Below are 416911 nucleotides of genomic sequence, written 5' to 3'. Positions count from 1 at the left end.
TGAATTTCTACAACACTCGCCGTAGGCACTCAACGATCGGGATGCTCAGCCCTCACAGTTACGAACAGTCACTTATCGCGCCCATCATGGCCGCGTGACCACTGTCCACTTTTCGGGGGGAACCTCACAGGTCTGTTGTTACCGATCTTGAGACCTAACGACTTACTATCCACTCCCTTGGCAGAGAATGAGAAGCCGTTGGACTGTTGAATCATGGTGTTGGATTGAGCTATGTACCTCTTGACTCCCCCGCCCATCTTCGGAGTGCATAATTCTGGATAGTCTTTCTTCAGTAGCTCGTTCGTATCCAGCTCGTTCTTAAACGACTGTAGGTGTCGGCTGGCCTGGTCCTCGGAGTCACTGAATGCTGCTATGAACTTCTTATGTCCGTGAGCTGCTGCCCATAATGGCAACAGGGTAAATAGCCATGTTGATTTACCGCTCGATCTAGGTGCTATCCAACAGTCTCGTCTGCCCTCGTTGGTGGTCCAGCTCTTCGCATAGTCGGTTATATCGATATGGAACTGAGCTAGTGATGCCTCGGTGTCACCCTGTCTAATCAGATGATGAAGTTCATATACGATTGCAAACATCATTGGATCGTTACGAGTCAGTACCTTACGACCGGCAGTAGATGTGAGTAGATCCCTCGGTACATCTTGTATGTAGTCGTATGGTGTCACGAAGCACCATTGGTTGAATCGTCAACCTTAGTCTTCTGGTATTTATCGAACATCTTTAGAGCGTCCGACTCTAGGCTGTCTTCCTTGGCAGTAAACGATGTGGCCTTACCGCGTAGTGCCTGGATCGAGTCGGTAGCTTTCTTCATGGCTGAAGCGACCTTGTCCAGCTCTACCGGTGTCAGGCCCCTGTTCTCCAGTAGCTCCAGGGATCGAGACAGTAGATCCTGTTGAGCTATCCGTAGCTCCGTCTCTTCGTAGAAGCTGTTGTACTGAGCTGCCTTGGACTTCAGCGCATCTAGTTCTATGACTACCCCGAACTCTTCGCACCACTTCTTCCCGGTAGCCCATGACTCTGGGTAACCGAGTTCCCTCTTCGCCTTGGCTAGTCCTGTGTCTCCGGCTAGCTCGGCAAATGTCCTACGTTCCTCTTCTGTGTACTTAGCGATGGTAAACATTCCTTTCTTGAATATGAATATCGTTGTCGAATCGAGGCCGGCGAGAAGCCAAGCTAACGACCCGCTAAACCTTGCTTCGCTTCGGTTTAGCATTGCAATCGAATGTGCCTTTAAGTTTAGGCGCTCGTTTGCTATATATACATTCAGTTATACATTTAGTTTTTTTGCATAGTAACTTTGTTCTTTTGTATATCGATCTAGCTCTATTGCGTACTTACATTCTAGCTGCTATCTGTGCTTTGCATATCTTGCAGATGATTCTGTTGTTGTATCTATAGTTGTTAGAGCTATTCAGCTCATGCCCGCCCCGGCAAAATTGCTTCTTACGACCTTCCCGGTCCTGTATGTTCTGCTGGTGTGTTCCTAGTAGTAGGTGATCTATGTTGATACAGCTAGGGTTATGGCATGTATGTCTTACCTCCAGTCCCCAGCCGATTTTACCTTTGTTCTGCATATAGCTGAATCGATGGGCTAGGTAGTTCTTACCCTGGTACTTGAGTATGCCGTAGCCGTCTGGGTTCTTTGCTCCAGACCATATCCAGCAATCGTGCGTATCTATCTCATATCTGAGTTCTTTGTCGTATTTCATATAGGTTCATCTACTAGTCACTACGTCAATGCAATGTAGTGACTCAATTGATTATACCTAAATCTGTACATTCTCGTGTACAGGAACTACAACAACGGCGAAGTCCTCGACGGGAGAACCGTCCGGTATGGTTCTCCCATGTTGACAGCGATCCTGCCTGGTCTACGCGACCTACGGACACCACTAGCTACTGGCTATTTATGGTTGGTAGCAATGTTCCTTGCTTTTGCGGATATCCTGCCCACCGCAGAATCAGAAAATGCTATGATCGCTCAGGTTTTTGATATCGCTAGCGGACTCGGTACAACGGCTATACTCGCCGTTCTGTCCTTTGTGGCGTATCTCATTGGATCGGCGCTTAGCTTGGAGGACCTCAATCTGGACTCAATGACAGCGGCCTTACGCCGCTATCCAGTGAAATTCATTAGAGAGAAGCACGTAAGAAAACAACCTCGTCCTACCATAGACGTCCCGTATAGCGAACATCTACTAAGTCATTTTGAAAAGTTTGCAAACGACACAGTGACTAACTACGAGACTGCTTTGAACGCTTACGAGATAGATACTAACGGTCACGACTATGAACTTGCACCGTTCAGAGGCTTCTTCCACGGCAAAGGATCATTAGGCAATGTCGATATGATGCACCGCGAAAAACTAATCCAGTTCCAGTCTGCCATCGACGACGAAAGCGCGATCATCGCGAATAAGCTACATAGCGACGAGTCACCGCTTTGGAATGACTACGATCGCGAATTGGCCGAGGGTAACTTTCGTGTCAGCGTCACGCCTCCACTATTTGTAATCGCAATCTTCTTGTTCATTAGATACTGCTTCGAAGCTGGGATTTCTTGGCAGTTACTGTTAGGGTTTATCGCAGTCGTTATCTCGCTAACACTTGTCTACACAGTATTTGTACGCGGAATCAAACGGCTGACAGCAGCATCCGACATCATTCAGTTGGCCGTTGTAATCGACCCCTCACGATCGCCCTTTTGGGTCAGCGTGACCCAGTACGCTGATGATATGAGAAAGATTTCCAAATCCCGTCGATAAGTAGATATGTATTCAGAATCCAACTAAGCTCCTGCGTATTTTCCCGACCAGTACCGCATAGCCATCTTTATCCTTAGCGGGTCTACATCTCTAGTTCGGTAGCTACTTGTAGCAATTGCTCGATGCTCTCGAAGACGCTGTCTAGCTGTCGCTGATTGGGATTGGGAACTGCTATGACGTTAATCTTAGGCAACTTCTTTATCCTCCTGCCCCGACATATCGGCGGTACTGTCTTCGTTCGGTGTAGTGGCTATATGGCTATCAGAATCGATAGGTCTAGGTACTACTGCTCTGTACTCTTCAAGACTGGCAGAGTTGGATACTGTCAGTTCGTCTACTTCTCCCGCGCTGCTATCAACTGCTCTGTTGTACGAGTGCGTACGGGTGTTGGTTCTTTTTCACCACTTTAATCCTTTCGTTTGGTTTATGCTTTGTGTATTGCTATATATTTGTCCTTCGGACGGTATTGCTTGCAGGGTTCATAACTAACTCTTAGTGTTCCGACTCGTTCCTCGTCGGTAGACCTTGTTTACAGAAGGACAACAACTTGTAAATATCTCAGTGTTTTGTATTGCAGAGAAAGATTCCAAGGTACAGCCCCGGCTTGCCGGGGAGTGTTAGAGACAACATCCTTAATGCCAACAACTCAATAACTTTAGCTATGTTCTCTGCAATTGAAGAAGTACCTACGGGGCGAAGCCCCGCACCTTCATTTCAACAATTATCGTTCTTTGCTAGAGTTATCTAGTTGTTGTGTATTAGGAATGATCTACGAGGCTATGTCTCGCTCGTACTTTTCAAATTGACTTGTCTTTGTTAAGTTTTCGTACTTATTTCTGCTATTCAATTTTTGTGTATTATTTCTTTATATTCCCGATCCCCTTAAGGGCACATCTATGGGTAGAGAGAACATAGTTTGCCTATGTCGCCTCTGGTTAACTTCCCTTAGATTGTTTGTATCCTTCTCAGTGCAAAGGAACCTATTACCCGTTAGCCTCTTCTCACAGCACCACCGGCGATTCCACTACCAAACTAAGTTCTCAGGGCTGACTTAAACCCTCTCGATCGAACAATCCTGATACACATGCTCGTCATGCGTACTGATAAATACAGGCTCACCCGGTGCCCCCTGGAGCATCGAGACCATCTGACTAGTCCATACAAAGAAAGACACTTACTAGTAGCCTGGAAGTCCCTAGTAAGTGTCTTTACGATAATGTACAAGATTAGGTAGATTTCCAGGCTACTAAGCTCTTTTTCGTACCTTAGTAGTATACCATTTTACGGACATTCTTCGCTTTGACGAAAGTGCATCTATCTGGTTTTGCTTGTTTATCCAGAGGCCCTTTATTGCTTCCCTAGAAGTATGACAGATAGGGCGCAATGAATGCTACTGCCTACGAGCTGGTGGATATTATATGGATTGCAGACTACGGTTATCTACTAGTGCATGTAACGCTTCATCGAGCCAAACCGACTACGCAGTATGAACAAACTGAGAGTTGCCGCAGTCGCCCTGTCCGTCCCGCTGATCCTGTTTGTAGCCTTGGGAGTCGCCAATGCCTCCCCCCCTAGTCCCTACCCGTATCCGTGGGCACCTGAGTGGGCTAGGCCGGGAGTCGAGGCAGTCGGGTTCGTGATCTCAGACTTCCTGGTCAATGTCCTGCAACCAATCCTGAATAGCATCGGTATCTACTACTGATAGAACAGTGCCCCAGGATCTCCCCTAGGGCACTGTCAGCCTATATTGCCGGGTAGGACTACGGCTTAATGTGGCAGAATGATTGGTCGTAACCTATTTCATTCTGACATTCAATATTATACTCCGACTTCATGACTTTTTCACGAAATAATATTCGATTGCCACTGGAACCGGGTCGCTACTGATTTTCTTCCGCTCCTCAACTGTTGCTTCGTAGACGTTTTTCTTGTCCACGATGTAGCCCTTCATCTCAATCTCGTGGACTAGACTAAGTGCTTCATCGTTTTGCGTGTCGTAGTCGAATGTCTGAGTATCGCCATCCGGTACGTAGACTCTGACCTCGTGTTCATACATTCAATCTTCCCTTCGACTGAGTAATGGTGTCATCTGCATTATATCGCCTCGACACGGCAGTACCCGACAGGCTCGGGTAGTTCGAGCTGCTTTATATTGAACTTCACTCCTCTACCGGCAGGCTTGATACCTATCGCCGGAAAGAATCTGCGGATTGTCTCGCGCTTCTCGTCCATCGGTGACCGTTGGAACTGTCCTGCCCTTCCGGACAAGGTAGAGAGCATTACGTCGTTAGCGAGTACTACTGCCAGCTTAGATCGTTGCTTCTGTAGTGCCTCGTTCTGATCCAAGAAAGTGACCATATCAATTCTATTTGCTTTTCGAGCCTCTGACAGTAGTTCAATGTCAGATTCGATTTTGTCCAGCTCGGTTCGATCTGCTGCCTTCGGCATAATCGGCAATCTACGAATTTGAAGCATAGTCAACATTTCGATTGTGTCATTGATCGGCTTACGGCTACGACTGACCTTGCCACAACCTTTAGGTGTCGGACAGATATAGCTTTCGTATTTACCGTTCTTCCCTGCCGCTAGCTTCGTATGACAGTTGGCGCAGTAGAGTAGACCCGATAGCAGATGTGAGGCTTTGGTGATCCTCTGACGACCCTTACGGCGCTTCAATTCGAGCTGTAGTCGGTCCCATAGATCCCGTTCGATAATCTTCGGCCATTTACCCTCGGCCACTATTTCACCCTGAAAAGAACGCAGTCCGGTGTAGGCAGGATTGAGAAGTAGACGACGAATATCCTTAGGTTCCCATGTAGCACCGGATCGTTTGGGTATGCCTCGACTATTCAGATCCACGGCTAGGGCATACAGCGGCAGACCTCTTAGGAAGTCATGGGCTAGCTGAACTACGACTTTGGCCTCGGCAGGGTCGATCTCTTCCCGCTTCTTGTCGGCATACCCGTACAGACGGTATCGGCCTGGTGCAACCATCCCCTGTTGGGCTTGGTATCGCTGCTTGGCTACAACCCGCTCGGCTGTCTGCTCACGCTCGTATGCACCGAATATCCCGCGTATACCTGCCTGCATACGACCCGCTGCCGTATCCAGATCGATCCTGCCACCCTCGGACACTGAGTGACTGGATACGCCGTGTTGGGTTATCAGTCGGTTGAATACCAACATATCTAGCGTGTCTCGGCTGAGTCGGTCGCTCCGATAGCAGACAACAGACTTGACGATTCCTCGGCCTATATCGGCCTTCAGTCGCTCGAACTCAGGACGATGTACACCAGACTTCCCTGATAGGGCATCGTCGGTGTAGTCGGCTACAGGGCCTAGGTTCTGATCTAGTGCGTACCTACGGCAGGCATCGGCCTGGACCATGACAGACGGTGCCTGGTCCTCGGTGTCCGTTTTGGTGGACTTACGGCAGTAGATAGCAGTTGACACGGTATTCCTTCCCTCGGCTCGGAGGTATCCCTCAAGATACCTTTAGAGTCGAGGAACGGATACGGATACCAGTCGACGATGGGGCCGCGGATCAGAGTGTAGATCCCGTAGGCGAAGGGAAAGGCAAGCCAGATCAGCGACTGCGCCTCGGAAATTTTCCGACGCGACGGCACCACGATCCAGTCGATCAGAATCACCACCGGCATGATTCGATGAACCACGTTGTTGGTCCACGGATCCGCGACGCCGACGTCGATCCCGGCGAGAAGAACGGCGTAGATGATCCCGGTGATCACCATGTACAACGTCACACCCCCGCGGAACAACTGCCAGCGCTCCCCCTGCGGGTCTGCCACCCCGCCCACGGTAAGCACTAGGACAGTCAGAACATTGCTGAGCACGGTGAAGTAGCTGAAGTAGTTGGAGAGCGAGAACGAGCTACTGTCCAGGCCCTGTGCGACGATCCACGAGAGCGCGGCGAACGTGAGCGCAGCAAACAGAAGTCGCAAAGCCCTCACGGGCACGGGTGTACCGAGTACAGCGGGGGCTTGCCGCGAGGTCGTCATAGTCGATCTTGGCACGGCCAGGAAGTGATTTCCCCACGTTTGCGTCGGGCAGTCCTGCTCTCGCGCCACCGGGCAGATACCCTGGTGGGCAGCATGTCCACATCAACATCCCCGTCTTCGAGTCTCAGACGCACCCTGACCACCCGACTTTCGTCGGTCTCCGTGCGCGACGCCCACCGCCTCCGCCGCAAGCTCGAACGTGCCCGCACCGACGATGCCCTGGCAGCGATCGAACCCGAGATCACTCGCGCCGAGACTCTGACCGCCAACCGGCGGGCCGCGCTCCCGACGATCGAGTACCCCGAGGCGCTTCCGGTCAGCCGTCGCAAGGACGACATCGCCGCCGCCATCGAGCAACATCAGATCGTGATCGTCGCCGGCGAAACCGGATCGGGCAAAACGACACAGATTCCCAAGATCTGTCTCGAACTGGGCCGTGGGATTCGAGGATCCATCGGACACACCCAACCCCGTCGACTCGCTGCCAGAACAGTTGCCGAGCGCATCGCCGAGGAGGTGGGCGAGACTATCGGACAATCAATCGGTTACAAGGTCAGATTCACCGACCAATCCTCGGACTCGACACTGGTCAAGCTGATGACCGATGGAATTCTCTTGGCCGAGATTCAACGGGACCGGATGCTTCGGCAGTACGACACACTCATCATCGACGAGGCTCACGAACGAAGCCTGAACATCGACTTCATCCTCGGCTACCTGGCTCAGCTACTCCCCCGCCGGCCCGATTTGAAGGTGATCATCACCTCCGCAACGATCGATCCGGAACGATTCGCCCAGCACTTCGCCCGGGACGGTGTACCGGCCCCAATCATCGAAGTGTCCGGCCGCACGTTCCCCGTGGAGATGCGCTATCGGCCCCTGACGGTCGACGCAGGCGAGACCACAGTCGACCGAGATCCCGTCGACGCGGCATGCGATGCCGTAGACGAACTCATGGCCGAAGGTGAAGGCGACATTCTCGTCTTCCTCTCCGGGGAACGCGAAATCCGCGATACGGCCGATGCGTTGCGCGATAGGCAACTACGCAACACCGAGGTCGTACCCCTTTACGCTCGCTTGTCCGCCGATGAACAGCACCGAGTATTCTCCTCGCACACCGGCCGCCGCGTCGTTCTCTCGACCAACGTCGCCGAGACGTCACTGACGGTTCCCGGGATCAGATACGTCGTCGACCCCGGTACCGCGCGAATCTCGCGCTACTCGTTGCGCACCAAGGTCCAGCGACTCCCTATCGAGCCGATTTCGCAGGCATCGGCCCGTCAGCGGGCAGGTAGGTGTGGCCGTGTGGCCGACGGAATCTGCATCCGTCTGTACTCCGAAGACGACTTCGATGCACGGCCACCGTTCACCGAACCGGAGATCCTCCGCACCAACCTCGCTTCGGTAATCCTGCAAATGACCTCCCTTGGCCTGGGCAAGATCGATGCATTCCCCTTTGTCGAGCCGCCCGATCCGCGTAGCATTCGCGACGGAATCGGTTTGCTCGAAGAGTTGGGGGCGTTGAAGCCGTCCTCGAACACCGGCGAGTCCGAGCTCACACCGATAGGGCGCGAGCTGGCTCAGCTTCCAGTCGATCCGCGCATGGCCCGCATGCTCGTGGAAGCGAACAAGACGGGCGCGCTCGCCGACGCTCTCGTCGTTGTTTCTGCGATGTCCATCCAGGACGTTCGCGAACGTCCAGCCGAACACCAGCAAGCAGCCGATGAGCAGCACGCAAGATTCACGGCTCCGAACTCGGACTTCCTGTCGTACACAGCACTATGGGAATACCTTCGCGACCAACGAAACGACCTGTCCTCGAATCAGTTTCGAAGAATGTGTCGAAACGAATTCCTGCACTATCTCCGTGTGCGCGAATGGCAGGATCTGCACGGTCAACTACGTCAGATCACCAGAGGTCTCGGCTGGACTGTGCCCGACGCGCCGAGCTCGCACGATTCGTTGCATCAGGCGCTCCTGGCCGGCCTCCTTTCGCACATCGGAGTCAAAGAAGGTGACAAACGCGAATTCCTTGGTGCCCGCGGAACCCACTTTGCGATATTCCCCGGGTCCGGGCTGTTCAAAAAGCCTCCACGCTGGGTGATGGCGGCGGAACTGGTCGAGACCGGACGTCTGTGGGGCCGGATGGCGGCCCGAATCGAACCCGAATGGGCCGAACGACTCGCCCCACATCTGGTGAAACGAACGTACTCAGAGCCACATTGGTCCACGAAACGCCAATCTGCCATGGCGTACGAGCGCGTTACCCTGTACGGACTTCCCCTCGTGACCGGCCGACCGGTCGGGTACCACAGCATCGATGCAGAAGCGTCACGCGAGCTGTTCATCAGACATGCACTGGTACAAGGTGAATGGACGACGCAGCATCCGTTCTTTCACAAGAACCGCGCACTGCTCGACGACGTCGGCGAACTCGAGAATCGGGCCCGCCGTCGCGACATCGTTGTCGACGACGATGCACTCTTCGAGTTCTACGACGCCAGAATCGGGGCGGAAGCCGTTTCCGCTCGCCACTTCGACACGTGGTGGAAGAAGACGCGACGCACGACGCCGGATCTACTCGACTTCACGGCATCGACCGTCGTCAATCCGGATGCTGCATCCGTACTCGGTGGGGAGTATCCCGATGCGTGGCGCCAGGGCGAGGTCCAGTTTCCGCTGACTTATCAGTTCGAGCCCGGTTCTGCCGCCGACGGAGTCAGCGCCCGCATCCCGATCGCCCTGCTCGCGCAGGTTCAACCGGTCGGATTCGACTGGCTGGTCCCGGGCATGCGAGCAGAACTTGTCAGCACACTGATCAAACTGCTGCCCAAGACTTTACGACGCAACGTGGTGCCCGCTCCCGACTTTGCCGTCGCCGCACTGAGGGCGATGAAGCCGAGATCGGAACCCGTTCTCACCGCGCTGGCTCGTGAACTCTCACGGTTGGGTTCATGCCGGATCGATCCGGCAGACTTTCAGGTTTCAGAGCTCCCCGACCATCTCCGGATGACGTTCGTCACAGTAGATACCAACGGAGAGGTACTCGGATCGAACAAGGACCTGACCGCCCTCCGACAGACCCTGTCTCCGCGAGTGAACCGCGAAGTCGCCAGTGCGGTCGGCCAAGCCGAGCGGGCGGCAACACTGGCGTGGACGTCGTCGACTCTGGGGACTCTCGAGCAGACAGTCTCACGTTCCGTCGGCGGCCAACGAGTCACCGGATATCCCGCACTCGTACCGGAAAACGGCGGCGTCGCAGTCCGCGTACTGAGCACGCCGGCCCAGCAACGTGCCGCAATGCGCAACGGCACCCGGGCTCTGTTGAGCGAGCGTGCACCGCGCGGCACCAAGGCCCTGATCGCTGGAATTCCGACCAAAGAAAGAATCGCACTCGGACAGAATCCGTACGGCAGCATCGAAGCACTGCTCGAGGACTGCCGCACGACAGCAATCGACGAGTCGATGAGTACTCACGGCGGTCCCGTACGCTCGCCGGAAGATTTCGAAGCACTGGTCAAGTCGGTGAATGCCGAGGTAACCGAACGCACGTCTCGGGTACTCGCACTGATTCGACCGATTCTGACTGCAGCTATGGAGCTTCGAGCTGCACTCGAGCGAGCCAACGGCGACGCCGCCGATGACGTCCGCGAACAACTAGCCGGTCTGGTGTTCGATGGCTTCGTATTCGAATTCGGCTCTGCCAGGCTCACTGAAATCCCCCGGTACCTCACCGCCGCCACTCGGCGACTCGGCTCACTACCCAGCAGCGCGAACCGGGACGAAACCGGTCTGAACGTACTCGATCGAGTCTACGAGGCATACGACCGACTGCTGAAGTCGCTTCCGGAAGCCAGACAGCAGAGCAAACCAGTGCAGGAGATCTTCTGGATGATCGAGGAGTTGCGAATCCAACTTTTCGCACAAGGAATTCGTACGGCGTACCCGATATCGGAAAAAAGGATCACAAAAGCAATCCAGGCCATCAGCCAACAGTGACGGCCTCGCGTCGACCACATTCACGCCCGTCCAACGCACGCGGTCGTCAGTCGACAGTGGCAGCTGACTGTCGTTGCTCGCGAAGATCCTGAATTTCTTTCTCGAAGTCCTCGGCCGAGCTGAAAGACTTGTATACCGACGCGAACCGAAGGTACGCAACCTCGTCGAGATCGCGAAGCGGACCGAGAATGGCCAGTCCGACCTCGTTGCTCGGGATCTCGGCCGATCCGGATGCCCGAACTGCATCCTCGACCTGCTGAGCCAACAGATTCAGGGCGTCGTTGTCGACATCTCGGCCCTGGCAGGCGCGACGGACACCTCGCACCACTTTCTCGCGACTGAAGGGCTCGGTCACTCCGCTGCGCTTCACTACAGCCAGGACAGCGGTTTCCACTGTGGTGAAGCGGCGTCCGCACTCCGGACATGAGCGACGACGACGGATCGCCTGACCTTCGTCGGCCTCGCGAGAGTCCACCACGCGGGAGTCAGGGTGCTTGCAGAACGGGCAATGCATGTAAGAGCCTCCGTCGTAGCCGTCACACCATCTCGTAGGTAGCGCAAGAGGTGCAGGAACCGAGGATACTCGGACTGCTACCGGACCCAGTGCCGCGTACCTGGCTAGATCCCCGAGGAGTGCTTCGGGCACCGACCTTCGAGGTGGCAGGTCTGCGGAAGGAGGCACTGCTGCATCACTGGCCTGAGTCGGTGGCCGTGGCGAGGTCCTGCACGGTAGTACCGAAGAAACCACCGTGCTCCACGACCGCAACATCCCCCGCTGCGCCGCTGTCGAGATGTCCGGCGCGTAGATTGGCCAGCCCAACCAAGCCCAGAAGAACTATGACCGTGAGCAGCACTCCCGCGATCGTCGCGGTCCATGAAATCGTCTGACCTGACGTCTCGTCGTCGAAGCGTCGATCGGCGGAGCTCTGATCGACGAACCGGTTCCCGCCACTCTGTGGCGCGGCGGTGTGAAGATAGTGCCGACGCTCGAGTGACGCGCATGACGTGCGCGGCCGAGAAGTACGGACAGACGACGCCGAGCGTGCTGTGCGATCGAGGGTGTCGCGATCGAGGGTGTCGCGACCGCCTGCACTGCGACCGCCTGCACTGCGACCGTCTGCACTGCGACCGTCTGCACTACGACCTGCTGCTGCGAGACTGGTGAGAGCTCTTGGGCGCTCTGTCGTGATGCTCATCGGAACCTCCACTGCGGTGTACAGATCGACCGTGACGATGCCCGCGGGTGCCGCGATATTCACCTTTGTTCGATCAGGCGTTCGATGAACGCTTGTTCGAAGTTCTATCACGCGACTCGGACAATGTCAGCAGAAGTTACGACACGGATCGAACAGATGTTTGATCGAACAGGGATTTCGGGCTAGATTCGTGTCAGAAACCACACGTCACATCCACACCACGCGTTCGGGCCACTCGAGCACTCGAGAAGTCCCGGCAGGGGAAGGCGATGCAGGAGGATGAACGAATGAAAGAAGAGACCTCGTCAGGGTCACCGAAGTCCACAGGCAAAGCAGTCGGGAAGGCACCCGGGAAGACGAAGGCTACGGCACCGAGCGCGAAATCACGCGGAAGTGCCACCGGCGGAAAGACCGACGCGCCGGTCGCCAAGATTGCCGGAACTGCCAAGGCAACCGCAACCGCCAAGGCGACCTCGGTGCCGACGGCGAAGGCGTTCGAAGGTGAGGGCACCGACATCAATGCGGGTCTGACCGAACGTCAGCGCAAGGTTCTCGAGGTCATCAGAGCATCGGTGACCGAGCGTGGCTACCCGCCGAGTATCCGGGAGATCGGGGATGCGGTCGGGTTGACCTCTACGTCGTCGGTCGCTCATCAACTTCGAACGCTGGAGCGCAAAGGCTTCCTCCGACGTGATCCAAACCGCCCACGCGCAGTCGATGTACGCGGCCTCGACGAGGTACAGGCAGACCACGCTGCAGCCGTAGCCGACGGGTCGGCGCCTGCGGAAGATCAGCTGCCGACCCCGACGTTCGTTCCGGTATTGGGACGAATCGCTGCCGGCGGTCCGATTCTTGCCGAGCAGGCAGTCGAAGACGTTTTCCCACTCCCCCGCGAACTGGTCGGCCAGGGTTCCCTGTTCCTGCTGAGAGTAGTCGGCGAGTCCATGATCGAAGCAGCAATCTGCGATGGCGACTGGGTGGTGGTTCGACAGCAGAGCGTCGCCGACAACGGCGACATCGTTGCGGCCATGATCGATGGCGAAGCCACGGTGAAGACGTTCAAGCGCACCAAGGGTGAGGTATGGCTGTTGCCGCACAACCCTTTGTTCGAGCCGATCCCGGGCAATGACGCAGCCATCCTCGGCAAGGTCGTCACGGTCATGCGCAAGCTCTGATCAGCGAGTTCGTACAGATTAAGGGCCGCAACCTCTCGTTTCGAGGTTGCGGCCCTTGATCTGTATCGGTTGGAAGGTGAGTGTTAGAGATTCAGTCCTCGCCCGATGATTTCCTTCATGATCTCGGTCGTTCCGCCGTAGATCGTCTGCACCCGAGAGTCCATGTACGCCTTGGCGATCGGGTATTCCTTCATGTATCCGTATCCGCCGTGCAGTTGCAGGCAACGGTCGATGAGACGCACCTGATTCTCCGTGGTCCACCACTTGGCCATAGCGGCTTCCTGGACCGTCAGCTTGCCGTCGTTGAGCAGTTCGATGAATTTGTCGACCATGATCCGTGAGGCCGTCGTCTCGGTTGCCAACTCCGCCAGCACGAATCGTGTGTTCTGGAATTTGCCGATGGACTTACCGAAGGCCTTGCGATCACGGCAGTACTGAATTGTCATGTCGAGCGCCGACTCCATAGCGGCTGCTGCGACGACCGCAATGGACAGTCGTTCCTGAGGCAGGTTCTGCATCAGGTAGATGAAGCCCATCCCCTCCTCACCGAGTAGGTTCGCGGCCGGCACGCGAACGTCGGTGAAGCTGAGCTCAGCCGTGTCCTGCGCCTTCATCCCGATCTTGTCGAGATTGCGTCCACGTTCGAAACCAGGCATGTCGCGCTCGACAACGAGCAAGCTGAATCCCTGCGCACCCTTGTCGGGGTCGGTGCAGGCTACGACGATGACGAGGTCGGCATTGATTCCGTTGGTGATGAACGTCTTCGACCCGTTGAGGACCCATTCGTCACCATCACGAACGGCCTTGGTCTTGATTCCCTGCAGGTCGCTACCGGTACCGGGCTCGGTCATCGCGATCGCGGTGATCAACTCACCGGAACTGAATCCGGGTAGCCAACGCTGCTTCTGTTCTTCGTTCGTCAGATTGATGAGGTATGGCGCCACGACGTCGTTGTGCAGCGTGAATCCGATTCCGCTGTAGCCGCCGCGGGTCGTTTCCTCGGTGACGATGGCGTTGTAGCGGAAGTCCTTGACACCGCCACCGCCGTACTCCTCCGGCACGTCGGTGCCGAGGAATCCCTGCTTTCCAGCTTCTACCCACACCCAACGATCGACGAGATTCTGCTCTTCCCACTTGGCGTGGTTCGGCGCAACGTGTTGGTCGAGGAACTTGCGGTACGACTCGCGAAACATGTCGTGCTCGGAATCGAATATCGTGCGTTCCACTTCGGTCTCCTTCGAATTGCCAACCGGCGACACAATTTTTCACCGCCGGTGAACTGACGTCATTCGAGCCTACGGCCGAATTGGTAACACGGTCGATGACCGAGCCGCGCGGAATCGGTGACCGAAGACAGTGCTGCTATCGGCGCTGTGTGCGAGAAAGGGCGCGCAGCACGGGATAGCCGACCAAGATTCCGACCGATCCCCAGGCGATACCGCCGAGCTCCACCGACCCGACCGTCAGCGTCAGATCGCCGATACCGGCAACGATGGCCGCAGCAACGACAACGAGGTTGACAGGATCGGTGAAATCGACCTTGCTATCTGACCAGATCCGCACACCCAGCAGGCCGATCAGTCCGTACAGAACCAGTGTCGCGCCACCGATGACTCCGTCCGGGACCGTGAACACCAACGCGCCGAACTTCGGCGAGAACGCGAGCACGACGGCCGTCACCGCGGCCACCCAGTAGGCCGCGGTCGAATACACGCGGGTCGCCGCCATCACGCCGATGTTCTCGGCGTAGGTCGTCGTGCCCGAGCCACCCGCAGCACCTGCCAGCGTCGTCGCCAATCCATCTGCGATGAGTGCGTCTCCGGCGAGGTCGTCGAGTTTCTTACCCGTCATTGCCGACACTGCTTTGACGTGGCCGACGTTCTCGGCCACGAGAACGATGACAACGGGTAGTGCGATGAGGACGACGGACAATTCGAACGTCGGTCCGCGGAATTCGGGAATACCGATCCATTCTGCAGCCCTCATCGCGTCGAGTTTGACGTCGGAGATCTGCCCGGACAGTGCAGCGAAAACCCATCCGACGATGACACCGACGAGGATTCCGAGGCGGCCGAGCAGTCCCGGGCCGGCGACGGTCACCAGCAGAATCGCCGCGAGAGTCACGGCGGCCACGAGCGGCTGCGCCTCGAACGACGACGTCGCTGCGGGAGCGAGGTTGAGTCCGATGAGAACCACAACTGCACCTGTGACGACCGGAGGCATCACCGCTTCGATGAGTCGTCCGCCCGCGAACTTGACGATGACGCCGACGAGGGTCAGCACGACGCCCACGGACATGACGGCGCCGAGCTGCGCGGCAGGGCCGCTGGCCTGTGCCGCGCTGAGCGGTGCGATGAAGGCGAACGAGGACCCGAGATAACTGGGAATCCGCCCCCGCGTGATCACGAGGAAAAGGGCGGTACCGATGCCCGAGAACAACAGTGTCGTGGTGACGGGAAATCCGGTCACTGTGGGGACGAGCAACGTGGCGCCGAACATGGCGATGACGTGCTGCATACCGATACCCACGGTTCGCGGCCAGGACAAACGCTGGTCCGGTGCTACTACCGCCCCTGGCTCGACGTTCTTGCCGTTGCCGTGCAGGGTCCATCCGAATTGTAGTCTCACGGCTTCGAATCCTAGAGCCCGTCGCTTAGTCACTCGTTCAGGATCGACGCTGCCGCCTCACGTGCCGCGGTGGCACTGTCGGTCTTCGACGCGGCCGCGGCCGCGCGCCGGCATTGCTCGAGCGTGACCGTGGACAGTTTCGCCCCTACGTGTGCAACTGCAGCCGACGCAGCGGACAGAGACGTGACACCCAGGCCGACCAGTACACACGCCAACAGAGGGTCGGCGGCGGCCTCTCCACACACTCCAACCGGCTTGCCCACTGCCATACCGGCCTTCGCGGTGTGGGCGACCAACGCGATGACCGCTGGCTGCCACGGATCGGTGAGCGATGCGAGTTGGGAGGACATCCGATCGGCAGCCATGGTGTATTGCGCCAGATCATTCGTTCCGATCGACAGAAACTCCACATGCTCGAGAATGTGCTCGGCGAGCAGCGCCGCGGCCGGAACCTCGATCATGACACCCGGAGTCAAACCCCTCTCGCGGACGTCGGCGGCGAACGCGGCGGCTTCGGCCGCGGTGGCAATCATCGGTGCCATCACCCAAGGCTTCGAATTGGTTGCTGCAGCAGCCGCGGCGATCCCGTCGAGCTGACGATAAAGAATTCCTCTGTCCTGCTCGGCGATTCGGATGCCTCGAATACCCAGTGCGGGGTTTGCCTCGTCCGGATGATTGGCGAAACGTAGGGGCTTGTCCGATCCGGCGTCGAGGGTACGAACGACAACCTTGTGCCCGGCGAACGCATCGAGAACTTGACCATAGATTTCGGCCTGCTCATCGACGGTCGGTTCCGAGTCGCGGTCCAGGAAGCACAGTTCGGTGCGAAAGAGTCCGATCCCGTCGGCGGCAGTCTTCCGCGCTGCGCGAGCTCCCGCGCCGTCCTGAACGTTGGCAAGGATGTCGACTCGGTGACCGTCTGCTGTAACTCCGGGCCCTGCCCAGTGGGACACCCGATCCAATTCGGCTCGAGCCGAGTCCACCGAGGCTTTCGCGAGGGCAGCATCGGGCTCGAGCACGATATCGCCGGTGATTCCGTTCACCAGAGCGGGAGCACCTTCGGCTACGTCGTCGAGCCCCGTGACGGCCACGACGCACGGGATGCCGAGCTGACGCGCAATGATTGCGGTGTGGCTTGTCGGTCCACCGAGTGATGTTGCCAGTGCGAGAACCAGACTCGAGTCGAGTCCAGCCGTGTCAGCAGGCGCCAAATCGTCGGCGAAGAGTACCGAGGGTGTCTCGGGAGTCGGAACCCCCGGCTCGGGGATCCCCAGTATTTCGGCGATGACACGGTCGCGGATATCACGGAGATCGGTCACGCGCTCGGCCATCAGACCGCCGAGCTTGGTGAACATTGCGATGAACTGCTCGGTTGCGGCGACGGTTGCCGAGGTGGCAAGAGCACCCTTCCCGATAAGTTTCTCGGCGGCGCCGATCCAGCCTCGATCCTGGGCCATCGCCGCATTTGCCGAGAGCACTTCCGACGCTGCTCCGGTGGCCAGTTCCGCACGTGCGCGCAGTCTCACCGAAACATTCGCCGCGCTCGAACGGAATCGTTCGAGTTCGGTTCCTCGTTCCGCCTCGTCGACGACAGTCGTGTCGACCGGGACGTCCGGACGCTTGCCCGGGCGGATGACCGGGCCGTACCCGACACCCGGGACTACCGGCGTTCCATGCAGAACCGACGAGCCCGACAACGTCAGGGCTTCTCCTGCAGCCGTGGCACCTTCTCGTGTATCGGCTCGAAGCGATCCCGCCATGCGTCCTCCTCGGTTTCTGGAACAAGTGTGGTGTGACTCGTAGAACTACCTCTGATGTGACTGAGATTACTCTTTGCTCTTGACATGTCAACACATACGGGCGTAAAACAACATAAACCAACAATAGTTCGGAGGGAGGCGCAGGTGTACGCAGAAGAGCGCCAGCAAGCAATCGCCGAGGTAATCAGCAACCGCGGTCGAGTCTCCGTTGCAGATCTGTCGACCACATACGGCGTGACGACCGAGACCGTTCGACGCGACCTTGCCGTCCTCGACCGCCTCGGGGTTGTCCGAAGGGTCCACGGTGGAGCAGTTCCAGCGTCGGCCTTGACCGCCGCCGAACCGGGCGTCGGCGAGCGCGAGTACACGCGGGCCGAGCAGAAGGACGCAATAGCGGCCGCAGCTCTCGCCTACCTCCCGCTCAACGGTGGTAGCGCCGTGTTCGATGCCGGAACCACCACCGGTCGACTCGCCGCCCTTCTCGGCAACGAACGCGAGCTGACACTCATCACCAATTCGATTCCCATCGCTGCTCGTGTCGCACCACTGACGGGGGTGAGTCTTCGTGTTCTCGGCGGTCGAGTCCGTGGTACGACACAGGCTGCCGTGGGCGAGGAAGCGTTGTCGGCGTTGGAATGGCTGCGCGTCGATGTGGCATTCATCGGGACCAACGCACTCAGTGTGGGGCACGGGTTGTCCACGCCCGACAGTGACGAGGCCGCCGTGAAACGAGCGATGGTGCGCACCGCAAACCATGTCGTCGTGCTGTCGGATTCATCCAAAATCGGCCGCGAGCACCTCGTCAGCTTCGGTCGCCTGGACAACATCGACGTTCTGATAACCGACGACGAGATCGACGAGATCGATCGTAAGAGTTTGACCGACAACGGAATCGAGGTCGTGATCGCATGATCCTCACACTGACAGCCAATCCGAGCATCGACCGGACAGTCGTGCTCGACTCCGAACTCGTCCGCGGCGGGGTGTATCGAGCGCGGGCATCGGTCAGCGATCCAGGAGGAAAGGGCGTCAACGTGGCCCGGGTCCTGACCTCGTCCGGAGTGCAGGCGATGGCCGTCCTACCTGCAGCGCCGACGGATCCGCTCCTCTCCGCGTTAACCACGAAAGGCGTCCGTTACTGCGCTGTACCGACGAGCGGACAGGCTCGAACCAACATCACCATCAGCGAACCAGGTGGAACTACGACCAAGATCAACGAACCGGGAGCAAGCCTGACCGTAGCCACTCGGGAGGAATTGTTCGACGCTGTTCTCGATCTGGGCCGGGACGCCGCATGGGTCGTACTGTCCGGATCGCTTCCGCCTGGCATCCCCACCGACTGGTACGCAAGCATCGTGCAGGCGCTACGCGATACACCGTCGAAGGTTGCCGTCGATACTTCCGACGCGCCGCTCCTTGCGCTCGCTGCCTCGTTCCCCGAATCTGCTCCCGACTTGGTGAAGCCGAACTCCGAAGAACTCGCTCAACTCACCGGAGCGAATGCCGAAGAATTGGAACGCGCTGCTGCGGCGGGCGATCCGACGGCTACGGTCACCGCCTGCCGGATACTCCTCGATCGGGGAGTCGGCGCAGTACTCGCGACGCTCGGCAGCGCGGGAGCGGTACTCGTCTCCAACGAGGGCGCATGGTTCGCGACCCCACCTCGGATCCAGGCCCTCAGCACCGTGGGGGCGGGCGATTCCTCGCTTGCCGGCTACATCCTCGCCGATATCGAACGATGCTCGGGTGCGGACAAGCTCCGCCGAGCCGTTGCCTACGGCACAGCGGCTACCGCTCTGCCCGGCACAACGTTGCCGACGCCCGAGCAAGCGCACCCTGAATCGGTGACGGTACGGGCGCTCGATTCACCGCATACCAGCTCGCCTATCCCCCCGACCTCATCCCCCACCCGTTCGTCGACACACTCCTAGGAGCGAAGTCATGTCCACACCAACCAGCGATCCCGCGATCATCGCGGAGGAGCTCATCCTCCTCGATGCCGATCTCGGTGCCTCCAAAGATGCTGTCATCGAACGACTCTCGGAGCTACTCGCCTCAGCCGGTCGTGCCACCGATGCGGCCCCGCTCCGCGAAGCAGCCCTGGCTCGCGAGGCTCAGTCTGCTACCGGCCTACCAGGCGGGATCGCCATCCCGCACTGCCGTGCAGAGGCAGTCACCTCGGCATCCCTCGGTTTCGCACGGCTCGATCCCAAGGTCGACTTCGGAGCACCCGACGGTCCGGCCGACCTGGTGTTCCTGATCGCCGCCCCCGCGGGTGCCGGCTCAGCCCATATGAAGCTGCTCTCCAGTCTGGCTCGCGCCCTGGTCAAGCCAGAGTTCGTCACCGCGCTTCGAGATGCCCCTTCGGGGGCCGACATCGTCGCGCTGGTAGAGGGTGTCATCAACCCGGCGGCGAAGGCCCCTGCAAAGACTCCCGCGAAGGCTGCGGCGACTTCCGTTCCAGAAGCCTCGGCCCCGGCGGCCACTCCTACTGCCAAGCACATCGTGGCGGTGACGGCATGTCCCACCGGAATTGCCCACACCTACATGGCTGCTGACTCTCTCGTCGCCGCCGGTGAGCGCGCTGGGGTCACCGTGCATGTGGAGACGCAGGGATCGAGCGGTAGCACTCCCCTCGATCCGGCTCTGATCGAGGGCGCCGAGGCCGTCATCTTCGCCACCGATGTCGGCGTCAAGGGCAAAGAGCGATTCGCGGGCAAGCCCGTCGTGTCCTCGGGTGTCAAGCGCGCGATCAACGAACCCGACGTCATGGTGACCGAGGCATTGCGCGCCGCCGAAAATCCCGATGCCGCACGTGTTTCCGGAACCGCGGCAGCAGCAGGATCGGCCAGCACCGGCGCAGGAGAACTGGGCTGGGGCACACGCATCCGACAGATCCTGTTGACCGGCGTCAGTTACATGATTCCGTTCGTCGCGGCGGGTGGTCTGCTGATCGCTCTCGGCTTCCTGCTGGGTGGATACGAGATCAAGGATGTCGCCGAGGACATCGTCGTCAACAACTCCCTAACCTCGCTTCCCACCGGCGGGCTGACCGCCTATCTCGGCGCAGTGCTGTTCCAGATCGGCGCCCTGTCGTTCAGCTTCCTGGTGCCTGCACTCGCCGGCTACATCTCGTATGCCATCGCCGACAGACCCGGCCTGGCGCCTGGCTTCACGGCAGGCGCTGTGGCCGTGCTGGTCGGTGCAGGCTTCATCGGTGGTCTCGTCGGCGGTTTGATCGCGGGCTTCGTCGCACTGTGGATCAGCAGGTGGAAGATCCCGACGGTTCTCCGCGGTCTCATGCCCGTCGTCATCATTCCGTTGTTCGCCACGTTGATCGTCGGCGCCATCATGTTCCTCGTGCTCGGCAAGCCGCTTGCCGCCATCACCAGCGGACTGACCAACTGGCTCAACGGTCTGACCGGCAGCTCGATCATCATCCTCGGCATCATCCTCGGACTCATGATGTGCTTCGACCTGGGCGGACCGGTCAACAAAGCTGCTTACGCGTTCGCCACCGCAGGTCTGTCCGTCACCGACACCGCGTCGCTTCGAATCATGGCCGCAGTGATGGCGGCAGGAATGGTCCCACCTCTTGCTCTTGCCCTGGCGTCGGCTGTCCGCCCCAAGATCTTCACCGAGGCGGAACGCGAAAACGGTAAGGCTGCGTGGTTCCTCGGTGCTGCATTCATCTCCGAGGGCGCCATTCCGTTCGCCGCAGCAGACCCGCTGCGCGTCATCCCGTCGATGATGGCAGGTGGAGCGGTCACCGGCGCACTGGTCATGGCAATGGACGTGACGCTCAGTGCGCCACACGGTGGAATCTTCGTATTCTTCGCCGTCGGCGGAATCCTGTGGTTTTTGGTCGCCCTCGCGGCAGGCACGATCGTCTCGGCAGTGCTGGTCATCGCAGCGAAGCAGTTCGTCAAGGGCAAGAACTCGCCCACCGAGGCAGAGCTCGACCCCGATCTCGTCACAGCCTGATCGACAACCCTCGCTACACACAACCAAGGAGCACTTCATGCCCAGCACCACAGTCACCGTCGGATCGTCCATCGGCCTGCACGCTCGACCCGCAGCTCTCATCGCCGACGCCGTTGCCGAAGCAGGCGTCGACGTCACCCTGGCGGTCGAAGACCAGGAGCCGGTCGACGCCGGATCCGCGCTGATGATCATGACCCTCGGCGCCACCAAAGGGACCGAGGTCGTCGTCGAGAGCGAGGATCAAGCAACACTCGACAAGATCGTGGCGCTGGTCGCCGCAGATCTGGACGCCTGACGTCCTGTCGCGTCACCTGCGGCGTGCAGTCCTGACGCCGTAGGCGACCGACAACAGAACGAGAACACCCGCGACGGCCATCGCACCGAGTACCCATCGGCTCTTCGATTCGGACTCGGCGCCGGCCGTCGCGAGTTGTGTATCGGTACGTTCGGCGACCACCAGATCGGTTGCACCACGAAGCATCTGGATAGGGGGTAGCGGAACAGCCGCTGCCCCCGACGCGACTGCCCCTGACACGACTGCCTCCGACACGACTGCCTCCGACGCGACGAGAAGGTTTCCATCCAAATCGAAGGCAAGCGCCTCACCCTGGGGTTGCTGGGGTGCCGCGACAACGACAGGATCGCTGCCGAGGGCCTCCACGATATCGCCGTCGTGGACACCGAACAGGTAGACATCGTTGTACGTTCGGACCGCGACGACGGTGCCGTCAGCACTGATCGCCCCTCCGGTGGCCAAAATCGAACCAGCGACGAAGGGCGGACCACCGGGAGTTGCGGTGCGATGGAAGGTCAACTCGCCGACCTTCTGCAGTGGCGTCGGACCGGGTGAAGGCAACCGATCGACGGTGGCGTCGCCGACAGGGATGTAGATCCCGCTGACTCCGGAAAGCTCCTTGGTCACCACGATCGGCCGTCCTGACGGCTCGATCAGCAGAGTCTCCGCGTCGTGTGGTCCGTCCGGATACGTCAGACGATGCAGTTCACCCGCACCGGTCGAGGGGTCCATGCCGGTGATCGCGACGGTGTCGCGGCGCGCACGGTTGTCCCCGGTGTCAGACAGCCATAGGCGTCCAGCGTGCGAGGCAAGATCTTCGACATCGTAGGGATCGACAGGAAGGTCGAGCCAACGGGCGACTGCACATTGCTCGTCGAGCACAGCCAACCGATGATCGGTACCGCTGTCGCCGATCGCATAGAGCACACCGTCGATCGAGGTCAGACCGGAAAGCTCTTCGAGACCCGGATCCACGGGGCTGCAATATGTTTCGAACTGCACGCTGCGAACCTCGGGTGCCGCACTCGCCGGTGCGGCCCCGAGAAGTACACACGTGAGCGCCCCTGCAACCACAATCGATCGCATCGACTCAGGCAGGTGCTACTGCAGCGCCGACGGCGAACTCGGCGAGCACCGAGGCAAGCGCCGTAGGCACCCGAGCCTCGACGCGTGTGCCCTCGGCCTCGTGCGAAGAGTGTGTGATCCGGCCTTCGGTGTGGATCCGAGCGACGAGATCGCCACGCGTATACGGCACCATTACGTCGACCTGGGCTTCCGGCCAGGCAAGGACGTCTCCGAGATGATCACGCAGTTCTCCGATTCCCTCGCCCGTCCGTGCAGATACGAAGCGCGCTCCCGGGAACAACCCACGAAGCTGGGTCAACTGCACCGGATCTGCGGCATCGATCTTGTTGACCACGATCAGTTCCGGCGGCATCTTGGACTCGCGTTCCTTGACGACGTCCATGATCACTTCGCGAACTGCGGTGATCTGGTCCACGGGAAGCGGATCGGAACCGTCGACCACGTGCAGCAACAGATCGGCGTCCGTCACTTCCTCCAAAGTCGAACGGAAGGCTTCCACCAGTTGGGTCGGCAGATGTCGCACGAATCCGACCGTGTCGGTGAGCACGATCGCGCGGCCGTCTTCGAGCGTCGACCTGCGAGAGGTCGGGTCGAGGGTGGCGAACAGTGCGTTCTGTACGAGCACACCCGAACCGGTAAGTGCATTGAGAACACTCGACTTGCCTGCGTTCGTGTACCCGACGATCGCGATGGACGGCACAGTGCTCTCGAGGCGACGCTCACGCTTGGTGTCGCGAGCCTGCTTCATGCCTTTGATCTCCCGCCGAAGCTTGGCCATACGCTCACGAATGCGTCGCCTGTCGGTTTCGATCTTCGTCTCACCGGGACCACGAAGCCCTACCCCGCCATTGCTTCCCGCCCGACCACCAGCCTGCCGGGACATGGACTCGCCCCAGCCGCGAAGCCGAGGAAGCATGTACTCCATCTGTGCGAAGGCCACCTGCGCCTTGCCCTCGCGGGAGGTTGCGTGTTGAGCGAAGATGTCGAGGATCAACGCCGTCCGGTCGATGACCTTGACCTTGACGACCTTCTCCAGTGCATTGAGCTGAGCCGGGGTCAATTCACCGTCACAGACCACGGTGTCGGCGCCTGTCGCCACGACGACATCGCGGACCTCTTTGGCCTTACCGGAACCGATGTAGGTCGCCGCATCGGGCTTGTCGCGTCGCTGCACGAGCGCTTCCAGTACCTCTGATCCTGCAGTTTCGGCCAACGCAGCCAGCTCGGCCATACTGGATTCCGCTTGTGCTGCGGTGCCGCTGGTCCACACGCCGACCAAGACGACTCGTTCGAGCCGCAACTGCCGGTACTCGACCTCGGTGACGTCCTCGAGCTCGGTAGACAAACCTGCCACACGACGCAATGCAGTGCGTTCTTCGAGCTGCATGTCTCCAGCGGACGGAGAAGACTCGTCAGCGGGGAGCGGTGATCGGGCGAGTCGACGCGACCAGGCATCGGACTCCTGCCGAGTCCACGACGAGCTTTGCTCTGCTCCACTGTCCTGCGGGGCGGCAGACTCAGTCGTGTCGCGCTCAGCCGTGTCCGGCCCTGAGGAGAGCTGCCCAGTGAGGTTCTGCTCAGTGAGGTTCTGCTTCACTGAATCCTGCTGTTCTGAATCCGTTATATCGTCATTCCTCGAGTCGGAATCGCTATCGATTCGATGTGTGTTGGTCATGCACCGTCAATGATCCACTAAATCACCAGCGCATGCACATGAGATTCACGCACGCTCGCGCCACCACTGGTCATCGATGGTGCCGTTCGCCAACAGCACAGACGGCCCGCGCAGCGATGCTCCCTCGTCATCGATCGACACCGTCACTTCGCCTCCTGGCACGCCTACCACCACTCGACCGGAGTCGAGACCCTCGTACGACAACGCTGCCGCTGCTGCTGCCACCGTGCCGGTCCCGCACGAACGCGTCTCCCCTACCCCGCGTTCGAAAACTCGCATGTCGACGCGACCGGATTGCAGTCGGGTGAGGATTTCGACGTTTGCCCCCGCGGTGAAGAAACCGCCGTCCAGTTCCGGCGGTGTCGACAGATCGAGCGCACGTAGTGAAGCGATGTCGGCGACCGGGTCAACGCACGCCAGGTGGGGATTTCCGACGTCGATTCCGATGCCGTCGTACTGATGACCGCCGAGGGTCGTACTGCTGGCACCCATCAAGCGGACTTCGCCCATGCCGACGGTGACGTCTGCGCTGGTGTCATCGAAAGCGTGCACCGTGACCGGTCGCGCGCCGGCCCTGGAACCGACCACGAAAGAATCGCTCGATTCGAGGCCGTTCGCACGCAGGTAGTGCGCAAATACCCGAACGCCGTTGCCGCACATCTCGGCGATACTGCCGTCAGCGTTTCGGTAGTCCATGAACCAGTCCGTGGGCCCGACGCCCGAGGGCAGGCGGTCGAGGACGCCTGCCTCGCGAAGACGCCCTGCGCGTGAGACCCGCAGCACTCCGTCTGCTCCAAGGCCCTGTCTACGATCGCACAGGGCCGTCACGCGGACACGAAGTAGCTCGATCTCGACATCAGGATCGAGCAGCACGAGAAAGTCGTTCTGCGTTCCGTGGCCTTTGGCGAAATGCATAGCGCGAAGTCTACGGGTGCGCTGATTCTAACCTCCGACGATGGCCAGCGCCGAGTCGCGCAGAGCAGGATCGGCGCCATCGAGCCAGTCGACGCGCGGATCCCGACGGAACCACGATCGCTGACGACGGACATAGCGGCGAGTTCCGATGAAAGTCCGTTCGCGCGCGAAATCCAGATCGCACTCCCCCGCAAGGTAGTCGAGTACCTGGGCGTACCCGATCGCGCGCGGAGCAGTGACCCCCTCACGCAAGCCGATGTCGACGAGGTGTTCGACCTCACCGACCAGGCCGCCAGAAAACATCAGGTCCGTCCTGCGCGCGATGCGCTCGTCCAATTCGGTCGCGTCGCGGTCGACACCGAGAAGTTTCGTCCCCCAGCGCGGTTTTCCGATCTTCGGCGCGGACGCGGCGAAAGGCTTACCGGTGATCTCGACTACCTCCAAAGCACGGACGAGCCGACGGCCGTCGGTGGCCAGGATCGATGCGGCGGCTTCGGGGTCTCGTTCTACGAGCGCTCGATACACTGCATCGGTTCCGCCGTCCGCCAGGATCTGCTCCCATTTCGCCCGGACCTGCGGATCGGTGGCCGGGAACGCCCACTCGTCCAGCAAGGATTGGACATACATCATCGAACCTCCGACGATGATGGGAACGCGGTCGCGCGCCAAGATGGCGTCCACCTCCAAGGCTGCGGCATCCTGATATCTCGCGACTGTGGCTGTCTCGGTCACATCGAGGACATCGAGCAGATGGTGTGCGATGCCGCGCCGCTCGCCCACCGGCAGTTTTGCAGTGCCGATGTCCATTCCGCGGTACTGCTGCATGGCGTCGATGTTGACGATCTCACCGTCCAATCTCTCGGCCAGATCGAGGCCCAGATCGGACTTCCCCGTCGCGGTTGGGCCGATCACGGCGATCGGAATCCTCACAAGGACTCCCAAGTACCGACGAAATAGCCGACGCCGAAAGGAGCGCCTCGGTACAGCGTCTTCGGCCGCAGCTCGCCCCCGCAATCGCCCACGATCCCTGCCAGGGTCTGCCACGCAGCAACGCCTTCCACGCCGACGCCGGCACACAACTGTCGATCGAGTCCGGCGAGCGCATCTACATCGGCGTTTGCCAGCGCATCATCGATCTGGGTCTGTATCTCTTCCGCGCGTGGGTCGAAGGATCCGGGGGCTTTCGCCGTCAGCATCGTCGACCCGTCGGCCACCACCAGCAATCCCCACGGCTCTGCGCTGTCATCCATCGACTTCCGAAGTTCGCGGCCGATGCTCACACAACTCTCACTCGATGCGTCGCGCCCCACCAGGTGCACATCGACTACCGCGCCCGGGGCACTGTGGTCCCGAATCCATCCCGCTACCAGCGCGGCCAAGGGAATGGTCGAATCGATCTCCGTCGTGACGTCAGCGGGTGAGAACGCGACTTTCACATCGACGCCGTAAGCGGCAAAGCTTCCACGTGAGCCCGAAGGAACGGTACGGGCTTTCTCGTGCACACCCAGCGCAATCCATCGGTCCGCGAGCGCACCCAGAATGCCACCGGCTTCGAGGGTCGCGGCTCGAACCGCGAGCGCTTCCGTGACCGAGCGTCCGGTCAGTTCGGGAACCAGAATCGGGGGCGACGGCACGATGGCTACTGCAGACAACACGGCGCCAACGCTAGTCGCTCGTATCCAAGCACCGCCGACACGGCAGCGAAATGACGGACGGCGACGCGTAGAAGCGTCTGACCTGTTTGAATGGTGAGCACGGTAGGCATCGAGTGTCCATGATGTCCACTGCGTCGACGGTGGCACCGGATAGTCGGAGTGGTCCACCGTGACTTTCAGCGCGATAGAGGCAGCCGTGACGCGCGGCAGAGATGAGGAACAATGTCCGATCTTGGCGACACCACCAGCGGATCCACCGAGCAGCCCGCCCAGACACCTGGAGCGATGGCCCCAATGGCCCCAACACCGGCCGCCCCAACACCGAGTGTCCCCAAACCCGGGGCACCCAAGCCTGGCGGTCCGAAACCGGGAGCACCCAAACCAAGGCTCGACGGCGGGGTTGCCAAACCTCATCCGGTGTCGTCCCACGTCCCGTCTGTCGTTCCGACGATCGCGCCGCCGAGCGATCCCAACAAGTTCGGCCGAGTGGACGACGACGGTACGGCCTGGGTGAAGACCGCGGACGGCGAAAGACAGATCGGATCGTGGCAGGCCGGAGACGCTGCCGAAGGTCTCGCACACTTCGGACGGCGCTACGACGATCTTTCCACCGAGGTGGCTTTGCTCGAAGCCAGGCTCACTGCGGGTTCCGGAGATGCGAAGAAGACGAAGGCAGCGGCCTTGGCCTTGCTCGAAACGCTTCCGACAGCCGCAGTGATCGGAGACATCGCTGGCTTGCACGACCGCCTGGAGATCGTCGTCGAGCACTCTGAGGCCGCTGCAGCCGTCGCGAAGCACGAGAAGGAGATCGAGCGCGCCGCACACACCTCCCGCAAGGAGGAGTTGGCAACCGAGGCCGAGCAGATCGGTAGCGAATCCACGCAATGGAAAAACGCCGGCGACCGTCTGCGAGAAATTCTCGACGAGTGGAAAACGATCCGCGGAGTAGATCGCAAGGTCGACGATGCTCTGTGGAAGCGCTACTCGAAAGCCCGCGAGAATTTCAATCGACGTAGAGGTGCTCACTTCGCCGATCTCGATCGCGAGCGAGGTGCCGCGAAAACTCGCAAGGAAGAACTGGTCGAGCAGGCTCAGGCCCTCTCGTCGTCGACCGATTGGGGTCCCACAGCCGCCGCATTCCGCGATCTGCTCGTCGACTGGAAAGCTGCCGGCCGCGCGCCTCGCGATGCCGACGATGCGCTGTGGAAGGACTTCAAAGCTGCCCAGGATGTGTTCTTCGCTGCACGCAATTCTGCGGCGTCCGAGCGTGACGCGGAATTCGAATCGAATGCAACCGCGAAAGAAGAATTGCTTGCAAAATACGGCAACATAAATCCGAGTAGCGACCTCGATGGGGCGCGTGCGGCTCTGCGTGACCTTCAAGAGAAGTGGGACGCACTGGGCAAGGTTCCGCGAGAGAAGATGCAGGAACTCGAAGGTCGCTTACGCGCCCTGGAAAAGTCGGTACGGGACGCGGTGGACTCACAGTGGCGACGCACCGATCCGGAGGCGTTGGCCCGTGCTGCTCAGTTCCGCGAGCGCGTCGCTCAGTTCGAAGAGCAGGCCGCCAAAGCTCGAGCGGCAGGCAAGGACAAGGACGCCAAGCGTGCGCTCGAGCAAGCGCAGCAATGGCGCGAGTGGGCCGAAGCGGCAGAGGGCGCCGTCGGCGAGATGTAAGTCGAAGTCAGAGCTTACGGTCGGTCGGACGCCCGAGAATGGGTCCGCCCCACCGTGAGTTCTGCTCGTTCTCGGCCGCGGCGACGCGGCGACGTTCTTGTGCGGCCAATTGCGCGTTGGTTTTGTTCCACACGGCCTTCAGCCACTGGAACGTCAGGACGACCACCGCGATCCACGCGATGATGAGACCGATTCCGGGTCCACCGCCCGTAGAGTCCGTCGGCAGTGTCTGTCTCGACCAGATCGACAGCATTCCGAATACCGACGCCACGGCGCAGCCGCTGAGCGCTATCCACGCGAGTGCCCACACCCTGGTCACGAGGGCGAGGACCGAGAAGACCACGCCGAACACTGCGACGAACCCGACGAAGATCCGGGACGGCAACGCAATGGATTCGCCGAGCCCTTTGTCACTGCCGGACAGGACGTCGAGTCCGGTAGCAGATCCGGCATGTGGCAACACGAAAGTGACCAGCAGCACGAGAACCAGTACGGCGACCACCACCGCCCGCGCTCCTGGGTCGATCTCCGAATCGATCTTCCGCTCCGCGGTGTCGTAATCGGGTGCGCTGCCGTCTTCGCTGCTGGGCCTCGACTTGGTCATGCGCTGCATCCTGTCACTACGGGCGCTGGAGCCGGGACGCCGACAGCCGGCAGGCCCAACCCGACGCCGATGGGGGCCGTCTTCGGGAGTATTCCGCGTTCGTACGCATCACCGGCAGCGGTGCGACGGTGCGAGACAACGCCGGTGTCGGCGATGAGATGGTAAGGAGCGGCCGCGGTGATCGTCGTGGTGACGACGTCACCGGGTCTGATGGCCGCAATCTGGTGGTCCTCGGCTCGGAAGTGAACGAGTCGCCCGTCCCGGGCACGACCACTTTTGCGATGCGTGGCGGCATTCTTGCGACCCTCGCCGGTCGCAACCAACAGTTCTACTTCGGTCCCGATGAGTTCGCGGTTGGATTCGAGGACGATCTCCTCCTGCAGGGCGATGAGCCGTAGGTAGCGCTCCTGAACAATCGCCTTGGGTATCTGGTCCCCCATGTCAGCAGCCGGTGTACCGGGGCGCTTGGAGTACTGAAAGGTGTACGCGTTCGCGAACTTCGCGCGGCGCATGACCTCCAGAGTCTGCTCGAAGTCCTCCTCCGTCTCACCGGGGAATCCGACGATGATGTCGGTTGTGATCGCCGCGTGGGGCATCACTTCACGTACCTTGTCGATGATCCCAAGAAACTTGCTCTGCCGATACGACCGCCGCATCGCTTTGAGAACTCGGTCCGAACCCGACTGCAACGGCATGTGCAACGTCGGGCAGACGTTCGGTGTGGTAGCCATCGCATCGATCACGTCGCCGGTGAACTCGGCCGGATGCGGCGATGTGAAGCGCACCCGCTCGAGGCCTTCGATCTCGCCGCAGGCCTTCAACAGTGCGGCGAACGCGCCGCGGTCACGTGGGAGTGCCGGGTCCGCGAACGAAGCCCCATAGGCATTGACATTTTGACCGAGCAGAGTCACTTCGAGAACGCCTTGGTCGACGAGTGCCTGCACCTCCGCAAGAATGTCCCCGGGTGAGCGGTCGATCTCCTTGCCGCGCAGCGCGGGGACGATGCAGAACGTGCAGGTGTTGTTACAGCCCACCGAAATCGATACCCATCCCGCGTACGGGGACTCACGCTTCGCCGGCAGAGTCGACGGAAATGCCTCCAGAGATTCGAGAATCTCGACCTGAGCTTCGTTGTTGTGTCGGGCGCGCTCGAGCAGGACCGGAAGCGAGCCGATGTTGTGGGTTCCAAAAACCACGTCCACCCACGGGGCCTTCTTGACGACCGTGTCGCGGTCCTTTTGTGCCAAGCAGCCACCGACCGCAATCTGCATACGAGGATTGCGCGTCTTGGCGGGCCGAAGCATGCCCAGATTTCCGTAAAGCTTGTTGTCCGCGTTCTCTCGAACAGCGCAGGTGTTGAAGACCACGAGATCGGCATCGGAACCTACATCGGCCGGCACATAGCCAGCCTCTTCGAGCAGACCTGCCAGTCTCTCCGAGTCGTGCACGTTCATCTGGCACCCGTGCGTGCGGACCTCGTAGCTCCTCTGGGTCATCTGGTCACTCGTTTCCACACTGCCAGGGTACGGCCCGGCGCGACCGTCCGTCGCCGGGGATACGCCACTTTCTCGATCCGTCTCCTCGGCCTGAGTGCACCGACAGTAAAGTTTCCATTACATAATCGAAGAATGTTGCGTTAACGGCGTTGTCGACGACCAAACTACGAATAAGGTTCTGCCCTATGACGCATGCCACCGACGCGCCGGCTTCCGGAGCAGTTGCCGACCGACCCTCCATGATCTCCCTGAAATCGGTAGACAAGCATTTCGGTGATCTGCACGTCCTCAGGGACATCAACCTCGAGGTCCCTACCGGTCAGGTCGTCATTGTCGTTGGACCGTCCGGGTCCGGGAAATCGACGTTGTGCCGAACGATCAACCGACTCGAACCCATCGACTCCGGTTCCATCGAGGTCGACGGCTCGATCCTTCCTGCCGAAGGCAAAGCGCTCGCCGCGCTTCGCGCCGACGTCGGGATGGTCTTCCAGTCGTTCAACCTTTTCGCCCACAAGACCATCCTCGAGAACGTCATGCTTGCGCCTCTCAAAGTGCGCAAGCTCAAGAAGGACGAGGCACGTAAGTCGGCCCAGGCGCTGCTCGAACGTGTCGGTATTGCAAATCAGGCCGACAAGTATCCGGCTCAGCTTTCCGGCGGACAGCAGCAACGGGTGGCGATTGCTCGCTCACTCGCCATGAACCCCAAAGTGATGTTGTTCGACGAGCCGACGTCCGCTCTCGATCCCGAAATGGTCAACGAAGTTCTCGACGTGATGACATCTTTGGCCAAGGAGGGAATGACGATGCTCGTCGTCACCCACGAGATGGGATTCGCGCGCAAAGCCGGTGACCGTGTCATCTTCATGGCCGATGGCGCAGTCGTCGAGGACACCGACCCCGACAGCTTCTTCACCGCACCGAAATCCGAACGTGCCAAGGACTTCTTGGGCAAGATTCTCGGTCACTGACCGAAAATTGTTCTTTCTCGCCACGCTCTCGTCGCACGTGACAACACGTGAAATCAACATGGAGGATTAACCAGTGAGAATCACTCGCTCGATCCGTCTAGGGGTCGGCATCGCCGCACTCGCCGTCGTCGCTACCGCCTGTGGCGGGGGCGAAGAAGCCCGCAACGTCAGCAGTAGTGCTGAGAACGGCAACCTGATCGTCGGCATCAAATTCGATCAACCCGGTCTGGGCCTCCGCAACCCGGATGGTTCCTTCAGCGGCTTCGACGTGGAGGTGGCCAAGTACGTTGCGGGCCAGCTCGGAGTGTCGGAAGAGAACATCGAGTTCAAAGAATCCCCGTCGGCTCAGCGAGAGACGTTGATCCAGAACGGTGAGGTCGACTACATCGTCGCTACCTACTCGATCACCGATACGCGCAAGGAGAAGGTCGGCTTCGCCGGACCGTACTTCGTCGCCGGCCAGTCTCTGCTGGTTGCCGACGGCAATACCGACATCACCGGGCCCGATTCACTCAGCGGCGGTAAGAAGCTGTGCTCGGTCACGGGGTCGACGCCTGCACAGAACATCGCCGACGAGTACCCCGGCGTTCAGCTACAGCCGTTCGACACATACTCGGCGTGTGTGGAAGCACTGCGTAACGGTGCCGTCGACGCAGTGACGACCGACGACATCATCCTCGCCGGTTACGCCGCCCAGTACCCGGGCGAATTGAAGGTTGTCGGTGAGCCTTTCACCACCGAGAACTACGGAATCGGCTTGTCCAAGGACGACACCGAAGGACGTAACAAGATCAACGACGCCATCGAGGAGATGGTGTCCAGCGGGGCATGGAAGACTGCGTTCGAGGAGACCGTAGGACCTTCCGGTTACCCGCTTCCGGCACCGCCGACCGTCGACCGCTACTGACGCTCGCCGACGTCGGGGCCCGGGCAACTGCAGTTCGAATAGCTCGCCGCCCCGACGCCGGTCGAACCGCCCACGCCGATAGGACATTCCTCCATTGAACTTATTGAGCAAGTACGGCGATCAACTCGTCGACGCGTTCATCATGACGATCAAGCTGACGGTTCTGTCCGCCGTGGGTGCATTGATCCTCGGCACGATCATCGCGGCGATGCGCGTTTCGCCTATCCCTGTAGCACGCGGCATCGCGGTCGCTTACGTCACGATCTTTCGTAACACTCCATTGACGCTGATCATCCTGTTCACCTCGTTCGGCTTGTATCAGACGATGGGTGTCAATCTTGCTCCGGAGAATTCGCCGACATTTTTGGTGGACAACAACATCAGGCTCGCGGTTCTCGGCCTGAGCGTCTACACCGCGTCGTTCGTCGCAGAGTCGTTGAGGTCCGGCATCAACACCGTGCCCGTCGGCCAGGCGGAAGCTGGCCGTTCTCTGGGCATGACGTTCACGCAGAACATCACGATCGTCGTTCTCCCCCAGGCATTCCGCGCCGTCATCGCACCGCTGGGCAGTGTGTTGATCGCGTTGACCAAGAACACGACCATCGCCTCCGTGATCGGTGTCGCGGAAGCATCTCTGCTGATGAAGACGATGATCGAGAACGAAGCTGCGATCTTCGTCGTCGGTGGAATCTTTGCGCTCGGCTTCGTCGTCCTGACGCTTCCGACCGGACTCCTGTTCGGGTACCTCAGCAAGCGATTGGCGGTGAAGTGATGAGTGATGCTGTAGCTGTTCTCTACGACGTCCCGGGGCCGAAGGCGAAACTGAGGTACCGGATCCTCTCCGGTGCCGTTCTGCTCGTCTCTCTGGGCATCGCGTATCTCATCTACTTGGCACTCGACTCCAAAGGCCAGCTGACAGCTGACAAATGGGATCCGTTCGTCACTGCCAGCACGTGGACTACGTATCTGCTTCCCGGCGTCAAGGGAACTCTGATCGCGGCGGCGATCTCGATCGTCTTCGCGTTGGTCCTCGGCGCTGTTCTCGGTATCGGAAGACTGTCCGACCATCGCGCCATCCGCATCGTCAGCGGTGTGCTCGTCGAACTTTTCCGCGCAGTTCCGGTGCTGATTCTGATGATCTTCTTGTACGCGGTCTATGCCGAGTACCAAGTTTTCAAAGTCAGTTACCTCGCTCTGGCTGCAGTGGTGACCGGTCTTACGCTCTACAACGGCTCCGTCATCGCCGAAATCGTTCGTGCCGGTGTCAATTCGCTCCCGAAGGGGCAAACCGAAGCGGCCGATGCTTTGGGCATGCGCAAGAACCAAGTCATGCGGATCATCTTGCTACCTCAGGCGATCACAGCGATGCTGCCGGCGATTATCTCGCAGATGGTGGTTGCACTGAAGGATTCGGCGTTGGGCTACATCATCGGCTACGTCGAAGTGGTGCGAGCCGGTCAGCAGGTCGGTGCGTTCTATGGCAATTACCTTCCCTCGCTCGTCCTCGTTGCGGTCATCATGATCGCTATCAACTCGCTGCTCACCAAGCTGGCAACGGTTGTCGAGCGTCGATTGCGTCAGAAGAAGCGGAAGACAGGTGGGACTGTCCTCGCAGCGTCGGACTTCGGCGGGGGTCCCGCAGGCGCAGCCTGAATTGTTGGACCGCGCTGGCCACTGGACCGGCCGGTCTCGGACCGAGAGAAGAAGCCCGCAACACGTTTCGGTGTTGCGGGCTTCTTCTGTATCGACGGTGACGAGTTCGGGTGGACGATCACCCGAACTCGTCACCGTCGAAGTCTTGGGTATCGAAATGATCAGCGTTCGAGTCCTCGGTCCCAATCCGCGCAAGCTCGGCTTTCACGATTGCGTACGCCATTCCTGCCGAGTAGCCACGCCGAGCGAGCATTCCGACTAGTTTTCGTGCAATCTTGTCTCGTTCGGCACGGGCCTCAGCACCGGATCCATCAGGCACTGTCAGATTGCGGCAACGCTTGTGAACAAGTTCGGTTGCCCGGACACGCTCGTCCTCGGTGTCTATTTGATCGAGCGCGATGAGAGCATCCTCATTGCTGACACCTTTGGCACGCAGCTCGACGCTCAGGGCCCGCTTGCCTTTGCCCGAGTAGGTATGGCGTGAATGCACCCACTGCTCTGCAAAGGCCTGATCGTCTACAAGGTTCGCGGCTTCCAGCCTCTTCAGGACTGCATCCGCGACTTTCGGACTGAACCCCTTCTTGCTCAGGCGAGTCTCGAGTTCGTGTCGGCTTCGCGCACGATCGGTAAGGAGCCGAAGGCAGACATCTTTCGCCTGCGCTTCGGTGCCCCCACCGTCGTTTTCCTGTTCTTGTTCGGATCGCTGTTTCACAGCGGGTCACCCGTGTCAGAACTCGACCGGAGCAGCCTTATCGTCATCGACTGCTGTGACGTCGGCACCGATCTGCAGCTTCTCCATGATCTTCTTCTCGATCTCGTCACGGATATCGGGATTCTCGAGCATGAACTTGCGGGCGTTCTCCTTGCCCTGCCCCAGCTGATCCCCGTCGTAGGTGAACCAAGATCCCGACTTGCGGATGAATCCGTGCTCGACACCCATGTCGATGAGCGAACCTTCGCGGCTGATGCCCTTGCCATAGATGATGTCGAATTCCGCTTGCTTGAACGGGGGCGCAACCTTGTTCTTGACGACCTTGACGCGGGTGCGGTTACCGATTGCCTCGGTGCCATCCTTGAGCGTCTCGATACGCCGGATATCGAGGCGGATAGAGGCGTAGAACTTGAGAGCCTTACCACCCGTCGTAGTTTCGGGTGAGCCGAACATGACGCCGATCTTTTCGCGCAGCTGGTTGATGAAGATGACCGTGGTGCCGGAGTTGCTCATGGCACCGGTCATCTTGCGTAGCGCTTGGCTCATCAGTCGGGCCTGAAGACCGACGTGGCTGTCACCCATTTCGCCTTCGATCTCGGCTCGGGGGACAAGAGCCGCCACCGAGTCGATGACCACGATGTCGAGAGCGCCCGAACGAACCAGCATGTCCGCAATTTCGAGCGCTTGCTCACCGGTATCCGGCTGCGAGACGAGCAATGCGTCGGTATCGACACCGAGCTTCTGCGCATAATCGGGATCGAGAGCATGCTCGGCGTCGATGAAGGCAGCGATTCCACCGGCACGCTGAGCACTGGCTACTGCATGCAGCGCGACAGTCGTCTTACCTGAGGACTCCGGACCGTAGACCTCGACGACACGGCCACGCGGCAACCCACCGATACCGAGCGCGACGTCCAGGGCAATAGAACCGGTGGGGATGACAGCAATAGGTTGGCGGACCTCGTCGCCGAGGCGCATCACCGATCCCTTACCGAAATTCTTGTCGATCTGCGCAAGTGCGAGATCGAGTGCTTTGTCGCGATCGTATGCAGCCATCGTGATCTCCTCAGTGTGGTCTGTGACAGCGTGGTCTCGTTGAGAGTGTTGTCGGTAACGGTAGAGCTGGGTACCGACAAGAACTGCCCGAGACCGCTGTGTAACCGAATGACATCAGCATAGGGGAACACCTGTTCGATTGCATCAGGCGGCTCCCGGACACGCCGGGGAGAATCACCACCGGGATTTGGGCACGTCGAATTCACTACACAGTGCACGCCATACATCGCGGGGATCGACACCTGCTTCGATCGCTTCCGCTCCCGTCATACCGTTAAGGCCAGTGATGACGTGATCGACCAGCATCGAGTCACCACGCATCCGGCCGAACTCCTCGACTAGCAATTCCTGGAACTCGGTCAATCGCACCGGACAACCGTAACCGAGGACGCGTCACCGCAGAACGTCGCGGCACACCTCTACGGGATCTTCCACGTCGGCGGCACTCGCCGAAGCCGAGCGTGCAGCGTCGGTGAAACTCTCGCCCCCGAGCACACGGAGGACGGCGTCCGCGATTGCTCCAGGGGTCGGCGGGCGAACAATGACCGCGCTTCCCTGCCGTGCCGCGCGATTGGCCAGTTCCCATTGGTCTCCGCCACCGGGGATCGCGACGACGGGGACTCCGTGGATCAGTGCCTTCGCCAACAACCCGTGCCCGGACCCACATACGACGACGTCTGCGTGGTCAAGGAGATGGTCCTGCCGGCCGAGCCCCGCTGTAGCCCAGTTCGGTAGTTCGGCCGGGGGCTCGTCGAGCATCGAGGCGACCAACCGCACCCCGCTCCCCGCAAGGCCTTCCACGGTCGCCTCGAGCATTCCCTGGGCGCCGGTGAACGCAGTCGAAGGAGCCACCATGACCACAGGACCGTCGCCAGACGGAATCGGCAGAGCTTGTGTTGTCGGCTCCCACAGCAGGGGTCCGACGACGTGTGCCTCGATCGGCCAGTCCGGCCTCGGAACCTCCAGGGCGGGAATGGTGGCGATCAGACGTGCAGCGGGCCCCGGATCTTCGACAGGCAAGCCGACCCCGACACGTGCGGCTCCGCGTTGGGACTTTCCCTGGGCTATGGATCTGCCGGTCGCAGCTCGCATCAACGTGTCACGTAAACGACCCCGAACACCTGTCCCCGGGGCAAGGCCGCTCCCGATCGGAGGCAATCCCTTCGACGGTGCGTACAACGGATGCGGTGACAATTCGACCCACGGGATGCCGAGCCGTTCGGCGGCCAACCCGCCTCCGGCGGTAAGGATGTCGGATACAACCAGATCGACGTCGGCATTCTGCAGATCCGGCAATAGTTCGGTGGAGATGAAGGCTGCCCGCGAATGAATCCGCTGGCCCGCATCCATATCGTCGTCCTCGGGCCGCGGTGTCAGGCCTTTGAGCAACCGGGTGTCGATACCCACGGCGGTGGCCGCGTCGATCCACCTCGAACCGGTGAACAATATCGGCACATCACCTGCGGAGGCGAACAAGTGGCACAGCGCAATAGCGGGAAAGGCATGCCCTGGGTCGGGGCCGGCTACCACAGCTACTCGCACGCCGCTCAGAGTGCCATACCCACGTGATCGACGAGTACCTGCCTGCTCGAAGCCGAGTCGACGTCGGGCATCACCGATCGAGCGGACGCAGGTACGAGTCGACGGCGTAGGCGAACTCGGCGACCAGATCGTCACCCGGGATCCGACCCGACACCATCTCTGCCGACTGCACGGCGGACTGGACCATCAATAGCAACACGGTCGCCATATGGCTCGGCAGGCCATCGCGAATAGACGAGTCCCGTTGTCCACCTTCGATGATGGGCACCAAACCGTCGATGATCAGCGATTGGCTCTTGCCGAGGCGATGCAGGATGTAGGTCGCGAGGATCTCGGGATCGGAACGAAGAATTTTTACGAATAGTGGATGGATACGTATGCCGTCGGCCACCGCCGAGACAGAGGACGTGATCTGCCTCCGGGCAGAGGCAGCGGGATCGAACCTTGGCATCACGGCACCGATCTCGCGGGTCAGCAGGCTGGAGACGACCGCTCGGGTGTCGGACCAACGCCGGTAGACGGTCGGCCTGCTGACTTTTGCCCGACGGGCGATTTCGGCGAGAGTAGTTCGGCGGACCCCGTATTCGAGAATGCACGATCGAGCAGCGTCGAGCACCTGATCTTCGACCGAGGAAATGGCGATGTCATCGGCGGAGATCTCGCCCAGTTCGGTCTGCTGGCTCACTCCTGCACCCCGTTCATGTCCGCGATTCGTAGGCCGATCCAACGCATTCACCGAACAGTGCACCGCTCCCGGGTTGCACACGTCATCGATCTGCAAAATTGTAGTTCATGGCCGGCGGCCGGACCGTCGAGCTACCCAGCTCGTCGCCGCCGATCTAGAGTTTGGTCAAGTCTCGATTTTCCTTGCCGGTCACTGCCTTGAACAACCAGTACAACCCGAAGACGATGGCGCCCGCGACGGCTATCGCGAACAGACCTTTGATCACTGCTCCGAAAACTGCGAATGCAAGCCACACCAGAACGATGATGCCGAGGATTTTCCAGAACATTTCTTTCATCTCCCTTTCACTTGTGTCGATACCGATCCTGACATGCCGGATAGACGAAATCACCGGGTCGGCAACGAGATCAGGGAAAGATGGGTGATGACCCCGACACGGTCCTGTTCAGGAGTGACGGCGCCGGATCTCGGCTAGTTCCTCCAGCGCGAAGGCCCAGCCCTGGAGTTTGTCCGTAGCGGAGGAAAGCTCTGCGCGCCGGGTAGAGACCGCACTCGACGGCATTCCCGTCGGAGAGGTCAGCCGCGCGGCCGCTTCTACGAGTTCCTCGTATTGGTTCACACCGGCTTCGAGTTCCGCGGCAGCCCCGCTGATCGAGCTGGTCAGATGGATGCCGGCTCGTGTGTTGGACTCCGCTGCACGCTCCATCGCGACTATGTCGGTTGCCATGTCCGTCAACGCAGCGGCCGCAGCGTAGGCGACCTCGGTGGTGTCCAGAATGTCCTCGGAGGCGATCGAATCGGACCTCTGCAGAACTCCGATCAACTCGTACAGGCTCCGTTGTGCACCTGCAAGGCGGTTCATCGCCGTGTAGGCCGACGAGTGCCGCGAGGGAAGCATATTCTTCCCCGGCTTGCGGGCCGGAAGTGGCTCAGCCTTCAAATGCTTGTATCGGGTGATGGCAAAAACGGTGGGTACGGCGAGAAGGGCGGCTCCGCCGCCGGCCGCGATCATGGTCCATTCCGGCGCAGACGCCACGGCAAGCCCGGCTGTCGACAGCGCGGAAGCGCCGGTGGCTCCGCCGAACCACGATCCACGACGGCGCGCTCGACGAACTCGCCGAATTTGCTTCTGACGAGGATCGTTCCATTTACTTGCAGCCTCGACGACGGACTCACCGATGCGGCGTGCCGAGTCCGCAGCATCCTTGGCGGCCGAGATCGTGCTGGAAACAGACATGGCCGACCACGTAGGTGGTCGGCCATGGTGTTGTTTCGTCATACTTGCAGATCCAAGTCCTCTACGCGTCAGTGCTGCGCAGGTGGTTCCGGGGTTGCATTCGGTGACTTGGCGATCGACGGCTTGGATGTTCCCGTCGCGTTGCCGGACGGGAGCGCGTCACCTGCCATCGAAGCACGGATCTGCTCCAGACGGCTGTGCCCGGCCATCTGAACCGACGCCTGCTGCACCTCCATCATCCGACCCGACACAGTGTTCTGCGCCAGTTCGGCCGAGCCGAGGGCATCTGCGTAGCGACGTTCGATCTTGTCGCGAACTGCATCGAGGCTCGGGGTATTACCGGGCGCGGACAGCGTGCTGTCCATCGATCGGAGTGACTCGCTGACCTTCTCCTGCATCTTCGCCTGCTCGAGCTGGCTGAGCAATTTTGTACGTTCGGCCACCTTGGCCTGCAGAGCCATCGCATTTTGCTCCACGGCCTTCTTCGCCTGCGATGCGGCCTGCAAAGACTGGTCGTGTAGGACCTTGAGGTCCTCGACACCCTGCTCGGCAGTGACGAGCTGAGCTGCGAATGCCTCGGCAGCATTGGTGTACTGCGTCGCTTTGTCGATGTCGCCTGCAGAGGACGCCTGGTCGGCAAGCGTGACTGCCTGGCGAGCGTTCGCATTCAGCTTCTCGACCTCGTCGAGCTGACGGCTCAGCTTCATCTCCAGCTGACGCTGGTTGCCGATAACCGAGGCCGCCTGCTGGGACAGCGCCTGGTGCTGCCGCTGCGCATCCTCGATTGCCTGCTGAATCTGAACCTTGGGGTCGGCCTTCTCGTCGATCTTGGAATTGAAGAGCGCCATCATGTACTTCCAGGCTTTGACGAAAGGATTAGCCATGGGTTGATCCTGCCTCCATCTTTGGCGCCGCGTTACACGCGTAGTGGGTGAACATGCACGTGTCGAAAAGGATACTGGTTGCGGCTATCCTGCGTCAGGCTGCTGCGAGTGCACGTGCGGGCGCTGGGATGACGACGCGAGTCTCACCCGCAATACGTGGCGACCCGCTACCGCTCTTCTTCGGCCCGTTGTCGGCGGTTGGAAGCCCGGTGCCGTCGGCCGTCGAGGCGGGGCCGGTGGACACGAGCAGCGAGTCACTGACGTCGCTCATCACGTCGGACAACGGAACCGCCAACGCGGTGCAGATGGCGGCCAGCAGTTCGCTCGATGCCTCTTTCCTGCCCCGTTCGACTTCCGACAGATATCCGAGGCTCACGCGCGCGGTGTTCGAGACCTCGCGCAGTGTGCGACTCTGTGCAACGCGAGTGCGCCGCAGACTGTCGCCGAGTGCTTCACGCAATAGCAGCGCCATCTCGCTCCTCCTCGTTCGAATCAATGTCGTTCGAATCAATGTCTCGTTCGTTTTCAGCTACATCGACCATCTTCAGCTACAACGCTGGGTGGGGCCCGATTGGTTCCCGACCCTATACGTCGCCGCGCAGGCTCACCCGTCGAAACAGCTCCGAGATCGCACTACGGACTGTATCGCGTCGGATCGTCCAACGTTCGCCCGACAGTCGGAGTTTCTGCACCTGAGTCCCCTCGGGACCCACGACTGCGACGAAGTCCGTCCCCACCTCGTGTCCGTCCCGACCCGTCGACGCACGGATCGGTCACGACTTCACCCGCCGGCGCAGGCGAATGGCCTGGACCACGTAGTCGAGTCCGGTGTAGACAGTCAAGAACACCGCCAGGCCCATCAGCGCGACGGATACCCCTCGCATCTCGTCGGGCAAGGGCAGGAGATACATTCCGATCGCAAAACTCTGCACCAAAGTCTTGACCTTGCCACCGCGTCCTGCCGGGATCACGCCATGCCGGATCACCGCGAATCTGACTAGTGTGATGCCCACTTCGCGTGCCGCGATCACCACGGTCACCCACCAGGGCAGGTCTCCCAGGATCGACAGTCCGACGAGTGCTGCACCGATCAACGCCTTGTCTGCGATCGGATCCGCAATCTTTCCGAAATCGGTGACCAACCCGTATTTGCGGGCGAGCTGCCCGTCGATCCGGTCGGTGATCGCCGCGACCGCAAATACCACCGTCGCGGCCATTCGCCATCCGCTGTCGTGACCGTCTCCGACGAAGAGCACGGCGAGAAACACCGGAACGAGAGCAATTCGAAGCATCGTCAAAATGTTGGCGATATTGACGATGGGAGCAGGTTCGACGTTCCCGGTGCTCGAGTTGCTGTGTGGCAGATTCGGGCCGGGAGCCAGGGGTTCGCTCATACCGCCGAGTCCCTGATGCCGATACGCCGACAAAGGTGTCCAGATTCATTTCGGACCAGTTCGGTTACGGACACACGAAAAGAATATCCGTTGCAACGTTGACTACTGTTCACCACATGACTTCTGGGCCGAACCGGGCGAGTCGACACCACGTCGACGAAGCAACCGACAACGCACTCCACACGACTTTCGATCGCCGCGAGACCTCCCGTTCCAGCGACGACGTGGTCGTCCGCCGTGCTCGAACGTCCGACATCCCGGAGATCAAGCGACTGATCGACATCTACGCCGGGAAGATCCTGCTCGAAAAAAACCTGGTCACGCTGTACGAAGCGGTTCAGGAGTTCTGGGTCGCCGAGCAAGGTGACAGCGTCATCGGTTGTGGTGCGCTCCACGTCTTGTGGGCAGACCTCGGCGAGGTACGTACGGTCGCGGTGGACCCGGCTGCCAAGGGCCTCGGTGCCGGCCGTCTCATCGTCGACACTTTGATCCGAGTGGCTCGTGACCTGGCACTCCAGAAGCTCTTCGTACTCACCTTCGAGGTGGACTTCTTCACGCGGCACGGATTTCTCGAGATCGAGGGAACACCCGTCACTGCCGAAGTCTACGCCGAAATGTGCAGGTCGTACGACACCGGTGTCGCGGAATTCCTCGACCTGAGTTACGTGAAGCCGAACACCCTCGGCAACACGCGAATGCTGCTCCCCCTCTGAAACAATCCCCTCTGAAACAATCCAGGCTGAAACAAACCAGGGCGAACTCGATTCGCATACTCCGAAAGATGAAACTTCATGGCACTGTTCGCCGTTGTCTACTCCTACTCCCCCAGTACGGCTGCCGGGCGAGACACTCATCGCGCCAACCATCGTGCCTGGCTCGCCGACCTGCTGGAGAAGAAGACCCTCGTCTCCAGCGGCCCTTACACCGATGGCAGCGGCGCTTTGATCATCGTCGACGGAACCGACGTCGACTCGGTGAAGAACTTGTTCGCGCAAGACCCGTTCGCCACCGAAAACTTGATCGAGACGTCTGACGTCACCGAATGGAAACCTGTCATGGGTGCGTTTGCCTAGTCATCGTCGGCAGGCGTCTCGTCCGGGTCGCCACCTCGAATAGACCACAGCAACCCGTCTAGCTCGTCTGGCTTGATCAGAACCTCGCGAGCCTTCGAGCCCTCACTGGGCCCGACGACTCCTCGGTTCTCCATCAGGTCGATCAATCGCCCGGCTTTGGCGAACCCGACGCGCAACTTTCGCTGCAACATCGACGTCGAACCGAACTGGCTGGTCACCACCAGTTCGACGGCCTGGAGCAGGACATCGAGATCATCGCCGATGTCGGGATCGACGTCCTTCTTCTCCGACGCCTTTGCCGCGGTGACTGTCTCGTTGTACTCCGGCTCTGCCTGGTTCTTGGCGAAGTCGACTACTGCCGAGATCTCTTCGTCGGTGATGAAGGCGCCCTGTAGACGAGTCGGTTTACCTGCACCCATCGGCAGGAAGAGTGCATCGCCCATACCGATCAGCTTCTCGGCGCCGGGCTGGTCGAGGATGACTCGGGAGTCGGTGAGCGAGGACGTCGCGAACGCGAGACGTGAGGGCACATTGGTCTTGATCAGACCGGTTACGACGTCGACAGAAGGTCTCTGCGTGGCAAGGACGAGGTGGATTCCTGCCGCGCGGGCCTTCTGGGTGATGCGAACGATGGCATCTTCGACGTCGCGCGGTGCGGTCATCATCAGGTCCGCGAGCTCGTCGACGATCGCGAGAATATATGGATACGGCCGGTAGACACGTTCGCTTCCGAGCGGCGCGGTGATCTCACCGGATCGCACCTTCTTGTTGAAATCGTCGATGTGCCGGACTTTGTTGATCTGCATGTCCTGGTACCGCTGTTCCATCTCCTCGACCAGCCATGCCAATGCAGCCGCCGCTTTCTTCGGCTGCGTGATGATGGGGGTGATCAGGTGCGGAATACCTTCGTACGGTGTCAGCTCGACCATTTTCGGGTCGATCAGGATCATGCGAACCTCGTCCGGCGTCGCGCGTGCGAGTAGTGAGACGAGCATCGAGTTCACGAAGCTGGACTTACCGGATCCGGTGGAACCGGCAACGAGAAGGTGCGGCATCTTGGCCAGGTTGGCGCTTTGGAAGTTTCCTTCGATGTCCTTACCGAGTCCGATCACCAGCGGATGATGATCCTTACGGGTCGATGTCGCGGTGAGCACATCGGCGAGTCGGACCATCTCGCGGTCCGAGTTCGGCACCTCGATGCCGACTGCAGATTTTCCTGGGATCGGCGCAAGTAGGCGCACGTTGTCGGTTGCAACCGCGTACGCGATATTGCGCGCGAGCGCGGTGATCTTCTCGACCTTGACACCGGGTCCGAGTTCGACCTCGTACCGGGTGACGGTGGGTCCACGGGTGAAGCCCGTTACTGCCGCATCGATCTTGAATTGGTCGAGAACCTCGGAGATAGCCTCGATCATCGTGTCGTTGGCCTGGCTACGAGTCTTGGGTGGATCGCCGTCGATCAACAGTGACAGCGGCGGCAGAGTGTAGTCCCCGTCGACGACGCGGTCGACGACGATCTTGTCTTCCTCGGCTTCGGGCTTGGGCTCCGCAGCCTTGACGATCGGCTTGGGCTTGGGGCGAGCAGGAGGTGCGGTAGGCGCCTGTGTTGCAGGCTCCATGACCTCGGTGGGCTCTTCGACCAGGGGCGCTGCTTTTCGTGTACGAGTCTTCTTGACCGGCACATATTCTTCGGTCGGGTAGTTACCGTACGGATCGGCGTTCGGTCCGTCGACGGGGTATCCGTCGGCGTCGAATCCGGAGCTCTCGTGGTCGCCGTAGTCGTCGCTGAAGTCGGCCCCGAAATCTGCTGGGTCGTAGTCTCCGTATTCATCGCCTCGACTGTCCGTGCCGAACAACGATCGAAGACGATCCGGGATGTCGCGCACCGTGGTTCCGGTCAGCAGAAGCACACCGAACAAACCTGCCAGCAGGAGGAGCGGTACAGCGAGCCAGACGGTCAGACCGTCGGCGATCGGGCCTCCCGCGACGTACCCGACGAAACCGCCGCCCTCGGAGCGGCCGGTCGAGTCGGACGGTGAACCTGCAGCCAGATGCCACAGACCCAGAATGGGAAGCGCGAGCAGGATCGACCCGAGAACCAGTCGCGGGCGGATGTCCGGATTCGGTTCCGAGCGCATCAGGATGACCGCGATCGCGACACCGAGTGCCGGCACGATGTATCCGGCTCCACCGATGACGGCGCGGACCGCGATCTCGATTCCGTCCCCTACGGGCCCACCAGCGCTGAACCACACGGCTGCGGCGACGACGACGCACAGAGCGATCAGACCCAGTGCGATCCCGTCGCGTCGGTGGCCGTGGTCGATGTCCTTGGCCTTGCTGACGGTTCGAGTCGTCGCGCCGACGCCTTTGGCCGCCATCGACCACGTCGAGGAAATTCCGCGTCCGACGGCAGAAACCACACCACCGGTGTTCTTCTTGGCCGGTCGACGAGCACCCCCACGAGAACCAGTACCTCCACGCGCCGGTGGCGACTTGCGTGCCGTAGGTGCCGTGCGGGCCGATGGTGCCGTGCGTGGGGCTGTGGGTTTACGTGGTGTGCTCACCGTGCGCCCCCCGGAAGACTTGCGTGATCCCCCCGAAGCCCGCGACGTCGACGAGGTACCGGAGCCGCCGGTACCCGAACTTCGAGTGCTGGTCTTTCCTGCCATACCCCTAGGTTAGTCGCAAGGGCACCTTCGAAACCATCCGCAACACGAGCAACAGGGCTCAAAGGCTCCGATCGAGCGCGTCGAGCGCCTCGACATCGCGAGGATCTCCTTCCTTCTCGAGACGGACAGCGCTCCGACCGAACGCATGCAGCAACAGTTCCGAAGGTGGTCCAATCAGGGTGACCTGACCTCGTGAGCTCTTCTTGACGGTCACGGACCGTCCATCGGTGGTACGCAATTCCACCCCGACCGGAGCTCGGCGATAGGACTTACGCCCGATCAACCCCACGGTCGAGAACAATTTGTCTTCCATCGCTCGCGGCAACGTTCGCGGTGACCACTCGGGCTGCGCGCGACGCAGGTCTTCGTGATGAACGAACATTTCGCCGACGTTGATCAACGGATCGAGGATCTTGAACGGTGACCAGATGGGCGGTCCCGTCCGAATATCCTCGACCAGCTCGCCGAAAGGCTTGGCAGCCACCTGGCTCTGGACCTTCTCGGTGTACCCGGCGAGGAACGGAATCAGAATCCCAGGTGCAGCATCCAACCGACGCTCCCGAACGACGAGGTGCGCGGCCAGATCACGGCCCGTCCACCCACCGCACAATGTCGGTGTGTCCTCCCCCAACTCTTCCAATGTACGTACTAGGGCTGCGCGTTCATCCTGTGCAAGGCTCACATCGAACCACCGTACGTGCGTACGTGCCCCGTGCACAGTCTTCGGCGCGGCGTCCGTAACCTCGGTTCGGTGCCTGTATCGGAAATTCTCGTCATTCTCGTAGCGGGCTTCGGTGCTGGAGCCATCAATGCCGTGGTCGGTTCCGGAACTCTGATCACCTTTCCGACTCTCGTCGCCTTCGGATATCCCCCGCAGATCGCGACGATGTCCAATGCGATCGGCTTGGTCGCGGGTAGCGCCTCCGGCACGTGGGGATATCGACGAGAACTCGCCGGGCAGTGGCACCGGTTGCGTTGGCAGATACCCGCATCGTTCTTCGGTGCGCTGCTCGGCGCGTGGCTGCTGTTACACCTGCCGCCGTCCGTCTTCATTACGGTGGTTCCAGTACTTCTCATCGCCGCCTTGGTTCTCGTAGTTCTCCAGCCCCGCATCCAGGCGTGGGCCAGACGCCGTTCGGAGGCGGCCGGTGAAGCCGCTGACCACGTCAGCCGGGCGAAGCTCATCCTGCTGACCGTCGGGACATTCGTGGTCGGAATCTACGGCGGCTATTTCACTGCAGCGCAGGGGATTCTGTTGATCGGCGTCATGGGGGTACTGCTACCCGAGTCGATACAGCGAATGAACGCGGCCAAGAACTTGCTCTCGCTCATCGTCAACGTCGTCGCGGCGCTCGCTTACACGATCTTCGCGTTCAACGAGATCAGCTGGACTGCAGCAGGTTTGATAGCCGTCGGATCGGTCCTGGGCGGGTCGGTGGGTGCGCGATACGGACGACGTCTCTCACCATGGGCACTGCGGAGCGCAATCGTCGTCCTGGGCCTCATCGGACTGTGGCGGCTGGTCTTGGCCTAGTCTCTTCGCCTATTCCTGGGCCTTTACTCGGAAGTGAAAGCAGACGACTCCGCCCCGCAGCGCTCGTGCTTCTGCGGGGCGGAGTCGGTCCAAGACGAAGAAACTGTCAGTTCACTGCCATGACTGTCGGAACGATCATCGGCTTACGGCGGTACTTGTCTGCAACCCACCGGCCGACTACGCGTCGCACGGCCTGCGCAATGCGATGGGTGTCGGTGACACCGTCGGTCGCAAGGCGCTGCAGTTCGGCCTCCACGAGTTGAACGGTGGCTTTGAGAGCAGTCGGATCGTCGGAGAATCCGCGACCGGACACTTCGGGGGTCGTGACCGCCCGCCCTGTTGTCGAATCGATGGCGACGGTGATGGCGATGAAGCCGCCTTCGCCGAGAACGAGCCGGTCCGACAGTGTGGAATCGCCAACGTCACCCACGGACAAGCCGTCGACGTACACGTGTCCGACCGGGACCTGACCGACGATACGAGCCAAACCATCGACCATGTCGACGACGACGCCGTCTTCGGCGATCACGACACGGTCCTCGGCAACACCGGTGGCCTTCGCGAGTGCTGCGTTCGCACGGAGGTGACGCCACTCGCCGTGCACAGGCATGACGTTCGTGGGACGGACCGCGTTGTACAGGTAGAGCAGTTCACCCGCAGACGCGTGGCCGGACACATGGACCTTCGCGTTCTGCTGGGTCACGACAGTCGCTCCACGCTTGGCCAGACCGTTGACGACAGCGAAGACGGAGTTCTCGTTGCCGGGGATCAACGACGATGCCAGCACGACGAGGTCGTTGGCCTTGACGTTGATCTGCCGGTGTTCGCCGCGAGCCATCCGTGACAATGCCGAGAGCGGCTCACCCTGAGAGCCCGTGGAAATCAACACGAGTCGGTCGTCAGGAAGCGTCGCGGCAGTGTCGACGTTGACCTCCAGGCCTTCGGGCACACGGAGGTAACCCAGATCCTGAGCGATCTGCATATTGCGGACCATCGAACGGCCGACGAAGGCGATTCGACGGTTGTACCGCTCTGCGACATCGATGACCTGCTGGATTCGATGCACGTGACTTGCGAAAGATGCCACGATGACACGCTGCTTGGCCTTGCCGATGACGGTGTCGAGCACACCACCGATCTCGCGCTCGGGTGTGACGAATCCGGGAACCTCAGCGTTGGTGGAGTCCACCAGGAAGAGATCTACACCCTCGTCACCGAGACGTGAGAAGCCTGCGAGGTCGGTCAACCGGCCATCGAGCGGCAACTGGTCGAGCTTGATGTCGCCAGTGTGCAGAACGACGCCGGCATCGGTACGTATCGCGATGGCCAACGCGTCGGGAATCGAGTGGTTGACGGCGAAGTACTCGCACTCGAACGGTCCGTGGCTCGTCTTCTGGCCTTCGACGACCTCGACGAGGTTCGGGCGCAGACGATGCTCACGGCACTTTGCTGCGACGAGAGCAAGCGTGAACTTCGAACCGATGACAGGAACGTCCGGCCGCAGCCGCAGCAGGAAAGGAACGGCACCGATATGGTCCTCGTGGCCGTGGGTGAGAACTACGGCCTCGACGTCGGCCATTCGGTTCTCGATGTGCCGGAAGTCGGGAAGGATCAGGTCGACGCCAGGCTGCTGATCTTCGGGGAAGAGCACGCCGCAGTCGACGATCAGGAGCTTGCCCTGATGCTCGAAGACGGTCATGTTCCGGCCGATTTCACCGATGCCCCCCAGGGCAACGATGCGTAGCCCCTTGGACGGCGCCTTCGGAGGCAATCCGAGGCGTGCTGTCGGGTCGATCGCTTTACGGGTATCGGGGCGTTGGGTCTTCGCCGAGTTCTGCGCCACGGGACGTGACGACTGAGCGGGTCGTTCTGCCGGAGGTCCGGCATTTCGGGTTGCGCGGCCGCGTGATCTGGGTGGTCTACTCATACAAGCACTCCTGCTGCTCGCAGGTCAGCTGCGAGCAATTCGATTTGGTCGATGCTCGGTGGCACCTGGGGAAGTCTGGGTTCGCCGACATCGATTCCGATGAGGCGTAGACCCGCCTTCGCTGCACTGACCCCGCCGAGGCGGGAGACCGAGCGAATGACGGGGATGAGGCTGGCATTGATGGCCTGCGCGCGCGCAATGTCACCAACCATGAATGCGGTGTGCAGTTCGCGGACGCGAGCCGGGACAAGATGGCTGATGACGCTGACGAAACCGGTAGCTCCGACGGACAGCCACGGGAGATTGAGTGGATCGTCTCCCGAAAAGAACTGCAGACCAGTGGACGCTATCAGTTCGGCGCCGGCATTGAGATCGCCCTTCGCATCCTTGACGGCAAGAATTCTGGGATGCTCCGCCAACCGGCGTAGTGTTTCGGTCTCGATCGGGACGACCGAGCGCGGCGGAATGTCATACAACATGACCGGCAGATCGGTTGCGTCGGCAACAGCGGTGAAATGCGCATACAGACCGACCTGCGGTGGACGGGAATAGTACGGCGTCACGACGAGAAGGCCGTGTGCGCCTGCCCGCGCGGCATCACGAGCGAGTTCGACGCTGTGTGCTGTGTCGTTGCTGCCCGCACCGGCAATGATCCGGGCGCGGTGTCCGACAGCTGCGATGACCGCCCGCATCAATTCGAGCTTCTCGTTCTCGGTGGTGGTCGGTGACTCTCCGGTTGTTCCAGCCAGAACCAGGCCGTCGTTTCCCTGTTCCACCAGGTGATGAGCGAGACGCACTCCCGAATCTATGTCCAACTTTCCGTCGGCAGTGAATGGCGTCACCATAGCGGTGAGCACCGTGCCGAACGGTGGCTGGATGGGAGGAGCGGCGTCACCGTATGTCATGGTCAGCAAGGTTACCCGGTGCTACCGGCGGTCCTCACAACTCGGTCACGAATGGGCTGTGCGCCACCTCTGAACCATCGGCCAATGTCGATATCTCGAAATCACCGAATACATCCGGTGCCACTTCCGCCAACTGGCGCAGACATTCCACGGCAAGTCGCCGGATTTCGATGTCGGCATGTTCGGAGGCTCGCATCGAGACGAAGTGACGCCACGCCCGGTAGTTGCCGGTGACAAGCAGGCGTGTCTCGGTCGCGTTCGGCAACACCGACCGGGCGGCCTGACGAGCCTGCTTACCGCGCAACGCCGAGTTGGTGACGCCTTCGAGCTTGTGATCGAGAGCATCCAGAAGTTCGACGTATGCGGCCCGACTGGCGTCGGTAGCTCGTTCGAAGAGCGCCTCCAGATGCGGGTCACCCTCGATCGCGGGGGGAACGATGACTTTGGCGTCGTTCTCGGGGACGAATCGCTGCGACAGCTGCGAGTACGAGAAATGCCGGTGTCGGATCAGCTCGTGGGTGCACGACCGAGAGATGCCGGTGATGTAGAAGCTGACGCTCGCGTGTTCGAGAACCGACAGGTGCCCGACATCGAGAAGGTGCCGCAGATACGACGCATTGGTGGCGGTGCGCGGATTGGGCTTGGACCAACTCTGATAGCAGGCACGACCTGCGAACTCGACAAGGGCCTGCCCGCCATCGGCATCGGTCTCCCACGGGATGTCGGGCGGCCCCGAGAATTCGGTCTTGGCAACCAATTGCACGTTCAGTGACACCGTATTCGGCACCGCAATTCCTCCACTCGAGCTGGCCCGTCCGTCGGTGCAGCCTATCCATGAACACCGTGACACCTTGCATGACGTCAAACATGGCGTCACACTGACGTCATGGAACTGAACAAGCACACCGCCTCGCTGCGCGCCGATCTGCTCGCGGCCGCCGCACTGGGTGACGAACACACGAGACAGACCGCGGAGGCACTCGGCGCAGCTGCCGAAGCGTCGGCCAAACTCATGCTGATGGGCGCGCTGTCGGATTTCGTCGGCGAACTGAACGAGCAACTCGGCGACCGTTCGGTCCACGTCCGCCTGGACGGTGCCGATGTCTTCGGAGAAGTCCGAATGTCCCCCACAGCCGCAGATTCGGCAGCCTCGGAGAAGGACAGCCCTTCCGAGGACTATCCGACCATGGACGAGGTCACCGGCGAAATGCGCCGGGTGACCCTTCGCATGGTCGAACACATGAAGGATCGCGCCGAGGAAGCAGCCTCCACCAATGGGGTGTCGCTCAATTCATGGCTCTCACAAGCAGTCCAAGGCGCATTACGCGATCAAATACGGAAGGATCGCAGCGGCTTCTGACGTCACTTCTTCTCGCGCCACGCACGTTCGAACGGCAACCGCCACGCGTGCGGGGCGACGAGTTGATGAATGGCATTGGGTCCCCACGAGCCAGGTGAATACAGTCGCACCGGCGGCGGATCGGCAAGGAGAGGCGCAGATACCTCCCACAGTCGCTCGATGCCCTCTGCCGTCGTGAACAAGGTGTGGTCTCCATGCATGGCGTCGAGAATCAAGCGCTCGTACGCTTCGAGAACGTCGCCGACCCGTTCGGTGTCCTGAATGGAAAACTGCATGGACAATTTGTCGAGCCGCATCCCTGGGCCCGGCCGTTTGCCGTAGAACGACAGCGACACCTTCGACGCGTCTGCTAGGTCGAACGTCAGGTGGTCCGGCCCCTGCGCGCCGACGCCCGATCCTGCCGGGAACATCGATTTGGGTGGCTCACGGAAAGCTATCGAGATGATCCGTTGTCCTTCGGCCAACCGTTTACCGGTCCGTAGGTAGAACGGAACGCCCGCCCACCGCCAGTTGTCGATTTCGCATTGGAGTGCGACGAAGGTGTCGGTGTCGGAATCGTCAGCCACCCCGGACTCCGACCGATAGCCGGAATATTGTCCGCGCACAACCTTTTTCGGGTCCAAAGGGATCATCGAGCGGAAGACCTTGTTCTTCTCCTCGCCGATCGCTCCGGGTTCGAGGGCGGTCGGTGGCTCCATTGCCATGAACGCGAGAACTTGAAACAGGTGGGTGACCACCATGTCTTTGAAAGCGCCGGTGGATTCGTAGAAGTTCGCGCGACCGTCCAGTCCCAACTTCTCCGGAATATCGATCTGGATGTGGTCGATGAAGTTTCGGTTCCAGATCGGCTCGAACAGGCCGTTGGCGAATCGGAAAGCCAGGATGTTCTGTGCGGGCTCTTTTCCGAGGAAGTGATCTATCCGGAAGATCTGATCTTCCTCGAACGTCTCGTGCAATGTGGCGTTGAGGGCTATCGCACTGTCGAGATCGGTACCGAACGGCTTCTCCATGATGATGCGCGATCGTTCGACCAGATCGGCGGCACCGAGCATTTCAACCACGGCAAGAGCAGCTTTCGGCGGAACACTGAGGTAGTGCAGGCGTCTGGTTCCCGGACCCAACTCCATCTCGGCGTGCGCAACAGCGTCGGCGAGCGCCGCAGGCCCGGCTTTCTGCGATACATAGGTCAGCTTGCGTGCGAACTCGCTCCAATGCTCGTCGGAGACCGTGCGGGTGGAGAATTCGACGACCGATTCCAGGGCCATCTGGCGAAACTCGTCACTTGTCATCTCATCCAACGAAGTTCCGACGACACGTATACGTGGAGCGAGGTCGGACAATGCCAGGTGCATCATCCCAGAAAGAAGTTTGCGGCGAGCCAGGTCGCCTGTTGCTCCGAAGAGCACCACGACCTGTGGGGGCAGTTCACTGTCGGATACGGACACTCGTGAAGTCACACTTGCGATGTTCGCACCATCGAGTACATCCCGCTGCCCGAACAGACGATTGATTACACAGCGCTTGCGAGGGCGGGCGCGAGGTCGCCGCGTTCACCGATCACGATGGCGTCGAGCCCCAGCCAGTCCGCCATTTCACGCAGGGCCTGCGCCAGCGCAACGGCGATGGGACCGGCGGCGCGTTCACCTTCGACGAACGCGCCGAGCACCTGCAGTTCCGAGCGCGCCCGATCACCCTTGAGATCGAGCCGCGCGACCAACTCGTCCCCCATCAGAAACGGGAAGACGTAATAGCCGTGTACCCGCTTGTGTTGTGGGGTGTAGATCTCGATGCGATAGCGAAAATCGAAGATGCGCTCGACGCGCGGACGATAGAAGATCATCGGGTCGAACGGACACAGCAGCGCACTCCCCCGGACGGACCGGGGAATGCGAGCGTCGACATGCAGGTACGCGGGCACGTCCCAACCGCGTACTTCGACGGGTTCGAGGACACCGTCCTCCACCAGTTCGGCGACAGCGGCTTTCGATTGCTTCTGCGAAAGTCTGTAGTAGTCACGAAGATCGGGTTCGCTTGCGATACCGAGCGCCACCGCCGACTTCCTGATCAATTCCCGCACTGCATCGGCCTCGTTCACCGTGCGAGAAAGGATATCGGGCGGGATCACCCGCTCCGTCAGGTCGTAGTGCCGAACGAAACCGGAGCGAGTGGCAACCGAAACAATGCCGGCCGCGAACAATTGCTCGCACACGACCTTGACGTCACTGCGGTCCCACCACGGCCCCTTGCGTCCAGGACGTTCGACCTCGAGCGCACGCTCGATGTCACCGGCACTCGACGGCCCGAGATCTCCGATGACAGCAAGAACATCATCGGCCAGCACCGGGTTCCGTTCCAGAACTTTCGCAGCTCCTCCCCAACGACCATGCTCGTACAACCTTGTGCGCCAACCCATCAGCGGCCAATCCTCGACCGGTATCAGCGCGGCTTCATGACCCCAATACTCGACGAGCTTGCGAGGGCGTCGAACAGTATCGGTCCACGCAGCCCGATCGATCACCGTTCGGTCGTATTTGCCGATTCGACTGAACACCGGCGCGTAGTGGGCGCGCACGAGAACCGACACCGAGTCGATCTGGAGCAACTGCGTCTGTGCAATCGCCTTGTGCACCGCGCGTGCGGACGCCAGCCCCTCTGTCACGGAACGCGCAAACGCCAACCCCTGCGCAGCCAGGGCGGTGCGGCGTGCCATCGATGCACTCATCTCACGCATGACGTCACTGTGCCACGAGGGTCCGACGACTCCTCGCTACGGAGTCCACCCATGGGAGCTGGCGATCTCCTCCATCGTGGACGCCAGCTGAGACAATCCAGGTTCCTCGATCGGAAAGTGACCGCACCCGTCGAGCATTACCAGCGATGTCGGCGCGGCGATCCTGTCAAGAAATCGAATGCTCAATTCCGCCGGGGTCCACGTGTCTTCTGCAGGATGTGTCAATGTCACTTTCGGGCCTTGATACTTCTCGGGGGCCACGTGTTCGAATGACATGAAACTGCTGAGAAATCCGAGCGGTAAGGACACTCCACCGCCGAGTGGATCCGTCGCGCATGCTTGCGACAGCTCTCGATTCGCACTCATGTTGTCGATATCCATCAACCACCGCACGGGCACACGGACGCTGCCGAGCACCGCCGAACCTGCCTTCAGCAATCGGGGGGATATTGGGCCGAGAACACCGAAACGCGCAGCGGCAGATCGAGCATCGGGATCCGATGGATCCAGAAGACAAGTAGCAATGACGTCGGCAACCTGACCGGTTCGAGCAGCAACTTCATACGCCAACATTCCGCCCATGCTTGCGCCGAACAGAACTAGGGGACGCGGATCGCCACGCCGCTCCGCTACTACAAGATCGCACAGCATCTCGACCCAGTCTTCGTATCTCACCGCCCCTCCGTTCGCCACAACTGTCCTGCCGTACAGCGGCATATCAGGAAACAACACATCGGCTCCACGCTTCGCAGCGACTGCCGCGAACGGCCACAGTGCGCCTGAATGCCCACCCGCACCATGAATCGCCAGAACTTTGACAGCCGCTTCACTGCTGCGCGCTCGAGCAATGTGAATTGAGTTGTCACGCCACTGCCAGGTTGTCGAAACCGGTTGGAGGAAATTCCGGTACCCGGCAGGAAGGAACTGTGCATACGCATCTGACGTCATGGGAGCGAGACTAGACGGGCATCACCATCGCTGCCGGAGCCAAGAGGTGAAGAAGATCCCGACTTGGCAAGTGGGCGTGTGACTGTGGACCTTCAAAACATGTCGGTGCGTAGGAATACACTCGCAAGTATGTTCGAATCAGGGGGTTTCGGAGCCGGCACCATCGACGGCAACAGCTGTGTGGCAGGACTGCTCGCAGTTGCCGGCCGAGATCGATATCAAGAGAATGTGTGCCGAGTACGTGTGGTGGAATCGGTCTGCAACGTCGTAGAGATCCGCCTCGCCGATGCCGATGACCGCGGCGGCGATCCCTCCGACGCGTTGCGTGATGCGGTGTGCGAGGCAGCAGGAGCACTACGCATGTCGTGGCGTCAGATCCGTTCGTTCACCGACACCGGCTTCGCATTGGACCGATTGCCTTTGACCGCCATTCGATTCAGTTGCGGAATGCTCGACTGGTCTCACGTCACGGTGATGACCTCGGTTCTCGGTTATGCCAGTGATGAGACGATCAAGGCCATCGAATTCGACGCAGTTGCTGCAGCCGCACGCTTCAACGCACCGTCACTCCGCAAAAAACTGTGGCGGCTGTGGATGACGTACAACCCCGACGAGGCCGCGGTAGCTCGGGCAATGTCCGCTCGCACCGGCAGAGAGGTGTCGGTCCGGCAGGAAGGAGACGGAACAGCGATCTTGCGCGCGCAGTTGACCGACCTCGAAGGTGCCGAAGCCGATGCGCTGATCGAGGAGATCGCCGGGACCGTGTGCAAGTCCGATCCGAGGTCGCTACGGCAACTGCGTGTCGACGGACTGTTGGCCCTCCTACACAGCGAAGAAGTTCTCGAATGCCACTGTCACCGCGGTGAACAGTGCCCGGTATTCGGCAACACCGATGCACCGCCTCCGCGACGTGGTCATCTCGTTCAGATCCTTGTCGATGTGCAAACCGTGTTGGGTCTGACCTCGAGCCCGGCTGTCCTGGCGGATGGGACACCCCTCGACGCCGACCTGGCTCGGCTGGTGGCCAAGGATGCTCAGTGGCAAGCGCTACTGACCGAACTCGTGACCGCCATGACCTCCTCGGGTGTGACTGTTCCACCCAGCGTCACAGCACCACCCAGCGTCACAGCACCATCCAGCGTCACTCCCCCAGATGGTGGGGGTATTCGACTCCCTGATGCTGTGTTGTCGAATTCGCCTGTCGATCAACCCCTCTCGGAGCGCCTGATCGGACGCGGTCGGGTGCGCCGAGGTGGCATTGTCCCCCGCGCCTTTACCCGAACATTAGGCCCTGAACGACCGGAAATCAGCGAATCGGTCCGAGCAAAGTTCTCCGCCGAGCTACTCGCCACCATCGAGAACGACCCAGCACTGGCCGCGGGAATGTTTCCCGATGGACACGGTGGTCTTACTGCCCACCGCCAGGCGCGCTGACGTACAAACCCTCGACCGAGACCGCAGCACGTGTACGGATGAGGCACCGGACATGCACCTTCGAACACTGCGATGTCCCCTCCACGAAGTGCGAACTCGACCACATCGTCCCGTTCGACCACAACAACCCCGAGCGCGGCGGGTGGACTATCGAGACGAACCTGCACCCGGTCTGCACCTGCCACCACCAGGCCAAGACATCGCGTAGCTGGACCGTCGCCCTCCTGCAGGGCTGCGCGATCCTGTGGACGAGCCGCTCCGGACACCGCCGGATCTCCCTCCCGGATCCGGGGGTGCTGGGCTTACCCCGAACCCGCCGACGCGGAAAACGGGGTTCGGAACCCGAGCCCGATCCGGTCACCGTGACCTGGTGGGAAAAGAACCAATCGCCCGGCACGCAACCACCTACGACCAAGGACCTCCGAGACGCCGCGACCGATGTCGCGCGGGCGCGAATCCGAAATCTGCGATGCCGCTTCCGCGAACACAGCGCGGTCGTTCGACTACGCGAACGCGCCGAACCCCCACCGTTCTGAAGACACAGCGGTTCAGCTCATGAGAGTTGCTGCCAGCGTGCCGCCGAGTTCGTAGCATGAATCCTTGGCGTTCTTGTCCGCTGTGGTCAGTTCCAGTGCCGCGGACACATTTTCCAGCGCCCATCCGGTGGCGATCTTCGTTATCGCCGACACTGCGCCGACGGTGTCGTTGTTGCCGTGAACCCACATGCCGTACGGGCGGGAGGCGACTGCGTCGAGACACGGATAGTAGGTGGTGTCGAAAAAATGCTTGAGAGCACCACTCATGTAACCGAAATTGGCCGGTGTTCCGAACAGATAACCGTCGGCGCCCAGGACATCGGAGATGGTCGCGCCCAGCGCGGGAACGCTCCGAACGGTCACACCCTCGATGTCGGGATCCCTAGCACCCGCCAGGACCGCTTCGAGAAGCTCACGCGTCACCGGCGACGGCGTGTGGTGAACGACGAGGAGAGTGGCGGTCATCGGTCGGCGGATTCCTGCCGTTCGAGTTCTACTGCCCGCTTCATCGTCTCGCGGGCTCTGCCTCGGTCGCCTGCGTAGTCGTAGGCTCGCGCCAATCGGTAGGAGTTGCGCCAGTTGTCCGGATCTTTCTCCCACTCACCTTTGATCTGTTGGAAGAGTTCGTCGGCAGCGTCGCGGGCAATCCGACCCGACGGCATAGTCGGCAGATCGGAGACGTCCAGTTCGAGGTTTTCCTCCCGCATCCGGCTGGCCAGATGCTGATGATCGAACCCTGCCTTGAGGGTGGCGCCGACAATCCATACCCCGAGGATGGGCAACAGAATGACGCCTATTCCGAGACCGATGTTGACCGGGCCGCCGGTCTGAATCAGCGACAGTCCGCGACTTCCGAGAAGGTAGAAATAGAAACCCAGAACCAGCACCATGACGCCGATGATGAGCACAACTTTGGTGGCCTTGTTCATCGCAACCTCGCTACAGATCCAAGAAGGGGTCGAGTCCGACCGTCAACCCGGGTCGTCCGGAAATTTCACGCACACCGAGTAGGACCCCCGGAGCGAAGGACGAGCGGTCCATCGAGTCGTGCCGGATGGTGAGCGTCTCCCCCTGCGTTCCCAGCAGAACTTCCTGATGGGCAATCAGTCCAGCGAGCCGAATGGAGTGGACCCGAACGCCGTCTACTTCAGCGCCTCGGGCACCGTCCAACTCCGTGGTCGTGGCATCCGGACTCGGGCCTACGCCGGCCTTCTTCCTCGCATCGGCGATGACCTGGGCCGTGCGGTATGCAGTTCCGGACGGCGCATCGGCTTTGTTCGGGTGATGTAGTTCGATCACCTCGACCGAATCGAAGAATCGTGCGGCCTGCTCGGCGAAGCGCATCGTCAATACGGCACCGATGGCGAAGTTCGGCGCTATCAGGACACCGGTCCGGGGCGAACCCGCCAGCCATGACCGGACGGTGTCGAGGCGTCCCTCGTCGAAGCCGGTAGTTCCGACAACGGCATGAATACCGTTCTCCACGAGGAACTTCAGGTTGTCCATCACCACGTCCGGATGCGTGAAGTCGACGACGACCTCGGTGACTGCGTCGACAAAGTTCGAAATCGGGTCGCCCTGATCGACCGTGGCAACCAATTCGAGCCCGTCTGCTGCCGTGACGGCGTCACAGATGGCTTGCCCCACCTTGCCGCGGGCCCCGAGGACGCCGACTCGAATAGGCGCTTGTGCACTCACGACTGTTTCCACTCTCTTTCGCTGACACTGCTTTCGCTGACACTGCTTTCGCTGACACTGCTTTCGCTGACACTGCTTTCGCTGACACTGACGGCTTCGGCAAGCCTACTGACTTGCGAGGTACCCGTACTACGCCGGTTGGAAATCGGTATCAGCCGGGCAGGCCGCAAATCGGACTCGGTGTCAAGATACTGTCGACCGGTGATTACGGAAAGTGTCGTGCGCGCCCACAACGTCGACCTGGTCAGAGGCGGACGACATCTGCTGCGCGGCGCATCGGTGCAGGTCGAGCAGGGGCAGCACTGGGTGCTGCTAGGTGCCAACGGAGCAGGTAAGAGCACGTTGCTGAGCCTGCTCGGCGCGTTCGTGCACCCAACCAATGGCACCGTGCATGTCCTCGGTCACCAACTGGGCCGTGTCGACATGCGCGAGCTGCGCACCCACATCGGTCATGTCGATCCTCGACTGCGTATCGAAGCTCCTTTGACGCTGTTCGAGACCGTGCTCACCGGGCTCACCAACACCCCCGATCTGATCCCGCGATGGTCGGCCACTTCCGAGCAGAAAGACCGGGCCCGATCGCTCATCGCCTCCCTCGGTATCGAGGATCGCAGCGACTCACCTTGGCGCACACTTTCGCAGGGTGAACGTGGCCGCGCGCTGATCGCGCGGGCACTCCTGTCCAACCCTGCGCTTCTGCTTCTGGACGAACCTGCCACCGGACTCGACCTCGCTGCTCGCGAGCAACTTCTCTCCGCACTCGACAATCTCCGCGCAGAGCACGAATCATTGTCGAGCATCCTCGTGACGCATCATCTGGAGGAGATTCCAAAGTCCACGACGCATGCCGTGCTCATCCGCGACGGCCACATCATGGTCGACGGCCTCGTCGAAGACGTACTCACGACCGAGAACATCAGCGCATGCTTCGACCATCCCATCGAAATCGGACGCAGCAACGGCCGCTGGGTTGCTACTGCTCGTCGAACGTGATGACCTGACGGATGGCTCTGCCGTCGGCGAGTTCGTCCATGCCGTAATTGATGTCCTCGAGCCGGATTCGCGAGGAGATCAGCTTCTCGACCGGTAGCCTGCCCTCGCGGTAGAGCTGCGCATACTTCGGAATGTCACGCTCGGGCACTGCAGAACCGAGATAGCTGCCGATGATCGTGCGCGCTTCGGCGACGAGTCCGAGAGGCGATATCGAGGACCTGGCGTCGGGAGCGGGAAGGCCGACGGTGACGGTCCTACCGCCTGGTGCCGTCGCTGCGACGGCCGCTTCGAAGGCGCGCGCGTTTCCTGCAGCCTCGATCACGATGTCTGCTTTGATACCCAGCTCATGAAGCTCGGCAGGCGAATACGTCCGATTCGCACCGAGTTCGCGAGCGGTTGCCAGCTTCTCAGCCACTGCATCGACGCCGATGACCTCACCGGCGCCCACCGATACAGCCGTCAGTACAGCGGCCATTCCGACGCCACCGAGACCGACCACCATGATGGACTGGCCGGGCCTGGGCGCACCGGCGTTGAGAACTGCGCCACCACCGGTCAATACTGCACAACCGAGCACCGCCGCGACGTCGGCCGGAATATCGTCGTCGACGGCTACGACCGATTTGCGGCTCACTACCGCGTGTGTCGCAAATCCGGAGACCCCGAGGTGATGTTTGACTTCCTGGCCCGCGCGCGCCAATTTTCCACCGCCACCGAGTAACTTACCAGCGTTGTTCGCCGCGCTGCCTGGCACACACGGCATCTGCCCGTCGGTCCGGCAACCGGCGCATTCTCCGCATCGAGGTAAGAAGGTCATCACCACGCGGGTGCCTGGTGCGATGTCCTCGACCCCGGACCCGAGCGCCTCGACGCGACCGGCCGCCTCGTGCCCGAGCAACATCGGAACCGGACGTACGCGATTGCCGTCGACCACGGACAGATCGGAATGACACAGGCCGGCCGCCTCGATGCGGACAAGCAATTCGCCCTCGCCGGGCGGGTCGAGATCGAGTTCCGAAATCGTGATCGGCCGAGATTGGGTAAACGGCCGAGACCGTCCGATTTCCTCCAGCACTGCGCCGCGAATCTTCATTTCTCCACTCTAGGACGCTCCGCGACTACAACGGCAGACGCGGCCTCAGCAGATGCGCCACCAGACCCGTCCATCCGGTTTGGTGGGATGCTCCCAGTCCTTCCCCGGTGTCACCGTCGAAATACTCGTTGAAAGTGGGGTGCACGCTCCACAACGGGTCATCGCTCGCCTCGATTCGCGCTCCGTCCGCCGGACGCTTACCGTTCACCGGCCGAAACAGCGACGCCAACCCGCTGTCGATCAAATCTGCTGCCTGCGTCAATGTGCGGTGATTGCCGGAACCGGTGGGAATCTCGATGGTGAAGGATCCGCCGTAGTGACGCCCGTATGCGCGCAACTTGTCGGCCAACAACACGTTGACCGGGAACCAAATCGGGCCACGCCAGTTGGAGTTGCCGCCGAACATGCCGGTGCGTGATTCGCCTGGTTCGTACTCGATGGACAGACTGCGACCGTCGACATCGAACGTGACGCCGTCCCGGTACGACGCCGACAACGATCTGATTCCGTACTGCGACAGGAACTCTTCCGAATCGAACATCCTGGCAAGCACACGCTTGAGTCGTTCCGGTTCGACGAGGGTCAGCAACACTCGAATTTCGTCACCGTCCTTCCGAGCGAGCAACGGACTGACCATGTCAGGTCGACGATGCTGCACCCACCGCAACCGCGCGGTCAGATCAGGGCATTCCTCCTCGACCCATGACGGAATCTCGGTCGCCCCGAGAATCGGGAGCAGACCGACCATGGAACGTACCCGCATCGGTACCGCGTCGCCCTCTGGAGGCACGAGGACGTCGTAGAAGAACCCATCCTCTTCGTGCCATAGTGAAATATGTTGCGAACCAAATGATTTGACAGCTTTCGCGATCGACAGAAAGTGCGAGAAGAACTTCGTCGCGACGTCGTCCCAGGCATTGTCGTGACGCGCGAGCTCGAGCGAAATCTTGAACATCTGTTGGCAGTAGAACGCCATCCAACTCGTGGCGTCGGATTGTTCGAGCCGAAATCCTGGCGGCAAGGGCGCAGAGCGGTTGAACAAGCCGATATTGTCCATTCCGAGGAAGCCACCCTCGAAGATATTCGAGCCCGCAGAGTCCTTTCGATTCACCCACCACGAGAAATTCAACAGCAGCTTGGTGAATACACGCACCAGGAATTCTCGGTCGCGGTATCCGTCGATTCGGTAGACGTGCCACGCCGCCCACGCATGGACAGGTGGATTGACGTCACCGAACTCCCACTCGTAAGCGGGGAGCTGACCGTTGGGATGCATCGCCCACTCCCGGCACATCAACACCAGCTGCTCCTTCGCGAAATCCGGATCGACATGTGCGAGCGGAATGGTATGAAATGCCAAGTCCCACGCGGCAAACCACGGATACTCCCATTCATCGGGCATCGAGATCACGTCCGCGAGAGCAAGATGACGCCAGTGGGTGTTTCGCGCCTTGGCATCGAGCCGTGACGGCGGTGCGGGCTCCCCAACCGGGTCGCCTTCGAGCCATTGCTCGACGTCGTAACGGTAGAGCTGCTTCGTCCACAACAGCCCCGCGTACGCACGCCGAGCAATATGGCGATCATTCTCGTCCAGATCGGATCCGATCACGACGCCGTAGAAGTCGTCGGCTTCCGAACGTCGGTCGGCAACAATGGCGTCGAACCCACGTCCGAAGGTCTGCGCGTCCGGCTCGTTGTGAGACAGACGGAGCTTGACCTCGACGGTAGCGCCGGGTGCGATGTCGTCGAACCGAAACCAGAACGCCGACTTCGTGCCCGTCTGTTCAGGGTTCACCGCGCCGGTGTCCCCCTCGACGACGCGGCGGCCGATTCCGTCCTTGCAATATGCGCTGACATTCTCCTGACCCCAGAGCTGCGCCGAGTTCGTTTCGTTGTCGCAGAAGAGGACCTCTGGTTCTCCTTCGGCGCTCAGGTAGTACTTTCCGAGAAAGCCATGTTCGGCCGCGATTGCGCGCACCCGGCCGGACTGCAATTCGGGAGCAGTCATCTGCGAAAGGGAGCCGCCACGGTCGTCGCGACCCCACGCCCAGGTGTTGCGGAACCAGAGATGCGGCAGCAGATCCACCGAAGCGGCCTCTGGGCCATGATTGGTGATCGAGATGACGATGGCGATGTCGTCCGGGGCGGCCTTGGCGTAGGTGACCTGCACGTCGAAGAATCGGTTCTCGTCGAGAATTCCGGTATCGGAGAGTTCGTACTCCCGCTCGTCTCGTCCTCGTTGCGCGTTCTCCTCACGAAGCTTCCGGTACGGGTACTCGGCGTGGGGATAGCGATAGAGCCATTGCATCCAGCTGTGGCTGGGTGTGCCGTCGACGACCCACCAGTATTCCTTGACGTCCTCGCCGTGGTTGCCTTCACCGTTGGTAAGACCGAAGAGTCGTTCCTTGAGGACGGGGTCCTTGCGGTTCCACAGCGCGAAAGCGAAGTTGAGAAATCCGAAACGATCGCAGATCCCGCCCAATCCGTCTTCTCCCCACCGGTAGGCCCGTGCATGCGCCTGATCGAAGGGAAAGGACTGCCAGGCGTCCCCATCGGTCGAGTAGTCCTCACGGACCGTGCCCCACTGACGGCCGGCAAGATAGGGACCCCACTGACGCCATGGTCCGGACACACCGGGCGACTCGGCGAGCCGCGAATGCTCTGCGGTCCTCGGCTTGGGCAGTGGTTCGGTGGCATCGGTCACGGCACCAGTCTGCTACCTCGATGGCACGCTCGCGTACCGATGAGTTTCACCGGGCCCACAGGTCGAACGAGAAAAGCCCTGACAACCACGAAAAGAGAAGATCGATGCGCACACTGACAGCAGGTCTGTTTCACTCCGTCGACGGCGTGGTCGAGTCCCCCGATCAATGGCAGTTCGATAGTTTCGACGAAGAAATGGGGGGTCTGCTGGGGGCGATGATCGAGCGAGTGGACACGGTGATTCTCGGACGAGTCGGATACGAGCAGTGGTCGAACTATTGGCCGACCGCAGGGGACGAGGACGGCTTCGGGGGCTTCATCAATTCGGTTCCCAAGCACGTCGCTTCCAGGACGCTTGCCGGTCCACTTGCCTGGGCGAATGCCTCACTCATCGACGGGGATCTCGATGACTTCGTTCACGATCTGAAGGCATCGGAAGGAGGAGAGATCGCCGTGGTCGGCGGCATTTCCATCGTTCGCCACCTGTTCTTCGCCGGACTCCTCGACTCACTGACGCTGATGACGCACCCCGTGATTGCAGGTTCGGGTCGAAGGATGTTCGAACCCGGTGACCCGCTCACCAAGCTCGAGTTGCGCAGTTTGCGCAGGACGTCCAAGGGCAACGCAATTCTCGAGTACGCGAGAACCTGATCAGGCGCGACAGACTCGCAGCAGTGCAGCGACATCCGTGCCGTCGAGGCCTTTGGGGGGTGGATCCTGCAGGAGAATCTCGCGCAATCGGGCCATGAAACTCTGCCGACTCACACCGAACTCGGTCAGCACGTCCTCTGCCGGACCGAAGACGTGCGGAAATTGCGGGGCGTGCTGATCCTGCATCGAAAGTTCCTTTCGGCCGCCTGCCGCTCGGTGGCGACTCTGTTCGACGATCTATCCCCGACAAGCGAGGAACGTTACACTTTCACCCCAAGTGGAACGTTCTTGGAAACATGAATCGCCCACTTCTCCCACGTCCCCGGTCGTAGCATCAGATCTCGTGACCCCTGCTCTCCGCATCCTCGTGTACAGCAGCAACTCCGACACGCGCGCATATGTGACGACGGCTATCGGCACACGCCCGAAAGCGACACTCGGCGCGTTCGACTATCTCGAAGTCGCATCGGCCCCGATGGTGATTCACCATCTGGACGCCGGGGGCATCGACCTCGCCATACTCGACGGGGAGTCGGCGCCGGCCGGGGGAATGGGCGTAGCGAAGCAACTACGGGACGAGCTCGCACACTGTCCACCATTGGTGGTTCTGACCGGGCGACCGGACGACAGATGGTTGGCGGATTGGTCCGGCGCAGACGCCGCAGTGTCACATCCACTGGACCCGTTCGTGTTGACGGAAACGGTCGTGAAACTACTCGAAAACCTACCGAAAGTGCCACCGTCCCAAACTTTTCCCGAGTAACGGACCCGACACTCTCTCCGCACAGTCCGAAACCGAGACACGTCGGGGCATCGCACCGGTAGGCTGTGTTTCAGCTCACATTCCTACAGGCTGTCCACAGGGCATGCACGGAGGCGCGAACAGCATGAACGAGTACATTCCCATTCTCGTCCTCGGTGCTGTCGCCGTCGCCTTCGCTCTCGTCTCCGTCGTCATCGCCTCGGTAGTCGGACCGAAGCGGTACAACAGGGCAAAGATGGATGCTTACGAATGCGGTATCGAGCCGACAGCTCAACCGATGGGTGCAGGTCGCTACCCCGTGAAGTTCTATCTGACGGCGATGCTGTTCATCATTTTCGACATCGAAATCGTTTTTCTTTATCCCTGGGCCGTGCATTTCGACGCACTCGGCGTATTCGGGCTTCTCGCAATGGGACTGTTCGTCGTCAGCGCTGCAGTCGCCTACGCCTACGAATGGCGTCGCGGCGGGCTCAGCTGGGATTAGGTTCGCGACTTTCAGATACGTTTCGCCACTTTCAGAAACTTTGGATCGGAAGGGTCAGATATGGGTCTCGAAGAGAAGCTACCGAGTGGCTTCCTGCTGAGTACGGTCGAAGGCCTCGCCGGATACGTCAGGAAAGGCTCACTCTGGCCCGCCACATTCGGTCTCGCCTGCTGCGCAATCGAAATGATGGCCACCAGTTCCGGCCGATTCGATATCGCCCGATTCGGTATGGAGGCCTTTCGCGCCTCCCCGCGGCAGGCGGATCTGATGATCGTCGCCGGCCGCGTCAGTCAGAAGATGGCGCCCGTGTTGCGTCAGATCTACGATCAGATGGCTGAGCCGAAATGGGTTCTGGCCATGGGGGTATGCGCCTCCTCGGGCGGCATGTTCAACAACTACGCGATCGTCCAAGGCGTCGACCATGTGGTTCCGGTGGACATCTATCTGCCCGGGTGCCCGCCCAGACCGGAGATGCTGCTCGATGCAATCCTCGAACTGCACAAAAAAATACAAGAGATGCCGCTCGGCGTGAACCGCGAAACGGTCGCCCGCGCAGCGGAAGCCGCCGCATTGGCGTCGACACCCACTTTCGAACTCAAGGGGTTGCTGCGGTGACGTCCGATCGACGTGGAATGTTCGGGGTGAAAGGTACCGGTGACACATCCGGATATGGGAGGTTGGTACCACCTGCGCTGCTGCGGGAGAGTGCATCCCGTCCCTACGGCGGGTACTTCGATGCCATCGCCGATGAATTGGAGCGCACGCTTCCCCTGCTCGACACGACGTTCGACGAAGCAGTGGAGGCGGTCGTGGTCTTCCGCGGCCAGCTCACCCTGCATGTTCGACGCGAACACCTTCTCGCGGTAGCGACGACCCTCCGCAACGAACCGGAACTTCGATTCGAACTGTGCCTGGGCGTCAGTGGCGTCCACTATCCCCAGCAGGTCGACCGAGAACTACACGCGGTGTTTCCCTTGATGTCGATAACCCACAATCGTCGAATTCGTCTCGAAGTATCGGTCTCGGATGCCGATCCGCATCTGCCGTCGCTGGTAGAGGTCTATCCGACCGACGACTGGCACGAACGTGAAACATACGACTTCTTCGGAATCCAGTTCGACGGTCATCCTTCGTTGACTCGAATTCAGATGCCCGACGATTGGGAAGGCCATCCACAACGCAAGGACTATCCACTCGGAGGAATCCCGGTCGAGTACAAGGGTGCGAGCATTCCTCCGCCGGACCAACGACGGGGATACAAGTGACGAGCGAACGATCGTTGACCGTCTCTGGGCAGGACTGGGACGACATAGTTGCTGCTGCAGCAGAATCGGCCGCTGGCTCCTCCGAGGAGCGCATCGTCGTCAACATGGGGCCGCAACACCCGTCGACGCACGGGGTGCTTCGACTGATTCTCGAGATCGAGGCCGAAACCGTGACAGAAGCTCGATGCGGAATCGGCTACCTGCACACTGGAATCGAAAAGAATCTCGAGTTTCGAAATTGGACGCAGGGTGTCACCTTCGTGACCAGGATGGATTATTTGTCCCCCTTCTTCAACGAAACTGCGTATTGTCTCGGTGTCGAAAAGCTGCTCGATATCACCGAAGAAATACCCGAACGTGCGACCGTCGTCAGGGTTCTGTTGATGGAACTCAATCGCATTTCTTCGCACCTTGTCGCTCTGGCTACCGGCGGAATGGAATTGGGTGCAGTTACGGCGATGCTGTTCGGGTTTCGTGAGCGCGAGTTGATTCTCGACGTATTCGAGATGATCACCGGATTGCGGATGAACCACGCGTTCATTCGACCCGGCGGACTCGCCCAAGATCTACCCGAAGACGCCGTGGCAAAAGTACGAGAGTTGCTGAAAACTCTGCCTGTTCGTCTCCGCGATATGTCGAATTTGCTGAACGAGAATTCGATCTGGAAGGCCAGGACCAAAGGGATCGGTTATCTCGACCTGACGGGCTGTATGGCTCTGGGAATCACCGGTCCGATGCTTCGATCCACCGGTCTCCCTCATGACCTCCGCGTCTCCGAACCCTATTGCGGATACGAAAACTACGAATTCGAGGTATGCACGGACACCGGTTGCGACGCCTACGGTCGATACCTCGTGCGGATCGACGAGATGAAGGAATCGCTCAAGATTGCCGAACAGTGCCTCGACCGGCTTCGACCAGGACCGATCATGGTGGACGACAAGAAAATAGCGTGGCCTGCCGACCTTTCCGTCGGACCGGACGGTATGGGTAATTCTGCCGAACACGTCCGCGAGATCATGGACACCTCGATGGAATCGTTGATCCACCATTTCAAGCTCGTCACCGAGGGCTTTCGGGTCCCACCGGGTCAGGTGTATGTCGCGGTCGAATCGCCGCGCGGTGAACTCGGCGTCCACATGGTCAGCGACGGCGGTACGAGACCGTTTCGGGTGCACTACCGAGATCCATCTTTCACCAACCTGCAAGCGGTTGCAGCCACCTGTGAGGGCGGCATGGTCGCTGACGTCATCGCCGCTGTGGCCAGTATCGATCCGGTGATGGGAGGTGTGGACAGATGAGCGAACCCGTGTTCGTGCAACTGACCACCCGGGCGGCCCCGTACCCACCGGACACCGAAACTCGGTTGTCTCTGGACGCCGACAGGATCGTCGCCAGGTACACCTCGCCCGGGGATGTCGATCAGGAGATGGCGCGGTCGGCACTACTGCCGCTGCTGCATCTGGTCCAGGCCGAGGACGGGTACATCACTGCGACAGGTATCGAGTTCTGCGCACATCGGCTTGGACTGACCGGCGCCGAGGTCACCGCGGTAGCAACTTTCTACTCGATGTATCGGCGCGAACCAACCGGCGACTATCTGGTGGGAGTGTGCACCAACACGTTGTGCGCGGTGATGGGCGGCGATGCCATCCTCGAAGCTCTCGAGGACCACCCCGGAGGCGTCGACGACCCCATCACGTTGACTCACATCGAATGCAACGCTGCCTGCGATTACGCACCGGTGGTGATGGTCAACTGGGAGTTCTTCGACAATCAGACTCCCGAGTCTGCGCGCACCCTGCTAGACGACTTGCGTTCGGGACGCGAGGTCGTTCCGAGCAGAGGTGCGTCGCTCTGCACGTTCCGGGAGACCGAGCGAATACTTGCGGGTTTCCCCGACGAACGCCCCGGCGCGGTAGAGACCGGTGGTACTGCGGGCGGCCCGACCCTCGCCGGCCTGCGAGTCGCACGCGCACTGTCGATGACTGCCCCGACGGTGCACGAACCCTCCGACGAGGGTCCCGCACCCCTCGGGTCGGCGGATTCCGCCGCAGAGGAAACGACCAAGGACAAGCCCGCGCCTGCACCTGGCGAATCGGTACCTCCCGAGAAGGGAAATTGACGTGCCCCTGACTCCAGTTCTGAGCGACTACTGGGACGACCCGCAATCGTGGACCCTGGAAACCTATCTGCGCCATGGCGGCTACGAGGGCCTGCGTCGAGCGCTGTCGATGCCCGAGGACGACGTCATCGCGACAGTCAAGGATTCGGGTCTACGAGGTCGCGGCGGTGCAGGCTTCCCGACTGGAATGAAGTGGAGTTTCATTCCGCAGGAGGACGGTCAGGCGCACTACCTGGTGGTCAATGCCGACGAGTCGGAGCCCGGAACCTGTAAGGACATGCCACTGCTCCTGGCGACCCCGCAGGTACTGCTCGAGGGAATCGTCATCGCTTCCTATGCAATTCGAGCGCATCGTGCATACATCTACCTTCGAGGCGAGGTGGTACCGGTACTGCGGAGACTTCATGCCGCGGTTGCCGAGGCCTACGCGTCGGGATATCTGGGACGCGACATCCTGGGCAGCGGTTTCGATCTCGAGGTGATCGTGCACGCCGGCGCCGGCGCCTATATCTGCGGCGAGGAGACTGCTCAATTGGATTCGCTCGAAGGCAAACGCGGGCAGCCGCGCCTCCGACCACCGTTTCCTGCCGTCGCCGGTCTCTACGCGCGTCCGACTGTGGTGAACAACGTCGAGTCGATCGCGAGTGTCCCTGCGGTACTCCGCAATGGCGTCGACTGGTTTCGTTCGATGGGGACCGAAAAGTCGCCGGGCTTCACCCTGTACTCGTTGTCGGGCCACGTCACCCAACCCGGTCAGTACGAGGCTCCGCTCGGAATTACGTTGCGCGAGTTGCTCGATTACGCAGGCGGAGTTCGCGCGGGTCACACCCTGAAGTTCTGGACACCGGGCGGGTCCTCGACGCCGATATTCACCGACGAACACCTCGACGTCGCCTTGGACTACGAAGGTGTCGCCGCCGCCGGTTCGATGCTAGGAACCAAAGCTCTGCAGATCTTCGACGAAACCACCTGTGTGGTCCGCGCGGTGAGACGGTGGACCGAGTTCTATGCGCACGAGTCCTGCGGCAAGTGCACGCCATGCCGGGAGGGCACCTACTGGCTGGTCGGGATCTACGCGCGGCTCGAGACCGGACAGGGCACACTCGCCGACCTCGATACCCTGCTCGACGTCTCCGACAGCATCCTCGGCAAAGCATTCTGCGCGCTCGGCGACGGCGCTGTCAGTCCGATCACGTCCTCGCTGAAGTACTTTCGCGAGGAATACCTCGAACACCTGGGTAAGCCGTGCCCGTTCGACCCACATCGTTCGACCCTGATGGCGGGAGCACTCACCTCATGACCACCGCAACGGAGACTGTGACGGTCAGCATCGACGGCATCGAGGTCCGTGTGCCTGTCGGCACGTTGGTCATTCGAGCGGCCGAACTGAACGGAATCCAGATCCCTAGATTCTGCGATCACCCGCTGCTCGAACCTGTTGGCGCGTGCCGTCAGTGTCTCGTCGAGGTGGAAGGTCAACGTAAGTTGCTCGCCTCGTGCACCACTACGGTGACCGAGGGCATGGTGATCCATACCCAGCAGAGCTCGCCCGTCGCTGCCAAGGCACAGCGAGGTGTCATGGAGCTACTGCTCATCAATCATCCGCTCGATTGCCCGGTCTGTGACAAGGGTGGTGAGTGTCCGTTACAGAACCAGGCGATGTCCGCCGGTCGTTCCGAATCCCGATTCATCGAGGTAAAACGTACTTTCCGGAAGCCGATTCCGCTGTCCTCGCAAGTGCTGCTCGATCGTGAACGATGTGTCCTGTGCGCACGGTGTACTCGTTTCTCTCAGCAGATAGCTGGGGACCCGTTCATCGAGTTACTCGAGCGCGGCGCGCTGGAGCAGGTCGGAATCTACGAGAACGAGCCGTTCGAATCCTATTTCTCGGGAAACACCGTTCAGGTGTGTCCCGTCGGGGCGCTCACCGGCGCTGCATACCGATTCCGAGCACGTCCCTACGACCTGGTCTCCACGCCCAGCACCTGCGAGCATTGCGCGAGCGGGTGCGCCCAGCGCACCGACCACCGTCGCGGAAAAGTGCTGCGCCGCTTGGCCGGTGACGATCCTGCAGTCAACGAGGAATGGAACTGTGACAAAGGCCGCTGGGCATTCGCGTACGCAACCGAACGCGACCGAATCACCACTCCCCTGGTTCGAAATGACGACGGCGTGTTGGAACCGGCGTCGTGGTCCGAAGCATTGGCAGTGGCCGCTCGTGGGCTGGCAGTTGCAGGCCGGGACGTAGGAGTTCTAGTCGGTGGGCGGGTAACCCACGAAGACGCGTACGCGTACTCGAAGTTCACTCGAATAGTGCTTGGGAACAACCACATCGACTTCCGAGCGAGGACTCATTCGGTGGAAGAAAGCGAATTCCTTGCTGCATGCGTCGCCGGGCGGTCGTTGTCGGTGACATACGAGCATCTCGAGCATGCGCCTGCAGTTCTCCTGCTCGCCTTCGAGCCGGAAGAGGAATCGCCGATCGTTTTCCTACGTTTGCGCAAGGCCGTACGAACCCGCGGCCAACGAGTGGTCTCGATCGCCCCGTATGCGTCCGCAGGCGTGAAAAAGCTTGGTGGCCAGCTGTTACAGTGCGTTCCTGCCGACGAGGTCGGAGCGTTGGCGGCACTGTCGAACCGCGAAGAGATCGACCTCTTCCGGCAGGCCGGCGCAGTCGTGATCGTCGGCGAACGACTCGCGAGTACACCCGGCGGACTGTCTGCAGCTCTCCGTTTCGCGGAGTCGACAGGCGCGAAACTTGCCTGGATTCCCCGTCGGGCCGGCGATCGCGGCGCTGTCGAGGCCGGCGCGCTGCCGAATATGCTGCCGGGCGGGCGTCCGGTGATCGATGAGGCAGCTCGGGCAGAGATGGCCGCCAAGTGGGGCGTGAGCGGGCTACCCGATGCCGTCGGACTCGGCTCGAGCGAGATACTCGACGCGGTATCCACTCGGCCCCTTCGTGCGCTCGTGATCGGCGGCGTCCAACTGGCCGACCTTCCCGACCCGGCCGCAGCTACCGCGGCCGTCGACGAGGCCTCGTTCGTCGTCAGTCTCGAAATTCGAGCCAGCGACGTCACCGAGCGTGCAGACGTCGTGTTTCCCGTTGCGTCAGTGGCCGAGAAGGCCGGATCCTTCCTCGATTGGGAAGGACGGGCGCGGCCGTTCGAGGCGGCACTGACCGACGTCAGGGCTCTGCCAGACAGTCGGGTTCTGCATGCTCTGGCCGCCGAAATGGGTGTCGACCTCGGCGCCCCCGATGTCGCGACCATCAGAGCCGAGATTGCGGCATTGTCGACGTGGAAGGGTGAGCCGGCCTCCCCGCCGGACCATCGTGCCGCTCTCGATGCGCCCCTTACTGCTGGCATCGGCGAAGCGGTCCTCGCGACCTGGCGGATGCTCCTCGATTCAGGACGAATGCAGGACGGGGAGCCGCATCTCGCCGGTACCGCACGTCGACCCGTCGTGCGGCTCTCGGTCGGGACTGCGCGAGAGATTTCAGTCGGCGACGGCGATCTCGTCACTGTCCGATCCGAGAGGGGCACGGTGACACTTCCTTTGACGATCACCGATATGCCCGATCGGGTGGTGTGGGTCCCGATGCGTTCTACCGGATCCCACGTGCACACCCAGTTGGGATCCGGCATCGGAACCGTCGTGCATATCGAAGCAGCGAACGAGGTGATGTAGGTGATTCCCGGAATCGGGCTCGACCCCTGGTGGCTGGTCATCGCCAAAGCGCTGGCCATCTTCGTCTTCCTCATCCTGACACCGTTGATGGCAATTCTCATCGAGCGGAAGGTGATGGCGCGCATGCAGATGCGCGTCGGACCGAACCGTGTCGGACCAGGCGGCATACTGCAAAGCTTGGCCGACGGGGTGAAGTTGGCCCTCAAGGAAGGGATCGTCCCCAAGGGCGTCGACAAACCGATCTACCTGCTGGCACCGGTCATTGCCGCCGTCCCGGCATTCATGGCTTTCGCGGTCATTCCGTTCGGCCCCGAAGTCTCGATATTCGGCCGACTGACACCGCTACAGCTCACCGACCTACCCGTCGGCGTGCTGTACATCCTGGCCGTCACATCGGTGGGCGTGTACGGAATCGTGCTGGCCGGATGGTCGTCCGGCTCCACGTACCCCCTCCTCGGCGGACTTCGGTCCACCGCTCAGGTCATTTCGTACGAGATTGCGATGGGGTTGTCTTTCACCGCCGTGTTCCTCCATGCGGGCACCATGTCGACGTCGGGAATCGTGGCAGCACAATCGAACACCTGGTACATCTTCCTGCTGTTCCCATCGTTTCTCATCTATCTGACCTCGATGGTCGGCGAAACCAACCGCGCCCCTTTCGATCTTCCGGAAGCCGAAGGTGAGCTGGTGGGCGGCTTCCACACCGAATACTCCTCGCTCAACTTCGCGATGTTCATGCTCGCCGAATACGTCAACATGGTCACTGTGTCGGCTCTAGCGACGACCCTGTTCCTCGGCGGTTGGCATGCGCCCTTCCCGCTGAACCTGTGGGACGGCGCGAATTCCGGTTGGTGGCCCGTGCTGTGGTTCACCCTCAAGGTGTGGGGATTCCTGTTCCTCTTCATCTGGCTCCGCGCGACACTTCCGCGACTTCGATACGACCAATTCATGAATCTCGGCTGGAAGGTCCTGATTCCGGTGTCCCTGGTATGGATCATGCTCGTCGCGACCGTCCGAGCTTTGCGGATCGAAGGCTACGGATCGTGGACGGTTGCATTGTTCGTCGCAGGCGCAGTAGTTGCCGCCCTCGCCGTCGTCTCTCTTGTGCGCCGACGGCGACGCAAGCCGCCACCGCCGACCGAGGCCGCTGGTACCTCACCGTTCGATCCGATGGCCGGCGGCTTCCCGGTACCACCGATGCCCGGACAGCATCTTCCGACCGATGACAAGGAGCGAAGCGATGCCTGAATTTCTAGGCCCCGTAGCCGGATTCGGCGTGACGTTTGCGACGATGTTCAAAAAACCGGTCACCGAGTTCTACCCGGAGGAGAAAGTTCCGACCGCGCGCCGCTACCACGGTCGGCATCAACTCAATCGGTACGCCGACGGTCTCGAGAAGTGCATCGGTTGTGAACTGTGTGCCTGGGCGTGCCCGGCCGATGCGATATATGTCGAAGGCGCCGACAACACCGAGGAGGAGCGATTCTCTCCTGGTGAGCGGTACGGCCAGGTGTATCAAATCAACTATTTGCGCTGCATCGGATGCGGGTTGTGCATCGAAGCGTGTCCGACGAGGGCATTGACGATGACCAACGAATACGAACTCGCGGACGACAACAGAGCGGATCTGATCTACGAGAAGGATCGCCTGTTGGCACCGTTGGAGCCTGGAATGGAGCCGGCCCCTCACCCCATGGCCGACAATGCAACGGCCGCGGACTACTACCGCGGCACGATCCAGTGACCACATCGACCGCCGAGGCCGTCCAATTCTGGCTGCTCGGTGGGTTGGCCGTCCTCGGGGCACTCGCGATGGTGTGCGCCTCCAAAGCGGTGTACTCGGCTCTTTTTCTGGCCGTGACGATGATCATCCTTGCCGTCTTCTATATCGCTCAGGGCGCGATCTTTCTCGGTGTCGTCCAAATAGTCGTCTACACCGGCGCCGTCATGATGCTGTTTCTGTTCGTACTGATGCTCGTCGGTGTCGATTCCGCAGACTCGTTGGTCGAGACACTGACAGGGCAGCGCCCTGCCGCCATCGCTGCAGGAGTCGGGTTCGGTCTCGTACTGATCGGCGCTATCGGCAACGCATCGGTTGAGTCGGGCAGACCCGATTTTCTCGGACTCGACGCAGCCAATTCGGGTGGCAATGTCGAGGGCCTGGCCGAGCTCATCTTCATCCGTTACCTCTGGGCTTTCGAATTGACGGGCGCACTACTGATCATCGCGACGGTCGGGGCGATGGTGCTGGCCCATCGAGAGCACTTTCACCCTCGTAAGGGCCAACGGGCGTTGTCCGAGCAGCGATTCCGCGACGGCACACATGTGACCCCCATGCCCAGCCCCGGTGTGTATGCCAGGCACAATGCCGTCGATTGGCCGGCTCGATTGCCGGACGGATCGCCTTCGGAGCTCTCGATCAACCCGATGCACCGTGGACACCGAGGTGAGGCGCCATGAATCCGGAGAACTACCTGTACCTCGCCGTGTTGCTCTTCACGATCGGCGCTGCGGGAGTACTGCTTCGACGCAACGCAATCGTGGTCTTCATGTGTGTCGAGTTGATGCTCAACGCTGCCAATCTCGCGTTCGTGACCTTCGCTCGCATGCACGGCAATCTCGACGGCCAGGTCTTCGCGTTCTTCACCATGGTTGTTGCAGCTGCTGAAGTCGTCGTGGGGCTCGCAATCATCATGACGATTTTTCGTACTCGCCGATCTGCCTCTGTCGACGACGCGAATCTGCTGAAGTACTGATATGTGGCTACTACCGACCCTCCCGTTGCTGGGCGCGGCCATCCTGCTGCTGTGCGGGCGCCGCGGTGACCGATGGGGACATATCTTCGGCACCGCCGTGGCCTCGGCGTCGTTCGTCGTCGGGGTCATCCTCTTCGTGGAGATGCTCGGCCGAAGGGCCGAGGACCGCGCCGTGAGCCAAACTCTGTTCAGGTGGATTCCCGTTGCCGACCTCCAGGTCGATTTCGGTCTGCAACTCGATCAGTTGTCGATGTGTTTCGTATTGCTCATCACGGGAGTGGGTTCGCTCATCCACATCTACGCGATCGGTTACATGCGCTACGACCCCGATCGTCGACGATTTTTCGCATACCTCAATCTATTCTTGGCCGCGATGCTCTTGCTGGTCATGGCCGACAACTTCCTCGGCTTGTACCTCGGGTGGGAGGGCGTGGGCCTCGCGTCGTATCTGCTCATCGGATTCTGGCAGTACAAGCCCTCCGCGGCAGCAGCAGCGAAAAAGGCGTTCATCGTCAATCGCGTCGGTGACATCGGATTGATGATCGCGTTGATGATCATGTTTTCAACGTTCGGTGGCGTGTCCTTTTCCGAGGTCCTGACGGGGACAGATACGGCAAGTGAGTCGGTGCTGACCGCACTCGGTTTGGTGCTGCTTCTTGCGGCGTGCGGAAAGTCGGCCCAGGTGCCGCTTCAATCCTGGCTCGGCGACGCCATGGAAGGGCCGACGCCGGTGTCGGCACTCATCCACGCAGCGACGATGGTGACAGCAGGCGTGTACCTGATCATTCGGTCGGGGCCGATCTTCACCGCGGCCCCGACGGCTCAGACCGCGGTCGTCATCGTGGGCGCCGTGACGCTTGTGTTCGGTGCGATCATCGGGTGCGCCAAGGACGACATCAAGAAGGCATTGGCCGCGTCGACGATGAGTCAGATCGGATACATGGTGCTCGCTGCCGGACTGGGTCCGGCCGGATACACCTTCGCGATCATGCTCCTACTCGCACACGGCTTCTTCAAGGCCGGTCTCTTCCTCGGTGCCGGGTCCGTCATGCACGGTATGAACGACGAGGTCGACATGCGCCGGTACGGGGCGCTGCGGAAGTCGATGCCGATCACCTTCGTGACGTTCGGCCTCGGCTACCTCGCCATCATCGGTGTTCCACCTTTCTCCGGCTTCTTCGCCAAGGACAAGATCATCGAGGTCGCCTTCGGTGCAGGTGGCGTGGCCGGCGTCGTGCTCGGCGTCGTCACCCTGTTCGGGGCCGGTCTGACGGCGTTCTACATGACGCGAGTGATGCTGATGACCTTCTTCGGCACTGCGCGGTGGGCCCCCGATGCACACCCCCACGAGTCGCCCTCGGTGATGACCGTTCCGATGGTCGTACTCGCGATCGGGTCGGTCGGCGCGGGGGCACTGTTGACCGTTGGAGGTTCGTTGGCGTCATGGTTGGAGCCGGTATTCGGCGAGGTCGAAGAGTCACACACACTTCCGGCCTGGCTGGTGACGTCCATGGCGCTTGCTGTCGTCGCGGTCGGAGTACTCGTGGCGTACCTCCGCTATGCACGATCGCCGATACCGGCCACAGCGCCTGAACCGGTCTCCGTGGTGACGACTGCAGCACGACGGGATCTGTACGGCGACGCCTTCAACGAGGCCACTCTGATGCGTCCCGGCCAGAAGATCACCCAGGCCGCGAAGGTATTCGACGACACCGCAATCGACGGCGCCACCGTCGCCCTCGGGTCGATCATCGCAGCGGTATCAACCCGAATCCGCCGCGTGCAAACCGGTTTCGTACGTACCTACGCGCTCACGATGTTGCTCGGCACGGCTGTGTTTCTCGCGATGATGGTGGCGGTGATGGTGTGGTGAGTTCCTTTCCCTGGTTGACGACATTGTGGGTGTTGCCGATCATCGGTGCGGCAGCTGCGCTTGCCATGCCGAAAGCACGGCCAGGGTGGGCCAAAGTGGTCGCGCTCGTGGCGTCGCTGCTCACACTCGTCGTGGCCGTAGTCGTGGCGGTTAGGTTCGAGCCTGGAGGTGAGCGGTACCAATTCGTCGAATCCCATTCGTGGATCGAGGCATTCGGTGCCCGCTACGAGCTGGGTGTCGATGGCATTTCGGTGGTGTTGATCCTCCTGACCGCGGTTCTGCTGCCACTGCTTCTGGTTGCAGGGTGGAACGACCCACGGATCGGACGATCGGCACACCTTTACGTTGCGCTGATTCTCGCTGTCGAATCGATGGTGTTGATGTCGTTCAGTGCCCTCGACATTTTGCTGTTCTACGTCTTCTTCGAGGCGATGCTCATTCCGATGTACTTCCTCATCGGTGGTTTCGGCGGAAAGCACCGCGCATCCGCAGCAGTGAAATTCCTGTTGTACAACCTCCTGGGTGGACTCGTCATGCTCGCGGCCGTCGTCGGGTTGTATGTCGGTACAGGCACATTCGGCTTTGAAGAGATAGCTGCTTCCGCGGCAGCCGGCGATCTCGGAATGTCACCTGGACTGCTCAATGCACTGTTCCTCGGCTTCATGTTCGCCTTCGCTGTGAAAGCCCCACTGTGGCCGTTCCATTCGTGGCTGCCGGGAGCCGCAGTCGAATCGACACCTGCAACGGCGGTGTTGATGATGGCCGTCGTGGACAAAGTCGGAACATTCGGCATGCTCCGATACTGTCTACAGCTCTTTCCCGATGCGTCGAAGTATTTCGCACCGTTCGTCGTGACGCTGGCAGTGATCGGAATCGTCTACGGCGCAATCCTTGCCATCGCTTCGACGGATGTCATGCGGTTGATCGCCTACACGTCGATCTCTCACTTCGGCTTCATCATCCTCGGGATCTTCGCTATGACCAGTCAGGGCCAGACCGGTTCGACGCTCTACATGGTCAATCACGGAATCTCCACGGCCGCATTGTTCCTCGTCGCCGGGTTTCTGGTGTCGCGCCGCGGCACTCGCGCGATCGACAGCTACGGCGGAATCCAGAAGGTCGCACCCGTCCTCGCCGGCACCTTCCTCGTTGCCGGTCTGGCTACTCTCTCGCTCCCCGGGTTGGCGCCCTTCGTCAGTGAATTCCTCGTGCTGATCGGAACGTTCACCCGCTACCAGGTTGCCGCAGTCGTCGCGACATCAGCGCTCGTTCTGTCGGCCGTCTACATCCTGTGGCTCTATCAACGGATCATGACCGGTCCACTCGAAAAAAAGAACGCCGCTGTGCACGACCTCGTTCCACGCGAGCTGGCCGTGATGGTGCCCTTGATAACGCTTCTGATCGTGTTGGGGCTGTACCCGAAACCGATCCTCGACATAATCTCGCCCGCGGTAGCGACGACGGTGACCTCGGTCGAGTCCGATGATCTCACCGCTGACGGACAGGCAGGAATCAGATGACCGGCGACGCAGTTGTGGTGGCTCCGAGTATCGAATACAGCCAGCTGGCGCCGATGCTCATCATCTTCGGTATCGCGGTTCTCGGAGTTCTCGTGGAAGCATTTCTTCCCAGGTCCGCCAGATATCCGGCACATGTCGCGCTCGCGATCAGTGGTATCGGCGCAGCTCTGGCAGCGGTTGTCTTGCTTGCGTTGTCCCTGGACGGAAGCGATTCCGCCGGCAGCCTCGCCATGATGGGTTCGGTTGTCATCGACCGCCCGGCATTGTTCTTGCAGGGAACCCTGCTGTTGATCGCGATCCCTTCGGTATTACTGATCGCCGAGCGAAGGGTCGAACCGAGCCTGGGCACCGCGCCAAAAAATGCGCCACCTCGTGCGGATTCGTTTGCGCCACAGGCCTCGATTGTTCCAGGATCCCTTGCCGAGCGGCAAGCAACGCACGCCGGCGTCGCCCAGACCGAAGTGTTCCCGCTGACGATGTTCGCGTTGGGGGGCATGCTGCTGTTCCCAGCTTCGAACGACCTGTTGACCATGTTCGTTGCTCTCGAGGTCTTGTCGCTTCCGCTCTATCTTCTCTGCGGCCTCGCCCGGCGAAGGCGGTTATTGTCGCAGGAAGCGGCAATGAAGTATTTTCTTCTCGGCGCATTCTCTTCGGCCTTCTTCCTGTTCGGATCGGCGTTGCTGTACGGGTACGCCGGCTCCGTCACGCTGGGTGATATCGGTGATGCTGTGTCCTTGGGCACCGGGAACGACGCCCTGGCGGTACTCGGTACCGCACTGGTGGGAGTCGGTCTCCTGTTCAAGATCGGTGCTATTCCTTTTCATTCGTGGATCCCCGACGTCTATCAGGGCGCCCCGACGCCGATCACGGCTTTCATGGCGGCAGCAACGAAGGTCGCCGCGTTCGGCGCTATGACGAGGGTCTTCTACGTAGCGCTACCGGATCTCCGTTCCGAATGGCGACCAGCGCTGTGGGCTGTGGCAATCGCAACGATGCTGATCGGCGCCATCCTGGCCGTGACACAGACCGACATCAAACGCATGCTCGCGTATTCGTCGATTACGCACGCCGGCTTCATTCTGACCGGATTCATCGCCGTCGACGCTGCCGGACTGTCCTCGACGCTGTTCTATCTGTTCGTCTACGGATTCAGCACTGTCGCGGCATTTGCAGTGGTTACAGTTGTCCGGGACGAGTTCGGTGAGGTCGGCGACATCTCACGCTGGGCGGGCTTGGGCAAACAGTCACCGTTGCTCGCTGGAGTCTTCGCACTGTTGTTACTTGCGTTCGCCGGAATTCCGCTGACAAGTGGATTCTTCGGAAAGTTCGCCGTCTTTCAGGCAGCTGCGCAAGGTGGTGCAGCGCCACTCGTCGTGGTCGGTGTCGTGAGCAGCGCCATTGCTGCTGTGTTCTATATCCGGGTGATCGTGCTGATGTTCTTCTCCGAACCGGATTCCACCGATAGCAGCCGAGCGACTGTAGTGACTCCGAGTGTTGCTACAACCTTGACGATCGGAATCGGTGTGGGCGCCACCGTCGCCTTCGGAATTCTTCCCGGCCCCCTACTCGACCTTGCAGACCGAGCAGCGGTCTTCCTGAGCTAGGGCGGTGTGCCTGCGCACGGTGCGGTTAAGATCCGCACAATGTGGACAACAGTTACAAGATTGGTGGCAGGGCTCTGCCTGTCGATCTCGGTGTTGGGGTTGCTTGCCTACTTTTCACGGGTCGACAACCGGTATGTCGTGGCCCTCGCATCGTTCACACCATTCCTTGTCTCTGTGTCGGTGATCGGCGCTGTTGTAGCCGCATTCGGACGAAGATGGATCCTCTTCGCAGCGTCGGCGGCTGCTCTCGCGACGGGGGTCGGGCTTTTCGCTCCCTTGTACGTCCCCGGCTCGACCGCCGCAGCATCGGAGGATTCCACTGGCCCGACTCTGCGAATCATGCAGTCGAACCTCATGCTCGGGCTGGCCGATCCCGATCAGATCGTCCGCGAGGTCATCGATCGTGACATCGACATCCTTACCGTCCAAGAACTCACGAGCAGCGCCCTGAGTGGCCTGGACGCCGCGGGCCTGGAAGATCTGCTGCCCTACAAGTTCACCCGTCCCACCGCCGAAGGCGGAGGCGGCGCCGGCATCTACAGCCGCTTCCCGCTTGCGAACGAACGAGAGCTACCTACTTTTCTGCTGTGGAATCTGTCCACCGATATCGACGTCGGCACAGGCCCGCCCATCCGGGTGTACTCGGTGCACCCCGTACCGCCCTACCCGTCCCCCACGCCGATATGGGCCTCGGAAATGGAACTGCTGAAGCAAGAGGTGACGGCATCCGCGGATCTACCGCGAGTGATAGTGAGCGGCGATTTCAACTCGACCTGGTCGCACAGCAGGTTTCGAGACATCGTGGATGTGGGTTACACCGACGCGGCAGAGAGCACGGGCGGCGGTGTTGTCCCTACGTATCCAACAGACAAGGCCTACCCTGCACTCGTCGGGATCGATCACATCCTCAGCCGCGGAATGCAGGCGACATCACTCGAACGGATCACCGTCGACGGCACAGACCATCACGGAGTCGTCGCCGAACTGAAAACGATCGGTTAGCCCTGATGGTCGCGATTGTTGTCGACGGCACCGTTGAGTGCATGATGAACCCATGAGTTCGAACGATCTCTTCGGAGGACCCAAGCGGCTGCTGATCGTCGTCGCCGTGGTTGTCGTGGTGACAGTTCTCGCTGCACTCGTCACCTTGATCGTGCGGCAGATACTCGGTCCACCCGAAGGGCCTTCCCCGTACGACACCCCCGAATCCATGTCGTATGTACTGCAGATCACCTCACCTCCCCCGCTGTGACCTGAGCTGGTGAATACCGCGCGCTATCAAATTTCGTACGACGTCCGATTCGACCGGCTAGTACGAGGCAGCGACGCGATAGCTAGCGGATGGCCAGTCCGCGAGGGTGAAAGAGGTAGACACCGGCTACGCCGCTCCGGCTCTCCGATCCGGCGTTTTCATCGACGTCGGACGACTGTGATTTGGTTCTTGCTACCCCGATCACGGATCATACGAGCGTGACTTATCCAAGCGTCGCCCAGAAGACAACCGTTGTCGTACCCACGTACAACGAGCGCGAGAACCTTCCCAAGCTGGTAGGGCTGCTCGCGGATCTGGGCATGGAGAATCTGCACGTTCTCGTCGTGGACGACAACTCACCGGATGGGACCGGCAAGGTTGCCGACGAACTCGCCGAGAACGGCCTGCTCCCCCTTACCGTTCTTCATCGCACCGAGAAGAACGGACTCGGTCGCGCCTATGTGGCAGGTATGTCCAAGGCATTGGACGACGGTGCGGACATCGTCATACAGATGGATGCCGATCTGTCCCATCCGACCGAAGTGATACCGGCAATGATCGAGACACTGACCACCACGGACGCTGCGGTCGTGCTCGGGTCGCGATATGTGCCGGGCGGTGAAGTGGCGAGCGACTGGCCCTGGCACCGGAAGGCTCTCTCGGCCTGGGCAAACTTCTACGTCAACACAATTCTGCGCTTGAAGGTCAAGGACGCGACGGCTGGCTTCAAAGCTTGGCATGCGAAGACTCTCCGGGCAATCGACGTCTCGTCGGTCGAGAGCAACGGTTATGCCTTCCAGGTGGAGATGAACTATCGCACCGTCCGACGCGGACTGAAGATCGCCGAGGTGCCGATCAAATTCGAGGAGCGCAGCGACGGCGAATCGAAGATGAGCCTGGCGGTACAACTCGAATCGGCACTCGTGCCGTGGAAGCTACTCGCCGGCCGGGCACGCCGCTGACGTGAGCCCGGCAAGTCCGACTAGTGCGCAGGCATTGTCGCGGCTGAGCTTCCACACGCCGTTCTCGGCCACGAAAATCATCGTCGTCGGATTCGGCTGACCACCGATCGTCAATGTGGCCCCGGCGCTCAGTGTTCCATCGCCTAGATCATCGACGCCGGTAATCTCTACGATCGCGTCGTTCGTAACGGCTGCAGTGACGACTTGTTCGATCAATGCGGGGTCTTCTTCTGCACCCTGAACGAATACAGCCTTCTCTGCCGATGGAACCGCTGGATCGAAGCCCCGCTTCAGTTCCTCGTTCAGATCTGCGGCGGACGGTACCGGCGGATACGCGGAAGCTGTGGGGATGGCGGTGGAGGGAGCCGAAGGGCTCTCGCCGTCACCGCCATCACTGCATCCGGAGACGAGAGCGGTTACTGCCGCGGCAAGAAAGAAAGGCCCAATGGTGAGTTTCATTCACCGAAACTAACGCAGGAGCGGTCGAATGAACTGATAGACAGCATGATTCACAGAGCTGTCACCGAGGATTCTCACCAGCGTCTTACATATTGCTCGATCAGGTCGCCTTCGCGGCGGCAGCGTAGATATCGACACACCCCTGGCCAGGGGAATCGACACCTTCACGCTTCAGCGTACGAGCGACTTGACCGAGGCCGGTAGTTGGCGCACGCTCTTGTACGGTCCGACGACGGCTGCCCCGAACGGCCTGGACAGCAGCACCCGAGCAACCTCGCGTACCTCGTCGTTGGTGACCTGATCGATCCGTGCGAGTGTGTCGGTGATGTCGTGATGGTTGCCGTAGTTGAGTTCACTTCGCCCGATACGGTTCATTCGCGATCCGGAATCTTCCAGTCCGAGAACCAATCCGCCACGCAGAGAGCCTTTCGCCCTGGCGCACTCGTCGTCACTGATTCCGTCGGAGGCAACGCTTGCGAGCACCTCCCGCACAACCGTCGTCACTTCCGCAAGATTCTCCGGTTGGCATCCCGCGTATACCGAGAACGCGCCCGAGTCCGCGAAGGTATCGACCGAGGAGTACACCGAATACGCCAACCCTCGTTCCTCACGAATCTCCTGAAACAATCGCGAGGACAAACCGCCGCCCACAGCGGTGTTCAGGACCGACAGTGCCCACCGATGACCCTCGTGTCGACCGAACGCCCGAACCCCGAGGGACAAGTGCGCTTGCTCACTGTCCCGAGCGATGAATCTCAACTCGGGCCGAGTACGCAGCCGCATTCCCCCTTCACGCCGGGGCACCGAGGTGACTCCCGACTCGAGGTGACCGGCGAATGCCCGCTTGGCCATAGCCACGGTCCGACGATGATCGACATTTCCCGCTACTGCGACGACCATGCGCTCGGGTGTGTAACGACGCGTGTGGAACGAGCGCAGCTGAGATCGAGTCATCGCCTCGATCGACTCCACGGTTCCGATCACCGGTCGCCCGACGGGATGATCGCCGAACATTGCTTCGAGGAACAGATCCCCCAGTAGGTCTTCGGGATCGTCGTCGCGCATCGATATCTCCTCGAGCACCACTTGACGCTCGACATCGACATCGGCTGTGCGACAACGCCCCCGCAGGACCACGTCGCTGACCAAGTCGATGGCCATACCGAGGTCCTCGTCGAGCACGTGCGCATAGAAGCACGTACTTTCCTTCGAGGTGAACGCGTTGAGTTCGCCGCCCACGCCATCCATCACTTGAGCGATTTCGAGTGCTGATCGTGTGGGCGTCGACTTGAACAACAGGTGCTCGAGAAAGTGCGCTGCACCGGCAACGCTGGGCTGTTCGTCGCGCGAACCGACACCGACCCAGACACCGACGGACGCCGAACGTACGCCGGGAACGAATTCGGTGACTACGCGAAGACCACCGGGCAGCGTTGTTCGCCGAACGCCCTGCGACTGCTCGGTGTGATCCGAAACGGCCGAACGGTACGTCCCGAGGGGACGTACCGTTCGGTCCTGAGTCTTCTTACTCAGCGGGTGACTCCGTCGGGACGTCCACTGCCACAGCGGCGTTGTCGTCCTCGACCGGTACGAGGCTGATCTTGCCGCGGTTGTCGATGTCGGCGATCTCGACGCGAAGCTTCGAGCCGACGCTGACGACATCTTCGACCTTGTTGATCCGCTTGCCACTACCCAGCTTGGAGATGTGAACAAGGCCGTCGCGACCCGGAAGCAACGAGACGAATGCACCGAAAGCTGTTGTCTTGACAACAGTTCCGAGGAAACGCTCGCCGACCTTCGGCAGCTGCGGATTGGCGATGGCGTTGATCATATCGATCGCAGCCTGCGCGGACGGGCCGTCCGCTGCACCGACGTAGACAGTGCCGTCATCTTCGATGGAGATGTTGGCACCGGTCTGCTCGGTGATCGAGTTGATCATCTTGCCCTTGGGTCCGATGACCTCGCCGATCTTGTCGACGGGGACCTTGATCGCCGTGACACGAGGCGCGTAGGGGCTCATCTCGTCAGGGGTGTCGATGGCTTCCGCCATGACCTCGAGGATCGTCGTACGAGCATCCTTGGCCTGCGACAGTGCGCCGGCGAGGACCTTAGACGGGATTCCGTCGAGCTTCGTGTCGAGCTGAAGCGCCGTGACGAAGTCCTTGGTTCCGGCGACCTTGAAGTCCATGTCGCCGAAGGCATCTTCGGCACCGAGGATGTCGGTGAGCGCAACGTAGCGAGTCTCGCCGTCGACCTCGTCGGAGACGAGACCCATGGCGATACCGGCAACCGGCGCACGCAACGGCACACCGGCGTTGAGCAGCGACAGAGTCGCGGCACATACCGAGCCCATCGACGTGGAGCCGTTCGAGCTCAGCGCCTCGGATACCTGGCGGATTGCGTACGGGAACTCCGCCTGGCTCGGGAGCACCGGCAACAGTGCACGCTCGGCGAGCGCTCCGTGTCCGATCTCGCGACGCTTCGGCGAACCGACGCGTCCCGTTTCACCGGTCGAGTACGGCGGGAAATTGTAATGATGCATGTAACGCTTGCTGGTCTCGGGCCCGAGGGAGTCGACCTGCTGCGCCATCTTGACCATGTCCAGCGTCGTGATGCCCAGGATCTGGGTCTCGCCACGCTCGAACAGGGCACTGCCGTGTGTGCGCGGAACGATCGCGACCTCTGCCGACAACGAACGGATGTCGGTGACACCGCGGCCGTCGATACGGAAGTGATCGGTCAGGATCCGCTGGCGGACAGACTTCTTGGTGAGGGCGCGGAACGCGGCGCCGATCTCCTTCTCGCGGCCTTCGAACTTGTCGGAAACCTGCGCGAGGATCTGAGCCTTGACTTCGTCGAGCTTGGCCTCACGCTCGGCCTTGCCTGCGATGGTCAATGCTTCGTTCAGGGGGATCTTCGCAGCGGACTCGACGGCCTCGAAGACGTCAGACTGGTACGCCGGGAACACCGGGTAGTCGCCGGTCGGCTTGGAAGCATTGGCTGCCAGCTCCTGCTGCGCGGTGCACAGAGCAGCGATGAACGGCTTGGATGCTTCGATGCCCTCGGCAACGACTGCCTCGTTGGGGGCGGTGGCGCCACCTTCGATGAGTTCGATGACGTTTTCGGTTGCTTCTGCCTCGACCATCATGATCGCAACATCGGCGTCAGCACCCGAGCCCGAGACGATGCGGCCGGCGACGACCATGTTGAACACGGCCTTCTCGAGCTGCTCGTTGGTGGGGAATGCAACCCACTGCTTACCGATCAACGCGACGCGGACGCCACCGATCGGGCCGGAGAACGGCAGGCCGGCGATCTGCGTGGACGCAGACGCAGCGTTGATCGCGACGACATCGTAGAGATCCGCCGGATTGAGGCTCAGGACGGTGATGACGACCTGGATCTCGTTGCGGAGTCCGTCGACGAACGTCGGACGCAGCGGGCGGTCGATGAGGCGGCAGGTCAGGATCGCGTCCGTCGACGGGCGACCTTCGCGTCGGAAGAACGATCCGGGGATGCGTCCTGCTGCGTACATGCGCTCTTCGACATCCACCGTCAGTGGGAAGAAGTCGAATCCTTCGCGGGGGTGCTTGCCTGCCGTGGTGGCCGACAGCAACATCGTGTCTTCGTCGAGGTACGCCGCGACAGCGCCTGCTGCTTGCTGCGCGAGCCGACCGGTCTCGAATCGGATCGTTCGCTTGCCGAACGTGCCGTTGTCGATGATGGCGGTAGCTTCGAAGATGCCCTCTTCGGCATCCAACGTTGTGGTTTCGGTCATTCTTTTCTTCTCGTCCTCTCGTCTTTGCCGTGCCTACTGAACCTTCTGTCGATTTCTCGGGAACCTCGTGTTCCTTCGAACTCCGACAGCGGTGCGAGCGGAGGCGGCCATCGATCGAAGCCGGCCGGACACTTGCCCGACAGGCCACTACCGAAGACCGACGCCACGTCGCCTCAGGCGCACACGGCGATATGCGAATGCCCATGCACTCGCAGTGTTGCTGGTCTATCTGTACTTCGGGTCATACAACTTCGGGTCATACACAGATAGCCAACGAGGACAGTCTAAGCACTGCCTCGTTGGCTTCTGCACTATTGCGGCGACCGCGCACTAGAGCGGGCACGTCGACGTCGAATTAGCGACGCAGACCCAAACGCTCGATCAGCGAGCGGTAGCGGGTGACGTCCACCTTGGCGATGTACTTGAGCAGGCGACGACGACGTCCGACCAGCAGCAACAGGCCGCGGCGGGAGTGGTGGTCATGCTTGTGCATCTTCAGGTGCTCGGTGAGATCGACGATGCGCTTGGTGAGCATCGCGACCTGAGCCTCGGGTGAACCCGTATCGGTCGGGTGCAAGCCGTACTCGCCGAGAACGGTCTTCTTCTGTTCGGTGGTCAATGCCACTGGTACTACTCCTGATCACTGACGTCCGCGTGAAAGGGAATTCGAGTGCTCTCGCATGCGAGATACCGAATCGGGTGCAGCCACCACGGACCGCAGCATGCACCAACGTAGGAGACTACCAGGGCTCGAGTTGCGACAGAATCGAGCGGGCTCTATCGGAGTCTCGTCCCATTTCCGCGATCAAGTCCTCGACCGAATCGAACTTCTCCATACCTCGGAGTCGTTCGACGAAATCCACTGCCACATGCTGGCCGTACAGGTCCGCGTTGCTGTCGAGAACGAATGCTTCCACGGTGCGCGTTCTCCCCGAGAACGTGGGGTTGGTCCCGACGGACACCGCGGCCGGTTGCCGTTTGCCCGGCGTCACGGTACCGATCATCGCGCCAGGACCGAGGACGGTGAACCAGGCTGCGTACACACCGTCGGCGGGAATCGCCGAATGCATGGGGGGTGCCACGTTCGCGGTCGGGTAGCCCAGCTGGCGACCTCTGCCGTCGCCGTGCACGACGACACCTTCCACCCGATGCGCACGACCGAGGGCCAGCGAAGCCGCAGCGACATCGCCGGCATCGACGCACGAGCGGATGTAAGTGGACGAGAACGTGACCGCGTGTTCCGCCAGAAGGCTCACGCCGTCGACCGCGAATCCAAATCTCTCGCCGACCGCACGAAGCAGATCCACATTGCCCAACGCCTTCTTGCCGAACGTGAAGTTGTCCCCCACGACCACCTCGGCGACGTGAAGGCGCTCGACCAGAATTTCGTGGACGTAGCGCTCCGGGGTGAGCTTCATCAGTTCGGGCGTGAACGGCATGACGAAAAACACGTCTACACCGAGCTCCTCGGCAAGCTCGGCCCGTCTGGTCAGCGTCGTCAGTTGCGCGGGATGCGTCCCAGGCCGGACCACTTCCATCGGATGTGGATCGAATGTCATGAGCACACTGGGAATTCCGCGTTCCCGCGCAGACTTCACCGCGCGGCTGATCAGTTGCGCGTGCCCCCTGTGCACGCCATCGAAAACACCGATCGTGAGAACACAACGGCCCCAGTCGGCAGGTACATCGTCGAGACCTCGCCATCTCTGCACGAGGGGAAGCCTACGGGCCCCCGAGTTCGGGGTCACTTTCGGATCGGTGTGTCGCTCGACTCAGGTATGGACAAACATATCCGCGTTCTGTCAATATTTCGGTGTGCCAAACTTATTTCTTCGCCAGGGGAGATTTTCGATGATGCCCACGTTGAGCCTTGTCACAGCCGTGGTCATGTCGGTCGGCGCGCTCGCGGGATGCGCTAGAAGTGTCGGTGACGAGAACACTGCCATCACCGAGGACTCCCGCCCGTTGGTCCTCACGACATTCACTGTTCTCGCCGACATGGCTCGCAACGTGGCAGGCGATCATCTCCTCGTCGAGTCGATCACCAAGGTGGGCGCAGAAATTCACGGCTACGAACCGACCCCCGGCGATCTCCGTACCGCCGAACAAGCCGAACTGATCCTCGACAACGGTCTGGGATTGGAATCGTGGTTCGAGAAGTTCGTCGAACGCGTCCCCGCCCCACATGCAGTGGTGAGTGACGGCGTGGAACCTGTCTACATCCGTGCCGACGCATATGCGGGGAAATCCAATCCACACGCGTGGATGTCACCGAAGGTCGCGGAGGTCTACGTCGACAACATCGCATCCGCATTCGTCGATCTCGACCCACTGCACGCCGAGGACTATCGCGCCAACGCCGAGTCCTACAAAGCTCAGCTTCGAGAGGTCGGCAACCGACTCCGCGCCGACCTCGACACACTGCCGCCCAACGAACGCGCAGTGGTCTCGTGTGAGGGCGCATTCAGCTACCTCGCACGCGACTTCGACCTTCAAGAGGCATATCTATGGCCGGTGAACGCCGAACAGGAGGGCACCCCCAAACAGGTCGTCGCAACCATCGACTTCGTTCGAGACAACGACGTACCGGCGGTGTTCTGCGAGTCGACGGTGTCCGACAAAGCGCAGCGACAGGTCGCCGAGGACACTGGTGCGCGATTCGGCGGCACCCTCTTCGTCGATTCGCTGAGCGAGGAGGGTGGACCCGTTCCCACCTACCTGGACCTACTGACCTACGACGCCCGCACCATCACCGATGCGTTACTGGGGACACGACGATGAACACGAAGCCCGCTGCACTGACAGTCACCGGCGTCGGCGTTCGGTATCGAGACATCACCGCACTAGTCGACGCGTCGCTGACGCTCGAGGCCGGTCGCGTCTGCGGCCTCGTGGGAATGAACGGGTCCGGGAAGTCGACACTGTTCAAAGCCGTCATGGGTGTAGTGCGACCGGACACCGGCACCATCTCCATCTTCGGCGGAGCCCCTGCCGATGCACGCAAGGCCGGCACGGTCAGCTACGTGCCGCAGAGCGAGACAGTGGACTGGTCATTCCCGATCAGCGTCCGCGACGTCGTCATGATGGGCCGCTACGGGAAACAGAACTGGATGCGAAGTCCGCGCAGCCGCGATCGCTCGGCGGTGGAGAACGCGATCGATCGAGTCGACCTGACCGAACTGGCCGACCGCCAGATCGGTCAACTGTCGGGTGGCCAGCGCAAGCGGGCGTTCGTTGCCAGAGCCATCGCCCAGGAAGCCTCGCTACTGCTCCTCGACGAGCCTTTCGCCGGGGTCGACAAGCGAACCGAAGCCACGATCACCAGATTGCTGCGTGAGCTCACCGCGGCAGGCGCTTCGGTACTCGTGTCCACGCACGATCTCCACGCGCTGCCGGACCTCTGCGACGAGGCGGTCCTGCTGCAGCAACGAGTGTTGATGCACGGAAGACCTGAGGAGGTGCTGAAACCGGAGAACCTTGCATTGGCCTTCGGCATCGATCCACTTTCACGCACTACTTCCCGCACGTCGGAAGCGAGCTGATCATGGACTTCGTCGACTTCTTCGTCGAACCATTGCAGTACACATTCATGCAACGGGCCATGCTCGTGACGGTCACCGCGTCCATCGTCTGTGCCGTACTCAGTTGCTGGTTGGTGCTCATCGGCTGGTCGTTGATGGGCGACGCGGTCTCGCACGCGGTTCTGCCTGGCGTCGCACTCTCATATCTGCTCGGCGCCCCCTTCGCAATCGGGGCACTGTTGTTCGCGCTCGTCGCCGTCGGCGCTATCGGTCTCGTCCGCAACACCACTCTGGTCAAGGAGGACGCGGCCATCGGCGTCGTCTTCACGACATTGTTCGCACTCGGAGTCGTGCTGATCTCGAAGTTCCCGAGCCAGATCGACCTGAACCACATCCTCTTCGGCAATCTCCTCGGGGTATCGCAATCGGACATGCTGCAAGTGTTCATCCTCGGCGGTCTCGCGCTGCTGGTGATGGTCCTCAAGCGTCGCGACTTCACGCTGTTCGCCTTCGATCGGACGCAAGCGCGTGCGGTGGGTATCTCGCCCACAGTCATCTCGGCGACGATGCTGACTTTGCTCGCGTTGACGACGGTCGTCGCACTCCAAGCAGTCGGCGTCATTCTCGTCGTCGCGATGCTGATCACACCGGGAGCGACGGCATATCTGTTGACCAATCGTTTCCGTCGGATGCTCGTTGTCGCACCGAGCATCGCCGTCGGCTGCGCGATAGTCGGCATCTATGTGAGCTTCTATCTCGACGTGTCCTCGGGCGGCACCGTCGTGTTGTCGCAGGGCTTCGTGTTCATCCTCGCCTATCTCTTCAGCCCGTCGCAGGGGTTGATCACCCGCTATTTCCGACGCTCCGACGACGTGGCGGCGAGCCAACCGGCGGGAAGCTAAGCTCATCGCGTGGTGGAGCGAATGGTCAGCCCGAACACCGGCGGCAAAAACACTGCGGGTAACAAGAGCACTGCGGGTAACAAGAGCACTGCAGGTAACAAGGCTGCAGCAGACAACCTCGCGGAAGAACTGCAGCTGTCGGCTGTCGCGCAGGACTATCTCAAAGTGATCTGGACTGCCGGCGAGTGGACCGAGGACGCCGTCAGTACCAAGATGCTGTCCGAACGCATCGGCGTCTCCGCCTCGACAGTGTCCGAGGCGATCCGCAAGCTGGCCGATCAAGGCATGGTCGACCACGCTCGTTACGGGGCTATCTCTCTCACCCCTAGGGGACGCACCGCGGCCATTGCGATGGTTCGACGTCACCGACTGATCGAGACCTATCTCGTGCAAGAACTCGGCTACGGCTGGGACGAAGTGCACGACGAGGCAGAAATACTCGAACATGCGGTCTCGGACCTGATGATGTCGCGGATAGACGCGAAACTGGGCTTCCCTGAACGTGATCCACACGGTGACCCGATTCCGTCGGTGGACGGCGACATAGCGTCACCCGAGGCCACACGCCTGAGCGACTACGCAGACGGCCAACGCGGGCTGGTCGCCCGGATTTCCGATTCCGATCCGGCGATGCTGCGCTACTTCGACTCGGTGGGCATCACGCTCGATCTGCCGATCGCCGTCCTCGAGCGACGCGACTACGCAGGAACGGTGGAGATCGAATTGGACCATCACGGTGCCGACAAGGGTGTCATCGATCTCGGTCAACGTGCAGCCGAAGCGATCTGGATGATCCCGACCCGCTAGTGACCGCGCAAGGTTGCCGGGCGAACGACCAGCACCGAGCTTGCGCGCTTACCTTTTTCCTGCAGCAGAGCGATCGTGTGCCCCGATGGGTCGATTGCTGCATACACGCCATCGATCCCCACGGGATCCAACCATCTCCCCTGGCTGACCGATTCCGCTTCTTCGGCGTCGAGCTGCCGGTGCGGAAAAGCAGTGCGCGCAGCCTCGTCGATGTCCAGGCTGACCCCAGGGTTCTCCGCGAGCTGGTCGAGGGTACGAGCATGCTCCAAAGTGAACGGGCCCACTCGCGTGCGCCGCAGCACGGTCAGGTGGCCGCCGACACCGAGAGCGGCACCGAGGTCGCGCGCGAGCGCTCGAATGTAGGTTCCAGAAGAGCATTCGACGTCGACATCGAGATCTACGAAACCGGTATCGGGCACGTCTCGCCGGGCAAGTAGGTCGAACCTCGTCACGCTGACCTTTCGAGCAGGCAAGGTGAACTCTTCACCTGCACGTATCAGCTTGTGGGCACGTTGCCCATCCACCTTGATCGCGCTCACACTCGCCGGAATCTGCTCGATGTCACCGGACAGTAGCGCGATCTGCTCTCGAAGCGCCGAATCGCTCACCTCGTGCGCCGACGCATCCGCGATGGTCTCACCCTCGGCATCGTCGGTGGTGGTACTACGCCCGAGTCGGATCGTTGCCGTGTATTCCTTGGTGGTCAACGCGAGAAGCCCCAGCATCTTCGTGGCGCGTTCGATCCCGAGGACGAGCACACCGGTGGCCATCGGGTCGAGCGTGCCCGCATGCCCCACCTTCCGAGTGTGCAGAAGTTTGCGACAGGAGGCGACGACGTCATGGCTGGTGACCCCTGGTCCCTTGTCCACGATCAACAACCCGGCACCGACGAGGCCGGAGGACAGCTTTCCGCGTGAAGACACGAGAGTTCATTGTGCCAGGCGGCTTCTGCGCCGCGTGGATCGCTAGGTCACTGCGATGGCGGTGACGATCAGACCGTCGGAGACGAGCCATCGGCCATCGAACGAAGTCAGTGGCGGACCGTCGATGGTTTCACCGGACACGAGGAGTCGAGAATGGAAGGTTCCGGAGACGTCGCCCCCGGAACCGGTGCGATCGAACGTGATGTGCGCATCCTCGAAACCCAACCATCGACCGGTCAATGGTTCCCACGCCTTGTACGTCGCTTCCTTGGCGCAGAACAGCAAACGATCCCAGTGCACGTCCGTATCGGCGGACGCGGTGCGTAGCCATATTCGTTCGGCCTCGAGACTGACGGCATCGAGAACCCCGTCGGGTAGTGCATCGTGTGGTTCGGCATCGATTCCGACGGAACGAACCTGCATCGAATACGCCACGACTGCACCACGGTATCCGTCGCAATGCGTCAGGCTCCCGACCACTCCCCTCGGCCATTGCGGGGCGCCCGAACTCCCTCGCATGATCGGCGCTGGATCCACACCCAGCTTGCCCATCGCCAGGCGGGCGCAGTGGCGCGCAGAGCTGAACTCACGTTTGCGCTTGTCCACGGCCTTGGCGACCAGATGAGCTTCGAGCGGATGCGGTTCCAACCCCGGCGGGTCGGCGAACAATTCGGCGGCGACGACGCCATTGGGAAGAATCGACTCGATCACTGCTCAGACCTCATCTTCTCGACTTCGGCTTCCATCTCGGGTGTCACCGTGAAGTGTCCGCCCCACTTGTTCAAGGTGCCCTCGGGATACTCCGGCACGGGGAGTATCTGTCTGAGCACGTTGTCGGGCAACCCCCGCCGCTGCCATTCGCGTGGATATCCGACCGAGACTTCCTCGAAGCGCACCCCGTCGTAGTACGTCGTACGAGGGATATGAAGGTGCCCGTACACCGCGCACAGGGCGTTGTAGCGCGTATGCCAGTCGGCGGTCAGAGTGGAACCGCACCACAACGCGAACTCCGGATAGAAGAGCACCTCGGTGGGCTGTCGCACCAGCGGAAAATGGTTGATCAACACCGTAGGGATCGACGGATCGAGGGCGTCGAGTCTGGTCCTGGTGCTTTCGATGCGAGCTCGACACCATGCGTCTCGGCTGGCGTACGGCTCACACGAGAGCAAGAACTCGTCGGTGGCGACGACATTCTTCTCTCGCGCGATCGCAAGCCCGTGTTCCTTGTCCACGGCCCCACGAGGGAGAAACGAGTAGTCGTACAGCAAGAACATCGGCACCAGCGTCGCCGGTCCGCCTTCGCCCTCCCACAGCAGATAGGGGTCCTCGGGCGTGACGACGTCGATCTCACGGCACAGATTGACCAGGTACTCATAGCGCGCAGCACCGTGAATTTGCACTGGATCTTTGACCGTCGTCCACAGTTCGTGGTTGCCGGGTACCCAGATGACCTTGGCGAATCGACTTCGGAGCAACTCGAGTGCCCACTTGATGTCGTCGGTTTTCTCCGAAACGTCTCCCGCGACGATCAACCAATCTTCTGGTGACTCGGGATGAATATCCTCGGTGACCGGACGATTTCCTCGGTGACCGATGTGGATGTCACTCACTGCCCAGAGCTTTGCTGTCACAGGCCGTGTTCCTTCCCGATGAAATGATCTTCTGATCTGGTTGTCGATTCGGTCGACAACCAACACCTCATCTTCCCTTCGGATTCCCGAGCGGTATCGGACAGGGTGCCGGATGAGACACTGTCGACCTATGAACAACTTTTCCGCATCCGAGAAATCCGGCCTCACAGCAGGGCTGGTCCTCACTGTTATGGCCTCCGTTCTAGCGGGGATCGCCTCGGACAACTTCGTCTCTGGTTTTGTGATCACCGCAATCGTGTGTGCGATCGCATTACTTGCGGCAACGCTCCTCGCTCGTTTCGTCAATACCCGTCGACGTCGATAACTCGCGTCGATCCCTTACGCGCCTGCTGCTCTAGAGTTCTGTTCATGCCGCATTCACGGATTCGAATCAAAGACGCGGCCGCGCTCCTCGGCGTCAGTGACGACACCGTGCGTAGATGGATCGACAACGGAACACTCGTCGCGTACAAGGACAACTCCGGTCGAAAAGTAGTCGACGGTGCCGCCTTGGCTGCATTCGCCCGCGAGCAGGCAACTCCTCCCCCGGATCCGACGGGCTCGGGAAGTTCGGCCCGCAATCGATTGGTCGGGCTGGTGACTGCAGTGACGTCCGACACCGTGATGAGCGAGGTCGAGATGCAGTGCGGACCGTTCACCGTCGTCTCGCTCATGAGCACCGAATCGGTGCGCACCCTGGGTCTCGAGCCGGGCAGAGTTGCGGTGGCCGTGGTCAAGGCGACAACGGTCATCGTCGAAGCAGGACTCGAAGAACAATGAGCGCGACTGTCGAGGTGAAACCGACGCGCTCCGGAAGGGGAATACGCGGCGGCAACGAGGTCCGAGTCGGTCTACCCAGGTGGATCTTCGTCCCCGCAGCGTTGGGTGCGTTGTTCGTCGTCACCCCGTTGCTGGCCATTCTGTTGAAGATCGATTGGCCGAACTTCATCGCCCTCATCTCCTCGGAGTCATCACGAACGGCATTACTCCTCAGCCTCCGGACGGCAGCTACGAGCACCGTCGTGTGCATTGTCATCGGTATACCGATGGCACTGGTGTTGGCCCGATCGGAGTTTCCTGGTCAGTCCATCCTCCGAGCGTTGGTGCTGCTTCCCCTCGTCCTTCCACCGGTCGTCGGCGGCATTGCCTTGCTTTACACCTTCGGTCGACTCGGCCTCCTCGGCGAGCAACTGGAGGCGTGGGGCATCGGCATCGCATTCTCCACGACGGCAGTGGTGCTGGCCCAGACCTTCGTCTCGCTTCCCTTCCTGGTCGTCAGCCTCGAAGGAGCATTGCGCAGCACGGGACGCGGATACGAGACCGTCGCCGCCACCTTGGGTGCGCGTCCGACGACAGTGTTGCGCCGGGTGACGCTCCCGCTCGTTCTGCCTGGACTGGTGTCGGGGGCCGTTCTTGCATTCGCGCGCGCCCTCGGCGAATTCGGTGCGACGTTGACCTTCGCTGGATCACTCGAGGGAGTCACGCGAACCCTGCCATTGGAGATCTATCTGCAGCGTGAAACCGATCCCGACGCCGCAGTGGCGCTCTCGCTCCTGTTAATCGTGGTGGCGACAGTAATCGTCGTTGCCGCCCGTGGGCGCCGGTTGGCCGGGGCGCTGTGAGCTCCATCCGCCTCATCGCCGAAGTCGCCGAACGTAACCTCGACTTCACCCTCGATGTCGACGACGGCGAGGTCATCGCGATTCTCGGACCGAACGGGGCCGGCAAGACTTCGTTGCTTTCGCTCGTGGCAGGTCTGCTCCGGCCCGACTCCGGACGAATCACCATCGGTGACGACGTAGTCACCGACACCGCCGGACGCACGTTCGTTCCAGCGCATGCCCGTGGCGTGGCCACGCTGTCACAGAACGCCCTTCTGTTTCCTCATCTCGACGCCGAAGCCAACGTCGCGTTCGCGCCCCGCAGTCGGGGGGTCGGTCGTCGCGAAGGAAGGGAGATTGCACGAACCTGGCTTGACGCAGTCGATGCACTCGACCTTGCGGATCGACGGCCTTCGCAGCTCTCGGGTGGGCAAGCACAACGCATAGCTCTCGCTCGCGCGCTCGCAGCGCAGCCTCGAGTACTACTCCTCGACGAGCCGATGGCCGCATTGGACGTAGCTACCGCACCCGTTCTGCGCCGATTGCTTCGAACCGTCCTGCGTGAGCAACGACGCACCGCACTCATCGTCACTCACGACCTCCTCGATGCGCTCGCCTTGGCCGACACGATTGTGGTCGTGCAGGCCGGCCGAATCGTCGAGCGCGGACCGACCACAGACATTCTCACCTCACCACGCAGTGAATTCGCCGCTCGGATCGCCGGAGTGAACTTGGTTCTCGGCGCTGCAGATTCTTCAGGTTCGTTGAGTACCGCGCAGGGCCTGACGATTCACGGACACAGTACGACGCCATCGGGTGCCGACGCAGTAGCTGTCTTCAGCCCGTCCGCGGTAGCAGTGCATCTCACCGAACCGCATGCCAGTCCGCGCAACGTACTACCCGTCACGATCGCCGCGATGGACGTGTACGGCGCAACGGTTCGTGTTCGGGGTACCCACGGCGGCCAGAGTCTCGTGGCGGACGTGACGGCAGCAGCGGTCTCGGAATTGGACCTGTCGCCTGGCATGGAGGTCTACTTCGTCGTCAAGAGCCAGGAAGTTGCTATTCATCCGGCCTCGCGTTGAATGTCGGCGCCCCCCAGCGCCCACCGACCCGAGAGCGTCCGTAGCACCACCGCGATCGCCCGCAGCGACACGAAAACTCCGAGACCGACCCAGATTCCGGTCAATCCCCAGTCCAGCACCAGCGACAACCAGATGAAGGGTAGAAAACCCAGCAGGGCACATGCCAGTGTGGCGGTCCGGAGGAAGGCTGCGTCGCCGCTACCCAACAGAACTCCGTCGAGGGCGAAGACGATTCCGGCAATCGGAATGATGGCGACGAATATCCACCAGATCGCGTGCATCTGACCCACCACGGCTGGGTCTGCGGTGAACAGCTCGGGGATCACCGGCATACCGGCCGCGAACATCGATGCCAGGACGATCGCGAACATGGTGGACCACGCGGTCAATCGCCAACCCAGCTTGGTGGCGCCACGGACGTCGCCTTTGCCCAGAGCAGCACCGACCAGTGTTTGAGCCGCAATGGCCAAAGAATCAAGAGTCAACGACACGAGATTCCACAGCAGCAGGACAACCTGATTGGCAGCGACAGCGGCCGCTCCGAACCGGGATGCCACTGCTGCAGCAGACAAGAAGCACGCTTGAAACGCCAAGCTACGCAGGACGAGATCGCGACCGAGAATCAACTGCACTCGCATCACCGACCACCTGGGCCGAAGCGGAACCCCCGCACGCGAAATCGCGGCGATGAACAGACACCCAGCGATCGACTGCCCCACCAGATTCGCCACCGCAGACCCGAGAAGTTCCATCCGCGGAAACCCGAGCAGACCGTGTACCAACATCGGGCACAGCACGCCCGAGACCAACAGCCCGAAAACTACGAAACGGAGCGGCCTCCTGGTGTTCTGGACACCCCTCATCCACCCGTTGCCCGCCATCGAAATCAGGATGAAAGGAACACCGAAGACAGCGACCCTGAACCACGCGGTAGCTTCATCGGCAATCTCGCCGCCGCCACCGATGACAGAGAGAATCGGAGCCGCCAGAATCTGCATCACGGCAACGATCGCCACACCCAGCGCAACGGCGAGCCACGTCGCTTGGACGCCCTCACCGACCGCGTCCTCCTCGCGTCCTGCACCGTGCATTCGAGCGGCACGCGCAGTTGTGCCGTACGAGAGAAACGTCAATTGCGTGCTGACCTGAGTCAGAACCAGACCGCCGACGGCCAGTCCAGCGAGCGGAAGCGCACCCAGCCTGCCCACCACTGCCGCGTCGAAAAGCAAGTACAGCGGCTCAGCCGCAAGGACACCGAGCGCCGGGAGGGCCAAACCGAGAATTCTGCGCGGAGACGCCTCCGCCGAAGCAGTGGATTCGACCAAGATCGATCAACCGAGTGCGGCGATGAGGGACGCGACGACGTCGGACTTGGAACCAGTAGCTGTGTAGCCCGAAGCTTTACGATGGCCGCCCCCACCGAGAGACGTCGCCACAAGGGAAACGTCGACCTGCGTCTTCGCGCGCAACGACACCGTCCAGTCGTCACCACTCTGCTGTTTGAGTACCGCCGCCACCTCGGCTTCGGTCGCAGTGCGGACGATGTCGATGACGCTCTCGATCTCTTCCGAGCGGAGGCCGGCGGAATCTTCGCGCAGGATCGCGGTATAGACGAGCCCGCGTCCGCCCGCCGCGTCCGGAACCAGCTCTGCCGCTCCGAGAACCGATCCCAACATCGGCAACCACGCGAACGGATGCGTATCGAGCAACTTCCTCGTCAGCGCAGCCCCGTCGATACCGGTCGCAAGAAGACGTTCGGCAAGAGTATGGGAGCCGGGCTGAACCCAACGAAACGATCCGGTATCGGTGACAAGACCGGCAAACAGACATTCGGCCAGATCTCGATCGATGTCGACATTCCATGCGTCGAACAGCCGAGCGATCACCGCGGTGGTCGACACCGCGTTCTCGTCGACCACGTTCCAGGTGCCGAACCGAGTATTGGACCGATGATGATCGATAACGAGAGTTGCGTGTGCAGCATCGATGCGGTCGGACAGCGCCCCGAGTCGCCCCTTGCTCCCGGCATCGACCGTGACCACGAGATCGACGTCGACTCGGACGTCGCCGGCCGGTACCAAAAGCTCGCGGCCCGGTAGCGCGTCCATCGACCCCGGCAGCTCGGCAGGTGTCGCAAACGACACCTGCACGTCCACTCCACGACGCGAAAGAACCAACCCCAGTGCGAGACCGCTACCGATGGTGTCGGCATCCGGCTGGATGTGACACAGCACGGTGACGGATCGAGCAGCCTCCAACAGTTCTATCGCATGAGCGAATTCGTCCTGCGTCTCTGCCACAGGCCGGGCCCCCGGAGTCGTCGTCACCTCTATCAGTCCACGTCGGTCGACTCGGAACCGTCGACCGTCTCCCGCGGCGCCTTGTACGGATCGGCCTCACCCGCAGGCTTGGCCGAGGCTGCCGCCCTGGCGACTTCGCTGTCGGCGAGGCGTGCACGCTCGAGGAGGTTTTCCATATGACGCGCAGTGTCCGGAACAGTATCGGTCACGAACGTCAACGACGGTGTGAAGCGAACACCGGTCCCTGCACCGACTTTCGACCGAAGTACACCTTTGGCCTTCTCCAACCCCGCAGATGCAGCCTGAAGATCCGGGGCGGTATCCAAGTCTTCGCCCATCACCGTGTAATACACGGTTGCGTCGTGCAGATCCGCTGTCACCTTGCAATCGGTGACGGTCACGAACGCCAGACGGGGATCTTTGATCTCATGATCGATCGCCGTGGCGACGATGGCGGCAATTCGCTTGGCGAGCTTGCGAGCTCTCGCTGGATCCACCATGTCAATCACGCTCCTCATAGGGTCCGAGTCAGTCCTCGGGACCGAAAATTCTTCTTCTGACCGCCAACAATTCCAGATCTTGTCGCTCCGCGATATGCCGTTCGCATTCGTCGAGCTTGTCGTGCAACCCGTCGATATCCGACCCGGCAGCCGCAATTCCGAACAACGACCGCCGAAAACGCCCGAGCTCACCCGTCTCCGCGGCCGAAACCCCGAAGCGGTGTAACTCCGTGAGAACAGGATCGACCTTCGAACGCTTCTCAACGAGCGAACGAACGTCGCCCAACAACACGTCCAACTCGAGCGCCCCCAGATACACGCGGCCATCCTTACTCAGGTTCGAACGAAGAGCCGGCGGCGGTACTGACATACCGCCGCCGGCTCCTCGATCTAGTGCAGTGTTACTCCCCAATGCTCCACTACGGCACTACTGCTGCGAATCGACTAGTCGCGAGCCTTTTCACGGAGCTCGTACGCCTCGACGACATCGCCAACCTTGATGTCCGAGTACGTCACCGTGAGACCGCATTCGTAGCCCTCACGCACCTCGACCACGTCCTCCTTTTCCCGCCGAAGCGAGGAAATGGTGACGGTCTCGGCAACCACCTTGTTGTCACGCAGCAGTCGTGCTTTCGCATTGCGACGGATGGTACCCGAGGTGACGAGACAACCAGCAATACTTCCGACCTTCGAAGAACGGAACATTGCACGAATCTCGGCCTGGCCGAGCGCAACCTCTTCGTAGACGGGCTTGAGCATGCCCTTGAGCGCGCTTTCGATCTCGTCGATGGCCTGGTAGATCACCGAGTAGTACCGGATGTCGACGCCTTCACGGTTGGCCAGCTCGGTGGCCTTGCCCTCCGCTCGAACGTTGAATCCGATGATGATCGCGTTCGATGCCGACGCCAGGTTGACGTTTGTCTCCGTGACGCCGCCGACACCGCGGTCGATGACGCGCAGTTCGACCTCGTCGTCGATCTGGATACCGACCAGTGCCTCTTCGAGAGCCTCCACGGTTCCCGAGTTGTCACCCTTGAGGATCAAGTTCAGCTGTGAGGTCTCCCTCAACGCTGCATCGAGATCGTCCAGGCTGATGCGCTTACGAGACTTCGCGGCAAGCGCATTGCGCTTGCGAGCGTTGCGTCGATCGGCGATCTGACGGGCAATGCGATCCTCGTCGACGACCAACAGGTTGTCGCCTGCACCGGGCACCGACGTGAAGCCGATGACCTGCACCGGACGGGACGGCAATGCCTCGATGACATCTTCGCCGTGCTCGTCGACCATTCGACGGACGCGACCATAGGCATCACCGGCGACGATCGAGTCACCGACACGCAACGTTCCACGAGCGATGAGCACGGTCGCAACCGGTCCACGACCACGGTCGAGGTGCGCCTCGATGGCGACACCCTGAGCGTCCATGTCCGGGTTGGCACGCAGATCCAGTGAGGCATCTGCTGTGAGCAACACAGCTTCGAGAAGTGCGTCGATGTTGGTGCCCTGCTTCGCCGAGATCTCGACGAACATGGTGTCGCCGCCGTATTCCTCGGCCACAAGTCCGTACTCGGTCAGCTGCTGCCGGATCTTGTCCGGGTTTGCGCCTTCCTTGTCGATCTTGTTGATCGCCACCACGATCGGGACATCTGCAGCTTGCGCATGGTTGATCGCTTCGACCGTCTGCGGCATGACACCGTCGTCGGCTGCAACAACCAGGATCGCGAGGTCGGTTGCCTTGGCACCTCGAGCACGCATGGCCGTGAAGGCCTCGTGACCAGGCGTATCGATGAAGGTAACCAAACGCTCGTTGCCTTCGAGTTCGGTAAGCACCTGGTAAGCACCGATGTGCTGGGTGATGCCACCGGACTCGCCTTCGCGGACCGTGGTGTTTCGGATCGAGTCCAGCAGTCGCGTCTTGCCATGGTCGACGTGACCCATGACCGTGACGACGGGAGGCCGCTGCTCCAAGTCCTCTTCACCGCCGGCGTCCTCGCCGTAGGTGAGGTCGAATGCGTTGAGCAGTTCGCGATCTTCGTCCTCTGGGCTGACGACCTGAACGACGTAGTTCATTTCGCCGCCGAGCAGTTCGAGGGTCTCGTCGTTCACGGACTGAGTGGCAGTGACCATCTCGCCGAGGTTGAACAAGGCTTGTACGAGTGCTGCTGGGTTCGCATCGATCTTGTCCGCGAAATCCGACAGCGACGCGCCGCGGGCGAGACGGATGGTCTCACCGTTGCCGCGTGGCAACCTGACGCCGCCGACAGCGGGTGCCTGCATGCTCTCGTACTCGGCGCGTTTTGCCCGCTTCGACTTGCGACCGCGGCGAACTGCTCCGCCGGGACGACCGAAAGCACCTGCAGCTGCACCACGCTGACCTGGACGGCCACCGCCGCCGGGACGACCGCGGAAGCCACCTGCGGGAGCTCCACCTGCGGGAGCTCCACCTGGAGCACCCGGTGCGCCGCCACCGCGGTAACCGCCGGCGCCTGCTCCACCTGGACGACCACCTGGAGCACCGCCGGGACGGCCGCCGGGGCGGCCTGCCGCTGGGCTCGGACGTGCCGAACGGGTCGGCATCGCGCCGGGGTTGGGACGAGGAGGCATGGAACCCGGGCTCGGACGAGGTCCGCCCGGGCCCGCTGGGCGAGGGGCGCCCTGACCAGCCGCGGCCGGACGTGCACCGCCCGGTGCTGCCGGACGAGGTCCACCCTGACCCGGAGCAGGTCGACTGCTACCGCCCGGGCGTGGTGCGCCCGATGCGGGACGCGGGGCAGGACGCTCGGCGGGAGCGGACGAATACGGGTTGTTACCGACACGCGGAGCCTTGGGGCCCGGCTTGGGGCCGGGTGCGCCAGGCTTGGGACCTGCCGGGGCAGGCGCTGCTGTGGCCTCTGTAGTGGCGGCGGCCGGTGCTGCAGGAGCTTGTTCTGCCGGAGCAGCTGGAGCCGGGACGGATGGTGCCGGAGCGGCCGGTGCGGGCGCCGGGGTCGATACTGGCGCTACGGGAGCCTCGGCTGCGACTGGTTCCTGCGCCACGGGAGCAGCAGGAGTCGGGCGCGGGGTCGGCTTGGGTCCGGGGCGAGGTCCGCCGGGCTTGGCAGCCGAAGCAGGCTTCGGCGCGCTGCCACTGGCCTGTTCGCCGCCGCCACTGGCCTGTGCGCCGTTGGGAGCACCGGTGTCCGGCTTTCCGGCCGGGAAGGATTCACGGACGCGACGCGCTACTGGCGCCTCTACCGTGGACGATGCGGATTTGACGAACTCGCCTTGCTCTTTGAGCCGTGCGAGTAGTTCTTTACTGGTGACACCGAGTTCTTTAGCCAACTCGTGTACGCGGGCCTTACCTGGCACTGCTCTCCTCACTGAGAGGCCGAGCGAGGAATGGTGCCCGCACGACCTCGGGTTAACTCCGATGGACGTTCATCGTTGGTGCTTCACGGTGTGCTCATCAGTGCTGTTGCCTGTTCTTCTCGAGGGGTGAATCTCTGTCGTCGTCTCCTTCGAGAAAGGAGACGACCGCTGACGAGTCGGTAGATCCCGACACGCGTAGCGCTCTACCGAATGCACGGCGCCGTTCTGCATTCTCCAGACATCTCGGGTCGAGATGCAACCATGCACCTCTACCGGGAAGCCTGTGGTCGACATCTGGCACGATCACCGATTCCGTGGAATCTCGATCACGAACCACAACTCTCAGCAGACCGGCGGCCGGAGCTCGCTCCTTGCACCCGACACATGTTCTCACCGGCTGACGGACTGCCGCCGAACCGATGCTCTCATGACTCAGGGCAGAGAGTTCATTCCGAACCATCGACCACTCTACCGCTGTATTGCCTCGAACTCCGCATTCCACCCTTACGCGCTGGTGGACTCGGGTGCCGTGGCCGCGTCGCTGCGGATATCGATGCGCCAGCCGGTCAGCCTCGCTGCCAGCCGGGCGTTCTGTCCTTCTTTACCGATCGCGAGCGACAGTTGATATTCCGGGACGACCACACGCGCGGCACGAGCCTCGGCATCCACGACCGTGACCGACACAACCTTCGACGGAGACAGCGCATTCCCGACGAAGGTCGCGGGATCATCGTCGAAGTCGATGATGTCGATCTTCTCACCGGCCAGTTCGCTCATCACGTTGCGCACTCGCTGACCTATCGGCCCGATGCACGCACCCTTGGCGTTGAGACCCGACACCGTGGATTTGACTGCGATCTTCGATCGGTGACCGGACTCGCGCGCAACAGCGACGATCTCGACCGACCCGTCGGCGATTTCTGGAACCTCGAGTGCAAACAGCTTGCGCACGAGGTTGGGGTGGGTACGCGAGAGGGTGATCTGCGGTCCGCGCTGCCCCCGGGCGACTCCGACCACGTAGCACTTGATTCGTTCGCCGTGCTCGTAACTCTCACCTGGCACCTGCTCTGCAGGCGGCAGCACGCCGTCTGCGCCGTTCGCATCGCTGCCGATCCGCACGATGATCGTACCCTTGGCATTTGCTCTGGTGTCCCGCTGAATGACCCCGCCCACGATCTCACCCTCGTGCGTCGCATACTCGCCGAACGAGCGCTCGTGCTCGGCGTCACGCAGACGCTGCAGGATTACCTGCCGGGCCGTCGTCGCAGCGATACGGCCGAACCCCTGAGGGGTGTCGTCCCACTCCGAGATGGTGTTGCCGTCACCGTCGATCTCTTTCGCCATCACTCGCACCGAACCTGTCTTGCGATTGACGTCGATCCACGCATGGGGCTGATGGCCCTCGGTGTGCCGGTAAGCGGTCAACAGGGCGGACTGAATCGTCGAGATGACGGTTTCGATCGACACCCCCTTGTCCGCTTCGATGGCGCGTAACGCCGCGATGTCGATATTCACTTGTCGGACCCTTCTTCCGGTGTTTCCACGTTCACTATCTCGTCGTTGTCAGCAGGAGCAGGCCTGCCGTCGACAACGCCGCCCGCCAGCTCCATCTCGTCTGCCTTCGGCTTCGAGAATTCTACTTGCACAACAGCCTTCACAACATCATCGAGCTCCACGACTCGGGTCGCGAGAACACCCTTGTCACGAGTGACCACAGTGAGCGATCGGCCTTCGAGGTGACCGACACGTGCGTCGAACTTTTCGTTCTCCAACTTGAATCGGACCACCCGTCCGCGTGCGCGCCGCCAATGGCGATCCTCGGTGAGCGGACGATCGACTCCAGGAGTGGTTACCTCGAGGGTGTAAGGAGCATCACCGAAATCCGACACCGCGTCGAATATGTCGGAGATCTCACGGCTGAGCGACGGCAACGTGTCGAGGTCGATCCCCTCTTCGCGATCGACCATGATGCGTACGGCACTGTGCTTACCTGCCGAGACCACGTTGACATCTTCCAAATCGAACCCACGGCTGGTCACCAGGTCGGACAGGAGTGCGATGACCCTCTCCTTGGACGGAACAGGCATCGTTGCGAAAACTCCTCGTTCAGTTGTGGTCGGACCCCACCAGCAGTGTGATCGAATCCGTAAGTGGCGAACGCACAGCCTAACGCCAACGGGAAGCGTTCGTGACCAGCCTGGGTGCACGAGATGCAGAATGCACCTGGCACGATGTTCCCGTGTCGACGTTCGCTCTCCCCCGCACCCTCAGCCGCCGTGGCGCACTGCGCTTGACCGGTGGCGCCGCTCTCACCGCAGTCGGGCTCGCCACGACTGCCGGATGTTCCTCCGACACCGACCCCGGCCCGCAACTCGACACTCTCACCAGCCACCTCCGACTTGCGCGTCGCGACGCAGCCGCCGCAGGCGCCCTGATCGCGCTGAGCCCCACCCTGGCCGGGCCCTTGAGCGTCGTCCAGACGGAACGAACGGCACACGCCGACGCCCTGTCCGCTGAAATCGATCGCGTGGCGGGTCACACCGCGGAAGAGAGCGCAACCACGTCGACCACATCGACGCAGGTTGCAGTGCCGCCACCGACCTTGGAGGAACTCGAGGCCGATCTCAATGAATCTCAACGGGGCGCAGCGGACTCGGCGAAAAGCGAATCCGGTTATCGCGCAGGCCTGCTGGGGTCGATCAGCGCAGCCTGCGCCGTCGAACTGGCGGTGGTGTTGCCATGAGCGATCTCGGCATCGAACAGCAAGCACTCGTCGACGCGTTGAACGCCGAATACGCCGCGATCTTTGCGTACGGCGTCGTCGGCGCATTCTCGAATCCGGCCCGTGGGGGCCTCATCGCGGCGGACGCTGCAGCGCACCGCGCACGTCGAGACGCAACCCTCGATGCGTTGCGCGCCGCGAGCGTCACCCCACCGCTTGCCAGCCCGGCATATTCCATCCCGTTTCCGGTCAACGATCCCGTCACGTCGGCGCAGCTTGCCGCCCAGGCCGAGATCGACACTTCGATCGCGTGGAGGTCGGTCATCGAGCGCAGCGAGTCCGGCCCCACGCGGGAGACCGGAGTCACTGCGCTCACAGAAGCCGCGTTACGACTGGCGAACTGGCGTGAAATCCTGGGTGTAGCTCCGCCGACCGTCCCGTTCCCCGGGCAACCGTGAACCGCTGCCGACTCGGCTGAGTCAGCCCCTCATTTCGTACGCGCCGTCGTAGGACACTACTTCGGACCACACTGCGTCGAAGCGAGCGAGATCGACCACCGGCTTGCGGATCGCGGCAAGCGCCCACGCCTGCTGCGCCTCGGTAGAGGACGGCTTACCGTGCAGAGCAACTGCGTAACCGGAGAAGTCACGAATTTGAAAGTCGAAGATCTGATCGAGCAACTCGGTGGAGACCTTCTCGGCCGATTCCAGAATCAGGTGGCCGTAGACGATCAACGAGAACAGGTGCCCCACATTGAGTAGGAAGTCCAGATCCTTCTGCTGGGCTTCATCCGGTGCGGTGTCGGTCAGGAACGTCTTGAAGGCCGAAGCCTGCTCGTAGAACCGTGCCACGTTGGGAACATGTGAAAATTTTTCGTACGTCGACTCCCAGTCGTGGAATCGCACTTTCCCCGCTCCGCGGGCGGGACCCTGAGCGAAGAAGAACGCGTCGTCGGAAGCGTCGTCACGTGTGTCGACGTCGGGGTAGACCAACGGGGCGAACATGTATGCCGGCATGAACTTGAGCATGAGCGCGACGTTGACGTGCACCGTGCCCTCGAGCTTGGGAAGGGTTCCGATCATCTGTGCGGCCTCACGAAAGTACGTGTTCTTCTCGTATCCCTTCGCTGCGATCACATCGTGCAGCAACCTGACCACGGTCTCGCCTTCGGAGGTCACCTTGGCCTTGGTCATCGGGTTGAACAGCAGGTATCGCCGATCCTCGAGGCTTGCGGACCTGAAGTAGTCGACTGCCCGCCCACTGAAGAGCTTCATCGCGATCAGTCGCGAGTAGGCGTCGACGAAACTTGCACGCACATGCGGAAATTCGGTAACCCGGTTGCCGTAGAGAACCCTGTTGTGCGCGTGCGTGATCGATTCGTAGAACGCGTGCTCGGTGATGCCGATCGAACCCGTGCAGAGGTTGAACTTACCGACGTTGACGGTATTGAGAGCGGCGGAAAACGCGTCTGCACCAATGTGCAAAATGTCCTCGGCTCGGACCGGGTAGTCCTCGAGGGTGAACGTGCTGACGAACATTTGGCCGTGAATCACGTTGTCACGTAGAACATATTCGGGATGACTACTGTCCGCGACGAAGAACACGTAGGCATCCGCCCCATCCAGGTCGGTGCGGCGACCGAACACCGAGACCATGCCTGCGACGTTGCCGTTGCCGATGTAGTACTTCTCCCCCGACGCCCGAAACGTGACGCCCTCTTCGTCCGAGGGCCGCAGCAACATATCCGTCGAGTAGACGTCGGCACCATGGGCGCGCTCGGACAGCCCGAACGCCATCACGGACCCGCCGTCCAGCGCTCGCGCTGCACGGCGCTTGGCCTCCTCGTTCTCGCTCATCCAGATCGGTCCGAGTCCGAGTACGGTGACCTGCCAGGCATACCAGTAGGACAGTCCGTAGAAGCCGAGGATTTCACTCAGGGCAGCATTACGAGAGGCATCCCATCGCTTGTCGGAGTCGCCCGCGGCATATGCCGCCGGCGTCGAAAACGTCGCGAACAACTTCTCCTTGGCAACGAAGTCGAGGAAGTCGCTGGTCCAGACGGCTTCGAGGTCGTCGGCGAGCAATCTGGCCTTACCTCGATCCTCGAACCAGTCGATCAGCGATCGCAACTGGCGCCGCGTTTCGTCGTCGAACTGGGTCGGATCGTACGTCGCGGGATCGAACAACGTGAGGTGGGCCATGTGGTCACCTTTCCTAGTCGGCTGCCCCGAAGCTACCAGTCAGTAACAGACCCGAACCGCCGAACCACACGATCACAATTTTCCACGTACCGTTTCGACGATGTCGGCGACAGCGGTCTCGGTATCGAGGTCACGGCTCTCACCGGTGAAGCGGTCACGGAGTTCGACCTTGCCCTCGGCCCATCCCCTACCGACGACGACTACGACCGGCACTCCGATAAGTTCGGAGTCCTTGAACTTGACACCCGGCGATGCCTTCCGATCGTCGAAAAGCACGTCGAGGCCCTGCGCGTCGAGTGCCGCCGCAATGGACTCGGCACCGGCACGTGCCGCTTCGTCCTTGTTGGCGATGACCAAGTGCACGTCTGCCGGAGACACTTCTGCCGGCCAACGCAGCCCCTTGTCGTCGTGCATCTGCTCGGCGACGACGGCGACCAGACGCGAAACGCCGACGCCATAGGAACCCTGGACGAGGCGAACGGGCTTGCCACTCTCGCCGAGTACATCGACCTTGAAAGCGTCGGTGTACTTGTAGCCGAGTTGGAAGATATGGCCGATTTCGATTCCGCGCGCACTGACCAACGGGCCGCGGCCGTCCGGCGACAGGTCACCGTTGCGTACCTCGGCGGCTTCGATGGTGCCGTCCGGGGTGAAGTCTCTTCCGGCCACCAGGCCCACTACATGCTTGCCCTTGATATCAGCACCGGTGATCCACGACGTACCGTCGACTACACGGGGGTCGACGAGGTAGCGAACGCCGTTGGCCTGCAGCGCACGTGGTCCGATGTAGCCCTTCACCAGGAACGGATTGGCCTCGAAGTCCGCGTCGGTGAGCAGCGCGAATTCGGCAGGCTCAAGGGACGCTTCGAGGCGCTTCTCGTCGACCTCACGGTCGCCGGGCAGGCCGACCGCGAGCAACTCCCACTCCCCTTCTGCGTTGCGCACCTTGAGCAGAACGTTCTTCAACATGTCCGCGGCGGTGACTGTGCGGCCGAGATCGACCGAATTGGCCCACTCGACCAACGTGGCAATGGTGGGTGTGTCACCCGTCTCGTGATCGACGGCGGCAGGCTGCCCCTCGATCGGCAACGATGGCGGCGCGGGAGTCGTGACGGCTTCGACATTCGCCGCGTAGCCAGATTCGATGCACCGCACGTATGTGTCTTCACCGATGTCGCTCTCGGCGAGGAATTCCTCGGATGCACTTCCGCCCATCGCGCCGGATGTCGCCGCCACGATGACGTACTTGACCCCGAGCCGAGCAAAGATCTTCTGGTAGGCCTCGCGGTGTGCCGCATAGGACCGCTTCAGCCCGTCCTCGTCCATGTCGAACGAGTAGGAGTCCTTCATGACGAACTCGCGTCCGCGCAGAATGCCCGCGCGCGGGCGTTCCTCGTCGCGATACTTGGTCTGGATCTGATAAAGCGTGACCGGCAGGTCCTTGTACGAGTTGTATTCACCCTTCACCATCAAGGCGAAGAGTTCCTCGTGGGTGGGACCGAGCAACATGTCGTTGCCCTTACGGTCCTTCAGCTTGAACAGTGCGTCGCCGTAATCGGTCCATCGATTGGTGGTCTCGTACGGCTCGCGCGGCAGCAACGCCGGTAGCGAGATCTCCTGCGCACCGATCGCGTTCATCTCTTCACGAACGACTCGTTCGATCTGGCGCAGCACTCTCAGGCCGAGCGGCAGCCAGGAATACACACCCGGCGCGATACGACGAACGTAACCTGCACGAACCAACAGCTTGTGGCTGTCGACTTCGGCGTCGGCGGGGTCGTCACGAAGAGTGCGGAGGAAGAGCTGCGAAAGACGGGTGATCACGGGGTACGAGCGTAGTCGGTGCTCCGCGGGTGGGTAACGTTGCTCCCCGTGCTGATTCTGCTGCCCCCATCCGAGACCAAATCGGACGGCGGCGACGGCTTGCCCCTGGATCTGGAAGTTCTCTCGCTACCCGAGCTCGATCCGCTCCGACAGAAGTTGGCGGACGCGCTCGTGGAGCTGGCCGCCGATCCCGAGGCATCGGCGGCCGCGCTGGGTCTGGGACCGACCCAAACCGGAGAAAGCGAACGTAACGCCGCCCTGTGGCGTTCCCCCACGACACCCGCGCTGAGCCGCTATACCGGCGTCCTCTACGACGCTCTCGACGCGCGTTCGTTCACGAAAGCCGGTCGTGCTCGGGCGGCGGCAAGGTTGTGGATCGGATCTGCATTGTTCGGGGCCATACGTGCATACGATCCGATTCCGTACTACCGACTGTCCGGTGGATCGACGATCCCTGGCTTCGGCACCCTTCGGTCGTATTGGAAGCCCGAGTTGGCGGACGCGGTGGCTTCGCAATCCGATGGACTGGTCGTCGACCTTCGTTCGGGTACGTACCAGCAACTCGGCCCGGTGCCGGGGGCCATCACGGCAACGGTGCTGACCGAGAAACCCGATGGCAGCAGATCTGTGGTGAGCCACTTCAACAAGCATCACAAGGGCGTGCTGGCGCGTGCGCTGACACTGACCACTGCTGAGCCGAAGAACGTGCGTGCGGTGGCCCGAGTCGCATCGCGGGCCGGCTTGAGCGTGGAAGTCGCCTCGGCGACCGAACTGATCGTCCTCACCCGATGAACCCGGTCCCGGATTTACTTCGGCAAGGCGCCGACGTGTCCTATGGCAAGAGTCGGGATCTGCGGCGCGTGGACGAAGTCGTCGATCGTCTGATCGCGTTGGAGGACCACGACGCCTCGGCACTGGCTTCGTTGGCGCTGACGAACATGATCGAGACGATGTACGAGGCGGGCTGGCAACCGTTCGACCTTCTGCATATCGTCAAGCGTCAGCAAACGCTCCCGGTGTCCTCGCTCGCCGCTAGTGTCCTCCTTCACCAATCGGATCTGACGAACGCGCACGAACGGGCGCCCGAGAACTGGGTCGACCAGCTCTCCGACATCTGCGCGGCCTATCCGAAAGCTGCAGGGCCACTGACAGCCTCACCGAGTTTTCTTGCTGCACTGCTGAAGTCGAGTGGCAAAACGGATTACATTGCTGCCAACGATCAGTGGATTGCGGTACTTACGCTGCTGGGCCAATGGCAGACGCTCCCGCGATGGCCCCGAATCGGACCCTTTCCGTCGCAGTGGCCGGTTCGGCGGGCCGGCCGAACCGCGAAGTCCGGGCCGGCGAGCGGATCTCCCAACACCAAGATGCTTGGCAAGATCCGCGGCCTGCTCGCCAAGGCCGACGCCACCGATTTCGAGGAAGAGGCAGAGACACTCACCGCCAAGGCGCAGGAGTTGATGACCAGATATTCCATCGATTCGCTGTTGCTGACCGAAGGAAATGTCGATGTGATCAGCAGACGTCTGCATGTCGACAACCCCCATGCACCGCCCAAAGCCCAACTGCTGCATGCGGTGAGCACGGTCAACCGAGTCAAGAGCATCTGGGATCCGGAGTACGCGATTGCAACTCTGGTCGGTTCACCCCTCGACATCGAGCAGACGGAGATCATGTTCACTTCGTTGCTGGTTCAGGCGACGCGCTCACTGTCGCACTCCCCTATAGCCAAACGACGTAAAGGTTCTGCCTCGGCAGCATTCGGCAAGGCCTTTCTCTATGCATACGGGGTCAGGATCGGCGAACGACTCGGTGAGGCCGATGCGCACGCGGTGGAGGAAGCGTCGGAACAATCCGGCAACCTACTACCGATACTGGCGGCTCAGACGGTCGCTGTGGAGCAAGAATTCGACCGACTTTTCCCACGGGTGCGGACCATGCGCGGTCCGAGGTTGGATGCCGAAGGATGGGAGTCGGGGCACGCGGCAGCGGACGACGCGGATTTGGTGTAGCAAGACGACATTCGTTTCACGAGTACCGCGTACAGCAGGCCGTCCGAGCACCGGGTATAGCCTCGGTTCGGTAGGCAGGTACCGGCAGGCAGAATGGCCTGGTGTCCTCGAACTTCGACCATACGATCAACCGCGCATCCGACCTGCTTCGGCCGCGAGGGAACCAGACTTGACCGCGCCAGGAGTCCTCGGCATCTAGCCGCGGACTGCGCATCGACGGCTACGTCGACAGCACATCTTCCTGCGCAGCCTGGGCTTGAGCAACCTGCTGCGGGGTGAACTTGATGAAGAACGCGGCGAGTCCCGCGACGACCGCAGCCACTGCACAGCAGAACAGGGCGAACATGTAACCGGAGCTCAGTGCATCGAGTTGGGTTTCGTTCATCAGGGTGGCCGGGCCGGTGGTTCCGCCGAGGGAGATTGTTCGCGAGGTGACCAATGCACCCACCACGGCCAGTGCAACGGGACCACCCAAGGTCTGAGCCACCAGAGCGATTGCTGTCAGTGGGCCGATCTCGGTCGCTCGGACCCCGGCGATGGCACACAGCGGTAGCGGTATCGACGCCATCCCGACGCCGAAGCCGATCCCGATGACCGGGAAGAAGATGCCGGGGAAGTACGACGAGTCCGCGTTCATCGTCGCGACCGAGAACAGCAACCAACCCACCATGATGGCGCTGCCCGACATGACCAACCATCGCGGCTGTATTCGAACTACGAGCTTCGAAGTGATGAACGCTGCAGCGCCCAAGCCGAATGCGAACGGAACGAACGCCAGACCCGCATTGAGTGGGCTGTAACCGAGGATGTCCTGGACGAACAGCGCGACGAACGCGGCGAGGCAGAACATCACTCCGCCTGCGAAGAAGATCGCGACAAAGGTGGCCACGCGGTTCTTGTTCGCGAACAGGGAGAACGGCAACAGCGGGTTATCGGCCCTCCGCTCGACGACCAGGAACAGTCCGAGCAGTATCAGTCCGCCGAGCAGTGAGCCGACGACGAGCGGGCTCGACCATCCCAGTTCGGTTCCCTCACTCAAGGCAAGCACGACACCCGTGCAGCCGAGCGTGCCGAGGATCGCCCCGGGGAAATCGAGGGCAAGCCGAACGCCCGCAGTTTCCTTCAGCGACACCATGGCCAGAATGGCGATTGCAATGCCGATGGGCACGTTGATGAGGAAGATCCAGCGCCACGAAACCTGGGTCAAGGCGCCGCCGATGATGAGGCCTGCGATGGATCCGACGCCGGTCATCGCCGCATAAATCGCAATTGCCTGATTCCGAACCGGTCCTGGCGCAAAGGTCGTCGCGACCAAGGCGAACGCCGTCGGCGACGCTACTGCCGCTCCAACCCCCTGCAGGGCACGCGCAGCCACCAACGTTGCCTCGTTGATGGCCAACCCACAAAGAAGAGATGCCACGGTGAACAGGACGACGCCACCGAGGAACATTTTCTTTCGACCGAACGCATCACCGAGTCTTCCACCGAGAAGCATCAGTCCGCCGAAGGCCAATGCGTACGAGGTGAGAACCCAGTTGCGGCCGGCATCGCTCAAGCCCAGATCCGCCTGAAGTGGCGCCAATGCCAGGTTTGCCACCGTCCCGTCGAGAACCACCATCAGCTGAAGGCCGCTGAGCACGATGATCGCCAGGCCGAAAGCCCTGGTCGTCACCGGGTACACGATGTCCGTCGTGGGCGCTGCGGGCTGCGATTGGTCAGGCACGGGAGTTCACGTTACCGAGGGTCTACGGAGAAACCCGCAACGGTTCCAATTACGACAATTGCCGGTGGGCGAATTCCCTCTTCTTTCACGCGTCGGCCCACCGTCGCGAGATCGGCTCTGACCTCACGCTGAGTGCGCATCGTCCCCTCCTGCACTACCAGCACCGGCGTCGAGGCAGGTCGTCCACCTTCGATGAGCACCGCAGCGAATTTGTCGATGCGTTCGACCGCCATCAGGAGCACGATCGTGCCCTTCAATCGTGCGAGCGCTCCCCAATCGACCAGTGAGTCGGGGTGTTCAGGGGCGAGGTGGCCGCTCACGACCACGAACTCGTGGGTGACGCCGCGGTGCGTTACCGGAACGCCTGCCGCCGACGGCACCGAAATCGCGCTCGTAATTCCGGGGACCACCGTCACCGGTATCCCGGCCTCGGCGAGAGCCTCCAATTCTTCGTATCCGCGACCGAACACGTACGGGTCGCCGCCCTTGAGGCGGACAACGAACTTGCCGGCCTTGGCTCCATCGATCAATGCTTGATTGATCGCCTCCTGTGCCATTGCGCGGCCATACGGAATCTTCGATGCATCGATGACCTCGACGTGTGGGCCCAATTCGGCAAGTAGCTCCGGTGGCGCCAGACGGTCGGCTACCACGATGTCGGCATACGCCAGCAGTCGGCGGCCGCGGACGGTGATCAGATCGGGATCTCCCGGACCTCCGCCGACGAGGGCCACGCCGGTCAGTGGAACGTGCGCCGAATCGGTGATCAGCCCCGACTGGAGAGCTTCGAGAACTGCGTTGCGCACCGATGCCGAGCGCCGGTGCTCACCGCCGGCCAAGACGCCGAGAGTGAGTCCGTCGTAATCCGCAGATGCCGGGGTGACGGCGGTTCCGTCTCGAGCGATGTCGGCGCGAACGCAGAAGATCCTCGACTTCTCGGCTTCGGCCACGATCGCTGCATTCGTCTCGGCCTCGTCGGTGCAGGCGATGGCGTACCAGGCTCCATCGATGTCGCCAGGGGCGAAGTCACGCAGTTCCATCGTCACCTGACCAGCGGTTGCCATCGCTTCGACGGCCGGAGTCGCAACCCGGGTGATGACGTGCACTTCGGCGCCGGAAGAGATCAACAGGGGCAGTCGCCGCTGCGCGACGGTCCCGCCGCCGACCACAACGACGCGTTTGCCTGACAGATTCAGGCCGACGAGGTAGGGAGAATCAGTCGCATCCACGAGAGCAAACGCTACCGCGCCCGCGCGACTCGGGTTTCGTCCCATACTGGCTCGTCGGATTCGTAGACGTGACCGTCGGATCCGAAGACCAAGAACCGCTCGAAGCTGCGGGCGAACCAACGGTCATGGGTGACCGCGATGACGGTCCCCTCGAATGCCGCGATGGCGTCTTGGAGGGCGTCCGCCGACATCAGATCGAGGTTGTCGGTGGGCTCGTCGAGAAGCAAGAGCGTCGCACCGGACAGCTCGAGCAACAGGATCTGAACGCGCGCTTGTTGGCCACCGGACAAGTTGTCGTAGAGCTGTTCGGCAGCACGGGCGAGTCCGTAGCGATCGAGTGCCCGACTCGCCGCCTCGCGACCCATGCCGTCACGATGCTCGTTGCCCAGGTGCAAAATGTCGAGCAAGGTGTTGCCGTTCAAGTCGGGGCGGGTGTGGGTCTGAGCAAACAACCCGGGGCGCACGCGAGCGCCCAGAACTGCCGTGCCCGTGTGAGGGACCGGATCGAGGACGAGTTCGGTGACCGGTTCGTGCTCCCGTTCGGGATCGGTGCCTCCTGCGGCCAGCAACCGCAGAAAGTGCGACTTACCCGAACCGTTGGACCCGAGAACCGCGACTCGGTCACCGAACCAGACTTCGGCGTCGAACGGTTTCATGAGCGACGTCAGCTCCAGAGCGGTGCATACCAGCGCGCGTTTCGCGGTGCGACCGCCGTGCAGTCGTACCGTGACCTTCTGCTTGACCGGCACTGCTTCCGGTGGGCCGACGTCTTCGAACCGCGCAAGCCGCGTCTGGGCCGCGTGATAGCGGGCGGCGATACCGTCGTTGAACTTCGCTTTCTCCCGAAGGCGCAGGACGAGCGCACGGAGTTTGATGCGCTCTTCGTCCCACCGACGACGAAGCTCGTCGAGTCGGGCATTTCGATCCTCGCGAGCGTCGTAGTAAGTCTCGAACCCGGCACCGTGCACCCATGAGGTCGCGCCGTTGACTCCCGGCTCGAGCGTGATGATCCGGGTAGCGGCGTTGGCGATGAGTTCACGATCGTGGCTGATGAAGAGGACCGACTTGTCGGACTCGCGAATGGTCTTCTCCAACCACCGTTTGCCCGGTACGTCCAGATAGTTGTCCGGCTCGTCGAGCAGTAGCAACTGATCCGGTCCTCCGAACAGGGCTTCGAGAACGAGACGCTTCTGTTCGCCGCCACTGAGAGTCGAAGCGGCACGCCACTTCGCCCGGTCGAACGACATCCCGAGCGCGGCCATCGTCGCCTTGTCCCAGAACGGCTCCAGGTCGTACCCGCCGACGTCGCCCCAATCCGACAGCGCGCCGGCGTATTTCAGTTGAGTCTTCTCGTTGTCGACGTCGATCATCGCGTTCTCGGCATCGTCGAGTGCTTTCGCTGCGGCACGGACCCCCGGCTGCGAAACGGACAACAGCAGATCCTGCACCGTCGAGTCGTCGCGCAATTGACCGACGAACTGGCGCATCACTCCGAGCGAACCCGAGCTGGCAACGTTTCCGTCGTCGGGTGCGAGATCTCCGGCCACGATCCGTGTCAGCGTGGTTTTTCCAGTGCCGTTCGGACCGATGAGAGCGGCCTTCGCGCCGTCTCCGACTCGAAAACCGACCCCGCTGAGCAATTGTCTGCCGTCGGGAAGAAAGTAGTCGATGTCGGTGAGTTCGAGGTGAGCCACGGGGACAAATCCTATGTCACGGCGCCAATACGATCTTTGCCGTTGTCGTCAGGATTTGCTTTCGGGCCGAATCGAGATGCGCATGCTCGACGCGGAGCCGCGCTGAATCTCCTTCCGTGGTGAGCAACATGACTCCGTTGTCGAACCATGGACCGGCCTCGGCTTCCCAGTGGACATCGTCCGGCCCCACGTGGGCAGCGCGGGCGAGCTTCTCCATCAGGATTGCAACGGGCCGTTTGATGGCCAACCGGTTGACCGCCCGAATCGGCAAATTCAATGGGTTACGGAACGGCGACATCGTGAGTTGGTAAGTGGCCGGGACCTTCTTCCCCCCGACACCGAAGTCTGCACACGCTACATAGGAACAGTGCACGTCACCCGACAACCATAGGATGCTGGCCGGTGGATTCGTCGACCTGGACAGCTCGCGCGTCAAAGTTGCCATGTCCGAGAAAGAATTACCGAACGCTGCCCAGTGCTCGAGATCGAGCGCGATCCGCAGCTTCTCTGCTACCCGCGCCGCCCTCTTGCCCCAACTCCCCTGCGCTACAGCCTCGTTCCACTGTTCCAGGTGATGCAACGCGGGCAACATCAAGAACGGCAGGGAAGATCCGAACAGAAGATGTTTGGGCGAGCCTTCCAGCGCGCGCTCTCGGACCCAGGTCCATTCGGCTTCGTCCACCATCGCCCGGTCGTTCGGGTCGAGATTGCGCGAGCAGCGAGAATCGATCATGAGCAGTCGGGTGTCGCCGAAGTCGCGGTAGAAGCTCCACCGTCCAGCCGCCGGGTCCCGATCGACCAGCAATGAGAAGTCCGCAAGTAGGCGTTCACGCGTGGCGTCGTCGGCGGCCGTTCGTACGGCCTCGTACAACTCGTCGCGCGCGAGTTCTTCGGGTGAGAGATTGCCCAGATGCTGATAGACCCAGTACGAGGAGAATGCACCGACCACGCGATCGTTCCACCACGGCCGGGTTTCTATGTCCTTTCGCCAGGACGCAGACGAGTTCCAGTCGTCACGCAGATCATGGTCGTCGAGAATCATGCACGACGGGACGCTGGCCAACAGCGTGCGCACCGGCTCGGCACCCCACGATTCGTGGTAGAGCCAGGAGTATTCCTCGAAATCGCAGATCTCGTTCTCGGCATCGGTACCCCGTGCGCTGTCGGGCCCTTGGCCGCCTTGCCGCCGCGCGTGGAGTCTTTCCAAGATTTCGGGTGACGGATCGTCTGCGTACACCTGGTCACCGAGTAACAGCAGGGCTTGCGGCCATTCCGAGGGATCTTGGGTGGACATTCGATTACCCAGACCGGCAAGCGCGTCGGCACCGATTCGACGGAGCGAGTCGTCACCGTAATTGTCACCCCGTCGACATGATCCGAATGCGAAGGTCACTGGGCCGACTGGATCTCCGGTGTGAACAGCCGAGGTCGCGCCCGATTCGGGCCAGATCCTCATGTCGTCGAACGTCACGTCGTACGTGATCGCGGTGCTCGCCGGCAGACCTGTCAGTGCGACCAATGCGTAGTGGTGGCCGTACACGCCCCAGGTGCGCGCTTCCCCCACCACTCCGACGGCGGTACGCACAGCTACTGTCCCGGGCACATCGAATTCGAACCAGAACGTCGCCGAGTCGACACCGACATAACGGACGAGTGGGCCGAGTACGAGCGAAGAAGACTTCATAGTGCCTACAGTGCCTGTACTCGGACGCTCACGCCACCGCTTACGGTCGCTACGGGCATCTCAACTGTCCGCCGGGCATCTCAACTGTCCGCGATGGCCAATCGATCGGTCAACTTCACAGCGAGACGCTCGAGATATGCGAGGACCTCGGGCTCGGATCTGTCGGGCATTCCGTAGACCACTTCACTCACGCCCATTTCTTCCCATCTCGCCAGCTTCTCTGCGTCGGGCTTGAAGTCGAGCACGACTATGTATGGCGAACCGTCCCTACCGCCGTCGCGCCACAGCTGCTGGAGCCGAACGACCCTCGACTCGATATCCTGCTCACCGGGTGTGGTGATCCAACCGTCGGCCGACCGAACGATCCACGCAAAGTTCTTGTCGGTACCGGCAGCACCGACGAGCGTCGGGATATGGCGTCCTCCAGCGGGTTTCGGCCATGCCCAGCTCGGACCGAACTCGACGAACTCACCCGAGAACTCCGCCTGCTCCTGTGACCACAGTGCACGCATCGCGTCGAGATATTCACGGAGCATGGTCCGTCTCCTGGCAGGGGGCACTCCGTGATCTACCAATTCGTCGACGTTCCAACCGAACCCGACTCCCAAAACCACACGGCCACCACTGAGATGGTCGAGCGAGGCAATGGTTTTGGCAAGCGTAATCGGGTCGTGCTCCACCGGTATTGCGACAGCGGTGCCCAATGCGATTCGGTTCGTCACCGCAGACGCTGCGGCCAGCGCCACCCACGGATCGAGAGTTCGGGAGTATCGATCATCCGGTAACGAAGAATCACCCGTCTGCGGATGCGCCGCTTCACGCTTGACGGGAATGTGTGTGTGCTCCGGTACGTAGAACGAGTCGAATCCCAATCGCTCGCCCGCCGCGGCCGCGGCCGCAGGCGTTATTCCACGATCGGAGGTGAACAGAACGAGACCGAAGCGCATGCAACATTAGAACGTGTTGCAGTCGGCCGCGCAAGGCTTCTATTCCTCGGGCACCGGTGCTAGCGCCACCGCAATGGTCACCGAACCCACCTTCGTCTTGCCCAGAATCAACGGACCTCCGCCGCTTCCCAATAGTGCTGCGGCCTCTGCCACGCTCGGGGTCCCGACGGCGTCGTCGACCAGTAAGGACGGAGCCGGCACGACAACGGAAGCCAATTGGGCGGCCGTCCACACACTTAGCGGCACTGAAAGCGAACGAGCAAAAGACTCCACTACAGAATGCTTTCGATCCAGGGTCGCCACCGCGACCACGGTCCAGTGCGGCCTGGCGACCGAAGCGAACCCGACCGCGATATCGGAGCCCGTCGCAGCCGCCGTCGTGCCGACTCCGACGACGATCGATTCGGCGCGGCCCGATTCAGACATCGACAGGCACGAACCGGTCACACGCCTCGACGAATCTCCGAACCGATCGAGGACTCCCCGCAGCGTGTGTATGCAAGTACGATGCATGAACACGGCCGTGGACGAACCCCTCTCGAACGATGCGTTTGCCGGCAGCTGTGCTCGGGTTCTGCCAACCCCACGCCGGTGTGAGTTCGGCCGCGAAGTCGACGAGCGCAGTCCGATGAAACTCGTGACCCGTCACCCGAGTCCCCGCCTCGAACAACACCGAATCACCCAAGGCGACCGCATCGCGGTAGCCGAGTGTGAGCTGCGATCCGAACCGCGCTTCCGCATCGATGACTCCGGCCATCGCGTGGCCGTCGAGGGATCTCGCCAGGTACAGCAAACCTGCGCATTCAGCATGGATCGGCAATCCGGCAGCCGATGCCCTGCGGATATCCGCCAGCAGAGACTCGTTCGACGCCAACTGCTCGGCATGTTCCTCCGGAAACCCGCCCGGTAGCACGACACCCGCCGTACGCTCCGGCAATCCGTCGGTGAGGGGATCGAACACCACCACCTCCGAACCCGCAGCACGCAGCAGTTCCACATGCTCGGCGTAACCGAATGTGAAGGCGGGCCCCCCGGCCACGGCGACGACGGCTCCCGACCCGCTCGGCTCACCCACTTCGTCGATCGGGTTCCAGGCGGTATCGGTGACCGACGATCTTGCCAACGACCGGACGGCAGCCAGGTCGACATGGCGTGTTACCAGTTCTGCCATTGCGTCCACTGCTGCGCCGGCTCGGCTCCCGTGTTCGAGCGCCGTGATCAGTCCCAGGTGCCGTGACGGGACCGCCAGTTCCGACATCCGCGGTAGTGACCCGAGAACGGGAACACCGACACGCTCACACGCCTGACGCAGAACTTCTTCGTGCCTCGGGCTGCCGACACGATTCAAGATCACTCCACCGATCCGCACCGACGGGTCGAACGTCGAGAAACCGTGCAGCACAGCGGCAAGACTTTGACTGTGGCCGCGTGCATCGACGACGAGGACGACCGGTGCGCCGAGCATCGCGGCCACCGCTGCGGTCGACCCCTCCGCGGAAGCCTGTCCGGCACCCGTCATGTCGATCTTGCCGTCGAAGAGACCCATGACTCCCTCGACGATCGCGATGTCGCATCCGGCACTCCCATGGAGGAAGAGTGGACCTATGCGCTCTCGCCCCACCATCACTGCATCGAGATTGCGACCCGGCAAACCCGTTGCGAGAGAGTGGTATCCAGGATCGATATAGTCCGGACCCACCTTGAACGGCGCTACCCGGTCCCCCATGGCACGAAGAGCAGCCATCATCCCGGTGGCAACCGTCGTTTTTCCGCTACCCGATGCGGGCGCAGCGATCACGACGGCGGGAGCGGGACGGCTCACCATTCGATACCGCGCTGACCTTTTCGGCCTGCATCCATCGGATGCTTGACCTTGGTCATTTCGGTGACGAGATCGGCGGCGTCGATCAGCGCCTGCGGTGCATCACGTCCGGTGACGACGACGTGTTGGTTACCCGGTCGGTTCACGAGCACCTCGACGACCTCGTCGATGTCGACCCACCCCCACTTGAGTGGGTAGGTGAATTCGTCCAACACGTAGAAGCGGTGTGTCTCCTCGCTCAATCTCCGAGAGATTTCGGCCCAGCCTTCAGCAGCTGCGGCGGCGTGGTCGACGTCGGAACCCTTCTTACGCGTCCAGGACCACCCCTCGCCCATCTTGTGCCACTCGACGGCCCCGCCAGTGCCCTGCGTCTCATGCAATTCGCCGAGCAGTTTGAACGTCGATTCCTCGCCGACCTTCCATTTCGCACTCTTCACGAACTGGAACACTCCGACGTCGAATCCTTGATTCCACGCGCGAAGTGCCATTCCGAAGGCCGCCGTCGACTTGCCCTTGCCCGGACCGGTGTGCACTGCGAGAAGTGCTTGATTACGGCGCTGACGCGTCGTCAGGCCGTCGTCGGGAACTGTTCCCGCAAGTGGTACTCCCTGTGGCATTACTCGTCCTCTCAGGCCGCTGCGCGGACGACGGCAGCAACGTGCTCTGCAGAAAGGTCGGCGAGCCGCACGTAGCCACCCTGTAAATGCCCGGCGAAATCGGCTGCCAGTCCGAGGCGAACCATGCCCGATTCGCAATCCACGACGACCGAAGCAGTGCCATCGGCGGCCAGACGCGACGCAGCGATACGTGCGCGCCCGACCGGATCGATACCGCCCGTCGCTCGCCCGTCCGTCATCGCGACGACGAGCGCACGGCGCAACGGATCTCTGACCTTCTCTCGAAGGACGACCTCGCGGGCCCGCAGAAAGCCTTGCGCCAGCGGAGACTTGCCACCGGTCTTCATTCTGCGCAAGCGTGTGACTGCGACGTCGACGCTCGACGTCGGCGGAAGAACCAACTCGGCTTCGCGCCCTCGAACGGTGATCACCGCAACCTTGTCGCGCCGCTGGTATGCATCGCGCAGTAGCGACAGCACTGCTCCAGTCACGGCGGACAACCGATCGCGGGCGGCCATCGATCCAGATGCGTCGACAACGAACACGATGAGGTTGCCTTCTCGACCTTCACGAATCGCCCCGCGTAGGTCCGCAGGCTCGAGTCGGAACTTTCCGGATGTTCGTCCGCGCGCGACTTGATCCTCGGCTGCCGCGAACAATGTCCCGATGAGGTGAAGTCCCCTTCCACGCTCGGTGGTCGGGCGCACGACCCGCCCCTGCGCAGCTCGCGACCGGGAGCGACGCCCGGGTGCTCCCTCGCCGACGCCGGGAACTTCCATCAACCGCGCGCGGAACTGCGATCCGGGCGTTGCGGCATCTCGGTCACGAGATCCGTTGCCGGACGGTGGATCCGCCTGGTCCGGTGTCGGTGCACCGCCGCCGTCGTCATCCGGGTCCGGTCCTGAATCGGTTGGTTCGGGATCGGTTGGTTCGGGATCGGTTGGATCGTCGGACTCCTGGCCGGAATCCGCTTTCGGGGAGTCTGCCTGCGCGGAGTCTGCCTGTTCTGCAGCGTCGCGCATGGCATCGTCGAGTGCACTCTCGTCGATACCCGGCTCGTCGAACGGGTCACGCCTGCGCCGATGGGGCAATGCCAATTCCGCAGCGACCCGCACGTCCGACTCCTCGACCTTCGGGGAACCTCTCCATGCCGCGTGTGCCGAGGCGGTCCTTGCGACTACGAGATCCGCTCGCATGCCGTCGACGTCGAACGACGCACACAATGCCGCAATCCGACGAAGTTCGGTGTCGTCGAGTTCCACCTGATCGAGTACGAGTCGAGCCGCCACGATGTGTGCGGCGATGTCCGCGTCCTCGTCGGCGTAGTGCGCAGCAAACGCACGGGGGTCGCGCTCGTAGTTCAGACGCCGCCGCACGACGTCCATTCGGATGTCCACGTCACGAGAGGCAGTGACCTCTACGGCGAGCCCGAAACGATCCAACAACTGTGGTCGAAGTTCGCCCTCTTCAGGATTCATGGTTCCCACTAGGACGAATTGCGCGGGATGTGAATGTGAAACCCCATCGCGTTCGATATGGACGCGCCCCATCGCAGCGGCGTCGAGCAGAACGTCGACCAGGTGATCGTGCAGAAGATTCACCTCGTCCACGTACAGCACACCCCGATGAGCGGCGGCCAACAGTCCTGGCTGGAACGCACGTTCTCCGTCTCGCAGCACCTTTTCCAGATCGAGCGATCCGACCACGCGGTCCTCGGTCGCGCCGACCGGAAGTTCTACCAGTCGGGCCGGCCGTGTAACGCCATCGTCCTCGATGTCCGGAAGCAGCGTCGCGAGTGCACGTACGACAGTGGACTTCGCCGTCCCCTTTTCACCGCGGACGAGAACACCGCCGATTCCCGGGTGCACCGCACACAGGATCAACGACAATCGAAGCTGGTCTTGGCCGACTATCGCGCTGAACGGATAACCGGGTTCTGAAGATCCAACGGCCTGCTGCACTTTCGATCCCCTTCATTCCTCGGTTTCCGCGCCGAGGACTTTCGATGCCCACCGAAGAAGTGGACAAAGTAGTTTCGATGCTGTGCGGTGATCTGGCTCACGAGGCTGCCGACAATCGGCCTACTCGTACACAGTGGCGGGACCGCGCCTGAATCACACAGGACTTCCCCGCATCAGCTCCGTTGGTCGAACCCTACCGTCGTTCGACGTTACTGCCGCCCGACGCCTCGCCCCAGGGGGTTCCGCCGCCACGACGCATGGGCGTATGCGGAATTCCGTCTTCGAGAACTTCCTCACCGTCGGGCAGGAAGCCGTGTTTCGCGTACATGTCCACCAGGTAGCTCTGTGCATTGATACGACACGGAGAGGAGCCGACCTCGGCAAGTGCAGCGCGCAGGATGCGCGTGGTGTGCCCCTGCCCCCGCGCCGACCGCTGCGTGCACAGCCGCCCGATGCGGAAGGCCTTCTCGCCGTCGTCGTGCTCCTCGAGCAGACGCAGTGTGCACACCACTTCGCCGTCACGTTCGAGCCAGAAATGCCTCGTCTCGGTGAGCAGGTCTCGACCGTCGAGTTCGGGGTAGGCGCACGCCTGCTCGACGACGAAAACCTCGACACGCAGCTTCAACAGGTCGTACAGGGTCTTGTTGGACAGGTCCAAAGCCCAGGAGCGCTTGAGGGCAGCAGCTTGCGTAGTCATAGGCCTGTTGCTATCACACGCCGGTGCGCTGTGCGAGTTGGGAGGACTCGTCCAGCTCGAGCGCACGCGAGGTCCAGTCGAAAATCTCGCGGAACAGTGAACGATCCTCGGCCAACTTGACTCCGAGTGAAGGCACTATCTCCTTGAGCTTGGGCTGCCATGCCTCGTAGCGGTCTCCGAAGCATCGCTGCAACACATCGAGCATCGCCGGTACCGCAGTGGAAGCACCAGGCGATGCACCGAGCAGTCCCGCGATCGTCCCGTCTGCAGCGTTGATCACCGCGGTGCCGAACTCGAGAACTCCGCCGCGGCCCTTCTTTCGAATCACCTGGACTCGCTGCCCGGCGGTGACGATCTCCCAGTCCTTGTCGAGAACCTTGGGTGCGAACTCGCGAAGCGTTTCCACGCGATCGGCCTGCGACTGCGACAGTTCGCTCAGTAGGTACTTCACGAGTCCGAGCTCGGTGACGCCCACGCCGAGCATCGACATCAAGTTCCCCGGCTTGACCGACGAAGGTAGATCGGTCAGCTTTCCTTCCTTGAGGAACTTCGGCGACCATCCTGCGTACGGACCGAAGAGCAAACCGGGCTTGCCCCCGATGACACGTGTGTCGAGGTGTGGCACCGACATCGGGGGCGCACCGACCGAGGCCTTGCCGTACACCTTGGCCGAGTGCCGCTCGATGAGCTCGGGGTTGGTGCAGCGCAGCCACTCACCGCTGACCGGGAACCCTCCGAAGCCCTTGATCTCGCTGATGCCCGACTTCTGGAGCAGATGCAAAGCACCGCCACCCGCGCCGACGAACACGAACTTGGCGTTGACCGTCTTCTTGGAACCGGTGCGAAGGTTTGCCACCTTGACGTCCCACGTCCCGTCCGACTGCTTAGAGATGTTCCGCACGTCGTTTCCGAAGTGCACGGTGGCACCGGCCCCGGAGAGGTAGTTCAGAAGTTGGCGTGTGAGTGCACCGAAGTCGACGTCGGTTCCGTTGTCGCTCCAGTTGAGCGCGACGGGATCGGAGAAGTCGCGACCCGCACCCATGAGCGGAAGTCGACGCGTGAACTCGTCCGGACTGTCGATGTACTCCATACCTTCGAACAGTGGATTCGAAGCCAGGGCGTCGTATCGAGCCTTCAAGTACTTGGTGTTGTCCTCACCATGAACGAAGCTCACGTGCGGGATCGGATTGATGAAGTTCTTCGCGTCGCTCAGTATGCCCGTTTCCAGGCTGTGCGCCCAGAACTGACGGGAGACCTGGAACTGCTCGTTGACGTTGAGCGCCTTGGCGATGTCGACGGAACCGTCTTTGTTCTGCGGCGTGTAGTTGAGCTCACACAGCGCGGAATGGCCGGTGCCGGCGTTGTTCCATGCGTCACTGCTTTCGGCGGCAGCGGCGTCGAGTCGCTCGTACACATCGATCGACCAATCGGGTTCCAACTGTCGAAGCAGTGCCCCGAGAGTTGCGCTCATGATTCCGGCGCCAACGAGCACCACATCGGTTTTCACTCGCTTGACCTGCTCTTGATTCGAGCGCTGTTCATTTGACACTGGAGATCGACTTCCTTGTTCGTGAGTACTCGCGTGAGGAAACTCTGCTCAGGTGACGGCTACATTACCCGGCCGTAGATACCCGACTCGAAGCGCTTTCAAGCCCTTCTTCGATTGTGCTCTCGAAGTGCGCTTTGCACCTGCTACTACAGTTGTGATCTGTGACTACCTGGGTACCCGATGTCCTCGGCGACGGCTACGAGCAGACCACCATCCGCCTCGGTGAAGATCCGGACGGTGAAGGGCAGGTCGAGGCGACTCTCGTTCGATACCAACCCGCAGATGCTCCGTCCTTCGATCGAGCGGTGATCTACGTCCATGGCTTCACCGACTATTTCTTCCAACAGCACCTGGCCGAACATTTCGCAGCCAAAGGTTATGCGTTCTACGCGCTGGACCTGCGTAAGTGCGGAAGGTCTCTGCGTGAAGGCCAAACACCGCACTTCGTGACGGATCTGGCGTTCTACGACGACGAGTTGAACGAAGCGCTCTCGCTGGTTCGCAGGGAGCCGAGCGGCAAGTCGGTGTTGCTCCTCGCTCATTCCACGGGCGGGCTGATTCTTCCTTTGTGGCTCGATCGCTTGAACCGTCAGGACGGCGGCACCACCGGCCTCGGTATCGACGGTGTCATCCTGAACAGCCCTTGGTTCGACCTTCAGGGCCCCGCGGCGGTTCGTAGCGTCGGCACAACCGCGATCGGCGTCATCGGCAAGGTCAAGGCCAAGACTGCGTTGCCCGGTATGGGTCTGGACACCTATGGCCTCTCGCTTGCTGCCTCCGAGCACGGTGAGTGGGACTACAACCTCGACTGGAAGCCGCTGTCCGGCTTCCCCATCACGTTCGGCTGGATCCGCGCGATCCGTCACGGGCATGCAAAGCTGCATCGAGGTCTCGACATCGGCATTCCTTCGCTGATTCTGCGATCGAAAGTGACGCACTTCTCCCGCAAGTACAGTTCCGAGATCGACGCTGCCGATGCGGTGCTCGATGTTCGTCAAATCGCGCGCTGGGCAGGCTGCCTGGGCGATCGTACGACGATCGTCCCCATCGAGGGCGCCCGCCACGACGTCTTTCTTTCACAGGACGTACCGCGGGCCCGGGCACTCGACGAGGTCGACGAGTGGCTCGAGTGGTTGCATCGAAGTGAGCACATCGAACGAGATTCCGGACGAAACCACAACGAGCTAGGGACAATTTCGTGAGCAGTCAGGCAACCGGTCGTCATTTCGACATCGCGATCATCGGATCAGGTTCGGGCAACTCCATCGCCGACGAGCAGTTCTCGGACAAGACGGTGGCAATTTTCGAAGAGCATTCACCGTTCGGAGGCACCTGCCTCAACGTCGGTTGCATCCCGACGAAGATGTTCGTCTACGCGGCCGAGGTCGCGCAGACGATCCGAGATTCGGCACGCTACGGAATCGACTCCTCGATCGATCGCGTCCGCTGGTCCGACATAGTCGGCCGGGTGTTCGGTCGTATCGACCCCATGTCCGAGGGCGGCAAGAACTACCGCGAGAGCGGTAGCCGGAACGTCACCCTGTTCTCCAGCCACGCGTCGTTCGTCGGGCCCCGCACGATCGACACCGGCGCCGGCGAAGTGATCACCGCCGACCAGGTCGTCATCGCCGCTGGATCCAGGCCGGTTGTGCCTCAGCAGATACTCGACAGCGGCGTGCCGTTTCATACCAACGACGACGTCATGCGACTGCCCGAGTTACCGGAGCATCTCGTCATCCTCGGATCAGGCTATATAGCAGCAGAATTCGCGCATGTGTTCGGCGCGCTCGGATCCACAGTGTCGATCGTCGCCCGCAAGGGCGCACTGCTGCGCGGTCTCGACACAGACATATCGGATCGATTCACCGAACACGCCCAGAAGAACTGGGACGTCCATCTCGATTCCGGCGAGGCAAAAGCGATCTCCGAGGGCGACAACGTCGGTCTCGAACTCTCCGACGGCACCCGAATCCTCGGCGACGCTCTACTCGTCGCCGTCGGACGCGTGCCCAACGGAGATCGCCTCGACGTGGAAAAGGCCGGTGTCGAACTCGAAGAGGACGGTCGAGTTCGAGTCGACGAATACGGTCGCACGAGTGCCGAGGGCGTCTTCGCACTCGGTGACGTCTCGTCCGCTTTTCAACTCAAACACGTTGCAAACCACGAAGCGCGCGTAGTGCAACACAACCTGCTGCACAATGCCTGGCAGGACACGACGAACCTGTGGAAGCACGACCACCGGTTCGTGCCCGCGGCCGTATTCACGCATCCTCAGATCGCCGAGGTCGGCCTGACCGAGGATCAAGCTCGTAGTGCAGGGCTGGACATCACCGTCAAGATCCAAAACTACGGTGACGTCGCGTATGGCTGGGCAATGGAGGACCAAGAAGGCTTCTGCAAGATCATTGCGGAAAAGAAGACCGGCCGCATACTGGGCGCTCATGTCCTCGGCGCTCAGGCACCGACGGTCATTCAGCCGCTCATCCAAGCCATGAGTTTCGGAACGTCCGCCCTCGATATGGCTCGCGGGCAGTACTGGATTCACCCCGGACTGCCCGAAGTGGTCGAGAACGCACTGCTCGGCCTCGACGTGTGAGAGTGCTCCCCATCACCAAGGGTTGGTGCGGAGCGCGATTTCGGTAGCAAGTTCGGCTGTTGCATCGCTCGGGATGTTGCCCACACCGTCCAGCTGGACGACCCTGAAGTCCGAATAGACCAACCTCCCGCTGCCGTCCGCACTCGCTCGTTTCAGCGAACTGCCGATCACGATCGTGGTCGGCAGTTCGACGGGCGAGCAGTCCGAAGCGCGAACGACCCCATCCTGATCTGCGACGGCCGGGTGCCCGCGGTCGCATGCGACAAGGCTCGCGAATCGGCCGAATGTTCGGGCCGCCAGCGTCCACGCCAGTTCAGCGCCCTCTCGATTGCCGACGAGGTGCACCCAGGGCAACGACAGTTCGTCGAGTATTGCCACCATGGCATCGCCGTCGAGTCCTCGCACATCCTCCACTGCAACGGTTTTCAGGTCGGAATTGTGCAGACGCTCGGATACTCCGTCGAATACGTCGGGGCGATCATCCAGACCCGGAAGCAACAGCACGACATGCCTGGATTCCGGTCCGGCGATACGCACCGTGCGAGTCCCGCCGGCCGTCGATACCTGCTTGTACTCCATGAGATAGGACGCTACTGCACGTCCGATCGGAGACATTCGCAACCGCCGAGGCATTGCGCTCGCATTGCCGAATCTCTATGGTTAGTTACATGAGTAATGAACCACAGAAGCAACGAAGCTCGTGGAGACACCATTGATGGACGAGGGCCGACCTCTCTTCATCCAGATTGCCGAGATGGTCGAGAACTCGATCATCGACGGGACCCTCGTCGAAGAAACCCAGGTGCCCTCGACGAACGAGTTGGCGGCATTCCATCGCATCAATCCAGCGACAGCGGGCAAAGGCCTGGCAAAACTCGTCGCCGACGGCATCCTCTACAAGAAGAGAGGCATCGGCATGTTCGTCACGAACGGCGCACGGGATGCGCTTCGATTTCGACGACGAGACGACTTCGCACGACAGTTCGTCGAACCGCTCATCACCGAAGCGAACAAGCTCGGCATAGACCTCGACGAGTTGAAAATCATGCTCGACAAATGGGAGGAAGCAACATGATGGACCGTCATGATCTCAGCGTGGTCGACGACACCCCCGTCATCGCCTCGGCCCGAAATCTGACGAAACGATTCGGCGACTTCACCGCGGTCGACGGCGTCAGCTTCGACATCCGAGAAAACAAGATCTACGGACTTCTCGGACGAAACGGGGCAGGCAAGACGACCGTGATGCAGATGCTCACAGCGCAAAGCCGCCAATCATCTGGCGACATCGAAATATTCGGCAGTCGCCCGTACGAGAATGCATCCGCACTTGCGAAAGTCTGCTTCGTCAAAGAAAGCCAGAAGTACCCGGAGGACTTCAAGGTTCGTCATGTTATCGACTGTGCGGCAAGGCTTCTCCCACATTGGGATCGACAGTTCGCAAAGGAGTTGATGAACGACTTCGATCTACCTGCCGGCCGTAAGGTCAAGAAGCTCTCACGCGGCATGCTTTCCACGCTCGGGGTCGTAATCGGATTGGCGTCGCGAGCACCGCTTACCTTTTTCGACGAACCGTATCTCGGACTCGATGCCGTTGCCCGCCACATGTTCTACGACCGACTTCTCGCCGACTACTCGCAGAACCCTAGAACGGTCATCCTGTCCACACACCTTATCGACGAGGTCAGCGATCTTCTCGAACACGTGCTCTTGATCGACAAGGGCACAATCGTGATCGACGCTGACGCGGAGGACCTACGCCAGAGCGCGTTCGCTCTCTCCGGAGCCGCCGATGCAGTGGACCGATTTCTGGGCGACCGCCGTGTATTGCATCGAGAATCGTTCGGGACCTTCGCACGAGTGAGCATCGAGCGTCAACTGTCCTTCGAGGATCGCTCACGAGCAACATCACTCGGGATCGAGATCGAGCCGTTGTCTTTGCAGCAGTTGATCATCCGCAACACCACCGCACCCGGCAGCGATTCGATGAAGGCATCGGATCCGACCGACAAGGAGTCGGCATTGTGAAACGAACTCTGAACGTCGCTCGAATGCACGCCATCGCATGGCCTTTGATCATCGGCTGGCCACTGGTAGTGCTCGCCATTTCGTTCGTCATCAGCTACACCATCTTCGCCCTCGTGCCCACGACAGACAACGAATACAACTTCACCGGATCCGTCTTCTCGATGTACGGGTTCGCCATCGGGTTCTACATCCAGGCCGTTACCCAGACGTTTCCTTTTGCGCTCGGAATAAGTGTCACTCGTCGAGAATTCTTCGATGCCAGCGCACTGGTAGCCCTCGTCCAATCAGCAGTTCTGGCAACGCTGGTGTACGTTCTCTCGATCATAGAAGCGGCGACAGGAGGCTTCGGGGTCAAACTCCGAATGTTCGGAATCTTCCGCTATGCGACGGACGATCCGGCTCTGCAATGGCTCGGCATCTTCACCACTGTCTTGCTCGTCGCTGCGATCGGGCTTGTGGTCGGTGCCGTCTACCAGCGATATCGTGTCACCGGGATCTTCGGGCTCGGCCTGGCCTCGATCGTTCTCCTCGGAGGAGGCGCAATTGTGGTCACCTGGCAGCGGTGGTGGCCCGAGGTCGGCGACTTCTTCGTCGACACGCCCCGAATTCTGCTCCTGGTCGTCATTCCACTGGTGCTGACCGCAATCTTCGGGCTTGCAGGGTGGGCCGGACTCCGGCGAGCGACCGCATAGATCTCGCGCTGCTAGTTCGCGTCGACGCCGCGTTCGATCACGGTCATCACGGCGTCGACGTCGACGTTGTTCTCGACCAGATCCGCCAACAGGTCGAGTTGCTCCTCACGCAACCCAGCCACCGAAGTGTCCGCTGCTACGACAAAATCATTGCGTCCAGCACGAGCGGCCGCCCATCGGAGGAATTCTCTACGGAAACAATCGGATTCGAGCACACCGTGCCAATGCGTACCCATGACAGCCTCCCGCACACTCCCCTCCGGTCGGCCGTCACGATACCGAAACAGTGGCGTGTCGCCACTGTGCGCGACGCGTCCGTGATGAATCTCGTAACCCGTGACATCACGGACGCCGAAAAACGGTGATTCCCCGTCCACGCCCGCAAGAACCTTGTCGCTCTCGAACTCGATATCGAGATCGAGTAATCCAAGTCCCGAAGCCCGAACATCCGCGGATTCGATTCCATCCGTAATCGTTCGACCGAGCATCTGATACCCGCCACAAATTCCGAGAACCGGGCGTCCAGCCTCCACCCGGTCGCTGATGGCCTCGGCCAGGCCAGTTTTCCGCAACCACTGCAAATCCGACAGTGTCGCTTTGCTGCCGGGAACGATGACCAGATCGGCGTCGGTCAATCGCGACGGCTCGGTCACCCAGTTGACCGAAACCCCAGGCTCGCACGCGAGTGCCTCGACATCAGTCGTGTTGGAAATCCGAGGTAGCCGCACGGCAGCGACACGCAACCACTGCGACCCCACCGGCGGACGTGGCCTACCCACCGGGGCGTCCGCGACGACACCGAGCGAGTCCTCGGCATCCATCCATAGACCGTCGGCGTAGGGAACCACCCCATAAGTGGGCCTACCCGTCAAAGTTTCGAGCTGGACGAGTCCAGGAGCCAGCAACGACGGATCGCCGCGAAACTTGTTGATCACGAAGCCTGCGATCAACGCCTGATCAGCCTCGTCGAGTATCGCCACCGTGCCGTAGAGGTGGGCCAACACTCCCCCACGATCGATATCCCCCACCACTATGACCGGAAGCCGTGCAGCCGTCGCCAACCCCATGTTCGCGAGATCCGTCTCGCGCAGATTGATTTCCGCCGGAGATCCAGCCCCCTCACAGATCACGAAATCGAAATCCCTGCGAAGCGACTCCAACTCGGCAGCGACCACAGCACGAAGCGACTGACGATGCTCGACGTAACTCGACGCCGATACATTCGCGACAGCGCGACCCCGAACCACCAATTGCGACGTCCGATCGCTGCCCGGCTTCAACAACACCGGATTGAAACGAACACTAGGTTCCAGACCACAGGCACTCGCCTGAAACGCCTGCGCCCGCCCGATCTCTCCACCGTCCAGCGTCACCACCGAGTTGTTCGACATGTTCTGTGCCTTGAACGGTGCAACCGACATACCTCTGCGTGCCAACAACCGGCACAAACCGGCGACGAGAACACTCTTACCCGCATCCGACGTCGTCCCAGCCACCAACAACGCGCCGCCGCGCCCCGCTCCACTCACAGCAGTCGGCTCATTCCGCAAGCTCCACTCACAGCAGTCGGCTCATTCCGCAAGCTCCACTCACAGCAATCGGTTCATTCCGCAAGCTCCACTCACGGCAGCGTGAGGATCTCACTACCGGTCTCGGTGACCACCAAGGTGTGCTCGAACTGCGCAGTCCACTTCCGGTCGTGGGTGACCACCGTCCAGCCGTCGTCCCACATTTCGGCGTTGATCCCGCCGAGATTGATCATCGGCTCGATGGTGAAGGTCATGCCGGGCTCGATGATCGTCTCGACCGACGGCTGGTCGTAGTGCAGAACGACGAGACCGCTGTGGAACGTGGTACCGATGCCGTGGCCGGTGAAGTCCTCCACGACGCCATATCCGAAACGGTGCGCGTACGACTCGATGACTCGGCCGATCACATTGAGCGCCCGACCCGGCTTGACTGCCTTGATGGCCCGCATCGTCGCCTCATGAGTCCGCTCCACCAGCAGGCGTGCCTCCTCCGACACATTGCCGGCGAGGAAGGTCGCATTGGTATCGCCGTGCACTCCGTCGATGTATGCCGTGACATCGATATTCACGATGTCACCGTCCTGAATTACCGTCGAGTCGGGGATACCGTGACAGATGACCTCGTTGAGAGAGGTGCAGCACGACTTGGGAAAACCCTTGTAACCCAACGTCGACGGGTAGGCACCGTGGTCGATCATGTACTCGTGGGCGATCCGGTCGAGTTCGTCGGTCGTGACCCCGGGCGCTACCGCCTTGCCCGCCTCCTGCAGTGCCCGCGCAGCGATCTTGCTGGCAACACGCATCTTTTCGATGACCTCGGGTGTCTGAACCCAAGGTTCGTTTCCCTCGTTCGCCGTCGGCTTCCAGGCGTACTCGGGGCGTTCGATCGAATTCGGCACGGGCAGTGTGGGCGACACGACGCCTGGCACGAGTGGCTTACGGGGCTTGCTCTCGGCTGTCACAGACATGGCTTCAGCGTATGCGCTGTACATCGGTGTATGCGTAGTCGGTCCCCGGACCGACCGCGCATGTACCGACCTCGATGCGCCATCTATGATTCAGATCACTGACGTTCGGAAAAGGAACTGATGTTTTGCGAAAGAGGTGATTATGCCGACCACCGACGTGCTGCGCCCGCGAGACGGTGACGCGCTTCGCGCAGAACTGCGGCAGATCGTGGCATCGTCCGGAGTGCCGGTGGTATTCGGCGGTGAAGTGTCCGCCGGCAACACCTTGTATCTGAGCGAATTCCACGGCACCCGAACCAAGGGACTGGATGGACTGTTGATCCCGAGTAGATCCGGCCTCGGCGGTCGCGTCCTCGACCAGCAACAACCTGCGGCTGTCAGTGACTACGGAAGCTCGCAGTACATCACGCACGACTACGACCGACCCGTTCTCGGCGAGGGCTTGCGCTCGATCCTCGCTGTTCCGGTCGTCGTCGCAGGCGCCTCACGCGCAGTCATGTACGCAGCTGTCCGCGAACGCGGCCCCATTGGCGACCGAATTGCCGAGATGATGGTGAAGGCATCTCGACGGCTGAGTCACGAGATCGCTATCCGAGACGAGGTGGACATTCGCCTCAGATTGCTCGATTCCAGTGCCGGCGCGCAAGCCGGCTTCACCGGGCACTCGGCGGCCACCGCGGAATTGCGCGACATCTACGCGGAACTGAGGACGCTCGCGAGTACGACGTCCGATGCGTCTACTCGGGCCGAGCTGAGAATGCTGTCGGACCGAATGTCGGAGTCGCTTCGATCGACGGACCAGCAGCACGACACCGAGGTCCGACTCTCGGTTCGCGAGATCGACGTCCTGGCCCAGATCGCCCTCGGATGCACCAATGCCGAGACAGCGCAGCGGTTGTCACTCGGTCCGGAGACAGTCAAGTCGTACCTTCGCACCGCCATGAACAAGACGGGCGCCAGGACCAGACATGAAGCAGTGGTCACCGCGCGGCGCCGCGGGCTACTGCCCTAATAGTCCCCCCTAATAGTCCATGGGCAACTGCTCGAACATTTCCCTGGTGACCGCCACCGCGTTGTCGGAGCTTCCGCCGCGAACGACGAGGGTAGCGAATGCCAGGTCACCGCGGTAACCGACGAACCACGCGTGCGAACCGCCCTCGACCTCGGCCTCCCCCGTCTTGCCGTACACCTCGCCTTGATCGGCGATCCGCTCGGCGGTACCACTGGTGACGACCGAGCGCATCATCCCTCGAAGCCCGTCGACCATCAGCGGCGAAATCGGTGGATGGTCGCCCTCGATCCGGGTTTCCCGGCCCACGATCAGATTCGGTTCCGGCGTCGACCCGCGCGCTACGGTGGCAGCTGCAAGCGCCATTCCGAACGTCGAGACCACGACCTTGCCTTGACCGAATCCGTCCTCGGTGCGCTGGACCAATTCTTCGGCCGGTGGCACCGACCCGGAATCGGTGGGCAAACCCACGACGTCGTAGTCCGGACCGACCCCGAACTGTGACGCTGCCACGGTGAGCGCGTCAGGTTCCATTTCGCTGGCGAGCTTGGCGAAGGACGTATTGCAGGAGCGAGTGAATGCGGTTCCCATCGATACGTTCCCGAGTGAGAATTCGTTGTAGTTCGGGATGCTGCGTTCGCCGATCTCGATGCGCCCTGGGCACGGCACCGTCGTGTCCGGCGTCGCGAGTCCCGACGATATGGCTGCGCCGGCTGTGATGATCTTGAAGGTCGACCCGGGCGGGTACAGCCCGGCGGACGCAACAGGACCGTCACGATCGGCTTCCTTGTTCTGGGCAACTGCGAGAATCGCCCCCGTGGACGGCTGAATTACCACCATCATGGCTTGTTCGATCCGCGCGTTCACCGCATTCTGTGCTGCCACCTGAATGTTGCGATCGAGGCTGATGGACACCGAGGGCGCGGGTTGCGAAGGAGTGTCGGTCAGTACGTCGACGTCGACCCCGTTCCGGTTCACCGTGACCACGCTCCACCCGGCTTTACCGTCGACCTCGTCGATGACGGTTTTCTTCACCTGAGAGATCAAATCGGGGGCGAACGTCGGATCGGTAGTGAGCAGATCGGACTCGCCGGAGACGGTCACTCCCGGAAGTGCTGCCAGCGACGCCGAGACGGTCTCGTAGTCCTCGGCGCGGAGCAGCGCAACTGGATAGTCACCCTTGGTCGATGTCGCCGACTCTACGATGCTTTGCGCCGAAATACTCGAATCGAACGGCGCGAGAATGGATGCCAGCCCGGTCGCGGACGACACGATGTTTTCGGATTCTTCAGCGTTCACCTTGACGCGGTGCACCACACCGGGCACCAGGACGTCCGACCCCGACCGCTCGTTGACGCGTGCCCGCGGTGGCGACGTCGAGCGCAATTCCATGGTCTGAGTGTCACCGAGCCCCGGGTGAATATCGGTCGACGTCCACCGCACTCCCCAATTGCCATCGGCACGGCCCATTTGCAGTTCTCCGTCGTAGGACCAGACTCGGTCCTTGGGAAGGTGCCATTGGTAGGTGTAGCCGACCAGCGCTGTGTCACCGTCGACGCGCACCGAAGTCGTGCGGGCATCCATGGATTCGGCTTGCAGGTTCTGCCAGGTATCGGCCAACGCTTCTGCCGCCGATTCGGGAAGATCGGTCTTCGCCGAGGCCGCTTCGATGTCGTTCGAAGCGAAGGCCGCCAGAAATTCCTGAGCTGCAGGTTCGGGACCATCCGGTGCGGGGGTACACCCAACTGCAGTTCCGACGACGAAGACACACACCAGTGCTGCCACCGCGGGTCGTCGAACGCGCCGCATATCCGAGAACCTCATCGCGCTCATCGTAGTTCGGCGAGAGCGCGCGCGAGCGTAGCGAATCGCGCTCTAGTCCAGAAGGACTGTGGTGAACGTGGCGACCTGCTCGAGACCGATACGGCTGTACGCGCGGCGCGCGGGCCAATTGAAGCTGTTGACGTACAGGCTGGCGATACGACCGCTGCGCACCACGGAGTCGACGACGGTGGCCGTACCCGCCGATCCGAGGCCCTGCCCACGGTAGAGCGGGTGCACCCACACACCTTGAATCTGACCGACCGATGCGGACTGCGATCCGACTTCGGCCTTGTAGATGACTTGTCCGTCCTCGAATCGCGCCCAGGCTCGGCCAGCGGCGATGAGACTGGCGATCCGACGGCGATAACCCCTACCACCGTCGTTTGCCTGTGGATCGACACCGACTTCCTCGATGAACATAGCGACGGCCGCACTTAGGTAAACGTCGAGTTCGTCGGCGTGCACAAGTCTGACCAGTGGATCGGGCGGAAATACGGAATACGTCGATGTCGCCAGCAATGGTTGCTCGCTGCGCAACTCGCGCGGGGCACCCCAGTCGGGTTCGAGCATCTCCCATAGCGGCAACGTCAGTTCAGCGCGGCCGACAAGCGAAGAGCACATTCGCGGACCACGACAGGCGCGGTCGGCGAACGATCGCAGATCATCGACCGAACCCAGAAGTGGAACGAGATTGGCACCGTAGAAACACAACGACTCGTCCGGGCCACCTCGACTCCACATCTCGCCGTGGAACGATCGCGGGTCGAGCCCCGAATCCTGCACTCGCGCGGCGATCATGCACGAGGCAACCGGGTCGGCGTCGAGGACACGGAGAACTTGCGCCGTGTCCTTCCCACTCAGCGGCTTCGCGCCCAGGAGTTTGAGCACTTACGCCACCTCCTCGACCAACGCATCCACTGACATAGAAGACCAGATTGCCAGACTTACGTGCAGAAGTGTGACAATCAGCTGACCGTCACGACAGGGGTGCCTGCATCCGCACTCTCATCATCTTCGAATTCTTCGGCGATGCGCATTGCTTCCTCGATCAAGGTCTCGACGATCTGAGCTTCGGGAACCGTTTTGATGACCTTGCCCTTGACGAAGATCTGCCCTTTGCCGTTGCCGGACGCCACGCCGATATCTGCATCCCGAGCTTCACCGGGTCCGTTCACCACGCACCCCATGACCGCAACCCGAAGTGGGATCTCCATGCCATCGAGCCCGGCGGTGACCTCGTCGGCGAGCTTGTATACGTCTACCTGAGCGCGGCCGCACGACGGGCAGGAGACAATCTCCAGCTTGCGTGGGCGGAGGTTGAGCGACTGAAGAATCTTGTTTCCGACCTTGATTTCCTCGGCCGGTGGCGCGGAGAGCGACACTCGAATCGTGTCGCCGATCCCACGAGAGAGCAACGCCCCGAACGCCACCGCAGATTTGATGGTGCCCTGGAATGCGGGCCCGGCTTCTGTCACTCCGAGGTGCAGAGGATAGTCGCACTGCGCAGCAAGTTGTTCGTAGGCAGCGACCATCACGACGGGATCGTTGTGCTTGACCGAGATCTTGATGTCTCCGAAGCCGTGCTCCTCGAACAATCCCGCTTCCCACAACGCCGATTCGACGAGCGCCTCGGGTGTGGCCTTGCCGTACTTGTCCATCATCCGTTTGTCGAGCGATCCAGCATTGACGCCGATTCGGATGGGAATGTTGGCCTCGCGGGCTGCCTTCGCGACCTCTTTGACACGCCCGTCGAACTCCTTGATGTTGCCGGGGTTCACACGAACGGCCGCGCAACCGGCATCGATCGCCGCAAAGATGTACTTGGGTTGGAAGTGGATATCGGCAATGACCGGTATCTGGCTCTTCCGGGCAATGATGGACAGCGCGTCGGCATCCTCTTGTGTGGGGCATGCCACGCGAACGATGTCACACCCCGACGCCGTCAACTCTGCGATCTGTTGCAGTGTGGCGTTGATGTCGTGGGTCTTGGTTGTGGTCATCGACTGCACCGAGATCGGGTGGTCACTGCCGACACCGACGGTGCCGACCTGCAGTTGACGAGTCTTACGTCGAGGAGCGAGTACGGGAACCGGCGGCGCCGGCATTCCCAATCCGACTGACACAGTCACTTCGTTGCCTTCTTCCCTAGCTATGAGCACGAGTGTATCTAGAACAATCGGATCGGGTTCACGATGTCCGCCGTGAGAGTGAGCAACATGTACGCGCCACCGATCACGATCACCACATACGTGACGGGCATCAACTTCATGTAGTCGACAGGTCCACCATTCGGCAGACCACGACGCCTGCGGAAGAAATTGCGAATCCGCTCGTAGATGGTGACGGCCATGTGTCCACCGTCGAGAGGGAGCAGCGGCAGCAGGTTGAAAATGCCGAGGAAGAAGTTCAGGCTCGCGAGCAGCAGTACGAATACCGGCCACAACGACCTCTCCACCAGTTGCCCACCGATCACGCTGGCCCCGACCACACTGATCGGTGTTTCCGGGTCTCTGACCCCTCCGGTGACCGAGGTCCACAGGTCCGCGACCTTGCTCGGCATCTGCACCAGCCGGTGTGCAGTCTCGACGAACATGTCGCCGGTGAACGCGAACGAAGCAGGTATCGCCGCGAGCGGGTTGTACTGGGTCGGATAGAAGTATGCGAGTTGAAGGCCCACCGCGCCCACGGTTGTCGACTTACGCCCGGTCTCGGTGCCGTCGCGTACCCAACGCTGGACTTGCTGGATCTGTACCGGGAACGTCAGCTCACGCCCATCACGTTCCACGACGAAGTCTGCGGTTCCGGATAGAGGCTGCGTGGCTGCGACGACATCGGAGAAGTCTGCAGTCGGAGTGCCGTTCACCGAAACGATGACGTCACCTTCACGAATACCCGCGGAATAGGCCGGACTGGGTCCACTGCACTCCGGGTAAGTGAGATCTTCGTTCTGGGTCGCTGTCACACAGGGCATCTCGCCCACCATCGCGTCGCTCGGCTGATTGAGATTCGGCAGTCCCCAGCCCACAGCGAGCGTGAAGATGAGCAGGAAACCGAGAACGAAGTTCATCGCTATTCCGCCGAGCATGACGACGAGACGCTTCCACGTCTTCTGCCGATACATCGCACGCTCGACCTCGTCCGGCGCGAGCTCGTCGATCGCGGTCATCCCGGCGATGTCACAGAAACCGCCTGCCGGTATCGCTTTGAGTCCGTACTCCGTCTCACCCCGCCGAAAAGAGAATACCTTCGGACCGAAGCCGATGAAGAAGCGTCGAACCTTCATGCCCGTAGCGCGGGCGGTCAACATGTGGCCGGCCTCGTGCAGGGCGATGGACACCGTGATTCCCAGGGCGAACAGAATGACGCCGAATGCGAACACCATCTACGTTTATTCCTTCTGATTCAAGAGTGTGCGGGCCTGAAGACGAGCCCAGGAATCGGCTTCGAGTACCTCGTCCACGGTAGTGGGAGTGGCAGTCCACTCGCTTCTGCCTGCCCCGAGGACCTCCTTGACGGTGTCGACGATCCGTGGGAATTCGATACGGCCGGCGAGGAACGCCTCAGCGGCGACCTCGTTCGCGGCGTTGTAGACCGCCGTCATGCAGCCCCCGAGAATCCCCGCCTCACGCGCCAGTTGGACAGCCGGAAACACTCGATCGTCGAGCGGTTCGAAATCCCAGGAAAACGCGGTTGTGAAATCGAGCGGGCGGGCAGCATTCGCCACCCGGTTCGGCCATCCCAATGCGAGCGCGATCGGCAGACGCATGTCGGGCGGGCTCGCCTGCGCGATCGTCGATCCATCGAAGAAGGTGACCATCGAATGCACGATCGACTGCCGATGAACCGTGACGTCGATCCGCTCGTATGGGATGCCGAACAGCAGATGGGTCTCGATCAGTTCGAGCCCCTTGTTCACCATCGTCGCGGAGTTCAGCGTATTCATCTGCCCCATCGACCAGGTCGGATGCGCCGCTGCCTGCTCGGGAGTGACGGATTTCAACTCCGCCTCCGACCAACCGCGGAACGGGCCGCCCGACGCAGTCAACACCAGGCGCTCCACCTCCTCGGCTCGGCCACTTCTAAGGCACTGCGCAAGAGCAGAATGTTCGGAGTCCACTGGGACTATCTGCCCGGGAGCCGCAGCCCTGAGGACGAGCTCCCCGCCCGCGACCAACGATTCCTTGTTCGCCAGGGCCAGCGTCGCTCCGGATTTCAACGCCGCGAGTGTCGGCTCCAGCCCTCGCGAGCCCACCAAAGCGTTCAACACGACGTCCGCCTCGACCGACTCCACGAGTTCGGTGACGGCCCGATCGCCGGTAAGGACGTTCGCCAGTTCCAATTCGGCACCCGCATTCGGGTCTGCGACCGCGACGAAAGAGACACCGGTATCGCGGATCTGACGTCCGAGCAGGTCTATATTGCGACCGCCGGCAGCGAGCCCGACCACCTCGAACAATTCGGGATTGGCAGCGATCACCTCGAGGGCTTGGGTTCCGATGGAACCGGTGCTGCCCAGGAGCAACACCCGGACAGGACGCGAGACTGGAGGTGTTCGATGCTCGGGCACTCGTTCATTGTTCCTGATCGACTCTGAGAGTCACCTGTGCGGCCGCCATCCGTGGCACGCTGGGCTCTCATGGAGCTCACCTATCCCGAGATCGGCGGCACCAAGGGCCAGATGCCCGCCGGCTACCACCATCTCGATCGTCGAGTACACATCGGCACCGGACGCGACGCATTCGAAGCAGCAGCCGACGCCCTGTCGGGGTGGCAGATGCATCGAAAGTCGGGACTCGGGGTCGACGCGTCGACCCCGACAGCTGAGGCGGACACCGTCGTCGTGCTGACGCTGGGTCGGATTCGGATTCCCTGCCGCGTCGTTTACCTGATCGACTCTCCCGATCGACGGGGTTTCGCATACGGCACCCTGCCTGGGCACCCGGAGCAGGGCGAGGAGTGCTTCGCCGTCGAATTCGATCCCACGAACGACGCCGTCTTCGCGCACATCCGCGCGTTCTCACGACCCGGTCGCTGGTTCACTGCACTCGGTGGACCTGTCGGAAGATGGGTCCAGAAACTCTTCACCGACAGGTACCTGGCCGCGTTGCGCACGTACGCAGCATGACTTCTTGACCGCGTCAGCTACTCGCGCCCCTACTCGCTACTACTGCCGGTCGTATGCCAAACTAGGTGCGCACACGCATGCCGGACTTTCGGCTGCACCCTGACCCGAGAGGATCGACCGGTGGCACAAACCGAACTGGACCCCGCTTCGTACGACCCGGTCGAGTACACCCATGAGGACATAGCCGAGGTGCCCTCGGCCAATTGGGGCTGGAGCGGCGAGTCGAACAAGGCGATGCGGATCGCCGCGATCGGCGTCGCGGTCTTCCTGCTGCTCATGATCCACGGAAACCACACAGGCGAGATCGAAGACCTGTACCTCATCGGCTTTGCCATTGCGCTCGTCGGCATCGTGGTTCGCGACATCATCGTTCGCCGGAAGCCGCGATAGCACGCAAAACCAAAAGAACCCGATAGCTGCGCCGAGCAGCTATCGGGTTCTTTTTTGCGCCACTCGTCAGTTCTCAGCGGCGAGCTGACCGCAAGCGGCAGCGATCTCCTGACCGCGAGTATCACGGACGGTGCACGAAACACCCTGCGCAATAACTCTTCTCACGAATTCACGTTCGACGGGCTTCGGGCTGGCATCCCACTCGCTGCCCGGGGTCGGGTTGAGCGGTATGAGATTGACATGCACTCTCGATCCGAGAGCCTTGTGTAGCTTCTTGCCCAGCAGGTCCGCGCGCCACGGCTGATCGTTCACATCTCTGATCATCGCGTACTCGATCGACACTCGACGACCGGTCTGATCCGCGTAGTATCTCGCCGCCGACAGCACTTCGGCCACCGACCAACGGTTGTTCACCGGTACGAGGGTGTCCCGCAACTCGTCGTCCGGAGTATGCAGCGACACTGCAAGCGTGACGGACAAGCCCTCGTCGGCGAGTTTGCGAATAGCAGGTGCAAGACCAACGGTCGATACAGTCACCGACCGCTGCGACAGGCCGAGCCCATCGGGCGCAGGCGAGACGATCTTGCGCACAGCGGAGACGACGCGCTTGTAGTTGGCCAAAGGCTCACCCATCCCCATGAACACAACGTTCGACAGGCGGCCTTCGCCTCCGGGCACGGCGCCGTCACGTATATCTGCCGCTGCCGATCGAACCTGGTCGACGATCTCGGCAGTGGAGAGGTTGCGATCGAGTCCAGCCTGCCCGGTTGCGCAAAACGGGCAGGCCATCCCGCAACCGGCCTGACTGGAGATGCATAGCGTCGCCCGATCCGGGTACCGCATCAAGACGCTCTCGAGCAGCGTGCCGTCATTGGCCTTCCACAGCGTCTTGCGGGTGTCGCCGTCGTCACACGACAAGTGCTTGATTGCCGTCAGCAGTGGCGGAAACAGGTCTGCTCCGACCTTTTCCCGGATCGCTGCAGGAAGGTCCGTCATTTTGGTCGTATCCGCTTCGAGCCTGCCGTAGTAGTGGCGTGCAAGTTGGTCGGCACGAAAGGCAGGCAGCCCGAGATCCTTGACTGCCGATTTCAATCCTTCGCGATCCAGGTCAGCGAGGTGTCGTGACGGCATGCCGCGACGGCGATCCGCGAACACCAACGGCAGTGTCGGCCTCGTCCGCGGGCGGGCGCTCTCGGCTGTGGATTCGTCGGCGGTCATAGCAGAATCACTCATAATAAATCCAGTGTCCCACTACTGGGCACTTCTCTCCTATTCAGCGCGCAGTTTCCAGCCCCACAGCGAGGGGTAAGCAAACGGCAGCAGGTGGACGCATTCGACAACCCGTGGGCAAACGAATCTCACAAAGTCCACACCCAGAGGCGACGGCACCGACGGAACGTTCGCAGACAAGTTCGCAGACAAGTTCACAGACAAGGAAGCCGTCCCCACGACTCTCGGCGAGACCTCTCCCACAGCGCACCCGACCCAGAAGCGGGGTTCGCGACACCTGCCCGCCGGCGGGGACCTCACCGGACGCTGTTTCGCATACGAAAGCGGGCGTCGGCCTGCTCCTATCCGCCCTCGCCGTGGGCCTTGGTCATGGCTCTCGTGGGATGGGTTCGCATCCTCGAGGTCAGGCGTACAGCGAAACGCAAGTAAAGTAACCCGCGGTGAACAGAATGCACAGAACATGGCAACGCCGTACTGAATCGATAATGTCGGTCGTGCCCGATCTCACCGCAAGGAGCCCGACGTGACCACTTTCATGGAGACCCCAGTGACATTTGGCGTAGCACCGGAACGAGCACGCTCGTGGTTGCTGGTACCCGCTACCCAGCCCGAGGCATTCGCGACCGCAGCCGCATCGGAGGTGGACGCGGTGATTCTCGACATCGAGGACGCTGTGGCACCGCATGCAAAGCCTGCGGCACGCGACGCCGTCGTCGCGTGGCTCGAAGCGGGCAATTCGGCTTGGGTACGCATAAACGACGCGACCACGCCGTTCTGGGCAGACGACCTCGAAGCACTCTCCGGCTTTCGCGGCTTGGCAGGCATCATGCTCGCGAAGACCGAGAGCGGCGGCCAGGTCGATGCCACGGCCGCACGAGTAACAGCTGGGACACGCATACTTGCTCTGGTGGAATCTGCAGTCGGCCTCGAGGCGACGCCCGAGATCGCTCGCGCGGAGTCCACTTTCCGACTGGCCTTCGGCAGCGGCGACTTCCGTCGCGACACCGGGATGAGCGACGAACCGCTCGCCATGGCGTACCCACGCTCACGGCTGGTGGTGTCGAGTCGCGCTGCACGCCTTCCCGGACCCATCGACGGCCCGACGTTGACCGCCAACGACAGTATCCTGGCTCGCGATTCGGCCCTGACCATCTCGATGGGCATGACCGGAAAGCTGTGCATGCACGCGGAGCAGGCCCCCGTCGTGAACCGCGTGCTCGCTCCAGCCCCAGGAGATGTCACCTGGGCCGACGAGGTCATCGACATGCTGGGCATCGATGGCGTGCATGTGAAGGACGGCAGCGACCTGCCGCGCCTTGCCAAGGCACTCAAAATTCGCGAAGCAGCAGGAATCTTCGGCATCACGGCCGAGAACAACCCCGCTTAAATCAGCTCGAGTCCAACAGGCTTGGGTCGGGAGTGAACTCGATATCGCACATCGATACTCAGGCCGGGGATGCTCCGAGCAGCCCTGGCCGCTGTGCGCGCCGTGAATTCGATACCCAGTACCGCATCCAGTGTCGCCCGATCAGCGAACTCCCAGCGAGTATCTACCCGGCTCAGATCGAAACCCTGGGCTGCGAAGAACGATTCGACGGCCGCACAGTCGTAATTCGGTAGGTCCGCCCGCATCCAGTCACCGTAGGGCGATGCCCCGACGTCGAGGTCCACCACGACGAGCGTTCCGCCAGGCCGGAGCACACGCATCGCTTCCGACACACCGCGGCCGCATCCGGGCCCGAAGAAATAAGCTGTACGCGCGTGCACGATATCCGCCGACGCGTCAGCGAGCGGCAACGCCTCGGCACTGCCCGACACGACCTCGACGTTATCCAGCCCGAGAACTCGGGTCCGCGCCGCATCCACTAGAGGGCCATGCGGCTCGACACCGACGACTCGGTGAGCACGCGAGGCGAACAGCGGCAGATGGAAGCCGGTGCCACATCCCACATCGACGATGGTCCGGCCGTCCCAGGGCGCGATCCTCTGCAGTTCCGCAGCTATACGCCCGTCGACATCCTGAGCACGATTCTCCGACTCGTAGACCTCGGGCCAATGCCAGATGTTGGGGCTCGGAATCGAGCGAAACTTCGGAGGCATCATCGGTATGTCAGAGAAAGGTCGGTATGTCAGAGAAGGACTGTGAAGATCAACCACGCGACGAACGCCGACGGCAGAAGCGAGTCGAGGCGATCCATGATGCCGCCGTGGCCCGGCAGCAAAGTCCCCATGTCCTTGATCCGAAGATCTCGCTTGACCTGAGATTCGATGAGATCGCCCAGCGTTCCGGTCACCACGAGGACCACGCCGAGCAGAACACCGATCATCGAGTTCGCATCGAGAATGAGTGTGACAGTGAGCAAGCTGCCGATGACACAGAAAAGAAGTGACCCAGCAAGTCCTTCCCACGACTTCTTGGGACTGATCGCGGGCGCCATAGGATGCTTACCGAACAGCACTCCCGCGACGTAACCGCCGACATCCGAGCACACGACGGCAATGAGAAACACCAGAACGCGGCCTGCGCCGTCATCCTGCAGAACCATCAGTACCGCGAAGGATGCCAGCAGGGGCAGCCAACACGCCACCAGGATGGTGACCGCAAGTTCGCGAAGATAGTTTTTCGGTGCCGAACCGAGGCCCTGCTGCAGCAGCAGCCAGACCATGCACACCAGAACAGTGCCTGCGGTAGCGCTCAGCACGCCGGTGGTTCCCCAGGGCCAGCCGAGCCAAATTATCGCTTGACCACCCACGATCAACGGAATCCGCGGGACGAGCACTCCGGCTTCACGAAGACGCCTCGCCACCTCATACGTTGCGATAGCGAGCGCGACTGCAACAACGCCGATCCAAACCAACGGCGCGAACACCATGATCAAAATCAGCGAGATACCCAAGCCACCGCCCACCGCAATCGCGGCCGGCAGATTGCGACCCGCTTTGCCCGTTGCCTTCGGCACCGACTCCCCTATCGCCTTCGGTGCCGACTCCCCTGGCGTCGAGGGGTCGGGTACGGCAGAGCCCAGTGGCCGTTCCGATCCCATCACGACGCCATCTCCTTGCTTCATCATTTATTGTCCGACTCTTCCGGGGGAATCAGACCTCCATCAAGTCCGCTTCTTTACGCTTGACCAATTCGTCGATCGACACCGTGTACTTCGAGGTGGTCTTGTCGAGCTCGTTCTCGGCCCGTAGGACCTCGTCTTCGCCCGCCTCTCCATCTTTCTGAATACGCTTGAGCTCTTCCATCGTTTTTCGACGCACATTGCGGATCGACACCTTGGCGTCTTCACCCTTGCCCTTGGCCTGCTTGACGAACTCGCGGCGCCGCTCCTCGGTCAGCTGCGGAATGCTGATACGAATGAGGTTGCCGTCGTTCGTCGGGTTCACACCGAGATCGGAGTTGCGTATCGCAGTCTCGATCGGCCCGAGCTGTGCAGGCTCGTACGGCTTGATCACTACCATCCGGGCCTCGGGGACACTGACACTTGCCAGCTGGGTGATTGGCGTCGGAGAACCGTAGTACTCGATCACAATGCGGTTGAACATGCCCGGATTCGCCCTGCCGGTTCGGATGGAAGACAGATCGTCGCGGGCAACGGTGACCGCCTTCTCCATCTTTTCCTCGGCGTCGAAAAGCGCTTCATCTATCACGGCTTGACCTCCATCGTCTTTGCTGATGATCCAGCATGTTCGAGTACGTGATCGGAAACGATCACGATGTGACCAGTGTTCCGATCTTCTCACCAGCGACAGCGCGGGCGATATTCCCTTGGATGAGCAGGTTGAACACCATGATCGGCATCTGATTGTCCATGCAGAGACTGAAGGCGGTGGCGTCGGCGACCTGTAAGCCTTTTTCGATGACCTCACGATGGGTGATCGATTCGAACATCGTTGCGTCCGGGTCGAGCCGCGGGTCGGCAGAATAGACGCCGTCGACGGCCTTCGCCATCAGCAGCACCTCGGCCCCGATCTCGAGTGCACGTTGCGCCGCCGTCGTGTCGGTCGAAAAATACGGCATACCCATGCCCGCGCCGAAGATGACTACTCGGCCCTTCTCCAGATGGCGACGCGCACGCAGCGGCAGATAAGGCTCGGCGACTTGTCCCATCGTTATCGCGGTCTGTACACGGGTGGCCACACCCTGCTTTTCCAGAAAATCCTGCAAAGCAAGACAGTTCATCACAGTTCCGAGCATGCCCATGTAGTCGGAGCGGGAACGGTCCATTCCCCGCTGCTGCAGTTCGGCACCCCGAAAAAAGTTGCCGCCGCCGATGACGACAGCAACCTGAACTCCGGTGGCTACGACCTCGGCAATCTGCTCGGCAACGTTGGTGACGACGTCAGGGTCGAGACCTACTTGGCCTCCTCCGAACATCTCTCCACCCAGTTTGAGCATCACTCGCTTGAATCCGGGCCTGTCGGTGGCGGGATCGGTCATAACTCTCCTCGGTTCTCGCCGGTCGATTGCGCACGGTGAATCAAGGGCCCCCAAAGGCACCCAATACCCATATCCTGCCTTATCGAGGCCGCCACGGACTAAACACCCGGCTCACGCGACTCATCGTGGCGTGGGGTGGGGTGCCGCGGCAGCAAAATGAAAGAAGCCGTCCGCTCGACCGAAGTCGAACGAACGGCAACCTCAAAAAATCTGCTCGGTATCCGCGATCAGCTTGCGCCGACCTCGAACCGAACGAAGCGCGTGATCTTGACGCCGGCCTCGTCGAGGATCGCCTTCACGGACTTCTTGGAATCCTGAACCGACGACTGCTCGGTGAGCACGACATCCTTGAAGAATCCGTTGACACGGCCTTCGATGATCTTGGGGAGTGCCTGCTCTGGCTTGCCCTCTTCGCGAGCGGTTTCCTCGGCGATACGACGCTCGGAGGCGAGGATGTCCTCAGGAACCTCGTCACGCGTGACGTACTTGGCCTTGAGCGCGGCAACCTGCATCGCAGCACCGCGAGCAGCCTCAGCAGCGGCCTCGCCCTCACCCGTGTATTCGACGAGAACGCCGACAGCCGGCGGCAGATCCGCGCTGCGCTTGTGCAGGTAGATCGCAACCGGGCCGTCGAACGAGGCAACTCGTCGTAGTTCGAGCTTCTCGCCGATCTTGGCCGACAGCTCGCCCATCGCCGCGTCGACGGTCTTGCCGTCGAGCGTCAGTGCCTTCAATGCCTCGACGTCTGCAGGCTTGCCTTCAGCGGCAACAGCAGCAACCGAGTTCGCGAATGTCTGAAACTCTTCGTTCTTGGCCACGAAGTCGGTCTCGGAGTTGATCTCGAGTAGCACGCCGCCCTTGGCAACGACGAGACCTTCGGCGGTGGACCGCTCGGCACGCTTGCCGACGTCCTTGGCGCCCTTGATGCGTAGTTGCTCGACGGCCTTGTCGAAGTCTCCCTCGGCCTCGGCTAGAGCGTTCTTGCAGTCCATCATTCCGGAGCCGGTGAGCTCACGGAGCCGCTTGACGTCAGCGGCGGTGTAGTTCGCCATGTTGAGCGAGCCTCCTCGAATGCTGTGGGTGGGCAGAGCGTAAAAGTTCTCGGATACCGAAGAAAAGGTCCCGACAGGCGTGGGTCACGCCTATCGGGACCCCTCGATCAAGCCTGTGTTGCTGGTGCTTCTGCGGCCGGTGTTTCTGCTGCAGGTGCTTCAGCGGCAGGCGCGTCAGCAGCGGGTGCCTCTGCTGCAGCTTCCTGCGTCTCAGCCGCTGCGGGCGAAGCCTGTGCAAGCTGCTCGAGCTCCCACTCTGCGAGTGGCTCGCCTGCGCCGACCTCGGGCTTCGCGTCGGTAGCGGTGTTGAGACCCGCCCGAGCCTGTACGCCCTCGGCCACTGCAGATGCAACGACCTTGGTCAGCAGTGCTGCAGAGCGGATTGCATCGTCGTTGCCCGGGATCGGGTAGTCGACGACGTCAGGGTCGCAGTTGGTGTCCAGGATCGCGATGACCGGGATCTTCAGCTTGCGAGCCTCGCCGACAGCGATGTGCTCTTTGTTGGTGTCGACGATCCAGATGGCCGAAGGAACCTTGGCCATGTCACGGATTCCGCCGAGAGTGCGGTCCAGCTTGGTCATCTCACGCGTCAGCATGAGGATTTCCTTCTTGGTACGTCCCTCGAAGCCACCGGTCTGCTCCATTGCCTCGAGCTCCTTGAGGCGGATGAGACGCTTGTGGACCGTCTGGAAGTTGGTGAGCATGCCACCGAGCCAGCGCTGGTTCACGTAGGGCATACCCACGCGAGTTGCTTCAGCGGCGATGGACTCCTGAGCCTGCTTCTTAGTGCCGACGAACAGAACCGTGCCACCGTGGGCGACGGTCTCTTTGACGAACTCGTAGGCCTGATCGATGAAGGTCAGAGTCTGCTGCAAGTCAATGATGTAAATGCCGTTGCGGTCGGTGAAGATGAAACGCTTCATCTTCGGGTTCCAACGACGGGTCTGATGTCCGAAGTGTGTGCCGCTGTCGAGCAGCTGCCTCATAGTTACTACAGCCATGGCTGAATAACTCGCTTTCGTTTGCCGGTTGACGCAGAGTGTCGTTCGACCCCTGCCCTGGCGACCGCTGGTTGCCGAACCCACTCGAAAAAAAGTGGGACCGTCGACAACCGGGTATGTGGCTTCCATTGTCGAAATGGCTGCCGCAAGACGCGGACGCGCGAAGTCGACCCGTGCGGACACAGGTCGCTCCGACAGTGTACGGCCTGAAAGCCGCAGCTCATAACCAGGGCGGAGGTCAAGGGACGACGAGATATGTGGACAAAACTTCCATCCGTCCACAGGCCGGACAAACGGCACTCTGGACAATTGCTCGAACCGACATCCTGAACACCATGAAAGTCCTGGCAGCAGCCCTCGTGATCACGCTCATCTCGGCCGCCGTCGGCCTGGCCGACGCCTCCCCGGCCGGGGCCTCCCCTCCGACCCCTTCGCAAGCATTTCGCTGGCCGTTGTCGCCGCGACCGGCAGTGGTCACCGCTTTCGACCCTCCCGAGCATGACTGGCTCCCGGGCCATCGCGGCGTCGACCTGGCAGGGAGCTCCAACCAAGCAGTGCACGCAGCAGGGCCTGGCACAGTCGTATTCGCGGGCCGAATAGCAGGAAAACCTGTGGTTTCGATCGACCACCCAGGTGGACTTCGTACCACCTACGAACCGGTGACCTCGTCGGTCCACGCCGGAATGCGGGTCAGAGCCTCAGAAGTTGTCGGCACGCTCGAACCAGGCCATCCCAGCTGCAGGGAAGTGTGTCTGCACTGGGGTGTGCGACGAGGCCGGGAGTACCTCGACCCGTTGGCGCTGGTCCACTTCACACCGATTCGACTCAAGCCTCTTCACGCGAATTAGCTCGAACGAGGTTCGACCACAACCGAATTCGAATGGTCCCACGATGCGAGAGGCAAACCCGCGTGAGCAGGCCGCACCCGGATCAGCGCCAACTCGGACCCGAATGCCGTCCGGATACTGCTGGGAAGTCATCAGCCACCATCGCCGCAAGCTCGACGAATGCGGAGCGTGTCTGCGGACGAAGAAGGTCCAGATCGACCACGGCCCCCTCTGCCAAATGCTCGTCGAACGGTACGACGAGCACTGCGCGGCACCGTTCCAAGAAATGCTGAGTCAGCAAGTTCATATCGACTGCGGAAGAACCAGGCCGAACCGAACTGATCACGACCACTGTGCGCTCGACCAGGTGCCCATAACCGTGCAACTGAAGCCAATCGAGCGTGGCCGCTGCGCTACGCGCGCCATCGACAGCGGGTGAGGAGACGAGCACGAGTGCGTTTGCCAGTTGCAGCACGCCGTTCATCGCCGAGTGCATGATGCCCGTGCCGCAGTCGGTCAAGATCAAGTTGTAGTAGACCTGGAGCATATCGATGACGGAACGGTAGTCCTCTTCGCCGAACATCTCCGATGCTGCAGGATCACGTTCTCCGGCAAGAACTTCCAATCGACTCGGCGCCTGAGAGGTATGCGCACGAATGTCGGAATAGCGTCGAATGTTGGGAGCATCCGCCAGCAGATCGCGCACTGTCGACGAGGTCTGACGCGGAACCCGTTCACCCAGAGTTCCGAAATCGGGGTTCGCATCGACTGCGATCACGCAATCACCACGCAGCGACGCGAAAGTAGACCCGAGGCCCAGGGTCGTCGTCGTCTTGCCGACACCCCCTTTGAGCGAAAGAAACGCGATGCGATAGTCACCCAGGACCGGCTGCCTTATGCGGTCCACTTGGTTGCGGTAGCGCTCCTCCGCGGTCGATTCACCTGGATTGATCACCCCACCGGTAAGTCGATGTACACCCTTGCGCCAGCCCGACGACGAAGTGCGCCGCGGACGCTTGAGAAGCGTGTCGGGAGCAAGATCCTGACTGGTCGGCTGGTACTGCGCTCCGAAAGGCTGATTCGGCCCCGGTGTTGCACCGAAGGCCGGCTCACCAGGTGGATAACCACTGGGGTTCCGAACCTGCTGAGAACGGGCGGCAGAAGGACCCGACCACGGTGGGGTCCAGTCATCGGCGCGGCCGTTGCGAACAGGCTCGGGAATTACTCGAGGGGGTGGGGTGTAGCGCGGTGGCGACTGGCGATCGGCCGACCGACCAGATTGCCACGGAGGTATCTGCCGGTCGTCGGCCGCGGGTTCGCCGCTGCTCGAACCCGGGTCAGCGGACGATGCCGGTGTCCACACCGGCTCGATCGGTGAGGAGTTCGATCGAAAAGGATGACCAGAATTCGACTGGGCACGGATCGACCACGCGGCGCTGGCGCCTTGGGGTTGTTCGCGGTCCACGGTCCCCCCGTATCCGGATTTCGACTTCAGCTTTGGACTCCACAGCAGTTTTCGAACTGAGCTGCAGTTACGCAACACAATACTTTGCGTGCGGTTTGTTTCGCCACGACGCTACCAAACTCGCCAGTAACTGGCGTTGCTCACGCTCGCGGATGCGCTTGGTCGTGTACCGCCCGCAATCGCTCCACCGACACGTGAGTGTAGATCTGGGTGGTTGCAAGGGATGCATGCCCGAGCAATTCCTGCACCACCCGAAGGTCGGCACCGCCCTCGAGAAGGTGGGTGGCCGCGGAGTGGCGCAACCCATGCGGCCCGATATCGGGCGCACCAGGTACCGCCGACACGACCTCGTGCACAGCGGTCCGGGCCTGGCGGGGATCTATACGTGCGCCTCTGCGACCCAGCAGCAGCGCACGCCCCGAACGATCGTTCAACAGCGCCGGACGCCCGTGCAACGACCAAGCCTCGAGGGCATGCGCCGCCGGAACTCCGTATGGAGCCGAACGCTCTTTGTCACCCTTTCCGATCACTCGGACCACTCGTCGACCGGTATCGATATCGTCCAGATCGAGTCCGCACAGCTCACCGACTCGGATTCCGGTGGCGTACAACATTTCCACTATCAGGCGATCTCGCAGTGCAAGTGGATCCAGCTCTGCCGCTCCGGTTTGGGCCTGGGTCAGCGCCTCGGAGGCTTGACTCTGCTTGAGAACCGAGGGCAGTGAGCGCCGGACCGCCGGTGTTGCCAAACGCAGCGCTGGATCGGAGGTCATGCGGGCACTACGAGTGAGCCATGCGGTGAAAGCGCGAGCCGAAGACGTTCGTCTGGCCATCGACGTTCTAGCGGATCCGTGCCGAGCCTGATCCGCCAGCCAGGACCGGAGTACCCGCAGATCGAGGTCGGCCAGCGTTGCCGACTCGTCACGTCGGATGAGATGGCAGAGCAACGACTCTGCATCGGCCACGTATGCGCGCACGGTGTTGACCGATCGATTGCGTCCGATTTCGAGATGCTCGGCATACTCCTCGAGGTGTACGCGCAGCGTCGGTGGGAGCTCGTCGTCGGCCATTCACACAGCCTTACCGCTGCACTGAAGGGGAGCAACCAGCCGCGCCGGACATCCCACCTTGTTTATCCGCCGAGACGCGACGTCCGTCGCTCGCGGTCACGCTTCGGCCTCGGCCAACTCACGCTTCCACACGCGGAAGGTCTCCTCGGTGCGCCCCCGTCTCCAATAGCCGGAGATCGAGGCCCACTCGGCAGGAACACCTCGGTCCTTACGCACGTAGCCACGCAGATTGTGCATCACAGCCTGCGCTTCGCCGTGAATGAACACCTGAGCCTGGCCCGGTAGCCATTCGGTGTTTCGAACGGCCTCGATCAGCGGTGAGTTGTCCCCGGCCTTGTCGTCACCGACTTCGCCGGAACCGGCCCCGCGGTGAATCCACGTGACGTCCACGAGCGCGAGCGTCTCCATGTAGATTTCGTCCTTGCGGTCCGACACCTCGACGAACACCTTCGCAATCGCATCTTCCGGCAGTGCCTCGACCGCAGCGGAGATGGCGGGGATAGCAGATTCGTCGCCGGCAAAGAGATGCCAATCCGCCTCTGGACGCGGCTTGTAAGCGCCGTTGGGTCCATACAGGCCGATGCGGTCGCCTGCCTTCGCGTTGGCCGCCCAAGGTCCGGCAATGCCCTCGTCACCGTGGACGACGAAATCGATCGCAATCTCGCGAGCATCGACATCGACGGAGCGGACCGTGTAAGTGCGCTTTACTTCCTCGTCCTCCGAGCCGAAGGCGAGCTTCACGTAGGAGTCGGTGAAGTCGACCGGTTGGAAGTCGTCGAATCCTGGGTCGCCGAGGTACACCCGTTGCATGTGAGGAGTCAGTGATTCCGTACGGAGGACAGTCAGGACGGTTTTGCGTCGTGCCACTTTCGAGCCTTTCCGAGCTGTTGACATAGTTTTACTGCCTAGAAGAGTAAGTGTTACCTAACACCCTACCGTTTCCGGCGGTTCCTCGGATTGTTCACGTGCGTGCCACCCGGGACCACCCGGTCTCGTCACTGGCCACGAACCCGTCCAATTCCAACAGAGGCAATACCGATCGAACAGTAGCCAGAGGCAACGAGGACACATCGGAAAGTTCACGCGGCGATAGAGTTCCGGACGCAGGTAGCGCCTCGTACACCAACAGCGCCGACTCGGACAGTGCATCGATTTCGCGAAACATCGAGGGTCTACCCTCGTCGGTCTCCCCCGCCATTCCTGCTTCGGCGACCACATCGTGGGCATCGGCAACCAAACACGCTTCGCCTTCACGAATCATTCGGTGGCACCCCTTCGATGCCGCCGACGTCACCGGACCCGGAACCGCAAGAACCGGCCGTCCGAGTTTGCGAGCCCACCCTGCTGTGTTGCGTGCACCGCTGCGCCAACCGGCCTCCACGATGACCACAGCCGAGCCGAGGCCTGCAACCAAACGATTGCGAGCGAGAAAGCGATGTTTGGCCGGCGTCGTGCCGGGGGCGTACTCACTGATGACGGCCCCCGTCTTGGCGATTCGGTGAAGCAAGCGAGAATGTCCCGAGGGATATGCTCGATCGACTCCGCACGCGAGTACGGCCACCGTCGAACCACCCACGCCCAATGCTGCTCGGTGAGCGGCCGCATCGATCCCGAATGCCGCCCCCGATAGAATCGTCCACCCGTCGACTGCCAGATCTCCGGCAATCTCGGCAGTCACATGCTCGCCGTACGACGTGGCGGCACGCGTACCGACGATCGATACGGCTCGTTCCGTCAACTCCGCAACCGAAACTGCACCGAGAACCCACAAGGCCAAAGGTGCACATTGATCGTTTCCTACTGGCATCCCAGCGCCGTCGAACGCGAGAAGTCGCCACATCGGCCACTCGTCGTCATCGGGGGTGATGAGCCGACCGCCCTGGGATGCAACAAGATCGAGATCCGCTTGTGCAGTGTCGATATGCGAGCGAACCTGTAGTCGCTCACCAAGGGCCCCACGAGAGACGGCATCGGCGGCGCCCTCGGGACCTGCCTCGGCTGCGAAGTCGCGAAGTACTCGATGCGGCCCCTGAGCTACGCGCGAGAGGTACGCCCAGGCCAGGCGACGTGGATCGTGCGTGGTCACCTCGTCCCCCTGTCTCGAAAGTCCAAAGCGGCTCCCACCTCTCCGATGCCTGGCATGTCTCCCCCAGCCAGATCGTTCAAAGTCCAGGACACACGAAGTGCACGATCCGCACCTCGAGCGGTCAGCGAACCATTACGAAGCGCTCTCTCGACCGGCACCAAGGCTTCACGCGAGAGCGTGAACTTCTGCCGCAGCGCCGGCCCAGGAACCTCGGCGTTCGTCCGCCACCCGTATTCGCGCCAACGTTCGGCGGCCTGCTCGCGTGCAGCGATGACGCGGGCGCGCACGTGCTCGGTGGTCTCTCCGAGCTCGTCCGTCAAAGCACCGGTCGCAACCCCCATCATGGCGATGCGCAGATCGACGCGGTCGAGAAGCGGACCGGACAGCTTGCCGAGGTACTTTCGCCGAACCATCGGCGCACAAACACAATCGGCATTTCTGGCCGGTGCACATGGGCAAGGATTCGCAGCCAACACCAATTGAAAACGTGCCGGATACCGAGCCACGCCATCGCGTCGCGCAATCCTGATCTCACCGTCCTCCAATGGAGTTCTCAACGCCTCCAACACTTTCAGGCCCATCTCGGCACATTCATCGAGAAATAGGACTCCCCGATGCGCTCGGCTGACTGCACCTGGCTTCGCCATTCCGGTTCCTCCGCCGACGAGCGCACTCACCGACGTCGAATGGTGCGGCGCGATGAAAGGAGGCGAAGAAATCAACGGCCGCTCTGTCGTCAACAACCCGGCAACCGAATGAATTGCGGTCACCTCCAATGCCTCCGACTCGGTCAGTGGTGGGAGAATTCCTGGAAGTCGTTGTGCCAACATCGTCTTGCCGATTCCCGGAGGTCCGGTCAGCATGACGTGATGCGCACCGGCCGCAGCGACTTCCAATGCCCACCTCGCCTCGGACTGTCCCACTACCTCGCTCATATCCGGATACGCCACCTCTTCTCGGAATTGCCCGGGAATCGGTCGACTCAGTTCGACTTCCCCCCGCAGCCATTCGACGACTTCCTTCAACGAACCTGCTCCGAGCACTTCGATACCGTCGACAAGACCTGCTTCTGCCAGTGCCGTCGTCGGCACCACCACTCGTGGCCACCTCGCACGTTTGACAGCCAACACGCCCGGCAGAACGCCGCGCACCGGACGAAGTCTGCCGTCCAATGCCAATTCGCCCAGGAACACGGTCCTTTCGAGCGATTGCCGCGGGATCTGTCTGGCTGCATCCAGAACCGCCAACGCAAGACCGAGGTCGTAGACGGAGCCGACTTTCGGCAAGGTAGCCGGGGACAATGCCAGAATTACCCGAGAATCCGGCCAACTATTGCCAGAATTCGTTACGGCCGCTTTTACTCGATCTCGTGACTCGTTCAACGCTGTGTCCGGGAGTCCTACCAAATGAACACCCGGCAATCCGCGACCGATATCTGCTTCGATCTCCACTACTTGGCCATCCACACCGGACACGGCCACCGAGAAAGCGCGACCCAGTGCCATCAGAACACCCCACGCAAATGTGTCACGACCGGATCGGCACCTCGGGCCATCATGATGGCGACCACGTCGAAACGCATTCTCACCCAGGGGCTGTCACGGTCCTCCAGCCAGGCCAGCGCGAGCTTACGTATTCGCTGTTGTTTCGCGTACGTCACCGACTCTGCCGGTGTTCCGTAGCCGGTCCCCGAACGAGTTTTCACCTCGACGAAGACGAGAACCTCGCCCTCACGAGCAACTATGTCGAGTTCCCCGTACCGGCAACGCCAATTTCTCTCGACTATTTCCATTCCGCTATCGACCAGGCGCAGAGCGGCCAAAGCCTCCCCGCGCGCCCCCAAGTCCGAACTGGACATCGCACTCCCCCACGGTCGTCGGTTCGCCGATCTGCCGAACCCGCAACCGACGATGCGCCAACGATGGACCCACAATTCGCATCCCCGCAGCTCGAGAATCACCCTGTGTACAAGCGAATCACCTGTGGACTACCACTCGAATTGAACTCGCCGGGCGGCCCACGCGTCGTACCCGTGTGCATGGGCACTACATGGCACCGCACCACTGGAGGCACCGAGAAACAAAGTAATGCCCCGACCTTGCCGGTCGGGGCATTGCTCTAAGTCCAGCTACGTGGATGAAAATCTCTACGGGGATGAACTCAGTGCGCTGCTTCGTACGCTGCCTGCACGTCCTGACTGATTCGACCGCGTGCGCTCACGTCATAACCATTTTCCCGAGCCCATGCGCGAATGTCCTGCAGATCGACCTTGCCACGAGCGGAAGCCGATGAAGTCTTACGTGCCCGACGACCCGATACTTTCTCTGAATGCTCGATCCAGAATGCCAACTGCTCGTGCAGTTCGTTTGCATGCTTCAGGTTCAGGTCGATGCTGTACTGGTTGCCACCGATACTGAATTCGATGGTCTCACCCTGTCCGTCCTTGATGACCGAACCGTCGACATCATCGATCATTTGGACGAGTGTCTTGCGTGCCATGTCCGAACCTCTAACAGTCGGGGGAAGTGCTTATAGAGCCGTTTCTACCACCAATTGGCTCATTCTCCCAACATTGGACACAAATCCACAGCAACGTTTCAGCTTCCATATCGAGCAAATTCAGCCGATTTCGAGACATCCACTAAAGAACTGAGCAACCATTTCCGTTGTCCTGCAATCGATGTAGAATTGACGCTCATACTATTCGACGACCGATTGCGTGCGATTCACTGTACCGAAAAGCTACTGCTGCACAATCGACCACAAAACCTGACCGAGTACGAAGCACAGCGCGGCTGCGCCGATCAATTGCGCACACATGACAAGTGTCTTACGTGAGCGTCGCCGGCCGAGGAGATACGTACCCGCCGCAATCAACAGCAGCCACAGGGTTACCGACACGGAAAATGGCCTACTCGGGCAAACGCAGGTCGGTCTTCTCGAGTTCCTCGATGTTGACGTCCTTGAACGTGATCACCCGAACATGCTTGACAAAACGTGCCGGTCGGTACATATCCCAAACCCAGGAATCGGACATACGCAGTTCGAAATAGATCTCGCCGTCCGCGTTATGCGGAATGAGCTCGACAGAGTTGGCGAGATAGAACCGGCGCTCCGTCTCGACCACATAGTTGAATTGCCCGACGATGTCCCGATACTCCCGATACAACGAGAGCTCCATCTCGGTTTCGTACTTTTCGAGATCCTCGGCACTCATCGGTTTCTTCTCATCCTCCGTCGGCTGGCATGAAGTTCAATCATCGCGCATTGCGTTCATCGCAGTCCATTCGGCCCAGTACCGACGCTACTTCGTCGGTCCTGGCTGCCGCGGCGGCCATGACGTTCGCGTAGGACATTCGGTGTTGGGAGCACGGTCCGAGTTCCGACATTGCTACCGCATGAGCTCTGGTGCTGTAACCCTTGTGTACAGCGAAGCCGTAACCAGGGATTTCTGCGTCCATCTCGACCATCACTCGGTCTCGCGATACCTTGGCGAGAACACTGGCCGCCGCGATACATGCAGCAGTCGCGTCGCCGCCGATCACCGGGAGCGACGGAACCGGCAGTCCAGGAACCCGGAATCCGTCGGTCAGAACATATCCGGGCATCATCGCAAGCCCTGCCACAGCTCGTCGCATTCCCTCGATGTTGGCGACATGGACACCGATTCGATCGATCTCATCGGCGTTGATGAACACCACGCTCCACGCGAGCGCCAACCGTTGGATCTTCGGAAACAGCTCTTCACGACGCTTCTCGGTCAGCTTCTTCGAATCATTCAGATCGGCCAGTGCCGGGTGCGCTTTCCCCCCGAGCACACAGGCGGCAACAGTCAGCGGACCGGCACACGCACCCCGCCCCGCCTCGTCGACACCTGCCACCGGCCCCAGTCCATTGCGGTCGAGTGCAGACTCCATCGTTCGCAGCCCCGAGGAACGACGAATAACAGGACGCGGCGGCCACGGCGGACGACCTCGTGATCGACTCGTACTACTCATTGCCCGAGTTCAGCTCATTGTCCCTGGATGTCGGGCGAGTCGAGGGTGCCGAACCGCGATGGCGGCAGTGCGATGAGGAACGCCTTGCCGATCACATTGTCGACCGGCACGGTCCCCATCAGCTCGTCCGAGACATGGAACCGTGAATCGGCCGAATTGCTCCGGTTGTCACCCATGACCCAGACGTTGCCCTCGGGCACGGTTACAGGCGCAAAGCAGCGACCGGACTTCAGCTCGGTATCGCAGGTCATGACGTCAGGGGTGAACGGGAAGTCCATCTGAACATAGGGTTCGTCGAGCGGCTTACCGTCCACCAGCACACGCCCCTGAGCGTCACAGCACTCTACGGTCTGTCCCCCAGTGGCGATCACTCGTTTGACGAGATCGTTTTCGTCCGGTGCGACGACACCGATCAGCGAGCCGACTTCCTGGGCGCCACGGATTATCGCGTTCGACGACCGAGTGGAGGTGAATTCGCTGTTCCACGAATCAGGACCGCGGAAAACGATGACGTCGCCCGGCTTGGGGTCTCCAAAGCGATAACCGATCTTCTCCACGACGATACGGTCCCCGGTGCAACCAGCGCAGCCATGCAGTGTCGGTTCCATCGACTCGGAGGGAATCAGATACACGCGTGCAACGAACGTCTGGAGCAGGAAGCTCAGAACCAACGCGACGAGTATGAGTATCGGCAGTTCACGCCAGAAGGATCGAGGCTTTTTCTCGCGACGCGTCTCTTCCGACTTCTCACTGTGCGAGTCGGACGGCCGGTTCGGATCCTGCTGGGAATCTGCCACGGCACTAGATTAGCCGCAGTCTCTGTGTGGTTCGAACAGTGCACCGACGCGTGCCGACCAAACGAGCGACGGTGATGAGGACAAGAAGGCGCCGCACCGCCCCGAAGGACGATGCGGCGCTTTTCGAAGCTGGGCGGAAGTGACCGCAATCAGCGCTTTTCCTTGATCTTGGCAGCCTTGCCACGAAGGTCACGGAGGTAGTAGAGCTTCGCGCGACGAACATCGCCACGAGTCAGAACCTCGAACTCGGCGATGTTCGGGCTGTGAACCGGGAAGGTGCGCTCGACACCGACACCGAAGGAAACCTTACGGACGGTGAACGTCTCACGAACGCCACCACCCTGGCGACGAATCACGACGCCCTTGAAGATCTGAATGCGCTCTTTCGAGCCTTCGATAACCTTGACGTGCACGTTCAACGTGTCGCCTGGGCGGAAGTCAGGAATGTCACTGCGAAGCGACTTGTTGTCCAAAAAGTCCAGAGTGTTCATCGGTAGGTCCATCCTTGCGTTCTTCGCACGAGCAGAGGAACCGAGCGGTCCCGCGAACGGAACTCGGCTGGTTCGTACTCCGATTAGGGTTGTGCCTTGCACAGGCAACTCGCCTATTGTGCCAGAGATAGACCCCGGTTGCGAAATCGTGTCACTCTGCAGAGGCCATCGGCACCGACGGTGACGCCGCCGGAAGAACCGTCCTGTCCAGTTCGGATTCCGTCGCGTCGACGGCGTGGCCGATACTCGGTTTTCCCGCAATGAGGTCTTGAAGGTAGACCTTCGCCCTGATGGTCGGACGTCTGATGGTGCGCTCGCGCCGAAGTGCTCGCTCCATTCGCTTGGGCCTGCTCGTGTAGTACCAGCGTGCCCAGGGCGCTCCGGGCCTGCTCAGCCGGATCGCACCGACGTAGAGAATCGGCGCTACGAACAACCCGATCAATCCCGTCCATATCTTCCCTTTGAGCACGACGACTGCGCATACAGCGAGGTGGAATAAGGCCAAAGCTGTGTACCCGGCCCTCACCCAGGGGTTGGGGTCGCGGCGAATGTCGGTGACGTTCAACAGTTCGAGTGGGTGAAATCCGAGCAGAAGCAACCCTGTTGCCGCCGTCGCGACGAACACCGCATCGATCGACGTTCGGCCTTGTTCGGACCAGTAGACATCCTCGAGATAGAAGATCAGCGCGAACTCGTCGAGCACGAGCGCCGCGCCGACCCCGAACAACGACGCAAGTGCGGCGCCCGTCTCGGTCGTTCCGTCCTCGTACACCGTGATGAGAGCAACGCCGGCGACGAGCATCAGCACGATCCCGAACACGACGTGATGGATGTGCCGACCACCGGGAGTGATGTTTCCCGGCCACCACTTCACCTGCGCGCGGATCAATCGAACGCTGAGCCGAATGACAGCGAACCCGACCAAGAAACCGACTAGGAAGCACAGGAGCGGGAGGCGTCCGTGCTCGATGATCTCTCGATCCAGCCATTCACTCACCGTGGCCCACCCTTCTTACAACCCGTTCGACATCTGTCGAACACGAACGATCCTGAACTGGTTTCACTGCGCCGAACTCTATTTGCCGAATCCTGCGTTCCGTAGCGCGTCTGCCATGGAGCCGGCCGCGGGAGTACTGGTTTGGCGCCCAGCCCCTCCACGATTGTCGTTGCCTCGGCCTTCCTTGCGTGGCGTTTGGCGCCGATCCGGCCGACCGCCACGAGGCTTGTCCTTCGATCCGGCACCGGGCTCGTCGTCGAGACGCAAGCTCAGGCCGATGCGCTGACGGGCGATGTCGACCTCCATGACCTTGACCTTGACCACCTGTCCCGACTTGACAACCTCACGGGGATCCTTGACAAAGTTGTGCGACAACGCCGAAACGTGCACCAATCCGTCTTGATGGACGCCGACATCGACGAAGGCGCCGAATGCCGCAACGTTCGTCACGACGCCTTCGAGCGTCATCCCCGGCTTCAGATCTGCGATCTTCTCGATACCTGCCGCGAAGGTAGCGGTCTTGAACTCCGGACGCGGGTCCCTACCCGGTTTTTCGAGTTCGGCGATGATGTCCGTGACGGTGGGGAGGCCGAATCGATCGTCGGCGAACTTTCGCGGATCGAGCGTGCGCAGCAATGTGCTGTTGCCGATCACCTCGCGTACCCCCACACCGGCCGTGTCGACGATGCGCCGAACTACCGGGTATGCCTCAGGGTGGACGCTCGATCGATCGAGCGGATCATCCCCGTCGACTATGCGCAGGAATCCAGCACACTGCTCGAAAGCCTTCGGACCGAGCCGTGCGACATCTTTGAGCTTGGAGCGACTGGCGAAAGGACCGTGTTGATCACGATGCGCAACAATGCTTTCGGCGAGCGAGCCAGCAATTCCCGACACTCTGGACAACAGCGGAACGGAGGCTGTATTGACGTCGACCCCGACGGCGTTCACGGCATCCTCCACGACGGCACCGAGGGACCTGGCCAACAACGCCTCGGAAATGTCGTGCTGGTACTGGCCGACCCCGATTGATTTCGGATCGATCTTCACCAGCTCCGCCAACGGATCTTGGAGCCGTCGTGCAATGGAGACCGCGCCGCGAATCGTCACGTCCAGCTCGGGCAACTCGCTCGAGGCGTACGCCGATGCGGAGTACACCGACGCGCCCGCTTCGGAAACAACGATCTTGGTCAACCCCGCCGCGGGGTATTTGGCGATGAGCTCCGCCGCGAGCGCGTCGGTTTCGCGTGAGGCCGTGCCATTTCCGATTGCGATCAATTGAACCGAGTGCTTCGAGGCCAATGCCGCCAGTGTCGCGAGCGCCTGGTCCCATTTTCCTTGCGGCTTGTGCGGATAGATCGTGTCGTAGTCGACGACCTTGCCCGTCGAATCCACCACTGCAACTTTGGTGCCTGTCCGGAATCCCGGATCGAGACCCATCGTCGAACGGTTGCCTGCAGGAGCTGCAAGCAACAAGTCCTTCAGGTTGGACGCGAACACATCCACTGCGTCCTTTTCGGCGGACTGTCGAAGGCGCATCCGAACGTCGATTGCCATGGTTACCAGAAGCTTGGTCCGCCATGCCCAACGCACGGTGTCGAGGAGCCAGCGGTCACCGGCGCGGCCACGATCGGCGATGTCGAACTTCTTCGCGATGCGTCCTTCGAAGACCGTGGGAACTCCAGGCTGCGCTTCCTCCTGCTCCGGCTCGAGACCCAGGGAGAGAATCTCCTCTTTCTCTCCGCGCAGTGCCGCGAGAATCCGGTGCGAAGGCAAACTGGTGAAGGGTTCGGAGAATTCGAAGTAGTCCGCGAATTTAGAGCCCTCTTCCTCCTTGCCCTTACGGACGGACGCCGTCAACTTGCCGCGGGTCCACATGAGCTCACGAAGTTCGCCCACCAGGTCCGGATCCTCCGCGAAACGTTCGACGAGGATTGCGCGTGCACCGTCGAGTTGTTCGGTGTCGTACTGCGCCGGGTCGGTATTCGGATCGGAGATGAGTGCGTCGGCGACAGGCTCGTGCCCGGCCTCCCGCGCGATCTGAGCCTTCGTTCTGCGCTTCGGCTTGAACGGCAGGTAGATGTCCTCGACTCTGGCTTTCGTCTCGGCCGACATCAGGGACTGCTCTAGTGCCTCATCGAGCTTGCCTTGGGATCGAATCGATTCGATGACCGCATCACGTCGCTCGTCGAGTTCGCGAAGGTACCGCAGCCGCTCGTCCAGCTGGCGGAGCTGGGTGTCGTCGAGGCTGCCGGTGACCTCCTTCCGATACCGAGCGATGAACGGAACGGTCGAACCGCTGTCCAATAGATCCACGGCCGCGCGGACCTGCTCCTCGCGGACGTCGAGTTCTTCGGCTATACGCTTGTTCACAGATTTCAGAGCTGTCGTCACGGCGTTGGACCCTACCGCTACTCTAAGATGAGAACATCAGTGACCATCGTGGGAGATTGCAGACATGTCCAGGCCGATGCAAGTCCTGGCGGTATCGTTCACTGCCCTCATCACCGCGGTATCGATTCTTTCCACTGGGTGCAGTGCCCCCGACGACACCCCGGCCGCGCTCGCGATCGATGCTTCCGAATCACCTTTTCCCGACACGGCCACCGTCGAAGACATGTCTGTCGAGTCGCGCATACCCGAAGCCGTGGCGTCGGCCATCGGGCGTGGCGCGGAGGTCGATTTCGCTTTCCTCGATCGCGAGACCGGTGCGTACTTTGCCAGCGGAGATGCCGAATCGATCGAAACGGCGTCGGTATCCAAGCTGTTCATCGCCGACGACGTACTGCATGGGGCGGATGTGAGCCAGGTCCCGGTTGCCGAAGAAGACATGGAGTCGTTGACGACGATGCTGGAATCTTCGGACGACTTTGCCGCAAATTACTTGTGGGACAAGTATGGCGGGTCCGAGATCATCACGCGGGTGACCGAGCGCTACGGATTGACGGCGACCACACCGCCATGGGATGACCTGTGGTGGAACACCATGTCGACCGCTGCCGACCTCGTCGCCTACTACACACGACTGCTCGACGGCGTCGGCGGACTCTCACCCGCGTCGACAGCAACGATGATCGGGTTTCTTCGACAATCGGCTCCGGTGGCCACCGATGGGTATCGCCAGCATTTCGGCATCGTCGACGGCCTACCGGCCGAGCCGGTCTTCGCGGTCAAACAGGGGTGGATGTGCTGCATCGCGGACCGATGGATTCATCTGTCGACGGGCACAGTAGGCATCGACAATCGCTTCGTGTTGGCATTCGTTTCTCGCGAGGAGATTCATTACGAGGACGATATGGAGCACTATCCGGATACCGCGGTTGTCGACGTCACCGACGACAGTAGCGCTCAGCACGCTCGCGACACGCTCACCGGCGTCGTGACGATGCTGTTTCCGGACGGCACGATCGGCAGCTAGCCTCTCCCTTCGCTCGAACCGTTCAGTCCGACAGGAGATCCGGTCGACGCTCGGTAGTACGCCGGAGGGACTGTTCCGCGCGCCACGCGGCGACCCGCGAATGGTCGCCGGAGAGGAGTACGTCGGGAACCTCGAGTCCACGCCAACTCACCGGCCTGGTGTAGCTGGGACCCTCGAGCAACCCATCGGAGAACGAATCTTGTTGGTGCGATTGCTGATTGCCGAGCACACCCGGCAGGAGCCGTACAACGGCCTCGCTCATCACCAAGACTGCAGCCTCGCCGCCGATGAGGACGTAATCACCGATACTCACTTCTTCGACGCGAACTCTTCGAGCTGCGTCGTCGAAGACTCGCTGATCGATGCCTTCGTACCGGCCACACGCGAACACCAGATGACGTTCGTCCGCCCACCGCTCGGCGGTTCGCTGTGTGAAGGGCACACCAGCAGGCGTCGGAACTACCAATAGTGAATCTTCTGCAAGCACGTCATCGAGTGCATCACCCCAGACAGTGGGTTTCATGACCATTCCTGGTCCACCACCGTAGGGCGAATCGTCGACGGCTTTGTGCACGTCGTGGGTCCACGACCTCAGATCGTGAACCTCCACCGAGACAAGTCCCTTGTCGATTGCCTTGCCCAGCAAGGCAGTTCGAAGGGGCGTCAGGTACTCGGGAAATATCGTGACGATATCGAGTTGCACCGCGCTACTCCGGGTCCAGTAGACCCTCGGGCGGATCGATCACGACGACGCCGTCGGCAAGCGACACCGACGTCACGATCGCGGCAACGAACGGCACGAGTAACTCTGCGCGGCTGCCGTCGGCGGGGCGGATGGACAACAACTCCCCCGCCGCCGAATGCAGTACCTCTCGGATCGAACCGATGACAGTTCCGTCGGACAGACGGACCGACAGGCCCTCGAGCTCATGGTCGTAAAATTCGTCGTCATCGTCCGACGAAGCCGGCAGATCTTTGGAATCGATCACGAACAGTGTGCCGCGAAGGGCGTCGGACACGCTGCGGTCGTCGACGCCTTTCAAGCGCAGCAAAAGCCGCCCGGAGTGGTCCCGGGCGGCTTCCACCGTGTATTCGGTTGTATCGGTCGATACTCGCGGCTTGCGCCCGTGCAGCACAGTTCCTACAGCGAAGCGTTCGTCCGGTTCGTCGGTGCGAACATCGACTACCACTTCACCTTTGACGCCGTGCGACTTGGCGACACGACCGATTACGAGCTCCATTGCGAGATTACCTACTGATCGGTATCGACGACGTCGACGCGAATGCCGCGACCGCCGATTCCGGAGACCAAGGTACGCAACGCAGTTGCCGTCCGACCGCCGCGTCCGATGACCTTACCCAGATCATCTGGATGCACGTGAACCTCCACGGTGCGCCCACGACGTCCGGTGATCAGTTCGACGCGTACGTCGTCAGGATTGGCGACGATGCCACGAACAAGATGTTCGACGGCGTCGGCGACAACGGCACTCACTTCTCAGCAGCCTCGGCGGCCGGAGCTTCTGCGGTCTCGGCTGCAGCCGAATCGTCGGCCTTGGCCGTCTCATCGGCCTTTGTAGCCTCGTCGGCCTTCGGAGCCTTTTTCTTCTTGGCAGTCGTAGCGTCACCGAGCGGCTCGGCGTCGGCCTGAGCCAGTGCAGCGTTGAAGAGGTCCAGCTTGGAGGGCTTTGCCTCAGCGAAGCGGAGCGTGCCTTCGGTGCCTGGAAGGCCCTTGAACTTCTGCCAATCACCGGTGATCTTCAGCAGGGCTTCGACGGGCTCGGTGGGGATAGCGCCGACGCCGAGCCAGTACTGCGCGCGCTCGGAATCGATGTCGATGATGCTGGGGTCCTGCTTGGGCTCGTACTTGCCGATGGTCTCGACAGCACGGCCGTTGCGGCGCGTGCGAGAGTCAGCGATGACGACGCGGTAGTGCGGGGTGCGGATCTTGCCGATACGCATGAGCTTGATCTTGACAGCCATGAAAAATAGAGCCTTTCGAGTTGGTCACGCCGCAATTCTGCGGTGCGTATGGGATGCGCACCCGGTTTTGCGATGGAGGTGTTGTGACCGCCGTGCGGTACGTAACCGGTGGACGGGCGAACAGCTGCCTATTCTGCCAGAGAGAGAATCGCCAGCGCCGGCAGGGTGTTGTTCACCGAGTGAGCGGTAGTGGATGCCACTACCGACCCGGTTCGCATCCGGGCGATGCCGATAGCGAATCCGCCCCACACCAACACTAGAAAACGCCATCCTTCGCGATGCCACAGCGCGAACACGACTGCCGTGACCACCAGAACGACCCATCTGTTTCCCAACCAGGACATCCTCATCGGCGCTGTACGCCGTTCGAGCGCACCCCACAGCATCCCCCGGAACATCACTTCCTCGCAGAACGGGGCGCCGATCCAGATCCACCCCACCAACGCGACTTTCCAGGGCAACGGTATGCCGATCAGGTTGCCGAGCGGTGATCGATCCTCGAGGTCGGTACGAGCTAGGACAAGCACCGCGATTAACAGGCCGCCTGCCAAGGCAGCGGCACCCCAGGCAATTCCGGATCGAAGCTGAGCTCCCCATTCGGAAAGCGTGGCCGGCAGACCGAAGTCGACGGCGGGGCCGTTCCCTCGGCGCGCAGTGATCACGAATGCAAGGCTCGCAGCCAGGACACTGGGAATCATGATCGCCAGAACGTAGGCGGGAGAGGAGTCGGTGTCGATCATCCATGGCAACGCCAGGAAGCCTGCAAGGTTGAGGGCGAGCACGGCGGCCGCTGATGGAATTCCCCATCTCTGACCGCCTCGCCGTTTCGCAGCCAGCGACTCGGCCCGCCAGTAGCGATCCGAGTACCCGGTGCTTCGATGATGAACAGCGTTCATCGGGGCCATGCCGGCCCAACTCGGCGGAAGGTCCTCGGGGTCACTCGGACCCGGCCGGGTCATCTTCGTTCGATCGGCACACCACGCAGCACTACGACGTCGGGCGCCGACAGCACCTCCGGCCCCCTGCGTGGATCCGTCGTGTAGATCAGCAGGTCGGCGGGCGCTCCGTGCTCGAGTCCGGGATGCCCGAGCCAGGATCTGGCGTCCCAGCACGCAGCTCCCAGGGCTTCGGTAGCGGTCATTCCCACGCGTTCGAGTGCCTGCACCTCGTCGGCAATCCGTCCATGCCGAATGGATCCGCCTGCATCGGTCCCCGCAAAGATCGGTATACCGGCATCGTGTGCTCGTCCGATGGTCGACGCCACTCGACCGTGAAGTTCCCGCATGTGTCGCGCGTAGACCGGATACTTGCCGGCCGAAGCCGCTATATCGGGAAACGTCTCGATGTTGATCAGCGTCGGAACAAGGGCAGTTCCGTGCTCGACCATTTGCTCGATCGTCGCGTCCGTCAGACCGGTGCCGTGCTCGATGCAGTCGATCCCGGCCCCGATCAAACCCGGCAACGCGTCCTCACCGAACACGTGCGCGGTGACTCGCGCACCTTCGGCGTGCGCTGCATCGATTGCCTTCTCAAGGATCGCCTCGTCCCACAGCGGGCTGAGGTCGCCGACGCTTCTGTCGATCCAGTCACCGACCAGCTTGACCCAACCGTCACCCGATCGCGCCTGCTGCGCAACAGCTTCCGGCAGTTGTGATTCGTCCTCGATATCGACGGCCAAACCCGGGATGTACCGCTTGGGCATGGCGATGTGCCGTCCAGCGCGAATTATCCGCGGCAGATCTTCGTACTCGTCGAGTTCCCTGGTGTCGATGGGCGATCCAGCATCACGCAGCAACAATGCACCGACATCACGCTCGGTCTTCGCCTGCTCGACTGCGCCGGGAAGGTCCTCGTGTCCGCCGCCGTACTTGATACCGACGTGACAGTGCGCGTCGACGAGTCCGGGGAGAATCCAGCCGTCCTCGCACAGTGTCTGCGCACCCACTACCGGTTCGACCGAGACGAGACCATCCACGATCCACAATTCGACGAGTTCCTCGGACGGCAGCACCCGACCACGAACTCTGAATCCGACCATGTCGGCCTACTTCTTGGGCAGCTTGAGCTGGGACAGGTCGATGCCTTCGAGACCCGGCGGAATCTGATCGAGGCCCTGCGGCATTCCGGACAGATCGGGCATGCCACCCGGCATACCCGGGAAGCCGCCCCGGATCTTCGGCTGGGTTGGGCCACGAGCACCCTTCTTGCCTTTTTTACCCTTCTTACTGCGGACCTGCTTGCGTGCGCCCGGCATCCCCATGCGACCTGCCATGGCCGACATCATCTTCCGCGCTTCGAAGAAGCGATCGACGAGTTGGTTGACGTCGGAAACCTTGACTCCGGATCCGTTGGCGATACGCAGTCTGCGGGAGGCATTGATGATCTTGGGATCGGTGCGCTCGAGTGGCGTCATGCCGCGAATGATGGCCTGCACGCGGTCGAGTTGCTTCTCGTCCACATTGGCCAGTTCCTTCATCTGGCCGGCGCCGGGAAGCATGCCGAGCAAATTGCCGATCGGGCCCATTTTGCGAACGGCCATCATCTGCTCGAGGAAGTCGTCCAGCGTCAGCTGACCCGACCCGATCTTGTTCGCGGTCGCTTCGGCCTGTTCCGCGTCGAAATGCTGCTCCGCCTGCTCGATGAGGCTGAGGACGTCACCCATTCCGAGAATCCGACTGGCCATCCGGTCGGGGTGGAACACGTCGAAGTCTTCGAGCTTCTCACCCGTGGATGCGAACATGATCGGGGCACCGGTTACCTCGCGCACACTCAGTGCAGCGCCGCCACGCGCATCTCCGTCGAGCTTGGTCAGGACGACACCGGTGAAACCGACACCGTCGCGGAATGCTTGCGCCGTGCTCACGGCATCCTGGCCGACCATCGCATCGAGAACGAACAGGGTTTCGTCCGGTTGGACCGCATCTCGGATACCCGCGGCCTGATTCATCAGTTCGGTATCGATGCCGAGCCGGCCGGCCGTATCGACGATGACGATGTCGTACTGCTTGTTCCGGGCCTCGGCAACACCTGCACGAGCAACCTCGACAGGATCGGCGGCAGAGACTCCCAGCGCGTTCTCCCCGCCTCCGATGGACGTGCCCGGGTGCGGGGCGAATACAGTCGCGCCCGCGCGTTCTCCGACGATCTGAAGCTGACTGACCGCGCCCGGCCGCTGCAGATCGCAGGCGACCAGAAGAGGCGTGTGCCCCTGATCCTTCAACCACTTGGCGAGCTTGCCGGCAAGCGTGGTCTTACCGGAGCCCTGCAGGCCTGCCAGCATGACGACGGTCGGAGGTGTCTTCGCGAAGGTCAGTCGACGGGTCTCACCGCCGAGAATTCCGACAAGTTCTTCGTTGACGATCTTGACGACCTGCTGGGCAGGATTGAGCGCACCCGAAACCTCCGCACCCTTGGCTCGCGTCTTGATTCGCGTGATGAACTCGCGCACCACAGGAAGCGCCACGTCGGCTTCGAGCAGCGCAAGTCGAATTTCGCGGGCGGTGGCATCGATATCGGCAGGCGACAGACGCCCCTTGCCACGGAGGTCTTTGAGCGTCCCGGTCAACCTGTCGGAAAGGGATTCGAACACCGATTGCACTCCTGAGCCGATTGCGAATGGGGCGTGAACGTCGTGTAGAGCAGGCTCCACACTAACGCCCGGTACTACTCCAGGTCGTCGGCGAGGGTTCTACAGCGCTGTGCACGCCGGAAAACGACCTTCGAGTTCAGGCGTTGAGTGCCGGGTCGGTCCATGTGACCGCGACTCCACGCATGGAGAGCCACTCGGCGGGATCGACCTTCAAACCACTCGGATCGTGGACCTCGAAATGCAGGTGCGGGCCGCTGGATTCGCCGCGGTTACCTACCGTGGCGATCTGCTGACCTGCCGTCACATGCTGTCCGGGGGTCACCGAATAATCGTTGATGTGCCCGTAGACGGTCTCGGTGCCGTCCTCGTGCAGCACCTTTACCCATAGACCGAATCCGGAGGCCGGTCCCGCAGCTGTCACCTGGCCGTCGGTCGCGGCCAAAATCGGTGTTCCGATTGGAGCAGCGATGTCGAGGCCACCGTGGTGCGCACCCCAACGGGACCCGAATTTCGATGTGAGAACCCCGGATACAGGCTGGACAGCCCGCTCTTTGATGGGCTGGAGGCCCCTGATCAAATCTTGGGCTGCGGCTCCGACGTCAGGAATTCCGAAGCCCTGCAGGTTCGACGTGTCCGGAAGCTGAAGTCCTTGCGGGAGCGCGATGTTCTCCGGGATCTCGATACCCGGCGGCAACTCGAAGCCTCCAGGGAGGAGGTTCTGCGGAATTTCGAACGGCATTCCCGCCGTCGGAGCTTCCGGCGCAGGGGCGGCGGCGGCGGTACCCGCCCCCAACTGTGCAGCTCCCGCCACGATCGCGCCGGTAGCCAGAACGATCGTCGCGGCACGCAGTCCGGCTTCGTTCTTCTCTACGTGTGCCCTGTGACGCCCGCGCGGTGCATCGATATCCATCTCGATCGGAACGTATATGTTCGACCGCCGGTGGGATCCCACAGTTAATACCTCATCAGTCGTCGGCGTGCATGAATCTCGAGCGTCGTGAAACGACCGGAAGTCGTACTTTCATTCGATAGCGTGAAACATAACAAATTGATCTCGCCCGCACAGACCGTAACCCAATCTTTATGAAATATCACCACTCTCTGAAGAGTTCGTCTTTGACCACCCGAACCAGCATTCAGGTCCCCTCCGATTTCACCGTCGGTTTCGGTGGTTCGGGGGCCGGAACTACCGCGAGCACGGCACGCTCGATCTCTTCCCGAGTATCACGGCTGTCCGATCCGGCCAGATCGATGCAGAACGCATCGATGACCGACGTGCCCAATGTCGTCACTCTCGCCCACCGGACGTGTGCACCGCAGCGTTCGAGCGCACTGGCCAAGCGACAAAGCAAGCCCAGTCGATCCTCGGCTCGCAATTCGAGCACTACCTGGCCAGGCTCGGTCCCGTCGAACCACAGGACTCTCGGGGGTGCCTGCGCATACAGAACTGGTACCGCCGCATCGACTTCGCCGTCCAGGTTCACTGGCCGCGCATCACGTTCCTTCGCGTCGAGCATGCCGAGTAAGTCGAGTTCCCCGGACTGCGCACGAATGATTTCTTGACGCAACAGACCGGCCTGAGGCGGCGAGCCGAACAGCGGTGCGACCGCAAAAGAATTCACCGCGGTCCCCTCATGACTCCCGAGTGACGCCGACAGCACTCGCAGCGATTGCAGTGCCAAGACGCCGGCTGCGTCGGACAGCAAGCCAGGATGGTCCGGAGCGATCACGGTTACCACGAACGTGTGCGAGCCCTCGGTCGGCTGCAGATCGACGTGAACTCCGCCCTTCTCCGCCAGAGCGATGTGGGCGGGATCGAGCGGGTCAGCGGTCGGCAAGCTCTCCCCCGCCATGACCAAGCGACATCGTCGAACCAGTTCGCGGATGAGCGAGGCCTTCCAATCACCCCACACGCCAGGTCCGGTCGCCAACGAGTCGGCTTCGGCGAGAGAGTGCAGCAGCTCCAGAAGGACAGTGTCCGATCCAAGCGTCTGCACGACCTTCTCCACAGTGGCCGGGTCGTCGAGGTCGCGTCGAGTCGCGGTGTCCGGAAGCAGCAGGTGATGAAGCACCATTTTTCTCAGCAGCGTGACGTCGGAAGGCCACAGCCCCAACCGGTTCCCGATCTGAGCCGCGAGCTCAGCGCCGACCACGCTGTGGTCTCCGCCCCTGCCCTTCCCGATGTCGTGGATCAAAGCTCCGAGGACGAGCAGGTCCGGTCGGGCCACACGTGTCGTCAAAGCACTTGCGTACGCAGCGGTTTCCACAAGATGTCGGTCGACCGTCCACGTGTGCACCGCATCGCGCGGCGGCAGATCACGAACGGCTCCCCATTCCGGAATCAACCGACCCCACAGGCCGGTCCGGTCGAGCGCCTCGATCGCGGCGATCGATCGGCGACCTGACCCGAGCAGCACCAACAGGTCGTTGAGCGCTTCCTTCGGCCACGGTTCGCGTAGCTCGGGTGCGCTTTCGGACAAGCGATTCAACGTCGAGGCCGACATCGGCATAGCCGTCTGCGCGGAGGCAGCGGCCACCCGCATTATCAGCCCGGGATCCTTGTTCGGACGAGCGTCACGCGCGAGTACTACTTCACCGGCATGTTCGACGACACCCTCGTCGAGCGGGCGCCGAACCGGAACACGCCGGAGGCGGGACAACCCGCGACGAGGAAGGGAATTGCCGGCGGTACGGAGGCCGACATCCACCGAATAGCTGATGGTGCGAGCCGAATCGCTAAGTACCCTAGCGAGATCGAATCTGTCGCCGATGCGCAATGCCGCACCGATCTCGTCGGCGTCCTGCGCCCGAAGCTGATCGCGTGCTCGGCCTGCAACTCGGTGCAATTCGGTCCGGACATCGAGCAAACGGCCATGCGCGAAGGCAAGTCCGCCACCCGGTGACTCCGGCCCGAGCCCCGGCATACCGTCGGTGAGTTGTGCAATGGACAGCGCATCGAGTAGTTGAACGTCGCGCAATCCTCCGCGGCCACTCTTGAGTTCGGGCTCGGCACGATGGGCGATCTCTCCACTGCGGGCCCAACGAGACCGGGTTTGAGTGATCAGCTCTTCGAAGCGAGAACGGATATTCGTCCGCCACTCTCGCCGAACACCACCGATCAGCAAATTGCTCAATTCGACATCGCCTGCGATGTGCCGCGCTTCGAGCATTCCGAGAGCAGCAGTCAGATCCGACGCTGCAACCTGCAGAGCCTGCGGAACGGTACGGACACTGTGATCGAGCTTGATGTGGGCGTCCCACAACGGATACCAGAGCTTGTCCGCCACATCGGCGACGAGCTCGGCCGGCATGTCGTCATGAAGAAGAATCAAATCGAGGTCGGAATAGGGCAACATTTCGCGACGCGCCAATCCGCCCACCGCAACGATTGCGAATCCGGAATCCGGTTTGATACCGAGCTCGGCGCCCTTGGTGGTCAGCCAGAACTCGTGCAGATCGACCAAAGCCTGTCGAAGCGAGGGCGCGTCGAGACGACGGTTCCGGCTTCCGTCGTCGAGCAGCTGTTTTCTGGCTCGCACCAGATCTGCGGCTGCGTCGCTGGTGCTCGTCGACACGTTGCTCTTCGAGACCATGCCCTTCGAGACGGTCGGGGCCTTCGAGACCGAAGGCCCCGACCCTGTCGCTTTCGCTCCAGAATCGGGGCCCCCTGCCCGCGACCCGTTGGGGTCAGAGCGCATCGGCGCCACGTTCACCGGTACGTACTCGGATGACCGAGTCGACCGGCGAAACCCATACTTTGCCATCACCGATCTTGCCGGTACGAGCAGCTTCGACGATTACTTCCACGACCTTCTCCACTGCGGCGTCGTCGACGACGACCTCCACGCGCACCTTCGGAACGAAGTCGACGGAATATTCGGCACCACGGTAGACCTCGGTGTGGCCCTTCTGACGTCCATAGCCCTGCACTTCACTGACCGTCATGCCTAGCACGCCGGCTTGTTCGAGGCCTGTCTTGACGTCCTCCAAGGTGAACGGTTTGACGATTGCCGTGATCAGCTTCATTTGTGCTTCCCTTCACAAGCTCACGAATGCTCGGTTGTATTCGGAGCGACTTCTCGCCCCCTATCTTTACCCTGTCAAGCGAAGTCGTACGCAGTCTCAGCGTGCTCAGCTTCGTCGATGCCCTTGGCTTCGCCTTCATCCGACACACGCCAGCCGAGTGGCTTGAGCGCAAACGCGATGATCGCGGTGACGACACCGGTGAAGATCACAGCAGACAGAGCGATGACCGTCTGGACGACCAACTGCTTGTAGTCGCCACCGTAGAACAGCCCGGTTTCGGACGCGAAGAAACCGATTCCGATGGTGCCCCACAGACCCGACACGAGGTGGACACCGACGACGTCCAGCGAGTCGTCGTAGCCGAACTTGAATTTGAGGCCGACGGCCAGAGCGGAGAGCGCTCCGGCGACGACGCCGAGGAAGATCGATCCGATCGGGGTCAGGGCGCCTGCAGCGGGTGTGATGGCGACCAAACCTGCGACGATGCCCGAAGCAGCACCGAGGCTGGTGGCATGGCCGTCGCGGATACGTTCCACGACGAGCCAGCCTGCGATCGCAGCTGCCGCAGCAGTAGTCGTGTTGACCCAGGCCAGACCCGCGAACCCGTCAGCAGCGAAGGCGGAGCCTGCATTGAAACCGAACCAACCGAACCACAGCAGAGCCGCACCGAGCATGACGAACGGGAGGTTGTGCGGTCGGAACGCAACTCGACCGAATCCTGCGCGCTTGCCGATGATGAGCGCCAGAATCAGACCGGCAATTCCTGCGTTGATGTGGACCACGGTGCCACCAGCGAAGTCGATCGGCGGGACAGCCGCAACGAGCCCACCGTCGCCGTCGTCGGTCGTACCGAAGATCTTCGCTGCGAAGCCGTCCTCCGAACCGGAGAGCAATCCGCCGCCCCACACCATGTGTGCGAGGGGGAAGTAAGCCAGGGTGACCCAGACGCCGGCGAACACCAGCCAGGTGCCGTACTTGACGCGTCCAGCGAGCGAGCCGCTGATGAGTGCGACCGTGATGATCGCGAATGTCACCTGGAAGGCAATGTCGACGACGTTCGGGTAGCCCCAGGCGCCGGCAAGGAAGTTTCCGTCCGCATCTGTGATCGAATCCTTCAAACCGAAGAACTCGAAGGGGTTCGCGAACACCCCGCCGATGTTCTCGGTTCCATACGACATCGACCATCCCCACAGGACGTAGACGAGCGCGACGACGAACATTGCCCCGAACGACATCATCATCATGTTGAGTACGGATTTCTGCTGCGACATACCACCATAGAAAAACGCCAAACCTGGCGTCATCAGCAGCACCAACGATGCTGCTGTCAGCATCCAGGCAGCATTGCCGGAGTTGGCCAACAATTCCTCGGGACTCACGTACACCCTCCTTCTCGTGCGCACCGGATGATGCGCCGTCTGAGAGAAAGAGTGGTTTCACGAAGTTTCATCCATGACACTCTGGTGTTTCGCTCGTGTGAACGGATGGACCAAAACTGTTGCAATAACATTTCGTGCAGGCGTTTGTGGTTTTGATCGAATTCCGAAGAACCACTGAATTTTCAGAAAACCACTGATTTCGGCCGACTACTTACCGCCCGACGTACTCCGGGCAGACATCGACCGAGCCGATCCGGTCAGCCGAGCAACGCATCGACGAAGGCCTCGGGCTCGAAAGGAGCCAAATCGTCGGCGCCTTCCCCGAGTCCGACGAGCTTGACCGGCACTCCGAGTTCACGCTGCACCTGGAAGACGATGCCCCCCTTGGCAGTGCCGTCGAGCTTGGTCAAGACCACCCCGGTGATGTTCACTACCTCGGCGAATACGCGTGCCTGCATCAGACCGTTCTGCCCCACGGTCGCATCCAGGACAAGCAACACGTCGTCGACGTGCGCTCGCTTCTCGATTACCCGCTTGACCTTGCCGAGTTCGTCCATCAATCCGGACTTCGTATGGAGACGTCCGGCGGTGTCGACAAGAACAACATCTACTCCCAGCTCGATACCTCGCGTCACTGCGTCGAAGGCAACGGCAGCCGGATCGGCGCCGTCCTTGCCGCGAACGACGTCGGCACCCACACGCTCGGCCCACGTCTGCAATTGATCCGCCGCAGCGGCACGGAACGTATCCGCGGCACCCAACAGAACACGACGCCCGTCCGCAACGAGCACGCGCGCCAACTTCCCGGTCGTGGTCGTCTTGCCCGTCCCGTTCACACCGACGACAAGTAGCACAGCAGGTGTGCCCTCATGCGGCAGCGCTCTGATCGACCGATCGAACTCCGGATGCAACTGTTTGACGAGAATCTCTCGCAGCAACGCTCGGGCGTCGGCCTCTGTGCGGATGCTCCGCGACGCCATCTGCTCGCGCAGCGAGGTCATGATCTCGTTGGTCGTCGACGAACCGAGGTCTGCGATCAGCAGTGTGTCCTCGACTTCTTCCCACGAATCCTCATCGAGGTCGCCGCCGCCGAGGATTCCCAACAAGCTCTTACCGATTGCGGACTGCGAGCGAGAGAGTCGACCGCGTAGGCGATCCAACCGCCCATCGGTAGGAGCAATCTCGTCGAGAACCTGCGCGGCGGATACCTGATCGGAATCGAGGGCAGGCGCCGGCTTGGGTTCCGGGGATGGCTCAGGCTCCAGAGAAGGCTCAGGTTCCAGAGACGGCTGAGGCTCCAGAGACGGCTCGGGCTCTGCCGACGGCGCAGGTTCCAGAGAAGGCTCTGGCTCCAGAGAAGGCTCAGGTTCCAGAGAAGGCTGGGGCTCCAGTGAAGGCTGGGGCTCCGGGGCGGCCACAGGCTCGGGTAGCGGCTCGGGCTGTGGTTTCGGCGCGAGATCTGGCTCGGCAACCGAGCTTCCCTGGCTGAACGAGAATCCCCCACCGGCCTTGTATCCGCCCGACTTGTCTTTCTCGCCCTCCTCGATCTTCGGCGTCTCCGGAGAGGTGAGCGATATTCGCCGACGACGCGACACCACGAGTCCGACTACGAGCCCCACGGCCAGGATGGCCAGAACGGCCGCGACGATGATCCATGCTTCGCTACTCACGCGTCCATCCTGTCAGGAACGTCTTCGCCACCCAACCGGCACCCTGGCGGGCAAGTGCACAGCGCATCACGCGAACTCAGTTCGGTGACGCAGAGCCTTCCGGCACAGAAACTTCGTCTGCCGGCACGGAATCGTCACGGACACTGTCATGAGAGACCGGTGCTTCCGGGAGATCTGACTCGCTGACATCGGGGGCCGTTACGCTGCCGATCGTCTCTACGCGGTTGCGGTTGAGGCGTTGCGAAATCACCGTCGTGATGCCGTCGCCGCGCATCGATACTCCGTACAGTGCGTCGGCAACCTCCATTGTCGGCTTCTGGTGGGTGATGACGATCAGCTGCGACTTCTCGCGAAGTTGCTCGAACAACCCGATCAGACGTCGGAGGTTCGTATCGTCCAGTGCCGCTTCGACCTCGTCCATCACGTAGAACGGAGACGGTCGCGCTCGGAAAATAGCGACAAGCATCGCTACGGCCGTCAAGGACTTCTCGCCACCGGACAGCAGGGACAGTCGCTTGACCTTCTTTCCCGGTGGGCGTGCTTCGACCTCGATACCTGTGGTGAGCATGTTCCCAGGTTCGGTGAGGATCAGTCTCCCCTCTCCACCTGGGAACAACTTGGCGAACACCTGGGTGAACTCGCGTTCGACGTCGAACCACGCTTCGGTGAAGACCTGCAGGATTCTCTCGTCGACATCGGCGACCACTTCGAGCAGATCCTTGCGGGCGGATTTGACGTCCTCCAGTTGCGTGGAGAGAAAGTTGTAACGCTCTTCGAGCGCAGCAAATTCTTCGAGCGCGAGGGGGTTCACCTTTCCAAGCGTCGCCAAATCCCGTTCGGCACGTTTCGCCCGCTTTTCCTGAGCCAACCGGTCGAACGGCATCGGGGCGGGTGCCACCACCTGTTCCCCAAGTTCCTTGGCGGCCTCGTACTCACTCATCTCGAGTTCCGTCGGTGGCAGGCTCACGTCCGGCCCGTATTCGGCGATCAGGTCGTCGAGCCCGATACCGTGCTGTTCGAGGATCGTCGCCTCGAGCTGCTCGATTCTGAGCGCAGCCTGCGCGCGAGCAATTTCATCGCGGTGAACCGCGTCGGTGATAGACACGAGCTGGGCCTGAAGAGCTCGAACCTGTTCTTTGACCCGTTCCAATTCGGCTGTAGCAGTGGCACGCTGGGCAGCAAGCTCGTCGCGACGAGCGGAAGCGGCAGCGACGACGCCGGCGAGCCGTTCGGCTACGCGATCGCCGGCGGACGCGACCGCCTGCGCTACTGCTGCAGCGTGCCGACGCCCGATCAACTCCCGTTCGGCCCGCGCCCGAGCCTCACGTTCCACGCGCGCAGCTCGACGCATCGAGTCCGCGCGACCTCGAACGGACTGCGCCCGCTCCTCGGCTGTGCGGACATTCAGACGTGCGTCGACCTCGACAGATCGAACCTCGGACAATGCTGCGGCAGCCATCTCACGCGCCATGATCGATTCACCCGAATCGGATCCACTGTCGGTCCCGGCCTGCTCGTCCTCGGCCAGCCTTAGTCGCTCCTCGAGCTCAGCCAACGCAGTCAGAGCCTCCTCACGACCGGTTTCGGCTCGATTTCGTTGCTCGGTCAAGCGCGAGGATTCTGTGTGTGCCGATCGCGCCAGCTGCCCGAGGCGACCGAGCTGCTCGTACACCGCTGCCATCGCGGCGTCGGACTCGTTGAGCGCCGCCAGCGCTTGCTCGGCGGATTCACGGCGATCGGATTGCTCTGCGAGCGCTCCGGACAATGCGGCCTCGAGTTCGGACGAATATCGTTCTGCGGCAGCAAGTTCGACTGTCGAAATATCGATCGCCGACTGTACCTCGATGGTGCTCGGCCGCCTGTCCGAGCCACCCGTCACCCATCCTGTATCGACGAGATCCCCGGCCTTCGTCACTGCCCTGACTCCAGGTGACGACTGCACCAATGACGCGGCGTCGTCGAGAGATTCGACGACTACGATGCCGCTGAGCAACGCAGTCATCGAACCGGAAAGCGCATCGGGGAACTGGATCACATCGAGCGCCCACCTGGCGCCATGTGGCAACTGGACGGTGCGCCGATTCACGAAAGGCGTGACATCGCCGAAGACGACGGCGGCACGCCCACCGTCCGCATCACGCAGTGCCAGAACGGCATCGAGTGCACTCCTGAACGATTCGGCGTGAGCGGCGTCGGCTACGGGGCCCAATGCCACCGCCACCGCCACCTCGAAGCCCGATTCCACGCTGATGCGGTCCGCAAGTACACCGGACAGGCCAGGCTGAGAGTTCTCGATGAGCCAACCGGCTCCGTCCTTGCGTTCGAGTCCCATCTTCAGGGCTTCGATTCGAGCCTGATACGAGGCGACCTTCTTCCCTGCAACACGGTCCTCGTTCTGCAATTCGGTCACGCGCGCGTCCGCGCTTCGGAGCGCCATCACGGCTCGCTCGTATTGCGTGTCGAGACTCAATTCACTGGCATCGAGCCCGCTTATCTGGTCCTGAACGCTCTCGAATTCCATTTGCGCGATGTCTCCGCGCTCACGAGCCTCGTCGATAGCCACCGACAGCCGAGCAACCTCCGCATCGGTGGAATCAGCCTTGGTTCGGTAGGTGTCGACCTGTCCGGAAAGCCGGGCGAATCCTTCTCGGCGATCGGCGACCGCACGCACCGCAGCCATATGAGCGCGTTCCGCCTCGAAAGCCGCAGCCTCACGTTCGGCCAACTGTTCTCGCGCAGCCTCGAGAGACTCGCGTGCGATCTCGACGGCCTCGACGAGTTCCAATTCCTCTTCGGCGACACGATCGGCCTGAGCTTCCAGTTCGTCCGGGTCTTGACCACGCCCCGTCGACGACGCCGAATCGAGATGACGTGCACGCTCTTTCGCGATTCTGATGGTGGCGTTGACTCGTTCGGCGAGTGCGGACAACTGAAACCAGGTTTGCCCGGCGGCCTCCGCGCTCGGAGTCAATCGTGCAACCGACTGTTCGAGCTCTCCGAGTGCGACATTGCCTGCCTCGAGCGTGTCCTGGACAGTCGCGTACTGCTCGCGGGCCGCAGCTTCGTCTTGAGTCTGGTTGGCAAACTCTGCGCGTCGACCGACCAAGTCGTCGGCCGCGATACGCAGCCGGGCGTCGCGCAGATCCGCTTGGACCGTCTGCGCGCGACGAGCGACCTCGGCTTGACGACCGAGTGGCTTGAGTTGACGTCGGAGCTCGGTGGTCAGGTCGGTCAATCGGGCCAGGTTCGCCTGCATGGCGTCGAGCTTGCGGACAGCCTTCTCTCGGCGCTTACGGTGTTTGAGAACGCCAGCAGCCTCTTCGATGAAGGCTCGTCGATCTTCCGGTCTGGACTCGAGGATCGCAGCGAGCCGCCCCTGCCCGACGATGACGTGCATTTCGCGGCCGATACCGGAGTCACTCAGCAATTCCTGGACGTCCATCAACCGACACGAGGCTCCGTTGATCTCGTATTCGCCTGCGCCATCACGAAACATTCGCCTCGTGATCGACACCTCGGAGTAGTCGATAGGCAACGCACCGTCCGAGTTGTCGATCGTGAGCGTCACTTCCGCACGCCCGAGCGGAGCACGTCCCGAGGTGCCCGCAAAAATGACATCTTCCATCTTGCCGCCACGTAGAGCCTTCGCTCCCTGCTCCCCCATGACCCAGGTGAGCGCATCCACGACGTTGGACTTCCCCGACCCGTTGGGCCCGACGACGCAGGTAATACCTGGCTCGAAACGAAGAGTCGTCGACGAAGCAAAGGACTTGAAGCCCTTGAGCGTCAGACTCTTGAGATGCATGGCGTTTCAGAGTACCGGGTGTACCTCACCTGCGCGTACGCGATCTGGAGCGCCACGGTCCGATGACGTCTCTTCATCACCGCTCGACGAAACCGCTGAGCCCACCACGCGGCCTGTCCCAGCTCTCCACGACGAGGGTTACCACGCCCGGTGTATCTCCCCCGCGAAGCAGTTCGAGGAGGCGCCCGGCGCTTTCTCGTGCGCCCTCGGCGATGACGAGCACTCGACCGTCCGCGCTATTCGTCGCGTGGCCGACCAGGCCGAGTTCGAGGGCGCGCGAACGGGTCCACCACCGGAACCCGACGCCTTGCACCGAACCGTGCACCCAGGCGGTCAACCGGATCTCGCTCACGAGGAGGTCAACTTCCGGACCGTTCTGTAGAGCGAGTCGATCGCCATCGACGTCGGAATCCCCATCGTCAGCCGTCCACGTCTATTTCGAGAGATACTTCAGCGCCTGCTTTCAAAGTGCGCCCGACGGTGCACACCTTGTCGATGGCGCGCTCGACGACGGTCAGCAACCGCTGCTGCGCATCGGGGTCGAGCTCGCTGAGATCGACCGCGAGTACCTCACGCAACTCCGGGTAGCGTTCGTTCTCGCGATCGGCAGAACCGGACACCGTCACCTTCGAGTCGAAATTGTCACCGAGGCGGCGTGACAATGGGAGATCCGAACTCATCCCGGTGCATGCCGCGAGCGCGATCTTGAGCAACTCGCCAGGGGTGAAGACCCCGTCGACCGATTCCGAACCGATCAACACCTCGGCTCCTCGCGAGCTCATTCCGGTGTACCGACGCGTCCCCGTCCGTTCGACCCACAGTGCCGTCGGTGTGCTCTCATCAGCCATGAGGATCGATTCTAGGGTGACCAGCAGTCAGGGCTGCGTCAGGTCCGGGTGTTCCGAGGTCGCGGCTGGCAGGTGGGACAGCTGTACGACGATCTGTTCATGAACTTCTCACGCCGGATCGGGGTTCCACAACGTGAACATGGCAGCCCCTCTTGACCGTACGCATCCAACGACCGATCGAAGTATCCCGACTCGCCGTTGACATTGACATACAGCGCGTCGAAGGATGTGCCGCCTTGCGCGAGAGCCTCACCCATCACTGCGTGAACCGAGGTCAACAGTCTGCGTAGAACTGGCCTGGACAAGGTCTCTGCAATTCGGTTGCCGTGAATCTTGGCACGCCACAGTGCCTCGTCGGCGTAGATGTTGCCCACGCCCGACAGCACCGTTTGGTCCAGTATGGCGCGCTTGATCTCGGTGTGCTTGCCCCGCAACACGTTCACGACGGATTCCGCATCGAATAATGGATCCACCGGGTCTCGTGCGATGTGCGCCACGGACTCTGGAACAACAGACCCGTCGACAGATTCGAGGTGCGCGATAGCCCAACCACCGAAAGTTCGTTGATCGACGAATCGAAGTTCGGCTCCGTTGTCGAGCCCTACACGTATGCGGAGGTGCTTCTCTGCAGGCACCGACGGTGGCTGCACGAGCATTTGGCCGCTCATTCCCAAGTGCACGACGATCGCGTCGTCCTGCGCATCGAGCGGCAACCACAAATACTTGCCGCGACGTTCCGCCGACACGATACGGCGGCCGCGTAGCTGAGCTTCCAGGTCCCGCGCACCAGCAAAGTGACGCCGGACCGCGCGAGGGTGAAATACCTCCACCGATTCGATGGTTGTGCTGACTACGTGCGATTCGAGGCCGAGGCGCACTACTTCGACCTCGGGTAGCTCCGGCATCGAGTATCCGCTACTCCGCGTGCGGAGCGGTCGCGACGTCAGTGGCGGGCGAGTCGAGTGCGCCGGCGGGGGACTCGACGGCGGGGGGCTCGATAGCGTCCGAGCTCTCGTTTCCGGCGGAGATGTCGTTCCAGGCGGTACTCGCAGCCTTCTGCTCGGCTTCTTTCTTGGATCGGCCGACCCCTACGCCGAGTGGCCTTCCGCCGATGACGACGGTGGCGGTGAACTCTTTGTCATGGTCTGGTCCGGTGGAGGAGATTTCGTACACGGGCACGCCGAGCGATTTCACAGCCGTCAGCTCTTGAAGACTGGTCTTCCAGTCCAGGCCGGCGCCCAAGCGCGGCGCTCGGTCGAGTAGGCGTGCGAACAGAGTCAGGACGACACGACGTGCGACCTCTATCCCATGCTGGAGGTGAATCGCGCCCAAGAGGGACTCCATGCCATCGGCCAGAATGCTGGGCTTGTCACGACCACCGGTCTGTTCTTCACCCTTGCCGAGCAACAGATGACGGCCGAGACCGCCTTCGCCGAGTTCGCGTGCCACCTCGGCCAAAGCATGCATGTTCACGACGCTGGCACGAATCTTTGCCAGCTCGCCTTCGGATTTCTCCGGATGTGCGGTGTAGAGCTCTTCGGTCACGGTCAAACCGAGAACCGAATCACCCAGGAATTCCAAACGCTCGTTGGTCGGCAGACCACCACGCTCGTACGCGTACGACCGGTGGGTCAATGCCAGAGTCAACAGCGGTTCAGCAAGTACGACGCCAAGAGCGGCGAGGAGCGACTCTCGGTCGTCCCCGCCGCTGTCGGCTGTCGAGCGGTTCAGGTGAGTAGAACTGCTCTTCGGTGTCATGTGCTGAAGATCAGACAGCTGCTGCTACCTGTCGGCCCTTGTAGGTGCCACACGAGGGGCACGCAATGTGGGGCAGAGTCTTCTCGCCGCATCCACGGTTGGGGCACGTGACAAGCGTAGGCACTGTGGCCTTCCACTGTGCACGACGCGACCTCGTGTTGGAACGCGACATTTTACGCTTCGGGACAGCCACTTCTACTTCTCCTCGGCTTCGTTGTTCACAAGTTCGGTGCTTGAAACTGGATCCACGCCAAATTTGGCTGCAAGTCCAGCCCAGCGAGGATCAACTATCTCATGATTATGTCCAGATTCCGCAATCGCCAGGTTGATGCCACATTCCGAGCACAATCCCGGACAGTTTTCACGGCAGAGTGGATGCAATGGAAGCTCCAATCCGACCGCATCCACGACGACTGGCTGTAGGTCTATCTGATCGTCGACAACGCGATGAATCTCTTCCTCGTCCGTCGTGTCCTCAGTGACGCTGGACGGGTACGCGAACAGATCGGTGAGGTAGACATCCACAGCACCGGAAACGGGCTCCAGGCACCGCGAGCACTCACCTGCAGTGTCTGCCCGGACAGTGCCGGTGACAAGGACACCTTCCGATACTGCTTCGAGGCGAAGATCGAGATCGACCGAAGACCCTTTTTCGATGGCGATCGCATCGAGACCGATTCGCGTAGGCGCGACAATCGTCCGCTGGATCTCCGTCATGGACCCGGGCCGACGGCTCAGGTTGTCGATATCCAGCACGAATCCCGTGCCCGCTTCGGCACGAGGGGTATTACGACGGGTAGACACAGTAATCTTCCTGCTCAGACGATTGATTCGATCACCTTGGAGCTGTTCGACCAACGGCACCGAGATGGTGCGCCGGACGAGAACAACCTTTGGGCAACCACACAACGGTACGCACAGACTCGGATATGAGCAAATCTGACGATTTACCTGCGCGAACGACGCCCATCTCCGGACGGATCCGGGCCGTAGTCCGGGACACCCGATCCAGTCCGCAACTGCTGGCGACCTCGCCCCACAGAGCGGATAGTGCCACTGAGGAACTCCTCGAACTCCGCCAGCTTGGTATCGACATAGACGTCGCATTCACTGCGCATTCGGTCTGATTCGGCATGCGAAGCGTCGATGACTCGCGCCGATTCTGTGCGTGCGGCCTGCACGACCTCGGTTTGATCGACCAACCGCGCCTGCTCCTCGGCTCCGTCTGCGACCGAACGATCGTACGAGGCCTGACCCGACTCGATGAGACGCTCCGACTCCGACCGCGCCCGCGTCGTCAGCGTCTCGTACTCACGCCTTCCTGCTTCGACCGAACGCTCCGCGGTGTCGTTCGCATCGTCGACGAGTTGCTCGGAGTGAGCCTTCGCCTCGGCAACCATGCGATCGGCCTGCGATTTCGCATCGGCCAAGATTCGGTCTGCGGAATCGCGCGCATTCTCGACGGTGTCCTGGGCTTCGTCGTTGGCCGAGGTGACAGTTTTCTCTGCCGTCGCCCGAGCGTCCGTGACCAGTTTGTCCTTGTGATCGAGGACGTCCTGCGCGTCGTCGAGTTCACCAGGAATCGAGTCGCGCACATCGTCGAGAAGTTCAAGGACATCGCCGCGAGGAACAACGCAGCCGGCCGTCATAGGGACACCGCGCGCCTCCTCGACAATGGCGACGAGTTCGTCGAGTGCCTCGAATACGCGGTACACCGGTAACCCCAATCGATAGAAACTACGAAGAAACGTGCGGAAAGTGCACTTCCAGTTTGCCTGGTGATTGCTGCCTGCGCGTCGCACTCGCCTCGGTGTGTCGCCCGATCTATTCGGCGGCGCGCTCGGCGATGCGGCTCAGAAGCCTGGAGTGAACATTCTCGGGAACCATGCCTGCGACATCTCCACCGAACGTAGCAACCTCTTTGACCAGCGAACTGGACAGGAAGCTGAACGACGGATTCGCGGGGATGAAAAGGGTGTCCACACCTGTCAACCGCTGGTTCATCTGGGCCATCTGAAGTTCGTAGTCGAAATCGTTTGCCCCACGCAGACCCTTCACAATCGCAGTGAAGCCCTCTTGCTTTGCATAGTCGACGAGCAGGCCGTGCCACGAGGAGATCCGGACGTTCTTCAGATGAGCCGTAGCTTCGCCGAGAAGCTCGATGCGCTCGTCGACAGAGAACAGGCCACGCTTGCTCTTGTTGATCATGACGGTGACGATGATCTCGTCGAACTGCGCCGCAGCCCTGGTGATCACATCGATATGGCCATTGGTCACCGGGTCGAAGGATCCAGGACACACTGCTCCAGTCATGGAGCTCACGCTATCACCGTGCCAGTACGGCGATTTCGATTCGCGTCTCGCCGTACTTCTTGACCTTCTCCGCCACCAGGCCTTCCGGCCAGGTGGTCACTGCCGATCGGGACGAGCGTTCCAACACCACAAGACTTTGCGGTGCCAACCAACCGTTCGTCAGAAGTTCGACGAGCATCTGCGCCACCGCGGAATCGGCGACGGCATAGGGAGGGTCGGCCAACACGAGGTCGTAAGGGCGGTCGGGCTGGCTCGCCAACACCGCGGAGACCGGCGCACATCGAACGGACGCACCGGGCAGACCGATGCCGGCGGCGTTACCCCGAATCACCTCTGCCGCTCGCGGATCGGACTCCACCATCACGACAGTCGACGCACCGCGTGAAAGTGCTTCCAATCCCAGGGCGCCCGACCCTGCATACAGATCGAGTACGTTGGCGCCGTCGAGATCCAGACGCGAGTCCAACGAGCTGAACAACGCCTCGCGGACACGGTCCGATGTCGGGCGCGTGCCGCGAGGCGGGACTTTCAGGGTTCGGCCTCCTGCGATGCCTGCCACGATCCGGGTCATCTACAGGAGGTTACTCAGTTACAGAAGGTCACTCAGTGTCGAGTTCCCCTTTGCCGCCGTGTTCACACCCCGTCAGTCGTTCACCGAAGCTCCCTCCCCGCTGCCTATCACGACGAGCAGATCCCCTCCCTCGACTTGCTGGACACCGCCGATGGCCAGGCGGCTGACCTTTCCGCCCTTCGGTGCCGTGATCGCGGCCTCCATCTTCATCGCTTCGATTGTGGCAACCGTCTCTCCCACCGAGATCTCGTCTCCCACGGCCACTGCCAACGTCACCACACCCGCAAACGGTGCCGGAACGTGCCCGGAATTGGACCGATCTGCTTTCTCGATCGTCGGTGCCTCACTGGAAATCGAACGATCCCGCACCGACACCGGGCGCAACTGACCGTTCAGGATGCACATCACCGTGCGCATCCCCCGCTCATCAGCATCGGAAATAGCCTCCAACCCGATCAGCAACTCCACGCCCTTCTCGAGCTGAACACGATGCTCGTCTCCCTGACGCAGACCGTAGAAGAACTGATTCGCCGACAACCGCGACGTGTCGCCGAATTTTTCCCGATGTTCCGCCAACTCTGCGCTGGGGCCAGGAAAGAGCAACCGATTCAACATCTCCCGACGTGTTGCCGAAGTTCCATCGAGACTCCGTTCCTCCTCGACCGTCAGCTCGGTCTCGGGTTTGGCCTCACTTCGACCCTCCAACGCCCTGGTACGCAAAGGTTCCGGCCATCCGCCCGCAGGAGTTCCGAGATCGCCACGCAGAAAACCGATCACCGAATCGGGGATGTCGAACTTTCCGGGGTTCTCCGCGAACTCCTCTGCCGACGCTTCGGCGCCGACCAAGGCGAGCGCAAGATCGCCGACCACCTTCGAACTCGGCGTCACCTTGACCAGACGCCCCAACATCCGGTCTGCGGCAGCGTAATTCGCTTCCACGGTTTCGAACTTGTCGCCCAGACCCAGCGCGATCGCCTGCTGACGGAGATTCGAGAGCTGCCCACCCGGAATCTCGTGGGTGTACACGCGTCCGGTCGGAGCCATCAGACCCGATTCGAAGGGCGCATACACCTTCCGTAACGCCTCCCAGTACGGCTCCAAATCACATACTGCGGCCAGATCCAGGCCCGTATCTCGCTCGGTGTGCGCAGCAGCAGCCACGATCGCTGACAACGCAGGCTGCGAAGTTGCACCTGCCATCGATGCACTCGCTCCGTCGACTGCATCAGCGCCTGCTTCCCAGGCCGCCAGGTACGTCGCCAACTGACCACCGGGAGTGTCGTGGGTGTGCACATGCACCGGCAGATCGAAATTGCTCCGCAACGCCGTTACCAACGTCCGTGCGGCGGGCGCACGTAACAGCCCGGCCATGTCCTTGATCGCCAGCACATGGGCACCCGCATCGACTATCTGCTCCGCCAGCTTCAGGTAATAGTCCAGCGTGTACAGCGTCTCGTTCGGATTCGACAAGTCACCGGTGTAGCTCAAGGCAACCTCGGCCAACGCGGTGCCCGTCTCACGAACCGCATCGATCGCCGGACGCATCTGATCGACGTTGTTGAGCGCATCGAAGATGCGGAAGATGTCGATACCCGTGTCGGTCGCCTCCGCTACGAAGCTGCGCGTCACTTTCTCCGGATACGGGGTGTAGCCCACCGTATTACGACCACGTAGCAACATCTGCAAGGCAACGTTGGGCACCGCCTCACGCAACGCGGCCAGACGCTCCCACGGATCCTCGTGCAGGAAACGCAGTGCCACATCGTATGTCGCGCCACCCCAACATTCGATCGAGAGCAACTCCGGCGTCGTGCGTGCCACGTAGGGTGCGACCATCAACAACCCGGACGTGCGAACCCGGGTTGCGAGCAACGACTGATGTGCATCCCGAAATGTCGTGTCGGTGACTGCGAGGGCTTTCTGATTACGAAGATCCCGAGCGAAACCCTCCGGGCCCAACGCCAACAAGCGCTGCCTACTGCCGTCGGGAATCGGCGCCGAGAAATCGATGTGGGGAAGTTTGTCGTGCGGGTACACCGGCGACGGCCGCTCCCCGTGCGGCTTGTTGACCGTCACATCCGCCAGGTACGTCAGAATCTTCGTACCGCGGTCACCGGAGGTACGCGAGGTCAGCAACTGCGGACGCTCCTCGATGAACGACGTCGTCACCCTCCCCGCAGTGAAGTCCGGATCGACCAGAACTGCCTGCAGAAACGGGATGTTGGTTGCTACGCCACGAATACGGAACTCCGCCACCGCGCGACGCGCACGCGCAATCGCGGTATCGAAATCTCTGCCTCTACACGTCAACTTCACGAGCATGGAATCGAAGTAGGCGCCCACTTCGGCGCCGAGTGTCGTGCCACCATCCAATCGCACACCGGCACCACCAGGGGTGCGGTACGCGGTGATCCGCCCGGTATCGGGACGAAAACCATTCGACGGATCCTCGGTGGTGATTCGGCATTGCAATGCCGCCCCACGCAACACGATGTTCTCCTGAGCCAACCCCAGATCGGCGAGGGACTCCCCCGAGGCAATACGCAACTGTGCCTGCACCAAATCGACATCGGTGACCTCTTCGGTCACCGTATGCTCCACCTGGATGCGCGGGTTCATCTCGATGAACACATGGTTGCCACGAGTGTCGAGAAGGAACTCCACCGTGCCCGCGCACGAGTAACCGATTTCCTTCGCAAAAGCGACCGCGTCGGCGCACATCCGATCACGGAGCTCCCCAGGGAGATTCGGCGCAGGGGCCATCTCGATGACCTTCTGATGACGCCGCTGCAGAGAGCAATCCCGCTCGAACAGGTGCACCACGTTGCCCTGCCCATCCGCCAGGATCTGCACCTCGATGTGCCGTGGATCGATGACCGCCTGCTCCAGAAACACAGTCGCGTCACCGAACGCCGACTCCGCCTCACGCGCTGCCGCTTCGATCGATTCGCGCAACTGCGCCGGCTCGGCCACCCGGCGCATGCCCCTGCCGCCGCCGCCGGCCACTGCCTTCACGAACAAGGGGAAGGTCATCGTTTCCGAAGCTGCGACCAATTCCTCGACGTCCGCAGACGGCTCGGAGGAGGCTAGAACCGGCAGACCGGCACGCTTGGCCGCGGCAATTGCGCGGGCCTTGTTGCCCGTCAATTCGAGCACCTCGGCCGAAGGCCCGACAAACGTGATGCCCGCCTCCGCGCACGCAGCAGCGAGATCCGGATTCTCCGACAGGAATCCGTAGCCCGGGTAGACCGCGTCGGCACCGCTCCGCTGTGCTGCAGCGACGATTTCCTTCACCGACAGATAGGCGCGGACGGGATGGCCCTTCTCCCCGATCTCGTAGGCCTCGTCCGCCTTGGTTCGGTGAAGCGAATTGCGGTCCTCGAACGGGAAGACAGCCACGGTAGCGGCACCCAACTCGTACGACGCGCGAAATGCACGGATGGCAATTTCGCCACGATTGGCAACCAACACTTTGGAGAACATGCGCTAAACCTACCGCCGACAAGTCCACGAATTGTGTCCGCCATCTCGAGATATGAGATGGTTCGGGGTCTTTAACGGTGCAGAGACCCGTCAGGACTTCTCCAGATAGTCGATCCGGTCCGATCGCCATGCGGATTTCATCATCGACGCGACGCCAGGATGATCGGCCATCGTCGGATCCGACTCGAACAGCGACCTTGCGCACGCATGGGCGTCGGCGATCACGTCTTCGTCGTCGATGAGCGAGAGCAGGCGAAGGCTGGTCACGGTCCCCGATTGTGCTGCGCCGAGCACATCGCCCTCGCGACGCGTAGTCAGATCGAGTTTGGCCAACTCGAATCCATCATTGGTCGCGGCCACTGCCGTCAATCGCGAGAACGAAGCACCCATCGGACTGAGTTGGCTGATCATGATGCACAGACCCTGGTGACCGCCACGGCCGATGCGACCCCGTAGCTGATGTAACTGGCTGATTCCGAATCGATCGGCGTCGACGATCACCATGACCGTGGCATTCGGTACGTCGACGCCGACCTCGACCACGGTCGTGCACACCAGCACATCGATCTCGCCTGCAGTGAAGTCCTGCATCGAGGCGTCCTTCTCCTCCGCGGGCATCCGGCCGTGCAGCATCCCGACACGGAGATCGGCGAACGGGCCACCGGTGAGCAAGTCGTACATCTCGAGTGCAGATTTGGTCTCCGGCAGTGCGCGATCGTCTTCGTGTCCGGCTGCACGTGTTCGTGGCCGCTTCCCAGTACCCTCCGCATCGTCGTCTCCGATCCGAGAACAGACGACGTACGCCTGTCGGCCCGCGCGGACCTCCTCACGAATGCGTTCCCACGCACGATCGACCCAACTCGGCTTCTGGGATGCTGGAACCACACTGGTCTTGATTGGTGCGCGACCGCGCGGGAGCTCGGCGAGAATGGACGTCTCGAGATCACCCAGTGAGGCCATGGCAATGGTCCGCGGAATAGGTGTTGCCGTCATCACGAGCAGGTGTGGGCTTGTGTTGTTGCGCGCCTTGGATCTGAGCGCGTCCCGTTGTTCGACACCGAACCGGTGCTGTTCGTCGATGACGACCATGCCTAGGTCCATGAACTCGACCCGATCCTGGATGAGCGCGTGCGTCCCGATCACGATTCCGGCGTCTCCGGTAATTGCATCCAGCAGCGCTGTCCGCTTGGCCGCCGTCGACATGGAACCGGTCAGCAGGGCGACCTTGATGGCGAGCTCGTGGGATCCGAGTTCGCCGGCGGCCGCCAACGAGCCCAGCATCGCCGAGATCGATCGCGCGTGCTGCGACGCAAGGACCTCCGTAGGGGCCAACAAAGCACATTGATGTCCCGAATCGATCACCTGCAGCATCGCCCGTAGGGCAACCACTGTCTTACCCGATCCCACTTCACCCTGTAGCAATCGCGACATCGGATGTCCTCGCGACAAGTCCGCCGAGATTTCCGCCGCCACCGTCAACTGCCCTGCTGTCAGTGTGAACGGAAGTCGACGCTCGAACTCCGCCGCAATCCCGTCCACACGCGGCGAACATTCAGGCGCCACCCTGCTCGACGCATCCTGTCTGCGCGCTGCCAGGACGAGTTGCACTGCAAGCGCTTCATCGAATTTCAGACGCGCTCTGGCCTGGTCCTTTTCCTCCGCAGAGTCCGGAAAATGTATCCAACGCAGCGCGGTGTCGAGGTCCACCAATCTTCGCTCCGAACGCACCTCCGGCGGAAGCGGGTCCTCGACGGTGTCAAGTTGGTCGAGAACCTGACGGACGCAGCGCATGAACGTCCAACTCTCCACGTCCTTCGCCGCGGGATAGATCGGAACGAATGCGCGCTCGAACACCGACATGTCGACACTGCCTGACGAATCGAGCGAGCCACGCGCCAAACCGGCCAACGATCCGCCACCTACGACCCGACCCTTGGTGAGTACCGCCCCGTCATCATCGTCCCCACCGAGCATCACGTAACTCGGGTGCGTCAAATTCCATCGTCGGCCGAAATACTTGACCTTGCCCGAGAACATTCCACGCTTACCAGGGGTGAGGACATGCTTGAGCTTGTGGGGGCTGAAGAACGTCGCATCGATCTGCTGATCTTCCGCCGCAAGAGACACTGCAAGAAACTGCCCTTTGCGCGCCTTCATCGTTCGCAACGTTGCCGACGCGATCGTCGCGACGATGGTGATGTGCTCGCCTTCGGGGGGTTCCTTCTCGCTCAGTTCGGCGCCCTGCGTCATGTAGCGGTGTGGGTAGTACCGCAACAGATCCTCGACGGTCTCGAGCGCGAACAATTCGGCCAAGGGCCCGGCAACCTTGTCGCCGAGGACCGCGTCGAGCCGATCCGACAGTGCCACCATCTTCCCTTGTCGTCCTTACCTTCTCGATCCGGTTCTCGTGCGCAGTTTCATTCCACGCCGAGTTGAGCCATGTCTCCTGGCTGCCCTCCGCGATAGGTGACGAACTCCACAACGGGATGGTGCTCGGCGACGTACTCGGCCAACCGCTGACCGAATTCGGCGTCTGCGGGCTCCCCCAGCAGCATGGTCACCATCTCACCACCCGCCGACAACAATTGATCGAGCAGGTTGCATCCGGCCGTGATCGCGTCGGACCCGATCACCACCACTTCCCGCCCGACAAGTCCGAGGCCGTCACCGGGTTCACACGTCCCCACCCACGTCAGGGCACGCCCCTCGGCCATTCGGACCGAAGCCCACCGGGTTCCCGCTGCCGCTTCGGACATCGTGAATGCGTCGTCCACTCCTTCTTTGGTCGGGTCGTGGACTGCAAGTGCCGCCAGGCCTTGAACCATCGACGACGACGGAAGCATCAAAACGTCCTTGCCTGCGTTGCGTGAAGCGACGCTGACGGCCACCAACTCCTGGGCGGACAATGCCCCGTTCGGCAGGACGAGGACCTCCGTGTGTCGAGATCCGACGATCGCCGCGCACAACTGTGTGGTCCCTATCTCTGTTGTGTCGCAACGAAGTACGTGTGCACCCTCGGCGAGGTACAGCTGCTCGGCGCCGTCGCCTGCCACCACCGCCAATATCTCTCGACCGAAAACTTCTCCGCTGTCGCCAGGAGTCGACGGCGCCGTGTCACAGTTCTCCCCCGCGCCGAAGGCCGCGATGCGCACACCATGTATCCGCCCGGCGCATATACCTATATCGACGGCCGAACCAGCATTGGCCGTGTGAACATGAGCGGACCACGAACCGTTGCCGTCGCCGGCGACGACCACCGAATCACCGATCTCTGTCAGCGCTCGCCGCAACTCGATCGCAGCGGCCTCATCGATGTCGGAGAGCTGGTAGAGAACCTCGTATCCGATGATTGCCTCTCCTACCTGCACCGACTCGAGCCGATTTTTCGATCTCGGCGTCACGGCGCGACTGGCTTCGGTCGTCACTTGTCGGTGGTAGCGCTGTCTCGGCGGCAGCTCGGTTCCGGTCACGACACCACAGAGCGCGTCGAGCATCACGAGAAGACCGAGCGCGCCTGCATCGACCACTCCTGCTGCTCGAAGAGCCGGCAGCTGGTGACGTGTGCGGTCGAGTGCCACGGCTGCCGACTCGGCTGCGCAACGCGCCACCGCTGCGATATCGCACGGCTGACCGAGGTTCACGACCGCACGTGCCGAACTGCCCAGCACGCTGACAATCGTCCCGTCCACCGGAACGCTCACGACGTCGACGACGAGATCGGCCGCCCGAACCAGTGCACGGGTGAGCGCGGCTCCATCTAACTCACCGTCGGTCGCAACCTCTGCGACGGCGCGCATCAATTGCGACACGATCACCCCGGAATTGCCCCGCGCACCAGCTATGGCGCCTTGTGCCAGCGCAGCGGCAACGGCAGCGATATCGGAATCCGCGCCTGCAGTGCGCATCGACTCCACCGCCGCACGAATGGTGAACACGAGATTCGTACCGGTATCGGAATCCGCGATAGGGAAGACGTTCAGTTCGTTGATCTCGTCGCATCGCGCAGTGAGGCCGTCGACACATCTATAGGCCCACAGTCGAATCTGCTCGACTCCTATCAAGGACTCAGGCGAGGACTCGGGCGAGGACTCAGGCGAGGACATGGGCCTGCCGACGGCCATCGACTTCTCGCCGTGCTCGACCACGTCCACCACCTGTTCGCCCCCAGTTCTCGCTGAAAGAACCGACATTCTTTTGCTGCGCCAGTGACGTTCCATGACCCAGCTTCTTTCGGAGAGTCAGCCTAGACTCGTGCTCCTGCAGGCACAGGTCGGCACTCTGCCGAGCGTCTCTCACGACGTGGAGTCCGGACGCGGTTTGGTTAATTCCCGCTACGCCCGCTATTCTTGCAGGGTTGCCCGGTGTGGTTCGGCGTACTGTCTGCTGAAGTTATTCGGAGCAACCGCCCGCACGTTAATGATCAATCATCTATCAAGGAGTTCGCGACTATGGCTGCCGTCTGCGACGTATGCGCCAAAGGGCCCGGCTTCGGTAAGTCGGTCTCGCACTCGCACCGACGGACCAACCGTCGTTGGAACCCGAACATCCAGACTGTTCATGCACAGGTTGCCCCCGGCAACAACAAGCGCATGAACGTCTGCACGTCCTGCCTCAAGGCAGGCAAGGTGGTTCGGGGCTGACTTTCGCCCACGAGACTCGACTATGGCCTCACTGCTCTCGGAGCAGTGAGGCCATAGTTGTCTTGTCGGCCATAGCAGTTCGGCAGGGATGTACTCGCGATCGCTTCTCGTCGTCAGGGCACCGTCGATGCCGACCGATGCGGCCGGATACAGTGCGATTGTGACGAACTTCGAAAGCACGAATCATGTAGAACTGGTTGACGGGGTCCTGAAGATCATCGTGTCGACCGATTCCGCGGGCACCTCACTCAGTGGCGATGCCGTGACCGAAGGGGCTGCGGCACTTCGGTCGGTGAACGCAGGTGATCTCCGCGTCGGATGCGTTCTTCTCGTCGGTACCGGTGCCAATTTCTGCGCGGGCGGCAACGTGCGAGCCTTCGCTTCAGCGGACGATCGCGGAAGCTACGTCCGCGCCGTGGCCGACGGCTTCCATGCCTTCGTCCTGGAACTGGCGGCCACGACCGTTCCCGTCGTCGCCGGTGTGCATGGATGGGCAGCAGGTGCCGGGATGAGCTTGGTATGTCACGCCGATGTCGCCATCGGCGGGCGGGCAACCAAGATGCGTCCGGCTTACCCAGGAATCGGCTTCACCCCGGATGGCGGGATGACCTGGACTTTGCCGCGCATCGTGGGCTCGGTCAGAGCGCGTGACATCCTCCTGAACGACTCGATCCTCAACGGCGAAGAAGCCGTGCGACTCGGATTACTGAGCCGGCTAGTCGGCGACGACATCATCGTGAGCGAGGCCGAGCGGTTGGCTCGAGCGTTCGCCGCAGGGCCGACGTCGGCTTACCGCGGTGCGAAAGAGTTGCTGGCGCACTCGGAGCACCGGACTCTGGCCGAGCAATTGGAGGCAGAGGCCGTGTCGATCTCCGCGGCGGCGGTAGGACCCACAGGCCGCGAGGGTGTCGATGCTTTCGTCGAGAAACGTCGACCCGATTTTTCCTGACCAGCGCACCGTCAGGGAAGCCGCCAGTCGATAGGCTCGTATCCGTCGGCGATCAGTAGCTCGTTGGTGCGACTGAAGGGCTTGGTTCCGAAGAACCCGCGCGATGCCGACAACGGTGACGGATGCACGGACTCGATGGTGGGAGTCCGTCCCAGCATGGGTTTCAGCGTTGCCGCGTCGCGACCCCACAAGATGGCGACGAGTCCCGACGGCTTCTCTGCTTCCTCGCGCGCTACCAGCGCTCGAATCGCTTGTTCGGTCACCGCTTCCCACCCTTTCTTGCGGTGCGATGCGGCGACCCCTGGTTCGACGGTGAGGACTCTGTTGAGGAGGAGAACCCCCTGGTCCGCCCATGGGGTCAGGTCTCCGCTCGATGGCGTCTGGAATCCGAGATCGTTCGAATACTCCTTGAAGATGTTGGTCAGGCTCCGCGGGACCGGGCGAACGTCGGGAGCAACCGAAAAGCTCAGCCCGACAGCGTGTCCGGGGGTCGGGTATGGATCCTGGCCGACGACGAGAACCCGAACATGCGCGAAAGGCCGTGAGAAAGCGCGTAACACGTTCTCACCGGATGGCAAATAGGTGCGGCCCTGGGCGATTTCGTCTCGAAGGAAGTCCCCCATTGCCGCGATCCGGTCCGCCACCGGTGCAAGTGCTGTGGCCCAACCGCTTTCGACGATATCGGCGAGTGGCCTACCGTTCATACGTCCAACCGCCGAAGCGAGTCACGGTAGTAGGCGGCATTCGCCGCATACATTTTCACGTTGATGTCGAGGTGACCGAGCGGAACCTCATATCCCGCGCGGACTTTCGCGGGTACCCCCAGAGCCATACGTCGCTCTGGAACTGCGAATCCGAACGGAACCACTGCTCCGGCGCCGACGATCGAACCGGCACCGATCGTCGAACCGTTGAGGACCACCGAACCGGAAGCGATCAGGCAATCGTCACCGATGATTGCGCCCTCCACGTGAGCGTTGTGGCCGAGGACGCAGTTCGCTCCGATGACAGTCGGGTGGATCGGCGTGCAGTGCACGACCGTTCCATCCTGCACATTGGTATATGCGCCGACCGAAATCGTTCCGTAGTCGCCGCGAAGTACGGCTCCGGGCCAGAGAGACGAGCCTGCGGCCAAGGTCACAGCTCCGATGACCACGGCGTCGGGATGCACGTAAGCGTCGGGGTGTATCTGCGGTTCACGGTCGCCGAGCGCGTAGATTGCCATGTCCTGCAACTTACATGTCCAACATCTTGGCCGACCTGGGTGAAGCCGCCGACGATGCCGGAGACGTCCTCGACTGTCAGGTCGAAAAACTCGACCACCCGTTCTCACCCGAGAACTTCCGACCGTCGACGGTGACCCCGGCACCCTCGCGGACCCGGCCGATCCGAATCCACCCGGCAGGGAGCGAGGCATCCATCGGGAAGGTGCCTACGAACGAGTGATCCTCTCCTCCGGTGAGTGCCCAGTCGAGCGCAGACGAACCGAGATCGTGTGCGGCGTCGACAATCTCTTCGTCCAGTGTGATCGATTCGGTGTTGAGATCGATGGCGACCGAGGATGCCTGGGCGATATGGCCGAGATCGGCGATCAACCCGTCGGACACATCCGTCAAAGATGTCGCACCATTGACCGCGGCGGAGATCCCTTGAAGGTAGTCGGGTTGCGGAGCGCGGTGGAATTCCACGAGGCTGCGATGATGTACCGATCCCGCGAGGAGCACAGCGAGACCGCCTGCCGACCACCCCAACCGTCCAGCAACGGCAACGTCGTCGCCCGGTTCCGCCCCAGACCGCAGGATCGGAGATCTCCCACCGAGGTCACCGAGCGCCGTGATCGAAATCACCAAGCTGTCGCTCTGCACGAGGTCGCCACCAACGATTCCGGCGCCTGCCCGGCTCGCCTCCCGCCACAGCCCTTCGGTCACGCCATCCGTGACCAAAAGGGGCGTGTCGGCCGGACACCCCAGAGCAACGAGAAATCCGGTGCACCGCGCTCCCATTGCAGCGATGTCCGCACCGTTCTGCGCGATCGCCTTCCGGCCGATATCGACCGGGCTGGACCAGTCCAGACGAAAGTGCCTGCCCTGCACCAACATGTCCGTGGTCACGACGACCCTGCCGTCCGGTGCGGCGACGACGGCAGCGTCGTCACCCGGACCCAGGATCGAGTCAACGGTCTGCACGCGCCCACGAGTGGCGCGGTCGATAACCGCGAATTCGCCGATCTCCGCAACGGTTCGCTGCCGGACTTCGCCACGATCTTCGTCGTCGATGATCTTCCTCCTACGAATCTGGTGCGGCGGGCTTGCCACCGACCTCTGTGGTGCCTTTCAGCTGCGGCCGAGCAGAGGCCTGATAACTTTCGACGCGCACGAGAAACCACCGCGACACTACCTCGGTGTCACGGTCGAGGATTTCGGAAGGGGCCGGTCATGGTGCAAGCATTCGTATCGGTACAGACCGAAGTCGGACGAAACTCGGCGACATCGTCGGCCGCGTTCAGAAGGTCGATGCGATCACCCGTACGCTGACCTGTCGAATGTACGACAACGACTCCTGATGACACCGAGGACGATGAATACCGACGATCGCGCGCCCGAACCCAACCCCGAGCCCGAGCCCAACAAGCGCCATCCCGCCGTGATCGCGACCGCGATCGCACTTCCCGTTGCCCTAATGGTCGGGTTCATCGTGGCTGCCGTATCGATATCCGGAACCTCGACGCGGGCACCCGAGGCTCTTGGTCCGGTCGACGCTCCTGCTGCAGACAGTGCCGACTGCAGCGCACTCGTCGATGCCTTACCAATATCACTCGGCGACTACGCGAGCGTCGATCTCGCCGATCCGGCACCGCTCGCAACCCGAGCGTGGGCGCTCGACGACGACACATCCGAGCCCGTGGTCTTGCGGTGCGGCCTGAGCCGTCCCGACGGATTCGATGTCGCAGCCCCTTTGCAGGTGATCAACGGTGTTCAGTGGTTCGAAGTCTCCGGCGCCGACTCGGGCATCGAGGCGAGCACGTGGTTCGCCGTAGATCGCCCGGTGTACGTGGCGCTGACCGTACCGAACGGGTCCGGACCCACGCCGCTGCAAGATGCCTCGACTGCTATTTCGGACTCACTCGCGCAGTCGCCTCTCGATCCGGCCCCACTTCGGTAGGTAATCGACTTATCTCAACCCGGTACCGCGCGCGAGTGCGGTCTGGATGAGGGTGTCGATCAGCGTCCCATAGTCGACGCCGGTCGCATTCCACATCTTCGGGAACATCGAAATCGAGGTGAATCCCGGCATCGTGTTGATCTCGTTGATCACCGCTCCTTCGTCTGTGACGAAGAAGTCGACGCGGGCCAGGCCTTGGCAGTCCAAGGCACGGAATGCGCCGACTGCTGCAGAGCGGATGGATTCGCTGATGTCCTCGGTCAGAAGTGCCGGAACGTCGAATTCACACACGTTGTCGAGGTACTTGCTGTCGAAGTCGTAGAACGTGTGATCGTCGGCTGCCGCGTCGGGCATTCTGATCTCGGCCACGACGCTCGCTCGGATGGATCCATCCGGAAACTCGAGGACTCCGCACTCGACTTCACGTCCGTGAATTGCGGCCTCCACGATCACCTTCGGATCATGTCGGCGAGCCTCTGCCACCGCAGCCGGAAGCTGGTCCCATCCGACGATTCTCGTGATACCGATCGACGATCCGCCACGCGCCGGCTTGACGAACGCAGGCAGGCCCAACGATTCCTGTTGGTCGGTCGTCAGTGCGTCGGTGCCTCGCCTGAGCACGATCTGCTTGCCGACCGGCAGCCCCTCCGATGCCAGTAGCTTCTTGGTGAACTCTTTGTCCATGCCGGCGGCACTGGCGAACACTCCAGGCCCGACGTAGGGAATGGTGGCGAGCTCGAGGAGTCCCTGTAGCGTGCCGTCCTCGCCGTACGGGCCGTGCAGAATGGGAAACACGACATCCACCGACGCCAAAATCTTTCCCGCGTCCTCCTCACCGAGACCGATGATGGCACCGCGCCGGGTGGGGTCTGCTGTCAACGCCAGAGCCGTACCGTTCTTGTCCACCGACGGCAGGGACCGTCCGCGAATGGCAAGTTCGTCGACGTCGGTGGCACCGAGAACCCATGCACCATCGGTGGTGATACCGATGGGAATCACGTCGTATCGTTCACGGTCGATGTTGTCGAGCACACTACCTGCGGATACGCAGGAAACGGCGTGCTCGTTGCTCCGACCACCGAAGATCAGGGCGACTCTGGTACGAGGATTGCTCACGGCGAAACCGTACCGTCACCCCGAAGAGGGGCCTCGACGTGGCCCGCCGACGCTACTCGGGCTTGATCCGACGGCCGAGCAGATGATCCACTGCATCAGGGACCGACAGTCCGCTGTGGCACACGCGGTGCACCGCGTCGGTCAACGGCATCTCGACGTCGTAACTCTCCGCCAGAGCCCGCACCGAAGTGCAGGACTTGACGCCTTCGGCGACCTGACCGTGCGCTGCCGCCTGGGCACTCTCCATCGACCCACCGACGCCCAACCGTTCTCCAAAGGATCGATTTCGTGACAGCGACGACGAACAGGTCGCCACCAGATCACCGACGCCTGCCAAGCCTGCAAGGGTTGCAGGTTTCGCCCCGAGCGCCGAGCCGAGCCTGATGATCTCGGCGAGACCGCGAGTCATGATCGAGGCGAGCGTGTTTTCGCCGTACCCGACTCCGCTGGCCATGCCGCACGCCAACGCGATCACATTTTTGCACGCTCCACCAATTTCGACCCCGATGACGTCCGAATTCGTGTACGGCCTGAAATACCCAGTTGCACAGGACTTTTGAACCTCCAGAGCACGCCTGGAGTCCGAGCATGCAATAACGGTGGCAGCCGGTTGCCCCTCGGCGATCGGTCGAGCGAGATTCGGGCCGGACAACGCTGCGATTCGACTCGGATCGGCTCCGGTCACCTGGCTGATGACCTGACTCATACGTAGCAGTGTCCCGGTCTCGATCCCCTTGGCGAGGCTGAGCAAAGTTGCGTCGGCCGGAATCGAGTCGGCCCACACGGCGAGGTTGTCCCGAAGCGACTGTGACGGTACGGCGAGAACGACGATGTCCGCACCGTCCAGTGCTCGGCCTGGATCACTCGTGGCCGAGATCGAGGATGGCAGTGTGATTCCCGCCAGATAGTCCGTGTTCTCGTGACTATCGTTGATCGACTCGGCCAATTCCGGACGCCTGGCCCACATCGTGACGTCGGTGCCTGCGTCCGCGAGCACCTTCGCGAATGCGGTTCCCCACGATCCAGAACCGAGTACCGCTGCTTTGGTCATCGAACGCCACCTTCTTTGATCGCCAAGAAATCATGTGGACCACGCCGGACCACAGTATCTGTCCGAGGCGTTGCCGAGGCCGAACTCCACTGATACTCGAGTCGCTGACAGAATGGACCGTCATGGGAAGAGCGCACGTGGTGATTGCCGTCAGGGACCTGGTTACCGCCAAGTCTCGGTTGGCCGACTCGTTCACCGCTGCCGATCGTGCACGGCTCGTCGTGGCGATGCTTCGCGATACGGTCGAGGCCGCTCGGGCCGTCGAGTCGGTCGTCGGGATCACGGTGGTGACTCCCGATCCTGCGGTCGCAGAGATTGCCGAAAGCATGCTTGCGCGCGTTGCGCGGGAGCCGTCGAGCATTCCGTTCGAGGACTCCTCGACACGGCTCAACTCTGCGTTCTCCACTACTGCGTCGGCAATCCGAGCGCAGGATGGACTCGACATCGTCGCACTCCAAGCCGATCTACCCGCCCTGCGCAGCGAGGAATTGGCGCAGGCGTATGCACGTGCTCGACCCGATGGCCGCTCCATAGTCAGCGACCATCATGGGACCGGTACAGCGGCGTTGATCCTGAAGGGCACTACGGGTCGTTTCGACCCACTGTTCGGCCCGGCATCGGCACAACGTCATCAAGATTCCGGCGCACTCGACCTCGACGGCCACTGGCCAGGACTGCGTCTGGACGTCGATACGATCACCGACGTTCGGCTCGCTTTCGAACTCGGTGTGGGTCGCGCAACGACGGAAGTGTTGCACTCGCTCGGCTGGTGACCTATCGCCGACGAAGTAGACCCGGACAATTCACCGATCCGAGTTTCACAGTCCACCCGAATGGGGGATGATCGGACGGTGAGCAACAGTGAAGGACCAGCCGCCTCCGCCGGATCGTCAGAGTCCGACGGCAGCACCGACACAGTGCAGTCGAGTGCACCGCCTACGAACCCGAAGCCAGGAAATCCCACATCGCTTCCCGCGACTACTGCGCTCGATTCTCTGGACGCCGCGGATGCACTGCCCGAGAACCGGTACCTGAACCGGGAATTGAGCTGGCTCGACTTCAACTCTCGAGTTCTGGCGCTCGCGGAGGATTCATCGCTCCCACTTCTGGAGCGGGCGAAGTTCCTCGCCATCTTCGCGTCCAATTTGGACGAGTTCTACATGGTGCGTGTGGCAGGCCTGAAGCGGCGCGACGAGACAGGGTTGTCGGTTCGCTCTGCGGACGGTCTCACACCGCGTGAGCAGTTGGCTCTGATCGGTGAGCGCACTCAACAACTCGCACACCGCCATGCTCGCGTCCTCCTCGACGCCATCCTCCCGGAACTGACTTCCGAGGGCATTGCGATCATCCGCTGGTCGGATCTCGATGCGGACGAGAGGCAGCGACTGTCCGGATATTTCCACGAACAAGTGTTTCCGGTCCTCACACCGCTCGCGGTCGACCCGGCCCACCCGTTCCCCTACATCAGCGGATTGAGCCTCAATCTTGCTGTAACAGTGAAGGATTACGCCACCGCGGGTGAGCACTTCGCACGCGTCAAGGTTCCGGACAATGTCGATCGTTTCGTCCGAGTCCGACGCGGCGACGGCAGCCATCGCATCGATGCGTTTCTGTCGATGGAGGAAGTAATCTCCGCACATCTCGATGTGCTGTTCCCTGGCATGGACGTGGTGGAAAGCCACGCCTTCCGCATCACTCGCAACGCCGACTTCGAGGTAGAGGAAGATCGCGACGAGGATCTCCTCCAAGCACTGGAGCGCGAACTCGCGCGTCGCAGATTCGGCTCTCCGGTTCGACTCGAGATCGCAGACGACATGACCGAGCACATGCTCGAATTGCTGCTGCGCGAGTTGGACGTCGACCCTGGTGACGTGATCCAGGTTCCAGGCTTGCTGGACCTCTCGTGCCTGTGGCAGGTGTACGGCGTGGACCGGCCGAACCTCAAGGACGCGCCGTTCGTCCCTGCAACGCATCCGGCGTTCGGGGAACGTGAAACACCCAAGAGCGTCTTCTCCACCCTTCGCGACGGGGATGTACTGGTACATCACCCATACGATTCTTTCTCCACCAGCGTCCAGCGCTTCATCGAGCAAGCTGCGGCCGACCCTCAGGTTCTCGCCATCAAGCAAACTTTGTATCGAACATCCGGTGACTCCCCCATCGTCAACGCTCTCGTCGATGCCGCAGGTGCGGGCAAGCAGGTGGTGGCACTCGTGGAGATCAAGGCGCGATTCGACGAGCAAGCCAACATCGAATGGGCGCGCAAGCTCGAAAAGGCAGGGGTCCATGTCGTATACGGACTCGTAGGACTGAAAACGCACTGCAAGACGTGCTTGGTGGTTCGCCGCGAAGGCTCTGTGATCCGACGGTACTGCCACATCGGAACCGGCAATTACAACCCGAAGACCGCTCGAATCTACGAGGACGTGGGCTTGCTGACCTCCTCGCCGGAGATCGGCGCCGATCTCACGGATCTGTTCAACTCTTTGACCGGGTACTCGCGAAAGACCAGTTATCGCAACCTCCTCGTAGCTCCATACGGAGTGCGCAGGGGCATCGTGGAACGTATCGAAGGCGAGATCGAACGCAAGCTGGCAGGCGGTGAGGCCGGAATTCGGCTCAAGGCCAACGCCCTCGTCGACGAGCAAGTCATCGATGCCCTCTACCGCGCATCAGCGGCGGGTGTCTCGGTTCAGGTCGTCGTACGCGGAATCTGCGCACTGAAGCCGGGCGTACCCGGTCTGAGTGAGAACATCGAAGTACGTTCCATTCTCGGTCGATTCCTCGAGCATTCTCGCGTACTCAATTTTCGGGGTGCCGATGAGTTCTGGATTGGAAGTGCAGACATGATGCACCGAAATCTCGACCGTCGCGTCGAAGTCATGGCGCAGGTGAAGGATCCACGTCTCACTCATCAGCTGGACGAAATTTTCGAGTCTGCCCTCGATCCGACGACTCGTTGCTGGGAACTGCGCGCGGACGGTGGCTGGGCTGCGTCCCCCGCCCATGGCGAGAAGGTCCGCGAACACCAACAGGAATTGATGCGTAGTCGTCGAAGCCAGGCTTCGTAATGGCAAGCCGCAGCACGCCACTGCCTGCCAACATTTTTGCCGCCGGCGCGGTTCTGTGGCAGAAACCTCAGGGCGTGAACGGGGAGATCAGCATCGCACTGGTTCACCGGCCGAAGTATGACGACTGGTCTTTTCCGAAAGGAAAGATCGATCCTGGAGAGACTGCGGTAGTGGCGGCCGTCCGAGAAGTCGAGGAGGAGACCGGGTTCGCCGCACGCTTCGGTCGATACCTGTCCAAGGTCACGTATCCCGTTCCCGGGCATAGACGGATAAAGAAGGTCGACTACTGGACGGCAGAAGCGTACGACGGCAAGTTCGAACCGAACGACGAAGTCGATGAGCTCCGCTGGGTCTCACCGATCGAGGCATCGGAGGAGTTGTCGTACCCGATGGATCGGAAGATTCTCCGTAGATTTCTCGAGAAGCCGCCCGATACCGACACCGTCCTTCTCGTCAGACATGGGCGTGCCGGGCGACGTTCGCGATACAAGGGCGACGACACGTTGCGGCCGCTGGACAAGGTCGGACAATCGCAGGCCGACGCGCTGGTGGCTCAGCTACTGGCATTCGGAGCTGATGGCGTCCACTCCGCCGACAGGCGCCGTTGTGTTCAAACAGTGCAACCTTTGGCCGATCGGCTCGGTGAAGAGATCATGTTGGAGCCGCTGCTATCCGAGGAGGGCTATTGGGCGAATCCCGCTGGTGCGCGCGCCCGTGCACGGGCGATCGCCTCGGCGGGTGGTGTCCGAGCGGTGTGCAGCCAGGGGAAAGTCATCCCGGATCTGTTGCAGTCGTGGGCCGATGAGGACGGCGTGAAACTCCCGCCGAACCGGAATCGCAAGGGCAGCGTCTGGGTACTCTCACTCCACGATGGTCGGTTGATTGCCGCAGACCACCTTGCCAGCCCATTGCCGGTGATTCCGGCCGAGGACTGAACCTGTCGATCTTCACACACGAAAACAGGGCCCCGGCAGACGCTGCCTGGGGCCCTGTTTTCTGTCCGTTCGTCGACTACTGAATCGAGAACTACTTACGAGCTGCGCGCTTTGCCGGGGCCTTCTTTGCCGCCGTCTTCTTCGCTGCAGCCTTGGCCGGAGCCTTCTTCGCAGCAGTGGGCGTAGCCTTCTTCGCTGCAGTCTTGGCCGGAGCCTTCTTCGCAGCAGCAGTGGTCGTGGCCTTCTTGGCCGGCGCCTTTGCAGGAGCCTTCTTTGCCACTGTCTTACGTGCCGCCGTCTTGGCGGGAGCTGCCTTCTTCGCGACGGTCTTGGCGGGAGCTGCCTTCTTTGCGACGGTCTTGACCGGTGCAGCCTTCTTGGCCGCGGCTGTGGTCTTGCGTGCTGTGGTCTTGACTGCGGCCTTCTTGGCGGCCGTCTTCTTCGCTGCAGCAGTCTTCTTCGCTGGCGACGAAGCGGATCCACGCTTTACTGCGGGTCCGGTTGCGGGAAGCTTCTGTCCGCCGGCGATCACTGCTTTGAACTGAGCACCCGGACGGAATGCGGGGACGTTGGTCGGCTTGACGCGAACCGTCTCGCCGGTGCGCGGGTTGCGGGCGACACGCGCCGCACGACGACGCTGCTCGAAGACGCCGAAACCAGTGATGGTTACGCTCTCGCCGCGATGGACCGCACGCACAATGGTGTCGACGATGTTCTCGACAGCCTCTGTGGCGCTCCGCCTATCCGACCCCAACTTCTCGGTCAGGGCGTCAATCAGCTCTGCCTTGTTCATGGAATTCCTCCGCAATATTGTGGTCCATCGTCGGACCGACTACTACAACGGTAAACCCCAAGTCGTCAAGAGTCTATGCGCCACGCCATTTCTCATCAGGTTTCGCGGAATGTGACAGGGCCGCAAAGCGTGTCGGAGCCCTCCCGCGTCACCCTTCGAGAGGTTCCTCGATACGTGCCGGAAGTGTCGCAGGTTTCCATGAAGGCCTTGACTTTTCGTACTCGGAGATGGCCTCTACCTGGCGTAATGTCAGTCCGATGTCGTCCAGACCTTCCAGTAGGCGCCATCTCGTGTAGTCGTCAATGGCAAAGCGCACCACCAGTGTTCCGGCCGTTATGATCTTCGATTCGAGATCGACAAGAATTTCCAGACCGGGCTGTTCCTCGAGAGCTTTCCAGATCAATTCGACGTCGCTCTGCTCGACTTCCGCCGCGAGAAGCCCCGCCTTTCCGGAGTTCCCACGAAAGATGTCGGCGAAACGAGATGCGATCACGACCCGAAATCCGAAGTCCGATAGCGCCCACACTGCATGCTCGCGGGAAGATCCGGTCCCGAAGTCGGGGCCGGCAACCAGGACCGAGCCTCGGTCGTAGGGACTCACATTGAGAATGAAATCCGGGTCGTTACGCCATGCTGCGAAGAGTCCGTCTTCGAAACCGGTGCGCGTCACCCGCTTCAGGTACTCCGCAGGAATGATTTGGTCGGTGTCGACATTCGAACGGCGCAGAGGCACGCCGATTCCTTGGTGGCGGATAAAGGCTTCCATCGAAAAATCTCCTACGTTTGACGAACGATCAGGCGGCTTGGGTAAACGAACTAATCAAGATCGGCCGGGGACGACAGCGTCCCCCTGACCGCGGTGGCAGCCGCGACCAATGGCGAGACAAGGTGCGTACGGCTGCCTTTGCCTTGCCGACCCTCGAAATTTCGATTGGACGTCGACGCCGATCGCTCCCCTACGGCCAATTGATCGGGGTTCATGCCCAGGCACATCGAGCATCCGGCTTGGCGCCACTCGGCTCCTGCGGCAGTGAAGATATCGCCGAGACCTTCTTTTTCGGCCTGGGCGCGAACTCGCATCGATCCGGGCACCACGAGCATGCGCACCCCCTTCGCCACCGTCCGTCCTTCCAGGACTCCCGCGACGGCACGCAGATCTTCGATGCGTCCGTTCGTGCACGAACCGACGAACACTGTGTCGATCGACACCTCTCGAAGTGGCGTCCCCGCTTCGAGACCCATATACGCCAATGCCTTCTCGGCCGAGAGCTTTTCTCCCTCGTCGGTCATGTCGGCCGGGTTCGGCACCCGATCCGCCAGTGGCGCACCCTGACCGGGGTTCGTGCCCCACGTGACGAACGGAGTGAGACTGGAAGCATCGATGTGGACTTCATTGTCGAAGACTGCGTCTGCGTCCGTTGCGAGTTCCTCCCACGCCGAAACAGCGGCGTCCCAGTCGCTTCCCTGTGGGGCATGCGGCCGGCCCTTGATGTACTCGTACGTGATCTCGTCGGGCGCGATCATGCCGGCACGCGCACCTGCCTCGATCGACATGTTGCAGATGGTCATTCGAGCTTCCATCGAAAGCTTGCGAATGGCTTCGCCACGGTATTCGAGTATGTATCCCTGCCCGCCACCCGTTCCGATCTTGGCGATGACGGCCAGAATCAAATCCTTGCTCGTCACCCCGGGCGCCAATTCTCCGTCCACGGTTATGGCCATAGTCTTGAACGGCCGCAGCGACAGAGTCTGCGTGGCCATCACATGTTCGACCTCGCTGGTGCCGATTCCCATCGCGATCGCCCCGAATGCACCGTGGGTAGAGGTATGACTGTCTCCGCAGACAACTGTCATACCCGGCTGCGTCAGACCGAGTTGAGGTCCGATGATGTGCACGATTCCTTGATCGAGATCGCCCATGGGGTACAGGCGAACTCCGAATTCTTCGCAGTTCCTCCGAAGAGTGTCGACCTGGGTACGCGAGACGAGATCCGCGATCGGCGCAAAGATATCGGCCGTCGGGACGTTGTGGTCCTCGGTTGCGATGGTGAGATCCGGCCGACGCAGCGGGCGGTCGGCCAGGCGGAGACCGTCGAACGCTTGCGGACTCGTCACCTCGTGAACGAGGTGGAGATCGATGAAGATGAGATCGGGTTCCCGGGAGCCCCCTTCACCGCCGCCTCGAACGACGACGTGCTGATCCCATACCTTCTCTGCCAGAGTGCGTGCTGTGCCGGCCATCAATGCCACCAACCTTTTTCTGATGTGTGTCGCGCCGGTGGACTACGGGCTGGCCCACGTCGCGCTATCGCACCGACATTACGTATCTCCCGCCGTGGGCGAGCACATTCCCAAATGTGCATTCCCACGATGCGAGACGCTAGTATCGGTCTATGAGACAGCATAGCGGCATCGGTGTTCTGGACAAAGCGATGGGGGTTCTCCATGCGGTTGCCGCGGAACCGTGCACGCTGAGTGATCTCTGCATAAGAACCGGGCTCCCCCGCGCCACCGCACATCGCCTGGCCGTCGGCCTCGAAGTCCACAGACTCGTTGCACGTGACGCGCACGGGTTCTTCCGACCCGGGCCGGGCCTGGCCGAACTCGCGGCCAGTGCCACCGACACCTTGCTCGACGCAGCAGCATCCGTCCTGCCGCGCCTGCGCGAAATCACCGGCGAAAGCGTGCAAATCTACCGGCGTGACGGCACCGTACGGGTCTGCGTCGCCTCGATGGAACCGCCGACGGGTCTGCGCGACACTGTTCTCGTCGGCGCCCGCCTTCCCATGTCAGCAGGCTCGGGGGCCAAAGTTCTACTCGCTTGGGCCGATCCGCAGACACAGCGCACCGTTCTGCCGGATGCAGAATTCGGGGAGCGTGTGCTGATCGAAGTCCGCAGGCGGGGTTGGGCTCAGAGCGCCGGGGAACGGGAGCCAGGGGTCGCCAGCGTCGCAGCCCCGGTTCGGGATTCGGCAGGAAATGTCATCGCCGCTGTATCGGTTTCAGGACCCATCGACCGAATCGGCCGGAGACCCGGTGCGCGTTGGGCCGCAGATCTCCTCGCTGCCGCCGAGGCGATACACAAACGACTCTGACACGAACAGATCCAGCATCGGTGACCGATCCACGGTCCTTTGCGGCCCATTCTCTGATATGCAATGAACGTGGGAACTAATCAGCGCGCGCAGATAACAATGACCGAAGTCGAAATCTCGACGTTCATCGAGAGAAGCCGGGTTGCGACTCTCGCAACCATCGGAGCCGATGGACAACCTCACCTCGTAGCGATGTGGTACGGCGTCATCGACGGCGAGGTGTGGTTCGAGACGAAGGCGAAGTCTCAGAAGGCCGTCAACATTCGTCGTGACTCACGGATCACGGTGCTCGTCGAGGACGGCAACACCTATGACACTCTCCGCGGCATCTCCATCGAAGGGAGAGCGGAGATACTCGACGACCCCGAGTCGATCTCTGCAGTGGGCATAAGCGTGTGGGAACGGTACACCGGGCCGTATTCGGAACAAGTGCGTCCGATGGTGGAGCAGATGATGAAGAAGCGGATTGCAGTCAGGGTCGTCGTCGACCGCACACGTTCGTGGGATCACCGCAAGCTCGGCCTGCCCGCCATTCCACTGGGCGGATCCACAGCCGAATACTTGTAGCGGGTGAGAGCGGGGACAGAGGGGTCGATCTCCGCTCTCATTCTGCGGTACCTTTTTCTCGTCACCGACGTGCGAGGAGCGATCATGACAGAACCCAGCAAAGAAGATACGAAGAAGAAGTTTCGCGAGGCCCTGGAGAAGAAGAACCACAAGTCGGCTACCACGGTCGAGCACAAAGATGGCGGACCGAAGGTGAACAACGCCCACGGCCCGTCGGATCATCAGCGGATGTTCCGACGCAAGAGCATCTAGCTTCTTAGACGCGGACCCGCTTGCACAGAACGAAAACACCCCCTCACCGAACGGTGAGAGGGTGTTTTCTTCGTTGTAGCCCCGACGGGATTCGAACCCGCGCTACCGCCTTGAGAGGGCGGCGTCCTAGGCCGCTAGACGACGGGGCCAGGAACTTCTTCGAACGCAACCATACTTCGGTTGCAATCACATCCAACTGTGTCCAACCAGATGAAAGCTTAGCCAGCTTAACCGGCTGACGTTCGGCAACAAAATCACTACCGAACGTTTGCTGGGGTACCAGGACTCGAACCTAGAATGGCGGTACCAGAAACCGCTGTGTTGCCAATTACACCATACCCCAATGACCTTCGACGACATCCACACAACCAACATGCGCACTGCGTTCTGGGCCGGGATAGAGACTATCAAAGGACACCCGGGTTTCTCCAAATCGGCTGGTCAGAGTCCCCAACTACGCGCTTTCGCGACCTCCGGACCCGCGGGAACGACCTCGAAGGCCCTAGCGGACACTCGATCTTGTGATCAGCGATGGTGAATGCGAGTGAAAGTTGTCGTAGTGCCGACCGGCACCGTTCATCACCTCTTCCCCACCGACGACGACGGCCGCCCGTCCGGGCAGCGAGAAGAATGCTCCGATCTTCCTGCGGCTGTGTACCGAATCGAGTCCGCTGATCGTCCCAGGTGGATTTGGGAGTCCACTGCGCGTACTTACAGACCGCTGCTGGAAGCAGGGGTACGTGTCGACCGCTGTCACGATCTTTCCCTCGTCGAAGGGATCCTCGCCGTCCGCCGCGGCGAGATCGCACCTCTCATGACCGCGCTCACAGACGACAGACCGGGGTTGTTCGACGCACACGCTCATCCGAGCTACGAATCGATCCTCGAGCTGCATCGTCGACACGTAGCCGAAAGCGCGGCATCGACCGGCCTCCGCCTTCTGTTCGCTGCAGAATCTGCCGGGGCACTCGCCGCTGCGGAGATGAGCCACGTCGGTTTGCCATTCTCCGCCGACGCACACGACCGATATCTCGAATCGATGCTCGGTCGCCGCCCCCGCGAAGGAGACTTGCCGCCGTCGATCACCGAACTCGAATCCGAGATCAGCGCGGTGTTCGGTCGCAGGGTCAATCCGAGTTCACACCTGGAAGTCATCGCCGCTTTTGCTCGGGACGACATCGAATTGACCTCGACGCGTGCGCACCTGCTCAGCGCCGTCGACCACCCAGCAGTTCCGCTGTTGCTTCGTCACCGGGATCTGTCGAAGTTGTTCAGTACCAACGGATGGGCATGGTCGCAGGCATGGGTTCGGCAGGACCGATTTCGCCCCGTCTATGTGCCGGGTGCGGTGGTGTCCGGCCGCTGGGCCAGCCGCGGCGGTGGCGGACTTCAAATTCCGAAAGCACTGCGTAACAGCGTAATAGCGGAGCCCGGTTATGATTTCGTCATCGCTGACGCCGGGCAGCTCGAGCCACGGATCTTGGCTGCGATGTCGGCCGACCCCGCAATGACCGAGGCGGCCGGTACCGAAGATCTGTACGCCCCCGTCGCACAGGCAGCCTTCGGCGGCGACCGAAACAAAGCGAAAGTCGCCATCCTTGGGGTCTTGTACGGCGCCACCTCCGGTGAGTCTCGGTCACTTCTGACCTTGCTACGCCGTAGGTTCCCCCAAGCCGTCGAGTACGTCGAGCGGGCAGCTCGGAGCGGTGAACGCGGGGAGGTCGTCCATTCCTGGCTCGGGCGCGCGTGTCCGCAGCCGTCAGCCGAGTGGTGGGTGCACGGTGACGCACGTGCGCGCGGAAGATTCACCCGAAACTTTCTCGTGCAGGCAACCGCATCGGAATGGGCAGTGTGCCTGTTGGCCGAGTTGCGAAAGAGGTTGGCGGCCGAACCAGGGTCCGGCGAACTTGTCTTCTTTCAACACGACGAGGTAGTCGTGCACAGTAGCGATAGCGTGACAGCTCGCCGACACATCGAGGATGCAGCGCTCAGCGCCACACGGCTTCTCTTCGGCGACACCGCAGTTCGATTTCCGATGGATGTCGCGGTCAGATCTTGCTACGCCGATCCGGAGGATTGAGATTCTTCCTCGGATCCATGACCGTCGAAGGTCACCTCGATCTCCTCGAACCCCTTGCTGCGTTGTGCTTCCGCTTGCCCGGTATAGGTGAGACGGTCGCCCTCGGTAAGGATCACATCGTCGGTGAACGGCGTCAGAAGTGAACGGGGGTAGAGCTTTTCCACCCGAACCACATCGATCTCGACGGCGAAGACGATGAGGACCGAAGCGATGTACATGAACGCCAGAAGTCCGAGCACTACCGCGAATACCCCGTTGGTGATCGACGCTCGGCCAACGACATATTTGATGTACACACCGCCGAACGTCTGCAGAATCTGCCAGAGAACCCCAGCAACGATCGCCCCCGGAAGTACGTTCGAGATCGACAAGTCGCGGGCCGTCGCCAGCCGGAAAGCGACGGTGAAGACGATGATGTTGAGAAGAATGGACGCAATCAGCACCACACTGCCGTTGATGCTGCCGAAGACACCCGCAGAACTGGCAACGTTGACGGCAGTGATAGCCAAGACGGCGACCCCAACCGTGCTGAGTAGCGCAAGCCCGCGTACTCGTGAACGAATCGGGTTCGGGCGAAGGTTCTTCGGTACTGCCCACGCAACATTCATCGCATTCTGAACGGCTACGGCGACCCCGAGCCCGCCGTAGAGCGAACCCAGGACACCGATGATCAGACCGAGGTTTCCGCCGCCGATCTTGTCCGGTTCACCGACCTCGTCACCGATGATCGGAATCTGGCTGAGTGCCGAATCCAGTATCTGTTGCTGTAGCCGCGGATCACCGGCCAACACGATTCCCAGGATCGTCGATCCGAGCAACAGCAACGGAAAGAGCGAGAGAAACGCGTAGTAGGCGATCAGAGCAGCAAGATAGCCGCCCTGATCGTCCACGAACTTGTAGATCACCGCCAGCGGAAAGCCGAGGACCGGGTGGCGACGCTGGACTCGGTCCACCCGTGCGGCGATAGACACCCGGTTACCGCGCCGATCAGCCGATGGAGGCGCGGGCAGCGCCGAGTCGCGCGAGCGTCTTCTCGCGCCCGAGGAGTTCCATCGACTCGTACAGTGGTGGAGAGATGTGTGATCCGGTCACCGCGACGCGGACCGGTGCAAAGGCCTTGCGCGGCTTGAGTTCCAAGCCGTCGATCAGTGCCGCCTTGAGCGTCTCTTCCAGATCTGCTGTGCGCCAGGAAGACAACTCGGTCAATGCCGTGATGGTCGCGTCGAGAACGGGCCCGGCATCGGACGTCAGGTTCTTCGCCGCCGCCGCTGGGTCTATGCCGAAGTCGCTGTCGGCGACGTACAGGAACTTCAGTAGTCCCCAGGCGTCCGACAACACCACGATGCGTGTCTGCACGAGATCGGCGGCCACGGCAAACTGCTCCTCGTCGACCTGCTCGGGCAAATGCCCCTGCTCAGTCAGGAACGTGCGCAGGCGCGACGCGAAATCCGCGGGCTCGAGCAGCCGAATGTGCTCGGCGTTGATGGCATCGGCCTTCTTCTGGTCGAATCGAGCCGGGTTCGAGTTCACCGTGGAGATGTCGAACGCCGCTACCATCTCGTCGAGCGAAAAGACGTCATGGTCGTCGGAAATGCCCCAACCGAGAAGCGCCAGATAGTTCAGCAGCCCCTCGGGCACGAATCCGCGATCTCGGTGGATGAAGAGATTCGATTCGGGATCGCGCTTGGACAGCTTCTTGTTTCCCGCGCCCATCACGAACGGCAGGTGGCCGAATTCTGGTGTGCTGTCCGCGACGCCGATCCGGATGAGCGCCTCGTACAACGCCAACTGTCGCGGGGTCGAGGACAGCAGGTCCTCTCCGCGAAGCACGTGCGTGATCTTCATCAACGCGTCATCCACTGGATTCACCAACGTGTACAACGGAATCCCGTTACCTCTGGTGAGTGCGAAGTCCGGCACCGTGCCGGCTTTGAACGTCGTCTCCCCACGAACGAGGTCCGTCCACGACAGATCGTGATCGGGCATACGCAACCGAACGACGGGGCTGCGGCCCTCGTCGAGGAATTTCTGACGCTGCTCGTCGGTCAGATCCCGATCGAAGTTGTCGTAACCCAACTTGGGGTCCCGCCCGGCCGCCTTGTGTCGGGTCTCGACCTCCTCAGGGGTCGAGAAAGAGTGGTACGCCTCCCCCGCCTCGAGCAGCTGTCGAACTACGTCGAGATGCTGATCACGCCGGAGCGACTGTCGATACGGTTCGTACGGCCCACCGACCTCCGGGCCCTCGTCCCAGGTGAGCCCGAGCCATCGCAGTGCGTCGAGGATCGCCGCATACGAGTCTTCGGAATCACGCGCTGCATCGGTGTCCTCGATGCGGAAGACGAAAGCACCACCGTGATGGCGCGCGAACGCCCAGTTGAACAGCGCCGTGCGGATCAAGCCCACGTGCGGGGTTCCGGTCGGTGACGGACAGAATCGGACTCGTACTTCGTTGGATTTCATAGCTCGCTCGCGTTCGAGGGGAAGGTGAAAGGTACGTCAGTTCTTGGCGGCGACGGGGTTGGTCAGCGTGCCGATGCCCTCGACCGTGACCGACACGGACTGTCCTGCCGTGATCGGACCGACGCCCTCGGGGGTACCGGTGAGAATAACGTCACCGGGCAGCAGGGTCATGACGGCCGAGACCCACTCGATGATCTCAGGGATGTCGTGCAGCAGCAACGACGTCCTACTGCGTTGTTTCACCTCGCCGTCGACCTCGGTCGTGATTTCGAGGTCGGAGGCGTCGAGCGAGGTCTCGATCCAAGGCCCGAGCGGGCAGAACGTGTCGTGCCCCTTGGCCCTGGTCCATTGACCGTCGTGCCGTTGATGGTCGCGAGCAGATACGTCGTTCGCGACGGTATAACCCAGGACCACATCGAGAGCTTTGGCTGCAGGCACGTCCTTGCACGGACGCCCGATCACGATGGCCAGTTCGCCTTCGTAGTGAACCTCGTTCGAGGTCGCCGGCAACATGATGGGCGCTCCCGGACCGACGATCGAGGTGTTCGGCTTGATGAAGATAACGGGATCCTTGGGAGCATCCCCGCCCATCTCGGCTACATGTGCAGCGTAGTTCTTTCCGATCGCTATGACTTTGCTGGCGAGGATCGGCGCGAGCAGGCGAACGTCGGCCAATGGCCACGACCTACCCGTGAAAGTCGGCGTGCCGAAGGGATGTTCGGCAATCTCCTTGGCGGTGCGTTCATCACCCTCTCCCTCGATACTCACGAATGCCACACCATCAGGACTTGCAATTCGACCCAGACGCATGTCGAAAGTCTATCGACCTTCCATTTCGCGGCGTCCATGCCGTCCGATACAGCCTGCGCTACGGGTGTAACGTCGCTTCTGAATTTCAGATGCCAAGATCTGAAGCTCATATAGTGGGAATCAGGAATGAGGCCATGACTGCAACAGACCGCGCGCTCGACGCCGACAGCGCCCGAAAGTGGTTCATGCTCGCGCTCGGAATGCTCGCGCAGACTTCAGGCGCGGTGTTCATCAACGGAGCTGCGTTTCTCATTCCGGCTCTGCACGAGGACCGCGGGTTGAGTCTGCCCAGTGCTGGACTGCTCGTCGCGATGCCGACGGTGGGGATCATGCTCACGCTGATCGCGTGGGGCATGCTCGTCGACCGCATCGGTGAACGCCTCGTACTCGCTCTCGGGCTAGGCCTCACCGCGGCTGCCAGCTTCGCAGCGTTTTTCACCACCTCGTTCGCCATGCTCGGCTTGTGCCTGCTGATCGGCGGAATGGCGGCAGCCAGCGCAAACAGCGCGTCGGGACGCGTCGTCGTGGGATGGTTCCCGCCCCAGAGACGCGGCCTCGCCATGGGAATCCGACAGATGTCGGTACCACTGGGCGTCGCCATCGCTGCGCTGTCGATACCACCTATCGCGCGAGACCACGGGGTCTCGGCTGCCCTGTTGGTCCCCGCAGTCATCTGCACACTGGGAGCTGTGCTGTGCCTGGCCGTCGTCGATCCCCCACGCCCGACGCGAGCCGATGCCGCCGAACAGGGACTACTTGCCAACCCGTACAGGGCCAGTTCTCAACTCTGGCGGATTCATTCGACCTCGATCCTGCTCGTGGTGCCTCAGTACGTCGTGTGGACCTATGCGCTCGTCTGGCTCATGACCGATCGCGAATGGTCGGCAGCCTCGGCAGGCATCTTGGTGACCGTTACCCAAATCCTCGGGGCGTTCGGTCGAATGGGAGTCGGCGCACTATCAGACCGTGTCGGAAGCAGAATGCGTCCGCTGCGATGGGTCGCACTCTCGACGACCGTGAGCATGTTCGCGCTCGCGGTCACCGACTGGCTGGACTCCCCGATCTCCATCGCACTGTTGGTCGTGGCCTCGATCGTCACCGTTGCACCCAACGGGTTGGCATTCACTGCCGTTGCCGAGTTCTCGGGATCCTACTGGAGCGGGCGTGCCCTCGGCGTCCAGAACACCGGGCAGTACATCGCGGCTTCGCTCGTACCGCCGGCCTTCGGCGCCCTCGCCGCAGTGAGCTTTCCGCTGGCATTCCTGGTGTCGGCCGTCTTCCCTGCCCTGTCCGTCTCCGTAATCCCCGAAGATCACGAGAGCAACGAGTAGAGACCGAAAACGAACGAATGCCTCTCACCGCACTCAGAAGGTGCACGTGAGAGGCATTCGATGCACTCAGTGAGAGATTTACAGCTTGGCAGCGATCCGGTCGCCGATTTCTGCGGTGGTCGCAGTCGAGGATCCCCGGGAAGCGAGGTCCGCAGCAACTGCAGCTTCGACTCGTGCTGCGTTGGCAGAGTCGCCAAGATGCGCCAAAAGTAGCGACACCGACAGAATTGCTGCCGTCGGATCCGCTTTGCCTTGCCCTGCGATATCCGGGGCACTGCCGTGGACCGGTTCGAACATCGACGGGTTGGTCCCCGTCGCATCGATGTTTCCGCTGGCTGCGAGGCCGATACCGCCGCTGACGGCAGCGGAGAGGTCTGTGACGATGTCACCGAAAAGATTGTCGGTGACGATGACGTCGAACCGGCCCGGGTCGGTGACGAGGTGAATCATCGCGGCATCGATGTGTTGGTATGCGACCTCGACGTCAGCGAATTCCTTCGAGACTTCTTCCACCGTTCGCGCCCAGAGACTGCCGGCGAACGCGAGCACGTTGGTCTTGTGCAGCAGCGTGAGGTGCTTGCGCCGTCCGAGCGCGCGAGCGAACGCATCGCGAACGACACGCTCGACCCCGAAGCGAGTATTGACGCTGACCTCGGTCGCAACCTCGTGCGGGGTGTTCACCCGCAGTGCTCCACCGTTGCCGGTGTACGGCCCTTCGGTTCCCTCACGTACGACGAGCACGTCGATTTCCTTGTTACCTGCGAGCGGACCGGTCACCCCGGGGTACAACTTCGCCGGACGAATATTTACGTGATGATCGAGCGCGAAGCGTGCATTGAGCAACAGGCCGCGTTCGAGAATGCCGCTGGGTACCGATGGGTCGCCGATTGCACCCAAGAGAATTGCGTCGTGTCCGCGAATCTCTTCGAGGACCGAACCGGGAAGAAGCTCACCGGTCGCGTTGTAGCGGCGGGCACCGAGATCGTATTCGGTCTTCTCGACACCGGGCACGACGATGTCCAGCACCTTCAATGCCTGTTCGACGACCTCAGGGCCGATTCCATCTCCAGCGATGACGGCGAGCTTCATTGAACTCCTCGTTCTGTGTAATACGTTCGGGATGAGACGGTGCTCAGGACAGGTCGACGAGTTCGATCGTCGATGCGCCGACCGCGGCGGCGATGCTTGCACTCAGCTCCGACGGCACGTCCTTGTCGACGCGAAGCAGGATCGTGGCGCCTTCACCCTCGGTGTCCTGGCTGAGAGCTGCTGCCTGGATGTCGATTCCGGCGTCGCCGAGCAGTGTGCCGATGCGGCCGAGGCTGCCGGGCTGATCTGCGTAGTTGACGATCAGGTTCTTGCCCTCGGCCCGAAGGTCGAAGTTGCGGCCGTTGATATTGACGATCTTCTCGACCTGCTTGGTGCCGGTGAGTGTGCCTGCGACGTTGAGGACGGTTCCATCGCCGTATACGGCGCGAATGTCGACGACGCTGCGATGGTTCTCACTCTCGGGTGCCTTGGTGACCTCGGCGGTGACCCCGCGCTCCTCGGCGAGTGACGGAGCGTTGACGAAGGTGACCGAGTCCTCGATGACAGCGGAGAACAGGCCGCGCAGTGCCGACAATTTGAGGATCTCGACATCTTCGGCAGCGAGCTCGCCGCGTACATCCACCGACAACGAGGAGGGAAGTTCTTCGGAGAGTGCGCCGAGAAGCACGCCCTGCTTGCGGACGATCTCGAGCCATGGCGATACCTCTTCGCCGACTGCGCCACCCTTGACGTTGACTGCGTCCGGAACGAATTCGCCTGCGAGAGCAAGCAATACAGACTTCGCGACGTCGGTGCCCGCACGGTCCTGAGCTTCGGTCGTCGACGCACCGAGGTGGGGGGTGACGACGGCCTGCGGCAGCTCGAACAGCGGGCTGTCGGTGCACGGCTCGGAGGCATAGACGTCGATTCCGGCAGCGAACACATGGCCGCTGGTAATGGCGTCGGCGAGCGCCTGCTCGTCGACGAGACCGCCGCGGGCGGCGTTGACGACGATGACACCCGGCTTGGTCTTCGCGAGGGCTTCCTTGCCGATGATCCCCTTGGTCTCGGGTGTCTTCGGAAGGTGTACGGAGAACATGTCGGCGCGTGTCAGCAATTCGTCGAGGCTGACGAGTTCGATTCCGAGCTGGGCAGCGCGAGCAGCGGAGACGTAGGGGTCGTACGCGATGACATGTGTCTCGAAGGCAGCCATACGCTGAGCGAACAGCTGGCCGATACGGCCGAGTCCGACGACTCCGACTGTCTTGCCGAAGATTTCGACACCATTGAACTTGCTGCGCTTCCACTCGTGCTGACGCAGAGTGGCGTCGGCAGCGGGGATCTGGCGAGCAGCGGACAGCAACAGCGTCACAGCGTGCTCGGCAGCAGTATGGATGTTCGATGTCGGGGCATTGACCACGAGGACGCCACGCTCGGTGGCGGCAGGCACATCGACGTTGTCGAGGCCGACACCCGCGCGAGCGACGATCTTGAGTTTCGTGCCGGCGGCGAGAACCTCGGCATCGACCGTGGTGGCCGACCGGACGAGGATGGCGTCGGCTTCGGGGACTGCCGCGAGAAGTGCGGGGCGATCCGGGCCGTCGACCCAACGGACCTCTACGCCGTCGCCGAGTGCCTCGACTGTGGACTGCGCAAGTTTATCGGCGATCAGAACGACAGGACGGCCTGGCTGACTCACGTGAAGAACTCCCTATGTCATCGGAAATGATGCTGTCGATCGGAATGAAGAATGGCGTGGTGCGGCACAAGTTTAGATGCCGAGGTGGGGCGCATCGGTGTCGCCCTCGCGACCCGGGCAGAAGGGCGCCCTCACGCACTGGTCAGTGCGTGGGGCGCCCCTCTCGTCAAGCAGGTACTACCGAACGAATTCGGCTGCGATCAGGCTGTTTCCGTGATCGGACGATCGACCCAGCTCATCAGACCGCGCAGCTTCTTGCCGGTGACCTCGATGGGGTGCTCGGCGTTTGCCTTACGCAGGCCTTCGAGCTCGGTGTTGCCGTTCTCGACGTTGGCGACGAGACGACGGGTGAACTCACCGGACTGGATGTCGGCCAAGATTGCCTTCATGCGCTCCTTGGTGCCGGCGTCGATGACGCGCGGTCCGGACAGGTAGCCACCGAACTCAGCGGTGTCGGACACCGAGTAGTTCATCCGCGCAATGCCGCCTTCGTACATGAGGTCGACGATGAGCTTGAGCTCGTGCAGCACCTCGAAGTACGCCATCTCCGGCGCGTAACCGGCTTCGACCATGACCTCGAAACCGATCTTGACCAGTTCCTCGGTGCCACCGCACAGTACGGCCTGCTCGCCGAAGAGGTCCGTCTCGGTCTCTTCTTTGAACGTGGTCTTGATGACTCCGGCGCGCGTGCCGCCGATTCCCTTGGCCCAGGACAGTGCGAGCGCCTGTCCCTCACCCTTGGGATCCTGATCGATGGCGATGAGCGCCGGGACACCCTTGCCATCGACGAACTGACGGCGCACGAGGTGGCCAGGGCCCTTCGGGGCGACCATGCCGACGGTGACAAAGTCGGGAGCTTCGATCAGATCGAAGTGGATGTTGAGTCCGTGTCCGAAGAACAGCGCGTCGCCGTCCTTCAGGTTCGGCTCGATCTCTTCCTTGTAGATCGACGCCTGAGCCGTGTCCGGTGCGAGCACCATGATCACATCGGCCCATGCGGAGACCTCGGCGGGAGTACCGACCTTCAGGCCCTGCTCCTCAGCCTTGGCGCGAGACTTCGAGCCTTCCTTGAGGCCGATGCGCACATCGACTCCGGAATCGCGCAGGCTCAGCGAGTGCGCATGGCCCTGGCTTCCGTAGCCGATAACAGCGACCTTGCGGCCCTGAATGATCGACAGGTCAGCATCGTCGTCGTAGAACATCTCGACTGCCACTGGTTACTACCTTTCCTCTTGGGTTTTACGCTTGTTCGTCACTGCGGTCGCTAGCGCGACGCGGTGATCGATTTCGGTCCACGTCCGACGGCAACGACTCCCGACTGGACTATTTCTCGAATTCCATAGGGGTCCAACATCTTGAGCAACGCATCGAGTTTCGACCTCGTCCCCGTTGCTTCGACCGTGACCGCCTCGGGCGACACGTCGATAACCTTGGCGCGGAACAGGTTCACGGTCTCGATCACTTCGCTACGTACGCTCGAATCGGCTCGCACCTTGATCAGGACCAGTTCGCGGGCCACTGAAGAATCGTCGTCCTGCTCGACGATCTTGATGACGTTGATGAGCTTGTTCAGCTGCTTGGTCACCTGTTCGAGCGGGAACTCGTCGACAGTGACCACGATCGTCATCCGCGAGATCTCGGGGATCTCCGTCCCACCCACGGCGAGCGAGGAGATGTTGAACCCGCGTCGCGAGAACAATGCCGCAACTCGGGCGAGGACGCCTGGCTTGTCCTCGACGAGAACGCTGAGGGTATGGCTCGTGCTCACTTGTCGGTGCCTTTCGCTTCGCCGTGCGCCTGTTCGCGTGCCATAGCTTCTTCGATCACGGCAGGCTCGGCGCCCGCAGCCTCGTCGTCGTCGAACAGTGGACGGATGCCGCGGGCAGCCATGATCTCGTCGTTTCCGGTGCCTGCTGCGACCATCGGCCACACCTGAGCGTCGGCACCGACGATGAAGTCGATGACCACCGGGCGGTCGTTGATCGCACGGGCCTGTGCGATCACGTCCTCGACATCCTCTTCCCGCTCGCAACGCAATCCGACACACCCGAGCGCTTCGGCGAGCATGACGAAGTCCGGAATGCGCTTGGCGCCGTGCGTACCCAGATTAGTGTTGGAGTAACGCTCTTCGTAAAAGAGGGTCTGCCACTGGCGCACCATGCCCAGGTTGCCGTTGTTGATCACAGCGACCTTGATGGGGATGCCTTCGACTGCGCAGGTGGCAAGCTCCTGATTGGTCATCTGGAAGCAGCCGTCGCCGTCGATCGCCCACACCTCGGCGTCGGGCAATCCCATCTTTGCGCCCATCGCTGCGGGCACCGCGTAACCCATGGTTCCGAGTCCACCCGAGTTAAGCCACGTGCGCGGCTTCTCGTACTTGATGAACTGGGCGGCCCACATCTGATGCTGGCCCACTCCTGCGCAGTAGATCGCATCCGGTCCGGCGATTTTACCGACCGAGGAGATGACGAACTCCGGCGACATCGCGCCGTCGCTCGGACGGTCGTAGCTCAACGGGTACGTCTTGCGGATGTCGTCGAGATAGACCCACCAGTCGGCGAGATCGAGTGTCGTTCCGGTCGCCCGGTCCGCGCGGATGGCCTCGATGAGTTCAGTGATGACCTCTTTGCAGTCGCCCACGATCGGGACGTCCGCGTAGCGGTTCTTACCGATCTCGGCCGGATCGATGTCGGCGTGGATGACCTTGGCATTGGTGGCGAACGTGGACAACTGCCCGGTGACGCGGTCGTCGAAGCGCGCACCGAGTGTGATGAGCAGATCACTGCGCTGCAGCGCAGCCACGGCAGCAACTGTCCCGTGCATTCCGGGCATGCCGAGATTGAGCTGATGACTGTCCGGGAACGCTCCCCTGGCCATGAGCGTCGTGACGACGGGGATCCCGGTCAGCTCGGCGAGTTCGAGCAGTTCGGCGGAGCTGTTGGACTTGATGACGCCGCCGCCGACGTAGAGGACCGGCTGCTTGGCATCGGCGATGAAGCGTGCCGCCTCGCGAACCTGCTTCCCGTGCGGCTTGGTGACCGGCCGGTAGCCGGGCAGACGCATCTCCGGCGGCCACGAGAAAGTGGTCGGCGCCTGGAGCACGTCTTTCGGGATATCGACGAGTACAGCACCGGGTCGCCCCGAGGCAGCGAGGTAGAACGCCTCGGCCATGATGCGCGGGATGTCGGCTCCGTCGGTGATCAGGAAGTTGTGCTTGGTCACCGGCATCGTGATGCCCGAGATGTCGGCTTCCTGGAATCCATCGGTACCGATGAGACTTCGGGCGACCTGACCGGTGATTGCGACGATCGGAACCGAGTCCATCTGGGCATCGGCGAGCGGAGTGACAAGGTTGGTCGCTCCGGGACCGGACGTCGCCATGCATACGCCGACACGGCCGGTGGCTTGCGCGTATCCGGTCGCGGCATGTCCGGCGCCTTGCTCATGGCGAACCAGGACGTGTCGAACCTTCTTCGAATCGAAGAGTGGGTCGTAGACCGGAAGTACTGCCCCTCCCGGAATGCCGAACACGGTGTCGACATCGAGTTCTTCGAGCGCTCGGACGACGGACTGTGCGCCGCTCACTTTCTCGGGCGCTACATGACGACGTGAACCCTCGTTGGAACCGGCCGGCGGCATTTCGGACGTCGACGAGCTGTTGACTGTGCCCGACTTACGAGTCGTGGGCCCTGGGCGTGCGGTTGGTGCGCTCACTGCTGCTTCCTCAGGATTTTCGAGTTCTGGGCGATCTCTGGGCAAGAAAAAACCCCCGTCAGCAGTAGCTGTACGAGGGTGGCGCGTCGATGCGAGTTTGAACAACCGGCTCAGGCGTTGACGCGCCGGCCGATTACGAGTATCCAATTCCGCTTCACGTGCTCGACGGTAGGCGCGCGCATAGGGAAGAGTCAAACTCGTCACGACGCAATCCCATTATGTGAGATCGCGCAGTTGCAATGCGAAGATGAAGGGGTGTCATCCTCGCAGCAGTCCGAACCACCGGACTCATCATCCCACACCCCTGATCCGTCTCCGCAGGTCATCCGACTCCCCAAGCTTGCATTGGTGGGCGTTGTCCTCCTTCTGTTCGGCGTGTCGTTTCCGGCCGCGAGTTGGCCTGCCGCGTTCGGCTGGCTGTTCCTCGTTCCCGTGGCGGTCGCCATCTGGGTCCTCCGAGTCCGCACGACCGTCAGTGAGCAGGGCCTCGCGGTGCGTCGAATCGTGGGATCGGAGTTCATCGAATGGGACCGAGTTCGAGGAATTCACTTCCCCGACCGTCGCTGGGCTCGCGTGGTCCTGACCGACAAGACCGAGAAGTCGCTACCGCTCGTCCGGTTCGATCGACTGCCCCAGTTGGCGGCAGCGAGCGGTGGTCGAATCACCGACCCCTATGCCTCGGCCCGAGCCGAAGCCGCGAGGGATGCCGAGGATCCCGACCAATCCCCGGACATCGCTCCAGAGACGGATCCTTCCTAGCGCGGGAGTAACTCGACGGCGCGATAATCCGCTCCGAGATCGAGGAATCGAAGACATGCCCCACTTCCGCAGACAGGGGAGCTGTTCAATGCGTCCCGTGAGCGCTGAAAAACAGTGAAGGGCCCGGTTGCGCATAGAGCGCACCCGGGCCCTTCACTGTTGGAAAATCTACTGGACGAGAGGGTTGGCACCGTTCAGGAAAATCCACAAGCACACGCCGCCTGCGATGCCGAGTACGAGCGCGATGAACGAGCCGAAGCGCGGACGCGTTGCCCAGCCTCGACGACCGTCGAAGGCGATTTTGCCCGGGCCGGTCAAAATGATCGCCGCCGCTGCAACACCGAGCAAGGTTTCGTATTCCACGCCGTCCGGCGCGAAGAATGCGAGGCCAGGCTCTGCTGCCTGCTTGAAGCACCACGCGTTGATGGCGACAGCGAGTACCGCGGCCCCGGCGAACGGCGTGGCCAAGCCGAGGATCAGTAGCGCACCACCCGCCGTCTCACCGACTGCGCCGGCAATGGCCAACAGATTGGCCTGCTCGTAGCCGGAGTCCTCGAGAAGAGTGCGGAATCCGTCGAGACCCGGACCGTTCCACAGGCCGATGAGCTTCTGCAGCCCGTGGACCAGAAAAATTCCGCCCACAGCCAGTCTGAGTAGGAGTAAACCGAGATCCGTCGTACCTCTGCGCGCAGGGATCTCGACGGTTTCGGTCCGGGTGATCGGCTCGGGAACGGGCGCGGCCACCTCGGCGGCTCCACTCCCACGAGTGTTGGCCGCTGGTGTTTCGATGAACTCTGTCGGCTGCTCCGAGTAGGCACCGGCGCCGTACCGTGAATCCGGGGCGATCGGTTCGTCGTACTTGGACGGCCGAAACGACGGTATCTGCTCGGTCGGATACGACCCGGAGCTGCGCTCGCCGAAGTCCAGTTCGTCATCGGTACGCGGCATCCGATCCGATCCACTGCTAGCTGGGCCAGTGGATGTCGCAGGCGGGGTCGGAGTCGACCGAGTCGTCGGCGTCAGCTGTTCGGTCGGTTGGTCGTACGGGCTCGACGCCGGTTCGTAGCCGGTGTCGGATGCGTCGGAGTCACGAGGCTTGTCGGTCACGCACTCAACACTAGATCGCTGCGTGACCGATCCAGGCTCATTCGACTCCGCGCGGCGGCACAAAATGCGGCCGCCTCACGATGGCCCCCTCTCTTTTGAGTACCCTTCAGATGATGAAGCCGACCCGAACTGCAGCAGCCATCCTCGCGGTGACGGCAGTGATCGCGACCGGATGCGCGCGTTTCGACGAGTCGGCGTCGACACCCTTCAGCCCGGAACCGTCGTTCGGTGCAGCGGAGATAAATCCGGTGGATCCCGATGCACCCCCGACGTCGACGCAACCCGGCGGGCAGGTGCCGCCTGCGGGGCCCTGCGTGGACCCAGACCCCAACGTCATCGCCACCTGCTTGGACTCGACGGGGGGTCTCGTGGTGTTGCCGGGTGGGATGTCCGCCTTGGTGGCCGAGCGTCGCACAGGACGAATCATGCAGGTGACCGCGGGGCAGTCTCCGATCCAGATCGCACAGATCGACGTCGACGCGCAAGGCGACGGAGGACTTCTAGATCTCGCACTGTCCCCCACCTATGCCGAGGACGGGCTGATCTACGCCTACATCACTACCGGTTCGGACAACCGCGTCGTACGGATCGCAGTCGGCGACACCCCCAAGGCTGTGCTCACCGGCATTCCCAAGGGGAGCCAAGGCAATCGCGGCGCACTCGACTTCTACAGCCCGAACCAACTGCTCGTTCTGACTGGAGATGCGGGAAATACTTCTGCGGCAACGAATCCCGCGTCGTTGGCCGGGAAGCTTCTACGTGTCGAGTCCCTCACACCGTCGGCGACGCAGCCCCCGCCTCAGGTCGCGCTCAGCGGCATCGGAACAGCAGGCGATGTGTGCCTGGATCCGACGGGCAGCATCTGGGTCACCGATCGCACAGCAGTCGAGGATCGACTGCAGCGCATCGATCCCCTCGGTTCGGTGATCTCGCCGGTCTGGACGTGGCCCGACCGCCCTGGCGTCGCGGGATGCGCGGCCGGACCCGGAACCGTAGCGGTGTCACTGACCACCGCCCGCGCGATGGCAGTACTCGCCACCGATCAGGACACCGGCTCGGTCACCGCGGCTCCGACACTGCTCGTTCAGGATCGATACGGCCAACTCAACGGCGCGGCACTGGCTCCGGACGGTCAGGTCTGGGCCGGCACCGTCAACAAGAACAGCGACGCCCCCGGCCCCAACGACGATCGAGTAGTCAAGATTCCCATTCCGGCAGGCGGCGGCGGGTTCGACTAGCCCTCTCCTGTGCGCGCTGTTCAATGCGGCAGTCCGCATCGACCTACTCGTTGGAAGGAGTACGTCAGCGATGAATGACCACATCAATCCCACATTGCCGCTGGCGTTCGATGTGGCCTGGACTGCAACGGTATTGGTTTGGTTTCTGCTTGCAGGAGTTGCGTGCGTATCGATACTTCGCACCGAGCATCCGCGCCCTGGCGGCAAGGTGTGGTGGTGCATTTTCGTACTCGCACTTCCCTTGTTCGGTGCGCTCCTATGGTTCTGGGCCCGACCTCGGCATGACGGTAGAGACCCGCTCAGCGACAACGGAAACTGAAGGCCGCTGCGGATCTCGCCGACGCAGCTCTCGATGAACGAAGCGAATGAACAGAGCAGTACTCGGTCGCTGCCCGAAAAGCGGATCCGTCCCAGATTCGTCCGGTTCTGCGGCAGCGTTTCGGTGAGACACCGAAAAAAAGATCCCTTGCCGGACGGTGTCGACCACGACCGGGTAATCTCGAGGGCAGGGTAATCCCGTGCCCGACGGCTTCGTCCGTCGGCTCCTCCAATTGCACGGGACACAATCGATGCATCGCTTCACCGACCCAACACCGGTCGAATCAATGGTCGATGTCTTGATCGTCGACATCGACAACCTGGACATCGAAGACGGAGCAGCCCCACCGCCAGTTGTCGGCCTCAAAGCCGCTTGGAAGTTAAGCTTTCGCAGCGCAGACGAGCCCTACGCTCGGCCTTCCCTCGAAATCCGACTTGGGCACCCGAACGCCGGACTCTCAAATCCGGAGGGACTGTCGCGTACTGGATAAACGCCCCACAGGATCCTGAAGGACTTCTGACCGGTGACATACGCGGTGTGCTGTCAGGAACACTGCTCGCGGGCTCAACTCCGAACGGAATTCCGTTGACCATCGGTCTCGTGGTCGGAATCAAGATCCGATCACAGACATACCAGGAAGTCGAAGGCCAAGGCTGGGAGCCAATCGAGGGTTCGGACATTCTGCGGACCGTGGCGCGAAGTCCGAGGTGGTTCTACCGCGGCGAAATGCGCAGTGGGTACACCCATCGGATGGATGTCGGACTGGTATTGGATATCGCAGTCGACCGTCAATGAATAGAGGCCTCGGTAGACATTCTGTCGGGCGATCTGTGGCCAGTTGCATGTCGCGACATGTGCTTGGGAGTTTCCGTTCGGCGATTCCGGATTGGGGTGAAACTGCCACTGGTTTGCGTGCGTCGTCCCGAATATCTTCCTTTGAATAGTTATGCACCAATTCAGGTGTTTCGCCATCGTGCGTTGCCGAGAAAGTGTCAGTAGAGACATGTCGCAGGGTTAAGGGAATTCCCAGTGCAGCCAGCCCTCGTCGATACCTGGAACCCAACCACGACAGAGGATTCCATACTCGATCGAAGCCGGAGAATTGGCACTGAGAATGGCGGACACGCAGTATTCGAAATGTGCACCACCCCCCGGCTAGGATTTCGTTCATGAACCAACTCGCGGACCAGCGGACGCGACGGAATTCGTTGTGCAAGAACCGCGCGCATGTATCGATTGCTGCGGCCGTTGCCGCTGCCATCGCGATGCTCACCGGATGCACAGCCGTGGACGGTTCGAACGGGACGGGAACGTCGGCATCGACACCCGCACTGACGGTTACGACGGATCCTGAGCCCGTCGAGTCGACGGACACCAACGTTGCTGACCCCAGTAACGATGTGCGCGCGGTCGACCCGTCCTCGCTGTCCGCTGACGGATACGGAATAGCGTGGGTATCTCCGTCGGGCAACATCTGGTGCCGCATCTCCGAAGGAACCTACGGTTCCGGATGCCAAGCCCGCGATGCACCTGTTCCGGACGGCGCGAACTGCGTCAATCCCACCTTCACCGTCGAACAGTTGAGCAAGGGCTTCTACCTGCATCCGGATAGCGTGGAGCCATCGTGCTTCAACCAGGGTGTATTCACTACCGAACACCCGACAGTCTTGGAGTACGGCCAGTCCGTCACTACCGGTGGATACACCTGCGTGTCCCGCCGGAGCGGCATGGCATGCGCCACCGACAACGGTCACGGCTTCGAACTGTCCGCCGAATCAGCACCCTGGTTCTGACCGGCGGCAATCAGTGTCTACCAGCTCGGTAACAACGGCACGGCTGCCAAGCACCTCAAAACCTGGACCTCATGATCGTCGACGCCCGGCCGAGGACGCCGTCGAGCCTGGCTTCAGGAGGGTTCTCGAGGGTGTACCTCATGGGGTGACTCTTCGAGCTTCGGAGGATCCGAGGCAAGGAGGGTCGCGATCAGCGGGAGTACCAACACTGTAATCGCGCCTGCAGCAACGAGTATCGAGGCACTGGCCGTGGACATCTCCCCCGCGTCGACAGCTACACCGGTGACCGCGACGATGAGTGGCAGGCCGGTCGTCGCGTAGAGCGCAACGCGGAACTGCTCACGGGTGGTGAAATTCTCCTGTCGATCCAACCTGGTTGCGATGAAAACCGGAACACCCCGAATCAGGACGAGAAGAGCCAGAAACGCAAGGAGAATGCCAGGTTCCGCGATCACCGCACCAATGTCGATCGACATTCCTGAGGTCACGAAAAAGACCGGGATCAGGAACCCGAATGCCAAGCCCTCGAGTTTGGTTTCGAGCTGCTCGTCGCCGCTCGGTACGACCCGGCGCAGAATGAACCCGGCGGCGAATGCACCGAGGATGATGTCGAGCCCGAAGATCGTCGCGATGGCGGTCAACGTGATGAGCAGCAGCATCGTAAGGCGGACCGTCGTCTGTGCGGTGGTGCCGGCGCCTCGACGAATCACCGCCAGTAGATCGGAACCTTCACGGAGCAATCGCGCAGGAATGAAGCCGACAGCAACGGCCGCAGCGACGAACAGCGCGAGAATCAGGATCGACTTCAGGTCACCGCGTGAACCGAGCAGAACGGCCATCGCGATCACCGGACCGAGCTCGCCGATCGCTCCGTGATTGATCACGGTGCGTCCAAGCGGTGTGTTCTGTAGACCACCGTCCTTGAGGATCGGCAGTAATGTCCCGAGAGCCGTCGATGTCAAGGCGATGGCCACCGCTATTTCCGCGGTGGCCATACCCGTTTGTCCAAGCAGAAATACCGCCCCGAAAGCTGCGGCGAGGCTCACCAGCCACGTAGTCAGCGCCCGACGGCCCCCTCGCCCGGTAATTTCCGAGACATCTATCTCGAAACCTGCGAGAAGAAACAACATGCCGAGGCCGAGCTCGCGAAGCAAGTCCACTTCGGCGCCATCGACGGCGAGGCCGAGAACGTTCGGACCCACCAGCATTCCGAACACCAACAGAAGAACGACTTCCGGCAGTAATCGCCGCGGCACGAACCCTGCGGCGAGCGGCGCGAGCACCGCAATCAGTGAGATCCAGAAGAGCGATGCACCCGCCGACGGCATGGGCCGACTCTAACTCAGCTGCAGGCTTGAAGTACCAGTTCCTTCACCCGAGCCGCATCGGCCTGGCCCCGAGTCGCTTTCATGACAGCGCCCACAATCGCACCCGCAGCCTGCACCTTGCCGCTGCGAATTTTCTCCGCGACACCGGGATTCGCTGCCAAAGCTTCGTCCACCGCTGCCTGAAGCTTCCCCTCGTCCTTCTCCATGACGAGGCCGCGGGCAGCCATGACTGCCGCAGGCTCACCTTCACCGGCCAGAACACCGTCGACGATCTGACGAGCACCGTTGTTGTTGACCTTGCCGTCTTCGACCAGCGCGGCAACCTCGGCGACCTGAACGGGTGTGATCGCGAGTGCGCCCAATTCGATGCCAGCGATGTTGGCCTGCTGACTCAGGTAAGAGACCCACCACGAACGCGCGGCCTGCGGCGGTGCACCGGCGTCGACGGTCGCAGCCACGAGTTCGAGTGCGTCGGAATTGACGAGGTCCCGCATCTCTTCGTCGGAGACACCCCAGTCGGCCTGGATCCTCGCACGGCGCAACCACGGCAACTCCGGAAGCGTGCCGCGCAGTTCCTCGACCCACGCAGCGTCCGGCGCGACGGGCGCCAAGTCCGGCTCGGGGAAGTACCGGTAGTCCTCGGCGGTCTCCTTCTTGCGCCCCTTGGTCGTTGTTCCGTCCACTTCCTGGAAGTGGCGTGTTTCCTGGGTGATCTCGCCACCAGCTACCAGCACGGCGGCCTGACGACGCATCTCGTAGCGGACGGCGACCTCGACGCTCTTGAGGGAGTTGACGTTCTTGGTCTCGGTGCGGGTGCCGAACTCGGTTGCCGTCTTCTCCATGAGCGATACGTTTGCGTCGCACCGGAGCGAGCCCTGATCCATCCGGACGTCGGACACCTCGAGCGACTTCAGCAGATCGCGCAGCGCGGTCACGTACGCGCGAGCGACCTCTGGTGCACGGGCGCCGGTGCCGGTGATGGTCTTGGTGACGATTTCGACCAGCGGAACTCCGGCGCGGTTGTAGTCGAGCAGCGAGTGACTCGCCCCTTCGATCCGGCCGGTGGCGCCGCCGACGTGAGTGGACTTTCCGGTGTCCTCTTCCATATGGGCACGCTCGATCTCGACGCGGAAGGTACTGCCGTCGTCGAGCAACACGTCGAGATAGCCCTCGGTCGCGATCGGCTCGTCGTACTGGGAGATCTGGTAGTTCTTGGGCTGATCCGGGTAGAAGTAGTTCTTACGCGCGAATCTTCCCCACGGCGTGATCGAGCAGTTCAGGGCCAGGCCGATACGGATTGCTGATTCCACGGCCGCCTCGTTCACGACGGGCAACGCCCCCGGAAGACTCAGGCACACAGGGCACACCTGAGTGTTCGGCTCGGCGCCGAACGCCGTCGGGCATCCGCAGAACATCTTGGTGGCTGTGCCCAACTCGACGTGGACCTCCATACCCAGTACGGGGTCGAAACGGGTCAGCACGTCGTCGTAATCGATCAGATCGACCATGGCAGCAGTCATGGACAGGAGTTTATGCGCTCGGAACATCGCGCGAGCAACCACGGGTGCCCGTCGCGCTTGGAAGGTGCGGTATGAACACGAACAGACGGTGCTCTATCCGAAGAACGCCGCTGCATCGAGGTACCGACTCTCGGGCACTCGTTTGAGTTGCTTGACCGCCTCGGCAAGCGATACGAGACCGATTTCGGTGCCGCGCGCCGACACCATCTGGCCGAAATCGCCAGCATGAGCAGCATCGACTGCATTGACTCCGAACCTTGTCGCCAGCACCCGGTCGTACGGAGTGGGTGTGCCACCGCGCTGCACGTGACCCAGGACCGTGGTGCGCACTTCCTTGTTGATCCGGCGCTCGATCTCCTGGCCCAGTTGGTGGGCAACTCCGGTGAACTTGACATGTCCGAACTCGTCGATGCCGCCGTCGAGCAACGACATCGATCCTTCCTTCGGCTTGGCACCCTCGGCGACGACGCAGATGAAATGCGAATCGCCGCGCTGAAAGCGCTTCCGAACCAAATCGCAGACCTCATCGACATCGAAAGGATGCTCCGGGATCAGCGTCATGTGCGATCCCGACGCGAGACCTGCATGCAGCGCGATCCAGCCGGCGTGACGGCCCATTACTTCCACGAGCATGACCCGCTGATGCGACTCCGCGGTGCTGTGCAAACGGTCGATGGCGTCGGTGGCGATCGTCAGAGCAGTGTCGAACCCGAATGTGACATCTGTGCAGTCGATGTCGTTGTCGATGGTCTTCGGCACCCCGACGACGGGTACGCCTTCCTCCGACAACCAGTGCGCGGCGGTCAAAGTGCCCTCCCCGCCGATCGGGATGAGGACATCGATTCCGTTGTCCTCGAGCGTTTCCTTGATTCTGTCGAGCCCGGCCCGAAGCACGTCGGGATTGGTTCGCGCCGTTCCGAGCATCGTGCCGCCCTTGGTCAGCAGCCGATCGTTTCGGTCGTCGTTGCGGAGTTGGACGCGCCGATTCTCGAGCAGGCCACGCCATCCGTCCTGGAATCCCACGACGGTCGACCCGTATCGCGCATCTGCAGTGCGCACCACTGCTCTGATCACCGCATTGAGACCTGGGCAATCACCACCCCCGGTCAGTACTCCGATGCGCATAGCATTCTCGCCTCTCCTCGAATCCATACTGTCCACCGTAATCTTGCCGGTTCGTCTCCGCTTCGGCAGCACGATGGGCAACATCAGCCGGGTGTGACGACTCCAGTTTCGTAGGCGAGCACGACTGCTTGGGCTCGATCGCGCAAGTGAAGTTTGCCGAGAACTTTGCCGACGTGCGTCTTGACTGTCTGTTCCGCAACGAAGAGGGCTTCGGCGATTTCGACGTTCGACAGGCCCTGTGCAATCAGTTCGAGGACCTCGCGTTCGCGGGGTGTGAGGACGGCCAACTTCGCCGGCTCCGACCGCAGCGAACCACGTCTCTTGGTCACGTCTGCGATGAGCCGCCTCGTCACCGACGGCGCCAACAGAGCCTGACCGGCCGCGACGACGCGAACGCCGCGAATCAATTCCTCGGCAGGCGCATCCTTGAGCATGAATCCGCTCGCACCGATAGCCAGTGCCTCGTACACGTAATCGTCGATATCGAACGTCGTCAACATCAGGACACGCACCGGTGGGTCGTGCGAGCCGCGCAGGATCGCCCGGGCGGCCTCCAGTCCGTTCATCTGCGGCATCCGCACATCCATCAATACGACGTCGGGTCTCAGACGTTCGACTTCGGTCACCGCGGTAGCGCCGTTGTCTGCGTCGCCAACGACGCTGATGTCGGACTGCGCGGCTAGAAGTGCGCCGAATCCTTGCCTAACCATGGTCTGATCGTCGGCGATGAAAACGGTGATGACCACAGGCGACACCCTATGCCGACCTGTCTGACGCTGGGGCGGTGACGCGTGGCGGCAACCGCGCGACTACCTCGAATCCGCCGTCGGGGAGAATCCTTGCATCCAACCACCCCGATGCGGCCATCGCGCGATCGCGCATACCGCGCACACCATGTCCGCCGGTGCCCGATTCGATCACCGCAGGTCTTATGCCAGGTGCAGGTCCGTTGACGACCTCCATCGATACCAGGTCCTGGTCGTAGGCAAGCCGCACTCGAACTTCCGCCCCAGGGGCATGCCTGGCCACATTGGCCAGCGATTCCTGCACGATGCGGTACAGCGCAAGACCTGCTGCATCCGACATGACCGCCGGGTCTCCGGTCGATGTCCAGCTCAATCGGACCCCTGCGCGGAGGCTGCCTTCCAGCAGTGATTCGACGTCGGCTGCCCCGGGTTGCGGCGCATCCGCCGCTTGTTCTCCATCGCTTCGAAGTACCCCGAGCATTCCGCGTATTTCGTTGAGCGCCTCGCGTGCGGTGGCGCCGATCGCATCGAATTCCGCTGCGGCCGAGGGTGATACATCGTCGAGACGAAAGGGTGCGGTCTGGGCTTGAACAACGACCAGTGACATGTGGTGGGCAACCACGTCGTGTAGGTCGCGTGCAATCTTGGCTTTCTCTTCCAGCACTGTCCGCCGCGTCCGCTCGAGATCATTTACTTCCTCTTGCTTCGCCAGTTGTCGACGCGAGAGGATCAGCCAGCGGATCAGCAGGCCGAAGATGGTGATCGCCGTCAGGCCCACCGCCCAGCCGATCCCGTCGGATCCGGGCATGTCGGCAACGAACAGCAATACGGTCGACACCCAGGCGACCGCCACGATCGGCACTGCACATCGCAAGCTCACCGCGAACAGAAGAGTCAGCAAAACGATGATGTGCACGACCTGCCAGGGATAGTCCCATCCTGGCTGCAGCGAAAACGCAACCGGGATGATCAATCCGGAGCCTGCCGAAACAGCCCATCCCAGTGCTGGATTCGTGCGGACCGCGACAAACGGAAACGCAGCGAGCGCCGCGACAATCGGCATGATCGGGGCCGGAACCAGATGGGTGAGAGCGAGCGTCGGCCACGCCACCGCATAGAGAACGACAGTGATCACCACGATCGCGATGTCCACCAGCCGAATCGGACCGACATAGGAAACGACGCGCGCAACGGCGCCCGTCCGTGCGCCGTTCGTCCGGCGCGTTCTGGAGAGTATTTTTCTGCCCACAGGTGTGAACACTAGGAACCCTGACCCGAAAAGTCATCGTACTGAGGAGTGAGAAAGCACCAACCCCTAGGTATCAGCGCAACGTCGACGTTCAGGTGTCGGTATCGGGCAGAACCAGCACCGGAGGGCGACGACGCCTGGCACGACCCGTTCATAGCGTCCTCACCATGAAGCAGACGGCCGAGACGCCCAGCGAAACAAGAAGAGCGAACCACCTGGTGACGGTGGCGGCGGTGTGCGCAGCACTGGCTGCGAGTGTGGCGTTCTCGGTCCCGACGGCGAGTGCCGACGCTCCATCCGGATCGACGATTGGCACCGAAACCACGATTGCCATCGAGGCACTGACCATGCACGACGCAGCCGACGCGGCATCGAAAGTGCCGCCCGACTTCGGTTACTCCCCGACCATCGAACATGACTTGCTGGTGAATCCCGCGGGTAGTTGCTCGTCGCCGGTACCGCTGCCCGATGAGTTCGAATCTGCCTGTGCAGCGCATGATCTCGGATACGATCTGCTACGCCACGGCGCGATTCACGGTAACAAACTTCCCGCCTCTGCCCGACGAAGCCTCGATTCGATGCTCGCAGCAGATATGCACGCCGCGTGTGCGCAGCGGACCGAAGTTCTTTCTCGTGCAGTGTGCGACGGCATGGCCGAGGTTGCCGCATCCTCGGTTCGTTTGAACTCATGGCGTCAGCACGACGGGACACCCATTCCGGAACCTGCACTACCGTTCCTGCTTGCCGGCGCTGTCGGTACCTCACTGTCGGCCGCAGCGCTGGGTGCCTTGTCGCTCTATTCTTCTCGTCGCGCCCGCCAGGCAGTGTCATCATGACCACGTCCGTCCGCCTGCGCCCCACTGCTGCACTTCGGACTGCTCCCGAGCCCCGACTCGCTGTTCCTCGCGTCGCGACGTCGCTGATCGTCGGAGTCATGGTTACTGCATCGCTTGCCCCGGGACTTCTGCCCAGGTCATCGCTGACACAAGCACTGGTCACTGGAGTCCTGGCGGCCCTCGGCCTCGGACTGTCGGCTGGACTCCACCGATTTCTCCGCCGACTCGTGCCGATCGCCCCGCAGCGCGGAGCCCGACGTGTGTCGGCTGCGGCAAGTGTTGTCTCGGTAGCTGTCGCAGGAGCTGCCGACGCGAGGTGGCAGAGCTCGCTGCGCTCGTCCATGGGCATGCCTGCAGCAAGCCGGTTGCATTGGATCGAAGTACTGTGCGGTTCGGTCTCCGTCTCGGCGATTCTGATCGTGCTCTTTCTCGCGACCACTCGCGGATACCTACGCCTGGGAAGAGTGAAAGCGATTGTGGTGCTGACAGTCCTCCTGCTCTGCTCCTACTTCATCACGGTACCGATGGCCTTCTCCAGCCTTGCCGAACGGTCCGCTGTAGCGAATTCGCTCGTCGACCCTTCCCTGCCGATTCCGCAGTCGCCTACTCGGTCCGGCAGTGCCGCATCGCTGATCACCTGGAACGATCTAGGCCGTGAAGGCCGCATTTTCGCCGCGGGCGGTACCGATCTTTCGACCGTACGCGCCTACATCGGAGTCCAAGCGTCGACCGACGTCGAAGCACGCGCCGAGTTGGCAGTACGCGAACTCGACCGCGCAGGTGGATTCGACCGCTCGCACATCGTCGTCGCTGTACCGACCGGTTCCGGGTGGATCGACGAGAATGCCGTCACCGGACTAGAAACACGGTTCGACGGTGATGTCGCCACAGTCGTGGCTCAGTATTCACATGAACCCAGTTGGGCCACTTTCCTTTTCGCACAACCTCTGGCCAAGGAGTCAGCGACGGCATTGCTCGAGGCGATATCGCGCCGCGTAAGCGAGGTACCGCTCGAGTCGCGGCCGAAACTCTATCTCTACGGCCAAAGCCTCGGGGCCATCGGAGGCAGTTCGGCCGCAGCCGTACTCCGGGAAACTACTGTGCCGACGAGACTGTGTGGAGCGCTCTGGGCGGGCCCACCTGCGCACGAGGTTGCCCCCGGAAACGCGGTGATGATGGCGAACGCATCGGACCCGGTCGTCTGGTGGTCCACCGAACTCGTCGGATCGAAACCAGATCTGAGCTTCGCCCGTCGCGACGCACCGATACCGCAATGGATACCGGGCGTCAGCTTCGTCCAGACGACAGTGGACCTGTTCTCCGCACTCGGCTTCCCTGCTGGACACGGCCACCGATACGGTACCGACCAAGGAACCTCGATGCCCGCATGCTGACCGATCGGTCTCGACTGATCAGGAAGCGAACCGCGACACCGAGGATCCCCGTGCGCTACTTCAGCGGGCCGCGAGCAACCTCGTATGCCGCACCGATCCGGTAGAGGCGATCGTCGGCGAACGCCGGTGCCATGATCTGCAAGCCGACAGGCAGCCCGTCCTCGGCCGCCAAACCCGAAGGCACGGACATTGCACAGTGGCCGGCAAGGTTGGTCGGCAACGTGCACAGGTCGTTGAGGTACATCGCGATCGGATCGTTCACCTTGTCCCCCAACGGGAACGCTGTCGTCGGCGTCGTCGGCGACAGCAGGACGTCCACCTTCTCGTAGGCGGCGTCGAAGTCGCGGGCAATGAGCGTGCGGACCTTGAGTGCCTGACCGTAGTACTCGTCGTAGTAGCCGGCGGACAACGCGTAGGTACCGATCATGATGCGGCGCTTGACTTCTGCGCCGAATCCTTCGGCGCGCGTGATGGCCATGACCTGATCGGCACTGTTACTTCCGTCGTCACCGGCGCGGGCGCCGTAACGCATACCGTCGAAACGGGCAAGGTTCGAGGACACCTCGGAAGGCAGAATCAGGTAGTACGCGGCGAGGGCATGCACGAAATTGGGGCACGACACCTCGACCACCTCGGCACCGAGACCGGTCAACGTCGCCACGGCGGCATCGAACGAGGAGATGACACCGGATTGATAACTGTCGGAGTGCAATTCCTTCACGACGCCGACGCGAACACCGGAAAGATCCCCTCGGGCACCTTCGCGTGCTGCCGCTACGACCGAAGGCACAACGGTGTCGACCGAGGTGGAATCGCGTGGATCGTGCCCGGCGATGACCTCGTGCAGCAATGCGGTGTCCAGAACTGTGCGCCCGCAGGGGCCGCCCTGATCGAGCGAGGACGCGCAGGCGATGAGCCCGTAGCGAGACACCGTGCCGTACGTCGGCTTGGTGCCGACGGTGCCGGTGAGCGCAGCGGGCTGACGAATCGAACCGCCGGTGTCCGTGCCGATGGCGAGCGGGGCTTGGTACGAGGCCAGGGCCGCCGCACTTCCGCCTCCGGAGCCACCTGGGATGCGTGTTGTGTCCCACGGGTTCTTGGTGGGTCCGTAGGCCGAGTTCTCAGTGGACGAGCCCATCGCGAATTCGTCCATGTTGGTCTTGCCCAACAATGGAATACCCGCGGCCCGAAGCTTGGAGGTGACCGTCGAATCGTAGGGAGAGATCCATCCCTCGAGGATTTTCGACGCAGCCGTCGTCGGCATGTCCGTCGTGGTGAATACGTCCTTGAGTGCAAGAGGCACCCCGGCGAGCGCGGATGCGGGTGCATCCCCGGCCGCGAGCGAGGCATCGACCTCTTTGGCGGACACCAAGGCACCGGCTCCGGCGACATGGAGGAATGCGTGGAACTCACCGTCGACCTTGTCGATGCGGTCCAGGTGAGCTTGTGTCACCTCCACTGCCGAGACGTCACGGGAGTGAATACGCGACGCCAGTTCGGAGGCGTCGAGAGCCGTCAGATCGGTCATTCGTTCTCTCCCAGAATCTGCGGGACGGCGAACCGATTCCCCTCTGCGTTGGGCGCACTCGACAAGGCTTGCTCGGGGGTAAGGCCCGGCACGATCACGTCCGGTCGCTTCACGTTGGTGATAGCACTGGGATTGGCCGTCGGTGGGACGTCGTCCGCTGCAACCTCCGCGACCGTCTTCACGTAGTGAAGAATCGAATCCAGCTGGCCGGCGAACTCGTCCAGTTCGGCTTCGCTGAGAGCCAGCCGGGACAGCCGGGCGAGGTGAGCCACCTCGTCGCGGGAGATATCAGGCACCGCGTAGACCCCTTTCACACATGTCGAGAGCAAGCCGCACAGGTACGCGACCGTGTGCAAGCGTAGTAGCTGACCATCCAGTCGCCGCATCCAGCGTTCACTCTCCCCGGTCGACACCGCGGTATATGTCGCTCCGGTTACGCGCGGGGCTGCAGTTCGACCTCATATCCGCGACAATGCAAGGATTGCGCGGCGCTGTGCAGATGCGGCGCATCGGGATCATGAGGGCTCCGAACTCTTCCCGCCACACGCCACCGAAAGGCTGCGACATGTCATACCTGCTCCGAGTTCAACTGCCCGATCGACCAGGCAGTCTCGGTGCACTCGCAGTCGCGTTGGGTTCCGTGGGCGCGGACATCCTCTCCCTCGACGTGATCGAACGGGGGGAAGGCTACGCGGTGGACGATCTCGTAGTGGACGTCGCGCCCGGTTCCCTGCCGGACACGTTGATCACTGCCTCGGAGAATGTGACCGATGTCCGAGTCGACTCCATCAGGCCGTACACCGGAGTGCTGGACACCCACCGCGAATTGGAACTCATCGACCGCGTCGCAGCAGCGTCCGACGATCGACTTCAGGTACTGGTCGACGGCGCACCACGGGTACTACGCGTCGGGTGGAGCGTCGTGGTAGCCACGAACAAGCACGGATCGTTTCGAGTCGTCGGCAGTTCGGGCGCACCCGAAACCCACGCCACCGAGATGCCCTGGATGCCGCTCACGCGTCCGGCAAGCCTCGACGGCGATGCCGATTGGGTCCCGAAGGTATGGCGAGATATGGACACGACACTTGCTGCTGCGCCGCTGGGCACGACCGGAACAGTATTGATGCTGGGACGCCCCGGCGGACCCGAGTTCAGGCCGTCGGAAGTAGCCCGCCTCGGATACCTGGCCGGAATCGTCGCCACGGTTCTGAACTAGATCGGTCCGTCTTACTCCGGTTCGGCCGGCCGGACAGCGCCGGGCCCCTCGGTGAGCAGCGTCGTGAACCCCGCTTCGTCCAACACAGGCACTCCCAATTCGACTGCTTTGTCGTGCTTGGTTCCCGGCGACTCTCCGACGACGACGAATGCCGTCTTCTTCGACACCGAGCCGGCTGCCTTGCCACCGCGAACGAGGATCGCTTCCTTTGCCTCGTCGCGCGAGTACTTCTCGAGCGATCCGGTCACGACGATCGAGAGTCCCTCGAGGTTGCGCACTATCGAGGAATCTCGTTCGTCTTCCATCCGCACACCTGCCGCACGCCATTTGTCGACGATCTCGCGATGCCAGGGCACCGAGAACCACTCCGACACCGCCGTGGCGATCGTGTTGCCGACGCCGTCGACAGCGGCCAATTCTTCTTGGGAGGCGGCCTCGATTCGGTCGAGGCTGCCGAACTCACCTGCGAGCGCTCGAGCGGCCGACGGGCCTACGTGTCGGATCGACAGGCTGACCAGTACCCGCCACAGCGGACGATCCTTCGCGGAGTCGAGATTGTCCAACAGCCTGCGCCCGTTGGCGGACAACAGGCCCGCCTTGGTTCGGAAGATCGAGGTCTTCAGCAGGTCCTCTTCCGTCAACGAGAAGATGTCTCCCTCGTCGAGAACCACCTCCGCCGCGAGCAAATCTGTCGCGGCCTCGTATCCCAGACCTTCGATGTCGAAACGGCCACGCTCGGCGACGAAAAACAACCGTTCGCGTCGTTGGCCGGGGCAGAACTGCGAGTTGGGACACCGAAGATCGGCATCACCCTCCTTGGCGGGTGCCAGAAGCGTGCCGCACTCGGGGCAGTGCGTCGGCATGACGAACTCGGTTTCGTCACCGGTGCGGGCATCCACCACAGGGCCGAGAACCTCGGGAATGACCTCGCCCGCCTTACGGATCACGACGGTATCCCCGATCAGAATGCCTTTGCGCTTGACCTCGGAACCGTTGTGCAAGGTCGCCAACGACACGGTCGATCCGGCGACCAGCACCGGTTTCATGTAGGCGAACGGAGTGACCCGGCCGGTTCGACCGACGCTCACCCTGATGTCGAGGAGCGTCGTGGTGACCTCCTCGGGCGGATACTTGAACGCAATCGCCCACCTCGGCGCACGTGACGTAGTACCGAGTCGGCGGTGCAGACCCATATCGTCGATCTTGACGACGAGCCCGTCGACCTCATGTTCGACGTCGTGCCGGTGCTCGTCCCAGTAGGCCACTCTCTCCACGACAGCTTCGATTCCCTGAACGCGTGTCGTATGAACGGAGACGGGCAAACCCCAGGCTTTCAAAGCCTCGTACGCGTGCAATTGCGAATCGGGTGAGAAGCCCTCCATTCGTCCGAGGCCGTGGCAGATCATCCCCAGCCGACGTTTGGAAGTGATAGCCGGATTCTTCTGCCGCAATGAGCCGGCAGCGGAATTCCGAGGATTGGCGAAGGGCGGCTTACCTTCTTCGACCAGTGATGCGTTGAGCGCCCGGAAATCCTCGAGACGAAAAAAGACTTCGCCACGGACCTCGAGGAACGTCGGGACCGGGTGGTCCGCACTTGCCGTGAGGGTCTCGGGTATGTCCTCGATCGTTCGAGCATTGAGGGTGACGTCCTCACCGGTACGACCATCACCTCGAGTAGCGCCGCGAACCAATTTTCCGTTTTCGTAGACCAGATCGAGTGCAACACCGTCGATCTTCACCTCGGTCAGGTAGTGCAGATCGACGCCGGCCTCGGCCTCGACTCGTTTTGCCCAGGTACGAAGCTCGTCGTAATCGAATACGTTGTCCAGACTCAACATTCGCTCGGGATGATCGACTGCCGTGAAGTCGGTGGCGAATCCTCCGCCGACCAGTTGCGTCGGCGAATCGGGGGTCCGAAGATCTGGATGCGCTTGTTCGAGTTCGGTCAGTTCTCGCAGCAGAACATCGAACTCACCGTCGGAGATGATCGGTGAATCGCGGACGTAGTACCGAAACTGGTGGCCGCGAACTTCCTCGGCCAGGCTCTGCCACCGTTCACGATCGGCGCCCGAGGCAGGCGTACCCGCCGACTCCCCTGATGGATTGTCGATCGAACGCTCGGCAGCAGAACGCGGTACAGCAGTCGTTTCGTCCACCCTGGAAGATTAACGGAACCAACCGACACCGTTGACGAGGTTGGCGCACCGAAAGCGCTACAGGGAGTCGGGCGCATCCTGAAAGGCGTCTGCGACGTCCTTCGCCAGAGCCAGTGCCGTGCGAGCCCAGTCGGGCGTCGCCTCCGCCAGACCGCACGCAGGCACCACGGACACCTGCGTCGCGAGCACGGACCGCGGAAAACCGAGCCGGTCGACGAGCGTCACCGCAGGTGTCGCCACCTCACGCCACTTCGGTGTCCGATCCGGGGCGATACTGGGTACCAATCCCAGCATCAGCGTCTTGCCCGCCTGCAAAAACTCACCCACAGAATCGAGATCACGTGATCGCAGCATGGAGACGTCGATTGCCGCAGCCTGCGCAGCACTGCGACGAATCAACTCGAGCGGAACGGCAGGGGCGCAACAGTGGACGGCAACCGGGAGGCCGATACCCGCGATGACGGTGTCGAGCAGATCCAGCGCGTCGGGCTCCGGCATGGCGCGCACAGAATCCAGCATCGTCACCCCGCTCAGTGAACCTTCCAGCACCGCAGGCAGACTCGGTTCATCGAGCTGGACGACTACCTCGACGCCGAGGCGCGAGGATATCTCCGCACAGTGTTGCCGGACGCCCTCCGCCAGCGATCCGGCGAAGTCGCGCACCGCGCCACGGTCGGTCAGCACGCGGTGGGCCGACCGAAGCTCTACCTGCGCTGCCATGGTGAACGGTCCGGCGACCTGAATTTTCAACCGGCGGCCCGAGGATGCGAACCCACCCGTCTCCCACAGCTCTTCGAGAACATCGAGATCCTCGCGGAGTAGATCCGCAGCACGCCGTCCGGTGAGCGACTTACGCTGAGCCACACGATAACCCGAAGTTCGAACATCTAATTCGACATCCGCCATGATGGCACCCGTACGACCGATCATGTCGGCCCCGATACCGCGGGCGGGAAGTTCTACGAGATGAGGCAGAACCGGCAGCTCCCCGAGGACGATGGCGCAGGCCTCACGAACGTCGACGCCCGGCCACGATCCGATACCGGTCGAGAGGGAGCTGAAAACGCCCGCGGTCACACGTTCTCGGAACGAGTACCGGAGATCGTGGAGCTCCCGATCACGATGTCTCCCTCCACATCCCGGCGATATAGAACGGCAGCCTGTCCCCGGGCAACACCAGTGAGCGGTGCGCGAAGTGTGATGTCCATGCCTCCGTCGGCGTTGGCCTCGGCTACGGCGTCGGTCAGCCCGCCGTGCGCACGAACCTGCACGACGCACTCGATCGGCCCGATCGGCGCGGTCCCCTGCGTCCACACTGCGCGCTCACCGGTAATAGCCCACACATCCAGACGCGTTGCCGAGCCTACGATCACGTTGCCACTCTCGGCTTCGATCGCCGTCACGTAGCGCGGCTTCCCGTCCGCTGCAGGCCCCTCGACACCCAGGCCTTTGCGCTGCCCGATGGTGAATCCATGTATGCCGTCGTGGTCGGCCAGCTCGGCGCCGGTGTCGGCGTCGACGACCTTGCCCGGCCGGATTCCGATCGTGGCACCGAGGAATGCTCGTGTGTCACCCGACGGAATGAAGCAGATGTCGTGGCTGTCCGGCTTGTCGGCGACAGCGAGTCCCCGCTCGGATGCCTCGGCGCGGATCTCCGATTTCGGTGTGTCGCCGATCGGGAACATCGCGCGAGATAGCTGGCTCTCGGTGAGAACGGCAAGTACGTACGACTGATCCTTGTCGGCATCGACCGCTCGACGCAGGACACCATCGTGCAATTGCGCATAGTGACCCGTTGCGACGGCGTCGAAGCCGAGTGCCAGTGCACGGTCGGCCAGCGCGGAGAACTTGATCTTCTCGTTGCAGCGCAAGCAAGGATTGGGAGTCTCGCCTGCAGCATAGGATTCGATGAAATCGTCGATGACGTCTTCTTTGAATCGGTCGGCGAAGTCCCAGACGTAGAACGGAATACCGAGGACGTCTGCAGCGCGGCGTGCGTCACCGGCGTCCTCCTTCGAGCAGCACCCACGTGAGCCGGTGCGAAGCGTCCCGGGCTCGCTGGACAACGCCAGATGTACACCGACGACATCGTGTCCGTCGTCGACGGCCCGTGCCGCCGCCACCGCCGAGTCGACTCCGCCACTCATTGCTGCCAAAACACGCATCAGCGATGTCCTCCCCGAGCTCCTACGCTCGCAAGTCCCGCAGCGCGGGCACGTTCGATTACTTGAGGCAGCGCCGCCAGGAGGGCGTCGATGTCACTGTCGGAAGAACCGGCTCCCAACGAGAACCGCAACGACCCCCGCGCAGTCGACGGGTCCGCTCCCATCGCTGTCAACACATGACTGGCGCTTGCAACGCCTGCCGTGCACGCAGATCCCGTCGAGCATTCGATCCCGGCGGCATCGAGCAACATCAACAGCGAATCGCCCTCGCAACCGGGGAAAGTGAAATGTGCAATGCCTGCCAGGCCACCTTCGCCTGCGGCGCCGTTGACGATCACATCGGGATCGATCGCACGGACCCCGGCGATCATGCGATCGCGCAGCCGGGACAGTTCCCCGTGCCGCTGCTCACGATTGTCGACGGCATCCCTCAGCGCTGCAGCCATGGCAACGATAGAGGCTGTGTCGTGGGTGCCCGATCGAACGTCACGTTCGTGGCCGCCACCGTGCAGCAGCGGAACGCAAGGAACGGTCCGGCCTAGAAGCAAAGCTCCGGCGCCCTGCGGGCCACCGAATTTGTGAGCCGCGATACTCAGCGCGGCCAGCCCGCTGGCAGCGAAATCGACCTGCAGATGTGGAACTGCCTGAATGGCGTCACTGTGCATCGGCACATCGAATTCGCGAGCAATACTCGCAAGAGCTCGGATCGGCATGATGGTGCCGACTTCGTTGTTCGCCCACATGACGGTTACCAGCGCAGTCTCGCTCGCGGTTACGTCGAGTTCGGCGCGTAATACGTCGGGATGCACGCATCCGGACGCGTCGACCGGCAGCCACGTAACCTGGGCACCCTCGTGCGCGACGAGCCATTCCACCGCATCGAGCACGGCGTGGTGCTCCACGGATGCGGCAATGATCCTGGTCCGACGGGAGTCTTCGTCACGTCGGGCGGTGAAGATTCCCTTCACCGCGAGGTTGTCACTTTCGGTGCCACCTGAGGTGAAGATCACTTCCGAAGGCCGCGCACCGAGGTCTACCGCGATCGATTCGCGTGACTCTTCGACACGGCGTCTGGCCGCACGGCCCGAACCGTGCAAGGACGACGCGTTGCCGACGGTCGAGAACGCAGCAGTCATCGCCTCGATCGCGGCGGCGGACATCGGTGTCGTCGCTGCGTGATCGAGGTAGACGGGGGAACTCGTCGAGTTGATAGCAGCCGAACTGCGGGCAGATGGCATAACGATTACCAGGATAGCGGGTCGTCGCGGTTGCCCTTCGCACGCGATACCGGGAGCGGAGTGCATCAACTGTGCACGGGCGTGGCCTTCGGATCGATGCCCGCGCGCTCGATTATCGGATGCAAATGCCGGTCGTGCACGTCATCGGCCCTGACCGAGACCTCACATCGACGCGCGAGATCGCGTCGATCGTGTCCTGGGGCTTGTGGGGCTACCAATGCGACCTCCGCAACTATGCCCTTCAACCGAAAAATACGCCCGATCGATTTACCGATGGTCTCGTCCCCGACGAAGCACGTCGATGTCGTCGTCCGGTCACTAGTCGTCGTCCGGTCACCAACAGTGTCGACATATCGCAGACGAACTGGCTGCACCCAGGTCTCGGTATCGATCGCGGCCTGGAACATGGCGGGTCGGAACGATCCGTAGGCAAGTCCACACCAGGTAGTTCCCTCGGGAAACACGATGACCGTGCCACCTTCGCGCAGTGTGGCCGATACCTGATCGACCGTCCCGGGAAGTGCGCGAAGTTTGCCTCGATCAATGGGAATCACCTTCATCGACCGCGCTAGGAGTCCGAGGACGGGCCAGTCGACCAGATCTGCCCGAGCGACGAATCTGGCGGGGCGAATCGGGGTCAACACCAAAATGTCGGTCCAGGAGATGTGGCCGGCGACCACCAGCGAACCGTTCCGAGTGCGCGAGACTTCACGGTCGGATCGAAGATCTTCCACCCGGAGACCGATGCCGACCGCCGCCAACAACAACCTGGCGCCGATTGTCGCCGCGCCTCTTCGGACACGCGGCCAGAACAATCCGATCAGGATCAGCAGCGGCAGCAGTCCGATAGCGAACAACGCCGATGCGGCGCGCACCACCACTACGAACCGCCGGATGGACTCCGGGCTGCGCGGAATGCATCGGCCTCCGCACGGACTCGACGGCATCCAAGAGTGATCGCTCACGCGCTCGACTTCCTCTCGAACGTTTCCGCAGCGCTACGAAGCCGGTCGAGGTAGCGCGTATTCGCCTGCTGCAGACCGAGGAGCGCAACGAAATCGGCAACTGCGAACGCCGGATCATGAGCAGGTTCCCCGCATACCGTGGCACCGAGCCTCAGGTAGCCCTTCAGCAGCGGCGGAATCGCGATCCGGGCAGGGCTGGCTATGTCGTCGAGCGATCTTCCGTCGACGACCACGGGGTTGTATGGCACAGCCCGCTGATCGAGGGGGGATCCATGCCGATCGAGGAGGACATCACGCACCCCCCGAACGTTGGCACCGGGCAGTTCCGCAGGCCCGCACTGCATGGGTACCGACACACAACCCATCACCGACGCCAGCCCGGTGACCTCGAGATAGTGCAAAATTCCGGCCCACATCAAACCCAGAACGGAACCCGATCGGTGACCGGGATGGACGACGGCCCTGCCCATTTCGACGACCCTGGCGCCGATCGGATCGAGCGCGGTGATGTCGAACTCGGTCTCGGTGTAGTAGCCACCGGCCCGGATTGCGGCGTCGGGAGGGAGCATTCGGTAACACCCGACGAAGGAGTCGCTCAGATTGTCGCGAACAAGTAGGTGGTCGCAGTATTCATCGAATCGATCGACATCGCGTCCATCGGAATCACTCGGCATTCGAAAGCCCGGTTCGGCCGCGAACACGTCATAGCGAAGGCGCTGTGCGGCTTCGCGGTGGTCTTTGTCGGTTTCCATCACCACCGTGTATCGGTCGGTGACGGGAGCGGTCGAGATGTGCGAAGTCATGACTGAGGTGGCCATGATGCTGTGTCTAACGACTCGGTGCGGCGTCAGCGCATCCAGCGGGTAACGCGTCCGAAGCCGTCGTGTGAACTGCTTCCGCTGTGAACTGGTGGTCACAGAAGAATGTCCCCGCTGTCGCAAGGACGGCGGGGACATTCTTCGATGGTTACAGAGCCTGTCAGCCCTTGTGCTTCTTCACTGCATCCTTGAGCTGCGGTGCAACGTTGAAGAGGTCGCCCACGATGCCGTAGTCGGCAATCTCGAAGATCGGTGCCTCTTCGTCCTTGTTGATCGCGACGATCGTCTTCGAAGTCTGCATGCCCGCGCGGTGCTGGATGGCACCGGAAATTCCGAGAGCGATGTAGAGCTGCGGTGAGACGGTCTTACCCGTCTGGCCGACCTGAAACTGGCCCGGGTAGTAGCCGGAGTCGACCGCTGCGCGCGATGCGCCTACGGCCGCACCGAGCGAATCGGCCAACTCTTCGATGACGCTGAACTTGTCTGCGCTACCGACGCCACGACCACCGGAGACGACAACCTTCGCCTCGGTCAGTTCCGGACGGTCGCCGCCGACGATCGGGTCACGCGAGGTGACCTTGGTCACGCCCTCTTCCTGAGCTGGTACCTCGACGGCCTCGCGGGTGCCGGCGCCGGCCTTCGGCTCGGCTTCGATTGCACCCGGGCGAACCGAGATGACGGGAACGTCGCCGTTGGCCTTGGCCTCGACGGTGAACGCGCCACCGAAGATGGAGTACACGGCGCTACCGTCACCGTTCACGGCGACGACGTCGGAATGCAGCCCGGATCCGAGACGCGCAGCCAGACGGCCGGCAACCTCTTTGCCCTCGGCGCTTGCCGCGGTGATGATCGCTGCCGGGCTCACGGACTCCGCAAGGCTCGACAGGACATCGATCTTCGGGGTGAGAAGGAAGCCGTCGATGTCATCGGACTCGGCCGCGTAGATCTTCTCGGCACCGGCCTCTGCCAACGCGTCGGCCAGCTTGTCGGTAGTGCCGGCCGGACCGGTCACGACTGCCGACGGCTCACCCAGTGCGCGTGCCGCGGTGATGAGCTCGAGACTGACCTTCTTGAGCGTTCCCTCTGCGTGCTCGACGAGCACAAGTACTTCTGCCATTTCTTGCTCTCCTCTTGTGGTCTGCGTTGCTTCGGGTGTGTGCTCAGATAATTTTCTGGCCCACGAGGTACGCCGCGATCTTGTCGCCACCGTCGCCCTCGTCGGTGACCCGCTCGCCCGCAGTCTTGGGAGGCTTCGGAGTGGACGAAGTCACAGTAGTACCAGCGTTCTCGACGCCGACAGTCTCGGGATCGACACCGATCTCGGCCAGCGTGAGCGTCTGCACAGTCTTCTTCTTCGCTGCCATGATTCCCTTGAAGGACGGGAATCGCGGCTCGTTGATCTTCTCGGTGACGCTGACGATCGCAGGCAAGGTGGCTTCGAGGCCGAAGATGCCCTCGTCGGTCTCGCGCTCACCGGAGACGGTGTCACCGTCGATCGTCAACTTGCGGAGCTGAGTCAGCTGGGGAATACCGAGGTATTCGGCGATGATCGCCGGTACTGCACCGGTACGACCATCGGTGGCCTCGTTGCCCGCGATGATGAGCTCTGTCGGCTCGCCGTTTTCGAACTCGATCTGACCGAGCGCAGCCGCGAGGGCCCAGCCCGTCTGGATCGCGTCCGAGCCGTGAAGGGCCGGGTCGTTGAGGTGGACAGCGCTATCGACACCCATGGAGAGTGCTTTGCGAATTGCGTCGGTCGCGCGGTCGGGGCCTGCGGACAGGACCTTCACCTCGCCACCCTTGGACTCCTTGATGAGCAAAGCTTCCTCGACTGCGCGCTCGTTGATCTCGTCGAGCACTGCGTCGGCTGCTTCACGATCCAGAGTGAAGTCGCCGTCCGTCAGCTTGCGCTCGGACCACGTGTCGGGAACCTGCTTGATCAAAACAACGATGTTCGTCATGGCTCTGCGTCGACCTCCTGGTCATGTTCCGCTGTATCGAATGTTCGTTCGGTGTTAATGCAATGCCGCTTCGGTGCAGCACCGCAGTGCAGTTCTTACGACTCTGCCGAAGATTACCCCATACAAAGTTACTGGCGGGTAACTTACGACGTTTCCCGATTGACCATACATCCGACCGCACCGAACCAAGTGACCACTCTCCGCCGAACCGATCCCGTAGGCACTAACCTCTCGTCGGTGAGCGATTCTTCGAACGCAGCCTCGGCAGCGACACCCACGGTGATGAACCCTGTCCCAGATGCGGCTCGGCCGCTGCCAACAGATGCGGCTCAGCCGCTGCCTCTCACCGGGGAACGGACGGTCCCCGGCATAGCAGAGGAGAACTACTGGTTCCGTAGACACGAAATCGTGTACGAGCGCCTGGCGAGCCACTGCGCCGACCGCACGGTCCTGGAAGCTGGATCAGGAGAAGGCTACGGCGCCAACATGATTGCCGCGCTCGCGAAGACCGTCATCGGGCTCGACTACGACGCGTCCGCTGCAGCGCACGTGGCTGCTCGATATCCCCGAATCGCGATGCTGCGCGGCAACCTCGCACAGTTGCCCATCGAGGATTCCTCCGTCGATGTCGTCGTCAACTTTCAGGTCATCGAACATCTTTGGGACCAAGCGCAGTTTCTCGACGAGTGCTTTCGCGTGCTGACTCCCGGCGGTCTGCTGCTGATCTCCACGCCCAACCGCATCACGTTCTCCCCCGGCCGCGACACCCCACTCAATCCGTTTCATACCCGCGAACTGAACGCGACCGAACTCACCGAACTCCTCGAAGATGCTCGTTTCAGCGTCGAGGTGATGACCGGGGTCCACCATGGCGGCGCCCTGCGCGCGCTGGACGCAAAACACGGCGGTTCGTTCATCGATGCGCAGATCGAACGCGCTCTAGCAGGCCAGCCTTGGCCTGCGGAACTGACTGCGGACGTCGCTGCCGTGACGACCGCTGATTTCGATCTCACTCCGGAAAACATCGACGCCAGCCTCGACCTCGTTGCGATTGCGGTGAAACCCGACTCGACACACGTGAGTTCGGTAAGCGGGTGAAAGAACCCGGGATGTTCTCTCTGGTACTCCATTCCCATCTCCCTTGGCTCGCCAACCACGGCCGGTGGCCCGTCGGCGAGGAATGGCTGTATCAATCATGGGCTGCGTCGTATCTACCGTTGACCGAGATGCTGACGCGACTGGCAAGTGAGGGACGTCACAACCTGTTGTCACTGGGCATCACACCGGTGCTCGGAGCGCAACTCGACGACCCGCACAGCCTCGCCGGCATGCACCACTGGCTCGGCAATTGGCAACTGCGCGCCCACGAGTCGACAGATCGGGCGCTTGCAATCCGCGTGCATCGAGCTGCCGCGTCGGCGTTGGACACTTTCGAGACACAGTGGCGTCACGGCGGTTCCGCAGTCGTTCGTCGACTTGTCGATGCGGGCACCATCGAACTTCTCGGTGGCCCACTCGCCCATCCCTTCACTCCGCTGCTGGATCCACGACTGCGCCAGTTCTCACTGGCGGAGGGGCTCTCGGATGCGCAGACACGCTGGGGCACGAGGCCGAACGGCCTCTGGGCACCGGAGTGCGCATACACACCGGGCATGGAGGTCGAATACGACGCTGCAGGGGTCACCCACTTCATGGTCGACGGGCCGGCGTTGCGCGGCGACACGACCGTGGGCCGGCCCGTCCGAGACTCCGATGTCGTCGCGTTCGGGCGGGATCTTCAGGTGAGCTATCGGGTGTGGTCGCCCAAATCCGGATACCCGGGGCACAGCGCATACCGCGATTTCCATACCTACGACCACGCGACCGGACTCAAATCTTCACGGGTGACGGGTCGAAACGTGGACTCGGCGGACAAGGCGCCGTACGACCCGGAGCTCGCATCTGCGGCCATCGATCGCCACGTGGTGGATTTCGTCGACGCGATACGAAAGCGCCTACGCGCCGAATCCGCCCGTGCCGGAAGACCGGCCCTCGTGGTGGCCGCGTTCGACACCGAACTGTTCGGCCATTGGTGGTTCGAGGGCCCGGTCTGGCTCGAACGGGTCCTGCGAGCACTACCCGAAGCCGGAATCGACGTCGGCACCCTCGACGATGCGCGATCGAGGGGTTACGTCGGGTCCCCGGTCGAACTGGAGGACTCGTCGTGGGGCTCGGGCAAGGACTGGCGGGTCTGGGCGGGAGATGCCGTCGAAGACTTGGTTGCACTCAACGCCGAGGTCGTGGCGGCCGCGCTCGATACCGTCGACAAGTCTCGCGACAACGCGTCGATTCCAGGACAGCCCGAATTGCGTAACCGGATCAACGACCAGATGCTGCGTGAGACACTCATGGCGGTAGCCAGCGACTGGGCCTTCATGGTCAGCAAGGACACTGCCGCCGGCTATGCCCGCGAACGAGCGCACGTCCACGCGCACGCTCTCCGGGAGATCGCCGACGCAGTGAACCAGGGGCACGACGCGGCAGCGACGCGGCTGGCGGCGCAGTGGAATCGAGCAGACGGACTGTTTCCTGCGCTCGATGCCCGGCGCCTACCGAGTGGTCGTCGGTAGGCCACATACACACTGGACACGGGGCTGTACGGAGGGGAACGTCGAAGTGAAGATATTGATGGTGTCGTGGGAGTACCCACCGGTCGTCGTCGGCGGGCTCGGTCGACATGTCCACCATCTCGCGACCGAACTCGTACGCGCCGGTCACGAGGTCGTCGTTCTCTCACGCCGTCCCACCGGTACCGATGCATCCACACATCCGACCTCGCACCACATCGAGGACGGTGTTCTCGTGGTCGCGGTGGCCGAGGATCCTGCCCACTTCGTCTTCGGTGAAGACATGCTGGCATGGACGCTGGCGATGGGTCACGCCATGGTTCGGGCAGGAATCGCGTTGGGTAAACCAGGGCTCGGTGAAGGCTGGCAACCCGACGTCGTCCACGCACACGACTGGCTCGTCGCTCACCCCTCCATCACCCTCGCCGAGCACTACGACGTCCCGCTGGTGTCCACCATCCACGCCACCGAGGCGGGACGGCACAGCGGTTGGATCTCGGGTCAGGTCAATCGGCAGGTGCACTCGATCGAATGGTGGCTCGCCAACGACTCCGACGCCGTCATCGCGTGCTCTGCGTCCATGAAGGACGAGGTGACCCGACTTTTCGACATTCCAGACGCCGCGGTCACCGTCATCAGGAATGGGATCGACATTCGTGCGTGGAACTTTCGGCTACGGGAGCCGCGGTCGACGCCTGCGACGTTGCTCTACGTCGGGCGACTCGAGTACGAGAAGGGCATTCAGGATGCCATCGCCGCACTCCCCCGCATCCGACGCTCTCACCCTGGTACCACGTTGCACATTGCCGGGGAGGGAACACAATTCACTTGGCTCGCGCAGCTGGCAAGGACCCACCGCGTCGCCCGTGCGGTCTCTTTCCTCGGCACCCTCGGTCACGCAGATCTACTCGGCGCCCTCCACAGTGCCGACGCCATCGTGCTCCCGAGCCGATACGAACCTTTCGGGATAATCGCGCTAGAGGCTGCGGCAGCAGGCACGCCGCTGGTTGCATCGACCGCGGGTGGGCTGGGCGAGGCGATCGTGGACGGGCAGACCGGGTTGTCGTTCGAACCGGCCGACGTCGCCGGGCTCACGGCCGCCGTCCGGAACGTGCTCGACAACGTCGATGCGGCCCAGGCGCGTGCTTCGGCGGCGCGAGAACGCCTCACCGTCGATTTCGACTGGAAACATGTAGCCGAATCGACAGCGCAGGTCTATCTCTCGGCAAAGCGCAAGGTTCGGTTCCCGCTTGCGCGGCCGAACATCGTCGAGCGTGCGCTACCCGAACGTGGTTGAGTCGTCCCGAGCCGCCTCGGCCGCAGTGAGAGCCTTCTTGCGGGCGATGTCCTCGAGAGCGGCGATGTACTCGGCGCGCTTGGACGCGCCCGCTTCCCAGTCCACTTTCCGATTGCGCACGACCTTGACGGGCGCACCCACAGCAATGCTGTAGTCGGGAATATCGCCCTTGACGACGGCGTGTGCACCGAGGACGCACCCTCGACCGACGCGCGTCTCCCGCAGCACTGTCACCTTGGCCGCGATCCAGGTGTCCGGTCCGATCCGCACCGGCCCCTTGACGATTCCCTGATCCTTGATGGGCATCGTGACGTCGTCCATCCGATGGTCGAAGTCGCAGATGTAGCACCAGTCCGCGACCAGTGTCGACGCACCGATCTCGATGTCGAGATAGGCGTTGACGACGTTGTCCTTGCCGAAGACGACTTTGTCACCGATCCGCAGCGATCCCTCGTGGCTCCTAATGGCGTTGCCGTCGCCGATGTGAACCCAGCGACCGATCTCGAGCCGCGACAACTCTGGAGTCGAGTGGATTTCCACGTTCTTGCCGAGGAAAACCATGCCGCGCAGGATCACGTGCGGGTTCGCCATCTTGAACCGGGCCAGACGGTAATACCGGACGAGGTACCACGGCGTGTACGCCTTGTTTCGGCGTATCCATCGCAGTGAGTCGAGCGTGAGGAACTGTGCCTGGTCGGGGTCGCGTCGTCTCGAACCACGCCACCGCGTACGCAGCGGCGCGTTCCACATGCTCGTCATAACGCCTCACCCTAGTTTCGGTGCTCTCGCAATCCAACTTGGCCGCCCGAGCCTTCCGACGGCCGTTGATACGTGGCACACCACGGGATCGCCAGAGAGGCCGCGACGCGAGATCGACACCTCGGCCGCGATAGTCTCTGTCCCGACGAGTGCGGCGCCTCCCCGGCCCCTCCCGCGAAGATCATGAGCAGAGACCGGACACGAAGGAGATCACAAGGTGCTTGGCGGCAGAGCGGACCGCGTGTCGATTGCGACCCTTGCGATTGTCGGCATCTTGACCGTCGGTGCTTGCTCGAGCGGTGCCGGGACCATCGACGCGTTCGCGCCAGGGGGTTGGCCCGTCGCACACGGCGACGCACGAAACAGCAACACCACCGACCACACCGACTTGTCCGCGGTCTCGTTCGCGTGGTCGCGTCCGCTCGGTGGCGCCGTGGTGTCGCCGGTATCCATTGCCGCGAGCGGACAGATGTTCGTCTCGACCTACACCGACGCCGGGTGCAACCTCTTCTCGTTCGATATCGATTCCGGTCGCAAACGCTGGTGCAACCGACTCGCGCCATCCGTCGCCGTGTCCACCCCGCTCGTGGACTCGGTAGCGAACGTGTACGTCGGCGAGGACGGTGCGTTTTCCTCCTTCAACGATCACGGTCAGTTGCGCTGGCGCACACCGGTCTACGGCGTGCCGCGCACCGCCCAATTCCTCGGTGACGGAAGCGTGCTCGCGGTGACGCAACTGGGTCAGGTCAACGTTCTGAACACGCAGACGGGACAGTTGACCGTCCCTATCCACGACTTGATCGATACCCCCGACTTCCTCGCATCCCCCGACACGAACTTCCTCGCACCCGACTCCGGACTTGCCGACTGCGCAACCGGATCGGCGTCATGTCCCGTCGGTGCCGCCCCTGCGGTAGACCTCGAATCGTCCTCGATCTATCTCGTCCTGTGGCGGCCCGGTGCGATTGCGCCACAGCTGGTCTCACTCCATTACGACGCCGGTGCCACCCCGGCTCTGACCGAGCGGTGGTCTTCGGAGTTACTCCCGGCAGGGGTGACCTCGAGCCCGGTCCTGTCACAGGACGGCTCTACCGTGTACATCGCCGACGTCGACGGCCGAGTCGGCGCCTACAACGCCTCGGACGGCACCGTGAAGTGGACGCAGGGCGCAGCCTTCGGTGCTTCGGGATCGCCGTCGGTCTCCTCCACCGGCTTGATTGTTCCGACGGGCGGAGACCGCGGCATGCAAGCCTTACAGGACGAAGGAGATCACGCCACGCTCGTGTGGTCGCGAAATGATCTGCAGCAAGCCGGGGTTCCAGTTCAGAGCGCGGACGGTACCGTGCAGACGGTGGTCCGCCGCGGTGAAGAATTGGCACTCACCAGCATCGATGCCCAATCCGGGACTACCAATTCCGAGCAGATAATCCCGGACGCAACGGGTTTCACCGTAGGCACCTCCATCGGACCGGACGGTCAGGTCGTCACCTCGACCTACCTAGGCGAAATTTTCACCTACGCGTCCTGACCGTCGCGCCCGGTCTGCGTGCCTCGCAGATGAACGCGACCCCCGCACGCTCGACTCGGGTGATGATCACCGACAAGGCGGTCTCCCCTCGCAGCTTGAGTTTGGGTCGCAATAGGGCCGGGTCGACGTCCACGCCGCGCACGAGAATCTCGACAGCTCCACAATCGTGAGCAGTCAGAGCTTGGCGCAACGTCTTCTCCGAGTACTTGATTCGCTCGAGAATTCGAAATCCGTTGACACCGTCCGGCACCGAATCTCCGGTGAGGTACGCAATTCGGGGATCGAGTTGCCACAGTCCGTGTCTGGCCGCGTAATTCCGAACCAAACCGGCGCGGACGACCGCGCCGTCGGGGTCGACGATCCACGCCCCAGGAGCTTTGACCTCGATGTCATCGGGCTCTGCGTCGGTGATCTCGTAAGACGATCCAGTCGAGGAGAGAACCGACGCGCGTCTACGTACGTCGGGCCGCGTGAGACCGGGCGACCACAGACATGCCTCTCGGACCCCGGAATCCAGTGATGTCACCTCGATCTCGCCGGCGAAGTCCAGTCGGTCGAAATCCAAACCGGGTGCACATTTGACGACCAGATCGCGCCCGGCATACGCGTCGAGAAGCGCCGGGAGCGGAGGTTCGAGTGCCGCGGGATCGAGTGTTCGTCTCCCACCGCTGCGGCGTCCTGGATCGGCAAGGATCACCGTCCCCCTCGTGGTCGGGGTCAAGGCGTTCGCGCGCAGCAGAGCCGCGCCAGGCACGTTGTGCGCGGCCATCCGCAGCCGCGTCGGATCCAGATCGCTGCCGATCACCGTGTCGTTGCCGGCACCGGTCAAGGAGGCCAATTCGGTGCCGATGGAACACGTCACATCGTGCACTGCTCGACCTGCCAACCGGCCGGCCCTACGATCGGCGACAAGTGACGGTGTCGCCTGTTGAACGGCATCGTCGGTCAACAACCACCGGTCGGCATCGGTCAACTTCACGCGAGCACGACGACGAAGCGTGACCGTTTCCACGAGAGCTGCGACATGATCGGCGTGCGCCGACCTGATCGCCCCGATGTCGGCCAACATCGACGCGGATGTCAACGCATAACGGTCGACATCCGCCAGCGCAGCGACGCCGACATCGCTGAGGAGATAGTCGATGTCGGCGTTGCCGAAAAGATAAGCCATGTGCAGTACCGGGGTGAACGCTGGATCAGTCCGACTTCACTCCGGTAATCATCACGTTGTAGAAGTATCCACGCGGGACGACGTGCGTGAGAACCTTCTCATCGAGCCAGCTCAGTGTCTTCCAGCTACCGAACGCGAACTTGGCCCAATTCCAGCCGAGCTTGTCTGCAGGCACGGCGGCCTCGAAAGTGCGGACCGGCCAGCCGAGCAGAGCAGCTGCAAATTCTTCGGTCCGAGCCTGGACCTCGACGGCGCCTGCCGACACCGCAACGTTCTCGAGATCCGTGGGATCGAATGTATGCAGATCGACAATTGCCTCGAGCGCCGCCGCGCGGGACGACTCGTCGAGCTCCTCCTGCGGCTTGCGCCAACTGCTCAGGAACGGCAGCTTGGTTGTGCGAGTGGTCGCCTCCCACGTCAGCCGGCCGAGCCAGCGGGCGTAGAAGTTGCCGACGGTTGTGGGTTCACCGGCGAACACGAAACGTCCACCCGGCTTGAGCACTCGCAATACCTCACGAAGCGACTGTTCGACGTCGGGGATGTGGTGCAGAACTGCGTGGCCGACGACCAGATCGAACGTGTTGTCTTCGTACGGAATCGTCTCGGCATCGGCGACCCGACCATCGACGTCTAGATTCAGATGGCCTGCGTTGCGCAACGCAACCTTGACCATCCCGGGAGACAGGTCCGTCACCGAGCCCTTCTCGGCAACACCGGCCTGCATCAGGTTGAGCAGGAAGAAGCCGGTGCCACAGCCGAGTTCGAGTGCTCGTCCGTACGGCAGTGCCTCCTGCGCGCCGGCTTGCCCACTGACAGCCTGATCGAATCGGCCGCGCGCGTAGTCGATGCAACGCTCGTCGTACGAGATCGACCATTTGTCGTCGTACGTTTCGGCTTCCCAGTCGTGGTAGAGCACCTGGGCGAGCTTGGTATCGGACCGTGCCGCCTCCACCTGCTCGGCGGTGGCATGTGGGTTGGGCGTCGGGTCGCTCGAAGCGTCGGGGACGGCTCGCAGGCTGGTGTCAGCGCTGCCGGTCGACGAATCTTTGCCGTCGTGGGGGCTTGCAGTCATGAGGGCAGCCTACTATCCGGTAGGAAATGAACAAGTTCTAGTTTCTTGTATCTTTTCACTCGCCGGTGAACTCGGCTTTGCCAGGTCCGTTCGCGATGAAAGATTCCATCCCGATCGTGCGATCGGCCGTGGCGAAGAGGGATGCGAACTGGCCGGCCTCGATCTTCAAGCCAGTGTTCAAGTCCGCGTCGAGCCCCTGGTCGATCGACGCTTTGGCAGCTGCCAACGCCCTGGACGCGCCTCCGACGAATTGGGAAGCCCACTTTCGCGCCGCGTTGTACACCTCGTCCGGGGCCACGACCTCGTCGACGAGACCGATCCGCAGCGCTTCCTCCGCACCGACGAAACGGCCCGTGAACACGAGGTCCTTGGCCTTGCTCGGCCCGATCAGGCGGGCGAGACGCTGTGTGCCACCGCCGCCGGGGATGACGCCGAGAAGCACTTCCGGCACACCCAGTTTGACGTTGTCTCCGATTACTCGGCGGTCCGCGCTCAGCGCTACCTCGAGTCCCCCACCGAGTGCGTATCCGGTGACCGCGGCGACGACCGGTTTGGGAATGTCGGCCAAGGACCCGATTGCCGACTGCAGATCACCGGCGATGTCGCTCATCTGACCGAAGGTGAGCGTTGCCATCTCTTTGATGTCCGCACCGGCCGCGAAGACCTTCTCGCCGCCGTACACAATTACCGCCTTGACCGAAGAATCGACGGTCGCCGCACGGGCCGCTGCCCGCAGTTCCTCCTGGACCTGCCGATTCAACGCATTCATGGGTGGACGAGCCAACCGAATGGTTCCGATACCGTCTTCGACCTCTAAAGTTACGAACTCAGCCATGGGAACACACGCTACCTGTGCGATCGGTCTGCGAACTCAGGGGTAGGCGACGCGACCGACCTAGGGTTTTCTACCCGACCATGGATGCGCGCTGTCCGCGTAGTACCCGTCCTGGCCTGGGAAATCCACCCGAATCTTTCCGTCGACACGATGCAAATCGGGTTGGATCGGCGCAATATCGGGCGACGCGTCGAGAATATCGGCGATCGAATCGAAGCCTTCGAGTCCTGACAGCTGGCTCCACGTCGGGGGCAACAAGATCGTCTCTCCGCGACGCCAGTCCGCCAACGCCGCCGTCGACGAACGCCATCCAACCGATGCCGCTTCACTGGTCGCTCCGTCTGCCTCCTGGCCATCCGGAAGCACTGCCACGAAGAATCTCGTGTCGTAGCGACGCTTCTCTCCGATCGGAGTGATCCAATTCGACCACGGCCGCAGCAGATCGGCTCGCAGAACGAGCCCGTTGCGTGTGAGAAACTGGCCGAACGTCTGCTCCCGCCGCTCCAACTTGCCACGATCTTCTGCGAAACAACTGGTATCGGCAACGGTCGAGTCCGGCGTAGGGCCTGCGAGAAGAACTCCGCATTCCTCGAAAGTTTCGCGCGCTGCAGCGCACACGAGCGCTGTCGCTTTGCGCTCGTCGACACCGAACTTTTCCCCCCACCATGCCGGCCCGGGGCCGGACCACGCCACGTCGGCGTCCGCGTCGGACAAGTCGACGCCACCACCCGGAAAGACGGTCATGCCGCCGGCGAAGGCCATTCCACCGACGCGTTCGAGCAGAAACACCTCGATACCGAGGGCACCATCTCGAACCAAGATGACGGTCGACGCGTCGCGGACGGGGACTTGCTCGGGCACCGACACACCAGTTGATGTCATGTTCGAGAACCTACCCGGCACCGAACCTGCCGCCTTCAGCGGCGATGCTGGCCGGGCGTGCGGGCTCGACGGGCGAAGAATCGACCGTCGACTCGATCGAGCGCAATCGACTGGCTGAACGCCTCGGTCAGATTCTCCGCGGTGATGACGTCCTCGAGAAGCCCCTGAGCAACGACTCCACCTTCTTTGAGCAGCAGTGCGTGACTGAAGCCAGGTGGTATTTCCTCGACGTGGTGGGTGATGAGGACGGTTGCCGGCGCGTCCGGATCTGCCGCCAGGTCCGCCAACCGTGCGACGAGTTCCTCGCGGCCGCCCAGATCGAGCCCTGCCGCCGGCTCGTCGAGTAGCAGCAGCTCCGGATCGGTCATCAGTGCTCGTGCGATGAGCACCCGCTTGCGTTCGCCCTCGGACAGCGTGCCGTAGGTGCGATCAGCCAGATGCTCGGCGCCGAGGCTTTCCAACATTTCCACTGCCCGCTCGGTATCCATCTCGTCGTATCGCTCACGCCAGCGGCCGAGCACGCTGTACCCGGCCGAGACCACGAGGTCGATCACCGTTTCGTCTGCCGGAATCCGGTGTGCCAACGCGGACGACGAAAGGCCGATTCGAGTTTTCAGTTCGGCGACATCGACCTTCCCCATCACTTCACCGAGAACGTGAGCCGATCCCGAGGTCGGGTGCACCTCAGCGGCCGCAATGCGCAGGAGCGAGGTCTTGCCGGCCCCGTTGGGCCCGAGTACGACCCATCGTTCGTCGAGTTCTACCTGCCAGGTGACGGGACCGACGAGCGTTACCCCGCCCCGCTTGATGAGAACGTTGTTGAAATCGATGAGCAAATCGGGATCCGGTTCAGACACGTGTCTATCTTGTCCCACATTCGTCGGGCTTTCACGGCAGGATCTGCAGGCGTGTCGTCCAACCTTCATCTCGCCTGGCGCGAAGAGACCCCGCCGCCAGGATCGCCGCTACCCCTCGGGGCAACTGCCTACGCGGGTGGTACGCAATTTGCAGTCCACTCCCCCGACTCGGACGGCATCGAGGTATGTCTGATCGATCCGGATGGAGCCGAGCGAAGGGTCGAACTACGCAGCCGCACCTTCGGGATCTGGCATGGCATCGTTCCGGACGTCGGACCGGGACAAAGGTATGGGTACCGGGTACACGGACGCTGGGATCCCGCCACCGGACGCCGCTTCAATGCGCACAAGATTCTGATCGATCCCGCCGCCCGTCGGATCACCGGAAGCCTTGGATCGGCTCAGGCCCTACTGCCTTACGACGAGGATCCGTTCGGACACCCCAGCACCATCGATTCACTGGGGTCGATCCCACTTTCCGTCATCACCGGGCGATCCGCTGTCGACACAGGTTCTGCTCCGGCCGTCCCCTGGGATCGCACCGTGATCTACGAGATGCACGTCGGTTCCTACACAGCAAGAAACCCGGCCGTTCCCGCGGCACACCGTGGGACGTATCTCGGACTCACCGCACCCGCAGTGCTCGAACATCTGACCCGCCTCGGTGTGACCACCATCGAATTGCTCCCGGTCCAGGCGATGCTCACCGAACCAGGTGTGCGCGCCCGCGGCAAGCGCAATCATTGGGGCTACTCGACCGGCGCCTACTTCGCACCCGACCCCCGTTTCGCAGCGGTACCGGGAGCCGAGATCGACGAGTTCAGGGCAATGGTGCGAGCACTTCATTCTGTCGGAATCGAGGTCGTCCTCGACGTCGTCTACAACCACACCTGCGAATCCGGGGTCGACGGCCCCTCGATCAGCTGGCGTGGGCTCGATGCCCCCGGCTACTACTTGTTGGACGGCCGTGGCTACGACGTCGACCTCACCGGGTGCGGCAACACGCTCGACGCGGCGTCACCTGCCGTGGTTCGGATGGTGTGCGACAGCCTTCGATATTGGGTCACCGAGATGGGTGTCGACGGATTCAGGTTCGACCTCGCCAGCACCCTCGGCCGGCCAGGAGGCTGGCGATTCGATCCACGTGCTCCGCTGCTGACTGCGATCACGACCGATCCGGTTCTGTCGCGGACGAAGCTGATCGCCGAGCCATGGGACGCGACCGGCGCGGGGTACCAAGTCGGCAGTTTCGAAAGTCTGTGGTCAGAATGGAACGATCGATACCGCGACACCGTGCGCCGATTCTGGGCTGGACACACTGGTGTTCGCGAACTCGCCTCCCGCATGGCAGGTTCGGAAGACATTTACGGCGGGGGTTCACGCAAGCCTTGGGCATCGATCAACTTCGTGACGGCACACGACGGCTTCACCATCGCCGATCTCGTCTCTTACGCAACCAAACACAACGAGGCGAACGGTGAAGACAATCGCGACGGGACCGACAACAACTACTCCGTCGATCACGGAACGGAGGGTCCAACCGACGACCCCGCCATCCTGGCCGAACGCGGCCGTCATGTCCGCGCACTCCTTGCCACGCTGACGCTCTCGACCGGCACTCCGATGCTCCTCGCAGGTGACGAGCTCGGCCACACCCAGTTCGGCAACAACAATGCCTACTGCGTTCCCACCGATGCACCCGCTGCCCAATCGTGGGCGCTCGACTGGTCCCACGTCGACGACGACCTGATCGCCTTCGTCGCCAGACTCCTCCGAATCCGTCGCAGCGCTCCATCACTGCGTCAACAGGAATTCTTCACAGGCCGTGACACTCCGTCGGGCCGGCCGGATCTGGTCTGGTTCGGTGCTGATGGCGCCGAGCTGACCTCACACTCGTGGAACGACGACTCGGTGCGCACGTTGCAAGCGTGGGTAGACGGCGCAGACGTTCGGTCCTACGATCCCGACGGGCAGCCCGTCCGTGATGCAAGTTCGCTGTTGATCGTGCATTCGGGTGGACCGACCGACATCGAACTGGCCTGTCCTTCCTGGGCCGCAAGCAGATTCGTTCCCGTGTTCGACTCGTCCACCGCCACCGGGGTTCCCGCCGATACGACGTCGTTGCCCGCCGGATCGGCCATCTCCCTTACCGGTTCGACAGTCCTTGTATTGCGTAGCGACGGCAGGTAGTGCATGAACAGTTGAACGAGTGGCCCGATCCCCAAGGCGTACAGCACGGTTCCGATACCTACGGTTCCTCCGAGCATCCAGCCGGTTGCGACGACGGTCAGCTCGATACACGTCCGGACGAGGCGAACCGAGAGCCCCGTTCGTGCGACCAATCCGGTCATCAGGCCGTCCCGTGGACCGGGTCCCATTCCCGCGCCGATGTACAGGGCCGTCGCGAACGCATTGACAACGATGCCGGTCGCCATCATGGCCGCTCGCACGGCGATCGCGTCGAAAGTCGGGAGCCATCGAATCGACAGGTCGACTGCCACCGCGATCACCACCACATTGCTGATGGTTCCCAGTCCTGGCTTCTGTCGCAACGGAATCCAGGCGAGCAACACAGCAATTCCGGTCGCTGCGGTGATCGCTCCGAAACTCAGTGGCACGTGCAGGCTCAGGCCTTGATGCAGTACATCCCACGGATCGAGTCCGAGACCCGCAGTGATCATCAGCGCCATCGAGAATCCGTACAGACACAAACCCACGTAGAGCGCTACGAGTCTTCGCCCGAGGTGGATCAGGCGAGCACGGGCGATCACAGAGACGATCCAGGACATCCATCGAGTGTCCGCCAGACTGGTAACGGCACAAACGTCCAGTCGTGAGCCAGTGGACCCTCTACCGATGTCAGGGTGATGCGAGTGCGATGACGGTCATCGACCCGGGTGCCACTTCGGTGAAGCCGGCATCGCGCACAGCGACCGCGCCTGCGCCATCTTCATCGACGAGCGCGCGAGCCTTCGCCCACTGCGCTGGATCGGCGTCGCGGACCGAACATTCGAAACCCTGCCGTGCCCACGCCTGGGCTTGCTCGACGCTCATCGCTGCCGCCAACAGCATCGACGCATGCGCTACCTGTGCAGCAGCCTTGCCCACCGTCATGTCCAACGACCGGTCGATCCACAACACCGGCACGGCGGCCCGAGGTGGCCCAGGATCATCGTGCTCGAGATCGGTCCCGCCGATCTGCAACTTCGTGATTCGGGAGTCGAGATCGCCGACGCGTCCGGGGACCAACGCGCGGGCCTGGGCTGACCCGACTTCGGCGGTGACACCGTCCACGGCAAGTGCCGCTTCCCAGTGGGCGCCGCGGGCTCGGCGAGCCACCTTTCGGATGCGTGCCGAAGTCCACGCCCGAAACTGCTCGTCCCACTCGCCGCCGGGGCCTGCGCGTTCATCGAGGCAGATCCGCACCGTTGCGATCGCCGCCGCCGCCAACAGATCGCTGCGCATCGGCGGATCCGCTTTGGAGATATGAAGCACGATCGGCATCGCGAGAACATCCGCCGGGTCCGGTGGGTCTTCCCTGCCCCCGTATCCGAGGGCCAGCACAGCGTGACGCTCGGCGAAGGTACTCCGCGGTGGGACTGTCTCGTCCGCCGGTTCGGTCATGGGATCGGGACGCGTCGGACGCCACCGTCGATGGCGTCCGCAGCCTCGATTTCTCCACGCGTCACACCGAGCATGAAGAGCACCGCATCGAGGTACGGATGCGAAATCGCGGTGTCGGCAATCTCGCGCAGCGCAGGCTTGGCATTGAACGCCACACCCAACCCAGCTGCTGTGAGCATGTCGATGTCGTTCGCACCGTCACCGACAGCAACCGTTTGCTCCATCGGAACCCCGCACTGCGCTGCAAAATCGCGCAACGCTGTCGCCTTGGCTGCCCGGTCGATGACCTCGCCGACCACCCGACCGGTCAACTTGCCGTCGATAATCTCGAGTGTGTTGGCTTTGACGAAATCGAGCTCGAGTTCATGTGCGAGACCGTCGATGACCTGACGGAATCCGCCGGAGACGACGCCACAGTGATATCCGAGTCGGCGCAGGGTGCGGATGGTGGTACGAGCACCCGGCGTCAACTCGAGCGCGTCACCTACCTCCTCGATAACCGACGCATCCAGGCCTGCCAAGGCCTCCACCCGCTGGGTGAGGGACTCCGCGAAGTCGATCTCACCACGCATCGCTGCCTCGGTGACGGCGCGGACCTCGTCTTCACGGCCGGCCTTCGCCGCCAGCATTTCGATGACCTCACCCTGCACGAGGGTGGAATCGACGTCGAACACGATGAGACGTTTGGACCGCCGAGAAATCCCGCTGCGCTCCACCGCGACGTCGCATCCGACTCCGGCAGCGATCTCGGACAGACCGGTCCGAAGTCGGCGGTCTGCGTCGGGAGTCGTGTCGGTCGCCGTCACCTGAAGTTCCAGTCCCGTGACCGGGTAGTCGGCGATGCCACGGATCGAGTCGATGTTGGCGCCCTGGCGTGCCAGTTCGCGCGAGATGGTGCTGAATGCGCGTGCTGTGACAGGGCGGCCCAGAACGACCACCACGTGGGTAGCCAATGAGCGCTTGCCGACAGGGTCCGCATCGATCTCGACGTCGACGTGCACACCCACCGTCGACATGGCTTCTTCGAGTTCTTCCTGCAGGTCCTCGGGATCGTTCGGGCAGGTCAGCAACACGCCCAACGTGAGCCGTCCACGGATGACTACCTGCTCGACGTCGAGCAGGCTGACCTCGTGCCGTGAGAGTGCAGCGAACAGAACCGAGGTGACACCCGGCTTGTCCGGACCCGTCACCGTCACGAGTACAGCGGTGTCCGATGACGCCACCGATTCTCCCTTCACACGACCCGCTCTGTAGAGGAGTCGAAAGTTGATTGGCCTGCCAGATGATTGTTGCAAGCGAAGAGCCCCACCCGGATACCGGGAGGGGCTCTTCAGGTCGATCGGGTACTTACTTGGGATCCGTATCGCCCGAGTGCTCGTGATCGCTGGTAGCGAGAGGAGCTCGACGCGCCTGCTCGAGAACCTCGGTGGTATGCCCACCGTGACTGCCCGGGCCTACATGAGCCTCGGCACGCAAACGGTCCACCATGTGCGGGTAGTGGAGTTCGAACGCCGGACGCTCGGAACGGATTCGCGGCAGTTCCGTGAAGTTGTGCCGCGGCGGTGGGCATGATGTGGCCCACTCGAGCGAGTTGCCGTAGCCCCACGGGTCGTCCACGGTGACCACCTCGCCGTAGCGATAGGACTTGAAGACGTTCCACACGAACGGCAGTGTCGAGGCTCCGAGAACGAACGCACCGATGGTCGAGATGATGTTGAGCGTGGTGAACCCATCGGAGGCCAGGTAGTCGGCGTAGCGACGCGGCATGCCCTCGTTACCGAGCCAGTGCTGGACCAGGAAGGTGCCGTGGAATCCGAGGAACGTCAGCCAGAAGTGCCACTTGCCCAGCGTCTCGTCCATCATTCGGCCGGTCATCTTCGGGAACCAGAAGTAGATGCCCGAGAACGTTGCGAACACCACCGTGCCGAAGACCACGTAGTGGAAGTGCGCCACTACGAAGTAGGTGTCGGTGACGTGGAAGTCGATCGGCGGGCTGGCGAGCAGCACTCCGGAGAGGCCGCCGAAGAGAAAGGTGATCAAGAAGCCGATAGCGAAGAGCATCGGAGTCTCCAACGTCACTTGACCTCGCCACATCGTGCCGACCCAGTTGAAGATCTTCACACCGGTAGGCACTGCGATCAAGAACGTCATGAACGAGAAGAACGGCAACAGCACCGCACCCGTGGCGTACATGTGGTGAGCCCACACCGCGATCGAGAGAGCAGCGATGGCAATCGTTGCGTAGATCAAGGTGGTGTATCCGAACATCGGCTTACGCGAGAAGACCGGGAACACCTCTGACACGATCCCGAAGAACGGCAACGCGATGATGTACACCTCGGGGTGGCCGAAGAACCAGAACAAGTGCTGCCACAACAACACTCCACCGGTCGCCGGGTCGAACAGATGCGCACCGAGATGTCGATCGGCTGCCAATCCCAACAGTGCCGCCGTCAACAACGGGAAAGCAAGAAGAATGAGAATGCTGGTGACCAGGATGTTCCACGTGAAAATGGGCATCCGGAACATCGTCATACCCGGCGCTCGCAAGCAGATGACCGTCGTGATCATGTTCACCGCACCGAGAATGGTGCCGAGACCGGCGATCGCGAGTCCCATGATCCACAGATCTGCACCGACACCCGGTGAATGCAATGCACTCGAGAGCGGGGTGTACGCGGTCCAACCGAAGTCAGCAGCACCACCAGGGGTGATGAATCCTGCCGAGGCGACCAACGCACCGAACAGGTAGAGCCAATACGAGAAAGCGTTCAACCGCGGGAACGCCACGTCCGGCGCACCGATCTGCAGCGGCAGGATGTAGTTGGCGAAGCCGAACACGATCGGCGTCGCATACAGCAGCAGCATGATCGTGCCGTGCATGGTGAACAGCTGGTTGTACTGCTCATTCGACAGGAACTGCATCCCCGGTACCGCCAGCTCGGCGCGCATGAGCAACGCCATCAAGCCACCGACAAGGAAAAACGCAATCGATGTCACGATGTACATGATCCCCAACACCTTGGGATCTGTCGTCGTCACCGCCTTGTGAACGAATGAACCCTTGGGTCCCATCCGCGGCGGAAAAGGCCTCACCGCTTCCACAGCGGGAGTGGGCCTAGGCGCTAGGGCAGTCACTGATCCTCCTGAATGCGCGTCGTACCTCGAACCACGAGGCGACGTCCTGGTGTCTTGCGCTCCACGAATCGTAGACCGTCCCACAGCGCAGCGCCGAACCGGTCCTACCGTGTGTCGTATTCGATTGTACGAGCCCTCCGGACAACGAAACCAATTCTCGCTCACACCACCATGTGAAGTGGCCGACGGCTGCGGACCGATATGGTGTGAGCGCATCCCACTCCCGTTAGGAACGCACGAGTTGTCCACTACCTCAGGCCTGTCGACCGTGACCTCGACTTCGCGCGCCGGGCTGATTCTGGCCATCGGCGTCGCCCTGTCCACAGCCGGGTGCTCCACTCCCCCCTCGTCCTCGGACGACGCGTCGACCATCGTCCGGAGCACGACCAACATTGCCGGCGCGGGTGTCGTCGGCAACGACCGCAAGACTGCCGGCCTGTGCCCCAAGCCTGCTCCGCTCGATCCGACCGGCATAGAAGGGTCGGTACGACCGGTCGGTCACAGCGAAGGAATAAGCGACGTTCCGTCCGATCCCATGCGCATCGTGGTGCTCGATGCAGCTTCGCTCGATGCCAGCTGTGCGGTGGGCGTCTGGGAACGAGTCGTCGGCGCGTCGTCGCTCGACCCCTATTTCCGTGGGGACGGCGACCAAGAACTGTATCTGGGACCGGGCATAGCGAGAGTTCCGAGCGTCGGACCTGTCGGCGCCCCGGATATCGACGCGGTCGCCGCTCTCGCCCCCGACCTCATCATCGGGTCCGATTCACTGGGCCGGGATAATTACGCGGCCCTCAGCGATATCGCACCCACCGTCTTCACGAGCTCCGATGGTGGTTGGAAGGGGACGTTCCTGCAATCGGCTGCCGCCCTCGGACGTGGTGGGACCGGATTCGACGAACTCGCCCGATTCAGTGCCGACGCGCAGCAGGCCGGCCGCGACATCGATGCCGCCCAGACCCAAGCATCTGTAGTGCGCTTCCTTCCCGATTCAATCGTCACCGATTCCACGACGTCGTTCGCCGGGCAGGTACTCGCCGAGATCGGCGTTCAGCGCCCACCTGCGCAACGTGATGGTGAAGTCGACGTCGCCCCCGACGATCTGCTCGCGGCCGAAGGCGACATCGTCTACGTGCGCTTCGACGGTGACGAGGGCGAATCGTTCGGAACCGAGGTCCTGCGCAGTGATCCGTGGCTCGAGCTCGGATCGGTGAAGGACGGCCGAGTGTTCGCCGTAGACGACACTGTGTGGTCCGGGAGCGGTATCGTCGCCGCGCGGGCGATTCTTTCGGACGTGAAGAACTCCCTCAACGCATACGCTTCTTGAGGTGCCGGTACCCGAGTTCGTCCTCTCGCTCCGACGACGAGTGGGTACAGCACCACTCTGGCTCTCCGGTGTCAGCGCAGTTGTCCTGGACGAAAACGACCGGATACTCCTCACGAGGCGACGCGACAACGGTCTCTGGGCAGTGGTGTCGGGCATTCTCGAACCCGGCGAGGAACCCGGACCCGCGGCGCTACGTGAGATCAGTGAGGAGACCGGGATAGATGCGGAACTGATTCGGTTGACGAGCGTCGACGTCACCGGACCGATCACCTATCCGAACGGCGACCAAGCGCAGTACCTCGACCTCACGTTCCTGGCCCGGCGCACTGGAGGCGAAGCGCACGTCGCCGACGACGAAAACTTGGCAGTGGAATGGTTCGAGTCCGACGCGCTACCGGAAACCCTCTCGGAGACTTCACGTTTGCGGATCGACAAAGCACTCGACGACTCGGTCGAGGCCTGGTTTCGTACTTGACCCACCCAGCGTCGGTGTGTTCGGCTACCACCCGATGGCCGAACACACCCCGCTGTCCCTACGGTCAGAAATCCCAGTCGTCGTCTTCGGTGTTGACTGCCTTACCGATGACATACGACGAGCCCGAGCCCGAGAAGAAGTCGTGATTCTCATCGGCGTTGGGTGACAGCGCCGACAAGATGGCTGGGTTCACGTCGGTTTCGTCCTTCGGGAACAGCCCCTCGTATCCCAGGTTGTTCAGTGCCTTGTTCGCGTTGTATCGCAGGAACTTCTTGACGTCCTCGGTGAGCCCGATCTCGTCGTAGAGATCCTGGGTGTACTCGACCTCGTTGTCGTACAGTTCGAACAGCAACTCGAACGTGTAGTTCTTGAGTTCTTCGCGCTCGGCTTCGGTGACCTTCTCCAGACCCCGCTGATACTTGTATCCGATGTAGTAGCCGTGCACAGCTTCGTCACGGATGATCAACCGGATCAGGTCGGCGGTGTTGGTGAGCTTGGCTCGCGAAGACCAGTACATCGGCAGGTAGAAGCCCGAGTAGAACAGGAAAGACTCGAGCAGGGTCGACGCGACCTTCCGCTTGAGTGGATCGTCGCCGTGATAGAACTTCAGGACGATCTCGGCTTTACGCTGCAGGTTGACGTTCTCCTCGGACCACCGGAACGCGTCGTCGATATCGCGCGTGGAACTCAGTGTGGAGAAGATGGAGCTGTAGCTCTTCGCATGCACCGACTCCATGAACGCGATGTTGGTGTAGACGGCCTCTTCGTGCGGGGTGATCGCGTCGGGAATGAGGCTGACTGCTCCTACTGTTCCCTGGATCGTGTCCAGCAAAGTGAGCCCGGTGAACACCCGCATCGTCAACTGCTTCTCGACTGCATTCAGCGTCGCCCACGACGGAATGTCGTTCGAGACCGGCACCTTCTCTGGCAGCCAGAAATTACTGGTCAGGCGCTCCCACACCTCCGAGTCCTTGTCATCCTGGACGCGATTCCAGTTGATGGCCGAGACACGATCGATGAGTTTCGGCCGCACCGTCGCCGCCGGTGTCTGCGGGCTGTTGTTCGTGACTGTCATTTCTATCCCCATTTGAGTTTCAGTGCGCGGGTTCTCACCAGTCGATCACAAATGTGTCGAGCGAGTTGCAGCGACGCCCTCGATTTCAGAAAACCAATGGAACGCCGGTGTTGCACAAGGTCTAAGTTACACGACTGTAATTCCCGCCGGCAGAAGACTCGCCTATTGTGCCATCCAAAACCCTTGTCGCACAAAAAAAGTGGCGGTGGACAAGTCCACCGCCACTTTCAGGCAGCCCTCACCTGATGACTCAACGAGCCACTGGATTTAGGTGCGCGATTCTTCGTACGTGTGCGCGCATGAGCTACCCTTACTTCGCGCGACGAATCGTCTCAGTCTGCGTGGTCCGCGGCGACTTCTTAGCTGCCGACGGCGGCAGAAACCGACCGGTTACCGAGCTTCGAACAACTTTTTGAGTCTTCCTTGTCATGACATCACCTCCTTCGGGTTCTCGGACCCCGCGGAGCCTCGCGCACCTCGCAAGGAACACTCATATAAGCTCGATCTCCCGACATCAATTGGGACCTCGCTTTGCGGGGTAAGAAGAGCCGGTCCGTTGCCGCGGGCCGGCTCTTTGCTTCCCAAACGATTGTTCGTAAGGGAAATCTTTTTTACAGCATGCAGGACACGCAACCATCCACTTCGGTGCCTTCCAACGCCAACTGACGTAGGCGGATGTAGTACAGCGTCTTGATCCCCTTACGCCATGCGTAGATCTGTGCCTTGTTGATGTCGCGGGTCGAGGCGGTGTCCTTGAAGAACAGCGTCAAGGACAACCCCTGATCGACGTGTTGCGTTGCCACAGCGTAGGTGTCGATGATCTTCTCGTACCCGATCTCGTACGCGTCCTGGTAGAACTCCAGGTTGTCGTTGTTCAGGTACGGCGCCGGGTAGTAGACCCGCCCGATCTTGCCTTCCTTGCGGATCTCGATCTTCGCCGCAACCGGGTGGATCGAGGAGGTCGAGTTGTTGATGTAGGAAATCGACCCCGTCGGCGGCACTGCTTGCAGGTTCTGGTTGTAGATGCCGTGTTCTTGCACCGATGTCTTCAGTGCCGACCAGTCGGCCTGCGTCGGAATGTGCACACCGGCGTCGGCGAACAGCGCCGCGACGCGGGACGTGGCAGGCTCCCAGACCTCGTCGGTGTACTTGTCGAAGAATTCACCCGATGCGTATTTGGAGTCCGGGAAACCCTTGAAGTATTCACCGCGCGCGATCGAGAGTTGGTTAGACGCCTGGATGGCATGAAATACCACGGTGTAGAAGTAGATGTTCGTGAAGTCGATGCCCTCGGTGGATCCGTAGTGAATCCGCTCGCGCGCCAAATATCCATGCAGGTTCATCTGGCCGAGGCCGATTGCGTGAGAGTCGTTGTTCCCCTGCTCGATCGACGGAACCGAGAAGATGTGAGTCTGATCGGACACGGCCGTGAGCCCGCGGATTGCCACTGCGATGGTTTTGCCGAAATCTGGCGAATCCATTGTCTTGGCGATGTTCAGCGAGCCGAGGTTGCAGGAAATATCTTTGCCGACGTGGCTGTACGACAGATCGTCGTTGAATGTCGACGGGGTCGAGACCTGCAGGATTTCCGAGCACAGGTTCGAGTGAGTGATCTTGCCCTTCACCGGGTTGGCCCGATTCACGGTGTCCTCGAACATGATGTACGGGTATCCGGATTCGAACTGCAGCTCGGCGAGCGTCTGGAAGAACTCGCGTGCCTTGATCTTCGTCTTGCGGATCCGCTTGTCGTCGACCATCTCGTAGTACGTCTCACTGACGTTGATGTCCGCGAACGGCACCCCGTAGATCCGCTCGACGTCGTACGGCGAGAAGAGATACATGTCTTCGTTCTTCTTCGCCAATTCGAACGTGATGTCCGGGATGACGATTCCGAGTGAGAGCGTCTTTATGCGAATCTTCTCGTCCGCGTTCTCGCGCTTGGTATCGAGGAACTTGTAGACATCGGGATGGTGCGCATGCAAGTACACAGCACCTGCACCCTGACGCGCACCGAGCTGGTTCGCGTACGAGAAGGAGTCCTCGAGTAGCTTCATGATCGGAATGACGCCCGAGGACTGGTTTTCGATTCGTTTGATCGGCGCGCCGGCTTCGCGAATATTACTGAGCAGCAACGCAACTCCACCGCCGCGCTTGGACAGCTGCAGAGCGGAGTTGATCGATCGACCGATCGATTCCATGTTGTCTTCGATGCGCAACAGGAAGCACGAAACCGGCTCACCACGCTGCTTCTTACCGGAGTTGAGGAAGGTGGGCGTAGCGGGCTGGAAACGGCCGGCGATGATCTCGTCGACCAGATCGGTGGCAAGGGCTTCGTCACCTGCACCGAGAGTCAGGGCAACCATGCAGACGCGATCTTCGAACCGCTCGAGGTAGCGCTTGCCGTCGAATGTCTTCAACGTGTACGAGGTGTAGTACTTGAATGCACCCAGGAACGTCGGGAAGCGGAACTTCTTCGAGTAGGCGTGGTTTATGAGGAACTTGACGAACTCGCGGGAGTACTGATCGAGAACCTCTGCCTCGTAATAGTTTTCCTCGACCAGGTAATCCAGCTTCTCATCCAGATCGTGAAAGAACACGGTGTTCTGATTGACGTGCTGCAGGAAGTATTGGTTGGCCGCTTCGCGGTCCTTCTCGAACTGAATCTCCCCATTGGGGCCATACAAATTCAGCATCGCGTTCAGCGCGTGATAGTCGAGATCACCATCCGCGCGGACGGTTGTCTGGGCGGGTGCTGTATCGGTGATTGTCGGTGCCACGGCGGGTGCTCCACTTTCTTCGTGCGTCTTGTACTGCTGAACTCGTACTGATGTCAGTAGGTGTGCGCCGCTCGTCGCGACTCCCGCTCCCAGAAATCGCCGAGACCGTCCCGAACGCGATCTACGTCTTCGGGGGTCCCCATCAATTCGAAGCGATAAAGGTAAGGAACAGCGCACTTCTGTGAAATGACATCGCCCGCAAAACAGAACGAGTCACCGAAGTTGGTGTTACCAGCTGCGATGACTGCCCTGATCAAGGACCGATTGTGCTTGTCGTTGAGAAACTTGATCACTTGCTTGGGAACGTAATTGGTGTCACGGCCGGAAAATGTGGTGCCACCGCCGTAGGTCGGGACGATCAGAACGTACGGCTGGTCTACCCGAAATTCTTCCGGCCGGTGAATCGGTATCCGACTCGACGGGAGATCCAACTTGGTGACGAATCTATGCGTGTTCTGCGACGCACTCGAGAAATACACCAGTGGGTGCGTCGAGCCAGGAAGCCGAGCCGAATCGAGACCGGTGAACGTCACACCTGCTCATCTCCGTCTTCTGTTCAAGCAACGCTTGCGGTGAGCGACTTGATGCGATCGGGGCGAAACCCCGACCAATGAGTGTCGCCGGCAACGACGACCGGCGCCTGCAGGTAGCCGAGCGCCATGATGTAGTCGCGGGCCTCGGTGTCCTGCGAAATATCGATGACCGAGTATTCGATGCCCTCTTTGTCGAGGGCACGGTAGGTGGCATTGCACTGAACGCAAGCGGGCTTTGTGTAGACGGTGATGCTCATGTGGTTCCCTTCTCACTGTCCAGCATCGCGGAGTTCACCGAGATGCTCGTAATGCACTGCGGAATAGCTTTTCGAGCTTCATTTTCGTCTGTGTGCCGATTCCGGATGCGAACCCGGATTCGAGCAGTTCCGAGCGGGATTTCACGGGCTTCGTACCGGTTTTCTCGGCGGGGAGCGTTGTGGCCTCTCGGTTGTTCAGACACTACACCTAGTGTCCGACATATAGCTAGAACACGAGATGTTGCGAACAACATCCATGACATTCGCTGGTCACGCTCTCGAGATGGGCCAAAAAACAACGTCGGCTCGGCGTGTCGTGCATCACATGTTTCCCTGGTTCGCATACGCCCTGAAACCGAGAACAAGCCCCACGCGTAACCGCAAGCCCGACGCGCGGCACCCGGAGGGTGAATTCTGCAACCCGCGGACAGCGGAGGAGCCCCCGAACACACTGTTCGGGGGCTCCTCCGCGATGCCTCGACAGAGCAGTTCGCTCCAGGATCGGGTCGCTTCGAATCAGGCGTCGACGAGCTCGCGCGAAGCCTTGACCAACTCGGCCACCACAGCGAAAATCTGTGCCGACACCTCTGCGTTTTCACGGGGATGTGCGGAACCGAACTTGTCCATGGTGCCGCCGATGGTGAGCACGACGTCCTCGAGAACCTTTCCACCCGCAATGCCGACCGACTTACGTGTGTCGTCATGAGCCCACTTGGCCCCGTTACCACTCGGCGAGGCGGAGATGACAGCAACCGGCTTTCCTTGTACGGCACCCACCCCGTACGGACGAGACAGCCAATCTATGGCGTTCTTCAAGACCGCAGGAATGGTGCCGTTGTACTCAGGGGTTACGAGGAGAAATGCGGTGGCCCCCTCGGCTGCTGAACGCAGACTCAGGGCAGCGGGAGGTACCTTGCCCTCGACGTCGAGGTCCTCGTTGTAGAACGGCACATCCGCAAGTCCTTCGTACACGACCGCGTCGGCACCCTCTGGCACGAGTGCGGCGGCGGTGTGGGCAATCTGCTTGTTCACGGAGTCGATGCGAAGACTGCCGACGAGAACCAGTACGTGAGCTTGCGACATGAAAGAAATTCCTTCGAATGATAGAGCTGTGACGGATGTAGGTGTATTCCTACCACTTAAGCGGACTGCGGTCCATTTCCATTCCCGGAGCAGGTATGGTTGCGCGTGTGACCGACTTCATGCTCCCTATTGCAGGCGAGGAAACCGAGCGCTGCGATGCCGCACGTAACCGCCGCCTCCTACTGGACGCAGCTACCGAACTGGTCGCCACGGTCGGTGCGGACGCTGTCACGATGGACGCACTGGCCGCCCGAGCGGGTGTGGGCAAGGGCACAGTATTCCGGCGATTCGGAAGCCGATCAGGGCTCATGCAGGCGTTGCTGGACCATACCGAGAAGGAGCTCCAGCACGGTTTCCTGTTCGGTCCCCCACCGCTGGGCCCGGGGGCGGACCCGATCGACCGATTGGTCGCGTTCGGGCGCGCCCGCTTGAATCTCGTCGAGGTTCAAGGAGAGGTCATGCGCGCAGCCGAAAACTCACCGGAACTTCGATATTCGGCACCTGCGCACAGGGTCAATTACACGCACGTGTTGACCCTCCTCCGAACGGCCCGCGTGGAGGGCGATCTCGAACTCCTCGCTTACGGACTCCTGACACCGCTCGAAGCAACGCTCGTCCTGCACCAGTTCCGCGACCTCGGCATGTCGATGCAACGGCTCGCCGACGGGTGGGAAGACCTGGTCCGTCGAGCAACCCGTCAGTAGAGCCGTTCCACCGCCACCGCAGCACGATGAAGTGCCGCACCGTACGACGGGCCGTGCCCCGCTGCGTGCACGGCCAAAGGGTGCAACTGGTGCAACGGAATACGCGTTTCCCAGCCCTCCCGCAGTCGAAACACCGACTGATAGCCGTCGACGATATCGGTCAGAAGTGGACAACCGAACAGTTCCAGCATTGCCAGATCGGTTTCACGGTGACCGCCGTGCGCTGCCGGATCGATCATCACCGCGGCGGAATCGGTCCAAATGACATTTCCGGTCCACAGATCTCCGTGAATGCGACTCGGCGACTCTCCATCTTCGGCACAGCCCGCACGAACCCGCTCACACGCACGCTCGATATCAGCAGCCTGACTCGGCGTCACGTTTCCCACCTCGAGCGCTACCCGCAGGAACGGAAGAACCCTTTCCTCGACGTAGAACGAGCCCCACGATGGGTGTACGACGCTCGACATCGGCCTTGCACCGATGAACAGCTGACCGTCGAAACCATCGGGAGGACAACCGAACCCACGAGCTCCACTGCTGTGAACGGTGGCGAGGCCGGCCCCGAACGCGCGGGCCTCGGCCTGCGTCGGCGAGCCTGAATCAAGTCGGGCCAGATCGATATGTGTCGGTCCGACGTCCAGCACATCGACTGTCGCGCCGCCGCCCGCTCGTAACCATGCAAGCCCGGCTGCCTCGGCTGCAAAGAAGTCGGGGTGGGCACTGCGATCGGACTTCGAAAAGGTCTTCGCTGTCATCACGTGCACTGTACGGAGCACACCTAAGATGGCGTGATGGCTCTCATCCGTTCGGAATTGCGCACTCGAATTCAACGTGAACTCGCGGTCCAGGCGACCATCGACCCCGCCTCCGAGATCACCCGACGCGTCGACTTTCTCAAGAACTACCTCCGTTCGACACCTGCCACGGGGTTCGTGCTCGGCATCAGTGGCGGCCAGGACAGCACCTTGACCGGAAAGCTGGCTCAATTCGCGGTCACCGAACTTCGCAGCGAAGGCGCCGAAGCAGGATTTCTTGCTGTGCGTCTCCCCTACGGCGTGCAGGCCGACGAAGACGATGCATCCATCGCACTGTCGTTCATCGATCCCGACCGGACCGTGACGGTCGATATCAAAGCATCGGCCGACGCAGCGGCCGCCTCGGTGGCGGACGCCCTGGGCAACGAGGCGGTTCGCGACTTCGTGCGCGGCAACATCAAGGCTCGTGAGCGCATGGTGGCGCAGTACGCGCTCGCCGGCGAACTCGGCTACGTCGTGGTCGGCACTGACCATGCAGCCGAGGCGATCACCGGATTCTTCACCAAATTCGGCGACGGCGGGGTGGACATCACACCTCTTACCGGACTGACGAAGCGTCAGGGTGCCGAGCTGCTGCGAGAACTCGGTGCACCGGAGAGCACGTGGAAGAAGGTGCCCACGGCGGACTTGGAGGACGATCGTCCAGCGCTTCCCGACGAGGAGGCCCTGGGTGTGACGTACGCGCAGATCGACGACTACCTCGAAGGCAAGGACGTAACCGAAGAGGTCGCAGCGAAACTGGAGAGGATGTTCTTGAACTCCAGGCACAAGCGCACGGTTCCCGTCACACCGTTCGACGATTGGTGGACTACCGAGAACTGAGCCCTCGGGCTAGCCGCCCGCGAACGGTGGCAGGATGTCGACTCGCTCACCGAACGTCGCTGTGGGATCACGCGTGAGATCGTCACCGATCAAAAACGCAGACACGCGCAGAACATCGGCCACCTTTCCGCCGTGTCTGTGAGCTACCGCAGCTTTCAACGCCGCGATATCACTGCCCATGGGCAGGTCGAATGTCTCGGCGGCACATCCCGACGCGTCCGCCGCACCGGCGAAGTAACGAACCTCAACCACCTATTGCTCCCATACTTCTCGTCGGTGGGACGAAACCTTCGGCATCGATTCCGTGTCCTGCCCACTTGTTCCACATTGCGCCACGCCACAGTGCGGCGAGTTCGTCGTCGGTTGCTCCCCCGCGCATGGCCGCCCGCAGGTCGGTTTCCTCATCGCTGAACAGACACGACCGCACTGTTCCCTCGGCAGTGAGCCGAGTTCGGTCGCAGTCGGAACAGAAGGACCTGGTGACGGACGCGATGATGCCCACGGTGGCGTCGGTTCCGTCGACTGCCCACTCCTCGGCCGGCGCAGACGGATCCTCGCGACCGATTTCGGTGAGGTCGAAACGGGTGGCGAGCACATCGAGCAGTTGCTGCGCGTCGAGCATGTTGGAACGCGCCCATTCGTGATCGGCGTCGAGCGGCATCTGCTCGATGAATCGAAGGGCCACGCCTTCGTTCAGGCACCACTCGAGCAGGTCACCTGCACCGTGCAGCGTCTCCGGCATCAGAACGGCGTTCACTTTGACAGGGTTCAATCCGGCTCGCTTCGCTGCCCGGATTCCTGCCATGACGGACGGCAGACGATCGCGTCGGGTGAGTTCGGCGAAATGCGCTCGGTCGATCGAGTCGAGCGAGACGTTGACACGGCTCAGTCCTGCTTCGACGAGGCTCTCCGCCCGATGCTCCAAACCGATGGCGTTGGTGGTCATCGCAAGAGGAATGCCGGGCACTCGCTGTGCGCATCGAGCGAGAATGTCGGTCAGATCGGCCCGCATGAGCGGTTCACCACCGGTGAAGCGCACTTCCTCGACGCCGAGCCGATGTACCGCGAGCGACACCACTCGCGCGATTTCCTCGGCAGTAAGCAGGTTCTCGGCTGGAATAACCGGCAGACCTTCTTCAGGCATGCAATAAGTACAACGGAGCGAACACTTTTCGGTGATGGACACCCGCAGATCGCGCGCCACCCGGCCGAACCGGTCCATCAGAACCGGTACATCGGGCCGGTCGTCAACCGTGAACACCCCAGGACTCTTCGAAGATCCGGTGTTATTCGAAGAGTCAGGGCCCTTTACCGAGGGGATACCGAGTCCGACGACACTGCTGACGGTCATGTGCACCCTCCTTGTGAAACAAGAGCGAATCCTCGCTCCGACAACGCTACGTGGTCCAGTATGCCGTTCCTCACAGAACACGGGGCCTCGGCCGCCCCCAATTTCGAAAACACGCACGCCTAGGATCGAAATATGAAGATCCGCGCCAAGTCGGCCCCGAAGGCGAGCGGAGCATGAGCGCGGCCTCGGTCGAAGACCATGCCGCTCACGTCCGACGCCTACTCGATCCCTTGAAGACACGTACCGCAGAGGCGGTCCCGCTGAGCGATGCACTGGGCCGTGTCGCCTACGCGGACGTCGCTTCGCCGGTCGATCTTCCACTGTTCAGGAATTCGCAGATGGATGGATACGCAGTCCACGCGTCGGCGATCACCACGGTTCCGGTGACCCTGGCAGTGGCGGGCACAGTGGCCGCGGGTGCGACGGGGCCTGGCGCACTTCGACCCGGGACCAGCGTCAAGATCATGACCGGCGCCCCGGTGCCGGAAGGCGCGGACACCATCGTGCCCGTCGAACACACGACTGCAGATGACGAGCATTCCGTCACGATCGAGGTGTCCCGGCAACCCGGTGACTACATTCGCGAGCAGGGCAGCGATGTCATCGCGGGTACCACGCTGATCCACGCAGGCCAGCTTCTCGAACCCCGTCATATCGCAGTCCTTGCCGCAGTTGGCTTGTCGCACACGCAGGTTCGCAGTCGTCCAAGGGTTGCCGTGATCACCACCGGCGCCGAACTCGTCGAGGCCGGCTCCTCGCTTCGGCTCGGCCAAATTTTCGATTCCAATGGCATCGCACTGGCATCTCATCTTCGGAGCAACGGCGCCGAAGTCACGGGCGTACACCGCAGCTCGGACGAGGCTGCCGACTTTTCTCGCATCGTCACCGCTGCTGCTGCTGAATCCGAGCTCATCATCACCTCCGGCGGGGTGTCCATGGGCGATTTCGAGGTCGTGAAGGATGTGTTGCTCCCACTGGGCGGGCAATTCGGCCCGGTACGGATGCAGCCAGGCGGACCTCAAGGTACAGCCGTCGTCGACGGCGTTCCCGTATTGAACTTTCCGGGTAATCCAGTGAGTACCGTCGTCTCGTTCCTGGTATTCGCCCGTGATGTGCTTCGTGACGCAGCAGGCTTACCGCCGGCTCCGACCCAGGTGGCGAAGTTGGCAGCAGACGTCACCTCCGTCGCAGGCAAACGGCAGTTTCTGCGAGGAAAGCTGGAGGGAGAAACCGTGACACTGATCGCCGGAGCAGGTTCGCACCTCGTTGCCGCGATGGCATGGGCAGACGTATTGGTGGACGTGCCCGTAGAAGTGACCGAGATGACCGCAGGGTCCGAAGTGACAGTGGTGCCGTTATGACAAGTTTTTCCCATGTCGATTCCGAAGGCCGCGCCCGCATGGTCGACGTGTCACACAAGTCCGATACCACCCGAATAGCAGTCGCTGCAGGCGAACTGGCCACCACTGCCGAGGTCGTGTCCCTCGTCCGCGCCGATGGGATGCCGAAGGCAGATGTGTTGGCCACGGCTCGAATCGCGGGTATCTCCGGGGCCAAGAAGACCTCGGAGCTGATACCGCTGTGCCATCAGCTGGCACTGTCTTCGGTGGATGTGCGCTTCGGATTCACCGACACGACGATCACGGTCGAGGCAACGGCGAAGACCACCGGCCCGACGGGAGTGGAGATGGAGGCGCTGACGGCCGTAGCCGTCGCCGGTCTCACCCTGCACGACATGGTCAAGGCTGTCGACCCGTCCGCAACCATGAACAACGTCCGCCTGCTGAGCAAAGAGGGCGGAAAGCGTGGGCGATGGTCTCGAGACGTCGAGATGAAACACGAAACACCCGGTGCTGGAACGAGATCGGCTGTCGTACTCGTCGCGTCGACCGGTGGTGCGCGCGGTACCCGCGAGGACACCACCGGACCGGTGATCGCGCGGTGGTTGGCCGAGCGCGAGTTCACTGTTCGCGGGCCGCTGGTCTTTGCCGACGCCGATATCGCATCCGGCCTGGACGACGCATTGACCGGTGCGCCCTCGCTGGTGATCACCACCGGGGGTACAGGCGTGTCACCGACCGATGCCACTCCCGAGGCGACGCGAGCAGTTCTCGATTGCGAACTCCCCGGGATCGCCGACGCGATTCGGGCCAAGGGGACCACCGTCACTCCACATGCGACCTTGAGTCGTGGACTGACCGGGCTTGCGGGAACGACCGTCATCGTGAATTTGCCTGGGTCACCCGGGGGTGTCAAGGACGGCCTCTCGGTTCTCGGACCGATCCTCGACCATCTGCTCGCGCAGGTTGCCGGTGACGGTCTGCACGCCGAAACACAGGAAGGTGAATTGCCGTGAACGAGCCTTTGGCACAGATCTCGAAGGATCGGATCGATATCGATATCGTCGAGGCCGCAGTCGCCGGGCCGGAGCACGGCGCAGTCGTACTCTTCAGCGGCGTGGTGCGCAATCACGATGGCGGACACGCTGTTTCCGCACTCGAATATCAGGCCCATCCTGATGCAGAGAAATTTCTCCGCACGTGTTGCGCCGAAGTGGCGGCGCAATCAGGGTTGCCCGTCGCGGCAGTACATCGCGTCGGGGACCTGGTCGTCGGCGATATCGCGCTCGTCGCCGCGGTCGCGTCACCACATCGCGCAGAAGCCTTCGCGACGTGCGCCACGCTCGTCGAACGCATCAAGTCCGAAGTTCCCATCTGGAAGCGTCAGCATTTCGCCACGGGTACCTCGGAATGGGTCGGCCTCTGACCGGTGCAGCAGGGCGTCTGTTCACGCCGGATTCGGCGTGTATCGATGAACCGGCAGCATCGCCGCTCGATCGGTCGGGTCCCCGGTCCGGCGGATGCAGTCGAGCAGGCGGACCTCGACCAATTCTTCGTCGATATCCGTTCCGATCAATACCAGTGAGGTCGCTCTTCGCTCGTCGCGTCCCCACGTGGTCGATTCGAGTCGGATATGACGGCCGACCGTACCGAGTACGTATTTATCCGCGTAGCCATCCACCCCGAAATACACGAAACCCTTGGCGCGGTAGACCTCTCCCGACGGGTTCTCCATCATCTCGATGAAACGGCGTGGATCGATCGGCTCTTCGGTCTCGAAGCTCGTAGTCGTATAGGCGGCATGCAGATGCCGCGAGTGATCGCCTGGATCCTCGTCCTCGTACAGCACCTCGTCGAACGACAATTGCCGTGCCGAGCTTCTGTCATCAACACGTGTCGGTACATCGAAGAGCAACGCTGCATCGACGCGGCCATGCCTGGTCACCACGATCGGAACGTCTCCAACTCTCTTGCGGACACTGTCGAGAACCGTAGACGTCTCGGCATCGTCGAGTCGGTCCGTCTTGTTGAGCACCACGAGGTCTGCGAGGCGAAGGTGTTGTTCGATCTCGGGATGCCGTTCGACGGTCGCGCCGAATTCGACTGCGTCGACCACTCCGACCAGGCCGCCGTAGACGATCGCAGAATTGTTGCTGGCCAGCACCATTCGAATGAGGCTTCTCGGCTCCGCGATACCACTGGCCTCGACGACGATCACGTCGAGTGCTCTCGCTGGCTCGGACAGGACGTCGAACATCGAGTCCATTTCGTCGATGTTTACGGCGCAGCAGATGCACCCGTTACCGAGGGCCACCATCGAATCGACCTGACCGGCAACCATCATCGAATCGATATTGATGGAGCCGAAGTCGTTGACGATGACTCCGATGCGAATTCCCCGATTGTGCCGAAGCAGGTGGTTGAGCAACGTCGTCTTGCCTGCACCGAGAAATCCCGAGACGAGAATTACGGGAATCCTCCGGTCTCCTAGTGCACGCGCCACGAATCGTGAGGTTACTCGGTTGCAAGCATCTGCTTCAGCAGGCCCTGCGCGAAGTTCGACACCGATCGAACGTTGTCGTCGGTCACCAGATCCGACAATCCGTCGATCCCGACGGAATCGACGTAGGGCGCGATCCCGGCAAGCAAGCGCGCGAGCGGACTGCCCCCGGCCGAACTCGGGGCGGCTTCGAACTTCGGCTTACCCGCAGTAGGTGTCGCCGTGGCCGAGTCGGACGGTGCGTCCGGTCCGGCTTCCACGGGTAGTGCCGCGACAGTGGTGTTGGGGCCGAGGAGATAGTCGATCAGCCCGGTGGAGATCGCGATGGCGTGCTTCAGCTGCCCCTCCGGGCTTTCGAGCACAGCCGCGTCGTCAGGATTGGAGCCGTTTCCCATCTCGACGAAAACCGAAGGCACAGCGGTGAGCGCTGGCCCGGCGATGTCGGAACGCTCCTGCAGTCCGTCGACTACCCCCGCGTAGTCGGCGGCACTGAACCCGGCTCGCTCGTACGCGTCGCGCATCAGATTCGATGCGGCCCGACCACCGTCCGACTGGGCCGCGTTGGCAGCTGCGTCGGGAATGGGGAGCGTGGGAACGATCAGGTGGAACCCGTGCTTGTCCGCATCGGTGCCCACGGCCGTCGAGTCCGCATGGATGCTGATAGCGACATCCGCTCCGGACGCATTGGCCGCCCGCGCTCGATCATCGACACAGCCGCCCCAAACAGAGTCGTCGGCACGGCTCATGACGACCGAGGCGCCCAGGCTTTCCAGACTCGATTTCACCAGCTGAGCGACGTTCCAGTTGATGGTGTGTTCGGGAACGCCGTCGACAGTGGTCATCCCTGATGTTTGGCAGTCCTTGGTGCCGCCACGGCCGTCGTCCACCTGCGCAGCCAGATTCTCGGCGTGGCCGGCGCCTTGGTGACCAGGATCCACGAAGACCGTCTTGCCGTCGAGCTCCACACCCGAAGGGGCGGCCGACGCTGTTGCAGGAATCATCAGCGCGCCTGCCATTACACCTGCGGACAGCACGCCGAGCACGGAGGTTCTGTTCATCAAGCAGTTCGACACACTCTGACCCAGAGCGCGCCACTCCCCTTTCACATTGAGAATCAGCAGCCTCTGTGGCACACACGAGCAACAGCAGACACTTTCGTCACAAGTGAAGCAGAGAGTGGGGCTGATACGGTCGCGCGATACCGCCAGATCCGAATCTGCAAGCGGAATGTGAGCAAGTCGACACCGAACCGTTGCAGTAGGAGTAGTGAACCGGCCACGGAGTAATGCATCTCGCGGTAGAACAGGTTCATGACGTTCGTGATTCTTCAACCCTGCTGCAACGACGCATCGTGCGTCGATGTGTGTCCAGTCGACTGTATTCACCCCACCCCGGACGAACCTGGCTTCATGACCTCGGAAATGCTGCACATTGATCCGGATACCTGCATCGACTGCGGTGCGTGTGTGGACGAATGTCCCGTCGACGCCATCCGCGCCGACCACGAATTGGAGCCCGAGCAAGAGCGATACCTCGGGATGAATGCCAACTACTTCCAATTTCACCCGATGCAGAGCAGTGGGTACAACACGGTTGCTTCGCCCTTCAAAGGCGTCGACTTCACCGGCCGCAGAATTGCCATCGTCGGATCAGGCCCTGCGGCGTTCTACGCCGCCACCGAACTCGCATCCATCCGCGGTATCGAGGTCGAGATGTACGACCGCCTGTTGACCCCGTACGGGCTGGTTCGGGCGGGCGTAGCACCCGATCATCCAGGCACCAAGGCTGTGACCGATCTCTTCCGCGCGGTCGGCGGCAAAAAGTCGGTACGAATCCATCTCGGCGTCGAGATCGGCTCGGATATCTCTCACGAAGAACTCCTCGAACACCACGATGCAGTCATCTACGCGACGGGCGCCTCCAACGATCGACGCCTCGGGATTGCAGGGGAAGATCTTCCCGGCTCTCACGCAGCGGCCGAGTTCGTCGGGTGGTACAACGGCCACCCCGACTACGCCGACCGCAGCTACGACCTGACCAGCGAAAGAGCAGTCATCGTAGGCAACGGAAACGTCGCCCTCGACATCGCTCGGGTTCTGCTGGTTTCGCCTGACGAACTCGAGAACACCGATATCGCCGACCACGCGCTGGAGGCATTGCGAGGCAGCAAGATCCGCGAGGTGGTAGTACTGGGACGACGTGGGTCGGCCCAGGCTGCGTACACGAACCCCGAATTGATCGGGTTGATGAATGCTGCCGACATCGACATCGTGTTGTCAGCCGACGAAGCCGAACCGGACCCCGCCACTTTGGCAGCTCTGGAATCCGGCACCACCGAACCCTCCACCGCGTTGAAGGTGGAACTGGCTCGCGAAATTGCAGCCGGAGACGGCCAAGGCGCAGGATCCGACCCGAACCGGAAGCGCATTGTGCTTCGCTTCCGTGTTTCTCCTGACGAGATACTCGGAGAAGAGTCGGTCACCTCTGTTCGTCTGATACATAATGAACTTCGAACCGATGAGTCCGGCACGGTGAAAGCCCAGCGAACCTCGACCGAAGAGATGCTCGACACCGGTCTGATTCTGCGTTCGGTCGGTTATCACGGGAGCGAAATACCAGGCGTGCCGTTCGATTCCGGTGTCGGCGTGATTCCCAACAAAGATGGCCGCGTGATCGATAATTCAGGCGAAGCGGTATCCGGAACCTATGCAACGGGCTGGATAAAGCGCGGGCCCACCGGCGTAATCGGAACCAACAAGAAGTGTGCGGCCGAGACCATTCGGAGCCTTCTCGAAGACATCGCTGCGGACCGACTTCCTCATGCCCGCGCGGATCGAGCGGAACTCGACCTATTGCTCGAGAAAAGGGCGCCCGACGCACTCGACTTTCCTGCGTGGGCACGCATCGACAAAGCAGAGGTTTCGGCTGGCAAAGACACTGGGCGTCCTCGCGTGAAGTTCGTCGGCTTGGACGAGATGAGGCTCGCAGCTCAGCCGCCGAGCACGAATCTTTCCTGATTTTCAATTATTTGGATCCAAGAGCTTGTTTCGTCGATATCGTAGATGGTCGTATAGTTTCCTGAGTTCTACTTGGATTCATCCCGATTGATCATTGGAGACCTCCAGAATGGCCAAGAAAGTTTATGTTCAACTGGTCGACGATATCGACGACAAGCCGATCGAGTCCGGCGGAGAGCACATAAGCTATTCCGTCAACGGCGTCAGCTACGAGATCGACCTCAGCGACAAGAACGCCAAAGAGTTCCACCGAAAGCTGGATTACTACATCGAGCACTCGGCCCGTGTCGGCGGTAAGCGGGCCAAGAAGACCGTCGGCGCTACCTCGACCGGTCAGAAGCGCGATGCCAATCAGACGAAGGCTATCCGCGAGTGGGCGAAATCCAACGGATACAACATTTCGGCTCGGGGCCGAATTCCGTCGGACGTCGAGAACGCCTTCGACGCTGCCCACTGACCGGGGCTGCGGCACGTCTGGGCAAGTAAATGGGGGCCACCACGAGGTGGCCCCCATTACTCGTTCATCGCCACAAACAGCGCAAGCCCTGACCAGGATCACCGGTCAGGGCTTGCGTGTACTTCTTTCAGGACGAACTCGGTGGAGCTAAGGGGACTCGAACCCCTGACCCCCACACTGCCAGTGTGGTGCGCTACCAGCTGCGCCATAGCCCCGTACTGCACACCCGCGCTGTTATGCGGTTGCTCGAACGAAGTTACACCATGGCCGCACACCGCTACAAATCCGCTGTTGGAACAGCACTTAGCCGATCAGCCGATCGATTCGATCCAGGACGAGTCGCGGAGAGCGTCGACAACCTGACCATCGACGAGAACACCGGGGGTTCCGGCCGCGCCGGCCGCGGACAGGGCCTCTCGGGCGGCCGCTGCATCTGCTGCCGCCACATCGGTCATCGCCCCGGACAGAATGCACTGCGTGGTCGCCTCTCCCGCGCCACTCTTCTGGGCAAGGTCGGCGAGTTCGGTGTCGGTGCGGTCGGAATCACCGTTTTCTTCGGGTTGGAATTCTATGCCGAACAGTCCGGCATGGAATGCCGAATACACGATGGCATTCTCCGATGCGGCGACACAATGAGACGCGGCCACCGCCCGACTCGAGTAGCTACCGCTCGCCGAAGAGTCGTCCAGTTGTGGAAGCACAACCAGGTGATATCGGACGGCTACCGCACCGTCGTCGATCTTCTGTGCCAGCTCCTGGCCGTGCTTGACTTCCAGATCACCGCAGAAGGGACACATCGGATCTTCGAACAGGTCGACGACCGGCACGGCATTTGCTACTGCAAGCTGGACGACGCCATCGGGAAGAACCGTCAATTCGACATTTGCATTCTTGATCGTGCCGTAACCGTCGTTGCGGGGAGTATCACTGCCGCGCTGCCACAGGACCGCCACGACGACGACCACAGCGACCACGAGTACCGCCGCCGCGGCCAGAACGTACGTAGAGGTACTGGACGTCGGTTGCGGGGTGTACTTCGTGCTCGATGTTCGTTTTTGGCTCACGATGGAAATAGTACGGAGTGCTGTCCAACGAATGCGTGAGGTGCCGGGCGCAGCTCATTGCTTGCGGGCAGCCTCTTTTGCCGCCTTCGCCGTATCGGTTACCAACAGCCACCACACCGCCGCCGAGAGCAGAATCGCCCCGGACATCACGAAGGCCGTCCCGTAGGAGTAGTACTCGACCACTGCGCCGGCGACGATGGGGCCGAGAATTGCCCCGACGTCGGATGCCATTTGGAATGTCGAGAGAACCGGACCACCGCGTGCACGGGAGCCGATGATGTCGGCCACCGAGGCCTGCTGCGCCGGTGTCATCAAACCGGATCCGAAACCAGCAACGAAGGAGGCGATCATGAACAGCGCCACGTTATCCGTCAGACCGAGGGCTGCGGTTCCCACACCCGCAACGATGAGGCCTGCGACGACGAACGGTTTTCGCCCGCGGACGTCGGAAAGTCGTCCGGACGTGATCAGCACGAGGGCGTTTCCAACGGCGAACACCGCCAGCGCCACTGCAGCCACTGCAGCCGAGCGGTCGAGCACCGCAACGACGAACAGCGGAACCAATGCAACGCGAACACCGAACACTGCCCACCCCGTCGCGAAATTCGAGGAAAGAGCAGCCCGGTAGGCGGGCACTTTCAACGCAGCGCGCAGCGACATCATCGGTACTGCAGAATCGTGCTCGGATTCGGTCGAATCGACGTTGCCGAGGCTGAAGAAGACGACCGCAGCAGCGATGATCAGAGCGATTGCGTAGATGATGAATGGCGCTCGTAAACCCAATCCGACGACCGCACCGCCGACGAGCGGGCCACCGATCGACCCCATCAGGAAGCTCGTCGCATAGAACCCCGATACGCGTCCGCGGCTGTCCGCCGGACTCATTCGGATGAGAAGACCCAGAGCCGACACCGTGAACATTGTCGAGCCGATACCGCCGAGCCCCCGAAAGATCAGGAGCTGCCAATAGGTTTGGGAGAATGCGCAGGCGCCGGTCGATGCAGCCACGATCAAAAGACCTGCCAGGTACACCGGTCGCTCACCGAGCTTCTGCACCAAAAGTCCGCTGGCAGGCGCAAACAACAGTCGCATGGCGGCGAACACGCTGATGACCGCCGACGCAGCAACTACGCCGACTCCGAATTCGGTGGCGAACTGTGGAATTACCGGTGCGACGATGCCGAATCCGAGAGCTATCACGAAGCTCGCCGAGATCAGGACCCAGATTTGCGACGGCAGTGCGCCATCCTTCACACCGTCGGTCGGTTTGGGAGCTGTCACGATCGGTCGAGTGCCTGCGACACCAGTTCTCTCGCAGCGGTCTGCACCTGCGCGAGATGATCTGCACCCTTGAACGATTCGGCGTAGATCTTGTAGACATCCTCGGTTCCCGATGGACGTGCGGCGAACCACGCGCTTTCGGTGGTCACCTTCAGTCCCCCGATCGCGCCGCCGTTGCCGGGTGCGGTCGTAAGTGTGGCAGTGATCTTCTCCCCCGCAAGTTCGGTTGCCGTGACCTGATCAGCAGAGAGCTTCGCCAGGACGGCCTTCTCCTCACGTGAAGCGGGCGCATCGACCCGTGCGTACACGGGATTGCCGTACTGCGCAGTGAAGTCGGTGTAGCGCTGGGACGGCGTTTTGCCCGTGACAGCGGTGATCTCCGAAGCGAGCAGCGCGAGGATGATGCCGTCCTTGTCCGTCGTCCATACCTGCCCGTCGGTCCGCAGGAACGAGGCTCCCGCCGACTCTTCGCCGCCGAATCCGAGACCGCCGTCGAGGAGTCCCGGCACGAACCATTTGAATCCGACCGGGACCTCGAGCAAGTCTCGGCCGAGGCCTGCGACGACACGATCGATCATCGAAGACGACACCAGAGTTTTTCCGACTTTGCAGTTCGGCGACCAACCGGACCGGTGCGTGAAGAGGTAGTCGATTGCAACTGCCAGATAGTGATTGGGATTCATCAGACCACCGTCCGGTGTCACCACTCCGTGACGGTCCGAGTCGGCGTCGTTTCCCGTGGAGATGTCGTACGAGTTCCGTGCTGCGATCAACGACGCCATCGCGTTGGGAGACGAACAATCCATTCGGATCTTTCCGTCGGTATCGAGCGTCATGAAGCGGAAAGTCGCATCGACGAGCGGATTGACCACAGTGAGGTCGAGGTTGTGACGCTCGGCGATCGACTGCCAGTAGTCGACACTCGCACCACCGAGCGGATCGGCGCCGATGCGCACCCCGGCCGACCTGATCGCGTCGAGATCTACGACGTTCGGCAGATCCTCGACATACGTTCCGAGGAAGTCGTACTTGCCCACCGAGCTACTGAGTGCGGTCGACAACGACACACGCTTCACACCTGTCAGTCCACCGCGCAGAATCTCGTTCGCACGGTCCGCGATCACGGACGTGGCGTCGCTGTCCGCGGGACCACCGTGCGGAGGATTGTATTTGAATCCGCCGTCGCGCGGCGGATTGTGCGAAGGTGTCACGACGATGCCGTCGGCCTTGGCAGACGATCCGGCCGAGTTGTAGCGCAGAATCGCGTGACTGACTGCGGGCGTCGGCGTGTATCGATCTCTGGAGTCGACGAGTACCGAAACATCGTTTGCAGCAAGAACTTCCAACGCTGTGGTCCACGCGGGCTCGGACAGCGCGTGCGTGTCACGGCCGATGAACATCGGGCCGGTGATGCCCTGCGAGGCGCGGTATTCGACGATCGCCTGCGTCGTTGCGAGAATATGAGCCTCGTTGAACGCCGTATCCAGACTGGATCCACGGTGACCGGACGTCCCGAAAACGACGTGTTGGCCCGGATCCGACATGTCCGGAGTACGCGAGTAGTAGGCCGTGACCAGCTGGGCTACGTCGACGAGATCTACGGGCAAAGCAACCGAACCAGCTCTTTCGTGCGCCACGATGCGCCTCCTTCTAGTGTCCGAGTCAACCCGGAGACAACACTAGTTCCCCAATGAAGTTTCACGACGGCGCACCTGCGATCCGACGGCGTGTAGCGAGCACCGGGTACCCCCACGGATACTGACATACAGAAAACGCCGGGCCGCTCGAGAGCTGATGCTCTCGTGCGGCCCGGCGTTTGCGTGGAGCTGCCGGGAATCGAACCCGGGTCCTCTGCTGCATTGCCAGGGCTTCTCCGTGTGCAGTCTGCTATGTCTCTACTTGGATCTCCCGATCTCGCAAACAAGCCAGGATGACGATCCCAGCCACTGTTTGATTTTCCTCATCACTCCGTGGCCGAGTGAATCGGTAAGCCCTCTAGCTGATGCCAGTACCCGGACCGAGGGCAAGCCCGGACTGACAGACACGCAGTCGCTACTTAGGCAGCGAGTGCGTAGTCGCGCTGATTGGAATCGGCGCTTATATTTTTGCGATGACGCTTACGGTGGTCTCTCGCCTGCACCGACACGCTTCCCCTGACTCAACATACAAAGTCGAAACCGTTCAGCCCCGTATGTTCCGAAGCACTGTGCTCCGGCTTGTCAGTGTAACGCGTGCGCCGAGCAGAATCATCCCGATACCCACCGTGGTGTGTCAGGCGCGGTCGACCTGCCGCACAACCGCCTGCAGCGTACGACCCAGCACAACCTTGCGGGCCGGCAGAGACCCGTACCAAAACACCCTCCCTGCGAGTCCGCGTGGGAAGAAGTAGGTTCGCTGTTCGAGTCGAGTACCACCACCCGCCGAGATCACCTGGTACTGCATCCGCGCGTCGCCCGGCAGTGATGCGGTAGACCGCAACCGAACCTCACCCGAGTTTTCCTCTTCACGATCCTCCCGACGCCAGCCCTTCAATTCGCCCGATTCGACAGCGCCTCGCAGTCGGCTACGGATCTCACTCGGCCCGCTGCCGAGAAATACGCTGCGACTGTCGCAGTAGAGGACCTCCCCTGCCCACGTCGGATCGGTCGGCAGTGGATCGGACGGTTGCGCCGAGTCGGAGTCGGACCACGTCGTTTCGGTCTCCCCTTCCTCGATATTCCGCAGCGCGAGACGCACGGACTCGCGATACGAAGTCAGACCGTCTGCAGGTCGAGGGATGATCGAATCGACGTCCATTTCGTGAGCGACGGCGTCGAATTGCAAAGATTCGATCAGTGGCATGGCCAGTCCGCGCGGGATCGGGGTGACCAATCCGATCCAATGGCCGGCGAGGCGCGGCGTCAACACCGGCAGCACCACCATTCGACGCTGGCGCAGCCCGGCAACTCCCGCATAAATGTTCATCATTTCGCCGTACTCCATGACGTCGGGGCCTCCGACGTCGAACGTTCGGCTCTCCTTCAGATCGGCCTCGGCAGCGCCGATGAGGTAGTGGAGCATATCTCGCACCGCGATCGGCTGGATTCTGTTGTGCACCCATCTCGGCGTCGTCATGACCGGTAGACGGTTCGTCAGGTGCCGGATCATCTCGAAGGACGCCGAACCGGAACCGATGACGACACCGGCCTGGAGCACCAGCGTAGGTACCGAGGATTCGATGAGAATCCGACCTACTTCGGCGCGAGATTGCAGATGCTCCGACAACTGACCGTCGGTGGGGTGCAATCCGCCCAGGTAGACGATTCTTCCCACTCCGCTTTCAGCGGCAACTTCGGCGACGTTCTCAGCGCCGGCACGCTCGGCGTCCGCAAAGTTGTCGTGCCCCACCGAGCCCATCGAGTGAACGAGGTAGTAGACGACGTCCACGTCCGCGAACGCAGCCTTTAGAGAATCTCGATCGTTGAGGTCGCCCTGCGCAATCTCGACATCGTCTGCCCACGGAACACCGTCCAGCTTGTCGGGGTTACGCGCCAACACTCGCACTGTGTAACCGGCGTCGAGAAGCCGCGGAGCGAGGCGTCCTCCGAGATAGCCCGTCGCTCCGGTGACAAGCACGCGAAGCGGGGTCGAGTTGATGTTGGCGGTCATCAACCCCTGATACCCCCGTAGTGGGTGATTCAACCGGGATCGGCGGGACAATCACGTGCACCCAGCCGGAATCGGATCATCATGCGACGGCGATCATCCCCACCGCGCCCAGAGCTATGACCATTCCGATCTGCTGCAGACGACCGACACGCTCGCCGAGCATCACCATCGCCAACAGCACCGTCGCCGCCGGATACAGCGACGCAATGACGCTGACCAGCGAGAGCATCCCACCTTGGAAGGCGTACAGCAGTGCGGCGTTCGCGGCGACGTCGAGCACGCCGATGAACGCCGCGAGTTTCAGCACACTTCCATGGGGGGCGGTGAAGTGACCGGTTGCCAGGGCGACGCTCCATACGACGGCGGTCGCCGAGAATCGCGACGCGGCCAGTGGCCACAGTCCTGCCCCGTCGCCGATCTGATGTAGACAGATGAACGCCAACGCGAAAGTGATGCCCGAGCCGACCGTGAGCCAGGCCACTGCACGGGTGAATTTCATGTCGCGACCGCCCGCGACCTCACCGGTCGCCTCGTCCGGCGATTCTTTACTCACCAAGACGACCGCAACGAGCGCGAGAGCAATTCCGCAGAATGCGAGTATGCCGGGTCTTTCTCCGATCATGAGCCCAGCGAGCACCGGAATGCCGGCGACGAGGACGGCCGTCAGCGGCGACACGACGGCCATCGGTCCCGAAGCCAGGGCGAGATAGAACCACCACACCGCAAGTCCCCCGGCGACCCCGGACGCAAGCCCCCACAACATCGGAACCAACGACACGGTGCCGCCGACGAATGGGGCTATCAGCAAGACAACGACCAAAGAGAACGGGTACGAAACGATGACGACTCGAAGTGCGGCTACCCGCCTCGATGCGACTCCTCCTACGAAGTCGCTGACTCCGTAGCCGACGGCTGCGACGAGCGCGAGCAGGATTGCTGTCAGCGCATGCCCTTGATACGGCGTCCGAGTTCGCGCGTCACCTCGCGCTCGGCGGTGCGGCGCGCCAAGTCCTGACGCTTGTCGTAGTCCTGTTTACCTCGGGCCAAGGCGAGTTCGACCTTGACCTTGCCATCGGAGAAATACATCGACAGCGGGACGATCGTCAGGCTGCCTTCCTTGACCTTGCCCGCGAGACGTTCGATTTCTCGCTTGTGTAGCAAAAGCTTCCGAGTGCGCCTCGGTGCATGGTTTGTCCAGCTGCCCTGCGTGTACTCGGGGATGTGCAGTCCACGCAGCCACACCTCACCGTCGTCTACGGTCGCAAAAGCGTCGGCCAAGGATGCTTTGCCTTCGCGAAGACTCTTCACTTCGGTTCCGACAAGGGCGACACCGGCCTCGTAGACATCGAGGATCGCATAATTGTGTCGCGCTTTTCGGTTGGTCGCGATGGCCTTACGGCCCTTCTCTCTCACTGCAGGGCCCTTTCTCGAGCGCGGGAAGGCGTGTGCGCTCGTGTACACAGCCGCTCCAGCATAGAACCGGTGCGCAATCGGTTTTCTTCCGGCCGGAGCGGAGCCTGCGCAGCGACCAGAATCAGCCGGAGCGGAGCCTGCGTAGCGACCAGAATCAGCCGGAGCGGAGCCTGCGCAGCGACCAGGATTCGCCGGAGCGGATCTATTCTCGGACGTAGAGGCGCAGCGTGATGTATGCGGTCACGGCCGCCATACCGATGCCGACGAGTGCGAGGAACGGCGACACCAGCAGCACGTCACTATTGGAGATGCGCGCGAGAATGTTGGCTTCGTATACGTCGGCGAGTACGTCGTCGATGAAGATGTTCTTGGCGCCGAACAGGCCTGCGATTGCAAGCCCTGATCCGATGATCGCGGCGACGACGGCCTCGAGCAGGAACGGTAGCTGCGTGTACCACCGTGTTGCGCCGACCAGTCTCATGATGCCGACCTCGGTACGCCTGGTGAACGCAGCAATCTGAACCATGTTGGCAATCAACAGTATTGCGGCGATCGCCTGAACGATGGCAATGGCGAAGGCGGCGTTACGCACCCCGTTCAACACACTGAAGAGCCGCTCGACCAGATCGCGTTGGTTGAGCACGCTCTGCACGCCTGGACGATCGGCGAAGTTGTCGTTGATGACGCCGAACCGCTCGGGATCGCTCAACTTGACTTTGAACGACGCCGGGAAGCTGTCCGGGCTCACCAACTGCGCCAATTCGGGTTGGTCCTTGAAGACTCGCTCGGTCGCGTCCTTGACCGCGTCATCCCGATTCAGGTATTCCACGGACACGACTGCGGGCGTCGACTCCAGGTCGCTACGCAGGGCCGCGCATGTGTCCTGGGCGCACTCCGGGTCGGTCGCGGAAATGTCGTCGGTGAGGAATATCTGAACCTCGACGCGATCTAGAAAGATCTGTTGCGTTTTTCCTGCCATCTGCACAACCAGCAGACCGCCGCCGAACAGGCCGAGCGAGATTGCGGTCGTGAGAATCATGGCGATAGTCATGGTGATGTTGCGGCGAAGTCCGGTCAGAACCTCACTGAAAATGAAACTTGCGCGCATCGCGGAATCCGGGCCCTTCGGTGTGTGCGGTCGAGAAAGTCATGTCAGCCGGCACTGCCGGCTGGAGTGGAGCCTGCGGAACGACCCGCTGTCCAGGAGTGGAGCCTGCGGAACGACCCGGGGATGCTATCTGCCCACGCCGTAGACCCCGCGAGCCTCGTCTCGCACCACCCGACCGTTGTCCAGTTCGACTACGCGTCGGCGCATCGAGTCGACGATGTGATTGTCGTGGGTAGCCATGAGAACTGTCGTGCCGGTTCGGTTGATCCGCTCGAGCAGCATCATGATGTCTTGGCTGGTGTCGGGATCGAGATTTCCGGTCGGCTCGTCGGCCAGCAGGACGAGAGGTCGGTTGACGAATGCTCGTGCGATCGCGACGCGTTGTTGTTCGCCGCCGGACAGCTCGGAGGGTAAGCGATCGGACTTGCCGCCGAGCCCGACCAGTTCGAGGACCTCGGGCACTGTCCGCTTGATCATCGAGCGCGGCTTGCCGATGACTTCGAGGGCGAATGCGACGTTCTCGACGACGGTTTTCTGCTGCAGAAGCCGGAAGTCCTGGAATACACAACCCATGCTCTGCCTCAACCGTGGAACCCGCCGTGACGAGAGCCGGTTGACGTGAAAGTCCGCTACGTGGATGTCTCCTGAGGTCGGGCTTTCTTCCTTCAGGAGGAGACGCATGAACGTCGACTTGCCGGAACCCGAAGGGCCGATGAGGAAGACGAACTCGCCCTTGTCCACGGATACGGTCACGTTGTCCAGTGCAGGCCTGGTCGACGTCTTGTACGACTTGGACACATTCGTGGTGCTGATCACGGCTCGCAGTGTAGTCCTTACCGGCGGGTAGCCGACCGAAGCGAGGACCGCGATTCGAATGTCATGGGGTGCTCGACGGGGCTGAGGGGGCGGGCGCCTGCGGATATAGCGATCGTAGTTGCGGAGGAACGGTAATACCTGGCAAATAGGTCGGAACCTGCGTCGTCGCGCTCCCCGATTCTCCGGTTGACGACCCGGGCCCTCCCTGCTGTCCCGGCTCCTGCTGTTGCCCTGGCTCCCCCGGTGTGCCGCTTGTGTCCGAGGGGTCCTGCGATGTAGTGGAGTCGACGCTCGACGACGGCGGGACGCCGGTCGGCGGCGTCAAGGATTCGGGAACGTAGCTCGGAAGACGGTTCTGGTATTGACCGGTGTCGATCGGAGTCGGGCCGTTCACCGCACTTTCCGGCTCAGGACGTACCTGACCGTAGAGCAGCGCGGTCAGCACGAAGCAGATTCCGAGCGCCACCGTCGACGTTCGGGCGCGCCCGAAGAGTCGCGACGGGATCTTCCAGTGGCGAGTCGACCGATCGGTGTCGGTGTTCTCTTCGGTCACCTGTCCGCCCCCCGGTCACCTTGGGCCGAGTCGGGTGCGACTCCGGCGGTCGAGACGTCCGGGGCCACGCTGATCCCCTCGGGCTGCAACGCTGCTGCCACCCGAACACGCAATTCGCGTCCGACCTGAAATTGCTTACCTGGCAACGTTCTCGCTACCAGACGCACATGCACCAGATCGACCTCGATGCTCTCCACACCCATCACGGTGGGCTCGTCGAGCAATAGCTTTCGCAGTCTGGCATCGGCAAATGCCGCGTGCCCGACGCGTCGCAGAATTTCGTTGACGTGTGTGAGGTCGGCGGTGGAAGGAATCGGAACGTCGACCACCGCGCGTGCCCAGTCTTTCGACAGGTTGATCGCTTTGACGATCTGCCCGTTCGGAACGGTGATCACTTCACCGTCCACGCTACGAACCCGAGTGACACGCAATGTGACGTCCTCGACGGTCCCCTCGGCATCTTCCGCCGAACCGAGGACGGCGATCTGTACGACGTCACCGAACCCGTACTGCCGTTCGGTGATGATGAAAAATCCGGCGAGAATGTCCTGCACTACGCGCTGCGCGCCGAAGCCGAGAGCTGCGCCCAGGACTGTTGCGGGTGCGACGAGCGAGGTGACGGCGAAACCGAACCGTCGGAGAACTTCGATGGTGACGAGTACGTAGACGATGGTGACGGCAACCCAGGTGATCACTTGAGCGAGTGCGTGCCGATGCTTGGCTGCCTCAGACCTGACCAGCGCGTCACTGTGCTGGTAGTTCGAATCTATGCGCGTGGTGATCCGCGACCCGGCCCAGCTGATCAACCTGGCCACCAGCATGCCGCCGAGTATGTACAGCACGATTTCCAAACCGCGACCGCTGAGCCAGAGTCGAAGATCGGGAGGCAGTCCGAACGATAAGGCGCTAACCGTCGTGGCAGCCATCATGTCGACTTACTCCTCCCCCCGCATACGCCAGCGAATCCCGGCTTCCAGGAAACCGTCGATATCACCATCGAGCACAGTGGAGGGGTTGTTCACCTCGTATTCGGTACGCAGATCCTTGACCATCTGATACGGATGCAGAACGTAGGACCTCATCTGGTTACCCCACGAACTTCCACCGTCGCCCTTGAGCGCATCCATCTCTGCACGCTCTTCTTTGCGTTTGACCTCGAGGAGTTTGGCCTGCAGCACCCGCATCGCGGACACCTTGTTCTGCAGCTGCGACTTTTCGTTCTGACACGTCACGACGATGCCGGTCGGAATGTGTGTCAATCGGACCGCAGAGTCGGTGGTGTTGACGGACTGACCGCCCGGACCGCTGGACCGGTAGACGTCGACGCGGATGTCGTTCTCGGGAATCTCGATGTGATCGGTGGTCTCGACGACCGGCAGGACCTCTACCTCGGCGAAAGAAGTCTGACGCCGTCCCTGGTTGTCGAACGGGCTGATACGAACCAGCCGATGCGTTCCCTGCTCGACCGAGAGTGTGCCGTACGTATATGGGCCCTTGATCGCGAAGGTCGCACTCTTGATGCCCGCTTCCTCGGCGTACGACGTGTCGTAGACCTCGACGCCGTAACCGTGCTTTTCGGCCCAACGGATGTACATCCGCATGAGCATCTCGGCCCAGTCGGCCGCGTCGATTCCGCCGGCGCCGGAACGAATGTTGACGAGCGCGTCGCGCTGGTCGTATTCACCGGACAACAGGGTCCGCACTTCGGCGGCGGCAATGTCTTCTCGCAGAGCGGCGCGCTCGGCGTCGGCATCCGCCGTTGCGGACACCTCGGCCTCACCTTCTTCACCCTCGGCCAGTTCGTACAGAACCGGGAGGTCGTCGAGCCTTTGCCGCAGTGCCTCCGCACGACGCAGTTCCGCCTGGGCGTGCGAGAGCGCACTTGTCACCTGCTGAGCGTGGTCCTGGTCGTTCCACAGGTCCGGCGACACAGCTTGATGCTCCAGCTCGTTGATCCGTCTGCGCAGCTCCTCGATGTCGAGGACAGACTCGATCGTGGTGAGGGTGATGTCGAGTTCGGCTAGGTCTGCGGAAACGTCAGGATGCACGAGAGTCAAGGTTACCGGCACCGTCGATGGCACGGAGACCGCCATGCCCGACGCGACCCCGGACTTCCGAACGCATCGATTGACGAAGGTGACGGCGACTCCGTCGACACCTCTAGTCTTGTTCGCGTGACCGACTACGCTGCCGACCTCCGACTCGCGCTTGCTTTGGCCGACGAAGCCGACTCCATCACGCGGAATCGATTTCTCGCCCTGGATCTCGAAGTCGACGACAAACCGGACCTGACCCCGGTCAGCGACGCGGATCTGGCCGTCGAACAGCAACTCAGGTCCGTGCTGAGCGAGCAACGCCCCGATGATGCAGTGCTCGGTGAGGAATTCGGCGGTGATGTTGCGCTGAAGGGAAGACAGTGGGTCATCGACCCCATCGATGGCACCAAGAACTTCGTTCGCGGCGTGCCGATCTGGGCAACACTCGTCTCACTGCTGAGCGACGGTGTCCCGGTAGTCGGTGTCATCAGCGCGCCGGCACTGAACCGGAGGTGGTGGGCCTCGGAGTCCGCAGGCTCGTTCACAGCCTTCGACAACGGCTCGCCCCGGCGACTCGGTGTTTCGGCTGTGCGGGAATTGTCTTCTGCCAGCTTGAGCTTCGCCAGCCTCTCGGGCTGGTTGGAGCGTGGGGTACGCGAGGAGTTCATCTCGTTGACCGACGATGTGTGGCGTGTGCGTGGCTACGGCGACTTCTTCTCCTATTGCCTGGTGGCCGAGGGCGCGCTGGATATTGCGGCCGAGCCGGAGGTCTCGTTGTGGGACCTGGCTCCGCTGGACATTCTCGTCCGCGAGGCCGGTGGCAGGTTTTCCTCGGTCGACGGCCGACCCGGCCCCCACGGAGGCAGCGCCATTGCGACCAACGGACTTCTGCAGGACGAGGTAGTTCGCCGCCTTAGCTGAGACAATTGCAGGTGCGTTGCTGTGATGATCGGAGGGTGCCGCACTATCGCTGACGTGCGACGACAGCCAACAACTTACTCAGGAGTAGACAGCTATCTTACTCGGGAGTAAGATAGTGCGGGTCCGAGCCCGACACCGAGAAACAGCTGGTGATCATGAGCAAGCAAGACAGTGTGATCGAAACGAAGCGCAAAGCGCCTCGCGACACGTCCGCGGTTGGCCTCAATCCGTTCAAACGAGATGCCATCGGCACCGCCATGCGCGTGCTCACGGCAATCACCGGATCCGAGCTGGCAGAGAAGTACAACTTCCGCCAAACCATCGACCGCGTCACATACGAGAGCACCAAGACCGGGTTCAAGACCCTGGGAGCCGCAACTCGTAAGTTCGCGAAGGCGACCGGAAACGACAAGCCCAAGCGCCTCGACGACTCCGCGGCCAAGAACCTCGAGTATTTCGATCTGACTCCCGACGACGAGCAGCGCATGATCGTCGAGACGGTCAAGGAATTCGCGGAGGAAATTCTGCGGCCCGCAGCATTCGAGTCGGATGCATCCGCATCGTCTCCAGAGGACCTCGTTCGCAGATCCGCCGAACTCGGCATCACGTTGATCAACGTACCGGAGGAGCTGGACGGCGCAGCCTCCCAGCGCGGTGCCGTCACCAATTCCCTGGTAGCCGAAGCACTGGCGCACGGAGACATGGGGCTGGCACTACCCATTCTTGCGCCCAGCGGCGTCGCCGTTGCACTCACCCAGTGGGGCACCGACGCCCAGCAGAAAACCTACCTTCCCGCATTCGTCGGCGACAAGGTGCCCAATGCAGCCGTCGTAGTCAACGAACCTCGCGCCTTGTTCGACCCATTTGCATTGGCCACCAAGGCAGTTCGTTCGCCCAGCGGCTTCAAGCTCAACGGCGTCAAGAGTCTCGTTCCCGCGGCAGCAAGTTCCGAATTGTTCATCATCGCCGCCGAACTGGAGGGCCGTCCGGCCTTCTTCATCGTCGAGTCCGACTCCAAAGGCCTTGTCGTCGAAGCCGACCCGAGCATGGGCCTGCGGGCCGCAGGCCTCGGACGGTTGATTCTGACCGACGTTGCCCTCCCGGAGTCCGCACTGCTCGGCGACGGAGATTCGGACCAGCATGCGCTCGACTACGCGGATGCCATCAGTCTTGCTCGCCTCGGTTGGTCCTCCCTCGCAGTCGGTACCAGCCAAGCTGTTCTCGACTACGTCATCCCGTATGTCAACGAGCGTGAGGCTTTCGGTGAGCCCATCAGCAATCGACAAGCCGTCGCCTTCATGGTCGCCAACATTGCCATCGAGTTGGACGGCATGCGGTTGGTGACCCTCCGCGGTGCGTCGCGCGCAGAGCAGGGACTGTCCTTCGCCCGCGAGGCCGCCCTCGCGCGTCGTCTTGCGTCGGAAAAGGGTATGCAAATCGGTTCGGACGGAGTTCAACTCCTCGGCGGCCACGGCTTCACCAAGGAGCACCCGGTGGAACGTTGGTACCGCGACCTTCGCGCCATCGGCACCGCCGAAGGCATCGTCCTCATCTGATTCGCGCCCACCTTGAAGGAAATGACCCAAGGACATACACGATGATCAATCTCGAACTACCCAAAAAGCTTCGGGCACAGGCGAATCAAGCGCACCAGGTCGCGGCCGAAATCTTCCGCCCGATCTCGCGTAAGTACGACCTCGCCGAGCACGAATACCCGGTCGAACTGGACACCATGGCGTCCATGGTCGAAGGAATGTCCGACGCAGGCAACGATATCGGTGGCGCAGCAGGTGGCCGCCAAAAGGACAGCGAGTCCGCACCGAAGCCCAGCAAGACCGCCAATGCCAACGGCGGAAACATGTCCGCACTGATCAATGTCATCGAAACCTGCTGGGGCGACGTCGGATTGACCTTGTCCATCCCCTATCAGGGGCTCGGCAACTCGGCGATCGCAGCAGTATCCACCGACGAGCAACTCGAACGGTTCGGCAAGGTATGGGCTTCCATGGCCATAACAGAGCCAAGCTTCGGATCCGACTCGGCAGCCGTGACCACAACTGCAGTTCTCGACGGCGACGAGTGGGTTCTCAACGGCGAGAAGATCTACGTGACCGCTGGTGAGCGTTCGAGCCACATCGTCGTATGGGCGACGGTGGACAAGTCGAAGGGACGCGCAGCGATCAAATCGTTCGTCGTACCGCGCGATGCCCCAGGGCTGAGTGTTGCTCGCCTCGAACACAAGCTCGGAATCAAGGCCTCCGACACAGCAGCACTTCTCTTCGAGAATTGCCGGATTCCGAAGGACAATCTCCTCGGAAACCCGGAAGTGGATGTCGACAAGGGGTTCGCGGGCGTCATGCAGACGTTCGACAACACGCGACCACTCGTAGCCGGCATGGCGATCGGTGTAGCCAGGGCTGCCCTCGAAGAGCTGCGGTCGATTCTGACCGAGGCTGGTGTCGATATTTCGTACACCACCCCGGCATACAACCAGCATGCCGCTGCAGCCGAGTTCTTGCGGCTCGAAGCGGATTGGGAGGCATCTCACCTCCTTGCACTTCGAGCAGCCTGGATGGCCGACAACAAGCAGCCGAACTCGCTTCAGGCTTCGATGGCCAAAGCGAAGGCCGGCCGTTCGGCAACCGATATCACGCTCAAAGCCGTCGAGCTGGCCGGGACATCCGGGTACTCGGAACGACTTCTCCTGGAGAAGTGGAGCCGAGACTCGAAGATCCTCGACATCTTCGAAGGAACGCAGCAGATTCAGCAACTGATCGTTGCCCGTCGCGTACTGGGAAAGACGTCGGCGACGTTGAAATAGTCGTTCCAAACAGCATCCCTCCGAAGAACCCGTGGTCGGCTCGAGTCGACCACGGGTTCTTTGCGTCCCCGCAGAAGTATCGTCGGTAGATGTGTGGCGGGATATTTTCTGTCGCAGTGTCGAAAACGCTGAACGCCGTTCGTCGTCACCATGTAAGACAACGAACGTGCTGAACAAGGCACCGCTGATACAAGGAGACGAACATGAAGTACATGCTGCTGATCAACGCGCCGAGCGCAGATTTCGATAACGGTTGTTCGGTGGAGGACTGGATACAGTTCGGTAAGGAAATGCAGGATGCGGGCGTGTGGGTTACCGGCCACGCTCTCGCAGATCTCACGACGGCGACAACAGTGCAGGTCGACTCATCCGGGCAGCGCAGCATCACGGACGGACCGTTTGCGGAAACACGAGAGGTATTGGGCGGGTTCGAGGTCATCGATGTGCCGGATCTGGACGCCGCACTCGATTGGGCCGAACGATGCCCGGGTTCTCGCGGCGGTGGTGCGGTGGTCGTACGACCGATCGCCGACTTCTGAGACTGTCGTGATGAGCCACGGATCGGCACTCTCCCTCGAAGCCGTGTTCCGCGAAGAATACGGGCAACTGCTGGCAACGCTCGTGGGGCGATTCGGCGATCTGGATTTGGCCGAAGACGCTACCTCCGATGCGTTGGAGGCTGCGTTGAGTCGGTGGCCGGTCGATGGCGTCCCTTCGAGACCCGGCGCTTGGCTACTGACCACCGCCCGGCGCCGGGCGGTGGACAGACTTCGACGCGATCAGGCCTACGCCGCCAAACTCGCCGTACTTCAGGTTGAGCAAGATCGCGCATTCCTGTCGCCGGCTTCCGGTCCCGTCGACGACGGTCTGCCCGACGAACGTCTTCAACTTTTCTTCACTTGTGCGCATCCCGCACTGGCACCGGACGATCGTATTGCGATCACGCTGCGCACTCTGGCCGGGTTGACGACAACCGAAGTTGCTAGGGCCTTCTTGATTCCTTCGTCGACGGCCGGACAGCGAATCTCCAGGGCCAAGAACAAGATCCGGGTCGCGCGGATTCCCTTCCGCGTCCCGGATCGACACGAAATGGCTGAACGGCTGCCGGGGGTTCTGCAGGTTGTGTATTCGATCTTCACCGAGGGTTATTCAGCGTCGTCCGGCGAAAACCTGATCCGCACAGATCTGGCCGAAGAAGCGATACGGCTCGGCCGGATTCTGCACGGTCTGCTTCCTGCCGAGCGTGCAGTTGCCGGGCTGTTGTCACTCATGCTCTGCACTCACGCCCGGCGTTCGGCACGCGGAGGAAAAGACGGTGAGATCGTGATGCTCGAAGAGCAGGATCGCCGGCTATGGGACCGCGAGATGATCGATGAAGGGCGGGCGTTGGTGGTCCTCGCTCTCACCGGCGGCTCCCCCGGTCCGTACGGCGTTCAAGCAGCTATTGCGGCCTTGCACGACGAAGCTATCGACGCCGAGAGCACGGATTGGCCTCAGATCGCAGAATTGTATGGCGTCCTGGCGACGATCGCGCCGTCGCCGATCGTCTCTCTCAACAAGGCGGCAGCTATCGCTTTGTGCGAGGGCCCCGGCGCCGGCCTCGAATTGATGGAAGCGCTGTCTACCGAGCCGTTGCTGAAGAACTACTATCCTTACCTCTGCGCCCGAGCGGATCTCCTCGCACGACTCGATCGCTGGCTGGAAGCTGCTCGATGGTTCGAATGCGCACTCGCCCTCGCTGGCTCCGAACCCGAGAAAAAATTTGTACAGCGCAGACTGGCGGCATGCTGTCGCAACGCACCGTCGGCTCCAGAAGACACGCTCGAGATTTGACACTTCTCCGCAGCTGAAGATCGAACATCAGTACGACTACGTGATCGGCGCTTTCCCCTCAGAGTGAAATGAATCACACTATGATCAAGGCCGCAGGGTGCCGGTCCACGGTCTTCGACCCGCCTGCAAGCGAAGCAGTTTCGGCACGACGCACGATCTCGAGGGGATGATCATGTCGGTGAAGCAAAGCATGGTTCGACACCGCACGCTGTCACACATTATCGAAGGAGCCGGTGCAGTACGCGTCATGAATCGAGCGGGACTCATTCCGTTTCCGCGACTGGATCGAGGAATCGCATCGATCCGTGCAGTAGGTAAGTACGGACCCTTCGCGGGTCCGGTCCACGCACACGCCGCGGCGGGCGTCACCACAACCGCTCTCGTCGACGAGATGGGGTCGATGTCCTACAACGACCTCGAGCAGCAGTCCAACGCGCTCGTCCGAGGCTGGATGAACGCAGGTGTCGGAGCGGGATCCGTCATGGGTGTGATGGCTCGCAATCACCGGGGGCTCGTGCTCACCATGCTGGCCGCCGCGAAGGGCGGCATCCGGCTCGTCATGATGAACACCGGTTTCGCTCCCCCACAATTGGCCGACGTCGCAGTCCGCGAGCAGGTCGGCACCTTCGTGTACGACGAGGAGTTCGCCGCTGTCGCGGCGGTTCTCGCACCCGAGGTGAAGGCTTTTCTGAGCTGGTCGGACTCGTCGAATCCCGCAATCGCCACGCTGGCCGACGTGGCGAAAGGGCAATCCACCTCGGCCGTCCCTGCACCGACGACGCAAGGAGGGTTCGTTCTACTGACAAGCGGCACGACCGGAACGCCGAAAGGCGCTCCCCGAAATCACACGTCCCCGTTGGCGTCGGCGCAGTTCCTGGATCGGGTTCCACTGCGCCGCGGACAGACGATGGTGATGGCAGCTCCAGCATTCCATGGAACCGGCGTCTCGCAATTCGCGCTGGCCCTGGCGCTGTGCAACACCGTCGTGATGCATCGAAAATTCGATCCAGAAAACACTCTCGCACTCGTCGCTCGCCATTCCGCGGACTCATTGGTGTTGGTTCCGACGATGCTGCAGCGCATTGTCGACCTCCCGCCCGCTGTACTCGCGAAGTACGACACATCCTCTCTACGAATAGTTTTCGCAGCAGGATCGGCCATCTCACCCGACTTGAGCCGTCGCGCGACCGAGGCGTTCGGGCACGTTCTGCACAATCTTTACGGATCCACCGAGGTCGCAGTTGCTACCGTCGCAACCCCCGAGGATCTCGCTGTGGCGCCCGGCACCGCGGGTCGGCCACCGGTTACGTGCCATGTCGAATTGTTCGACAACGACGGACTGCGCGTAACCGACGTCGGAGCAGTCGGCCGGATCTTCGTCTCGAGCGGACTGAGCTTTTCCGGCTACACCGATGGACGTGACAAGGAGCGGATCGACGGAATGCTGTCCACCGGCGACGTCGGCCACTTCGACGAGAACGGCCTACTGTTCGTCGACGGACGCGACGACGACATGATCGTCTCGGGCGGTGAGAACGTATACCCACTGGAGGTGGAGAACTTACTTGCCGAACGTGCGGATGTCGTCGAGGCAGCCGTGGTCGGAGTCGCCGATCCGGATTTCGGACATCGCCTCAAGGCCTTCATCGTTCCAACGGACGACTCGAGACGAAATGCCGAAGAAATCGTGAGCTACGTGAAGTCGAACTTGGCTCGGTACAAGGTTCCACGCGAAATCGTGTTCCTCGACGAACTACCCAGAAACGCTACCGGCAAGATCCTGCGGCGCGCGCTGACGGAGTATGCCGGGCCGGTTGCCGACGATCTACGGACCGAGAAGACCTGGTAACAGATCGACTACATGCCCAAGCGAAATGCCGAACGGACCGAAAGTAGTCCAGAAAGAACTAAAGCCGGTACCCGTGATGGGTACCGGCTTCATTCTTAGTAGCGGGGACAGGATTTGAACCTGCGACCTCTGGGTTATGAGCCCAGCGAGCTACCGAGCTGCTCCACCCCGCGATGCAGGAACTAAGTTACCGGACGGTCTGGAACGAAAGCAAATCACTGCGCTCCCGATGAACCGAGACGGAGAAGTTCGGCTCTTCGTCTTCGCCTCAACCTCACCATCGCGCCCTTACCGTCATACCCAGGAAGAGAAACCCGGCCGTGTGGTCCCGCCTCGCTCTTCCAGCACATCGACTCCAAAACCTGCTCAACACGCCGGCCCCGTAGACCGAATACGGTGCCCTGAGTCACCCGAACCACGTGATCTATAGCACATAACGAGCACATAACGAAGTGGATACGAAATGGTCCCGACCGCTCCTCAGCAGGGGGTATTCCGTGATTCGTCCCAACAGGTGGACGGGCGTGCCGGAAATTCTTGGTGTGACGTCACGAAAATCCTCGACTACCTTCGCTCTCGGTCCTAAAACACAGGGCCAGTACCACCCCCGCCGCTAGCGTTGCTCTGCCCCGCGGGGAATGGATCCCCGAATACGAACGGGGGCAGAGCCGCAACACGTGCGAGTTACTCGTACACAGCGCCTTGGACACGTACTACTCGCGAAGTCCAGCACGGCCGGTTGCGTCAGCATGCGCGGAGAGGATTTACCCCACATGTCCAATGGAACCAATTTCGGCAAGCGTGCACTCGGATGGGCGACCGTCACCGGCGCCGTCGTAGCAATCCCCCTCGGCCTCTCGATGGGCACTGCGAACGCTGCAGAGCACAACTGGGACGGTGTCGCGGCGTGCGAGAGCGGCGGCAACTGGAGCACCAACACCGGTAACGGCTACTACGGTGGCCTGCAGTTCTCGCAGAGCACCTGGACCGCCAACGGTGGAAGCGGATCACCCCAAAGCGCATCCAAGGCAGAGCAGATCCGCGTAGCGGAGAACACCCTGCAAAGCCAGGGACCCGGAGCTTGGCCGGTCTGCGGTCAGAACCTGACCACCGGCGTCTCGGCACCGGCACCGGCACCCGTTGCCGAGGTCGCGCCTGCACCAGCAGCGCCCGTCCAGGAGGCACCGGCCGAGTACATCGCCCCGGTCGAGCCCGTCGTCACACCGGAACTGCCTGTTGCGCCGGAGTACCAGGCAACCGCACAGCAGTACGTCGATCAGGCCACCACCGTCGCACAGCAGTACGTCGACACTGCGTCCAAGCTGGCTGAACAGTACGGAGTCAGCGCACAGTTCCAGCAGCTCGTTGCAGCCAACGCACCGATCTTCAGCGCGATCGGCCGGTAGTCGATCGGCCGATCTGCATGCTGACCCGTCAGCGCTGATCGGCGACATAGCTTCGCAACAGACGCGAACGGCGCCGTCACTCTTATGAGTGACGGCGCCGTTCGCGTCTGTTCTCGTCTTCAGATCTCTGTCACCGATGTAACTGTCACCCGGTGGCTGCGAGTACCCAACAGTCCGGGTACTCGCAGCTACCGTCAGCTACCGCCGTTGTTATAAGCGTCGATAGCTTGCTGAAGTGCGTCGAAGGCAGTTCCCAACCGTCCGAGATCACCGCTCTGTTGAGCGGTGCGTACATCGGTCAGCGCACTGTTCAATCGCTGCACAGCGGCTTGACTCGGCTGGCCTTGCGCCGGCGGAGCAGTGGCCGGTGGAGGAGTCGCCCCTGCCGTCCCACCTGGCTCGACAGTGGGCTGGGGATTTTCGGGATCACCACCGGGTGCGGTGGCCGCAGTTCCAGTGCCCGAGCCGAAGACCTGATCGAGCGCCTCCGACAACGTCGCTGCGTATCCGACGCGCACACCACCTCCCGAACCAGGTTCGCGGTAGCTCACCAACACCCTGGTCAGCTGCGGGAACGTCGACGTGGACGCAGTATTTCGCTCCGTGTACAACGGTTCCACGTACAGGATGCCGCCGTCGGCAATCGGTAGAGTCAACAGGTTTCCGTATTGGATGTTGTTGGACTGCTGTAACAGGGTTCTATCGGAGGCAACTCGGGCATCCGACGTCATCGAGTTCTGTGCTTGTTGCGGACCCTGCGTCTGAGTGTCGGTCGGCAATTGGAGAATCGTGAACTTGCCGTAATTGTCAGGGTCCGAACGCACCGATATGTACGCCGACAACAACTCCCGATCGAATCCGACCATGGCACTGGTCAATCTGAACGATGGCTTGCCGGTCTCGGGATCGCCGATCAATACATAGTACGGAGGCTGATTGAGATTGGTTCCTCCGTCGACCGTCGGATCACTCGGAACCGACCAGAACGCGTTGTTGGTGAAGAACTCGTTCGGATCATCGACGTGGTACTTGGCGAGCATTTCGCGCTGAACCTTGAACAAATCTTCCGGATACCGGAAGTGAGACCGAAGGTCGGCAGGGATGGAAGATTCCGGTTGGACCGAGTCCGGAAAAACGCCCATCCATGCGTCGAGCACCGGATCCTTGTCGTCCACCTGGTACAAGGTGACCGAGCCATCGTAGGCATCCACCGTCGCCTTGACGGAGTTACGAATGTACGAGACTTCTTGCTTGGGAAGCGGCCGACCTGTCGTCGATTCCACACTGTCCGCAGTGAGACCGTCCAACGACGCACGCTGCGCGTAAGGATAGTTCTCCAACGTGGTGTAGCCGTCGACTATCCAGACGATCTTTCCGTCCACGACAGCTGGGTAGGAGTCACTGTCCGTGGTCAGCCACGGGGCGGCCTTCTGAACACGCTCGCGGGGATCACGATTGAACAAAATCTTGGAATCGTCACCGATAGCTCCCGAGAACAGGATGTTCCGCTCGGCGTACTTGGCTGCGAAGGCCAACCGGTTGAACCAGTTGCCGACCGATACGCCGCCCGCACCGGAATAGGTGTAGCGAGAGGTATCGGTGTCGTATTCGCGATCGCCGCTCGAACCGCCGGTACCGACGATGGCATAGTCGGGATCGGCCTGTGCAATGACCTCGCCGTAGTAAATGCGAGGCTGATCCACAGGAATGACCTGATCGGTGCCCTGCGAAGCAATGTCACTGACGGTATAGATCGGGTAACCGCTGTTGCTGTTGGATCCCTCAGCAGTCGGGTCCTGCACCGCTGCGTTGACGCGGTTGGCCGGAGCCGCCACGAAACCGTTTCCGTGCGTGTAGACCGTGTGCCGGTTGATCCAGTCCGTCTGGTTACCAGTGAGACTCTCGGGCGACAGCTCACGTGCCGCGACGATGTAATCCTGAAGCTGGCCGTCGATCTCGTACCGATCGACATCCAGCGATGTTGGAAACCCGAAGAAGTTCTTCAGCTGTTGCTGCTGAGTGAAGGTGCGAGACAATACATTCGGGTCGAGCAGACGCGTATTCGCAATCGTGGTGATGTCCGCCGGGCTTTCCCGTGGAGACTGCGAACCTTCACCCGAGTAGTCCTGATACTCGACGTTGTCGTCCCCGATACCGTAGGCATCTCGGGTAGCAGCGATATTCCTTTCGATGTACGCCCGCTCCTTGACTGCAGCGTTGGGACGAACCGAGAACTGCTCCATCAGCAGCGGGAACACTGCACCGACGAGGATCGACGACAGCACCAGCAACGCAGTTGCAAGCGCTGGAACCCGCAAATCGCGGAGGAAGATCGCCGCGAAGAAAGCTGCGGCACAGATCAATGCAATGGCCAACAGAATCAGTTTGGCCGGGAGTACAGCATTGATATCGGTGAAGCCTGCACCGGTGAACGTCGGCTCCTTCCGACTACTGGACAGCAGCGAGTATCGGTCGAACCAGTACGCAATTGCCTTGAACAGAACGAACGAACCGGCGAGGACCGCCAACTGAATACGCGCGGCCCGAGTGAGCGCGCCCTCGCGGCCCGCCAGACGAATGCCACCGAAGATGTATTGCGTCACCAAGTTCGCGAAGAACGCGACGAGCGTAGAGACGAACAACCAGTTCAGTACGAACCTGTAGAACGGAAGGTCGAACGAATAGAAGCCGACATCGAGACCGAACTGTGGATCGGCAACTCCGAAATCGCCGCCGTGCAGGAACAACTGGACCGTGACCCAGTTGGTCTGCGCGATGAGACCGGAGATGAGACCGAAGATCAAGGGAATTCCGACGCCGAACAGACGGAGTCTGCTCATGACGGTCGTTCGGTACCGAGCAATCGGATCGTTCGGCCCGGCAACGGGAACGAAGACGGGACGGTTCCGGTAAGCAAACCAAATCGACAGAAATACGACTCCACCGACCAGCAAGCCGACAACCAGGAAGATCACCAGGCGAGTCAGCACTGTCGTCGTGAAGACCTGACGGAAGCCGACTTCGTCGAACCACAGCCAGTTCGTGTAGGTGTCGATAAGGCGTGGGCCGATCAGCAGCAACGCTGCGAGGACCAAGGCCAGGACAAGTAGAATTCGGCTCCGCCGCGACAGCGACGGTAGTCCGGAGGGGGCCCTCATGCCCACGTGCCACACTCCAACTTCGGGCGGTACAAATCTGTACCGCAGATGGCTTCGGCGGCACACATTGTGCGCCGCCATGTCCGATTTGAGAACCACTGTACGGAAGACCCCATCGACTCGCTCACACCCGTCGACTCTTTCGTAGCCCTGCGAGGTGCATTTTCTGTTCGGTGGGAGGATGAACACGTGAGCGATTTCAGCGACGACCTGTACGGCGACGGCATAGACCACGAAAACGACCCCGAAGAGCTGGGTGCCGCACTGGCGCGATGCGCGCACGAAGTGGCAGATTTCGTCGATGCCGAAGGGTGGGGACAGCCACCGCAACTGTTCGCGCTGGTCCCGACCTCGGTATTGGCGGCCGCAGAGCCTGGACTATTGGAAGAACTGGCCGGTGGTTCGGCGCTCACTCCCATTCAGCAGCATTCGCTTCCCGATGACATCAAGGGCGGTTCGCCGGCACTGGACGAGTTTCTAGCCACGACCAGCTGGCCGGAGGGAGTCGTCGGATGCGCACTCGTCCAAGAGATCGTCGTGCTACCACCCGCGGCTGAATCAGCGCTCGACGAAGCACTCGTGCCGTTGCTCGCGAACAGTGACGCAGCAGACGAGGCAGCGCGGCTCGCCGCTCGGACCCACCCCGATCGCAAGGACGGCCGGCTCATCGCCGCAGTGATCAAGGACGGCCCCACGTTGACGCTGCTGCAGCTGCAGCCTGACGACGACGCCGACCCCTTCGCCCCGATCGAACTGCTCCTCTACGACAACCTCGCGCCCAATGTCGTGCACGCGTTGTACACGACATTCGACAATGTGGAAGAGGACTGAACCTGTCGACGAAAACTGAACTGGACCAGCCGGCCTCGTTCAGCAGGTAGGTGCGTCTCCCCCGTCGCCGATCGCCTGCAGTGACTCGATAGCGCCGTCGAGCGAGTCGACCCTGACCAGCCGGAGGCCATCGGGGACGTTCTGTTCGGCCTCGTCGCAGTTGCTCGACGGAACCAGGAATGTCGTCGCACCAGCTTCTCTTGCGGCGATCAGCTTGTACGGGATGCCGCCGATCGGTCCAACCGTCCCGGCGGCATCGATGGTGCCGGTGCCTGCCACGAAGTCACCGTTGCTCAGTTCGCCGGGGCTGAGCTTGTCGACCACCGCGAGACTGAACATCAGTCCGGCAGAGGGTCCGCCGACGTCCGCCAGGTTGAACTTCACGGTGAACGGGACATCGGGTTTCTCGGCCGGTGTGACACCGAGATACCCCTTTTCCGGGTCGTCCGGTCGAGCCCCCAACGTCACGGATTCGGTTCGTTCGCCGTCCTCGTTCGACACGACGATCTCGATGACGGCACCGGGTGCTCGAGCACTGACGGCGTCACGAACCCCCGCAACGGTGTCGGCGGGCACACCGTCGATCGAGATCAGGCCTTCACCTTCGGTCAGCTTCCCGGCCGCCGGCCCGTCGGCGGCGACCGATCCGACCGTCAGCACCACAGGCAACCCCAGGTGGTGCAGCGCAGCGAGTTCTGCGCTGGCCTCCGACTGCTCGAAATCCGCCTCGTTACTCTGCTGAACTTCTTCCTTCGTCTTGTCCGGTGGATACACCTCTTCGCGCGGCACAAGTCCCTGCCGTCCACTTACCCAGTAGCCGAACGCCTCGAAGATGTTCAATTGATCGCGCACCGCGACGGTGGTCATGTTCAGATGCCCGGTGGTGGGGTCTACTCCCACGCCGTCGATCTCGACTACAGGCACCCCGTCTGCATCACCGAGGGTGTTGTAAGTGGGCCCCGGACCGAGCGCGGCGAACGGAACGGTGACGACCGTCCCCGCGACGCCGAGTACGACAACGGGCACGAGTGCGGCGACCAGAGTAGCGATCCTACGATTCACCCGACAAACAGTAGAACCGATCGAACGACGGCCGGTGCGAGACCCCTCCTTTCCGCATTCTCGGCGACCAAGGGCGCGTGTTCGCCGACAGCGTGATCACCGTTGATACCCTCGAGCGCTGCAGCCTTGTACCGTTGACCCATGAGCAATTTTGGTTTCGAAAGCTCCGACGAGGATCCGGACAAGAAGAAGGATCAGGGCGGAAACAGTACGCCCGGCGGCTTCGGATTCGGCAGTGAGGGTTTCGACCCCGCGGCCCTGGGCCAGATGCTTACCCAGTTCGGGCAGATGCTGAGTGGAATGGGCGCCCAAGGACAGGGAGGCGCGAATGCGGGGCCGGTGAACTACGACCTGGCTTTGCAGCTCGCTCGTCAGCAGATCGGCACGATCACGCCGGTGGCTGCGGGTAAGTCCGAGGCAGTCGCGGACGCCGCGCACCTCGCCGAACTCTGGCTCGACGGCGCTACGACGCTTCCTGCCGGGGCGAGCAAGACACTTGCGTGGACTCCCGGCGATTGGCTCGACAACACCATAGAAACCTGGAAGCGGTTGTGCGATCCAGTCGCAGAGCAGATCTCCGGAATGTGGACTTCCGGTCTTCCAAGTGAGGCTCAGCAGGCGGCCGGGCCGATGATGGGCATGCTGACCCAAATGGGTGGGATGGCGTTCGGGTCTCAACTGGGTCAGGCTCTCGGCCAGCTCTCCAAAGAAGTGCTGACCTCTACCGATATCGGCCTTCCGCTCGGACCGAGCGGAGTCGGAGCGTTATTGCCGGAGGCCATCGCGGCGTTCTCCGAAGGTCTGGAACAACCCGACCGCGAAGTTCTCGTGTTCCTGGCTGCCCGCGAAGCTGCCCATCACCGGTTGTACAGCCATATTCCGTGGTTGCGGCAGCGCGTGCTCGCCACGGTGGAAGAGTATGCCCGGGGTATTCGGATGGACTTCTCGGCAATCGAGGAGGCAGCGGCAGGCCTCGACCCCGCATCCCTCACCGATCCGTCGAAGATCGAAGAGATTCTGCAGCAAGGCGCGTTCGAGCCACAGACGACGCCTGAGCAGAAGCACGCGCTCGAACGCCTCGAGACCATGCTGGCGCTGGTCGAGGGCTGGGTCGAGACCGTCGTAGGTGAAGCACTCGGCGAGAGGCTTCCGGGCGCGGGTGCGCTCGGCGAGACCATTCGACGGCGTCGTGCATCGGGTGGACCGGCTGAACAAACCTTCGCAACATTGGTCGGTCTCGAGTTGCGCCCCCGCAAGGTTCGCGAGGCGAGCGAGCTGTGGCGTCGACTCACCGCCGCGGCCGGCATCGATGGACGCGACGGTGTGTGGTCTCACCCCGATCTGCTGCCTGTATCGGCGGATCTCGATGATCCCGCCGGATTCATCGACGGCGTTGTGGGCGGCGGATCGAGCAGTTTCGACGACCCGATCGCACAACTCGAAGCTACCGAGGCGCAGGAACGATCCGAACGTGAAAAGAGGGACGGCGACAAGTCCTCCTAGAAACAGACGCCGGGAAAAACGCGACCGGGAACTGGGTGGATCGAAAATCTTCGATCCACCCAGTTTTTTGCTCTATTCGCTGTTCAGCACGTTTGCAGCCTGTGGATAACCGACGGTTCGCGACGTAGTGGGACCGTTAGGGCTGTCATCGTTTCGATTCATGAGCAGATCAGCGATCCGTCGACCGAAGCTTCGTGTATCGGCGTTCGTACAACGGGACGGGACCGTTCGTGTCGGTTGGGATCCCGACCGGTCGTACATCCTCACTCCCCCACCCGGGGTCGAACCGAAGGTCCTGCTCGATATCCTCGGCCAGCTCGACGGCGCCCATTCCCGTGCACACGTGGTGTGGTTCGGGTGCACAGTGGGATTGACTGGCAATTCGATGTCCACTCTCCTCGCCGAACTCAACGAGGCCGGGCTACTGAGCGAGGGAGTCCTTCCGTCGACCAACGGAGCTCCAACCGGTGTGGTCACCGTCCATATACTCGGACGAGGACCACTGTCGGACGCCTTGGCCTCGGGTCTGACCCCTTCGTCCGCCCTCGTCGTCGTGCGTTCGAGTCTCGCGCCTGCACAGTTGCTGACAGTGGACGACGCCGGATGGCCCTGCGACATCGCCGTGCTCGCCGACGATATGGCACCCGATCCACGCGTGATCACTTCGCTCGTGCGTTCACGCACTCCACACCTTCAGGTCCGAATCCGCGACGGCAAGGGGATCGTCGGTCCGTTCGTCGACCCCGGCAACACCAGTTGCCTTCGGTGCGCGGAGTTGATTCGCTGCAGCTTGGATCCACAGTGGCCGCACGTCTCGGCACAACTGCTCGGTCGTGTCGGTGAAGCCACCAAGCCCACCGTCCTGGCAACGGCTGCCGTTGCGCTCGCCCAGATCGAAGCTTTCGTCGCCGGGCATGAGGCGGCGTTACGGGACAGGTCGTTGGAGCTCGATCTCGTGGCTCACACCATGGACTCCCGCCACTGGGTTCGGCATCCAGGATGCGACTGCGCCCTCGTATAGCAGTCACATGTGTGCTCTCACCTGCTAGGTGGGCAAGAAGTTCTTCGTTCAGCCATGATGGGTAGGTGTCAGACATTCCTCGCCGCGGCTCAGCCCGAACTGCCAAGCTCGCACGAATTCCGATCGGTATCGCCGGGCGGGCTGCGGTGGGCTTCGGGAAGAAGCTTGCCGGCGGCAATCGCCAAGAGATCGACAGCGCGCTTGCTGCCAAAGCAGCCGAGCAACTCTTCTCGGTGCTCGGTGAACTCAAAGGTGGCGCAATGAAGTTCGGGCAGGCGCTCAGCGTGATGGAGGCCGCCGTCCCGGAGGAGTTCGCTGAGCCGTATCGCGAGGCGCTCACCAAGCTCCAGGCGGATGCACCGCCCCTACCCGCAGACAAAGTGCATCGGATGCTCGACCGGCAGCTCGGAACCACGTGGCGATCCCGTTTCGTTTCTTTCGACGACACTCCGGTGGCCTCGGCGAGCATCGGACAGGTTCACCGGGCGGTCTGGTCCGACGGACGAGACGTCGCGGTCAAGGTTCAGTACCCAGGCGCAGACGACGCTCTGCGTGCCGACCTGAAAACATTGTCGCGTTTTGCCAACACATTCAGCGCCATCTTCACCGGTGCGGACGTCAAACCCGTGCTCGAAGAATTGATAGCTCGGACCGAGGACGAACTCGACTACCGTATCGAGGCGTCGAACCAGCGGGCTTTCGCGCAAGAGTTCGACGGCGACCCACAATTCGCGGTACCCCGCGTCGTGGCCAGCGCACCGAAAGTCCTGGTCAGCGAGTGGATGAGCGGCACACCACTGGCCACCATCATCGCAAGCGGAACAGCGGAACAGCGGAACGATGCAGGAGCACTGCTGGCATTGTTCGCTTTTGCGGCTCCGGCAAGGGCAGGTCTGCTGCACGCCGATCCACATCCCGGAAACTTCATGCTGCTGCCCGACGGTCGACTCGGCGTCATCGACTTCGGTGCGACCGCCCCGATGCCCAACGGGTTGCCGCCGGTGCTGGGCAGGATGGTGCGGTTGGCGCGCGAAGAACGATTCGACGAGTTGGTCGAACTGTGTACCGACAATGGATTCGTCATTCCCGGGCGCACTGTGACCGCGACGGAAATATCGGACTATTTACGGCCGTTCACGGATCCGATTCGCACCGATACATTCCACTTCACGCGCGCTTGGCTTCAGAAGGCAGCAGGTTCTGCAGCTGAATTCGACAGTGCCCAGCTCAAAACTGTTCGCGCACTGAATATGCCTGCCGAATACATCATGATCTTCCGCGTTCTCGGTGGCCTGGTGGGTATCTGTGCACAATTGGACGCGTACGCGCCCTACATGTCGATCTTGACCGAATGGATGCCCGGCTTCACCGACGACGACGACGCTCGGTCGAGCGAAGGCTGATCGGACCGACGCAAAAGCCGGGCATCACATACCGATCTCACGCAACCTCCAGCTGATTGCTCCTGTCTTTCCGCGGCCGGCCACGCGGACGTTTGCGGGCAATGACGACACCCTGATCAAGTATTTCGCCGCCCCACACGCCCCACGGCTCGGCGCGATCGAGTGCGGCACTCAAACACATGCGGCGGATTGGGCACTCGACGCACAGCTCTTTGGCTCGCTCCAGTTCATGCGGACTTTCCGCGAACCACAAGTCGGGATCGTCTGCCCGGCAGGGTACTTCGACTCCGAAGACAATGCCGTTATTGGTCGATATCGCTGGTTGCTGCGGTGACGCAGCGATACGTGCTGCGCTCGGATGTGAATCGGTCGAACTCTCGACCTCGTATCGGCATGTCGTCCGGGTTATGACGGTAGACACGTCATTCTCCTCTACTTTTCGTACGGCGTATGTGCGGTTCTGCGACTTCTGTGCGAACCCTGGGCCGAACGTTCGAGTCAGGAGGGGGTCTTCTCGAACAAAAATGGCCACGGTCCGCATGAGCGGGTCCGTGGCCTTTGGAAGGCGATTCTCGAAGCGTTCCTATCGAGGCTTTCCTCGATATCGACCTTCGCTCACGGACACACTCTGTGCTCGGCGATGAAATGCTGCCGCGCCTGCGGGGCGTACTGCTGCGCCCCAGGCCTGGGCTGGCCAGTTCGCGGCAATCGTGTCGATTCCCGCCGGGGTGGCACCGGCACCGGCGGATGCATCGGCAGCAGCGAGGTAGGCAGAAACACAAGCCATAGGCACGGACTGAACAGCGTGCGTGTCATCAGCAACGACAATGTGATTCGTCATCGTTCTCCCACCTCCTCTTCGACCAATGGATAATTCATTCACCAAGTCAATATTCTTCCCGCTCGCGGCCTACCACGGGCGGTGGAAACAGACTAAACCCCACGCTTCGAATGGCACAAGCTATTTTCTACCTGCAGTTCTGCGGTCGCGACCCGACCTACTTGGCCGAGGAATCACGAACCACCGTCAGCACATCCTCACCGAACCGCTCGAGCTTCTTGGCGCCGATGCCGGGGATCGCGACGAGACCGCGATCGTCCTGTGGAAGCTGTTCTGCGATCGCCGTCAAAGTCGTGTCACTGAACACAACGTATGCGGGCACCTTCAACTCGCGGGACTTGTCCAGTCGCCACGACTTCAACGCGTCGAGAAGTTCGACATCGACATCCGACGGATGGATTTCACATCTACCCAACATCGTTGCGGCGGAACCGATCAACGGTTTTCCACACAGACGACACTTGGGGCCGGATTTCTTGGTAGCGGGTACTGCAATCCGAGACGCGGGTGAGTCCTCCGGAATCAACCCGTTGAGAAAGCGAGATCGACGACGCGACTTCCGTCCGCCCTCGTTGCGGGCCAACGCCCACGACAAGTGAAGATGCTCCCTCGCGCGCGTGACACCGACGTAGAGGAGTCGCCGCTCCTCTTCGATGGCAGCATCGTTGTTCGAACTCGGATCATTGCCCAGCGCGTGCGAGATGGGAAGCGTTCCGTCCGCAAGTCCGACGAGGAACACTGCGTCCCACTCGAGCCCCTTCGCTGCGTGCAGGGAGGCAAGGGTGACGCCCTGTACAACCGGTGGATGCCGCGCCTCGGCACGCGCTGCGAGTTCACCCAAGAGACGATCGAGGTCCAGTTCGGGATCCTGCGCCAGCAACTCCTCGGTCACCTGAACAAGACCGCCGAGCGAAGCCCATTTCTCACGCGCCTGAGCACCTGCTGGTTCCGTTGTGGTCAGACCGAGCGGGGCGAGAACAGCGCGCACGAGTGAGGGCACACCCTTACCAGACTTGGACTCCATCGGCAGATCGTCTCGACCCGATGCTGTCCTCAAAGCGGAGATACCCTGGCGAACTTCAGGTCTGTTGAAAAATCCTTCGCCGCCCCGAACCTGGTACGGGATCTTCATTTCCGTCAACGCCTGTTCGTGAACCTCCGATTGAGCGTTGATCCGATATAACACCGCGATCTCCGAAGGTGCCACGCCCGACGAAATCAATCTCTTCACAGCGCGGGCGACTCCATCGGCCTCGGCCGGCTCGTCGTCGTATTCGAAGAACTCTGGTTCCGGCCCTGACGGGCGCTGCCCGATCAACTGCAACCGAGTGCCGGCGATGCGGCCTCTCGCTGCGCCGATGACTCGGTTGGCCAACGACACGACCTCAGGTGTCGACCGGTAGTCGCGCTCGAGTCGGACGACTGTGGCGTCGGGAAAACGTCGGGAGAAGTCGAGGAGGTAGCGCGGGGTTGCACCGGTGAACGAATAGATTGTCTGATTTGCATCTCCGACGACGGTGAGATCGTCACGTTCTCCGAGCCAAGCGTCGAGAACTCGCTGCTGAAGCGGCGTCACGTCCTGATACTCGTCCACCACGAAGCACCGGTATCTCTCGCGAAATTCGTCGGCGACCGCGGAGTGCTCCTCGAGAGCAGCCGCGGTGTGCAACAGCAGATCGTCGAAATCGAGCAACATGCCGTCGCCGCCGTGAGTTTTCAGGTCCTCGTAGCCGGCGTAGACCGAGGCGACCTTCGACGCATCCATGGGAACTTCTCGATGCAGACGTGCCGCTACCGCGGGATAGTCCTCGGGTGCAACGAGCGAACCTTTGGCCCACTCGATTTCACCCGCCAGGTCCCTGATCGAATCGGTGGACGTCGATACACCCGCACGATGGGCGGACTGGCTCACAAGTGCGAACTTACGATCGAGCAGTTGCCAACCGGTGTCGCCGACAACTTGCGGCCAGAAGTATTTGAGCTGTCTGAGCGCGGCAGCGTGAAAGGTCCGCGCTTGCACCGGTGGACCTTCGCCACCGACCCCCAACTCGCGGAGTCGGCCACGCATCTCGCCTGCCGCGCGTGCTGTGAAGGTCACCGCAAGCACCTGGCCCGCCGAGACGTGCCCGGCAGAGACCAGGTGCGCAATCCGCCTGGTTATGGTCCGAGTCTTACCTGTTCCTGCACCCGCCAGGACACACACGGGGCCACGTGGCGCCGACACGGCAGCAGACTGTTCGGGATCCAACCCGGCGATCATCGAGTCCACTGGCATGCCGACCATCATGTCAGGAGGCACCGACGGTTCATGGAGCGCGGTTCCGGATGCCGGTTACCCGCCTACTGCCATGGAACAATCGCACACCGGACAGTGTTGAATCTTCTCGTGACTACTTCCGAAAATCAGGCCGCACTCACCGTCTACTCCACGACGTGGTGTGGCTACTGCCGCAGGCTCAAGACTCAACTGGACGAAGCCGGTATCGAGTACAAGGAGATAGACATCGAGCAGGATCCGACGTCGGCCGAGTTCGTGGGCAGTGTCAACGGAGGCAACCACATCGTCCCCACCGTCCTGTTCGCCGACGGCACGACTGCAACCAATCCCTCACTCGCGGCAGTGAAGAGCGCTTTGTCGATGTAAGGCCTCCCGGCCGGGACCGCTAATCGACAGCGGCCCAGGCCTCGAGCATTCCGCGTGCGATGGAGATCGATCCGGGAAGCAGCAACCGTGAATCGGACTCTGCTGCCCAATCCCCCAATTTCAGAGCCGCTCGCACTTCCTCGCGATCGAACCAGTGGGCCTCTACAATTTCGCCGTCCAGAAATTGCAGGGGTACTTCCGGGTTGCCGACTGCCGAGAAGCCGATCATCACCGACCGGGGAAACGGCCACGGCTGACTTCCCAGGTAGGTGATTTCGGACACGGTGATGCCGACTTCTTCGGCGATCTCGCGGACGACACATGTTTCCAGAGACTCGCCCGCCTCGACGAATCCCGCCAGAATGGAAAACCTTCGCTCGGGCCATGTCGGTGCGCGAGCTAGGAGGACCCGGTCTGCGCCGTCGTGAACCAGACAGATGACCGCGGGGTCCGTGCGAGGAAACTCCTCGTGGCCATCGGACGTGCTCGTCCTCGACCATCCTGCGGCCGACGGTGTGGTCGCCGCCCCGTCGATGGCGCTGAAGCTGGCTCGGGCGTGCCAATTGAGGATGGCGAGCGCCGTGGTGAGAATCGACAACTCGATCTCGTCGAGACGTTCTCCAATTGCTCGTAGATCCCCCAACTCTCCGCTCAAAGCGCCTACGCGCTGAGCCCAAAGATGGTGGCCGTCTCGAACTCCGAGAAATACCGCATCCAACGCAGGCTCGGCCGCAACCTCGGAGGCAGGTGTGTAGACGAGGCCTGCTGCGTCGATTCGGAGCCGACCTCGGTGATCGATCTGAACGACTTTCGCCGTCGGCCAGCCCGCCCGTAGAGCTTCGGTATCTTTTCTCGACTCCTCCGCCCGATCGAGCGGCGACCGTGACAGAAGCGGAGGTTGAGCAAGTTCGAATCGTGGCACAACCACGACACTATCGTGGAGGGCATCGGACCCGGCCGTAGGACCGGAGCGACTACACCGGGCCAGCGCAGGCTCGTCTCCTCCACATCCCGTCGTCAGTCTCCGACACGACGAATGTAGAGCAGCCGGTCGGTCGCCTCGACTGCATCGACCTCGGGCGATCCGACACGGAAGAGCTTGCCGCTACGGACAACCCCCAGAACTATGTCGGTCAGGTGGCGAGGAGAACCCCCGACTTCGTCGCGTTCGACTTCGCGTTCGGCGATGGCAAAGCCCGCCTCGGGAGTCAGAAGATCCTCGATCATTTCCACGACGTTCGGCGTCGTCGTAGCGATTCCCAGCAGCCGGCCCGCAGTCTCGGAGGACACGACCACCGAGTCTGCACCGGATTGCCGCAGCAGGTGGGTGTTCTCGGCTTCCCTGATCGCCGCGACTATCTTCGCTTTGGGGGCAATCTCTCGCGCGGTCAGTGTGACCAGGACCGCGGTATCGTCCCGGTTGGTGGCGACGATGATCGCGGCTGCGTGCTGTGCACCGGTCAAGCGCAGAACATCGGACTTGGTAGCCGAACCGTGCACGGTCACCAGCCCCATGCTCGACGCAGATTCCAGCACAGCTGGATCGGTATCGACGACCACGATCTCCGACGCAGGAACACCGTCACCCAGCATGGCGTCCACAGCCGTGCGGCCCTTGGTTCCGAAGCCGATGACCACGGTGTGATTGCGCACTTTGTGCCTCCAACGCTGAATTTTGAATGCCTGTCGGGAGCGCTCGGTGAGTACTGCGAGTGTCGTGCCGACCAACAAGATGAGGAAGAAGATTCGGAGCGGGGTGATGACGAGAATGTTCACCAATCGAGCCGAAGGCGTGATCGGGGTGATATCGCCGTAGCCGGTCGTGGAGAGCGAGACGGTTGCGTAATAGAGAGAGTCCAGGAACGAAAGTTCGTCGCCCTGCGCGTCTTGATATCCGTCGCGATCGAAATACACGATCAACGCTGCCAAGAGCAACGCACCGAGCGCGACGAGAATTCGTCGATAGATCGCCCGCCATGGGCTGCTCTGTAGCTCGGGCACCCGGAGCACACCCACGAGTGCAAAGTCGGGTCTGTCGGTTAACGTGTCCCCGGCGGTCAAACGCGCTCGTAACCTACCTGCCACGTCGGCCACCTATGTCGATATCATCCACGGCTGGCAGCGTAACCCTGTTCGAGCGCTCCGTAGTACCGCTGCCGAGAGTTTCACCGATACCCATGTGGCACGGTATACCCATGAGCGAGCACAAAAGCCAGGCTGCAGCAGTCCGCCTCGCAGTGATATTGGGCGGCGCGGGCGTTCTCCACTTCGCCACACCCCAGTACTTCGACATTCAGGTGCCTGCCGCATTGCCGGGCAAAGCACGGACCTACACCCAGGTATCCGGCGTAGCCGAACTCGCCGTCGCTGCGACGCTTGCGGTGCCACGGACCAGACGTCTCGGGGGTGCACTGGCCGCCGCGCTCTTCGTAGCCGTATTCCCCGCGAATATCGACCTTGCACGACGGTATGTCCGTAATTCGAAGACTTCTCCCGTCGTCAAGGCTGCTTTGATAGCCCGGCTTCCCCTTCAAATACCGTTGGTGACCCAAGCCCTCGAGGCACGTCGTAACAGCCCTGGAGGCACGCCGTAACGCATCCTAGGTCGACTCGGAAACCTATGCCTCACTGCCCAAATCCACGTGCGCGGTTCCGTCTATGAGCGTGGCGAGCGCTCGCGCGTCCGGCAGGTCGCTCGGCGCGACAGTACGGCCGCTGCGCACGTAGTGGAATGCCGCCCGAACCTTGTCGAGCGGGACAGGGTCCGATTCGGGGCGCGCGGCGGACATCAATTCGGCCCAGGCGATTCGATAGGCCGCCAACTGCATGACCACCGACTTCTCCTCGGTGGCTGTCGGTTCCTTACCGGTCTTCCAATCGATAACAGTCCAGCCTCCGTCTGAATCAGCGAACACCGCGTCGATCCGACCGCGCAACACTGTTCCCGCGACCGACGTTTCGAAGGGAACCTCGACTTCGATCGGGCTTCGGAGCGCCCAAGTGGACTCGAGAAACGCGTGCTGCAGAGTCTCCAGATCGATGTCGGCCGCCGCGCCGTTGTCCGCAGAGCCGGGAAGTTCGTCCAGATCGAGTAAACGCGTTGCCCCGAACCGCCGTTCGATCCACGCATGAAATGCTGTCCCGCGCCGCGCGAGCGGGTTCGGTGGGAACGGTAACGGTCGCCGGAGCCGTTCGGCCAAAGCATCGGGATCCGCGGCGAGGTCGACCAATTGGCTGACCGAGAGATTCTCGGGCAACGCAACGGTCACCGTCGGATGAAAGCGTTCCTCACGCTCAGCCAGAAGTGCATTTACATCGGCTGCCCAATTCTCAGGATCTGCGGCGCTCTCGAGGTCCGCCTCCCGGGGTGGCGTACGTGCCGAGAGCGCCGCGATCACCGAGCGCGCACCGTTCTCCACGGCAGGCCGACGCGCACCGAGTGGGTCGCGTGGCCAGATCGCTGAATACGGTTCTGCGCTCAGCGGATTGGCGGTACCGCTTTCCGGTGCTGGGGCCCATCCGTCGATCACCGCAACCGGCTCAGATCCTGTGGCGGCGGACTCGTCGACGAACTTCTTCAGCTCGTCCAAGAACGGGGACGGACCGCGAGGCTTGGAACTGCTCTCGTCCCACTGGTGGCCGGAAACGAACAGCGCACGCTCCGTTCGGGTAAGCGCAACGTAGAACAATCGGCGATCCTCGGCGAGACGGCGACGGGCCAGCGCGTCCTTGTGCCGACCGACAGCTTCTTGGAGATCCTTCCTGGTGTACAGCTCGCTCAGATCCAACACGGGCACGCCTTCGGAACCCTCCGCATCGAGCGCTCTGTCTCCCCGGAGCACAGGCGGTAGCTCGGCCATCGCGCCGAGCCAGGTCGACGATGCAGTCGACGACGGGAACACGCCCTTCGAGACATGAGGGACAGCAACGACTTCCCATTCAAGACCCTTCGCCGAGTGCACCGTGAGCACCTGCACTCGATGCGGTGACACCTCGACCTCACCGGGGGCCAAACCGTTCTCGACTGTTTCCGCGGCCGCGAGGAACGAAAGGAACCCTGTGATCGTTGCCTTGGGATTGTCTGCGTACTCGGAAACGACACCGGCGAACTCGTCGAGATGTTCCCGGCCGACGTCTCCACCAGTTGTGAACGGTGTACGTGCCTGAGCCTCGGTCCCGATTCCCATTAGTCGTTCGATGTCTGCGACGAGCTCGGTCAACGGCTGACCGATGCGCTCACGCAACGTGTGCAGTTCTGCTGCGAGTGAAGTGATACGGCGCCGGCCCACCTCCGAATAGTGCTCTGCTGGGCCTGGATCGGCGATTGCGTCCGCCAGACCCGCATCTTCGGAGTGCTCGCCGGGCAACGAGCTCCCGAGCGCAGCGTCCAGTTCGGCGGCATCCTCGACGCGTCCCACTGCTCCATAGCCGGACCTTATGCCCAGTTCTCTGGCCCGGCGAGAAAGCGCACGAAGGTCTGCGGCACCGATTTGCCAGCGGGACCCGGTGAGAATCCGCATTGCTGCGCTACCTGCCAACGGATCGGCCACTACTCTGAGCATCGCGATCACATCGGCGACTTCGGGGATGTGGAGCAGGCCGCCGAGCCCCACGACCTCTACCGGAAGGCCTCGTTCACGCAGAACCTCGGCAATCGGTTCGGCGTCTACGTTGCGCCGCACCAGCACTGCAGCGGTGGGGGGTGTACGTCCGTTCTCGGCTGCGGACCGATACTCCCCTGCTATCCGGTCGCCCACCCACTCACGTTCACTGAGCACGGTGTCGGTGACCGTCAATCGAACATCACCAGGGGTGGCCCCTGGACGTGCGCGAAGTGTCGGCACACTGACTCCTGTTTGCCGGAGCGGCGCCGTGACGAGGTTGGCCAGCTCGAGTGCCTCCGGTGGGTTGCGCCAACTGGTCGACAGCTCGAGCCGCGGGGCAGGTGCACCTCCCGCCAACGGAAAATCCGTCGCGAAACGCGGAAGGTTGGCCGCCGAAGCTCCACGCCAACCGTAGATCGACTGCATCGGATCTCCCACTGCTGTCAAGGCAAGGGTGGAATCGGAACCTCCTCCGAACAGTGAAGACAGCAACACTCGTTGAGCGTGCCCGGTGTCTTGGTATTCGTCGAGCAGCACCAGCCGGAATCGTTCTCGCTCGGAACGGCCTACCTCAGGATGCTCGGCAGCGACTCGTGCAGCCATGGACATCTGACTCCCGAAGTCGAGTGCCCCCTCACGTCGAAGTGTCTCGGCGAGGCGGCTCACGAGGGGCAACAGCGCAACTCGCTTATGTTGCGCATCGAGAATGTCGAGAAGTTCTTTCGTGGGTCCGCCGCGCTGCCCAGCACCTGGCGCGAGAGTGTGCACCAGCTTGTCCAGATCTGTGTGTGCCTGTCGCAGATCATCGGGATCGACAAGATGCTCGGCGAGTTGCCCCGACAGCGCCAGCACGGTCTCGGTGATCGAGGTCGGGTTGCGGTCGGTATCGAGGTCTCCGTCCCAGGTGCTGACGACACGGTGGGCGAGTTGCCACAGTTCGGTTTCCGAGAGCAACGTGGCAGAAGGCTCGATCGGCAACAGGAGTCCGTGCTCGGTCAACAATCGTCCGGCGTACGAGTGGTAGGTGCTGACCTCTGGTTCTCCGCTCACGATGCGGTCACGCAGCTGCAGACTGGGGTCGAGTGCCCGCACGACATCCGATCCCGCGAGACGCGCCAAGCGAGCCCGGATCCTCGACGTCAGTTGCTGCGCAGCCTTTCTGGTGAAGGTGAGCCCGAGAACGCTGTCCGGGTCCACGAAGCCGTTGGCAACCATCCACACCACTCGGGCCGCCATCGTTTCGGTCTTACCGGCGCCGGCTCCGGCGACCACGAGCGTCGGTCCGAACGCAGATGCAATGACAGCGGCTTGTTCGGGGGTCGGTGGATGCTTCTGACCGAGAGCGGTCGCCAGTTCGATCGGATCGATTCGAGCTGAACCGACATCGATCGGAGCCCGATTCTTGGAACGAGCCATCATCGGTCGGTCACCTGTCTGCCGGTCTCGTGCGCTGGGCAACTCGATTTCACGGGGCAGTGTCGACACCCGTCGTTGACGAAGGCGACGAACGCCGGCCCCTGTGTTGCGGACGCGGCCTCGTGCACGGCATCACGCCACTGCTCGAGGACCTCCGGTGTCGGCGCCTGCTGGATTCGCTGCGTCGCCCCGTCCTTGTTGTGGGATTTGGCCACGAACACCAGACGCGCTCCTCCTGGTTCTCCCGCCGGCTCACCTTCGATGGCACCCGCCGCTGCGGCGACCTGATACGTCGCCAGCTGACTATGTCTGCGGGCGTCTTCCTTCGACATCACGGTCCTGGCAGTCTTGACGTCGATGATCACGGGCCGTCCGTCGACATCACGCTCGAGTCTGTCGATCCGTCCGCGAAGAGCAACCGACGGCTCTCCCTCCGACCGTGACTCCAGAATTCCCTCGACCTCGACTTCGACGCCTATTTCGGTGAGTTCACCGCGAGTACCGCGAAGCCATGCCTCGAAGGTATTCAACATGGCTTCGGTTCTTTCCAACTCATGGCGCGAATACCACTGCGAGCCCAAGTCCACGCCATCCCACGCAGTTTCGAGTGCCCGCCGAACCTGTTCCGGTGGCATCTTGCCTGCCACAGCCTGCACGAGGGTATGCACGAGGGTGCCAGTGACGGCGTGCGAATTGGCGCCGTCGTTTCCGCCGTGTCGATCGAGCATCCAGCGCAGAGGACACGTGGTGAGCTGCTCGACCGTGGAGGGTGAGAGCGGTACCGGCCCGTCTTCGATGGTCCACAGCGGAGAGTCGGTACTGACTCCACCGATACCGAACCACTCTTTCGGGTCGGCCCCTTTGACACCCGCCCGTGCCAGCCGAGCAAGTTGCTGCGCAGCGCGCTCGTTTTTGGCTGGATCATGTTCTGCGACAATCGGATCGCATACCGCACTGCGTAATTCTGCGACGAGCATCGGCAGTGCCAGGATGCGACCGGACACGTATGCCGGCCGGACGTGGGGCTCATCCTGGTCCGGCTCGCCCTTTCCCTGTAACTCGTCGATGAAACGGGACCTCACCAAATCGGTGTCTCCAGTACTCGAATCCACGGCGGTGACCAGTAGCACCGACCGCGCACGGGAGCAGGCGACGAGAAACAGCTTGCGTTCCGCGGCCAGCAGGGGTGCGGTCTTCGATAGCTTGTCATCGATGAGCTCGCCGGCATCGGCGATTCCGGCGGCGAGATCGACCAGGGCCTCGGTACCGAGAAGACTTCCCCGCGAACGAAGCCCCGGCCACAAGCCTTCCTGAACGCCCGCGACAGCGACCAGTTCCCACTCCCGACCAGCTGCTGAATGCGCACTCAGCACCGTGACCGCATCGGGTTGCACGGTCGAACGGATGGAGTTGGACGTCGAAATCTGCTGTCCGGAGATGTAGTCGACGAAACCTGCGAGTCCCGCCTGGGGTAACCGGTCGACATACGAAGCGGCTGATTCGAACAACGCGACGACGGCGTCGAGATCTCGATCGGCCTGCGCACCAGTGGATCCACCTCGCGTCGAACTGGCGGCCCAGCGCCGCTCCAAGCCCGATGCCTGCCACGCTGCCCACAACACGTCCTCGACTCCACGGCCTCGCCGAGCGGACGCTTTACGGACGACACCGAGTACCTTGCGCAGCGGCGCGGATTCGACATCGGACAACGCTGAGACAAAGCGGGCACTGGGGACGGCTGACGGATCGCGGTCCTCGGAGTCAGTGGGGATCGCAGTACCGACGATCACGGTGCGCAACAGTTCGGCAGAATCTCGTTCGCCTCCCGAGGAGAGCTCGATACGGCGTATCCCGCGGCGCAACCGGCGCAGGCTCACCGGATCCGCACCGCCGATCGGGCCGGACAACAACGCCAAAGCGTCTTCGCCGTCGAAGGATTCATCGACAATCGCCCGCAGCACGAGCAGTAGACCGACCGCCCCGTGTTGCCGATGCACGGGAATCTCGGAGGCAGGCGTGAGGATCGGTACACCCGCGGACTGCAACGCCCGGCGCAAGGGCGCGATCGTCCTGGACACGGATCGCACTACGACGGCCATGTCCGACCAGGGCATTCCGTCGTCGAGATGTGCTCGTCGCATCGTGTCGGCGATGAGGGCCGCTTCCTTTGCCACTGACGGCAGGGTCTGCACCAGGGTGCGAGTTGGACCGTATCTAGGCTCTCCCACCGCTTCGGCACCTCGGTGTCTTCCAGTTCCGGAGAGCCTGCCCGCGATCGGTCCGGTGATCTCGGCAATCTCTCTGCTACTGCGGAAGTTTCGATCGAGGACGATCCGCCGCTCCGAACCAGGCTCTGCAAGATCGGCGACGAACGAAGGATCGGCACCGCGGAAAGTGAACACGGACTGGTCCGGATCTCCGGCTATTACCGTGCTCTCGGTGTTGATGCCGATGAGCCGAATCAGCTGCGCCGCCTGGGGGTCGAGATGTTGGGCATCGTCCACCACTAGATGTCTGATCCGAGCGCGCTCGGACGCCAACAACTCGGGGTCGGTGGCGAACGCCATGAGCGCGCTGCCGATGAGCTCGGCAGCATCGAGGCCAGGAGCCGTCGCTCCCGCTGCTTCTACTCCGACAGCGCCACGCAGCAACATCGACTGCTCGTACCTGGCCGCGAACTTTCCGACCGCGACCCACTCGGGGCGCGTGTGCCGACGTCCGAGCTTGACGAGATCTTCCGGGCCGAGGCCACGCTCGGCCGAGCGGAGCATCAAATCACGAACTGCGGTGACGAATCCCGACATACCGAGAGCAGGACGCACTCGTTCGGGCCAATCGGCGGCCCCGTCTTCGATGTCTCCCCGCAGCATCTCTCGCACCACTGCGTCTTGCTCGGCACCGGTGAGCAATCGTGGTGGTGGATTGCCGTAGATGGCTGCCTGCAGGCGGAGGACGGCGAATGCGTACGAGTGAACGGTCCGAACCAGTGGCTCGCGAGTTGCACGTGGCGCCTGCTCCCCGGCGAACAGTCCAGCCGTTATTTGCTCCCGGACCGCCGTGGCAGCGCGCTTCGATTGCGTCAGTACAAGCACCGATTCTGGGTCGCCACACACAATCCGCGACACTGCGTAGTCGGCGACCAGTGCGGTCTTTCCCGTACCCGGGCCACCGAGTACTTGCCACGGGTTCCATCCGGGCGATCCGTTCGATGCGGCTCGAGCCGCATTCTCATCGCTGGAAAGAAGGCGGGCAGCGGGCCCAGTCCAGATGCGGCGAGGGGACTTCGTCTTGGGCGCCCGAACGAGTGTGGTGGTACCGCCGCCGATGGCCGGTACTCCGCTCGGATTCGCCGTAGTCATGGAGAAGATTCGATCATGCGCCACCGACAGACCCTCACCCGCGCGCGTGTTCGATGCTCGAATTCTCGTCCACGTGATGTGGGTCGGGCCGCGATGCGGCATAGTGTCAGCAGTGCCAGAATTGAACTTTCACCAGTACGGCCCGGACACCGGACCCGAGATCCTCGCAATCCATGGGATGACCGGCCACGGTGCTCGCTGGGGTGACCTTGCCGACAATTATCTTCCGCAGGCCCGGGTGCTCGCTCCGGACCTGATCGGCCACGGCCGTTCGCCTTGGACGCCGCCGTGGGATATCGGTGCGCAGGTCGATGGGCTGAAAACGCTTCTCGACAACCACGCCCACGGCCCTGTTCTCGTCGTCGGCCATTCGTACGGGTGTGCGTTGGCGGTCCACCTTGCCGTGAAGCATCCCGAGCTCGTCCGCGGGCTCGTTCTGCTCGATCCGGCGATCGAACTCGACCCCGTCGACCTGCTCGAAGTGGCCGAGCTGACTGCGGTGCATTCCGACTACACGGACGCCGCGGAAGCAAAGGCCGAGAAGATCAACGGTGCTTGGGCCGACGTACCGCAGGCGCTACTCGATCTCGAGGTCGAACAGCACCTCGAGACGATGGACAATGGCCGCGTCAAGTGGCGGACTTCCACCGCTGCAATAGTCGCGTCCTGGGGTGAACTGGCCAGGCCGCTGCTGGTACCGCCGACGGGTACACCGACCGTCGTCGTTCAGGCAAAGAGGGTGCAGCCGCCGTACGTCAGCAAGGAACTGAAGGCCGCATTCCGCACACAATTGGGCGAGAATCTCACTCTTGTCCAGTTGGATTGCAATCACATGGTTGCCCAGGCGAAACCCAAAGAGGTTGCCAAGTTGGTCCTCGAATTGCTGTAGATGGCTGCGATCACGGAGAAACACGTCGAACGGGTACGCGAGATCGTTGCCTCGGTTCCGCCGGGAAGGGTTGTGACCTACGGCGATATCGCAGCGGCCGCAGGATTGTCGAGTCCTCGAACAGTCGGGTGGATCATGCGCACCGATTCGGCCGACCTACCTTGGCACCGGGTCGTGCCCGCCAACGGAAGACCGGCCGCGCATCTGGCGACACGGCAACTCGCCGAGCTACAGGGTGAGGGCGTCGAGATTCGCGACGGCCGTGTCGATCTACGAACTGCCCGCTTCGATCTGGGGTGAACAACTTCAGACGATGTGCTCGACGGCGGGCGCGTCGCCCCGCAGGCCGAGATCTCCGGTTGCAACTTTAGCCAGTACATCCACCGCCGCAACGATTTCCGAAGCGGATCGGGTGAAGGGAATGCGCAGCCTATCGTCGAAGGCATAGCCGGTTCCAAATCTGGTTCCCGAGACGAGAAGCAGATCGCGGGTGGCTGCACGACGAACCAGATCCTGCGAGGACAACCCCTGCGGCAGTCCGCACCACAGCGACAACCCCCCGTCGGGAACGCGAAATGTCCAGTCGGGCAACTGGGTCACCACCCGTGAGACGAGCAGATCTCTGCGCTCACGTAACCCTGCAACCCGCTCGGCGACAATATCGTCGAACATCGCGAACAATCGGACAGCGGCGGCTTGCTCGACCATGGAGACCGACAATTGGCGACGGTTGTACACCCGAGCCATACGGGAGATCAGTTGCTGATCCGATCTGACCCACCCGACCCGGAGCCCACCCCACACCGTCTTGCTCAACGATCCTATCGAGATGGTTGCCGTACCTGGAACGGGAACTCCGAAGGGCTCGAGGGGGTCCGAATGATCCAGTGTCAGATCGGCGGCGACTTCGTCCGCGATGGTCAACACGCCGTGCCGAGCCAACGTCGCCGCCAGCCTGCGCCTGCCATCGGCTGTCATCCGGTTGCCCGACGGGTTCGAGAAGTCCGGCATGAAGTAGGCAAGCGTCGGGGCGTTCTGGCGCGCGGCACGATCCACGTCCTCGACCAACGCGTCGGGGTTACCCGCGTCGACCGCCACCGGGACAGGAAGGGCGCCGAAGCTCTCCAATAGTTCCGGTGCCCCCGGGTATGTCGGGTGCTCTATCAAGACGCGGTTGCCGGGTCTGACGAACGTATCCAGCACGAGATGCATTGCGTCACCCGCACCCGAGACGACCAGCACCTGGTCCGGAGTGGTGGGTAGACCACGATGGGAGTATCTGTCCGCGATGGCTCTGCGTAGATCCGAGGTCCCCGGTGGTGCGTAGCCGTGCCCTGACATGGTCTTCGCCAGTGCCGACACCGCGTCCACAAGAGCAGCCGCAAGGAACGGCGAGGCCTCCGGCGCCGCATTGACGAAATCGAGAACGCTCGAACCCTCCGAGCCCATCATCGATACCCAGGAACTCTCGTTGCTGGGGACCGCGACGAAGGTGCCTGCCCCGTGTATCGCTGCCGCCCAACCTTGCTCGCGTAATTCCCGGTACGCAGAGGTGACCGTCACACGGCTGACGCCGAGTTGGGCCGACATCACCCGCTCGGGCGGCAACCTCTTGCCCGCCGGGACGGTGCCGTCGGCAATGATTCCTCGCAACTGATTCGCCAACGAACGGTAGAGCGGCAACCCTTCGATCTTGACCGACCCCATCAGCCCCGCAAGCGTGCGCGCATCCACCTCGGACTGGGAACCGGTGGAATCAGTGGAATTAGTGGAATCAGTGGAATCAACCGACGAGCCGACGCGGAATGACATCAGTCCAGTTTCACACACAGGCCCTAGTAAATCTCGGCTATCACAGTCCAATAATGAGCCATGTTGATAATAGGACTGCTCCTGTTGCTCCCTGTTGCCTCGTTGGCCTGGCTTCCCGTCATTGTGCGAAGTGGTGGTCGGTGCGGCCTCGACGGCCCACCCCGTAGTCATCGTCTACCCGAATCGACCTCACGCACTAACCTGAAAGAATGAACTTGGGACAATTCGATCCGCGTCCGACCGCGAAGTACGCACTTGCCACTGCGAGTCCCTTCCTCGTGATCGCCGGATTGGTCGTAGAGGAGGTCTCGGGTACGCGCGTCGCGGGTCATATCGAGCTCACCGCGGAGCACTTCACCCCATGGGGAGTGGTGCACGGCGGGGTCTACACGACCGCGGTGGAGTCGGCTGCGAGCATCGGGGCCAGCGAAGCGGTGAAAGAACGAGGCGAGTTCGCCGTCGGTGTCCACAACGCAACCGACTTCCTTCGCGCCAGCAAGGGCGGCCGCGTCGATGTACTGGCGGAACCGTTGCAGCAAGGCAGAATTCAGCAACTGTGGCTCGTCACCATCACTGCATCCGACAGCGGTAAAGCAATTGCACGCGGCCAGGTTCGGTTGCAGAACGTCCCACTACCGGCGTGAGCAGCGAGAATCCGACGTTCGACGCGATCGTCCTGGCCGGCGGACGCGGCTCGCGGATGGGCGGGGTCGACAAACCTGCATTGACCGTCGGACGCCGAAGCATGATCGGGATCGCAGTGGAGGCCGTGCGGCGGGCCGGCCTGATCGTGACGGTGGGACCTACCCGGCACGAACTGAATTCTCGTGTCCTCCAGACGCAGGAGTCTCCGGCCGGATCGGGGCCGGTCGCTGCGGTCGCAGCCGGTCTGAGAGCACTACGGGAATCAGTGGCGGACGTGGTGGTCATCCTCGCCGCGGACCTACCGCTCGTCGACGCGAACAGCGTCGACTCCCTTCTCGCTGCGTCACTGTCCAGCTCGGCGGGTGCGACGTTCGTCCGTGACGAAACAGGCCGAACACAATATCTTTTCGGTGTGTGGGATCGCTCGAAGCTGGTGGCGACACTGGCCCGAGTAGACGCACTTGCGAACCGATCCATGCGATCGATCGTTCCCGACGACTATGCAGTTCTCGACCTTTCCGAAGTATCCGGTGATTGCGATACCGTCGAGGATCTACACCGGGCTCGAGCACGACGCGCCGCCGCCGATTGCATACCGCCGGCTCTTACCATCCATCAGGCCCGCAAACGAATTCGGGAAAGGCTCGCACCTGTCGCACCCCGAGGAGTACCACCGTTGGAGGCGCATGGAACGGTACTGGCCGAGCCGATGATCGCTACCCGGCCCCTCCCCTACGTCGATATATCGGCAATGGATGGTTATGCGGTGTCCGGCGACGGCCCGTGGACTGTCCGAGGGGACATCGCCTATGCCGGAACCAGTGGACTTGCGGAGGTTGCCCAGGGCCACGCTGTTCGAATCGCTACCGGCGCACACGTTCCCGCAGGCGCAACCTCGGTGGTCCGCGACGAATTCGTCGAGCTCGATTCCTCCGGAAAGTTGCGCTTGTCACCGAACGTCACGCAGCAGGACGACACGCGACGCCGCGGTGAGGATTGGCACGCCGGTGCCGAGTTGGCGCCTGTCGGCACGTCCGTCTCGCCTGCAGTCATGTCGGTCGCTTTGAGCGCAGAGGTTGCCGAGCTGACCGTACGCGGCCCCGTTCGCGCGCAAATAGTGCTGAGCGGCAACGAGATACGAGCGATTGGTCCACTCGAAGCAGGGCAGACACGTGACGCACTCGGACCAATTCTGCCCCTGTATCTCCACGCATGCGGAATCACCGTCGTCGACACCGTGTACCTCCCCGATTCACCGACTGCGTTCGAGGATTTGTTGACCACGTCGACGGCAGCGGACCTCACGATCGTCGTCGGTGCAACCGGAGGGGGTGCCGCGGATCAACTCCGCACAGCACTCGTCCACGCGGATGCCGAAACAGTGATCGGTCGAATCCTGGTGCGCCCGGGCGGCTCTCAGATCACCGCGGTACTGCCGAGCGGGCGAGTGGTGCTGGGGCTACCAGGTAATCCACTGGCTGCCATCGGAACTCTGCTACTCGTTGCACCCACCGTGGTCGAAGCATTGACCGACAGCACTTCGAGCGCCCCTCGCGTCGGCAACCTGACCAACCCGGAAGCTGTATGTTCGCCGACGGCTCGGATCGTTCCGGTGATGCGCGACGGTACCGGATGGCGAGCGGACACCGCGGTTCGCACAGCACATTTGCTCCACCTGATCGATCACGAGGCGTTGGCCGTGGTGCCTGCCGAAGTCAGCTCGACCGAACCGGTGGAACTGCTGCCGATCGTGCGTTGAACTGCCGAGCACCTTCGCGGTATCGATCCACGACGAGGTCGACGATGGCGGGGTGCACACCCAGTGGTTCGGCGACGCCGTCGGCGCCTGCCTCGGCGAGTCGATTGTGAAAGAGGCCGCGCGCAAGTAGATACGAGGCCAGGAACACTCGGCCGTGTCCCTGTGCACGCAGGGCGTTGACTGCGTCCGGGACGACTTTGTTCGCGGGGGCCGCGATGGCGATATGGGCAACGGTGACTTCGACGTGCGCGATCCTCGCGAGCATGTTGGCGGCACGTCGGTGCTCGAGTTGTGCCCGGGCATCGGACGAACCTGCTGCCGCGAGGACGACGGCGTCCCCGGGGCGCCATCCTGCGTCGCTCAGTCGTTCCAGCAGCACCCTGGCGAGCACCGGATCCGGTCCGAGTGCGCGAGTGACTTTCACGCTCTGGTGGCCACTGACGGTGACCTCACGGGGTACGTCGGTGTGCACGTGGTATCCCGAGGCCAGAAATGCCGGGACCACGACGGCAGACCCATGGACCTCGCGAAGAAGCTCGGATGGAGAGGGTCCGAGGACATCGACGAAAGCGACCCGCGACACCCCGACCTGTCCGCTCACGGCATCAGCCAATTCGGCGATCATCTCCACGCCGCGCGGATTTCTGGTCCCGTGGGCTACCAGGACAAGGGCAGGACCTGAACTCATCTAGTACTTGCTCCCTTCGCAGCTGGGCATGACGGACATGGAAGTTCGTTCGGGCATCTCGGACTCTTCACACTCCTCGGTGACCTCGGGTTCGTCGACCGCCAGCCGGTAGCCTCGCTTGACCACGGTGTGAATGGCCTTCGGTGCGCCGAGGGCGGAGCGGAGTCGAGTCATGGCTGTTTCGACGGCGTGAGTATCTCCCCCGCCGCCGGGCAGCGATGCGAGTAGATCTTCCCGGGATACCACTCGCCCAGGCCGCTTCGACAAATTCTTGAGCAGTGCCATGCCTGCTGGTGATACCGAACGTACTTCGCCGTCGACAACGACACATTTACCGCGCACGCTCAGTAGGTGGCCACCCGCGCTCATGAGTTGGGAGCGTCGCGGTAGTTCCTCCGCGATATGACGCGCCATCGCCCCGAGGCGAGCACGTGCCGGCTGCGTCGTCGCGACGTTCAGTTGTTCGAGAGGTGCGGCGGTGATCGGTCCTACACATACCGGGAGCACCCGGGTACGCATCGATTGCAGCAAAGGTTCGAGAACGCCGTTCTCGTGTGCTCGCGTCAGCAGGGACGCCACTGCGGGCGCACTCGTGAAGCTGATGGCGTCGAGATCTCCGACGATGACTGCTTCGATCATGCGGTCCATCGGAACGCTGTCGTCCGGTGCGATCCAGCGGTACACCGGAACGGGCACCACTTCTGCTCCGGCGGCACGCAATGCCTTACAAAAGTCCGGAACCGGTTCCCACTCCGTTGTTGCGCCGTGGAGTTGCACCGCAATCCGTTTGCCTTCGACCCCCTCTGCGAGAAGATGTTCGAGCACTTCTGTCGAAGATTCCGATGCCGGTGACCACTCTTCGCGTAGGTCGGCTGCGCGGATTGCCCCCTTGGCTTTCGGCCCACGAGCCAGCAGTCGCGACGACGCTAGTGCTGCTCCGAGGCTTTCGGCCTGACCCCACCCGTCGGCCGCCTCGATCCAGCCTCGAAATCCAATTCCCGTCGTTGCAACGGTGATCGTCGGCGGATCGGCGATGATGGCGGCGGTGACGCGTTCCAATTCAGCGTCGTCGGACAGCGGAATGATCCGGATGGCCGGTGCATGCATTACCGAGGCTCCACGCCGAACGAGTAGCGTCGCGAACTCCTCGGCGCGCCGCGACGCGGTAATCCCGACGGCGAATCCAGCCAGAGGTTCCCCGGACTCGGCAGTCGAGCTCATGTCGATGCGCCACGCACGAAAATCATGCCGCCCGAGATCTTGGTCTCGAAAGATCCGAGCGAGATGTCGCTGACGTCGAGGCATCGGCCGTCGAGAAGAGAAAAGACCTGCTTGAGCAACGGCGAGGCCACGGTGGGTTCACCGCTCCGGTCGCCGACGAGCCCCCTGGACATGACTGCTGCCCGGCCGAACGGATCGATGTTGCCGACCGCGAACACACGCGCATCGGGCAATGCGAACAACGCCACTTGGGTGCCTCCTCTCAGCAGAACGGCGACGCCTCGTCCAGGAACGATCGCGTCGACAGTGCACGCGGCAGTCCACGAGCGCGCGGATTCGGTGCCCGATGTCGTGGGCAACTGCTGGTTCCTGTTTCTGGTGGTGCTGGTTCGAGACTCGATGACAGTCATCACGTACCTCCTGGTGCTATTGCACGTTGCCCGTGTTTCTTGGTCGTTAAGTAGCGGTTACTCAGGTGTGCACATGCGATCCGATGCCCTACAACGGTGTGAGTGAGATCTCAACCGCCGAAGGCCGGCATCCCCATCAACACCGGAACCTTGCGCTCACCCGACTCGTCGAACGCAATGGTCGGATCGATCGCCTCGGGCACATTCACGAACGAGACAAATCTGCCCAACCTCTCCTCGTCCTCGAGAACGCCTGCCCATTCGTCCTTGTAGCCGGCCACATGGCGGTCCATATCGGCCTCGAGTTCGGCGCCGATCCCCAGGCTGTCCTCGCAGACGACGGCTTTCAGATGCTCGAGACCACCCTCGAGCGCATCGAGCCACGGCGCCGTCCGCTGCAAACGGTCCCCGGTCCGTACATAGAACATGAGGTACCGGTCGATGTAGCTGACGAGGGTGGCGTCGTCGAGATTCGATGCGAGCAACCGCGCATGCTTGGGCGATTGGCCACCATTGCCGCCGACGTAAAGATTCCAACCACCTTCGGTAGCGATGACGCCGACGTCCTTACCCCGTGCCTCCGCACATTCGCGAGCGCAACCGGAGACACCGAACTTGATCTTGTGGGGCGAGCGCAGACCCCGGTATCGATTCTCGAGGTCAACGGCCATCCCCACCGAATCCTGGACACCGTAACGACACCAACTCGATCCGACGCAACTCTTGACCGTGCGCAACGACTTACCGTAGGCCTGACCCGATTCCATGCCCGCGTCGACCAACCGCTTCCAGATAGCGGGTAGCTGCTCCACGCGGGCTCCGAACATGTCGATTCGCTGACCGCCGGTGACCTTGGTGTACAGACCGAAATCTCGTGCCACCTCACCGATGACGATGAGTTGTTCCGCCGTGCACTCCCCTCCCGGCATACGTGGAACAACGGAATACGTGCCGTTCTTCTGAATGTTGGCCAGGAAATGATCGTTGGTGTCCTGTAAAGATGCCTGCTCACCGTCGAGGATGTGGTCCGAGGACGTCGAGGCCAGGATCGAAGCTACGACCGGCTTGCAGATGTCGCATCCAGTCCCCCTGCCGTACTTGACGATCAGCGAAGAGAACGTGCGGGTGTTCGTCGCCCGAACGATCTCGAACAGCTCGGCACGAGAGCGACCGAAGTGCTCGCACAGCGCCTTCGACATCACCACACCCGATGCGGAAAGAAGCGCCTTGATCGACGGAAGGCATCCCCCACACGTCGTGCCGGCGTTCGTGCAGCTCTTCACCGAGGCGAGATCACCGGCCCCCTCCGCGATCGCGTTACAGATCGCACCCTTGCTCACACCGTTGCACGAACAGATCTCGGCATCAATCGGCAACGCACCGATCCCAACATCCTCGGCAGCTGGGGAAATCAACGATGCTGGATCGCCGGGAAGTTCCCTTCCGACCAAAGGGCGAAGCAGTGAGTACGCGGCAGCATCCCCGACGAGAATTCCACCGAGCAATGTCTTCGCATCGTCGGAGACGACCAACTTGGCGTACGTCCCTTTCGGAGCGTCACTGAAGACAACCTCCAACGCTCCCGGTGTGAAAGCCATGGCGTCACCGAAGCTGGCGACGTCGACACCCATGAGCTTGAGCTTGGTGGACATATCGGCACCGGGGAATTCAGCCTCACCGCCGAACAATCGGTCGGCCACAACCTCTGCCGTCGAATAGCCAGGGGCGACGAGCCCGTAGGAAGTCCCTTCGACCGCGGCACATTCACCGATGGCGTAGACATCGGGATCGACCGTGCGGCAACCGACGTCTACCAAAATTCCGCCGCGCGCACCCACTTCGAGGCCGCAGTCCCGAGCAAGTCGATCCTGTGGCCGCACACCGGCCGAGAACACCAGCAGCGCTGCATCGATGACACTGCCGTCGGACAACTCCACCGAAAGCCCTGCCCCATTGGGATTCTCGGTGATCGACGAGGTACCGACACCGGTGTGGACGGTCAGCCCGAGGTCGGTGACCAGACGTGCCAACAGCGCGCCACCACCCTCGTCGACCTGAAGCGGCATCAGTCGCGGAGCGAATTCGACGACATGGGGCGTCACTCCCATCTGCTGCAGAGCGTTGGCTGCTTCGAGTCCGAGTAGACCTCCGCCCACCACGACACCGACCGCGCCTGGACCCGCAGCGTCCGCGCAGGTCCTGATCCGGTCCAGGTCGTCGAGCGTGCGGTAGACGAAGCACTCCGGGCGATCGTGCCCGGTGATCGGAGGAACGAAAGGGTAGGAACCGGTGGCGAATACGAGGACGTCATAGTCGACGGTCTCTCCGGTCGATGTCGTGACCGTCTTCGACGCGCGGTCGATGTGCTCAGCTCGCACACCGATTCGCAAATCGACAGCGGTGTTACCGAGATCGCCTGTGTCATCGAGATAGTCGTTGCCCGCCAGCGCGAGCTCCCGGTGATCCCAGGCGCCCACATAGGACGAAAGCCCCACTCTGTCGTAGGCGGGCAATGCCTCCTCGCAGAGCACTGTCACCTTCCAGTCGGACGCGGTGTCTCGCGCGCGGAGCGCCTCCACGAATCGGTGACCTACCATGCCGTGTCCTACAACCACCGCGTTCTTCACGTGAGTTGTCCTTTCGCGAATTTCGTGTCGAACAATGTTCGAGGAGAAAAGAAGTCAGACCGCGACCGACGCGTTCGTCTTCTCGCCTTCCAGAACCCGCGGCTTACGCAGATAAACGGCCCACGTCACTGCACAGCACACGACATAGAAGACGAGAAACACCCAGAAGGCCGTGGTTGCGGACTTCGCCGCGCCCGAGTACGAAGCTCGCAGCACGAGGTTGATTCCCACACCACCCAAAGCTCCTATAGCACCGGCAATTCCGATGAGCGCGCCGGACATCCTGCGCGACCAATGCTGCTGTTCCTCGATGCTCATGCCCTGCAGTTCTACAGACTTGGCGGCGAAAATCGCAGGAATCATCTTGTAGACCGAACCGTTGCCGATGCCGGACAGAAGGAACAGAAGAATGAACCCGATCACGAAGAGGGTCATCATGGTTCCGGTGGCAGCGCCTGCGGTGTTGTCGTCCCAAGTGCCTGCGGCAACCAGGATCCCGGTGGAGAAGACCATCGCCACGAACGTGTACAGCGTGATCTTGCCACCACCGATCCTGTCGGCGAGCTTGCCACCGAAGGGTCGTGAAATCGATCCGAGCAAAGGTCCGAGAAACGCGATCTGAGCTGCGTGCAACGACGCTTGTGCCTGCTGGGCTGCGGTAGCGGGCGCGCCGTCGGTGATTCCGGCAAGGAAATTGATTTGCAGAACCTGACCGAACGCAAAACTGAAACCGATGAAAGAGCCGAACGTTCCAACGTAGAGGAACGCGATCCACCAGGAATCGGAGAACCTGAGAACGTCGATCATCGAGCGGCCGTTGGTCTTCTGGTTCTCGAGGTTGTCCATGAAGAGTGCGGCACCGACGGCGGCGATCGCGATGAAGACGAGGTAGACGGCACACACGATTTCGGGAGCCGAGTTGCCGATCGTGGCGATGACCAACAGGCCGATGAGCTGAATGACAGGCACACCGATGTTTCCACCGCCGGCGTTCAGCCCGAGTGCCCACCCCTTTTCGCGCTGCGGATAGAAGGCGTTGATGTTGGTCATCGAGGACGCGAAATTGCCACCACCGAGGCCGGCAAAGGCTGCGACGACGATGTAGGTGGTGTACGACGCCGGGTTCAGCATGAAGTACATGGTCAGCATCGTCGGGATCAGCAGGACGAGGGCGCTGAAGATCGTCCAGTTACGACCGCCGAATTTGGCTGTCGCAAACGTGTACGGAATCCGAAGGATCGCTCCGACCAGCGTTGGCACCGCGACGAGGAAGAACTTGCCTGCCGCGTCGATGCCGTAGACCGACACCGGCATGAACAGAACCATCACGGACCAGATCGACCAGATTGAGAATCCGACGTGTTCGGCGACGACGGACCAGATCAAATTCCGCTTCGCGATCGTCTTGCCCCCGGCCTCCCACGCCTCGACGTCCTCGGAGTTCCAGTGGCTGATTCGGTGCTTGATCGACACCGGAACGCTTCCTCGCTCGGGCGTCGTTGTCGAAGCATCTTGGGCTGGTGGTGCCTCGGGAATGCTGGTCACGTGGGCCTCCTGATCGCGTGGGAGACCCAAAGGTAGAAAAACCGTGTTGCGTGGGCGCTGCCTGCGGTGACCTGTCGATTAACTTGCTCTCACGGGGCGAAACCGGTGCCCGTGAGGTTCTCGGCGCTACGACCCTCCGGCTACGATCCTGCGGTTACGACCCCGCGGTCACCAGGTGTCTTCGAGCATGCGCGGGCGGCAGCACAGGTACCCGCCGACGAGCAGCACCGCAACACATCCGGTCAGGAGCAGCATCGGTATTCCCCAGCCCCCGGAGAGTGTGTGCAGCAGTCCGAACGACAGCGGCCCAGTGGCCGATACGACGTATCCGAGGCCCTGTGTGAATCCCGAGAGTGCCGAGGATCCGGCATGGGTGCGGGTGCGGAGATTGATGAGTGTCAACGACATCGGGAATGTCATCGTACCGAGTCCGATGAGGCATACCCAGAGAACGGTTCCGGCGGTCGGCGAGAAATACAGTCCGGCGAACCCGATGAGATAGAAGACGGCAGCCGAGATGACCAAGCCGTACGGGTTGCGCAGGCGCGCGCACAGCGACGGGGCGGCCAGCGAGGAAATCAGACCCATCCCGCCGAACGCTGCGACCGAGGCACCGGCGAAGGCCTCACTGATGCCCGAATCGGTGAGGATCGTCGGTAGCCAAGTCAGCATCGAATAAGTGATGAACGAGGTCATCGCGAACATGCCGACCATTCCCCATGCCAACGACGAGCGCCAGATCCTGCCTTCCGAACGCTCCTGAACGGCTGCTGCGCTGGCCGCTTCCCTCCCGTCACGCTCACGGCGTGAGAGAACGACACCGAGCCACGGCACTGCTGCCGCCACCCCCACGACGGCCCACATCCCGATCGAGGTGCGCCAGCCGTATGCCTCCGCGAGGGGAACTGCCACCAGCGGAGGAACCATCGTGCTGATCTGCATGGCACAGATGTAGAGGGTGCTGACTACGGCCAGGCGATCGGAGAAGTAGCGCTTCACCAGCGGCGGGAGGACGACGTTTCCGATTCCCATGCCTGCCAGCGCGAGTGCCGACAAGGCGAGGAGCGAGCCGGTCCCCGGCGCGAATGCTCGGGTAGCCATTCCGAGGGTCGTCGCCAACATTGCCACGAGGGCGGCGCGCTCGAGGCCGATTCTCTTGACGATGAGGGGTGTCAGAAGGCCGAAGACGGCGAACATCGCCGGTGGAAGCATTCCCACCAATCCAACGACCGTGGATCCGAAGTGGAGTTCGTCGCCGATACGACCGAACAGTGGGCTGATCGACGTCACGGCGGCACGCAAAGTCAGCGCTGACACGATGATGGCCGCGAAGACGAGTGCACGTCCTCGCACCAGATGCCGAGCGTGGGTCCGGTCGTTCGACTCTGTTACTGCTGCGGGACTCACCACCAAATCATAGGATGACCGGATCATCTGACGCAAAGCCTTAAACTGGCCCACACATCGAGAAAAGAACGGGGAGTCACACGTGCAGCAGGTTCAGCGTTCCAGCCTGATTTCACAGGTCACTGCGCAGCTTCGCAAGGAGATCGTGGCCAGGCGTTGGCCGGTCGGTTCGCGTATTCCGGCAGAACCCGAGCTGTGCGAACTGACCGGTACCGGTCGAAACACGGTCCGCGAAGCCGTGCAGGCGCTTGTCCACGCTGGAATGCTCGAGCGAAGGCAAGGATCGGGCACGTATGTGATGACGGTGTCGGATCTGGGCGGCGCGCTGGGGAAATACTTCGCCGACGCGCAGGATCGTGATGTCACCGAGCTACGACGCACCCTCGAGGTCACCGCGGCCGCGCTTGCCGCCGAGCGAGCCGACGGAGACGACATCAGCGCACTGCGAGAGGCACTCGCCGCACGAAACCTCGCCTGGACAACTCGGTCTCGCGACGACGCCATCGAGATCGATGCACAGTTTCATCGCGCGATCGTCGCTGCTTCCCACAACGCCATCTATCTGGAGTTCTACGATTCGCTACTGCCGGTGATCCGCCGGGCTATGCATCATCACGCTGCAGAGCACGACAACGACTATCTTGACGAACATGCCGCGCTGGTCGAGGCCGTAGCGGCAGGCGACCCTCTACGTGCGGGCCAGGCAGCACGTGTGTTCTTCCGTGAACTCGGGGCGGATCACTGAACTAGAGGATCAGCCTAACCAGATCGGCCGTCCGCGCGAGCCCGGGGAAAGCCTCGGGCGTCGAGCGCGGATGCAGCGCGTGCACCGCGAACCTGAAGATCAAGGCACGCAACAACATTTGTGGCCATTCGGGAAGATCGTCCCAGCGCCCGATCAAAGCATCGTCCGCTCCACCCCACGAAATGGCATCGACCACGGCCACCGCTGCGGCCCATGACGTCGGACGCCAATACGGGGTGATGTCGGTGAGGCCAGGAGCTTCGCTGCCGTCGAACAGCACCGTCCCGAACAGATCGCCGTGCACCAACTGGTCTGCCGACTCGACAGGTCTGCGCAGACTCGCGAACTGCTTGATCAATTCGAGGCTCTGACGCCCGTCCTCCGAGGTCACTTCCGGAGCGCCCGCACCCCGCGCCGCCCGCAAAGGTACAGCCTCCCAAGCCGCCCGATCTGCCGCGACGAACACATCCACATCCGCCCACGGGGCGACAGGGGGCTGCACCAGAAAGCGAGGGCGCTCCAACTGGGCCGTTGCCGCGTGAAGCCGCATCGACAGTGACACGACCTCGTCGTGCCGCGGTTCCGGCGAACCCTCGATGAAGGTGTCAGCGCGCCAACTACTCACTACGTAACGCCCGTCCGTCGACCGGACGGGACGCGCAAGCCGGACACCGTCGACGGCCAGGGTCTCGCGAACCTTCGCCGACCACGCAGCCCGCGCGTGATCTGCGACAGGCGAAAGCACGACATCACCGAGTCGCCACCCGCCGTCCCAGTCGGCACCGAGCGGCGTGGGCGGTACATCTCGCAACCCGAATGTGGAGATCACGTGTTGAGGGGGTTCCACTGAGCTCACAACTCTCACGCTACCGCCGACGAGCCGCACCGCTCCGCAGGCGCGCGTGGAGATATGACCGGCCGAACCGTGCCGACGTGCGACTAGTAGATCGGCAAGCTGGGATCGATCTGACCGGCCCAGGCGACAATGCCGCCCTGCAGATGAACTGCATCGGCGAAACCCGCCTGCTTCAGGACGGCAAGTGCCTCTGCCGATCGAATTCCCGTTTTGCAATGCAACACGATGCGTCGATCGTGGGGCAGCGACGCGAGCGCATCCCCGGAGATGATCACGCCCTTCGGCACCAGGGTTGCCCCCTCGATATGCACGATGTCCCACTCCACCGGCTCGCGAACGTCGATCAGCGCGATATCGGCACCAGCCTCGAGTAACACTGCCAGCTCGTTCGGCGTAATGGTCGAATCTTCCGCCGCAGCCGCACCCTCGTCGGACACGACACCGCAGAACGCGTCGTAATCGATGAGTCCGGTGATCGGAATCCGATCCGGATCTCGCTGCAGGCGGATGGTGCGGTAGCTCATGGCCAAAGCGTCGTACACCAACAATCGCCCCAGCAAAGTGTCGCCGATGCCGGTGATCAGCTTGATCGCCTCGGTCACCATGACCGACCCGATCGAAGCACACAGGACCCCGAGCACGCCGCCCTCTGCACAGGAGGGGACCATTCCGGGCGGCGGAGCCTCCGGATACAGATCTCGAAGGTTCAAACCGGCCCCGTCCGGCGCATCCTCCCAGAACACCGAAACCTGACCTTCGAAACGGTAGATCGACCCCCACACGTAGGGCTTACCGGCCAGAGCGGCGGCATCGTTGACGAGGTAGCGCGTGGCAAAGTTGTCGGTTCCGTCGAGAACGAGATCGTACTGCTCGAAGAGAGGCACCGCATTCGAGCGATCCAGCCTCACATTGTGCAGCCTGACCTCGACACCGGAGTTGATTTCGCGAATCGAATCGCGAGCGCTTTCCCCTTTCGGGCGCCCGACGTCGGAACTGCCGTGGATGACTTGTCGCTGCAGGTTGGACAATTCGACGTCGTCGAACTCGACGATCCCCAGCGTCCCCACGCCTGCCGACGCGAGATAGAGCAATGCCGGCGAGCCGAGCCCTCCGGCCCCGATCACCAACACTCGGGCGTTCCGCAACCGTCGCTGCCCCGTCATTCCTACGTCGGGGATGATCAGATGGCGACTGTATCGAGCCACCTCGTCGAGCGTGAGCTCTCCTGCCGGTTCGACAAGTGGGGGCAACTGCGTCATGAAACATGCACTCCTCGACGGCACTCCGTCAGTGGCCGTATGCCACGTTCGGTCACCTCACGTTACCGAACTGCCCACTTGCCACCGCTTCGGTGATCCACCGCTCGCATCGGTCCGCGATCGCAAGTCGAATGTTCAGCTACGGGGATAAGGCCACGGGTTGAACCGACAGGTCTTGCCGTCCATAGGCACGACGCCTTCTGGATCGAGGCGGGCGATGTCGTCGTTCGAGGTACCGAAGGTTTGCTGCATCATGACCGGGGCCAGGCCTCCCTCGGTTTCGCAGGGCTGATGTTGCTGATAGCCGATCGCGTGTCCGACCTCGTGATTGATCTGATATTGTCGATACGAGCCGATATCACCTTGAAATGCGATGGCACCACGTACCCACCGGGGCTCGTTGAGCACGACACGTCCGATTCCAGGGTTGTAGCACGACACCTCTAGCTGAATATCGTAACCACAGGCCTTACGGATGGACATCTGCGAGGTCAGCGAGATTCGAAAATCAGGATCACCGGATTCGATTCTGCGGAATGCGAACCGAGGGTCGTTGGTCCAACTCTTCGGGTTGCCGAGTGTCTGATCGACCAGCCTCCCGAACGACTCGTCGCCACCGAATCCTGCCGTATCCATGCCGTCCTCGACCTCGACGGTGTAGGTGAAGGTGCGCTCGGTCCCTTGACCGACCTGGTTCGACGATCCGGGGACCAGGTGCCAGGTACCCGCGCCATCGACAGCAAACGACCCGCCGTCCGGTAGCTCACCGGAGGGAATGGATGCAGCGAAGTTGCCATCGGCTTGCGGCGGAACCCCAATCACCCCGGAACCGCTCGTGTCCGAGCTGAGCGCTCCGAATCCCGGATCCGCAGGCAGTGAAAGGCTTCCAGTCGCGGTGGTGGTGGGATCGCCGGTGCGCACTGCGTCGACCACGACCAGCGTGGTCACCACCAGAAGCAGCGGAATTGCATAGGCGCGCCAGCCGTAGACGGACGCAAACTTTCCGAGCTTGCTCTGTTTTCTGACCTGACGTTCCGGACGCGGTGTTCGCGGACGTCGTGTTTCTTCTCTGGTAGTGGGGTCCCACTGGGCCCGCAGCGGCTGGTACGAACCTGCGCCGCCAACTTCACGCGGGAGATCATCCGGACCGCTTTCATACCGTCGAGCAGAGCCGTCATACTCTCGTGCTCGAGCGGTCTCCGTAGGGCGATCGCCGTCGGTACGGCGGCCTTCTGTGGCCTCGAACCGACGTGACCGCTGATCGGGTGGGAGGTATGCACCTCCTCGTCTCGGCCCTCCTCGGTCAGTCACTCCGCCAGAATCTCACAGTCTGGCGCGTACGCCGCTCGCCGCGCCGATAATTCCACCTTCGAACAAACTCAATGCCCGATTTCAGCCCTGTTATCAGGATGATCGACCTGTATAGCGATGTGACTCGAAAAACGAGGGCGACCCGCAGTCCCTTCGGTCACATCTTCGACAGGTATCGTTGCCAACGATCTGCGCTACAAGTACCCAACGCCTCCGGACACGGGCACCCACGGGCAGCCGACACCGGCGCAGTGACCTATGCGGATGGGATCAAGCACTATGACAGAACTCGCGGATCGGATGTCCTCGGACCGTCCGACTCCTCCAGCCGGCCGCCGCAGCGCGCGCTTGCCGCGCGAGGCGCGACGCGCGCAACTCTTGGCTGCAGCAAGCGAGATTTTCGTGACCCGTGGCTATCACGCGTCAGGAATGGACGAGATCGCCGAATGTGCCGGAGTCAGTAAGCCGGTGCTCTACCAGCATTTCCCCGGCAAACTCGAGCTGTATCTCGCCGTGCTGCAGAGTTACGTCGATACCCTGATCTCAGGGGTCAGACAGGCGTTACGTTCAACGACCGACAACCGACAGCGCGTGCGCGCTGCGGTACTGGCGTTCTACGACTTCGTCGACACCGACACACAAGGGTTTCGTCTGGTGTTCGAATCGGATCTCATGGGCGATCCCCAGGTGAGCGCCCGCGTCGAGCAGGCAACAGAAGCTTGCGTCGACGCAGTGTTCGACCTCGTCGCCCACGACTCGGGCCTGGACCCGTACCGAGCACGCGTACTTGCCGTCGGTCTGGTCGGTGCCAGCCAGTTCACTGCGCGATACTGGCTCGAGGCCGACCGTCCGATTTCCAAAGAGGACGCTGTCGACACCACGGTGTCACTCGCCTGGGGCGGACTGTCCCACGTTCCTCTTCAGTCTCCCTAGAGTTGGATGGAACGCGCGAGGCCCCGTATCGATCTTCCGATACGGGGCCTCGCGCGTTCCAGATCCAGAAAACCTAGGTCGCGAATCCGACCTTGCGAGGATCGGCTGGGCCGATCTCCACGTACGCCACCTTCGCGGCCTGCACGAGGTACTTACGGCCCTTCTCGTCGACGAGGGACAGCACGCCGTCCTTGCCACTCAAAGCCTGAGCAACGAGCTTCTCGACCTCGTCCGGCGACTGTGCACTGTTCACCACGAGCTCGCGAGAGCTTTCCGACACACCGATCTTGACCTCCACGGCCAACCTCCGAACTCATAGACAACTAAGGCTGCTTCATTCAGGCTAGTGCAGCCAACACCTCAGGAGCTCACCTCATGCCTGTGCTGTCAGCGAACACCGTGTTCTCTGCTAGACGAGCCCGAGCACGCGCATCCGTTTCGAGTGCTGCTCCTGCATTCGGTCGAACAACGCTGCGACCCCGTTGAGATCGCCGGACACTGCGATCACCAAGTCGGTGAGGCTCTCGCGCTGTGCCAAGACGTGCTGTGCCTGGGTGATCGCTTCACCGAGTAGTCGCCGTCCCCACAACATGAGGCGTGCCTTGTCCTGAGAGCTTTCCTGCACCCGGACCGCGACCTCGTGGACCACGAATTCCGAATGACCGGTCTCGGCAAGTACTTCGCGGACGATCCCCGCCACCCTGGGATCGAGCGTGTGGGCGATCTCGCGGTAGAAGTCGGCCGCAATCCCATCACCGACGTACGCTTTGACCAGGGCTTCCATCCACGTCGACGGGTTGGTCGACGCGTGGTACTCGTCCAGTGCGCGGACGAAGGGGTCCATCGCGGTATATACGTCCACTCCTCGTTCCGACAGTGCGCCCACCACAGTTTCGAAGTGGTTCATCTCCGCCGCCGCCATACTTGCCAGTGCGACGCGACCCTGCATCGACGGAGCCATTCGGGCGTCCTCGGCCAGCCGATAGAACGCGGAAATCTCGCCATACGCCAGCACCGCAAAGAGGTCCGACACTCCGGGGTGGTCGTACGCGACCAACGCCATCTCGGATGAATCTCCGGTACCGGACGGTTCCTCGGTGGGTGAGGCAGAGGTAGACAGATCAGACGAGTGGGCTCCCATAGAAAATGATCGTAGTCGCGTCAGGATGGATGCATCAGCGCAGACCGGCGACGAGTGTCGGGTTGCGCGCACGGCCGCGAGGGTACTGGAAATCACTCGATACACCGGATGAGCGCTCGGCAAGCTACCATGGTGATCGGATCAATGCACGGACCGATCGATACGGACCGACTCACGCGGAGATCAGTGACAATGTGTGCGCACCTGATCCGGGTCGCTACGACTGCTTCGCCCATCGTGTTCGGGCCCGAACACGATCGCGGCTGAGGCTCGACGCGACATCACATCGGATTGAGGGCATCGACTTCGGCCGGCAATAGGCCTGTGCCCTTCCTTGTGCGTACGTTCTCGATACGAGGAAGGCCAGACCCCTGAGCAAGATCATCATCGACCAAGAAGACGAGACCGGCGACACGATGTTGTCCGCCCAGCTCGACGACACGCACGTGCCCCCGACATTCGCCGAACTGGGCGTGCGCGAGGAGATCGTCCGATCCCTGAAGGACATCGGGATCGAGCGGACCTTCGCAATCCAAGAACTGACACTCCCCCTGGCTCTCGCCGGGGACGACCTCATCGGTCAGGCGCGCACCGGAATGGGCAAGACCTTCGGGTTCGGCGTTCCTCTGTTGCAGCGCATCTCCACATCGGACTCCGGCACCACGGCCCTCGACGGCACCCCCCGGGCGCTCATCATCGTGCCTACCCGCGAACTATGCGTGCAGGTCACCTCCGATCTCCAGAATGCTGCCAAACATCTCCGCTCGACGACTGGGCCTGTGAAGGTGCTCTCGATCTACGGCGGGCGCCCCTATGAGGCCCAGATCAATGCCCTGCAGAACGGCGTCGACGTCGTCGTCGGAACACCCGGGCGCCTGCTGGACCTTGCTAAGCAGGGTCACCTGATTCTGGGCAAGATCGGCGTCCTGGTGCTCGACGAGGCCGACGAGATGCTCGATCTCGGATTCCTGCCGGACATCGAGCGCATTCTCGGAATGGTTCCGGACAAAAGGCAGACGATGTTGTTCTCGGCGACGATGCCAGGACCGATCATCACCCTTGCCCGTACGTTCCTCACCCAGCCGACGCATATCCGCGCCGAAGAGGCCGAGTCGTCGGCAGTGCACGATCGCACTGCCCAGCACGTCTACCGAGCCCACGCACTCGACAAGGTCGAGATGGTGACCAAGGTGCTCCAAGCAAACGGCCGCGGCGCAACCATGATCTTCACCCGCACCAAACGCACTGCCCAGAAAGTTGCTGACGAGCTCGCAGAACGTGGGTTCGCCGTCGGCTCGGTGCACGGTGACCTCGGGCAGGTCCAACGTGAAAAAGCACTGAAGAAGTTCCGCACCGGTGGAATCGACGTTCTCGTAGCCACCGATGTGGCCGCCCGAGGCATCGATATCGACGACGTCACGCACGTCATCAACTATCAGTGCCCGGAGGACGAGAAGACATACGTTCACCGCATCGGCCGTACGGGCCGCGCAGGCCGTACCGGCATCGCCGTGACGTTGGTCGATTGGGACGACATCCCCCGGTGGCAGCTCATCGACAAAGCTCTCGACCTCGGGACACCCGACCCCGTCGAGACCTACTCGAGCAGCCCGCACCTGTTCGAAGAACTCGACATCCCTGCCGGTGTCGGCAGCACAGTCCACAAGACCTCCGAAGCCAAGTCTCCCAAGGACTCGAACGGTAGCGCATCGACCGATGAGACCTCGGAAGAAAAGGGACCGGACAAGACCGATTCCGATGCGGAGCCGCGTGAGTCCAAGCCTCGCCGTTCCCGCTCTCGCTCGCGCACCAGAGCAGGCAAGCCCGCCACCGGAGAGGCGGATTCCGTCGCTGACACCACCGGGCCGGTAGCCACCGAATCCACCGGTGACACAGGGACGGAGACGACGGCTCCCCCACGTAGACGACGGCGTCGCCGCTCCTCCGCGTCTGCCTCGTCCGGTGCGGCCGCGTCGGAGTAGTCTCCCAAGCTGTGCTTGCACCCGAACGTCGGCGCCGATCGGATATCGCTGTTGCCGCAGCGATCGCAGTCGTGACCGTGCTCGTTCTCGGAGTTGTGTGGCTCCGAAGCGACGCGCACGGCACGACATCTGCCCCTGCGGAATCCCCTTTGCCTCGAGCGAATGTGGCAACGTCGATTCCGGACGCACTGACCGAAGCTTGGCGTGCATCGAGTCCGGTCACGTCGGCACCCGTCACCACTGGCAGCGCCGTCGTCACGGGCGACGGTGGTACGGTCTCCGGTCGAGACCCGCTCGACGGTTCGATTGCATGGAGTTACGTCCGAGATCGGAATCTCTGTGCCGTTACGGATGCATGGAATACGATCGTCGCGGTCTATCAGGACGCCAGGGGTTGCTCTCAGGTAACCGCACTCGACAGCTCCAGTGGTACGCGAAAAGCGCAACGCAGCAGCGACGCTGATGCAAATGTCACGCTGAGCGAGGACGGAACCTACGTCACCTCGCGGGGTGACACTCGAATGGAGCTATGGCGCTCGGACCTAGTCCGAACACTCGAATACGGCCGCGTCGACGCCCCGGTCAATCCGAGTAGTCAACCCAGATCGGGTTGTACTCTATTGTCCTCCGCTTCCAACAGCTCTCGCGTCGCAGTTCTCGAGCAGTGCCCAGGCGAGTCCGGAGCCCGACTGACGACGATGAATCCAGCTCCGAAGGATGCCCAGCAGCCGGAGGAATACGGTTCTTCCGTCGTGGCGGCCTTGATCGGACCCGACGGCCCCGTCACAGGTGCATCGATTCTGGTTGCTTCGGGTGACCGTGTGGCAGTGTCCATTCCAGCGCATTCATCACAACGACCGAGGGTCGCCGTCTTCGATGGCAACGCACAGCCCTTGTCCGAGTTCGATCTTCCTGCAGCAATTGTCGACGAAAACCGGCCCCCCACAGCCGAAGCGGTAGTCAAAGCAGCATCGGTCTTCAGCTGGTGGACTGGAAGTGGAACCGTAGCACTGGGATTGACCGATCTGGCCCCGATGTGGTCGATCCCCGGCGCACTCGGACCCGGTACGGTCATGGCCGGCCGCCTACTGGTGCCGGTACCAGACGGAACAGCAGTGATCGACCCCACTGAAGGCACCGTAGAACGGACCTTGGAAGTGGACCGAGCCGGTTACACCGGGCCGGTGGGTATGTCGGTGATCGGCGATGTAGTCATCGAGCAGCGCGGTGACGACCTCGTTGCACTATCGGCACGCTGAAGCGGCGCTACCGAAACCGATCAGTCCGGTGTGTTCGGAGAATAAGTGGCTAATGCGGTCCCGTGCTGCCAATGTGCGAGAAGATTCGCTGCGAGTTCGCGATATGCCTGCGCGCCCTTATTTTTTCGGCCCGAAAGCACTGTCGAACCCGAAGCCGTCGCCTCCGCGAAGCGGACAGTTCGAGGGATCGGTGGCGACAGAACCGGCAGATCGTATCGATCGGATACGTCGCCTAGTACATCCCTGCTGTGGGTGGTCCGCGCATCGAACAGAGTCGGCAGTGCACCGAGCAGAGTCAGATCGGGATTGGTGATCTGTTGAATTTCCGAGACGGTCCGAAGTAACTGTCCGACACCACGATGCGCGAGAGTTTCACATTGCAATGGAACGAGCACCGATTGGGCGGCGGTGAGGCCGTTGAGGGTCAACACTCCCAGTGACGGAGGGCAGTCGATGATGACGACGTCGAAATTGTCGATCACCGGCGCCAGCGCTCGCTTGAGGGCATATTCTCGTCCGGGACGCATGAGGAGCAACGCTTCGGCACCGGCGAGATCGATCGTGGCGGGGAGCAGCACGATGCCCTCGTCGGTTTCGATCAGCACGTCGGAGACATTCTTGTCGCCGGTCAGGACTTCGTGCACCGATGAATCGAGCTTGTCAGGGTTGTGACCCAACGAAAACGTCAGGCACCCCTGCGGATCGAGGTCGACCACGAGAACACGCTGGTCGAGCGCGTGAAGTGCGGCCGCCAGCGACGCAACCGTCGTCGTTTTCGCGACTCCACCCTTCTGATTGGCCACTGCCAGTACTGTCGTCACATCTCCGATCCTTGCGCACAAAAGACGCCAGAGCCAGGCGAATGCGAATGTGGGCGCGTCGAAACCGAATCCGATGCGTCCACATCGCGGGAGTCAACCGTCCTCGAAACGATCTCAATGCAGCATTACAGGGGTCTCGGTATCCACAACCGCGCGCCTCTATCTTGATGCGCGGAAGGAAGTATGCCGGTACGAAGGTCAGCAAGATGAGAACTAGCGCCACCGTGAACGTCGTACCGACGGCGCTCGCGGAGATGCCGAGCACATCCGCCGGCGACGTGGCTTGTGCAACGTTCTTGATCTGATTGGTCAGTACCACGGACATCACGGCCGTGCCGATGGACCCCGCTGTCTGCTGCACGATGTTCATCAATGTCGATCCACGCGCGACCTCGTGATGGGTGAGCGTCTGCAGCGCGGCAGTCATGATCGGACATCTTCGTGGATCAGAGTCCCATGCCCATCACGAACAGTGCGCCCAACAGAAGGACATACGAGGTGTCCGGGCCGACCTGGGTGAACACTGCCATGGCTGCAGAGATGAACCCCATTCCGAGGAGCACGACCTTCCCGGATCCTATCCGGTCTGCAATTGTCCGCGCGGCGAGCGCTGGGATGTACTTGCACCGGGCCGCATCGCACAGCGACACGCGAAAGCATCGTCGAATCTTGGTGAGAGGTTCTGGCAGATACGTCCGACACGGTCGAAGAGTGCAGCGCGTGCCGACGAACACGACCTGACCAGCATTCCCTGTCGCAGCGCTGTCCTCAATCGTTTTCGTCGGCCGATCCACCGCGTGGACTGTGAAACCCGACACGGCATCATTGCGGGTATGACGATCTCCAACTCGGGCGACACCGGCCGTGTCGTGCTCCTTCGGCATGGCGAAACCGAATGGGCAACCACTGGCCGCCACACCGGAACCACGGACGTCCCACTGACCGCAGTCGGCGAGCAGCAGGCCGTTGCAGTAGGCGAACTCATCGTAGAACTCGAGCTGCGCGACCCGTTGGTCCTGTCGAGCCCACGCACGCGGGCTCAGCGGACCGCACAGCTCGCCGGCCTGACTGTCGACCGCGAGTGGGACGCGCTCTCCGAAGTCGACTACGGAGACTACGAGGGCCTGACCTCTCCCGAAATACACGCAACGGTGCCGCACTGGACCGTGTGGACGCACCCGTGCCCGCACGGTGAGTCGATCGACGATTTCGGATCCCGTGCCGATCTCGTGCTCTCCGTCGTGCTGCCGGTCTTGGTCGATCGCGACGTCGTCCTCGTCGGACATGGCCATTTTTCGCGGGCTTTGCTCACTCGATGGTTGGAACTGCCTGTCGCCGAGGGGAAACGCTTCGCGATGGCTCCTGCGGCATACTCGGTGCTGGGCTTCGATCACTCGTACCGACAGCTTGTCGTCCACAACATCAACCCGTCGGTGCGAACCGGGAAAAAGAGGTAGTGAGCAGTATGATCCGACGGGCGAAAGAGGACGATGTCGACGCCATCACCGGGCTCGTGTACGAACTGGCCGAATACGAGAAATCGCTCGAACAATGCCGTGTGAAACCCGAGCAGATCGCTGCCGCTCTGTTCGGCCCCGCACCTTCGGTCTTCGCGCACGTCGCCGAGAACGACGGCGAGATCGTGGGCGTAGCTCTGTGGTTCTTGAACTTCTCCACCTGGGATGGCGTCAACGGCATCTACCTCGAAGACCTCTACGTCAAACCGGCATTTCGCGGAGCGGGCCATGGCAGAGCACTACTCGCCGCACTGGCTACAGAGTGCATCGACAAGGAGTACACCCGGTTGAGCTGGTGGGTGCTCGATTGGAACACCCCGTCGATCGGCTTCTATCGCTCACTCGGCGCAATAGCTCAGGACGAGTGGACGACGTTCCGGATGACCGGTGATGCACTGGCGGCCCTGGCGAACACGTCCAACTCCACCGAGTAGTCGTCCGGCCTACCGAACAACCATCTGCGTGTCGCCGTCGTTATCTAACTTTCTTCGTCGACGTCCCCGTACTCGGCGGCCATCCATCTCGACGATGGTGGACTGAAGAGCAGCACCAAGATCGCTACCACGACAAGACCGAGTAACGCGCCGTACAGCGGCTGGTGTGAGTCGGTGAGCAGTGACCAGACAACAGGTAATAGTAGGAACTGCACGACAAGTGCGATGGCCCGCGCCCAACGCTTACCCGCCACCAGTGCCGCACCCGCAGCGCCTACAGCCACTCCGACCACTGCGAACCATCCGGCTGTTCCGTAGCCGTTCGCGGCGGAATTCTCGACGCCGCCGACAGCGCGGACAAGTAGAACGACGGCAACGACCAACGCCACGAGCCCTTGAAGGGCGACGAGCACCCCGGCGGACCGGAATGTCGAAGGCGGCACCAGGGGCTGCGAAGGCGTTGACACCCGGCCAGCCTAGAACACCGCCGTCGGACCGCTAGGCTGATGCCCCGTGCGCGCGCTTCTGATCGTCAACCCCAATGCGACATCGACCACTCCTGCTGCCCGTGATTTGTTGGCGCATGCGCTGTCGAGCCGAGTTCGCGTCACGGTCGCCCACACCACGCACCGAGATCACGCCGCCGAACTGGCACGCGAAGCTCGGGAGGACGGTATGGGCCTGGTCATCGTCCACGGTGGTGACGGCACGGTGAACGAGGTCATCAATGGGCTTCTCGGTGTTCCACTTCCGACGTCGATGCGATCAGTAGCCATCGGGGCCATCCCGGCTTTGGCCGTGGTGCCTGGAGGCAGTGCGAATGTCTTCGCCCGCTCCCTGGGAATCGAACCCGACCCAGTGGCTGCCACGAATCAGCTCATCGAGCTTCTTGCGTCGCGGTCGAGACGGACGATCGGTCTCGCCCACTGCGACAACCGGTGGTTCACATTCAATGCCGGCCTCGGACTCGATGCCGACGTGTGTCGCGCGATCGACGCGAGCCGCAAGGACGGACGCCCCGTTTCTGCCACTCGCTACGTTCGGTCGGCCGTCCGCGAGTTTTTTCGGCACAAGCGTCACGAGCCGATGTTGACCGTCGAGGTGCCGGACCGCGACCCGATCACCGGCGTGCATTACGCGTTCGTCTCCAACTCGAGTCCGTGGACCTACCTCAATGCCAGGCCGGTTCACACCAATCCCGGGACGACCTTCGATACCGGACTCGGCTTGTTCGCCATGCGGACGACCAAGGTGGTACCCAGCCTTCTGGTATCGCGACAACTTTTGTCCACGGGCGCAGAACCCAAGTCTCGTAAGCTTTTTCGCATCGACGACGTACCTCGAATCAAGATAACTTCGACCGAACCGATCGGTCTGCAGATGGACGGCGACTATCTCGGGGAGCGCACCGAAGCCGAATTCTTCGCCACTCCGTCTGCGCTGGAAGTCATAGCCCCGCCGCCCCGATGACCCCTGAGCCGAGGGGCGGCGCAGGCAGCTCGACTCTCGTCCGGCCAGACTCGTCCAGCCTGTTTTCAGCCGCGTCTACCACGGCAACGACAACGGAGGATAGCGAGAATTCGCTGTAAGGGGTACAAAGGAGCACAGCAGGCTTGAAGCAGCCTAACAGAGTGAGCTTGACCACGGTCACGCGGCAATCTATTGACTTCCCCTGAGTTCGTGAAAGCATTCACAAGCAACAGAGCGGAAACATTGGTTACGCACTCGCGAACATCAATGAAACGAAAAACGGTGCTTCGGCGCCCGGTAAGGAGCAGAGGATGGACTGGCGCCACAACGCTATTTGTCGCGACGAAGACCCGGAACTATTTTTCCCCGTGGGAAACAGTGGCCCGGCACTCGCACAAATCGCCGATGCCAAAGTCGTCTGCACGCGATGCCCTGTCACGGCTGATTGCCTTTCATGGGCACTCGAGTCCGGCCAGGATGCGGGCGTGTGGGGCGGTATGAGCGAAGACGAGCGTCGCGCACTCAAGCGTCGTAATGCTCGCACGCGAGCACGTAGCTCCGTCTGACGCTCCCAGGAACAAGAGCAGGCAAAAACTCGGTCCTTATCGGACCGAGTTTTTTTCTGCGCGAACACGCTCGGATCAGATCCGCGGACCGCGTCTGCCCAATGGCACGCGAAGCGAGGCGTCGGTTCCGCCGCCTGTCGCGCGATGCAGCCCCAGCGACCCACCCAGCTCCGCCGAGACGAGCGTCCGCACGATTTGCAGCCCGAGTCCCTCGGACTTCTCCAGGGCGAAGCCAGGAGGCAGGCCCGGACCGTCGTCGTGGACAACGACGTCGAGCCACCGTGCCGACCGATCGGCCGTGATGCGGACCACGCCGTCGGTGCTTGCCACGAAGCCGTGCTCCATTGCGTTCTGGACCAACTCTGCGAGCACCATGACCAGCGGCGTTGCACGTTCGGCGGAAAAGACCCCCAGCGCGCCCTCCCGCACCACGCGAACGCGCGGATTGACTGTCGCGATGTCCAACATGATGGGCACCAACCGGTCGACTATTTCGTCGAGGTCGACTTCCTCGTCCACCGACATAGAGAGCATTTCATGAACAAGTGCGATCGAGGTCACCCTGCGCACCGATTCCGACAGCGCAGTGCGCGCCTCTTCGTTCTCCAGTCGTCTCGACTGCAGCCGTAACAGCGCAGCGACGGTTTGCAAGTTGTTCTTCACCCGATGGTGAATCTCGCGGATGGTCGCATCTTTGCTCAGCAGAGCACGATCGCGTCTTTTGACTTCAGTGACGTCGCGGACCAGCACTATTGCCCCGACAGATTCACCGCGAGGTCGGAGCGGAAGGGTTCGAATCAGTACGGTCGCGCCGCGCGCGTCGACTTCCATGCGATGACCTGCATCTCCAGAAGTGGAGGCTGCAATGTGGTCGGCAACTTCCTGGGAATCGAACGGGTCGGTGATCAAGGACCGCGTCACCGAGGCAAGATCCCGGCTCGAAAGCTCGGTCGCCAATCCCATCCGGTGATACGCCGACAGCGCGTTGGGGCTGGCATAGACAACCCGACCATCGGTGTCGAGCCGAATGAAACCGTCGCCTGCACGCGGGGACGAGTTCACGTCGGTGCGTTCGGCCGGCGTCGGAAACGTTCCTTCACTGATCATCCGGCAAAGGTCATCGGCACAGTCTCGGTACGCGCTCTCCAGCGCGCTGGGAGGCCGCTGCTGGGCGGGATTGATATCGCGAGTGAGGACGGCGATGACGTGATCACCACACCTCACCGGCACGCTTTCGGTGCCGGAAGCACCGCCGCGGACGATGTCACGAGTGATCAACGAGTCGATCACGGTCGGGTGTTGCGACTCCGAGACTATCGACCCCACCATGTCCTCGGTGAAGGCCGTGGAAGCCGTCGTCGGCCTGCACTGGGCAACACAGAGCACTTCGGCATCGGGGCGATCGGCCGCGCTTCCGGTGCCGACCCAGAGCAACAGATCAGCAAAGGACAGGTCGGCCAGAAGCTGCCATTCCCCGACCACTCGCTGCAAATGATCGACGGCATCTCCGGGAAGATCGGTGTGCTCGGCAAGAAGGTCACTGAGAGTCGACACGGTGTACGGCGATCGGGCTCAGGACACCACTGCGATGAGATCACCTTGTTTGATGACATCACCGACTTTCACGTCGATCGTGGTTACGGTGCCAGCGATTTCGGCCAACACCGGAATCTCCATCTTCATCGATTCGAGAACGACGAGAGTGTCGCCGTGAGCGACCGTGTCCCCCTCTGCGACAACGATCTCGAAGACAGTCGACACCATCTCTGCCCGCACGTCTTCGGCCATGAATTTTCCTCTCGCTCGGTGATCCACACCACAAGCACCGCCAACTCATCGGGCACCCGTAGAAGGACAGCCAATCACACGTGAAAGACTGTAGTGAACATACGAGAGGAGCTACACATGGGTAAGCGTGGGCGTAAGAAGCGCAGTCGCAAGAACAACAAGGCAAATCACGGCAAGCGTCCGAACAGCTGACGTTCGGGCCGAGAACCGAGAAAAGGCCAGGAAGCTCGAAACGCTTCCTGGCCTTTTTACGTTTGTATCGACTCGACGTAGTCTTGAATTCCTCAGTCGGATTCGGCCTGGCGGATCAGGACCGTTCTCCGGATCTCGATGCTGAGGCGCTCGCGCAGACCACTCGGAGCTTGATCTCCCCCACACTTACGGCTGATCAAGTTCTTGACCTTCTCCTCGATACCGTAGGCCGCGAAGCACGACCCGCACTCGTCTATGTGCTTCTGTAGTCGCTTCCGACTGGCGTCGTCGCACTCGTCGTCGAGCATCAGCCATACATCAGCGATCACCGCCGAGCAGTCGAGATTGTCGAACTCGCTTTTCCCCGCATCGTCGGGAGTTGCCTCGGACGTCACTTCGACACCTCCTGCTCATACGCATCGACCGCGCCGTTGCGGTTGAATCCACGCTCGCGGGCCACACCGGCGAGCAGGCCCCTCAGTTGCTTACGACCACGATGCAGACGCGACATCACCGTTCCGATCGGCGTTCCCATGATCTCGGCGATCTCTTTGTAGGGAAAACCTTCCACGTCTGCGTAATACACAGCCATTCGGAAATCCTCGGGCAGAGACTGCAACGCGGCCTTGATGTCGTCGTCGGGAAGCGCGTCCAGTGCTTCCACCTCGGCAGAACGCAAACCGATGGACGAGTGTTCAGCAGTGGCAGCCAACTGCCAATCCGTGATCTCGTCGGTCGGGTATTGAGCCGGCTGGCGTTGCTTCTTGCGATAGGAGTTGATGTAGGTATTGGTCAGGATGCGATACAGCCACGCCTTGAGGTTCGTGCCCTCACGGAACGACCTGAACGCCGTGTACGCCTTGACATACGTTTCTTGAACCAGATCTTCCGCATCGGCAGGATTGCGGGTCATTCGCAGTGCTGCACCGTACAGCTGATCCAGCATCGGGAGCGCGTCACGTTCGAAACGCTCGGTCAGCTCGGTCGCCGATTCAGCTGTCGCCTGAGCTTTAGGCTCGACATCCTCCACGCTGATCCCTTCGGTAGCCATGTTCGACCAGGTTACCGCGGGCGAGGGCAGCCCCAAAACGTAGATCGCTTCCTTGCCGACAGATGTGCGCGAGGGGCGCTCTGTTGTCGAAACCGTCACAGCAGATCCCTTCCTTCCCAGCTAGAGATTCTTGCGTGTTCAACACCGGCGCGACGCCACGTGTTCCCTCGAACCCAGTTCCGATAGGACGACGTCGATAGGGTTGCGCGCATGCGCGCCGCCCCCACTCCTGCCGTCACCCTGCTGGCCGAGGCGAAGGTGCATCACCTACTGCACGATTACGAGCACGACCCGAGCTCCTCCTCGTACGGAACCGAAGCCGCAGACATTCTGACTGTGCGACTCGGCTTGGCGCCTGGTCAGATTTTGAAGACCCTCGTGGTCGAGCGCGCCGATCGCACGCTCGCGATTGCAGTACTCCCCGTCACCACGACGCTGTCCCTCAAGAGTGCGGCGGTTGCCCTCGGCACTCGTAAGGTCACCATGGCAGATCGGGCTCGGGCAGAGCGATCCACCGGGTACGTGCTCGGTGGGATATCACCGTTGGGGCAACGGCGGGCGTTGGCCACCATCGTCGACGACTCGGCACTCTCGTGGGACCGGGTGCTGTGCAGTGGAGGTAGGCGCGGACTGGAAATCGAGCTCGATCCCCGCGAACTGATTCGGCTCTGCAAGGCGGTCACGGCTCCCATCGCGACGGAGTGAACGTCGATGCGCAAAGATGAAGCCGTGAGCACCTGGACAGCGCCGTCGACCACAGAGCCCGTACATGCAACGGTGATCCTGCCCGGATCCAAGTCCATGACGAACCGAGCACTGATCATTTCCGCTCTTGCCACCGGACCGTCCACGGTGTCGGGAACATTGCGGAGCCGAGACACCGATCTGATGATCGGCGCTCTGCGTGACCTCGGAGTTCGGATCGACATCGATGAAGACGATCCGACCGAGCTACACATCATTCCCGGCCCACTCCACGGTTGTTCGATCGAGTGTGGTCTCGCCGGAACCGTCATGCGGTTCGTTCCACCGCTCGCCACGCTCGCCTACGGTGCAGTCTTCTTCGACGGCGACGAGCAAGCGCGTTCGCGGCCTCTGGATACCATTCTGGGAGCCTTACGGTCGGTGGGCGCGCAAGTCGACGGTAACTCCCTCCCGTTCAGCGTGACAGGCACTGGGCGCCTGAGTGGCGGCGTCGTCGACATCGACGCATCCGGGTCCTCACAGTTCGTGTCCGGGCTCATGCTGTCCGCCGCGGCATTCGACGATGGCATCACCATTCATCACGTAGGCAAGCCGGTGCCGTCGATGCCACACATCGAGATGACGGTGCACATGCTCAGGCAGGCCGGAGTACGAGTGGACACCCCCCACGACAGTGGCGACGCCGACACCTGGCGTGTTCACCCGGGTCCGGTTGCCCCGGTGCACTGGGTCATCGAACCGGACCTGTCCAACGCCACCCCGTTTCTGGCTGCAGCCGCGGTCACCGGCGGTGAAGTACGCGTACCGCAGTGGCCGGCCGCAACGACGCAGCCGGGCGATGCGATCCGTGAGATTCTTCGGTCCATGGGCGCCGAGGTCGAGCTCACCGACGGCACCCTCGTCGTGTCGGGACCGGAGGTGCTGCACGGAATCGATATCGACCTGCATGAGGTAGGCGAGCTCACCCCCACAGTGGCAGCACTGGCCGCGCTCGCCGATGGACCGTCGTGGCTTCGCGGGATCGCCCATCTGCGCGGCCACGAAACCGATCGGCTGAAAGCACTCGCAACGGAAATCGGCAGGCTCGGCGGAAGAGCCGTCGAAACCGCCGACGGTCTCGAGATCACGCCGGTCCCCCTCACCGCCGGACTCTGGCAGGCATACGCCGATCACCGAATGGCAACGGCGGGCGCAATACTCGGACTCCGCATACCCGGAGTGCAGGTAGACGACATCGGCACCACGGCGAAGACACTGCCCGGGTTCGAGACCCTGTGGTCCGACATGCTCGCCGGTTCACAGTCGCACCTCGAGACCGACGGGACCATGTCCTGACGCCGCGCCGGTACGACGAATCGGACGTACGCATACGTCCGGGAAAAAGCTCACGACCTCGGACCAAAACCCGGCCCGAACATGCCGATGCCGAATCGGCCATGGTCGTGGCGGTCGATCGAGGCAGGTGGGGATGCGTTCTGGGAGGCGACCCGAACCGGCCCGTCGTCACCATGCGTGCACGTGAACTGGGGCGAACTCCGATCGTCGTCGGAGACGACGTCGACATCGTCGGAGATCTGACCGGCAAGGTCGATACCCTCGCTCGTATCGTCCGCGTCGCCGAGCGTCGCACGGTGCTGCGCCGTACAGCCGATGACACCGATCCATTCGAACGCGTCGTGGTCGCCAACGCCGAGCAACTACTCATCGTCGCTGCTTTGGCCGATCCTCCACCGCGTACCGGCTTCGTCGAGCGCGCACTGGTTGCCGCCTACGTCGGCGGGCTGTCACCGATTCTGTGCCTGACCAAGAGCGACCTCGCGGATCCGACCGACTTCACCGCATCTTTCGCCGATTTGGACGTACCTGTGGTTCTCGCCGGCCAAAGCGAGGACCTTACCGAGCTGACGGCAACGCTGAGGGGCAAACTGACCGCACTGATCGGGCACTCGGGAGTAGGAAAGTCCACCCTCGTCAATCGACTCGTCCCCGACGCGCATCGCGCCGTCGGCGTCGTATCGGGCGTAGGCAAGGGACGTCACACGTCGACGCAGTCGGTTGCCTTGCCCTTGCCCAGCGGCGGATGGGTCGTCGACACCCCGGGAATCAGATCCTTCGGCCTCGCGCACATCTCACCGCACGACGTCGTGGCTGCCTTCTCCGACCTGGCCGACGCCATCGAGGAGTGCTCACGAGGGTGCACTCATCTCGGACCGCCCGCCGATCCCGAATGTGCGCTCGATGACTTGACCGGTGACGCTGCCCGTCGCGTTCGCGCCGTTCGCGGGCTGCTCGAGGCCGTACGCACGAACGACGCCTGGCAGTAGATCACCAGACGTCGTTCGTGGTATCGAACCGAGAAGTATTACGTCACTTTGCTTTTCGCCCGAACAGTCCGCGGGACTTCCTTGATTCGCGAATCGCCGTTGCAAGGCCACGACGCTTCCCGGTCTCGGGATCGATCGTCAGCAGACCCACAGGCTCATCGGCGAACTTACGCTCGGATGCTGTCTCCGGTGCATCGTCCGCGGTAGCCCGAAGATACTTGTTCGGAAGCGAGAGCTTGGCAATTGTTCGCCACGACAACAGGTACTGCTTGCCGATCGATCCGGTGGTGTACGGCAAATCGTATTTCTCGGCGAGCTGCACAACGCGAACCTTGATCTCCCGCAAGCGATTGCTGGGAAGATCCGGGAACAGATGGTGCTCGATCTGGTAGCAGAGGTTTCCGCTCATGAACTCCATGACGGGGCCCGCGTCGAAATTCGCACTGCCGAGCATCTGACGCAGGTACCACTGCCCCTGAGTCTCACCTTCCATGTCGGACTTGGTGAACTTCTCGGCGCCGTCGGGAAAGTGACCACAGAAAATGACGGTGTTCGTCCACACGTTGCGGATCATGTTCGCGAGGAGATTCGCCGTCATCGTCGACTTCCACGCGGGACCGGTCAGAGCCGGGTACACCACGTAGTCCTTGACGACCTGCCTGCCGACCTTTTCGAGAACCTCGCGACGCTTCTGGACGAATTCCTCGCGCGGGATACGTCCCTTGGCGACCTTCCCCAGTTCGAGGTGCTGCGCTGCGACGCCGTACTCGAAGAACAGCTGCAGCAGCAGGTTGAACACCGGGTTACCGAGATTGAACGGCTTCCAGCGCTGATCGCGAGTCACCCGCAGCAGACCGTACCCGACATCGTCGTCCATGCCGAGGATGTTGGTGTACTTGTGATGAATGTAGTTGTGGGTCTGCTTCCAATGCGCGGACGGTCCGGTGTTGTCCCACTCCCACGAGGTGGAGTGGATCTCCGGATCGTTCATCCAATCCCATTGCCCGTGCATTACATTGTGCCCGAGCTCCATGTTCTCGATAATCTTGGCGGCGCCGAGCAGTCCCGCGCCGAGCAACCAGGCGGGACGCTTACGGCTCGCGAACAGGGTTGCACGACCACCGATCTCGAGTGCACGCTGGAAACGAATCGTATTGCGGATATATCTCGCATCACGCTCGCCCCGCGAAGACTCGATGTCTCGACGGATCGCGTCGAGTTCGACTCCGAGCGCTTCCACGTCGGCGTCGGTCAGATGTGCGTATTCTTTGATTTCCGAAATCGCCATAGGATACGGCCCTCCTGGCAGTCGTCGAGGTGTACTTCGTACACGTTCTTGAAGCGACCGTACCGCAACTTACGGTTGCGTAGGTTACGCGCGCGTAGGTGTGAGTGAACTCACCCTCTACGCTCGGCGCATCGCCTTCGCCTGCCGCTTGGCTTCCTTTTTGGCGTTTCGAAGGGAGACCCGCGCTTCCGCGATAGCCGAACGAAGTCCTCGCCGCTCACCGGTCATCGGATCGATCCGGAGCGCGTGAACGGCAGGAACCTCGCCCGTGCGGAAACGTCGCTCAGAGCTCGTTTCAGGCGCATTGTCGGAGGTAGCCCGCAACCAGGAGTCCGGAAGTGAAAGCTTGTGAATAGTACGGAGCGCCAACAGGTATTGCTTACCCAGCGAGCCCGTGGTGTACGGCAGGTCGTACTTCTCACAGAGCGCATGCACGCGTTCGGAGATCTCCGCGTACCGGTTGCTCGGAAGGTCGGGAAACATGTGATGCTCGATCTGATAGCACAGGTTGCCCGACATGAATGCCATGACCTTGCCCGCCTCGAAGTTCGCACTTCCCAGCATCTGTCGCATGTACCACTCGGCGCGAGTCTCGTTCTCGAACTGACCGATGGTGAACTTCTCTGCACCATCGGGGAAATGTCCGCAAAAGATCACTACGTACGTCCACAGGTTGCGCACGAGATTCGCCGTCGCATTGGCCGTCAAAGTCGACTTCCACGCGGGACCGGTCAACGCGGGAAAGAGAACGAAATCCTTGCCTACCTGACGCGCGATCTTGCGACCGAACTGCCGATTGGACGCAGACTGCCAGAAGCGCTGGTGTGTCTCGCCGTCGAGGTCCTTCTTCGCATCCAGGTCATGCAGGGCGATGCCCCACTCGAAGGTCATGGCGAGGAGCACGTTGGCCAAGGGCTGGATCAGGTTGATCGGCTTCCATGGCTCGTCACGAGTCATACGGAGAATGCCGAAACCGATGTCGTCGTCCATTCCGACGATGTTCGTGTACGTGTGATGCGAGTAGTTGTGCGCTCGCTTCCACTGCTCCGACGGCCCAGTCTGATCCCACTCCCACGAGACGGAATGAATCTCCGGATCGTTCATCCAATCCCATTGCCCGTGCATCACATTGTGCCCGAGCTCCATGTTCTCGATGATCTTTGCCACACTGAGCATCGCTGTTCCGGCCAACCACGCGGGTCGATATTTGCTGCCCAACAGCACAATTCGAGCTCCGAGCTCCAAACTGCGTTGGACCCGGATGGTCCGCCGGATATAGGCGGCATCCTTGGCACCCCTACTGTCCTCGATATCACGTCGTACCGCGTCGAGTTCGCGTCCGAAGGCTTCCATATCGGCTTCGGTCAGGTGAGCAAACTCCTTGATGTCCGAAATGGCCATCGTGGTCCTCCAGGGGTCCTGGGCCTAGCACTGATGGCTTAGCCCGAATGTCTGTTAGGCGACAGCGCGCCTAGGCAAATAATAACCGAAGATACTGAGAGGTAGATATGCTCCCCCGCAGCGCACAGGTGTTTACAGGTCGAGAGTGCAGTCGCCGGCCGCGGCCGAGATGCACGTCTGAATTCGATCACCTTCACCGTGCTGTTTGCCTGAGCGGAGATCGATGACATGGCCTGCAGTCAACGGAACCACGCAGGTCTGACAAATCCCCATCCGGCATCCGAAAGGCATCTGGACACCGACATTTTCGCCTGCCTCGAGCAGACTCGTCGCGCCATCGACCTCGGTGGAACGGTCCGACTTGCCGAACGTCACCGTGCCGCCCTTACCGGAAGTGTCAGCGCGTGAAATCTCGAATCTCTCGAGGTGAAGCTTGTCTTCCAACCCCTCGTGTTTCCACACGCGCTCGATCTCTTCGAGGAGCGAAGCGGGACCACACGCCCATGTCGCACGGGTACGCCAATCCGGGTACAGCTCGTCGAGCGAGGCCAGTGCGAACTTGCCATCGGACCGTGTCAGCTGAATATGCGAATGAAATTGCGGATGCGCCTCGGCGAGTGCAGAGAGTTCGTCCGCAAACATGACTTCGTCCTCGGTGGGTGCCGAGTGAATGTGCACGGTGTCCGACAATTCTCCATGGCGGTCGAGCGCTCGCAGCATCGAGATCACCGGCGTTATGCCACTACCAGCGGTGATGAACAGGATCTTCTCCGGAGGCGGGGTGGGAAGCGCGAAATTCCCTTTCGGTGCAGCCAGTCGGACGATCGTCCCCTGTGGGACTCCACCGACCAGGTGGCTCGAGAGGAAACCCTCGGGCATCGCCTTCACGGTGATCGAAATGCGCTTTTCGTCCCAGTTCGGCGGTGACGTCAGCGAATACGACCGCCAATGCCACCTTCCTCCGAGGTGAAGACCGATGCCGATGTACTGGCCGGGCTTGTAATCGAAATTGAAACCCCACCCCGGTTGAATGACCAGCGTCACCGCGGTTGCAGTTTCCTGCTTCACCTCGACGACGCGTCCGCGCAACTCCCTCGCCGACCACAACGGATTGGCGAGGTGCAGGTAGTCGTCGGGAAGCAGAGGGGTCGTAATCCTGGTGAACGCTCCGCGCAGCATGTTCAGCTTGGGCCGCTTGGGCGCAGATACGTCCGCAGCAGGTGCTTCCAGCCACTTCTTGAGGTCCATCCGGTTGGTCATCCCCTCGCTCTAGGCAACGATACGTTGCTGTAAGTTACGCTACCGTAGGTTGACGAAACGCAAAAGCGACGTGGGTTACACCGCCGTCACAGCAACGCGAGCAAGAACGGCAATTCCTGCGTGGCGTACCACGCCAGAATGTGGTCCTCGGCATCGCCGAGGACGAACTCTGCGTCGGGATCACCGACGTCGGCCGCGTCGACTACTGCAACAGCTTTTGCCACTGCATCCTCCGCGCCCTCCAAATCGAGGTGAACCGACGCCACCTCGTCCATGCGCAACGGGTTCTTCAACCGAACGACCGCGTCGTCGAGATCGGGACGAAGCGTCGGATCCTCGACGTCCGCGGCAATGACCGCACGTCGATGCACCACTCCCCCGTCCACTACCCCCGCATCCGTCTCGTCTTCGATGCCTGCAGCGATGAGCCGCAACGACGCCCTGGCGGCCTCGTTCATGGCGACCTCGGCCAACTCCTCGTCGTCACCCGAGGAGTACGCCTCTCGTAGTGACGGCGTCACCGCGAACGCGGTCCTGCTCACCGGATGGAATTCACCTTCTTCCACCAGCGTCCTCAGCATCGCGACCGTCGCCGGTATGTACACCCTCACAGTTGAACTCCTTACACTCTCGACTCGTTGCTGGCATCGATCAGCTCTTCCAGAGACTCGAGTAGCAGTGCTGTCACTACGTCGACGTCGGGCATCGCGCCCCGGTCGGCGTTCAGCCCGAAGTACACGGAGCCGTCGTACGACGTAAGGCCGATACTGAGGGCCTGATTCTCGAAGAGCGGCGGCACCGGATACATCTCCAGCATGCGCGCGCCACCCACATACAGTGGAAACTGCGGCCCCGGCGCGTTGGTGATGATCAGGTTGAACAGTCGCTTCGATAGCCGACTACCCGCTCGCACGCCCATCGCATGCAAGCTGGCGGGCGCGAATCCGGAAATTCGCATGAGAGTTTGAGCCGTCACTCCGGGTGACTGTCGCGCATGAGCTTCGGTCGCATGAGAAATATGCGACAGCCGGACGACTGCGTTGGGCTCACCTACGGGCAGGTCTACGAGAAACGACGACACTTCGCTGCGCTGCACCTCGGCTTCGGGCTCACCGGTCAGCCTGGCGGCGTGCTCGAGGTGTCCTGCCGCTTCGATGGCGACGTACACCGACATCGGCACCAATGCCCGAACCGTCGAAGACTCGGTCACCGGTTCGCCGCGCGAGAGAAGCCAGTTGCGCAGGGCACCCGTCACCACGGCGAGCACGACATCGTTGATCGAACAACCGAATCGGGTGTGGATCTTTCGGTAGTCGGACAGTTCTGTCTTAGCCACCGCGAACCGACGATTCCGAGATATCGGAGTATTCAGCGGGCTGGAGGGCGCAACCTGCGCCGCCTTGCGCACGGCGGAAAACACTTTGCCTGTCGCGGCAACGGCCTCACTCGCCACGTCGGTGATGCCGCGGAACGCCCCTCGGACGACTTCGACGCCTTCACTGGGGCGAACGATCATCTCGGTGATGGCTTCGAGGACAAGCGTTGTGTCCTTGGGCTCGCGCGCCGGCATCCACAGTTCCTCGGCCATGACAGGGGGGCTTTTGCTCGCGTCGAGGATGACTTGACCGAGCTCGAGTGCCGTCTCTCCGTCCACGAGCGCAGAATGCGATTTGGTGAAGATGGCGAACCTGTTTTTGGACAACCCCTCCACGAGATACATCTCCCACAGTGGACGCGTTCGGTCGAGGGGTCGGGAAGTGAGCCGGGCAATCAAATCGTGGAGCTGATCATCGGAACCCGGTTTCGGTAGCGCAGACCGACGAATGTGGTAAGTGATGTCGAACTCCGGATCGTCGACCCATACCGGGCGCGCCAGCCCGAATGCGACCTCGCGAACCTTCTGCCGATAGCGGGGCACGAGAACCAGGCGCTCCTCGACAAGCTCGAGCAAACTTTTGTGACTGAAACCGCTGCGCGGTGTGCGGAAAATCGCCAACGATCCCAAATGCATGGGAGAGCTACTGGCCTCGAGAAAGTAGAAAGACGCGTCCTGCGTAGTCAGCCTTGTCGCCATCGCGAATCCTGATCCCCGTTTCCGTTCGCCGGTACCGGCTAGTTCTGCCCGACGCTCGAACCGACCCTGTCGATCGAACTTGGATGAAGCAAAACGCTACAGCCATTTCTACCTGCTGCATGAAAGACGACGATGGAACCGTACGGCCTCCGGTTCCGTCTCTCTCACTAGAGGATGCATACACCGCGACGTAAGGGATGCGAACAATGGACAACCCGCCCGTGTCGAACCGTCATACATTCCTATCGCAAGCCCGCCCTTTCGAGCCTCCGACTGCGTCTGGAAGTGCCGCCGCGAGCGCCAGGAATCGTCTCGATCGCCATCTTGCACACGTACACGCCGGAAGCCAGTCGGACCGTCGACGCCGCCCCTTTCAGCGAAGTCTTGGAAACCACGCTCACGGGAGCACTACTGGATCGAATGTTGTGAACCCAGCCGAGCGTCAGACTTCCGAAGACGCACAGCGGGGTGCAGAGCACGCGTTGCGACTGATCCTGGAGGTTCTCGACAGGCGCCGAACACCCGCCAGGCTGGGCGCCCTGTTCACCCCCACTGTTGTCGAATCACTCAAGACCCTTGTGAACTCGCAGCCACCCGGCCGGAGTCTCGGCGCCGCGTCACTCCGACGGGTACATGTGAGTCGATGCGCAAAGCACTCCGCGGAGGTGTTCGGCACCTATGCTCGCGGACCGCGCATCTTTGCGGTAGCCGCCCGCCTCGAATATCGAAAGACTGCACGACACTCGGGCTGGACGGTCACCTCGGTCAGGATCCGTTGAGGTTCACCCGAACGACTGCAGGTTCTCAACGCTTCTTCTTGGACCTACCGGACTTGTTGGAGGTTTTCGACTGCTCGCGAGCTGCCTCTCGTCGCTCCCTGCGCGTCCCTTCAGGGGTGACCGGTGTTCCTGCAGTCGCTGATCCCCCTTGACCGGATCCGCCCGAACGCCGTACCTCGGTACCGCCGTCTTCGTCCGGACCGGAGAACGTCAACCTCCCACTGGGGCGTTCGTCGAGGCCCTTAGCACGAAGGGCGCTCGGTGCCGCACCCTGCGCAGGCTGTGCGAGGTTGTCCTGTGCCGGCAGCGGATTCTGAATCGGTGCCTTCTGGGCAGCTGTCGACTTCTGCATCGAGGCGCCGGCCGTACCGATCGGAGATGCCAGACCGGGCGCGACCGCCAGGCCTGCCCCCACCGCAGGACCTGCGGGCGCTGGGGTCGCCTCGACCTGCAGGTTGAACAAGAACCCGACGGATTCCTCTTTCAACCCCTCCAACATTCCCTGGAACATGTCGTACCCCTCGCGCTGGTACTCCACCAGCGGATCCCGCTGCGCCATCGCGCGCAGGCCGATGCCCTCCTTGAGGTAATCCATCTCGTAGAGGTGCTCACGCCACTTTCGATCGAGCACCGAGAGCAGCACGCGACGCTCCAGCTCACGCATTCCGTTCTCGCCCGCGATCTCTTCGATGTTCTTCTCACGCGTCGCGTACGCGGCTCGAGCGTCGGCAAGCAACGCCTCCAAGAGCTCCTCGCGGCTCAGATCACCCTTTTCGCCGAACTCGTTCTCCTGCGAGAGCTCCTTGTAATCCAGACCAACCGGATACAAGGTCTTCAATGCCGTCCACAACTGCTCGAGATCCCAATCCTCGACGTACCCGTCAGCAGTGGCCCCGGTGACGTAGGCGGTGATCACATCGGTGATCATCCCCTCGACCTGGCCTTCCATGTCTGCACCCTCGAGGATGCGGCGCCGCTCCTCGTAGATGACGGTGCGCTGCTGGTTCATGACCTCGTCGTACTTCAGGACGTTCTTACGGATCTCGAAGTTCTGCTGCTCGACCTGGGTCTGCGCACTCTTGATGGCCTTCGAGACCATTTTGGCCTCGATCGGCACGTCATCGGGCAGGTTGAGACGAGTCATGATCGATTCGAGTGCGCCACCGTTGAATCGACGCATCAACTCGTCACCGAGTGACAGATAGAAGCGCGACTCCCCCGGGTCACCCTGACGACCAGAGCGGCCACGAAGCTGGTTGTCGATCCGTCGCGAGTCGTGCCGCTCGGTACCGAGGACGTACAGCCCGCCTGCATCACGCACGGTCGCTGCGTCGGCTTTCACCTGGGCCTTCACCGTCTCCAGCGAAAGCTCCCACGCATCTTGATAGGCGTCGGGTGTCTCCACCGGGTCCAGACCCTGCTTACGCAGTTGCAGATCGGTGATGATGTCGGGGTTGCCACCCAGCACGACGTCGGTGCCACGTCCTGCCATGTTGGTTGCCACAGTGACGGCACCGAGCATGCCGGCCTCGGCCACGATGGTGGCTTCCTGCTCGTGGAACTTCGCGTTGAGCACGCTGTGCACTACGCCTTGCTTGGTGAACTGCTTGGACAAGTACTCCGAGCGCTCGACACTCGTCGTTCCGATAAGAACCGGCTGCCCCTTGTTGTGCCGTGCGACGACGTCGGCGACCACCGCATCGAACTTCGCCTCTTCGGTCTTGTAGATGAGGTCGCCATTGTCGACGCGAACCATCGGGCGGTTGGTCGGAATCGGAATGACGCCCAACCCGTAGATCTGATGAAGCTCGGCCGCTTCGGTCTGGGCAGTACCGGTCATGCCGGACAAGGTGTCGTACAGCCGGAAATAGTTCTGCAGCGTGATCGTGGCGAGAGTCTGATTCTCGGCCTTGATCTCGACCTTCTCCTTGGCCTCGATGGCCTGGTGCATACCCTCGTTGTATCGACGCCCCACGAGGATGCGGCCGGTGAACTCATCGACGATGATGACCTCGCCGTCGCGGACGATGTAGTCCTTGTCCTTGGCGTAGAGCTCTTTCGCCTTGATCGCGTTGTTGAGGTAGTTCACCAGCGGAGAATTGGCGGCCTCGTACAGATTGTCGATGCCGAGCTGGTCCTCGACGAATTCGACGCCCGCCTCGTGGACACCGATGGTGCGCTTACGGATGTCGACCTCGTAGTGCACGTCGATCTTCATCATCGGCACGATTCGGGCAAATTCCCCGTACCACTTCGACGACGCGTCGGCCGGACCCGAGATGATCAGCGGCGTGCGCGCCTCGTCGATGAGGATCGAATCGACCTCGTCGACGACAGCGAAGTTGTGACCCCGCTGCACCAGATCGTCGAGGGAGTGCGTCATGTTGTCGCGGAGGTAGTCGAATCCGAATTCGTTGTTCGTTCCGTAGGTGATGTCGGCCGAATAGGCCGCACGTCGCTCGGTAGGCGTCATTCCCGAGAGAATGACGTCGACCTCGAGGCCGAGGAAGCGGTGGACTCGGCCCATCCACTCCGAATCTCGCCTGGCCAGGTAGTCGTTGACGGTCACCACGTGCACCCCGTTGCCGGAGATCGCGTTGAGATATGCAGGCAGAACGCAGGTCAGGGTTTTGCCCTCGCCTGTCTTCATCTCGGCGATGTTCCCGAAATGCAGAGCTGCTCCGCCCATCACCTGGACGTCGAAGTGTCGCTGCGACAGCACTCTCGACGATGCTTCTCTGGCGACGGCGAAAGCCTCAGGCAGCAGCTCGTCCAGAGTTTCACCGGACGCGAATCGATTCTTGAACTCTGCGGTCTTGCCATGCAGTTCGGCGTCGGACAGCCGCTCGACGTCCGGAGACAGGGTGGACACATGGTCTGCGATGTTCTTGAGCCGCTTGACCATGCGACCTTCACCAACACGGAGCAGCTTGGAAAACGACAGCGAAGGCACGGGCTTTCTCGTCCTCGATCCTCGGTTACGGATATCGGCTTACAAGATATCGACTGGTCATCTACGTCGTAGCGGGGCGTTACGGCAGCGGCGGTTGCGCTGCACTCACATGAAAGTCTCATGTCAGCAGCGGACCGACGCGTCCATGGTAGGCGCTGATGCTGAGTGCTTTGTAGGCCCACCACACGTTGGTGGACCCGACCTGGGGTCGAACCCCTGGTCGGGCCCACTGACGCGGCTCGAAACGTACGTCGGACCTATGTCTTCGGCCAGATCAGGTGAGTCTGATCAGGCCGTAGTCGAATGCGTGCCGCCGATACACGACGGACGGTCGGTCGGAGGAGCTGTCATGGAAGAGGTAGAAGTCGTGACCGACCAATTCCATCTCGTAGAGTGCGTCGTCCACGCTCATCGGTGCAGCGGAGTGGACTTTGGTTCGGACGATCTGTCCGGGTCCTGTCGCCTCGTCCTCGAACGAATCCAGCTTGATGTCCGGATTCAGCGCAAGACTGTCATCCTCCGCCAACTCTGCCGTTGCCTCGGCCACCGACACCGGAGTCTTGTCGCCGTAGTGGACCTTGCGGCGATCCTTGGTCCGACGAAGACGCGCTTCCAGTTTGGATGTGACGGACTCGAGTGCCGCATAGAAGCTGTCGGCAGTAGCTTCTGCTCGAACAACCGGGCCCTTGCCTTTTGCGGTGATTTCTACGCGCTGACATGCTTTGGCTTGTCGACGGTTGCGCTCGTGCTGCAGTTCGACGTCGAAGAGGTAGATGGAAGGGTCGAAGCGCTCGAGTCGGGCTAGTTTTTCGGAGACGTACACCCGGAAGTGGTCTGGGATCTCGACATTGCGGCCCTTGACCACAATGTCGGCATTGGTCTTGGTGGACTCGTCCGAAGGCTTCTCGTCGAAGAAAACAGAAGCTTGTGAAGGGGTCGTCACTCGTACCTCCCGATATAGGCTGCACCGCTTTACGCAGTGCGGCAAATGTTCATGCCGAATGGGGAACCAACCGGCATCACGTGCGGCTGCATCACCTCCACTACGAGACCTCGTAAAACATGTCGAGGTCGTGTCCGCGACGTTAGTCTGTCATCCGCTCGTGTGCCACTCTTCACTCGAAATTGGTGCGTCCGCGTGTCCGGAGTGCACTATCGAGGCCCCCTAACGAACTGCAGCGACTACCAACACCCCATCGACACGCACTCCCGAATTCTTTAGGACACTTACTGATTCGGTTGCCGTCGCACCGGTGGTAAGTACGTCGTCCACCAGAAGGACCGTTCTCTCACGCGGAATTCTCACGCGCGCAGCGATATCCCCGATTTCGGTGCGTCGGCGATATCGACGACCGGGAGATCCAGGACTGTACGAGCGTGCCATTTCGATCCGACCCGAAACGTTCGCCTGCCGCTCGGACGCACTGAGCCCGACCGAATCTCGCACTCCCCTGCGCATCCGCAATACCGACGGTATCCGCACGACTTCATGCCGTAGCTCGGCCGCGGCCGCCCTGGCACAGCGCTCTACGTGATCACCACCTCGCCCGCGCGCTGCTCGTGCTCGAGTGGGCGCAGGCACGAGCACGAGAGAAGAAAGCTCCGGCGGATCGATCTCACCGAGTAACCGCAGTTTCTGGACCGCGTGGGCAAGGGCCCGACCGAGCGGGACGGCCACGTCGTGCCGGTTCCGTTCCTTCAGTTCGAGGACCGCGCTTCGGCGAGGCCCGGAGTACGGCCCGAGCGCCCAGCACGGCACTCCTGGGTCGACGCGGGGCGAAACCCGCTCGACGGCGGAACACACCGTGTCCTCGCACCGTGAACACCACAGGGTTCCCACAGCACCGCAGCCCCCACACTCACGAGGGAGTGCGAGGTCGAACAGCGTCCGGACAGTTGCTTTCATACGGCGAATCAAAGCAGCCGGGTACGACAGCGTTTTCTGCCGGTCTCGGCACTCAGCCTGGCAGAATCGGTATCGCTTTCACTCCCGCCAGTCCGGCCACTTCACGCCAGTAGCGGTCGCCGGCGGGATCTCCGTTGTTCAGCTGAAACACTGCGCGCGAATCCGCGACGTACTCGTTCGTCGGCGACGCGTCGACAGAGAGAACCGGGGTCGTCAGGTTCCGGCTCGGAAGCGCGTCGAGGCGCGAACCGTCGGTCGTAACCTGCACTACCGGCACGTCGGTCGCGATACGCACGATGACGATGGCATCGCCGGTACTCCAGTCCAACGCAAGAGCGTCGCTGCCGAGACCGTTCGCGACCGCCTTGGGAGACATAAGGGAGTACGAGCCATTCTCCTTGCGCACGACCGACGCGACGTATACCAACCCGTCGACGATCATGGCCGCCCGGACGCCGTCGCGTGATAGCCGTAGGTCGGTGATCCTCACACCGAGCGCAGTGACGGCGGTGGCATCCACCGGAACGACCGACACCTGCCCCGTCGCTGGATCCCGTGCTGCGCGAATCACATTCGTTCCGTCGATGACAGCCCACGCCGCGTTGTTGTCGGCACCCCAGGAAGGTCTGGTGATCGACTGCCCCTCCGCCACGGGGAAGGCACCACTGTCGTACCCACCGATCATCAATGTCGAGGACGGCTCGGGCACCGGGCGGCCAGTGTCTGCTACGCCGGCCACCAGCGTTCCGTCGTTCGACAGCGCGACGCTACGCAGATTGTTGACGGTGCCGAAATATCCTGGAACAGGAACGGCACCGTAATCCTCTACCGACATCAGTTGCCCGGCGACCAACGCGTGCAGACCAACTGCAGTCTCGGGTGTACCCAACGGATCGAGAGAACCGACATCTGCGGTCGTCCACCCGTCCGGCTTGTCGTCATCGAGAGGTTGTCCGTCGGCGAGCAGAACGTACGGACCGGATATATCCGCCGATGCCAATGTCCAGACGACCTGGGCAGCAAGTAACTCACGATTCTTCGTATCCATCGACTGCAGTCCGCCGAAATCGATTTTCACTCCGCCTGCACCGACGCCGACCTGTGTTGTTCGACCATCGGCCTTGGTGATCGGCCCACGAACACCGACATTGTTCGACAATTCGTTCGACACCGCCGGCGCCAACGTCTGTTTCGGCCCGTCGATGAGCAATTGCACGAGCTGGTTGGCCAGTTGATCAGGAGACCCGGTGAGCCACCGGACGTCAGGAACCAACGCAGCACCGAGCGGATCGACGAAAAACAAGGACTGGCGTTGATAGGCATTGAAGAACTGCGAGCGATCGATCAGTACGCCTGGAGGAAGCTCGTCGATGCGCCACTCCCCGTCGACTTTGACCATCCGAATCGTCGAGTCAACCGTGCCTGCACCGGCCTGATAGTCACCACCCGACGCGAGGACGCCCACGGTGTTGGATCGAATCGTGTACTCCGACTCATCCGAAGTGCGAGGACCGGACAACAGGTCGATTCTGTCCGCCACGACGGTTTTGGCTCCGTCGTCCCAGCTACCGGAGGCCTCGCGTGTCAAATATTGACGTGCAGCTTGATGGCGATTCGCCGAATTCGCGCTCGCCACGAGAAAGTCGCGTACGAGCAGATCGGGCTCACGTCCTTCCGCCGGCGGTGGCGGCGTAGTCGACGCTGCCCCTCCTGTGATCGAACCTATTGCCTGGGGGGTCGACGATTCGGGCAGACTTGCGCATCCTGCGAAGGACAGGAGAACGACCAGCACAGCCGCAACGGTCGCCGAACACTGCCGGATCACGATGAGTCCGACGGGTTCGAAGGGTCCGTCGACTCGCTGGACACCGCAGGCGTCAACGCCGGGTGCTCTGCGTCCGCCGTCGGCGGCGCGTCGGTGCGCGAGGTCGACGAGGGAAGCGGCTGGCCCTGTGAGTAACGCCGAGTGCTCGGCTTCAGGGGCAATGGACTTCCGATCACTTTGTGGCCTCGCACGAGCGGCAACGTCAACCGGAAGCATGCGCCTTCACCCACAGCGCCCCACGCCTCGAGCTTCCCGTCGTGCAACCGTGCATCCTCGACGCTGATGGCAAGGCCGAGTCCGGTCCCGCCCGATCTGCGCACGCGAGAAGGATCCGAACGCCAGAAGCGATTGAAAACGAGCTTCTCCTCACCTGGACGCAGTCCCACTCCTTGATCTCGAACGACAAAGGCCGCAGCGTCGGCATTGGCTCGAAGTCGTAACAAAACCGGCTTCCCTTCACCGTGATCGAGAGCATTGGCAAGCAGGTTTCGCAGAATTCGCTCTACACGACGCGGATCCACCTCGGCGATGACGGCATGATCGGGCATGTCCAGGATGACCTCGGTGCCAGTCTCCCGAGCCAAATGCCGCACCGTGGACACTGCGGCTCGCGCACACATCCGTAGATCGAGTTGCTCGGCGGCGAGTTCGGCGACACCTGCATCGTGGCGGCTGATCTCGAGTAAATCCCCGAGCAGCGTCTCGAACCTGTCCAGCTCGTTGACCAACAACTCAGAGGATCTCCGCAAGGCCGGATCGAGATCTGCACTGCCATCGTGAATCAGATCTGCGGCCATGCGCACCGTCGTCAGCGGCGTTCGAAGCTCGTGGCTCACATCGGAGGTGAAACGCCGCTGCAGGTTTCCGAACTCTTCGAGCTGAGTGATCTGTTTGGACAGACTTTCCGCCATCTCGTTGAACGACATGGCAAGGCGCGCCATGTCGTCCTCACCACGCACCGGCATTCGCTCCTTGAGTCGTCCATCGGCGAATCGAACGGCGATACGTGAGGCCGAGCGAATCGGAAGGACCACTTGCCTGGCGACGAGCATCGATATCGCTGCAAGTAGGACCAACAGCACGACAGCACCGATGAGGAGCGTTCCGCGGACAAGTGAGAGTGTTCTGTCCTCGCTCCCGAGTGGGAACACCAGATACAGCTCGAGCCCGGCAATATCGGACCCGGTGGGTGAACCCATGATCAATGCCGGCCCGGAGTAGCCGCCCTCGTTGTCGGAGACAGTCGCGTACTGATAGCTGATCAAGCCCTGCTTGACGAACTCACGCAAGCTTGCCGGAATATGATCGACGGGACCGACCGAGGCGTCACTGCGAACACCGTCGCCTTCGACGATCAGCACCGGGTCGAAGGTGCCCGCGGACCCGGATGCCTGCCCGGCATCGACGTCGCGACTGGTCAACTGTGCACGGGCGCGCTCGAGACGGGTACTCAGCCCGCTCGAGTCGTCCGCTCCGGCCAGCGACCCTTCGACAGTGGTACGGGAACGATCGAGTTCCTCGGTGGCAGCGGTGATCTTCGCCTCCAGCAGACGATCGGTTATCTGGCTGGTCAGAACAACCCCGAGAATGGTGATGACGACCAGCGACAACGTCAGAGTCGAGACCACCACGCGCAGCTGAAGCGAACGCCGCCACGCATGACCGAGCGCAGTACTGAGCGAACGCAACCAGCGCAACAGCGGCGAGAACGTTCCGTTGATTCGCCGCCGAGAGTGGGAAAAACGGATCACGGCGGTCCGGCCTTGTAGCCGACCCCTCTCACGGTCAGAACGACTTCTGGGTTCTCGGCGTCCTTCTCGACCTTCGCACGCAGGCGCTGAACGTGAACATTGACCAGACGTGTGTCAGCGGCATGGCGGTAACCCCACACCTGTTCCAGAAGCACCTCACGAGTGAATACCTGCCGCGGTTTGCGAGCAAGCGCCACCAGAAGATCGAACTCGAGCGGGGTCAAGGACACGAGCTCGTCCCCCCTGCTCACCTTGTGGGCAGGGACGTCGATCACGATGTCGGCAATGGACAACAATTCGGCCGGCTCGTCCTCGGTGCGGCGCAATCGCGCCCGAACACGAGCGACCAGTTCCTTCGGCTTGAACGGCTTCATGATGTAGTCGTCTGCGCCGGATTCGAGCCCGAGAACGACGTCGACCGTGTCGGTCTTTGCCGTCAACATCACGATCGGCACTCCCGAATCTGCACGTAGAACTCGGCACACGTCGATGCCGTTCATACCTGGAAGCATCAAATCCAGCAACACCAGATCGGGTCGGTTCTCGCGAACCGCGGCAAGAGCTTGCGTGCCGTCACCGACGACGAAAGGCTCGAAACCCTCGCCACGAAGGACGATGGTGAGCATTTCGGCCAGAGCCGAATCGTCGTCGACTACAAGAATCCGGGGCTTCATGTTCCTATGGTGTCACTTTCATGCCGTCAGATGTCTCATTGACCAGGTGCGCGGCGAGTTGGGTCGGATCTACGTCCCCGCCGATCACCTCCCACGGTGACACCCAGTTCGCGGCGGCCAACCCGCAATAGGCTGCTGAAGTCCTGCTTTGAAGCGAGGAGTCACGCTCGTAGGAGTCTCTGACTCGAGTCGAATCCTCTTTCTCACGTGCCGCAGCACGTTCGGCGGCGAGTTCGACGGGGATGTCCAGCAGGATCTGCACATCAGGAATCGGCACCCCGAATCGTTCGAATTCGAGAGCTCGAATCCATTCGACCCCAGCACCGTCGGCCTGCTCTTCGAGTCGTGCAGCAGTATATGCGGCATTCGAGGCAACATATCGGTCCAACAGAACGATATCGTTGCGCAAGAGCAGCTTTCGGATCATCTCTGCCGCATCCCGTCGATCCAGGGCGAACAGCAAAGCCATCGCGTGCACACTCGCCGCGGTATCGCCGTGCTCACCGCGCAACGCCTCGGCAGCGAGATCGGCATGAACCGACGATCCGTACCGCGGGAACCCGACGCGAGCAACCTCGAGGCCCTCGCGCTCCCATGCCGAGACGAGCCGACGGGCCAGGGTGTTCTTGCCCGCCCCGTCGACTCCCTCGATCACCAGCAATTTTCCCACGGCTACCGCGTCCGGATCAGTAGCGGTAATGCTCGGGCTTGTACGGGCCCTCGACGTCGACATTGATGTATTCGGCCTGCTCCTTGGTGAGCTTGGTGATCGTGCCACCGAGTGCCTCTACGTGGATGCGAGCAACCTTCTCGTCGAGGTGCTTCGGCAGGCGGTACACCTCGTTGTCGTACTCGCTCGGCTTGGTCCACAGTTCGATCTGTGCGATGACCTGGTTGGAGAAACTGTTGCTCATCACGAACGACGGATGACCCGTTGCGTTGCCGAGGTTCAGCAATCGGCCTTCCGACAGCACGATGATCGAATGGCCATCGGCGAACTGGAACTCGTCGACCTGCGGCTTGATGTTGATCCGCGTGACGTCCTTCGCGCGCTCGAGACCGGCCATGTCGATCTCGTTGTCGAAGTGGCCGATGTTGCCCAAAATTGCCTGGTGCTTCATCCGCTGCATGTGCGCGAAGGTGATGATGCCGAGATTGCCCGTGGAGGTGATCACGATGTCGGCCTTCTCGATGAACTCCTCGACGGTGCGCACGTCGAACCCGTCCATGAGCGCCTGGAGTGCATTGATCGGATCGGCTTCGGTGACCGTGACGCGAGCACCCTGGCCCTTCAATGCCTCGGCGCAGCCCTTACCGACGTCGCCGTAGCCACAGACCAGAACCGCTTTACCGCCGATGAGGACGTCGGTGCCCCGGTTGATTCCGTCGATCAACGAGTGACGAGTGCCGTACTTGTTGTCGAATTTGCTCTTGGTGACCGAGTCGTTGACATTGATCGCCGGGAAGGTCAATTCGCCGGCGGCAGCGAACTGGTAGAGCCTCAGCACTCCGGTGGTCGTCTCTTCCGTGACGCCCTTGACCGATGCTGCGATCTCGCTCCACTTGGTCTTCGACTCTTCGAGCGAGCGGCGCAACAGGCCGAGGAACACCTGGTACTCGTCCGAATCCTGGTCTTCGTCGGTCGGCGGAACGACGCCTGCCTTCTCGAACTGAGCACCACGAAGCACGAGCATCGTCGCGTCGCCGCCGTCGTCGAGAATCATGTTGGGGGGCTGTGGGGTTCCGTCAGCGGCTGCAGGCCACGTCAGCATCTGCTCAGCGGCCCACCAGTAGTCCTCGAGGGTCTCGCCCTTCCACGCGAAGACCGGAACGCCCTTGGGCTCCTCGACACTTCCATGGGGTCCGACCACAACGGCCGCGGCCGCATGATCCTGGGTGGAGAAGATGTTGCACGACGCCCAGCGAACCTCGGCGCCGAGGGCCACCAGAGTTTCGATCAGCACGGCAGTCTGCACGGTCATGTGGAGCGATCCCGATACCCGAGCGCCCGCTAGCGGCAACACTTCGGAGTATTCGCGACGGAGTGCGATCAGACCGGGCATTTCGTGCTCGGCGAGGCGGATCTCCTTACGGCCGAACTCCGCCAGAGACAGGTCTGCGACCTTGAAGTCGATTCCACCGAGGTTGTTCGCGGTGAGTGCCGATCCTGTGGCCGAACGATCATCCGGCGTTACTGAGGTGGTCATCTTGCCTCTCCTGATTGCGTGAAGTTCTCATTCAGGCTATCGGGTCGACGCGCTGAGGGTTCGCGCTACCTACATTTGGTCATCCGAGCCTGTACGCATCCGGGCGCTGCGTATGCCCGAAGAATCTTCTCGCGCTTACGGGGAAGGATGTTCGCTCGGCTCACATCGCCGCCGTAGTGGGCAATGACCCGCGGGTCCATGACCCGACGCCACAGTGGTGGGAACGCGGCCATCATCACCATCGTTGCGTATCCGGCCGGCAACTGCGGCGCCTCGTCGCAGGTACGAAGGACCTGATAACGCTTGGACGGATTGGCATGATGATCACTGTGCCGCTGCAGGTGATAGAGAAATATGTTCGTGCACAGTCGGTCGCTGTTCCAGCTGTGCCGTGACGAGCACCTGACGTAACGCCCCCGAGCGTTCTTTTCCCGAAGCAATCCATAGTGCTCGACATAGTTGACCGTTTCCAACAACAAGAAACCGACGACGGCCTGCAGCACGAGGTACGGCAGAATTTCGGGCCCGAATGCCAGCGCCAGCAGCGCGAACAGCACTGCACTCATCAACCACGAATGCACAAGGTTGTTACGGATGCTCCAAGGTCGGATGCTCTCGCGAGCCAACCTCTGCGTTTCCAGATGCCACGCCGATATCAACCCCAGAACCACAGTCCGAGGCAGGAAAGTCCACAGATTCTCCCCTAGCCGTGAACTGGCAGGATCATCGGGAGTTGCCACTTTGACGTGATGTCCGCGGTTGTGCTCGACGTAAAAATGTCCGTAGAAGGTCTGCGTCAAAGCAACTTTGGCAAGCCAACGTTCGTGCCTTTCGACCCGGTGGCCCAACTCGTGCGCCGCATTGATCCCAGTTCCGGCGACGAGGCCGACCGTGACGGCCAGACCGATCCTGTCGATGATCGTCAAATCTCCGAAAGACCACATCCAGCACGCGACCAGCAACGTGAAAAATTGAATGGGCAAAAAGGCATAGGTGCACCATCGATAGAACTTGTCTTCCTGCATCGACGACACATCGGTGTCGGACGGATTGTCACCGTCCTCACCGGCCACCTTGTCGAGGACCGGAATGATAACGAAGAAGACCATCAAGCCGCTCCACCAAAATATCGGCATGCCGGTCCACAGGACCAATTGCGAAGGCAACAAAGCCGAAGCGGGCGCAAGTAGACCGAGCAGCCATAAATACCGCTTGTAGCCTCGCCGGTTTTCAGCTGTTACAGGCTGCGCGGCGGTGATCGACGGTACATCGCTCGCCGACGTGGACGCACACGACGCCTCGCGCTCGGGGCGCAGGGCTACATGGGGAGAGACGCTACCGACGGAGACCTCGTCGACAACCGCGCAGTTACGGTCGGCCTGACTCAACCCACACCCCTAAAACTCGACCCGAAGCTGGCTCGCGCAGCCTATAACATTCCTACTGGCCCGTAAATGAGTTTTTCCAAGCGCGATGGTGGTTATTTCGAGTCGCGTGCGTAGGCCGCTTCGCGCGCACGGATGGTCTTGTTTGCGTTCTTCCTGCTGTAGGCGAAGTAGATTACGACGCCGATTGCCATCCACACGACGAACCTGATCCACGTCTCGACCGAGAGATTGACCATCAGCCACACGCACGAGGCGACCGCCAGGATCGGAATCAGCGGCATCAGGGGGACCTTGAATCCGCGAGGAAGGTCCGGACGCGTCCGCCGAAGCACAACCACACCGATCGACACGAGGACGAATGCGAAGAGCGTGCCGATGTTCACCATCTCTTCGAGAGTGCCGATCGGAAAGAATGCGGCGAGAACCGACACCACGCCACCGACGAGAAGCGTGATCCGTACCGGGGTACCCCTCGAGCCCGTATGTGCCAACGAATGCGGGACGAGCCCGTCACGCGACATGGCGAACAACACTCGGGTCTGCCCGAGCATCAAAACCATGACTACGGTCGTCAATCCGGCCAGAGCGCCGAACGAGATGACGTTCTTCGCCCAATCGAGGCCGTTGAGTGCGAATGCCGTCGCCAGAGTGGAGTCGTCACCAGCGAGTTCGGTGTAGTTCACCATCCCGGTCAGTACGAGCGTCACCGCGACGTAGAGCACGGTCACGATGGCAAGGGACCCGAGAATTCCACGGGGCAAAGCCTTCTGTGGGTTTTTGGTTTCCTCCGCTGTCGTGGCGACCACGTCGAAACCGATGAAGGCAAAGAAAACGAGGCTGGCCGCGGCCAGCAACCCGTACCACCCGAAGGTACTACTTCCCGCGCCCGTGACGAAGGACAACAGCGACTGGTGAATGCCCTCTTCGGTGGAGCCACCCTGAGATGGAGGAATGTACGGAGAGTAGTTCTCCGATTTTATGTAGAACGCGCCGACAACGACCACGAGCAACACGACAGCGACCTTGATCGCGGTGACCACCAACGACACCCGAGACGACAACTTGGTACCGCTGACAAGCAGTACCGTGATGATGAGGACGATCACCAACGCACCCCAGTCGAAGTCGAGCGAGCCGATCTTCACGATCGGCGATGCCGAGCCGATGACCTCACCGAGATACAGCGACCACCCCTTCGCTACCACCGACGACGCCAGCGCGAACTCGAGGATGAGGTCCCACCCGATGATCCATGCGACGAACTCGCCGAAGGTCGCGTACGAAAAGGTGTATGCGCTTCCCGCAACCGGGACGGTCGAGGCGAACTCGGCATAGCAGAGGGCGGCCAACCCACACGCGACTGCAGCGAGAAGAAACGCCAACGACACCGAGGGACCGGCAACATTTCCTGCGGTGCGCGCGGTGAGCGTGAAGATTCCTGCCCCGATGACGACAGCCACGCCGAACACTGTGAGGTCCCACGAAGTGAGATCCTTCCGGAGTTTGGTATCCGGCTCGTCGGTGTCCTTCATGGACTGCTCTACGGACTTGGTCCTGAACAGCCCTGTCGTTCGCGGACTCTTTTTCGGCCGATCTTCGGTCATCGCGTGTTCCACCTGTCGAGATCGGGTCAATGACGGTCTTCGGCTTGCGACTTGTTCACGCCCCTTGGAGCCCCTGTGGTAACACCCTAGGGGAATGGAGCTCTTACACGGACGGTTCCAGTATCGGGCGAAAGGCTACCCGACGGTCGCGAAAAATATCTCGGCGTCTCCCCATAGCGCCGCGGCGGTGAACGCTGGATCCGCCGCGGATATCCACACAGCCGAACCTTGCTCGAGCACCAATTCGCGGTCACCGTCGTCCACAACGACCCGCCCCTTGGTACACAGCACGATCGACGGTCCTTCACGGTCCGACTTCACCGAAGACCCGTCCGTTACGAGGGCACGGCTCAGCGCAAACTCCGGCGCCGGTGTCTCGTACCGGGTGACGGTGTCTGTCATGATGGGCTTCGCTTCGAGGATCTTCACCTCCGAAGGCCGGAAATCCAGTATCCGAAGTAGTTCTGGTACATCCACATGCTTCGTGGTCAGTCCACCGCGCAACACGTTGTCGGAGTTCGCCATGATCTCCACACCGGTACCGGTCAAGTAGGCGTGCAGGTTGCCTGCGTCGAGAAAAATACCTTGGCCGGGGGTCAACGTAATTCTGTTGAGCAGCAACGCCGCCAGCACTCCAGCATCACCCGGATAGGACTCTCCGAGTTCGAGCAGGGTCCTTGCCTCCGCGACGAATTCACCACCGTCGGACTGTGCCCGAGTCGAGAGATACTCGATGCAGCCATCGGCGACCAGCGGCAACAATGCATCGAGGGCAGGTCCAGGCAAGGTGATCCAGGAAGTGAATACTGTCCGCAATCCTGCATCGTCAGGCTGGTCGGCCAGAAGTGATCGGTACCCGGACAAAGCGTCCACGTTCAGCGCGTCGATGAACTCGACAGTTCGCCGCGGGCACCTGAATCCGGCAAGCGCGTGAAACTCGGTCAACGCAACGATCAGCTCGGGTTTGTGGCTCGCATCGCGGTAGTTCCGCAATGACGAATCGATCGGAATCCGTGCTGACTCTTCGCGCGCGAATCCCTCGGCGGCTTGGGTCGCGCTCGGATGGGCCTGCAACGACAGCGGCTCGTCGGCGGCCAGCAATTTCAACAGAAAGGGCAGCCTTCCCTGGTACGTCGCGGACGTATCGGCTCCAAGCTCGAAAGCCGGGTTCTCATCGATGACGCTGAGCAGCGACCGCGTCGAGGTGCCGTCGGCGACCATTGCTGGATCTGCCGGGTGCGCCCCGAGCCAGATTTCGGCTTCCGGATGTTCGGACGGAACCGGCCGGCCTTGCAAAGCCGCAAGAACAGTTCTCGATCCCCACGCATACGACCTGACTGCACCGAGCAGTGGTTGCACTATTTACCGCCCATCAAATGTAGATACGCGGCAGCCATTTCCAGCCGCGTCGCCAGTACTGCCGTTGCCCCTATTTCACCGGCAGAGTGCGTGTTGTTTTCTGCACCGCCCCGAGCTTCTCGCCGGTAACCTCCGGGGCCGTCCACAGACTCCGAAAACGATCCGAAATCGATGCTCCCCCGATCGGACTCGGGTAAGCCCGCCGTGATCACAACGGAGTCCGGTAGCGCAGCCGTCCGACGCTCGGCCGACGCGGCGGAAGAATCGGATGCCAAGACCACTACTCGAATCGCCTGTTCGGGCCGGGGCCCGTCGAACTCCTCGTCGTGGAAGAAGGCATCGTATTCGACGGGTGCTGCACCGCTTGTGCGACCGGAGGACACGACGGCGGCGATGACATCGGAGAGTTCACTCGCCCCCACCACGACGCCGGCAGCGCGCAGCAAAACCTCACTACCGTGTCGGGCCAGTTCGACGTCGACGGCTGCCGAACCGGACAGCACAACCCTGCTGCCCGAGATCTGAGCGGCAAGCGACTTCGCCGGGTTCCGAAAAACCTCGTGCGACGGATGGTTTCGAGCCGCCTCGGCGTCGAGAAGATCTGCGACTTCGGACAGATCGGGGAGCAGAGATCGATAGGCGCCATCGGACACAGCAGCGAGAACCGCCGTTCCAGCAGCCAGATAACGCATCAACGTGTTGTGCTCGCGCACAGCGACCCTCGGGGGAAGGAACACAGCGCGGCCTGCCGCAGCAGAGCGCAGTGGTCCCTCGTCCGGGGTGACGAGAACAGTTTCGGCGCCCCGGCGAACGGCTGCGGATGTAGATTCGGCGAGGCGTGGATCACCGGCGTCGTCGCCGGAGATCACAACTACGTCGAGCGGACCGACCCACAGCGGCGTCGTCGCGGCGTGCACAAGTGGAAAACCGATGCGTGCACCGATTGCGGCGATCAGCATGGATGCGGCCCGACCCGCGCGACCTTGACCCGCGACGAAGACAACGCTGCGAGGACGAAGATCGCCCAGCCGTTCGGATACGGACTCCTCGACGGCTGCATAGGTCGCACGGACCTGCGCGCCTGCCAATGCGGCGCTGCGCAGGGCCCCGTCGGTATCGGCGGCGGCAAGTGCGGCAGTGTCATCCAAATTCAGTAGAGACGACGGAGCTGTCATGGCTGTCTGCACCGTCCTTTCCTTACCGACGTCCACTCACCGACCGAGTGCATTCGTGAGTGCGAGCGTCTCGTAGTCCACTATTCCAGTTGTCCTCGCACAATGCCCAATATCTCGGAGGTCAAAGCGTCGACATCTTCGCTGGTGCGGGCCTCGACGTTCAGGCGCAACAGCGGTTCGGTATTCGATGCCCGGAGATTGAACCAGGCACCGTCTGCGAGGTCGATGGTGACACCGTCCAACCGGTCGACCGATACCGTACGGTCCGCGAAGGCCACGAGCACTGCGCTCGTGCGCTCGGCAGCATCATCGACCGTCGAGTTGATCTCCCCGGACGCAGAATACGACTCGTATGACTTCATCAACTCCGAGAGCGGTCGGTCTGTAGCGCCGAGAGCTGCCAGAACATGCAGCGCAGCGAGCATCCCCGAGTCCGCACCCCAGAAATCGCGGAAGTAGTAGTGGGCGGAGTGCTCACCGCCGAAAACAGCACCGGTCTCTGCCATCTGCTGCTTGATGAACGAATGACCGACCCTGGTTCGCACTGGTGTACCACCGAGTCTTGTCACCAACTCCGGAACCGAATGGGAGGTGATCAGATTGAAAATCACCGACGCGCCGGGTTCTTTGGCGAGCTCGCGCTCGGCTACCAGCCCGGTCACGGCCGAAGGAGAGACGGGATTACCGAGTTCGTCGACGACGAAGCACCGATCCGCGTCGCCGTCGAATGCCAATCCGATATCGGCACCGGTTTCGCGCACGAACTTCTGCAAGTCGACGAGATTCTTCGGGTCGAGCGGGTTGGCCTCGTGATTGGGGAAGGTTCCGTCGAGCTCGAAATAGAGGGGGTAGATGGTGACCGGCAGCGAATCGAACACAGCAGGCACGGTATGCCCGCCCATCCCGTTTCCGGCGTCGACTGCGATCTTTACACCTGATATCTGAGACAGATCGACGAGCTCACGCACGAAAGTGGCGTACTCGAACACAACATCACGATCCGATGTGGTTCCCGGTGTCCCATCGTATTGCGGAACACCGTCGACCAGCTCTGCCTTGATCGTGCCGAGTCCGGTGTCCTGTCCTACCGGCTTGGCTCCCGCGCGGCACAGCTTGATGCCGTTGTACTCCGCAGGATTGTGGCTTGCGGTGAACATGGCACCAGGGCAATCCAGGACGCCTGATGCGAAGTAGAGCTGATCGGTCGAGGCAAGACCTATATGGACGACGTCGAGGCCCTGTGAGGTCACTCCGTCCGCGAATGCCCGTGACAACTCCGGTGACGATGCGCGCATGTCGTGTCCGACCACGACCTGGGAGACGGACTTCTCTCGGACCAATCGCGCGAACGATGCGCCGACGTCTCGCACGAAGTCTGCGTCGATCTGCTCGCCCACCAACCCTCGTACGTCATAGGCCTTGATGACTGCATTGACGGACTCGGCAGTTCGTGCCACGAACGACTCCTCGGAATTTCGGTGGGGTGAGCGGTAGAAGCGAGGCACTGTGGCCAAGCCCTTGCCCTTCGGACATCGTCTTCTCGAGTCGAATCTGTCACAACTCGATGCGAGGAGCGCGAGAAAACCGACCAGTTGTGACCGACCCCATGCGACCGGACGGAACGAAACAATCGCCGCGCACGACGACGGAACAGCGAACGGAACAAAAGGCCGAACAGCCGGGTAGAACGCGGGGAATCACCAGCAAGTCAGGAAGTGGGATCCGGAAGCACCCGCAGGTGACCCCGTCGGCCGGTCCGTGCCGGCACAGACGTCCGACGATCTCCGACTACGTCAGCGCGGATGTCCCGTTCTCGAACTCGGTCCACCGACTCGGTATCCTCGCGTCGGACACGATCGCCGCGGCCTGCTTCGCGAACGGCTTCGGCCAGCGCCGTCAAGTCGTCCTCGTCGGGCGTCGTCGTGGTGAAGCCACCCTCGTAGCGAACCATTTCCCAGCCCTTGGGGGCAGTGGTGGTCACAGCGTGTACTTCACACAGGTCCCATGAGTGGGGTTCGGCGACGGTGGCAAGCGGTCCCACTACGGCAGTCGAGTCCGAGTAGACATACGTGAGCGTCGCGACGGCCGAACGACTACACCCGGGCCGGCAGCATCCACGCAGTGATCTCACGAGCAAGAGACTATCCCTCGGTTCCGACTGCACGCCGCCCGACACACCGCGAAGGGTCGGACGATAACCTTGGGCATGGCTCGAACTGGCTCCGGACGACAACCGACCTCCCGATCTACGGACCGGCGCGGCCGCGGAGTTCGCGGCCCGGTGCTTCCCTCGAACGTCCCGGGGCACCGATCGCGAGCAGACAAATTCGACCGCGTGGTGCTGGAGGCATTTGCTCGCATCGACCACAAGTGGCACGAGCGGTTGGAGAGGCTGGACATCGCGGTCGACGAAGTACCCAAAATCAGGGCCATAGATCCCGAATCGGTCACGTGGCCTCCCGAAGTGGTAGCAGAGGGGCCCGTTCCGTTGTCCAGACTGGTACCGGCCGGCATCGACAAGCGCGGTGATTCGACACGCGCACGGATCGTATTGTTCAGGCGCCCACTGGAGCGACGAGCCAAGCACCCGGAGGATCTGGAGGATCTTCTCTACGAGGTACTCGTCGAACAGGTTGCGACCTACCTAGGAGTCGACCCCGACATCATCGACCCGGGTATGGAAGAGGAACGTTAGCCGAGGGATTCGGCACGAATTTCGATCTAGCCGATACCCCGCTTGAGCCGACGACGCTCCCGCTCCGACAGTCCTCCCCAGATTCCGAAACGCTCATCCTTGGCAAGCGCGTACTCGAGGCATTCGCCCTTGACATCGCAACCGAGGCAGATACGTTTTGCTTCCCGAGTCGATCCACCCTTCTCGGGAAAAAATGCCTCAGGATCGGTCTGCGCGCACAGCGCACGCTCTTGCCACTGATCTTCGATCTCCTCGAACATTCGATCGAATCCGGCGACTGCGCTCAGGAACGGCCTTTCCGGAACACGAACTGGCAGAGCGGTTCCCTCCCCCACCGAGTCGTCTTCATCCTCGAAATCCACGTCCGCGGAGACAAGCGCCACGGAATCGCGATCGGCACCGATAGCGCTGGAAACCATTGAACCTGAATCGGAATCGGCCCGATCGTCGGAATCTACCGACCCCTGCACCACAGAATCGCGGCCGAGGTCCTCGTCCGCTGCAGCTACACCGACAGCTAGTGCATCCGAGCGGCCGCCATCTACATGTGTCGCAAAAGTCTTGTCGTTCATACGGTTCCCGTAGTCGCCTCGTGCCGCGCGTACTCGGGAATCGGTCTGCGACGCGTCGCTGACTACGCTGAGGTGAGCCTGGGGTTCGTCCCGCTGTTCACGTGCCACGTACTGGTCGTACATCGCTTCCGCCTCCTCACCATTCGATAGCGCAGAAATTTCCGGTCGGTTCCGAACACCTTGCCCCGCGCCGATATTCGTAGCCATACCCCAACCATCGACTTCCAACACACGCTCCGGCATACTTGACGTCACATGGGAACGAGTGTTCGAATCAAGGGCCACTCCAAGCGAACTCGCCTGACGACCGGGTAATGACATAAATGTGATTAGACACGCCGAAGTAGGTTGCGGTCAAGCCGATACGGGATATTGCAATACCATCTCCAGGTCGGAATCAGCCCTCTCCCCGAATAATCCCCTGTCATCGGCGTGTCGCGCCCCGAAAAACGCACCGAAACCGGGAGTGAGTCCGGATTTCACCGTCCCAGCGCCGCCGAGATGGCGGGCGCCGACCGGTCGATTCGACCGAGCGCCTAGGCTCTGAATCTGTGAAAGTGACTGTCTTGGTCGGTGGAGTCGGCGGAGCCCGGTTCCTTCAGGGCCTCAAAACACTGCTCGGGGACGACGACGAGATTACTGCGATCGTCAATGTCGGAGACGACGTGTGGATGCACGGTTTACGCATCTGCCCCGACCTCGACACATGTATGTACACCCTGGGCGACGGCATCGATACCGAGCGTGGTTGGGGACGCATCGCGGAGACTTGGCACGCGCGTGACGAACTCGCCGCGTACGGGGCCGACCCGGATTGGTTCGGGCTCGGCGACAGGGACATTGCCACACATCTCATCCGGAGTCGGATGCTCAGGACCGGATATCCACTCTCGGCGGTGACCGAAGCCTTGTGCAACCGATGGAAGCCAGGCGTGCGACTGCTACCGGTGACCGACGACCGGAGCGAGACACACGTCGTCGTCACCGACCCGGACGAAACAGACGGGGACACTCAGCGAGCAATCCACTTTCAAGAGTGGTGGGTTCGCTACCGAGCACAGATTCCAACACACAGTTTCGCCAATATCGGTGCCGAACAAGCAACTCCGGCACCCGGGGTCCTCGATGCCCTCGCCGACGCCGACGCCGTGATCCTGGCTCCATCCAATCCGGTGGTGAGCGTCGGCGCGATCCTCGCTGTCCCCGGAATCCGCAGTGCACTACGTACGACGTCGGCCAAGGTTGTCGGTCTGTCGCCGGTAGTGGACGGAAAGCCGTTGCGCGGGATGGCAGACGAATGTCTGACCGTCATCGGTGTCGAGACATCCGCCGAGGCCGTCGGCCGTCACTACGGCGCACGATCGGACACCGGAATCCTCGACGCATGGTTGATCCATTCGACCGATCAGGCCACCATTCCCGGCGTTGATGTACACAGCGTGCCGTTACTGATGACCGACCCCGAAACGACCGCTCTGATGGCCGCAGCGGCACTTCGTTCGGCTGGACTCGAGCTGTGACCGAGCCGATTCCGACCGACCATGCGCCTGGCGGCAGCATCGAGATCATCCCGGTGACCGGGTTACCGGAGTTTCGGCCGGGGGACGATGTTGCGTCCTCGATAGCCGCGTGCGCACCGTGGATTCGCAACGACGACATATTGGTGGTAACCAGCAAGATCGTGTCCAAGGCCGAAGGTCGACTGGTCGACGCACCACTGGATCCAGAAGAACGAGATGCCGCGCGAAGACTGCTGGTCGAGCAGGAAGCCGTTCGAATCGTTGCTCGCAAAGGTCGAACACTGATCACCGAGAATCGACTCGGCATAGTGCAGGCCGCCTCTGGAATCGATGGATCCAACGTCGATCGGGCCGAATTGGCTCTGCTCCCGCGAGATCCTGATGCAAGCGCTGCCGCCATACGAGCAGCCCTGGCGTCATCGCTCGGTGTCGACGTCGGCGTCGTCATCACCGACACCATGGGGCGCGCGTGGCGAATCGGACAGATCGATGCCGCGATCGGCTCGGCCGGTCTCGCCGTGATCCATGGCTATGCCGGCGCCGAGGACGGCCAAGGTAACGAGTTGATCGTGACCGAAGTCGCTGTCGCCGACGAGATCGCTGCTGCAGGCGATCTGGTCAAGGGAAAGCTCGGCGCCGTTCCGGTTGCCGTCGTACGTGGCCTGAAGCCGACCGACAATGGCACCGGCGCAAGGGATTTGGTACGCAGCGGAGAGGAAGACCTGTTCTGGCTCGGTACCAACGAGTCGATCGACAGGGGGCGACGGGAGGCGCTTCTCGTTCGCCGCTCGGTTCGTTCCTTCACCGGCGAATCGGTGGATCCAGAGGAGATACGCGGCGCCGTCGCCGAAGCATTGACTGCTCCCGCACCGCACCACACCCATCCAGTTCGATTCGTGTGGGTTCGCACCCCGGCTCTGCGCACCCAACTGTTGAACAAGATGAAAGAAAAGTGGAGTGAGGACCTCCGCTCGGACGGATACACCGACGAGCAGATAGAGCGCAGAACTTCACGTGGCGACATCTTGTTCGATGCGCCCGAAATCGTGATCCCCTTCTGCGTACCCGACGGCGCACACACGTATCCCGACGAGCGCCGAAACCGAGCCGAGGAAACCATGTTCACCGTTGCGGTCGGCGCCGCGGTGCAAGGCCTGCTCGTGGCGCTGGCAGTGCGAGGACTCGGTAGCTGTTGGATCGGCTCGACGATTTTCGCTGCTGATTTGGTGCGCAGCGAGTTGGGCGTGCCCACCGACTGGAGAGCCCTGGGCGCCATCGCAATCGGTCATCCGGACAGCCCTGTCGATCTGCGGAAACCACACCCATTGGGTGACGAACTACTGGAGATGTGAGATGAGTTCGAGCACGCTCCGTCGCTCCGCCACTACTGTGCTGGAGCAGTGGCGGACGAGCCAGTGGCACGAAGATTCGCTCCGTCACACGATGCTCGCCTTCGTCGACAGCAATGCCGACGCCTGCCTGCGAGCCAACGAAGCAGGGCACCTCACGGCATCTTCGCTGGTTCTCGACGCGGAGGGCCGCAATGTACTTCTCACCCTGCACCCGCGGGTGGGCCGTTGGATCCAGCTGGGCGGTCATTGCGAAGAATCCGACGACACGGTGGTCGACGCCGCGTTGCGGGAAGCTCGGGAAGAGTCCGGGATCGACAATCTCGACATCGACCCGGCTCTGCTGTCCGCGCACACACACCCGATCACGTGTTCGCTCGGCAAGCCCACCCGGCACCTCGACCTGAGATTCTTGGTGCGCGCCCCCGTCGGGGCCCAGGCCGTCCGCAGTGCGGAATCCACGGACCTGCGGTGGTGGCCCGTCGACGCACTTCCCGACACCGCCGAGAAGGACACGATCACCCATCTCGTCGAGCTCGCGCTACTGCGCTAGCGACATCAGACGTCGGTGGAGAACCGGACTCCGCCGTCGGGCAACTTGACCCCCGGCCACACTCTGGCGCCACGAAGCAGTTCACAGCGGGCACCGATATCGGCTCCGTCGCCGATGATGGCGTCACGGATCAGTGCGCGCGGTCCGATGCGTACACCGAATCCCAGGATCGAACGCTCGACGACTGCACCCGCTTCGACGACCGCACCGTCGAACACGACCGCGCCGTCGAGACGGGCACCTGCGCCGATCTCCGCGCCACGGCCGATGACGGTGCCACCGATCAGCAGCGCACCGGGAGCAACGCCCGCGCTGGGATGGACTAGGGATTCGCCTCGGGTGCCGTTCAACGCCGGCGATGGAGCGATGCCGCGCACGAGATCCGCCGAGCCCTGAACGAAGTCTTCCGGGGTTCCCATGTCACGCCAATATGCACTGTCCACATGGCCGAAGACCCGACGACCATCGGCGAGAAGGGAGGGAAACACTTCCCGCTCGACCGATACCGGCCGATCATGCGGAATGGTCTCGATGATCTCACGCTTGAATACGTAGCAACCAGCATTGATCTGGTCCGTCGGCGGATCCTGAGCCTTCTCCAGGAACGCTGTCACTCGCCCGTCGGCATCGGTGGGTACACAACCGAAGGCACGAGGATCACCGACGCGCACGAGATGCAGCGTCACATCGGCCTCGGTCCGCTCATGGGTGTCCAGGACGGCGGTCAAGTCGGTTCCGCCGAGGACGTCTCCGTTGAACACGACGACGTTGTCTGCCCGCAACCTCGGTAGAACGTTGCGAATACCGCCTCCGGTGCCCATGGGCTCGGTCTCGGTGACGTACTCGAGTTCGATACCGAGCGACGAGCCGTCACCGAAGTAGTCCTCGAATACCTCGGCTTTGAACGATGTACCCAACACCACGTGATCGATTCCTGCGGCCTTGATACGGGCGAGCAGATGCGTCAGGAAAGGCAACCCGGCAGTCGGCAACATAGGCTTCGGCGCCGACAGTGTGAGTGGCCGCAGGCGAGTTCCTTTGCCGCCCACAAGGATTACGGCATCTGTGTTGGAGCGGGTTTCAGCTGACATGGTCGGCCTCTCTATTCTCGTCGATCTGTCGCTGTCGAAGTGCCGCAGCCACAACCACCTTCGAGCGCACCGCCAGGCCCGCTCGCAGAACCCATCGTATGGGAGCCTGCCAGGGATGGGGGTGCCGGTCTGCCTGAAACCTGTACGCACTCGTGTGATGCGCCGGCAGCATCAACTCTGGATGTCGTCCTGCCGCATGGCCTTTGGTGTGGGTGATTTCCACGTCGGGCACGTAGACATTCAGCCATCCGGCGGTTCCGAGTCGATCCCCCAAGTCGACGTCCTCCATATACATGAAGTAACGGGAGTCGAACCCGTTGACGGAATCGAAAGCGGCACGACGAAGCAAAAGGCAAGATCCGGACAACCAGCCGACAGCACGTTCGGTCACCGCCTCGTTGTCCTGCCGATAACGTTGCGTCCACGGATTGCCCGGCCAGATCTTGCCGAGGACAGCATGTCCGACACCTGAGGTGAGGTCCGGAACTGCGCGAGCAGACGGGTACCTGGTGCCGTCGGGCTCGCGGATGAGAGGCCCGAGCGCACCCGCGCGAGGCCATCGCTCCGCCGCGGCAAGCAAACCGTCGAGAGATCCAGGATGCCACCGCACATCGGGATTGGCGACGACAACGAACTCGATGTCGTCGTCGAGTTCGGCTACCGCGCGGTTGACGGCCCCGCCGTAGCCGAGATTGGCTCCGGTTCGAAACAACCTCACATGCGGGTAGCGCGCGTCCGCGGCCTCGACGCTTCCATCGGTCGACCCATTGTCGGCCATGATGACGAGCGGCACCTCCTCTGTTGCCGAAGCGAGGGAGGAGAGGAATTGATCCAGATACTTCCCGGGGGAATAGGTCACCGTGACGACGGCCAGCTTGGAACTCACGCGGGCCAGACTAACCGGCGAAGCCGGTATTGCCTCACCTCGCGCCGGCACGTACCTCACCCAACGCATCGGAGAGTGCTGCGCGCCACGGCCGCAGGGGGGTCAGGCCGGCAGCTGTCCAAGCATCAGCAGACAACACCGAGTACGACGGCCGGGGGGCGGGGCGCACGAACTCGGCACTCGAACAAGCCAACACGCGTTCCGGGTCTGCCCCCGCGCCGGCGAAAACAGCACGTGCCAGTTCGTACCAGCTTGCTGTACCGGTATTCGTCAGATGAAGAATCGGCCGCCCGCTCGACGGCGAAGCAGCGAGTTCGAGCAATCCGGACGCGAGATCACGGGAATAGGTCGGTGATCCGATCTGATCGTTCACCACCGACACGGTGTCTCGCTCACGTTCGAGGCGCAGCATCGTCGAGACGAAGTCCGACCCGGTTCCGGTGTAGACCCAGGCCGTACGCACGACCGTTGCCGAGGGCAACACTCGTAGGACAGCCTCCTCACCGGCTAGCTTGGTTCTTCCGTAAGCGCTGCGCGGGGCCGTCGGGGATTGAGGTAGGTACGGAGAAGTCGCGGTGCCGTCGAACACATAGTCGGTCGAGACGTGCACGAGGCGCGCACCGACGCGCGCACAAGCAATCGCCAGGTTCTCGGGACCGTCTGCGTTGACCTTCGACGCCGTTGCTTCGTCCGATTCTGCAGCATCGACCGCGGTATAGGCGGCGCAGTTGATCACCACCATGCCCGGCTCGACGGCGTCGGCAACTGACCTCGCGTCGGTGATGTCCAGCTCTGCGCTGGTCACACCGAGCGTCGTGACGCTGCTCGCACCGTTGCTGTTGTTCGAAAGGTGCAGTATCTGCCGGCCGAGCTGTCCGCCCGCTCCGGTCACAAGGATTTTCGCCACAGTTGCAAAGTGTGGCACGCCGCCCTTGCTTGAGCGAGACGGTGACACTTCACAAGTAACCTGACTGGTCGGGGCGAGAAATGCGTAGAACAAGAGTGGAGAGGTCACCAGGTGCAACGAGAGTCTGACGGATCGCGAGGCGCGCGGCGGTCCTCGGCGCGCCGTCGCGACCCTGGGCAACGCCCTGCCCGGGGGCGCACTCGGGCGCCACACCGCAACGACCGCCTCAGCGAGGACGAGAGTGCCGGCGGCAAACCTGGAAACGGACTACCGGCCGACAGGCCAGGCATTCCTCGGATGCTGATCGCGGCCATGTCCGTTCTCGTGCTGGTCGTGACAGGTTTCGCATGGCGAAGCGTCGACGACCTTCGCTCGAACATCGCTACTGCAGGTGGCCTCGGTTTGGGTGGTGGATCCGACGGCGCAGTGGACATCCTCATGGTCGGCACCGACAGCCGCACCGACGCGCACGGCAATGCGCTGACGCAAAGCGAGCTCGATTCACTGCGCGCCGGTGACGAGGTGGCATCGAACACCGACACGATCGTGCTCATTCGCGTACCGAACGACGGTTCTTCGGCAACGGCGATCTCGATACCCCGTGATGCGTACGTCGCGGTTCCGGGACTCGGAAAGTCCAAGATCAACGCGGCCTACGGCGCAACGAAGGAGAACAAGCGCCTCGAACTCGTCGAACAGGGTGTGTCCGACACGGACGCGGACTCACAGTCGACCGAAGCCGGACGCGAGGCGCTCATCGAATCGGTGGCCGATCTGACAGGGGTCACCGTGGATCACTACGCCGAGGTGGGTCTGCTCGGTTTCGTACTGCTGACCGATGCTGTCGGCGGCGTGAACGTATGCCTCAATGCCCCTGTGGACGAGCCGCTGTCCGGAGCGAACTTCCCCGGCGGCGAGCAGACACTGTCCGGTGCCGACGCGTTGAGTTTCGTCCGGCAGCGACACGATCTTCCGCGTGGCGACCTCGACCGAATCGTGCGTCAGCAGGTATTCATGGCATCACTCGTGCGGAGTGTGCTGAGCGCGAAAACGTTGAGCAACCCCAGCAAGTTGAGTCAGCTCAGCTCCGCGGTCCAACGTTCAGTTGTTCTTGATTCCGATTGGGACATACTCCAATTCGCGACCCGTTTGCAGGATCTCGCCGGCGGTAAGGTCAAGTTCGAGACCATCCCCGCCGTCGACATCAACGGTGTAACCGATTACGGCGAATCGATTGTCGAGGTCGATCCCGATGCGGTGAAGACCTACGTCGAGAGGCTTGTCGACGGATCCGTCGACGACCAGGACTCTGCACCGGCGACCGACACTCCCACCGTCGACCCGTCTTCGGTCACGGTGGACGTCGCCAACGACAGCGGAATCGACGGACTCGCGAACGGTGTGGCAGCGTCGCTCGGATCGCTCGGATACACGAGCGGCTCGGTCGGAAACTACGAGGGATCCTCGGTCTCCGCCACGACGATTCAGGCGGCAGATCCGGATAGTGATGCAGCGAGGTCGGTGGCAACTGCTCTCGGCGGGCTCGAAGTGGCCTCCGACGACACACTGCCGCGCGACACCGTTCGGGTGGTGCTGGCCTCCGACTACTCCGGCCCCGGGGCCGACGGCAGAACCGCATCACCGACGACCGCATCCCCAACTACCAACGGTACGGCCGCGAGCAGTGCAGGCGAATCACCTGCACCGCCGATCGACGCAGGCTCGGCGGGCCCTGCCTGCGTCAACTGAGCTCCGCTAGGGTTGCGCCTGTGGCCTCAACGTTGACGCAGGAACTGCTCGATCCGATACTCGCGACCGATCCCGCCGGTCCACGGGTGACGTATTACGACGACGAGACGGGTGAACGGGTCGAGGTATCGACGATCACGCTCGCCAATTGGGCTGCGAAGACCGCCAACCTGTTGTGCGACGAGTTCGGTCTCGCACCGGGTGCCAAAGTCAGTGTTCTACTACCCGCCCACTGGCAGAGCGCGGCCGTCCTGCTCGGTGCGTGGTGGGCAGGTGCAGAGGTCGTCCTCACCGCAGACGACACGGCAGAGCTGGCACTCGTGCACGGTTCTCGAATCGACGAGGCCGGCGACATACCCGAAATACTTGCCCTCTCGCTCGACGCGTTCGGCAAACCGGTTCCCGATCTTCCTATCGGAGTGACCGACTACGCAACCTCGGTACGCGTGCACGGAGACCAATTTCGGCCGACTGGCGCTGGCGCTGCTCTCGACGGACGATCGGTCGAGGAAGTTTTGGCGGAGGCACGCAGCCGAGCCCAGGCACATTCGTTGGACACCGGAGACCGCGTGCTCTCGTCGTTGCCATGGGGTACGACCGAGGAATTGATCGACGGACTACTGTCGGTTTTGGTTTCCGGCAGCTCGCTCGTGCAAGTGAACAACCCAGACGAGACGAAGACAGACCGTCGCTGCACTACCGAAAAGGTCACCAAGACGCTCGGTTAGGACCTGCCGACGTATCCACCGTCGTCGAGGCCTGCTTCGATCTCGAAACGATTCTTCGCACCCGGATTCCGTAGTTCCTCCACCAGATAGCGAACCGCGAACAGTGGCCCGTATCGAGCCCACTGATCTGCGTGCACCGCCTCATGGCGCAGAACACTGCGCGAGATGTTGGCGCGGGTGAGGTAAGCGGCACCGATGGTCGTGCCGCCGCGACCGAAGCCTGCACGCATTCCCCGACAGATGAAGAGCCGATACTCGTCGTCGAAGACGATTTCGGCCCGCCACAACGTCGCGTAGACGAGCGCAAGGTAGGTGACGACGGATACCGCGCGCCCCCGAGTGCGAGTGTCCGGCCGCTGGATCGACAATGCGGACACCGGCGCGAAACGCATTACCCGAGGAGTTTGGCGCGCAGTGCCGCGTCCTTGTCGAGCACCATTGACTCGAGGTCTTGTTGGAACTTCTCGATTCGCGACCGCAGCTCGGGGTCCGAGGCGCCCAGAATGCGAGCCGCGAGGAGTCCTGCGTTGCGGGCGCCACCGATCGACACCGTGGCAACCGGTATCCCAGCGGGCATCTGCACGATCGACAGCAGTGAATCCATACCGTCCAAGTACTTCAAGGGCACAGGTACACCGATGACCGGCAGCGGCGTAGCCGAAGCGACCATACCTGGCAGATGAGCTGCTCCACCGGCTCCGGCGATGATCACGCTGAGCCCCCGCTCGGCCGCGCTCGTCGCATAGTCGAGCATGCGCTTGGGTGTGCGGTGCGCCGAGACGACACCGACCTCGAAGCGAATCCCGAATTCGGCCAATGCGTCCGCCGCGGCCTCCATCGTCGGCCAGTCGGAATCGCTGCCCATGATGAGGCCGACCTGAGGGCCCAGTGGTTCGGTCATTGGTGCGGGTCCCATCCGTCGGTCCATTCTGCGTGCGACATCCAATGTGCCGCGCGTTCTGCTTTCTCCCGGACAGCGGCCACGTACGCCTCGTCCGATGCTTGCCCGTTCGGTGCTCCGAGTACGTTGACATGGCCGATCTTGCGGGCTTCGCGCTCGCCCTTGCCGTAGAGATGAACCTTGGCGTCCGGCATCCGCGCGAAGAGATGATGAAGCCGTTCGTCCATCGTCATAGTCGGGGCCTCTGATGCTCCGAGGATATTGGCCATGACCGTGACCGGCGCCAACGGCGTCGTATCACCCAGTGGGTAGTCGAGTACCGCGCGAACATGCTGCTCGAACTGCGAAGTTCTGCATCCGTCCATGCTCCAATGCCCGGAGTTGTGCGGACGCATCGCGAGTTCGTTCACAAGGATGGCGCCGTCGACGGTCTCGAACAGCTCGACCGCCATTGCGCCGACGACTCCGAGCTCGGCGGCAAGCCCCAACGCCATTCTTTCCGCGTCGATCGCCACATCGTCGTCGAGCGAGCCCGCCGGTGCGATGACCACCGCGCATTGCCCGTCGCGCTGCACCGTTTCGACTACGGGCCACGCCGCACCCTGTCCGAACGGAGACCTCCCGACCATGGCGGAGAGCTCGCGCCGCAGTTCGACCTTCTCCTCGACCATCAGTGCGACGCCGAGATCGAGCTGACGCGCCACGATGTCCTCTGCCTCGTCCGCATCCTTCGGCATCCACACACCACGTCCGTCGTATCCACCACGGATGGATTTGACGACCACCGGCCACCCGTGGGTGTCTCCGAAAGCTGTGACGTCTCCCACCCAGGTGACCTCGGCGAATTTCGGGATCGGGATCCCGAGCTCTTCCAGTTTCCGACGCATCTTCAGTTTGTCCTGCGCGTAGATCAGGGCCGACGGCGGTGGCTGTATGTTGACCCCTTCGGACACGAGGACTTCGAGATGCTCGGTCGGGACTTGCTCGTGGTCGAACGTGACGACGTTGGATCCCGTAGCGACCGTGCGGAGGGCGTTCAGGTCGTCGTGGTGTCCGAGTACGACATCGGCGCTGACCTGCGCGGCCGGCTCATCGGAACCTGCGGAGAGGACTCGTAGGGTTTGGCCGAGTGCAATTGCGGCTTGATGCGTCATTCGCGCCAACTGGCCTCCGCCGATCATCGCCACTACCGGCATTCCGGTGGACGAGCTACGGGGGGTGGTGGGGCGCGGAGATAGACCTGTCACGGCTTCATATCGTGTCATGCGAGACAGATTCCACCGCCAGCAGACCCCTCTAGCCAGGAATGGATTCGAGCGTCATGTCCAATTTCTTTATTGAGAAGTCCCATTTACTTCACTGAGAAATCCCACTTCCTTCACTGAGAAATCCCACTTCCTTCACTGAGAAATCACTGATGATCTGCGCGCCGGTTAGTCGATCGGGCACCTCGTTTCGTAGACTCCTTCGTTGTGCCCTCGATCGACAGTTTGATTCATCGCCTTCCCGGTCCGCTACGGGTACTGGCGATTCGTCATACCGAGCTGATCAAATTTGCAATCGTCGGTGGGACCACGATGGTGTTCGACCTGGTGATTTTCTATTCGCTCAGTCTGACCATCCTCGAGCCCAAGCCTGTCGTCGCGAAGATCATCTCGGGCGTCATGGCCACCATTTTGAGCTACATCCTCAACCGTGAGTGGGCCTTCAAGAATCGTGGTGGCCGCGAGCGCCATCACGAGGCTTTGCTGTTCTTCACGATCAGCGGAATCGGTGTCGTTCTGGCGGCTGCCCCGCTGTGGGTGGCGAACAATTTGTTCGACATCCGCGAAGGGCACAACAGCCTGACGATGGTGTTGGTTCTCGACTTCGTCCTGAACTACATCATCGGCAATCTTCTACAGATGGCATTCAGGTTCTGGGCGCTACGAAAGTTCGCGTTCCCCGACGAAAACGCGCGGGGCGCTGCGGCAGGCTCGACCGATTACGATCCGACGCCCGCAGAAGCTGCAGAGGAGCAACTCGGCCACAGCTGACCTTCTGCGTGCTCAGCGTGGCTCTCGAGCCCGTGGAGAAGGGGTACCGGCTTCTTCGCGTGACGCAGGCAGAAATACCGAGAACAAAGCAGGCTTGCGTCGTTGCAGTTCGAGCCTCCCACCGTCCGCCTCGACGAGTGCTCGGGCGAGAGCGAGACCCACGCCGGTCGATCCGGCGCCGGAGAACCCTCGATCGAATATGTGCGGAGCCAACTCGTTGCTGACGCCGCTGCCCTCGTCCGAAACCTCGATGCATACCAGTGGCTCGCGCCGTCGCTCGGCCGTGTCGAGCGCAGGAATCAGTCGCACTGCCACCGTGCACTTTCCGCCGCCGTGCGAGAGAGCGTTGTCGACCAAGACCGCCACGGCCTCACGCAATCTCGAACCCGTCACCGACGCTTTGAGTCCCGGCCCACCCTCGAGCTCCAGTGTTCGGCCCGCATCCTCGAAGTTTCGTTGCCACTCCCCGACGACCCCGCTGAGCTCCGCGATGACAGCTACGTCCTCGGCACCTGCCGCCCCGTCGCTACGGGACGAGCGCACCAACTCGTCGATCGCCAGGGTCAACCGGTCCACCTGTGCCATTGCTTCATCTGCTTCGGCAACTACGTCGGGATCGGGATGCGTCGACAATTCGTCGAGCCGAAGTCGGACGGCCGTCAGTCGACTGCGCAACTGGTGCGATACGTCGGCGACCAGCGCATGCTCGCGTTGCAGTCGGCCCGCGATCTCGACCGTCGCCGAATCGAGAACTTCCGAGACCCGATCGAGCTCGGCGATTCCATGCCGTCGCGGATCGGGACGAAAGTCTCCGTCGGCGAGTCGCTGCGCTCGTCGTGCGACGTCGCGGAGCGGATCGGCCAGCCGGTTGGCGGTCAAGACGGCCACCGCAGTCCCGATGAGAATCGAGGCCAACACCACGAGAGCGACCGCACCGACAGCTTGTTTCTGCAAGGTTCTCATATCGTGAGACGGCACTTCGAGCCGTAGCGATCCCGCAGTTCCCATCGACAGCGATTCCACCAACGGGGCGGGCACGAAGCTTTCACCGATGTCCACCCTCGACGCGGCATCTTGCGGTGTCGGAAACACCACGACGAGACGTCCACCTTCCGGTACGGCCAACCTGAGCGAGCCTATGTCGAGGACACCCTCCACGATGCCTCGCTCTCCCTCTTGCGACAGGATTTCCGATGCCATCCGATCGAGCCGACGTTGAAGGTCGTCGCGAGTGAAATCCTCCACCCATAGCCAGGCGGTGTACACAAGGGGCAGACCAAGCAGTAGAGCGGTCAGCAGGACGACGGCAAGGATGGATTGCAGTATGCGACGGCGCATCGATCAGTCGCTGTTGATCCGGAACCCGACTCCGCGCACAGTGGCGATGCGGCGCTCGGAAACCGATCCCTCGTCACCGATCTTCCTGCGCAGCCATGACATGTGCATGTCGAGTGTCTTGGATCCACGGAGTTCCGCGTCGCCCCATACCTCCCGGAGAATCGTCTCGCGGGAAACGACTTGCCCAGCATGGTCGAGGAGCACTTTGAGCAGTTCGTATTCCTTGTTCGCCAATGCGATCTCGGTTCCGTTCACCAGCACTCGCCTGGCGGCAGGCTCCAGCCTGATCCCGCCGACCTCGATCGGGGTGTCCTCACCGGGACCGCGCCGCCGAAGCAGTGCCCGGACGCGGGCCATCAGCTCGGCGAGTCGAAACGGCTTACCGACGTAATCATCGGCGCCGGCGTCGAGCCCGACCACGAAGTCCACCTCGTCCGTCCGCGCCGTCAACATCAGGACGGCAAGTTCGGAGCTGTTGGCGCGGACTTGCCGACAGACTTCCAGGCCGTCCATTCCCGGCAGGCCTAGGTCGAGAATCAGCAGGTCGTAGTTCCCGTCGAGGGCCCGCTGAAGGGCAGCCGGCCCGGTCTGCTCGACCGTCACCGTGTACCCCTCACGCCCCAGGGCTCGCGAGAGCGGGGCAGCAATTGCTTCGTCGTCTTCTGCAAGCAGCACTTCGGTCACCCGCGCAACCCTACGGTTCGTTTCTGTGAGAACGCTTCGTTTACCAGCGTTTCCCCGCACGCCATCCTCTTTTTGCCGTGTCCGGAGAATCCTCGTACGAGACTTCTCCGTCGTCGATCCGCGGACGGTCGTCCCGGCGAATCTCCAGCGCGTCGAATACCTGCTGGTAGAGAAGCGAATGTACCCGCTGGACGCGGGGAATGTCGTCGAATTCCAACGGGTCGTCCGACGCGGAGGCGATGATGAGGGTTCCGGTACCCAGCATGCGATCGATCAGTCCGTGCCGAAACTGGACGTTGGAAATACGGCCCATCGGGATGTCGATTCCCGAGTGGGTGATGACGCCCTGCCGGATGAGCACTCGGCGGTCGGTGACGATGAAGTGCGTGCATCTCCAGCCGATGAGGGGGGCTATGCACCGCCAAGCGACGATGATCGCCCACATAACTGCAGTGACTATCGATGCGACGGTGGAACTCGAGCCGTCGAGCTTTACCGAAATCAGGCCGATCAGGAAACCTGCGACAGCGGTGACCAGGATGAATGACAACGCAGGCAACACCAGCATCTTCCAATGCGGGTGATGATGCAGAAGCAGTTCTTCCTCGTCTGCCAACGCATCTTCCGGGTACCCCATACGACTCACTCCTCGGCCGGATCCTTATTCGTACGAGGCGATCCTGCCACGAGAGCTGCGTCCTCCTCGCCATCCGAATCGGCGGCGCCACCGACATCCTCCTCACTGGCGGAATCGGCAGCCTCAGGATCGGTGGGTTCCGCTGCCGCATCGGGGGCAGGGCCGTCACCACCGGACATCAGAATGTCCGCCCATCTGGTTGCTGGATCGATGTCCACCAGCAGCGCCTTGGCCATCAAGGTCAATGGGATGGCGAGGACTGCTCCGAGCGGACCGAGAACCCAGGACCAGAACACGAGCGAGAGAAAGGTCAGAGTGACCGACAATCCCACGGCGTCACCGACGAACTTCGGCTGAATGATCGACTGGATGATTACGTTGACGACGCTGTAGACGACGATCACCGCGATCATCAGCGTGGGCCCACCCTGCAACAGCGCCAACAGGGCGGGCGGAACCAGTCCGAGAACGAAGCCGATGTTGGGAATGTAGTTCGTGATGAACGACAACAGCCCCCACAACACGGGAAGCGGGATACCCATCGCCCACAGCGCACCTGCGTCGATGACGGCAACGATCAAGCCGAAGATCGTCGAGACGACCAGATAAGTACGAGTCCCCGTAGAGAAGGACACGAATGCGCCTGCGATATCGGGCCGGGTACCGACCAATGTCGACATCCGCGTGGTGAACGAACTTCCGTCGACCGCCATGAACAACAGCAGCACGAGGACGAAAACCAAGTTGGAGAAAATACCCAGGACGTCCACGAGAAGACTGTCGATCACACCGAACACCGTGCCTGCGTCGACTTTCGACATCAAACCTTGAATCTGGTCTTGCCCAATTCCGTTGTTCGCCAAAAGAGTCCGGACGCTGTCGACAAGACTGTCGAATTCATCGGCGTAGGTCGGCAACAGCGTCGCAAGTCGGGCGGTCGATACGACGAGTGCCAATACCAACACGAGAAGGATGGAGTACACCACGACAATCGCGATGATCGTTGCGATCCACGCCGCAAACCCCTTGCGTCGCAGCCACTCTGGAAACGGATGCACCGCTACCGTCAGCATCAAGGCAAGAAACGTCGGCCCGACCACGCCGGAGAACGCGCGTGTTCCGGCGACGCAGACGACGAGAGAGGCAAGCCCCAGCAACACGATCACCCCACGTGGAAGCGACCACGATTCCGACACGCTCGACGGCGTCGCATCCGATGCATGTCGCGGTTCCATGAGTGCCCCTCCGCAGGTATTCATCTGCTCAGAACGATCCCATCGCAACTGTCGAAGCCACATCATCCGTCGCGGATGATGTGGCTTCTCCGGTTACTCCAACGCGCGTAGGTGCGTGACGTCACCGGCCGCCACGGCGACCGATTGCCCGGTGTCATCGTCACGAACGACGATGCGGCCGTGAATATCGACGTCGGTCGCCTCACCCACCAACACTCGATCCCCAGGCATCTCGACGCGAACTCTGCGGCCCACCGTGTCGCACCGCTCGCGATATCGCTGAGCGAGATGCTCGGTGTTCCAACCGGAGTTCTTCCAGGAATCCACTTCGGCACCGATTCCACGCAGCATTGCGCGCAGAATAGTGTCACGATCGGTCACGACCGCATTTTCGAGCACCAGCGATGACGCCGTCGGGACGGGAAGTTCCTCCGTCGTCATCGACACGTTCAGCCCGATACCGACCACCACGACCGGATGCGGACCGTAGGTAGCCACCTCGGCGAGAATTCCAGCGACCTTTCGCCCCTCGATCAAGACGTCGTTCGGCCATTTCAGAGCCGTATCGACGGCTGCCACCGTTCGCAGCGTGTCGACTACGGCGACTCCGGTCAGGAGCGGTAGCCACCCCAGGACAGCCGGATCTATTCCTGGAAATTTCATCAGCACCGACAACAGGATCTGTGATCGAGGCGCGCCGGAGAACGGGCGTGAATGACGGCCACGTCCGCTGTCCTGATGTTCGGCGACGAGCGCAGTGCGATCGGCGAGCCCGTCGGCTCGTGCAATGAGGTCAGCGTTGGTCGAGCCAGTTTGCTCGACCACGTCGAGCCTCGACCAGGACGCTTGCGGTCCATCGACAAGTGCTCGACGAAGAGCCGCGACATCGAGCGGGGGGCGGTCGAGATTGGTCCACATGACCCATGAGCATATGGCCCTACCGAACAGGCCTCGACGATGTACCGGCCAGTAGGCTTCTTTGTCGACTGTGCTTGTCGCACCTCGGTCGGGACAGCCATCTCAGTCGTGGTTAAAGTGATCCCCCATGACCAGTGTTCAGGACGCAACTGCACAGGGTTCGGCCGCCAAGCCCGATATCCACACCACAGCGGGAAAACTCGCCGATCTCAGAAGTCGCCGGGAAGCCGCGATGCTCCCCAGTGGTGAAGCTGCGGTGGAGAAGGTGCACGCGAAAGGAAAGCTGACCGCCCGGGAGCGCATCACAGCGCTTCTCGACGAAGGTTCGTTCGTCGAGCTGGACGCGCTCGCTCGTCACCGGTCCGTCAACTTCGGGATGGCCGACAACCGCCCCTTCGGCGACGGCGTAGTCACCGGTTACGGCACCATCGACGGGCGCGACATCTGCGTTTTCTCCCAGGACGCCACCGTCTTCGGCGGTTCTCTCGGTGAGATCTACGGCGAAAAGATCGTCAAGGTCATGGACCTGGCGATCAAGACCGGCCGCCCGCTGGTCGGCATCAACGAAGGCGCAGGCGCTCGCATCCAGGAGGGCGTCGTCTCCCTGGGCCTCTACGGCGAAATCTTCCACCGCAATGTTCAGGCCTCCGGAGTCATCCCGCAGATCTCGCTCATCATGGGGCCAGCTGCCGGTGGGCACGTCTACTCCCCCGCACTGACCGATTTCGTCGTCATGGTCGACGGCACCTCGCAGATGTTCGTCACGGGCCCCGACGTCATCAAAACCGTCACCGGCGAAAACGTCACCATGGAAGAACTCGGTGGCGCACACACCCACATGGAGAAGTCCGGTGTCGCGCACTACGTCGCCTCCGGCGAGCAGGACGCGTTGGACTACGTCCGCGATCTGCTGTCGTACCTACCGAGCAACAACCGCGCCGACGCACCCCGCCTGGCGCCATCGGATCCGATCATCGGTGGCATCGAGGAAAGCCTCACTGCAGAGGACCTCGAACTGGACACCCTGATCCCCGATTCACCGAACACCCCGTACGACATGCACGAGGTCATCCGCCGGATTCTCGATGACGACGAGTTCCTCGAAGTCCAGGAAGGCCGCGCTCGCAATATCATCGTCGGCTTCGGACGTGTCGACGGTCGCTCGGTGGGCATCGTGGCCAACCAGCCCACCCAGTTCGCCGGCACTCTCGACATCGACGCCTCCGAGAAGGCGGCCCGCTTCGTGCGGACCTGCGACTGCTTCAACGTCCCGATCATCACCCTCGTCGACGTTCCGGGCTTCCTTCCCGGAACCGAGCAAGAATTCAACGGCATCATTCGTCGCGGCGCGAAGTTGCTCTACGCCTACGGTGAGGCGACGGTCGGCAAGATCACCGTCATCACCCGCAAGGCCTACGGTGGCGCGTACGACGTCATGGGCTCCAAGCACATGGGTGCAGACGTCAACCTCGCGTGGCCGACCGCTCAGATCGCCGTTATGGGTGCATCCGGTGCCGTCGGATTCGTCTACCGCAAGCAACTGCTCGAGGCTGCGAAAAATGGCGAGGATGTCGACGCATTGCGGTTGAAGTTGCAGCAGGAGTACGAGGACACGCTCGTCAACCCGTACATCGCGGCCGAGCGCGGCTACCTCGATGCTGTCATCCCGCCGAGCCATACGCGTGGACAGATCGTGGCTGCGCTACGGCTTCTCGAGCGAAAAATGGTGACGCTGCCGCCGAAGAAGCACGGAAACATCCCACTATGAGTGCACCGGCAAAGGAATCCGACATCACCGAAGCCACGGATCTGATCGAGTCTGCAGGATTGGAAGACGCATCGGCGGTCTCGGCAATCCACGATGCGATCCGAGTGGTGAAGGGCAATCCGTCGGACCAGGACATCGCGGCACTCGTCGTGGTTCTCACTGCAGCAGCAGGTTCGACCGGCTCGACCGGTGACTCACGTCCATCGGAGCTGTGGGGTTCACACGCCTCGAAGCATCGGACGTTCGCGCCTTATTCGCCGTACTCGTACGGCGCTTCGCAGCGTTACTAGAGTGCCTCGTTTCGTTCTCGCCTCAGCGTCGCCTGCGCGGCTCGAAGTTCTACGCAAAGCGGGAATCGATCCAGTCGTGCGGGTGTCCGGGGTGGACGAGGACGCGCTCACCGCTGCACTCGGATCCGATCCGGTACCCGAGGATGTGGTCGTAGCCTTGGCGCGCGCAAAGGCCGAAGCAGTCCTCACCGAGTTCGACGACGCACTGGTGGTCGGATGCGATTCGATGTTGTCCATCGGCGACGAGCTCCAGGGCAAGCCTCACAGCGTCGAGGTGGCACGGCGTAGATGGGCTGCGATGGCCGGGACATCAGGTGATCTCCTGACCGGCCACGCCGTCGTTCGAGTCGTGGACGGGAGATCGGTCGCGGTCGCAGTCGGGTGCAGTTCGACGAGGGTTCATTTCAGTGAACCCTCGTCTGCAGACCTCGAGGCATATCTCGCATCGGGTGAGCCGTTGTCGGTGGCCGGCGCCTTCACGCTGGACGGCCTCGGTGGGTGGTTCGTCGACCGCATCGAGGGAGATCCTTCCAGCGTCATCGGGATCGGTCTACCGCTCGTCCGTCGACTTCTGGCCGAGGTCGGCACGTCGTTGTCCGAGCTGTGGGCCGATTCAGGGAACCAATAGAGCTGTGATGTCTCGGGCCCCGGTCATCACCTCGGCGATCTTGTCCGCAACCTCCTCGGCTGTACCGGTCTCCGAACCGAACAACACGATCACTGCAATGTCCACTCCCCTTCTCGCAACTTTTCCTCGCGGGCCACCGAAAGAATCGGTACGTGAGAACAGCCTCACCAGCAGTGAGGGTCGGATCCCACCTGCTTTCCGTGGGCACGACGGGTGTCCACGGGCGGCTCTGCTCCCCGAGCACAGCTCCCTCGACTCGCCGACCGCCTAGGATCGACAGAGACAGATCGATTCGATCACTCCTAGGAGCGAAGAAGAAGTGCCCGTAGCAGCAGACCCCACGCCCACGTTTTCCGACTATGCGCACCCAGATCGACTGGTGTCCACTCAATGGCTGTCCGCACATCTCGGCACTCCCGGCCTCCGGGTCGTCGAATCGGATGAGGATGTGCTTCTCTACGACGTCGGCCACATCCCGGGTGCGGTGAAGATCGATTGGCATGTCGATCTCAACGACCCCGTCACGCGGGACTACATCGATGGAGATCAGTTCGCGGCCCTGCTCGGCCGCAAGGGCATCTCGCGCGAGGACACCATCGTGATCTACGGCGACAAGAGCAATTGGTGGGCCGCCTACGCACTGTGGGTATTCACCTTGTTCGGTCACAAGGATGTCCGACTGCTCGACGGTGGCCGCGACGCGTGGCTGGCCGAGAACCGCGAAACAACCCTCGACGTCCCCGAGTACCCGACCACGGAATACCCAGTCGTGGAGCGAAACGACGCACCGATACGAGCATTCGCTGCGGACGTCCTCACAAGCCTTGGCACGATTCCCCTCATCGACGTGCGTTCACCGGCCGAATACACCGGGGAACGTACCCACATGCCCGACTATCCGGAGGAAGGGGCACTGCGCGGCGGCCACATACCGACCGCGGTCAGCATCCCCTGGGCTAAGGCTGCGGCCCCCGACGGTCGCTTCCGTACCAGAGCAGAGCTCGACGAAATCTACGCCGACTACGTCGCAAGTGAGAAGGTGATCGCGTACTGCCGAATCGGCGAGCGATCGAGCCACACCTGGTTCGTGCTGACTCACCTTCTCGGTCACGAATCGGTCCGGAACTACGACGGCTCGTGGACCGAATGGGGCAATGCAGTTCGGGTTCCGATTGCACGCGGCGAGGAGCCTGGCTCCGTACCCGTGAAGGCCTGATCATGTCCGAGTTGCCGGAGTCGCTCTCCGAGATCGTAGAGGATTTCGCCGCGGTCGAGGGCCAGGACAAGCTTCAGTTGCTCCTCGAGTTCAGTCGTGAGCTCCCTGAGTTGCCCGGGCATTTGGAACAGGCAGCTATGGAGCCGGTGCCCGAATGCCAGTCACCGCTGTTTCTTTCCGTGGACAGTGCGGATCGTGACTCAGTCAAGCTGTATTTCAGTGCGCCGCCGGAGGCGCCGACGACGAGGGGTTTCGCCTCGATACTTCACCAGGGTCTCGACGGACATTCGGCGCAGGACATTCTCGCTGTTCCGGATGATTTCTACCTTGCGCTCGGTCTCGGAGCAGCTGTGAGTCCTCTGCGACTGCGCGGGATGTCGGCGATGCTGTCGCGCATCAAGCGACATGTGAGATGAAACTCGAATAGAGGCGACCTCGACCTGCTGGTCGAGGTCGTCTTGATCGATACACTTGCCGGTCGGTACAGTCACTGCTGGACACGGTGTATGCGATTCGGTAGTTCTTCGGTGCGCTCACCGTGGTTGTTTGTTCATCCCGCGTGGAGAGTTGGTTGCTGTCGAATGGAGTTCACCGAGTTGGCGGACTACACCATACCCGCAGGCACCATCACGGAGTGGATTCCCAGTGTCGGTCCCCACGCAAGCACCCCGGTCCTGGCCGGTTGGCAGCCGGACGACCGCCCAACGTCGTATGTCCACGAGGCGCACCTGCGCGACAGCCTGAAGAGTCCGCGTCAGGGCCGGGAAAGTTGGTTGGGCGCGGCGTTCGATATCGACGGCCCGCTCGACAAGCGTGCGTTCCGACGCGCCGTGCTCGCGTGGATCGATCGCCACGAGTCCATGCGTTCACACGCGGCCATCGACGTCGTCGACGGAGAGCTCAGCCGGGTCACCGCCGCGGAAGGCACCGTCGATGTCTGGCAGGTCGAGCAGGAGCGCTGTGAGCTCTCCAGCGAGGTGTTGGACCATCTGCAGTACTTGTTCGACGAATACACCTCACCTCTCGCCTGGCCCGCGTATGCGTTCGTGACAGTTGAGCCACTGGAAACGTTGGACACGGGAAAGGTCACCGTCTTTTTCGCCGCCGACCACTCCATAATCGACGGCCTTTCCACCGTTCTGGTTGCCCACGAGATATCCGCGTTGTACGCCGAGGCAGTCGACGGCACTGCCGCCGCACTGTTCGAGGCTGGTAGCTACCTGGACTTCGGGATGTCCGAGCGCCGGATGCACGCCGAACTCGAGCACACTCACGATGCCGTGGTGACCTGGCGCCGATTCCTCGACGCCGACAATGGTCGGCTACCGGCCTTCCCTCTCGATATCGGTCCGCCGGGGAGCGGTGACACCCCGCAAGGCGGGTTGACCGACTGGATCTTCGATGCCGAACGGGCCGATTCCTTCTCTGTCGCGTGCCGCAAGACCGGCAACAGTATGTTCGCCGGACTGCTGGCCGCCTTGGCAGTGGCCGGGGCGGAGCTGACCGGCCGGACCGAGTTCCGGACCATCACACCCGTACACACACGGGATCAACCGCACTGGGCGTCGTCACTCGGGTGGTTCGTCGGATTGTGCCCGCTCTCGTTCGATATCGCGGATGCGGAATCGTTCGGCGCGATCGTTGCGCGGGCTACTCAGCAGGTCACGGCGACCAAGCCGGTGGCCCGGGTCCCACTCGACCGGGTGTTCCGCGCGCTGGGTGCCTCTGCGAAGCCGCGCTTCGTGGTGTCGTTCATGGATGTCCGTTTCGCGCCGATGGCCGAGCGGTGGGACGCCTGGAATGCACGGGCACTGCGCAGCAAGCAGTACGACCACGACGTCTACATCTGGGTCAACCGCACGCCGCGCGGAGTGAACATCTCGGCGCGGTACCCCAACAACGACATCGCAACCGCACACGTTCACCGCTATGTCGGCATGCTGCGGCGAATCCTCGACGAAGTGGTCGACACAGGAACGGCGTCGCTTCCCTCCATGGTGAGCAGCGACCCGGCATTGCACAGCGCGTCCTTCGTTCCGACACCTACCAATCAGTAGGGACCTCCGGCTTTTTTAGGTCTGTTCCCTGTAACCACCATCCAGTTTCGGATGTGCCGGCCACTGTGCTTACACTCCGAAGAGACGCCCGTAACCGAGCGGCGGAAAAACGCCGCGCACGGAACACTTGAAACCACAGGAGGCTCAGTGCCCAGCCACGCCAGCGCGCATATCACCAAGGTGCTTGTCGCCAATCGCGGCGAGATCGCAGTTCGGGTGATACGAGCAGCAGCGGATGCCGGCCTGACCAGTGTCGCGGTATTCGCCGAACCTGACGCCGATGCTCCGTTCGTGCGGCTTGCCGATGAAGCCTTCGCTCTCGGTGGACAGACATCTGCCGAGTCCTACCTGGTAATCGACAAGATCCTCGACGCCGCCAAGAAGTCCGGCGCCGACGCCATTCACCCCGGCTACGGATTCCTGTCCGAAAACGCCGAATTCGCCCAGGCCGTCATCGACGCCGGGTTGATCTGGATCGGACCGTCACCGCAGTCGATTCGCGATCTCGGCGACAAGGTCACGGCCCGCCACATTGCCGCCCGCGCCAAAGCCCCTTCAGTGCCCGGCACCTCGGAGCCGGTCAAAGACGCAGCCGAAATCCTCGCTTTCGTCGACGAGCACGGTCTACCGATCGCTATCAAGGCTGCCTTCGGTGGCGGCGGACGTGGCATGAAAGTTGCCCGCACCCGCGAAGAGATCCCAGAGTTGTTCGACTCTGCCACCCGCGAAGCTGTCTCAGCCTTCGGTCGCGGAGAGTGCTTCGTCGAGCGCTACCTGGACAAACCGCGCCACGTCGAAGCTCAGGTCATCGCCGACCAGCACGGCAACGTCGTCGTCGCCGGCACCCGCGACTGCAGTCTGCAGCGCCGTTTCCAGAAGCTCGTCGAGGAAGCGCCTGCGCCGTTCCTCACCGACGCCCAGCGCGCCGAGATCCATGCCTCCGCGAAAGCGATCTGCCGCGAGGCCGGTTACTACGGCGCAGGTACCGTCGAATACCTCGTCGGCCAGGACGGACTCGTCTCGTTCCTGGAGGTCAACACCCGCCTGCAGGTAGAGCACCCCGTCACCGAGGAGACCTCCGGCATCGACCTGGTGTTGCAGCAGTTCCGCATCGCAAACGGCGAAGAACTCTCCATCACCGAAGACCCCACGCCGCGCGGACACTCCTTCGAGTTCCGCATCAACGGCGAGGATGCCGGCCGAGGCTTCCTACCGGCCCCCGGACCGGTCACCACCTTCGTCGCCCCCTCGGGCCCCGGCGTACGCGTGGACTCCGGTGTCGAATCCGGTTCCGTGATCGGCGGCCAGTTCGACTCCATGCTCGCCAAGCTCATCGTCACCGGCGCCACCCGCGAAGAAGCCCTCGCACGCTCGCGTCGCGCGCTGGCCGAGTTCAAGGTCGAGGGCCTGGCGACCGTCATCCCGTTCCACGCGGCTGTGGTATCCGATCCCGCCTTCATCGGCGACGGCACGAAGTTCGCCGTCCACACGCGCTGGATCGAGACCGAGTGGGATAACCAGGTCGAACCGTTCACCGCCGGTGAGCCTCTGGACGAGGACGAGGCACTGCCCCGCCAGTCCGTCGTTCTCGAGGTCGGTGGCCGTCGCGTCGAGGTCTCGCTCCCCGGTCAGTTCTCACTCGGTGGCGGTGGCGCCGCGTCCGACGGTGCGATCCGTCGTAAGCCGAAGGCTCGCAAGCGAGGTGGCTCGGGCGGCGCCGCCGCATCGGGTGACGCTGTCACCGCTCCGATGCAAGGCACTGTCGTCAAGGTTGCCGTCGAAGAGGGTCAGGAAGTCGCCGAAGGCGATCTCATCGCTGTCCTAGAGGCGATGAAGATGGAGAACCCGGTCAACGCCCACAAGGCGGGTGTCGTCACCGGTCTGTCCGTGCAGCCGGGATCGGCCATCACTCAAGGCACCGTGCTCGCCGAACTGAAGTAACACGATCCACACCGACGTCCGGGTTAGTCTGTTCTCATGGCAGACAACCCGGACGTTCGTGTAGGTACGGCCGAGCGTGAACAGGCGCTTTCAGCTTTGAGCCGGCATTTCAGCGATGGGAGGCTCACCCTCCCCGAATTCGACGAGCGAAGCGCCGTGGTTGCGTCCGCCAACACACGCGGGCAGCTGGATTCGGTGTTCACCGACCTTCCTTCGCCCTCCCTGAATCCGAGCGCCTCAGCTCCGTTGGACCGGAGAGAGTCCACTCCTCCCGCACACACGGACGAGTACGACGGTGCCGACGGGTGGGACTGGCGCAAGACAGCGATAGCGGTGACCCCGATCGTTGCTCTGATCCTGTTCTTCGTCGTCCCCGTCCCCCACAGTTGGTTGTTCTTCCTGCTCATCCCCCTGGTTGGTGCACTCCTCGCGGGTGGAAATCGGTCCAGGCGGCGCGATCGGTGACTGCGACCGATCCCCCGAGAGCACTGTTGTTCGATGTGTTCGGCACCGTGGTGGATTGGCGTACGAGCGTTGCCCGCGAGGTCGCCGCGGCCACAGCTGCTCAGGTAGATTCACTCGCTTTCGCTGATCGGTGGCGTAGTCTCTATCAGCCGGCGATGGAACAGGTGCGGTCCGGCGCGCGCGCCTTCACCAGACTCGATGTTCTGCACCTGGAGAGTCTTCGAATAGTTCTCTCGGAGTTCGATGTTCGAATTCCCGAACCCTCGATTGTCGCCCTGAATCTCGCGTGGCACCGCTTGGACCCGTGGCCGGATTCGGTGGATGGCATCGGCCGCCTACAGTCGAAGTTCATCGTTGCGCCGCTGTCCAACGGGAACATTTCGCTTCTGTTGGACATGGCGAAGAACGCCGGTCTTGCTTGGGATGCAATCCTCGGCGCGGAGCCGGCGCGCGCGTACAAGCCGTTGCCCGAGGCATACCTCCGCACCGCCGACATTCTCGGCCTACGTCCCGAGCAGTGCATGATGGTCGCGGCTCACAACGGTGATCTGATGGCGGCCAGAGAGTGCGGATTTCGTACAGCTTTCGTTTCCCGACCGCGGGAGTACGGGCCTTCGCAGACGAAAGATGTTGCTCCGGAGTCGGACTGGACGTACAGCGTGCACTCGATCGCCGAACTCGCTACGGCTCTGCACTGCTGAGATCTACGTCAGCTATTCTCGGCCACTGAAAATGTCGCCCTATTCGGTAGCCTCGATACGACTACCGACTGCATGGACGACAACGATCTGCGGATTCCACGGCACCAGGGCGTCGATCGATTTTTCGAGCTCGCCGATCGGCGGAAGATCCTGAGGGCCTAGTACTTCGATCACAGCGGTGTCGGCCTGCCAGGTGACGGATCCGACCTGAGCATCTGGAACTGAGGCGAGCCATTGCTCTGCCGCGTCGTGAATCTGACGCACCCAGAGTGAGGTAAGCGAATTGATCACCATGGGAATGGCCACGACTACCAGCGCCGATGCCAACAGGAGAAATACGCGACCATGTCGCGGGGACCCCATGGTGCGGCTTTCTTGGGCGTAGCCGGCGACAACCAGTACCAGGGTGGAGGTGATCACCATCGCAACCACATTCGAGGCGAACAACACCAGAGCGCCGAGCGCCAGCGAGGGCGCTCCGGATCCGAGGCAGACACCGACTACGGCAAGTGGTGGTACCAGTGAAATTGCAATGGCCACGCCGGGAAGCACATCACCGACGTCACGGCGAGTGATCGCAATGGATCCGGCGAAGCCAGTGGCAATCGCAGCCATGAGGTCGGCCAGTGTCGGGGAGGTGCGTCCGAGAACCTGAGAATTAGTCAGCACATTGGTCGGGTTGAGCAAGACCTGCGCGAACAGGTATCCGAACGCCACGACCAACACGAGCCCCAGCAGAACATGTAAAGCACTCCTGAACACGAGTGATCCACGACCGGTGGCAATCCCGAGACCGGCACCGAGAATCGGTGTCGACAACGGAGCTACGATCATCGCCCCGATGACGGTGGCCGTCGAGTCTGCAACCACTCCCGCGACAGCGATGATTCCGGAAAGGGTGAGCATGATCCAGAATCCCGACCGCTTTGCACCAGTGTCCCCGACAGCGAGATCCAACCGCTCGTCGAGTTCGTCGAGACTTCGACGCTGACTGTCCGGGACCAAAAATGCAAGCATCTCCCAGCCTTTCGAAACTCGGAAGCCAGCGATCGCGATTTCACGGTAACCCGCTTTCGGCGAGTGCGTACCGTAAACCGAGCACACCGAACGTATCTGCCCGGTGAAGGAGAACCATTTGGGCCTCTCCTCCACTCACTGCGCTGTCGAGATCCACCCCGCACGATCGGGTTCCTTCGTGCGGGACGAACGCCCAACGCCGGTGGTCACTTTCGGCCGCACCGAAAGTGGAGTCCCAATTTTGTTCTGGGTTACGGAGCTCAACGAAAGCATCCTGACCTGGTGGTCAGATTTTCGTTCCGACGTAGTCACAAAGCCCCAGTTCGAGACCGAGTGTGGGACACTCACGAAGGACAAGCCGGTACACAGCCCCACCTGCTGCACACAGCTCGCGAACACGCATCTGCGCATCGGTCGGGATGGACACAGCTTTCCGGCGGTCAGTTCTCTCCAAGAGAAGGGCTAAAGATGCTACACACAGACATACCAAGCCAGGCAGAGATCATCGACCTAGCTTCCACCGAGGGAAGAACTTGCGTGTCGATCTACACCCCGACCGCAGACACGGTGCGAGATCATGATCGCGTCCAGCGTGAATTTGCCGGCCAGGTGCGCACGGCACTAGCGCAGATCGAAGACTCCGACGAGCGAGCAACTATCGAGCAGTCATTCGAGGCGCTCACCGAATGGTCGGAGTTCTGGCGATACCAATCGCGCACCCTTGTGGTGCACGCAACCACCGAACGCATCCGTAGCTATCGTTTGCCCAACCGCCTTTCGGCCGTGACGTTCGCCGGCGACCGCTTCTACCTCAAGCCCATGCTCCGCACCACATCGTTCCCGCAGACTGCGTTCGTCCTGGCGTTGGCCGAGGGTGGCGTGCGACTGGTCGATATCTCCGCTGACCAACCGCCTGCGGAGGTAAGCGTGCCCGGCTTGCCGACGGACCTCGAGTCCGAACTCGGCAAGCCTGAGCGCAGCGGATATGGCCCCGGTGGAAGGCCCCATAACCCGGACAGTCGGATGACCCGTATTCGGCAATTCACCCGTATCGTCGACCAGGCTCTCCGCACCACTTTGATCGGTCGCGGCATTCCTTTGATCCTCGCTGCGGCCGACCCCATCGCATCGATCTATCGCGGCACCACTACCTATCCGGGACTGCTGCCGCAGGGCATCGAGGGTAATCCTCAGGCGCTCAGCGACGGCGCTTTGGCCGACGCCGCCCGCACCGTGCTGGACAATCACTACCGCGACCAGCTGGTCGACCTGCGTCAGCTCTTCGACGAGCGTAAGTCGCAAGGCCGCGGACTGACCGATGTTGCGGACGTCGCGAAAGCCGCCACATACGGCGCGATCAGCACGGTACTCGTCGACATCGAGAGCATCGTTCCGGGTACCGTCGATCCAGGCACCGGTGACGTGCACTTCACGGATGCCGACGACTCGAAGGTCTACGGCGTAGTGGACGAGATAACCCGGCGCGCATTGCTGTCCGGCGCGACGGTGACCGCCGTTCGAAGTGAAGACATGCCCGACGGCGCACAGATCGCGGCAATCCTGCGGTACAAGAGCTGATCCGGATTCCCGCCCGTTCGCGGGCGGGAACTCTTCACCCTGCGTCGAGCTGGACTTCGTTCGCTTCTACTTACGCGCCAGAATATATGCCTGTGGTTGAAGCTCAGATCCTATCGGCGGACGGACTAATCGAATCGCAACCCGAAACCCCCTCTTGCACAACAGATTCAAGATTTTTTCAGGAGACAGGCGGTAGACGTCGTACGCGACGGCATGACCGTAAGCGTGCTCCAGCCGCACTCGCGCGTCGCCGACCTGAAACGAGAGTAGAAGCAAGCCGCCCGGGGCAAGGACCCGCCAGAACTCCGCGAAAACTACGGTCAGGAGCTTCGGCGGGGTATGAATTATCGAATACCATGCGAGAACCCCTTCGACACTTCCGTCGGCGAGGTTCACATCGAGTATCGATCCGACGTCGAATTGCAGTGCAGGATAGCCCCTTCGTGCGATGTCGATCATGTTCGGAGACACATCGATCCCGATTGTAGTGAGCCCGTGGCCGTGGAGGTACTCGGAAATCCGGCCGGGTCCACACCCGGCGTCGAGGACGCGCGTGCCTCCCTCGGCACTCACCATGTCCGCGAACGTATCCAACAATCGCCGATCGAGTGGCTTGTGCGAAAGCTCATCTCGCAGTATTTCGGTGTAACTGTGCGCTACGGCATCATAGGCCGTCCTGGTCATATCCAGATCGTCGATACCCATGCCGCCCCTCTCACAACAGAATCTCAAATGCCGACACCGTACTAGCGGTAGTCGTGATCGATACCCGTCGCCCATCGAGAACACTCGACGGCGACGACATCGAA

The 416911-nt window shown here is 61.8% G+C and carries 391 protein-coding genes, 4 tRNA genes, 1 other RNA gene, 1 pseudogene and 1 riboswitch (1 of these 398 cut by a window edge); of the genes and pseudogenes, 141 read left to right on the top strand and 256 right to left on the bottom strand.

Annotated features, from left to right (window positions below):
- Window positions 1-679: 679 nt before the first annotated feature.
- Window positions 680-1231, bottom strand: a complete 552-nt coding sequence (locus O1W68_RS11845) for a hypothetical protein (RefSeq protein ID WP_269303695.1) — start codon at window positions 1229-1231, stop codon at window positions 680-682.
- A gap of 121 nt (window positions 1232-1352) precedes the next feature.
- The gene (locus tag O1W68_RS21620; protein ID WP_442972336.1) at window positions 1353-1727 is read right to left on the bottom strand and encodes an HNH endonuclease signature motif containing protein; all 375 of its coding nucleotides are present in this window, start codon (window positions 1725-1727) and stop codon (window positions 1353-1355) included.
- A gap of 138 nt (window positions 1728-1865) precedes the next feature.
- Between O1W68_RS21620 and O1W68_RS11840 the strand changes: the two genes are divergently transcribed.
- Window positions 1866-2783 carry a hypothetical protein gene (locus tag O1W68_RS11840; protein WP_269303694.1) on the top strand — a complete coding sequence of 306 codons (918 nt, stop codon included), beginning with the start codon at window positions 1866-1868 and terminating at the stop codon, window positions 2781-2783.
- A gap of 1831 nt (window positions 2784-4614) precedes the next feature.
- Here the strand turns inward: O1W68_RS11840 and O1W68_RS11835 are convergent.
- From O1W68_RS11835 to O1W68_RS11825, 3 genes are read right to left on the bottom strand one after another with little or no spacing between them, the layout of a single operon-like run.
- Window positions 4615-4839, bottom strand: a complete 225-nt coding sequence (locus O1W68_RS11835; RefSeq protein WP_269303693.1) for a hypothetical protein — start codon at window positions 4837-4839, stop codon at window positions 4615-4617.
- Window positions 4840-4877: 38 nt separating this feature from the next.
- Entirely contained in the window at window positions 4878-6170 is a 1293-nt protein-coding gene (locus O1W68_RS11830; protein WP_269303691.1) for a recombinase family protein, read from the bottom strand.
- Window positions 6134-6802, bottom strand: a complete 669-nt coding sequence (locus O1W68_RS11825) for a Pr6Pr family membrane protein (protein ID WP_269303690.1) — start codon at window positions 6800-6802, stop codon at window positions 6134-6136. The genes O1W68_RS11830 and O1W68_RS11825 overlap by 37 nt, the downstream gene beginning before the upstream one ends.
- 93 nt (window positions 6803-6895) lie before the next feature.
- Here O1W68_RS11825 and hrpA point away from each other — a divergent pair, with 93 nt between their 5' ends.
- The gene (hrpA, locus tag O1W68_RS11820) at window positions 6896-10801 is read left to right on the top strand and encodes an ATP-dependent RNA helicase HrpA (RefSeq protein WP_269303688.1); all 3906 of its coding nucleotides are present in this window, start codon (window positions 6896-6898) and stop codon (window positions 10799-10801) included.
- 46 nt (window positions 10802-10847) lie between these two features.
- Here the strand turns inward: hrpA and nrdR are convergent, their stop codons facing one another.
- Window positions 10848-11315, bottom strand: a complete 468-nt coding sequence (nrdR, locus tag O1W68_RS11815; RefSeq protein ID WP_269303786.1) for a transcriptional regulator NrdR — start codon at window positions 11313-11315, stop codon at window positions 10848-10850.
- Between the two features lie 175 nt (window positions 11316-11490).
- The gene (locus tag O1W68_RS11810; RefSeq protein ID WP_269303686.1) at window positions 11491-12060 is read right to left on the bottom strand and encodes a hypothetical protein; all 570 of its coding nucleotides are present in this window, start codon (window positions 12058-12060) and stop codon (window positions 11491-11493) included.
- A 413-nt stretch (window positions 12061-12473) separates the two neighbouring features.
- Here O1W68_RS11810 and lexA point away from each other — a divergent pair, with 413 nt between their 5' ends.
- A complete protein-coding gene (lexA, locus tag O1W68_RS11805) occupies window positions 12474-13172 on the top strand; it encodes a transcriptional repressor LexA (RefSeq protein WP_084348973.1) in 699 nt (232 codons plus the stop codon).
- 83 nt (window positions 13173-13255) lie between these two features.
- Here the strand turns inward: lexA and O1W68_RS11800 are convergent, their stop codons facing one another.
- The 3 genes from O1W68_RS11800 to ptsP form a co-directional block, all read right to left on the bottom strand.
- Window positions 13256-14398, bottom strand: a complete 1143-nt coding sequence (locus tag O1W68_RS11800) for an acyl-CoA dehydrogenase family protein (protein WP_186626660.1) — start codon at window positions 14396-14398, stop codon at window positions 13256-13258.
- 136 nt (window positions 14399-14534) lie between these two features.
- A complete protein-coding gene (locus tag O1W68_RS11795; RefSeq protein ID WP_269303684.1) occupies window positions 14535-15800 on the bottom strand; it encodes a uracil-xanthine permease family protein in 1266 nt (421 codons plus the stop codon).
- A 29-nt stretch (window positions 15801-15829) separates the two neighbouring features.
- Window positions 15830-17560 (bottom strand): phosphoenolpyruvate--protein phosphotransferase, encoded by a 1731-nt coding sequence (ptsP, locus tag O1W68_RS11790; RefSeq protein WP_269303683.1) that lies wholly within the window; start codon window positions 17558-17560, stop codon window positions 15830-15832.
- A 144-nt stretch (window positions 17561-17704) separates the two neighbouring features.
- On the opposite strand from ptsP, the gene O1W68_RS11785 reads away from it, so the two are divergent.
- The 4 genes from O1W68_RS11785 to O1W68_RS11770 are packed head-to-tail and all read left to right on the top strand — an operon-like array spanning window position 17705 to window position 21839.
- Window positions 17705-18472: a DeoR/GlpR family DNA-binding transcription regulator gene (locus O1W68_RS11785; protein WP_269303681.1), complete on the top strand. Its 768-nt coding sequence runs from the start codon at window positions 17705-17707 to the stop codon at window positions 18470-18472.
- Window positions 18469-19491 carry a 1-phosphofructokinase family hexose kinase gene (locus tag O1W68_RS11780; RefSeq protein ID WP_269303680.1) on the top strand — a complete coding sequence of 341 codons (1023 nt, stop codon included), beginning with the start codon at window positions 18469-18471 and terminating at the stop codon, window positions 19489-19491. Before O1W68_RS11785 ends, O1W68_RS11780 begins: the two co-directional genes overlap by 4 nt.
- 10 nt (window positions 19492-19501) lie before the next feature.
- Entirely contained in the window at window positions 19502-21544 is a 2043-nt protein-coding gene (locus O1W68_RS11775; protein WP_269303679.1) for a PTS fructose transporter subunit IIABC, read from the top strand.
- A gap of 37 nt (window positions 21545-21581) precedes the next feature.
- Window positions 21582-21839, top strand: coding sequence for an HPr family phosphocarrier protein (locus O1W68_RS11770; protein ID WP_269303677.1), 258 nt, complete (start codon window positions 21582-21584; stop codon window positions 21837-21839).
- A gap of 12 nt (window positions 21840-21851) precedes the next feature.
- On the opposite strand, the gene O1W68_RS11765 is transcribed toward O1W68_RS11770, so the two are convergent.
- From O1W68_RS11765 to O1W68_RS11745, 5 genes are all read right to left on the bottom strand, one after another.
- Complete coding sequence (locus O1W68_RS11765; RefSeq protein ID WP_442972335.1) at window positions 21852-22925, bottom strand: hypothetical protein; 1074 nt, start codon at window positions 22923-22925, stop codon at window positions 21852-21854.
- Between the two features lie 4 nt (window positions 22926-22929).
- Entirely contained in the window at window positions 22930-24522 is a 1593-nt protein-coding gene (gene hflX / locus O1W68_RS11760; RefSeq protein ID WP_269303675.1) for a GTPase HflX, read from the bottom strand.
- 123 nt (window positions 24523-24645) lie between these two features.
- Window positions 24646-25515, bottom strand: coding sequence for a diaminopimelate epimerase (gene dapF, locus O1W68_RS11755; protein WP_269303673.1), 870 nt, complete (start codon window positions 25513-25515; stop codon window positions 24646-24648).
- 27 nt (window positions 25516-25542) lie between these two features.
- Window positions 25543-26445, bottom strand: coding sequence for a tRNA (adenosine(37)-N6)-dimethylallyltransferase MiaA (gene miaA, locus O1W68_RS11750; protein ID WP_442972334.1), 903 nt, complete (start codon window positions 26443-26445; stop codon window positions 25543-25545).
- Window positions 26442-27170: a class III extradiol dioxygenase subunit B-like domain-containing protein gene (locus O1W68_RS11745; RefSeq protein ID WP_269303670.1), complete on the bottom strand. Its 729-nt coding sequence runs from the start codon at window positions 27168-27170 to the stop codon at window positions 26442-26444. The genes miaA and O1W68_RS11745 overlap by 4 nt, the downstream gene beginning before the upstream one ends.
- Before the next feature lie 285 nt (window positions 27171-27455).
- Here O1W68_RS11745 and O1W68_RS11740 point away from each other — a divergent pair, with 285 nt between their 5' ends.
- Window positions 27456-28847, top strand: a complete 1392-nt coding sequence (locus tag O1W68_RS11740) for a DUF349 domain-containing protein (RefSeq protein ID WP_269303783.1) — start codon at window positions 27456-27458, stop codon at window positions 28845-28847.
- 7 nt (window positions 28848-28854) lie between these two features.
- Here O1W68_RS11740 and O1W68_RS11735 read toward each other — a convergent pair whose 3' ends face one another.
- Together O1W68_RS11735 and miaB are read right to left on the bottom strand one after the other, a co-directional pair.
- Window positions 28855-29460 carry an Rv2732c family membrane protein gene (locus tag O1W68_RS11735; protein WP_442972333.1) on the bottom strand — a complete coding sequence of 202 codons (606 nt, stop codon included), beginning with the start codon at window positions 29458-29460 and terminating at the stop codon, window positions 28855-28857.
- Window positions 29448-30965 (bottom strand): tRNA (N6-isopentenyl adenosine(37)-C2)-methylthiotransferase MiaB, encoded by a 1518-nt coding sequence (miaB, locus tag O1W68_RS11730; RefSeq protein ID WP_269303666.1) that lies wholly within the window; start codon window positions 30963-30965, stop codon window positions 29448-29450. Before miaB ends, O1W68_RS11735 begins: the two co-directional genes overlap by 13 nt.
- A 221-nt stretch (window positions 30966-31186) precedes the next feature.
- On the opposite strand from miaB, the gene O1W68_RS11725 reads away from it, so the two are divergent.
- The 4 genes from O1W68_RS11725 to O1W68_RS11710 all read left to right on the top strand — a co-directional run bounded on the left by O1W68_RS11725 (window position 31187) and on the right by O1W68_RS11710 (window position 34475).
- Window positions 31187-31915, top strand: coding sequence for an amino acid ABC transporter ATP-binding protein (locus O1W68_RS11725; protein ID WP_269303782.1), 729 nt, complete (start codon window positions 31187-31189; stop codon window positions 31913-31915).
- A gap of 73 nt (window positions 31916-31988) precedes the next feature.
- Complete coding sequence (locus O1W68_RS11720; RefSeq protein ID WP_269303664.1) at window positions 31989-32822, top strand: glutamate ABC transporter substrate-binding protein; 834 nt, start codon at window positions 31989-31991, stop codon at window positions 32820-32822.
- Between the two features lie 94 nt (window positions 32823-32916).
- Window positions 32917-33594, top strand: coding sequence for an amino acid ABC transporter permease (locus O1W68_RS11715; protein ID WP_136169194.1), 678 nt, complete (start codon window positions 32917-32919; stop codon window positions 33592-33594).
- Entirely contained in the window at window positions 33594-34475 is an 882-nt protein-coding gene (locus tag O1W68_RS11710) for an amino acid ABC transporter permease (protein ID WP_269303661.1), read from the top strand. The genes O1W68_RS11715 and O1W68_RS11710 overlap by 1 nt, the downstream gene beginning before the upstream one ends.
- 118 nt (window positions 34476-34593) lie before the next feature.
- Here the strand turns inward: O1W68_RS11710 and O1W68_RS11705 are convergent, their stop codons facing one another.
- The 11 genes from O1W68_RS11705 to pgsA all read right to left on the bottom strand — a co-directional run bounded on the left by O1W68_RS11705 (window position 34594) and on the right by pgsA (window position 41985).
- Complete coding sequence (locus O1W68_RS11705; protein WP_269303659.1) at window positions 34594-35187, bottom strand: regulatory protein RecX; 594 nt, start codon at window positions 35185-35187, stop codon at window positions 34594-34596.
- A gap of 15 nt (window positions 35188-35202) precedes the next feature.
- Window positions 35203-36243 (bottom strand): recombinase RecA, encoded by a 1041-nt coding sequence (recA, locus tag O1W68_RS11700; RefSeq protein WP_269303657.1) that lies wholly within the window; start codon window positions 36241-36243, stop codon window positions 35203-35205.
- A gap of 174 nt (window positions 36244-36417) precedes the next feature.
- Entirely contained in the window at window positions 36418-36612 is a 195-nt protein-coding gene (locus tag O1W68_RS11695) for a DUF3046 domain-containing protein (RefSeq protein ID WP_084348687.1), read from the bottom strand.
- A gap of 24 nt (window positions 36613-36636) precedes the next feature.
- Complete coding sequence (locus tag O1W68_RS11690) at window positions 36637-37785, bottom strand: glycosyltransferase (protein WP_269303655.1); 1149 nt, start codon at window positions 37783-37785, stop codon at window positions 36637-36639.
- Between the two features lie 70 nt (window positions 37786-37855).
- Complete coding sequence (locus O1W68_RS11685) at window positions 37856-38470, bottom strand: TetR/AcrR family transcriptional regulator (protein WP_269303653.1); 615 nt, start codon at window positions 38468-38470, stop codon at window positions 37856-37858.
- A 154-nt stretch (window positions 38471-38624) separates the two neighbouring features.
- Complete coding sequence (locus O1W68_RS11680) at window positions 38625-38798, bottom strand: hypothetical protein (protein ID WP_269303651.1); 174 nt, start codon at window positions 38796-38798, stop codon at window positions 38625-38627.
- A 117-nt stretch (window positions 38799-38915) separates the two neighbouring features.
- Window positions 38916-39707 carry a phage shock envelope stress response protein PspM gene (pspM, locus tag O1W68_RS11675; protein WP_269303649.1) on the bottom strand — a complete coding sequence of 264 codons (792 nt, stop codon included), beginning with the start codon at window positions 39705-39707 and terminating at the stop codon, window positions 38916-38918.
- A gap of 68 nt (window positions 39708-39775) precedes the next feature.
- Entirely contained in the window at window positions 39776-40591 is an 816-nt protein-coding gene (locus tag O1W68_RS11670) for a PspA/IM30 family protein (RefSeq protein ID WP_269303648.1), read from the bottom strand.
- Window positions 40592-40685: 94 nt separating this feature from the next.
- On the bottom strand, window positions 40686-41063 hold the full coding sequence (locus O1W68_RS11665; protein ID WP_269303646.1) for a helix-turn-helix domain-containing protein: 378 nt from the start codon (window positions 41061-41063) through the stop codon (window positions 40686-40688).
- Window positions 41064-41175: 112 nt separating this feature from the next.
- Entirely contained in the window at window positions 41176-41304 is a 129-nt protein-coding gene (locus tag O1W68_RS21615) for a hypothetical protein (protein ID WP_442972346.1), read from the bottom strand.
- A 60-nt stretch (window positions 41305-41364) separates the two neighbouring features.
- On the bottom strand, window positions 41365-41985 hold the full coding sequence (gene pgsA / locus O1W68_RS11660) for a CDP-diacylglycerol--glycerol-3-phosphate 3-phosphatidyltransferase (RefSeq protein ID WP_269303645.1): 621 nt from the start codon (window positions 41983-41985) through the stop codon (window positions 41365-41367).
- A 224-nt stretch (window positions 41986-42209) separates the two neighbouring features.
- On the opposite strand from pgsA, the gene O1W68_RS11655 reads away from it, so the two are divergent.
- Both O1W68_RS11655 and O1W68_RS11650 read left to right on the top strand, forming a co-directional pair.
- Complete coding sequence (locus O1W68_RS11655; RefSeq protein ID WP_269303780.1) at window positions 42210-42698, top strand: amino-acid N-acetyltransferase; 489 nt, start codon at window positions 42210-42212, stop codon at window positions 42696-42698.
- Between the two features lie 78 nt (window positions 42699-42776).
- Window positions 42777-43058 (top strand): YciI family protein, encoded by a 282-nt coding sequence (locus tag O1W68_RS11650; RefSeq protein ID WP_269303643.1) that lies wholly within the window; start codon window positions 42777-42779, stop codon window positions 43056-43058.
- Here O1W68_RS11650 and O1W68_RS11645 read toward each other — a convergent pair.
- Both O1W68_RS11645 and O1W68_RS11640 read right to left on the bottom strand, forming a co-directional pair.
- The gene (locus O1W68_RS11645) at window positions 43055-45730 is read right to left on the bottom strand and encodes an FtsK/SpoIIIE family DNA translocase (protein WP_269303642.1); all 2676 of its coding nucleotides are present in this window, start codon (window positions 45728-45730) and stop codon (window positions 43055-43057) included. The genes O1W68_RS11650 and O1W68_RS11645 overlap by 4 nt on opposite strands.
- Before the next feature lie 58 nt (window positions 45731-45788).
- Entirely contained in the window at window positions 45789-46412 is a 624-nt protein-coding gene (locus tag O1W68_RS11640; RefSeq protein ID WP_269303640.1) for a TIGR03085 family metal-binding protein, read from the bottom strand.
- A 69-nt stretch (window positions 46413-46481) separates the two neighbouring features.
- On the opposite strand from O1W68_RS11640, the gene O1W68_RS11635 reads away from it, so the two are divergent.
- Entirely contained in the window at window positions 46482-47264 is a 783-nt protein-coding gene (locus O1W68_RS11635; protein WP_269303639.1) for a sulfite exporter TauE/SafE family protein, read from the top strand.
- A gap of 106 nt (window positions 47265-47370) precedes the next feature.
- Here O1W68_RS11635 and O1W68_RS11630 read toward each other — a convergent pair whose 3' ends face one another.
- The 3 genes from O1W68_RS11630 to thyX are packed head-to-tail and all read right to left on the bottom strand — an operon-like array spanning window position 47371 to window position 50883.
- Complete coding sequence (locus O1W68_RS11630) at window positions 47371-49191, bottom strand: ribonuclease J (RefSeq protein ID WP_269303638.1); 1821 nt, start codon at window positions 49189-49191, stop codon at window positions 47371-47373.
- Window positions 49188-50096 (bottom strand): 4-hydroxy-tetrahydrodipicolinate synthase, encoded by a 909-nt coding sequence (gene dapA / locus O1W68_RS11625; RefSeq protein WP_088944327.1) that lies wholly within the window; start codon window positions 50094-50096, stop codon window positions 49188-49190. Before dapA ends, O1W68_RS11630 begins: the two co-directional genes overlap by 4 nt.
- Before the next feature lie 34 nt (window positions 50097-50130).
- Complete coding sequence (gene thyX, locus O1W68_RS11620; RefSeq protein WP_269303636.1) at window positions 50131-50883, bottom strand: FAD-dependent thymidylate synthase; 753 nt, start codon at window positions 50881-50883, stop codon at window positions 50131-50133.
- 99 nt (window positions 50884-50982) lie between these two features.
- On the opposite strand from thyX, the gene O1W68_RS11615 reads away from it, so the two are divergent.
- Window positions 50983-51456, top strand: coding sequence for a hypothetical protein (locus O1W68_RS11615; protein WP_269303635.1), 474 nt, complete (start codon window positions 50983-50985; stop codon window positions 51454-51456).
- A 2-nt stretch (window positions 51457-51458) separates the two neighbouring features.
- Here O1W68_RS11615 and zwf read toward each other — a convergent pair whose 3' ends face one another.
- From zwf to O1W68_RS11600, 3 genes are read right to left on the bottom strand one after another with little or no spacing between them, the layout of a single operon-like run.
- Window positions 51459-52913: a glucose-6-phosphate dehydrogenase gene (gene zwf / locus O1W68_RS11610; protein WP_269303633.1), complete on the bottom strand. Its 1455-nt coding sequence runs from the start codon at window positions 52911-52913 to the stop codon at window positions 51459-51461.
- 53 nt (window positions 52914-52966) lie between these two features.
- Window positions 52967-54187 carry a winged helix-turn-helix domain-containing protein gene (locus O1W68_RS11605; RefSeq protein ID WP_269303631.1) on the bottom strand — a complete coding sequence of 407 codons (1221 nt, stop codon included), beginning with the start codon at window positions 54185-54187 and terminating at the stop codon, window positions 52967-52969.
- Between the two features lie 36 nt (window positions 54188-54223).
- On the bottom strand, window positions 54224-55135 hold the full coding sequence (locus tag O1W68_RS11600; protein WP_269303629.1) for an alpha/beta hydrolase: 912 nt from the start codon (window positions 55133-55135) through the stop codon (window positions 54224-54226).
- 129 nt (window positions 55136-55264) lie between these two features.
- Between O1W68_RS11600 and O1W68_RS11595 the strand changes: the two genes are divergently transcribed.
- Window positions 55265-56569 carry a DUF222 domain-containing protein gene (locus O1W68_RS11595; RefSeq protein ID WP_269303627.1) on the top strand — a complete coding sequence of 435 codons (1305 nt, stop codon included), beginning with the start codon at window positions 55265-55267 and terminating at the stop codon, window positions 56567-56569.
- 38 nt (window positions 56570-56607) lie between these two features.
- Entirely contained in the window at window positions 56608-57105 is a 498-nt protein-coding gene (locus tag O1W68_RS11590) for an HNH endonuclease signature motif containing protein (RefSeq protein ID WP_269303626.1), read from the top strand.
- Window positions 57106-57117: 12 nt separating this feature from the next.
- Here the strand turns inward: O1W68_RS11590 and O1W68_RS11585 are convergent, their stop codons facing one another.
- From O1W68_RS11585 to dapB, 3 genes are read right to left on the bottom strand one after another with little or no spacing between them, the layout of a single operon-like run.
- Window positions 57118-57570, bottom strand: coding sequence for a flavodoxin family protein (locus O1W68_RS11585; RefSeq protein ID WP_269303624.1), 453 nt, complete (start codon window positions 57568-57570; stop codon window positions 57118-57120).
- Window positions 57567-58034 carry a tetratricopeptide repeat protein gene (locus O1W68_RS11580; protein ID WP_084348678.1) on the bottom strand — a complete coding sequence of 156 codons (468 nt, stop codon included), beginning with the start codon at window positions 58032-58034 and terminating at the stop codon, window positions 57567-57569. Before O1W68_RS11580 ends, O1W68_RS11585 begins: the two co-directional genes overlap by 4 nt.
- 10 nt (window positions 58035-58044) lie before the next feature.
- Complete coding sequence (gene dapB, locus O1W68_RS11575; RefSeq protein ID WP_269303622.1) at window positions 58045-58803, bottom strand: 4-hydroxy-tetrahydrodipicolinate reductase; 759 nt, start codon at window positions 58801-58803, stop codon at window positions 58045-58047.
- A 201-nt stretch (window positions 58804-59004) separates the two neighbouring features.
- Between dapB and O1W68_RS11570 the strand changes: the two genes are divergently transcribed.
- Window positions 59005-59796 carry an ABC transporter ATP-binding protein gene (locus tag O1W68_RS11570; RefSeq protein WP_442972332.1) on the top strand — a complete coding sequence of 264 codons (792 nt, stop codon included), beginning with the start codon at window positions 59005-59007 and terminating at the stop codon, window positions 59794-59796.
- On the opposite strand, the gene O1W68_RS11565 is transcribed toward O1W68_RS11570, so the two are convergent.
- Window positions 59777-60889 (bottom strand): zinc-binding dehydrogenase, encoded by a 1113-nt coding sequence (locus O1W68_RS11565; protein WP_269303620.1) that lies wholly within the window; start codon window positions 60887-60889, stop codon window positions 59777-59779. The genes O1W68_RS11570 and O1W68_RS11565 overlap by 20 nt on opposite strands.
- A 25-nt stretch (window positions 60890-60914) precedes the next feature.
- A complete protein-coding gene (locus tag O1W68_RS11560; RefSeq protein ID WP_269303617.1) occupies window positions 60915-63593 on the bottom strand; it encodes an MGH1-like glycoside hydrolase domain-containing protein in 2679 nt (892 codons plus the stop codon).
- A 104-nt stretch (window positions 63594-63697) separates the two neighbouring features.
- Between O1W68_RS11560 and O1W68_RS11555 the strand changes: the two genes are divergently transcribed.
- Window positions 63698-64243: a dihydrofolate reductase family protein gene (locus O1W68_RS11555; protein ID WP_269303615.1), complete on the top strand. Its 546-nt coding sequence runs from the start codon at window positions 63698-63700 to the stop codon at window positions 64241-64243.
- Here O1W68_RS11555 and O1W68_RS11550 read toward each other — a convergent pair whose 3' ends face one another.
- Window positions 64244-64429 carry a hypothetical protein gene (locus O1W68_RS11550; protein WP_269303614.1) on the bottom strand — a complete coding sequence of 62 codons (186 nt, stop codon included), beginning with the start codon at window positions 64427-64429 and terminating at the stop codon, window positions 64244-64246. It lies immediately after the preceding gene.
- 157 nt (window positions 64430-64586) lie between these two features.
- Between O1W68_RS11550 and O1W68_RS11545 the strand changes: the two genes are divergently transcribed.
- The 18 genes from O1W68_RS11545 to O1W68_RS11460 all read left to right on the top strand — a co-directional run bounded on the left by O1W68_RS11545 (window position 64587) and on the right by O1W68_RS11460 (window position 82534).
- Complete coding sequence (locus tag O1W68_RS11545) at window positions 64587-65006, top strand: hypothetical protein (RefSeq protein WP_269303613.1); 420 nt, start codon at window positions 64587-64589, stop codon at window positions 65004-65006.
- A gap of 124 nt (window positions 65007-65130) precedes the next feature.
- Window positions 65131-65490 carry an NADH-quinone oxidoreductase subunit A gene (locus O1W68_RS11540; protein ID WP_088944297.1) on the top strand — a complete coding sequence of 120 codons (360 nt, stop codon included), beginning with the start codon at window positions 65131-65133 and terminating at the stop codon, window positions 65488-65490.
- 60 nt (window positions 65491-65550) lie between these two features.
- Window positions 65551-66105: a NuoB/complex I 20 kDa subunit family protein gene (locus O1W68_RS11535; RefSeq protein ID WP_084348670.1), complete on the top strand. Its 555-nt coding sequence runs from the start codon at window positions 65551-65553 to the stop codon at window positions 66103-66105.
- Window positions 66106-66122: 17 nt separating this feature from the next.
- Entirely contained in the window at window positions 66123-66755 is a 633-nt protein-coding gene (locus O1W68_RS11530) for an NADH-quinone oxidoreductase subunit C (RefSeq protein ID WP_269303777.1), read from the top strand.
- Entirely contained in the window at window positions 66752-68056 is a 1305-nt protein-coding gene (gene nuoD, locus O1W68_RS11525; RefSeq protein WP_269303612.1) for an NADH dehydrogenase (quinone) subunit D, read from the top strand. Before O1W68_RS11530 ends, nuoD begins: the two co-directional genes overlap by 4 nt.
- Complete coding sequence (gene nuoE, locus O1W68_RS11520; protein WP_269303611.1) at window positions 68053-68880, top strand: NADH-quinone oxidoreductase subunit NuoE; 828 nt, start codon at window positions 68053-68055, stop codon at window positions 68878-68880. Before nuoD ends, nuoE begins: the two co-directional genes overlap by 4 nt.
- A 1-nt stretch (window position 68881) precedes the next feature.
- A complete protein-coding gene (nuoF, locus tag O1W68_RS11515) occupies window positions 68882-70180 on the top strand; it encodes an NADH-quinone oxidoreductase subunit NuoF (RefSeq protein ID WP_269303610.1) in 1299 nt (432 codons plus the stop codon).
- Window positions 70177-72567, top strand: coding sequence for an NADH-quinone oxidoreductase subunit G (locus O1W68_RS11510; RefSeq protein ID WP_269303609.1), 2391 nt, complete (start codon window positions 70177-70179; stop codon window positions 72565-72567). The genes nuoF and O1W68_RS11510 overlap by 4 nt, the downstream gene beginning before the upstream one ends.
- The gene (gene nuoH / locus O1W68_RS11505) at window positions 72568-73815 is read left to right on the top strand and encodes an NADH-quinone oxidoreductase subunit NuoH (protein ID WP_269303608.1); all 1248 of its coding nucleotides are present in this window, start codon (window positions 72568-72570) and stop codon (window positions 73813-73815) included. It abuts the gene before it with no gap.
- The gene (nuoI, locus tag O1W68_RS11500; protein WP_084348663.1) at window positions 73808-74311 is read left to right on the top strand and encodes an NADH-quinone oxidoreductase subunit NuoI; all 504 of its coding nucleotides are present in this window, start codon (window positions 73808-73810) and stop codon (window positions 74309-74311) included. The genes nuoH and nuoI overlap by 8 nt, the downstream gene beginning before the upstream one ends.
- The gene (locus O1W68_RS11495) at window positions 74308-75027 is read left to right on the top strand and encodes an NADH-quinone oxidoreductase subunit J (RefSeq protein ID WP_269303607.1); all 720 of its coding nucleotides are present in this window, start codon (window positions 74308-74310) and stop codon (window positions 75025-75027) included. The genes nuoI and O1W68_RS11495 overlap by 4 nt, the downstream gene beginning before the upstream one ends.
- Window positions 75024-75323, top strand: a complete 300-nt coding sequence (gene nuoK / locus O1W68_RS11490; RefSeq protein WP_088944288.1) for an NADH-quinone oxidoreductase subunit NuoK — start codon at window positions 75024-75026, stop codon at window positions 75321-75323. Before O1W68_RS11495 ends, nuoK begins: the two co-directional genes overlap by 4 nt.
- Before the next feature lies 1 nt (window position 75324).
- Entirely contained in the window at window positions 75325-77196 is a 1872-nt protein-coding gene (nuoL, locus tag O1W68_RS11485; protein WP_269303606.1) for an NADH-quinone oxidoreductase subunit L, read from the top strand.
- Window positions 77193-78716, top strand: a complete 1524-nt coding sequence (locus O1W68_RS11480) for an NADH-quinone oxidoreductase subunit M (RefSeq protein ID WP_269303605.1) — start codon at window positions 77193-77195, stop codon at window positions 78714-78716. Before nuoL ends, O1W68_RS11480 begins: the two co-directional genes overlap by 4 nt.
- Window positions 78713-80320 carry an NADH-quinone oxidoreductase subunit NuoN gene (nuoN, locus tag O1W68_RS11475; RefSeq protein WP_269303604.1) on the top strand — a complete coding sequence of 536 codons (1608 nt, stop codon included), beginning with the start codon at window positions 78713-78715 and terminating at the stop codon, window positions 80318-80320. Before O1W68_RS11480 ends, nuoN begins: the two co-directional genes overlap by 4 nt.
- 39 nt (window positions 80321-80359) lie before the next feature.
- A complete protein-coding gene (locus O1W68_RS11470) occupies window positions 80360-81322 on the top strand; it encodes an endonuclease/exonuclease/phosphatase family protein (RefSeq protein ID WP_269303603.1) in 963 nt (320 codons plus the stop codon).
- A 52-nt stretch (window positions 81323-81374) separates the two neighbouring features.
- Window positions 81375-81572 (top strand): hypothetical protein, encoded by a 198-nt coding sequence (locus tag O1W68_RS11465; RefSeq protein ID WP_269303602.1) that lies wholly within the window; start codon window positions 81375-81377, stop codon window positions 81570-81572.
- 218 nt (window positions 81573-81790) lie between these two features.
- Window positions 81791-82534 (top strand): polyprenol monophosphomannose synthase, encoded by a 744-nt coding sequence (locus tag O1W68_RS11460; RefSeq protein WP_269303601.1) that lies wholly within the window; start codon window positions 81791-81793, stop codon window positions 82532-82534.
- Here O1W68_RS11460 and O1W68_RS11455 read toward each other — a convergent pair.
- The 5 genes from O1W68_RS11455 to O1W68_RS11435 all read right to left on the bottom strand — a co-directional run bounded on the left by O1W68_RS11455 (window position 82508) and on the right by O1W68_RS11435 (window position 88483).
- Window positions 82508-82993 carry a hypothetical protein gene (locus tag O1W68_RS11455; protein ID WP_269303600.1) on the bottom strand — a complete coding sequence of 162 codons (486 nt, stop codon included), beginning with the start codon at window positions 82991-82993 and terminating at the stop codon, window positions 82508-82510. The genes O1W68_RS11460 and O1W68_RS11455 overlap by 27 nt on opposite strands.
- A 171-nt stretch (window positions 82994-83164) precedes the next feature.
- Window positions 83165-84424, bottom strand: coding sequence for a M16 family metallopeptidase (locus O1W68_RS11450; RefSeq protein WP_136172363.1), 1260 nt, complete (start codon window positions 84422-84424; stop codon window positions 83165-83167).
- A 94-nt stretch (window positions 84425-84518) separates the two neighbouring features.
- Entirely contained in the window at window positions 84519-86771 is a 2253-nt protein-coding gene (locus O1W68_RS11445; protein ID WP_269303599.1) for a polyribonucleotide nucleotidyltransferase, read from the bottom strand.
- Between the two features lie 355 nt (window positions 86772-87126).
- Window positions 87127-87396: a 30S ribosomal protein S15 gene (gene rpsO, locus O1W68_RS11440; protein WP_084348655.1), complete on the bottom strand. Its 270-nt coding sequence runs from the start codon at window positions 87394-87396 to the stop codon at window positions 87127-87129.
- A 115-nt stretch (window positions 87397-87511) separates the two neighbouring features.
- A complete protein-coding gene (locus tag O1W68_RS11435; RefSeq protein ID WP_269303598.1) occupies window positions 87512-88483 on the bottom strand; it encodes a bifunctional riboflavin kinase/FAD synthetase in 972 nt (323 codons plus the stop codon).
- 139 nt (window positions 88484-88622) lie between these two features.
- On the opposite strand from O1W68_RS11435, the gene O1W68_RS11430 reads away from it, so the two are divergent.
- The 4 genes from O1W68_RS11430 to O1W68_RS11415 are packed head-to-tail and all read left to right on the top strand — an operon-like array spanning window position 88623 to window position 92001.
- Complete coding sequence (locus tag O1W68_RS11430; protein ID WP_442972331.1) at window positions 88623-89552, top strand: metal ABC transporter substrate-binding protein; 930 nt, start codon at window positions 88623-88625, stop codon at window positions 89550-89552.
- The gene (locus O1W68_RS11425) at window positions 89549-90313 is read left to right on the top strand and encodes a metal ABC transporter ATP-binding protein (RefSeq protein WP_269303597.1); all 765 of its coding nucleotides are present in this window, start codon (window positions 89549-89551) and stop codon (window positions 90311-90313) included. The genes O1W68_RS11430 and O1W68_RS11425 overlap by 4 nt, the downstream gene beginning before the upstream one ends.
- Window positions 90314-90315: 2 nt before the next feature.
- The gene (locus O1W68_RS11420) at window positions 90316-91194 is read left to right on the top strand and encodes a metal ABC transporter permease (RefSeq protein WP_269303595.1); all 879 of its coding nucleotides are present in this window, start codon (window positions 90316-90318) and stop codon (window positions 91192-91194) included.
- A gap of 21 nt (window positions 91195-91215) precedes the next feature.
- Window positions 91216-92001, top strand: a complete 786-nt coding sequence (locus O1W68_RS11415; RefSeq protein ID WP_269303773.1) for a metal-dependent transcriptional regulator — start codon at window positions 91216-91218, stop codon at window positions 91999-92001.
- On the opposite strand, the gene truB is transcribed toward O1W68_RS11415, so the two are convergent.
- The 3 genes from truB to O1W68_RS11400 are packed head-to-tail and all read right to left on the bottom strand — an operon-like array spanning window position 91998 to window position 94555.
- Window positions 91998-92924 (bottom strand): tRNA pseudouridine(55) synthase TruB, encoded by a 927-nt coding sequence (gene truB, locus O1W68_RS11410; RefSeq protein WP_269303593.1) that lies wholly within the window; start codon window positions 92922-92924, stop codon window positions 91998-92000. The genes O1W68_RS11415 and truB overlap by 4 nt on opposite strands.
- A 42-nt stretch (window positions 92925-92966) precedes the next feature.
- A complete protein-coding gene (gene npt / locus O1W68_RS11405; RefSeq protein WP_269303591.1) occupies window positions 92967-93635 on the bottom strand; it encodes a 4'-phosphopantetheinyl transferase Npt in 669 nt (222 codons plus the stop codon).
- Window positions 93632-94555: a metallophosphoesterase family protein gene (locus O1W68_RS11400; protein WP_269303589.1), complete on the bottom strand. Its 924-nt coding sequence runs from the start codon at window positions 94553-94555 to the stop codon at window positions 93632-93634. The genes npt and O1W68_RS11400 overlap by 4 nt, the downstream gene beginning before the upstream one ends.
- Before the next feature lie 130 nt (window positions 94556-94685).
- Between O1W68_RS11400 and O1W68_RS11395 the strand changes: the two genes are divergently transcribed.
- From O1W68_RS11395 to O1W68_RS11380, 4 genes are read left to right on the top strand one after another with little or no spacing between them, the layout of a single operon-like run.
- On the top strand, window positions 94686-94880 hold the full coding sequence (locus O1W68_RS11395; protein WP_269303587.1) for a hypothetical protein: 195 nt from the start codon (window positions 94686-94688) through the stop codon (window positions 94878-94880).
- Window positions 94881-94924: 44 nt separating this feature from the next.
- The gene (locus O1W68_RS11390) at window positions 94925-95335 is read left to right on the top strand and encodes a TOBE domain-containing protein (RefSeq protein ID WP_269303586.1); all 411 of its coding nucleotides are present in this window, start codon (window positions 94925-94927) and stop codon (window positions 95333-95335) included.
- Window positions 95332-96177 carry an ABC transporter permease gene (locus O1W68_RS11385; protein ID WP_269303585.1) on the top strand — a complete coding sequence of 282 codons (846 nt, stop codon included), beginning with the start codon at window positions 95332-95334 and terminating at the stop codon, window positions 96175-96177. The genes O1W68_RS11390 and O1W68_RS11385 overlap by 4 nt, the downstream gene beginning before the upstream one ends.
- Window positions 96174-97241, top strand: coding sequence for a sulfate/molybdate ABC transporter ATP-binding protein (locus O1W68_RS11380; protein ID WP_269303583.1), 1068 nt, complete (start codon window positions 96174-96176; stop codon window positions 97239-97241). Before O1W68_RS11385 ends, O1W68_RS11380 begins: the two co-directional genes overlap by 4 nt.
- On the opposite strand, the gene O1W68_RS11375 is transcribed toward O1W68_RS11380, so the two are convergent.
- The 8 genes from O1W68_RS11375 to rimP form a co-directional block, all read right to left on the bottom strand.
- Window positions 97223-98566: an MATE family efflux transporter gene (locus tag O1W68_RS11375; RefSeq protein ID WP_269303581.1), complete on the bottom strand. Its 1344-nt coding sequence runs from the start codon at window positions 98564-98566 to the stop codon at window positions 97223-97225. The genes O1W68_RS11380 and O1W68_RS11375 overlap by 19 nt on opposite strands.
- A gap of 6 nt (window positions 98567-98572) precedes the next feature.
- Window positions 98573-99568 carry a DHH family phosphoesterase gene (locus O1W68_RS11370; RefSeq protein ID WP_442972330.1) on the bottom strand — a complete coding sequence of 332 codons (996 nt, stop codon included), beginning with the start codon at window positions 99566-99568 and terminating at the stop codon, window positions 98573-98575.
- A 5-nt stretch (window positions 99569-99573) separates the two neighbouring features.
- Window positions 99574-100041 (bottom strand): 30S ribosome-binding factor RbfA, encoded by a 468-nt coding sequence (gene rbfA, locus O1W68_RS11365; RefSeq protein ID WP_269303578.1) that lies wholly within the window; start codon window positions 100039-100041, stop codon window positions 99574-99576.
- Between the two features lie 28 nt (window positions 100042-100069).
- A complete protein-coding gene (locus O1W68_RS11360) occupies window positions 100070-100360 on the bottom strand; it encodes a DUF503 domain-containing protein (protein ID WP_269303770.1) in 291 nt (96 codons plus the stop codon).
- A 125-nt stretch (window positions 100361-100485) separates the two neighbouring features.
- Window positions 100486-103389, bottom strand: a complete 2904-nt coding sequence (gene infB / locus O1W68_RS11355) for a translation initiation factor IF-2 (protein WP_269303576.1) — start codon at window positions 103387-103389, stop codon at window positions 100486-100488.
- 97 nt (window positions 103390-103486) lie between these two features.
- The gene (locus O1W68_RS11350; protein WP_442972329.1) at window positions 103487-103849 is read right to left on the bottom strand and encodes a YlxR family protein; all 363 of its coding nucleotides are present in this window, start codon (window positions 103847-103849) and stop codon (window positions 103487-103489) included.
- A 44-nt stretch (window positions 103850-103893) separates the two neighbouring features.
- A complete protein-coding gene (gene nusA / locus O1W68_RS11345; RefSeq protein ID WP_269303574.1) occupies window positions 103894-104904 on the bottom strand; it encodes a transcription termination factor NusA in 1011 nt (336 codons plus the stop codon).
- On the bottom strand, window positions 104901-105476 hold the full coding sequence (rimP, locus tag O1W68_RS11340) for a ribosome maturation factor RimP (RefSeq protein WP_269303572.1): 576 nt from the start codon (window positions 105474-105476) through the stop codon (window positions 104901-104903). The genes nusA and rimP overlap by 4 nt, the downstream gene beginning before the upstream one ends.
- Before the next feature lie 101 nt (window positions 105477-105577).
- Between rimP and O1W68_RS11335 the strand changes: the two genes are divergently transcribed.
- On the top strand, window positions 105578-106132 hold the full coding sequence (locus tag O1W68_RS11335; protein WP_331283584.1) for a hypothetical protein: 555 nt from the start codon (window positions 105578-105580) through the stop codon (window positions 106130-106132).
- Entirely contained in the window at window positions 106129-106569 is a 441-nt protein-coding gene (locus O1W68_RS11330; RefSeq protein ID WP_269303570.1) for a ferritin-like domain-containing protein, read from the top strand. The genes O1W68_RS11335 and O1W68_RS11330 overlap by 4 nt, the downstream gene beginning before the upstream one ends.
- A 21-nt stretch (window positions 106570-106590) precedes the next feature.
- Here the strand turns inward: O1W68_RS11330 and O1W68_RS11325 are convergent, their stop codons facing one another.
- Both O1W68_RS11325 and O1W68_RS11320 read right to left on the bottom strand, forming a co-directional pair.
- Window positions 106591-108312: an acyl-CoA dehydrogenase family protein gene (locus O1W68_RS11325; RefSeq protein ID WP_269303568.1), complete on the bottom strand. Its 1722-nt coding sequence runs from the start codon at window positions 108310-108312 to the stop codon at window positions 106591-106593.
- Window positions 108313-108384: 72 nt separating this feature from the next.
- Window positions 108385-110136 (bottom strand): proline--tRNA ligase, encoded by a 1752-nt coding sequence (locus O1W68_RS11320; protein WP_269303566.1) that lies wholly within the window; start codon window positions 110134-110136, stop codon window positions 108385-108387.
- A 48-nt stretch (window positions 110137-110184) separates the two neighbouring features.
- Between O1W68_RS11320 and yaaA the strand changes: the two genes are divergently transcribed.
- Both yaaA and O1W68_RS11310 read left to right on the top strand, forming a co-directional pair.
- Window positions 110185-110928 carry a peroxide stress protein YaaA gene (gene yaaA, locus O1W68_RS11315; RefSeq protein WP_269303565.1) on the top strand — a complete coding sequence of 248 codons (744 nt, stop codon included), beginning with the start codon at window positions 110185-110187 and terminating at the stop codon, window positions 110926-110928.
- A complete protein-coding gene (locus tag O1W68_RS11310) occupies window positions 110925-112148 on the top strand; it encodes a DUF2786 domain-containing protein (protein WP_269303564.1) in 1224 nt (407 codons plus the stop codon). The genes yaaA and O1W68_RS11310 overlap by 4 nt, the downstream gene beginning before the upstream one ends.
- 220 nt (window positions 112149-112368) lie before the next feature.
- Here O1W68_RS11310 and O1W68_RS11305 read toward each other — a convergent pair whose 3' ends face one another.
- The 11 genes from O1W68_RS11305 to mqo all read right to left on the bottom strand — a co-directional run bounded on the left by O1W68_RS11305 (window position 112369) and on the right by mqo (window position 126071).
- Window positions 112369-113871: an MFS transporter gene (locus O1W68_RS11305; protein ID WP_442972328.1), complete on the bottom strand. Its 1503-nt coding sequence runs from the start codon at window positions 113869-113871 to the stop codon at window positions 112369-112371.
- An 11-nt stretch (window positions 113872-113882) separates the two neighbouring features.
- On the bottom strand, window positions 113883-115100 hold the full coding sequence (gene cobA / locus O1W68_RS11300) for a uroporphyrinogen-III C-methyltransferase (RefSeq protein WP_442972327.1): 1218 nt from the start codon (window positions 115098-115100) through the stop codon (window positions 113883-113885).
- An 11-nt stretch (window positions 115101-115111) separates the two neighbouring features.
- Window positions 115112-116794: an ABC-F family ATP-binding cassette domain-containing protein gene (locus O1W68_RS11295; protein WP_269303561.1), complete on the bottom strand. Its 1683-nt coding sequence runs from the start codon at window positions 116792-116794 to the stop codon at window positions 115112-115114.
- Window positions 116795-116810: 16 nt separating this feature from the next.
- The gene (locus O1W68_RS11290; protein ID WP_269303559.1) at window positions 116811-118478 is read right to left on the bottom strand and encodes a DUF7800 domain-containing protein; all 1668 of its coding nucleotides are present in this window, start codon (window positions 118476-118478) and stop codon (window positions 116811-116813) included.
- An 80-nt stretch (window positions 118479-118558) separates the two neighbouring features.
- Window positions 118559-119425 (bottom strand): LLM class F420-dependent oxidoreductase, encoded by an 867-nt coding sequence (locus O1W68_RS11285; RefSeq protein ID WP_269303558.1) that lies wholly within the window; start codon window positions 119423-119425, stop codon window positions 118559-118561.
- A gap of 39 nt (window positions 119426-119464) precedes the next feature.
- Entirely contained in the window at window positions 119465-119851 is a 387-nt protein-coding gene (locus O1W68_RS11280; protein ID WP_269303556.1) for a cobalamin biosynthesis protein, read from the bottom strand.
- Window positions 119844-121250 carry a cobyrinate a,c-diamide synthase gene (locus O1W68_RS11275; protein WP_269303555.1) on the bottom strand — a complete coding sequence of 469 codons (1407 nt, stop codon included), beginning with the start codon at window positions 121248-121250 and terminating at the stop codon, window positions 119844-119846. The genes O1W68_RS11280 and O1W68_RS11275 overlap by 8 nt, the downstream gene beginning before the upstream one ends.
- Window positions 121244-121864, bottom strand: coding sequence for a cob(I)yrinic acid a,c-diamide adenosyltransferase (cobO, locus tag O1W68_RS11270; protein WP_136169266.1), 621 nt, complete (start codon window positions 121862-121864; stop codon window positions 121244-121246). The genes O1W68_RS11275 and cobO overlap by 7 nt, the downstream gene beginning before the upstream one ends.
- Before the next feature lie 11 nt (window positions 121865-121875).
- Complete coding sequence (locus O1W68_RS11265) at window positions 121876-123825, bottom strand: magnesium chelatase subunit D family protein (protein ID WP_269303553.1); 1950 nt, start codon at window positions 123823-123825, stop codon at window positions 121876-121878.
- Between the two features lie 77 nt (window positions 123826-123902).
- Window positions 123903-124005, bottom strand: a riboswitch (adenosylcobalamin-variant (AdoCbl-variant) riboswitch).
- Between the two features lie 13 nt (window positions 124006-124018).
- Window positions 124019-124522, bottom strand: coding sequence for a GNAT family N-acetyltransferase (locus O1W68_RS11260; RefSeq protein ID WP_269303551.1), 504 nt, complete (start codon window positions 124520-124522; stop codon window positions 124019-124021).
- A gap of 13 nt (window positions 124523-124535) precedes the next feature.
- Window positions 124536-126071: a malate dehydrogenase (quinone) gene (gene mqo / locus O1W68_RS11255; RefSeq protein ID WP_269303549.1), complete on the bottom strand. Its 1536-nt coding sequence runs from the start codon at window positions 126069-126071 to the stop codon at window positions 124536-124538.
- A 161-nt stretch (window positions 126072-126232) separates the two neighbouring features.
- Between mqo and O1W68_RS11250 the strand changes: the two genes are divergently transcribed.
- Both O1W68_RS11250 and mtr read left to right on the top strand, forming a co-directional pair.
- Window positions 126233-127273, top strand: a complete 1041-nt coding sequence (locus O1W68_RS11250; protein ID WP_269303547.1) for an alpha/beta hydrolase — start codon at window positions 126233-126235, stop codon at window positions 127271-127273.
- A complete protein-coding gene (mtr, locus tag O1W68_RS11245; RefSeq protein WP_269303546.1) occupies window positions 127270-128667 on the top strand; it encodes a mycothione reductase in 1398 nt (465 codons plus the stop codon). Before O1W68_RS11250 ends, mtr begins: the two co-directional genes overlap by 4 nt.
- Window positions 128668-128679: 12 nt before the next feature.
- Here the strand turns inward: mtr and O1W68_RS11240 are convergent, their stop codons facing one another.
- Window positions 128680-129246, bottom strand: a complete 567-nt coding sequence (locus O1W68_RS11240; RefSeq protein WP_269303545.1) for an alpha/beta fold hydrolase — start codon at window positions 129244-129246, stop codon at window positions 128680-128682.
- Window positions 129247-129379: 133 nt separating this feature from the next.
- Here O1W68_RS11240 and O1W68_RS11235 point away from each other — a divergent pair, with 133 nt between their 5' ends.
- From O1W68_RS11235 to O1W68_RS11225, 3 genes are read left to right on the top strand one after another with little or no spacing between them, the layout of a single operon-like run.
- Window positions 129380-129742 (top strand): GntR family transcriptional regulator, encoded by a 363-nt coding sequence (locus tag O1W68_RS11235; RefSeq protein ID WP_269303763.1) that lies wholly within the window; start codon window positions 129380-129382, stop codon window positions 129740-129742.
- On the top strand, window positions 129724-130695 hold the full coding sequence (locus O1W68_RS11230; RefSeq protein WP_269303544.1) for an ABC transporter ATP-binding protein: 972 nt from the start codon (window positions 129724-129726) through the stop codon (window positions 130693-130695). Before O1W68_RS11235 ends, O1W68_RS11230 begins: the two co-directional genes overlap by 19 nt.
- Window positions 130692-131387: an ABC transporter permease gene (locus tag O1W68_RS11225; RefSeq protein WP_269303542.1), complete on the top strand. Its 696-nt coding sequence runs from the start codon at window positions 130692-130694 to the stop codon at window positions 131385-131387. Before O1W68_RS11230 ends, O1W68_RS11225 begins: the two co-directional genes overlap by 4 nt.
- Before the next feature lie 11 nt (window positions 131388-131398).
- On the opposite strand, the gene O1W68_RS11220 is transcribed toward O1W68_RS11225, so the two are convergent.
- Window positions 131399-132916, bottom strand: a complete 1518-nt coding sequence (locus O1W68_RS11220; protein WP_269303541.1) for a cobyric acid synthase — start codon at window positions 132914-132916, stop codon at window positions 131399-131401.
- A 92-nt stretch (window positions 132917-133008) separates the two neighbouring features.
- A complete protein-coding gene (gene map, locus O1W68_RS11215) occupies window positions 133009-133884 on the bottom strand; it encodes a type I methionyl aminopeptidase (protein ID WP_269303539.1) in 876 nt (291 codons plus the stop codon).
- 142 nt (window positions 133885-134026) lie between these two features.
- Between map and O1W68_RS11210 the strand changes: the two genes are divergently transcribed.
- Window positions 134027-134896 (top strand): LuxR C-terminal-related transcriptional regulator, encoded by an 870-nt coding sequence (locus O1W68_RS11210; RefSeq protein WP_269303536.1) that lies wholly within the window; start codon window positions 134027-134029, stop codon window positions 134894-134896.
- Between the two features lie 9 nt (window positions 134897-134905).
- Here O1W68_RS11210 and O1W68_RS11205 read toward each other — a convergent pair whose 3' ends face one another.
- From O1W68_RS11205 to dxr, 5 genes are all read right to left on the bottom strand, one after another.
- Window positions 134906-136702: a penicillin-binding transpeptidase domain-containing protein gene (locus O1W68_RS11205; protein ID WP_442972345.1), complete on the bottom strand. Its 1797-nt coding sequence runs from the start codon at window positions 136700-136702 to the stop codon at window positions 134906-134908.
- Between the two features lie 66 nt (window positions 136703-136768).
- On the bottom strand, window positions 136769-137605 hold the full coding sequence (locus O1W68_RS11200) for a GNAT family N-acetyltransferase (RefSeq protein ID WP_269303532.1): 837 nt from the start codon (window positions 137603-137605) through the stop codon (window positions 136769-136771).
- Window positions 137606-137682: 77 nt separating this feature from the next.
- Window positions 137683-138822 carry a flavodoxin-dependent (E)-4-hydroxy-3-methylbut-2-enyl-diphosphate synthase gene (gene ispG / locus O1W68_RS11195; RefSeq protein WP_269303762.1) on the bottom strand — a complete coding sequence of 380 codons (1140 nt, stop codon included), beginning with the start codon at window positions 138820-138822 and terminating at the stop codon, window positions 137683-137685.
- Between the two features lie 62 nt (window positions 138823-138884).
- The gene (locus O1W68_RS11190; protein WP_269303531.1) at window positions 138885-140099 is read right to left on the bottom strand and encodes a M50 family metallopeptidase; all 1215 of its coding nucleotides are present in this window, start codon (window positions 140097-140099) and stop codon (window positions 138885-138887) included.
- A gap of 6 nt (window positions 140100-140105) precedes the next feature.
- Window positions 140106-141284 (bottom strand): 1-deoxy-D-xylulose-5-phosphate reductoisomerase, encoded by a 1179-nt coding sequence (dxr, locus tag O1W68_RS11185; RefSeq protein ID WP_331283583.1) that lies wholly within the window; start codon window positions 141282-141284, stop codon window positions 140106-140108.
- A 69-nt stretch (window positions 141285-141353) separates the two neighbouring features.
- On the opposite strand from dxr, the gene O1W68_RS11180 reads away from it, so the two are divergent.
- Both O1W68_RS11180 and O1W68_RS11175 read left to right on the top strand, forming a co-directional pair.
- Window positions 141354-141842, top strand: coding sequence for a DUF1990 family protein (locus O1W68_RS11180; RefSeq protein WP_269303530.1), 489 nt, complete (start codon window positions 141354-141356; stop codon window positions 141840-141842).
- A 120-nt stretch (window positions 141843-141962) separates the two neighbouring features.
- On the top strand, window positions 141963-142232 hold the full coding sequence (locus O1W68_RS11175) for a DUF2631 domain-containing protein (RefSeq protein WP_269303529.1): 270 nt from the start codon (window positions 141963-141965) through the stop codon (window positions 142230-142232).
- Between the two features lie 66 nt (window positions 142233-142298).
- Here O1W68_RS11175 and rlmN read toward each other — a convergent pair whose 3' ends face one another.
- The gene (gene rlmN, locus O1W68_RS11170) at window positions 142299-143450 is read right to left on the bottom strand and encodes a 23S rRNA (adenine(2503)-C(2))-methyltransferase RlmN (RefSeq protein ID WP_269303759.1); all 1152 of its coding nucleotides are present in this window, start codon (window positions 143448-143450) and stop codon (window positions 142299-142301) included.
- A 547-nt stretch (window positions 143451-143997) separates the two neighbouring features.
- Here rlmN and O1W68_RS11165 point away from each other — a divergent pair.
- Window positions 143998-144849: an HpcH/HpaI aldolase/citrate lyase family protein gene (locus O1W68_RS11165; RefSeq protein ID WP_269303757.1), complete on the top strand. Its 852-nt coding sequence runs from the start codon at window positions 143998-144000 to the stop codon at window positions 144847-144849.
- Here the strand turns inward: O1W68_RS11165 and O1W68_RS11160 are convergent.
- The 6 genes from O1W68_RS11160 to rpsB all read right to left on the bottom strand — a co-directional run bounded on the left by O1W68_RS11160 (window position 144846) and on the right by rpsB (window position 149959).
- Window positions 144846-145565, bottom strand: coding sequence for a class I SAM-dependent methyltransferase (locus tag O1W68_RS11160; protein WP_269303527.1), 720 nt, complete (start codon window positions 145563-145565; stop codon window positions 144846-144848). The genes O1W68_RS11165 and O1W68_RS11160 overlap by 4 nt on opposite strands.
- A 26-nt stretch (window positions 145566-145591) precedes the next feature.
- Entirely contained in the window at window positions 145592-146506 is a 915-nt protein-coding gene (locus tag O1W68_RS11155) for a phosphatidate cytidylyltransferase (RefSeq protein WP_269303755.1), read from the bottom strand.
- Window positions 146507-146558: 52 nt separating this feature from the next.
- Window positions 146559-147116, bottom strand: coding sequence for a ribosome recycling factor (frr, locus tag O1W68_RS11150; protein ID WP_269303526.1), 558 nt, complete (start codon window positions 147114-147116; stop codon window positions 146559-146561).
- Between the two features lie 61 nt (window positions 147117-147177).
- The gene (gene pyrH, locus O1W68_RS11145) at window positions 147178-147906 is read right to left on the bottom strand and encodes a UMP kinase (RefSeq protein WP_084348606.1); all 729 of its coding nucleotides are present in this window, start codon (window positions 147904-147906) and stop codon (window positions 147178-147180) included.
- A gap of 227 nt (window positions 147907-148133) precedes the next feature.
- Complete coding sequence (tsf, locus tag O1W68_RS11140) at window positions 148134-148958, bottom strand: translation elongation factor Ts (RefSeq protein WP_269303524.1); 825 nt, start codon at window positions 148956-148958, stop codon at window positions 148134-148136.
- A gap of 107 nt (window positions 148959-149065) precedes the next feature.
- Window positions 149066-149959 (bottom strand): 30S ribosomal protein S2, encoded by an 894-nt coding sequence (gene rpsB, locus O1W68_RS11135; RefSeq protein WP_269303523.1) that lies wholly within the window; start codon window positions 149957-149959, stop codon window positions 149066-149068.
- A gap of 335 nt (window positions 149960-150294) precedes the next feature.
- On the opposite strand from rpsB, the gene O1W68_RS11130 reads away from it, so the two are divergent.
- Window positions 150295-150807: a M23 family metallopeptidase gene (locus O1W68_RS11130; RefSeq protein ID WP_269303521.1), complete on the top strand. Its 513-nt coding sequence runs from the start codon at window positions 150295-150297 to the stop codon at window positions 150805-150807.
- An 82-nt stretch (window positions 150808-150889) separates the two neighbouring features.
- On the opposite strand, the gene O1W68_RS11125 is transcribed toward O1W68_RS11130, so the two are convergent.
- The 14 genes from O1W68_RS11125 to O1W68_RS11060 all read right to left on the bottom strand — a co-directional run bounded on the left by O1W68_RS11125 (window position 150890) and on the right by O1W68_RS11060 (window position 164084).
- Complete coding sequence (locus O1W68_RS11125) at window positions 150890-152251, bottom strand: nucleotide-binding protein (protein WP_269303519.1); 1362 nt, start codon at window positions 152249-152251, stop codon at window positions 150890-150892.
- A gap of 140 nt (window positions 152252-152391) precedes the next feature.
- Window positions 152392-153321 (bottom strand): tyrosine recombinase XerC, encoded by a 930-nt coding sequence (locus O1W68_RS11120; RefSeq protein WP_269303517.1) that lies wholly within the window; start codon window positions 153319-153321, stop codon window positions 152392-152394.
- Between the two features lie 96 nt (window positions 153322-153417).
- On the bottom strand, window positions 153418-154188 hold the full coding sequence (locus tag O1W68_RS11115) for a siderophore-interacting protein (RefSeq protein WP_136169288.1): 771 nt from the start codon (window positions 154186-154188) through the stop codon (window positions 153418-153420).
- A gap of 94 nt (window positions 154189-154282) precedes the next feature.
- Window positions 154283-155407, bottom strand: coding sequence for a DNA-processing protein DprA (gene dprA, locus O1W68_RS11110; protein WP_269303515.1), 1125 nt, complete (start codon window positions 155405-155407; stop codon window positions 154283-154285).
- Window positions 155404-156912, bottom strand: coding sequence for a YifB family Mg chelatase-like AAA ATPase (locus O1W68_RS11105; RefSeq protein WP_269303513.1), 1509 nt, complete (start codon window positions 156910-156912; stop codon window positions 155404-155406). The genes dprA and O1W68_RS11105 overlap by 4 nt, the downstream gene beginning before the upstream one ends.
- Complete coding sequence (locus O1W68_RS11100; RefSeq protein ID WP_269303512.1) at window positions 156912-157265, bottom strand: YraN family protein; 354 nt, start codon at window positions 157263-157265, stop codon at window positions 156912-156914. Before O1W68_RS11100 ends, O1W68_RS11105 begins: the two co-directional genes overlap by 1 nt.
- Before the next feature lie 302 nt (window positions 157266-157567).
- Window positions 157568-157906 (bottom strand): histone-like nucleoid-structuring protein Lsr2, encoded by a 339-nt coding sequence (locus O1W68_RS11095; RefSeq protein ID WP_269303510.1) that lies wholly within the window; start codon window positions 157904-157906, stop codon window positions 157568-157570.
- Window positions 157907-158149: 243 nt separating this feature from the next.
- Window positions 158150-158308 (bottom strand): hypothetical protein, encoded by a 159-nt coding sequence (locus O1W68_RS11090; protein WP_269303508.1) that lies wholly within the window; start codon window positions 158306-158308, stop codon window positions 158150-158152.
- Window positions 158309-158318: 10 nt separating this feature from the next.
- On the bottom strand, window positions 158319-158624 hold the full coding sequence (locus O1W68_RS11085) for a DUF2469 domain-containing protein (RefSeq protein ID WP_084348597.1): 306 nt from the start codon (window positions 158622-158624) through the stop codon (window positions 158319-158321).
- A 40-nt stretch (window positions 158625-158664) separates the two neighbouring features.
- A complete protein-coding gene (locus O1W68_RS11080; RefSeq protein WP_269303505.1) occupies window positions 158665-159405 on the bottom strand; it encodes a ribonuclease HII in 741 nt (246 codons plus the stop codon).
- A 14-nt stretch (window positions 159406-159419) separates the two neighbouring features.
- Window positions 159420-160202, bottom strand: a complete 783-nt coding sequence (gene lepB, locus O1W68_RS11075) for a signal peptidase I (protein ID WP_269303503.1) — start codon at window positions 160200-160202, stop codon at window positions 159420-159422.
- Between the two features lie 149 nt (window positions 160203-160351).
- Window positions 160352-160693 (bottom strand): 50S ribosomal protein L19, encoded by a 342-nt coding sequence (rplS, locus tag O1W68_RS11070; protein WP_136169295.1) that lies wholly within the window; start codon window positions 160691-160693, stop codon window positions 160352-160354.
- Window positions 160694-160844: 151 nt separating this feature from the next.
- Window positions 160845-161690, bottom strand: a complete 846-nt coding sequence (locus tag O1W68_RS11065; protein WP_269303501.1) for a hypothetical protein — start codon at window positions 161688-161690, stop codon at window positions 160845-160847.
- A gap of 78 nt (window positions 161691-161768) precedes the next feature.
- The gene (locus tag O1W68_RS11060) at window positions 161769-164084 is read right to left on the bottom strand and encodes a Tex family protein (RefSeq protein ID WP_269303500.1); all 2316 of its coding nucleotides are present in this window, start codon (window positions 164082-164084) and stop codon (window positions 161769-161771) included.
- A 64-nt stretch (window positions 164085-164148) separates the two neighbouring features.
- On the opposite strand from O1W68_RS11060, the gene O1W68_RS11055 reads away from it, so the two are divergent.
- The gene (locus O1W68_RS11055) at window positions 164149-165108 is read left to right on the top strand and encodes a serine hydrolase (protein ID WP_269303499.1); all 960 of its coding nucleotides are present in this window, start codon (window positions 164149-164151) and stop codon (window positions 165106-165108) included.
- 22 nt (window positions 165109-165130) lie between these two features.
- Here O1W68_RS11055 and trmD read toward each other — a convergent pair whose 3' ends face one another.
- The 25 genes from trmD to O1W68_RS10930 form a co-directional block, all read right to left on the bottom strand.
- Window positions 165131-165811 carry a tRNA (guanosine(37)-N1)-methyltransferase TrmD gene (trmD, locus tag O1W68_RS11050; RefSeq protein ID WP_269303497.1) on the bottom strand — a complete coding sequence of 227 codons (681 nt, stop codon included), beginning with the start codon at window positions 165809-165811 and terminating at the stop codon, window positions 165131-165133.
- Window positions 165812-165815: 4 nt separating this feature from the next.
- Window positions 165816-166349, bottom strand: coding sequence for a ribosome maturation factor RimM (gene rimM, locus O1W68_RS11045; protein WP_269303495.1), 534 nt, complete (start codon window positions 166347-166349; stop codon window positions 165816-165818).
- Window positions 166350-166360: 11 nt separating this feature from the next.
- A complete protein-coding gene (locus O1W68_RS11040) occupies window positions 166361-166603 on the bottom strand; it encodes an RNA-binding protein (protein ID WP_003939023.1) in 243 nt (80 codons plus the stop codon).
- Complete coding sequence (gene rpsP, locus O1W68_RS11035; protein WP_269303494.1) at window positions 166600-167091, bottom strand: 30S ribosomal protein S16; 492 nt, start codon at window positions 167089-167091, stop codon at window positions 166600-166602. The genes O1W68_RS11040 and rpsP overlap by 4 nt, the downstream gene beginning before the upstream one ends.
- Window positions 167092-167219: 128 nt before the next feature.
- Window positions 167220-168050 carry a CPBP family intramembrane glutamic endopeptidase gene (locus tag O1W68_RS11030; RefSeq protein ID WP_269303492.1) on the bottom strand — a complete coding sequence of 277 codons (831 nt, stop codon included), beginning with the start codon at window positions 168048-168050 and terminating at the stop codon, window positions 167220-167222.
- On the bottom strand, window positions 168047-169129 hold the full coding sequence (locus O1W68_RS11025) for an amidohydrolase family protein (protein WP_269303490.1): 1083 nt from the start codon (window positions 169127-169129) through the stop codon (window positions 168047-168049). The genes O1W68_RS11030 and O1W68_RS11025 overlap by 4 nt, the downstream gene beginning before the upstream one ends.
- Before the next feature lie 6 nt (window positions 169130-169135).
- A complete protein-coding gene (ffh, locus tag O1W68_RS11020) occupies window positions 169136-170680 on the bottom strand; it encodes a signal recognition particle protein (RefSeq protein ID WP_269303488.1) in 1545 nt (514 codons plus the stop codon).
- 136 nt (window positions 170681-170816) lie between these two features.
- Window positions 170817-171632: a M23 family metallopeptidase gene (locus tag O1W68_RS11015; protein ID WP_269303487.1), complete on the bottom strand. Its 816-nt coding sequence runs from the start codon at window positions 171630-171632 to the stop codon at window positions 170817-170819.
- Window positions 171633-171816: 184 nt separating this feature from the next.
- Window positions 171817-174378 carry a [protein-PII] uridylyltransferase gene (locus O1W68_RS11010; RefSeq protein WP_269303485.1) on the bottom strand — a complete coding sequence of 854 codons (2562 nt, stop codon included), beginning with the start codon at window positions 174376-174378 and terminating at the stop codon, window positions 171817-171819.
- The gene (locus tag O1W68_RS11005; RefSeq protein WP_019664269.1) at window positions 174368-174706 is read right to left on the bottom strand and encodes a P-II family nitrogen regulator; all 339 of its coding nucleotides are present in this window, start codon (window positions 174704-174706) and stop codon (window positions 174368-174370) included. The genes O1W68_RS11010 and O1W68_RS11005 overlap by 11 nt, the downstream gene beginning before the upstream one ends.
- Before the next feature lie 74 nt (window positions 174707-174780).
- Window positions 174781-176040, bottom strand: a complete 1260-nt coding sequence (locus O1W68_RS11000) for an ammonium transporter (protein ID WP_269303753.1) — start codon at window positions 176038-176040, stop codon at window positions 174781-174783.
- Between the two features lie 302 nt (window positions 176041-176342).
- Window positions 176343-177755 (bottom strand): signal recognition particle-docking protein FtsY, encoded by a 1413-nt coding sequence (gene ftsY, locus O1W68_RS10995; protein WP_269303483.1) that lies wholly within the window; start codon window positions 177753-177755, stop codon window positions 176343-176345.
- 76 nt (window positions 177756-177831) lie between these two features.
- Window positions 177832-181560, bottom strand: coding sequence for a chromosome segregation protein SMC (smc, locus tag O1W68_RS10990; RefSeq protein WP_269303481.1), 3729 nt, complete (start codon window positions 181558-181560; stop codon window positions 177832-177834).
- Between the two features lie 76 nt (window positions 181561-181636).
- The gene (locus O1W68_RS10985; protein ID WP_269303479.1) at window positions 181637-181912 is read right to left on the bottom strand and encodes an acylphosphatase; all 276 of its coding nucleotides are present in this window, start codon (window positions 181910-181912) and stop codon (window positions 181637-181639) included.
- 67 nt (window positions 181913-181979) lie between these two features.
- Window positions 181980-182408, bottom strand: coding sequence for an OsmC family protein (locus O1W68_RS10980; protein ID WP_269303477.1), 429 nt, complete (start codon window positions 182406-182408; stop codon window positions 181980-181982).
- A 38-nt stretch (window positions 182409-182446) separates the two neighbouring features.
- Complete coding sequence (mutM, locus tag O1W68_RS10975; protein ID WP_269303475.1) at window positions 182447-183313, bottom strand: bifunctional DNA-formamidopyrimidine glycosylase/DNA-(apurinic or apyrimidinic site) lyase; 867 nt, start codon at window positions 183311-183313, stop codon at window positions 182447-182449.
- 10 nt (window positions 183314-183323) lie between these two features.
- A complete protein-coding gene (gene rnc / locus O1W68_RS10970; RefSeq protein ID WP_269303473.1) occupies window positions 183324-184166 on the bottom strand; it encodes a ribonuclease III in 843 nt (280 codons plus the stop codon).
- A 10-nt stretch (window positions 184167-184176) separates the two neighbouring features.
- Window positions 184177-184359 (bottom strand): 50S ribosomal protein L32, encoded by a 183-nt coding sequence (gene rpmF, locus O1W68_RS10965; protein WP_084348580.1) that lies wholly within the window; start codon window positions 184357-184359, stop codon window positions 184177-184179.
- Between the two features lie 2 nt (window positions 184360-184361).
- The gene (locus O1W68_RS10960; protein ID WP_442972326.1) at window positions 184362-184970 is read right to left on the bottom strand and encodes a YceD family protein; all 609 of its coding nucleotides are present in this window, start codon (window positions 184968-184970) and stop codon (window positions 184362-184364) included.
- A 143-nt stretch (window positions 184971-185113) separates the two neighbouring features.
- Window positions 185114-185881: a DivIVA domain-containing protein gene (locus O1W68_RS10955; protein WP_269303749.1), complete on the bottom strand. Its 768-nt coding sequence runs from the start codon at window positions 185879-185881 to the stop codon at window positions 185114-185116.
- A gap of 109 nt (window positions 185882-185990) precedes the next feature.
- Window positions 185991-186479 carry a pantetheine-phosphate adenylyltransferase gene (gene coaD / locus O1W68_RS10950; protein ID WP_084348578.1) on the bottom strand — a complete coding sequence of 163 codons (489 nt, stop codon included), beginning with the start codon at window positions 186477-186479 and terminating at the stop codon, window positions 185991-185993.
- A gap of 13 nt (window positions 186480-186492) precedes the next feature.
- Window positions 186493-187050, bottom strand: coding sequence for a 16S rRNA (guanine(966)-N(2))-methyltransferase RsmD (gene rsmD / locus O1W68_RS10945; protein ID WP_269303470.1), 558 nt, complete (start codon window positions 187048-187050; stop codon window positions 186493-186495).
- A gap of 72 nt (window positions 187051-187122) precedes the next feature.
- Complete coding sequence (locus O1W68_RS10940) at window positions 187123-190533, bottom strand: pyruvate carboxylase (protein ID WP_269303468.1); 3411 nt, start codon at window positions 190531-190533, stop codon at window positions 187123-187125.
- Window positions 190534-190623: 90 nt separating this feature from the next.
- Window positions 190624-192903, bottom strand: a complete 2280-nt coding sequence (gene recG / locus O1W68_RS10935; RefSeq protein WP_269303467.1) for an ATP-dependent DNA helicase RecG — start codon at window positions 192901-192903, stop codon at window positions 190624-190626.
- A 47-nt stretch (window positions 192904-192950) separates the two neighbouring features.
- Complete coding sequence (locus O1W68_RS10930; protein WP_442972344.1) at window positions 192951-194636, bottom strand: DAK2 domain-containing protein; 1686 nt, start codon at window positions 194634-194636, stop codon at window positions 192951-192953.
- 345 nt (window positions 194637-194981) lie between these two features.
- Between O1W68_RS10930 and rpmB the strand changes: the two genes are divergently transcribed.
- A complete protein-coding gene (gene rpmB / locus O1W68_RS10925) occupies window positions 194982-195173 on the top strand; it encodes a 50S ribosomal protein L28 (RefSeq protein WP_084348574.1) in 192 nt (63 codons plus the stop codon).
- A gap of 127 nt (window positions 195174-195300) precedes the next feature.
- Complete coding sequence (locus O1W68_RS10920; RefSeq protein WP_442972343.1) at window positions 195301-196122, top strand: enoyl-CoA hydratase/isomerase family protein; 822 nt, start codon at window positions 195301-195303, stop codon at window positions 196120-196122.
- Between the two features lie 11 nt (window positions 196123-196133).
- Here the strand turns inward: O1W68_RS10920 and O1W68_RS10915 are convergent, their stop codons facing one another.
- The 3 genes from O1W68_RS10915 to O1W68_RS10905 all read right to left on the bottom strand — a co-directional run bounded on the left by O1W68_RS10915 (window position 196134) and on the right by O1W68_RS10905 (window position 198437).
- Entirely contained in the window at window positions 196134-196826 is a 693-nt protein-coding gene (locus O1W68_RS10915) for a uracil-DNA glycosylase (protein WP_269303460.1), read from the bottom strand.
- Window positions 196823-197347 (bottom strand): gamma carbonic anhydrase family protein, encoded by a 525-nt coding sequence (locus O1W68_RS10910; RefSeq protein WP_269303459.1) that lies wholly within the window; start codon window positions 197345-197347, stop codon window positions 196823-196825. Before O1W68_RS10910 ends, O1W68_RS10915 begins: the two co-directional genes overlap by 4 nt.
- Window positions 197348-197423: 76 nt before the next feature.
- Window positions 197424-198437 carry a thiamine-phosphate kinase gene (locus tag O1W68_RS10905; RefSeq protein WP_442972325.1) on the bottom strand — a complete coding sequence of 338 codons (1014 nt, stop codon included), beginning with the start codon at window positions 198435-198437 and terminating at the stop codon, window positions 197424-197426.
- 247 nt (window positions 198438-198684) lie between these two features.
- On the opposite strand from O1W68_RS10905, the gene O1W68_RS10900 reads away from it, so the two are divergent.
- The gene (locus tag O1W68_RS10900) at window positions 198685-199284 is read left to right on the top strand and encodes a DUF3515 domain-containing protein (protein WP_442972324.1); all 600 of its coding nucleotides are present in this window, start codon (window positions 198685-198687) and stop codon (window positions 199282-199284) included.
- Between the two features lie 9 nt (window positions 199285-199293).
- On the opposite strand, the gene O1W68_RS10895 is transcribed toward O1W68_RS10900, so the two are convergent.
- Window positions 199294-200400 carry a D-alanine--D-alanine ligase family protein gene (locus O1W68_RS10895; protein ID WP_269303457.1) on the bottom strand — a complete coding sequence of 369 codons (1107 nt, stop codon included), beginning with the start codon at window positions 200398-200400 and terminating at the stop codon, window positions 199294-199296.
- A gap of 52 nt (window positions 200401-200452) precedes the next feature.
- A complete protein-coding gene (locus tag O1W68_RS10890) occupies window positions 200453-201451 on the bottom strand; it encodes an NAD(P)H-dependent glycerol-3-phosphate dehydrogenase (protein ID WP_269303456.1) in 999 nt (332 codons plus the stop codon).
- 122 nt (window positions 201452-201573) lie between these two features.
- Here O1W68_RS10890 and cofC point away from each other — a divergent pair, with 122 nt between their 5' ends.
- From cofC to O1W68_RS10875, 3 genes are read left to right on the top strand one after another with little or no spacing between them, the layout of a single operon-like run.
- The gene (gene cofC, locus O1W68_RS10885; RefSeq protein ID WP_269303453.1) at window positions 201574-202224 is read left to right on the top strand and encodes a 2-phospho-L-lactate guanylyltransferase; all 651 of its coding nucleotides are present in this window, start codon (window positions 201574-201576) and stop codon (window positions 202222-202224) included.
- Window positions 202225-202284: 60 nt separating this feature from the next.
- The gene (locus O1W68_RS10880) at window positions 202285-204522 is read left to right on the top strand and encodes an RNA degradosome polyphosphate kinase (protein ID WP_269303452.1); all 2238 of its coding nucleotides are present in this window, start codon (window positions 202285-202287) and stop codon (window positions 204520-204522) included.
- Complete coding sequence (locus O1W68_RS10875) at window positions 204522-205457, top strand: bifunctional NUDIX hydrolase/histidine phosphatase family protein (protein WP_269303451.1); 936 nt, start codon at window positions 204522-204524, stop codon at window positions 205455-205457. Before O1W68_RS10880 ends, O1W68_RS10875 begins: the two co-directional genes overlap by 1 nt.
- Before the next feature lie 91 nt (window positions 205458-205548).
- Here O1W68_RS10875 and O1W68_RS10870 read toward each other — a convergent pair whose 3' ends face one another.
- From O1W68_RS10870 to leuC, 3 genes are all read right to left on the bottom strand, one after another.
- Window positions 205549-206250 (bottom strand): HU family DNA-binding protein, encoded by a 702-nt coding sequence (locus O1W68_RS10870; RefSeq protein WP_269303449.1) that lies wholly within the window; start codon window positions 206248-206250, stop codon window positions 205549-205551.
- Between the two features lie 148 nt (window positions 206251-206398).
- Window positions 206399-207016, bottom strand: a complete 618-nt coding sequence (leuD, locus tag O1W68_RS10865; protein ID WP_269303447.1) for a 3-isopropylmalate dehydratase small subunit — start codon at window positions 207014-207016, stop codon at window positions 206399-206401.
- Window positions 207017-207066: 50 nt separating this feature from the next.
- On the bottom strand, window positions 207067-208491 hold the full coding sequence (gene leuC / locus O1W68_RS10860) for a 3-isopropylmalate dehydratase large subunit (protein ID WP_136169323.1): 1425 nt from the start codon (window positions 208489-208491) through the stop codon (window positions 207067-207069).
- Between the two features lie 152 nt (window positions 208492-208643).
- On the opposite strand from leuC, the gene O1W68_RS10855 reads away from it, so the two are divergent.
- From O1W68_RS10855 to O1W68_RS10845, 3 genes are all read left to right on the top strand, one after another.
- Entirely contained in the window at window positions 208644-209345 is a 702-nt protein-coding gene (locus tag O1W68_RS10855) for an IclR family transcriptional regulator (protein WP_269303444.1), read from the top strand.
- Window positions 209346-209414: 69 nt separating this feature from the next.
- Window positions 209415-209912 carry a PPOX class F420-dependent oxidoreductase gene (locus O1W68_RS10850; RefSeq protein WP_269303745.1) on the top strand — a complete coding sequence of 166 codons (498 nt, stop codon included), beginning with the start codon at window positions 209415-209417 and terminating at the stop codon, window positions 209910-209912.
- 84 nt (window positions 209913-209996) lie between these two features.
- Window positions 209997-210164, top strand: coding sequence for a DUF5302 domain-containing protein (locus O1W68_RS10845; RefSeq protein WP_269303443.1), 168 nt, complete (start codon window positions 209997-209999; stop codon window positions 210162-210164).
- Between the two features lie 76 nt (window positions 210165-210240).
- Here the strand turns inward: O1W68_RS10845 and O1W68_RS10840 are convergent.
- Together O1W68_RS10840 and O1W68_RS10835 are read right to left on the bottom strand one after the other, a co-directional pair.
- Window positions 210241-210313, bottom strand: a tRNA-Glu gene (locus O1W68_RS10840).
- A 122-nt stretch (window positions 210314-210435) separates the two neighbouring features.
- Window positions 210436-210507, bottom strand: a tRNA-Gln gene (locus O1W68_RS10835).
- A gap of 195 nt (window positions 210508-210702) precedes the next feature.
- On the opposite strand from O1W68_RS10835, the gene O1W68_RS10830 reads away from it, so the two are divergent.
- Entirely contained in the window at window positions 210703-212244 is a 1542-nt protein-coding gene (locus O1W68_RS10830) for a bifunctional 3'-5' exonuclease/DNA polymerase (protein ID WP_442972323.1), read from the top strand.
- Here O1W68_RS10830 and O1W68_RS10825 read toward each other — a convergent pair.
- From O1W68_RS10825 to O1W68_RS10815, 3 genes are read right to left on the bottom strand one after another with little or no spacing between them, the layout of a single operon-like run.
- Window positions 212223-213215 (bottom strand): YihY/virulence factor BrkB family protein, encoded by a 993-nt coding sequence (locus O1W68_RS10825; RefSeq protein WP_269303439.1) that lies wholly within the window; start codon window positions 213213-213215, stop codon window positions 212223-212225. The genes O1W68_RS10830 and O1W68_RS10825 overlap by 22 nt on opposite strands.
- A 16-nt stretch (window positions 213216-213231) precedes the next feature.
- Entirely contained in the window at window positions 213232-214704 is a 1473-nt protein-coding gene (gene gltX / locus O1W68_RS10820; protein ID WP_269303437.1) for a glutamate--tRNA ligase, read from the bottom strand.
- Window positions 214705-214740: 36 nt separating this feature from the next.
- Complete coding sequence (locus O1W68_RS10815; protein ID WP_269303435.1) at window positions 214741-215514, bottom strand: fumarylacetoacetate hydrolase family protein; 774 nt, start codon at window positions 215512-215514, stop codon at window positions 214741-214743.
- A gap of 134 nt (window positions 215515-215648) precedes the next feature.
- On the opposite strand from O1W68_RS10815, the gene O1W68_RS10810 reads away from it, so the two are divergent.
- Window positions 215649-216845 (top strand): MFS transporter, encoded by a 1197-nt coding sequence (locus O1W68_RS10810; RefSeq protein ID WP_269303433.1) that lies wholly within the window; start codon window positions 215649-215651, stop codon window positions 216843-216845.
- A 78-nt stretch (window positions 216846-216923) separates the two neighbouring features.
- Here O1W68_RS10810 and O1W68_RS10805 read toward each other — a convergent pair whose 3' ends face one another.
- From O1W68_RS10805 to O1W68_RS10785, 5 genes are all read right to left on the bottom strand, one after another.
- The gene (locus O1W68_RS10805) at window positions 216924-217934 is read right to left on the bottom strand and encodes a 3-isopropylmalate dehydrogenase (protein WP_269303432.1); all 1011 of its coding nucleotides are present in this window, start codon (window positions 217932-217934) and stop codon (window positions 216924-216926) included.
- A 43-nt stretch (window positions 217935-217977) separates the two neighbouring features.
- Window positions 217978-219573, bottom strand: a complete 1596-nt coding sequence (gene serA, locus O1W68_RS10800; protein ID WP_186626803.1) for a phosphoglycerate dehydrogenase — start codon at window positions 219571-219573, stop codon at window positions 217978-217980.
- Between the two features lie 200 nt (window positions 219574-219773).
- Entirely contained in the window at window positions 219774-220775 is a 1002-nt protein-coding gene (ilvC, locus tag O1W68_RS10795) for a ketol-acid reductoisomerase (RefSeq protein ID WP_269303744.1), read from the bottom strand.
- 62 nt (window positions 220776-220837) lie between these two features.
- Complete coding sequence (gene ilvN / locus O1W68_RS10790) at window positions 220838-221341, bottom strand: acetolactate synthase small subunit (protein WP_084348552.1); 504 nt, start codon at window positions 221339-221341, stop codon at window positions 220838-220840.
- On the bottom strand, window positions 221338-223287 hold the full coding sequence (locus tag O1W68_RS10785) for an acetolactate synthase large subunit (protein WP_269303429.1): 1950 nt from the start codon (window positions 223285-223287) through the stop codon (window positions 221338-221340). The genes ilvN and O1W68_RS10785 overlap by 4 nt, the downstream gene beginning before the upstream one ends.
- 255 nt (window positions 223288-223542) lie before the next feature.
- On the opposite strand from O1W68_RS10785, the gene O1W68_RS10780 reads away from it, so the two are divergent.
- On the top strand, window positions 223543-224046 hold the full coding sequence (locus tag O1W68_RS10780; RefSeq protein ID WP_269303427.1) for a PH domain-containing protein: 504 nt from the start codon (window positions 223543-223545) through the stop codon (window positions 224044-224046).
- A 168-nt stretch (window positions 224047-224214) separates the two neighbouring features.
- Here O1W68_RS10780 and O1W68_RS10775 read toward each other — a convergent pair whose 3' ends face one another.
- Window positions 224215-225153 carry a DoxX family protein gene (locus tag O1W68_RS10775; RefSeq protein WP_269303425.1) on the bottom strand — a complete coding sequence of 313 codons (939 nt, stop codon included), beginning with the start codon at window positions 225151-225153 and terminating at the stop codon, window positions 224215-224217.
- Window positions 225154-225266: 113 nt separating this feature from the next.
- Between O1W68_RS10775 and O1W68_RS10770 the strand changes: the two genes are divergently transcribed.
- The 4 genes from O1W68_RS10770 to O1W68_RS10755 all read left to right on the top strand — a co-directional run bounded on the left by O1W68_RS10770 (window position 225267) and on the right by O1W68_RS10755 (window position 228503).
- Entirely contained in the window at window positions 225267-226391 is a 1125-nt protein-coding gene (locus O1W68_RS10770; RefSeq protein ID WP_269303423.1) for a PQQ-dependent sugar dehydrogenase, read from the top strand.
- Between the two features lie 70 nt (window positions 226392-226461).
- Window positions 226462-226710, top strand: coding sequence for a PLD nuclease N-terminal domain-containing protein (locus O1W68_RS10765; protein WP_269303421.1), 249 nt, complete (start codon window positions 226462-226464; stop codon window positions 226708-226710).
- A 537-nt stretch (window positions 226711-227247) separates the two neighbouring features.
- The gene (locus tag O1W68_RS10760; protein WP_269303419.1) at window positions 227248-227505 is read left to right on the top strand and encodes a hypothetical protein; all 258 of its coding nucleotides are present in this window, start codon (window positions 227248-227250) and stop codon (window positions 227503-227505) included.
- 374 nt (window positions 227506-227879) lie between these two features.
- Window positions 227880-228503, top strand: coding sequence for a DUF6636 domain-containing protein (locus O1W68_RS10755; RefSeq protein ID WP_269303417.1), 624 nt, complete (start codon window positions 227880-227882; stop codon window positions 228501-228503).
- A gap of 113 nt (window positions 228504-228616) precedes the next feature.
- Here the strand turns inward: O1W68_RS10755 and O1W68_RS10750 are convergent, their stop codons facing one another.
- From O1W68_RS10750 to O1W68_RS10730, 5 genes are all read right to left on the bottom strand, one after another.
- On the bottom strand, window positions 228617-229831 hold the full coding sequence (locus O1W68_RS10750) for a cation:proton antiporter (RefSeq protein ID WP_269303415.1): 1215 nt from the start codon (window positions 229829-229831) through the stop codon (window positions 228617-228619).
- Between the two features lie 14 nt (window positions 229832-229845).
- Entirely contained in the window at window positions 229846-231351 is a 1506-nt protein-coding gene (gene gatB, locus O1W68_RS10745; protein WP_269303414.1) for an Asp-tRNA(Asn)/Glu-tRNA(Gln) amidotransferase subunit GatB, read from the bottom strand.
- 93 nt (window positions 231352-231444) lie between these two features.
- Entirely contained in the window at window positions 231445-232476 is a 1032-nt protein-coding gene (locus O1W68_RS10740) for an ATP-dependent 6-phosphofructokinase (protein WP_269303743.1), read from the bottom strand.
- Window positions 232477-232559: 83 nt separating this feature from the next.
- Window positions 232560-233222 carry a response regulator gene (locus O1W68_RS10735; RefSeq protein ID WP_269303412.1) on the bottom strand — a complete coding sequence of 221 codons (663 nt, stop codon included), beginning with the start codon at window positions 233220-233222 and terminating at the stop codon, window positions 232560-232562.
- A 10-nt stretch (window positions 233223-233232) separates the two neighbouring features.
- Complete coding sequence (locus O1W68_RS10730) at window positions 233233-234384, bottom strand: sensor histidine kinase (RefSeq protein ID WP_269303741.1); 1152 nt, start codon at window positions 234382-234384, stop codon at window positions 233233-233235.
- 254 nt (window positions 234385-234638) lie between these two features.
- On the opposite strand from O1W68_RS10730, the gene O1W68_RS10725 reads away from it, so the two are divergent.
- Together O1W68_RS10725 and O1W68_RS10720 are read left to right on the top strand one after the other, a co-directional pair.
- Window positions 234639-235307 (top strand): phospholipase A2, encoded by a 669-nt coding sequence (locus O1W68_RS10725; RefSeq protein ID WP_269303410.1) that lies wholly within the window; start codon window positions 234639-234641, stop codon window positions 235305-235307.
- On the top strand, window positions 235304-236701 hold the full coding sequence (locus O1W68_RS10720) for an alpha/beta-hydrolase family protein (RefSeq protein WP_269303408.1): 1398 nt from the start codon (window positions 235304-235306) through the stop codon (window positions 236699-236701). Before O1W68_RS10725 ends, O1W68_RS10720 begins: the two co-directional genes overlap by 4 nt.
- A 55-nt stretch (window positions 236702-236756) precedes the next feature.
- On the opposite strand, the gene gatA is transcribed toward O1W68_RS10720, so the two are convergent.
- On the bottom strand, window positions 236757-238229 hold the full coding sequence (gene gatA / locus O1W68_RS10715; RefSeq protein ID WP_269303406.1) for an Asp-tRNA(Asn)/Glu-tRNA(Gln) amidotransferase subunit GatA: 1473 nt from the start codon (window positions 238227-238229) through the stop codon (window positions 236757-236759).
- Window positions 238226-238525: an Asp-tRNA(Asn)/Glu-tRNA(Gln) amidotransferase subunit GatC gene (gatC, locus tag O1W68_RS10710; RefSeq protein WP_269303404.1), complete on the bottom strand. Its 300-nt coding sequence runs from the start codon at window positions 238523-238525 to the stop codon at window positions 238226-238228. The genes gatA and gatC overlap by 4 nt, the downstream gene beginning before the upstream one ends.
- A 269-nt stretch (window positions 238526-238794) precedes the next feature.
- Here gatC and O1W68_RS10705 point away from each other — a divergent pair, with 269 nt between their 5' ends.
- Window positions 238795-239445: an amino acid-binding protein gene (locus O1W68_RS10705; RefSeq protein WP_269303402.1), complete on the top strand. Its 651-nt coding sequence runs from the start codon at window positions 238795-238797 to the stop codon at window positions 239443-239445.
- Between the two features lie 11 nt (window positions 239446-239456).
- Here O1W68_RS10705 and ligA read toward each other — a convergent pair whose 3' ends face one another.
- The 8 genes from ligA to O1W68_RS10665 form a co-directional block, all read right to left on the bottom strand.
- The gene (gene ligA / locus O1W68_RS10700; protein WP_269303740.1) at window positions 239457-241556 is read right to left on the bottom strand and encodes an NAD-dependent DNA ligase LigA; all 2100 of its coding nucleotides are present in this window, start codon (window positions 241554-241556) and stop codon (window positions 239457-239459) included.
- 102 nt (window positions 241557-241658) lie between these two features.
- The gene (locus O1W68_RS10695; RefSeq protein WP_269303400.1) at window positions 241659-242678 is read right to left on the bottom strand and encodes a methionine synthase; all 1020 of its coding nucleotides are present in this window, start codon (window positions 242676-242678) and stop codon (window positions 241659-241661) included.
- Complete coding sequence (gene mnmA, locus O1W68_RS10690; protein ID WP_269303398.1) at window positions 242675-243766, bottom strand: tRNA 2-thiouridine(34) synthase MnmA; 1092 nt, start codon at window positions 243764-243766, stop codon at window positions 242675-242677. Before mnmA ends, O1W68_RS10695 begins: the two co-directional genes overlap by 4 nt.
- Window positions 243766-245004, bottom strand: coding sequence for a cysteine desulfurase family protein (locus tag O1W68_RS10685; RefSeq protein WP_269303396.1), 1239 nt, complete (start codon window positions 245002-245004; stop codon window positions 243766-243768). Before O1W68_RS10685 ends, mnmA begins: the two co-directional genes overlap by 1 nt.
- A 65-nt stretch (window positions 245005-245069) precedes the next feature.
- Window positions 245070-245969 carry a lysophospholipid acyltransferase family protein gene (locus O1W68_RS10680; protein WP_269303394.1) on the bottom strand — a complete coding sequence of 300 codons (900 nt, stop codon included), beginning with the start codon at window positions 245967-245969 and terminating at the stop codon, window positions 245070-245072.
- A complete protein-coding gene (locus O1W68_RS10675) occupies window positions 245966-246787 on the bottom strand; it encodes a GNAT family N-acetyltransferase (RefSeq protein WP_269303392.1) in 822 nt (273 codons plus the stop codon). The genes O1W68_RS10680 and O1W68_RS10675 overlap by 4 nt, the downstream gene beginning before the upstream one ends.
- 160 nt (window positions 246788-246947) lie before the next feature.
- Window positions 246948-247904 (bottom strand): electron transfer flavoprotein subunit alpha/FixB family protein, encoded by a 957-nt coding sequence (locus tag O1W68_RS10670; RefSeq protein WP_269303390.1) that lies wholly within the window; start codon window positions 247902-247904, stop codon window positions 246948-246950.
- 43 nt (window positions 247905-247947) lie between these two features.
- The gene (locus tag O1W68_RS10665; RefSeq protein ID WP_084348522.1) at window positions 247948-248748 is read right to left on the bottom strand and encodes an electron transfer flavoprotein subunit beta/FixA family protein; all 801 of its coding nucleotides are present in this window, start codon (window positions 248746-248748) and stop codon (window positions 247948-247950) included.
- Window positions 248749-249030: 282 nt separating this feature from the next.
- Here O1W68_RS10665 and O1W68_RS10660 point away from each other — a divergent pair, with 282 nt between their 5' ends.
- Genes O1W68_RS10660 through O1W68_RS10650 form a run of 3 tightly spaced genes read left to right on the top strand, consistent with a single transcriptional unit; the run spans window position 249031 to window position 252651 of the window.
- Complete coding sequence (locus O1W68_RS10660) at window positions 249031-249846, top strand: class I SAM-dependent methyltransferase (protein WP_269303739.1); 816 nt, start codon at window positions 249031-249033, stop codon at window positions 249844-249846.
- Window positions 249847-249857: 11 nt separating this feature from the next.
- Window positions 249858-251357: a glycoside hydrolase family 57 protein gene (locus O1W68_RS10655; RefSeq protein WP_269303738.1), complete on the top strand. Its 1500-nt coding sequence runs from the start codon at window positions 249858-249860 to the stop codon at window positions 251355-251357.
- Between the two features lie 46 nt (window positions 251358-251403).
- Entirely contained in the window at window positions 251404-252651 is a 1248-nt protein-coding gene (locus O1W68_RS10650) for a glycosyltransferase family 4 protein (protein ID WP_269303388.1), read from the top strand.
- Here O1W68_RS10650 and O1W68_RS10645 read toward each other — a convergent pair.
- The gene (locus O1W68_RS10645; protein ID WP_269303386.1) at window positions 252634-253410 is read right to left on the bottom strand and encodes an acyltransferase; all 777 of its coding nucleotides are present in this window, start codon (window positions 253408-253410) and stop codon (window positions 252634-252636) included. The genes O1W68_RS10650 and O1W68_RS10645 overlap by 18 nt on opposite strands.
- A gap of 217 nt (window positions 253411-253627) precedes the next feature.
- On the opposite strand from O1W68_RS10645, the gene O1W68_RS10640 reads away from it, so the two are divergent.
- Window positions 253628-254938 (top strand): outer membrane protein assembly factor BamB family protein, encoded by a 1311-nt coding sequence (locus O1W68_RS10640; RefSeq protein WP_269303385.1) that lies wholly within the window; start codon window positions 253628-253630, stop codon window positions 254936-254938.
- Here the strand turns inward: O1W68_RS10640 and O1W68_RS10635 are convergent.
- Genes O1W68_RS10635 through O1W68_RS10615 form a run of 5 tightly spaced genes read right to left on the bottom strand, consistent with a single transcriptional unit; the run spans window position 254922 to window position 259755 of the window.
- Complete coding sequence (locus O1W68_RS10635) at window positions 254922-256109, bottom strand: THUMP-like domain-containing protein (RefSeq protein ID WP_269303383.1); 1188 nt, start codon at window positions 256107-256109, stop codon at window positions 254922-254924. The genes O1W68_RS10640 and O1W68_RS10635 overlap by 17 nt on opposite strands.
- A 25-nt stretch (window positions 256110-256134) precedes the next feature.
- Window positions 256135-257181 carry a class I SAM-dependent methyltransferase gene (locus O1W68_RS10630; RefSeq protein ID WP_269303381.1) on the bottom strand — a complete coding sequence of 349 codons (1047 nt, stop codon included), beginning with the start codon at window positions 257179-257181 and terminating at the stop codon, window positions 256135-256137.
- A gap of 55 nt (window positions 257182-257236) precedes the next feature.
- Window positions 257237-258016: an enoyl-CoA hydratase/isomerase family protein gene (locus O1W68_RS10625; RefSeq protein WP_088944471.1), complete on the bottom strand. Its 780-nt coding sequence runs from the start codon at window positions 258014-258016 to the stop codon at window positions 257237-257239.
- A 60-nt stretch (window positions 258017-258076) separates the two neighbouring features.
- On the bottom strand, window positions 258077-258898 hold the full coding sequence (locus tag O1W68_RS10620; RefSeq protein WP_269303378.1) for an NUDIX hydrolase: 822 nt from the start codon (window positions 258896-258898) through the stop codon (window positions 258077-258079).
- Between the two features lie 35 nt (window positions 258899-258933).
- Complete coding sequence (locus O1W68_RS10615; RefSeq protein WP_269303377.1) at window positions 258934-259755, bottom strand: ABC transporter ATP-binding protein; 822 nt, start codon at window positions 259753-259755, stop codon at window positions 258934-258936.
- A gap of 51 nt (window positions 259756-259806) precedes the next feature.
- Between O1W68_RS10615 and glgX the strand changes: the two genes are divergently transcribed.
- A complete protein-coding gene (gene glgX / locus O1W68_RS10610) occupies window positions 259807-261945 on the top strand; it encodes a glycogen debranching protein GlgX (protein WP_269303375.1) in 2139 nt (712 codons plus the stop codon).
- Between the two features lie 59 nt (window positions 261946-262004).
- Here the strand turns inward: glgX and yczE are convergent.
- From yczE to ctaD, 4 genes and pseudogenes are all read right to left on the bottom strand, one after another.
- Window positions 262005-262436 (bottom strand): annotated as a pseudogene (gene yczE, locus O1W68_RS10605) (membrane protein YczE); the annotation flags it as partial.
- Window positions 262437-262614: 178 nt separating this feature from the next.
- On the bottom strand, window positions 262615-263379 hold the full coding sequence (locus O1W68_RS10600; protein WP_269303374.1) for an aminoacyl-tRNA hydrolase: 765 nt from the start codon (window positions 263377-263379) through the stop codon (window positions 262615-262617).
- Entirely contained in the window at window positions 263376-264602 is a 1227-nt protein-coding gene (gene serB, locus O1W68_RS10595) for a phosphoserine phosphatase SerB (RefSeq protein WP_269303372.1), read from the bottom strand. The genes O1W68_RS10600 and serB overlap by 4 nt, the downstream gene beginning before the upstream one ends.
- A gap of 124 nt (window positions 264603-264726) precedes the next feature.
- On the bottom strand, window positions 264727-266517 hold the full coding sequence (gene ctaD / locus O1W68_RS10590; protein WP_269303369.1) for an aa3-type cytochrome oxidase subunit I: 1791 nt from the start codon (window positions 266515-266517) through the stop codon (window positions 264727-264729).
- A gap of 241 nt (window positions 266518-266758) precedes the next feature.
- Here ctaD and O1W68_RS10585 point away from each other — a divergent pair, with 241 nt between their 5' ends.
- Both O1W68_RS10585 and O1W68_RS10580 read left to right on the top strand, forming a co-directional pair.
- Window positions 266759-267841 carry an iron-siderophore ABC transporter substrate-binding protein gene (locus O1W68_RS10585; protein WP_442972322.1) on the top strand — a complete coding sequence of 361 codons (1083 nt, stop codon included), beginning with the start codon at window positions 266759-266761 and terminating at the stop codon, window positions 267839-267841.
- Between the two features lies 1 nt (window position 267842).
- The gene (locus tag O1W68_RS10580; RefSeq protein ID WP_269303368.1) at window positions 267843-268316 is read left to right on the top strand and encodes an NUDIX hydrolase; all 474 of its coding nucleotides are present in this window, start codon (window positions 267843-267845) and stop codon (window positions 268314-268316) included.
- Between the two features lie 64 nt (window positions 268317-268380).
- Here the strand turns inward: O1W68_RS10580 and nrdF are convergent, their stop codons facing one another.
- The 5 genes from nrdF to O1W68_RS10555 all read right to left on the bottom strand — a co-directional run bounded on the left by nrdF (window position 268381) and on the right by O1W68_RS10555 (window position 274041).
- Complete coding sequence (nrdF, locus tag O1W68_RS10575; RefSeq protein ID WP_269303366.1) at window positions 268381-269391, bottom strand: class 1b ribonucleoside-diphosphate reductase subunit beta; 1011 nt, start codon at window positions 269389-269391, stop codon at window positions 268381-268383.
- Between the two features lie 611 nt (window positions 269392-270002).
- The gene (gene nrdE / locus O1W68_RS10570; RefSeq protein ID WP_269303364.1) at window positions 270003-272168 is read right to left on the bottom strand and encodes a class 1b ribonucleoside-diphosphate reductase subunit alpha; all 2166 of its coding nucleotides are present in this window, start codon (window positions 272166-272168) and stop codon (window positions 270003-270005) included.
- Window positions 272169-272221: 53 nt separating this feature from the next.
- Complete coding sequence (gene nrdI / locus O1W68_RS10565) at window positions 272222-272650, bottom strand: class Ib ribonucleoside-diphosphate reductase assembly flavoprotein NrdI (protein WP_269303736.1); 429 nt, start codon at window positions 272648-272650, stop codon at window positions 272222-272224.
- 74 nt (window positions 272651-272724) lie between these two features.
- Window positions 272725-272958: a glutaredoxin-like protein NrdH gene (gene nrdH / locus O1W68_RS10560; RefSeq protein ID WP_269303362.1), complete on the bottom strand. Its 234-nt coding sequence runs from the start codon at window positions 272956-272958 to the stop codon at window positions 272725-272727.
- Window positions 272959-273474: 516 nt separating this feature from the next.
- Window positions 273475-274041: an NAD(P)H-dependent oxidoreductase gene (locus O1W68_RS10555; protein WP_269303360.1), complete on the bottom strand. Its 567-nt coding sequence runs from the start codon at window positions 274039-274041 to the stop codon at window positions 273475-273477.
- 107 nt (window positions 274042-274148) lie between these two features.
- Between O1W68_RS10555 and O1W68_RS10550 the strand changes: the two genes are divergently transcribed.
- Window positions 274149-274745, top strand: a complete 597-nt coding sequence (locus tag O1W68_RS10550; RefSeq protein ID WP_269303358.1) for a TetR/AcrR family transcriptional regulator — start codon at window positions 274149-274151, stop codon at window positions 274743-274745.
- Here the strand turns inward: O1W68_RS10550 and O1W68_RS10545 are convergent.
- Entirely contained in the window at window positions 274739-275503 is a 765-nt protein-coding gene (locus O1W68_RS10545; protein ID WP_269303357.1) for a fructosamine kinase family protein, read from the bottom strand. The two genes, O1W68_RS10550 and O1W68_RS10545, sit on opposite strands and share 7 nt — an antisense overlap.
- 36 nt (window positions 275504-275539) lie before the next feature.
- Between O1W68_RS10545 and nadE the strand changes: the two genes are divergently transcribed.
- The gene (gene nadE, locus O1W68_RS10540; protein ID WP_269303355.1) at window positions 275540-276385 is read left to right on the top strand and encodes an ammonia-dependent NAD(+) synthetase; all 846 of its coding nucleotides are present in this window, start codon (window positions 275540-275542) and stop codon (window positions 276383-276385) included.
- Between the two features lie 9 nt (window positions 276386-276394).
- Here nadE and O1W68_RS10535 read toward each other — a convergent pair whose 3' ends face one another.
- Both O1W68_RS10535 and moaA read right to left on the bottom strand, forming a co-directional pair.
- Window positions 276395-276637, bottom strand: coding sequence for a MoaD/ThiS family protein (locus tag O1W68_RS10535; protein ID WP_269303353.1), 243 nt, complete (start codon window positions 276635-276637; stop codon window positions 276395-276397).
- Window positions 276630-277736, bottom strand: a complete 1107-nt coding sequence (gene moaA / locus O1W68_RS10530) for a GTP 3',8-cyclase MoaA (protein ID WP_269303351.1) — start codon at window positions 277734-277736, stop codon at window positions 276630-276632. The genes O1W68_RS10535 and moaA overlap by 8 nt, the downstream gene beginning before the upstream one ends.
- Before the next feature lie 173 nt (window positions 277737-277909).
- Here moaA and O1W68_RS10525 point away from each other — a divergent pair, with 173 nt between their 5' ends.
- Genes O1W68_RS10525 through O1W68_RS10515 form a run of 3 tightly spaced genes read left to right on the top strand, consistent with a single transcriptional unit; the run spans window position 277910 to window position 280502 of the window.
- The gene (locus O1W68_RS10525) at window positions 277910-279097 is read left to right on the top strand and encodes a molybdopterin molybdotransferase MoeA (RefSeq protein WP_269303348.1); all 1188 of its coding nucleotides are present in this window, start codon (window positions 277910-277912) and stop codon (window positions 279095-279097) included.
- Window positions 279094-280092: a bifunctional molybdenum cofactor biosynthesis protein MoaC/MoaB gene (gene moaCB / locus O1W68_RS10520; protein ID WP_269303347.1), complete on the top strand. Its 999-nt coding sequence runs from the start codon at window positions 279094-279096 to the stop codon at window positions 280090-280092. Before O1W68_RS10525 ends, moaCB begins: the two co-directional genes overlap by 4 nt.
- Window positions 280089-280502 (top strand): molybdenum cofactor biosynthesis protein MoaE, encoded by a 414-nt coding sequence (locus O1W68_RS10515; protein ID WP_269303346.1) that lies wholly within the window; start codon window positions 280089-280091, stop codon window positions 280500-280502. The genes moaCB and O1W68_RS10515 overlap by 4 nt, the downstream gene beginning before the upstream one ends.
- A gap of 21 nt (window positions 280503-280523) precedes the next feature.
- On the opposite strand, the gene O1W68_RS10510 is transcribed toward O1W68_RS10515, so the two are convergent.
- Complete coding sequence (locus O1W68_RS10510; protein ID WP_269303345.1) at window positions 280524-281579, bottom strand: CobW family GTP-binding protein; 1056 nt, start codon at window positions 281577-281579, stop codon at window positions 280524-280526.
- Window positions 281580-281590: 11 nt separating this feature from the next.
- Entirely contained in the window at window positions 281591-282634 is a 1044-nt protein-coding gene (locus tag O1W68_RS10505) for an N-acetylmuramoyl-L-alanine amidase (RefSeq protein ID WP_269303343.1), read from the bottom strand.
- 252 nt (window positions 282635-282886) lie between these two features.
- Between O1W68_RS10505 and O1W68_RS10500 the strand changes: the two genes are divergently transcribed.
- Both O1W68_RS10500 and O1W68_RS10495 read left to right on the top strand, forming a co-directional pair.
- Window positions 282887-284593 (top strand): FAD-dependent oxidoreductase, encoded by a 1707-nt coding sequence (locus tag O1W68_RS10500; protein ID WP_269303341.1) that lies wholly within the window; start codon window positions 282887-282889, stop codon window positions 284591-284593.
- A 109-nt stretch (window positions 284594-284702) separates the two neighbouring features.
- Entirely contained in the window at window positions 284703-285050 is a 348-nt protein-coding gene (locus tag O1W68_RS10495; RefSeq protein ID WP_269303339.1) for a histone-like nucleoid-structuring protein Lsr2, read from the top strand.
- A gap of 142 nt (window positions 285051-285192) precedes the next feature.
- Here O1W68_RS10495 and O1W68_RS10490 read toward each other — a convergent pair.
- The 13 genes from O1W68_RS10490 to prfB all read right to left on the bottom strand — a co-directional run bounded on the left by O1W68_RS10490 (window position 285193) and on the right by prfB (window position 296981).
- A tRNA-Ala gene (locus O1W68_RS10490) sits at window positions 285193-285265 on the bottom strand.
- Between the two features lie 96 nt (window positions 285266-285361).
- Complete coding sequence (locus O1W68_RS10485) at window positions 285362-286114, bottom strand: DsbA family protein (protein WP_269303338.1); 753 nt, start codon at window positions 286112-286114, stop codon at window positions 285362-285364.
- A 54-nt stretch (window positions 286115-286168) separates the two neighbouring features.
- Window positions 286169-287395: an MFS transporter gene (locus O1W68_RS10480; RefSeq protein ID WP_269303336.1), complete on the bottom strand. Its 1227-nt coding sequence runs from the start codon at window positions 287393-287395 to the stop codon at window positions 286169-286171.
- Complete coding sequence (pgm, locus tag O1W68_RS10475; protein WP_269303335.1) at window positions 287392-289032, bottom strand: phosphoglucomutase (alpha-D-glucose-1,6-bisphosphate-dependent); 1641 nt, start codon at window positions 289030-289032, stop codon at window positions 287392-287394. The genes O1W68_RS10480 and pgm overlap by 4 nt, the downstream gene beginning before the upstream one ends.
- A gap of 181 nt (window positions 289033-289213) precedes the next feature.
- Window positions 289214-289584: a transfer-messenger RNA gene (ssrA, locus tag O1W68_RS10470) on the bottom strand.
- An 82-nt stretch (window positions 289585-289666) separates the two neighbouring features.
- Window positions 289667-291043 carry a DUF2867 domain-containing protein gene (locus O1W68_RS10465; protein WP_269303334.1) on the bottom strand — a complete coding sequence of 459 codons (1377 nt, stop codon included), beginning with the start codon at window positions 291041-291043 and terminating at the stop codon, window positions 289667-289669.
- Between the two features lie 79 nt (window positions 291044-291122).
- Window positions 291123-291974 carry a DMT family transporter gene (locus O1W68_RS10460; protein WP_269303734.1) on the bottom strand — a complete coding sequence of 284 codons (852 nt, stop codon included), beginning with the start codon at window positions 291972-291974 and terminating at the stop codon, window positions 291123-291125.
- 8 nt (window positions 291975-291982) lie between these two features.
- Window positions 291983-292456, bottom strand: coding sequence for an SsrA-binding protein SmpB (smpB, locus tag O1W68_RS10455; RefSeq protein ID WP_084346912.1), 474 nt, complete (start codon window positions 292454-292456; stop codon window positions 291983-291985).
- Window positions 292457-292658: 202 nt separating this feature from the next.
- On the bottom strand, window positions 292659-293564 hold the full coding sequence (gene ftsX / locus O1W68_RS10450; RefSeq protein ID WP_269303333.1) for a permease-like cell division protein FtsX: 906 nt from the start codon (window positions 293562-293564) through the stop codon (window positions 292659-292661).
- Window positions 293565-293690: 126 nt separating this feature from the next.
- A complete protein-coding gene (ftsE, locus tag O1W68_RS10445; protein ID WP_088944447.1) occupies window positions 293691-294380 on the bottom strand; it encodes a cell division ATP-binding protein FtsE in 690 nt (229 codons plus the stop codon).
- Window positions 294381-294441: 61 nt separating this feature from the next.
- Entirely contained in the window at window positions 294442-294933 is a 492-nt protein-coding gene (locus tag O1W68_RS10440; protein ID WP_269303330.1) for a hypothetical protein, read from the bottom strand.
- The gene (locus O1W68_RS10435; RefSeq protein ID WP_442972342.1) at window positions 294930-295859 is read right to left on the bottom strand and encodes a mechanosensitive ion channel family protein; all 930 of its coding nucleotides are present in this window, start codon (window positions 295857-295859) and stop codon (window positions 294930-294932) included. The genes O1W68_RS10440 and O1W68_RS10435 overlap by 4 nt, the downstream gene beginning before the upstream one ends.
- A gap of 9 nt (window positions 295860-295868) precedes the next feature.
- Complete coding sequence (gene prfB, locus O1W68_RS10430; protein WP_269303325.1) at window positions 295869-296981, bottom strand: peptide chain release factor 2; 1113 nt, start codon at window positions 296979-296981, stop codon at window positions 295869-295871.
- Window positions 296982-297107: 126 nt separating this feature from the next.
- Between prfB and hisN the strand changes: the two genes are divergently transcribed.
- The 6 genes from hisN to O1W68_RS10400 all read left to right on the top strand — a co-directional run bounded on the left by hisN (window position 297108) and on the right by O1W68_RS10400 (window position 304393).
- On the top strand, window positions 297108-297890 hold the full coding sequence (gene hisN, locus O1W68_RS10425; protein ID WP_269303324.1) for a histidinol-phosphatase: 783 nt from the start codon (window positions 297108-297110) through the stop codon (window positions 297888-297890).
- Between the two features lie 149 nt (window positions 297891-298039).
- Window positions 298040-299446 (top strand): acyl-CoA dehydrogenase family protein, encoded by a 1407-nt coding sequence (locus O1W68_RS10420; protein ID WP_269303322.1) that lies wholly within the window; start codon window positions 298040-298042, stop codon window positions 299444-299446.
- A 41-nt stretch (window positions 299447-299487) separates the two neighbouring features.
- Window positions 299488-300711, top strand: a complete 1224-nt coding sequence (locus O1W68_RS10415; protein ID WP_269303320.1) for an acyl-CoA dehydrogenase family protein — start codon at window positions 299488-299490, stop codon at window positions 300709-300711.
- 203 nt (window positions 300712-300914) lie between these two features.
- Complete coding sequence (locus tag O1W68_RS10410; RefSeq protein ID WP_269303319.1) at window positions 300915-301250, top strand: YciI family protein; 336 nt, start codon at window positions 300915-300917, stop codon at window positions 301248-301250.
- A 10-nt stretch (window positions 301251-301260) separates the two neighbouring features.
- A complete protein-coding gene (locus tag O1W68_RS10405) occupies window positions 301261-302544 on the top strand; it encodes an RNA polymerase sigma factor (RefSeq protein ID WP_269303318.1) in 1284 nt (427 codons plus the stop codon).
- A 172-nt stretch (window positions 302545-302716) separates the two neighbouring features.
- Window positions 302717-304393 carry an acyl-CoA synthetase gene (locus tag O1W68_RS10400; protein ID WP_442972321.1) on the top strand — a complete coding sequence of 559 codons (1677 nt, stop codon included), beginning with the start codon at window positions 302717-302719 and terminating at the stop codon, window positions 304391-304393.
- 99 nt (window positions 304394-304492) lie between these two features.
- Here O1W68_RS10400 and O1W68_RS10395 read toward each other — a convergent pair.
- A tRNA-Met gene (locus O1W68_RS10395) sits at window positions 304493-304566 on the bottom strand.
- Between the two features lie 600 nt (window positions 304567-305166).
- Between O1W68_RS10395 and O1W68_RS10390 the strand changes: the two genes are divergently transcribed.
- Window positions 305167-305799, top strand: a complete 633-nt coding sequence (locus tag O1W68_RS10390) for a transglycosylase family protein (RefSeq protein ID WP_269303317.1) — start codon at window positions 305167-305169, stop codon at window positions 305797-305799.
- 194 nt (window positions 305800-305993) lie between these two features.
- Here the strand turns inward: O1W68_RS10390 and O1W68_RS10385 are convergent, their stop codons facing one another.
- The gene (locus O1W68_RS10385; protein WP_269303315.1) at window positions 305994-308963 is read right to left on the bottom strand and encodes a UPF0182 family protein; all 2970 of its coding nucleotides are present in this window, start codon (window positions 308961-308963) and stop codon (window positions 305994-305996) included.
- A gap of 219 nt (window positions 308964-309182) precedes the next feature.
- On the opposite strand from O1W68_RS10385, the gene O1W68_RS10380 reads away from it, so the two are divergent.
- Window positions 309183-309788: a PPA1309 family protein gene (locus O1W68_RS10380; protein ID WP_269303732.1), complete on the top strand. Its 606-nt coding sequence runs from the start codon at window positions 309183-309185 to the stop codon at window positions 309786-309788.
- 39 nt (window positions 309789-309827) lie between these two features.
- Here O1W68_RS10380 and O1W68_RS10375 read toward each other — a convergent pair whose 3' ends face one another.
- Window positions 309828-310850, bottom strand: coding sequence for a YlbL family protein (locus O1W68_RS10375; protein WP_269303313.1), 1023 nt, complete (start codon window positions 310848-310850; stop codon window positions 309828-309830).
- Between the two features lie 141 nt (window positions 310851-310991).
- Here O1W68_RS10375 and O1W68_RS10370 point away from each other — a divergent pair, with 141 nt between their 5' ends.
- The 3 genes from O1W68_RS10370 (at window position 310992) to O1W68_RS10360 (ending at window position 314777) form a co-directional block, all read left to right on the top strand.
- On the top strand, window positions 310992-312353 hold the full coding sequence (locus O1W68_RS10370) for a zinc-dependent metalloprotease (protein ID WP_269303311.1): 1362 nt from the start codon (window positions 310992-310994) through the stop codon (window positions 312351-312353).
- 160 nt (window positions 312354-312513) lie between these two features.
- Window positions 312514-313374, top strand: a complete 861-nt coding sequence (locus O1W68_RS10365; RefSeq protein WP_269303309.1) for a TOMM precursor leader peptide-binding protein — start codon at window positions 312514-312516, stop codon at window positions 313372-313374.
- 65 nt (window positions 313375-313439) lie between these two features.
- Window positions 313440-314777, top strand: a complete 1338-nt coding sequence (locus O1W68_RS10360; RefSeq protein ID WP_269303307.1) for an ABC1 kinase family protein — start codon at window positions 313440-313442, stop codon at window positions 314775-314777.
- 37 nt (window positions 314778-314814) lie between these two features.
- On the opposite strand, the gene O1W68_RS10355 is transcribed toward O1W68_RS10360, so the two are convergent.
- The 3 genes from O1W68_RS10355 to O1W68_RS10345 form a co-directional block, all read right to left on the bottom strand.
- Entirely contained in the window at window positions 314815-315093 is a 279-nt protein-coding gene (locus O1W68_RS10355) for a WhiB family transcriptional regulator (RefSeq protein WP_269303731.1), read from the bottom strand.
- Window positions 315094-315360: 267 nt separating this feature from the next.
- Entirely contained in the window at window positions 315361-315618 is a 258-nt protein-coding gene (locus O1W68_RS10350) for a hypothetical protein (RefSeq protein WP_269303305.1), read from the bottom strand.
- A 157-nt stretch (window positions 315619-315775) separates the two neighbouring features.
- Window positions 315776-317902 carry an ATP-dependent DNA helicase UvrD2 gene (locus O1W68_RS10345; RefSeq protein WP_269303730.1) on the bottom strand — a complete coding sequence of 709 codons (2127 nt, stop codon included), beginning with the start codon at window positions 317900-317902 and terminating at the stop codon, window positions 315776-315778.
- A gap of 102 nt (window positions 317903-318004) precedes the next feature.
- Between O1W68_RS10345 and O1W68_RS10340 the strand changes: the two genes are divergently transcribed.
- The gene (locus O1W68_RS10340) at window positions 318005-318262 is read left to right on the top strand and encodes a mycoredoxin (protein WP_269303303.1); all 258 of its coding nucleotides are present in this window, start codon (window positions 318005-318007) and stop codon (window positions 318260-318262) included.
- Window positions 318263-318281: 19 nt separating this feature from the next.
- Here the strand turns inward: O1W68_RS10340 and nudC are convergent, their stop codons facing one another.
- Together nudC and O1W68_RS10330 are read right to left on the bottom strand one after the other, a co-directional pair.
- A complete protein-coding gene (gene nudC, locus O1W68_RS10335) occupies window positions 318282-319184 on the bottom strand; it encodes an NAD(+) diphosphatase (RefSeq protein ID WP_269303301.1) in 903 nt (300 codons plus the stop codon).
- A gap of 95 nt (window positions 319185-319279) precedes the next feature.
- Entirely contained in the window at window positions 319280-320347 is a 1068-nt protein-coding gene (locus O1W68_RS10330) for a potassium channel family protein (RefSeq protein WP_269303299.1), read from the bottom strand.
- A gap of 110 nt (window positions 320348-320457) precedes the next feature.
- Between O1W68_RS10330 and O1W68_RS10325 the strand changes: the two genes are divergently transcribed.
- Window positions 320458-320856, top strand: a complete 399-nt coding sequence (locus O1W68_RS10325; RefSeq protein WP_269303296.1) for a DoxX family protein — start codon at window positions 320458-320460, stop codon at window positions 320854-320856.
- Between the two features lie 24 nt (window positions 320857-320880).
- Here the strand turns inward: O1W68_RS10325 and O1W68_RS10320 are convergent, their stop codons facing one another.
- Both O1W68_RS10320 and O1W68_RS10315 read right to left on the bottom strand, forming a co-directional pair.
- Entirely contained in the window at window positions 320881-324285 is a 3405-nt protein-coding gene (locus tag O1W68_RS10320; protein WP_269303295.1) for an ATP-dependent helicase, read from the bottom strand.
- Entirely contained in the window at window positions 324282-327641 is a 3360-nt protein-coding gene (locus O1W68_RS10315; RefSeq protein WP_269303293.1) for an ATP-dependent helicase, read from the bottom strand. Before O1W68_RS10315 ends, O1W68_RS10320 begins: the two co-directional genes overlap by 4 nt.
- Before the next feature lie 112 nt (window positions 327642-327753).
- Here O1W68_RS10315 and O1W68_RS10310 point away from each other — a divergent pair, with 112 nt between their 5' ends.
- Both O1W68_RS10310 and O1W68_RS10305 read left to right on the top strand, forming a co-directional pair.
- Window positions 327754-328530, top strand: coding sequence for an alpha/beta fold hydrolase (locus tag O1W68_RS10310; RefSeq protein WP_269303291.1), 777 nt, complete (start codon window positions 327754-327756; stop codon window positions 328528-328530).
- Window positions 328531-328830 (top strand): MGMT family protein, encoded by a 300-nt coding sequence (locus O1W68_RS10305; protein ID WP_269303289.1) that lies wholly within the window; start codon window positions 328531-328533, stop codon window positions 328828-328830.
- Between the two features lie 6 nt (window positions 328831-328836).
- Here the strand turns inward: O1W68_RS10305 and yczR are convergent, their stop codons facing one another.
- Window positions 328837-330342, bottom strand: coding sequence for a MocR-like transcription factor YczR (yczR, locus tag O1W68_RS10300; protein ID WP_269303287.1), 1506 nt, complete (start codon window positions 330340-330342; stop codon window positions 328837-328839).
- A gap of 209 nt (window positions 330343-330551) precedes the next feature.
- On the opposite strand from yczR, the gene O1W68_RS10295 reads away from it, so the two are divergent.
- Window positions 330552-330986, top strand: a complete 435-nt coding sequence (locus O1W68_RS10295) for a PaaI family thioesterase (protein WP_269303285.1) — start codon at window positions 330552-330554, stop codon at window positions 330984-330986.
- Window positions 330983-332746, top strand: a complete 1764-nt coding sequence (locus tag O1W68_RS10290; RefSeq protein ID WP_269303283.1) for an NTP transferase domain-containing protein — start codon at window positions 330983-330985, stop codon at window positions 332744-332746. Before O1W68_RS10295 ends, O1W68_RS10290 begins: the two co-directional genes overlap by 4 nt.
- On the opposite strand, the gene O1W68_RS10285 is transcribed toward O1W68_RS10290, so the two are convergent.
- From O1W68_RS10285 to O1W68_RS10260, 6 genes are all read right to left on the bottom strand, one after another.
- On the bottom strand, window positions 332703-333434 hold the full coding sequence (locus O1W68_RS10285; RefSeq protein WP_269303281.1) for a sirohydrochlorin chelatase: 732 nt from the start codon (window positions 333432-333434) through the stop codon (window positions 332703-332705). The two genes, O1W68_RS10290 and O1W68_RS10285, sit on opposite strands and share 44 nt — an antisense overlap.
- Entirely contained in the window at window positions 333435-334655 is a 1221-nt protein-coding gene (locus O1W68_RS10280; protein ID WP_269303279.1) for a uroporphyrinogen-III synthase, read from the bottom strand.
- Window positions 334652-335065 carry a nitrite reductase small subunit NirD gene (gene nirD, locus O1W68_RS10275; protein WP_269303277.1) on the bottom strand — a complete coding sequence of 138 codons (414 nt, stop codon included), beginning with the start codon at window positions 335063-335065 and terminating at the stop codon, window positions 334652-334654. The genes O1W68_RS10280 and nirD overlap by 4 nt, the downstream gene beginning before the upstream one ends.
- 110 nt (window positions 335066-335175) lie before the next feature.
- Window positions 335176-337692, bottom strand: coding sequence for a nitrite reductase large subunit NirB (gene nirB / locus O1W68_RS10270; protein WP_269303275.1), 2517 nt, complete (start codon window positions 337690-337692; stop codon window positions 335176-335178).
- Window positions 337693-337746: 54 nt separating this feature from the next.
- A complete protein-coding gene (locus O1W68_RS10265; protein ID WP_269303729.1) occupies window positions 337747-339159 on the bottom strand; it encodes a nitrate/nitrite transporter in 1413 nt (470 codons plus the stop codon).
- 246 nt (window positions 339160-339405) lie between these two features.
- Window positions 339406-340644 (bottom strand): MFS transporter, encoded by a 1239-nt coding sequence (locus O1W68_RS10260; RefSeq protein ID WP_269303273.1) that lies wholly within the window; start codon window positions 340642-340644, stop codon window positions 339406-339408.
- 82 nt (window positions 340645-340726) lie between these two features.
- Here O1W68_RS10260 and O1W68_RS10255 point away from each other — a divergent pair, with 82 nt between their 5' ends.
- Window positions 340727-341389 carry a FadR/GntR family transcriptional regulator gene (locus O1W68_RS10255; RefSeq protein WP_269303271.1) on the top strand — a complete coding sequence of 221 codons (663 nt, stop codon included), beginning with the start codon at window positions 340727-340729 and terminating at the stop codon, window positions 341387-341389.
- A gap of 1 nt (window position 341390) precedes the next feature.
- Here O1W68_RS10255 and O1W68_RS10250 read toward each other — a convergent pair whose 3' ends face one another.
- The 3 genes from O1W68_RS10250 to O1W68_RS10240 form a co-directional block, all read right to left on the bottom strand.
- Window positions 341391-342245 (bottom strand): TIGR02569 family protein, encoded by an 855-nt coding sequence (locus O1W68_RS10250; RefSeq protein WP_186626877.1) that lies wholly within the window; start codon window positions 342243-342245, stop codon window positions 341391-341393.
- An 83-nt stretch (window positions 342246-342328) separates the two neighbouring features.
- Window positions 342329-343504, bottom strand: coding sequence for an adenylyltransferase/sulfurtransferase MoeZ (moeZ, locus tag O1W68_RS10245; protein WP_269303267.1), 1176 nt, complete (start codon window positions 343502-343504; stop codon window positions 342329-342331).
- Window positions 343505-343639: 135 nt separating this feature from the next.
- Window positions 343640-344602: a DUF3152 domain-containing protein gene (locus tag O1W68_RS10240; protein WP_269303728.1), complete on the bottom strand. Its 963-nt coding sequence runs from the start codon at window positions 344600-344602 to the stop codon at window positions 343640-343642.
- 492 nt (window positions 344603-345094) lie between these two features.
- On the opposite strand from O1W68_RS10240, the gene O1W68_RS10235 reads away from it, so the two are divergent.
- Complete coding sequence (locus tag O1W68_RS10235) at window positions 345095-345748, top strand: TetR/AcrR family transcriptional regulator (RefSeq protein WP_136169412.1); 654 nt, start codon at window positions 345095-345097, stop codon at window positions 345746-345748.
- Window positions 345749-345821: 73 nt separating this feature from the next.
- Here O1W68_RS10235 and O1W68_RS10230 read toward each other — a convergent pair whose 3' ends face one another.
- Both O1W68_RS10230 and O1W68_RS10225 read right to left on the bottom strand, forming a co-directional pair.
- Complete coding sequence (locus O1W68_RS10230) at window positions 345822-346046, bottom strand: DUF3107 domain-containing protein (RefSeq protein ID WP_269303265.1); 225 nt, start codon at window positions 346044-346046, stop codon at window positions 345822-345824.
- Between the two features lie 111 nt (window positions 346047-346157).
- Window positions 346158-346889, bottom strand: a complete 732-nt coding sequence (locus O1W68_RS10225) for a ferritin-like fold-containing protein (protein WP_442972320.1) — start codon at window positions 346887-346889, stop codon at window positions 346158-346160.
- Between the two features lie 416 nt (window positions 346890-347305).
- Here O1W68_RS10225 and O1W68_RS10220 point away from each other — a divergent pair, with 416 nt between their 5' ends.
- Window positions 347306-348871, top strand: a complete 1566-nt coding sequence (locus O1W68_RS10220; protein WP_269303262.1) for a DEAD/DEAH box helicase — start codon at window positions 347306-347308, stop codon at window positions 348869-348871.
- Between the two features lie 11 nt (window positions 348872-348882).
- Window positions 348883-350130, top strand: coding sequence for an Rv3212 family protein (locus O1W68_RS10215; RefSeq protein WP_269303261.1), 1248 nt, complete (start codon window positions 348883-348885; stop codon window positions 350128-350130).
- A 20-nt stretch (window positions 350131-350150) separates the two neighbouring features.
- On the opposite strand, the gene O1W68_RS10210 is transcribed toward O1W68_RS10215, so the two are convergent.
- Entirely contained in the window at window positions 350151-350951 is an 801-nt protein-coding gene (locus O1W68_RS10210) for a ParA family protein (RefSeq protein ID WP_269303260.1), read from the bottom strand.
- A 446-nt stretch (window positions 350952-351397) separates the two neighbouring features.
- Window positions 351398-351601 carry a hypothetical protein gene (locus O1W68_RS21610; RefSeq protein WP_269303258.1) on the bottom strand — a complete coding sequence of 68 codons (204 nt, stop codon included), beginning with the start codon at window positions 351599-351601 and terminating at the stop codon, window positions 351398-351400.
- A 183-nt stretch (window positions 351602-351784) separates the two neighbouring features.
- Between O1W68_RS21610 and O1W68_RS10200 the strand changes: the two genes are divergently transcribed.
- Together O1W68_RS10200 and O1W68_RS10195 are read left to right on the top strand one after the other, a co-directional pair.
- On the top strand, window positions 351785-352408 hold the full coding sequence (locus tag O1W68_RS10200; protein ID WP_269303256.1) for an acid phosphatase: 624 nt from the start codon (window positions 351785-351787) through the stop codon (window positions 352406-352408).
- Window positions 352409-352416: 8 nt separating this feature from the next.
- Window positions 352417-352902, top strand: a complete 486-nt coding sequence (locus O1W68_RS10195) for a GNAT family N-acetyltransferase (RefSeq protein ID WP_269303725.1) — start codon at window positions 352417-352419, stop codon at window positions 352900-352902.
- Between the two features lie 44 nt (window positions 352903-352946).
- On the opposite strand, the gene O1W68_RS10190 is transcribed toward O1W68_RS10195, so the two are convergent.
- Window positions 352947-353369 (bottom strand): hypothetical protein, encoded by a 423-nt coding sequence (locus O1W68_RS10190; protein WP_269303254.1) that lies wholly within the window; start codon window positions 353367-353369, stop codon window positions 352947-352949.
- 46 nt (window positions 353370-353415) lie between these two features.
- Between O1W68_RS10190 and O1W68_RS10185 the strand changes: the two genes are divergently transcribed.
- Both O1W68_RS10185 and O1W68_RS10180 read left to right on the top strand, forming a co-directional pair.
- The gene (locus O1W68_RS10185) at window positions 353416-354372 is read left to right on the top strand and encodes a diacylglycerol/lipid kinase family protein (RefSeq protein ID WP_269303252.1); all 957 of its coding nucleotides are present in this window, start codon (window positions 353416-353418) and stop codon (window positions 354370-354372) included.
- A gap of 311 nt (window positions 354373-354683) precedes the next feature.
- A complete protein-coding gene (locus O1W68_RS10180; protein WP_136169420.1) occupies window positions 354684-354938 on the top strand; it encodes a WhiB family transcriptional regulator in 255 nt (84 codons plus the stop codon).
- Window positions 354939-355013: 75 nt separating this feature from the next.
- On the opposite strand, the gene O1W68_RS10175 is transcribed toward O1W68_RS10180, so the two are convergent.
- Together O1W68_RS10175 and O1W68_RS10170 are read right to left on the bottom strand one after the other, a co-directional pair.
- Window positions 355014-356492 (bottom strand): sensor histidine kinase, encoded by a 1479-nt coding sequence (locus O1W68_RS10175; RefSeq protein ID WP_269303249.1) that lies wholly within the window; start codon window positions 356490-356492, stop codon window positions 355014-355016.
- Window positions 356493-356510: 18 nt separating this feature from the next.
- Complete coding sequence (locus O1W68_RS10170) at window positions 356511-356726, bottom strand: biotin/lipoyl-binding carrier protein (RefSeq protein WP_269303248.1); 216 nt, start codon at window positions 356724-356726, stop codon at window positions 356511-356513.
- A 117-nt stretch (window positions 356727-356843) separates the two neighbouring features.
- Between O1W68_RS10170 and O1W68_RS21605 the strand changes: the two genes are divergently transcribed.
- A complete protein-coding gene (locus tag O1W68_RS21605; protein WP_099052202.1) occupies window positions 356844-356918 on the top strand; it encodes a 50S ribosomal protein bL37 in 75 nt (24 codons plus the stop codon).
- A gap of 92 nt (window positions 356919-357010) precedes the next feature.
- Here O1W68_RS21605 and rsrA read toward each other — a convergent pair whose 3' ends face one another.
- Together rsrA and O1W68_RS10160 are read right to left on the bottom strand one after the other, a co-directional pair.
- The gene (gene rsrA / locus O1W68_RS10165) at window positions 357011-357313 is read right to left on the bottom strand and encodes a mycothiol system anti-sigma-R factor (RefSeq protein ID WP_269303246.1); all 303 of its coding nucleotides are present in this window, start codon (window positions 357311-357313) and stop codon (window positions 357011-357013) included.
- On the bottom strand, window positions 357310-357969 hold the full coding sequence (locus O1W68_RS10160; protein WP_269303724.1) for a sigma-70 family RNA polymerase sigma factor: 660 nt from the start codon (window positions 357967-357969) through the stop codon (window positions 357310-357312). The genes rsrA and O1W68_RS10160 overlap by 4 nt, the downstream gene beginning before the upstream one ends.
- A gap of 210 nt (window positions 357970-358179) precedes the next feature.
- On the opposite strand from O1W68_RS10160, the gene ybaK reads away from it, so the two are divergent.
- The 3 genes from ybaK to rsgA are packed head-to-tail and all read left to right on the top strand — an operon-like array spanning window position 358180 to window position 360998.
- Window positions 358180-358674 carry a Cys-tRNA(Pro) deacylase gene (gene ybaK / locus O1W68_RS10155; protein ID WP_269303245.1) on the top strand — a complete coding sequence of 165 codons (495 nt, stop codon included), beginning with the start codon at window positions 358180-358182 and terminating at the stop codon, window positions 358672-358674.
- A 6-nt stretch (window positions 358675-358680) separates the two neighbouring features.
- The gene (aroA, locus tag O1W68_RS10150; RefSeq protein WP_269303244.1) at window positions 358681-360009 is read left to right on the top strand and encodes a 3-phosphoshikimate 1-carboxyvinyltransferase; all 1329 of its coding nucleotides are present in this window, start codon (window positions 358681-358683) and stop codon (window positions 360007-360009) included.
- On the top strand, window positions 360006-360998 hold the full coding sequence (gene rsgA / locus O1W68_RS10145; protein ID WP_176224898.1) for a ribosome small subunit-dependent GTPase A: 993 nt from the start codon (window positions 360006-360008) through the stop codon (window positions 360996-360998). The genes aroA and rsgA overlap by 4 nt, the downstream gene beginning before the upstream one ends.
- A 43-nt stretch (window positions 360999-361041) precedes the next feature.
- Here rsgA and O1W68_RS10140 read toward each other — a convergent pair whose 3' ends face one another.
- The 5 genes from O1W68_RS10140 to O1W68_RS10120 form a co-directional block, all read right to left on the bottom strand.
- A complete protein-coding gene (locus tag O1W68_RS10140) occupies window positions 361042-362286 on the bottom strand; it encodes a fatty acid desaturase family protein (RefSeq protein WP_269303243.1) in 1245 nt (414 codons plus the stop codon).
- Window positions 362287-362403: 117 nt separating this feature from the next.
- Window positions 362404-363687, bottom strand: a complete 1284-nt coding sequence (locus O1W68_RS10135) for a fatty acid desaturase family protein (RefSeq protein ID WP_269303241.1) — start codon at window positions 363685-363687, stop codon at window positions 362404-362406.
- Window positions 363688-363819: 132 nt separating this feature from the next.
- Window positions 363820-364935, bottom strand: coding sequence for a ferredoxin reductase (locus O1W68_RS10130; protein ID WP_269303721.1), 1116 nt, complete (start codon window positions 364933-364935; stop codon window positions 363820-363822).
- Window positions 364936-365033: 98 nt separating this feature from the next.
- Complete coding sequence (locus tag O1W68_RS10125; RefSeq protein ID WP_269303239.1) at window positions 365034-365558, bottom strand: DUF6912 family protein; 525 nt, start codon at window positions 365556-365558, stop codon at window positions 365034-365036.
- Between the two features lie 11 nt (window positions 365559-365569).
- Window positions 365570-367021, bottom strand: coding sequence for a WS/DGAT/MGAT family O-acyltransferase (locus tag O1W68_RS10120; protein ID WP_269303238.1), 1452 nt, complete (start codon window positions 367019-367021; stop codon window positions 365570-365572).
- Between the two features lie 425 nt (window positions 367022-367446).
- On the opposite strand from O1W68_RS10120, the gene O1W68_RS10115 reads away from it, so the two are divergent.
- Window positions 367447-367800: an Rv3235 family protein gene (locus tag O1W68_RS10115; protein WP_269303236.1), complete on the top strand. Its 354-nt coding sequence runs from the start codon at window positions 367447-367449 to the stop codon at window positions 367798-367800.
- A gap of 25 nt (window positions 367801-367825) precedes the next feature.
- On the opposite strand, the gene secA is transcribed toward O1W68_RS10115, so the two are convergent.
- The 14 genes from secA to O1W68_RS10045 all read right to left on the bottom strand — a co-directional run bounded on the left by secA (window position 367826) and on the right by O1W68_RS10045 (window position 386773).
- On the bottom strand, window positions 367826-370753 hold the full coding sequence (gene secA, locus O1W68_RS10110) for a preprotein translocase subunit SecA (protein ID WP_269303234.1): 2928 nt from the start codon (window positions 370751-370753) through the stop codon (window positions 367826-367828).
- Window positions 370754-371027: 274 nt separating this feature from the next.
- Window positions 371028-371696: a ribosome hibernation-promoting factor, HPF/YfiA family gene (hpf, locus tag O1W68_RS10105; RefSeq protein ID WP_269303233.1), complete on the bottom strand. Its 669-nt coding sequence runs from the start codon at window positions 371694-371696 to the stop codon at window positions 371028-371030.
- Between the two features lie 222 nt (window positions 371697-371918).
- Entirely contained in the window at window positions 371919-372659 is a 741-nt protein-coding gene (locus O1W68_RS10100) for a ComF family protein (RefSeq protein WP_269303231.1), read from the bottom strand.
- Between the two features lie 52 nt (window positions 372660-372711).
- Window positions 372712-374481 (bottom strand): MtrAB system accessory lipoprotein LpqB, encoded by a 1770-nt coding sequence (lpqB, locus tag O1W68_RS10095; protein WP_269303720.1) that lies wholly within the window; start codon window positions 374479-374481, stop codon window positions 372712-372714.
- Window positions 374481-376235 carry an MtrAB system histidine kinase MtrB gene (gene mtrB / locus O1W68_RS10090; RefSeq protein ID WP_269303229.1) on the bottom strand — a complete coding sequence of 585 codons (1755 nt, stop codon included), beginning with the start codon at window positions 376233-376235 and terminating at the stop codon, window positions 374481-374483. Before mtrB ends, lpqB begins: the two co-directional genes overlap by 1 nt.
- Complete coding sequence (gene mtrA / locus O1W68_RS10085; protein WP_084346856.1) at window positions 376232-376909, bottom strand: MtrAB system response regulator MtrA; 678 nt, start codon at window positions 376907-376909, stop codon at window positions 376232-376234. Before mtrA ends, mtrB begins: the two co-directional genes overlap by 4 nt.
- A 4-nt stretch (window positions 376910-376913) precedes the next feature.
- Window positions 376914-377579, bottom strand: a complete 666-nt coding sequence (locus O1W68_RS10080) for a dTMP kinase (RefSeq protein ID WP_269303227.1) — start codon at window positions 377577-377579, stop codon at window positions 376914-376916.
- A gap of 16 nt (window positions 377580-377595) precedes the next feature.
- Entirely contained in the window at window positions 377596-379116 is a 1521-nt protein-coding gene (gene ahcY, locus O1W68_RS10075) for an adenosylhomocysteinase (protein WP_269303226.1), read from the bottom strand.
- Between the two features lie 65 nt (window positions 379117-379181).
- Complete coding sequence (locus O1W68_RS10070; RefSeq protein WP_269303719.1) at window positions 379182-380375, bottom strand: alkane 1-monooxygenase; 1194 nt, start codon at window positions 380373-380375, stop codon at window positions 379182-379184.
- A gap of 221 nt (window positions 380376-380596) precedes the next feature.
- Window positions 380597-382108, bottom strand: coding sequence for an amino acid permease (locus O1W68_RS10065; RefSeq protein ID WP_269303225.1), 1512 nt, complete (start codon window positions 382106-382108; stop codon window positions 380597-380599).
- 135 nt (window positions 382109-382243) lie between these two features.
- Window positions 382244-383467: a mannose-6-phosphate isomerase, class I gene (manA, locus tag O1W68_RS10060; RefSeq protein ID WP_269303223.1), complete on the bottom strand. Its 1224-nt coding sequence runs from the start codon at window positions 383465-383467 to the stop codon at window positions 382244-382246.
- A complete protein-coding gene (locus O1W68_RS10055) occupies window positions 383467-384642 on the bottom strand; it encodes a tobH protein (RefSeq protein WP_269303221.1) in 1176 nt (391 codons plus the stop codon). The genes manA and O1W68_RS10055 overlap by 1 nt, the downstream gene beginning before the upstream one ends.
- A gap of 80 nt (window positions 384643-384722) precedes the next feature.
- The gene (locus tag O1W68_RS10050) at window positions 384723-386099 is read right to left on the bottom strand and encodes a phosphomannomutase/phosphoglucomutase (RefSeq protein WP_269303220.1); all 1377 of its coding nucleotides are present in this window, start codon (window positions 386097-386099) and stop codon (window positions 384723-384725) included.
- A gap of 251 nt (window positions 386100-386350) precedes the next feature.
- Window positions 386351-386773: a DUF3499 domain-containing protein gene (locus O1W68_RS10045; RefSeq protein WP_269303218.1), complete on the bottom strand. Its 423-nt coding sequence runs from the start codon at window positions 386771-386773 to the stop codon at window positions 386351-386353.
- Window positions 386774-386848: 75 nt separating this feature from the next.
- Here O1W68_RS10045 and O1W68_RS10040 point away from each other — a divergent pair, with 75 nt between their 5' ends.
- Window positions 386849-387337 (top strand): metallopeptidase family protein, encoded by a 489-nt coding sequence (locus O1W68_RS10040; RefSeq protein ID WP_269303216.1) that lies wholly within the window; start codon window positions 386849-386851, stop codon window positions 387335-387337.
- A gap of 26 nt (window positions 387338-387363) precedes the next feature.
- Here the strand turns inward: O1W68_RS10040 and O1W68_RS10035 are convergent, their stop codons facing one another.
- The gene (locus O1W68_RS10035) at window positions 387364-387597 is read right to left on the bottom strand and encodes a WhiB family transcriptional regulator (protein ID WP_269303718.1); all 234 of its coding nucleotides are present in this window, start codon (window positions 387595-387597) and stop codon (window positions 387364-387366) included.
- Window positions 387598-388460: 863 nt separating this feature from the next.
- Here O1W68_RS10035 and cofD point away from each other — a divergent pair.
- The 3 genes from cofD to O1W68_RS10020 are packed head-to-tail and all read left to right on the top strand — an operon-like array spanning window position 388461 to window position 391331.
- The gene (gene cofD / locus O1W68_RS10030) at window positions 388461-389429 is read left to right on the top strand and encodes a 2-phospho-L-lactate transferase (RefSeq protein ID WP_269303215.1); all 969 of its coding nucleotides are present in this window, start codon (window positions 388461-388463) and stop codon (window positions 389427-389429) included.
- On the top strand, window positions 389426-390781 hold the full coding sequence (locus O1W68_RS10025; protein WP_269303214.1) for a coenzyme F420-0:L-glutamate ligase: 1356 nt from the start codon (window positions 389426-389428) through the stop codon (window positions 390779-390781). The genes cofD and O1W68_RS10025 overlap by 4 nt, the downstream gene beginning before the upstream one ends.
- Window position 390782: 1 nt before the next feature.
- The gene (locus O1W68_RS10020; RefSeq protein ID WP_269303212.1) at window positions 390783-391331 is read left to right on the top strand and encodes an NUDIX hydrolase; all 549 of its coding nucleotides are present in this window, start codon (window positions 390783-390785) and stop codon (window positions 391329-391331) included.
- Between the two features lie 5 nt (window positions 391332-391336).
- Here O1W68_RS10020 and O1W68_RS10015 read toward each other — a convergent pair whose 3' ends face one another.
- The 3 genes from O1W68_RS10015 to rfbD are packed head-to-tail and all read right to left on the bottom strand — an operon-like array spanning window position 391337 to window position 394215.
- Window positions 391337-392422 carry an NDP-sugar synthase gene (locus tag O1W68_RS10015; protein ID WP_269303210.1) on the bottom strand — a complete coding sequence of 362 codons (1086 nt, stop codon included), beginning with the start codon at window positions 392420-392422 and terminating at the stop codon, window positions 391337-391339.
- Complete coding sequence (locus O1W68_RS10010) at window positions 392412-393308, bottom strand: glycosyltransferase family 2 protein (protein WP_084346845.1); 897 nt, start codon at window positions 393306-393308, stop codon at window positions 392412-392414. Before O1W68_RS10010 ends, O1W68_RS10015 begins: the two co-directional genes overlap by 11 nt.
- A gap of 34 nt (window positions 393309-393342) precedes the next feature.
- Window positions 393343-394215 carry a dTDP-4-dehydrorhamnose reductase gene (gene rfbD, locus O1W68_RS10005; RefSeq protein ID WP_269303208.1) on the bottom strand — a complete coding sequence of 291 codons (873 nt, stop codon included), beginning with the start codon at window positions 394213-394215 and terminating at the stop codon, window positions 393343-393345.
- Window positions 394216-394512: 297 nt separating this feature from the next.
- Here rfbD and O1W68_RS10000 point away from each other — a divergent pair, with 297 nt between their 5' ends.
- Both O1W68_RS10000 and O1W68_RS09995 read left to right on the top strand, forming a co-directional pair.
- Window positions 394513-395964 (top strand): LCP family protein, encoded by a 1452-nt coding sequence (locus O1W68_RS10000; RefSeq protein ID WP_269303717.1) that lies wholly within the window; start codon window positions 394513-394515, stop codon window positions 395962-395964.
- A gap of 20 nt (window positions 395965-395984) precedes the next feature.
- Entirely contained in the window at window positions 395985-396692 is a 708-nt protein-coding gene (locus O1W68_RS09995; RefSeq protein ID WP_269303206.1) for a TIGR03089 family protein, read from the top strand.
- On the opposite strand, the gene O1W68_RS09990 is transcribed toward O1W68_RS09995, so the two are convergent.
- Genes O1W68_RS09990 through O1W68_RS09980 form a run of 3 tightly spaced genes read right to left on the bottom strand, consistent with a single transcriptional unit; the run spans window position 396689 to window position 398858 of the window.
- Complete coding sequence (locus O1W68_RS09990) at window positions 396689-397084, bottom strand: hypothetical protein (RefSeq protein WP_269303205.1); 396 nt, start codon at window positions 397082-397084, stop codon at window positions 396689-396691. The two genes, O1W68_RS09995 and O1W68_RS09990, sit on opposite strands and share 4 nt — an antisense overlap.
- Window positions 397084-397593 carry a 5-(carboxyamino)imidazole ribonucleotide mutase gene (purE, locus tag O1W68_RS09985; protein WP_269303202.1) on the bottom strand — a complete coding sequence of 170 codons (510 nt, stop codon included), beginning with the start codon at window positions 397591-397593 and terminating at the stop codon, window positions 397084-397086. The genes O1W68_RS09990 and purE overlap by 1 nt, the downstream gene beginning before the upstream one ends.
- On the bottom strand, window positions 397590-398858 hold the full coding sequence (locus tag O1W68_RS09980) for a 5-(carboxyamino)imidazole ribonucleotide synthase (RefSeq protein WP_269303200.1): 1269 nt from the start codon (window positions 398856-398858) through the stop codon (window positions 397590-397592). Before O1W68_RS09980 ends, purE begins: the two co-directional genes overlap by 4 nt.
- Window positions 398859-399065: 207 nt before the next feature.
- On the opposite strand from O1W68_RS09980, the gene O1W68_RS09975 reads away from it, so the two are divergent.
- Window positions 399066-399629, top strand: coding sequence for a GtrA family protein (locus tag O1W68_RS09975; RefSeq protein WP_269303199.1), 564 nt, complete (start codon window positions 399066-399068; stop codon window positions 399627-399629).
- Between the two features lie 12 nt (window positions 399630-399641).
- On the opposite strand, the gene O1W68_RS09970 is transcribed toward O1W68_RS09975, so the two are convergent.
- The 5 genes from O1W68_RS09970 to O1W68_RS09950 all read right to left on the bottom strand — a co-directional run bounded on the left by O1W68_RS09970 (window position 399642) and on the right by O1W68_RS09950 (window position 404441).
- The gene (locus tag O1W68_RS09970) at window positions 399642-400967 is read right to left on the bottom strand and encodes a sensor histidine kinase (RefSeq protein ID WP_269303197.1); all 1326 of its coding nucleotides are present in this window, start codon (window positions 400965-400967) and stop codon (window positions 399642-399644) included.
- 3 nt (window positions 400968-400970) lie between these two features.
- On the bottom strand, window positions 400971-401651 hold the full coding sequence (locus O1W68_RS09965; RefSeq protein ID WP_269303196.1) for a response regulator transcription factor: 681 nt from the start codon (window positions 401649-401651) through the stop codon (window positions 400971-400973).
- A 40-nt stretch (window positions 401652-401691) separates the two neighbouring features.
- Complete coding sequence (locus O1W68_RS09960; protein WP_269303194.1) at window positions 401692-402288, bottom strand: PH domain-containing protein; 597 nt, start codon at window positions 402286-402288, stop codon at window positions 401692-401694.
- 5 nt (window positions 402289-402293) lie between these two features.
- The gene (locus tag O1W68_RS09955; RefSeq protein ID WP_269303193.1) at window positions 402294-403523 is read right to left on the bottom strand and encodes an AI-2E family transporter; all 1230 of its coding nucleotides are present in this window, start codon (window positions 403521-403523) and stop codon (window positions 402294-402296) included.
- Window positions 403524-403616: 93 nt separating this feature from the next.
- Complete coding sequence (locus O1W68_RS09950; RefSeq protein ID WP_269303191.1) at window positions 403617-404441, bottom strand: biotin--[acetyl-CoA-carboxylase] ligase; 825 nt, start codon at window positions 404439-404441, stop codon at window positions 403617-403619.
- Between the two features lie 127 nt (window positions 404442-404568).
- Between O1W68_RS09950 and O1W68_RS09945 the strand changes: the two genes are divergently transcribed.
- From O1W68_RS09945 to O1W68_RS09935, 3 genes are read left to right on the top strand one after another with little or no spacing between them, the layout of a single operon-like run.
- Window positions 404569-406209, top strand: coding sequence for an acyl-CoA carboxylase subunit beta (locus tag O1W68_RS09945; RefSeq protein WP_269303189.1), 1641 nt, complete (start codon window positions 404569-404571; stop codon window positions 406207-406209).
- Window positions 406206-406499, top strand: coding sequence for an acyl-CoA carboxylase subunit epsilon (locus O1W68_RS09940; protein ID WP_269303187.1), 294 nt, complete (start codon window positions 406206-406208; stop codon window positions 406497-406499). The genes O1W68_RS09945 and O1W68_RS09940 overlap by 4 nt, the downstream gene beginning before the upstream one ends.
- Window position 406500: 1 nt before the next feature.
- Window positions 406501-407127 carry a Maf family protein gene (locus O1W68_RS09935; RefSeq protein WP_269303186.1) on the top strand — a complete coding sequence of 209 codons (627 nt, stop codon included), beginning with the start codon at window positions 406501-406503 and terminating at the stop codon, window positions 407125-407127.
- On the opposite strand, the gene O1W68_RS09930 is transcribed toward O1W68_RS09935, so the two are convergent.
- Window positions 407113-407295, bottom strand: coding sequence for a hypothetical protein (locus tag O1W68_RS09930; protein ID WP_269303184.1), 183 nt, complete (start codon window positions 407293-407295; stop codon window positions 407113-407115). The two genes, O1W68_RS09935 and O1W68_RS09930, sit on opposite strands and share 15 nt — an antisense overlap.
- 151 nt (window positions 407296-407446) lie before the next feature.
- Between O1W68_RS09930 and O1W68_RS09925 the strand changes: the two genes are divergently transcribed.
- From O1W68_RS09925 to O1W68_RS09900, 6 genes are all read left to right on the top strand, one after another.
- Window positions 407447-408343 (top strand): sulfurtransferase, encoded by an 897-nt coding sequence (locus O1W68_RS09925; protein WP_269303182.1) that lies wholly within the window; start codon window positions 407447-407449, stop codon window positions 408341-408343.
- A gap of 2 nt (window positions 408344-408345) precedes the next feature.
- Complete coding sequence (locus tag O1W68_RS09920; RefSeq protein WP_269303180.1) at window positions 408346-408759, top strand: SufE family protein; 414 nt, start codon at window positions 408346-408348, stop codon at window positions 408757-408759.
- A gap of 165 nt (window positions 408760-408924) precedes the next feature.
- The gene (locus O1W68_RS09915) at window positions 408925-410400 is read left to right on the top strand and encodes a condensation domain-containing protein (protein WP_269303178.1); all 1476 of its coding nucleotides are present in this window, start codon (window positions 408925-408927) and stop codon (window positions 410398-410400) included.
- A 147-nt stretch (window positions 410401-410547) separates the two neighbouring features.
- Complete coding sequence (locus tag O1W68_RS09910; RefSeq protein ID WP_269303176.1) at window positions 410548-412341, top strand: acetyl/propionyl/methylcrotonyl-CoA carboxylase subunit alpha; 1794 nt, start codon at window positions 410548-410550, stop codon at window positions 412339-412341.
- Between the two features lie 36 nt (window positions 412342-412377).
- Window positions 412378-412806 carry a DUF1707 SHOCT-like domain-containing protein gene (locus tag O1W68_RS09905; RefSeq protein WP_269303174.1) on the top strand — a complete coding sequence of 143 codons (429 nt, stop codon included), beginning with the start codon at window positions 412378-412380 and terminating at the stop codon, window positions 412804-412806.
- Complete coding sequence (locus tag O1W68_RS09900; protein WP_269303172.1) at window positions 412803-413507, top strand: haloacid dehalogenase type II; 705 nt, start codon at window positions 412803-412805, stop codon at window positions 413505-413507. Before O1W68_RS09905 ends, O1W68_RS09900 begins: the two co-directional genes overlap by 4 nt.
- 39 nt (window positions 413508-413546) lie before the next feature.
- Here O1W68_RS09900 and O1W68_RS09895 read toward each other — a convergent pair whose 3' ends face one another.
- Window positions 413547-414524: a TIGR00341 family protein gene (locus O1W68_RS09895; protein ID WP_269303170.1), complete on the bottom strand. Its 978-nt coding sequence runs from the start codon at window positions 414522-414524 to the stop codon at window positions 413547-413549.
- 537 nt (window positions 414525-415061) lie between these two features.
- On the opposite strand from O1W68_RS09895, the gene O1W68_RS09890 reads away from it, so the two are divergent.
- Window positions 415062-416102, top strand: coding sequence for a baeRF11 domain-containing protein (locus O1W68_RS09890; RefSeq protein WP_269303168.1), 1041 nt, complete (start codon window positions 415062-415064; stop codon window positions 416100-416102).
- Window positions 416103-416168: 66 nt separating this feature from the next.
- Here the strand turns inward: O1W68_RS09890 and O1W68_RS09885 are convergent, their stop codons facing one another.
- Together O1W68_RS09885 and O1W68_RS09880 are read right to left on the bottom strand one after the other, a co-directional pair.
- Window positions 416169-416807, bottom strand: coding sequence for a class I SAM-dependent DNA methyltransferase (locus O1W68_RS09885; RefSeq protein WP_269303167.1), 639 nt, complete (start codon window positions 416805-416807; stop codon window positions 416169-416171).
- A gap of 41 nt (window positions 416808-416848) precedes the next feature.
- Window positions 416849-416911, bottom strand: partial view of a nucleotidyltransferase family protein gene (locus tag O1W68_RS09880; RefSeq protein ID WP_269303715.1) — the final stretch only. 477 nt of this gene lie beyond the right edge of the window; only the last 63 of its 540 coding nucleotides appear in the window; its start codon lies off the right edge, out of view; the stop codon is at window positions 416849-416851.

The organism is Rhodococcus sp. H36-A4, from assembly GCF_027158005.1.
Classification (GTDB): domain Bacteria; phylum Actinomycetota; class Actinomycetes; order Mycobacteriales; family Mycobacteriaceae; genus Rhodococcoides.
This window is presented reverse-complemented; position numbering and strand designations above follow the sequence as displayed.

What these genes read in the sequence shown, in the direction of transcription:
- O1W68_RS11845 (WP_269303695.1), bottom strand. Translation starts at nt 1,231, where the DNA reads ATGCTAAACCGAAGCGAAGCAAGGTTTAGCGGGTCGTTAGCTTGGCTT.
- O1W68_RS21620 (WP_442972336.1), bottom strand. Translation starts at nt 1,727, where the DNA reads ATGAAATACGACAAAGAACTCAGATATGAGATAGATACGCACGATTGC.
- O1W68_RS11840 (WP_269303694.1), top strand. Translation starts at nt 1,866, where the DNA reads ATGTTGACAGCGATCCTGCCTGGTCTACGCGACCTACGGACACCACTA.
- O1W68_RS11835 (WP_269303693.1), bottom strand. Translation starts at nt 4,839, where the DNA reads ATGTATGAACACGAGGTCAGAGTCTACGTACCGGATGGCGATACTCAG.
- O1W68_RS11830 (WP_269303691.1), bottom strand. Translation starts at nt 6,170, where the DNA reads ATGGTCCAGGCCGATGCCTGCCGTAGGTACGCACTAGATCAGAACCTA.
- O1W68_RS11825 (WP_269303690.1), bottom strand. Translation starts at nt 6,802, where the DNA reads ATGACGACCTCGCGGCAAGCCCCCGCTGTACTCGGTACACCCGTGCCC.
- hrpA (WP_269303688.1), top strand. Translation starts at nt 6,896, where the DNA reads ATGTCCACATCAACATCCCCGTCTTCGAGTCTCAGACGCACCCTGACC.
- nrdR (WP_269303786.1), bottom strand. Translation starts at nt 11,315, where the DNA reads ATGCATTGCCCGTTCTGCAAGCACCCTGACTCCCGCGTGGTGGACTCT.
- ptsP (WP_269303683.1), bottom strand. Translation starts at nt 17,560, where the DNA reads ATGGCGGGATCGCTTCGAGCCGATACACGAGAAGGTGCCACGGCTGCA.
- O1W68_RS11780 (WP_269303680.1), top strand. Translation starts at nt 18,469, where the DNA reads ATGATCCTCACACTGACAGCCAATCCGAGCATCGACCGGACAGTCGTG.
- O1W68_RS11775 (WP_269303679.1), top strand. Translation starts at nt 19,502, where the DNA reads ATGTCCACACCAACCAGCGATCCCGCGATCATCGCGGAGGAGCTCATC.
- O1W68_RS11770 (WP_269303677.1), top strand. Translation starts at nt 21,582, where the DNA reads ATGCCCAGCACCACAGTCACCGTCGGATCGTCCATCGGCCTGCACGCT.
- O1W68_RS11765 (WP_442972335.1), bottom strand. Translation starts at nt 22,925, where the DNA reads ATGCGATCGATTGTGGTTGCAGGGGCGCTCACGTGTGTACTTCTCGGG.
- dapF (WP_269303673.1), bottom strand. Translation starts at nt 25,515, where the DNA reads ATGCATTTCGCCAAAGGCCACGGAACGCAGAACGACTTTCTCGTGCTG.
- O1W68_RS11740 (WP_269303783.1), top strand. Translation starts at nt 27,456, where the DNA reads ATGGCCCCAATGGCCCCAACACCGGCCGCCCCAACACCGAGTGTCCCC.
- O1W68_RS11735 (WP_442972333.1), bottom strand. Translation starts at nt 29,460, where the DNA reads ATGCAGCGCATGACCAAGTCGAGGCCCAGCAGCGAAGACGGCAGCGCA.
- O1W68_RS11725 (WP_269303782.1), top strand. Translation starts at nt 31,187, where the DNA reads ATGATCTCCCTGAAATCGGTAGACAAGCATTTCGGTGATCTGCACGTC.
- O1W68_RS11710 (WP_269303661.1), top strand. Translation starts at nt 33,594, where the DNA reads ATGAGTGATGCTGTAGCTGTTCTCTACGACGTCCCGGGGCCGAAGGCG.
- recA (WP_269303657.1), bottom strand. Translation starts at nt 36,243, where the DNA reads ATGGCTGCATACGATCGCGACAAAGCACTCGATCTCGCACTTGCGCAG.
- O1W68_RS11680 (WP_269303651.1), bottom strand. Translation starts at nt 38,798, where the DNA reads ATGTTCTGGAAAATCCTCGGCATCATCGTTCTGGTGTGGCTTGCATTC.
- pspM (WP_269303649.1), bottom strand. Translation starts at nt 39,707, where the DNA reads ATGTCTGTTTCCAGCACGATCTCGGCCGCCAAGGATGCTGCGGACTCG.
- O1W68_RS11670 (WP_269303648.1), bottom strand. Translation starts at nt 40,591, where the DNA reads ATGGCTAATCCTTTCGTCAAAGCCTGGAAGTACATGATGGCGCTCTTC.
- O1W68_RS11665 (WP_269303646.1), bottom strand. Translation starts at nt 41,063, where the DNA reads ATGGCGCTGCTATTGCGTGAAGCACTCGGCGACAGTCTGCGGCGCACT.
- pgsA (WP_269303645.1), bottom strand. Translation starts at nt 41,985, where the DNA reads ATGAGCGAACCCCTGGCTCCCGGCCCGAATCTGCCACACAGCAACTCG.
- O1W68_RS11650 (WP_269303643.1), top strand. Translation starts at nt 42,777, where the DNA reads ATGGCACTGTTCGCCGTTGTCTACTCCTACTCCCCCAGTACGGCTGCC.
- O1W68_RS11645 (WP_269303642.1), bottom strand. Translation starts at nt 45,730, where the DNA reads ATGGCAGGAAAGACCAGCACTCGAAGTTCGGGTACCGGCGGCTCCGGT.
- O1W68_RS11630 (WP_269303638.1), bottom strand. Translation starts at nt 49,191, where the DNA reads ATGAGTAGACCACCCAGATCACGCGGCCGCGCAACCCGAAATGCCGGA.
- dapA (WP_088944327.1), bottom strand. Translation starts at nt 50,096, where the DNA reads ATGACATACGGTGACGCCGCTCCTCCCATCCAGCCACCGTTCGGCACG.
- O1W68_RS11615 (WP_269303635.1), top strand. Translation starts at nt 50,983, where the DNA reads ATGGAACTGAACAAGCACACCGCCTCGCTGCGCGCCGATCTGCTCGCG.
- O1W68_RS11605 (WP_269303631.1), bottom strand. Translation starts at nt 54,187, where the DNA reads ATGCGTGAGATGAGTGCATCGATGGCACGCCGCACCGCCCTGGCTGCG.
- O1W68_RS11600 (WP_269303629.1), bottom strand. Translation starts at nt 55,135, where the DNA reads ATGACGTCAGATGCGTATGCACAGTTCCTTCCTGCCGGGTACCGGAAT.
- O1W68_RS11595 (WP_269303627.1), top strand. Translation starts at nt 55,265, where the DNA reads ATGTTCGAATCAGGGGGTTTCGGAGCCGGCACCATCGACGGCAACAGC.
- O1W68_RS11590 (WP_269303626.1), top strand. Translation starts at nt 56,608, where the DNA reads ATGAGGCACCGGACATGCACCTTCGAACACTGCGATGTCCCCTCCACG.
- O1W68_RS11585 (WP_269303624.1), bottom strand. Translation starts at nt 57,570, where the DNA reads ATGACCGCCACTCTCCTCGTCGTTCACCACACGCCGTCGCCGGTGACG.
- O1W68_RS11580 (WP_084348678.1), bottom strand. Translation starts at nt 58,034, where the DNA reads ATGAACAAGGCCACCAAAGTTGTGCTCATCATCGGCGTCATGGTGCTG.
- O1W68_RS11565 (WP_269303620.1), bottom strand. Translation starts at nt 60,889, where the DNA reads ATGAAGATTCGCGGCGCAGTGCTGGAGGAAATCGGACGGTCTCGGCCG.
- O1W68_RS11555 (WP_269303615.1), top strand. Translation starts at nt 63,698, where the DNA reads ATGCGCACACTGACAGCAGGTCTGTTTCACTCCGTCGACGGCGTGGTC.
- O1W68_RS11550 (WP_269303614.1), bottom strand. Translation starts at nt 64,429, where the DNA reads ATGCAGGATCAGCACGCCCCGCAATTTCCGCACGTCTTCGGTCCGGCA.
- O1W68_RS11540 (WP_088944297.1), top strand. Translation starts at nt 65,131, where the DNA reads ATGAACGAGTACATTCCCATTCTCGTCCTCGGTGCTGTCGCCGTCGCC.
- O1W68_RS11535 (WP_084348670.1), top strand. Translation starts at nt 65,551, where the DNA reads ATGGGTCTCGAAGAGAAGCTACCGAGTGGCTTCCTGCTGAGTACGGTC.
- O1W68_RS11530 (WP_269303777.1), top strand. Translation starts at nt 66,123, where the DNA reads ATGTTCGGGGTGAAAGGTACCGGTGACACATCCGGATATGGGAGGTTG.
- nuoE (WP_269303611.1), top strand. Translation starts at nt 68,053, where the DNA reads ATGAGCGAACCCGTGTTCGTGCAACTGACCACCCGGGCGGCCCCGTAC.
- O1W68_RS11510 (WP_269303609.1), top strand. Translation starts at nt 70,177, where the DNA reads ATGACCACCGCAACGGAGACTGTGACGGTCAGCATCGACGGCATCGAG.
- nuoI (WP_084348663.1), top strand. Translation starts at nt 73,808, where the DNA reads ATGCCTGAATTTCTAGGCCCCGTAGCCGGATTCGGCGTGACGTTTGCG.
- nuoK (WP_088944288.1), top strand. Translation starts at nt 75,024, where the DNA reads ATGAATCCGGAGAACTACCTGTACCTCGCCGTGTTGCTCTTCACGATC.
- nuoL (WP_269303606.1), top strand. Translation starts at nt 75,325, where the DNA reads ATGTGGCTACTACCGACCCTCCCGTTGCTGGGCGCGGCCATCCTGCTG.
- nuoN (WP_269303604.1), top strand. Translation starts at nt 78,713, where the DNA reads ATGACCGGCGACGCAGTTGTGGTGGCTCCGAGTATCGAATACAGCCAG.
- O1W68_RS11470 (WP_269303603.1), top strand. Translation starts at nt 80,360, where the DNA reads ATGTGGACAACAGTTACAAGATTGGTGGCAGGGCTCTGCCTGTCGATC.
- O1W68_RS11465 (WP_269303602.1), top strand. Translation starts at nt 81,375, where the DNA reads ATGAGTTCGAACGATCTCTTCGGAGGACCCAAGCGGCTGCTGATCGTC.
- O1W68_RS11455 (WP_269303600.1), bottom strand. Translation starts at nt 82,993, where the DNA reads ATGAAACTCACCATTGGGCCTTTCTTTCTTGCCGCGGCAGTAACCGCT.
- O1W68_RS11445 (WP_269303599.1), bottom strand. Translation starts at nt 86,771, where the DNA reads ATGACCGAAACCACAACGTTGGATGCCGAAGAGGGCATCTTCGAAGCT.
- O1W68_RS11430 (WP_442972331.1), top strand. Translation starts at nt 88,623, where the DNA reads ATGATGCCCACGTTGAGCCTTGTCACAGCCGTGGTCATGTCGGTCGGC.
- O1W68_RS11425 (WP_269303597.1), top strand. Translation starts at nt 89,549, where the DNA reads ATGAACACGAAGCCCGCTGCACTGACAGTCACCGGCGTCGGCGTTCGG.
- O1W68_RS11420 (WP_269303595.1), top strand. Translation starts at nt 90,316, where the DNA reads ATGGACTTCGTCGACTTCTTCGTCGAACCATTGCAGTACACATTCATG.
- O1W68_RS11415 (WP_269303773.1), top strand. Translation starts at nt 91,216, where the DNA reads ATGGTCAGCCCGAACACCGGCGGCAAAAACACTGCGGGTAACAAGAGC.
- O1W68_RS11395 (WP_269303587.1), top strand. Translation starts at nt 94,686, where the DNA reads ATGAACAACTTTTCCGCATCCGAGAAATCCGGCCTCACAGCAGGGCTG.
- O1W68_RS11390 (WP_269303586.1), top strand. Translation starts at nt 94,925, where the DNA reads ATGCCGCATTCACGGATTCGAATCAAAGACGCGGCCGCGCTCCTCGGC.
- O1W68_RS11385 (WP_269303585.1), top strand. Translation starts at nt 95,332, where the DNA reads ATGAGCGCGACTGTCGAGGTGAAACCGACGCGCTCCGGAAGGGGAATA.
- rbfA (WP_269303578.1), bottom strand. Translation starts at nt 100,041, where the DNA reads ATGGTGGATCCAGCGAGAGCTCGCAAGCTCGCCAAGCGAATTGCCGCC.
- O1W68_RS11350 (WP_442972329.1), bottom strand. Translation starts at nt 103,849, where the DNA reads ATGGTTCGGAATGAACTCTCTGCCCTGAGTCATGAGAGCATCGGTTCG.
- rimP (WP_269303572.1), bottom strand. Translation starts at nt 105,476, where the DNA reads ATGCCTGTTCCGTCCAAGGAGAGGGTCATCGCACTCCTGTCCGACCTG.
- O1W68_RS11330 (WP_269303570.1), top strand. Translation starts at nt 106,129, where the DNA reads ATGAGCGATCTCGGCATCGAACAGCAAGCACTCGTCGACGCGTTGAAC.
- O1W68_RS11325 (WP_269303568.1), bottom strand. Translation starts at nt 108,312, where the DNA reads ATGGCCCACCTCACGTTGTTCGATCCCGCGACGTACGATCCGACCCAG.
- O1W68_RS11310 (WP_269303564.1), top strand. Translation starts at nt 110,925, where the DNA reads ATGAACCCGGTCCCGGATTTACTTCGGCAAGGCGCCGACGTGTCCTAT.
- O1W68_RS11290 (WP_269303559.1), bottom strand. Translation starts at nt 118,478, where the DNA reads ATGAAGTCTTCTTCGCTCGTACTCGGCCCACTCGTCCGTTATGTCGGT.
- O1W68_RS11285 (WP_269303558.1), bottom strand. Translation starts at nt 119,425, where the DNA reads ATGCGCTTCGGTCTCGTTCTGTTCACCTCCGATCGTGGAATAACGCCT.
- O1W68_RS11280 (WP_269303556.1), bottom strand. Translation starts at nt 119,851, where the DNA reads ATGTCTGAATCGGGCCGCGCCGAATCGATCGTCGTCGGAGTCGGCACG.
- O1W68_RS11275 (WP_269303555.1), bottom strand. Translation starts at nt 121,250, where the DNA reads ATGGTGAGCCGTCCCGCTCCCGCCGTCGTGATCGCTGCGCCCGCATCG.
- cobO (WP_136169266.1), bottom strand. Translation starts at nt 121,864, where the DNA reads ATGCCACAGGGAGTACCACTTGCGGGAACAGTTCCCGACGACGGCCTG.
- O1W68_RS11260 (WP_269303551.1), bottom strand. Translation starts at nt 124,522, where the DNA reads ATGACTACGCAAGCTGCTGCCCTCAAGCGCTCCTGGGCTTTGGACCTG.
- O1W68_RS11240 (WP_269303545.1), bottom strand. Translation starts at nt 129,246, where the DNA reads ATGGAGTACAAGCAGGTATCGACGGCCGGCGGGACTCGCACGGTGCGT.
- O1W68_RS11230 (WP_269303544.1), top strand. Translation starts at nt 129,724, where the DNA reads ATGGGAGGAAGCAACATGATGGACCGTCATGATCTCAGCGTGGTCGAC.
- map (WP_269303539.1), bottom strand. Translation starts at nt 133,884, where the DNA reads ATGTCTGTGACAGCCGAGAGCAAGCCCCGTAAGCCACTCGTGCCAGGC.
- O1W68_RS11210 (WP_269303536.1), top strand. Translation starts at nt 134,027, where the DNA reads ATGCCGACCACCGACGTGCTGCGCCCGCGAGACGGTGACGCGCTTCGC.
- O1W68_RS11205 (WP_442972345.1), bottom strand. Translation starts at nt 136,702, where the DNA reads ATGCGGCGCGTTCGACGACCCGCGGTGGCAGCACTGGTGTGTGTCTTC.
- ispG (WP_269303762.1), bottom strand. Translation starts at nt 138,822, where the DNA reads ATGCCGGCGCCGCCGGTTCCCGTACTCGCTCCTCGACGTAAGACTCGT.
- O1W68_RS11190 (WP_269303531.1), bottom strand. Translation starts at nt 140,099, where the DNA reads ATGGTGTTCGCATTCGGCGTCATTCTGTTCGCCCTGGGAATCACGGTG.
- O1W68_RS11180 (WP_269303530.1), top strand. Translation starts at nt 141,354, where the DNA reads ATGGAGCTCACCTATCCCGAGATCGGCGGCACCAAGGGCCAGATGCCC.
- rlmN (WP_269303759.1), bottom strand. Translation starts at nt 143,450, where the DNA reads ATGACCGCCGACGAATCCACAGCCGAGAGCGCCCGCCCGCGGACGAGG.
- O1W68_RS11165 (WP_269303757.1), top strand. Translation starts at nt 143,998, where the DNA reads ATGGAGACCCCAGTGACATTTGGCGTAGCACCGGAACGAGCACGCTCG.
- O1W68_RS11160 (WP_269303527.1), bottom strand. Translation starts at nt 145,565, where the DNA reads ATGATGCCTCCGAAGTTTCGCTCGATTCCGAGCCCCAACATCTGGCAT.
- O1W68_RS11155 (WP_269303755.1), bottom strand. Translation starts at nt 146,506, where the DNA reads ATGGGATCGGAACGGCCACTGGGCTCTGCCGTACCCGACCCCTCGACG.
- pyrH (WP_084348606.1), bottom strand. Translation starts at nt 147,906, where the DNA reads ATGACCGATCCCGCCACCGACAGGCCCGGATTCAAGCGAGTGATGCTC.
- tsf (WP_269303524.1), bottom strand. Translation starts at nt 148,958, where the DNA reads ATGGCGAACTACACCGCCGCTGACGTCAAGCGGCTCCGTGAGCTCACC.
- rpsB (WP_269303523.1), bottom strand. Translation starts at nt 149,959, where the DNA reads ATGGCTGTAGTAACTATGAGGCAGCTGCTCGACAGCGGCACACACTTC.
- O1W68_RS11130 (WP_269303521.1), top strand. Translation starts at nt 150,295, where the DNA reads ATGAAAGTCCTGGCAGCAGCCCTCGTGATCACGCTCATCTCGGCCGCC.
- O1W68_RS11120 (WP_269303517.1), bottom strand. Translation starts at nt 153,321, where the DNA reads ATGGCCGACGACGAGCTCCCACCGACGCTGCGCGTACACCTCGAGGAG.
- O1W68_RS11105 (WP_269303513.1), bottom strand. Translation starts at nt 156,912, where the DNA reads ATGGCACTGGGTCGCGCTTTCTCGGTGGCCGTGTCCGGTGTGGATGGC.
- O1W68_RS11100 (WP_269303512.1), bottom strand. Translation starts at nt 157,265, where the DNA reads ATGTCCAGTTCGGACTTGGGGGCGCGCGGGGAGGCTTTGGCCGCTCTG.
- O1W68_RS11095 (WP_269303510.1), bottom strand. Translation starts at nt 157,906, where the DNA reads ATGGCACGCAAGACACTCGTCCAAATGATCGATGATGTCGACGGTTCG.
- O1W68_RS11085 (WP_084348597.1), bottom strand. Translation starts at nt 158,624, where the DNA reads ATGAGTGCCGAGGATCTCGAAAAGTACGAAACCGAGATGGAGCTCTCG.
- O1W68_RS11080 (WP_269303505.1), bottom strand. Translation starts at nt 159,405, where the DNA reads ATGAGTAGTACGAGTCGATCACGAGGTCGTCCGCCGTGGCCGCCGCGT.
- rplS (WP_136169295.1), bottom strand. Translation starts at nt 160,693, where the DNA reads ATGAACACTCTGGACTTTTTGGACAACAAGTCGCTTCGCAGTGACATT.
- O1W68_RS11055 (WP_269303499.1), top strand. Translation starts at nt 164,149, where the DNA reads ATGTCCAGGCCGATGCAAGTCCTGGCGGTATCGTTCACTGCCCTCATC.
- rimM (WP_269303495.1), bottom strand. Translation starts at nt 166,349, where the DNA reads ATGGAGCTCGTAATCGGTCGTGTCGCCAAGTCGCACGGCGTCAAAGGT.
- rpsP (WP_269303494.1), bottom strand. Translation starts at nt 167,091, where the DNA reads ATGGCTGTCAAGATCAAGCTCATGCGTATCGGCAAGATCCGCACCCCG.
- O1W68_RS11030 (WP_269303492.1), bottom strand. Translation starts at nt 168,050, where the DNA reads ATGACCCGGCCGGGTCCGAGTGACCCCGAGGACCTTCCGCCGAGTTGG.
- O1W68_RS11025 (WP_269303490.1), bottom strand. Translation starts at nt 169,129, where the DNA reads ATGGTCGGATTCAGAGTTCGTGGTCGGGTGCTGCCGTCCGAGGAACTC.
- O1W68_RS11010 (WP_269303485.1), bottom strand. Translation starts at nt 174,378, where the DNA reads ATGCGCTCTGACCCCAACGGGTCGCGGGCAGGGGGCCCCGATTCTGGA.
- O1W68_RS11005 (WP_019664269.1), bottom strand. Translation starts at nt 174,706, where the DNA reads ATGAAGCTGATCACGGCAATCGTCAAACCGTTCACCTTGGAGGACGTC.
- O1W68_RS11000 (WP_269303753.1), bottom strand. Translation starts at nt 176,040, where the DNA reads ATGCTGACAGCAGCATCGTTGGTGCTGCTGATGACGCCAGGTTTGGCG.
- smc (WP_269303481.1), bottom strand. Translation starts at nt 181,560, where the DNA reads ATGCATCTCAAGAGTCTGACGCTCAAGGGCTTCAAGTCCTTTGCTTCG.
- O1W68_RS10980 (WP_269303477.1), bottom strand. Translation starts at nt 182,408, where the DNA reads ATGGCTGATGAGAGCACACCGACGGCACTGTGGGTCGAACGGACGGGG.
- mutM (WP_269303475.1), bottom strand. Translation starts at nt 183,313, where the DNA reads ATGCCGGAGCTACCCGAGGTCGAAGTAGTGCGCCTCGGCCTCGAATCG.
- rnc (WP_269303473.1), bottom strand. Translation starts at nt 184,166, where the DNA reads ATGACACCGAAGAGCAGTTCTACTCACCTGAACCGCTCGACAGCCGAC.
- coaD (WP_084348578.1), bottom strand. Translation starts at nt 186,479, where the DNA reads ATGACTGGAGCAGTGTGTCCTGGATCCTTCGACCCGGTGACCAATGGC.
- rsmD (WP_269303470.1), bottom strand. Translation starts at nt 187,050, where the DNA reads ATGACCCGGATCGTGGCAGGCATCGCAGGAGGCCGAACCCTGAAAGTC.
- O1W68_RS10940 (WP_269303468.1), bottom strand. Translation starts at nt 190,533, where the DNA reads ATGTTCTCCAAAGTGTTGGTTGCCAATCGTGGCGAAATTGCCATCCGT.
- recG (WP_269303467.1), bottom strand. Translation starts at nt 192,903, where the DNA reads ATGGTGGCACTGTCGGATCGGCTCGACGCGGTCCTCGGCGACAAGGTT.
- O1W68_RS10930 (WP_442972344.1), bottom strand. Translation starts at nt 194,636, where the DNA reads ATGTCCTCGCCTGAGTCCTCGCCCGAGTCCTCGCCTGAGTCCTTGATA.
- rpmB (WP_084348574.1), top strand. Translation starts at nt 194,982, where the DNA reads ATGGCTGCCGTCTGCGACGTATGCGCCAAAGGGCCCGGCTTCGGTAAG.
- O1W68_RS10920 (WP_442972343.1), top strand. Translation starts at nt 195,301, where the DNA reads ATGCCGACCGATGCGGCCGGATACAGTGCGATTGTGACGAACTTCGAA.
- O1W68_RS10915 (WP_269303460.1), bottom strand. Translation starts at nt 196,826, where the DNA reads ATGAACGGTAGGCCACTCGCCGATATCGTCGAAAGCGGTTGGGCCACA.
- O1W68_RS10910 (WP_269303459.1), bottom strand. Translation starts at nt 197,347, where the DNA reads ATGGCAATCTACGCGCTCGGCGACCGTGAACCGCAGATACACCCCGAC.
- O1W68_RS10900 (WP_442972324.1), top strand. Translation starts at nt 198,685, where the DNA reads ATGACACCGAGGACGATGAATACCGACGATCGCGCGCCCGAACCCAAC.
- O1W68_RS10890 (WP_269303456.1), bottom strand. Translation starts at nt 201,451, where the DNA reads ATGACCAAAGCAGCGGTACTCGGTTCTGGATCGTGGGGAACCGCATTC.
- cofC (WP_269303453.1), top strand. Translation starts at nt 201,574, where the DNA reads ATGGGAAGAGCGCACGTGGTGATTGCCGTCAGGGACCTGGTTACCGCC.
- O1W68_RS10880 (WP_269303452.1), top strand. Translation starts at nt 202,285, where the DNA reads ATGGGGGATGATCGGACGGTGAGCAACAGTGAAGGACCAGCCGCCTCC.
- O1W68_RS10875 (WP_269303451.1), top strand. Translation starts at nt 204,522, where the DNA reads ATGGCAAGCCGCAGCACGCCACTGCCTGCCAACATTTTTGCCGCCGGC.
- O1W68_RS10870 (WP_269303449.1), bottom strand. Translation starts at nt 206,250, where the DNA reads ATGAACAAGGCAGAGCTGATTGACGCCCTGACCGAGAAGTTGGGGTCG.
- leuD (WP_269303447.1), bottom strand. Translation starts at nt 207,016, where the DNA reads ATGGAAGCCTTTATCCGCCACCAAGGAATCGGCGTGCCTCTGCGCCGT.
- leuC (WP_136169323.1), bottom strand. Translation starts at nt 208,491, where the DNA reads ATGGCCGGCACAGCACGCACTCTGGCAGAGAAGGTATGGGATCAGCAC.
- O1W68_RS10855 (WP_269303444.1), top strand. Translation starts at nt 208,644, where the DNA reads ATGAGACAGCATAGCGGCATCGGTGTTCTGGACAAAGCGATGGGGGTT.
- O1W68_RS10845 (WP_269303443.1), top strand. Translation starts at nt 209,997, where the DNA reads ATGACAGAACCCAGCAAAGAAGATACGAAGAAGAAGTTTCGCGAGGCC.
- O1W68_RS10830 (WP_442972323.1), top strand. Translation starts at nt 210,703, where the DNA reads ATGCGAGTGAAAGTTGTCGTAGTGCCGACCGGCACCGTTCATCACCTC.
- gltX (WP_269303437.1), bottom strand. Translation starts at nt 214,704, where the DNA reads ATGAAATCCAACGAAGTACGAGTCCGATTCTGTCCGTCACCGACCGGA.
- O1W68_RS10815 (WP_269303435.1), bottom strand. Translation starts at nt 215,514, where the DNA reads ATGCGTCTGGGTCGAATTGCAAGTCCTGATGGTGTGGCATTCGTGAGT.
- O1W68_RS10810 (WP_269303433.1), top strand. Translation starts at nt 215,649, where the DNA reads ATGACTGCAACAGACCGCGCGCTCGACGCCGACAGCGCCCGAAAGTGG.
- O1W68_RS10805 (WP_269303432.1), bottom strand. Translation starts at nt 217,934, where the DNA reads ATGAAGCTCGCCGTCATCGCTGGAGATGGAATCGGCCCTGAGGTCGTC.
- ilvC (WP_269303744.1), bottom strand. Translation starts at nt 220,775, where the DNA reads ATGTTCTACGACGACGATGCTGACCTGTCGATCATTCAGGGCCGCAAG.
- O1W68_RS10770 (WP_269303423.1), top strand. Translation starts at nt 225,267, where the DNA reads ATGAAGCCGACCCGAACTGCAGCAGCCATCCTCGCGGTGACGGCAGTG.
- O1W68_RS10765 (WP_269303421.1), top strand. Translation starts at nt 226,462, where the DNA reads ATGAATGACCACATCAATCCCACATTGCCGCTGGCGTTCGATGTGGCC.
- O1W68_RS10755 (WP_269303417.1), top strand. Translation starts at nt 227,880, where the DNA reads ATGAACCAACTCGCGGACCAGCGGACGCGACGGAATTCGTTGTGCAAG.
- O1W68_RS10750 (WP_269303415.1), bottom strand. Translation starts at nt 229,831, where the DNA reads ATGCCGTCGGCGGGTGCATCGCTCTTCTGGATCTCACTGATTGCGGTG.
- gatB (WP_269303414.1), bottom strand. Translation starts at nt 231,351, where the DNA reads ATGACTGCTGCCATGGTCGATCTGATCGATTACGACGACGTGCTGACC.
- O1W68_RS10740 (WP_269303743.1), bottom strand. Translation starts at nt 232,476, where the DNA reads ATGCGCATCGGAGTACTGACCGGGGGTGGTGATTGCCCAGGTCTCAAT.
- O1W68_RS10725 (WP_269303410.1), top strand. Translation starts at nt 234,639, where the DNA reads ATGAAGCAGACGGCCGAGACGCCCAGCGAAACAAGAAGAGCGAACCAC.
- O1W68_RS10720 (WP_269303408.1), top strand. Translation starts at nt 235,304, where the DNA reads ATGACCACGTCCGTCCGCCTGCGCCCCACTGCTGCACTTCGGACTGCT.
- gatA (WP_269303406.1), bottom strand. Translation starts at nt 238,229, where the DNA reads ATGACCGATCTGACGGCTCTCGACGCCTCCGAACTGGCGTCGCGTATT.
- O1W68_RS10705 (WP_269303402.1), top strand. Translation starts at nt 238,795, where the DNA reads ATGTCATACCTGCTCCGAGTTCAACTGCCCGATCGACCAGGCAGTCTC.
- mnmA (WP_269303398.1), bottom strand. Translation starts at nt 243,766, where the DNA reads ATGCGTGTTTTGGCAGCAATGAGTGGCGGAGTCGACTCGGCGGTGGCG.
- O1W68_RS10685 (WP_269303396.1), bottom strand. Translation starts at nt 245,004, where the DNA reads ATGCCATCTGCCCGCAGTTCGGCTGCTATCAACTCGACGAGTTCCCCC.
- O1W68_RS10675 (WP_269303392.1), bottom strand. Translation starts at nt 246,787, where the DNA reads ATGGCCACCTCAGTCATGACTTCGCACATCTCGACCGCTCCCGTCACC.
- O1W68_RS10670 (WP_269303390.1), bottom strand. Translation starts at nt 247,904, where the DNA reads ATGGCAGAAGTACTTGTGCTCGTCGAGCACGCAGAGGGAACGCTCAAG.
- O1W68_RS10665 (WP_084348522.1), bottom strand. Translation starts at nt 248,748, where the DNA reads ATGACGAACATCGTTGTTTTGATCAAGCAGGTTCCCGACACGTGGTCC.
- O1W68_RS10660 (WP_269303739.1), top strand. Translation starts at nt 249,031, where the DNA reads ATGAACCCTGTCCCAGATGCGGCTCGGCCGCTGCCAACAGATGCGGCT.
- O1W68_RS10655 (WP_269303738.1), top strand. Translation starts at nt 249,858, where the DNA reads ATGTTCTCTCTGGTACTCCATTCCCATCTCCCTTGGCTCGCCAACCAC.
- O1W68_RS10645 (WP_269303386.1), bottom strand. Translation starts at nt 253,410, where the DNA reads ATGACGAGCATGTGGAACGCGCCGCTGCGTACGCGGTGGCGTGGTTCG.
- O1W68_RS10635 (WP_269303383.1), bottom strand. Translation starts at nt 256,109, where the DNA reads ATGGCTTATCTTTTCGGCAACGCCGACATCGACTATCTCCTCAGCGAT.
- O1W68_RS10630 (WP_269303381.1), bottom strand. Translation starts at nt 257,181, where the DNA reads ATGACTGCAAGCCCCCACGACGGCAAAGATTCGTCGACCGGCAGCGCT.
- O1W68_RS10625 (WP_088944471.1), bottom strand. Translation starts at nt 258,016, where the DNA reads ATGGCTGAGTTCGTAACTTTAGAGGTCGAAGACGGTATCGGAACCATT.
- O1W68_RS10620 (WP_269303378.1), bottom strand. Translation starts at nt 258,898, where the DNA reads ATGACATCAACTGGTGTGTCGGTGCCCGAGCAAGTCCCCGTCCGCGAC.
- O1W68_RS10600 (WP_269303374.1), bottom strand. Translation starts at nt 263,379, where the DNA reads ATGACCGAACCGGCGGACGAGACAGTCCCACCGCGGAGTACCTTCGCC.
- nrdF (WP_269303366.1), bottom strand. Translation starts at nt 269,391, where the DNA reads ATGACAGTCACGAACAACAGCCCGCAGACACCGGCGGCGACGGTGCGG.
- nrdH (WP_269303362.1), bottom strand. Translation starts at nt 272,958, where the DNA reads ATGAGCATCACCGTCTACACAAAGCCCGCTTGCGTTCAGTGCAATGCC.
- O1W68_RS10555 (WP_269303360.1), bottom strand. Translation starts at nt 274,041, where the DNA reads ATGTCGCAAGCTCACGTACTGGTTCTCGTCGGCAGTCTTCGCATCGAC.
- O1W68_RS10545 (WP_269303357.1), bottom strand. Translation starts at nt 275,503, where the DNA reads ATGACAGCGAAGACCTTTTCGAAGTCCGATCGCAGTGCCCACCCCGAC.
- nadE (WP_269303355.1), top strand. Translation starts at nt 275,540, where the DNA reads ATGGCTCTCATCCGTTCGGAATTGCGCACTCGAATTCAACGTGAACTC.
- moaA (WP_269303351.1), bottom strand. Translation starts at nt 277,736, where the DNA reads ATGACCGTCAGCAGTGTCGTCGGACTCGGTATCCCCTCGGTAAAGGGC.
- O1W68_RS10525 (WP_269303348.1), top strand. Translation starts at nt 277,910, where the DNA reads ATGAGCGCGGCCTCGGTCGAAGACCATGCCGCTCACGTCCGACGCCTA.
- moaCB (WP_269303347.1), top strand. Translation starts at nt 279,094, where the DNA reads ATGACAAGTTTTTCCCATGTCGATTCCGAAGGCCGCGCCCGCATGGTC.
- O1W68_RS10505 (WP_269303343.1), bottom strand. Translation starts at nt 282,634, where the DNA reads ATGAACAGAACCTCCGTGCTCGGCGTGCTGTCCGCAGGTGTAATGGCA.
- O1W68_RS10500 (WP_269303341.1), top strand. Translation starts at nt 282,887, where the DNA reads ATGACGTTCGTGATTCTTCAACCCTGCTGCAACGACGCATCGTGCGTC.
- O1W68_RS10495 (WP_269303339.1), top strand. Translation starts at nt 284,703, where the DNA reads ATGGCCAAGAAAGTTTATGTTCAACTGGTCGACGATATCGACGACAAG.
- O1W68_RS10465 (WP_269303334.1), bottom strand. Translation starts at nt 291,043, where the DNA reads ATGACCGCCAACATCAACTCGACCCCGCTTCGCGTGCTTGTCACCGGA.
- ftsX (WP_269303333.1), bottom strand. Translation starts at nt 293,564, where the DNA reads ATGCGCGCAAGTTTCATTTTCAGTGAGGTTCTGACCGGACTTCGCCGC.
- O1W68_RS10435 (WP_442972342.1), bottom strand. Translation starts at nt 295,859, where the DNA reads ATGGCTGCCACGACGGTTAGCGCCTTATCGTTCGGACTGCCTCCCGAT.
- O1W68_RS10415 (WP_269303320.1), top strand. Translation starts at nt 299,488, where the DNA reads ATGATCAATCTCGAACTACCCAAAAAGCTTCGGGCACAGGCGAATCAA.
- O1W68_RS10410 (WP_269303319.1), top strand. Translation starts at nt 300,915, where the DNA reads ATGAAGTACATGCTGCTGATCAACGCGCCGAGCGCAGATTTCGATAAC.
- O1W68_RS10405 (WP_269303318.1), top strand. Translation starts at nt 301,261, where the DNA reads ATGAGCCACGGATCGGCACTCTCCCTCGAAGCCGTGTTCCGCGAAGAA.
- O1W68_RS10400 (WP_442972321.1), top strand. Translation starts at nt 302,717, where the DNA reads ATGTCGGTGAAGCAAAGCATGGTTCGACACCGCACGCTGTCACACATT.
- O1W68_RS10390 (WP_269303317.1), top strand. Translation starts at nt 305,167, where the DNA reads ATGTCCAATGGAACCAATTTCGGCAAGCGTGCACTCGGATGGGCGACC.
- O1W68_RS10370 (WP_269303311.1), top strand. Translation starts at nt 310,992, where the DNA reads ATGAGCAATTTTGGTTTCGAAAGCTCCGACGAGGATCCGGACAAGAAG.
- O1W68_RS10365 (WP_269303309.1), top strand. Translation starts at nt 312,514, where the DNA reads ATGAGCAGATCAGCGATCCGTCGACCGAAGCTTCGTGTATCGGCGTTC.
- O1W68_RS10350 (WP_269303305.1), bottom strand. Translation starts at nt 315,618, where the DNA reads ATGACGAATCACATTGTCGTTGCTGATGACACGCACGCTGTTCAGTCC.
- O1W68_RS10345 (WP_269303730.1), bottom strand. Translation starts at nt 317,902, where the DNA reads ATGGTCGGCATGCCAGTGGACTCGATGATCGCCGGGTTGGATCCCGAA.
- O1W68_RS10325 (WP_269303296.1), top strand. Translation starts at nt 320,458, where the DNA reads ATGAGCGAGCACAAAAGCCAGGCTGCAGCAGTCCGCCTCGCAGTGATA.
- O1W68_RS10320 (WP_269303295.1), bottom strand. Translation starts at nt 324,285, where the DNA reads ATGATGGCTCGTTCCAAGAATCGGGCTCCGATCGATGTCGGTTCAGCT.
- O1W68_RS10315 (WP_269303293.1), bottom strand. Translation starts at nt 327,641, where the DNA reads ATGACTACGGCGAATCCGAGCGGAGTACCGGCCATCGGCGGCGGTACC.
- O1W68_RS10305 (WP_269303289.1), top strand. Translation starts at nt 328,531, where the DNA reads ATGGCTGCGATCACGGAGAAACACGTCGAACGGGTACGCGAGATCGTT.
- yczR (WP_269303287.1), bottom strand. Translation starts at nt 330,342, where the DNA reads ATGTCATTCCGCGTCGGCTCGTCGGTTGATTCCACTGATTCCACTAAT.
- O1W68_RS10295 (WP_269303285.1), top strand. Translation starts at nt 330,552, where the DNA reads ATGAACTTGGGACAATTCGATCCGCGTCCGACCGCGAAGTACGCACTT.
- O1W68_RS10285 (WP_269303281.1), bottom strand. Translation starts at nt 333,434, where the DNA reads ATGAGTTCAGGTCCTGCCCTTGTCCTGGTAGCCCACGGGACCAGAAAT.
- O1W68_RS10280 (WP_269303279.1), bottom strand. Translation starts at nt 334,655, where the DNA reads ATGAGCTCGACTGCCGAGTCCGGGGAACCTCTGGCTGGATTCGCCGTC.
- nirD (WP_269303277.1), bottom strand. Translation starts at nt 335,065, where the DNA reads ATGACTGTCATCGAGTCTCGAACCAGCACCACCAGAAACAGGAACCAG.
- moeZ (WP_269303267.1), bottom strand. Translation starts at nt 343,504, where the DNA reads ATGACGCAGTTGCCCCCACTTGTCGAACCGGCAGGAGAGCTCACGCTC.
- O1W68_RS10235 (WP_136169412.1), top strand. Translation starts at nt 345,095, where the DNA reads ATGACAGAACTCGCGGATCGGATGTCCTCGGACCGTCCGACTCCTCCA.
- O1W68_RS10225 (WP_442972320.1), bottom strand. Translation starts at nt 346,889, where the DNA reads ATGGGAGCCCACTCGTCTGATCTGTCTACCTCTGCCTCACCCACCGAG.
- O1W68_RS10220 (WP_269303262.1), top strand. Translation starts at nt 347,306, where the DNA reads ATGTTGTCCGCCCAGCTCGACGACACGCACGTGCCCCCGACATTCGCC.
- O1W68_RS10200 (WP_269303256.1), top strand. Translation starts at nt 351,785, where the DNA reads ATGACGATCTCCAACTCGGGCGACACCGGCCGTGTCGTGCTCCTTCGG.
- O1W68_RS10195 (WP_269303725.1), top strand. Translation starts at nt 352,417, where the DNA reads ATGATCCGACGGGCGAAAGAGGACGATGTCGACGCCATCACCGGGCTC.
- O1W68_RS10180 (WP_136169420.1), top strand. Translation starts at nt 354,684, where the DNA reads ATGGACTGGCGCCACAACGCTATTTGTCGCGACGAAGACCCGGAACTA.
- O1W68_RS10170 (WP_269303248.1), bottom strand. Translation starts at nt 356,726, where the DNA reads ATGGCCGAAGACGTGCGGGCAGAGATGGTGTCGACTGTCTTCGAGATC.
- O1W68_RS10160 (WP_269303724.1), bottom strand. Translation starts at nt 357,969, where the DNA reads ATGGCTACCGAAGGGATCAGCGTGGAGGATGTCGAGCCTAAAGCTCAG.
- ybaK (WP_269303245.1), top strand. Translation starts at nt 358,180, where the DNA reads ATGCGCGCCGCCCCCACTCCTGCCGTCACCCTGCTGGCCGAGGCGAAG.
- aroA (WP_269303244.1), top strand. Translation starts at nt 358,681, where the DNA reads ATGCGCAAAGATGAAGCCGTGAGCACCTGGACAGCGCCGTCGACCACA.
- O1W68_RS10140 (WP_269303243.1), bottom strand. Translation starts at nt 362,286, where the DNA reads ATGGCGATTTCGGAAATCAAAGAATACGCACATCTGACCGACGCCGAC.
- O1W68_RS10135 (WP_269303241.1), bottom strand. Translation starts at nt 363,687, where the DNA reads ATGGCCATTTCGGACATCAAGGAGTTTGCTCACCTGACCGAAGCCGAT.
- O1W68_RS10130 (WP_269303721.1), bottom strand. Translation starts at nt 364,935, where the DNA reads ATGGACCTCAAGAAGTGGCTGGAAGCACCTGCTGCGGACGTATCTGCG.
- O1W68_RS10120 (WP_269303238.1), bottom strand. Translation starts at nt 367,021, where the DNA reads ATGGCGACAAGGCTGACTACGCAGGACGCGTCTTTCTACTTTCTCGAG.
- O1W68_RS10100 (WP_269303231.1), bottom strand. Translation starts at nt 372,659, where the DNA reads ATGAAAGCAACTGTCCGGACGCTGTTCGACCTCGCACTCCCTCGTGAG.
- mtrA (WP_084346856.1), bottom strand. Translation starts at nt 376,909, where the DNA reads ATGAAGCCCCGGATTCTTGTAGTCGACGACGATTCGGCTCTGGCCGAA.
- ahcY (WP_269303226.1), bottom strand. Translation starts at nt 379,116, where the DNA reads ATGACCACCTCAGTAACGCCGGATGATCGTTCGGCCACAGGATCGGCA.
- O1W68_RS10065 (WP_269303225.1), bottom strand. Translation starts at nt 382,108, where the DNA reads ATGACCGAAGATCGGCCGAAAAAGAGTCCGCGAACGACAGGGCTGTTC.
- O1W68_RS10055 (WP_269303221.1), bottom strand. Translation starts at nt 384,642, where the DNA reads ATGACAGCTCCGTCGTCTCTACTGAATTTGGATGACACTGCCGCACTT.
- O1W68_RS10040 (WP_269303216.1), top strand. Translation starts at nt 386,849, where the DNA reads ATGGCTCGAACTGGCTCCGGACGACAACCGACCTCCCGATCTACGGAC.
- O1W68_RS10035 (WP_269303718.1), bottom strand. Translation starts at nt 387,597, where the DNA reads ATGTTCGAGGAGATCGAAGATCAGTGGCAAGAGCGTGCGCTGTGCGCG.
- O1W68_RS10020 (WP_269303212.1), top strand. Translation starts at nt 390,783, where the DNA reads ATGAGTTCGAGCACGCTCCGTCGCTCCGCCACTACTGTGCTGGAGCAG.
- O1W68_RS10015 (WP_269303210.1), bottom strand. Translation starts at nt 392,422, where the DNA reads ATGTCAGCTGAAACCCGCTCCAACACAGATGCCGTAATCCTTGTGGGC.
- O1W68_RS10000 (WP_269303717.1), top strand. Translation starts at nt 394,513, where the DNA reads ATGCTGATCGCGGCCATGTCCGTTCTCGTGCTGGTCGTGACAGGTTTC.
- O1W68_RS09990 (WP_269303205.1), bottom strand. Translation starts at nt 397,084, where the DNA reads ATGCGTTTCGCGCCGGTGTCCGCATTGTCGATCCAGCGGCCGGACACT.
- purE (WP_269303202.1), bottom strand. Translation starts at nt 397,593, where the DNA reads ATGACCGAACCACTGGGCCCTCAGGTCGGCCTCATCATGGGCAGCGAT.
- O1W68_RS09980 (WP_269303200.1), bottom strand. Translation starts at nt 398,858, where the DNA reads ATGACACGATATGAAGCCGTGACAGGTCTATCTCCGCGCCCCACCACC.
- O1W68_RS09970 (WP_269303197.1), bottom strand. Translation starts at nt 400,967, where the DNA reads ATGCGCCGTCGCATACTGCAATCCATCCTTGCCGTCGTCCTGCTGACC.
- O1W68_RS09960 (WP_269303194.1), bottom strand. Translation starts at nt 402,288, where the DNA reads ATGGGGTACCCGGAAGATGCGTTGGCAGACGAGGAAGAACTGCTTCTG.
- O1W68_RS09955 (WP_269303193.1), bottom strand. Translation starts at nt 403,523, where the DNA reads ATGGAACCGCGACATGCATCGGATGCGACGCCGTCGAGCGTGTCGGAA.
- O1W68_RS09950 (WP_269303191.1), bottom strand. Translation starts at nt 404,441, where the DNA reads ATGTGGACCAATCTCGACCGCCCCCCGCTCGATGTCGCGGCTCTTCGT.
- O1W68_RS09945 (WP_269303189.1), top strand. Translation starts at nt 404,569, where the DNA reads ATGACCAGTGTTCAGGACGCAACTGCACAGGGTTCGGCCGCCAAGCCC.
- O1W68_RS09940 (WP_269303187.1), top strand. Translation starts at nt 406,206, where the DNA reads ATGAGTGCACCGGCAAAGGAATCCGACATCACCGAAGCCACGGATCTG.
- O1W68_RS09920 (WP_269303180.1), top strand. Translation starts at nt 408,346, where the DNA reads ATGTCCGAGTTGCCGGAGTCGCTCTCCGAGATCGTAGAGGATTTCGCC.
- O1W68_RS09915 (WP_269303178.1), top strand. Translation starts at nt 408,925, where the DNA reads ATGGAGTTCACCGAGTTGGCGGACTACACCATACCCGCAGGCACCATC.
- O1W68_RS09905 (WP_269303174.1), top strand. Translation starts at nt 412,378, where the DNA reads ATGGCAGACAACCCGGACGTTCGTGTAGGTACGGCCGAGCGTGAACAG.
- O1W68_RS09895 (WP_269303170.1), bottom strand. Translation starts at nt 414,524, where the DNA reads ATGCTTGCATTTTTGGTCCCGGACAGTCAGCGTCGAAGTCTCGACGAA.
- O1W68_RS09885 (WP_269303167.1), bottom strand. Translation starts at nt 416,807, where the DNA reads ATGGGTATCGACGATCTGGATATGACCAGGACGGCCTATGATGCCGTA.